At 36.5% G+C, this 461,373-nt stretch carries 406 protein-coding genes, 7 pseudogenes, 1 CRISPR repeat array and 2 riboswitches (2 of these 416 cut by a window edge); of the genes and pseudogenes, 125 read left to right on the top strand and 288 right to left on the bottom strand.

All coding sequences use genetic code 11. The features are described 5' to 3' along the window. The 5 genes from GJE18_RS09495 to GJE18_RS09515 form a co-directional block, all read right to left on the bottom strand. Window positions 1-1,127 carry the 5' portion of a Na+/H+ antiporter NhaC family protein gene (locus GJE18_RS09495; protein ID WP_060551675.1) on the bottom strand. 172 nt of this gene lie to the left of the window's left edge, so the window shows 1,127 of its 1,299 coding nt (coding positions 1-1,127); its start codon is at window positions 1,125-1,127; its stop codon lies off the left edge, out of view. A gap of 92 nt (window positions 1,128-1,219) precedes the next feature. Continuing rightward, window positions 1,220-1,316, bottom strand: a riboswitch (SAM riboswitch). Window positions 1,317-1,368: 52 nt separating this feature from the next. Next, a complete protein-coding gene (locus GJE18_RS09500; RefSeq protein ID WP_060551676.1) occupies window positions 1,369-2,496 on the bottom strand; it encodes an amidohydrolase in 1,128 nt (375 codons plus the stop codon). 226 nt (window positions 2,497-2,722) lie between these two features. After that, window positions 2,723-3,958, bottom strand: a complete 1,236-nt coding sequence (gene hutI, locus GJE18_RS09505; protein WP_105996158.1) for an imidazolonepropionase — start codon at window positions 3,956-3,958, stop codon at window positions 2,723-2,725. Continuing rightward, on the bottom strand, window positions 3,958-5,625 hold the full coding sequence (gene hutU, locus GJE18_RS09510; RefSeq protein ID WP_165886140.1) for a urocanate hydratase: 1,668 nt from the start codon (window positions 5,623-5,625) through the stop codon (window positions 3,958-3,960). The genes hutI and hutU overlap by 1 nt, the downstream gene beginning before the upstream one ends. A 19-nt stretch (window positions 5,626-5,644) precedes the next feature. After that, window positions 5,645-6,961, bottom strand: a complete 1,317-nt coding sequence (locus tag GJE18_RS09515; RefSeq protein ID WP_085622653.1) for a YjiH family protein — start codon at window positions 6,959-6,961, stop codon at window positions 5,645-5,647. A gap of 213 nt (window positions 6,962-7,174) precedes the next feature. On the opposite strand from GJE18_RS09515, the gene GJE18_RS09520 reads away from it, so the two are divergent. Continuing rightward, entirely contained in the window at window positions 7,175-8,053 is an 879-nt protein-coding gene (locus GJE18_RS09520) for a LysR family transcriptional regulator (RefSeq protein ID WP_060551680.1), read from the top strand. A gap of 237 nt (window positions 8,054-8,290) precedes the next feature. Here GJE18_RS09520 and hutG read toward each other — a convergent pair whose 3' ends face one another. Next, window positions 8,291-9,223: a formimidoylglutamase gene (gene hutG / locus GJE18_RS09525; RefSeq protein WP_060551681.1), complete on the bottom strand. Its 933-nt coding sequence runs from the start codon at window positions 9,221-9,223 to the stop codon at window positions 8,291-8,293. 313 nt (window positions 9,224-9,536) lie between these two features. Here hutG and sdpC point away from each other — a divergent pair, with 313 nt between their 5' ends. Further along, window positions 9,537-10,571 (top strand): peptidoglycan release complex CPBP-like subunit SdpC, encoded by a 1,035-nt coding sequence (sdpC, locus tag GJE18_RS09530; RefSeq protein ID WP_060551682.1) that lies wholly within the window; start codon window positions 9,537-9,539, stop codon window positions 10,569-10,571. A 127-nt stretch (window positions 10,572-10,698) separates the two neighbouring features. Here the strand turns inward: sdpC and GJE18_RS09535 are convergent, their stop codons facing one another. After that, window positions 10,699-11,388 carry a ribose 5-phosphate isomerase A gene (locus GJE18_RS09535; protein WP_060551683.1) on the bottom strand — a complete coding sequence of 230 codons (690 nt, stop codon included), beginning with the start codon at window positions 11,386-11,388 and terminating at the stop codon, window positions 10,699-10,701. 127 nt (window positions 11,389-11,515) lie between these two features. On the opposite strand from GJE18_RS09535, the gene GJE18_RS09540 reads away from it, so the two are divergent. Beyond that, window positions 11,516-12,166 (top strand): MOSC domain-containing protein, encoded by a 651-nt coding sequence (locus GJE18_RS09540; RefSeq protein WP_060551684.1) that lies wholly within the window; start codon window positions 11,516-11,518, stop codon window positions 12,164-12,166. 102 nt (window positions 12,167-12,268) lie between these two features. Here GJE18_RS09540 and GJE18_RS09545 read toward each other — a convergent pair whose 3' ends face one another. From GJE18_RS09545 to GJE18_RS09570, 6 genes are all read right to left on the bottom strand, one after another. Then, on the bottom strand, window positions 12,269-12,469 hold the full coding sequence (locus GJE18_RS09545; protein WP_060551685.1) for a helix-turn-helix transcriptional regulator: 201 nt from the start codon (window positions 12,467-12,469) through the stop codon (window positions 12,269-12,271). A 30-nt stretch (window positions 12,470-12,499) separates the two neighbouring features. Continuing rightward, window positions 12,500-13,507, bottom strand: a complete 1,008-nt coding sequence (locus GJE18_RS09550; protein WP_060552505.1) for an aldose epimerase family protein — start codon at window positions 13,505-13,507, stop codon at window positions 12,500-12,502. A gap of 32 nt (window positions 13,508-13,539) precedes the next feature. After that, window positions 13,540-13,866, bottom strand: a complete 327-nt coding sequence (locus GJE18_RS09555; protein ID WP_103345654.1) for a YnfA family protein — start codon at window positions 13,864-13,866, stop codon at window positions 13,540-13,542. Between the two features lie 174 nt (window positions 13,867-14,040). Continuing rightward, complete coding sequence (locus GJE18_RS09560; RefSeq protein ID WP_107368253.1) at window positions 14,041-15,273, bottom strand: ABC transporter permease; 1,233 nt, start codon at window positions 15,271-15,273, stop codon at window positions 14,041-14,043. Then, the gene (locus GJE18_RS09565; protein ID WP_085622657.1) at window positions 15,266-16,165 is read right to left on the bottom strand and encodes an ABC transporter ATP-binding protein; all 900 of its coding nucleotides are present in this window, start codon (window positions 16,163-16,165) and stop codon (window positions 15,266-15,268) included. Before GJE18_RS09565 ends, GJE18_RS09560 begins: the two co-directional genes overlap by 8 nt. A gap of 173 nt (window positions 16,166-16,338) precedes the next feature. Then, the gene (locus GJE18_RS09570) at window positions 16,339-16,986 is read right to left on the bottom strand and encodes a DUF805 domain-containing protein (RefSeq protein ID WP_060551688.1); all 648 of its coding nucleotides are present in this window, start codon (window positions 16,984-16,986) and stop codon (window positions 16,339-16,341) included. A 200-nt stretch (window positions 16,987-17,186) separates the two neighbouring features. Here GJE18_RS09570 and GJE18_RS09575 point away from each other — a divergent pair, with 200 nt between their 5' ends. Then, a complete protein-coding gene (locus GJE18_RS09575; protein WP_103345637.1) occupies window positions 17,187-17,795 on the top strand; it encodes a DNA-3-methyladenine glycosylase in 609 nt (202 codons plus the stop codon). 39 nt (window positions 17,796-17,834) lie between these two features. Here GJE18_RS09575 and GJE18_RS09580 read toward each other — a convergent pair whose 3' ends face one another. After that, a complete protein-coding gene (locus GJE18_RS09580; RefSeq protein WP_037566621.1) occupies window positions 17,835-19,157 on the bottom strand; it encodes a Na+/H+ antiporter NhaC family protein in 1,323 nt (440 codons plus the stop codon). Between the two features lie 135 nt (window positions 19,158-19,292). After that, on the bottom strand, window positions 19,293-20,006 hold the full coding sequence (locus tag GJE18_RS09585; RefSeq protein ID WP_133173848.1) for a hypothetical protein: 714 nt from the start codon (window positions 20,004-20,006) through the stop codon (window positions 19,293-19,295). A gap of 260 nt (window positions 20,007-20,266) precedes the next feature. Here GJE18_RS09585 and GJE18_RS09590 point away from each other — a divergent pair, with 260 nt between their 5' ends. Next, window positions 20,267-21,091, top strand: coding sequence for an AraC family transcriptional regulator (locus tag GJE18_RS09590; RefSeq protein ID WP_060551691.1), 825 nt, complete (start codon window positions 20,267-20,269; stop codon window positions 21,089-21,091). 152 nt (window positions 21,092-21,243) lie between these two features. Then, window positions 21,244-22,455: a sodium/glutamate symporter gene (gene gltS, locus GJE18_RS09595; protein ID WP_060551692.1), complete on the top strand. Its 1,212-nt coding sequence runs from the start codon at window positions 21,244-21,246 to the stop codon at window positions 22,453-22,455. Between the two features lie 29 nt (window positions 22,456-22,484). On the opposite strand, the gene GJE18_RS09600 is transcribed toward gltS, so the two are convergent. After that, the gene (locus tag GJE18_RS09600) at window positions 22,485-23,687 is read right to left on the bottom strand and encodes a GTP-binding protein (RefSeq protein WP_037566615.1); all 1,203 of its coding nucleotides are present in this window, start codon (window positions 23,685-23,687) and stop codon (window positions 22,485-22,487) included. 323 nt (window positions 23,688-24,010) lie between these two features. Continuing rightward, window positions 24,011-25,027 carry a type 2 isopentenyl-diphosphate Delta-isomerase gene (fni, locus tag GJE18_RS09605; protein WP_390901911.1) on the bottom strand — a complete coding sequence of 339 codons (1,017 nt, stop codon included), beginning with the start codon at window positions 25,025-25,027 and terminating at the stop codon, window positions 24,011-24,013. A gap of 141 nt (window positions 25,028-25,168) precedes the next feature. Between fni and GJE18_RS09610 the strand changes: the two genes are divergently transcribed. Then, window positions 25,169-25,648, top strand: a complete 480-nt coding sequence (locus GJE18_RS09610) for a thioesterase family protein (protein ID WP_060551695.1) — start codon at window positions 25,169-25,171, stop codon at window positions 25,646-25,648. 341 nt (window positions 25,649-25,989) lie between these two features. Here the strand turns inward: GJE18_RS09610 and GJE18_RS09615 are convergent, their stop codons facing one another. Further along, entirely contained in the window at window positions 25,990-26,979 is a 990-nt protein-coding gene (locus tag GJE18_RS09615; protein ID WP_223249663.1) for a PTS sugar transporter subunit IIC, read from the bottom strand. On the opposite strand from GJE18_RS09615, the pseudogene GJE18_RS12210 reads away from it, so the two are divergent. Beyond that, window positions 26,939-27,022: pseudogene (locus GJE18_RS12210) on the top strand (hypothetical protein); the annotation flags it as partial. The gene GJE18_RS09615 and the pseudogene GJE18_RS12210 sit on opposite strands and share 41 nt — an antisense overlap. 237 nt (window positions 27,023-27,259) lie before the next feature. Here GJE18_RS12210 and GJE18_RS09620 read toward each other — a convergent pair. Next, window positions 27,260-28,165, bottom strand: a complete 906-nt coding sequence (locus tag GJE18_RS09620; protein WP_060551697.1) for an alpha/beta hydrolase fold domain-containing protein — start codon at window positions 28,163-28,165, stop codon at window positions 27,260-27,262. A 329-nt stretch (window positions 28,166-28,494) separates the two neighbouring features. Here GJE18_RS09620 and GJE18_RS09625 point away from each other — a divergent pair, with 329 nt between their 5' ends. Further along, window positions 28,495-29,115 (top strand): hypothetical protein, encoded by a 621-nt coding sequence (locus GJE18_RS09625; RefSeq protein WP_107376431.1) that lies wholly within the window; start codon window positions 28,495-28,497, stop codon window positions 29,113-29,115. A gap of 90 nt (window positions 29,116-29,205) precedes the next feature. Here the strand turns inward: GJE18_RS09625 and GJE18_RS09630 are convergent, their stop codons facing one another. The 3 genes from GJE18_RS09630 to GJE18_RS09640 form a co-directional block, all read right to left on the bottom strand. Further along, a complete protein-coding gene (locus GJE18_RS09630; RefSeq protein ID WP_060551699.1) occupies window positions 29,206-29,763 on the bottom strand; it encodes a TetR/AcrR family transcriptional regulator in 558 nt (185 codons plus the stop codon). Between the two features lie 408 nt (window positions 29,764-30,171). Next, window positions 30,172-31,566: a membrane-associated protein TcaA gene (locus GJE18_RS09635; protein WP_107368248.1), complete on the bottom strand. Its 1,395-nt coding sequence runs from the start codon at window positions 31,564-31,566 to the stop codon at window positions 30,172-30,174. A 102-nt stretch (window positions 31,567-31,668) separates the two neighbouring features. Next, entirely contained in the window at window positions 31,669-32,127 is a 459-nt protein-coding gene (locus GJE18_RS09640; RefSeq protein WP_085622662.1) for a MarR family transcriptional regulator TcaR, read from the bottom strand. A gap of 204 nt (window positions 32,128-32,331) precedes the next feature. Between GJE18_RS09640 and GJE18_RS09645 the strand changes: the two genes are divergently transcribed. Further along, window positions 32,332-33,276, top strand: a complete 945-nt coding sequence (locus GJE18_RS09645; RefSeq protein WP_107368247.1) for a YdcF family protein — start codon at window positions 32,332-32,334, stop codon at window positions 33,274-33,276. Between the two features lie 76 nt (window positions 33,277-33,352). Further along, entirely contained in the window at window positions 33,353-34,891 is a 1,539-nt protein-coding gene (locus GJE18_RS09650) for an AbgT family transporter (RefSeq protein ID WP_165886141.1), read from the top strand. Window positions 34,892-35,044: 153 nt separating this feature from the next. Here GJE18_RS09650 and GJE18_RS09655 read toward each other — a convergent pair whose 3' ends face one another. Together GJE18_RS09655 and GJE18_RS09660 are read right to left on the bottom strand one after the other, a co-directional pair. Continuing rightward, the gene (locus tag GJE18_RS09655; protein WP_107368246.1) at window positions 35,045-35,716 is read right to left on the bottom strand and encodes an ABC transporter ATP-binding protein; all 672 of its coding nucleotides are present in this window, start codon (window positions 35,714-35,716) and stop codon (window positions 35,045-35,047) included. Next, window positions 35,716-36,777, bottom strand: coding sequence for an ABC transporter permease (locus GJE18_RS09660; protein ID WP_107368245.1), 1,062 nt, complete (start codon window positions 36,775-36,777; stop codon window positions 35,716-35,718). The genes GJE18_RS09655 and GJE18_RS09660 overlap by 1 nt, the downstream gene beginning before the upstream one ends. A gap of 224 nt (window positions 36,778-37,001) precedes the next feature. On the opposite strand from GJE18_RS09660, the gene GJE18_RS09665 reads away from it, so the two are divergent. Next, a complete protein-coding gene (locus tag GJE18_RS09665; RefSeq protein WP_107368244.1) occupies window positions 37,002-37,679 on the top strand; it encodes a response regulator transcription factor in 678 nt (225 codons plus the stop codon). Further along, the gene (locus GJE18_RS09670; RefSeq protein ID WP_060551706.1) at window positions 37,672-39,045 is read left to right on the top strand and encodes a sensor histidine kinase; all 1,374 of its coding nucleotides are present in this window, start codon (window positions 37,672-37,674) and stop codon (window positions 39,043-39,045) included. The genes GJE18_RS09665 and GJE18_RS09670 overlap by 8 nt, the downstream gene beginning before the upstream one ends. A 528-nt stretch (window positions 39,046-39,573) precedes the next feature. Here the strand turns inward: GJE18_RS09670 and mqo are convergent. Continuing rightward, complete coding sequence (gene mqo / locus GJE18_RS09675; protein ID WP_107368243.1) at window positions 39,574-41,076, bottom strand: malate dehydrogenase (quinone); 1,503 nt, start codon at window positions 41,074-41,076, stop codon at window positions 39,574-39,576. Between the two features lie 273 nt (window positions 41,077-41,349). Between mqo and GJE18_RS09680 the strand changes: the two genes are divergently transcribed. Continuing rightward, the gene (locus tag GJE18_RS09680) at window positions 41,350-42,513 is read left to right on the top strand and encodes a glycosyltransferase family 4 protein (RefSeq protein ID WP_060551708.1); all 1,164 of its coding nucleotides are present in this window, start codon (window positions 41,350-41,352) and stop codon (window positions 42,511-42,513) included. A gap of 113 nt (window positions 42,514-42,626) precedes the next feature. On the opposite strand, the gene GJE18_RS09685 is transcribed toward GJE18_RS09680, so the two are convergent. The 3 genes from GJE18_RS09685 to GJE18_RS09695 form a co-directional block, all read right to left on the bottom strand. Next, entirely contained in the window at window positions 42,627-44,228 is a 1,602-nt protein-coding gene (locus GJE18_RS09685; RefSeq protein ID WP_060551709.1) for an L-lactate permease, read from the bottom strand. Window positions 44,229-44,579: 351 nt separating this feature from the next. Further along, the gene (locus tag GJE18_RS09690; protein WP_060551710.1) at window positions 44,580-45,197 is read right to left on the bottom strand and encodes a hypothetical protein; all 618 of its coding nucleotides are present in this window, start codon (window positions 45,195-45,197) and stop codon (window positions 44,580-44,582) included. Window positions 45,198-45,276: 79 nt separating this feature from the next. Further along, window positions 45,277-45,792 (bottom strand): GNAT family N-acetyltransferase, encoded by a 516-nt coding sequence (locus GJE18_RS09695; RefSeq protein WP_060551711.1) that lies wholly within the window; start codon window positions 45,790-45,792, stop codon window positions 45,277-45,279. A 123-nt stretch (window positions 45,793-45,915) separates the two neighbouring features. Between GJE18_RS09695 and GJE18_RS09700 the strand changes: the two genes are divergently transcribed. The 3 genes from GJE18_RS09700 to GJE18_RS09710 all read left to right on the top strand — a co-directional run bounded on the left by GJE18_RS09700 (window position 45,916) and on the right by GJE18_RS09710 (window position 49,573). Continuing rightward, window positions 45,916-46,902 carry an acrylyl-CoA reductase family protein gene (locus GJE18_RS09700; RefSeq protein WP_060551712.1) on the top strand — a complete coding sequence of 329 codons (987 nt, stop codon included), beginning with the start codon at window positions 45,916-45,918 and terminating at the stop codon, window positions 46,900-46,902. A gap of 173 nt (window positions 46,903-47,075) precedes the next feature. Then, window positions 47,076-48,410, top strand: a complete 1,335-nt coding sequence (gene glcP / locus GJE18_RS09705) for a glucose transporter GlcP (protein ID WP_085622664.1) — start codon at window positions 47,076-47,078, stop codon at window positions 48,408-48,410. A 134-nt stretch (window positions 48,411-48,544) separates the two neighbouring features. Continuing rightward, window positions 48,545-49,573, top strand: a complete 1,029-nt coding sequence (locus tag GJE18_RS09710) for an NAD(P)/FAD-dependent oxidoreductase (RefSeq protein ID WP_107368242.1) — start codon at window positions 48,545-48,547, stop codon at window positions 49,571-49,573. A gap of 232 nt (window positions 49,574-49,805) precedes the next feature. On the opposite strand, the gene GJE18_RS09715 is transcribed toward GJE18_RS09710, so the two are convergent. From GJE18_RS09715 to GJE18_RS09730, 4 genes are all read right to left on the bottom strand, one after another. Next, window positions 49,806-50,249, bottom strand: a complete 444-nt coding sequence (locus GJE18_RS09715) for a DUF2871 domain-containing protein (RefSeq protein ID WP_060551715.1) — start codon at window positions 50,247-50,249, stop codon at window positions 49,806-49,808. Window positions 50,250-50,315: 66 nt separating this feature from the next. Further along, the gene (locus GJE18_RS09720) at window positions 50,316-50,942 is read right to left on the bottom strand and encodes a YcnI family protein (RefSeq protein ID WP_107368241.1); all 627 of its coding nucleotides are present in this window, start codon (window positions 50,940-50,942) and stop codon (window positions 50,316-50,318) included. A gap of 12 nt (window positions 50,943-50,954) precedes the next feature. Next, entirely contained in the window at window positions 50,955-52,196 is a 1,242-nt protein-coding gene (locus tag GJE18_RS09725) for a copper resistance CopC/CopD family protein (RefSeq protein WP_107368240.1), read from the bottom strand. A gap of 194 nt (window positions 52,197-52,390) precedes the next feature. Next, the gene (locus GJE18_RS09730) at window positions 52,391-54,052 is read right to left on the bottom strand and encodes a Na/Pi cotransporter family protein (protein ID WP_105995459.1); all 1,662 of its coding nucleotides are present in this window, start codon (window positions 54,050-54,052) and stop codon (window positions 52,391-52,393) included. A 286-nt stretch (window positions 54,053-54,338) separates the two neighbouring features. On the opposite strand from GJE18_RS09730, the gene GJE18_RS09735 reads away from it, so the two are divergent. From GJE18_RS09735 to galU, 4 genes are all read left to right on the top strand, one after another. Continuing rightward, a complete protein-coding gene (locus GJE18_RS09735) occupies window positions 54,339-54,818 on the top strand; it encodes a MarR family winged helix-turn-helix transcriptional regulator (protein WP_037566559.1) in 480 nt (159 codons plus the stop codon). Beyond that, window positions 54,799-55,737, top strand: coding sequence for a magnesium transporter CorA family protein (locus tag GJE18_RS09740; protein ID WP_060551719.1), 939 nt, complete (start codon window positions 54,799-54,801; stop codon window positions 55,735-55,737). The genes GJE18_RS09735 and GJE18_RS09740 overlap by 20 nt, the downstream gene beginning before the upstream one ends. 506 nt (window positions 55,738-56,243) lie before the next feature. Further along, a complete protein-coding gene (locus GJE18_RS09745) occupies window positions 56,244-58,370 on the top strand; it encodes a helix-turn-helix domain-containing protein (RefSeq protein ID WP_165805028.1) in 2,127 nt (708 codons plus the stop codon). A gap of 87 nt (window positions 58,371-58,457) precedes the next feature. Further along, window positions 58,458-59,345, top strand: coding sequence for a UTP--glucose-1-phosphate uridylyltransferase GalU (galU, locus tag GJE18_RS09750; protein ID WP_060551721.1), 888 nt, complete (start codon window positions 58,458-58,460; stop codon window positions 59,343-59,345). 40 nt (window positions 59,346-59,385) lie between these two features. On the opposite strand, the gene GJE18_RS09755 is transcribed toward galU, so the two are convergent. Both GJE18_RS09755 and GJE18_RS09760 read right to left on the bottom strand, forming a co-directional pair. After that, complete coding sequence (locus tag GJE18_RS09755) at window positions 59,386-60,591, bottom strand: CynX/NimT family MFS transporter (protein WP_060551722.1); 1,206 nt, start codon at window positions 60,589-60,591, stop codon at window positions 59,386-59,388. Between the two features lie 202 nt (window positions 60,592-60,793). After that, a complete protein-coding gene (locus GJE18_RS09760) occupies window positions 60,794-61,012 on the bottom strand; it encodes a YozE family protein (RefSeq protein ID WP_060551723.1) in 219 nt (72 codons plus the stop codon). Between the two features lie 195 nt (window positions 61,013-61,207). On the opposite strand from GJE18_RS09760, the gene GJE18_RS09765 reads away from it, so the two are divergent. Further along, entirely contained in the window at window positions 61,208-61,552 is a 345-nt protein-coding gene (locus GJE18_RS09765) for a DUF4889 domain-containing protein (protein ID WP_037566550.1), read from the top strand. Between the two features lie 388 nt (window positions 61,553-61,940). Here GJE18_RS09765 and GJE18_RS09770 read toward each other — a convergent pair whose 3' ends face one another. The 3 genes from GJE18_RS09770 to GJE18_RS09780 form a co-directional block, all read right to left on the bottom strand. Next, a complete protein-coding gene (locus GJE18_RS09770; RefSeq protein ID WP_060551724.1) occupies window positions 61,941-62,843 on the bottom strand; it encodes an EamA family transporter in 903 nt (300 codons plus the stop codon). A gap of 160 nt (window positions 62,844-63,003) precedes the next feature. Next, window positions 63,004-64,077 (bottom strand): M42 family metallopeptidase, encoded by a 1,074-nt coding sequence (locus GJE18_RS09775; RefSeq protein WP_060551725.1) that lies wholly within the window; start codon window positions 64,075-64,077, stop codon window positions 63,004-63,006. Between the two features lie 170 nt (window positions 64,078-64,247). After that, window positions 64,248-64,604, bottom strand: a complete 357-nt coding sequence (locus GJE18_RS09780) for a DUF3139 domain-containing protein (protein ID WP_060551726.1) — start codon at window positions 64,602-64,604, stop codon at window positions 64,248-64,250. 199 nt (window positions 64,605-64,803) lie between these two features. Here GJE18_RS09780 and GJE18_RS09785 point away from each other — a divergent pair, with 199 nt between their 5' ends. Next, window positions 64,804-66,405: a M20/M25/M40 family metallo-hydrolase gene (locus GJE18_RS09785; protein ID WP_107368238.1), complete on the top strand. Its 1,602-nt coding sequence runs from the start codon at window positions 64,804-64,806 to the stop codon at window positions 66,403-66,405. 148 nt (window positions 66,406-66,553) lie between these two features. Here the strand turns inward: GJE18_RS09785 and GJE18_RS09790 are convergent, their stop codons facing one another. From GJE18_RS09790 to GJE18_RS09880, 19 genes are all read right to left on the bottom strand, one after another. Next, a complete protein-coding gene (locus tag GJE18_RS09790; RefSeq protein ID WP_060551728.1) occupies window positions 66,554-67,714 on the bottom strand; it encodes a nitrate/nitrite transporter in 1,161 nt (386 codons plus the stop codon). A gap of 265 nt (window positions 67,715-67,979) precedes the next feature. After that, window positions 67,980-68,630 carry a nitrate respiration regulation response regulator NreC gene (gene nreC / locus GJE18_RS09795; protein WP_037566539.1) on the bottom strand — a complete coding sequence of 217 codons (651 nt, stop codon included), beginning with the start codon at window positions 68,628-68,630 and terminating at the stop codon, window positions 67,980-67,982. Beyond that, window positions 68,608-69,690 (bottom strand): sensor histidine kinase, encoded by a 1,083-nt coding sequence (locus GJE18_RS09800; RefSeq protein ID WP_107368237.1) that lies wholly within the window; start codon window positions 69,688-69,690, stop codon window positions 68,608-68,610. The genes nreC and GJE18_RS09800 overlap by 23 nt, the downstream gene beginning before the upstream one ends. Then, entirely contained in the window at window positions 69,690-70,151 is a 462-nt protein-coding gene (gene nreA / locus GJE18_RS09805) for a nitrate respiration regulation accessory nitrate sensor NreA (protein ID WP_051879718.1), read from the bottom strand. The genes GJE18_RS09800 and nreA overlap by 1 nt, the downstream gene beginning before the upstream one ends. 20 nt (window positions 70,152-70,171) lie before the next feature. Then, on the bottom strand, window positions 70,172-70,849 hold the full coding sequence (gene narI / locus GJE18_RS09810) for a respiratory nitrate reductase subunit gamma (protein ID WP_060551730.1): 678 nt from the start codon (window positions 70,847-70,849) through the stop codon (window positions 70,172-70,174). Beyond that, entirely contained in the window at window positions 70,842-71,417 is a 576-nt protein-coding gene (narJ, locus tag GJE18_RS09815; protein WP_039644207.1) for a nitrate reductase molybdenum cofactor assembly chaperone, read from the bottom strand. Before narJ ends, narI begins: the two co-directional genes overlap by 8 nt. Beyond that, window positions 71,410-72,966, bottom strand: coding sequence for a nitrate reductase subunit beta (gene narH, locus GJE18_RS09820; RefSeq protein ID WP_060551731.1), 1,557 nt, complete (start codon window positions 72,964-72,966; stop codon window positions 71,410-71,412). The genes narJ and narH overlap by 8 nt, the downstream gene beginning before the upstream one ends. Further along, window positions 72,956-76,627: a nitrate reductase subunit alpha gene (locus tag GJE18_RS09825; protein WP_107396826.1), complete on the bottom strand. Its 3,672-nt coding sequence runs from the start codon at window positions 76,625-76,627 to the stop codon at window positions 72,956-72,958. The genes narH and GJE18_RS09825 overlap by 11 nt, the downstream gene beginning before the upstream one ends. Window positions 76,628-76,921: 294 nt before the next feature. Then, window positions 76,922-79,177 (bottom strand): 5'-nucleotidase C-terminal domain-containing protein, encoded by a 2,256-nt coding sequence (locus tag GJE18_RS09830; protein WP_420853508.1) that lies wholly within the window; start codon window positions 79,175-79,177, stop codon window positions 76,922-76,924. Window positions 79,178-79,499: 322 nt separating this feature from the next. After that, a complete protein-coding gene (cobA, locus tag GJE18_RS09835) occupies window positions 79,500-80,438 on the bottom strand; it encodes a uroporphyrinogen-III C-methyltransferase (protein ID WP_107368234.1) in 939 nt (312 codons plus the stop codon). Then, a complete protein-coding gene (nirD, locus tag GJE18_RS09840) occupies window positions 80,429-80,746 on the bottom strand; it encodes a nitrite reductase small subunit NirD (protein ID WP_060551735.1) in 318 nt (105 codons plus the stop codon). Before nirD ends, cobA begins: the two co-directional genes overlap by 10 nt. Before the next feature lie 2 nt (window positions 80,747-80,748). Further along, on the bottom strand, window positions 80,749-83,154 hold the full coding sequence (gene nirB / locus GJE18_RS09845) for a nitrite reductase large subunit NirB (RefSeq protein ID WP_060551736.1): 2,406 nt from the start codon (window positions 83,152-83,154) through the stop codon (window positions 80,749-80,751). After that, entirely contained in the window at window positions 83,147-83,608 is a 462-nt protein-coding gene (locus tag GJE18_RS09850; RefSeq protein WP_060551737.1) for a precorrin-2 dehydrogenase/sirohydrochlorin ferrochelatase family protein, read from the bottom strand. Before GJE18_RS09850 ends, nirB begins: the two co-directional genes overlap by 8 nt. Beyond that, window positions 83,577-84,329 (bottom strand): sirohydrochlorin chelatase, encoded by a 753-nt coding sequence (locus tag GJE18_RS09855; RefSeq protein ID WP_107368233.1) that lies wholly within the window; start codon window positions 84,327-84,329, stop codon window positions 83,577-83,579. Before GJE18_RS09855 ends, GJE18_RS09850 begins: the two co-directional genes overlap by 32 nt. Window positions 84,330-84,451: 122 nt before the next feature. Beyond that, window positions 84,452-85,000: a GNAT family N-acetyltransferase gene (locus GJE18_RS09860; RefSeq protein WP_107368232.1), complete on the bottom strand. Its 549-nt coding sequence runs from the start codon at window positions 84,998-85,000 to the stop codon at window positions 84,452-84,454. 102 nt (window positions 85,001-85,102) lie between these two features. Beyond that, the gene (locus tag GJE18_RS09865) at window positions 85,103-85,921 is read right to left on the bottom strand and encodes a formate/nitrite transporter family protein (protein ID WP_107368231.1); all 819 of its coding nucleotides are present in this window, start codon (window positions 85,919-85,921) and stop codon (window positions 85,103-85,105) included. A 251-nt stretch (window positions 85,922-86,172) separates the two neighbouring features. After that, window positions 86,173-86,355 carry a hypothetical protein gene (locus GJE18_RS09870; RefSeq protein ID WP_037566517.1) on the bottom strand — a complete coding sequence of 61 codons (183 nt, stop codon included), beginning with the start codon at window positions 86,353-86,355 and terminating at the stop codon, window positions 86,173-86,175. A gap of 322 nt (window positions 86,356-86,677) precedes the next feature. Next, the gene (locus GJE18_RS09875; protein WP_103345346.1) at window positions 86,678-88,204 is read right to left on the bottom strand and encodes an SLC13 family permease; all 1,527 of its coding nucleotides are present in this window, start codon (window positions 88,202-88,204) and stop codon (window positions 86,678-86,680) included. A 169-nt stretch (window positions 88,205-88,373) separates the two neighbouring features. After that, on the bottom strand, window positions 88,374-89,390 hold the full coding sequence (locus GJE18_RS09880) for a PTS sugar transporter subunit IIC (RefSeq protein ID WP_103345345.1): 1,017 nt from the start codon (window positions 89,388-89,390) through the stop codon (window positions 88,374-88,376). 763 nt (window positions 89,391-90,153) lie between these two features. Here GJE18_RS09880 and GJE18_RS09885 point away from each other — a divergent pair. The 4 genes from GJE18_RS09885 (at window position 90,154) to sdaAA (ending at window position 94,873) form a co-directional block, all read left to right on the top strand. Next, window positions 90,154-91,641: an aldehyde dehydrogenase family protein gene (locus GJE18_RS09885; protein WP_107368230.1), complete on the top strand. Its 1,488-nt coding sequence runs from the start codon at window positions 90,154-90,156 to the stop codon at window positions 91,639-91,641. A gap of 593 nt (window positions 91,642-92,234) precedes the next feature. Next, window positions 92,235-93,266, top strand: a complete 1,032-nt coding sequence (locus tag GJE18_RS09890) for a PTS sugar transporter subunit IIC (protein WP_037567799.1) — start codon at window positions 92,235-92,237, stop codon at window positions 93,264-93,266. Between the two features lie 14 nt (window positions 93,267-93,280). Then, window positions 93,281-93,958 carry an L-serine ammonia-lyase, iron-sulfur-dependent subunit beta gene (gene sdaAB, locus GJE18_RS09895; RefSeq protein ID WP_107376429.1) on the top strand — a complete coding sequence of 226 codons (678 nt, stop codon included), beginning with the start codon at window positions 93,281-93,283 and terminating at the stop codon, window positions 93,956-93,958. A gap of 15 nt (window positions 93,959-93,973) precedes the next feature. Continuing rightward, window positions 93,974-94,873 carry an L-serine ammonia-lyase, iron-sulfur-dependent, subunit alpha gene (gene sdaAA, locus GJE18_RS09900; RefSeq protein WP_107368577.1) on the top strand — a complete coding sequence of 300 codons (900 nt, stop codon included), beginning with the start codon at window positions 93,974-93,976 and terminating at the stop codon, window positions 94,871-94,873. Between the two features lie 43 nt (window positions 94,874-94,916). Here sdaAA and GJE18_RS09905 read toward each other — a convergent pair whose 3' ends face one another. The 8 genes and pseudogenes from GJE18_RS09905 to GJE18_RS09940 form a co-directional block, all read right to left on the bottom strand. Further along, window positions 94,917-95,174 carry a hypothetical protein gene (locus tag GJE18_RS09905; protein WP_060551747.1) on the bottom strand — a complete coding sequence of 86 codons (258 nt, stop codon included), beginning with the start codon at window positions 95,172-95,174 and terminating at the stop codon, window positions 94,917-94,919. A 256-nt stretch (window positions 95,175-95,430) separates the two neighbouring features. After that, the gene (locus tag GJE18_RS09910) at window positions 95,431-96,567 is read right to left on the bottom strand and encodes a hypothetical protein (RefSeq protein ID WP_107368578.1); all 1,137 of its coding nucleotides are present in this window, start codon (window positions 96,565-96,567) and stop codon (window positions 95,431-95,433) included. A gap of 219 nt (window positions 96,568-96,786) precedes the next feature. Next, on the bottom strand, window positions 96,787-97,680 hold the full coding sequence (gene opp4C, locus GJE18_RS09915) for an oligopeptide ABC transporter permease (protein ID WP_107368579.1): 894 nt from the start codon (window positions 97,678-97,680) through the stop codon (window positions 96,787-96,789). A 10-nt stretch (window positions 97,681-97,690) separates the two neighbouring features. Then, complete coding sequence (gene opp4B / locus GJE18_RS09920) at window positions 97,691-98,653, bottom strand: oligopeptide ABC transporter permease (protein ID WP_103345659.1); 963 nt, start codon at window positions 98,651-98,653, stop codon at window positions 97,691-97,693. After that, window positions 98,650-99,639: an ABC transporter ATP-binding protein gene (locus GJE18_RS09925; protein WP_037567785.1), complete on the bottom strand. Its 990-nt coding sequence runs from the start codon at window positions 99,637-99,639 to the stop codon at window positions 98,650-98,652. Before GJE18_RS09925 ends, opp4B begins: the two co-directional genes overlap by 4 nt. Next, window positions 99,632-100,642, bottom strand: a complete 1,011-nt coding sequence (locus GJE18_RS09930; RefSeq protein ID WP_107376440.1) for an ABC transporter ATP-binding protein — start codon at window positions 100,640-100,642, stop codon at window positions 99,632-99,634. The genes GJE18_RS09925 and GJE18_RS09930 overlap by 8 nt, the downstream gene beginning before the upstream one ends. Window positions 100,643-100,767: 125 nt before the next feature. Then, window positions 100,768-102,488, bottom strand: a pseudogene (gene opp4A, locus GJE18_RS09935) (oligopeptide ABC transporter substrate-binding protein). A 331-nt stretch (window positions 102,489-102,819) separates the two neighbouring features. Then, window positions 102,820-103,485, bottom strand: a complete 666-nt coding sequence (locus tag GJE18_RS09940) for an SDR family oxidoreductase (RefSeq protein ID WP_107368580.1) — start codon at window positions 103,483-103,485, stop codon at window positions 102,820-102,822. 369 nt (window positions 103,486-103,854) lie between these two features. Between GJE18_RS09940 and pflB the strand changes: the two genes are divergently transcribed. Beyond that, window positions 103,855-106,104 (top strand): formate C-acetyltransferase, encoded by a 2,250-nt coding sequence (gene pflB, locus GJE18_RS09945; protein WP_037567779.1) that lies wholly within the window; start codon window positions 103,855-103,857, stop codon window positions 106,102-106,104. Window positions 106,105-106,162: 58 nt separating this feature from the next. Further along, window positions 106,163-106,927 carry a pyruvate formate-lyase-activating protein gene (gene pflA, locus GJE18_RS09950; protein ID WP_060551752.1) on the top strand — a complete coding sequence of 255 codons (765 nt, stop codon included), beginning with the start codon at window positions 106,163-106,165 and terminating at the stop codon, window positions 106,925-106,927. A 547-nt stretch (window positions 106,928-107,474) separates the two neighbouring features. On the opposite strand, the gene GJE18_RS09955 is transcribed toward pflA, so the two are convergent. Then, window positions 107,475-108,548: a PTS sugar transporter subunit IIC gene (locus GJE18_RS09955; protein ID WP_060551753.1), complete on the bottom strand. Its 1,074-nt coding sequence runs from the start codon at window positions 108,546-108,548 to the stop codon at window positions 107,475-107,477. A 222-nt stretch (window positions 108,549-108,770) separates the two neighbouring features. Further along, complete coding sequence (locus GJE18_RS09960) at window positions 108,771-109,862, bottom strand: Glu/Leu/Phe/Val family dehydrogenase (protein ID WP_060551754.1); 1,092 nt, start codon at window positions 109,860-109,862, stop codon at window positions 108,771-108,773. A gap of 327 nt (window positions 109,863-110,189) precedes the next feature. Here GJE18_RS09960 and scdA point away from each other — a divergent pair, with 327 nt between their 5' ends. Then, window positions 110,190-110,867 carry an iron-sulfur cluster repair di-iron protein ScdA gene (gene scdA / locus GJE18_RS09965; RefSeq protein WP_060551755.1) on the top strand — a complete coding sequence of 226 codons (678 nt, stop codon included), beginning with the start codon at window positions 110,190-110,192 and terminating at the stop codon, window positions 110,865-110,867. Window positions 110,868-111,002: 135 nt separating this feature from the next. On the opposite strand, the gene GJE18_RS09970 is transcribed toward scdA, so the two are convergent. The 4 genes from GJE18_RS09970 to GJE18_RS09985 all read right to left on the bottom strand — a co-directional run bounded on the left by GJE18_RS09970 (window position 111,003) and on the right by GJE18_RS09985 (window position 116,060). Next, window positions 111,003-112,142: a glycerate kinase gene (locus GJE18_RS09970; RefSeq protein WP_107368582.1), complete on the bottom strand. Its 1,140-nt coding sequence runs from the start codon at window positions 112,140-112,142 to the stop codon at window positions 111,003-111,005. Window positions 112,143-112,209: 67 nt separating this feature from the next. Further along, complete coding sequence (gene srtA, locus GJE18_RS09975; protein ID WP_060551757.1) at window positions 112,210-112,812, bottom strand: class A sortase SrtA; 603 nt, start codon at window positions 112,810-112,812, stop codon at window positions 112,210-112,212. 549 nt (window positions 112,813-113,361) lie between these two features. Continuing rightward, window positions 113,362-114,645 carry a pyruvate MFS transporter gene (locus GJE18_RS09980; protein ID WP_085622987.1) on the bottom strand — a complete coding sequence of 428 codons (1,284 nt, stop codon included), beginning with the start codon at window positions 114,643-114,645 and terminating at the stop codon, window positions 113,362-113,364. 233 nt (window positions 114,646-114,878) lie between these two features. Then, a complete protein-coding gene (locus GJE18_RS09985) occupies window positions 114,879-116,060 on the bottom strand; it encodes an MFS transporter (RefSeq protein WP_107368583.1) in 1,182 nt (393 codons plus the stop codon). A 258-nt stretch (window positions 116,061-116,318) separates the two neighbouring features. Here GJE18_RS09985 and GJE18_RS09990 point away from each other — a divergent pair, with 258 nt between their 5' ends. The 4 genes from GJE18_RS09990 (at window position 116,319) to GJE18_RS10005 (ending at window position 121,236) form a co-directional block, all read left to right on the top strand. Then, the gene (locus tag GJE18_RS09990) at window positions 116,319-118,277 is read left to right on the top strand and encodes a fructose-bisphosphatase class III (RefSeq protein WP_060551760.1); all 1,959 of its coding nucleotides are present in this window, start codon (window positions 116,319-116,321) and stop codon (window positions 118,275-118,277) included. A gap of 636 nt (window positions 118,278-118,913) precedes the next feature. After that, window positions 118,914-120,302 carry an alanine/glycine:cation symporter family protein gene (locus GJE18_RS09995; RefSeq protein WP_085622989.1) on the top strand — a complete coding sequence of 463 codons (1,389 nt, stop codon included), beginning with the start codon at window positions 118,914-118,916 and terminating at the stop codon, window positions 120,300-120,302. A gap of 86 nt (window positions 120,303-120,388) precedes the next feature. After that, a complete protein-coding gene (locus GJE18_RS10000) occupies window positions 120,389-120,820 on the top strand; it encodes a pyridoxamine 5'-phosphate oxidase family protein (RefSeq protein ID WP_060551762.1) in 432 nt (143 codons plus the stop codon). Between the two features lie 44 nt (window positions 120,821-120,864). Continuing rightward, the gene (locus GJE18_RS10005; protein ID WP_060551763.1) at window positions 120,865-121,236 is read left to right on the top strand and encodes a VOC family protein; all 372 of its coding nucleotides are present in this window, start codon (window positions 120,865-120,867) and stop codon (window positions 121,234-121,236) included. Between the two features lie 158 nt (window positions 121,237-121,394). On the opposite strand, the gene GJE18_RS10010 is transcribed toward GJE18_RS10005, so the two are convergent. The 5 genes from GJE18_RS10010 to GJE18_RS10030 form a co-directional block, all read right to left on the bottom strand. Next, a complete protein-coding gene (locus GJE18_RS10010; protein ID WP_107368598.1) occupies window positions 121,395-123,149 on the bottom strand; it encodes an ABC transporter ATP-binding protein in 1,755 nt (584 codons plus the stop codon). A gap of 13 nt (window positions 123,150-123,162) precedes the next feature. Next, entirely contained in the window at window positions 123,163-124,944 is a 1,782-nt protein-coding gene (locus GJE18_RS10015; RefSeq protein ID WP_107368584.1) for an ABC transporter ATP-binding protein, read from the bottom strand. 99 nt (window positions 124,945-125,043) lie between these two features. Further along, window positions 125,044-126,315 carry a (Fe-S)-binding protein gene (locus GJE18_RS10020; RefSeq protein ID WP_085622941.1) on the bottom strand — a complete coding sequence of 424 codons (1,272 nt, stop codon included), beginning with the start codon at window positions 126,313-126,315 and terminating at the stop codon, window positions 125,044-125,046. Continuing rightward, window positions 126,308-127,717 (bottom strand): FAD-binding oxidoreductase, encoded by a 1,410-nt coding sequence (locus GJE18_RS10025; RefSeq protein ID WP_060551766.1) that lies wholly within the window; start codon window positions 127,715-127,717, stop codon window positions 126,308-126,310. The genes GJE18_RS10020 and GJE18_RS10025 overlap by 8 nt, the downstream gene beginning before the upstream one ends. A gap of 216 nt (window positions 127,718-127,933) precedes the next feature. Beyond that, window positions 127,934-130,213, bottom strand: coding sequence for a nitric-oxide reductase large subunit (locus GJE18_RS10030; RefSeq protein ID WP_107368586.1), 2,280 nt, complete (start codon window positions 130,211-130,213; stop codon window positions 127,934-127,936). 467 nt (window positions 130,214-130,680) lie between these two features. On the opposite strand from GJE18_RS10030, the gene GJE18_RS10035 reads away from it, so the two are divergent. Further along, a complete protein-coding gene (locus tag GJE18_RS10035) occupies window positions 130,681-131,109 on the top strand; it encodes a 6-pyruvoyl trahydropterin synthase family protein (protein ID WP_037567228.1) in 429 nt (142 codons plus the stop codon). Window positions 131,110-131,215: 106 nt separating this feature from the next. Here the strand turns inward: GJE18_RS10035 and GJE18_RS10040 are convergent, their stop codons facing one another. From GJE18_RS10040 to GJE18_RS10080, 9 genes are all read right to left on the bottom strand, one after another. Next, window positions 131,216-131,929 carry an HAD family hydrolase gene (locus GJE18_RS10040; RefSeq protein WP_060551768.1) on the bottom strand — a complete coding sequence of 238 codons (714 nt, stop codon included), beginning with the start codon at window positions 131,927-131,929 and terminating at the stop codon, window positions 131,216-131,218. Between the two features lie 117 nt (window positions 131,930-132,046). Next, complete coding sequence (gene trpA, locus GJE18_RS10045; RefSeq protein WP_107368587.1) at window positions 132,047-132,787, bottom strand: tryptophan synthase subunit alpha; 741 nt, start codon at window positions 132,785-132,787, stop codon at window positions 132,047-132,049. Then, window positions 132,780-133,994, bottom strand: a complete 1,215-nt coding sequence (gene trpB / locus GJE18_RS10050; RefSeq protein ID WP_060551770.1) for a tryptophan synthase subunit beta — start codon at window positions 133,992-133,994, stop codon at window positions 132,780-132,782. The genes trpA and trpB overlap by 8 nt, the downstream gene beginning before the upstream one ends. Continuing rightward, window positions 133,991-134,620, bottom strand: coding sequence for a phosphoribosylanthranilate isomerase (gene trpF, locus GJE18_RS10055; protein WP_107368588.1), 630 nt, complete (start codon window positions 134,618-134,620; stop codon window positions 133,991-133,993). The genes trpB and trpF overlap by 4 nt, the downstream gene beginning before the upstream one ends. Continuing rightward, the gene (gene trpC, locus GJE18_RS10060; RefSeq protein WP_060551772.1) at window positions 134,611-135,402 is read right to left on the bottom strand and encodes an indole-3-glycerol phosphate synthase TrpC; all 792 of its coding nucleotides are present in this window, start codon (window positions 135,400-135,402) and stop codon (window positions 134,611-134,613) included. Before trpC ends, trpF begins: the two co-directional genes overlap by 10 nt. After that, a complete protein-coding gene (gene trpD / locus GJE18_RS10065; protein WP_107376494.1) occupies window positions 135,386-136,402 on the bottom strand; it encodes an anthranilate phosphoribosyltransferase in 1,017 nt (338 codons plus the stop codon). The genes trpC and trpD overlap by 17 nt, the downstream gene beginning before the upstream one ends. A gap of 1 nt (window position 136,403) precedes the next feature. Further along, entirely contained in the window at window positions 136,404-136,970 is a 567-nt protein-coding gene (locus GJE18_RS10070) for an anthranilate synthase component II (RefSeq protein WP_060551774.1), read from the bottom strand. Beyond that, window positions 136,967-138,370 carry an anthranilate synthase component I gene (locus GJE18_RS10075; protein ID WP_103345675.1) on the bottom strand — a complete coding sequence of 468 codons (1,404 nt, stop codon included), beginning with the start codon at window positions 138,368-138,370 and terminating at the stop codon, window positions 136,967-136,969. The genes GJE18_RS10070 and GJE18_RS10075 overlap by 4 nt, the downstream gene beginning before the upstream one ends. A gap of 481 nt (window positions 138,371-138,851) precedes the next feature. Further along, the gene (locus tag GJE18_RS10080) at window positions 138,852-140,489 is read right to left on the bottom strand and encodes an alpha-keto acid decarboxylase family protein (protein ID WP_107368591.1); all 1,638 of its coding nucleotides are present in this window, start codon (window positions 140,487-140,489) and stop codon (window positions 138,852-138,854) included. Between the two features lie 690 nt (window positions 140,490-141,179). Between GJE18_RS10080 and GJE18_RS10085 the strand changes: the two genes are divergently transcribed. After that, the gene (locus tag GJE18_RS10085) at window positions 141,180-142,373 is read left to right on the top strand and encodes a PucR family transcriptional regulator (RefSeq protein ID WP_240928872.1); all 1,194 of its coding nucleotides are present in this window, start codon (window positions 141,180-141,182) and stop codon (window positions 142,371-142,373) included. A 138-nt stretch (window positions 142,374-142,511) separates the two neighbouring features. Beyond that, a complete protein-coding gene (locus GJE18_RS10090) occupies window positions 142,512-142,919 on the top strand; it encodes a hypothetical protein (RefSeq protein WP_240928873.1) in 408 nt (135 codons plus the stop codon). A gap of 32 nt (window positions 142,920-142,951) precedes the next feature. On the opposite strand, the gene GJE18_RS10095 is transcribed toward GJE18_RS10090, so the two are convergent. The 18 genes from GJE18_RS10095 to GJE18_RS10180 all read right to left on the bottom strand — a co-directional run bounded on the left by GJE18_RS10095 (window position 142,952) and on the right by GJE18_RS10180 (window position 162,043). Then, window positions 142,952-143,335 carry an NUDIX hydrolase gene (locus GJE18_RS10095; RefSeq protein ID WP_060551778.1) on the bottom strand — a complete coding sequence of 128 codons (384 nt, stop codon included), beginning with the start codon at window positions 143,333-143,335 and terminating at the stop codon, window positions 142,952-142,954. A 66-nt stretch (window positions 143,336-143,401) separates the two neighbouring features. Then, window positions 143,402-144,550 carry an FAD/NAD(P)-binding protein gene (locus GJE18_RS10100; RefSeq protein WP_107368593.1) on the bottom strand — a complete coding sequence of 383 codons (1,149 nt, stop codon included), beginning with the start codon at window positions 144,548-144,550 and terminating at the stop codon, window positions 143,402-143,404. 123 nt (window positions 144,551-144,673) lie between these two features. After that, window positions 144,674-145,528: an NAD-dependent epimerase/dehydratase family protein gene (locus tag GJE18_RS10105; RefSeq protein WP_107368594.1), complete on the bottom strand. Its 855-nt coding sequence runs from the start codon at window positions 145,526-145,528 to the stop codon at window positions 144,674-144,676. Beyond that, on the bottom strand, window positions 145,528-146,091 hold the full coding sequence (locus GJE18_RS10110; protein WP_060551781.1) for a sugar transferase: 564 nt from the start codon (window positions 146,089-146,091) through the stop codon (window positions 145,528-145,530). Before GJE18_RS10110 ends, GJE18_RS10105 begins: the two co-directional genes overlap by 1 nt. Window positions 146,092-146,105: 14 nt before the next feature. Next, window positions 146,106-147,311: a glycosyltransferase family 4 protein gene (locus GJE18_RS10115; protein ID WP_107368595.1), complete on the bottom strand. Its 1,206-nt coding sequence runs from the start codon at window positions 147,309-147,311 to the stop codon at window positions 146,106-146,108. 9 nt (window positions 147,312-147,320) lie between these two features. Continuing rightward, window positions 147,321-148,559, bottom strand: coding sequence for an oligosaccharide flippase family protein (locus GJE18_RS10120; RefSeq protein ID WP_060551783.1), 1,239 nt, complete (start codon window positions 148,557-148,559; stop codon window positions 147,321-147,323). Next, the gene (locus GJE18_RS10125; protein WP_168429073.1) at window positions 148,546-149,118 is read right to left on the bottom strand and encodes an acyltransferase; all 573 of its coding nucleotides are present in this window, start codon (window positions 149,116-149,118) and stop codon (window positions 148,546-148,548) included. The genes GJE18_RS10120 and GJE18_RS10125 overlap by 14 nt, the downstream gene beginning before the upstream one ends. Then, a complete protein-coding gene (gene cap8I / locus GJE18_RS10130; RefSeq protein ID WP_107378667.1) occupies window positions 149,093-150,508 on the bottom strand; it encodes a type 8 capsular polysaccharide synthesis protein Cap8I in 1,416 nt (471 codons plus the stop codon). The genes GJE18_RS10125 and cap8I overlap by 26 nt, the downstream gene beginning before the upstream one ends. Next, window positions 150,495-151,586: a glycosyltransferase family protein gene (locus GJE18_RS10135; RefSeq protein WP_060551785.1), complete on the bottom strand. Its 1,092-nt coding sequence runs from the start codon at window positions 151,584-151,586 to the stop codon at window positions 150,495-150,497. The genes cap8I and GJE18_RS10135 overlap by 14 nt, the downstream gene beginning before the upstream one ends. Next, window positions 151,583-152,710 (bottom strand): non-hydrolyzing UDP-N-acetylglucosamine 2-epimerase, encoded by a 1,128-nt coding sequence (wecB, locus tag GJE18_RS10140; protein ID WP_107368884.1) that lies wholly within the window; start codon window positions 152,708-152,710, stop codon window positions 151,583-151,585. Before wecB ends, GJE18_RS10135 begins: the two co-directional genes overlap by 4 nt. 2 nt (window positions 152,711-152,712) lie before the next feature. Next, the gene (locus GJE18_RS10145) at window positions 152,713-153,822 is read right to left on the bottom strand and encodes a polysaccharide biosynthesis C-terminal domain-containing protein (protein WP_103345139.1); all 1,110 of its coding nucleotides are present in this window, start codon (window positions 153,820-153,822) and stop codon (window positions 152,713-152,715) included. 3 nt (window positions 153,823-153,825) lie between these two features. Beyond that, a complete protein-coding gene (locus GJE18_RS10150) occupies window positions 153,826-154,860 on the bottom strand; it encodes a nucleoside-diphosphate sugar epimerase/dehydratase (RefSeq protein ID WP_060551788.1) in 1,035 nt (344 codons plus the stop codon). Window positions 154,861-154,870: 10 nt separating this feature from the next. Next, window positions 154,871-156,679: a polysaccharide biosynthesis protein gene (locus GJE18_RS10155; RefSeq protein WP_107368883.1), complete on the bottom strand. Its 1,809-nt coding sequence runs from the start codon at window positions 156,677-156,679 to the stop codon at window positions 154,871-154,873. A gap of 28 nt (window positions 156,680-156,707) precedes the next feature. Next, window positions 156,708-157,478, bottom strand: coding sequence for a tyrosine-protein phosphatase (locus GJE18_RS10160; protein ID WP_060551790.1), 771 nt, complete (start codon window positions 157,476-157,478; stop codon window positions 156,708-156,710). Beyond that, entirely contained in the window at window positions 157,475-158,182 is a 708-nt protein-coding gene (locus GJE18_RS10165) for a polysaccharide biosynthesis tyrosine autokinase (protein WP_060551791.1), read from the bottom strand. The genes GJE18_RS10160 and GJE18_RS10165 overlap by 4 nt, the downstream gene beginning before the upstream one ends. 16 nt (window positions 158,183-158,198) lie before the next feature. Next, complete coding sequence (locus GJE18_RS10170; protein ID WP_060551792.1) at window positions 158,199-158,861, bottom strand: Wzz/FepE/Etk N-terminal domain-containing protein; 663 nt, start codon at window positions 158,859-158,861, stop codon at window positions 158,199-158,201. 460 nt (window positions 158,862-159,321) lie between these two features. After that, entirely contained in the window at window positions 159,322-160,776 is a 1,455-nt protein-coding gene (locus tag GJE18_RS10175) for a DUF6056 family protein (RefSeq protein ID WP_107368881.1), read from the bottom strand. Window positions 160,777-161,161: 385 nt separating this feature from the next. Next, a complete protein-coding gene (locus GJE18_RS10180; RefSeq protein ID WP_107368880.1) occupies window positions 161,162-162,043 on the bottom strand; it encodes an SDR family oxidoreductase in 882 nt (293 codons plus the stop codon). Between the two features lie 131 nt (window positions 162,044-162,174). Here GJE18_RS10180 and GJE18_RS10185 point away from each other — a divergent pair, with 131 nt between their 5' ends. Together GJE18_RS10185 and GJE18_RS10190 are read left to right on the top strand one after the other, a co-directional pair. Next, window positions 162,175-162,375 carry a VraH family peptide resistance protein gene (locus GJE18_RS10185; protein ID WP_037567265.1) on the top strand — a complete coding sequence of 67 codons (201 nt, stop codon included), beginning with the start codon at window positions 162,175-162,177 and terminating at the stop codon, window positions 162,373-162,375. Window positions 162,376-162,584: 209 nt separating this feature from the next. Then, the gene (locus GJE18_RS10190) at window positions 162,585-162,797 is read left to right on the top strand and encodes a hypothetical protein (RefSeq protein WP_107368879.1); all 213 of its coding nucleotides are present in this window, start codon (window positions 162,585-162,587) and stop codon (window positions 162,795-162,797) included. Between the two features lie 148 nt (window positions 162,798-162,945). Here GJE18_RS10190 and GJE18_RS10195 read toward each other — a convergent pair whose 3' ends face one another. Both GJE18_RS10195 and GJE18_RS10200 read right to left on the bottom strand, forming a co-directional pair. Beyond that, window positions 162,946-164,091: a dicarboxylate/amino acid:cation symporter gene (locus tag GJE18_RS10195; protein WP_107368878.1), complete on the bottom strand. Its 1,146-nt coding sequence runs from the start codon at window positions 164,089-164,091 to the stop codon at window positions 162,946-162,948. A gap of 226 nt (window positions 164,092-164,317) precedes the next feature. Further along, window positions 164,318-165,442, bottom strand: coding sequence for a hypothetical protein (locus GJE18_RS10200; protein WP_060551797.1), 1,125 nt, complete (start codon window positions 165,440-165,442; stop codon window positions 164,318-164,320). A 218-nt stretch (window positions 165,443-165,660) separates the two neighbouring features. Here GJE18_RS10200 and GJE18_RS10205 point away from each other — a divergent pair, with 218 nt between their 5' ends. Both GJE18_RS10205 and GJE18_RS10210 read left to right on the top strand, forming a co-directional pair. Continuing rightward, on the top strand, window positions 165,661-167,655 hold the full coding sequence (locus tag GJE18_RS10205; protein ID WP_107376506.1) for a catalase: 1,995 nt from the start codon (window positions 165,661-165,663) through the stop codon (window positions 167,653-167,655). 27 nt (window positions 167,656-167,682) lie between these two features. Continuing rightward, window positions 167,683-168,549, top strand: a complete 867-nt coding sequence (locus GJE18_RS10210) for an SDR family oxidoreductase (RefSeq protein WP_060551798.1) — start codon at window positions 167,683-167,685, stop codon at window positions 168,547-168,549. A gap of 413 nt (window positions 168,550-168,962) precedes the next feature. On the opposite strand, the gene GJE18_RS10215 is transcribed toward GJE18_RS10210, so the two are convergent. The 5 genes and pseudogenes from GJE18_RS10215 to GJE18_RS10235 form a co-directional block, all read right to left on the bottom strand. Next, the gene (locus tag GJE18_RS10215) at window positions 168,963-170,789 is read right to left on the bottom strand and encodes a YSIRK-type signal peptide-containing protein (protein ID WP_107368877.1); all 1,827 of its coding nucleotides are present in this window, start codon (window positions 170,787-170,789) and stop codon (window positions 168,963-168,965) included. Window positions 170,790-171,036: 247 nt separating this feature from the next. Then, a complete protein-coding gene (locus tag GJE18_RS10220; RefSeq protein WP_060551801.1) occupies window positions 171,037-172,251 on the bottom strand; it encodes a Bcr/CflA family efflux MFS transporter in 1,215 nt (404 codons plus the stop codon). 60 nt (window positions 172,252-172,311) lie between these two features. Continuing rightward, a pseudogene (locus tag GJE18_RS10225) lies at window positions 172,312-172,839 on the bottom strand (cyclase family protein); the annotation flags it as partial. Window positions 172,840-173,014: 175 nt separating this feature from the next. Continuing rightward, window positions 173,015-173,917: an alpha/beta fold hydrolase gene (locus GJE18_RS10230; RefSeq protein ID WP_085622822.1), complete on the bottom strand. Its 903-nt coding sequence runs from the start codon at window positions 173,915-173,917 to the stop codon at window positions 173,015-173,017. 114 nt (window positions 173,918-174,031) lie between these two features. Then, complete coding sequence (locus tag GJE18_RS10235; protein WP_085622820.1) at window positions 174,032-175,450, bottom strand: phosphate--AMP phosphotransferase; 1,419 nt, start codon at window positions 175,448-175,450, stop codon at window positions 174,032-174,034. A 417-nt stretch (window positions 175,451-175,867) separates the two neighbouring features. Here GJE18_RS10235 and GJE18_RS10240 point away from each other — a divergent pair, with 417 nt between their 5' ends. From GJE18_RS10240 to GJE18_RS10250, 3 genes are all read left to right on the top strand, one after another. Continuing rightward, window positions 175,868-176,542, top strand: coding sequence for a transglycosylase family protein (locus tag GJE18_RS10240; RefSeq protein WP_107368918.1), 675 nt, complete (start codon window positions 175,868-175,870; stop codon window positions 176,540-176,542). Between the two features lie 784 nt (window positions 176,543-177,326). After that, window positions 177,327-178,181: a CHAP domain-containing protein gene (locus tag GJE18_RS10245; RefSeq protein WP_060551806.1), complete on the top strand. Its 855-nt coding sequence runs from the start codon at window positions 177,327-177,329 to the stop codon at window positions 178,179-178,181. A 160-nt stretch (window positions 178,182-178,341) separates the two neighbouring features. Continuing rightward, window positions 178,342-178,902, top strand: a complete 561-nt coding sequence (locus GJE18_RS10250) for a M23 family metallopeptidase (RefSeq protein ID WP_107368919.1) — start codon at window positions 178,342-178,344, stop codon at window positions 178,900-178,902. A gap of 47 nt (window positions 178,903-178,949) precedes the next feature. Here GJE18_RS10250 and GJE18_RS10255 read toward each other — a convergent pair whose 3' ends face one another. Beyond that, on the bottom strand, window positions 178,950-179,663 hold the full coding sequence (locus GJE18_RS10255) for a GTP pyrophosphokinase (RefSeq protein ID WP_060551808.1): 714 nt from the start codon (window positions 179,661-179,663) through the stop codon (window positions 178,950-178,952). Between the two features lie 104 nt (window positions 179,664-179,767). Then, on the bottom strand, window positions 179,768-180,388 hold the full coding sequence (locus GJE18_RS10260; RefSeq protein ID WP_107376497.1) for a nitroreductase family protein: 621 nt from the start codon (window positions 180,386-180,388) through the stop codon (window positions 179,768-179,770). Between the two features lie 135 nt (window positions 180,389-180,523). Between GJE18_RS10260 and GJE18_RS10265 the strand changes: the two genes are divergently transcribed. After that, a complete protein-coding gene (locus GJE18_RS10265) occupies window positions 180,524-180,961 on the top strand; it encodes a MarR family winged helix-turn-helix transcriptional regulator (protein WP_060551810.1) in 438 nt (145 codons plus the stop codon). A gap of 297 nt (window positions 180,962-181,258) precedes the next feature. On the opposite strand, the gene GJE18_RS10270 is transcribed toward GJE18_RS10265, so the two are convergent. The 6 genes from GJE18_RS10270 to GJE18_RS10295 form a co-directional block, all read right to left on the bottom strand. Continuing rightward, window positions 181,259-182,287: a ferrated catecholamine ABC transporter substrate-binding lipoprotein SstD gene (locus GJE18_RS10270; protein ID WP_060551811.1), complete on the bottom strand. Its 1,029-nt coding sequence runs from the start codon at window positions 182,285-182,287 to the stop codon at window positions 181,259-181,261. Between the two features lie 14 nt (window positions 182,288-182,301). Further along, window positions 182,302-183,105, bottom strand: a complete 804-nt coding sequence (locus GJE18_RS10275; RefSeq protein ID WP_060551812.1) for an iron ABC transporter ATP-binding protein — start codon at window positions 183,103-183,105, stop codon at window positions 182,302-182,304. Next, window positions 183,102-184,061 carry an iron chelate uptake ABC transporter family permease subunit gene (locus GJE18_RS10280; protein ID WP_165886142.1) on the bottom strand — a complete coding sequence of 320 codons (960 nt, stop codon included), beginning with the start codon at window positions 184,059-184,061 and terminating at the stop codon, window positions 183,102-183,104. The genes GJE18_RS10275 and GJE18_RS10280 overlap by 4 nt, the downstream gene beginning before the upstream one ends. Beyond that, the gene (locus tag GJE18_RS10285; protein ID WP_107368922.1) at window positions 184,054-185,019 is read right to left on the bottom strand and encodes an ABC transporter permease; all 966 of its coding nucleotides are present in this window, start codon (window positions 185,017-185,019) and stop codon (window positions 184,054-184,056) included. The genes GJE18_RS10280 and GJE18_RS10285 overlap by 8 nt, the downstream gene beginning before the upstream one ends. Before the next feature lie 160 nt (window positions 185,020-185,179). Then, entirely contained in the window at window positions 185,180-185,707 is a 528-nt protein-coding gene (locus tag GJE18_RS10290) for an SA1002 family membrane protein (RefSeq protein ID WP_039644023.1), read from the bottom strand. 162 nt (window positions 185,708-185,869) lie between these two features. Continuing rightward, the gene (locus tag GJE18_RS10295) at window positions 185,870-186,049 is read right to left on the bottom strand and encodes a hypothetical protein (protein WP_060551816.1); all 180 of its coding nucleotides are present in this window, start codon (window positions 186,047-186,049) and stop codon (window positions 185,870-185,872) included. A gap of 169 nt (window positions 186,050-186,218) precedes the next feature. Here GJE18_RS10295 and GJE18_RS10300 point away from each other — a divergent pair, with 169 nt between their 5' ends. Then, window positions 186,219-187,406 (top strand): DUF819 family protein, encoded by a 1,188-nt coding sequence (locus tag GJE18_RS10300; RefSeq protein ID WP_085622810.1) that lies wholly within the window; start codon window positions 186,219-186,221, stop codon window positions 187,404-187,406. A 44-nt stretch (window positions 187,407-187,450) separates the two neighbouring features. Then, window positions 187,451-187,804 carry a DUF488 domain-containing protein gene (locus GJE18_RS10305; RefSeq protein ID WP_060551818.1) on the top strand — a complete coding sequence of 118 codons (354 nt, stop codon included), beginning with the start codon at window positions 187,451-187,453 and terminating at the stop codon, window positions 187,802-187,804. 123 nt (window positions 187,805-187,927) lie between these two features. Here GJE18_RS10305 and brnQ read toward each other — a convergent pair whose 3' ends face one another. From brnQ to GJE18_RS10350, 9 genes are all read right to left on the bottom strand, one after another. Beyond that, window positions 187,928-189,235: a branched-chain amino acid transport system II carrier protein gene (gene brnQ, locus GJE18_RS10310; protein ID WP_107368924.1), complete on the bottom strand. Its 1,308-nt coding sequence runs from the start codon at window positions 189,233-189,235 to the stop codon at window positions 187,928-187,930. A gap of 284 nt (window positions 189,236-189,519) precedes the next feature. After that, entirely contained in the window at window positions 189,520-189,942 is a 423-nt protein-coding gene (locus tag GJE18_RS10315) for a universal stress protein (RefSeq protein WP_060551820.1), read from the bottom strand. Between the two features lie 271 nt (window positions 189,943-190,213). Next, the gene (locus GJE18_RS10320; RefSeq protein WP_037567311.1) at window positions 190,214-191,113 is read right to left on the bottom strand and encodes a CobW family GTP-binding protein; all 900 of its coding nucleotides are present in this window, start codon (window positions 191,111-191,113) and stop codon (window positions 190,214-190,216) included. Next, complete coding sequence (gene dcd, locus GJE18_RS10325) at window positions 191,113-191,658, bottom strand: dCTP deaminase (RefSeq protein WP_060551821.1); 546 nt, start codon at window positions 191,656-191,658, stop codon at window positions 191,113-191,115. The genes GJE18_RS10320 and dcd overlap by 1 nt, the downstream gene beginning before the upstream one ends. A 285-nt stretch (window positions 191,659-191,943) precedes the next feature. Then, on the bottom strand, window positions 191,944-192,486 hold the full coding sequence (locus tag GJE18_RS10330) for a DUF5067 domain-containing protein (RefSeq protein WP_060551822.1): 543 nt from the start codon (window positions 192,484-192,486) through the stop codon (window positions 191,944-191,946). Window positions 192,487-192,499: 13 nt separating this feature from the next. Then, complete coding sequence (locus tag GJE18_RS10335; protein WP_060551823.1) at window positions 192,500-193,084, bottom strand: DUF5067 domain-containing protein; 585 nt, start codon at window positions 193,082-193,084, stop codon at window positions 192,500-192,502. Between the two features lie 186 nt (window positions 193,085-193,270). Continuing rightward, on the bottom strand, window positions 193,271-194,986 hold the full coding sequence (gene ureC, locus GJE18_RS10340; RefSeq protein WP_085741096.1) for an urease subunit alpha: 1,716 nt from the start codon (window positions 194,984-194,986) through the stop codon (window positions 193,271-193,273). Beyond that, complete coding sequence (locus GJE18_RS10345; protein WP_060551825.1) at window positions 194,983-195,339, bottom strand: urease subunit beta; 357 nt, start codon at window positions 195,337-195,339, stop codon at window positions 194,983-194,985. Before GJE18_RS10345 ends, ureC begins: the two co-directional genes overlap by 4 nt. A gap of 10 nt (window positions 195,340-195,349) precedes the next feature. Beyond that, on the bottom strand, window positions 195,350-195,652 hold the full coding sequence (locus GJE18_RS10350) for an urease subunit gamma (RefSeq protein ID WP_060551826.1): 303 nt from the start codon (window positions 195,650-195,652) through the stop codon (window positions 195,350-195,352). Between the two features lie 219 nt (window positions 195,653-195,871). Here GJE18_RS10350 and yut point away from each other — a divergent pair, with 219 nt between their 5' ends. Next, entirely contained in the window at window positions 195,872-196,786 is a 915-nt protein-coding gene (gene yut, locus GJE18_RS10355; protein WP_107368835.1) for an urea transporter, read from the top strand. 173 nt (window positions 196,787-196,959) lie between these two features. On the opposite strand, the gene GJE18_RS10360 is transcribed toward yut, so the two are convergent. From GJE18_RS10360 to GJE18_RS10395, 9 genes and pseudogenes are all read right to left on the bottom strand, one after another. Beyond that, window positions 196,960-197,895: a cation diffusion facilitator family transporter gene (locus GJE18_RS10360; RefSeq protein WP_165886143.1), complete on the bottom strand. Its 936-nt coding sequence runs from the start codon at window positions 197,893-197,895 to the stop codon at window positions 196,960-196,962. Between the two features lie 13 nt (window positions 197,896-197,908). Further along, window positions 197,909-198,256: a hypothetical protein gene (locus tag GJE18_RS10365; protein ID WP_107368834.1), complete on the bottom strand. Its 348-nt coding sequence runs from the start codon at window positions 198,254-198,256 to the stop codon at window positions 197,909-197,911. After that, a complete protein-coding gene (locus GJE18_RS12355; RefSeq protein WP_082624790.1) occupies window positions 198,253-198,408 on the bottom strand; it encodes a helix-turn-helix domain-containing protein in 156 nt (51 codons plus the stop codon). The genes GJE18_RS10365 and GJE18_RS12355 overlap by 4 nt, the downstream gene beginning before the upstream one ends. After that, a pseudogene (locus GJE18_RS10375) lies at window positions 198,401-198,838 on the bottom strand (response regulator transcription factor); the annotation flags it as partial. The gene GJE18_RS12355 and the pseudogene GJE18_RS10375, both read right to left, overlap by 8 nt. Before the next feature lie 110 nt (window positions 198,839-198,948). Further along, window positions 198,949-199,083 carry a hypothetical protein gene (locus GJE18_RS12275; protein WP_262618805.1) on the bottom strand — a complete coding sequence of 45 codons (135 nt, stop codon included), beginning with the start codon at window positions 199,081-199,083 and terminating at the stop codon, window positions 198,949-198,951. Between the two features lie 213 nt (window positions 199,084-199,296). Continuing rightward, the gene (locus tag GJE18_RS10380) at window positions 199,297-200,433 is read right to left on the bottom strand and encodes a serine hydrolase domain-containing protein (RefSeq protein ID WP_107368838.1); all 1,137 of its coding nucleotides are present in this window, start codon (window positions 200,431-200,433) and stop codon (window positions 199,297-199,299) included. An 85-nt stretch (window positions 200,434-200,518) separates the two neighbouring features. Further along, window positions 200,519-201,496 (bottom strand): ABC transporter permease, encoded by a 978-nt coding sequence (locus GJE18_RS10385; protein WP_240928875.1) that lies wholly within the window; start codon window positions 201,494-201,496, stop codon window positions 200,519-200,521. Between the two features lie 314 nt (window positions 201,497-201,810). Then, window positions 201,811-202,296 (bottom strand): DUF1648 domain-containing protein, encoded by a 486-nt coding sequence (locus tag GJE18_RS10390; RefSeq protein ID WP_082624747.1) that lies wholly within the window; start codon window positions 202,294-202,296, stop codon window positions 201,811-201,813. 16 nt (window positions 202,297-202,312) lie between these two features. Beyond that, window positions 202,313-203,182: a fructosamine kinase family protein gene (locus GJE18_RS10395; protein WP_085622797.1), complete on the bottom strand. Its 870-nt coding sequence runs from the start codon at window positions 203,180-203,182 to the stop codon at window positions 202,313-202,315. Between the two features lie 152 nt (window positions 203,183-203,334). Between GJE18_RS10395 and GJE18_RS10400 the strand changes: the two genes are divergently transcribed. Then, on the top strand, window positions 203,335-204,000 hold the full coding sequence (locus tag GJE18_RS10400; protein ID WP_060551833.1) for an NAD(P)H-dependent oxidoreductase: 666 nt from the start codon (window positions 203,335-203,337) through the stop codon (window positions 203,998-204,000). Between the two features lie 95 nt (window positions 204,001-204,095). Here the strand turns inward: GJE18_RS10400 and lip are convergent. Then, window positions 204,096-206,072 (bottom strand): annotated as a pseudogene (gene lip / locus GJE18_RS12360) (YSIRK-targeted triacylglycerol lipase). A gap of 523 nt (window positions 206,073-206,595) precedes the next feature. On the opposite strand from lip, the gene nagE reads away from it, so the two are divergent. Continuing rightward, the gene (nagE, locus tag GJE18_RS10415) at window positions 206,596-208,065 is read left to right on the top strand and encodes an N-acetylglucosamine-specific PTS transporter subunit IIBC (protein ID WP_037567362.1); all 1,470 of its coding nucleotides are present in this window, start codon (window positions 206,596-206,598) and stop codon (window positions 208,063-208,065) included. Between the two features lie 130 nt (window positions 208,066-208,195). Here the strand turns inward: nagE and GJE18_RS10420 are convergent, their stop codons facing one another. Together GJE18_RS10420 and GJE18_RS10425 are read right to left on the bottom strand one after the other, a co-directional pair. Continuing rightward, window positions 208,196-209,683 carry a DUF6056 family protein gene (locus tag GJE18_RS10420; RefSeq protein WP_107368832.1) on the bottom strand — a complete coding sequence of 496 codons (1,488 nt, stop codon included), beginning with the start codon at window positions 209,681-209,683 and terminating at the stop codon, window positions 208,196-208,198. A 30-nt stretch (window positions 209,684-209,713) separates the two neighbouring features. Further along, entirely contained in the window at window positions 209,714-211,579 is a 1,866-nt protein-coding gene (locus GJE18_RS10425; protein ID WP_165886146.1) for a DUF5776 domain-containing protein, read from the bottom strand. A gap of 535 nt (window positions 211,580-212,114) precedes the next feature. Between GJE18_RS10425 and GJE18_RS10430 the strand changes: the two genes are divergently transcribed. Further along, complete coding sequence (locus GJE18_RS10430; protein WP_103346490.1) at window positions 212,115-214,280, top strand: bifunctional glycosyltransferase/CDP-glycerol:glycerophosphate glycerophosphotransferase; 2,166 nt, start codon at window positions 212,115-212,117, stop codon at window positions 214,278-214,280. A gap of 85 nt (window positions 214,281-214,365) precedes the next feature. Here the strand turns inward: GJE18_RS10430 and GJE18_RS10435 are convergent, their stop codons facing one another. From GJE18_RS10435 to GJE18_RS10460, 6 genes are all read right to left on the bottom strand, one after another. Continuing rightward, a complete protein-coding gene (locus GJE18_RS10435; RefSeq protein WP_107368830.1) occupies window positions 214,366-215,070 on the bottom strand; it encodes an ATP-binding cassette domain-containing protein in 705 nt (234 codons plus the stop codon). Then, the gene (locus GJE18_RS10440) at window positions 215,067-215,843 is read right to left on the bottom strand and encodes an ATP-binding cassette domain-containing protein (RefSeq protein ID WP_157951759.1); all 777 of its coding nucleotides are present in this window, start codon (window positions 215,841-215,843) and stop codon (window positions 215,067-215,069) included. The genes GJE18_RS10435 and GJE18_RS10440 overlap by 4 nt, the downstream gene beginning before the upstream one ends. Before the next feature lies 1 nt (window position 215,844). Beyond that, the gene (gene nikC, locus GJE18_RS10445; RefSeq protein WP_107368829.1) at window positions 215,845-216,648 is read right to left on the bottom strand and encodes a nickel transporter permease; all 804 of its coding nucleotides are present in this window, start codon (window positions 216,646-216,648) and stop codon (window positions 215,845-215,847) included. Continuing rightward, a complete protein-coding gene (gene nikB / locus GJE18_RS10450; protein ID WP_107368828.1) occupies window positions 216,648-217,631 on the bottom strand; it encodes a nickel ABC transporter permease in 984 nt (327 codons plus the stop codon). Before nikB ends, nikC begins: the two co-directional genes overlap by 1 nt. After that, window positions 217,621-219,108 (bottom strand): ABC transporter substrate-binding protein, encoded by a 1,488-nt coding sequence (locus tag GJE18_RS10455; RefSeq protein ID WP_107368827.1) that lies wholly within the window; start codon window positions 219,106-219,108, stop codon window positions 217,621-217,623. The genes nikB and GJE18_RS10455 overlap by 11 nt, the downstream gene beginning before the upstream one ends. Window positions 219,109-219,245: 137 nt before the next feature. Further along, window positions 219,246-219,968, bottom strand: coding sequence for an epoxyqueuosine reductase QueH (locus tag GJE18_RS10460; protein ID WP_060551843.1), 723 nt, complete (start codon window positions 219,966-219,968; stop codon window positions 219,246-219,248). A 238-nt stretch (window positions 219,969-220,206) separates the two neighbouring features. Between GJE18_RS10460 and GJE18_RS12365 the strand changes: the two genes are divergently transcribed. Then, on the top strand, window positions 220,207-220,434 hold the full coding sequence (locus GJE18_RS12365) for a YozE family protein (protein ID WP_157950530.1): 228 nt from the start codon (window positions 220,207-220,209) through the stop codon (window positions 220,432-220,434). Between the two features lie 230 nt (window positions 220,435-220,664). Continuing rightward, the gene (locus GJE18_RS10470; RefSeq protein WP_085622773.1) at window positions 220,665-221,123 is read left to right on the top strand and encodes a hypothetical protein; all 459 of its coding nucleotides are present in this window, start codon (window positions 220,665-220,667) and stop codon (window positions 221,121-221,123) included. Between the two features lie 74 nt (window positions 221,124-221,197). Here GJE18_RS10470 and GJE18_RS10475 read toward each other — a convergent pair whose 3' ends face one another. Continuing rightward, a complete protein-coding gene (locus GJE18_RS10475) occupies window positions 221,198-222,946 on the bottom strand; it encodes a YhgE/Pip domain-containing protein (protein ID WP_060551846.1) in 1,749 nt (582 codons plus the stop codon). 196 nt (window positions 222,947-223,142) lie between these two features. On the opposite strand from GJE18_RS10475, the gene GJE18_RS10480 reads away from it, so the two are divergent. Continuing rightward, the gene (locus GJE18_RS10480) at window positions 223,143-224,459 is read left to right on the top strand and encodes a glucosaminidase domain-containing protein (protein WP_107376504.1); all 1,317 of its coding nucleotides are present in this window, start codon (window positions 223,143-223,145) and stop codon (window positions 224,457-224,459) included. A 101-nt stretch (window positions 224,460-224,560) separates the two neighbouring features. On the opposite strand, the gene GJE18_RS10485 is transcribed toward GJE18_RS10480, so the two are convergent. From GJE18_RS10485 to GJE18_RS10525, 9 genes are all read right to left on the bottom strand, one after another. Beyond that, window positions 224,561-225,142: a hypothetical protein gene (locus tag GJE18_RS10485; protein WP_107368825.1), complete on the bottom strand. Its 582-nt coding sequence runs from the start codon at window positions 225,140-225,142 to the stop codon at window positions 224,561-224,563. Window positions 225,143-225,267: 125 nt separating this feature from the next. Beyond that, window positions 225,268-226,464 (bottom strand): MFS transporter, encoded by a 1,197-nt coding sequence (locus tag GJE18_RS10490; protein WP_107368824.1) that lies wholly within the window; start codon window positions 226,462-226,464, stop codon window positions 225,268-225,270. Between the two features lie 179 nt (window positions 226,465-226,643). Continuing rightward, window positions 226,644-228,590 (bottom strand): fructose-specific PTS transporter subunit EIIC, encoded by a 1,947-nt coding sequence (locus GJE18_RS10495; protein ID WP_107368836.1) that lies wholly within the window; start codon window positions 228,588-228,590, stop codon window positions 226,644-226,646. A 145-nt stretch (window positions 228,591-228,735) separates the two neighbouring features. Further along, window positions 228,736-229,506 carry a hypothetical protein gene (locus GJE18_RS10500; RefSeq protein ID WP_107368823.1) on the bottom strand — a complete coding sequence of 257 codons (771 nt, stop codon included), beginning with the start codon at window positions 229,504-229,506 and terminating at the stop codon, window positions 228,736-228,738. Beyond that, window positions 229,503-230,405 carry an ABC transporter ATP-binding protein gene (locus GJE18_RS10505; protein ID WP_107376505.1) on the bottom strand — a complete coding sequence of 301 codons (903 nt, stop codon included), beginning with the start codon at window positions 230,403-230,405 and terminating at the stop codon, window positions 229,503-229,505. Before GJE18_RS10505 ends, GJE18_RS10500 begins: the two co-directional genes overlap by 4 nt. A gap of 241 nt (window positions 230,406-230,646) precedes the next feature. Then, entirely contained in the window at window positions 230,647-231,372 is a 726-nt protein-coding gene (locus tag GJE18_RS10510) for a MerR family transcriptional regulator (RefSeq protein ID WP_107368978.1), read from the bottom strand. A 31-nt stretch (window positions 231,373-231,403) separates the two neighbouring features. Continuing rightward, complete coding sequence (locus tag GJE18_RS10515) at window positions 231,404-232,357, bottom strand: alpha/beta hydrolase (RefSeq protein ID WP_060551851.1); 954 nt, start codon at window positions 232,355-232,357, stop codon at window positions 231,404-231,406. A gap of 134 nt (window positions 232,358-232,491) precedes the next feature. Continuing rightward, window positions 232,492-232,806: a hypothetical protein gene (locus tag GJE18_RS10520; RefSeq protein ID WP_107368977.1), complete on the bottom strand. Its 315-nt coding sequence runs from the start codon at window positions 232,804-232,806 to the stop codon at window positions 232,492-232,494. Between the two features lie 324 nt (window positions 232,807-233,130). After that, window positions 233,131-234,510, bottom strand: a complete 1,380-nt coding sequence (locus GJE18_RS10525; RefSeq protein ID WP_107368975.1) for an NAD-dependent succinate-semialdehyde dehydrogenase — start codon at window positions 234,508-234,510, stop codon at window positions 233,131-233,133. A 171-nt stretch (window positions 234,511-234,681) separates the two neighbouring features. Between GJE18_RS10525 and GJE18_RS10530 the strand changes: the two genes are divergently transcribed. Next, on the top strand, window positions 234,682-235,032 hold the full coding sequence (locus GJE18_RS10530) for a zinc ribbon domain-containing protein YjdM (protein ID WP_060551855.1): 351 nt from the start codon (window positions 234,682-234,684) through the stop codon (window positions 235,030-235,032). A 153-nt stretch (window positions 235,033-235,185) separates the two neighbouring features. Here the strand turns inward: GJE18_RS10530 and GJE18_RS10535 are convergent, their stop codons facing one another. The 4 genes from GJE18_RS10535 to dhaK all read right to left on the bottom strand — a co-directional run bounded on the left by GJE18_RS10535 (window position 235,186) and on the right by dhaK (window position 238,655). After that, window positions 235,186-236,427 (bottom strand): aminoacyltransferase, encoded by a 1,242-nt coding sequence (locus GJE18_RS10535; RefSeq protein WP_165886147.1) that lies wholly within the window; start codon window positions 236,425-236,427, stop codon window positions 235,186-235,188. 303 nt (window positions 236,428-236,730) lie between these two features. Next, window positions 236,731-237,096 carry a dihydroxyacetone kinase phosphoryl donor subunit DhaM gene (gene dhaM, locus GJE18_RS10540; RefSeq protein ID WP_060551857.1) on the bottom strand — a complete coding sequence of 122 codons (366 nt, stop codon included), beginning with the start codon at window positions 237,094-237,096 and terminating at the stop codon, window positions 236,731-236,733. A 1-nt stretch (window position 237,097) separates the two neighbouring features. Beyond that, complete coding sequence (gene dhaL / locus GJE18_RS10545) at window positions 237,098-237,673, bottom strand: dihydroxyacetone kinase subunit DhaL (RefSeq protein WP_060551858.1); 576 nt, start codon at window positions 237,671-237,673, stop codon at window positions 237,098-237,100. 13 nt (window positions 237,674-237,686) lie between these two features. After that, complete coding sequence (gene dhaK, locus GJE18_RS10550; RefSeq protein WP_060551859.1) at window positions 237,687-238,655, bottom strand: dihydroxyacetone kinase subunit DhaK; 969 nt, start codon at window positions 238,653-238,655, stop codon at window positions 237,687-237,689. 495 nt (window positions 238,656-239,150) lie between these two features. Here dhaK and glpT point away from each other — a divergent pair, with 495 nt between their 5' ends. Further along, a complete protein-coding gene (gene glpT, locus GJE18_RS10555; protein WP_107396996.1) occupies window positions 239,151-240,512 on the top strand; it encodes a glycerol-3-phosphate transporter in 1,362 nt (453 codons plus the stop codon). A gap of 107 nt (window positions 240,513-240,619) precedes the next feature. On the opposite strand, the gene deoB is transcribed toward glpT, so the two are convergent. Both deoB and deoC read right to left on the bottom strand, forming a co-directional pair. Next, window positions 240,620-241,795 carry a phosphopentomutase gene (gene deoB, locus GJE18_RS10560; RefSeq protein WP_107368972.1) on the bottom strand — a complete coding sequence of 392 codons (1,176 nt, stop codon included), beginning with the start codon at window positions 241,793-241,795 and terminating at the stop codon, window positions 240,620-240,622. Between the two features lie 29 nt (window positions 241,796-241,824). Further along, window positions 241,825-242,487, bottom strand: a complete 663-nt coding sequence (gene deoC / locus GJE18_RS10565; RefSeq protein ID WP_165886148.1) for a deoxyribose-phosphate aldolase — start codon at window positions 242,485-242,487, stop codon at window positions 241,825-241,827. Between the two features lie 234 nt (window positions 242,488-242,721). Here deoC and GJE18_RS10570 point away from each other — a divergent pair, with 234 nt between their 5' ends. The 9 genes from GJE18_RS10570 to hisIE are packed head-to-tail and all read left to right on the top strand — an operon-like array spanning window position 242,722 to window position 249,625. After that, the gene (locus tag GJE18_RS10570; protein WP_085622985.1) at window positions 242,722-243,558 is read left to right on the top strand and encodes an ATP phosphoribosyltransferase regulatory subunit; all 837 of its coding nucleotides are present in this window, start codon (window positions 242,722-242,724) and stop codon (window positions 243,556-243,558) included. Beyond that, window positions 243,546-244,160 (top strand): ATP phosphoribosyltransferase, encoded by a 615-nt coding sequence (gene hisG / locus GJE18_RS10575; RefSeq protein WP_107368610.1) that lies wholly within the window; start codon window positions 243,546-243,548, stop codon window positions 244,158-244,160. The genes GJE18_RS10570 and hisG overlap by 13 nt, the downstream gene beginning before the upstream one ends. Next, window positions 244,153-245,400, top strand: a complete 1,248-nt coding sequence (gene hisD / locus GJE18_RS10580) for a histidinol dehydrogenase (RefSeq protein ID WP_171509156.1) — start codon at window positions 244,153-244,155, stop codon at window positions 245,398-245,400. The genes hisG and hisD overlap by 8 nt, the downstream gene beginning before the upstream one ends. Window positions 245,401-245,405: 5 nt before the next feature. Continuing rightward, complete coding sequence (locus tag GJE18_RS10585; protein ID WP_060551866.1) at window positions 245,406-246,422, top strand: pyridoxal phosphate-dependent aminotransferase; 1,017 nt, start codon at window positions 245,406-245,408, stop codon at window positions 246,420-246,422. Next, window positions 246,400-246,975: an imidazoleglycerol-phosphate dehydratase HisB gene (gene hisB / locus GJE18_RS10590; RefSeq protein ID WP_085622980.1), complete on the top strand. Its 576-nt coding sequence runs from the start codon at window positions 246,400-246,402 to the stop codon at window positions 246,973-246,975. The genes GJE18_RS10585 and hisB overlap by 23 nt, the downstream gene beginning before the upstream one ends. Continuing rightward, window positions 246,972-247,565: an imidazole glycerol phosphate synthase subunit HisH gene (hisH, locus tag GJE18_RS10595; protein ID WP_085622978.1), complete on the top strand. Its 594-nt coding sequence runs from the start codon at window positions 246,972-246,974 to the stop codon at window positions 247,563-247,565. The genes hisB and hisH overlap by 4 nt, the downstream gene beginning before the upstream one ends. After that, entirely contained in the window at window positions 247,540-248,244 is a 705-nt protein-coding gene (hisA, locus tag GJE18_RS10600) for a 1-(5-phosphoribosyl)-5-((5-phosphoribosylamino)methylideneamino)imidazole-4-carboxamide isomerase (protein ID WP_085622976.1), read from the top strand. Before hisH ends, hisA begins: the two co-directional genes overlap by 26 nt. Continuing rightward, a complete protein-coding gene (gene hisF, locus GJE18_RS10605) occupies window positions 248,241-249,005 on the top strand; it encodes an imidazole glycerol phosphate synthase subunit HisF (RefSeq protein WP_107368612.1) in 765 nt (254 codons plus the stop codon). The genes hisA and hisF overlap by 4 nt, the downstream gene beginning before the upstream one ends. Continuing rightward, window positions 248,996-249,625, top strand: coding sequence for a bifunctional phosphoribosyl-AMP cyclohydrolase/phosphoribosyl-ATP diphosphatase HisIE (gene hisIE, locus GJE18_RS10610; protein WP_107368613.1), 630 nt, complete (start codon window positions 248,996-248,998; stop codon window positions 249,623-249,625). Before hisF ends, hisIE begins: the two co-directional genes overlap by 10 nt. 66 nt (window positions 249,626-249,691) lie before the next feature. Here the strand turns inward: hisIE and GJE18_RS10615 are convergent, their stop codons facing one another. From GJE18_RS10615 to GJE18_RS10630, 4 genes are all read right to left on the bottom strand, one after another. Next, complete coding sequence (locus GJE18_RS10615; protein ID WP_157951744.1) at window positions 249,692-250,471, bottom strand: Csa1 family protein; 780 nt, start codon at window positions 250,469-250,471, stop codon at window positions 249,692-249,694. Between the two features lie 141 nt (window positions 250,472-250,612). Next, on the bottom strand, window positions 250,613-251,614 hold the full coding sequence (argF, locus tag GJE18_RS10620) for an ornithine carbamoyltransferase (protein WP_085622969.1): 1,002 nt from the start codon (window positions 251,612-251,614) through the stop codon (window positions 250,613-250,615). 180 nt (window positions 251,615-251,794) lie between these two features. Further along, window positions 251,795-252,250: a hypothetical protein gene (locus GJE18_RS10625; protein ID WP_165886149.1), complete on the bottom strand. Its 456-nt coding sequence runs from the start codon at window positions 252,248-252,250 to the stop codon at window positions 251,795-251,797. A gap of 21 nt (window positions 252,251-252,271) precedes the next feature. Continuing rightward, window positions 252,272-252,412, bottom strand: coding sequence for a hypothetical protein (locus GJE18_RS10630; protein ID WP_165886150.1), 141 nt, complete (start codon window positions 252,410-252,412; stop codon window positions 252,272-252,274). Between the two features lie 155 nt (window positions 252,413-252,567). Here GJE18_RS10630 and GJE18_RS10635 point away from each other — a divergent pair, with 155 nt between their 5' ends. Further along, the gene (locus GJE18_RS10635) at window positions 252,568-253,317 is read left to right on the top strand and encodes a DUF429 domain-containing protein (RefSeq protein ID WP_107368615.1); all 750 of its coding nucleotides are present in this window, start codon (window positions 252,568-252,570) and stop codon (window positions 253,315-253,317) included. A gap of 19 nt (window positions 253,318-253,336) precedes the next feature. On the opposite strand, the gene betA is transcribed toward GJE18_RS10635, so the two are convergent. Further along, complete coding sequence (gene betA, locus GJE18_RS10640; RefSeq protein WP_107368616.1) at window positions 253,337-255,031, bottom strand: choline dehydrogenase; 1,695 nt, start codon at window positions 255,029-255,031, stop codon at window positions 253,337-253,339. Between the two features lie 21 nt (window positions 255,032-255,052). Continuing rightward, the gene (gene betB / locus GJE18_RS10645; RefSeq protein WP_060551877.1) at window positions 255,053-256,552 is read right to left on the bottom strand and encodes a betaine-aldehyde dehydrogenase; all 1,500 of its coding nucleotides are present in this window, start codon (window positions 256,550-256,552) and stop codon (window positions 255,053-255,055) included. Between the two features lie 283 nt (window positions 256,553-256,835). Here betB and cudC point away from each other — a divergent pair, with 283 nt between their 5' ends. Then, window positions 256,836-257,396 (top strand): choline uptake/conversion transcriptional regulator CudC, encoded by a 561-nt coding sequence (cudC, locus tag GJE18_RS10650; RefSeq protein ID WP_107368617.1) that lies wholly within the window; start codon window positions 256,836-256,838, stop codon window positions 257,394-257,396. A 248-nt stretch (window positions 257,397-257,644) separates the two neighbouring features. Here the strand turns inward: cudC and GJE18_RS10655 are convergent, their stop codons facing one another. From GJE18_RS10655 to GJE18_RS10665, 3 genes are all read right to left on the bottom strand, one after another. After that, window positions 257,645-259,261, bottom strand: a complete 1,617-nt coding sequence (locus GJE18_RS10655; protein ID WP_060551879.1) for a BCCT family transporter — start codon at window positions 259,259-259,261, stop codon at window positions 257,645-257,647. A gap of 658 nt (window positions 259,262-259,919) precedes the next feature. Continuing rightward, window positions 259,920-260,165 (bottom strand): hypothetical protein, encoded by a 246-nt coding sequence (locus GJE18_RS10660; protein ID WP_133173697.1) that lies wholly within the window; start codon window positions 260,163-260,165, stop codon window positions 259,920-259,922. Window positions 260,166-260,206: 41 nt separating this feature from the next. Next, the gene (locus tag GJE18_RS10665; RefSeq protein ID WP_107368619.1) at window positions 260,207-260,683 is read right to left on the bottom strand and encodes a GNAT family N-acetyltransferase; all 477 of its coding nucleotides are present in this window, start codon (window positions 260,681-260,683) and stop codon (window positions 260,207-260,209) included. A 256-nt stretch (window positions 260,684-260,939) separates the two neighbouring features. On the opposite strand from GJE18_RS10665, the gene budA reads away from it, so the two are divergent. After that, window positions 260,940-261,647: an acetolactate decarboxylase gene (budA, locus tag GJE18_RS10670; protein ID WP_107368620.1), complete on the top strand. Its 708-nt coding sequence runs from the start codon at window positions 260,940-260,942 to the stop codon at window positions 261,645-261,647. A gap of 82 nt (window positions 261,648-261,729) precedes the next feature. Here budA and GJE18_RS10675 read toward each other — a convergent pair whose 3' ends face one another. Together GJE18_RS10675 and GJE18_RS10680 are read right to left on the bottom strand one after the other, a co-directional pair. Next, on the bottom strand, window positions 261,730-263,169 hold the full coding sequence (locus tag GJE18_RS10675; protein WP_107368621.1) for an alkaline phosphatase: 1,440 nt from the start codon (window positions 263,167-263,169) through the stop codon (window positions 261,730-261,732). A 274-nt stretch (window positions 263,170-263,443) separates the two neighbouring features. Continuing rightward, a complete protein-coding gene (locus tag GJE18_RS10680; protein WP_107368622.1) occupies window positions 263,444-264,883 on the bottom strand; it encodes an alkaline phosphatase in 1,440 nt (479 codons plus the stop codon). 218 nt (window positions 264,884-265,101) lie between these two features. Between GJE18_RS10680 and GJE18_RS10685 the strand changes: the two genes are divergently transcribed. Continuing rightward, window positions 265,102-265,752 (top strand): zinc ribbon domain-containing protein, encoded by a 651-nt coding sequence (locus tag GJE18_RS10685; RefSeq protein WP_107368623.1) that lies wholly within the window; start codon window positions 265,102-265,104, stop codon window positions 265,750-265,752. A 72-nt stretch (window positions 265,753-265,824) separates the two neighbouring features. Here the strand turns inward: GJE18_RS10685 and GJE18_RS10690 are convergent, their stop codons facing one another. Both GJE18_RS10690 and GJE18_RS10695 read right to left on the bottom strand, forming a co-directional pair. Next, on the bottom strand, window positions 265,825-266,439 hold the full coding sequence (locus tag GJE18_RS10690; RefSeq protein ID WP_060551885.1) for a DedA family protein: 615 nt from the start codon (window positions 266,437-266,439) through the stop codon (window positions 265,825-265,827). 117 nt (window positions 266,440-266,556) lie between these two features. Next, window positions 266,557-266,967, bottom strand: coding sequence for a hypothetical protein (locus GJE18_RS10695; RefSeq protein ID WP_085622846.1), 411 nt, complete (start codon window positions 266,965-266,967; stop codon window positions 266,557-266,559). Between the two features lie 261 nt (window positions 266,968-267,228). On the opposite strand from GJE18_RS10695, the gene GJE18_RS10700 reads away from it, so the two are divergent. After that, complete coding sequence (locus GJE18_RS10700) at window positions 267,229-267,501, top strand: DUF2316 family protein (protein ID WP_103346255.1); 273 nt, start codon at window positions 267,229-267,231, stop codon at window positions 267,499-267,501. 168 nt (window positions 267,502-267,669) lie between these two features. Here GJE18_RS10700 and GJE18_RS10705 read toward each other — a convergent pair whose 3' ends face one another. Together GJE18_RS10705 and GJE18_RS10710 are read right to left on the bottom strand one after the other, a co-directional pair. Further along, complete coding sequence (locus GJE18_RS10705; protein WP_107365594.1) at window positions 267,670-267,771, bottom strand: type I toxin-antitoxin system Fst family toxin; 102 nt, start codon at window positions 267,769-267,771, stop codon at window positions 267,670-267,672. Window positions 267,772-267,905: 134 nt separating this feature from the next. Continuing rightward, window positions 267,906-268,916 carry a HoxN/HupN/NixA family nickel/cobalt transporter gene (locus GJE18_RS10710; RefSeq protein WP_060551888.1) on the bottom strand — a complete coding sequence of 337 codons (1,011 nt, stop codon included), beginning with the start codon at window positions 268,914-268,916 and terminating at the stop codon, window positions 267,906-267,908. Window positions 268,917-269,129: 213 nt separating this feature from the next. Here GJE18_RS10710 and GJE18_RS10715 point away from each other — a divergent pair, with 213 nt between their 5' ends. Continuing rightward, the gene (locus GJE18_RS10715; RefSeq protein ID WP_037565806.1) at window positions 269,130-269,807 is read left to right on the top strand and encodes a response regulator transcription factor; all 678 of its coding nucleotides are present in this window, start codon (window positions 269,130-269,132) and stop codon (window positions 269,805-269,807) included. Further along, on the top strand, window positions 269,800-271,284 hold the full coding sequence (locus GJE18_RS10720; protein WP_060551889.1) for a sensor histidine kinase: 1,485 nt from the start codon (window positions 269,800-269,802) through the stop codon (window positions 271,282-271,284). Before GJE18_RS10715 ends, GJE18_RS10720 begins: the two co-directional genes overlap by 8 nt. A 220-nt stretch (window positions 271,285-271,504) precedes the next feature. On the opposite strand, the gene GJE18_RS10725 is transcribed toward GJE18_RS10720, so the two are convergent. Then, a complete protein-coding gene (locus tag GJE18_RS10725) occupies window positions 271,505-271,945 on the bottom strand; it encodes an antibiotic biosynthesis monooxygenase family protein (RefSeq protein WP_060551890.1) in 441 nt (146 codons plus the stop codon). 184 nt (window positions 271,946-272,129) lie between these two features. Beyond that, window positions 272,130-273,620, bottom strand: a complete 1,491-nt coding sequence (cls, locus tag GJE18_RS10730; protein ID WP_060551891.1) for a cardiolipin synthase — start codon at window positions 273,618-273,620, stop codon at window positions 272,130-272,132. A gap of 437 nt (window positions 273,621-274,057) precedes the next feature. On the opposite strand from cls, the gene sph reads away from it, so the two are divergent. From sph to GJE18_RS10760, 6 genes are all read left to right on the top strand, one after another. Then, on the top strand, window positions 274,058-275,017 hold the full coding sequence (sph, locus tag GJE18_RS10735) for a sphingomyelin phosphodiesterase (RefSeq protein ID WP_060551892.1): 960 nt from the start codon (window positions 274,058-274,060) through the stop codon (window positions 275,015-275,017). Between the two features lie 710 nt (window positions 275,018-275,727). Continuing rightward, entirely contained in the window at window positions 275,728-276,888 is a 1,161-nt protein-coding gene (gene pgsB, locus GJE18_RS10740; RefSeq protein WP_060551893.1) for a poly-gamma-glutamate synthase PgsB, read from the top strand. Window positions 276,889-276,890: 2 nt separating this feature from the next. Next, window positions 276,891-277,343, top strand: a complete 453-nt coding sequence (gene pgsC, locus GJE18_RS10745) for a poly-gamma-glutamate biosynthesis protein PgsC (RefSeq protein ID WP_037565797.1) — start codon at window positions 276,891-276,893, stop codon at window positions 277,341-277,343. A gap of 14 nt (window positions 277,344-277,357) precedes the next feature. Beyond that, window positions 277,358-278,428 (top strand): CapA family protein, encoded by a 1,071-nt coding sequence (locus tag GJE18_RS10750; protein ID WP_107368624.1) that lies wholly within the window; start codon window positions 277,358-277,360, stop codon window positions 278,426-278,428. Further along, the gene (locus GJE18_RS10755) at window positions 278,418-278,711 is read left to right on the top strand and encodes a hypothetical protein (RefSeq protein ID WP_037565794.1); all 294 of its coding nucleotides are present in this window, start codon (window positions 278,418-278,420) and stop codon (window positions 278,709-278,711) included. The genes GJE18_RS10750 and GJE18_RS10755 overlap by 11 nt, the downstream gene beginning before the upstream one ends. Beyond that, window positions 278,695-280,293: a gamma-glutamyltransferase gene (locus tag GJE18_RS10760; protein ID WP_107368625.1), complete on the top strand. Its 1,599-nt coding sequence runs from the start codon at window positions 278,695-278,697 to the stop codon at window positions 280,291-280,293. The genes GJE18_RS10755 and GJE18_RS10760 overlap by 17 nt, the downstream gene beginning before the upstream one ends. A gap of 46 nt (window positions 280,294-280,339) precedes the next feature. Here GJE18_RS10760 and GJE18_RS10765 read toward each other — a convergent pair whose 3' ends face one another. From GJE18_RS10765 to GJE18_RS10775, 3 genes are all read right to left on the bottom strand, one after another. Further along, complete coding sequence (locus GJE18_RS10765; protein WP_060551897.1) at window positions 280,340-280,588, bottom strand: hypothetical protein; 249 nt, start codon at window positions 280,586-280,588, stop codon at window positions 280,340-280,342. 232 nt (window positions 280,589-280,820) lie between these two features. Next, the gene (locus tag GJE18_RS10770) at window positions 280,821-283,388 is read right to left on the bottom strand and encodes a YfhO family protein (protein WP_240928876.1); all 2,568 of its coding nucleotides are present in this window, start codon (window positions 283,386-283,388) and stop codon (window positions 280,821-280,823) included. A gap of 290 nt (window positions 283,389-283,678) precedes the next feature. Beyond that, window positions 283,679-284,386, bottom strand: coding sequence for a poly-gamma-glutamate hydrolase family protein (locus tag GJE18_RS10775; protein WP_037565790.1), 708 nt, complete (start codon window positions 284,384-284,386; stop codon window positions 283,679-283,681). Window positions 284,387-284,973: 587 nt separating this feature from the next. Between GJE18_RS10775 and GJE18_RS10780 the strand changes: the two genes are divergently transcribed. Beyond that, window positions 284,974-285,207, top strand: a complete 234-nt coding sequence (locus tag GJE18_RS10780; protein ID WP_060551899.1) for a hypothetical protein — start codon at window positions 284,974-284,976, stop codon at window positions 285,205-285,207. 57 nt (window positions 285,208-285,264) lie between these two features. On the opposite strand, the gene GJE18_RS10785 is transcribed toward GJE18_RS10780, so the two are convergent. Further along, entirely contained in the window at window positions 285,265-285,507 is a 243-nt protein-coding gene (locus tag GJE18_RS10785) for a hypothetical protein (RefSeq protein WP_179142027.1), read from the bottom strand. A 376-nt stretch (window positions 285,508-285,883) separates the two neighbouring features. Between GJE18_RS10785 and isaB the strand changes: the two genes are divergently transcribed. After that, window positions 285,884-286,372 carry an immunodominant staphylococcal antigen IsaB family protein gene (isaB, locus tag GJE18_RS10790; RefSeq protein ID WP_103346404.1) on the top strand — a complete coding sequence of 163 codons (489 nt, stop codon included), beginning with the start codon at window positions 285,884-285,886 and terminating at the stop codon, window positions 286,370-286,372. Window positions 286,373-286,424: 52 nt separating this feature from the next. Here isaB and GJE18_RS10795 read toward each other — a convergent pair whose 3' ends face one another. After that, window positions 286,425-287,690, bottom strand: coding sequence for a mechanosensitive ion channel (locus tag GJE18_RS10795; RefSeq protein WP_105995338.1), 1,266 nt, complete (start codon window positions 287,688-287,690; stop codon window positions 286,425-286,427). 117 nt (window positions 287,691-287,807) lie between these two features. Continuing rightward, window positions 287,808-288,992 carry a YbfB/YjiJ family MFS transporter gene (locus GJE18_RS10800; protein ID WP_060551902.1) on the bottom strand — a complete coding sequence of 395 codons (1,185 nt, stop codon included), beginning with the start codon at window positions 288,990-288,992 and terminating at the stop codon, window positions 287,808-287,810. A 275-nt stretch (window positions 288,993-289,267) separates the two neighbouring features. On the opposite strand from GJE18_RS10800, the gene GJE18_RS10805 reads away from it, so the two are divergent. Further along, on the top strand, window positions 289,268-289,624 hold the full coding sequence (locus GJE18_RS10805; RefSeq protein ID WP_060551903.1) for an aggregation-promoting factor C-terminal-like domain-containing protein: 357 nt from the start codon (window positions 289,268-289,270) through the stop codon (window positions 289,622-289,624). Between the two features lie 194 nt (window positions 289,625-289,818). On the opposite strand, the gene GJE18_RS10810 is transcribed toward GJE18_RS10805, so the two are convergent. After that, window positions 289,819-291,417, bottom strand: a complete 1,599-nt coding sequence (locus tag GJE18_RS10810; RefSeq protein ID WP_060552515.1) for a xylulokinase — start codon at window positions 291,415-291,417, stop codon at window positions 289,819-289,821. A 600-nt stretch (window positions 291,418-292,017) separates the two neighbouring features. Between GJE18_RS10810 and GJE18_RS10815 the strand changes: the two genes are divergently transcribed. Beyond that, entirely contained in the window at window positions 292,018-293,376 is a 1,359-nt protein-coding gene (locus tag GJE18_RS10815) for an alanine/glycine:cation symporter family protein (RefSeq protein WP_085622864.1), read from the top strand. 271 nt (window positions 293,377-293,647) lie between these two features. Here the strand turns inward: GJE18_RS10815 and GJE18_RS10820 are convergent, their stop codons facing one another. The 3 genes from GJE18_RS10820 to GJE18_RS10830 all read right to left on the bottom strand — a co-directional run bounded on the left by GJE18_RS10820 (window position 293,648) and on the right by GJE18_RS10830 (window position 297,935). After that, window positions 293,648-295,042, bottom strand: a complete 1,395-nt coding sequence (locus GJE18_RS10820; RefSeq protein WP_107396839.1) for an MFS transporter — start codon at window positions 295,040-295,042, stop codon at window positions 293,648-293,650. Between the two features lie 261 nt (window positions 295,043-295,303). Beyond that, window positions 295,304-296,533 carry an ArgE/DapE family deacylase gene (locus GJE18_RS10825; protein WP_107368628.1) on the bottom strand — a complete coding sequence of 410 codons (1,230 nt, stop codon included), beginning with the start codon at window positions 296,531-296,533 and terminating at the stop codon, window positions 295,304-295,306. Window positions 296,534-296,558: 25 nt separating this feature from the next. Beyond that, window positions 296,559-297,935, bottom strand: coding sequence for an MDR family MFS transporter (locus tag GJE18_RS10830; RefSeq protein WP_107368629.1), 1,377 nt, complete (start codon window positions 297,933-297,935; stop codon window positions 296,559-296,561). 250 nt (window positions 297,936-298,185) lie between these two features. On the opposite strand from GJE18_RS10830, the gene GJE18_RS10835 reads away from it, so the two are divergent. Beyond that, a complete protein-coding gene (locus GJE18_RS10835) occupies window positions 298,186-299,121 on the top strand; it encodes a ketopantoate reductase family protein (RefSeq protein ID WP_060551908.1) in 936 nt (311 codons plus the stop codon). 1,452 nt (window positions 299,122-300,573) lie between these two features. Here GJE18_RS10835 and GJE18_RS10840 read toward each other — a convergent pair. Genes GJE18_RS10840 through GJE18_RS10880 form a run of 9 tightly spaced genes read right to left on the bottom strand, consistent with a single transcriptional unit; the run spans window position 300,574 to window position 311,187 of the window. Beyond that, window positions 300,574-301,413: a ketose-bisphosphate aldolase gene (locus GJE18_RS10840; RefSeq protein ID WP_105995319.1), complete on the bottom strand. Its 840-nt coding sequence runs from the start codon at window positions 301,411-301,413 to the stop codon at window positions 300,574-300,576. 19 nt (window positions 301,414-301,432) lie between these two features. Continuing rightward, complete coding sequence (gene iolG / locus GJE18_RS10845; RefSeq protein WP_060551909.1) at window positions 301,433-302,428, bottom strand: inositol 2-dehydrogenase; 996 nt, start codon at window positions 302,426-302,428, stop codon at window positions 301,433-301,435. A gap of 1 nt (window position 302,429) precedes the next feature. Continuing rightward, window positions 302,430-304,034: a solute:sodium symporter family transporter gene (locus GJE18_RS10850; protein ID WP_060551910.1), complete on the bottom strand. Its 1,605-nt coding sequence runs from the start codon at window positions 304,032-304,034 to the stop codon at window positions 302,430-302,432. Between the two features lie 47 nt (window positions 304,035-304,081). Beyond that, a complete protein-coding gene (gene iolE, locus GJE18_RS10855) occupies window positions 304,082-304,963 on the bottom strand; it encodes a myo-inosose-2 dehydratase (RefSeq protein ID WP_060551911.1) in 882 nt (293 codons plus the stop codon). A gap of 10 nt (window positions 304,964-304,973) precedes the next feature. Then, window positions 304,974-305,990, bottom strand: a complete 1,017-nt coding sequence (locus GJE18_RS10860) for a Gfo/Idh/MocA family protein (RefSeq protein WP_107368952.1) — start codon at window positions 305,988-305,990, stop codon at window positions 304,974-304,976. A gap of 18 nt (window positions 305,991-306,008) precedes the next feature. Next, entirely contained in the window at window positions 306,009-307,919 is a 1,911-nt protein-coding gene (iolD, locus tag GJE18_RS10865) for a 3D-(3,5/4)-trihydroxycyclohexane-1,2-dione acylhydrolase (decyclizing) (RefSeq protein ID WP_107376460.1), read from the bottom strand. 5 nt (window positions 307,920-307,924) lie between these two features. Further along, window positions 307,925-308,893 carry a 5-dehydro-2-deoxygluconokinase gene (gene iolC, locus GJE18_RS10870; RefSeq protein ID WP_085622878.1) on the bottom strand — a complete coding sequence of 323 codons (969 nt, stop codon included), beginning with the start codon at window positions 308,891-308,893 and terminating at the stop codon, window positions 307,925-307,927. Between the two features lie 12 nt (window positions 308,894-308,905). After that, window positions 308,906-309,721, bottom strand: a complete 816-nt coding sequence (iolB, locus tag GJE18_RS10875) for a 5-deoxy-glucuronate isomerase (RefSeq protein WP_107368954.1) — start codon at window positions 309,719-309,721, stop codon at window positions 308,906-308,908. Between the two features lie 11 nt (window positions 309,722-309,732). Continuing rightward, window positions 309,733-311,187, bottom strand: coding sequence for a CoA-acylating methylmalonate-semialdehyde dehydrogenase (locus tag GJE18_RS10880; protein ID WP_107368955.1), 1,455 nt, complete (start codon window positions 311,185-311,187; stop codon window positions 309,733-309,735). Window positions 311,188-311,385: 198 nt separating this feature from the next. Between GJE18_RS10880 and GJE18_RS10885 the strand changes: the two genes are divergently transcribed. After that, entirely contained in the window at window positions 311,386-312,144 is a 759-nt protein-coding gene (locus GJE18_RS10885; RefSeq protein WP_107368956.1) for a DeoR/GlpR family DNA-binding transcription regulator, read from the top strand. Window positions 312,145-312,512: 368 nt separating this feature from the next. On the opposite strand, the gene GJE18_RS10890 is transcribed toward GJE18_RS10885, so the two are convergent. The 3 genes from GJE18_RS10890 to GJE18_RS10900 all read right to left on the bottom strand — a co-directional run bounded on the left by GJE18_RS10890 (window position 312,513) and on the right by GJE18_RS10900 (window position 314,182). Continuing rightward, window positions 312,513-313,085 carry a recombinase family protein gene (locus tag GJE18_RS10890; protein WP_107368957.1) on the bottom strand — a complete coding sequence of 191 codons (573 nt, stop codon included), beginning with the start codon at window positions 313,083-313,085 and terminating at the stop codon, window positions 312,513-312,515. A gap of 459 nt (window positions 313,086-313,544) precedes the next feature. Next, window positions 313,545-313,916 (bottom strand): restriction endonuclease subunit S, encoded by a 372-nt coding sequence (locus GJE18_RS12370; RefSeq protein WP_082624754.1) that lies wholly within the window; start codon window positions 313,914-313,916, stop codon window positions 313,545-313,547. Then, window positions 313,859-314,182: a hypothetical protein gene (locus GJE18_RS10900; protein ID WP_060551920.1), complete on the bottom strand. Its 324-nt coding sequence runs from the start codon at window positions 314,180-314,182 to the stop codon at window positions 313,859-313,861. The genes GJE18_RS12370 and GJE18_RS10900 overlap by 58 nt, the downstream gene beginning before the upstream one ends. A gap of 452 nt (window positions 314,183-314,634) precedes the next feature. On the opposite strand from GJE18_RS10900, the gene GJE18_RS10905 reads away from it, so the two are divergent. Both GJE18_RS10905 and GJE18_RS10910 read left to right on the top strand, forming a co-directional pair. Beyond that, complete coding sequence (locus GJE18_RS10905; RefSeq protein ID WP_060551921.1) at window positions 314,635-316,437, top strand: acyltransferase family protein; 1,803 nt, start codon at window positions 314,635-314,637, stop codon at window positions 316,435-316,437. Window positions 316,438-316,586: 149 nt separating this feature from the next. Further along, on the top strand, window positions 316,587-317,297 hold the full coding sequence (locus GJE18_RS10910) for a hypothetical protein (RefSeq protein WP_107369001.1): 711 nt from the start codon (window positions 316,587-316,589) through the stop codon (window positions 317,295-317,297). A 77-nt stretch (window positions 317,298-317,374) separates the two neighbouring features. Here the strand turns inward: GJE18_RS10910 and uhpT are convergent, their stop codons facing one another. The 3 genes from uhpT to GJE18_RS10925 form a co-directional block, all read right to left on the bottom strand. Beyond that, window positions 317,375-318,754 (bottom strand): hexose-6-phosphate:phosphate antiporter, encoded by a 1,380-nt coding sequence (gene uhpT, locus GJE18_RS10915; RefSeq protein ID WP_060551923.1) that lies wholly within the window; start codon window positions 318,752-318,754, stop codon window positions 317,375-317,377. Between the two features lie 333 nt (window positions 318,755-319,087). After that, a complete protein-coding gene (locus tag GJE18_RS10920; protein ID WP_103346184.1) occupies window positions 319,088-319,651 on the bottom strand; it encodes a TetR/AcrR family transcriptional regulator in 564 nt (187 codons plus the stop codon). Then, window positions 319,635-320,444 (bottom strand): arylamine N-acetyltransferase family protein, encoded by an 810-nt coding sequence (locus GJE18_RS10925; RefSeq protein ID WP_060551925.1) that lies wholly within the window; start codon window positions 320,442-320,444, stop codon window positions 319,635-319,637. The genes GJE18_RS10920 and GJE18_RS10925 overlap by 17 nt, the downstream gene beginning before the upstream one ends. A gap of 265 nt (window positions 320,445-320,709) precedes the next feature. Between GJE18_RS10925 and GJE18_RS10930 the strand changes: the two genes are divergently transcribed. Together GJE18_RS10930 and GJE18_RS10935 are read left to right on the top strand one after the other, a co-directional pair. Continuing rightward, complete coding sequence (locus GJE18_RS10930) at window positions 320,710-321,261, top strand: isochorismatase family protein (protein WP_060551926.1); 552 nt, start codon at window positions 320,710-320,712, stop codon at window positions 321,259-321,261. 10 nt (window positions 321,262-321,271) lie between these two features. Next, window positions 321,272-322,465 (top strand): putative multidrug effflux MFS transporter TcaB, encoded by a 1,194-nt coding sequence (locus GJE18_RS10935; protein ID WP_165886151.1) that lies wholly within the window; start codon window positions 321,272-321,274, stop codon window positions 322,463-322,465. Between the two features lie 74 nt (window positions 322,466-322,539). Here the strand turns inward: GJE18_RS10935 and GJE18_RS10940 are convergent, their stop codons facing one another. From GJE18_RS10940 to GJE18_RS10985, 10 genes are all read right to left on the bottom strand, one after another. Then, entirely contained in the window at window positions 322,540-322,839 is a 300-nt protein-coding gene (locus GJE18_RS10940) for a hypothetical protein (protein WP_107376458.1), read from the bottom strand. 4 nt (window positions 322,840-322,843) lie between these two features. Next, on the bottom strand, window positions 322,844-323,170 hold the full coding sequence (locus GJE18_RS10945; RefSeq protein WP_060551929.1) for a hypothetical protein: 327 nt from the start codon (window positions 323,168-323,170) through the stop codon (window positions 322,844-322,846). Beyond that, window positions 323,167-323,667 carry a hypothetical protein gene (locus GJE18_RS10950; RefSeq protein WP_107368378.1) on the bottom strand — a complete coding sequence of 167 codons (501 nt, stop codon included), beginning with the start codon at window positions 323,665-323,667 and terminating at the stop codon, window positions 323,167-323,169. Before GJE18_RS10950 ends, GJE18_RS10945 begins: the two co-directional genes overlap by 4 nt. A gap of 23 nt (window positions 323,668-323,690) precedes the next feature. Next, window positions 323,691-324,293, bottom strand: a complete 603-nt coding sequence (locus GJE18_RS10955) for a hypothetical protein (RefSeq protein WP_165886152.1) — start codon at window positions 324,291-324,293, stop codon at window positions 323,691-323,693. Further along, window positions 324,290-324,493 carry a hypothetical protein gene (locus GJE18_RS10960; RefSeq protein ID WP_107376456.1) on the bottom strand — a complete coding sequence of 68 codons (204 nt, stop codon included), beginning with the start codon at window positions 324,491-324,493 and terminating at the stop codon, window positions 324,290-324,292. The genes GJE18_RS10955 and GJE18_RS10960 overlap by 4 nt, the downstream gene beginning before the upstream one ends. After that, complete coding sequence (locus tag GJE18_RS10965; RefSeq protein ID WP_157950527.1) at window positions 324,471-325,244, bottom strand: tandem-type lipoprotein; 774 nt, start codon at window positions 325,242-325,244, stop codon at window positions 324,471-324,473. Before GJE18_RS10965 ends, GJE18_RS10960 begins: the two co-directional genes overlap by 23 nt. Before the next feature lie 197 nt (window positions 325,245-325,441). Further along, a complete protein-coding gene (locus GJE18_RS10970; RefSeq protein WP_107376454.1) occupies window positions 325,442-325,897 on the bottom strand; it encodes a hypothetical protein in 456 nt (151 codons plus the stop codon). Beyond that, a complete protein-coding gene (locus GJE18_RS10975) occupies window positions 325,890-326,648 on the bottom strand; it encodes a tandem-type lipoprotein (protein WP_157950626.1) in 759 nt (252 codons plus the stop codon). Before GJE18_RS10975 ends, GJE18_RS10970 begins: the two co-directional genes overlap by 8 nt. A 199-nt stretch (window positions 326,649-326,847) precedes the next feature. Further along, entirely contained in the window at window positions 326,848-327,300 is a 453-nt protein-coding gene (locus GJE18_RS10980; protein ID WP_107376453.1) for a hypothetical protein, read from the bottom strand. Continuing rightward, the gene (locus GJE18_RS10985) at window positions 327,293-328,042 is read right to left on the bottom strand and encodes a tandem-type lipoprotein (protein WP_165886153.1); all 750 of its coding nucleotides are present in this window, start codon (window positions 328,040-328,042) and stop codon (window positions 327,293-327,295) included. The genes GJE18_RS10980 and GJE18_RS10985 overlap by 8 nt, the downstream gene beginning before the upstream one ends. A 234-nt stretch (window positions 328,043-328,276) precedes the next feature. Here GJE18_RS10985 and GJE18_RS10990 point away from each other — a divergent pair, with 234 nt between their 5' ends. Next, on the top strand, window positions 328,277-329,170 hold the full coding sequence (locus GJE18_RS10990) for a fructose bisphosphate aldolase (RefSeq protein WP_107368381.1): 894 nt from the start codon (window positions 328,277-328,279) through the stop codon (window positions 329,168-329,170). Between the two features lie 38 nt (window positions 329,171-329,208). Here GJE18_RS10990 and GJE18_RS10995 read toward each other — a convergent pair whose 3' ends face one another. Further along, window positions 329,209-330,213: a metal ABC transporter solute-binding protein, Zn/Mn family gene (locus tag GJE18_RS10995; RefSeq protein ID WP_165886154.1), complete on the bottom strand. Its 1,005-nt coding sequence runs from the start codon at window positions 330,211-330,213 to the stop codon at window positions 329,209-329,211. 196 nt (window positions 330,214-330,409) lie between these two features. On the opposite strand from GJE18_RS10995, the gene GJE18_RS11000 reads away from it, so the two are divergent. Further along, on the top strand, window positions 330,410-331,429 hold the full coding sequence (locus GJE18_RS11000) for an alpha/beta hydrolase (RefSeq protein ID WP_107368383.1): 1,020 nt from the start codon (window positions 330,410-330,412) through the stop codon (window positions 331,427-331,429). Window positions 331,430-331,448: 19 nt separating this feature from the next. Here the strand turns inward: GJE18_RS11000 and GJE18_RS11005 are convergent, their stop codons facing one another. The 4 genes from GJE18_RS11005 to GJE18_RS11020 form a co-directional block, all read right to left on the bottom strand. Next, window positions 331,449-332,636, bottom strand: coding sequence for an MFS transporter (locus GJE18_RS11005; protein WP_107368384.1), 1,188 nt, complete (start codon window positions 332,634-332,636; stop codon window positions 331,449-331,451). A 194-nt stretch (window positions 332,637-332,830) separates the two neighbouring features. Next, on the bottom strand, window positions 332,831-333,523 hold the full coding sequence (locus GJE18_RS11010) for a type 1 glutamine amidotransferase domain-containing protein (protein WP_060551939.1): 693 nt from the start codon (window positions 333,521-333,523) through the stop codon (window positions 332,831-332,833). A gap of 119 nt (window positions 333,524-333,642) precedes the next feature. Next, the gene (locus GJE18_RS11015) at window positions 333,643-333,807 is read right to left on the bottom strand and encodes a hypothetical protein (RefSeq protein WP_156407415.1); all 165 of its coding nucleotides are present in this window, start codon (window positions 333,805-333,807) and stop codon (window positions 333,643-333,645) included. Between the two features lie 13 nt (window positions 333,808-333,820). Continuing rightward, window positions 333,821-335,101 carry an O-acetylhomoserine aminocarboxypropyltransferase/cysteine synthase family protein gene (locus tag GJE18_RS11020; protein WP_107368385.1) on the bottom strand — a complete coding sequence of 427 codons (1,281 nt, stop codon included), beginning with the start codon at window positions 335,099-335,101 and terminating at the stop codon, window positions 333,821-333,823. A 58-nt stretch (window positions 335,102-335,159) separates the two neighbouring features. Next, window positions 335,160-335,257: riboswitch (SAM riboswitch) on the bottom strand. Between the two features lie 243 nt (window positions 335,258-335,500). Between GJE18_RS11020 and GJE18_RS11025 the strand changes: the two genes are divergently transcribed. From GJE18_RS11025 to GJE18_RS11035, 3 genes are read left to right on the top strand one after another with little or no spacing between them, the layout of a single operon-like run. Further along, window positions 335,501-336,613: a carbohydrate kinase gene (locus GJE18_RS11025; protein WP_415410171.1), complete on the top strand. Its 1,113-nt coding sequence runs from the start codon at window positions 335,501-335,503 to the stop codon at window positions 336,611-336,613. Beyond that, window positions 336,597-337,508 (top strand): pseudouridine-5'-phosphate glycosidase, encoded by a 912-nt coding sequence (locus GJE18_RS11030; protein ID WP_060551945.1) that lies wholly within the window; start codon window positions 336,597-336,599, stop codon window positions 337,506-337,508. Before GJE18_RS11025 ends, GJE18_RS11030 begins: the two co-directional genes overlap by 17 nt. Window positions 337,509-337,517: 9 nt before the next feature. Then, the gene (locus GJE18_RS11035; RefSeq protein ID WP_060551947.1) at window positions 337,518-338,714 is read left to right on the top strand and encodes a NupC/NupG family nucleoside CNT transporter; all 1,197 of its coding nucleotides are present in this window, start codon (window positions 337,518-337,520) and stop codon (window positions 338,712-338,714) included. 158 nt (window positions 338,715-338,872) lie between these two features. Here the strand turns inward: GJE18_RS11035 and GJE18_RS11040 are convergent, their stop codons facing one another. From GJE18_RS11040 to GJE18_RS11055, 4 genes are read right to left on the bottom strand one after another with little or no spacing between them, the layout of a single operon-like run. Further along, window positions 338,873-340,219 (bottom strand): PTS ascorbate transporter subunit IIC, encoded by a 1,347-nt coding sequence (locus GJE18_RS11040; protein WP_107368386.1) that lies wholly within the window; start codon window positions 340,217-340,219, stop codon window positions 338,873-338,875. A gap of 16 nt (window positions 340,220-340,235) precedes the next feature. Further along, a complete protein-coding gene (locus tag GJE18_RS11045) occupies window positions 340,236-340,520 on the bottom strand; it encodes a PTS sugar transporter subunit IIB (protein WP_107368387.1) in 285 nt (94 codons plus the stop codon). Window position 340,521: 1 nt separating this feature from the next. Then, window positions 340,522-340,965, bottom strand: a complete 444-nt coding sequence (locus tag GJE18_RS11050; protein WP_107368388.1) for a PTS sugar transporter subunit IIA — start codon at window positions 340,963-340,965, stop codon at window positions 340,522-340,524. Next, window positions 340,956-342,908: a BglG family transcription antiterminator gene (locus GJE18_RS11055; RefSeq protein ID WP_107368389.1), complete on the bottom strand. Its 1,953-nt coding sequence runs from the start codon at window positions 342,906-342,908 to the stop codon at window positions 340,956-340,958. The genes GJE18_RS11050 and GJE18_RS11055 overlap by 10 nt, the downstream gene beginning before the upstream one ends. Window positions 342,909-343,104: 196 nt before the next feature. On the opposite strand from GJE18_RS11055, the gene GJE18_RS11060 reads away from it, so the two are divergent. The 3 genes from GJE18_RS11060 to eutH all read left to right on the top strand — a co-directional run bounded on the left by GJE18_RS11060 (window position 343,105) and on the right by eutH (window position 346,411). Beyond that, window positions 343,105-344,520: a sensor histidine kinase gene (locus GJE18_RS11060; RefSeq protein WP_060551956.1), complete on the top strand. Its 1,416-nt coding sequence runs from the start codon at window positions 343,105-343,107 to the stop codon at window positions 344,518-344,520. Between the two features lie 4 nt (window positions 344,521-344,524). Then, window positions 344,525-345,097, top strand: coding sequence for an ANTAR domain-containing response regulator (locus GJE18_RS11065; RefSeq protein WP_107368390.1), 573 nt, complete (start codon window positions 344,525-344,527; stop codon window positions 345,095-345,097). A gap of 81 nt (window positions 345,098-345,178) precedes the next feature. Beyond that, window positions 345,179-346,411, top strand: coding sequence for an ethanolamine utilization protein EutH (gene eutH, locus GJE18_RS11070; protein ID WP_060551960.1), 1,233 nt, complete (start codon window positions 345,179-345,181; stop codon window positions 346,409-346,411). A gap of 288 nt (window positions 346,412-346,699) precedes the next feature. On the opposite strand, the gene GJE18_RS11075 is transcribed toward eutH, so the two are convergent. From GJE18_RS11075 to GJE18_RS11085, 3 genes are read right to left on the bottom strand one after another with little or no spacing between them, the layout of a single operon-like run. Then, a complete protein-coding gene (locus GJE18_RS11075; RefSeq protein WP_060551962.1) occupies window positions 346,700-347,467 on the bottom strand; it encodes an SDR family NAD(P)-dependent oxidoreductase in 768 nt (255 codons plus the stop codon). Window positions 347,468-347,495: 28 nt separating this feature from the next. Further along, window positions 347,496-348,896 (bottom strand): glutamine synthetase family protein, encoded by a 1,401-nt coding sequence (locus tag GJE18_RS11080; RefSeq protein ID WP_060551964.1) that lies wholly within the window; start codon window positions 348,894-348,896, stop codon window positions 347,496-347,498. Window positions 348,897-348,912: 16 nt separating this feature from the next. Further along, complete coding sequence (locus GJE18_RS11085) at window positions 348,913-350,340, bottom strand: NAD-dependent succinate-semialdehyde dehydrogenase (protein WP_107368391.1); 1,428 nt, start codon at window positions 350,338-350,340, stop codon at window positions 348,913-348,915. A gap of 186 nt (window positions 350,341-350,526) precedes the next feature. Between GJE18_RS11085 and GJE18_RS11090 the strand changes: the two genes are divergently transcribed. Continuing rightward, a complete protein-coding gene (locus GJE18_RS11090) occupies window positions 350,527-351,594 on the top strand; it encodes a M20 family metallopeptidase (protein WP_060551973.1) in 1,068 nt (355 codons plus the stop codon). A 121-nt stretch (window positions 351,595-351,715) separates the two neighbouring features. Here the strand turns inward: GJE18_RS11090 and GJE18_RS11095 are convergent, their stop codons facing one another. The 11 genes from GJE18_RS11095 to GJE18_RS11145 form a co-directional block, all read right to left on the bottom strand. Beyond that, complete coding sequence (locus GJE18_RS11095; RefSeq protein ID WP_037565736.1) at window positions 351,716-353,095, bottom strand: YjiH family protein; 1,380 nt, start codon at window positions 353,093-353,095, stop codon at window positions 351,716-351,718. A 427-nt stretch (window positions 353,096-353,522) separates the two neighbouring features. Next, complete coding sequence (locus GJE18_RS11100; protein ID WP_060551975.1) at window positions 353,523-355,526, bottom strand: cation:proton antiporter; 2,004 nt, start codon at window positions 355,524-355,526, stop codon at window positions 353,523-353,525. A 51-nt stretch (window positions 355,527-355,577) separates the two neighbouring features. Further along, on the bottom strand, window positions 355,578-356,042 hold the full coding sequence (locus GJE18_RS11105; protein WP_107368392.1) for a peptide-methionine (S)-S-oxide reductase: 465 nt from the start codon (window positions 356,040-356,042) through the stop codon (window positions 355,578-355,580). Between the two features lie 887 nt (window positions 356,043-356,929). Next, window positions 356,930-357,844, bottom strand: coding sequence for a D-ribose ABC transporter substrate-binding protein (locus GJE18_RS11110; RefSeq protein ID WP_060551977.1), 915 nt, complete (start codon window positions 357,842-357,844; stop codon window positions 356,930-356,932). 19 nt (window positions 357,845-357,863) lie between these two features. Beyond that, window positions 357,864-358,802: an ABC transporter permease subunit gene (locus tag GJE18_RS11115; RefSeq protein WP_060551978.1), complete on the bottom strand. Its 939-nt coding sequence runs from the start codon at window positions 358,800-358,802 to the stop codon at window positions 357,864-357,866. Next, entirely contained in the window at window positions 358,783-360,279 is a 1,497-nt protein-coding gene (locus tag GJE18_RS11120) for a sugar ABC transporter ATP-binding protein (RefSeq protein WP_107368393.1), read from the bottom strand. Before GJE18_RS11120 ends, GJE18_RS11115 begins: the two co-directional genes overlap by 20 nt. A gap of 12 nt (window positions 360,280-360,291) precedes the next feature. Further along, window positions 360,292-360,681 carry a D-ribose pyranase gene (rbsD, locus tag GJE18_RS11125; protein ID WP_060551980.1) on the bottom strand — a complete coding sequence of 130 codons (390 nt, stop codon included), beginning with the start codon at window positions 360,679-360,681 and terminating at the stop codon, window positions 360,292-360,294. Beyond that, window positions 360,674-361,555, bottom strand: coding sequence for a ribokinase (gene rbsK / locus GJE18_RS11130; protein WP_165886155.1), 882 nt, complete (start codon window positions 361,553-361,555; stop codon window positions 360,674-360,676). Before rbsK ends, rbsD begins: the two co-directional genes overlap by 8 nt. Further along, on the bottom strand, window positions 361,552-362,523 hold the full coding sequence (locus GJE18_RS11135) for a LacI family DNA-binding transcriptional regulator (RefSeq protein WP_107368395.1): 972 nt from the start codon (window positions 362,521-362,523) through the stop codon (window positions 361,552-361,554). Before GJE18_RS11135 ends, rbsK begins: the two co-directional genes overlap by 4 nt. A gap of 136 nt (window positions 362,524-362,659) precedes the next feature. Further along, a complete protein-coding gene (gene cstB / locus GJE18_RS11140) occupies window positions 362,660-364,003 on the bottom strand; it encodes a persulfide dioxygenase-sulfurtransferase CstB (RefSeq protein ID WP_060551983.1) in 1,344 nt (447 codons plus the stop codon). Between the two features lie 12 nt (window positions 364,004-364,015). Further along, window positions 364,016-365,095, bottom strand: a complete 1,080-nt coding sequence (locus tag GJE18_RS11145; RefSeq protein ID WP_165886156.1) for a DsrE/DsrF/DrsH-like family protein — start codon at window positions 365,093-365,095, stop codon at window positions 364,016-364,018. Between the two features lie 138 nt (window positions 365,096-365,233). Between GJE18_RS11145 and cstR the strand changes: the two genes are divergently transcribed. Both cstR and GJE18_RS11155 read left to right on the top strand, forming a co-directional pair. After that, window positions 365,234-365,494 (top strand): persulfide-sensing transcriptional repressor CstR, encoded by a 261-nt coding sequence (gene cstR, locus GJE18_RS11150; protein ID WP_039643759.1) that lies wholly within the window; start codon window positions 365,234-365,236, stop codon window positions 365,492-365,494. Between the two features lie 2 nt (window positions 365,495-365,496). Next, on the top strand, window positions 365,497-366,249 hold the full coding sequence (locus tag GJE18_RS11155; protein WP_060551986.1) for a sulfite exporter TauE/SafE family protein: 753 nt from the start codon (window positions 365,497-365,499) through the stop codon (window positions 366,247-366,249). 69 nt (window positions 366,250-366,318) lie between these two features. Here the strand turns inward: GJE18_RS11155 and merA are convergent, their stop codons facing one another. The 5 genes from merA to GJE18_RS11180 all read right to left on the bottom strand — a co-directional run bounded on the left by merA (window position 366,319) and on the right by GJE18_RS11180 (window position 370,749). Next, a complete protein-coding gene (gene merA, locus GJE18_RS11160) occupies window positions 366,319-367,632 on the bottom strand; it encodes a hypothiocyanous acid reductase MerA (protein ID WP_107368397.1) in 1,314 nt (437 codons plus the stop codon). Continuing rightward, entirely contained in the window at window positions 367,629-368,057 is a 429-nt protein-coding gene (hypR, locus tag GJE18_RS11165) for a redox-sensitive transcriptional regulator HypR (RefSeq protein ID WP_107368398.1), read from the bottom strand. Before hypR ends, merA begins: the two co-directional genes overlap by 4 nt. Before the next feature lie 496 nt (window positions 368,058-368,553). Further along, complete coding sequence (locus GJE18_RS11170; RefSeq protein ID WP_060552516.1) at window positions 368,554-369,012, bottom strand: AAA family ATPase; 459 nt, start codon at window positions 369,010-369,012, stop codon at window positions 368,554-368,556. A 10-nt stretch (window positions 369,013-369,022) separates the two neighbouring features. Beyond that, the gene (locus GJE18_RS11175; RefSeq protein ID WP_107368399.1) at window positions 369,023-369,688 is read right to left on the bottom strand and encodes an ABC transporter ATP-binding protein; all 666 of its coding nucleotides are present in this window, start codon (window positions 369,686-369,688) and stop codon (window positions 369,023-369,025) included. Window positions 369,689-369,699: 11 nt separating this feature from the next. After that, complete coding sequence (locus tag GJE18_RS11180) at window positions 369,700-370,749, bottom strand: ABC transporter permease (RefSeq protein WP_107368400.1); 1,050 nt, start codon at window positions 370,747-370,749, stop codon at window positions 369,700-369,702. Between the two features lie 202 nt (window positions 370,750-370,951). Here GJE18_RS11180 and fadX point away from each other — a divergent pair, with 202 nt between their 5' ends. The 5 genes from fadX (at window position 370,952) to GJE18_RS11205 (ending at window position 378,871) form a co-directional block, all read left to right on the top strand. After that, a complete protein-coding gene (gene fadX / locus GJE18_RS11185) occupies window positions 370,952-372,526 on the top strand; it encodes a fatty acid degradation protein FadX (protein WP_107368401.1) in 1,575 nt (524 codons plus the stop codon). A gap of 75 nt (window positions 372,527-372,601) precedes the next feature. Then, entirely contained in the window at window positions 372,602-374,107 is a 1,506-nt protein-coding gene (gene fadD / locus GJE18_RS11190; protein ID WP_060551992.1) for a long-chain-fatty-acid--CoA ligase FadD, read from the top strand. A gap of 59 nt (window positions 374,108-374,166) precedes the next feature. Next, a complete protein-coding gene (gene fadE / locus GJE18_RS11195) occupies window positions 374,167-375,375 on the top strand; it encodes an acyl-CoA dehydrogenase FadE (protein WP_060551993.1) in 1,209 nt (402 codons plus the stop codon). Window positions 375,376-375,402: 27 nt separating this feature from the next. Then, entirely contained in the window at window positions 375,403-377,664 is a 2,262-nt protein-coding gene (gene fadB / locus GJE18_RS11200) for a 3-hydroxyacyl-CoA dehydrogenase/crotonase FadB (RefSeq protein ID WP_060551994.1), read from the top strand. A 22-nt stretch (window positions 377,665-377,686) separates the two neighbouring features. Beyond that, window positions 377,687-378,871 carry a thiolase family protein gene (locus GJE18_RS11205; protein WP_107368402.1) on the top strand — a complete coding sequence of 395 codons (1,185 nt, stop codon included), beginning with the start codon at window positions 377,687-377,689 and terminating at the stop codon, window positions 378,869-378,871. A 58-nt stretch (window positions 378,872-378,929) separates the two neighbouring features. Here the strand turns inward: GJE18_RS11205 and GJE18_RS11210 are convergent, their stop codons facing one another. From GJE18_RS11210 to GJE18_RS12375, 9 genes are all read right to left on the bottom strand, one after another. Beyond that, window positions 378,930-379,820 (bottom strand): PhzF family phenazine biosynthesis protein, encoded by an 891-nt coding sequence (locus GJE18_RS11210; protein ID WP_107368403.1) that lies wholly within the window; start codon window positions 379,818-379,820, stop codon window positions 378,930-378,932. Between the two features lie 267 nt (window positions 379,821-380,087). Further along, on the bottom strand, window positions 380,088-381,428 hold the full coding sequence (gene gtfB, locus GJE18_RS11215; RefSeq protein WP_165886157.1) for an accessory Sec system glycosylation chaperone GtfB: 1,341 nt from the start codon (window positions 381,426-381,428) through the stop codon (window positions 380,088-380,090). Continuing rightward, a complete protein-coding gene (gene gtfA / locus GJE18_RS11220; protein WP_060551998.1) occupies window positions 381,421-382,929 on the bottom strand; it encodes an accessory Sec system glycosyltransferase GtfA in 1,509 nt (502 codons plus the stop codon). The genes gtfB and gtfA overlap by 8 nt, the downstream gene beginning before the upstream one ends. Window positions 382,930-382,944: 15 nt before the next feature. Beyond that, window positions 382,945-385,293, bottom strand: coding sequence for an accessory Sec system translocase SecA2 (secA2, locus tag GJE18_RS11225; RefSeq protein ID WP_165886158.1), 2,349 nt, complete (start codon window positions 385,291-385,293; stop codon window positions 382,945-382,947). Continuing rightward, window positions 385,283-386,188, bottom strand: coding sequence for an accessory Sec system protein Asp3 (asp3, locus tag GJE18_RS11230; RefSeq protein WP_107368404.1), 906 nt, complete (start codon window positions 386,186-386,188; stop codon window positions 385,283-385,285). The genes secA2 and asp3 overlap by 11 nt, the downstream gene beginning before the upstream one ends. Then, a complete protein-coding gene (gene asp2 / locus GJE18_RS11235) occupies window positions 386,175-387,737 on the bottom strand; it encodes an accessory Sec system protein Asp2 (RefSeq protein WP_060552001.1) in 1,563 nt (520 codons plus the stop codon). The genes asp3 and asp2 overlap by 14 nt, the downstream gene beginning before the upstream one ends. Beyond that, on the bottom strand, window positions 387,727-389,283 hold the full coding sequence (asp1, locus tag GJE18_RS11240; RefSeq protein ID WP_107376450.1) for an accessory Sec system protein Asp1: 1,557 nt from the start codon (window positions 389,281-389,283) through the stop codon (window positions 387,727-387,729). The genes asp2 and asp1 overlap by 11 nt, the downstream gene beginning before the upstream one ends. A 10-nt stretch (window positions 389,284-389,293) precedes the next feature. Continuing rightward, window positions 389,294-390,517: an accessory Sec system protein translocase subunit SecY2 gene (secY2, locus tag GJE18_RS11245; RefSeq protein ID WP_107368406.1), complete on the bottom strand. Its 1,224-nt coding sequence runs from the start codon at window positions 390,515-390,517 to the stop codon at window positions 389,294-389,296. 112 nt (window positions 390,518-390,629) lie between these two features. Further along, complete coding sequence (locus tag GJE18_RS12375) at window positions 390,630-397,229, bottom strand: LPXTG cell wall anchor domain-containing protein (RefSeq protein WP_476749606.1); 6,600 nt, start codon at window positions 397,227-397,229, stop codon at window positions 390,630-390,632. 46 nt (window positions 397,230-397,275) lie between these two features. Between GJE18_RS12375 and GJE18_RS12290 the strand changes: the two genes are divergently transcribed. After that, window positions 397,276-397,461 carry a hypothetical protein gene (locus GJE18_RS12290; protein WP_198649098.1) on the top strand — a complete coding sequence of 62 codons (186 nt, stop codon included), beginning with the start codon at window positions 397,276-397,278 and terminating at the stop codon, window positions 397,459-397,461. A gap of 482 nt (window positions 397,462-397,943) precedes the next feature. Here GJE18_RS12290 and GJE18_RS12295 read toward each other — a convergent pair. Next, window positions 397,944-398,078: pseudogene (locus tag GJE18_RS12295) on the bottom strand (KxYKxGKxW signal peptide domain-containing protein); the annotation flags it as partial. A 920-nt stretch (window positions 398,079-398,998) separates the two neighbouring features. Between GJE18_RS12295 and GJE18_RS11255 the strand changes: the two are divergent. Next, window positions 398,999-400,591 (top strand): L-lactate permease, encoded by a 1,593-nt coding sequence (locus tag GJE18_RS11255; RefSeq protein WP_107368963.1) that lies wholly within the window; start codon window positions 398,999-399,001, stop codon window positions 400,589-400,591. 35 nt (window positions 400,592-400,626) lie between these two features. Here the strand turns inward: GJE18_RS11255 and GJE18_RS11260 are convergent, their stop codons facing one another. The 4 genes from GJE18_RS11260 to bioD are packed head-to-tail and all read right to left on the bottom strand — an operon-like array spanning window position 400,627 to window position 404,431. Then, window positions 400,627-401,307 carry a 6-carboxyhexanoate--CoA ligase gene (locus GJE18_RS11260; RefSeq protein WP_107368964.1) on the bottom strand — a complete coding sequence of 227 codons (681 nt, stop codon included), beginning with the start codon at window positions 401,305-401,307 and terminating at the stop codon, window positions 400,627-400,629. After that, window positions 401,300-402,412 carry an aminotransferase class I/II-fold pyridoxal phosphate-dependent enzyme gene (locus GJE18_RS11265; protein WP_107368965.1) on the bottom strand — a complete coding sequence of 371 codons (1,113 nt, stop codon included), beginning with the start codon at window positions 402,410-402,412 and terminating at the stop codon, window positions 401,300-401,302. The genes GJE18_RS11260 and GJE18_RS11265 overlap by 8 nt, the downstream gene beginning before the upstream one ends. A gap of 2 nt (window positions 402,413-402,414) precedes the next feature. Continuing rightward, window positions 402,415-403,764, bottom strand: coding sequence for an adenosylmethionine--8-amino-7-oxononanoate transaminase (bioA, locus tag GJE18_RS11270; protein WP_107368966.1), 1,350 nt, complete (start codon window positions 403,762-403,764; stop codon window positions 402,415-402,417). Next, window positions 403,739-404,431: a dethiobiotin synthase gene (bioD, locus tag GJE18_RS11275; protein WP_107368967.1), complete on the bottom strand. Its 693-nt coding sequence runs from the start codon at window positions 404,429-404,431 to the stop codon at window positions 403,739-403,741. The genes bioA and bioD overlap by 26 nt, the downstream gene beginning before the upstream one ends. 213 nt (window positions 404,432-404,644) lie before the next feature. On the opposite strand from bioD, the gene GJE18_RS11280 reads away from it, so the two are divergent. From GJE18_RS11280 to GJE18_RS11295, 4 genes and pseudogenes are all read left to right on the top strand, one after another. Next, window positions 404,645-405,085, top strand: a complete 441-nt coding sequence (locus GJE18_RS11280) for a LytTR family DNA-binding domain-containing protein (RefSeq protein WP_060552026.1) — start codon at window positions 404,645-404,647, stop codon at window positions 405,083-405,085. Then, window positions 405,082-405,540, top strand: coding sequence for a DUF3021 domain-containing protein (locus GJE18_RS11285; protein WP_107368968.1), 459 nt, complete (start codon window positions 405,082-405,084; stop codon window positions 405,538-405,540). The genes GJE18_RS11280 and GJE18_RS11285 overlap by 4 nt, the downstream gene beginning before the upstream one ends. Window positions 405,541-405,813: 273 nt before the next feature. Further along, window positions 405,814-407,319: pseudogene (locus GJE18_RS12380) on the top strand (glycoside hydrolase family 3 N-terminal domain-containing protein); the annotation flags it as partial. A 211-nt stretch (window positions 407,320-407,530) separates the two neighbouring features. Beyond that, on the top strand, window positions 407,531-408,853 hold the full coding sequence (locus GJE18_RS11295; RefSeq protein WP_060552028.1) for an Nramp family divalent metal transporter: 1,323 nt from the start codon (window positions 407,531-407,533) through the stop codon (window positions 408,851-408,853). Between the two features lie 81 nt (window positions 408,854-408,934). Here GJE18_RS11295 and GJE18_RS11300 read toward each other — a convergent pair whose 3' ends face one another. From GJE18_RS11300 to cas9, 5 genes are read right to left on the bottom strand one after another with little or no spacing between them, the layout of a single operon-like run. Further along, on the bottom strand, window positions 408,935-409,936 hold the full coding sequence (locus tag GJE18_RS11300) for a hypothetical protein (RefSeq protein WP_107368969.1): 1,002 nt from the start codon (window positions 409,934-409,936) through the stop codon (window positions 408,935-408,937). A 13-nt stretch (window positions 409,937-409,949) separates the two neighbouring features. Further along, on the bottom strand, window positions 409,950-410,258 hold the full coding sequence (gene cas2, locus GJE18_RS11305) for a CRISPR-associated endonuclease Cas2 (protein ID WP_165805128.1): 309 nt from the start codon (window positions 410,256-410,258) through the stop codon (window positions 409,950-409,952). Between the two features lie 4 nt (window positions 410,259-410,262). Beyond that, window positions 410,263-411,165 (bottom strand): type II CRISPR-associated endonuclease Cas1, encoded by a 903-nt coding sequence (cas1, locus tag GJE18_RS11310; protein WP_107368970.1) that lies wholly within the window; start codon window positions 411,163-411,165, stop codon window positions 410,263-410,265. Continuing rightward, the gene (locus GJE18_RS11315) at window positions 411,165-411,317 is read right to left on the bottom strand and encodes a hypothetical protein (RefSeq protein ID WP_165886159.1); all 153 of its coding nucleotides are present in this window, start codon (window positions 411,315-411,317) and stop codon (window positions 411,165-411,167) included. The genes cas1 and GJE18_RS11315 overlap by 1 nt, the downstream gene beginning before the upstream one ends. Window positions 411,318-411,346: 29 nt before the next feature. Then, the gene (gene cas9, locus GJE18_RS11320; protein WP_165886160.1) at window positions 411,347-414,331 is read right to left on the bottom strand and encodes a type II CRISPR RNA-guided endonuclease Cas9; all 2,985 of its coding nucleotides are present in this window, start codon (window positions 414,329-414,331) and stop codon (window positions 411,347-411,349) included. A 379-nt stretch (window positions 414,332-414,710) separates the two neighbouring features. After that, window positions 414,711-415,142: direct repeats of the CRISPR family, unit length 36 nt; unit sequence GTTTCACTTATACCTAAAATTACAGAGTACTAAAAC. Window positions 415,143-415,365: 223 nt separating this feature from the next. On the opposite strand from cas9, the gene GJE18_RS11325 reads away from it, so the two are divergent. After that, window positions 415,366-415,788, top strand: a complete 423-nt coding sequence (locus tag GJE18_RS11325; RefSeq protein ID WP_060552033.1) for an Hsp20/alpha crystallin family protein — start codon at window positions 415,366-415,368, stop codon at window positions 415,786-415,788. A gap of 68 nt (window positions 415,789-415,856) precedes the next feature. Here GJE18_RS11325 and GJE18_RS11330 read toward each other — a convergent pair whose 3' ends face one another. After that, entirely contained in the window at window positions 415,857-415,994 is a 138-nt protein-coding gene (locus GJE18_RS11330; RefSeq protein WP_156407416.1) for a hypothetical protein, read from the bottom strand. A gap of 181 nt (window positions 415,995-416,175) precedes the next feature. Here GJE18_RS11330 and GJE18_RS11335 point away from each other — a divergent pair, with 181 nt between their 5' ends. Next, window positions 416,176-417,837: an FAD-binding dehydrogenase gene (locus GJE18_RS11335; protein WP_107368541.1), complete on the top strand. Its 1,662-nt coding sequence runs from the start codon at window positions 416,176-416,178 to the stop codon at window positions 417,835-417,837. A gap of 423 nt (window positions 417,838-418,260) precedes the next feature. On the opposite strand, the gene mbcS is transcribed toward GJE18_RS11335, so the two are convergent. Together mbcS and argF (GJE18_RS11345) are read right to left on the bottom strand one after the other, a co-directional pair. After that, window positions 418,261-419,850, bottom strand: a complete 1,590-nt coding sequence (gene mbcS, locus GJE18_RS11340; protein WP_060552035.1) for an acyl-CoA synthetase MbcS — start codon at window positions 419,848-419,850, stop codon at window positions 418,261-418,263. 506 nt (window positions 419,851-420,356) lie between these two features. Beyond that, window positions 420,357-421,367, bottom strand: a complete 1,011-nt coding sequence (argF, locus tag GJE18_RS11345) for an ornithine carbamoyltransferase (protein ID WP_394371699.1) — start codon at window positions 421,365-421,367, stop codon at window positions 420,357-420,359. Between the two features lie 394 nt (window positions 421,368-421,761). Here argF (GJE18_RS11345) and spn point away from each other — a divergent pair, with 394 nt between their 5' ends. Both spn and GJE18_RS11355 read left to right on the top strand, forming a co-directional pair. Continuing rightward, complete coding sequence (gene spn, locus GJE18_RS11350) at window positions 421,762-422,082, top strand: SPIN family peroxidase inhibitor (RefSeq protein ID WP_060552037.1); 321 nt, start codon at window positions 421,762-421,764, stop codon at window positions 422,080-422,082. Between the two features lie 231 nt (window positions 422,083-422,313). Next, window positions 422,314-422,940: an FMN-dependent NADH-azoreductase gene (locus GJE18_RS11355; protein WP_107368540.1), complete on the top strand. Its 627-nt coding sequence runs from the start codon at window positions 422,314-422,316 to the stop codon at window positions 422,938-422,940. Window positions 422,941-423,302: 362 nt separating this feature from the next. Here GJE18_RS11355 and GJE18_RS11360 read toward each other — a convergent pair whose 3' ends face one another. The 11 genes from GJE18_RS11360 to GJE18_RS11410 form a co-directional block, all read right to left on the bottom strand. Continuing rightward, window positions 423,303-425,126 carry an ABC transporter permease gene (locus GJE18_RS11360; protein ID WP_165886161.1) on the bottom strand — a complete coding sequence of 608 codons (1,824 nt, stop codon included), beginning with the start codon at window positions 425,124-425,126 and terminating at the stop codon, window positions 423,303-423,305. Between the two features lies 1 nt (window position 425,127). Then, entirely contained in the window at window positions 425,128-425,877 is a 750-nt protein-coding gene (locus tag GJE18_RS11365; RefSeq protein ID WP_060552040.1) for an ABC transporter ATP-binding protein, read from the bottom strand. A gap of 89 nt (window positions 425,878-425,966) precedes the next feature. Continuing rightward, window positions 425,967-426,881, bottom strand: a complete 915-nt coding sequence (locus tag GJE18_RS11370) for a sensor histidine kinase (RefSeq protein WP_171509147.1) — start codon at window positions 426,879-426,881, stop codon at window positions 425,967-425,969. A gap of 5 nt (window positions 426,882-426,886) precedes the next feature. Then, on the bottom strand, window positions 426,887-427,552 hold the full coding sequence (locus GJE18_RS11375) for a response regulator transcription factor (RefSeq protein ID WP_060552041.1): 666 nt from the start codon (window positions 427,550-427,552) through the stop codon (window positions 426,887-426,889). A 185-nt stretch (window positions 427,553-427,737) separates the two neighbouring features. Continuing rightward, entirely contained in the window at window positions 427,738-428,595 is an 858-nt protein-coding gene (locus GJE18_RS11380) for a sensor histidine kinase (protein WP_165805125.1), read from the bottom strand. Between the two features lie 77 nt (window positions 428,596-428,672). Next, on the bottom strand, window positions 428,673-429,425 hold the full coding sequence (locus GJE18_RS11385; protein WP_060552043.1) for a hypothetical protein: 753 nt from the start codon (window positions 429,423-429,425) through the stop codon (window positions 428,673-428,675). Next, entirely contained in the window at window positions 429,418-430,332 is a 915-nt protein-coding gene (locus tag GJE18_RS11390) for an ABC transporter ATP-binding protein (RefSeq protein WP_060552044.1), read from the bottom strand. Before GJE18_RS11390 ends, GJE18_RS11385 begins: the two co-directional genes overlap by 8 nt. An 82-nt stretch (window positions 430,333-430,414) precedes the next feature. Further along, the gene (locus tag GJE18_RS11395) at window positions 430,415-431,083 is read right to left on the bottom strand and encodes a response regulator transcription factor (RefSeq protein WP_060552045.1); all 669 of its coding nucleotides are present in this window, start codon (window positions 431,081-431,083) and stop codon (window positions 430,415-430,417) included. A 245-nt stretch (window positions 431,084-431,328) separates the two neighbouring features. Continuing rightward, entirely contained in the window at window positions 431,329-431,955 is a 627-nt protein-coding gene (locus GJE18_RS11400; protein WP_107368537.1) for a DUF4064 domain-containing protein, read from the bottom strand. A gap of 96 nt (window positions 431,956-432,051) precedes the next feature. Further along, window positions 432,052-432,852 carry a hypothetical protein gene (locus GJE18_RS11405; RefSeq protein WP_085622612.1) on the bottom strand — a complete coding sequence of 267 codons (801 nt, stop codon included), beginning with the start codon at window positions 432,850-432,852 and terminating at the stop codon, window positions 432,052-432,054. Between the two features lie 621 nt (window positions 432,853-433,473). Continuing rightward, complete coding sequence (locus GJE18_RS11410; RefSeq protein WP_107378677.1) at window positions 433,474-434,274, bottom strand: hypothetical protein; 801 nt, start codon at window positions 434,272-434,274, stop codon at window positions 433,474-433,476. Window positions 434,275-434,838: 564 nt separating this feature from the next. Between GJE18_RS11410 and GJE18_RS11415 the strand changes: the two genes are divergently transcribed. The 4 genes from GJE18_RS11415 (at window position 434,839) to GJE18_RS11430 (ending at window position 438,795) form a co-directional block, all read left to right on the top strand. Beyond that, window positions 434,839-436,221: an amino acid permease gene (locus GJE18_RS11415; protein WP_060552049.1), complete on the top strand. Its 1,383-nt coding sequence runs from the start codon at window positions 434,839-434,841 to the stop codon at window positions 436,219-436,221. A gap of 291 nt (window positions 436,222-436,512) precedes the next feature. Next, window positions 436,513-437,013, top strand: a complete 501-nt coding sequence (locus GJE18_RS11420; protein WP_085622616.1) for an isoprenylcysteine carboxyl methyltransferase family protein — start codon at window positions 436,513-436,515, stop codon at window positions 437,011-437,013. Between the two features lie 160 nt (window positions 437,014-437,173). Next, window positions 437,174-438,667 carry an L-lactate dehydrogenase (quinone) gene (gene lqo / locus GJE18_RS11425; RefSeq protein ID WP_037565663.1) on the top strand — a complete coding sequence of 498 codons (1,494 nt, stop codon included), beginning with the start codon at window positions 437,174-437,176 and terminating at the stop codon, window positions 438,665-438,667. 17 nt (window positions 438,668-438,684) lie between these two features. Further along, window positions 438,685-438,795, top strand: a complete 111-nt coding sequence (locus GJE18_RS11430; protein ID WP_081858189.1) for an SE2200 family small protein — start codon at window positions 438,685-438,687, stop codon at window positions 438,793-438,795. Window positions 438,796-438,906: 111 nt separating this feature from the next. On the opposite strand, the gene GJE18_RS11435 is transcribed toward GJE18_RS11430, so the two are convergent. Further along, entirely contained in the window at window positions 438,907-440,040 is a 1,134-nt protein-coding gene (locus tag GJE18_RS11435; RefSeq protein WP_240928903.1) for an MFS transporter, read from the bottom strand. 339 nt (window positions 440,041-440,379) lie between these two features. On the opposite strand from GJE18_RS11435, the gene GJE18_RS11440 reads away from it, so the two are divergent. From GJE18_RS11440 to GJE18_RS11465, 6 genes are all read left to right on the top strand, one after another. After that, on the top strand, window positions 440,380-440,838 hold the full coding sequence (locus GJE18_RS11440; protein WP_060552052.1) for an arginine repressor: 459 nt from the start codon (window positions 440,380-440,382) through the stop codon (window positions 440,836-440,838). A gap of 242 nt (window positions 440,839-441,080) precedes the next feature. Beyond that, on the top strand, window positions 441,081-442,313 hold the full coding sequence (gene arcA / locus GJE18_RS11445) for an arginine deiminase (protein ID WP_107368535.1): 1,233 nt from the start codon (window positions 441,081-441,083) through the stop codon (window positions 442,311-442,313). A gap of 22 nt (window positions 442,314-442,335) precedes the next feature. Further along, on the top strand, window positions 442,336-443,343 hold the full coding sequence (gene argF, locus GJE18_RS11450) for an ornithine carbamoyltransferase (RefSeq protein WP_107368534.1): 1,008 nt from the start codon (window positions 442,336-442,338) through the stop codon (window positions 443,341-443,343). A 151-nt stretch (window positions 443,344-443,494) separates the two neighbouring features. Further along, window positions 443,495-444,850 carry a basic amino acid/polyamine antiporter gene (locus GJE18_RS11455; RefSeq protein ID WP_240928904.1) on the top strand — a complete coding sequence of 452 codons (1,356 nt, stop codon included), beginning with the start codon at window positions 443,495-443,497 and terminating at the stop codon, window positions 444,848-444,850. Between the two features lie 16 nt (window positions 444,851-444,866). Continuing rightward, window positions 444,867-445,808, top strand: a complete 942-nt coding sequence (gene arcC, locus GJE18_RS11460; RefSeq protein ID WP_107396889.1) for a carbamate kinase — start codon at window positions 444,867-444,869, stop codon at window positions 445,806-445,808. Between the two features lie 19 nt (window positions 445,809-445,827). Further along, on the top strand, window positions 445,828-446,523 hold the full coding sequence (locus tag GJE18_RS11465) for a Crp/Fnr family transcriptional regulator (protein ID WP_052257766.1): 696 nt from the start codon (window positions 445,828-445,830) through the stop codon (window positions 446,521-446,523). 347 nt (window positions 446,524-446,870) lie between these two features. On the opposite strand, the gene GJE18_RS11470 is transcribed toward GJE18_RS11465, so the two are convergent. From GJE18_RS11470 to GJE18_RS11530, 13 genes are all read right to left on the bottom strand, one after another. After that, a complete protein-coding gene (locus GJE18_RS11470) occupies window positions 446,871-448,220 on the bottom strand; it encodes a nucleoside recognition domain-containing protein (protein ID WP_107368532.1) in 1,350 nt (449 codons plus the stop codon). Further along, window positions 448,214-449,323: an NAD(P)/FAD-dependent oxidoreductase gene (locus GJE18_RS11475; protein ID WP_107368531.1), complete on the bottom strand. Its 1,110-nt coding sequence runs from the start codon at window positions 449,321-449,323 to the stop codon at window positions 448,214-448,216. Before GJE18_RS11475 ends, GJE18_RS11470 begins: the two co-directional genes overlap by 7 nt. A gap of 145 nt (window positions 449,324-449,468) precedes the next feature. Further along, the gene (locus tag GJE18_RS11480) at window positions 449,469-450,236 is read right to left on the bottom strand and encodes an alpha/beta hydrolase (protein ID WP_107368530.1); all 768 of its coding nucleotides are present in this window, start codon (window positions 450,234-450,236) and stop codon (window positions 449,469-449,471) included. A gap of 15 nt (window positions 450,237-450,251) precedes the next feature. Further along, window positions 450,252-450,929, bottom strand: coding sequence for an ABC transporter permease (locus tag GJE18_RS11485; protein ID WP_039643636.1), 678 nt, complete (start codon window positions 450,927-450,929; stop codon window positions 450,252-450,254). After that, complete coding sequence (locus GJE18_RS11490; RefSeq protein ID WP_037565652.1) at window positions 450,929-451,870, bottom strand: osmoprotectant ABC transporter substrate-binding protein; 942 nt, start codon at window positions 451,868-451,870, stop codon at window positions 450,929-450,931. The genes GJE18_RS11485 and GJE18_RS11490 overlap by 1 nt, the downstream gene beginning before the upstream one ends. A gap of 18 nt (window positions 451,871-451,888) precedes the next feature. Further along, a complete protein-coding gene (locus tag GJE18_RS11495; RefSeq protein WP_107396890.1) occupies window positions 451,889-452,524 on the bottom strand; it encodes an ABC transporter permease in 636 nt (211 codons plus the stop codon). Then, entirely contained in the window at window positions 452,521-453,702 is a 1,182-nt protein-coding gene (locus GJE18_RS11500) for a betaine/proline/choline family ABC transporter ATP-binding protein (protein WP_165886162.1), read from the bottom strand. The genes GJE18_RS11495 and GJE18_RS11500 overlap by 4 nt, the downstream gene beginning before the upstream one ends. A 327-nt stretch (window positions 453,703-454,029) precedes the next feature. Further along, the gene (locus GJE18_RS11505) at window positions 454,030-454,590 is read right to left on the bottom strand and encodes a TetR/AcrR family transcriptional regulator (protein ID WP_037565648.1); all 561 of its coding nucleotides are present in this window, start codon (window positions 454,588-454,590) and stop codon (window positions 454,030-454,032) included. A 152-nt stretch (window positions 454,591-454,742) separates the two neighbouring features. After that, the gene (locus GJE18_RS11510; protein WP_240928880.1) at window positions 454,743-456,083 is read right to left on the bottom strand and encodes an MFS transporter; all 1,341 of its coding nucleotides are present in this window, start codon (window positions 456,081-456,083) and stop codon (window positions 454,743-454,745) included. Window positions 456,084-456,852: 769 nt separating this feature from the next. Next, complete coding sequence (locus GJE18_RS11515) at window positions 456,853-457,014, bottom strand: hypothetical protein (protein ID WP_157951750.1); 162 nt, start codon at window positions 457,012-457,014, stop codon at window positions 456,853-456,855. Between the two features lie 116 nt (window positions 457,015-457,130). Beyond that, complete coding sequence (locus tag GJE18_RS11520; RefSeq protein ID WP_107368527.1) at window positions 457,131-457,850, bottom strand: DUF3169 family protein; 720 nt, start codon at window positions 457,848-457,850, stop codon at window positions 457,131-457,133. Next, window positions 457,847-458,050 carry a helix-turn-helix transcriptional regulator gene (locus GJE18_RS11525; protein ID WP_037565645.1) on the bottom strand — a complete coding sequence of 68 codons (204 nt, stop codon included), beginning with the start codon at window positions 458,048-458,050 and terminating at the stop codon, window positions 457,847-457,849. Before GJE18_RS11525 ends, GJE18_RS11520 begins: the two co-directional genes overlap by 4 nt. A gap of 123 nt (window positions 458,051-458,173) precedes the next feature. Continuing rightward, window positions 458,174-459,367, bottom strand: coding sequence for an NAD(P)/FAD-dependent oxidoreductase (locus GJE18_RS11530; protein WP_107368526.1), 1,194 nt, complete (start codon window positions 459,365-459,367; stop codon window positions 458,174-458,176). A gap of 123 nt (window positions 459,368-459,490) precedes the next feature. Here GJE18_RS11530 and GJE18_RS11535 point away from each other — a divergent pair, with 123 nt between their 5' ends. Further along, window positions 459,491-460,099 carry a class I SAM-dependent methyltransferase gene (locus GJE18_RS11535; protein ID WP_107368525.1) on the top strand — a complete coding sequence of 203 codons (609 nt, stop codon included), beginning with the start codon at window positions 459,491-459,493 and terminating at the stop codon, window positions 460,097-460,099. A gap of 11 nt (window positions 460,100-460,110) precedes the next feature. Here the strand turns inward: GJE18_RS11535 and GJE18_RS11540 are convergent, their stop codons facing one another. Continuing rightward, window positions 460,111-461,373: the 3' portion of a cryptochrome/photolyase family protein gene (locus GJE18_RS11540; protein ID WP_165886163.1), read on the bottom strand. It continues 129 nt past the right edge of the window; 1,263 of the gene's 1,392 nt are visible here — the last part of the coding sequence; its start codon lies off the right edge, out of view; it ends in the stop codon at window positions 460,111-460,113.

Below are 461,373 nucleotides of genomic sequence, written 5' to 3' on the forward strand. Positions count from 1 at the left end.
AAAATATCTAAAATGCTGGCCGATTTACGTCGATCGATTTCATATTCATCAGCGATATCTTTCGCTAATGGACCTGACATAATAATAGAAATCGTATTATTTGCAGTAGAAATGTCCGCCACACTTACGAGACTTGCAATACCAAATTCTGCGCCTCTACGTGATTTAATTTTACTTTTCACTTTGTGCAATAGCCAATTAATCCCACCATTATGCTCAACAAGTCCTATCATTCCACCAATTAAGAGCGCGATGATTGCAATATCTTCCATCCCCACTATACCTTCTGAAGCAGCTTTTAAAAACCCTGCTAAATTAAACGAACCGTCAGCAATGCCAATTATTCCAGATAGTAAAATCCCACCTAACAATACGAGCACGACATTAATGCCTATTAAAGCTAATATCAATACAAGTAAATAAGGGATGATTTTAATAAAATTGTAATCATAACTTTGTCCATGATTAACGTGGTTACCGAGTGTAAGTACCCATAAAATGATGATTGTAATCATCGCACCCGGTAAAACGATACGAAAATTCACTTTAAATTTATCTGCCATTTGTGTACGTTGCGTTCTCACTGCCGCAATGGTCGTATCAGAAATCATCGATAAATTATCGCCAAACATCGCACCACCTACCACAGTAGCCATCGCTAATGCAGCTGGAATGTCTGTCGCTTGACTCAACCCAAATCCTACAGGCGCTATCGCTGCCACTGTTCCAACCGATGTTCCCATCGATATCGAAACAAACATACAAATAATAAACAACCCTACTATCAATAAATTTTGTGGAATCATCGACAATCCAAAATTGACAATAGATTCAACACCGCCCATTTTTTCAGCAGTTTTAGAAAAAGCACCTGCTAATATAAAAATAAACATCATTAAAATAATATTAGGATGACCAGCACTTTTTGCGAACACTTCAACTTTGTGCGCAAAATTTTCTTTTCGGTTCATCAATAGCGCCATAATTACACCAATAATTGCTGCTACATTGAGTGGCATAAATGTAAAATCTTTCGTAATTATACCTGCGCCTAAAAATATACAAATAAATACAACTAAAGGTAGTAAAGCCCAACCATTCATTTTATCTTTAAAATCTGTAGACATTTTTTTCTCCTCACAAAAATTAAGGTCAAACTCTAATAGTACATCATGCGCATACATACTATTAGGGCTTGACCTGATATCGTTTCCCGAACTTCTTATCTTCAGCCTCAAAGCTTCTGGAATTGGCACACGCATGACCATGTTGCCGAAGTTTCAAAGGGCCAGTCCCTCCACTTCTCTTGATATGAAGTATTTAATTTTACTGTTAAACTTTACATGAAATTTTGTAATTCGTCAATCTCTATGATGATTTCAAAATGAGTTGAATGGCATTTACGAAATAGTCTGTGACATTTTCAAAAATACGTTCATCTGGTTGATATAACGGATGATGTAAAGGATAGTCACTTTCGGAGCCTATCATAGCAAAATAACTTGGTGCTATCGCCTGATAACCCGAAAAATCTTCTCCTATTGTCAGTGGACGCACCAACTCCGCAACATCATAGCCCGCTTCTTTAGCGGCTTGAACTGCGAGCTTATGGAGCGCCTCTTCATTATTAACAGCTTTAGTTATTTTGAGATACTCTAAATCAATCTTAGTGTCAAATTGTGTAGCAACACCTTTGCAAATTTGTTTCATACGTGTTTCAACTTTAAGCTGTGTGTCATGGTCAAATGTACGTACAGTTCCCTCTACGATTGCATGATCAGGAATGACATTCCATGTCTGTCCACTGTGAATTTGACCAATAGTTACCACTGCTTCCTCGTAGGGAGCAATATTACGACTCACAATACTTTGAAAACTTTGAATCAATTGTGCCACGATGATACTCGGATCTTTAGCATCTTGCGGCATGGCCGCATGGGCTCCTTTAGCATGAACGATAATTTTAAAGCGATCAACATTTGATGTCATGATTCCAATTTTAGAGCGCCACTGACCTACTTTTAAAGTTGGATCATTATGAAATCCTAAGATGGCTTTTGCACCATTTAAGACACCTGTTTCCACTACACGGTTTGCACCAAACCCGAGTTCTTCAGAAGCTTGAAAGATGATACGCACACGACCATTTAATTTAGATTCCATCGTTTTAAGTCGTTCCACTGTGCCAAGTACACTCGCCATATGAATATCATGACCGCACGCATGCATCACGCCCTCAGTACGCGATTTAAATGCAACAGTCGCTTGTTCATGGATTGGAAGTGCGTCAATATCAGACCGTATCGCAATCATTGAATCACCTTGCCCTACTTCTGCAATCAAACCTGTTTGAAGTGGAACATCCAAAATTGACACATCCATATCTCGTAATATCGCTTTTAATCTTTTAGTTGTTTGAAACTCTTCATTAGAACGCTCGGGATACATATGAAAGTGACGTCTCCATGAGACCATTTGATCAAACCGATAAGACATAGAACTCCCCCTTATTGATTATTTAACAATGACCTAAAACGCTGAGATGTTATTAACACGTTTTGAATGAATAGTCATATTATCTCGTATACAGCATCTTATTTTCAATAAAATTTCCATATATCCTCATTATCATCAAGCATGCCTCATTCTAATACAAAACGTTCTCAAAATTTATTCAGAAATAAATTTCAAGAACGTCATATATCAATGTATTTTATCAAATTTAAGCTAGTGCAATGTCATGATTGATGATTACTTTACCATCTTTTATTACTTTTTCAACATGATTAATACCATAATGATATGGAATATATTCATGATTTGGCGCATGCCATATCACAATATTTGCTTTATCCCCTTTATTAATAGTGCCTGCATCCACATCTATCGCTTTCGCTGCGTTCACTGTAACTGCATTCCAAATTTCATTCGGTGATAATTTTAATTTCAACGCCGCAATAGCCATTACCATTTGAAGATTATTTGTTACGCAACTTCCGGGATTAAAATCCGTTGCAATCGCTATGGCACCATTGTTTTCAATCATACCTCGTGCATCAGCATAATCATTTTTGCCTAAGTAAAAGGTTGTTCCAGGCAATAGTACCGCTACCGTATCTGAGTCACTCAATTTTGCTTTATCAGTATCGCTTGATGCTACGAGATGATCTGCTGAAATGGCTTGTTGATCAATCGCGAGTCCTAATCCACCTAGAGGATCAATTTCATCGGCATGAATTTTAACTTTAAAGCCTTCTTTTTTAGCGGCTTCCATGTAACGTTTAGATTCTTCAATAGTGAATACACCTGTTTCACAAAAAATGTCTGCAAAATCGGCATAGGCCTTTACTTCAGGAAGCAAGGCAATCATGTCTTCTAAAAATGCTTCATTCGATGATGCATCTTTGGGTACTGCATGAGGGCCTAAAAACGTATGACGCATATCCAAATTATATTTGTCTTGTAAGCGACGTGATACTTTAAGTTGTTTCAATTCATTTTCTTTATCTAAACCATAGCCACTTTTACTTTCAACCGCTAATACACCATGGTGCATCATTGTAAGTAAATCATGTTCTGCCTTTTTGAATAAATCATCTTCACTCGTTTGACGTGTTGCTTTTACTGTTGAAAGGATGCCCCCGCCTTGTTCTAATATCTCAAGATAAGACACGCCTTGACGTTTTAAAGACATTTCATGTTCACGTGACCCTCCATGTACGAGGTGCGTGTGCGCATCTACTAAAGCTGGTGACACCACTTTGCCTGTCGCATCAATTGTTTCTTTTGCTTCAAAATCGTTTGTATAAGGTCCCGAATAAACAACTTTGCCGTCTTTAACAACCACTGTTCCATTTTCTACGATGTTCAGTTCATCTAAGTCTGCACCTTTTAAAGGACGTTCTGTTGATTTGGGTAAAATTAATTGTTTAATGTTTTGGATTATTAAATCATTCATTATTTGTCATCACCTTTACCTGTTATCATTGGAATATCTACACCCTTATCTTTGGCAGTATCAATCGCAATGTCATAGCCTGCATCCGCGTGTCTTACCACACCCATACCCGGATCTGTCGTTAATACTCGTTTTAAACGACGTTCTGCACGCTCAGACCCATCAGCAACGACAACCATACCTGCGTGAAGTGAATAACCCATACCTACACCGCCACCATGATGTACAGAAATCCATGAACCGCCTGCCGCAGTATTCACAAGCGCATTTAAAATTGCCCAGTCACCTACCGCATCTGAACCATCTTTCATCGCTTCTGTTTCACGGTTGGGTGAAGCGACTGAACCTGAGTCTAAGTGATCTCGTCCAATTACAATTGGCGCAGATATTTCACCTTTACGTACCAGATCATTTAATGCGAGACCCATTTTTGCACGGTCGCCATAACCGAGCCATGCGATTCTAGATGGCAATCCTTGAAACGCAATTTTCTCACTTGCCATATCGAGCCAACGCATTAATTTTTCATCTTCAGGGAATAACTCACGCATGAGTTGATCCGCACGTTCAATGTCTTTAGGGTCTCCAGATAAAGCTGCAAAACGGAACGGTCCTTTACCCTCACAGAACAATGGACGAATATATGCGGGCACAAAACCAGGAAAGTTGAATGCGTCTTTTAACCCTTGGTCGAAAGCGACTTGACGAATGTTATTGCCGTAATCAAACGCTATGGCACCTTGTTCTTGAAATTGCAACATGGCTTCAACATGTTTTTTCATAGACTGAGATGCTAATTGCACATATTTTTCAGGATTTGCTTCACGAAGTTGCGCAGCTTCCTCTAATGAGTATCCTTCAGGTACATAACCATTTAATGGATCATGCGCAGACGTTTGGTCTGTTACGATATCAATTTTGAATTGGCGTTTCAAAATTTCATGATGTATTTCAGCCGCATTGCCTACTAATCCTATAGATAACGCTTGACCATTATTTTTAGCTTCTTCTGCTTTTTCTAACGCTTCATCTAACGAATGCGTCATAATGTCACAGTAGCGTGTATCGATGCGTTTTTGAATACGTGACGCATCTACATCTACCCCGATGACCACCCCTTCATTCATCGTAACTGCTAACGGTTGTGCACCTCCCATGCCACCGAGACCCGCAGTTAATGTAATGGTTCCTTTCAATGAACCGTTAAAATGCTGATTCGCACATTCTGCAAACGTTTCATAAGTACCTTGTACAATGCCTTGAGAACCAATATAAATCCAACTTCCAGCGGTCATTTGACCATACATCATGAGCCCTTTTTTATCGAGTTCATGGAAATGTTCCCAGTTCGCCCATTTTGGTACGAGCACCGAATTGGATAATAATACACGCGGTGCTTCTTCATGTGTTTTGAATACTGCGACTGGCTTCCCTGATTGAACGAGCATTGTTTCATCTTTTTCAAGGCAACGTAACGTCTTAACGATAGCATCAAAAGCTTCCCAGTTACGCGCTGCTTTACCAATGCCTCCATAAACCACGAGTTTGTCTGGATGCTCTGCCACTTCTGGATCTAAATTGTTATAGAGCATACGTAAAACAGCTTCTTGTTCCCAACCCTTACATTCAATTTCGAGGCCTTTTTTCGCTTTAATTTCTCTAGACATTCTTCATCTCTCCCTTTGTTTAAAATATGAGTAACGCAATTGGTATTGTAATGAGTAGCGTGAGTGCAACACGTATAAACCAAATCACGACTAACTTCCATAATGGAATATGTATCTCTGTTGCTAAAATACATGGCACTAGTGCCGAGAAGAATATAATCGCCGACACACTTGTAATCGCAATGACAAAACGTACTTCCAGTGCTGCCTTCACAACAAGTAGTGATGGTAAAAACATTTCTATCAGTGATATCATCGAGGCTTTGGCTATGAGTGTTTGATCTTGGATAGGAAATATCATAACAAATGGATAAAAAATGTAACTAAGCCAATCAATAAATGGGGTATAATCGGCAATTATCAAACCTAATAATCCAATTGATAATATTGTAGGTAAAATAGCGATAGTCATCTCTAAACCATCACGCACATTCACCCCTATATTTTTGAATAATGGTAAAGATTGATGCGATTGGCGTTTCGCTTCTTCCCAAGCGGCAAGAAGTCGATTACCTTCAATGTTTGAAGGTGATCCCCCTTCTTGATTTTTATAATAATCTTGGCTTTCATTTGAAATAGGTGGCAAATGGGCTGTGATTGCTGTTACTACAAATGTGATAACTAAACAAAGCCAAAAGTACAAATTCCAATATCCCATTAAATTCAATGTCCGTGCCACAATCACCATAAATGTGGCGGACACAGTAGAAAAGCCCGTTGCGATAATGACCGCTTCTTTTTTATTGTACATACCGTCTTTATAGACACGATTCGTGATGAGTAGCCCAAGAGAATAGCTTCCTACAAATGAAGCGACTGCATCAACAGCAGATTTACCTGGCGTTTTAAAAATAGGCCGCATTATAGGTTCCATCAATACCCCTATAAATTCGAGTAAGCCATATCCTACGAGTAATGATAATGCGATTGCACCAACAGGTATTAATACACTCAGTGGCAACATCAATTTTTCAAATAAAAATGGAACATAATTTGGACGAAACAAAAATGAAGGTCCAAATTTAAAGACGTACATTATACCTATGATTGCACCACAACATTTAAAAAGCACAATCACTGCTTCTGTTTTAGATCGAGCAAAATCCTTACGTATCATTGGTACGATAGCCCCTAACATGATGAGTCCCAATGCTACATAGGGCATCGCATGGCCTAATCGCGCACGTATGGCTAAATGAATGTGATCCACTATAATAGTTTCTGTTCCACGAATCGATATAGGTATAAAAAAACAAATCATACCGATGCAGCTCAGTAACCAAAAACGCCACATCTTATAGCCTTTTATTCGTTCTAACGTTTGAGGTTGCGTCATTTTAATACACACCCCTTCAACCTCAATCTCCCATTATCATGGAAACAATACCAATCATTTCTTCCTTGTGCCATGCACTGTAAGCATGGCATACATGAATATTTAAAATGGTTCGAACCATCCACACTTTTATTGTAATATGCTAAGATATTAATGACCAATATAAATAAACTAATTATTAATAACTTAAAACTATAAATGGACGGTGTTGAGATGAAAATTGTTCAACTGGAATATTTTATTGAAGTGGTGAACCAAAATAGCTTTACAAAAGCTGCGCGCACATTGCATATAAGTCAACCCTCTTTAACCGCTACCATTAAAAAAATGGAAGATCAATTAGGCTACGCATTACTGAAGCGAACAACAAAAGATATTTCAATTACCGAAAAAGGCATTCAATTTTATAATCATGCCCAAAAATTAGTGAACCAATATCATTTAACTTTAGAACAAATGTATGATTTAAAATTGAGTCAAACACCAAAAATTAAACTCTCTATTCTCGAATCAACTGCTCATTGGGTTGCTACAGTTATAAAACAACATCAACTTGAACATGTCGATCAACATTATCAAGTTACTGAAATTTTAGATTTAGATACTTTAACGCAACATTTACTTGATTTTGAAATTCATTTAGGGCTGTCCAATGACAAAATTAAACATGAAGCAATTACATCCATCCCATTATATACAGAAGATTATGTCGTATTGACACCAAGAGAAACATTTAAAGGGCAAACTTCATTATCCATTCAAAATTTACCTTTAATTGTACCAATACAGCCCTATCAAGTAAGAAAACATATTGATGACTATTTCACACATTTGCAAGCACGTCCAAATATCGTCATGGAAGTAGAACGCTTTGAAATGGCGACAAATTTTGTTCATCAGCAAATGGGCTATGCAGTGATACCTAGAATTTACTACCAATCATTTAAGACTAATCACCTTGACGCCATTCCTATTCAACCTAAAATAGAGCGAACTATATATATTAATGTTGCTAAAAACAGACAATTCACGCCCCAAATGACAGCGCTATTAGACAAAATTCAAAATTACTGGGCGGTACATCGTATATAGAAGTGGTTTTGTTCATGATGCAATGTTTTAAGATTTTGAGAGCTTTCCTACGGCACTCGAGTCATTCTCGACATGCTTAAAGATTATAAATTTGAGAAACCTCTCAATAAATCACTCATTGTCAAGCATTGAGTCCAACCTTTTTAAATCATCAAAAAGCCAGCCACACTCATATTTAATGACTGCAGCTGGCTCATTTTGGCGCCTAACACGACTGTACTTGTCTAAATATCGATTTTACGAATAGTGGATAAAATGAGACAAGAATTGACCAATAAGTTTAGCGGTACGTTGATCGACATCATAAGTAGGGTTCATCTCTGCGATACTTACTGTCGTCACATTATCAAATTGAAGAATACGTTTGGCTAACGAGAGTACACAATGGGGTGTCAAACCGAGTACAGCACTTGCACTAACCCCGGGTGCATAGGCGCTATCTATCACATCCATACAAATTGTAAATAAAATGACGTCATGGTGTGTAATAAAGTGCTCGATTTTATCTTTAATCCGTGGATCAATATGTTCCACTAGTTCATCTGCTAAAACATACTGAGTTTGCGTTTCTTCCGCATAACGAAATAAACTCGATGTATTCCCAGGTCTTTGAATACCTATGACAAAGTAATCTAAATTGGAATCTTCTTCTATCATTTGTCGAAAACTTGTGCCTGATGTTGACTCCGCTTCTTTGCGCGTATCAAAATGCGCATCTATATTAATAACGCCTATAGATTGATTTGGGTATGCAGCTCGCACACCTAAATACTGAGCATAAGCGATGTCATGTCCCCCGCCTAACAAAAAAGTACGCTGGTGATTTTTGATTAATTGATGCACATATGTACCAAATATTTTTTGAGTCTCAATAAGTTGTGATTGACTATGTGTTAAATTGCCATAATCGATAATGGACGTTTCCGTCGCAGCAGGAAGATTAGCGAAAGCTTTCTTAATAGCGTCCGGTCCATCTTTTGCACCTGTGCGTCCCTTATTTAATTCAACACCTTTATCAACTGCATAACCGAATAACGCGATACCATTGGCTTGTGACGCGATATTATGAATATCACCGAAATGTATGGTTTGAAAATGGCGAAAAGATTCACGTTCGACTTCACTATCTAATCTCCCCGTCCATACATGACGTTGTGGCGATTGGTACATTTTAAGCATCCCCTTTCAATAGAATCAATAACGTGAGATTTCATGACTACTATTATCATCTGACCTACAGCTAAGCGTGGTTTCTAATCATAATACCTCTATATTATACCCTGTTTAATTCAATATAAAAACGCTTTCAAGGTTATACTTTTATTACAATTAGATGATAATTTCATGCATCAATTTATTTATTGTAAATATACCGTTATAATGTAAGCTAGATTCTTATATTGACTTGATATGATTTGTACTTAGTGCGTTTCATATTATTAAAAATGATAATTTTGCGTACCTTGAATATGGAGGATTAACTATGAAGCATTCTCGTATATCTGGCTTTCAATGGGCATTGACGATATTCATTTTCTTTGTTATTGCATATGCGAGCCCGATAATTTTAAGAGATTTTCAACAAGCATCTGGTTTAAAAAACTTTGTGTTTTCACTAAATAGTTTAGGACCATTTATTGCTGCAATTGTTTGTATACTCATCTTTAAGCATAAAAAAGAACAGCTTGAAGGTTTCAAATTAGGCATCAATTTAAAAGTGATTGAACGCCTTATCCTTGCCTTAACATTACCTTTAGTAATTTTTATTATTGGTATGTATAGCTTTAACACGTATGGTAATAGCTTTATTTTATTACAAGCAAAAGATTTATCAGAAACCGTTTGGACTATATTAATCGGACATCTTTTTATGGCATTTTTCATTGAGTCCGGTTTTCGTGCGTACTTGCTCAATATCGTTGAAAGACGTTTACCATTTTTAATCGCAAATGTCGGTGTAAGTTTACTTTACCTCATTTGGGATGTTAACACTGCGTTTGGTATGCCATATACGATGTACAGTGCAATTTATGTTTTCTCATTCTCAATGCTTGTCGGTGAACTTGTTAGAGGTACAGGGGGGCATGCCATTTATATTGCTACCCTCTTCCATGCGGCAATGTCATTCGCCAAAGTGTTTTTCTTTAGTGAAGAGATTGGCGATGTCTTTTCTATGCAAGTCCTTGCCTATGCAACAGCAGCAATTGCCATCATCGTGATACTTTTCAGTTTAATTAAGCGACTTATCATGCCCCGTCATGAAGGCGATGACGATGATACGCCGATGTTTAATAAGCAGTCACGCGAAGCTGAAATTGAGGAAGCGGACAATGCAGCGAGACATGCTCACGATACCTCTGAAACTGAAAATCATGAGAACGATACTGAACATGAAGCATTAACGACGAAAACGCATGACCAAAATGCACATGTGAGTGAAGAAACACGTGCACGTGCAATTGTTCAGGAAGATGAACCACAATCATTCAACCGTCAACATAGACATATACGTCGTTAAATGAACTTAAAAAACAATAGCTAAACATTACAAAAACCTTCAAAATTCACTTGAGTGAACGTTGAAGGTTTTTATATTTTCTAATTATTGATATATAGACCTGCACTTTAAAAATAAGTGCGTTTACTTAGTGTGATTTCGTTAAAATTTTTACACCAGTTTCTGTCCCAACTATCGCCTCATCCGCAATATCTAAGAAATACCCAGTTTCTAATACGCCTGTTAAATGAATAAGGTATTCATGAAACGCATATGGATCAATCTGAGATGTCATTTCAACATCTAAAATATAATTCCCATTATCTGTAATCAATGGCGTATCTTCAACCATACGACGATAGGCTTTTACAGGATAAGCGGCTTCAATTTGTTTACCAAGTTGATACCAGTTAAATTGGTCGACTTCCACAGGTAGTTTAAATGTCTCACCTAAGTAAGATACACATTTCGTTTGGTCAGCTAAAACGATAAAACGCGTCGCAAATGCATCTATGACTTTCTCTCTAAATAATGCACCTCCGCCACCTTTGATTAAATTTAAATTTGGATCAATTTCATCAGCACCATCAATAGCTAAATCAATTTTTTCAACATCATTAATGTCTAGTATTGGAATGTTTAGAGCTTTCGCTTGATATGCCGTACGTTCTGAGGTACATACGCCTTTAAGTTCATAGCCTTTTTCGATAAGTTTGGCAATTTCGGGAACTAATAACTCAATCGTACTACCTGTTCCAATACCTAGAATCATACCATCTTCAATACGTTCAACAGCATCTGTTAAAGTCATTAATTTAAGTTGTTTCGTATCCATCAAATGACGCTCCCTTGATTTATTTTATACTTTTATTTTACATGAATATGCACCATAATGGCACCCACTACAAGACGTTTTACATTTTTTCATATACAATATATTTATTGAAAGACAAGGAGGTTCATTGATGAATTACACGATCCAGGCGATTTGTGCAGGTAAAATTAAAACGTTACATTATGATGGTAAACCTATGAAGAGTGGTATGGATAAAACACCTATTGATGCGCCCACTTGGCTTTCTAAATTAGGTTTTGAAGGTGATGAACAAGCATACCACGGTCATGGTGGTCCTGATAAAGCGCTATGCTTATTTAGTACAACGCATTATACCATGTGGGAAGATGTGATTTCACCTATCCCTGAATATGCAATGTTTGGCGAGAACATTTCTGTAAATGATATTGATGAAAATGATTTATATTTTGGCAATCAATATCAAATCGGTGAGGCAATTATAGAAGTTTCAGAAATCAGGGAGCCTTGTAATAAAATTCAGCGTAAATATCAATATAAAGGCATCATGAAACGTATGATGGCAACCGGTAAAACAGGTTGTTATTTCAGAGTTATCAAAGAAGGGCTCGTGTATCCTGATAGTAATTTAACATTGATTAAAGAAGCTCCGAATGACACACGATTATCTGTTCAAGCTTTAAATGACGTGTATTATAATGACAAGAAAAATAAAGAAAAACTCTCATATGCCATAAAAAACCCATTTATTACTACAGAACGCCGTAAGACTTTAGAAAAACGCTTAGCTAGATGCTTTTAACATTATCATAGCAAACAGAAATCGCCTTCAGGATTCATTTAAAATGAATTGTGAGGGCGATTGATATTTTACAATGATAGTGACGCTGTACTACACATGATGTTAGTGGTCTTCATCAAATATGAATACATCTTCTACCTTTTCTCCAAATATTCGAGCGATTTTAAACGCCGTTAGAATAGAGGGCATAAATTCATTACGTTCAATAAGTGAGATGGTTTGTCTTGAGACACCAGCTTTTTTGGCCAATTCTGTTTGATTATAGCCCTCACGTGCACGTAATTCTTTTAAACGTGTACGCATTGCGTCATCTCCTTTAGCGCACAAATTTTTTTACATAGGTTCAACTTGATAGGATGTTTTTGAATAAAACGGTGTGTTGGCGCGTAAGATAGAATGCGCTTTATGACCAAACATATGTATGTCATTAGGCATACTTTGCGTTTCCAATGCAATACCAGAATGAGATTTAAAGAGCTGATTCGCATGTGTTCGCTTTTCTGGTGAATTAAATGTATACACTACAATTTGTGGTCGATCTGTAATGACATGTAATTTCACTTTATCGTTTGATAATGTAAGTTTTCCGTTACCAACTTCCATAGGATGATCTAATCCTTTAAAACGTTCGATTTGAGGATGTAACCTAGGATCTTGTGATTGAAATATTGTTTGAATCGGAATACGATTGACACCCATTGTTTTTATTAAATCAATCGGCTTATTCTGAGGTAACCGTGCATCATTCAAAGGAAATAAATGCATTTTGTCACTTATTAAAACATGATTATCGATTGTTCTATTATCTGGATTTAAATTAAAATAAGCATGATTTGTTGGATTAAATAGTGTATCTTCTGTTGAATTTGCATAGTATTCAATCGTCCAAGTATTGGTTACATCATAAGTAAAGACAATACGCACATCTATATTACCCGGGAAATTATCCTCAGAACTCAGTACTTGCGTCGTAAAAATGACCTTCACATCATGTCCATGTTGATGAATACTATAATCAAATAAACGTGACGATAATCCCTTAGACCCGCCATGTAAATGATGACCTTCAGCGTTTGTTTCAACATGATACGTTTGGTGATTTAATGTGAAGGTGCCTTTGTCTATTCTACCCGCATAACGACCTATGGTTGCACCAAAATAATATGGATGATTAGGATAAAATTCATCCGCTTCAACTTCATTCCCTAAAACAATATTATTATGATCGATTTTCCAACTGACAATACGTGCGCCATAATTTGTGAAGACGATAGACATGGTTTTATGATGTATTTTTATTAAATCTATGCCATTCGCTTGATGTTCAATCCCAATTTTCATACTTTCATCTAACTCCTTTAAATGCGCTCCAATCAACCTCTTGATGGAAGCACCATCACTAATACCCCTACAATGCAAATGATACCGCCAATAACATCATATTTATCAGGTGGTTCATGGTCAATCCAGTGTGCCCACAGTAAACTTAAGATAATGAAGACGCCACCATAAGCAGCGTACACACGTCCAAATGTCGGAAAACTTTGAAACGTTGCAATCATGCCGTAAAGCATTAGAATCATTCCTCCGGCTAAACCTAACCACATCGGCTTATCATCTCTTAACCATAGCCAAATCAGATAACCCCCACCTATTTCACAGAAACCGGCTAAAATGAATATCGCGATGGGATAAAAAATGCCCATGATTCCACCTCAAATACTTTTTTTATATTGTATCAGTTTCAACAATACTTGTGGATAGAATTTTTTGTGTCATTTAAAAAAGCCTTCAAATATCGCATATATACGAGATTTGAAGACTTATATGGTCATTCACGAGACAGATTCGAATGAATATCTACCATTTATCTTTTATTTTTGAAGTGCCCGTTTTAATGCTTTCCACCAACCTTTTTCAAAAGTAAGTACTGCATTTTGATATGATTTTTTTGCAAAGTAGAAAAGCACCAAAATGAGCACAATGTGAATTACTATTGCGATAATTCCTTCATAAGTTGGTGTTTCAGGAATTGATAATCTCGCAAATGTAACAAATGGTGAGAAAAATGGAACATGACTCATAATTTTAACGAAAAGGTTATCTGGGTTTGTAACTGCACTAAAGTAGCCCGTATAAAAACTCGCAAGCATCAACATCGTTAATGGCATTAACGTTTGACCCATATCTTCAATTCTTGCGGTTAAGTTACCTAATATGGCTGCAAAAACGACATATGTGAACACACCTATTAATAAAAAGATGATGCCAAAAACAATCAATCTTGTAATGTGCGGTGTGAGCATAAAGTCCAACCCTTTTAATTTTTTTCCAAGATCAAAAAAGATGATACATGCAACTATGGTTGCAGCAATCGCAACAATTTGTGTCAACGCAACGGCGAGCACCCCTGAAATTTTAGCAATAATATGAAGTGAGGGTTTCACACTGGTAATTATCATTTCAGATACTCTTGATGTTTTTTCAGTTGCGACTTCCATTGCAATTTGATTCGCATAATTCAAAATAATAAACATCATTAAGAAACTGCCTAGCATTACAATAAAGGAACTAAAATCTTTTTCATTTTGGTTAATTGATTGTCCTTCTCCCACTTTAATCACTTTTGTATCCACGTTACTTGGTGTAAACAATTGTTTTTGTTCTTGAGCTGACAGTCCTAATTTTTGAGCGACTTGTTGTGATTGATATTGTGTTAAAACAGTTTGAAGCTTTTTTTGCTCTTCTTCAGACGGTGCTTTACTCGCTTTAATTGTTGCCGATAAACGGCCGTCATCTGTATTAATAATATAAGCTTGATCAATCTTTTCATCTTTTAATGCTTGATCAACTTTAGATGCTGAAAGTTTCTTATAAGTTGTGTCTTTATGTAATGCTTCATTCGTTTTTTTAATATAGTTAAACACTTGATTATCTTGAGTAATAATCGCAATGTGATTCTGACCATCATCAAACATTTTTATAATTTTGTCTGCATTGGCTATCCCAATAATTGCTAACATAAATAATAATGTTGTAATAACAAAGGCTTTTGATTTAAGTTTACTGAAATAGGTTAATTTGAATGTCGCTAAAAACTTATGCATGATGATCACCCACTTTTTCAATAAAAATTTCTTGAATTGTTGGATCAAGCACTTCAAAATGTTTCACATATCCAAATGTTTGTATTTTGGAATATAATACTTTCGCTACATCTTCATTTTCAATAATGAAAACATATTTTTGAGGTGTATGTTTTGTATCAATCACACCAGGGACATCTTTTAAGTCGTCTAAATTAAATGTGGATTCGATAACTACACGCTGATAACCACTGTTACGTTTCACCGTTTGAATTGGCCCTTGTACTACCATTTGTCCTCTATTTAAAATGCATACGTCATCACACAATTCTTCGATATGTTCCATGCGATGTGAACTAAAAATGATGGTCGTTCCCTTTTGATTCAATTCAATTACGGCTTTTTTTAACAATTCAACATTGACTGGATCAAGACCACTAAAGGGTTCGTCCAAAATAAGCAACTGAGGTTCATGAATCATACTCGCAAGAAGTTGCACTTTCTGTTGATTCCCTTTTGATAAAGATTCAATTTTTTTGTTTCGATGTTCAGTAATATGAAATCGTTCTAACCAATAGTCAATCGCGCGTTTAATTTCTTTTTTAGGCATCCCTTTTAGCGTTGCCAAATACGTTAACTCTTCTTCAACTTTTAATTTCGCATGTAAGCCACGTTCTTCAGGTAAATAACCGATTACATCATAATGGGAAGCCTTAATCGTCTCACCGTTAAAATAAATCTCACCTTCTGACGGTTCAGTTAATCCTAAAATCATACGAAATGTCGTCGTTTTACCTGCACCATTTCGTCCCAAAAACCCTAACATTTTACCCGTTTCAAGCTCGAAAGAAATATCATCGACGGCTGTGATATCTTTAAACTTCTTGCTGACATGCGCCACCTTTAATGACATAGCGTATCGCCCTTTCTCTATTTGATAATGTAAGTATACTATAACACGCTTTGATTTGACAAATATATTTGTCAAAAAGACTTATATAGTTTACATAAAGATACCTTTAATTTAAGAAAATATAAAAAAGCAGAACAATAATCGTAGTGATTGTTGTTCTGCATCTTTTGTAATTACATATTTTTATGATCCGTGTTGTAATTGTCTTTCTGAGGTAATCCTTCTTCATTAGATGTTATAGGTTGATGCGTTTGTTGATGCATGTTGCCCTGATTAGGTTCTATGTATGATGCTTCATACTGCACATACTTAGGTGAAGGTCCATACTTGTTCGCTTCCTCTTTACTATCCATAACACTAATCACTAATATAAAAATTTGTAAGCCAAACGAAGCAATGATAAAAAGGATTAAAAAATTTAAAGCTATCACACCAAAAGTTGATGAAGAACTTGCGATTAGGCCAACCATTGAACTTACTACTATTATTAAGTTCAAATAGCCTAAAATACACACAATTATATTAATGATCGGTACTAACATTGAAAAGCCGTAATCATGAAAACGTCTCGCTGTGAGTGCCAAATTAGGAAGAAACGTTACTATATAATACAAGATGATAATGGTTAGAATTATGTAACTTAATTCATCTGAAATGGCAGATGCTAAGGCCCTTAAAAAATTAAACGGTAGAAGTATAATTATATGCCATAACATGACCCACCAATACTCACTACGTCGACTACGACCCTTAAAGTTAATATAGTTCAACCAAAAGAGCTTAAAAGCTTCTAAAAAACCTACTTGCGGTGTTGCTATCATAGAAGATAGTCCCCCTTTTAAATTTTAATCCATATAAAACCTTACCATAAGTATATTAAACTTTTGTTAAAAATTAAATATTGATTTTTAACAATAATAATGCTTATGATTAGGATTATAATAAATTTAGGTGTTCTCCTTTTACGCAACGTGTTCTTTTCGTTACACTTACAGTAATGACTTATTGGAGGCAGTTCATTATGGATTTTATTCACCGACCTACGACAGAGGTTGCGAAAGACTTACTTGGCGTTAAACTCATTTATGAGAGTAATCAAATGACTTATACGGGTTACATCGTAGAGACGGAAGCGTATTTAGGTTTTGAAGATCAAGCCGCACATGGCTATAAAGGTAAACAAACACCTAAAGTACGTTCGCTTTATCAGTTAGGTGGAACCATTTATGGTCATATGATGCACCGTTATCTGCTCATTAATTTTGTTACTCAAGCAAAAGGTGTTCCAGAAGGCGTACTGATTCGTGCAATAGAACCAGAGGATGGCATTGAAATGATGATTCAAAATCGAGGTAAATCAGGTTATGAGCTCACAAATGGACCCGGTAAATTTACGACTGCGATGCAAATTCCACGTACTATAGATGGCACTCGGCTCAATGAAGGCCGTTTAAAAATAGATACAAAAAACCGTAAATATCCACGCAACATCGTTGAAAGTCCACGTATTGGTATTCCTAATAAAGGTCAATGGACACATAAACCTTTAAGATATACTGTGCACGGTAATCCTTACGTCTCTCACCAACGTAAACGGGATTATATACACCCTGATGAGACTTGGAAATAGAAAAAACGCACGCGATGATTCGTTCGCGTGCGCTTTCTATTATGCTGCTTTCTTTCCTTTAAACATACCTAAATGAATTGATATAAAAGTACATAATATTAAAATAACTGGATAAAATGAATATTGGAGTACTTCTAAATAAGACACATTGCCGAATTGTTCGGCCATTAACATTCCACTATCGTGAGGTAACACCATTAAAGCACTTGCGGCAAAGATATCCAAAATACTTGCCATCCGTTTCGGCGGAATTTGTGAAGCATCGCCAATTTCTTTAGCGATAGGTGCTGCAATTAAAATTGCAACGACATTGTTAACGAGCGCTGCTGATAAAATACCCGATAAAATCCCCATTGCATACTCGGCACTTTTGCGCCCACGTGCTTGCTTTTTCATCGTTTCGACAATCCAATCAATACCACCGTAATATCGAATCAATGCGACAAGCCCAGAAATTAAGAAGGCCACTAAAAAGATACTAAACGTAGATTCCATACCTTCTCCAACTTTGGCTGTCCATTCAAAGAAGTGCAAATGACCACGAATCATACCGATAATGCCTGTTAATACAATCCCTGAAAGTAAAACAAACATGACATTCATGCCGGCAATTGCGGCAATTAATACAAATAGATACGGGATGATATCAAAGAAATTGAAGGACAAGTCACCTTTAATCTTACCTGTGCCTCCTACAATCGCATAAATAATAAACGTAATGACCGCAGCGGGTAATGCAATCATAAAATTCGCTTTAAATTTATCTTTCATATTTGCGCCTACCCCTGTAGTTGCTGCAATCGTAGTATCAGAAATAATCGATAAATTGTCCCCAAAATACGCACCAGCAATCACAGCCGCTGCAGCCGCTGCCACATTTAAATCTGCAGATTGTGCGACTGCAATGCCGATAGGTAAAAACGCAGCTTGTGTGCCGGTTGATGTCCCCATTGCCGTAGCTACAAATGCACTCATCGCAAAAATACCTGGAATTAATAAACTAGGTGGTATTATTGACAATCCCATATTAACTAATGCGTCTTGACCGCCTGATGCGCTCGCTGCACTTGCAAATGCCCCTGCAAGTAATAAAATCAATCCTAATTCAGCGATACCTGACGACCCAGCATTTTCAGTAAAGATTTTTACTTTTTTTGCTAAAGGGGTACGTCTATCATAAGCGAGCCAAGCGATGGCAATGGCAATCATAATCGCAACATGTCTCGGTAGTTGATTAAATGCTTCGTCTTTTCCTATGATTGTAAAAAATAATCCTACACCAACATATATAATTAAAAATACAACCAATGGCAATAACGCTAATGCCCCATAATGTTTCTGACTTCGTAATTCGTTTGACATGGGTGACGCTCCTTAATCCATAGTTTTATGATATGAATTATACACCCATATAACAATTTGACAAGTCTAACTTTTTTTAAAGTTAAAATTGTATGCGTATACACCCTTTAATATTCACTTGTACACTTGTTTTTACTACATCGTAAATACTTTTGTAGGGTGTTGTGCTTCTATAGTAGGCATCACAAATTTCATCATTAATTCATGCATGATGACTTCATCTTGCGTTTCGAGCATTAAAGTTAAATGATGAATAGTACTGTCATCTAAAGTAATCGCGTTGAGATTCAAACGGTTCGATTGATCAATATTGACCTCATCTGTAACTAACGTTTCTCCAAACTGATCAAGAATACTGTAAGTGATTTGAGGTGCACCTTCGATATCTTTAATATTTAAGGTAGGTTGTAACAAACCTGTTTCAGATTCATATTGACAATATATATCAAAATCTTCTATACGATCATAAGCACGCGTAACAATATAGATGTCATCTAGTAAAATGTTGGCAGACGGATATGTTGCATCATTGCATTTTTGATAAGCTATTATTTTTAATTCATGACTACCCGAGGTAACGAGATGTGTGATATCGATACGGTGATATGTGTCATCTGGTTCTATATAAGAAACGATGGCGTCATCAATAACAATCAGCATCGGACATAGAATGTCATGCACATATAAATGGTAATCTTGAGCTTTGTCATAATCATCTACCATAAATTGAGCTGTTAACGTTGTACAGACATTTGGAACCACGGCGTTATCTTTATGCCCTTGATGCGATACGTCGTCCAGCAATAATGATGAGTAATCTTCAAATTTGCTGACAAATTTTATAGGCATACATGCTGCCGCTTCTTCCTTTTGAGATATATTAAAATATTCATGTTTATTCATAAATGGTGTTATAAGTCTAGGAGATGAAATACGATTTTGATTTTTATAATGAGTAATGCGTTTTTTTCTATATACATAATAGACCTCCAATAAATAAGACTACACTTTTTTGTACTTTCATAACTTAACACACTTTTTTCACTTGTAATATATTACTATCATTCAAAAACATGGTAAAATGTTTCCATATTAAAGGAGTTGTTCTCGTGCAATTATTATGGAAATTATTTAAAAAGAATCATTTTGAAGCGAATATTGATGAATGTGGTATTGAAATTGGCACCCCTAATGTAAGTTATCAATATACAGTCGTAAAGCCTGCTGTATTACACATTATTATGTCTGGAACAGGAACGTTCACACACCAACACACGTCTTATGAGTTAAAAGCAGGAGATATGTTTTTATTACGAGAAGGCATGCGTGTCCATTACGAAGCGTCAACTGATGATCCATGGACCTATCATTGGGTGGGTTTTAGCGGAAACTTAGCAATGGACTATTTAAAACGCACCACGCTCATCGACTGTCCTGTCGTATTAAACCAAGATACTTCGAAACTTTCCAAATTAATGTATCAAATATGCGAACGTGCCATCACCTATGAAACCACAGCATCTGATGATATTCACCATTTAAGTGACTTATATAAATTATTATTTTTACTAACACAACTTTCTCCTAAACCTTTTGAAAGCCATCCTAATGAAATATACTCTAGCGTACAAGCCGCTGTGAATTATATGAATCAACATTATATGCATACGATTTCGATTGATGATGTGGCACAGCATGCTAAAGTAAGTCGCAGTTATTTATACAAATTGTTTATGAAGTGGATGGATCAATCGCCTCAACAATACCTAGTCTATTTACGGTTATACCATGCATCCTCAATGCTTAAAACGACTTCAAAGCCTATTCAAGAGATTGCTCAAAATGTCGGATACAATGATCCGTTATTATTCTCAAAAGCGTTTCGTAAGCATTTTGACATGCCCCCTTCAACGTATCGGAAGATGTATAAATAATTTAAACATTGCAAAATAGGTATTTTACACGTAAACATGTATTAATCTCTTTAACATAAATTTAATATAGATTTTTATTTCTCATGTAGTATAATAAACTGACGTGAGCGTATAAAGCGCTCTCATTATTTATACGAGGAGGATAACCCAGCATGATTGAATTAAATGAAATATCAACCTTGTGTCTTGCCGTGTTTCTTTTACTCATAGGGCACGCCATTGTCAACAGGGTCGCTATATTTAACCGTTTGAGTATCCCGTCCCCGGTAATAGGTGGTTTAATATTTGCAATCTTAGCAGCTATTTTATCTAGCACAGGCATTTTAACAATTAAATTAAACGGAAAATTTTTCCAAGACTTTTTCATGTTAGCCTTTTTCACTACAATTGGTTTAGGTGCTTCATTTAAGCTCCTAAAGTTAGGTGGAAAGGTCCTTATTGTTTATTGGGTACTTTGTGGTGTCCTTGCGACAATGCAAAACGTGATTGGTGTTTCCCTTTCAAAAGTATTAGGTATTGATCCATTACTAGGTTTAACTGCAGGGGCAATGTCAATGGAAGGTGGCCATGGTAACGCCGCAGCTTATGGACAAACTATCCAAAACTTAGGCGTTAACTCAGCTGTAACAGCTGCTCTTGCTGCCGCAACACTTGGTTTAGTCGCAGGTGGTCTTATTGGAGGTCCTGTGGTTCGTTATTTAATTAAAAAACATGATCTTGCACCGAAACAAATTGAAAACGAACAAAAAGACTACTCTGAAATCGATGAAAATACACATTTACATAAACGCTTTTCATTTTCGGAAGTGTTTTTTATTCAAATAGCCATTCTGCTATTCTGTATGGCAGTTGGCACATACTTAGGAGAATTATTTACAGATTTAACAGGATTTAACATTCCACTATATGTTGCGGCAATGTTTATCGCTGTAATCATTCGCAACATATCTGAATACGGAAACTTAAACTTAATTGATTTAAAATTTACAAACCGTATTGGTGATATTTCGTTAGGTGTTTTCTTATCATTAGCGTTAATGAGTATTAACATTACGGAAATTTACGACTTAGCGTTACCTCTTGTTATCATCGTAATATGTCAAATTATTTTCGTGGCATTATTCTCAATCTTTATCGTCTTCCGATTACTCGGAAAAAATTATGATGCTGCCGTAATGATTGGTGGATTCATTGGTCACGGCTTAGGTGCTACACCGAATGCGATGGCAAATTTAGATGCAATTACAAAGAAGTTTGGTAACTCTCCAAGAGCCTATCTTGTTGTACCAATTGTAGGGGCATTTTTAGTTGATTTATTAGGGGTACCAATTATTACAACATTTATTAATATTTTTAAACCTTAAAAAAAGTCTGGCATTCGTGCCAGACTTTTTTATGATTGTCTTACAATTTCCCATTCATATGGACTTTTTAATTGAGACCAATCCGCATCGATTTCGTGACGATTTAAAAGACAAGCATCCAAGTCTTTTTCAATTTGTGCCTTATCTAAATCGATTCCTATAATAACAAGTTGTGTGTGACGGTCACCATACTCAGGATCCCAATCTGCACGCACATCTTCACGTTCTTGTAAAATCGCCGCACGTTCCGCTTTAGGCATCGCTGCAACCCAATATGTTACAGGATGAATGTCCACAGCTGTTCCTGCTTGAGACACTAAACAAGCGACATTGTTATATTGTGCTAGCCAAGCAATCCCTTTCGCACGCACGATAGATTCAGACATATGCTCTAACCATTCATTAAAGCGTTCAGCATGAAAGGGTAAGCGTCGCTTATATACAAAGGACGAAATACCATACTCTTCTGTTTCAGGTGTATGTGTTTCGTGCCCTCCTGCTTCTAACTCTTGTAACCATCCTGCAGATTGACTTGCTTTTTCGAAATCAAATTTTCCAGTATCCAATACTTTGTCTAAGGATACTTCAGAATTAACTGTTCGGATGATTTCTGCTGATGGTTGTAATTTACGTAACATTGCCTCTAAACGATTTGCATCTTCTTCTGATACTAAATCTATTTTATTTAAGATCAGCACATCGCAAAATTCTATTTGATCAATGAGCAAATCTGCTACTGTACGCTCATCTTCTTCTCCTACTGCTTGATCTCGATCAAGTAACATATCTCCAGACTGATAATCATTTATAAAGCGATTCGCATCAACAACGGTTACCATTGTATCTAATTGACAGATTTCTGTTAAATCAATACCTAGTTCCTCATCGACGTATGAGAATGTTTGTGCTACGGGTACTGGCTCTGAAATACCTGTTGATTCAATAACAATATGGTCAATACCCCCTTTTTCAACGATACGTTCCACTTCTTTTAGTAAATCTTCACGTAAAGTACAACAAATACATCCGTTAGATAACTCTACTAATTTTTCATCTGTGCGTGATAAGCCCCCACCTTCAGCAACTAAATCCTTATCGATATTGACTTCACTCATATCATTTACAATCACAGCGATGCGTCGTCCTTCACGCTGATTTAAAATATGATTTAGTAAAGTTGTTTTCCCTGAACCGAGATAACCACTCAAAACTGTAACTGGTACTTTCTTCATGATTAGACCCTCCACTTTTAAATCGTAATTGTTACGATTTAAAAGTATACGCCACATTTTATTACAATGCAATAGACTGAGAAAAATTTGAGACAATAAAAAAAACAGGGACATAAGGCCCCTGTTAATTAAAGAAGCCAAAAAAATTCATTTATATATGAACTTTATTGGCTATTATCTATCCAAATAAATTTAATCTTAGTGATGTACCGTGTAATGAATTGTGATTGATTCTTTAAGTGAGACTTTTGGAGCATTAAGACGGAACCAAAAATTGAAATGATTTGTGTCCCAGTCCTTGTGAAATATTTATTTTATTCAACTTAGTATAGTTGTCGTTGTTGAATCCATGATTTTAAGTAATCATCTATTACAATAGAAGATTGACGTAACGAGACGATATCCTTAACGTTTAACAGCGTCATGATTTTTATCATCTGTTCATGAAACGCATTTAAATAATCAATGCCAACCGCTACACCTTCTTCTTGAACAACTTGAAGAATATGACGTGACATACCAATGCCCTCTGCGCCTAATCGCAATGCCTTAATCGCATCAAGCGGGTTTCTAATGCCCCCACTCGCTAAAATATGAATACGGTTATTCAGATTACGTGCTTCTAATAGTGAAACAACTGTAGACTGCCCCCATTCTTGCATATATGACATATCCTTTAGTTTCCGTCTTTCATTCTCTATCGCTGCAAAATTGGTACCACCTTTGCCACTAACGTCAACATACGTGACACCACATTGAATCAGTGAACGAATGGTTTCATAGCTCATGCCAAAGCCGACTTCTTTCACGATAACTGGCACATGAACACCTGCTACAATCCTTGCAATCGATGCTGACCAGTGTTCGAAGTTTCTATTTCCTTCTGGCATAACCAATTCTTGCGGGGCATTGACGTGAATTTGTAGCGCCGCTGCATCTATCATCTCAATTGCACGTTTTGCCTCTTCAAGTGTCGCATCTGCACTCACGTTTGCCCATACTTCACCATCAGGGTTTTCTTGTCTCACAATCGCAAATGACTGTTTCACTGCATCATTGTTTAACGCAGCATGCATGCTACCCACTGCCATGGGTATACCGACTTCGCGTGCGACTTGTGCCAATTTTTGATTGATCTCTAATGTCCAATCTGATCCCCCTGTCATCGCATTAATATATAATGCTTTTGACAATTGAAAGTCTGGAAATTGCGACACCATTGTTACATCACGCGTATTCATATTCGGAATCGCATGATGGACAAAATGGATGCGATCAAAATCTGATATTGGTAAAGACGATTGTGCTAACGCTAATTTAACATGTTCATTTTTTCGCATCTCTCTTTGATTTACCAACCTGCATCCCTCCATATACTCATATCAATTTAACTATATCACATTTATATGTGTAGACATGCGTGAAAGTTATAAAATAGGTTAATATAGTATTAATGAAAAATTGTTGAAGGAGTGTGACTCATGTTACAATTTCCATTTTATGATAAAAATGAAGTCCAAGAAGCTTGGATAGACCGTAATGGTCATATGAATGATGCTGAATATGCACGTGTTTTCAGTTTAGCGATTGATCACTTTCACGATCAAGTAGGTTTAACAAATGCGGAACGCGATGCACGTCAATATACAGTCTTTACATTAGAAACACATATTTCTTATTTAAAAGAATTAAAAAAAGGAACACCGTTTAAAATTGAAGTTGCAATCTATGATATGGACGATAAACGGATCCATTTCTTTTTAACACTCATAAATGAAAATACGAATGAAACTTGTGCGACAGCCGAAACGATGATGATGGGCATGAGTCGTAAAACTCAAAAGCCTGCACCATTTCCCGACGATATCTTTGCACTAATCCAAACCTATGCTCAGTCTCAAGGTAACCTTGATTTTCCTCAACAGCTCGGTCATCCAATAGGTATTCCATCCAAAAATTAAAGTAGACCTGTGCACGACTTTGAGCCCCATTAAGTAAAACGAGGCTGGCAGATAGCAAATTTATTAATTTAAAATAAGCTAACAAAATTCATTTATACGTGAACTTTGTTAGCTATTTTTTATCTATATATCGGTTTAGTCTTAGTGAAGGACACTATGATGCATTGTGATTGATCCCTTAACCGAGACTTCTGAGGCATTTAGCCGCAACCGAAAATCCATTTTGAGAGCAACAATCTCTTACATTTTTACTCTCAAAATTAGTTGAGGTAAGGCGCCTAGAAAAGCGAGGCGTTAGGGACAATCATAGGTTTAATGATGTATGTCCTAATCCCATTGTTTTATGCGTCTACAGCGCCACGTGCGATCATATCTTGTTTCGTCACAATAGGATAATTTTTGAAAATTAATGATCCTACAAACCCCCAAATCGTACCAATCACTGCCATTATCACACCGTATATTAAAACGGTACTCCAATGATTAAAACCAAACATCACTAAAAATCCGGCAATTGGTGTTGCTGTACCTGTTGCATCATTAATCATGCCACTCATCGCAATCACTAACCCTGCTGATGCGCCGCCTAAGAAATTAGTGATATAAACAGGTATCGGATTCGCGGATACGATATCTGCTTGAGATAAAGGTTCTATACTCACTGAAATCGTTGACTTACGGTCACCTAATTTTAATCTGTGAAATAATGTCCCATTCATAAATGCAGAACTGAAAGCAGCCATCGCCCCTACTGCCATTGGCACACCTGTTAAGCCTAATAGTGCCGTTAAGGCCATCGAACTTAATGGTGCAGTACCTACAACTGTAATAATGCCGCCTAAAATGATCCCCATAATGATTGGATTGACATCCATTGAACTTTTAATAATGTCACCTATTTTAATAAGCGTACTATCGACAACTGGTGACAAGCCAATTGCAATCAGGCGTGCTAAAGGTGCAATGACAATCACTGCTCCTAATAAATCCAACCCATCTGGAACATATTTCTCAGTATATTTCATTAAATAACCGATGATATATCCAGCGAAGAATCCCGGTAGTAAATCCATGCCTCCACATGCTGCAGCGATAACAAGTGCATAAACGGGTGAAACACCAATTGCTAACGCAGTTAAACCAGCAGCTGCCACGCCACCAAGTCCACCAGCCGCATCTCCTAATTGTTCCAAAAACTTTATGCCAAATACTTGACCGCCAACGTATTTGTTAAAAGCTTCAACTAAAAATGAAGCAATTGCCGCATTGGCTAAGGCGCCCATTGCACGCATCCCACTTGGCGCACGATATGTAAATAATGTAAAAATCACAAGTACTAAAACTAAAAACAACGTCCCTATTAATAAATCCATGCCTTACCCCTTTCAATAATCGTCTTGTGCTATTTGCGTTCGAAACTTTTGTGATCACTAAGATGTAATGATTCATCACAAATTTTATTTTACTAAAAAAAATACATGATTGCACGGAACAATCATGTATTTATATATATTTCTATTTGTTATACGTTCACGAAATAGACTTATTTTATTATGTCACATACATATGACTGATGGATGATCATTATTTTTAAATGCGTGTTCCCATACATTACGGTTGATTGATTGTTTTACGTATTTGCTTCAAAACTTTACGTGATTCTACAATTGGATATAATGGGAAAGCAGTTACCATATCTTTGTATTGATAGAAATGAATTGGCTGTAACTCCGCATTAAAATAAGATTCTAATTTCAACATATCTGGATAAAACAATTCAATCGTGCCTCCGAACATATATACTGGTGGCAATCCTCGTACTGGTCCATATAAAGGTGATATTTTTGGATGTTTTATTTCCAAATCATCAGCCCAGACTTTTGCAATCGATTGTAAACTCGACACATTATGCAGAGGGTCTTTCTTTTGAACCTGTTCCGTGATATCAGGATTAGACAAAGATAAGTCAAGCCATGGTGATATTAAATACACTTGACTAGGCAAAGGTAATTCTTGCTCTTTTAAATGTTTTTGAACAAAGCTTAGCGCCATGTTCGCACCTGAACTATCTCCCATAATGACGATGTTTGAAGGTTCTGTTTCTTTTAATAAGCGACGATACGCTTGTTCAATGGCTTCATGAGTTTCTTTATACGTATATTCAGGTGCTTTTGGATAAATTGGTAATACGACTTCGTGTAACGTCTCGTATGCGAGTTTATCCATAAACCGCCAATGAAAAACAGAGGGTTGCAATACAAAAGTACCACCATATATGTAAAGAATTTTATTTTTTATGTGATGACCAAAATTGAAACGGAAGACTTGCATATCATCAAACATATCTTTCACCAAATTAGACTTCACATTAATTTGATCCGGTTGTTTATGTTTCTCTTTATTTAAAACTTCTCGCTTTTCAAGAAAAGCATCGATTTCAGCTTGTGACTTAAATTTAATATGACGTTGATGAGATAAATAACGCCCCATCAAGTTACTCATAACATAACGTTTCAATACAATCCCTCACTTTACCATTAATTAATATGAATAGTTCTATTATAATACGTTTTAAGTGTGAATGCTTTCATATTTTTGGAAAATATTTCTATGACATTATTAACGCTACACTTCGTTAACAGTTGTGGCAACCTTAAACGTAATTTATAAAGCATGCGCTTTATACTTAATGTTGAATATACACATACCACTACTCGGTAACCGCTTCATCAACTGAACCCTTTTCGTCTCTTTTAGGTTTACCTATGATTTTATAAAAAGTTATACTATAATATGTGTTATATTTTAATCTTAACTTTAATTTGAAGAAACTGAAAGGAGTCTTTATGAAAGTTTCAAACGAATCATCTCAGGTATTTGAACACCAATTCCATAATCATTCATTACATAAAACGCAATTAAACCCTAAAAAACGTCGCTCCTGGATTAGTTTTATTTTGACACTGATTGCATTAGTATTGTCAGCAATTGCTGCATATCATATGTACTTCAATACATTATTTAAAATGAACTTTATAGATCAAACTGTTAACTATCAACAGTTCAAAAATGTGATACAAGAGTTAGGGCATCAGTCTTTAATAGATACGCGTGACTTGGAAAGCAATCTCAATATATTATTAACGATGATCCATGTCTTTTTCATATTGGTATTCATTAATATTGTACTTTCAATATTAATTCTTGTTTTTAATCGTACATTGATTAAATTATTGAACGTTGTGATTGCACTATGCGCGACACTCATTCCGATTGCCATCCTTTTTATGATTCGAGAAGCGGCTCAAGCATTAGCATCTAAATTCTCACACTATTTAGGAAACCTTGAACCATCTGCACTACTCACAGAAGCAAATGGTTTACACAACGCGATTATTTTCTCAAGTATCGCGACATTATTCTACTTTATAAGTTTATTTTTTAGAAATAGACGACCTAAACTATAACCTTATTTAAAAAGGATAGACGTGAAATCGTGACATCCCTCACATGTCATTATTTCACGTCTATCCTTTATTTCTTAATAAAAGGTTACATTAAAATTTAGAAAAACGATAGCGCATTAATGTTTGATAAATATGGTCCATTTTTGATGCATCAAATTCCGTGTTTGAATCAATACGCCACTGATTTAAAGATGAAATAATCGCTGTCTGGACATATCCAAATACTTCTGATGGAAAACGTTGATCATGTGGCAAAGCATTGATATGGCTTTTTACATCAGTATGTACAGTTTGCGTAAAAAATTGAACTAACATTTTATAAAAATTAACATCGCTTTCTTGCATTTTTAAAATGTCTCTAATCGTAGGATTCAACGTTTGTTCAAGACAAGTAAATGGTTGAACCATCCTTTGGTTAATATCATTTTTGAAATAAGGTTGTGTTGATGCTTCAAATACATGTAATAATAGTTCATTTTTATCTTTAAAATGTTTGTAAAAAGTGGTTCTGTGCACATTCGCTTCATTACAGATTTGATTAATAGTAATTTTTGAATAACGATGCGTTTGAAGTAATAGAATTAAAACTTCGGTTAACTTGGATATTGTTTTAATAATGCGTAAGTCTTGCTTTTGAATTCTAACCACCCCATTCCCCCTTTATAAAAATTTACATTCATTATACATTTCGTAATTAAATAATAAATACATTAAAATGGTACTTAATCATGTGATACATTAATCTACAATCAATCTAATCTGTAGAAAAATTGAGTTTTAATCAACTCTTAAAAACCCAACTTATCCTATAGTAACTGATTCAGTGAATTAATTCTAAAGATATGCATAATTATTATTCCTTTTTTATTACATATTAATCTTCAATCTTTGAAAAAACTCAATTACTTATTCATATTGTCTTAAACTTTTTATAAACAATACAATAACCTGATAATTTTAAGCATACGAAAAACCTTCAAAGTCCATCTTCTGATAAACTTTGAAGGCTAATTTAAAAATACACTTATGTCGATTGTGAAAAGGGTAAAGCTCGGATTATTGATAACGTTCATAGTTAACAATTTTTAATTGTTCTCCGTCATCGTTACCTTTTAACAAATAATGCCCTTGTTCATTGCGTCCTTTATTATCCTCATTTTGAACAATTACAGAATAAAATTGCCCATTTCGACTGACATTCATTATATTAGAAGATTTAATTGTAGAAATACGATGATTTTTGATATCTGACACTAAGTTATCGTAAAATGGACTATCTTCTAAAACAAATTTAGACAAACCTTTGGGTGAATGTGAATCATTTACTTCATCTAAGGTTCCTGTGTATGATTTAAAAAAATCATCAATTTTATTTAAAATATTATCTTCCTGATCTTTATTATGTTCCTCAATTTCTGATTCATCAAAAGACAATGTTACCGCATTCACCGTTTTAAGGTCATTTTTCTTGATGACTTTCTCTTCCGTTTTAAACGTTTTACCATGACTTTTACCTTCTGCTTGAATCGTTAAGTCCTTATTAACTGGAAAAGGTCCGAAACCTTGTTCACTCGTATAAGGTAATCTTTCTCCATTTATAATCACTGTTTTCTCCTGATTTAACCCTGCTGTATTTTTAAGGTTGATATCGACTTGTGCCGTTTCAAAATCTTCAGTGACTTTCATTACTTCATTTTGACTCGATTTAGAATTAAATCGTAATTTCCCATCAAATGTACCCCTATCTGTTTCTTTACGTGCAGGGATGACATAATCTCCTGGTATGTAATTTCCTAATGAGACGGTTTGTCCCTTTTTAGCAACTACATTTTTAGGACGGCCGTCTGCTTCAAAATGATACGTCGCATCTAAATTCGCTTTGACTTCTGCTTGTTTTGTAGGAGCTTGAAAACTTAAATTATCAAATATTAAATATCGACGCCCATTTTTACTAATACGTAAAACATCGATATGATCTTTTGTCTTAATATATTTGGCTACTGTACTGTTTTTGTCCAATTGATGTACAGTATGGTAGACGTTTTTTTCAAATTGACGCATGCCAATTTCTTTTTTTATGAATTGGATATACGTTGCTGCTTCTTTTCTCCCTACTTTATTAGCTTTAGAGCTAAGCAATGTTGATACTCTAGAAGCATCATCATTATCGATCGCGTTAACTAATAGTTCTGCTTGTGCTCCTGGAGAGTTATAATTTCTTAACAATAAAAATAGGATGATTAATAATATAAGAATAAAACCAACAATTGCAATTGGAATCATTTGCCTCATTTTAATTTGCTTGGCACTTTGTTCAGCTTCTGCTCTTGTCTTTAATTTTGGCGATGTATGCTTCAATGACTGCTTAGAAAATGAAACTTGATGATAGCAATGGGTACATCTCATGTCTTCACCAAGCTGATGATGGTTACAATGCGGACACTGTTTCATTTTGCATTCACACCTCCTTACAGCGCTTAGTAGTGTAACTTATTTTACGTCATTTTTAATCTTACCGCCTCATTCATTGGGCGTATGGTCATGGTAAAAGTGTTACATTTTTTTTAGATGTGCTTTTACGCGTTGATCAATTTGCTCTAAAACTTCACGTGTTTGTTCAATTTGATCAATCGGAATATCTGACAACATTTCAGAAGCTAAATCTGCAATGATACGTCTCGACTCTCTAACATAATTAACACCACTCTCAGTGAGCGCTATATATTTCAGTCGTTTATCATAGGAATATTCTAAATGTACCCACTCTACAAGTTTTAATTCGACTAGTTTTTTTACACGTCTACTGACAGCCGCTTTATTCACCCCTTGGCGTAGGGTAATTTCAGTTAATGTTAAAGCTCTGTCATGAGATAACATTAGTAAAACACTAGATTGTTCATTAGATATCCCGTATTTATTGCGCAAATCTTTTAATAGCGTCGCCGTGAGTGCATTTAAATTCACCATAAATTCTCCCATAAAACCGACATGCATCGACATCTCTTTAGTCATTTTAATTCCACCTCGTCTTTGTACGTTTTGTTATTTCACTTATTATGATGCCCATTTCAGTTATTTCTCTATTTATAAATCACCATGTATAATAACCATACACAATTAAAACTGTATGGTATATTATTACAACAAAATAACGTATACCTGTATTCAAAAGATGTCTTTTAAAAATATCAATTGAAAGGTAAAAGGGCATTGCTCATGTATTTCGTCTCACCTATTATAACATCTCTCATTATAAGTTTGCTTTTTATTATTTCAGCAAAACGTAATTTTAATGTTCGTATAGAACTATTTAATGTGTTGTTAATTCTAAACATGATTTTAGTCACATTTAATCAATTTACACAATTTCATCAATGGCGTCAATACGCTATCATCGTTCTCATGATGCTTTATTTATTATGGTTAAAACGTGCGCACCTTCAAACAAAACATGGCCAACAATTTGTATTAAAGATAACCTGTTACACGTTGGCACTACTAGGATTATCACTTGGCATCGAATGCATTACGCCAATTGTTCCTTGGTGGCTGTCATTATCATTACAATTTTCTGAAATTTTTATATGGGTATTTTTATTGACTTGGCCGATTTACCTCTATTTAACGCACCTTTTAACAATACGCTCACCTCAAAAAGACGAGGACACTTTAATTGTGTTAGGTGCTGGCATCTATACTGAAAACGTAACACCAATGTTAAAAGCACGTTTAGACTGCGGGCTCACCCTATATCGTCAGTATCAAATCAAAAAATATATCGTATCTGGCGGACAAGGGCCTGATGAACCAATATCTGAAGCTTTAGCAATGTATCGCTATTTAAAACAACACAACGTTCCATGCCATACTATTAAAATGGAAGATCAATCTACAAATACCGTCGAAAACTTTAGATTTTCGAAGCCATTATTTACAGAAAAACATGGTATGTGTGTGACAAGTGAATTTCACGTATTACGAGCACTCCGTATTGCACAGCGACATGGTTTATATCTTTTAGGATACGGTGCACCTTCACCAATCACTTTACGTGCAAAAGCGTTGCTTCGAGATTATTGTGGATTGCTCCTGCACTATCCTAGTTTATGGTGTATTTATGTCATTTTTCATATCATTCTAACGATCATATTAATGTCATAATTTTCTAAAAATATATATTCACACGTTTGGAAGTTTGTTATACTCGACCCAATCCATTTAACGGGAGGGATTGGACATGTCTACTCAATTAGAAAAAAACAAACTTATGACACGCTTTCTAAATTTTGTTGAAAAAACGGGAAATAAATTACCTGACCCCATTATATTATTTTTCAGCTTATGTATCTTCTTAGCAGTCGTCACTGCAATCGTGTCACAATTTGATACACGTGTAAAACATCCAGGTACTGGCGAAATGATTTCCGTAAGAAATGTTTTAAGTCATGATGGTGTTGTGATGTTTTTAAATGATGCAGTGAAAAACTTTTCTACTTTTCCAGCATTAGGTATCGTCCTCGCTGTAATGCTTGGCATCGGCGTCGCAGAAAAAAGTGGTTATTTTGATAAGTTAATGGTGCATATTGTTTCTATCGCACCTGAAAGAGTGCTTTTGCCGGTCATTATATTTGTGGGCATGTTAGGAAATATCGCTGGTGATGCTGCACCGATTGTGTTACCCCCATTAGTTGCCATGATATTTATTAAACTTGGCTATCATCCAGTTGCGGGGTTGGCATTAGCCTATGCAGCCACTTTAGGAGGTTTTGCTGCTAATATCTTTATCGGGTTACAGGATGCATTAGTTTATGCTTTTACTGAGCCTGCTGCACATTTAATTGATAAAAGTGTCAAGATGAATGTTGCAATGAATTGGTATTTTATTGCAGCAAGCACATTCTTTTTATTACCTATTTTATGGTATGTCACAAAACGTATTGTTATTCCACATCTTGGAACATATGAGTCGTCACAACTTAACACGGACGAAACAATGAATAATGCATCGATTTCACCTAAAGAAGCACGCGCCATTCGTTTCGCAAACATCAGCTTTTTGATCACACTCATCACGCTCACACTTTTAGCGCTACCCGAAAAAAGTTGGTTGCGAAATGCTAAAACTGGAAGTTTAATAGATGATTCACCCTTAATGAATGGCATCGGTATCATCCTCATTATAATCTTTATTATCCCTGGATGCGTATATGGGATTAAAGCGGGTACGATTCGAAATTCTAAAGATATCGGTCGGATGTTAACTGAGTCGATGGCTGCGATGGGTAATTTTATTGTTATCGTATTTTTTGCTGCACAATTACTTGCATTTTTAACATGGAGTCACCTTGGTATTTTTATTGCTGTAAAAGGCGCTGAAGCATTAAAACATCAAAATGGTGTCGTTTTAATTTTAGGATTAATCCTTCTCAGTAGTCTTATTAATTTACTTATAGGAAGTGCTTCTGCGAAATGGGCATTACTTGGACCAATCTTTGTACCTATGTTACTTTTATTAGGATTTCATCCTGCATTTACTCAAATGATTTATCGTGTTGGTGATTCTATCTCAAACCCTATCACACCAATGATGCCTTATCTGCCATTATTACTCACCTATGCACAAAAATACGATAAAAATATGAAATTAGGATCATTGATTGCCAGTTTGATGCCTTATACGATTTTCTTAGCCATCTTTTGGACAGCATTTTTAATTATATGGTATTTGCTTGGCATCCCAGTAGGTCCAGGTGGTCCTATACATCATCATAAATAATGTCATGATAATGATGTCTCATGCATGTACGCGTCTACCTACATACGTGTACTGCAATATCAACAAAAAGGAGTGGGACTGTGAAATCATAATGATTCCAGTCTCACTCCATATTTATGAAAGTCACTGATTTATTTATCGGTCTTACTAATTCTATTTGGATACGATTTTGCCGTCATCTAAATAAAGCATACGATCGGCATAATCAAATAAACGTTCATCATGTGTTACCATAATCCCTATTGTCCCTTTGGATTGAACTTGTTCTTTAATCATTTCAACAACTTCTGTCGCACGTTTCGCATCTAAACTCGCTGTTGGTTCATCTGCAAGTAACAACTGTGGCTTGTTCATCCAAGCGCGCATAATCGCAACACGTTGTTTTTCTCCTCCAGATAACATATGCGGATAGGCATCAATACGGTGGCTTAATCCGATGTCATCTAATAATTGTTTCGCGCGTATTTCCGCTTCTTTTTTCGCCATCCCAGCCTCTTTCCCTACTATAATCAACTGGTGTTTTACCTTTAAATACGGAAGTAAGTGCGAAGATTGAAAAATAAATCCAATATTTTTTAATCGTTTCGTTGTTAACGCTTTTTGTGATAACTGACCAAAATCTTCACCGTTTAAAGTCATCTGACCTTCTGTTGGTGATAATAATCCACCCATAATACTTAATAAAGTTGATTTACCTGAACCCGATGCGCCGTTTAATATAATGAATTCCCCTGGTTGAACCTCAAAATTTATCCCTTTTAATACCTCTGTTTTCGCGTCACCTTTGCCAAACGTTTTAATTAAATTATTTACTTTTAAACCCATTAGTTGCCGCCTCCAATCGCTTCAATCGGATCTACTTTAAGTACACGTACAAGTGATAATAATGCGCCTATAATTGCCACTGCTATAAATACGACTACCATAATCAACATCAAATTAGATGTTAAATGGAACGGCATGGTAACTGGCATGATTAACGATAATGCAGTAATAATACCTAATGCAAAACCGACTCCTAAAAGTGTCACAAATAAAATTTGGAACAGTAGTGATTCTAATAAATGTCCTGTTTTAATACCAATTGCTTTTAAAATACCAATTTCAGATGTTTTTTGAATGGTCATGACATAGAAAAATGCAGTGAGCACAATTGCTGTAATAACGAATAAGCTGACGATCATCATTGTTAATGGCGCTTGCTCAGCTTGATAACTTGGAATACCATCAGTTAGGTCTTTTTGAGTCACTACTTTTACATCTTTGATGTCTTTTAAGTCTTGAATTTGCTTGTCACTTAAACCTTTAAGAAAATACATTGATGTAGGCGTATGATTGTCGGTCACTTGGTCTAATCCTTTTTCAGTAACCAGCGCAAAATCTGTATGTGCATACATCGCGTGATTAAAGAAACCTGTGATTTTGAATTCCTGGTCTTTACCTTTAATTTTAATTGTGTCGCCGATATTTAAACCTTCACCTTCTAATTTACTGTTTAATGCGACTTCATGATTGTTTTGAGGATACTCCCCTGATTTCAATGAAGGTTGTTCATTTTTAGGCATTGATCCAAATAATAAATCACTATTGCCATCTTTATATTGTGCTGTTGCCATACTTGCTTTAAATGGTGCTGTCTTCACGATTTTTTCAATTTCTGTTTGTTTGTCTGGACTAATATTTGAACGCTGGATTTGATTATCTGCATCTTTTTGTATCACAAATTGTTCTGATTTAAATTGATCAATAAGTGATACATTTTCACGTGCTAAACCTTTGGCTAGTCCTGATATAAATAACACCATACTCGCTAATAGCACGACGATAAATGTGATAAGCAAATATTTGAATTTGTAAAACTTCAATTCATTTAATGCTATTTTCATAATTAAGCTCCCCTTTTCTTTACCTTGTAGCCACATTATAAAAAGGGTTTATGAACTGAATATGAACAAATGTCAAATGTCTAAATTTTTTTCGTTAGTGAAATTAAACACGCTAGGTTTCTAAAAAGGATGTCATACATGTTGATAAAATGAACGTTCATTTACGCAAGACGTGATTACACCTATAATAAGAATAGAAAGAGAAGATAAAGGATGTGAAACCAATGGCTGTAACATGTTTAATTGTTGACGATGATCCAGAGATTTTGGACTATGTTGCTTCAAGGATTGAAAAAGAGGGTTATCAAGCTGTGAAGCAACCGAGCGGAGAAGCTGCTGAAGCTTATGTCGCTCAACATGATATTGATATTGCGATCGTTGATATTATGATGGATGAGATGGATGGATTTGAACTTTGTCAACTCTTGAAGTATGACTATAACTACCCAGTCATTATGCTTACTGCTCGAGATGCTTTAACAGATAAAGAACGTGCGTTTTTAGCTGGAACAGATGACTATGTAACTAAGCCATTTGAAGTTTCGGAACTTATGTTTCGCATTAAAGCGGTGTTACGTCGATACCAAATTCAAACGAACGTTCACTTAAAATTAGGAAATTTAGAAATAGATCAAACTCAACTTGAAGTGAAAGTGGATAATAAAGGCATGATTTTACCGAATAAAGAATTTGCGTTACTGAGTTTACTCGTTTCTTATCCTAAACAAGTATTTGAAAGAGAAGCATTAATCGAGAAAATTTGGGGATTTGATTACGATGGCGACACGCGAACGGTAGATGTACATATTAAACGCTTACGAGCACGTTTAAAAAAATTAGGTGCCAATGTGCAAATCGAAACTGTACGTGGTATCGGATACAAGGTGACCGACAATGCTTAAATCCCTATATACGCGCGTCGCTTTGTACACACTTACAGTTATGATCATTAGCTCTATAGCCAGTTTCTTACTCAGTAATATTTATTATCACTTTGAATTAAAAGCTCAAAATGATGCGAAATTAATGACTACGCTTCAACATGCGCATGAATATGATCGCGCATCCAATGACAAAGAACTTCATGATTATTTCAAACTCCTAGGTCATTTGAACTACCAATTGAAAGTTTATGACTCGTCTCATCATAGCCACTTTTATGGCGAACCTTTCCGCAAAGATAACTTACCGCCATCAGCAGTTGATAGCGTATTACAAGGCGAGAATTATCATGGCGTGAAAGAGCGACCTTTCAATCCGATTATCACAGGCTTTTTTGATAATGAAACACAAAATACCGTAGGAACCTCATTTAAAACCAAGAACCAAACATATGCAGTGTTTATGCGACAAGATGTTGGACAAGCACTCGGAGAATTCCGCATATTTTTATTTGTATTACTTCTTTTATTAGTTAGCTTTTCAATTGGTCTTGTCATATGGTCTACCTATTCTATTGTGAAACCGGTAAAACAGTTAAAAATTGCGACGCAACGCATGATGGATGGTGATTTTAAAACACCTATTTCGAAAACCCGGGATGATGAAATCGGTACGCTTCAAGAACACTTTGATTCCATGCGTCGTGCTTTAAAGCAGTTAGATGATATGCGCCAACACTTTGTTCAAAATGTGTCCCATGAAATCAAAACACCGTTAACACATATTCACCATTTACTCAGTCAACTTCAAGTGGAACACTCTAAAGCGCAACAATCACAATATATTCAACAAATCTATGATGAAACACACCGGTTGAGTCAACTGACACGTCAATTGTTACTCCTTTCCGAGTTAGATAACGATGAACATTTAGCTTTTGACGATACCGTGGCTTTAAAAGATACGATTTTAGATATCATTAAACATGAATCCTATAATATGGATCAAAAAAACATCGTCTTGTTACATGATTTATCAGCATTGCAAGTAAAAGGTAATCAACGTTTATTAACTCAAGCCATCGAAAATGTCATACGTAACGCCATCAAATATACACATCAAGATGGCATGATTGAAGTCACTTTAACGGCTAATACGATTAATAATAATGCTCAACTTACTATTACGGATGATGGCCCTGGTATATCTAAAAAAGCTCAAGAACACATCTTCGAACGCTTTTATAAATCTACTTCTCATACAGATAGTAATGGCTTAGGATTAGCCATTACACAAGATATTATTTTACGTCATCATGGAGAAATCAAAGTTGCAAGTATGCCGCAAGAAGGCACAACATTCACAATTACATTACCCTTAGCATAACACCTTACAATAAAAAACCTTCTAACACTCAGGTGACATCAATGTTAGAAGTCATTAAGACATAAGAGGCGCCTTACCTCAACTAGGGAGCATTACAGAAATCTAATTGATTTCGTTGTAATGCCCGCCGGTGCATGAAGACGTTAGAAATGAAATGAATTACGTCTTCAGTACACCTATGAACATGCGTGAATAGGTGGTCAATAGCCAAGCTTTTAAGCGCATACGCAATCCAATCAGCTACTGCCTTATATATTGTAAAAGCCAATAGTCTTAGATTGTTGCTCTCAAAATGGATTTTCGGTTGCGGCTAAATGCCTCAGAAGTCTCGGCTAAGGAATCAATCACAATTTATCATAGTGTCCATCACTAAGACTAAATCGATTTATTTAGATAAATAATAGCTAACAAAGTTCATGTATAAATGATTTTTGTTGGCTTATTTTTAATTAACAGGTCTGCTATGTCCAAGCCTCAGACATAAAAACGGGATGATATGTTCATCCCGTTTTTATCATTTATCATATTTTAGCTTAGTAAGCTACCGTCTTCATTCAATTTTAGTTGCTGTGAAATATCATGATTAATGGACTTAAACAAATCAATTTCATGTGTAAGTGCTTTGCCAAAGGATGGGATCATTTCTTTAATTTTAGGTTCCCATGTTGGAAATTCATTTTTAAATGAACGTTGTAAAATATCTAACATCACAGCTACCGCTGTAGAGGCACCCGGAGATGCACCGAGTAATGCCGCAAGCGAACCATCTTGAGAGGTAATGACTTCTGTGCCAAATTGTAATGTCCCTTTGCCTTTGTCTTCAGTATCTTTTATAACTTGAACACGTTGACCCGCAACAACTACTTCCCATTCTTCTTCTTTTGCATTCGGAATAAATGCTCTAAGCTCTTCAACGCGTTCTGAATGACTCAACATGAGTTGTTGAATAAGATATTTTGTTAATCCCATCTCTTTTGCACCGGCAGCAAGCATTGTCGTTAAATTATATGGTTTAACAGATTTAATTAAATCTAAATAAGAGCCGGTTTTTAAAAATTTAGGCGAAAATCCCGCGAAAGGTCCGAATAACAATGCGCGTTCCCCATCTATATATCGTGTATCGAGATGTGGCACTGACATAGGCGGTGCCCCCACTTTTGCCTTTCCATATACTTTAGCTAGATGCTGATTCACAACATCTTGATTTTTACATACAAGAAATAGTCCACTCACTGGGAAACCACCGATATGTTTGGACTCTGGCAGGTGTGTTTTTTGTAGCAGTGGTAAGCTTGCACCACCTGCTCCAATGAAGACAAATTTGGACTCAACTGTAAATGTTTTATTTTCTTTTAAATCTTTAATTTGAATCCGCCAAGACCCATCTTTATTTTGCTTTAACGTTTGAACTTCATGTTCATAATAAATGGCGCCACCTTGGTTTTGCAACTGTGTCATAAGTTGTTTCGTTAACGCACCGAAATTAACGTCTGTTCCTGATTCATCACGTGTAGCTGCGACGACTTCTTTATCATCACGACCTTCCATCATGAGAGGAATCCATTGTTTTAAGGTAGCTTTATTTTTAGTAATATCCATACCACTAAATAACACATTTTCTTTAAGAGCTTTAACACGGGATTCTAAAAATGTAACATTCTTCTCCCCTGTTACAAAACTCATATGTGGTACTGTGCGAATAAACGCACTTGGCTTTGTGAGTTTATTCGTTTTGACTAAATATGACCAGAATTGTTTAGAAATTTGAAATTGCTCATTCACTTTGATGGCTTTTTTGATATCCATAGTGCCATCTGGCATTTCATTTGTGTAATTCAATTCACATAATGCTGAATGCCCAGTCCCCGCGTTGTTCCATACATTTGAACTTTCCTTACCACATTGATCTAATCTTTCAAACACATTGATGTCCCATTCTGGTTGTAACTCTTTGAATAATACACCTAATGTAGCGCTCATGATGCCTCCGCCAATCAGCACTACATCTGTCTTGTTATGTAAGTTTTCCACAACAATCCAGTCCCCCTTTTTGATTATCATCAAGTATTGAAAATGACATCTCACTTGTCATACTTAACACTTAAAAACAGTGTATATGCATCCATATCTTTAACAATACGACCATTTTAACACGTGTTACTTATATTATATACCTATAATGCACAATAAAAAAGCTACGTCGCTCATTAAATGTATTTCAATACATTTTAATAACGCTTTATTATCACTTATGAAATTTTGCATGATATAATTAACTCAAATAAACAAATTGAGGGATGCGTCATGAAGTCTATCACATTTCTAATGCACAATATCTATGCGGTAGGTGGCACTGTAAAAACGATTACGAACCTTGCAAATCAACTTGTACGTCAAGGCCATCAAGTGACAATTATATCCATATTTCGAAATAAAGCAGAACCCTACTTTCCGCTTGATGCTCGCGTACGTGTACTACCGCTTGTCGACTACCAACTCAAGCTACGCAATAGTGTACCTATAATATCAAATCGCATACGTAAATTCTCCCCTTTTCTCAAACCGAAATTACTGACGCAATATGAGCCAGGCATTAAACAATACTCAAGTTATATAGAAAAGAAGATGATTCGTGCCATTCAAAATAATGAAAGCGATATTTTAGTAGGTACGCGTGCAAGTCATAATTTAATCATTGCCCAATATGCTAATTCAAATCAAAAAACCATTGGCATGGAACATATGAATTTAGATGCTTATGATGACGGTTTTCGTGCTGAAATCCTCAAGCACTACCAAAAATTAGATGCGATTACGACATTAACGGAAAAGGATCGCGAACGTTACCAAACTTATGTTGATACACCAACTTACGTCGTATCTAATATGTTAGATGAAAAACGATTACAATTGATGAAAGAAAATAAAATTATTGCAGCTGGACGTTTTGAATATGAAAAAGGGTTCGATTTATTAATTGAAGCTGTATATCATATTCAAGACGACTTAAGAGATTATGGATTTACAATAGATATTTACGGAGATGGAAAAGAAAAAGAAGCCTTATCGCAACATATAAGTTATGCGCGTTTACAAGACTTAATCTTCTTACAACCAACGACGAATCAACTCAGCACGTATATCGCAATGAGTAAAATCACAGTCATACCCTCTCGTAATGAGGGCTTTGGTATGACAATACTTGAAGCCATGAATCAAGGTAGCGTTGTGATTAGTTATGATGGGAATACCGGTCCGGAATCATTAATCACACATGGACACAACGGTTTTTTAGTGCCTGCTAGAGATACGCGCCGCTTAGCACATCAAATATTAGAAGTCATAGAAAAAGGCCACGCGCGTCAAATTCAACCTATTATCCATTCTGCGTTTCATACAGTGGCACACTATACTCCTGAACGTATCTATGTACAATTTAAGCAAGTCGTAGATGATTTAATGTCTTAATGATCTCTGAACATCACACACTTAGTGTACGAAATCCAAATAAGCGACAGTATAAAATAAGCCTTCAGAACACATGCGTACCATGTGTTTTGAAGGCTTTTAAAATCTGTGTATTAACTTAAGAAGTATGATAAAATCAGTGTCCAAATACAGAAGAAGACGAGGAGCCCTACACTGTATTTTAAAGTCATTTTTAAAAGTACTGATTCTTGACCCACTTCTTTAACTGCTGCTGTTGCAATTGCAATGGATTGTGGTGAAATTAACTTCGCAATTGCACCCCCTGCTGTGTTAGCGCCGACAAGTAATGCGCCACTCGTACCAACTTGTGGTGCGACTGAAGCTTGAATTGGTGCAAATAACACATTGTTATTCACAACTGATCCAGTCATAAATACACCAATCCATCCAAGTATTGGAGATAAGAATGGGAAGATTGTTCCCGTTTTTGCAATCGCTTGACCCATGGCACTTGTTAAACCGCCATATGTTGTAAGCTTAGCAATTGCTAAAATAAAACAAATCGTTAAAATTGGTAACCATAATTCTTTAAATGCTTCTCCTAGCAAACTAAAAGCTTGCTTAAAGTTAACTGTTTTCGATAATAAAATTGTAATAATACCTGCGATTAATAACGCCATACCTGTTTGTGCGATTAAGTTAAATGTAAGCATGATTGGTTTATGCGTCACATCATTCATTGTTCCTGGAATTGGGAATTGAATATTTAAAAATGCGAGTGCCCCACCTTCAAGGAACAATCCTTTAAAGAATTTTGAACTCCAAATTAAAACAAGAAACGTTAAAATATAAAATGGACTCCATGCATACGCAATTGCTTTAAATGAATGACGTCTCGTCTCAAGAACTTCACCTTGAGTTAATCTGAAAATATTTTTTGGTTGGAACTTTTTAGAGAATAATGCCAACGCACCCATTGCTGCAAGTGGTGGAATGATATCTACAAGTTCAGGTCCTAAAAATTGGTTGAAAATAATTTGCAATAGTACAAATGGAATCACCATCACTAAAATTGCAGGTAACGTTTCTTTAATACCTTTGAAGCCATCAATAATAAATACTAATAAGAACGGTGTTACAAAACTTAATAAAGGTAAACTTAAGTTTAACGCTTGAGATACGCTTAATGCTGTAATGCCGCCAGGTAAATTTAAAGTATCTACTACACCTACCGGAATACCAATCGCACCATACGCACCCGCTGCACCGTTAGCTACTAGACAGAGCATCGCTGCTTGTAAAGGTTTAAAACCAAGTTGTATTAATAAAACGGCACAAATGGCAATTGGTACACCAAAACCTGCCACACCTTCTAAAAAGGCATTAAACGCAAAACCAATTAATAACAATTGGATACGTTGGTCTTCTGAAATGGCCGTAATACTATCTTGAATAATGGCAAATTGACCTGTAGCTGTCGTTAATTTGTATAACCAAACGGCCATCATAACGATAAAGCCAATTGGTAAAATACCTTGATAAAACCCTTCAGTTATACCGCCTGTTACGATACCTACTGGAAGTTTGAAAATTACTAATGTAATGACGATGGTAACCGCTAATGTTGTCATCGCCGCATAAATCCCTTTCATTTTAAACAATGTTAAACAGAGTAAAAATAATATGATGGGGATACTTGCAATTAATGCAGATATTGCAAGATTTTGGAACGGATCGTAACTATGAACTAACATCCTAAATCATCTTCCTTTGTTCTATATTTATATTATTACTTATTTATTCATGTGAATTATTTCACAATTAAAATATACCATTGCTTTGTATACAATTCAATAGGTTGCCGTAATTTTTTTATCACCTTTTACACTTATATTTACTATTCATTTAAAGTTGTATTAACAATCAAACACTATTGAATTTTTAGATCTATTAACTTTTAACAAATTACTTTTACTCTCATAAAAATATGATTATTACTTAATTATAAAATGCGTTATGTATGTGAATATTCTGAAACCATATAATAAAAAGCTGACTTCAAATAAAGATGAAATCAGCTCAATTTACAACTTTAGATTGCGTGCTTACTGACGATAAGCTGGATCTACAATTTTCGGTTGTCCTGTCTGATCAACTGTTACAATCATATACGTTCCAGGTTGTGATTGATTAATAAAACTAAAAACATAATGATAATTCCCTACTTCACCTTGAATCGCATAATCATTATATGGATTTTGTTGACCATTTAAGCGAGTCACTTCACGTTGTGCCACATCCAAAGAAGTTTGGAAATTCGGAAGTTGTTTTAACGCTTGTTGCGTATCTACGGACTGACGTGCTAAGTTTTGTGCCACTGGTACGACATTTTGACCTTGATATGGAGCAACATATGAACGTCCAGGTTTTGATGTTGAACCATTATCATTTTGTGGCATATTGTTTTGAGATGCATCGCCTTGACCGTCGTTAGTGTTTGACGTAGTCGCGTTAGAATCCTCACCAGAATTCGATTCACCATTATTTTGTGCATTATCTTTGTTGGTTTTTGATGATTCCGAAGCGGGTTTATCTTTCTTATTCTGAGATGTTTGCTTATCAGTCTTGGATGACTCATGTTCTTTTGATGTGTTACTATCGTCATTGCCACATGCTGCTAAAACAAGTGAAAGTGCGATAAAACTTGCCAACCACTTTTTCATGATATTGCGCCTCCTTTATCAAACGAAAATAACTACCATCATTATTATAACATTTTTTTATAGATTCATACGACTAATATTATAATTCCAGTCCCATGGTCCAATCGACATCAACATGATGCCCCATTTTAAATTCATGTTCTCCTATTTTTTTCAATCCTTGGCTTTTATAAAATGCAATAGCGGTATGGTTTTCGCTCCACACACCTAACCATAAATAGCGTTTGTTCAATCCTTTTGCAAATTGGATAACATAATTAAAGATATATTGACCTAGTTTTAATCCTTGATACGTTTGATATAAATAGATGCGTTGGAGTTCAGCATATTGAGACGAAAACGCTTCAGTTTGTGCGTCACCGATATTCACTTTAAAATACCCGGCAATATGTTCGTCGACCATAGCAAAATAAAAAAATGAATTAGGATTTTGTATTTCATCAGTCAACTTCTCTATAGACATTTCTTCCTCAAAGTATTGATTAAACAATGCATGATCATAATCTGATGCATACGCTTCAGCAAAAGTTTCAATACTTACACGCCTTAACTCCATTACATCAGATATCTCAACCTTTTTAATACGAAAATTCATACACCCATCCCCCATTTATTACTTTTTATTACTATATTCTAAACATATCTTTGTTGCAATATCATTGTCTTTCATGTGATCTCATGATAAAGTGTGAAAGTAAAATTTTGAGAGGGGTTGCTTATGGCACATTCATTTAAAGCTTATGTATTAGATGAAAACAACGGTAATGTCACTGGACAATATCAAACGTTAACCGTAGATGATTTACCTGATGGAGACGTGATTGTCAAAGTACATTATTCAAGTTTAAATTATAAAGACATGCTCGCAACACAAGATCACAACAAAATTATACGACACTATCCAATGATTCCTGGCATCGATTTAGCCGGCGAAGTCATAGAATCTAAACATCCATCTTTCAAAACCGGTGATGCAGTGATTGCGACTGGCTATGAATTAGGTGTATCTCATGCTGGAGGATTTAGTGAAATGGCTCGCGTAAAAGGCGATTGGCTTGTACCACTTCCTAAAGGTTTAACACTAGAGGAGGCAATGATCATTGGTACCGCTGGTTTTACTGCAGCAATTTCAATTCAATTGTTAGAAGATAATAAAATCACTTCTGATGGCGGTCCTGTCTGTGTACGTGGCGCAACTGGTGGCGTAGGTACAATGGCAACTATGATGCTTAGCGCTTTGAATTATAAAGTGACTGCAAGCACTGGTCAGCATGACAAAACAGATTGGTTAAAATCATTAGGTGCAAGAGAAGTCATTGGACGTTTAGATACATTATCAGATAAACCGCTTCAAAAAGGACAGTGGCAGGCCATTATTGATCCCGTTGGTGGCATCACTGTCGGAGAGTGTTTAAAGTATATTCAACCACACGGTGCAGTCGCGTTAAGCGGTAATGTAAGTGGCATGACTTTTGAAAGTTCAGTCTTTCCATTTATTTTACGCGGTGTGAAGCTATTGGGGGTTGATTCTGTTCAATTTCCAATGCGTCGTAGACTATTGTTATGGCGCCGTTTAGCAACGGATTTAAAACCACAACAACTTCATGAAATTAAAACCGTTGTTCCTTTTAAAGATATCGAAAGCCATATTGAAGCCTTGAAAGATAATCATATACAAGGTCGTATCGTTATTAAAATGGATTAATTAAAATAGCTCGTTTAACTTAATTAACATCCCATTTTAATTTAAATTTACAAATGTCATAATTTCGATATAAGAAAATACAAATTATTCTCAAATAATGAAAAATTATAATTTACGAATTATTTCTGAAAGCGTATACTTATATCCATACTTAATCAATTGGAGGTTACCTGATGAATATCAATAAAAAGTTTATTTTCTTTATTGGTGCTTTAGGCGGATTACTGTATGGATATGATATGGGAGTCATTTCTGGGGCATTATTGTATTTACAAAATGATATTCCACTTACCCCGAAACTACAAGGCGTCGTCGTATCATCGATGTTATTTGGTGCCATTTTCGGTTCAGGGTTTAGCGGGCCATTATCTGAAAAGTTAGGCCGTCGTCGTCTCGTTTTTATAATTTCCATTATTTTTATTGTCGGCACACTTGTTTTAGCGTTAGCACCAACTGTTGAAATTGTTGTATTAGGTCGATTTATAATCGGACTTGCTGTGGGTGGTTCTACAGCAATCGTTCCTGTATACTTATCAGAACTTGCACCCACTGATGCGCGTGGTTCTTTAAGTTCATTAAACCAATTAATGATTACAATCGGTATATTATCATCATTCCTAGTCAATTATGCATTAGCACCTTTTGAGGCTTGGCGATGGATGTTAGGATTAGCAGTGGTACCGTCACTTATTTTAATGATTGGTGTTATCTTTATGCCTGAGAGTCCACGTTGGTTATTAGAAAAACGTGGTGAAAAAGCAGCGCGTGATGTCATGAAATTAACATATCCTGAGCATGAAATTGATTTAGAGATTGCAAACATGAAAAAAATCAATGCTATCTCTGAAAGCACTTGGGATGTTCTTAAGTCACCTTGGTTACGTACTACTATCATCATTGGCTCGATATTCGCATTATTACAACAATTAATTGGAATTAATGCCATCATTCACTATGCACCAACCATTTTCCATAAAGCAGGACTTGGTGATTCAGCGTCTATTTTAAGTACTGTCGGTATTGGTGTTGTGAACGTCTCAGTCACAATTGTTGCTATTCTAATTATCGATAAAATTGATCGTAAAAAGTTATTGATGATTGGTAACTTAGGTATGGTCGGCTCATTACTTGCTATGAGTGTATTAATAAGTTTATTAGGTGTAAATGCAGCTGTATGGATTATTATTATCTGTTTAGCATTATTCATTGTGTTCTTTGGTATTTCATGGGGGCCTGTGTTATGGGTAATGTTACCAGAATTATTCCCAATGCGTGCACGTGGAGCTGCTACAGGTATTGCCGCACTTGTGTTATCTATCGGAAGTTTACTCGTGGCTTATTTATTCCCGATTATTAGTGATATTTTAAGTGTGCAAGAAGTATTTTTAATCTTCGCCGTTATGGGTGTGATTGCATTCTTCTTTGTAATGAAATTTTTACCGGAAACACGTGGTCGTAGCTTAGAACAAATCGAAGCAGATTTACGTGGTCGTTCGGCTAAAAAATAATTTCTCATGCGCACGTTTAAGCATCTGACTTACGATTAAAGTAAGCATCAGATGCTTTTTTTATCTTTTTAATTGATAACGAATCTCATTTGTAACATAATGGATGTAAACACATAAGAATTGAGGAATGTCGTATGAAAGATGTCACTATTATTGGTGGAGGACCTGCTGGACTCTATGCAAGCTTCTATGCAGGCGTACGTGGTATGCAGGCACGTTTAATAGATGCCCAACCGAGCTTAGGGGGTAAAATGCGCATATATCCTGAAAAAATCATTTGGGATATAGGGGGCGTCGCACCTAAGCCATGTGGTGAAATCATGCAAGATATCATTTGCCAAGGCTTACATTTTAATCCAGACGTTCATCTAAATTCTAAAGTCGTCAATATAGAGAAAGTGAGTCATCATCATTTTAATGTTACGACTGAATCTGGTACAACGTTCTCTTCAAAATCTATCATTATTGCCATTGGTGGTGGGATCATCACACCTAAAAAATTGCAATTATCAGATGATGCACACGATTTTGAATACACCAACTTACATTATGCAATTTCTAAATATGAGCATTTTCGAGGTAAAAAAGTGTTAATTTCAGGAGGCGGTAATTCCGCAATGGATTGGGCTCAGGCGCTTGCACCGATTGCTAAAAAAGTCATCTTAGTCTATCGTAATGACTCGGTAAAGGGACATGAATCAACGTGGGAAGCACTTCAACAATTACGTGTTCAATGTCTGCCAAATGTGTCAATAACAGCTTTACATCATGATTGTCATTGTCATGACCGTATTCAATCCGTTACACTACAACACTTAGAAACTCAAGAACGAATGACACATCCTATAGATGCTGTCATTGTCAGTCACGGTTATGAACGCCAAATTGACTTACTACAAGAGACGACGATGCCCCTTGCATTAACAGAGCAACAACTTATTGCAGGTCAAGGAGACACACGAACGACTGTTGACGGTGTCTATGCATGTGGAGACATATTAACGCACCCTTCAAAAATAAATTTAATTACAGGTGCGTTTCATGACGCTGCACATGCGGTAAATAGTGCAAAAGTGTATATTTCACCCGATGATACAAAACAAGGATGTGTATCGAGTCATCACCCTGCCTTTAAAGAAGCAAACAAACAATTTTTACTTTAATCACACCGTTAATCATTGTATAACCTTTCAATCAAAATGATTACAGCTTCATACTATTCGTTTCATCATCTACACATGCTAAGGAGGAAGGCTGTTTCACTGTCATTCATCCTTGTGTTGGCCCATCTAATGTGTTCAATTATTTCGAACAAGGTAAGTTGGTATGGCAGGTTGTATTAAATGAAAGGGCTGCGCACGTTATTTTCATGCACAGCCCTTTTACTATTTTTATTTAGTGTTTCTTTTTCTTAACCAATGGTTCCCCATCTCTTGGTTCTGTAATAATCGCTTGTCTTAATAAAAAGAATAATAGAATAAAACCAACCGTAATGGTCACATGTCCTAAACCAGCAAATCCCGCTAAACTTGGGGGGATGGTTTGTTTCGACACTTGCATGAACCCTTTTGTAAACTGCATACCTACTGTCGTCAGAACACCTATATTGTATATGATGTAAAACCAGTTAAATAAATAGTAGCTACTTATCTTAAATAATTTCTCAATAGGAATGAGCATTAAAAACATAAACATCCCAAGCGTGAGTAAGTGTGTATGCATCACACTCATCTGTGTAGCCCCAGTAAATTGATAATGAACAGTAATTTCACGATAAGCAAAACCACTCAGTAATCCTAATGCGGTATAAGCCATAAATGTGTATAAGATGCGTTTCATGAATCGTCATCTCCTATCTTTAGTCAAATTAATTATGACGATAACAACAAGGTATGTCAATGTACATTACTTGTCATTTTGACTTTGTTTATAACGCTTAAATACAGCAACGAAAGACATTATTAATGCAAGAATGGACATGATCCATATTGCTGGATGGGTGCCTTCTGAAGCTGAGTGATGCGCATCATGTTGCTCATGATGACTATGACCTGCAGTAGTGCCGCCACCTTGTTTCACTTCAGAAACAGGCGCAGGGTGTTCGCTGTCCTCATTTGCATCCGTCCATTTTACCTGTTTGCCGTCTTTATATGTTTGTATCGCTTTCCATACAAACTTTCCTTCTTTTTCAGGATTTGCAACAACTATTGGAAAATTGACATGCTCATGTGCGCCTATCCCTTTACCTGTTGCTTCCCAAATTACTTTTTTTATATTATCTTGTTTGTCCATTTCAAATGTATGTTTAAACCCTGGTACAGGTGCTACAGATGATAACGCAACGCCATCGGGTACTTCTAATTCAAGCTTAACTGTTGGCACGTCACGTTCCACAGGCACTCGCACTTGATATTCGTCATATGCACCTGGTGCACTCGTATTCGGATTAAGTGTTACATGTGCTTCAACATTTTGACACCCTAAAATAACCCCTATTATCAGGATACTGATTATTCCTTTAATTAACTTCATACGTCCACCTCTTTACAGATTAATTTGACTCATAATGATGCCGAATAAGACGAGCACTAAGCCAATCAACAACTCAGTTATAAGCAATTTTCTATGAATACATTTCTTTTGTTTCATCATTTTAAACGTTTGATATGCGCCAAGCCCTATCATCAATAATGTGAACACTACTTTCGAAATCCATAAACTCAAATAAGTGGTCATATGACGAAATAAATGTGTAAATGATGTTTGATCGATAGTCATCAGTACACCGGTTACGATAATGACTACTACTGCACATATATTTAATTTTAAAATGATTGAACGTAAGATCAGCACGTACGAATGCCGATGTTGTGTAAATATGTAAAACATGAGATAGAGCAATGTTCCTAACCACAAGGCGATAGCGCTTAAATGCAGTGTTCGAATAAGAATCGCATATACTGGTATCTCTTGCGCCCATACATGTCCTGACATTGCCAAAGCAATAAGTAATATCACTGGTAACGTATCATACCAAATCTGCTCCATATTACGTAGCGCTAACAATATTAAGAGCGTCATGACTGCAGTCATTGTTAAAATAAATGGAAATTGCAACCATGTATCAAATTGTAACCGTAGAATGTTATCGATGACTGACTGAGGCAAAGTCATTAAATACAATACACTCGTTCCGAGAACCCATAGACATAACATCACCGTTACACCACGGTGTCGAAGTAACACTGGATATGTCGGTAGTCCTTCATATTTCATGATGCGATTCACATAGTACAATCCGATAAAAAGAAGTAGCATACTTTGAAGTAAAAAGCGCATCGCGCCCCACCACAAACTGACATCTTTCCAAATAGGTTGCGTCTTGTCGATTGCCGTTGCGGTTGAATGCCCAATTGAAAATATGTATGTCCCATGCATCGTATGACCATCTTGTGCAGTCGCTTCCCATTCAACCAGGTGTGACCCTTTTTCTAAGGATGGAACATTAAATGAAATCTGTTTTGAAAACCCTGATTCTTTTGGCTTTACAGTAGTGATTTTATGACCTTGATCATTATATATCGTGAGTGTACTATAGGTTGTATTCACTGGTTCACTCATCTGCAATTCAATGTGATGTGGTGATTGCGAAACAACTTCTTTAGCTGCAGGGGTTGCGCGTTCTAATGTCGCATGCGCAGAAACAGGATTGAGCATCCCCCCTATACTATAAATACAAAAAAATAATAGCACACTCCAATGTAATACGGTTTTAAAGACCGTCAATTGAACCCCCTCCTAAAATGCATACAATGAAAATTGTAGCAAACGCTAATAAGATTACAATCCAATTCAGAATCGTTCATGGAATTGTAAAAAATAGTTACTTTACCTCACCATTTTAGGATTCAATAAATACAAAAAAGTCTCCAATGTTCATTAAAAAATGAACATTGGAGACTTGTACATCATATCCTATTTTAAATGTCATGCGTCGCAATTTCCTCATCTGTAGGAACATCATCATTGAGTCCTACTAGAGATTCAGAAATATTACGCGCGTTATAACCAATACGTTCTAACACACCTATCATATCAATATAGATTAAACCACCATCAGTCGAACATTCCCCACGATTTAAACGCTTAATGTGCCCTTTACGTAACTTGTGTTCAATATTAAATGATTCACGACTACGTTCCACAATCTCATCTTTTTTCGTCGTGTCGTACACATCTAACATATCAATCGCTTTATCAAATGATTCTGTTACATGGTTAAATAATTTTTCCACACCACGTTGTGCATCTTCTGTAAGGTGAATTTCTTTTTGGTGCTTACGGTCTAACTGCTCTACATATTCTTTAATTAAATCTGCAACTTTTAAAATAGAGCGATTTACATCAAACATGACAGCTAAACGTTCCACATCGCCTTTATTAATATCTTTAGTTGAAATACGTACAAGATAACTGCGAATGCTATCATTAATTGTTTCAACAGCTTGATGTTTTTGTTCTAGTTTTTTCAATAACTTTTTATCTACTTTTGACGTATCTTTTACATCATCAAACATAGATTCAACAATATTCCCTACGTTTTGTAACTCTTTTTGTGTTTCTTGTAAAGCCACACTTGGTGCATGGTATACAAGATCTTTATTTAAATGTTGCGGTTTATAATCTTCAGTCACATCTTTTCCAGGAACGATCTTCGTTACAAGCCAAGCAAGTACAGCAACAAATGGTAATTGAATTAACGTATTAGTCACATTAAATGCCCCATGTGCAAACGCAATTGCCATGGCTGGTTTTAGATGCCATGTTTCTTGAAGTACACCTACAAGATGTATCACAATTGGTAAGAATAATGAAAAGATGATCACACCAATCACGTTAAAAATAACGTGGACAAATGCGGCACGCTTTGCAGCTAATGAACCAGCTAAACTTGCTAAAACAGCTGTAATCGTTGTTCCTATATTATCACCAAGTAATACTGGAATCGCTGCATCTAAACTAATCATATTTTGTTGATAAAATTCTTGTAAAATACCAATTGTAGCACTTGAACTTTGTACCAAAGCGGTTAACGCCGTTCCAACAAAAATACCTAAGAACGGATTTGATGACATATCGAGCATTAATTGTTTAAATCCTTCTAGTTCTGCTAAAGGTTTAACAGCACCGCCCATAAACTCTAAACCAAAGAATAAAGAACCGAAACCAAATAAAATACGGCCGATGTTGTTAATTTTAGATCGTTTGAAGAAGAAAATTAAGAATGCACCAATCGCAAGAATAGGCATTGCATATTCGCCTAAATCAATACCGATAATGAACGCTGTCACAGTGGTCCCGATATTAGCACCCATAATCACACCGATGGCTTGCTTTAATGTCATAAAACCAGCCGTTACAAGTCCAATTGTAATGACTGTTGTCCCTGAACTACTTTGAATTAAAACGGTTACGACAATACCAGCGATGACCCCTAACACTGGATTTGATGTAAACTTATTTAAAATATCACGTAGCCTATCCCCTGCTGAAGCTTGAAGCCCATCTCCCATTACTTTTAAACCGTAGAGAAAAATCCCTAACCCGCCTAAAAAGGAAAAGATGACTTCCATAACCGACATTTCCATTATTTCACCTCTATTAAGCTTTATAGTTCGATTATCGCTCATAAATGTAAATTTAATGTTAAGATTACGTAAAAAATATTTAAAATCAACGCTAAAATTACACTTTGATTGTAAATAAAATCATCTCAAACATCACTTTACTATAAATAAGTCACATTAAATGAGTTTACATTAGTTACATGAAATACACAATTGAAAGTGCATTTTCATTCGTAATCCAATGACATAAATTATAAAGTCCATTATAATATAGTCATTATGAAATAAAGGGACGACGAGTATGAGCCATCAAAACGATTATGAATTAATGTTGTTTTATTACGCATATCAAACATTTACGAAAACGGCAGATGACTTGATAAAAGAATACGGGCTAAGCCGTCAACATCATCGGTTTTTGTTTTTTATCAATAAACTGCCAGGTATCACTACCAAAAAATTATTAGAAAATCTCGAAATATCTAAACAAGGCTCTCATGCCACGCTTAAGTTGTTAAAAGAAAACGGACTCATCTATGATGAACTTGATTTAACAGATCGAAGGTTAAAATGTTTATATCCTACTGAAAAAGGTAAAGCATTGATTGCGACGTTAAATCAAGCTCAAAGTGAATTATTTAAAAAGATAAAAGAGGCTCGTGGTGACAACTGGTATGATCTCATGGAAGGCTTTGCGGAGTCTAGACAAGGTTTTCAAGACATCCGTCACCTTAAACCGAGCGAGGAAGAAGGAGACGACTATGATCACAGCTTATCGTAACAATGAAGCATTAGCGATAGTAGAAACGTCAGATTGGTCCACAGCACAGTGGATTAATGTAGTGAAACCCACACAAGAAGAAAGCCAAGCTTTATTAGAATTTTTTCCATTCCCAAAAGACTTTTTGGAAGATGCCTTAGATAGTGAGGAAAGTTCACGTATTGAAAACGATGAAAGCGGTTATTCACTCATCATCAGTGACTTTCCAGTACTTAAGGATGACCATTATGATATCAAAAGTTATCACACGTCTCCATTAGGAATCATTATTGGTAAAGGTGTCATTATAACGATTTGTAGTCAAAGTTTTAACTATTTTGAGCACTTACTTTATCAACACGTTAATTTAAAATACAAAAGTCGATTTGCATTAAATGTTTTGTATGAAATGTCTTCAGAATTTAACCGTGCCTTACGTTTATTAAATAAAGAACGTCGTCAAGTTGATATTAAACTACAAAAACGTGTTACAAATTTACGACTTTATTTTTTAAGTGAAATCGAGAAAAGTCTTGTATATTTTATAGCATCGCTTAAAACGAACGCATCTACACATCGAAAACTATACAGACTTTCTACATTAAAACGTTTTTCAGAAGATGATGAATTATTGGAAGACGTATTAAATGAACATCAACAAGCCATTGAAACGACAGAACTTTACTTACGCATCGTCGAAAGTATGACAAATTCTTATGCTTCACTACTTTCAAATCAATTAAATACAACGATGCAAACTTTGACCATTTTTACGGTACTTCTTACTTTACCAACATTGGTATTTAGTTTCTTTGGAATGAATGTCCCATTACCTATTGATGCCCAATCTGGTATCTCATGGATTATCGTCATAGCGATTTCGTTAATACTTGTTGCGTTGACGTCTATACTACTGTGGCACAGCAACCGGCTCAAATGACAGTAATGCGTAGGGTTTAGAACTTGTTCTAACTAAATTCTACGCTTCATCGTTATCATTGCACCTCTTAATAAAGATTTACCGCTTACAGCTCCCTCATTAAAATACTCGATATGCATCGCTAATTCTGTTTTTCACACGTTATATAACCATTTTTTAAAACTCCACTTAAATTTAGACATATATCGTTAAAAACATGTCCTTTCTGTCCATTAAATACTCTATTAATCAGGCTTTTTACACATTACTCACCTACTCAAATCTTATATGTCCATGACCTTCATTATTTATATCTAAATTAAACCTCTATTATTAAGTCATATGTCATTTATTTATAGATAAAAGCGACAAATATGTCTAATAATATCAAAAAGTAATTAAAAAATTAAAATAAAAGAGAAAATATTGTTGCTCATTATATTTAGTTCTATAATACTAATTATTTATAACTGAATTACGTTTACACCATTACGACACATAAATTTTTAGTAAGTGAGGTTTCATCAATGCAGAATGTCCATATTGAGTTATTAGATCAATTTCATACAGATGCATATCGTTGTTTTAATGCTGTAGAATTGTATTTCTCTCTCGATGGAAAATTAAAAATTCAACATAATGGTTTAAATAAAGAGTTATATTATCAAGTCGCTATTATTAATCACAGTGATCTCATTAAAATACACCACGCACAAGCATTGATAAAAATTACCATTCCGTTACACATTTTAATGGAGATGCAACCGAATTTTATGCATGGCTATTTCGATGATACACAGTTGTATTCACATGAACAATTACGTGAGTGTGTGCAATCTTTAATTATCTTGAATGACGAAGACCAACAATATAAAACTTTTCTTACACTCATACAATTGTTGCTAAAAGAATGTTATACCCCTTGTGACGGCATATATATGCCTCAAATGCAAGTTGATTCTGAAATGTTCTCAAATGTATTAAAAATGATTCATAAAGATATTAAACAGAAAATCACTTTACAAGAATTAGCACGCTCATTTTTCGTTTCATCGTCTTATATCTCTATTTTATTCAATGAACAATTAGGGTTTAATTTTAAGAGTTATACCGTGACCTTGAAGTTAAGTCTATCGTTACCTCACTTACTATGGAACAATTATTCTATATATGACATCGCTCAAAATTACGGTTTCTCCAATTACAGTAATTATTCTAAGCAATTTAAAAGCTATATCGGTGTGAGCCCATATACATATAAAAAACATCACACAAATAATGATACAAAAATTATTGTTCATCACGATAATTCCAAAATTTTTTATAAGTTAAATCAAAAATGTTCTGAAGATCATCATGGCAAGCATTTAAAAGTGGACTTAGATGCTGTCACACCACCGTCCCTATTCAAATTACCGCATATCCGTCTTATGCTGATTTATTTAGATGACATGTTTATGCACGAACAATTTTTTAAAACGTTTAAAGACGTTTTACGTAAACAAACACATTATTTATATTTTGAAAGATGTGTAAATGTAAAATTGGTTCATGATAAAGGAACAACGCTTGAGCGAATCATTCGCTTTATGCATCGCTATCATTTACATTTCAGCTTTAAAATCACGTCTTTATATGACTATGAAGTGTTAGAAACTAACTTTTTAAACAATATTAAATCGTTATCACGTGTCATCCCAGACGTTAAATCTCTACTTCCCAAGGTCAATGTTATCTATGATTTTAAAGGGCTAACATCAAAAGATATTGATTATTTATCAGAACGTTTTGAGCACATCTTTCATATATGTACATTTGAATTGTTAATTCCGCACGATACTAAGCGAAATATTAATCAATATATTCAACAATCTCAGCAACTAAAAACGACCATTAACGGCTATGCACTTGATATTTCAGACTATATGAATGGTGAAAACCCTCATCAATCTTTACTAGTTAATCAACATATCATTAAATATTGGCAAAATTTAATTTTGACACATACCGTTAAAGACCAATTGCTATCCTTTTCTTTAATCGGTTTGTCACCTAAAGTCTTTGAACATTATCATCATGCGTACATCATGCATCTACCTAACGCTTGGCTTTATTTTTTAACTCATTTAAATCCAACATTTAATACCATTAATATGCCTTTAAAAGCGACACACGATACATCATTTAGTTATGTGAATGAACGTCATTTAAATACGATGTTTCCTTTCATTTCTGATTTATTACAACCATTCATGCAACATTACGTCAAAATACAAAACCATGCCATTGTTAAACAAACTGATGATCATTACGATATATTACTGTTACTGGATGATTGGAATAAAGCGATAGATAACCCTGAAGACATTTGTCATTATCACCTCTCTAGTGAACTGATTCGTGATAAGCATCTTGTCATTATTCGAACCTATGATGATGAAGTGATGAATGCGCGTAAACTGATTCAAACTGATGCAACGATGTTTATTCCAAGCCAACATATTCAAGCAGTGAAAGATACGTTACACTTGAGACAACATATATTTATACATGATTTTAGTAAAGGTCCGTTAAATATTGAAGTCAAGCCGACCCAAGTGAAAGCAATTCAAATTTATAAACCTTCAACATCATTGCTCAATGATTTAATTTAAAAATAGCCCCGGCTCCCTTTAGTATTTCTTATTCATTTGTACTATAATGTAAGAAATGACAAAGATTGAGCTAGGAGGCTATTTTTTATGTCAAAAATAAAGAAAGCGATCATTCCAGCTGCAGGGTTAGGGACACGTTTTTTACCTGCAACAAAAGCGATGCCTAAAGAGATGTTACCTATTCTCGATACACCTACAATTCAATATATTGTAGAAGAAGCATCTCGCGCAGGGATAGAAGATATTATCATCGTTACTGGTAAACATAAACGTGCGATTGAAGATCATTTTGACAACCAAAAAGAGTTAGAATCTACATTAAAAGAAAAAGGCAAAATGGATTTATTAGAGAAAGTACAACATTCTACAGATTTAGCGAATATATTCTATGTACGTCAAAAAGAGCAAAAAGGACTTGGACATGCGATATGGACGGCACGTCAATTTTTTGGAAATGAACCTTTTGCAGTCTTACTAGGAGATGATATTGTTCAATCCGAAACACCGGCTATTCAGCAACTTATTGATCAATATGCAGAGACACATAAATCTGTCATTGGTGTACAAGAAGTACCATACGAAGAGACACACCGTTACGGCATTGTTGAACCAGAATCAAAAGCCGGCAGACGTTATGAAGTCAAACAATTTATTGAAAAACCTGCGGCAGGTACTGCGCCTTCTAACCTAGCAATTATGGGCCGTTACGTATTAACGCCTGAAATTTTTAATTATTTAGGCACACAAGATGTGGGCGCAGGTGGAGAAATACAATTAACGGATGCAATTGAACGATTAAACCAAGACGACCAAGTTTACGCCTATGAGTTTGATGGCACGCGCTATGATGTCGGTGAAAAAATCGGTTTTGTAAAGACTACATTACATTTTGCATTAAATGATCCATCAATGAAAGACGAAATCACGCACTATATTCAATCATTGTTGGAACAATCCTCATCACCATTAAAATAAGCGCTTGGGACGAAATCAGAATCGGTTTCTGTCCCTAGCGCTATTTTTTTATACATTCATCTTCGATAACAGCAGTTGTAGTTGCAAAATGACCGGCTATTAAAATCATGAGCGACATCACTAAAAACATCGCTATTGCAATAGACCATTCATTGGTCCATTCATATATGGTCCCCATTAAGAAAGGACCTATTGCTGCAATCAAATAACCCACGGTTTGACCAAAGCCTGACAACTGCATACTACCTGTCGTTGTTTTAGCACGAATAGAAAAAAGCGTCATACATAAACTAAAACAAGCGCCTACCGCCATGCCTGAAAATATCATCGCGAATAATAACAACCATACATTCTCTGACCATAACAACATAAATCCTAATACGAATAACGTTGTAATGATATAGATTAAGCGACGTTGACTGCGCATTTTAGCAGCTAAAATTGGAAAAGAAAATGTCATTGGTAGTTGGGCAAATTGATTAAGCATTAACATATAACCTGCCATTTCAGGGGAAATGCCTTTGCTAATTAAGATCGACGGATACCACGCTACAATGCAATAAAATGTCATCGATTGAAATGCCATTAATATTGCAACAGCCCATGCTAATTTAGATTTAACTATATTGTATGTTTTTGTCGGAGGGAGTGCACGCGTGTGATTTACAGACTTATGTTTCACTTGAGGAAGCCAGCATACGATCGCTAACAAAGCAAACACAAGCCAAAATGATAACGAAAGGCGATAATCAAGTGCACTGACTTGTGATAACGGGTAGCTGAAACCACCACCCAGACCAGCTGTTAAATTCATCGTAGCACTATAAATGCCAGTGATTAATCCAATTTGAAGTGGAAAATGACTTTTAGCAAAAGCTGGGAGTGTGACATTACAAAACGCTATGGATACTCCTAGCATGAATGTCCCTACAAAGAAGGTACTTACACCTCCAGCTACACGTACAAGTAAACCACAAATGGTAGCAATGACAGCAATGAGTAATATGAATGACATGTCAAACCGTTTTATAATGCGTGTCACGCCAATTGATACAACGCCAAATATCACCAATGGAATCGTCGTGATTAAGCCTGCTATCATATCATTGATGAGTAAATCCGACTTAATTTGATGAATCACAGGGCCTACTGATGTTAACGGTGCCCTCAGCGTTGACGCTATGAAAATAATCCCTACCACTAATAGCCATTGGTTTTGAATTTTATGTGGCATCCTTGTTCCCATCGTCACCCCTCCTCTGTTACCTCAATACGTTATCATTTTATCATAAGCATGCTCGACATCTAAGCTATGATTTTTAAATCGTATACGTTGAATTATTGGAAGCCATCAATAAAACGCAGAAGTAAGTCCATGATATTACCTCTGCGTTATGCAATGATATGTAAGAATGGAGGCAAGTTCGTATAAACTTGCCCTATCATCATTATAATAACCCTTTGGAATTGGCATATAATTGTAACGCTCTTTTGACCGTCTCAATCATGTCATTATCCACGGTGGTATGCTTATGAAAATATGCCAATATCTCACTTGGATGTATCACATCTCGTGGAAAATCGCTGTCATTCATTAAGAACGTCACCAATTCTCCTAGAGGGGTGGCATCTCCTTGAAATGCTAACATAAAATCATAAAAGCTCATATCATCACCTCTTACACTATGAGCTACTTCACATTCTATCATTTCATAAATACTTTTCAATAAAATTTATATTACAAATTAATATCAACTATCATTTAAAACGTTGTCACAATTTTGTCGATATATATCCCCCTTTTGCTTTCACCCTCAATCTATTACAATAACATTATATTAATTAAAGGAGCTTTACTAAATATGAAAAATAAACAAACACTTGGCTTTATTTTAATTGGATTAATGTTAGTTGCAACTATCATTGTGATCGTCGCAATTATGATGTCTGGACAAAAAGAAACATATTACGGTTATATGAAAGATGATACAACTGCAGAAAAAGTGATTAGTGAATCTGATAAATCCATTGAAAAAAATGTAAAGATTCCTACAGATAATGACTTCCAACCTAAAAAAGGTGACTTTGTCAAACTTGTTACAAATAAAGGCGATAAACATGATTATGTGAAAAAAGAAGTTGTTTCTCATGACGATGTACCACACGGATTAATGATGAAAATTCATGATATGAAAATGCATCATTAATCATTGAAAATAACATGTTTATCTTTTGGTGATTACACTGAGTAGCGTCCGTATATAACTTATAAGAGTGACATCAACGTATCTCTACTACACGATAACGAAACGTAATAAGACGTTTTTAAATGATAGCCAACAATATTCATTAAAACATGAATATTGTTGGCATTTTTATTATATTGTAATACCTCTATATTCTATTTATCATTTCTTTAAACAGTTATGTCCTCAGAAAAAAGAATTATTTTCTCACATACGCTAATGCTTTAAAAACGCACTTTATAAAACGAATAAATAAGCTTTGACATTCATCTTAGATGAACATCAAAGCCTCACATTTCTTTTAAAAAGATTCTATCTTTGTTTTGTAGCACATCCTCAAAGTTTTGCCTTATTTTTTCATAATAGAGAGTACAACTACCATGGCGATGATACATATAACCCCTACGAGTTGCCATAAACCAAATCCTATTTGAAGCCATACAATTGATGTTAATAATGCCATTAAGGGTTCAATTGTACCTAAGAGCCCCGCTTCATGTGGATACAGATAATTTAAACTATCGATATAAAACCAAAATGCTAACATTGTACCAAAAATTATCGCAAACCAAAACAATACGTGTGTATTAAATGTCCAGGTTGTCAAATCAACGTGCCATGGTGGATGAATGAAACTCAAAGCGATTCCACCAATGAGCATGGCCCAACCCACAACATTTAACGAACCCCAACGTGCTAACAATCTCACAGGATAAATGGTATAAAATGCTAAAGCAATAGCCGATAAAAATCCCCATACTATCGCTACTTTGGGCACTTGTAAATTTGAGATTTGCCCATTCGTCAATAATAAGAATGAACCAACGAGCGCTAAAATAATGGCTATAGCCTCTTTGCGACCAAATGTCGTTACTTTTGTTAATACGAGATAAAATATCATAAAAATAGGACCCAAATATTGCAATAACGTTGCAACTGCAGCATTACCATAACTGATGGATGACATAAACGTGTATTGGACTGCAAGCATACCGAAAATACCATAAATAACGATTTGAACCGCCGCACGTTTGTCCCACCATATGACAAATACTTTAGGACCTTGTGTGATGAACGCAATGCCAATTAGTAACACACCAGAAATAATGAGACGCACTGCAACGAACCAACTTACCTCTAAGTGCGCATGTTGAAAGAGCCATTGTGACACTGTGCCTCCTACACCCCAAAATGATGCACCTATAATCACCAAAAAATACCCTATCCATCTTTTTTGAGAGTGCTGCATCATAACGCCTCCTTTACAACTATGTATTGAAATTAATCTAACATGAATTCAAGTTGATTGACAATTATGATTGATACAAAAAAGAAAGCACACGACATGAAATGTTTTCAAAATCGCGCACTTCCTTAAATGTAGTATCATTCAATATTTGATGTAATTGGATTTACCAAATGATTTGTTCTACCGTCTCATCATCTAAAGCTTTCACAATTTCAGTAACAAGTTGGACTGCTTTTTGATAATCTTCTTGATGTAACACCGATACGTTAGAATGCATGTATCGGACGGGTACCGAAATACATATTGATGGAATACCATCCAAAGAAGTATGTATATTTCCAGCATCTGTACCCCCACCAGGCATTGTATCGAATTGTAGCGCAATATTGTGTGCTTTTGCGACTTTCTTTACATGACGTAAAAAGCCGACATGCCCAATATTGGAGCCATCTAGTGCAATCACTGCAGGTCCTTCACCAAGTTTCACATCTCCATCCTGTTCCATACCTGGAGAATCATAGGCTATACATACATCCACAGCAATCGCTAAATCAGGTTTGATTTTATGTGCTGCGACTTTTGCGCCTCGAAGTCCAACTTCTTCTTGCACATTCGCCCCTGAGACAACATTCACTTGAACAGAAGTATCTTTTAATTCATCTAAAACATCCACAGCTAATGCACAACCATAACGGTTATCAAATGCTTTAGCCATCAAATAGTTGGAATTGAGAAGTGTTTCAAATTCAGAGTAAGGTGTGATCATATTACCGATTTCGATTCCTGCTGCTTCAGCTTCTTTTTTGTCTTTCGCCCCTACATCAATAAACATCTTATCAATATCTACTGGTTTTTTTCGTTCTTCAGCACCTAACACATGGGGCGGTTTAGATCCTATTACACCTCTTATTTTATCGCCTTTATCAGTGGTAATCGTAACTTTTTGAGAAAGCATCACTTGGTTCCACCAGCCACCTACAGGGGTAAATTTTATGTATCCATTATCATCTATTTTGGTAACCATAAAACCAACCTCATCTAAGTGACCCGCAATCATAATCGTCTTATTACCTGATTGAGATTGCTTTTTTCCGAATACGCCACCTAAGTTATCATAAATCATTTCATCACTATTCGGTTCAAGTAATGCTCGCATCTCATGTTTAATATCATATTCATGCCCAGCAATCCCATCAATATCTGTTAATTGTTTAAGTAATTGTTTCGTTTCTTTCATAATCTCATAACCCCTTTCAATACATTTAAGCCTATTATATCAAAAACTTATAACATCCTTCTCGATTCAAACACACGTTAAACGATTAAAGACAAAATATCATCAAAGATGCTTGGCCTCTTAAATATAAAAACTCGAACCTCTTTACACGATTCGAGTTTTTTATTACGTTATTTCATTTTATAATTTTCATCAAAGAAGTTGTATTTGGCTTTTTTATCATGCTTTTTCGTTTTAGCATCAAAGCCTTGTAAAAATAAACCGCGCTTTAAATGAATCGGTTGAGCGATGTAAATATTTTTTTCATCGCCTTTTAAGCGGATTTCCTTATAAAAAATACCTTTACGCTGATCATAATCGCTTTTTTCATCGATGATTTTAGATTTCAAATGCTTTTCTGTAAGATACTGATCTATCAATTTGTAGTTTTGACTTTTTTGGTATCCTTTATAAGCAAAAAATCCTGCAGCAACGAGCACAAATAAAAGCACAGCGATAAATACAAAACCTAAAATTTTCTTCGCCATCGTGTATCCAACTTTCTCTAAATAGTCATTATGATTATAGTATCATAGTTTAATATCGTGACGGTAGTAAGTTTGCCGTCGTCACATAAATTTCAAAAACAACCACAAGAAAAATTAGATATTGTCTTTGCGCTGTGAAACCCTTTACAATAGCAATTGAATGATATATTTACTGTTATTCAACAAGGGGGATTTAAACATGAATATGAGATGGCAAACCGCTTCTGATAGAGAGGCATTACTGAAACAACTTGTCGCACATTCAAGTGTGACACACTCTACTGGAGAGTTAGAGTTTCCTTATATGATTCAAGACGAGCTCATGACACTAGACTATTTTAAAGCACACCCAGACCATGTACAACTCGTTTCAACAAATGATAAACGTCATGCGGTTGTTGCTTTTTATAAAGCACCACATGCCAAAGACACTGTCACTTTAATTAGTCATTTTGATACTGTAGGCATTGATGATTATGGTCCATTTCAAGGACAGGCATTTGATATGGATCAACTTACGGAAGCTTTTCGAAATGATACCACTTATCTTGGCGAAGTGAGTCGCGCAGATTTACAGTCTGGAGATTATCTATTTGGTCGTGGCGCGATGGATATGAAACCAGGATTAATGCTTCATATGGCACTCATTGAAAAAGCGAGCATTGAAGAATGGGATGTCAATTTAATATTAATGACCGTCCCAGATGAAGAAGTCACATCTAAAGGGATGCATGCTGCGGTAGAATACGTAAATACACTTCGTGAAAAGCATCAGTTGAAGATGGCGTTACATTTAAATAGCGAGCCCACATTCCAACAAGCGCAAGATGATGACAATCATTATTATTACACCGGTTCTATTGGTAAAATTATGCCAAGTGTTTTGGTGTATGGTCGCGAAACGCACGTAGGTACGCCTTCAAATGGTTTAAGTTCTAATTTTTTAATGAGTTTCATTCAACAAGAAATCGAATATAGTTTGAATTTCAAGGAACATTTTGAAGGTGAACATACACCCATGCCTGTAAGTTTAAAAATCACTGACATTAAAGATTATTATGATGTGCAAACACCATTTCGTACCGTTGCATTATTTAACCTTTTTATATTCAAAAGTAATGCAGACGACATCTATGAAAAATTTAATGCTGCCGTAAAAAAAGGTGTAGAAAAAGGAATGTCTATTTATGAAAAGCGCATCAACGCTGAAGATATTGCTTTTGATATACAAATGAACTTTATGACGTATCAAGAACTCTATCAACATGCGGTAAAGATTCATGATGAACGTACAGTACAACAAATGATTGACGATGTTATCGCACATGATTCTGCCGCACACTTACAATCAATTACCATTGTCGATTTGCTGATGAATATGTGTCGAGACCTCGGTCCAACGGTCATTACATTTTTTACACCACCTTATTATCCAGCTACTAATACATCATTCAACCCGATGACTGAAGCTGTAGGTCAAACTATACGTGACACCTTCAAACAATCATTTCAACGCAGTTCGGAACGCATTCATTATTTCAATGGTATTAGTGATTTAAGTTATGTAGCACCCTCACCGAATGGCTCTGGTTTTGAATCATTTGAACACAATACACCTGTATTTAATCGTACATATAAAATTCCATTTAAAGATATTGAAGCCATTCAAGCACCATTAATTAATTGTGGTCCAATCGGTAAAGATGCGCATAAAGTGACAGAGCGTATTCATAAACAAAGTGCTTTTGTAGAATTACCTGTTGTGTTGGAAAACATTATAAAAACACATTTTCTTGCGTGAGGTTACATTAGTCAACGAAAAGCGTTAACGATTATCACCGCGCATTTTTAGATCACGTTTTACTTTCATTTAATCATAAATGTGGAAAAGCTTTTAAAATCAAAAACGCGCTAGAGGCATTGAATGCTACTCTAGCGCGCTACTTTATTTATGCGACGTTTTTTTCACGTTTTGATAAATTCATCATTGTCAGTAATGCGATAATACCGAAAACACTTAATAATATAAATGCCAAATGACTTGTACCCGTCATAGCTGTCACTGCTGAAATCACAAGTGGTGGGAAGAAACCACCAAGGCCACCCATCATGGAGACGATACCGTTGGCCACACCCGCTTCTGTTGTAAAGTAATGTGGCACAAGCTTGAAGATGAGTCCATTTCCAATACCTGCACATACACTGACTGTTAAACAGCCAAGTGTAAAGAAGAAGATATTTTGAGAAACACCTAACAAGAATGATCCTACAATCATAATAGTGAAGAAAATCTTTAACATTGTCACTGCGTTAAATTTATCTCCTAACATACCACCAACTGGACGTAAGAACGTTGCGAGTGCAATAAATACACCTGTTCTAATTCCTGCATCTACTTTATCAATACCAAAATGTGTCACTAAGTAGTTAGGTAAAAATAAACCAAATGCAACGAATGCACCAAATGTGATGAAATACCAGAAGCTTAAATAATACAATTTGTAGTTGGCCATCAATTTGCGTGATTGCTCAACAAGTGGGACTTTCACTTTTGGTTCTTTTCCATCACCTAAGAAGAACATAATCATCGCAAATACAGCCATTACGATAAGATACAATTTAATAGTAGATTGCCAACCAATCGCACCTGCGATAGGTGGTGCTAAGAACGCAGAGACTGCTGTACCTAAGTTCCCCATTCCATAAATCCCGTTTGCTAAACCGACTTTGTCTTTAGAAAAATATTTTGGAATGGATGTTACACCTACAGAGAAAATTGCGCCTCCCACTCCTAAAAAGAAGCCTGCAAACATTAATGCACCAGGAGACGTCGCTTGGCTAAGTAAGAAAACAGGTATCAGTAATACAATAAAGCTCGTAAAAAATACCCATTTTGCACCAACAATGTTTGTTAAATATCCAAATGGTACACGAAGGACTGAACCTAAAATGACAGGAATCGCTAAGATGATAGATAACTGTCCACTTGAGATTTTAATATCTTGAGAAATAAATGGCATCAGTGGTGCAATAATGCTCCACGCCATGAACCCAGCTACAAGACTCAGTGTTTGTAAACCGAGCTGAAGACCGCCTTTTGACTTATTCATTCTCTTTCACCCTTTTTCTTTAAATTTCACAGTGTACCAAAACGTATAGACCTTTTTCCATTGTCTCTCATTTTAATACGTGTTAACTAATTCATACATAGTGTAACGTGCTTGTGAAATTAATAACATAAGGACTTCCCCTATACACATATCGGTGCTTCCCCTAAAAAAGTTAGCATTTTCACATGTGATTTAACGTCGAATTAATAAAAATCAGAAAGTAAAAAAACGCTAGAAATCTTAACTAAGACTTCCAACGTTTAATTTAAAAATCTAATAACTTTTTCTTTAATGCATATTCCACGAGTTCGGGTTTAGACTTTAAGTTTAATTTATCCATAATGCGTGTTTTATGAGCTTCAACAGTCTTTACGGAAACAAATAGTTTTTCAGCAATGTCTTTATTACCGTATCCTTTTGCGATAAGTGGTAAAATTTCAAGTTCTCGTTTAGATAATACTTTAAATGGATCATTGGAGTATGAGGCATCATCAGATGAATGGACAAATTCTTTAACGAGCGACGTCGTCATTTTAGGGTCGATAAATGTTTCACCTTTATAAACTGTCCGTATTGCAAGTAACAGTTGCTCATCCGGTGCATTCTTTAAAATATAGCCACTCGCCCCACTACGTAACACGTGGAATAAATATTCCTCATCATCATACATCGTTAAAATCAAAATCTTCGTTTTAGGAAAACTATCTAAGATTTTACTCGTCGCAATTAAACCCGATTCTCCAGGTGGCATGCTTAAATCCATAATTAAAACATCAGGTTCGTATTTCATGACCATTTGATAGGCTTCTACACCATCTGCAGCTGTTCCTACAACTTCCATATCTTCTTGAAAGTTTAAAATCATTGAAAAGCCCGTACGTACGACTGCGTGATCATCTGCGATTACGATTTTCAAGCTCAACGCCCCCAATTTGTTCAAGAGGCACCTCTAAAGTGACGAGAGTACCTTTCCCTTTTTCTGTTTTAATGTCTAATTTGCCGTTAACGAGTTCAGCACGTTCATTCATTCCATATAGTCCTAATCCTGAACCTTTTGGATGGCCTTTCGGATCGAAACCAGTCCCTTGATCTGAAACTTCAGCAAATAACCGATTTTTATCTTTTCGAACATTGACATCTACAACATCTACATCCGCATATTTCATAGCATTAAATACCGCTTCTTGGACGACACGGTATACAACCGTTTCAATCTCACTATCAAAGCGTTGCGGCGGCATATCGAAGTGGTAATTCACCATCAAGCCGTAATTGTTTTCAAGCTGTTTAAAGTATGTCTTAAATGCGGCATCTAAACCAAGATCATCTAATGATGACGGTCTTAATTCTGAAGATAAATTCCGTATGTCATCGATTAACTTCGCCATTAACCCTTCAATATTATGCGATTGTTTAATCATACTTTCCATATTTTGTTGGTATTTAAGTAGTCGCATTTCTACATTGACGTTGATCAGTTCTTGAACGACACCATCATGAAGTTCTCTTGAAATACGCTTACGTTCATTCTCTTGCGCTGCAATCGTTTTTTGAATCATATGACGCTGATGTAGTTTTTCATGGCGCTCAAGCTGTTGCGTCACATTTTGGAGTGTAAATACTTTAATGTCTTGTTCAGTATCAATGGTTTGATACATTGCCGTAAAAGGTTCTACTTTGTTGTCGCGTGTTTTCATAAATACTTGAAAGGTTGAGTTACCCATTTCTTGTGTTTCAAGAAAGCAATTATAGCATGTTTTTAATGCATGTTCTGTTGTATACCCTTCACAACGTCCACATATTGTATTAGATGTCATCGCATGTAAATGATTATCATCCGAGAGCACCCGTTTGGCAGCATTGTTCATGAAAATAACATCCCCAGCATGATCAATAAATAGAATCATTTCAGTGGTATTTTCATAATGTGATAACAATAAATCATTTAAAACATACGGTTTCGTTTTAGACTTCATTATAATATCACCCTGTCTTCACTTGTTAACGAACCAATTCCTTTAATATTAATGACGTCGTGTGTCTTGTTAGGTAAGGGTTTCCCATTTCTTTGACCAAATAACAAGACCCCTTTGACACGATGATTGTGCCAAAGCGGAATTGCTATAAGTGCAGTTAATTGCTCACTCAAAAGTATTGGGAAATTAAATAATGATTGTTGTATTTCTTCTTGATTTGTATCAGCAATAGTCATTGACTTTCCTGTTTTCATTACAGTACCAGCAATGCCACGTCCATTACGGAGAACGATGCGTTGATATCTATTATTCAGATTACCTGACACGTAACGCCATTTGATTTTCATGCCAACATGATCTTCAGTTGGGAGTGCAATTCCTGCAAAATCAAAACCAAAGCGAAGACGTAATGCTTCTAACTCTGTTTGATAATCATGTTTTGAAAAATCAATTGGGTCCACGGTCATCACCCCATCTTTATTTATACTTTATGTTTGCGGTAAATAATATAACTTCGGCTCGCATATGATAATGGGACACTCCATACATGAACAAGTCTTGTAAATGGCCACAAAGCCATAATGGAAAAGCCTAACAAAACATGTAATTTAAAAGCAAATGGCACAGCTGTCATTAAGTTGGCATCTGGGCTAAACATAAACAATCCTCTGAACCATATTGATATTGTTTGACGGTAATCAAAATCCGGTGTTGTTGCGTTGACAACAAGCGTTGCGTAAAGTCCGGCAAATACAATTACGAGTAATAAAAAGTTTACAAGAATATCTGATGCTGAACTTAATCGACGCACATTCGCTTTTGTTACACGTCTTGCTGTTAATAAGAACATACCGACAAGTGTTATTATACCAAATATGCTGCCGATATACACGGCTCCGATATGGTACAGGTGGTTATTTACACCTATCGCTTCTAACCAGTGCGCCGGTATTAAAAGACCTACAACGTGTCCAAAGAACACAGGCACAATACCTAAATGAAATAATAAACTTCCCCATTTAAGTTGCTTTTTTTCAATAAATTCACTTGATTTTGCAGTCCATGAAAATTGATCAAATTTATAACGTGCAATATGACCAATTATGAAGATTGCAAGACAAAGGTATGGGAAGATTACCCACAAAAATTGATTAAACATGTTGTGTCACCTCATTGTCTTGTACGATGCAACGTTTTAACGTTTCTCGTAAACCTCGTATTAAATGACTATATGGATTACCCTTTTCCTCTAAATATTTCATCATTGGATACGTGCCATCTTCAATAATCATAATAAGCAATTGCATATTTTCTTGTGCGCGATCATCGCCATCAATCGGTGCTGCATATAAAAATTCAAGCATTAATGGTAAATAATCAGAGAGCTCTGATGCTGGCATTTCTAGGCCAAACATTTCATATAAAACTTTAAGCTTTGCTAGCATTTGTCCGCGCTCTTTTTGCGTATCAAATTTATTGAAGGTCATATATAACGTTGTTTTCTTATTAAAGTCAAACGTATCCGTGTACAAAGATTTAATTTCAGACAAACTTAATTCATACATACGTTCACGATACGCTTTCACGTGAGGATACGCAGGGTGATCCTCACTGAAAATCGCATCAAATGTTTTAGGATGAAAGGTCAATTTTTCCGGAAAACTTAATTGTTGGCTCAGATAAGCAAATGTCTCTTTGTAATACTTGAGCGTTTCAAGATTAATCACGGAAGATCCCTCCATAGAAGTTGTCGTTGTATATTTCTTGACCCGTTTTACCACCTGCACCTACAGGTACGCCACAACCGTCACAGTTTGCACCGAAGTGTTCACCACCATAGCCTTGGCTACCTTGTGCTGCATAGGTGTCCATATATTGCTCTTTATGCGATGTTGGAATCACGAAGCGATCTTCATGTTTTGCAATTGCTAACAAACGATACATATCTTTTGCTTGACGTTCTGTTAATCCGACACGTTCTAATCGTGACATATCAAAGTCACGACCTGTATTTTGTGCACGCATGTAGCTACGCATCATAGCCATACGTTGCAACGAACCTTTCACTGCAGTCGTATCGCCAGCAGTAAATAATTCTGCAAGATATTGAACAGGTAGACGCATTTCTTCAATTGCAGGAAAAATCGCATCTGGGTTATTGCCCGCATTTTTACCTTCGAAGTAATTCATAATTGGACTCAGCGGTGGACAGTACCAAACCATCGGCATTGTACGGTATTCTGGGTGTAATGGAAACGCCAATTTGTATTCAATGGCAAGTTTGTAAATCGGTGAATTTTGCGCCGCTTCTATCCATTCTTGTGAAATACCATCTTTTTCAGCTTGTTCAATCACAGCTTCATCGAATGGGTTTAAAAATAATTCGAGTTGTTTTTCATATAAATCTTGTTCATTTTCAGTTGATGCCGCTTCTTGAACACGGTCTGCATCATAAAGTAAGACGCCTAAATAACGCATACGACCTGTACATGTTTCAGAACATACTGTTGGAATCCCTGCTTCAACACGTGGGAAGCAGAATGTACATTTTTCGGCTTTATTTGTTTTCCAGTTGAAGTACACTTTTTTATAAGGACAGCCCGTCATACAGTAGCGCCAGCCACGACATGCTTCTTGGTCAACAAGCACGATACCGTCTTCGTCACGTTTATACATCGCGCCAGACGGACAAGAGGCCACACAGCTCGGATTTAAGCAATGTTCACATAAACGAGGTAAATACATCATAAATGTTTGGTCGAAATTAAATTTAATCTCTTCTTCGATTTTTTGGATGTTTGGATCTTGTGGTCCAGTGACATGACCGCCTGCTAAGTCATCCTCCCAGTTAGGGCCCCATTCAATATCCATACGTTGACCTGTCATTGCTGAATGTGCTTTTGCGACTGGTGAATGTTCAGAGGCTTTCGCTGTTGTTAAATGTTCATAGTTGTATGTCCATGGTTCATAATAATCTTTAATGACTGGCATATCAGGATTGTAGAAAATTTTACCGAGTGCGATTTTATTAATACGCGTTCCAGATTTTAATTCCAACTTTCCTTTTTTATTTAATCTCCAGCCACCTTTATAGTGCTCTTGGTCTTCCCAACGTTTTGGATAACCGATACCTGGTTTCGTCTCTACGTTGTTAAACCACATATATTCTGCACCAGGTCGATTGGTCCATGTGCTTTTACATGTCACACTACACGTATGACAACCGATACATTTGTCTAGGTTTAACACCATTGCAACTTGTGCTTTAATCTTCAAGCCAATCCACCTCTTTCATCTTTCTCACCGCAACGTATACATCACGTTGGTTCCCTATTGGTCCATAATAGTTAAATGAATAACTGATTTGCGCATAACCACCCATTAATTGTGTAGGTTTTAAGTGAATGCGTGTTGGCGCATTGTGTGAGCCCCCACGTGTACCAGAAATTTCAGATCCTGGTGTTTCGATGTGTTTATCTTGCGCATGATACATAAACATTGTGCCTCGTGGCATACGATGTGAAACAACCGCTCTTGCTGTGACGACACCGTTACGGTTATACACTTCTAACCAATCGTTATCTTCAATATCGTGTTGTGCTGCATCCTCATTTGAAATCCAAACTGTTGGACCACCACGGAATAACGTCAACATGTGTTGGTTATCTTGGTATGTTGAGTGGATATTCCATTTACCATGTGGCGTTAAATAGCGCAGTACGAGTGAATCTTGTCCGCCTTTCACTTGTTTATCTTTTGAACCAAATACCATTGGTGGCAATGTTGGTTTATAAACTGGTAATTGCTCACCGAATTGTTGGAACACTTCATGGTCAATATAATAACTTTGACGTCCAGTTAACGTTCTAAATGGAACTAAGCGCTCAATATTTGTTGTAAATGGCGAATATCTACGCCCTTGTTTATTAGATCCAGGGAATACCGCTGTTGGTATCACTTCTCTTGGTTGCGACGTAATATTTAAGAATGTGATTTTTTCAGATGCACGTTCACCTGAAATATCTTTTAACTGCATCCCTGTTTGTGCTTCAAGATCTTCATATGATTTTTGAGATACACGCCCATTTGAAGCGGATGATACATTAAGAATGACATCTGCAACTTTACGTGCCGTATCAATTCTTGGTTTATTGTTTTTAACTGTATCATCTTCCCATGTGCCGACCATACTTCGTAATTCATCGTATTCTTCTTTAACTGAGAAGCTTACGCCGTGCGCACCCACTTTACCATTTTCTAATAAAGGTCCTACTGAAATGTACTTATCATGCACGTCTGTGTACGTACGGTCTACAACCGCAAATCCTGGCATTGTTTTACCTGGAATAGGTTCAATTTCACCTTTTGTCCAGTCGTGAACTTTACCATATGCAAGTGAAATTTCTTGTTTAGAGTCGTGCGCAAGTGGTGCTGTAACAACATCCTTATACGTACCAGTTAAGTGTACGCGTGCCATATCTGAGAATGTTTTACTAATCGTTTTGAAGATATCCCAATCTGAACGAGATTCCCATAATGGATCGATTGCTGGATTGAACGGATGGATAAATGGATGCATATCTGTTGACGATAGGTCATGTTTTTCATACCATGTCGCTGCCGGCAACACGATGTCAGAGTATAGTGGTGTTGCAGTCATACGGAAATCTAATGACACAAGTAAGTCTAATTTACCGACCGTATCTTCTCGCCAAGTAATCTCTTCAGGTTTCTCAGTTTCATTTGGTTCTGCCATTAAGGCAGATTTCGCACCTAGTAAATGTTTCATGAAATATTCTTGTCCTTTAGCAGAACTTGAAATTAAGTTTGAACGCCATACGAACAATGACTTTGGATGGTTTTTACGTAAATCTGGATCTTCAATCGCAAATTTTGTTTTACGTGATTTCACATCTTCTAACGCACGTTTTAATACTGCTTCATTCGTAAAATCACCTGCATCTTTAGCTTCTTCTCCCCACAATAAACTGTTGCGATCAAATTGCGGGTATGATGGTAACCAACCATTACGTGCAGCTAATACGTTATAATCTGCAGGGTGTTGCAACTTCACATTGTCAGCAAGCGGTGATGCCAAACGGTCTACGCCAGATTCTTCATATTTCCATTGATCCGTTGCAAAGTAGAACCAACTTGTCCCATTTTGTAAACGTGGTGGACCTTGCCAGTCTTTCGCAAAGGCAATCGTACTCCATCCTTCAATCGGACGACATTTTTCTTGGCCTACATAGTGTGCCCATCCGCCTCCGTTAACGCCTTGACATCCACAAAGTACAACGAGGTTCAATATTGAACGGTAAATCATATCAGAGTTAAACCAGTGGTTAATACCTGCACCCATGATAATCATTGAGCGACCGCCTGTATCAATCGCATTTTGTGCAAATTCACGTGCGACTTGAGTCACTAAATTTGCTTTAACGCTTGTCACTTTTTCTTGCCAAGCAGGTGTATAGAATGATTCTGCGTCATTAAAGTCTTTCGATTCTAATGGGTGATTAAATCGTTTAACGCCATATTGACTTGTCATCAAGTCATAAATCGTTGCTGCAAGCACTTCTTCACCGTTTGCTAAAGTGACTTTACGCACTGCTATTGGACGTTCAAACACACCATTACCCGCATTGTCAAAGTAAGGGAATTGAATCGTTACAATTTCATGTTCGCCACTTACGACAGACATACTCGGATCAATTTTTTCGCCTTGTTCATTTTCTAGTTTTAAGTTCCATTGCTTACCATCTTCCCAACGTTGACCCATAGTACCGTTAGGCACCTGAATCGTATCTGTTAAAGCATCAATAACTACCGGTTTCCACTCACTGTTAGGGGTTGTGCTTCCTAAATCACTTGAGCGTAAAAAGCGACCCGCTTTGTACCCTTTGTCATCTTGATCTAATCGAATGATAAATGGCATATCAGAATATTGTTTCGCATAATTAATAAACATTTCTGAAGGGTTATCTTCATAAAACTCTTGAAGAATGACGTGCGTCATCGCTTGTGCAATGGCTGCATCCGTACCCGGATTAGGTGCCATCCAATTATCCGCAAACTTAACGTTTTCAGCATAGTCAGGTGCTACCGAAATCACTTTTGCACCTTTGTATCTTACTTCAGTCATAAAGTGCGCATCTGGCGTACGTGTTAACGGTACGTTAGAGCCCCACATCATAATATATGACGAGTTATACCAGTCACTTGATTCTGGAACGTCTGTTTGTTCACCCCAAATTTGTGGAGACGCTGGTGGTAAATCTGCGTACCAATCATAGAAACTTAACATTTCTCCGCCAAGTAATGAAATGAAGCGGGCACCCGCTGCATAACTGATCATTGACATGGCAGGAATTGGTGTAAACCCAGCGATACGGTCCGGACCATCTTTTTTAATTGTGTAAATTAATTGTGCTGCAATCAGTTGTGACACGTCTTTCCAATTTGCTCGAATGTGTCCACCTTTACCACGTGCAGATTTGTAAATGGTTGCTTTTTCCTCGTCCTCTACAATGGAAGCCCATGCTTTGATTGGATCTTGGTGTTCTTCTAATGCGCGTGTCCATAAATCCCATAATTTCCCGCGTACATAAGGGTATTTAATACGTAATGGACTATATTCATACCATGAAAATGACGCACCTCGTGGACATCCACGTGGTTCAAATTCAGGCATGTCAGGTCCACAGCTTGGATAGTCAATTTGTTGATTCTCCCATGTAATGACACCATTTTTTACGAATACTTTCCACGAACAAGAACCCGTACAGTTCACACCGTGTGTGGTACGCACAACTTTATCGTGGCTCCAACGTTCTCTATACATTTTTTCCCATTCACGGCTCTTATGCTCTAAAACCGACCAGTTCCCGTTGAACTTTTCAGTAGGTTTAAAGAAATTCAATCCAAATTTAACCATGTTCATCCTCCTTAAATACATAGGCTTTCCAACTTAATTTAATTGTATAATTCAACACCCATACACAACATTAGGGAAATACCTAATTCGGTAGTAAAATCCCCTAATGTTAAAAAATTCACATAGTTGATGAACAATAACTTTTGTTTTTACAAATCAATGCCAATTTAAACCTCATAAAATGTGATGAATTAAAAATCAACACAAAAAACGCTCAAAATCCAATGTGGAATTTTGAGCGCTTAATCTTTACACTTCAAAAGATGCAATTATTTAATTTATCTTTCAATCTTCTCAAGCAGTGTAGCGTCTTATTAAAACCATACCACCCATAACAAGCAAACCACCGATCCATATTGGCGTTTGTTGAGAATGTCCTGTATCGGGTAATGATTGGGTCTGGTTTGTCGATAATAAATCTTGACCAGTGCGTAATAATACGCGTTCGCCTTTCGCATTGACATAACCATTCTGGCTATTCATTTGAATTGAAGGTGCATAGCCTATGGCTTTAGTACCGTTGTTCATATGATGCGTTTGATTTGAAACTATCACGTTGTTATTGATTTTTCGAATTTTTGATTGTTGATTCGTATCATTTGGTAACGGTGCTTGTTTCGGTGCTTTCGGTTGTTTAGGGAAAGGTATCACTTTATCTTCTTGAGTTTCTAAAGCTTCAGGATCGCCGTTAATAATGCGTGTTGGCGCCGTTGTATCATATTGTGATAAATCGGCTTGTTTTAAGTAATCCGCAAACACTTTATCTAAAGATAATCCTTCTTCTCTAGGTCCATTTAACATTGTATAGCCATCTCCACCAGATGCTGTAAAATCATTCGTCGCAATGCGATATGTGCGATTTAAATCTAACGCCTCAAACTTACCTGTTTGCTTATTTAAAACATGAATCGCTTTGATACGTTTGCCTGCTGGTTGTGCCATATCATAATATACACGTATAGATTTAGAAATTTGTAACAAGCCACCATTCGCAGACAATTGCGTCGTACCGTTTACATTTTCTGTAGGTGCACTTAAACTATGTTCAAATGCAGCGCGTACATCTGACCCTTTCACTTTAATTTGAGAAATGGTGTTACCAAATGGCAGTACTGTAATAATATGGTTGAGTGTGACTTCACCTTTGTTAATAGAAGCACGTATGCCTCCACTGTTCGTTACCGCAAAATCAGCTGGTTGACTAAAGTGATCCTTGCTATATGCTTCCATTGCATCCGCAATCGCGTTACCTAAATTTGTCTCATGACGTCGAACATGGTCACGTTCTCCTTCAAAAACAATTGTATTATTCGGTATTACGACTGCTGACGTTTCTTTTAAGAAAGCATCATTCGCTTTATCTACCTGTGCTTTCACTGCTGGATCTGGTTGTACTTGTGCTGCATCTTTCACACTGATTAAAGATGCTTTCAAATCACTTACTGTATTGTTGGCAAAATTAAAATCAATTTTACCAATATTCGCAAGCGCTGTTCCTGTTTGCGCAAGTAAATCACGTCCATACATTTGGCCATGCTGCATCACCGTATGTGAATGGCCATCAATGACAATAGTAGGCACTGTATATTGTGTGCGTCGATTTATTTGTTGTGTAAGGTAATCTGAGCGCCACGTCTCTTGAGTCGTCGAATCGACACCCAGATGAGATAAAATGACAAATGTATCGACTTTACCATTCAAGGCATTCATTTCACGTAAAACACTCTTCAGTGGGTCATCAAATGTGACACCTTTGATACCTGTCGGACTTGTTTTCGTTTTGGTTTCAGGTGTTGTAACACCGATAATGCCGTAACGGACGCCATTTTTTTCAATTATGGTAGATGGTTTAAATGCTAGTTTCCCATCTTTATAGACGTTCGAACTTAAAATCGGAAAGTTTAACATACTTTCTAACTTTTTCAATTGATCGTAGCCAAAATCAAATTCATGGTTACCAGCTACCATCGCATCATATCCAACGGCATTCATCGCTTTCGCCATTTCTTCACCTTTAGATTGATTTGATAATGGTAAACCTTGAAATGCATCCCCCGCATCTAACATTAAATCCGGTTGATGTTGATCCTTAATGGTTTTGGTTTTTGCCATCCCGATGACACGACCCTCTTCTTCAACGAGACGTCCGTGAATATCATTCGTATGTAATATGGTGTGTGTCTGAGATGGATTCGCCTGTGCCTGTTTCGGTTGTGCTGTCGCCTGAGATTGAATCCCGGTTAGTGTGCGTTTTGCTGATTGAGATTCCTTTTGATTGACAGTCTCATGAGATGCTGTATCAGCTGTTGCTGTTGACACTTGTGGTTGCACGTGATGATCTGTAGATTGTGGTTGAGACGCATCAGATGTCGTTGCCGTAGATGTCTGTTTATTTGTATGATTCATCGATGGTGACTGTGTGACTGAAGATGTGGTCGACACAGGTTCAGATGATGTTTGCTGTACGTTGGTTGTTTTTTCTGACGGTGGTGATGCCGTTTCAGCATATGTCGATGTTCCAGGCACGAAGAACAGAATGCTAAGTATCATAACCATCATAAAAACAGTATAAAACCCTAATCGCTTCATATGTAACCTCCTTTAAAATGTCGTACACTACCATCCTAGCACAATATCACTTTAAAGTATGAAATAATCATGAATTTTATATGAATTTATTTTAAAGATACGTACAAATGATTATTAAAGTTACAAAACACCTTCAAAGTTCATCCTCACTTGAACTTTGAAGGTGTTAGAAAATATATTTCATGGTTCTAAAATGGGAACTAGGGATTCAGTTAACGCTCACATATTACCTAAAGATGAACTGAATAATGCATGATTAATATGAACCCAATGTACTATCCGTTTAAGCTTCATTTAACACGTGTGTAAATGGCGTTTTTTCAATTAATGCAGTTAATATTTCAACTTGAGTTGGATGAAGTGTTGACGTTACTCTGTCGTCGATAATAGCCCAACCGCCATTTTCATATATATCCATGGCGTGCGCCATACAAAGGTCGCGTCTTCCTTTGATACATACATAATTTATCTCAGACAATGCGGGCACTTCCTCTAAAATGTTTCTTACAACATGTCCCACAATCGTAATCCCAGGTCCTGGGCGTTCAGGCAAGGCAGCAATTTTAGCTGTGATTGACGACACGTGTCCAGAAATCACTTGTTGATTCACACATGTTGCATTAAAAATAACAGCCGCTGGCAAATCATCTGTAATCATCGATTGTACTTCTTTCATTAACTTAGGCAAGCGCTTTACACCCATGTAAATTGCAAGCGTTCCATTATTTTTAAGTGTTGTCATATCAATCGGATTTTCTTCATTGTCTTTAAAATGCCCCGTTGTAAATGTAATATTTCGTGCCACTCCACGCTCAGTCAGTCCGCGATGTAGCTGACTCATTGCAGCACTAGCAGCAGTAATTCCTGGCACGACTTCATAAGTAATATGATGTGCTTTTAAAATATCAACCTCATCCGCAAGACGGCCAAAGATGGCTGGGTCGCCTCCTTTTAAACGTACAACAGTCCGATGTGTTTTCGTTTTTTCAATCATCAATGCATTAATTTCATCTTGCCTCATATACGTCGTGTAAGGCGTTTTGCCGACATGAATCCATTCCGTCTCAGGCGAGGAGAGTTGTAAAATAAAGGGATTCACAAGCTGGTCATAAAGAATCACATCGGCACGTTGGATACAACGCTCTGCCTTTTTGGATAACAATAAAGGATTACCTGGTCCTGCACCCACAAGGTATACTTGTGGTGCATCAGTTATAGACATAGGTAAATGTCCCCATCAATAACTTCAACAGGATACGTCGCCACACAACCTTCATCAGGTTCTTGAACTTCACCCGTCGTTAAGTCGATTTTTTGATCATGCAATGGACAGAATACATAATGCCCACTCACCGTGCCTTCAGAAAGCGGTCCTCGTTTATGCGGACATACGTTGTTTATCGCGTGAATATCGCCTTCTTCTGTCAAAAACAAACCAATTTGTAAATCCCCTACAATAACTTTTTTTCCAATTAATGGTTCTAATTCAGAAATATGTGCTACTTTTACTTTTTCATGAGTGATTGCCATGATTACACCTTCTCCACTTCAAAGATTGAACGTTTACGCGCGTCCTCTACGACTTCGTGCCATGGTTCATTGTCATAAGCACGTTTTGCATCCATAATACGATTAAATAGTTCGTCTTGTTTTTCTGGGTCTAAAACAACAGATTTCACTTGATCAAATCCTAAACGTTTTAACCATGGTGCTGTACGTTCAGCGTAGATGCCTGTTTCACGATAATACTGCATGTACGCACCACATAATTTAACAACTTCATCTTCTGTTTCAACGGTCGTTAAATGTTCAGCAACAACGACATCTGTACCACCGTTTCCACCTACATAAATTTGGAAACCATTTTCAACACCAATAACACCAAAATCTTTGACGCCAGATTCTACACAACTACGTGGACAACCTGATACCCCCATTTTAAATTTATGTGGTGTATCAATATACTCAAACGTCTTTTCTAAACGTATGCCAAGCTTTGTTGTATATTGTGTGCCAAAACGACAGAATTCTTTACCTACACAACTTTTAACTGAACGTGTTTTCTTACCATATGCAGAGGCAGAACGCATATCTAAATCTTCCCAAACTTTAGGCAGTTCCTCTTTTTTCACACCATACAAACCAATACGTTGAGAACCTGTTACTTTTACTAATGGCACATCGTATTTTTTCGCCACTTCACCAAGTCGAATCAATTGATCTGCATCTGTCACACCGCCACGCATTTGAGGGATAACAGAGAATGTTCCATCATTTTGAATATTGGCATGATAGCGTTCATTGGCAAAGCGTGATGCTTTTTCATCTTCATGTTCATGTGGATATACCATGTTTAAATAGTAGTTGATGGCTGGACGACATTTTGGACAGCCACCTTTATCCTTGAAGTCTAATACATGACGCACTTCTTTTGATGTTTTAAGCCCTTTTGCACGGATTTGTGTCACAATTTGGTCTCGCGATAAATCTGTACATGCACAAATACCCGTAGGCGCTGATGCGACAAAATCATCACCTAGTGTATGCTCTAAAAGTTCAGCAATTTGACCTTTACATTTACCACATGAGTTCCCAGCTTTAGTCGCTTTTGTCACTTCTGCAACTGATTTTAGACCTTGATCATGAATCGCTTGGACGATAGTCCCTTTTGACACCCCGTTACATCCACAAATCGTTTCGTCATTATCCATGTCTGCCACACTGATGGCATCTACTTCACCGGCTTTATGCAGAATTGACACAAGTGTATATTCATCAATCGAATCGCCTTTTTTCATCATGTTGTAGAAGCGGTTACCTTCTTCTGTATCACCGTATAACACTGCGCCAACAATGGTTTTATCTTTGACAAATACTTTCTTATAAATGTTATCGACACCATTAAATGTTTCAATGCCACGTACACCGTCTGATTCTGTGATCCATCCTGCACTAAATAAGTCACAGCCTGATACTTTTAATGAAGTGAAAGTTGTCGAACCTTTATAACCTTCTGTAGGTTGACCCGTAATATGGTCTGCTAATACTTTACCTTGGTCATAAAGTGGTGCCACTAAACCATAAACTTTTGAACGGTGCTCAGCACATTCACCAACTGCATAAATATTCGGATCACTTGTTTTCATAAAGTCATCGACGACAATACCTCGACCGATTTCTAAGCCAGCAGCACGTGCCTCTTTCGTCACTGGACGAATCCCTACGGCCATGACCACCATATCCGCTTCTAATATACGGCCATCAGAAAGGCGAATACCTTCCACATGTTGCTCACCTAAAATTTCTTGAGTATTCGCTTGAAGTTCAAAATGAATGCCTTGTTTTTCAAGATCTGCTTTTAAAAGTTCTCCTGCTTTACGATCGAGTTGTACTTCCATTAACCACTCTGCTAAATGCACAACTGTTACATTCATACCTTGATCTACAAGACCACGTGCACACTCAAGTCCAAGTAAGCCCCCACCTATAACAATCGCATTTTTCTTCGTTTTGGCAGTTTCTAACATTTTTTCAGTATCATCAATCGTTCTAAAACCTACTACACCTTCTAGTCGAGAGCCATCGATGGGTAAAATAAATGAGTCAGAGCCTGTGGCAATAATCATTTGATCATAAGAGACGATTTGACCTTTTTCAGTCTCCACTTCTTTCGCTTCGCGGTTAATCTTAACCACTTTATCACCCGTAATCAGATGAATACCGTGTTCTTCATACCATTCGTAAGGATTCATAATCGTTTCTTCAACTGTCATTTTATTTTGAAGAATGTTAGATAACATTATACGATTATAATTTGGATACGGTTCCTTACCTATAATCGTTATTTCAAAACGTTCTGGATCACGTTCTAAAATTTCCTCAATTGTGCGTACACCTGCCATACCATTACCAATCATCAAAAGTTTCGTCTTACTCATGCATATCCTCCTCATCTACAGCTAAAAATGTTTTGATTTTCGCTGCATATCGTTTCGTTCGTTCTATATTTTGCCCGTTTGAACTCACACCAATGATTAAATCTTGATGTTCAATCGTTAACATATTAAAAAAATCGGATTGTGTCTGATCACCTGTATGGTTTATCCATTGTGAAGGTAAAGCATCCATAGCAACTTGGTTATTCGTTTGGGGATCGTTCGTCGCAATGATAATCAAATCCGCATGTTTGAGGTGCGCTTTATGATAAGGTTCTCGAATCAACCTGAGTCGTTCTGAAGGCTGTAACATTTCAAAAGCATCATGAAACTTAGGACTCACAACATCAATTGAACAAGGTTCTGTAACCAACTTTGAAAACTTCCTCCAAGCAATTTTACCGCCACCCACTATGACGACATGTTTACTTGCAAGATTCACTTGAATGGGATACATGCGGCACCTCCTCGCATTCTGCCATTCTCTCTCGAACTACAGCTTCCAATACAGGATGGAAATTAATCGCCGATGTATAGACAATGGTGTTTGGTAAATTAAGTTCTTGTATGCGTCGTTTTGACTTATTTACAAGATACCCATCATAAAAAAAGAATGGAATAATAATTAACTTATGATGTTTTTGCGCTATTTGAGGTAACGTTGTTGTAAAAGTATAGTCGCCATACACCATACTTGGATAACAAGGTCGAGTTGGTGTGGATAATTTGTCACAAATTTCAGTCAATGCGATGTCTGGCTCATTAAACCTTGCATTACCGTGCGCAAAAAGTACAATACCTGTAGAAGCATCCATCTCATGTTGATACGAATCTATTTGTGATTCGACCCATTGTTTCATCATTGGATGGGTTCCTAAAGGTTTTCCTAGTACCAATTGAAGATTTGATTCTCTTTTGTTAAACGTTTCGCATATCGCTTGAATATCTTCATAGTAATGCGACGCTGAAAATAACAATAATGGTATTAGGTGTATACGCTGATACCCTGCATCAATGTTATTTTGAATCACTTCATCGAGCTGTATCGTTTCACTCTCCAAAAATGCAACATCATAATCCACGGCGTTGTCATTAAAGGTGCGATGAATAAAGTTCAACAACGTTTCATTTAATTTTCCTTTGCGCATCCCATGCACGACTAAAATTGTTTTATGCACGACGACACCCCCTACACATTTATTGTAAATGAAATGCTGGCATTAATGTGATTATTTTCACAACTTATGACAAAAATAGGGAATTCCCTTTCGTAAAAAGTAAGGGTTTTCCCTAGCTACATTTAATCTCCTTCATACCATGGCGGTGGGGCTAGTAGTGCCTTGTTATAGCGCTCTGGAATTAATACTTTTACCATCATCGCACCACGGTCCCCACTCGATTCTTCCATTTCAAAAAAAGTTTCATATCCTCTTCGCGCATATACGTCTTTTAACCATGCCATTTTACGTGCAGATGTACCAAGTACAACCGCGGGTGCTTTTAATGTATCTCTTAAAATCGTCTCTTCTATATAAGTCATTAATTGTGCACCGTACCCTTCTCCAGCAAAATCTGGATCTGTCGCAAACCACCATATGAATGGAAATTGAGACACTTTATATTTCGGTTCCCACGGAAAGCGAATGGAGAGCATAGAAATAATGCGACCTTGTTTTTCTAAAACATAAGCCGAATTATATTTTATATTTTTCTCAATCATCTCTAAATCTGCATTCACAGAAGGCCAGTCTATACCAGCTTCTCTTAACGGCGTGAATGCACGATACATCAAATCTTGTAACACTGCAGCATCTTGTAATGTCGCCATTCTGATCGTCAATTGATTCACTATGAACCCCTCCATTTGGTTTACGATTAGTTTTAGCGTAACAGATTTATAGAAACGACTAAACAAAAAAGTCCAAGTTTTTCACTCGGACTTTTTAAACAGTTATGTGTGATTACGACTACCATTAAAGTAAGCATAAAGCAAACCTACAAATAGCCCCCCACCAATATAGTTTCCAATAAATGCAAAAACGATATTCTTAAGTACATCTAGCCATGATAATGCCTCTAAATTATAAAATATCATCCCTACGAATAAGCCAGCATTGTAAACAACATGTTCATAACCCATGAAAACGAAAATAATCACACCTATAGCAATAAAGAACGTTTTCGACAACCCCTCTTTAAACATCATCGAAACATAAATGCCGATATTGATAAAGAAATTAGCAAAGATACCTTTAACTAAAATGGCTTGCCATGTAGAAGCTACTGTTTTCGCATCTACAGTAGCTGTGAGTGCATGAATCATTTCTGGCGTCATGACTTTTGTAAAAATCATGAGTCCAAAGAGTACAAATGCCCCTAGAATATTTCCAATAAAACAAATTGTAAATAACCACATGGTCTTAGTGAGTGATATGGCATTGTAATACACGCCTACCGTTAAATACATAAAGTTACTTGTTAAAAGTTCGGAATGCGTGAGCACTATAAACACTAAGGCCACACTAAATGCCATGGCTCCCATCAAATTAATGACTGCCGGCGGTGCGCCGACGAGTTGTGTTTTCATAGCAAGCATGAATACCGTTACAATCGTAAGTAGAAATCCAGACATCATTGATTTTAAAACATATCTTGGAAACGCACGTTCAAGTAACACTTCCTTCATTGCAACTGAACCTACAATATTTTCAATGATTTCTCTTGAAGCATATGTATCTTTGAGGTGTTTCGTTGGTTTTTCAATTCCCATGGCATGGCCTCCTAAACAAATATAAAATTCCCTTTTATTTTACTAAATTGTACAAAATGATGGTAGTCTGAATAAAATAAAAAAGGATTAAGCCTTTTAAAAGTACTTAATCCTTCTATATTTTGCATATTAAAGTGACGCATTCTTTGAATGTGATTAATGGTAAAGCTTTAAAATATCGTATTGTCGGTCGTCATAAACGGCCATATGGGAATCACCATCTTCGAAACCCAAAGTTAAATGATTTATAGTTACTTTTCTTTATTTTTAGCACGCGTTAATGCTTTTAGCCCATAGGCAAACACACCGTAACCGATTGTCGTTTGAGTGAACCATTTTAAGAAATGATCTTTATCACATATGCGTGTCACCATTGCACCAATCGCTGAACTGAAAATATATAATCCTAACACTTTTAAATATCGTTGATTCATATTTGTCACCTCTAAAAAATTGTATAGAAGTTCTATGTAATATGATGAATCATTGCTTATTTCACTCTCATTGAACATCGCACATATTTTATATATTTAAATCATCATCCATCATAACTGATATTGTTGAATGGTCACTTTAAGCGTTACCGAAGACAATGAGAACATAACCATTGATGTACGACGCTCACCTTTTGAAGTAACAATTCTAGGATATTACGTAACTCCTATTTGAAACTTATTGCATTAAAAGCGTATCATATATCATAAAAAATAGAATGAAGGAAGTTGCCTAATTCTCGATAGACAACTCCCTTATTGTTTACAATAATCCGAGCCACTGCCAATACGTCATACTTAAAATAATTACTAAGATATAGCCAATAACGGTAATCGGTATGCCTGCTTTAAGAAAATCTTTAACAGTGAACGTTTCCGTACCGTAGGCAAGCATCCCTTGTGGCGAACTCACCGGTAATAAAAAGCCGAAGCTAATCACAAATTGTTGAATTAAAACAAAACCAATTGACATATCACCTAAGTTCAACGTCATCGTTAAAGAAATAAATACTGGAATTAATGCTGATGCTAAACTTGTCGCACTCGCAAATCCTAAGTGAATTAAGATATTAAAGAGCGAAATCAACGCAATCGTAGCGATGATGGGCATGTGTTGTAACCCCATTAAACCAAATGTTTGATCACTTAACCATTGGGCTGCTTTTGTTTGTAACAACACATTTCCTAATGCAATCCCTACGCCAAACACGATAATTGTACCCCAAGGTATTTTACTTTCAGCTTCTTTCCATGTCATCACACCAATCTTAGGCGTCAACATGACAGCTAATGCCAGTAATGTTATGGATGCAGAATCAATCGGGTGCAAGATTTTTTCTGTAGACCATAAAATGAGTAATGCGATAGAAATAATGATTAAACGCCACTCTTTTCCTGTAATTGGACCAAGAGCATTGAGTTGTTGTTGGACAAGTTCTTTTCCACCTTCAATTTCAGTTTGTTCAGGTGGAATGACTTTTAACATCACGAAATACAGCACGATTGACATAATAATTGACCAAGGTGCCGCATATAAAAACCACTCACCCCATGATACATCATGACCTAATTGACCATTGATAAAGTTTACAGCCACAATGTTTTGAGCCGCTGCCGTTTTAATTCCAATATTCCAAATAGACACGGCTTGCACAGCTGTAATAATTAATAACGCTGCAAGCTTACTTTGTTTTGCAGCACCAAATGCGGCCACCATTCCTAATAAGATGGGCACTACTGCACCTGCTCTTGCTGTAGCTGAAGGAACGAAAAACGCTAAAATAATTGACACTAAAATCGCACCAATGACAATGCGTTTCGTTTTATTACCTACTAACGATAACACCCATAATGCTAAACGTTTATGAAGTTGTGTAACCTGCATCGCCGTTGCTAAAAATAATGCCGCCGCGACAAGTGCAACTGCACTCGTTGAAAAACCACTGAACGCCAACTTCAATGCATTCGCCGTTCCAAATAAGTCAGAGCCACTTAATACATCTTTACCTATTTTAGGATTACCCAGTGATTCCGTTAAATTTTGTACGGGACTAAATCCTAATAATAAAATCATCAAGACGACAATCATGGTTGCAGAAACAGGATAACTTACCGCTTCCGTAACCCATAAAATTACAGCAAACGCTAAAATAGCTAAAGCACATTTCGCCATCACAGGTAAATTGTCCGATGTTGGCACAATTAAAATAAGCACTAATGCAATAAAACTTATACTAAACCATACCGGTTTAAAGGTTGGTTTTTTCTTAGATTTTCCAGCTGTTGCCATAAAAAACAACCCCTTTTATTAAGATCACTCTAAGTGTATCAATAAAAGAGGTAGATGCGTCATAAATGTTAAAACATTCACAAATTTTTTACATTTATTGTATAATTAAAAAGTTTATGATTTGAAACGATTAAATGTGTGATGCAATTGTGATACTGCAACACATGCATTAATTTCTTGACTCAACCGCACGCAATGTTTGATCACCAGGTTTAATCCATTGTCGTTTAGCCATAAAATGATAGATAAGCCATGTAACGATTATAGGTAATGCGAAATGAAAGACACCGATTAATAGCCATGTATGCAAGGAACTTCCCATTGTATGTATTGTCATAATTTGACCGACAAATCCACTTGTTCCCATTCCAGCACCTGCTGCATTATTCACCATTGGGAAAAATACTGTCATTATCGGTGCTATGACAGCACTTGCGAGTGTAGGTGGAATGAGTAGCAATGGTTTTAAGATAATATTCGGTACTTGCAACATACTTGTACCAATACCAATTGAAATTAAACCACTGATGCCATTATCTTTGTAACCCATTATCGCGAATCCTACCATTTGACATGCACAACCTACCGTTGCAGCACCTGCTGCAAGACCTGATAAATCGAGCATTAAAGCTAAAGCCGCGCTTGATATAGGTGCAGTCAAACATAGTCCGAATATGACAGCGACAATGATACCCATGAGTAAAGGTTGTTGATCTGTGGCTGCAATAATCAGCGTCCCTATTGCTTTCATCATTTCATTTAAGATTGGCCCTAAAAATTTAGCAACCGCACCACCAAGAATTAACGTTAACATCGGTGTAACGATAATATCTACTTTTGTTCTACTTGCATAAATGCGACTGATTTCTACGACTAATAATGTTGCCAAAAAAGCGCCTACTGCTCCACCTGCAAATGTGGTATAGCCCATCATTCCAACAATGAGTGCCGAAAAGATAACTAGCGGCTTACATTTAAAGCCATAGGCCATAGCAGCGCCTATCGCTGCGCCAGTTAACCCTTTAGCAACATTACCTACTTCAATTAAAAAACGTAAATCTAATTGTGGTAAAAGCGTTTGCTTCCCTATTGTTTCTAAAATCAAACCTATAATTAAAGAACTAAACAGTCCTAAAGTCATATAACTAAGTCCTTCGATAAACCAACGATGCAATAATTTTTTCAACTTTTATATCTCCCTCGAAGAAATTTGTATTGTTTTGCTATACATGTTTTATCTTACCATAGAATCTTCAATGAGGCGTATGTGTTTAGAGGGAAACAAAATTTTAATAAAAAAAATGTACTGTGCGGGGACACAGTACACTTTTTTAATCAACTTTAGTCCTACTTTCATAAGGAGGTCTATCAGATATTACTTTAAGGGTGTATGTTTTATCTTAATTGGGATCGAACAGTTCGGATTGGGAAATATTTTGATTAACTGTTCTATCATTACTATACTGTTTTTACTAAAGTATTACATCGGACGTAAGATTGTTTTTACTCTAAGACTTAAGTTTGATATCGATTGTTAATCGTAATAATTACTGTTTACAAATGTCTGAATACTCTTTATAATACGAAGAAGGTACAATTTTTTTGAATACAAATTGTATCACACAAAGACATTGTGCAACACACTCATCACAATGCCTTTGGTGTAAATCAGTCATTTTCAAACATGAGTCTTTCAATTTTTCCCCAACGAAAAGTTGAACTGGAATAGCTCAATATGTTCGCCTATTGAATTATTCCACCCCATAATGAGCTCCTTTACATTTTGATGTAGAGGAGTTTTTTATTTATCGAAAATACAATCTTTTATCCCCTCACGAAATAGTGAACTATTTCCAAATGAGTCATATGAGTTTACTCAAAATAATGGTAACGTTAAAATTATAAATAAGCAAGTACAATTTTAAGAGATAAATAAAGGGGTTGAAAGTATGGCAATTAAAGTAAAAGATTATATTTCAGAGCAATACGATTTATTTATTAATGGGGAATTTGTTAAACCTGATTCTGGAGAATATTTAAATGTGCAAAATCCTGCAACAAGTGAAACAATCACTCAAATTGCAAGAGCAAATGAATCAGACGTTGATAAAGCAGTGAAGGCTGCTCAAAACGCCTTTCCTGCATGGTCACGCAAATCTAAACAAGAACGCTCTGATTTATTACGTGAAATTAGTCAACGTATTTTAGAGAATAAAGAACGTTTAGCAACCATTGAAAGCATTAACACTGGTAAAGCATTACGAGAATCTTCTATGATTGATATTCCCTTTGCAGCACGCCATTATCAATATTTCGCAAGTGTTACAGACCTAGAAGAAGGCTCAATTAACCAAATTGACGACAATACATTAAGTTTAATTACACACGAACCCGTCGGTGTAGTGGGCGCCGTTGTCGCATGGAACTTCCCAATGTTACTAGCATCTTGGAAACTAGGTCCAGCACTTGCTGCTGGTAATACTGTTGTGATTCAACCTTCATCATCCACACCTGTAAGCTTATTAGAAACAGCCAAAATTTTTCAAGACGTCTTACCTCCTGGTGTAGTAAATATAGTTACAGGAAAAGGGTCTGAATCAGGTGATGCTATATTTAAGCATGAAGGTGTTGATAAATTATCTTTCACAGGATCTACAGAAGTAGGCTATCAAGTTGCTGAAGCTGGTGCTAAACGCATCGTCCCTACTACTTTAGAACTTGGGGGTAAAAGTGCCAACATTATTTTAGATGATGCAAATCAAGACGTCGCACTCGAAGGTAGCCAACTAGGTATTCTTTTCAACCAAGGTGAAGTATGTAGTGCTGGTTCACGCTTACTTGTACACGAAAAAATTTACGATGAATTTGTACCTAAACTGGTAGAAGCGTTTAAAAATATTAAAGTAGGCGACCCATTAGATATGAATACGCAAATGGGTTCGCAAACTGGAAAAGATCAAATTGAAAAAATCCAAAGTTATATCGATTATGCGAAATCACATGATGCAAATATATTAGTCGGTGGCGAACGTTTAACAGAGAATGGTCTAGACAAAGGTCACTTCTTCCAACCTACAATTATTGAAGTGAAGGACAATCGTAACAAATTGGCACAAGAAGAAATTTTCGGACCTGTACTCACTATTATTAAAATCAAAGATGATGAGGAAGCGATCTCCATTGCCAATGATTCTGAATATGGACTCGCAGGGGGTGTCTTTTCATCCAATATTAATCGTGCATTGCACATCGCGAAAAATATACGTACGGGACGTGTATGGATTAATACCTATAATCAAGTTCCTGAAGGCGCTCCATTTGGAGGATACAAGAAATCTGGTATCGGTCGTGAAACCTATAAAGATGCGATAGCCAATTACCAACAAATTAAAAATATTTATATCGATATCAGCAACGACACAAAAGGATTATATTAATAAACGCATTCTTAATATGCTTAACATCAATTCATTAGCCATCAACGTTCATCAATGCATGAACGTTGGTGGTTTCTTTATATTAGTACTTTCTCTCTTCCATACTTCAACTAGGCCATGTCTAACGCTTGTATTTTTTGACATTCGCTTCTTGAATACTTCTCCCACCATACAATATCTTCAATATGCACAATCATTTCTCAATTTAAATTAAAAAGTTCAGATTATCTCCTACTTCTTCTCAAAAAAAACATAGCGTTACAAATTACCATTTAGAATTATAATGTTTATTTCTGAAAATTAATATTATTAGAACTTTTGAAGGTCACAAATATGTCATTTTAATAAGATTCAAATGAAAATTTCACTCCTTTAATGTGAAAAAGCGTCACAGCGTTGCGGTATCATAAGGCTTAGAAAGATCATTTTTTCACAATCTCGAAAAATTCTTTATAAATACTATTTCAAAAGAATGATTACCCATCAAAATATCTCATTGTCGCTGTTGCATACGCTTTCAAAAACAGCTAATATTTGATTTGGAAAATAAGCGCGCTTATCTAAATGATATTTATGAGAGAAGAGGAAAGATTATGGATTTTATTTTAGGTATTGGAACATTGCTTGTAGTTTTACTAGCGATGACTTTGTTTCTAAAGTTTGCCCCTAACGGTAAAGTCAGTCTACAAGCACTATCAGGTGCAGCATGTGCCACTTTTTTACCTGAAGCATTTTTAAAATATGCGATTGGTGGCGTCTTCCATATTGAATATTTTACAAAATTAGGCGAAATTGCTGGAAGTTTAAGTGGTGTCGCTGTGGGTATTTTGACGTGTTTAAAATTTGGAGTGAATCCTGTATTTGCGGTTTTAACTGGGCTAGTCCTTTATGACTTTAAATTACTCCCAGCATTTATAGCAGCTTACTTTGTTGCATTTGGTATTAAATATTTAGAAAAGAAAGTTCCAGAAGGCTTAGATTTAATTTTAGTGATATTGTTATCACCCGCAATCACATACGGTATCGCATTTATCGTTTCACCAAGTGTCATCGCTGTACTTAAACAAATTGGTACGGCAGTCACTGCGGTAGGTGATAATAATCCGTATGCTTTAGCACTCGTTATTGGTGCAATTGTTCCTGTTGTCGGTATGACACCGTTAAGTTCAATGGTATTCACAAGCCTTCTTGGTTTAACAGGTATCCCTATGGCGATTGGTGCATTAGGCTGTATGGGCAGTTCGTTTGTCAATTTCGTCATGTTTAGAAAATTGAAAATCGGTAATCCTGGTAAAGCCTTTGCGGTTGCAATTGAACCCCTTACTCAAATTGATATTATTGCAAAATATCCAATTCAACTCTATGGTACAAATGCTATTGTTGGCATGGTCAACGGTCTCTTCATAACATATATGGGCATCGTTGTAGATCAACCAGGAATGGCAACCCCTATCGCTGGTCCGATTGTAGCTTTAGGTTTTAATGATGCTGTATCAACTGTAATTACAATCGTAGTCGTTGCAATCATCAGCATTGTACTCAGTTATATCATCGGAACATTCATTAATAAAAAACAAATCGGTTTAAGTTTAAATACACCCAAACTTTCAAAACAAATGAATTAAAGGAGCGATAACTTATGGCACGTACAAAAGATTATCAAAGTGCATTTGATGTAATAGGCCCAGTGATGATGGGACCTTCAAGTTCGCATACTGCTGGTGCAGTTAAAATTGGTCAAGCTGCGCGAGCGGTACTCGGAGATACACCTGAACGCATTCGTGTACATTATTATGAATCATTTGCAGAAACACATAAAGGTCATGGTACAGACCTAGCAATAATTGGCGGCCTGTTAGGATTTAGTACCTTTGATGCCCGTATCAAGTCTTCTACGACCATTGCACGTGATCAAGACATTCCATTTGAATTCATTGAAGAAAAAGGGTCAAGCCTTGGCGAACATCCGAACTGTGCGCTCATTATAATTGATAAAGGTGACCGTCATGTTGAGTTAAATGGTATTTCTATCGGTGGTGGTGCATTCAAAGTGAAAAGCATACATGTCAATGGGATGTGTATATTATTATCCCATACACCGAACTTATTAGTGATTGACGGTGAATGTAATATGTCAGAAATCAACCACTTAATTAATGACCTTGTGGATAAAAGTGTTGATATTAACGAAGAAATTAAAACGATGAATCAAGAGCGTTGTTTACTCGCTTTGCATTTAAACAAAGCCATTAAAGATGAACTCTTAGAAGAAATACGTCAAAAATATACGAATTTACAATTTTCATATATACAATAGTCTGGAGGAATCGACATGTTTGATTCAATGAAAGCATTAATCGAATACGCTGAAACACATTCTAAAACTTTTTCAGAAATTATGATTGAACATGAAATTGTCACACGTGGCCTTTCACGTGAAGAAGTGTTTGACATGATGCAACTCAATTTAGATACAATGCGCGATGCGGTAGAAAAAGGCTCTACAGGCGAAGGCGTAAAAAGTGTCACAGGATATACAGGTCAAGATGCCATTAAAGTTGCAAAATATAATGACACACATCAAGCACTTTCAGGACACGATATGATCTCAGCAGTACAAGGCGCAATTGCGACAAACGAAGTCAATGCAGCCATGGGTATCATTTGTGCAACACCTACAGCCGGTTCATCAGGTACGATTCCGGGCGTCCTATTTAAATTAGAAAAAACGCATCATTTAGACAATGATCAAATGATTCAATTTCTATTTGCAGCCTCGATGTGCGGAATGATTATTGCCAATAACGCATCCGTCGCTGGTGCAACTGGAGGTTGTCAAGCAGAAGTCGGTACAGCATCAGCGATTGCCGCTGCTGCAGCCGTTGAAACGTTTGGAGGTACGCCGGCACAAGCTGGGCATGCCATTGCGATTAGTTTAAGTAACTTATTAGGTCTCGTTTGTGACCCTGTAGCAGGTTTAGTCGAAATCCCATGTGTCATGCGAAATGCCATCGGTTCAGGAAATGGCTTAATCTCCGCTGATTTGGCATTAGCCGGTGTTGAAAGTCGTATTCCAGTAGATGAAGTCATTATGGCGATGGATAAAGTTGGAAGAAATTTACCAGCTTCATTACGTGAAACAGGTATAGGTGGTTTAGCTGGCACACCTACCGGACAAGCCATTAAAGAAAAAATCTTCGGTAGCTCTAGCCAAGAACAAGTATTCTCATAAAAAATGGCACCCGCATGTCGAAAGGACTGCGGGTGCTTTCATACTATTTATCTTTTTTTAGCAATCGAGGGTCATACGTTTTTTGTGAATGAACATGTTGATGCGTCTGTTTAACTTGCTCACTATCCGTTTGCTGATGTTTCACTGTAAAAACAATATAATGATAGATAAAGAAAATGATGATACTTAACGAAATAGATTGCATGAAAAGATATTGCCACGTGCCTGCAATTAAAAGGTTTTCAGCAATCGTCGTCGTGATGACTAAAGCAATAAATAATAGCACAAATTTTTTCAGCATCCATTTCACCCCTTATCCCCTTTTGGCCTTATACATGTTATACCACGAAAAAAGATGAAAAGATACCTTTTTCAGATAATTCTTACATCTAATTATTTTCTATATTATTCCATATGAATTGAAATAGTTCTTATTTTAAAAAACGATGCGTCATCATTCCGCTTCAAATAATTAAATCAAATATTAAGAAAACACTTTTATCTGTCTTCTAAAGTGTAAGTCAGATAAAAGTGTTGAATGTCACCTCACATCGCATTTATTGTTTGATATCGTTAAAATCGATAACGTTGCTGTGTTTATTTCGTTCTTCTCGATCTATAATGTGCATATATTCTTCAAATGTATGACCGTGGTATATCCAATTGCGCATTTTCATGTAAACTGGTTTGACCTTATTAACCGCAGCTTGTTCGACACGTTTACGTAAAATCCCATCTTGTACAAGTGAATACATAACATCAGCAACCATATTATATTCAATTGCGTGTTTCATCATTGTAAGAATTTCTACAGTAAGACCGTCTACAGTAGCGTTAAGTTTATTGTCTTCTCTAATATTTTTTGATAACCATGAAACAAAATTAAAGTACGTTTCATCATCCAATCCAAACACATGTGTTTGATAATATAACAAATCATTTAACGTTGCAGGCTCATAATATTTTGCATCTTTTAGGAAGTGATGGTACTCATCTGGTTCGAGCTCAAGTCCAACACTCGTAATATAGCCCTCTCCTACAATGAAATTACGCGTATGAGGCATTAAACGTGTGAAACGTCTTAACAATTTACGTATTTCAAGCAATGAATACGTTTTTTCTAAGTACTTATTCATGACATGTTGCAGTTGAGACAATGAATAAAGTCCGTATAGATTTGTTGTCGCTTCAATCACATCTTGCTCTAATTTAAATTGTTTGAGCGTCTCATGTTGTGTAACCCATTTTTCAACTTGAGCAATGATTTCTTCAGGTATCCATAATAAATGATAGCCTCTTTCATCTCGCTCCGTTTCAAAAATTAAAAACGATTCTGGAAAAGAAATATCTGTTTCAATCGATTCTCCATTTTGATTCATCGCTAAGATATGAAGAAATAAACGTTGTTGGTCCTCATTCATTTGATTTATCACTTCATTAAAGTAAGATTGTGTAACGATGGACGTAATAAGTAATGTTGCTATTTCATCCTTTTTCAATGCGGAATACCCTTTGATATGATGCTCCTTACAAAGTTGTTTTAACGCGTCAACTGTGGGGTTGCCTAACAATTGAATAAATTGATTTGGACTTTCTTGTTCTAACATTGAATTTAACATCGTTTCTAGTTGCGCTCGGTCTTCAACACTTTGATTTTTTAATAACGCTTTTAAATCTTTTTCCCAGTTAGTCATTATAAATCACCTATTTATATAATCTTAATTTCATTGTACTATTGATATCTTTAAAAACAAAATGACAAATGCATGAACATCATGTCACAACATATGCGATGCGTTTTAAGAAAACGAAACAAACACCTTCATTATTCAACTATTTGAACAATAAAGGTGTTAAAACGTGAATACGTCACTTTTGATTTCAAACACAAAATCTCAATGTGATTTGTAACATTATCGTCTGGATTTTGGATTTAAAGCATCTTTTAATCCTTCACCAATAAAGTTAATACATAAGATGGTTGTTGTAATGGCTAGTGCTGGTGGCATCCATATCCACGGCTTTCCTCTTAAAATATCCCCTTCTTGCGCATCGCTTAACATATTCCCCCATGTTGGAACGGTTTTGTCGATACCGAAACCTAGGAAACTCAAACCAGCCTCTGCTACAATTTGTACCGCAAATAGTAACGTGGCTTGAACGATAATGACACTTAATATGTTCGGTAGCAAATGTTTAAATAAAATTTTGAACACAGGTGTACCAATGGATTGCGCTGCTAAAAAGTATTCATTTTCTTTTTCTTGCATTACTTTACCACGTACAATACGCGCAACACCTACCCACGATAATGCGATTAATACAGCAGCAAGTACAAAGGCAGATCCATATTGGTTTTCGATTTTGCCACTGAACGTTGCATTTAATACCACAGCGAATGGAATAAATGGGAATAACATTACAAATTCGGTAAAACGCATCAGTATCGTATCAACCCAACCACCGTAATATCCAGAAATCATACCAATCAGTACCCCGATAATCATAAGACCAATTGTCGTAACCAGACCAAATAATAAGGAAACACGGCCAGAATATAACAAGCGACTGAAGATATCACGACCACCTGAATCTGTCCCTAACCAATGTTGTGCTGACATATCGCCTTTAATCATAACTAAATTTTGTAAGTTCGGATCAAAAGGAGCGATAAATGGTGCGATTAAAGAAATAAAGAATATTAATATTAAAATAATACTCGCTGCCATCGCAGGTTTATTTTTCAAAAACTTTTGGCGCGCAATGGCTAACGGTGAACGATTTTTAACTTTAATTTTTTCAGCCATAATACCCCTCCTAATTACTCTTAATTCTCGGATCTACAATACTATACGTAATATCCGATATCAGATTTGCGAGTAAACCTAAAAATGAGAAAAATAGGAGCAGTGCCATCATTAATGGATAATCTTTCCCTCCAATAGAATCGATTAATAATTTACCAATTCCTGGATATGAGAATATCGTTTCAGTTATGACTGCACCACCAAAAACGGATAGGACATCGGCACCAAAAAATGTCACTATAGGAATGATAGAGTTTCGTAAAATGTGCTTATTGTAAATTTTAGATTCTGAAAGCCCTTTCGCTCGCGCTGTACGAATATAATCTTTTCGTGAATTTTCAATAATGTCATTTCTTAAAAATTGTACATAACTTGCGGTAGAAAGTAACCCTAATACCGTACCAGGTAATATCGCATGGTATAACTTACTCATGTAGTAAGCGAATGAGCCTTCTTCAAGTCCAATTGCGACGGAACCTGAAAACGGAAACCAGCCGAGTTGAAATGCGAAAATGTAAATAGCAAAAACCCCTGCCACAAAAGACGGAATCGCAAGCATTAAATAATTCAAAAACTGAACACCATAGTCCAGTCCACTATACGGTTTCCGTCCAGATAGTATACCTAGTGGAAAAGCGACAAGATATGTAATCACGATACTTGTAACACCTAACAAAACAGTATTCGGCATACGTTCTTTGATTAAGTCCATGACTGGACGTTTATATCGAATGGAATCGCCGAGTTCCCCTTTTAGAACATTTTCTCCCCATTTTAAATATTGGATGTGAATGGGTTCATTAAACCCTAACTTTTCACGTTGTTCTTCATAATACTTCGCATCTATATTAGGATTCATTTGTCCTGTAAACGCATCACCAGGTTGTAATTTTGCAAGTACAAAGATAACAATCGACATCCCTATCAAAAGCGGGATCATTAATAAAAAACGTCTAATAATTAAAGTTGTCATTTCACCATCACCTCATCCTCTAAAAGAATACATGCTGCATAATGTTCTTCCCCTACTACACGGTAAGCAGGTTTTTGCTTTGCGCATTCCGGTTTTGCAACGGGACATCGCGTATGAAAAGGACATCCTTTAGGTGGGTCACTCGGTGATGGTAGGTCTCCTTGCAAAAGAATACGCTCTTTCTTTTCTCCAGGTTTAATTTCCGGAATAGCTGAAATTAAAGACTGTGTATACGGATGTTGTGGATGATTATATATATCATCGGCTGGTCCTTGTTCGACAATATGTCCTAGATACATTACACATATATAATCACTCACGTGTTTCACCACACTCAAATCATGTGCGATAAACAAATAACTCAAACCAAATTCTTCTTGAAGTTCATCCATAATGTTTAACACTTGTGATTGTACAGATACATCCAACGCACTGACAGGTTCATCCGCAATGATAAGTTTCGGTTTTAATGCTAAGGCGCGTGCGATACCAACACGTTGACGCTGACCGCCTGAAAACTCGTGCGCATATTTATAGTACGCCTGCTCATTCAAACCAACACGTAATAATAAATCTTTCACTTCACGTTCAATTTCTTTTTGTGATTTTTTATAAAAGTTACGAATAGGTTCTCCAACAATATCGCCAACCATTTGCATAGGATTTAATGACGCATATGGATCCTGGAAAACCATTTGGAACCCTTTGCGCGCTTCGCGTAATGCTTTCCCACGAAGTTTTGTAATATCCTTACCACAAAAATGTATTTCACCTGAGGTCACATTTTGTAACCGTAAAATGGTGCGTCCTGCTGATGATTTTCCACAACCAGACTCCCCTACAAGGCCAACTGTTTGCCCTTTTTTAACATTAAATGAAATGCCATCGACAGCTTTCACTTCACCGATTTTACGTTGAAACACTCCTCCTTTTATTGGATAGTACTGTTTTAAGTCTTTTACTTCTAAAACATAGTCATTAGACATTCACTTTCCCCTCCTTACGCATCACCGCTTCATCGTACAAATGACAAGACACTTTGTGTGACGCATTAATCACACTTGTTTTAAGATTTACGTCCGTACAAGACGGCATCGCATACGGACATCGGTTCGCAAAACTACACCCCACCTCTGGAAGTTCATCTAAATTAGGAACCGTCCCTTTGATCGTCTCTAATCGGTCTTGTTTTTGATCTAAACGTGGAATTGCTTTTAACAACAATTTTGTATAAGGATGTTTGGGTGTTTTAAAAATATCTTTAACAGGAGCACGTTCAACAATTTTCCCCGCATACATAACAGCCACTGTGTCACATATTTCTGAAATCACACCTAAATCATGTGAAATAAAGATAATGCCCATATTTGTTTCACTCTGAATTTTTTTAAGCAATTCTAAAATTTGAGCCTGTACCGTTACATCTAGCGCTGTCGTTGGTTCATCTGCAATTAATAATTCAGGTGCACAAGATATTGCCATCGCTATCATGACACGTTGGCGCATACCTCCTGACAGTTGATGTGGATATTCATGAATGACTTTATCAGCACGTGGAATGCCCACTTGCTTTAACAATTCAATTGCTCTTGATTCCGCTTCTTTTTTTGAAATCTTCAAATGTAGAACCATCATTTCAATCAGTTGATTTCCAATGGTAAACACTGGATTTAAAGATGTCATCGGTTCTTGAAATATCATTGCAAGTTCTTTGCCACGAATTTGATTTAATTCTGTCATCGGTATATTATCAATCCGCTTTCCTTTGTAATACACTTCACCTTCATTAATCGAGCCTATTTTATCTGGAAGTAAACGTAGAATAGACATGCTCAGTACGGATTTACCTGAACCTGATTCGCCGACAATGCCCATGACTTCACCACGTTTTAAAGTTAAACTCACCTTGGAAATCGCGTTATAGTTCTTACCATTAATATCAAAACCTGTACTTAAATTTTTAACCTCTAATAGATGCTTCTCTGTCATCATTAGATCCCCCCTTTTGTGCAAGTTTTACGTATGTGTTGCTCATTAGATTATTTCGATTATTACATGTTTGTAGATATACAAATGGATTGAGCGCTCAATACGCCCAATCCGTTTGTTTGGTATTACTTATCCTTTTCAACTGTCCACTCATAAATTGGGTTCGAACCATTTAAACCAACTTCAACGTTTTTCACTTTATCGTTCACCGCTGTAATATCTTTTAATTCAGCGATTGGAATGACTGGTACGTCTTCAGCCATGATTTTTTGCCATTCTAAGTATTTGGCTTTACGCTTCTCTTTGTCATCTCCGACAACTTTCGTATCCAATGCTTCTTTTAATAATTTGTCTGCTTTTGGATTGTTATAACGAGATTCATTCCACAGCGCTGTAGATTTATAAAGTCCAGATGGATCAGGATCTGCCCCTTGTTGCCAACTTCTAAAATATGACTCCATATCTTTCGTTGAATTCTCTAAATCCTGTCCAAACTTACCAAATTCTACCATTTCTGTTTTTGTTTTTAAGCCAACTTTTTCCCAATACCCTTTGATAGCAGCCGTACGTGGTTCAAATGTTGGATTTGAACCAGCATAATGTTTTAAGTTTACAACAAATGGTTTACCATCTGGTCCTTCACGCCATCCGTCTTTATCCTTATCCTTATAACCCGCTTCATCTAAAAGCTTTTTCGCTTTTTTAACATCATAGTTATATTCGTGAACGTCACCTTCTTTAGCACCACTCCAATGAGAAGAAGGAATTAAACCATTTAACGGCTTACCATAGCCATAGAAAAATGCATCAATCCACTCTTTACGGTTAATCGCATGTGCCATCGCTTGACGTAATTTTTTATCTTGATATTTCGGACGTTCTTTTCCAATTGTTTGAGTTTTCTTATCATAATCATGTAATACAAAACCGATAATCGCATATGACGTAGATGGCGATTCTAATAAGTTGACCCCTTCAGCACCATTATCTTTAATTTCTTTTGCGATAGGTGCCGTCACTTGTGCCATATCAATTTCACCTTTTTCTAACGCTTGTGTCATCGTCGTTTGTTCAATCACACGTAAATTAACTTTGTCAAGCTTAGGTTCACCTTGCCAATAGTCTTTAAACTTTTCTAACTCAACAGACTCGCCATCAACAATTTTCTTAACTTTGTATGGTCCGATACCAATTGGATTTTTACGTACAGCCTCAGATTTACCCATTTCTTTTACAGGGATATCTTTAAAAATCTTTTCACTTAATGGTGCGCTCGTCCATAATTCAAGTAAATTATTGGCTTTATGTTCTTTAAATTTAATTTCAGCCGTATAGTCATCAATCTTTTTAATTCCAGAAATCGAATTTGCTTCACCCTTATGTTTTGCATCTGCCCCTTCAATGATTTCGACCCCGTTATAACGTGGGCCATCATAATCTGGATCCGCAATTGTTTCTAATGTAAATAGCCAGTCGTTAATTGTAAAATCATTGCCATCATGCCATTTAATACCTTTTTTCACTTTAAACTTATATGTAAGATCGTCACCTTTTTTTGTTCCCACGACAAAATCTTAGGTTTAATGTTTAATTCTTTGTCAAATTCAACAAGACTATCATTAAAATAACTAATAACATCAGAGTCACTTGTTGAACCTGCAAAAACAGATTGAAAATTCCCTTCAGGCGCTGCAGCCAAACCTACGTTTAGTGTGCCACCTTTTGCATCACTTTTCCCTGTTTTACTCTTCGTCTCACCTGATCCAGAATCACCCTTACCGCACGCACTTAACACTAAAACTAAGCACGCAATAATCATTACAAACACATTCAGTTTCGCTTTCATTCGCGTTCCCCCTTCTCATATTTGATGTTATTAACATTAATTATCATATTTGTCAGACAATTTTGTCAATAACAATATGCGTGGCGGAACATAATTAAATAAGAATACTAGTGTGTTTTTAATATACAAGAACTGCATGTATATCAGTCGTATCAAGGGATTTAAAGCTATTTAACGCAATAAAGAAATTCAATAAACTTTTTTAAAAAATTGTTGTTTACAGATGGTCATTATCATAAAAAAATACAGAATAGCCTGATGAAGCATAAAAACGATCATCATAGGTTATTCTGTATATACATACATTTTTAGTGTCTTCTCAGAAAAGACACTAAACGTGTATGTTATCTAAAGCTTCTCCCACAGGTTGGTCACCATCAAGAACTTGAAATTCTTTTCCTTGATGTTTTGATTGCGTAATGATTTCAAACAGTACACGTGCTACATTTTCCCGTGAAATTTCGCGTTTATCTGGTTTTTCAAATAATGATGCTATACTTACACTCCCACTGCCTTGCGCGTTTGTTAAGCCACCTGGGTGCACAATTGTCGCTGTAATGTGACTACGTCTTAAATAATCATCTGCATAATGTTTTGCAATTGTATATGGTTTTAAATCACCACCAGCATCAATCGCTTCACGTCGAGAATCCCAAGTAGAAACCATGACAAAATGAGAGATGTTTGCATCTTCACATGCTTTTATCACTTTAACAGCCCCATCTAAATCGACAGCAATGGTTTTATCAGCACCCGTTTTGCCGCCAGAACCTACGGAAAATACGACTTGATCATATCCTTCAAGTTTTGATTGCAATGTTTCTATACTGTCATGCTCTACATCAATCTGTGTCGCTTTTATCCCCTTTGCTTCTAAAGCTTCTTTTTGAGATGCTTGTCGTACACCTGCAGTAAAATCTTGGTGGTTCTCTTTCAACAATTGCACGAGATGGCGTCCAACACCGCCATTCGCACCAAGTACAAATGTTTTTCCCATATCGATAACCTCCAATCATTTGATAATGCCATGGTATAACAAAGTGAGAGACATCACACATGATGTGCTTATCATTTAAAAGCACATTGTGAGTATAGTGATGTCGATGCCTCTCTATATAATTAGAACTTCTTTTTTCCTATTTAAATGTTAAAAAATTTCAAGACTTTTAAACTCGCACAATCATTTAATTGTTTTGAATGTACTTCCTAAAAATACAAATACCAATATTAAAAAACAATTGTGTCAGTTTTATATACAAAATATATACAAATAATGACAATGCGCAAACGCTTTCAAAATTTACGTGATATATTTCACATGAGTTGATATACTGATTGTGAAATGATGAACAATGGAGGTTTGATCATGATTTATGAAGCGAAAACACAAACAAATGCTTGGAAAGGTTTTAAGACGGGACTCTGGTCTCATCGTGTTGATGTCCGTGATTTCATACAACTGAACTTCACAGGCTATACAGGTGATGACTCATTTTTAGAAGGCCCTACAGAAGCTACAAAACAACTTTGGGACCAAGTCATGACACTCTCAAAAGAAGAACGTGAACGTGGTGGCATGTGGGATATGGATACAAAAATTCCATCTTCAATTACATCGCATGACGCAGGTTACTTAAATGAATCGCTTGAACAAATTGTTGGGGTACAAACTGAAAAGCCATTCAAACGTTCAATGCAACCTTTTGGTGGTATTCGTATGGCTAAAGCGGCTTGCGAAGCATATGGCTATGAATTAGATAAAGAAACTGAACGTATTTTCACTGACTATCGTAAAACACATAACCAAGGTGTGTTCGATGCATACTCTAAAGAAATGTTAGCATGTCGTAAAGCGGGAATTATTACTGGATTACCAGATGCTTATGGCCGTGGTCGTATTATTGGCGACTACCGTCGTGTCGCACTCTACGGTGTAGATTTCTTAATGGCTGAGAAACAAAAAGACTTTGAAAATCTATCAACGACAATGTCAGAAGATATCATCCGTTTACGTGAGGAATTGTCTGAACAATACCGCTCTTTAAAAGAATTAAAAGAATTAGGTAATATCTACGGTTTTGACTTAAGCCGTCCAGCTGAAAACTTCAAGGAAGCCGTTCAATGGTTATACCTTGCTTATCTTGCTGCAATTAAAGAACAAAACGGTGCTGCGATGAGTCTTGGTCGTACGTCAACATTCTTAGACATTTATGCTCAACGTGATTTAGACAATGGTACGATTACTGAGTCTGAAGTTCAAGAGATTATCGACCATTTCATTATGAAATTACGTCTTGTAAAATTCGCACGTACACCAGATTACAATGAGTTATTCTCAGGCGATCCAACTTGGGTAACTGAATCGATTGGTGGTGTTGGTTTAGACGGTCGTGCAATGGTAACGAAAAACTCTTTCCGTTTCTTACATTCACTTGATAACTTAGGCCCAGCACCTGAACCAAACTTAACTGTATTATGGTCAACTCGCTTACCAGAGAACTTCAAAAAATACTGTACAAAAATGAGTATTAAAACAAGTTCTATCCAATATGAGAATGATGATTTAATGCGTGAAAGCTATGGTGATGACTACGGTATCGCATGTTGTGTATCAGCAATGCGAATTGGTAAACAAATGCAATTCTTTGGAGCACGTGCCAACCTTGCGAAAACATTACTGTATGCGATTAACGGTGGTAAAGATGAAAAATCAGGTCAACAAGTTGCACCGAACTTCAAAGCCATCGAGTCAGAAGTGTTAGATTATGATGAAGTCTATGCACGCTTTGATGAAATGATGGAATGGCTTGCTGGTGTTTACATTAACTCACTTAACGTCATTCACTATATGCATGATAAATACAGCTATGAACGTATTGAAATGGCACTTCACGATACAGATGTTCACCGTACAATGGCAACAGGTATCGCGGGTCTGTCAGTAGCTGCTGACTCATTATCAGCAATCAAATACGGAACTGTAAAAACAATTCGTGATGAAAATGGCTTAGTTGTTGACTTCGAAACAACTGGCGAATATCCAAAATATGGTAACAACGATTCACGTGTAGATGACATTGCTGTTCAACTTGTTGAAAGCTTCATGAGAAAATTACGTAAGCACAAAACATACCGTGAGTCTGAACATACTATGAGTGTATTAACAATCACATCTAACGTCGTATATGGTAAGAAAACAGGTAACACACCAGACGGTCGTAAAGCAGGCGAACCATTTGCACCTGGTGCGAACCCAATGCATGGTCGTGATGAACACGGTGCACTTGCTTCATTATCATCCGTAGCAAAATTACCATACGATTGTTGTAAAGATGGTATTTCGAACACATTTAGTATCGTTCCTAAATCATTAGGTAAAGAAGACGATACGCAACAACAAAACTTAGTAAGTATTTTAGATGGTTATGCGATGCAACATGGTCATCACTTAAACATTAACGTATTTAACCGTGAAACATTACTAGATGCAATGGAGCATCCAGAAGAATACCCACAACTTACAGTACGTGTTTCTGGTTACGCAGTAAACTTTATTAAATTGACACGTGAACAACAACTTGATGTCATTTCAAGAACATTCCACGAGTCTATGTAACACAAATTTTAACTAACGCTAAATTTTAACTAACGCTTTTGAAAACGGGGAGATATCAATGATTCAAGGACATATTCATTCAGTAGAAAGTCTAGGAACAGTAGATGGTCCAGGCCTACGCTATATCCTATTTTTACAAGGATGTTTGCTGCGCTGCTTATACTGTCATAACCCTGACACCTGGAAAGTGAACACCCCCTCACGACGAGCAACAGCAGATGAGCTTATTCATGAGATCACGCCTTATCTTCCCTACTTTCAAAGTTCTGGTGGTGGTGTAACGGTAAGCGGTGGAGAGCCCCTACTCCAAATGCCGTTTATTACTGAATTATTCAAACTGTGTCATGAACATGGCATTCACACCTGTGTCGATACTTCTTTAGGCTGTGCCAATGATACAGATGCATTTAAGAAACATTTTGAAACGTTACGCCAACATACTGATTTGTTTATGGTTGATATTAAACACATCGATGACGACAAACACCGGCATTTAACAGGAAAGTCAAATAAGCCTATATTGAAATTCATTCAATATTTGAATGCACACAATCAACCTATTTGGATTCGTCATGTACTTGTCCCAGGTCTGACAGATGCCCCTGAAGACTTGAAAAAATTAGGTGCGTTTATTAATTCACTTGATAACGTCGAAAAGTTCGAAATACTCCCTTACCATGAACTCGGCGTGCATAAATGGCAAGCACTTGGCGTTCCATATCAACTCTCATCTGTTGCGCCCCCAACAGATGAAGACGTTCAGAAAGCCTATGATCTTATTCAGTTCAAAGGGACTGCGTCGATGAAATCTTTAGCCAAGTAATTCATCTCGCGTCCATACAAACTAGGATTTACCCTCCCCCTAGTTTGTGTACACAAAAAGTAAAATACTAACATCACTCCTTTAATGATTCGCCCGGAAGCATAGACAAATGGTTCCGGGCTTTTTCTATATAAAAGTTTTTGATGCCATTCAGCCATTAAATTGTGACGACTTTTAATTGATGATAACCTCTACGCTTAGACATCTTGCTCATGACCGTGCATAGGATTTATCAATTTAATGCGTATAACGCGACTCATAGATCACAATATGCTCATAGGAAAGTGGCTGAGACATAACAAAAATAAGCCAACAAAATTCATTTACATGAAACTTTGCTGGCTATTACTTATCTATATTATTAAATTTTGACGTATTGATGGACACTATGATGAATTGTGATTGATCCCTTAGCCGAGACTTCTGAGGCATTAAGCCGCAACCGAAAATCCATTTTGAGAGCAAAATTAGTTGAGGTAAGACGCCTAGAAAAGCGAGGCGTTAGGGACAATCAAAAGTTTAATAATTTATATCCCAACCTCTTTTATTATGATTTCGTTTCTTCTGCTGCTAAAAATTTATAAATATCATTCGAGTAGAGTTTCAATACTTTTGTGAATATTAAGTTTAAAATAAACCCTACAACCCCTGGTATAATAACAAATACCAAAGCCACTAAAAAGATATTTATCGCTACTGGGCCATCTAACATTTCTATCGCTTTAATCGGTCCTACAAGACCAACCAAGCCAAAACCGGCTGCTTCTTTCGTACCTACAATACCAATAATGCCTCCAGCAGCGCCAGCACATGCGGCAGATAAGCCAATAGGCAATAACATAATCGGATAACGAATCACGTTGGTCATCATCATTTTCATAGCACCTAACAAAATTGCAATCGGTACTCCAATTTTGTTCACTTTCAATGTACATAAAAATAACACTATGCCCGTTGTCGCAACCCCGATTGTTGCCGCACCTGCTGCCATTCCAGAAATTCCGATAGCCAAACCTACTGCGACTGTTGATACTGGTGATACGATAATAAATGAAAATAAAACTGCAATTAATATACACATCAGTACCGGTTGAAGCGTCGTGAACGTATTAATTAATTCCCCAATGGCTAACGTTATCTTGCTGACATATGGAAGTGTAAAAACACCAAAAAGACCAGGAATACAACCTACAAGGATAGGCAATAAGATAATTTTCAAACTTCCTAAACGATCTTCTAACCATAAGACAAGTAACACAGCTAAAGCAGCTGTAATCATTGTGTTGATTAAATCACCGATACCGACGATTTGCCACCCTGTTTCAGTGACTTTTGCGGCACCTGAACCAACATATGATGCAGCGCCTACAATCACTGTTGCCAGTGCAGATAATTTAAATTGTATGGCAATAAGCACGCCCACCATCATCGGGAGCATAAATTGAATACCCATGACAACATAAAACAATGTGTTGAAAATATCCGCATACTGACTTAAATATTTAAACAATCCACCTAATACCGCATTCGGTATTAAACCTGCCACTATGGCGACCGCTAAACCATTTAATACATTAAAACTAAACGTTTTAAAGGTCATCTTTTTCTCCGTTGTTTCCATCTGCATTCCCCTTTCTCATCGTCTATGTATTTAGACACTTAATGCTGTCTATTCTATCGCGAATGCATACGATGTATACTATGTAGCGTAAAGTAAAATTCAGAAAAATTCAATAGACCTTTTGTGAATTTTATCACAAATATACGAATTAAAAAAAGTGTGCCTTTGTTGACACACTTTCAACTGATTTTCTAGTAAATTTGAAACTTAATATTTTCTGTATTAGCGATTAATTTGATTGTTAGGTTTTGCAGAGAATTTACTATGCACACGCATCATCGCTTCAATACGTGCTTCAGCTAAATGTTCAGCTGCTTGTAAAGGCAAGATATCCTGTTCCTTCGCAATCGTAAAAATTTTATCCATTTGATCATAGACGCCTTGAACTTTTTTCGTAGCACGTTCACGATTGTAACCATTTAATTCATCGGCAACGTTAATCACACCACCGCTGTTAACTACAAAATCTGGTGCATATAAAATACCACGATCTTTTAACATTTGACCATGTGTATCGTCCTCAAGTAATTGGTTATTCGCACTACCACAAATCATTTTAACTTTTAATGTTGGGATCGTTTCACTATTCAGGATACCACCCAGTGCACATGGTGCGAAGATATCCGCATCCACACTATAAATGTCATCGATGTGAACAGCTTTGGCACCAAAGTCATCTACAGCGCGTTGTACTGCCTCTTCATTAATGTCCGTTACAATGAGTGATGCGCCTTCTTCATGTAAAAACTTACACATATGATAAGCGACATTACCGACGCCTTGAACCGCAACAGTCTTACCTTCTAAATGATCGGTACCAAACACTTCTTTAGCTGTACGTTTCATCGCATAATAGACACCTAATGCAGTCATCGGGCTAGGGTTTCCACTGGAACCGTAAGATTCACTTACACCACAAACATAAGGTGTCTCTTGAAAAATCATATCCATATCTTCAACCGTTGTACCCACATCCTCTGCAGTAATATAACGGCCATCAAGGCTATTAATATAACGTCCTAAAGCTCTAAAAAAAGCTTCTGATTTATCCGTTTTGGGATTACCAATTACAACTGTTTTGGCACCACCTAGATTCAGTCCAGCCGCAGCATTTTTATACGTCATGCCCTTCGCAAGACGCATAACATCAACAATTGCGTCCTCTTCTGATTGATAATTCCAAAAACGACATCCTCCTAAAGCTGGTCCAAGTGTAGAGTCATGAATACAAATAATCGCTTTTAAACCGCTCGCCTTATCATGACAAAACACCAATTGCTCGTAATCTGCTTGCTCCATTCGTTCAAAAATCATTTCCATTCCTCCTTTGTGTGATCGCTCGTAACTTATACATACATCTCTTCCCATAAAATATATGTACTAAGACTATATTACCCCTTTGAAAAAAGATGTAACGACGGAATGTAAGCGTTTACAAACCTCTTTCGTTATCTTATCACAATCTTCAATTAAAATCATTCATGTTAATTAAAAGTTTTTTATTTTTAATCGTTTACTATGCGTACGCTTAATATAAAAAATAAGACTTTTTCCACAATGATTATAGATATTTCCCTAATGGTGCTGATGTCCCAAAAATTTTAAACTATAGATAACATAATGAAGAAAGGAAGATGTCTCATGATTCAAGCACAAGAACGTGTTGCTGACGTTGTGACGAAACACCCTAAAACAGCAGACGTATTTCGTCAATATGGTATAGATTTTTGTTGCGGGGGCCAAGTTTCAATTGAAGAGGCTGCTACCCAAGCCAAGCGTATAGAACTACCCGAATTAATGGATAAACTCGAAGCTGCAAGCCATTTACAAGGAGAGGGTATTAACCCTAGTTACTTAGATGTACCTTCACTTGTACAATATATTCAAGCACGTTATCACGAAACGTTAAAAGAAGAATTCAAACAACTAACGCCTTACGTGACAAAATTAGCACGAGTACATGGACCTAATCATCCTCACTTAGTTGAATTAAAAGAGGTTTATGATGATTTTAAAGCTGCAATGCTTACCCATACGGATGAAGAAGATCATCAAGCATTTCCAAAACTTGTTGAGGCGCATCAAGGACAGCACGTCGAACATCTTGATGCAGCAATTCAGTCGCTTGTCGATGATCATACAGGTGCAGGAGCTAAATTAGAACACATGCGTCGTCTTACAAATGACTACCAACCCCCTATGGAAGCATGCGGCACATGGAGATTAGTGTATACGCGTCTTGAAGCGTTAGAAAAAGAAACACATGACCATGTACATTTAGAAAATCATGTATTGTTCCCTAAAGTTCAACAAAGCTAAACTGAAACGAAATGATTGCACAATCATTAAAAATCGCCTTCAAACGACATCCACTGATGTGTTTTGAAGGCGATTACTTTAGAGTACCATTTGTATATTGAAAAGTTATCAACTAAAGCAAAATGATGATAATGTTTAGATTTTTAAACTCAGCACCTGAGCCATATCAAATGCCCATCGTTCTAGTAATTCTGGTCCTCTAGATAACGCATCTGACAATGGCATTGGTCGAGACGCAATTGAAAAGACGGCATCGATACCATGTTCATACACCGCTTCATATCCTTCACCTAGCGTCCCTGCTACTGCGATGACTGGCTTGTGATGTGCTTGTGCCACTTTGGCCACGCCTATAGGTGTTTTGCCATAAATGGATTGACCATCTATCTTTCCTTCACCCGTTACCACAAGATCACAAGCTTTCACATGAGACTCGAACTGAGTAGCAGCTTGTACCACCTCGATGCCTGGTTTAAGTTGAACGTTTAATGTAGCGAGCAATCCTGCGCCTAAACCACCCGCTGCGCCTGCTCCTGGAACATTTGAAACATCTTTGTTTAATGTTTTGTGAATCATTTTACTAAAATGCGTCAATGCACGTTCTAATTGCTCACATTGAGCCGATGTTGCACCTTTTTGAGGACCATACACAGCTGTTGCACCACGGTCACCTAACAAAGGATTGTCAACATCACAAGCAACATCTATTTTCACTGCTTTGAGCCGTTCATCTAACGTCGAGATATCGATTGAAGCAAGTTGCTGTAGCGCGCCACCACCATAGGGTATCGTTTTTCCACAGCCATCTCGCAATTGTCCACCTAAAGCTTGTATTAAACCTGCACCACCATCATTGGTGGCACTACCACCAATACCAAGAATCAAATGCGTGACGCCTTGATTCAGCGCATCTATGATGAGTTCCCCCGTTCCGTAAGTCGTCGTGATTAAAGGGTTTCGTAAATGTAGCGGTACTAACTCTAAACCGGACGCTTGTGCCATTTCAATGACCGCTGTACGCCCTTTATTCCCTATACTATATGTGGCATCAACAGGATGAGCAAGAGGACCGGTTACCGTCACTGTGCGCCACCGTCCATTTAACGCATCATGTAATGATTGTGACGTGCCCTCACCACCATCTGCCATAGGTATTTTGTCAATCATCCACGTATCGTTAAACACGCGTCTAAAACCCCGTTCAATTGCATTTGCTACTTCTAGGGCAGACATACTTTCTTTAAATGAGTCTGGTGCAATGAGTAAACGTTTCATTTTCACACGCTCCTTATACGACATAAATAGGGTCGAGACAAACCGTCTCAACCCTTATTTGATACACTTACGCTACTTGTTCAGCAACATAGATACTGCGCTTTAACCATTTACCAGTTTTTTCATCATAATCATCACACGTAATTAACGTCAGTTGATGTTTATCTTTTTTCATTTCATTAAGCACTTCAACTGCGTATGGGTCTACATCCTTAATTGATGTAATTTTGTATTTACGCTTTTCTTTACCTACCGTAAAGAAGACGTCATCCCCTTTTTTTGCATCGTGCAATTTCGTAAACTGATAATTCAAAGCATAATCCGTGTGACCTGCAATCGCGATATTTTGATCGCTTAAGGATTCACGTTCTTCTGCAAAACTGACACCTCGTTCTAATTGTTGTGGTGTTGCTGGCCCTGGATACACTGGTTCATTAATATCTACAGAAGGGATGGACAATACGCCTGCAACTTGTGATTTATCTTTAGGAATTTCAATTTGTTGCGGTGCGGTTGCTTTTTTTTGATTACTTTCATATTGTTCTATTTTCTTATCATTTTCTTTTTTAGTAAAATACGTATCAATTTGTGGTCGAAATGCTAAATATAAACCACCTAATATCAGTAATACACCTATTAAAGGCATCATCACTCGAGATAATCGCTTCATATGCTAAACGCCTTTCTATGATAGAATCATTTATATTTTACCATATTAAAATGTGAAACGAATCATTTATACATTGACATTTCATTAAAAAAGTCGGGGCGACACATATAGACTAAATTTGTATATAAGACATAAATCATTAAACCTATGATTGTCCCTAACGCCACGCTTTTCTAGACGCCTTACCTCAACTAGGGAGCATTACAGAAGCCTAATTGATTTCGTTGTAATGCCCGCCGGTACATGAAGACGTTAGAAATGAAATGAATTACGTCTTCAGTACACCTATGAACATGCGTGAATAGGTGGTCAATAGCCTAATTGCGGAAAGCTTTTAAGCGCATACGCAATCCAGTCAGCTACTGCCTTATATATTTTCGGTTGCGGCTAAATGCCTCAGAAGTCTCGGCTAAGGGATCAATCACAATTCATCATAGTAGACTAAATCGATTTATATAAATAAATAAAACCAACAAAGTTCATGTACAAATGAACTTTGTTGGTTTTTGTGATTAACAGGTCTGCTATGTCCTAGCCCGATATTAAGAATTATATTTGTTCTGCTTCATCTTGTACCAGTGGTTGGTCAGGTTTCACGAAGAACCATAAAATGATTGCGATTACGACTAAGATAAGCATGGATAATAGCGTTGCTTTCCAACCGATACTATCTGCTAATACCGCCGCAACGATTGGGCTTAACATTGCACCAATGTTCCCCCATAGATTCATCCATCCTGATACTGATCCAGAGAAGTTACGTCCAATATCAGTGGCTGAAGCCCAGCTCATTACCATCGATAAGCCAACACCAGCTAAACAAAATGACATCCATGTTATATTCATTGCTAATGATGTGGCATTAACCGCAAAATACAATGAAATACCAAATACTACAAATCCAAAGATTGCGATTGAAGCACGTGCGATAAATCTCGACTTTCCTGAACTTAAAATTCTATCTGAAATGGCACCACCAACCATGATTAAAATAAACATGAGTAACCATGGAATACCTGCTAGCTTACTCATCGTTAATGTGTCAATTTTATATTGATCAATTAAATATGTCGGATACCAAATTAAAAATAAAGTGATGACAAACTGTACTACAAAATACTGAGCTGCAATAGCATAAAAGCTAAATCTTGTGAAAAAGCGCCCCCATGGTGCTGTTGATTTTTCAGTTTGTACTACGTCACGGTTTTCCATAATATAAAGCTTTTCAGCATCATTGACCATTTTGTGATGTTCTGGTAAATCTTTCGCAATAATCGCCCATAATAAAGCAATTAGAAAACCAACAATACCAAATATAATGAAAACCGCTTGCCAACCGAAAGTGTTGTAAATGGCCACCGTAATAAATGGCGCAAGTACAGGTCCAAAATAGGATCCTGCTAACAATGCACTTGATGCACGCCCTTTTTCATTTTTTGCAAACCAGAATGTATTAAATACAGCATTAGACGGATACATAGGTGCCTCCCCAACACCAAATAAGAAACGTACTGCAAATAATACCCCGTGATTTTTTATAACCCCTGTTAAAATTGTGAATGCACTCCACCAAACCAATGCAATTGAAAGCATCTTTTTCGGACCAAATTTTTCTGCTAAAAATCCTGATGGTACTTGCATTAAAGCATAACCGAGTGAGAAAAATGTCGCAAGAAGCGAAAATTGTGTTTTAGTTAAGTTTAAATCTTCCATCATTGGTGTTGCGATATATGAAATATTAGCTCGGTCCATATATGCAATGACCCCAATTAAGAAAAACATCCCTGCAAACAGCCAACGTATATTTGTTCTCTTTTCTTTAAGTTGATTCATGATTTGCCCCCTCTTTTTCATTAGGTCATCTGATGACCAATTCAGTTAGCTTTTTGAATATACCACATCAAGAAAGCGGTTACAATAAAAATTTGAAAATTTTATGAACGAAGTCGCAATATTTAGATTTATCATATATCAAAGTAATATTTAAATTGATTTAACCAATTATAGTTAGCTTTTATAATTAATAACTGAGATTAATTTCATTTAATATTTTGCATTACTTTAAATTATTTTAGTTTGACATAACGCCCATGTACAAACCAATATAGCGCTATACACATGAATATAATGATTGCTGTTATACCATACATTGCTTGGAACCCTAATGAAGTTGTTATAAACCCAAGTAAAAATGGACCAAATCCCAAGCCAAAATCTAAACCAATATAAAATGTAGATGTCGCGATTCCTATGTGTGCTTTGTTTGAGACTTTGAGCGCAGCAACGTTACATACAGCTGTCATCGCACCATACCCTATTCCAAGTAATGCACCTGAAGTTAATAACAGCCACCCCGTATTGCTTGAAAGCACAGCAAGCATCGCTAACCCTACAGAAAAAAGCAAAAGTGCTGGGTATGCAATTTTATTCTCATTATAGCGGTCCATTATTTTCCCTATAAGTGGGCGCGTCAAAATCGATGCGATAGCATACGCTATGAAATAGTAACCTGCTAATGTGAGCAATTGCAGTTGTTGGGCATAAATTTGTATAAATGTTAGTACCGATGCATAACCTAAACCACAAATTAAAATCACACTTGCAATCGGTAATGCAGGGATTGAAACAAAGTGAGACAGTTTAAACTGCTTATCTTCAGACTTCAAAGGTTGCGTTTGAAAACGAACATTTAAAGTTAACGCTAATACAAATGCACAAAGTGCAATACCTACACATAGTGTAAATAGCACATACGTCGGATAATGTTGTGCTAACATTAAACCTACAAATGGTCCGATTGCTGCACCAATAACTAAACTCAAACTAAATAAACTGATACCTTCTGCCCGTCGTTCAACAGGCGATAATAACGCAACGAGTGTCCCCGTCGCAGTTGTTGCGATAGCTAGTGCAAAACCATTTAAAAAGCGCACAATCATTAACAAAATCAATGATCCTTCTATAAAATAAAGACATTGTGTCACTGTAAATGCCGCTAGACCAATCAATACTATTTTTTTAGGACCCATAACGTTAATAAAACGCCCTGTAAGAAAACGTCCGAATAGTGAACCTACAATGAATATCCCCATGACAAGACCTGCCAAACTTTCAGATATATGGTATTTTTCAACAGCATATTGTGTGATTACCACAATTAATAAATACATCGTTAAGTAAAGTAATAAACTCACCACAAAATTAACGATATAGTTTTTAGTAAATAACCGCGTAGTCGTAGATGCCAAAAAACCCCTCCCATAAAGTTAGTTTTGCTAACTAATAGCATTTTAAGTTTAAACCCTTCCCAATATTTTCGCAATCCACATTAATGCATGAAATCCGTTTTGCACGTAATTCTGAATTTAATTTCATACACAAATGTGATTTAATAGAGTTGGAAGCGCTTAATTTTTTTATACATAATTTTTAAAAATATCCATTAGAAGTTACAACACTTCAACAACTTCAATGTTAAATAAAATCGAATTAGAGGTGGCAGTTGAATGCAATCAATACAGGAATCTGAATTAAAGAAACAATATCTTGATTTACTAGCAGAAAAATATGATTCAGAGGAAAAAGTAGCAACAGAAATTATAAGTTTAGAATCCATTCTAGAACTACCAAAAGGTACGGAGCACTTTGTGAGCGATTTACATGGTGAGTTCAATGCGTTTCAGCACGTCTTACGTAATGGATCAGGTAATGTTAAAGCAAAAATTCATGATATTTTTAATGACCGCTTAACAGTTCAAGAAATGAATCAGCTTACTGCCTTAGTTTACTACCCTGAAGATAAAATTAAGTTAATTAAAAGTGAATTCAATTCTAAAGCTGACCGCGATGCTTGGTATACAAGTACGATTCATCAACTACTTGAGTTAATTACTTACACATCTTCCAAATATACACGCTCAAAATTGCGTAAAGCATTGCCTAAGCGCTATGTATTTATTATTGAAGAGCTGCTTTATAAAAGTAACAAATACAATAATAAAAACGTGTATTACAACACAATCATTGAACAAATTATTAATCTTCATCAAGCGGATAAATTAATCATTAGCTTATCAAACACTATTCAACGACTCGTGGTAGATCATTTACATGTTGTTGGTGATATTTATGACCGTGGTCCTGATCCAGATAAAATTATGGACACATTGATTGATTATCATTCTGTAGATATTCAATGGGGGAACCACGATGCATTATGGATGGGCGCTTATGCTGGCTCTCAAGTGTGTCTTGCCAACCTACTCCGTATATGTGCGCGCTATGACAATTTAGATATTATAGAAGATGCTTATGGCATTAACTTAAGACCTTTACTAACGTTAGCAGAAAAATATTATGATGATAATCCTGCTTTTCGTCCAAAAAAGCATCCTGAAAAAACACCGTCTGAATCTGAAAAGTTACAAATCACAAAAATACACCAAGCTATCGCAATCATCCAATTTAAATTAGAAGGTCCTATCATTAAACGTCGTCCTGAGTTTGAGATGGAGAGTCGTCTGATATTAGATCGCATCAATTATCGTGAACTTACGTTAGATATCAACGGTCAGACCTATCCATTAGAACATACATGTTTTAAAACGATTGACCCTAGAAATCCTACTGCACTATTAGAAGAAGAAAAAGAAGTGATGGATAAATTAATTATTTCCTTCCAAGAATCTGAAAAGTTGCGTCGCCATATTGATTTCTTAATGAAAAAAGGAAATCTTTATTTGCGCTACAATGGAAACTTATTAATCCACGGCTGCATACCAGTGGATGAAAATGGCAATATGGAAGGTATGGAAATCGAGGGTGAATATTATGATGGTCATGCGCTCATTGATAAGTTTGAATATCACGTGCGGAAAGCCTATAACGATATTGAAACACAAGATGATATTTCGACTGACCTTGTTTGGTATTTATGGACAGGAAAATACTCCTCTTTATTTGGAAAACGAGCAATGACAACATTTGAACGTTACTTCATCAGTGACAAAGCAACACATAAAGAAGTTAAAAATCCATACTATCATCTACGTGAAGATGAAAACATGGTCAAAAAGATGCTTAAAGAGTTTGATATGGATCCTGAAACTGGACGCATCATTAACGGACATACACCAATTAAAGAGCGTGATGGTGAAAACCCAATCAAAGCTAATGGAAAAATGCTTGTCATCGATGGTGGTTTCTCTAAAGCCTATCAAAGTACAACAGGTATCGCTGGCTATACGTTATTATATAACTCATTTGGCATGCAACTTGTTGCACACCAGCAATTTAACTCAAAAGAAAATGTACTAAAAACAGGTGAAGACGAATTATCCATACGACGTGTTGTAGACGAAGAATTGGAACGTCAACTTATCCGCGATACGAATAAAGGTGCAGCCCTGCAAGAAGAAATCGAAATGCTTAAAGCGCTCATGGCATATCGTTATATGAAAAAATAATCAACAACGGATTGGGATATAACCATCCTGTATATCAAAACAGCCAACAAAAATTCATTCATCCATGAACTTTTGTTGGCTGTTATTCATCTTCATGTATCAATTTTAATCTATAAGAGGAGAAAAATGGTGAAGGAAAACATTTCTGTGATGACTTTCATAGGCGAGACTTTTGAGGCATTAAGCCAAGACTGAAAATCCATTATGAGATAAAGCTCCCCCAAAAAGAAACGCGTTAGGCACAATCAAAATTGAAATGATTGATGTTCTACCCTTCTTTGAATATGCATATATCACTTTTTTAAAATAAATATTGTGAACAGTAATGAATAGAAAAGTGTTATTTTTCTCTTTTTTCAAATATAATTGGCAATTTTTATCATATGGGTGTAAAATTTAGTAATGTGAATTTTGATGCCAACGTAAGCGTAGAATTACTTTTCGGGCCTTATTGATGCGCATCATCAACTATATAAACATCTTTCAAGTCTATCGACATGTGAAACCACACCCCTTTCACATGTCCGTAGTGCTTGACATGTTTTTAATTAAAAAAATTATGAATTTACAGCAACGAACAACTATCTTATAATTATGAAAGCGTTTTCTTTAATGAAGTCAAATGGAGGGGTTTTTGTGTTAGAATCATTAAATAAAATTAATGCGGTTCTTTGGGGTGCACCGAGTTTAATTTTATTAGTAGGTACGGGATTATTCTTAACGTTCGTCCTCAAAGGATTACAATTCAGTAAATTAGGTCATGCATTTAAGCTTGCCTTTGTTCCTAATAAAAAAGATACGGACGAAAGTGAAGGTGATATTAGTAATTTCAAAGCCTTAATGACCTCACTTGCAGGTATGATTGGTAACGGGAATATTGCTGGTGTCGCAACAGCCGTTACATTAGGTGGCCCAGGTGCTGTCTTTTGGATGTGGGTCGTGGGTTTACTCGGTATGACAACGAAATATGCCGAAGCCTTACTTGCTATGAAATATCGTGATAAGAACCCGATTGGTGAATATATTAGTGGTCCGATGTATTACATTGAAAAAGGATTAGGACCAAAGTTCAAATTTTTAGCTATTGCATTTGCCGTTTTTGGAGCATTTGCCGCTTTAGGTATCGGAAACAGCGTACAATCTAATACTATCGCAGATGTCATGTCTACGAGTTTTAATGTTCAAGGATTTATTACTGGTATTATATTAGTGATACTCATCTCTTTTATCATTTTTGGTGGAATCAAACGTATCAGTGATGTAGCAGGATTTTTCGTGCCGATGATGGCCATTTTATACATAGGTGCTTCTATTTTAATTATCATTATGAATTACGATAAAATCATTCCAGCGTTCGGATTAATTTTTGAGCATGCTTTTACACCAGTGTCAGCTGCAGGTGGCTTTTCAGGAATTGTGGTTATGCAAGCAGTCCAACATGGTGTATCAAAAGGTATCTTCTCAAATGAAGCTGGGCTGGGTACAGTCGCACTTATTTCTGGTAATGCCAAAACGAGTCACCCTGTGATTCAAGCACTTGTTGCAATGACAGGTACTTTTATTGTAACGATTGTTGTATGTACCATGACAGCACTCGTATTGCTTGTCACAGGTTTTTGGGATCCATCAGGTGGTCTACTATCAGGTGTCAGTCATGATCCAGGATTAGAGGCTGGTGCGCTCACAAGTAAAGCGTTTGCCTCTTCACTCGGTATCATCGGTGAATACGTTGTGTCACTTTCTGTTATCTTCTTTGGATTTTCAACGATTATCGCTTGGTTTGTCTATGGTGCGAAGTGTTTTGAATACTTATTCGGCGTAAAACTTGTTGTCATTTACGCAGTGATTTATGTCGTTGCTACATTTGTAGGTACTGTAGCAAACTTGCGTTTAGTATGGGCTTTCGCTGATATGGCTAATGCATTAATGATGATTCCGAATTTGATAGGTCTCTTATTCTTATTCAAAGTTATTAAACAAGAAACAGACGATTATTTTAAACCGTCGACTCGTGAATTTAAATAATAAAAAACAAGTTGTGAACGTAATGACTACGCATCACAACTTGTTTTTTTATCGCTTGACATGGGTAGATGATACTGAGGTGATATATAATGAAACAAGAAGCAATTCAAAAAATTAATGAAGTTATAGAACACTCACGTATCGGTGTTTTAGCAACGTCTTATCATGATCAACCAAATAGTCGTTATATGATTTTTTATAATGATGGTCTAGATTTATATACAAAAACAAGTAAACAAACCCCAAAATTTGAAGAAATTAAACATAATCCTAAAGCACATGTCCTCTTAGGTTACGAAGAGAACAATCAATTGCCTTATGTAGAACTTGAAGGTGCAATTGAGATCGTTACAGATCAACAGCAAATAGATTGGCTATGGCAAGAACAAGATAAAACTTTTTTTGATTCAAAAGAAGATCCTGATTTAGTCGTATTACGTGTGATTCCGAACAAAGTTATGCTACATGAACAAAAAGATGGCAACGGACCAATTGAAATTGATGTCAGTAACCTTTAAAATAGGGCATCATACTGAAATGAATAAAACATAAGGAGTTCAACATGATAGCACAATTACAAGAAGTAATGTTATATGTCGATGATCAAGAGAATGCAAAACAGTTTTGGACGGACAAATTGAATTTCCACGTGGTATCTGATGATGTGACGAATGACATGCGCGTCATTATTTTAAAACCGACACCTGACGCTGAAACGGCCATTGTGTTACACGATAAAGCAAAAGTCGAAGCGATGGAAATGGGCGTCGATACCGGTACGCCTTCTTTAATGTTTGTTTCGGAAGATATTCATGCTTTATATGATAACTTAAAGTCAAAAGGCGTAACTGTTGGCGAAAAAGTGGAAATGAACGGTGGCATTGTATTTAACTTCGCCGATGATGAAGATCACTATTTTGCAGTTAGAAACTAAGTATGCATTTATGAATGAATCTCATCAAAAGTGCCTTCAAAATTCATTTTTCAAATGAACTTTGAAGGCTTTTTACATGCAACATATAGTCGATTGTTTTATAGGAAATCGGGATTCCAAACATGATATTACCACGATTAATGCAACTGTTTTAGATGCTAGCGCGTTTTACCATTGCGTTGTAATTGATACATTTTTTGGTAAATACCACCTTGTTGAATTAGCGTATCATGCGTTCCCCGTTCTACAATTTCACCTTGGTGTAAGACAAGGATTAAATCCGCATCTTGAATTGTTGATAGTCGATGTGCTATCGCAAGTGTAGTTCTACCGTGTCTCATTTTCGTTAAAGACTGTTGAATGAGTTCTTCCGTTTCTGAATCAATGTTGGCAGTTGCTTCGTCCAAAATTAAAATTTTCGGATGTATCGCCATAGTTCGTGCAAAAGCAATCAATTGACGTTGACCACTTGAAAGTGTACTTCCTTTTTCAATCACTTTGTGATCATAACCGTCTTTAAATTTCATAATAAAATCATGTGCATACACAAATTTGGCTGCACCTTCAATTTGTTCAAATGTCATCGTTGGATGATATAGTTTGATATTAGACGCGATAGAACCATAAAACATAAATGGGTCTTGTAGCACTAGTCCAATTTTAGATTTCAGTTCTCCTTTAGGGATGTTTTTTACTGATTGCCCATCAATCAAAATATCCCCTCGTTCAAATTCATAAAACCGCATAAACAAGTTGATAATCGAACTTTTCCCCGAACCAGTATGACCTACAAGTGCGACTGTTTGACCAGGTTCTGCAGTGAAATCAATGTTTTTCAATACATCATGCTGCCCATCATAACTAAATGACACATTTTTAAACTCTATACGGCCCGCAGTAATACGCGATGCATTTTCAGGTTGAACAGGTGCTAAGTCCTCATTGTCCATCATATGAAATACACGGCTAGCAGACACAACTGCTTGTTGGAAAATATTTAAATTTTGACTGACTTGGTTAATCGGCTCAAAGAAACGTTGCATATATTGAATAAAAGCATAAATGGTACCAGCAGTAACCACGGTTTTAAAGCTCAACATTCCAAAATAAGCCAAAATAGCAACTATAGATAATGTTGAAATAAGTGTAATCGCTGGCCTCAATAATAATCCATCAAGACGTATCGTTTTAAGCATATAATCATAGTGCGCACGATTTATTGTTTCAAATTCCGCTTTAAGACGTTGTTCTTGGTTGAACACTTGAATAATTTTCATACCTTCAATTGATTCACCAAGTTTCGCGTTTAAATCTGATAGTTTACGTCTTGTTTCATAAAAATATACTGACGCATATTTACGATATAATGCGAGTACTAAAACGATTAATGGAACAAAGCACATCGCAAAAAATGCCATTTTTATATCTAAAACAAACATCATTATAAAACTACTCATTACCATAAAAATCGCGATTAAAAATGTCGCAAGCACACCAGTAAACATTTCTACGATGGCCTCAGTATCGTTTGTTAACCGTGATACAATACTCCCACTTGGAGTCTGGTCATAAAACCGCATTCCTAAATTAGCTATATCTCTGAAAGCATCAATTCGCAGTTGTTGAATCACTTTTAATGCTAAATATTCTAAATAATACAAACTAAAATAGGCTGTTAATGCACCTAATAGTTCTACACCAATAAATAATACGAGGATAACGATCAGATCATTTCCTGGGAAATGTCTAGGCACAAGGTATTGATCGATAAACACTTTAATGATATAGGGAACAGCCATACTCGCAGCGGTTGTTAATATTAGTAATGATAACGCACGTACAATTAACGACTTAAAAGGTAGCGTATATTTAAGGAGACGACCTAGCGTTTTCATCTGTTCTTTCGATGTCATTTGTGGTTGTGTTTCACTCACGATCAGCCCCCCTTTGTGTTTGTTGATCTAAAGCTTGATTCAAACGATTTTCCATTGCTTGTGCTTGAAACGTTTCCGCATACCACCCTTGTTGTTGGAGTAATGCTTCATGTGTTCCTTTTTCAACAATGGTACCGTCACGCATCACAATAATTAAATCCGCATGCATGACAGCACTCATACGATGTGCTGTAATAATATTGGTTTTGCCTTTTCGTTCTTGTTTCAAATTTTGTAAAATTCGTGTTTCTGTCTCAGCATCCACAGCGGATAGAGCATCGTCTAAGATGAGTACTTCCGGGTTCATTAATAAGGCACGTGCGATGGAAATACGTTGTTTTTGCCCTCCTGATAACGAAACCCCACGTTCACCCACTACTGTGTCATACTGATCGGGTAATGACATAATGTCTTGATGAATACGACTCATTTCACTCACGTGATAAAGCGTAGCGTCATCGATTTCAGGTTCGCTGAATGCAATGTTACCTCGAATTGTTGATGAAAATAAAAAATGATCTTGCGGCACATATCCAAATTGTTCTCTAAGTAGATGAATCGGATACTGATAGAGCGCATGTCCACCATAGGCAATATCCTGTGCACGGGGTGGATCAAATTCTCTTAATAGTAATCGAATTAACAAACTTTTGCCAGACCCTGTATTTCCCACAATCCCCACAGTCATCCCCGGTTCAATTGTGAAATGTACGTGATGTAAATGCGATTCTGTATCGTCTTCAAAGGTAAACTGTTTCAACTGAAATACGATGTTCCCTTGGGGCTTTTCAGATAGTGTTTCATGCGTGTGCGTGTCATTGGGAACTGCTAATAAATCACGAATACGGTCATAAGAAGCACTACCTCGTTGAATAATGTTAAAGAAAAAACCTAAGGCAAGTAAAGGCCATACCAACATACCAAGGTATGTTGTGAAAGTGACGAGTTGTCCAATCGTAATGGCGTTATCTACTACCATATAGGAACCAAATATGACACTTAATAAATAACTGGTACCAATGACGAGCTGAATTGTTGGATCAAACAGTGCATCGATTTTAGTAACAGTGAGATTTTTTAAAACAACACGGTCACTAAATTCACGAAAATCCGCTTCATCCGCACGTTCGTATCCAAATGATTTTGTGACTTTAACTCCCGCAATACTTTCTTGCGTTTTATCATTTAATTCACTAAATGCCCCTTGCGCTTCTTTAAATCCTTTATGAAGTAATTTCCCATAATATTGCGTTAATATTACAAGAATCGGTAGTGGTATCATCGCAATGAATGTAAGTTTTGGGCTGACTGTGAGTGCCATAATCACAAGGGTTATACCGCCCATAATTACCGCATCCGCAATGGTCATCACCCCAACCCCTGCGGTACTTTGAACAGCACGAATATCATTTGTGGCATGTGCCATGAGATCCCCTGTACGATATTTTTGGAAAAAGGATGGCCGCATACTTAAATATTTATCATAAAGTTCTCCTCTTAATAATCGACCAAGTTTAGCACTAGCACCAAAAAGTTGTGTACGTGAGTAAAATCTTAAGATATACACGGTAATCCCTGTCAATAATATAATCATTAAGTACATCATTAAACGCGACGGTGTTAATGACTGTGCTGTAATATGGTCAATTACACGCCCAATGATGTGTGGAGGCACTAAACTGCAACATGCTGTAATCATCATCGCGATGATTGCGGTACTGAACCGCCATTTTTCTTGCTTAAAGAACCAACCGAGTGTTCTAAATACTTTCATAACATCCCTCCCTTTCACGGACGTTCTATCATTGTTAACATTAAATTAATTCGTCTGAGCGATAAGCATCGTTACATCTCTGACGCCCCTTTCTCAATTTTATAATGTGATACGACATGCTTCAGCGACGACTTCCACGACATGTTTGACATCAATCTGGTCAGATAAACCTTCACGTTCAACCCCCAATTTCATTTGTAAATGACAACCAGGGTTTGAGGTAATGATGAGGTTGGGTTGTTGTGTTTTAACATGTTTCATCTTTTCATCTAAAATTTGCATCGCTGCATCATAATGTACTAAATTATAAATTCCTGCCGAGCCACAACAGTGATGTTGATTTGGAAAATCATGTAGTGTCAGTCCAGGTAACTTCGTTAATAGTGATTCGGGTTCTTGAACAACACGTTGCACATTTTCTAAATGACATGACGGTTGATAAACCGCTTCATAATTTAAGGTGTGTCGCACGGGTAACGGATAATCATTTAAGATTTCTGATATATCACGTACTTTGTTAACAAACGCTTTTGCACGGTCATGCCAAAGTGTGCCTTCCTCAAATAACGTGTCATACTCTTTTAACGCTGCACCACATCCCCCTATGGTATTAACGATGTAATCAAAATCATATTGTTCATAAGCCTCAATATTTTGTTTTGCAAGTTGAATCGTACTTAACGTTTGCCCTGCATGGTGTTGAAGTGCACCACAACATGTTTGAGATGGGATATTCGTCACTTGAAGTCCTTGTGCTGCCATAATACGTAGCGCTAGTTGGTTAATATGACTAAAGAACGCATCCATCATACATCCTTGAAAAAAGCCTACTGTAACAGTGCTTTCACACTTAAATGTGCGCTCCCAGTGATTAATCGATGGATGAACTTCAGGCATCACCCTTTGAAACTGTGCATATTTAGGCGCCATTTTTAAGAGATTTGTTGATTTAATTACTTTTTCAAGACCCGATTTTTGATATAATCGCAACCCTTTATTGACAAGGCGTAATCGATTTTTATGCGGAAGTAATCCGTGAAATGTGGTATAACGTATCATCTTTTCAACTTTAGACTTCGGTCGCACGTCATATAATACTTCAACGGCTGAACTTAAAATGTCTCCATAACGCACATGGGTTGGGCACACCGTTTCACATGCCCGGCATCCTAAACATAAATCAATACTTTCTCCCATATCTTCTAAAGTAATTTTCTCTTCTGCAGCCATTTTCACTAAATTTATACGTCCTCTTGGAGAATGTTTTTCATTTTTAAAAGTGACATATGTAGGACAAGCAGGTAAACAATATCCGCACTGCACACAATCAAAAGTGGCCTCGTAATCAAGTTGTGTTTTTAAATTAGTCATGTTGCAACACCAACCTTGACTCTCCGACTTCCGGAAAGATTTTGCCAGGATTTAATAGATTGTCAGGATCTAATGCTTGTTTAATCGCTTTCTGAAAGTGTACACCATTCTCCCCTAATTCTCTTGTCATAAATGGTTTTTTCATCGTACCTATGCCATGCTCACCTGAAAGCGTGCCTCCCAGTGCAATCGCATATTCAAAAATTTCTTCTACCGCACGTTCAACATTTTTAACCGCTATCGGATCTCGCATATTCGCATTAATTGTTGGATGTAGATTCCCATCACCTGCATGACCAAAAATGACAATGTTTAATTGATATTTTTCTTTTAATTCAGATATCTTTTTAAACATTTGTGGGATTTTACTTAAAGGTACTGTGGCATCTTCTGATATTTTCGTATAGCCACTTTCCACTACTGCAGGGGATACCGCTTTACGCACTTGCCACAATGCATTTTCTTCTTCTTTTGTTTGTGCAATTTTGATGTCCGTGACATTTATGTTTTCGAGCGCCTGTTTGATTGTCGTCATTTCTTGCGTCAAAGCTTCAGGCTCTCCATCGACTTCAACCAAAAGAATCGCTGCTGCACTACGTGGTAAATTTAACCCAGCATAATCCACTACTTTATTCACCGCGTGATGATCTAATATTTCCATTTTAGAAGGACGTACACCTGACGTTAATATTTGAGAAATGGATTGCCCAGCCTTCTCAAGTTGTTCAAATACAATCATTACAGTTTGAGTGGCTTTTGGTTTAGGTATCAATCTTAAGGTCGCTTCTGTGATAATGCCTAATGTTCCTTCAGCTCCAACGAGTAATTTTGTTAAATCATACCCCGTTACATTTTTTATCGTTTGCCCACCCGTTTTAATGATATCGCCACGTGCTGTCACCACCTCAAGACCAATGACATAATCTTTCGTAACACCATATTTAACACCGTGGGGACCTCCAGCATTTTCAGCTAAATTCCCTCCAATGGTACACACTGCTGAAGATGATGGATCAGGTGGATACATTAATTGATGCTTTTCTGCTAAGGCATGAATATCAGCCGTTTTCACCCCGGGTCGTGTTTTGATGATTAAATCTTCTGGGTATATGACGGGTGCGTCATTCCACTGTGAAAAATCAAGTACAATGCCTCCTTGAACAGGTAAAGTTCCTCCTGATAAATTGGTGCCCGCCCCTCTAGGATAAATGGGACATTGGTATTGGTTCGCAAGTTTAACAATCGCTTGAACCTCTTTTGTACTACACGGTTGCGTCACAACATCGGGAATATATTGCCCAAATGAACCGTCATAACCATATGACACCAGTGATGCAGTATCATCAAACGCCCGTTCATCTAAAAGTGATTTTAACATTTGTTTCATTTTTTCATGTTGCATCAAATTCCCCCTTTATTTGATAGCGATTTCATGTTTCTATCTATTTTACACGATTCAAATTGGTTTCGCATGGTCTTTATCAATGTTTTGTCATTTTACAATAGAATAAGACCGTACTTATGGTGGCACATCCCTATACCCTTCAACTTTTCATTGCGCATCAGTAAAAAGCGTGGCGACTACGGTTAAAAACAATAGTTACCACGCTTTGTATGATTAATGATTATTTACCTTTTTCACGTACATAAAGGCACGGACAGTAATGACGAATAAGATGATCACACCTGCTGTAAAAATTAAATCCCAAGGCATGCGTCCCCACATCAACCAAAAAACAGTATCTTGTTGATAAAACTCTGGTAAACGTGCATGCCAATATCCATGTTCTAATGCATCTTTAAGCTGTATATACCCTACTGGCAACAATGTCACTAACACCATTCCAGCAAGACCAATGTTTAATAACCAACATGCAATGGATATCCACTTTTCTGTACGGCGTGTCCATAGTTCAGACCGTGTGATATTACGTAATACGTAAAGTAAAATTGCGATTGAAAACATGCCATACACTCCAGCCATAGAACCGTGCGCATGAGCGGCAGTCCACTGTGTGCCGTGTTCGAAATAGTTAATGGCTGGCGCATTGATTAAGAAACCTAAAGCGCCTGCACCTAACGCATTCCATAGCCCTGTAGAAGCTAAGAAAATAAATGTTCCTTTATACGGAAATTCTATTTTACTAAATTTATATACACGATAATGCGTATAAGCTTCCCATATTAACAAACATAAAGGGACCACTTCTAAAGCTGAAAAACTCGATCCTAATGCCAACCAAATTGAATGGTCACCTTGCCAATAATAATGGTGTCCCATACCCACAATACCCGTTCCAAGTAGCAATATAATTTGAAAATAGAGCGCACGTATCGTCGAGCGAATGGTTGTTAATTTCATGTCTACCATTAAGAATCCAATAAGTATGACTGCAAAAGCTTCAAATATACCTTCAACCCATAAATGAACAATCCACCACCGCCAATAATCGGCAAAAGTTACATGTGTATTAGGCATGATAAATAATGAGGCTAAATAAAATAGTGGAATGGCGATAGCGCCGATAAATAATAGTAAAATCAAGCGGTTTCTATGTTGATCTGTTCCTAGCTTAATCGCCGGTATAAAGCCTCTAGCTAAAATAACCATCCATAAAATCATTCCGATAATAAATAAGATTTGCCAAAACTTGCCAAGCTCAATATATTCCCAACCAAAATGACCGAATAACCACCATTTTTCGTTAATCCAACCTAAAATATTTCCCCATTCACCCAGCATGCTACCACCAGCAACAATTAACAGTGCTATAAATAATATATCAACGAGCTTTCCTTGATGTTTAGGCTCTTTGCCTAATACTCGAGGGACGACATAAATACCTGTCGCAAGCCATGTTGTTGCTACCCAAAATATCACTAATTGTAAGTGCCATGTTTTAGCGATATTAAATGGGAAGAGTTTTTGTAAAGGTATACCGAAAAATTCATTTTCAACGTAGTAATGCGCCATCAGTTCTCCGAGAAGAATTTGAATTAAAAAGAGTATCATAACGACGACAAAATACTTTGCAGTTTTTGCCTGACTGCTCGTAATCGTCTCAGGAATTTTAATTTTAGGTAAATGTTTTTCACCTTTATATGTCGCTTCCATATCAAATTGGTACCGTCTCTGGAAATAAATAATGATTGCGACACCGGCAACGAGTAATGCAACAGAAATCGCAGACCAAATTAACGCTTCACTTGGCATCGTATTTCCCGCCTGAGCATCATAAGGCCAATTATTCGTGTAAGAGAATTGTCGGTCAGGACGATCAGTCGAGGATAACCATGCACCCCAGAAAAAGAAATCACTTAAGTGTTCAATTTTATTTCCTTTAACCATATAATCATCAATTGTAAATTGATCTATCATATTTTGGGGTAACCCTGCTTGCTTAGGATTGTTGACAAATTCTTTTTGATAAAATTGTCGAACATGTTTTAAACCTGCAACTTGGGCATCTGTTAACACGAGTTCATCCTTTGTTTTAGAATAGCGATTGATGCGGATCTCTTTTCTCACTTTATCTTCAATACCCGCTTGTTGCATTTGAGTTAAATTTTTAAAAGATTTATGATGTAACGTTTGCGCATAATAATGATGCATCCCTTGTATATATTGATGTAATGTTTCAGCAGTATAATCAGGTCCGAGATAAGAGCCGTTTCCTAAATAAGACCCGTAATCTGTTAAACCGTATTTTTCGTAAATGGCTTGACCGCTAATCAGCTCTGCTTTAGAGATTAATGTTTTACCGTTTTCATCGACAACCTTAGTCGGTCGCGGTGCCTCATTTTCAAATATTAGCCAGCCACCTAAAAGTAATATTGAGAATACCGTAACTAAAATACTGATAAGCACTTTAGACAACGTCCGATATGGGCTTCCCATTTACCTCACTCCTTACACGTATTTTTTGCACTTTCAGAATACGCCTAGTTCAAATGAGAGTAAATATCATTATCAATTAGTTCTTTATTTTGTCATAATTATATTTTTAAATATTATTCACTGTTATAACTATTTATACTCTATTATTCTTTTATAACGCCATTAAATCATATAATTATCGATAATTTTTACATTAGTGTTTAGAACAATTAGTCCCTTATCTTTGATATTTGATTCCCTAATTTAGAAAGCAATACTCCCTTAGGTCAAGACGTTTAATCATTCTAATCAATGCATATCAATAGCCAGTTTTAGATATCAATTCAGTATTTTCACCTACTTCGACTATTTAAAGTAAATAATAAAAACTTGTACAAGTGACACACCACGTTCCCCATTCACAAGACACCTTCCTTCGAACCACAATAATATTATGTTATGATACTAAAAAAGAGGGAGTGGGATGTATGTCTAAATTTGATAACGTGACACCACCAAAACAATTTGCGCAACATCACAAAACCATATTAGTGTTACGCCATTATGAGTTTACTGCGGATGCCCGCATATTTTTAAGTGAAACCGCACATCACGATTTAAAGGACAACCGCTATCTCATAGATATTGAATTGTGGTCAAAAACAGATGATTTGGGGATGGCTGTTGACTTTAGAATCATCGACAACATTTATAAAACGCATTTAAAACCCAAACTGGACGGCCAATTATTAAATGAAACATTACCCGATATGAATATCACACTAGAAAACTTAATTTACTGGTTTTGGGATACGTTGAGTGCACATTTGCCAGAAGACGTTTCTCTTAATGCCATCACTATGTATGAAACCCCAGAGCAAGGTGTGCGCTTTACCAGAGATATCATGGCACAATAACATTACGGGTATGTTCATATTATGACGCACAAAAATAACCTTCAAAGGTCATTTTCGCTTATGAGCTTTGAAGGTTATTAATTTTGTCATTCTAATATACATATCATTATGCTTTTTCATTCATTAGTGTTTGAATCACTTCAACTAATGCCTCTTCACTATCTACATAGTAATCCGGTTTATAACCTTCATGCGTTGCCGGGCGATTGCGTCGATTGAACCAAATGACACGCCACCCTGCATTTAACGCGCCGATGACGTCATTTTCGAAATTATCCCCTATATAAAATGTATGTTGAGGATTTAAATCCAATTCACTAACGACTTGTTGAAATAGTGCTACATCTGGTTTTGACATGCCCTCTTCTGCAGAAATAAAGATATGTGACTCTGGAATGTAGTGATCTAATTCAAGCGTTTTTATTTTTAATCGTTGATGATGACTCTCACCATTGGTAATGATGCCACAAGGGATGTCGTGTGATTTTAATAGATATAATAACGTTTTAATCGGATGTGACAACGCAATCCCTTTTAAAGCATGTTCGTAATCATGTTGAAATGCGATGGCTTTTCTTTCTGGTAAAGTAATGTCGAAATCATTAAGTGCTGCTGTAATACGATAAATGTGCATTTCAGTTACCGTCATACGACCATCTTGCGTTTGTTCAAATACGAGGTCACTATAGTGGCGAAAATGTCGATATAATGACGCAACACTAATATCACTATCTGCAAAGTGATAATGATACGCAACATTAAATGCTTGGAGTTGATCATACAACGTATCATCTAAATCAAAAATAAACGTATACGTCATGCGTGCCACACCCTTTCTATAACTATTGTTACCGTTATTATAACGTGTTGCGTTACATTTAACACCCTTATTGTCTACAATGATTTAATTGATTTTCGTAAATTTAACAATAACGGCTTACGTCGTCGTTGCTTCGTTTAATACGTCCCTAATGTTTTGTAAGTATGCTGCAGTCTCGTCCTTCCCAGTTTCATGAAATCTTTTCACAATTTCACTTCCTATGATGACGCCGTCTGAAACGGTAATGATATCATGAACTTGTGAAGCATCTCGGATACCAAAACCAGCCATCACCGGAAGAGGCGTATACGCTTTTAACTTTTGAATACGCTGTTTCAATTCAGGATGAAAGTTGCCATCTTGACCTGTAGTTTGATTCATCGTCACAGTATAGATAAATCCTTCTGCTTTTTCAGCAATGGCTTTCATACGATCTTCTGAAGCGGTCATTGCGACAAGGGAAATGAGTTTGACCTTACGCTTTGGATAACGCGCTTTTAAGTGTTCAATGTATTCAAAAGGCATATCCGGAATGATTACGCCGTAAATCTGAAGCTCATCCATCTTATGCATAAATGCCGCTTCTCCATATGTTTCAATCATATGGGCATAAGTCATCAAAATAAGATGGGTTGACAGCTCATGACGATGTGCGCTGAGCTGATTTAAAATCACCTCTAATGTCATACCTGCTGCTATCGCGCGTTCACCTGCTGCTTTTATGATTGGCCCATCTGCAACAGGATCAGAAAAGGGAATGCCTATTTCTACATAATCCACACCACTACGATCAAGCACTTTTAATTCCTCGATAAAATGAGGCCCTCCCATTATATATGCGACAAACGCTTTATTCATGATGACCACCTTCCTTATTTTTTATATAATTTCGGATTGTTTCCATATCTTTATCACCACGCCCTGAAACTGTCACGACGATGATTTGTTCTTTATCCATTTGAGGTGCAAGTTTTTCAACATAACTTAATGCATGTGCACTTTCAATAGCCGGTATGATTCCTTCTGCTTTAGAAAAACGAATTAAGGCATCCATTGCTTCAGAATCTGAAGCCGATTCATATGTGACACGTCCTATATCATGATAATAACAATGTTCTGGTCCTACACCCGGATAATCTAACCCAGCAGAGATGGAATGCGCCAATTTAATTTGATGTTCGTCGTCTTGAATTAAATACATTTTTGCACCGTGCAAGATACCTTTTTTACCTTTTGTGATTGCTAAGGCATGGCGATCGGTATCAACGCCATGACCTGCCGCTTCTACACCATAAAGTTTGACATCATCTTCTATAAACGGATAAAATGTGCCAATCGCATTCGATCCACCACCAATACAAGCCACGACCGCATCTGGTAAGCGCTTTGTTTGGGCGCGCATTTGTGCTTTAATTTCATCACCTATAACGCGTTGAAAATCGCGCACCATCGTTGGAAACGGGTCTGGACCTAGCGCTGAACCAAGTAAATAGTGCGTATCATCCACATGTGCCACCCAATATTGTAATGCTTTATTCACTGCATCAGAGAGCGTTCCTTGTCCTTCCTCTACAGAGACCACTGTTGCACCAAGTAACTCCATACGAAATACATTTAATTGCTGACGTTTAATATCTTCTGCTCCCATGAAAACGACCAATTCCATATCGAATAATGCAGCAACTGTCGCACTAGCCACGCCATGTTGACCCGCGCCCGTTTCAGCTACAAGTTTCTTTTTGCCCATGCGTTTGGCGATTAATGCTTGACCAAGTGCATTATTAATTTTATGCGCGCCTGTATGGTTTAAATCTTCACGCTTCAGATAAATTTTGGCACCACCTAGTGCTTCTGTGTAAGATTTCGCATAGGTTAACGGTGTTTCTCTACCCACATAGTTTTTTAAATATGATTTGAATGTTTTGAAGAAATTAGGATCTGCTTGCGCTTCCTGATATGCCTCTTTTAATTCTGCAATTGCTGGCATTAATGTTTCAGGCACATAGCGTCCGCCGTAGCCACCAAACAACCCATTTTCATCTGCATGTAATTGAATGTTTTTCATTTTATTACTCCTCTCACTGTCTCAACAATTTGCGTCATTTTTTGTGTATCTTTAATACCTTTATCACTCTCGATACCACTTGCAATGTCTACCCCTTCTATAAATGGATAGGATGTTAACAAATGATGAATGTTTTCGTAATTGACCCCACCGGCTACCACTACCGGGGTATCACTCAGCTGTTTGAGTTTGTGCCAATCAAAAGTTTGCCCAGAGCCTCCAAACATACTGGTCGGCGTATCGACAATAATTTTATCTACATATGGCGCGACATGTTCAATCTGATACATGAGTTCATCATTTGCATGTAATGCCTTAAAAATTTGTACCTGAGGATTGTGGTCTCTCAACTTTTGAATTGTAGATATCGTCTCGTCCCCATGGAGTTGAAGTGTATTCACTCGTGTACATTTAATGATCTGTTCTATATGCGCATGGGGCATATTAACGGTTACCGCAACACGGTCGATATGTTCTGGAATATGTTTTGTTAATTTGGCCAATTGCGTAAAATCAACATAACGTTGACTTTTAGGAAAAGTGATAAACCCTAGTGCATCGATATTTAATTGACATGCAGCTTGCACATCGACTTCACGTGTAAATCCACATAACTTTAAGTACAACGCTCATCCCCCCTTTGGAGCCTCATTGCCTGTATTAAAGCGCTAGGGTCATCCGACTTCATCAATGCCTCTCCTACGAGCACCCCATGGATACCAGAAGGTTGAATCCTCTCTATGTGCGAATGATGTTGAATACCACTTTCTGAAATATAATGTATGTTGGAACGCGATGTTTTGAGTATGTCATTGGTGTGTTCCACGTTTGTAACAAAACGTCTTAAATCACGGTTATTCACACCAATCAATTTAGGATGAAGGCGGTGCGCTCGAGCTAATTCTGCTTTACTGTGTACTTCCACTATTACTTCTAATCCTAATGCTGTCGCGTAATCATACAATGCTTTTAATTGTGTATCATCCAAAATATAGACGATTAATAAAATTACAGATGCCCCTGCCTTTTTTGCTACATCAATTTGACGTCGATCTATGATAAAATCTTTGCATAAAATCGGACATGTCGTCGTGGGTGATAATGCGGCGAGCCGTTCAAAAGACCCTTGAAAGTATGCTTCATCAGTCAAAATAGATATTGCGGCTGCACCACCTTCTGTATATGCCTTCACTTGGTCTTCTAAACAACGTTTTGGTATATCATTAACGGTAGGGCTTTTCGATTTTATTTCTGCAATCACTTCAATTTGATGACTATGATCTAACCGATGTTGTAACGTATTTTTATGCTGTATATCAACACGAGGCAAAGTATTTAATTTGTCTTCGTAATAACCTTCTTTAAGCAATTGCTTTTTATATAAGACGATTTCATCCAACAGATTCATGTTCTGACTCCTTTACCATTTTTAAATATTGACGGTAGGCTTGACCACTCTGTATGAGCTGTGCTGCTTGTATCACGCCGTCTTGAAAATTAATGGCTTTTTCAGCAACGTAAAGTGCTATCGCTGCATTTAAAATCACGACGTCACGACATACAGACGTATTCGCTCCTTTTAAAATACTAAGCATAAGTGCCTTATTTTCTTCAGGCGTTCCACCTCTAAGTTCAGAATTATCAGCGGAACGTAACCCTAGCTCTGTCGCATTGAGTGTATAGGACGTCACTTGACCTTCATTAACTTCATATATAAGGTTATCTCCAGAAAGCGTTGCTTCATCCATGCCGCCAGCACCATGCATGACAATAGCCTTTTTACGCCCTAAACGTAATAACGTTTCAGCAGTGATCGCAATACGATGAGGATCATATATCCCCATTACTTGATAGTCGAGTTTAAATGGGTTGATCATAGGTCCAACAATATTAAAAATGGTAGGATGCTGAATGCTTTTTCGGACAGGTTGTAATTGCTTCATAATTGGATATGCCGTTGTGGCACTTACAAAAGCAAGGTTCGTTTCTGTGAGCTGTTTTGGAACATTATTCACAGGTGTCGTTGAGATGCCTAATGCATGTAACACATCGACGCTTCCTGACTGGGAGGTCACACTTTTATTACCATGTTTGACTACGGACACACCAGCTGCCGCTACTATAAACGAAACCGTTGTTGAAATGTTAAAACTATTTGATCCGTCTCCACCTGTCCCACAGACACACATGCTTCCGGAATATTCAGGTTGGGGATGATATGTTGTTTGAATCAGTTTAGCTGTAAGATGATATAATTCATCCGCCGTCTCCCCTTTTTTTGTGTATGCTTTAAGCAAAGTCACTTTATCGTGTAATAGAACATCTTCTGAAAGTAATGTTTGTACAAATGTATGAATATCTTGTTCTGATAATGATTGGTTCTGTCTTAAAGTATCAAGTAACCTCATATTAGTGCCCTTCCTTTCTCGCCATAGCGATAAAATTAGCGATGATGTGCGCAACATCTGGACTCGCAAACGACTCCGGATGATACTGGACCCCTACATGTAATCGATATTGATGTTGAAATGATTGAATCGCGTCTATCGTTCGTCCAGTAATTTGCAACGCTTTTGGTAACGTACTTTCATCACAAATAAGTGAATGGTACCGCATAATATCTGAATATTCTGATATATTTTCATATAAAGGTGATGGTGTTTGGAATTGTAATTGATCCATTTTTCCATGCATCACCTTTTCGCCCACTCGCACAGTGCCACCATAATAACAATATAGTGCCTGTGCACCTAAACAAATGCCTAAAATTGGTAAATGTTTAAAGTGTTCAATAATTTCTGCTAAATGTGTCGTATCGTTTGGGTGACCTGGTCCAGGAGAAATCACTACGACATCTGGTTGATAATGATACAATGTTGGATCATCAGGATAGACGACGTTTACTTCATCATAAGGATGTAATAAATCAACTAAGTTATATGTGAATGAATCATAATTATCGATAACGAGAATCATAACGTTACCTCCAATAGGCTTTTAGCTTTAAGACGTGTCTCTTCTAGTTCTTTTTCAGGTACAGAATCATATACTACACCACAACCCGCTTCAACATTGACATGCGTCTCATCTATAACCATTGTACGTATCGTTAATGCTAAATCTAACGCATGATCACAATTAATATAACCAATCCCTCCACTATAGACCCCTCGTTTAAAGGGATAATATTCATACAGGCGCTGAATGGCTCTAATTTTAGGTGCACCTGATACTGTTCCAGTTGGCAGTAATGAGGTGATAACGTCCATAGGAGTCGCATCTTGATTTAATGTACCAATCACTTCACTCACGATATGCATCACATGCTCGTATCGTTCAATCGTCATCAGTTTTGGGATACGCAATGAGCCAGGCTGGGCAATTCTTAAAATATCATTCCGACCTAAATCAACTAACATGCGATGTTCACTTAATTCTTTTTCATCCTGTAAAAGCTTCGTAGCATTTTCGGCATCTTCCATATCGTTAGCACCTCGTTGAATCGTGCCTGCTATCGGATTCGTCATCACTTCTTGATGCTTCACTTTTACGAAACTCTCAGGTGAGCTACCAACAAAAATATCAGCTCCCATATTGTAATAAAACATATATGGACTTGGATTATTACGTTTCAGTTGTTGATAGAGTTGATAGGACAACGCATTTTTATATGCACCAAAGTGGTGTTTATAACGATAAATACGTGACGGAACGACTTGAAACATATCACCTTGTTGAATTAAATTCTTGAACATTGCAACACGTTCAATAAACAATGTATTCGAAATGTTCGTTTCTATCTCTTTATAACGATTTGGCAGTGGATACTGACGTTCAAAGAGTTCAATATGATCAAACACTTGCATCATCTCATCTAGTCGCTTTGACAATGTGGCATCTGATACCTTCGAGAAAAAGTTTGTCGCAATAACATAAATTTGTTCTTTATAATGGTCAAATACATACACAGATTCAACCATATGAAACAACGCATCATTCGTCTCTCCTGTGATTTTTTGTTGTTTTAAGATTGGAAATGCATGACGTACAAGATCAAAACTACAATATCCCATAAAGCCTGATACAAACGGCAGCGTCTTTAATGACGCCTCCTCTATAGTTGCTTTAAAGTCATTAATATATGCCTTCAATGCCTCGTATGGATGTGTTGTAATTTGTTGGTAATGGTCTGGCGTCTGAATATGCAACACTTCATCTTTTAATGCACAGTGTCCATAAGTGTCAAAAACAACAATGGAAAAACGTCCTTTCGTCTGGTCCGTCGTCGCACTTTCCAGAATGATCTTTTTATCTTGGTGTCTTGCAAGTGTTTCTGGATTCACCGGCGCATTAAGCACACGATATTTTATAATCATTGAATCATCCCTCCTTTTAAAATAAAAAACCACGCATGATTGTCCATATAAAGGACGCTTCACGCGCGGTACCACCTTAATTAGCAGTAAAAACTGCTCACTCTCATTATGCAATTGGTTGCTTACAGAAAAACCCAATTCACTTCATAAAGGTATGAACTCACATCAACCGTTCATTTTCTGACACTACCAGTTATAAAGTTACTTCATTTTTCCTCACAAAATATAAAACACCACATTAACGCTTCAAAAAGGACGCGTTAACGTGGTGCCACCTTTATTAACATGTTTAAAACATGTTCACTTTTCACATTATTTAACTCTCAACCTTAAGATTGCCCAATTTCGCGATTGCGTTGTGCTAACTTCCATCACCCGTTAGCTTTCTGAACACTACAACATCAAACGTTACTTATCAATCCATTTAAGTTATTTGATAATTCATACTATACAGACATAGTTTTGACGTGTCAACACCCAATTATTTATTTTGAGTTGCGAATGCTTTCGCAATATTCGTCAATTTCTCTGGAGCATCATGTTTATCCATAAACACTTCAATCACATGCATAGATTGTGGTTGATTGTTCACTTTATCCATAACTTCTTTTAATGCTTTAGACGTTGAAACTTGATACGTAGGCGTCTCTTTATGACCAAATACAGTTGGTAATAAATGATAGTCCCATTTTGAAATATCGTTGTACGGTTCATTTTCACCATGAATTTTACGTTCCACAGTATAACCATCATTATTGATAATAAAAATGATTGGGTGAATATTTTGACGCAACATTGTGGCCATATCTTGAACCGTTAATTGAAGTGAACCATCACCAATTAATAAAATATTGCGTCGATGACGGTCTGCAAGTTGCGTACCTAATGTTGCTGGGAATGTATAACCAATAGACCCCCATAAAGGTTGCCCAATAAACGTTACTCCTTGTGGTAAGACTAAATCGTATGCTCCAAAAAATGACGTTCCTTGCTCAGCGATTAACACATCATTTGGCTTAATAAATTGTTGCATTAACTCGAAATAGTGCTGTTGTGTAAGTGGTGCATCGTCAACGACAACTTCTGAATTAGAAGGGTGTTCACATTGTGGCCATTCTCCTTCAAAATGAGAATTCAGTTTTGACATTTGGCTCACAATTTCAGGTAATGCCATCGTTTCAACCGTTACTTCATCTACTTGAATATTTTTATGGTTTAACGTCATAATCTGTTCATCTGCAAATTGATAAGAAAAACCAGCCGTTGCCGAATCCGTTAATTTTGCACCTAAAGTAATAACTAAATCACTGTTATCGACATAATCTTTTATCGCTGGATGAGCAATGCTACCGTCATAAATTCCCATATAATTTGGGTGCGTTTCATCAAATGCTGATTTACCTAAAGATAATTGCGCAACGGGTAATCCGAGTTGATCCACTAGCACTTTAACTTCATTTTGTAAATGAAAACTATTTATTTCGTGACCAACAATGAGTGTCGGTTGCTTCGCCTGCTGTAATTTTTGTTCAAGCACAGTTAACCATTCAGTGGCAGTTGATTCTTCTTTTGAATGTTGCTCTGTATCAGGCACGTCAATTTCAACCATCGCCGTATCAATAGGAAGATGGATATGAACTGGACGCTTTTCATCCAATGCTGCTTGAATGACGCGCGGAATTTCAGTTAGCGCATTCTCAGGTGTTATATAGGATTGAGCAACCGTAATATGTTGATACATTTTTTGATACACATCAAAAACACCTTCACCTAAAGAATGATGAACGTATTTACCCGCTTTTTCAACGACTGTTGTAGGTCCTCCAGTAATCGCAATCACTGGCACACGTTCTGCATAAGAACCAGCAATGCCATTCACAGCACTTAACTCTCCAACACCAAATGTAGTTACCATTGCACTTAATCCTTTAAGGCGCGCATAGCCATCTGCCGCATACGCCGCGTTTAATTCATTCGTATTGCCCACCCATTCTAATTTTGGATGGGCTACGATATCATCTAAAAATGCTAAGTTAAAATCTCCAGGTACACCAAAAATTGTATCCACGCCTTGACGCTCTATTTCATCAAATATAAATTGACTGATTTTCTTTTTCATGTGCTTCACCTTTTTCTCTTTATTTGCTCCTAGTATAAATGAGTACACAAAAATAGTCAATTATATTGACCTTTAATAGATTTATGTTACATCTCACACGACTAATGTGACAACATACCTCACCTTTAAATTTGAACTTCATGTGACTGATATCAAAAAATCTTCACAACTCAATTGAATTTTGAAGATCTCGGCTTTTGTTCGTTTAGTAATTCAATCTCATTTTAACGATAACTTTACGAACGTATAAAGTGCGTTCCATACAAAATATTTAAGGGAGAATGTGAGGGAGAAAAATATAGAATGTTAGATATAATTGATATAATTGATTTGAATGAATTGGTTTGGAAATATAGAATTTGTAAACACATATTCACCTCACTTTTTAAGTAATCCATGCAAAATTAAGATGACATTATATGAAGAGGAAATTGTACACGAATACATTACATTTTGATTACACTTTGTACAGTATAATTGTATTAAAATTACAGTGAGTTTAAAAAAGTTTAATCCACTCTAAATTATGTTTAATCAGTATGATTTTGGATATTATTGGTACTGATATTCTAGAAAATGATTACCGTTTATTGTGAAATTGCACAATAGATTTGGGCAAATCATTCAAAGTTTTAAGTTTGAAATGTTAATATATTTCTATGCATAACATTACCAACGGTGCTTTTATGTGTGAAAATCCAACATATTGAGCATACACATGTGATACTACGACTAGATGGGGGATGGACGTTCAAAATGAGGAAAGAATATTGGGCACAAAAGACGATTAAGAAAACAGCATCTATCATTAAAAAAGATATCCTAATCACTAACCAAAGTGGTCAGGTTATTGCCGCTTCAACACCAAATTATTTAGGACATTCACATAAGGCTGCGCTCCATTCCGTTAATCGAAACGTTCCCATCGAAATTGAAAACGAGGATATGAAATTTTGGAATGTGGACAGCCCGTGTATCGTTACTCCTTTTGAACATGATAATACTGCTCATGGTACAGTGATCATCCTCGGACAACCTGATGAAATTAGAGACTATTCACGTTTATTAAAATTAAATGCAGAATTTGTCATTACTCAAGAAAAAGAACGTGCTGAATCGTATAGCAACCAATTATCACGTACTCAAATGTTGTCTTATATATTATTCAATCAAGAGCGTCAAATTCAAAACTACAATCGCAAAGGCATTATTGACCAACTTGGATTAAATGAACAAACCGCTGTTGCGTTAATTCATATAGAAACAACGAGTAAATCTAAAATACGTAGTTTACGAGACGCTTTAGATAAATGGAAATTACCTACTGATGATGTCATTGAAACGTCACCTCAAGATTATATTTACCTTTTTAAATCTAATAAACATCGAGGTACATCACTTAAAGCATTAAAGGACTTCATTTCAAATCAACAAGATGATATTTTGAAAAAAACGGTGATCACAATAGGCACATTCAATATGGGTGTTCAAGGACTCGTTCAGTCTTATAATGAAGCGATGTCTCTTCAAAAACTGATACGTATGTTACGTTATACAGATGGTGTACACACATATAAAGAGTATGAGTTAGAAACCATTTGCAATAACATCAGTTATTTCACACCAAGTAATGAAACGTCGCTGGTGACAAATTATAAGAAGTTATTAGATTTTGGTGAAGACAAATATTTAAATGAAACGGTTGAAGCATATTTCCGCAATCATGGTAAGTTAGTTAAAACCGCGAATGACTTATTTATACATCGTAATACGTTAAATTATCGTATTAAAAAAATTCATGATATTACAGGATGGGACCCGAACACGATTGATGGCATCGTCCTTTTAAGAATTGCACAAATGCTATATAAAAAATCTAAATAAGTTCTACTCGGTAAATAGTAATGGGGAAATTTTGGCATACATGTTTCCTTATTACTATTTTTTATTGAATAGTCCTTTATAGTTTTAATTTTAAATATGTAGTATCTTTAGGTAAACAGTGATGAGGAGCGACCACATATGATGAGAAAAATTAAAGAAGGCATCTTTAAAGTAATGGACAAACTTGGATCACGTGTGATGAATATATTATTTATATGTGGATTCATAGTGTTAATCTTGTTTGTAGGATTAGGTACTTTTATACCGGAATTGAATCGCCATACGTATGAAGGAAAAGTGGTTCAAAAATATGCAGAAAATCATAGTGTGACCACAGGTAAAACATACTATATAGAGGTAAAACAAGGGGATCAAATTATTAAAATTGAGAACGGTGATATATTATTACGTCAAAAATTTGATAGTCGTGATATTCAAGACCAAATTAAAGAAGGTCAACAAATCAAAGTGGATACGATAGGTTTCTATTTACCTAGGTGGGGATTTTATCCTAATTTAACTCATGTAGAACAAATCAAAAAATAATAGACACGCCCTAAGCTACATTGGGCGCGTCTTTATATTTCATATTGTTCAATCCATTTTAACACTGCTGGCGCGATGCGTGTATGATCATTCATATTCACCCAATCGATGTGCGTAATTTCAGACGCAATTTGAATTTCTGCCCAATCAATTGGAAATATTGTTCGGAAGCCATGTAATTCCGTGATTTCATTCGATTGTGGATAAGCAGGCCCCGTAACAGACCCAATATACTCAATATCGTTTTCAGTTAACTCTAATTGCAATTCTTCTTTCACTTCTCTTATAAGTGCCGCTTCTAAAGTTTCTCCAGTATCAATCTTTCCTCCTGGAAAATACATTTTATCACGATGACGCACTTCGACAAGTCTCAATGCATCACCTTGTCGATCCACTAAACACACACAACGTATCATTATGCAAATCCCCTTTGTACTGATTTATGATTAAAGTTTATCTAAAATACTTTGTGCTTTCAAACGTTAGCTTGCGATATGATTCAGTTGTTGAAACGCTTCACCAATACGTAATGCAGCCTGGCGTCCTCCCATAATATTGCGTGCAAATGGACCCAGCTCTAAATCTGCCATCATTCCAGCAACGTACAATTGTGGCAACCATTCCAATTGAAAATTCGTTTTTGGAAAGCCTTCTATACATTCTGCTTCATGCATATGACAAAGTTGTTTCATTAAAGGTTGTTCCATCACATCATATTTAAAGCCTGTCGCAAGTAAAATATGATCATATTTAATTCTTTCAGACTCTGTTACAATATGATGTTCATCACAGCATTGTATTGGGTTTTGATGTATGATCAGACGGCCATCTTGTTGAAAGTGTTTTAACGCCATAATCATATCTCTAGGCATCGACCCTTTATGTCGTTCATATTTGTTAATTTTAATGCGTTTAGATAAATCGGTTTCTTGTTGGAATCCACGCATTTTCTTAGGCCCCAACCAAGCGGGATCTGCATCAAAATCGAACATTTCAAAGTCTTTTTTCATCCATAAATGTATCACTTGGTTTGGATTATCTTGAATAAGTTTTAGTGTTAAATGGCCCGCGGAAATACCACTTCCTACAACATGTGACGCATGATAATGAGGCGCTGTATCTCTATCATGAATATGTGTAACGTGAGGCTTATTTTTAAATATGTCTGGTACAAAAGGATGGTGATGCGTGCCCATCGCTAAAATTACATGGTCTCCAGTGACCCATTCACCTTTTTGTAAGCGCACATGCCATATACCATCCTCTCGTTTTATATCTATAGCAGTATCTTGAATATGACACGCTTCTAGATTGTAATGTGTTATCCAATGTTGAGTATGATCGAAAAACATATCTAAGCGTGGCCTTTGATGACGCCCTTTAAAAGGTTGAGCATAGTCTTCATCTCGCGCAAAGCGTTTTAGATCAAATGGCGCTGGATGACAATGGTGCACAATGGGTGAACGCAAATATTCCATTCCGATGCGCTTCGTTTGCGCTTCAAATTGCGCCATCAATGTGCGATGTGGATCGATAATATTTAAATTTTTATTAGATAAACCTAATGTTTTTAAATGAATTGCAATTGTTGTGGCTTGAACACCGCCACCTATGATTATCCATTTGGACATCAAAACACCTCGTTCTTAAATCGTAATTATTACGCTTTATAAATGATAATGGATTTCAATTAGAATTGCAACTCATAAAAAAAGCACTAGAAAGCGTGACCGATTTCTAGTACTCTTCATTATTTATTGATTTAATGTTGCTTGCATAACGCTGTAAAAATCATCTTGTTCATATGTTATTACATGATCTTCTAATGTTTCATCATATTTTAAATTACCATATAGCTTTCTCGCAAGACTGATATAATTGAGTAACTTTAAACAATGATGCGGAAAAGGTATCGTTACAGTTGGCTTGCCTAAACGTTGTCGAATCGTTTGAATCACACGCGTCGTATTTAAATCGAAATCATCTTGAGGATGATAAATACCTCCTGTACCTTTATCTATGAGCACTGATATAAAGCGTGCAAGATGATCGATATAAATCGCACTTCTTTTATTTTGGATATCAGGGATGATTGGTAAATATTTTGCCACTTTTTCAAGTTTACTGAAATTACCTGGTGCTTTATAACCATATATCATTGGTGGTCTGATATGCGCCACGTTAAACTGTGGCGTAGCAATTTCGTTTAAAGCACGCTCTGCATACATTTTTGAGATGCCATAAGCCGTATTTGGTTGGATCGGTGTTTCAGGTGTAATAAAGACATCTTCACCTACCCTACCTGTAAGACCGTATACATTGGCCGTACTTAAGAAAATAAATTGTTTTACACCTGCATTTTTTGCTTTTTCAGCAACCTCTTTTGTCAACGTATAATTCACTTTCATGTAATCTTCCATATTGGCATGAGGTTGATTATTGTGCACAAGTGCTGCGGCATGAATGACCACATCAATATGCGACCAATCCTCATTTTTCCATTCATATGTTTTAACATTAACACGACTTACACGATGACATTGCTTTAAATTATTTTCTAAATGATTGCCTACATACCCATTTTGACCAGTAATTAATATGGTTTTCATTAGTGGCTCACACCTTCTGATTTAATTGTGCTTTTAATTGTTTTATAGATTATATAAATATCTAGCAACGTCGATTGATTTTCCAAATACCAACGGTCATAAGCAACTTTTTGGTCATCCGTAATATCATCTCGTCCCATTACTTGAGCTAAACCTGTTAAACCAGGTTTAATTGTGTGTACGTTAGCATTTGTTCGCTTTTCGATAAGTTCATACTGGTTGTATAATGCTGGTCGTGGACCTACAACAGACATGTCCCCTTTTAAAATGTTAAATAATTGGGGGAGTTCATCTATAGATGTTTTACGAATCACTTTACCTGTTTTTGTGATAAATAAAGAAGCATCAATTTTATCTGTCGCAACATTCGGGGTATCGATTTTCATTGATCTAAATTTATAGATGTTGAAAATCTTATTCATTAACCCTGGGCGACGTTGTTTAAAAATTACAGGCCCGGGAGACTCTAACTTTATCAAAGCTGCTGTTCCCAATAAAATGGGTCCAGATACAATAATGCCTCCTAGAGCACTTGCAATATCAAAGGCACGTTTAAAATCCATCCTCACTCCGCTCCTCACTTTAATAATTCATAATATTTGTTGGTATTCTTTTGCCTTGTATACTCATTTTCAAACAATTGATAGGCATGTACGCCTTTTGTTTTCAATGCATCTCGGCTATGGGTATGAATAAATTGTGTTATTGAAGATGCATCACCATTAGCAACTTGTATACCTGCATCATAGGCTTCAACATGACGCACAATATCAGATTGTTTATCCATAATTAAAATGAGTGGTTTTTTTGCTGCGAGATAGCCATAGTTTTTACTCGGAACACCTAATCCAACACCCTCAGGAATAAGAGAGGCAAAGCAAGCATCTGCAATTTTCAGCACATCCGCATAATCAGACCCAGTTAAAAAATCATAGACACGTACATGTTTTAACTGATATTTTTGTACCGCATCTTTCACTAAATGTTGTTTTTTTCCATGACCACAAAAAATAGTTAAAGTAGTGTCATCATCCTTATTTTCTTTTATAAATGCAATAAGTGTTTCCATATCTTGCAATTGTCCCATATTACCGCTATACAATAATATTTTTTCATATTGGGTACGCAACATTTTAAATTCGCTGTTTCTTACAATATCGTCAGATAGATTTTGAGTATCATACCAATTGGGAATCACATGAATATGGTCTTCACGTGTTGCAATGTTATTTTGTAATAGATAATGTTTCATTTCAGTACCTAGTACAATAATATTTCGGGCATTGTGATAAACATGCTTGTTAATATATTTCATAAGACGATCAATCATACTTCCAGGCCGTGTTGCCCCTGTTTTTAACGCATTATCAGGTGCAATATCATAAACTACAAATGAGTAAGGTTTCTTAAAATATCGGTATAATACATCAGGAATCAAAGGTAAAATCGGTGGATTGGAATACACTAATATTTCATCATACTTCATCATTTTAGGCATTTTTGTCACAAAACTTAAAAACAATGAAAAGAAATTAACAATACGCCCAATTTTAGATTTACTATTGAGTTGAGTATATTTGAGTCGTTCAATATTGATACCATAGTATGTCTCTCGTTTTTTTATACGCTTTTTCTTACTATATTCATAAGGCCAACCACATATCACATCAACATCAATACCCTTTTTCATTAAGTCCTCTGCCATTTGAGTGGGTAAAGTCGCTGAGGACACATATTCTGGATAGAAGTATTGACACAATATCAAAATTTTCTTTTTAGCCATGATTATCACCTATTTTCTTATGAAACTTTTATTTTTTGCAAAATAAAATGTAGCTATATAAAACAATAAATATGAGATTATAAGCCCTAATGTATTGATTACAAGGAATGATTCCAAACTGAGAGTCATTAATTTGGCAATAAAAAATGTAATAACGGTTACAATTAGAAAGCAAGCCTGTAGCATTAATTCTATATGCTGTTTTTCAAATACAATAACCGTTAAAGAAACAGTAGAAACAATCAACCTAATAAAAAATAACGGGATAATTATTTTCATTATAAGAATTGTATCTACCCATTCTTCCCCTAAAACCCTGACAATTAGATTGTCATTTATTATATAAAACGGTACATAAACTACAACAGATATTGCTACTAGGATAAGCGAAAACTTAACTAATAATGTTCTAAAACTTCCAAAAGTTATATAATAATCATTAGCTTTTTGCATGAAAATTTTAGAAAGTCCTAATGAGAGTATCGTAATAGGAACTCCCAATATTTTAATTGCCATACCGTATAAACCAACTTCATGGTTAGAAAACAAAATTCCAATAAAAAAAACCACGACAGTAAATGATAAGCTATTCAAAAATATAGACGGTGTCGAATATATCATTTGATTCTTATATTTTTTAAATAAAACTAAATTAGATGCAAAAGATGGAACATATCTAAAATGTTTTTTAAACACCTTAAAGCCTAGTGTGATGCCGGCTATATATGAAAATGCAAAACCTATAATTAGTCCCATACTACCAAAGTTTAAAAATCCAAATAAAATTTGCAAAACAACCATAAATAACGCCCTAAAAATATTTATTAAACTAAGTGTGTTATATTTTCTCTCTCTATTTAGATAATTAGTGAAAATATTAGTTAGGCTAACTAAAAGTAACATTATTATTAAAAATGAAAGTTCTAATAAATAATCTGGTTGTACTATTAAACAAACTATAGCTAAAGGCAACAAAAAAAGTAATACAATTAGACTAATTATGAAGCTAATTTGAGATAGAATATTTGCTTGTTTATAATTTTTAGCATTAATAATAAGTAAATCATATCTTGCATTGATAATAGGAATTAGTACCATAGCAACATTACTAAAAATTGTAAACTCACCAAATTCACTTGGTGAGTACAATCTAGATATTATAGGAATAGTTCCTATTAGTAAAAGTTGAGCAATACCGCTCGACAAAACCATTATAATAGAATCTTTAAAAAATTTATTTTGCTTCATTTACACTCAACTCTTTAATCTTTTTAGCGGGATTACCAGCTATTACTACATTACCTTCCGGAAAACTTTTAGTAACAATAGCACCTGCTCCCACAATAGTTTTTTCTCCAAGAGTTACACCAGGTAATATTACAGCATTCATGCCTATCCATGATTTATCACCTATAACTACATTTTTCCCCTCATTATGTGCATGCAAATCATTAAAATCATGATTAGCTGTTATAATACCTACATTTGGTGCAATATATACTCCTTTACCTATATATATTTTGGCTGAAAAATTGTTAAAGTAAGTACCTGGTGATTGAAATATATGAATATCATCTCTATCAAAAATTATATTTTTAGCATTATGAATTCTAACTGTGCTATCTGCAGGAAAAGGTAATTTTCTGTTCACGCCTATCAATTTAAAGGGAACAGCTTTCCATGCCCATACCCATCCCATAACTTTATTTTCATAGTAGTAACCACGTAAATACTTTTTGTTATAAAAAATATGTAATGGTAAATTTAATAATTTAAACCATCTACTTCTCATAAATTGTCTTATCATAATCAATCATCACCAATCTTAGTATTTTCTTTACAAATATACTAATTAGAATTATGGCACTAAAAACAATCAATACCATTGTCCCAGTAGTTAAAATCGGGATTGTATGTCCAAACATTGTGAATGAAACCCTCATAAACAAATAAGTACCAATAAAAATTAAATCCAAGCAATTATTTTTTCTAATTAAATACTCTAGAGTACTGGCCATCAATAAATTCGTAAATAATACAATTGGAAATAATAATGGCCCGAAGTATATATATCCATACCCAGCACTAGATATTAAATGACCTGTTAATTGTTTGTTTCCGTATATTATTTGATTAAACAACTGACTTGTAAGTAACTGAGATTTATCAACTAGCATATTAATACCGAAAATAGATCTCGTATAATCAAAAATTAATTGCCTTAAAGAACCATCATAATAATTTAAATAAGCAATAGAGGCTGCAACATTATGAGGTCCGTAAAAATAGGATTGTAAACTATCAATGAATTTAACATTATTTACATTGCTACTATTTAATGCATCAGTATATGAACTAAAATTAAACACATATAATTCCTTATATAGCGTCATTGATATCAATATGAACGCTCCAACAGATAAAATTACTATGTTGACTTTTTTACTATGATACTTAAATAGTAGCGAAATGATTACTAATACTCCAACTAATGTGTATATTTGAATACTTCTACGTTCTCCTACAATTAATCCAACATTGATAATTCCGAATATAAGAGGTAATATCAAATAAATAAAGCTAGGATTGACTTTATACTTCTGATATGAACGATAAGAAGAAATAATAAATAAAAGCATCAAAGATAATTGTAAAAATAACCTTAACAATACATTAATTCCAGCTGTAGCCTCTTCTCCTCTTCCTGATGCATCAGTCTTAATAATTAAAAAAGAAACTGTTTCTCTAACAGATGGTATAGAGACAAATGCTATAATTACAAATATTATGAAAATGTAATAGAAAAATCTAGAACCAGCTAATTTAAACTCTTTTCTAGACTTTATCGTATCTTTAAAAATTTTGGATAAAACAACTAATAGTATAGCTCCAACTAAATATTCAAATATAATCAATAAAACACCTTGATTAAAGTACATAAACCCCAATGGTAAGTTATCAATTTTTTTATCGCCACTAATAGCAATAACTAACGGAATTAATACTAATCTTATAAATCCGAAAAGTATAAATATACCTTTTGTAAAAAACAAATTACCATTTTTTATAAAGCGTGTAATTAGCCATGAAAAAACAAAAAATAGTGGCATTAAAGATAAAATAATTTCACCGTTAATCAAAATTATTATAAATGATATTAAACTAGTGATGAGTAACAGTAAGTTAGATGTCTTCATAGTTAAACCTTCCATTTATATATTGATAAAATTCGTCGTTGATAGAAGTGATTTTTTCAATGTACTTTCTACACTCAATATCTACTTCATGATAGTCTATGTTATTAATCCAATTTTCAATTAGATCACCCAAATTCACGTTATTATTTTCATCTATATCAAACGCAAGATTAAAAGTATGGGCTTCCTGAGATGTTAAGGTATTTGGCGAAGTTAGTATAGGCTTTCTAAGAAATAATGAATAATACAATCTGATTGAGAGTGCATAGTTTAATGACATACTATTATTGCCGTAAACGTTATTTAAAATATCGATATTATTAAGAAGTTGGCTCGTTTCATTAACGTTAAATGCAGATATAAACTCTACGTTATTAATAGACTTTCTTTCTGCATATTCTTTAAGATTGTTAGATCCTGTTCCAAAGAATTGTAAAATAAACCTCGAATCATTTTTCAAACAATCCATCAGCATTTTATTCATATCTAAAAATCGTACATTTCCTATAAACCCAATCTTGATAGGTTTATTAAAGTTAAAAGTTTCATTTTTAATACTATTGTTAATCACATCTTTATTTATGCTATATATTACTTTTAGCTTATCAGTAGCTTTGGGTAAGAAATGCTTAAAACCAGGTGAAGATAGCGTAGTTATAAAACTGTTTTCAATAATTTTCTTCATTCTAAGATAAATAAATTTATTGTTTTCAAAAAAGTAATCTCTTATATTCACTATATATTTATCTTTATAATGTCTAATTAGTACATCTTTAAAAAGATGAGCGGTATAACTTCCCCATACAATAATAAAGTCGTAATTGTTTTGTTTTAAAATTTTTTTTACAAAAGGCCTGAATTTGTAGTATTCTAAAGCTTTTCTAAAAAAACTCATGTTATTATTAATATTTACATCAAATTTATATATTTGATTAACATTATTTATTGGTTCATTAACGCCGTATTTATCTGTATAAATAATATCAACTACATTTTTTTTATTATCAATTATATCTAAATAATGTGTTAATAAAGACATATGCTTGATATTAGTTGCACCTAGTATAGCTATTTTCATAGTTTTCTCCATGTATTACGATTGATAATATCTTTATAACTTTGAATGATTTTCACAACTTTTATCGAAACATTTGTATCTTTATAATCAATCGCATCAATCATCGGCTCATTATTGTTTTGCATGGTACGTGCCATTTCAACAGATTGCACTAAGTTTTCATATGTGATTCCACCAATGATGACAGTACCTTTATCTAAAACTTCAGGGCGTTCAGTGGAAGTTCGTATTAATACACCTGGAAACTTTAACATCGAGGACTCTTCTGAAAGTGTGCCACTGTCTGAAAGCACGACAAATGCATTTTTTTGTAATGCATTATAATCAAAAAATCCAAAAGGTTTCAGTTGTTTTACTAATGGATGGAATTTAAAATTGCGTTCCTCAATTTTTTTCCAACTTCGTGGGTGTGTAGAATAAATAATTGGCATTTGATATTTTTCTGCAATGTCATTAATCGCATTCATTAATGACATAAAATTATCTTCATGATCAATGTTTTCTTCACGATGCGCAGAGACTAAAATATATTCTTGCGGCTTTAAATTGAGCGTATTTAACACATCACTATGATTAATTTTGTCTGCGTGTTCTTCTAGCACTTCTTTCATAGGCGATCCTGTCACGAAAATATTTTCTTTTTTAAACCCTTCATCAAGTAGATAACGTCGACTATGTTCCGTATATGGTAAGTTGACGTCACTCACGTGGTCTACGATTTTACGATTAATCTCTTCAGGGACATTTTGATCGAAACAACGGTTCCCCGCTTCCATATGAAAAACTGGTATTTTAAGCCGTTTTGCAGCGACTGCCGATAAACAACTATTCGTATCGCCTAAAATGAGCAATGCGTCAGGTTGTTCTTGCGAAAGGACTTCGTAAGATTTCGCAATGATATTTCCCATTGTATCTCCTAAATGCGTCCCTACAGCTTCTAAATAATAATCAGGTGCGCGAAGTTCTAAATCATCAAAAAACACTTGGTTTAACGTATAATCGTAATTTTGACCTGTATGCACGAGTACTTGATTAAAATAGCGGTCGCACGCTTTAATCGTTGATGATAAACGGATGATTTCAGGTCGTGTACCAACAATTGTCATGAGCTTGAGTTTCGTCATAGTTAGACCTCCAAGAAATAGGTATCAGGATGGTCAGGATCAAACATTTCATTGACCCACATAATTGTCACCATATCTGACTCACCTAAATTTTCTATATTATGTGTATAGCCTACTGGTATATCAACAACTTCTAATTTTTGATCTGATACAAAATATTCTATGATGTCCGATTCACCAGGTTTCCGGAATCGTATCACCCCTTCACCACTAACAACTAAAAATTTTTCATTTTTTGTGTGGTGCCAATGATTCCCTTTTACAATACCTGGTTTAGAAATATTAACCGATACTTGTCCGCGGTCTGGTGATTTTATAAATTCAGTAAATGACCCACGCGTATCTTTATGCATAACTAAATCGTAGCTAAATGCATCCTTAGGTAAATAGCTTAAATACGTACTATAGAGCGCTTTTTCAAAAGGATTGTCTAGTTTAGGAAGTTGTCGATTGGTACGCGTTGCTTTGAATTTTTGAATTAAATCCGCAATAACCCCTAATGAAACTTCGTATATTTGTGGGACGATAGGACGATGATTTTCAATTGTAGGATGCCCTTCAATTGCGCGTTTCAATTCTTCAACAACATCATCAATATAATTAAGGCGTAACATTACGTTAGGATCATTAACTTGAATCGGTTCATCATGTGCAATGTTATGGCAAAAAGTTGCGACCACTGAATTGTAGTTCGGTCTACACCACTTCCCAAATAAGTTCGGGAAGCGATAAATGACAACCTCATTGCCATTTTCTTGACTGAAAGCTTCAAGTACGTTTTCTCCTTCACGCTTACTATTGCCATAAGGGTTGTCGCGCTCTGCTTGTATTGATGATGATAAAATGATTCGTGGATGTTTCGGATTCGATTTAACGATTCGTAGCATGTCATCAAGTAATGACACGTTGCCTTTTTTGAATTCTTCCTCATGTTTTGGACGATTAACACCGGCTAAATGGACGATGACGTCTGCAATTTTATAAGCATGCTCTCGGTCATAATCAGATGTATCTCGTGTTACAGTGAGGAGTTCATGGTCCGTCGTTGCTTTCATATCGTAATATAAGTTTTGACCTACAAAGCCGTTAGCACCTGTAATTACAACTTTCATTTTCTATTCCCCTTTGCGCGCTTTTTGAACTGCTGCGACTTCATTTCTGACATACTCCAATGTAAGTAACTTCTCTTTAATTTCTTCAATAGACAGTTGGTGCGTATTGTCTGAATTGTATTCGTACGCATCTGTTATTTTATGACTACCTTTTTCATAATATTTATCATAATTTAAGTCACGCGCATCTGCCGGTACTCTAAAATAATCTCCCATATCCTCTGATTGCGCATATTCTTCACGTGTGAGCAGCGTTTCAGCTTTCTTTTCCCCATGTCGTGTACCAATAATTTTAATGTCATTATCCGCATTGAAAAGTTCAAGTAACGCTTGTGCTAAGTCTCCTACTGTTGACGCTGGCGCTTTCTGAACCATAATATCGCCGGTATGGGCGTGTTTAAATGCATGGATAACAAGTTCCACCGCTTCTTCTAAACTCATTAAAAATCGTGTCATGTCAGGATCTGTAATTGTTAAAGGTTCACCGTTTTTAATTTTGTCGATAAATAACGGAATAACAGAACCACGTGACGCCATCACATTGCCATATCGCGTCCCGCATATTAACGTTTCATCCGCATCAACATTTCGTGATTTCGCAACAAATACTTTTTCCATCATTGCTTTAGAAATGCCCATTGCATTGATTGGGTATGCCGCTTTATCTGTAGAAAGACAAATGACCTTTTTTACATTTTCACGAATAGCAGCTTGAATAACGTTTTCTGTCCCTAGAATGTTCGTTTTCACCGCTTCGATTGGGAAAAACTCACACGATGGCACTTGTTTTAACGCAGCCGCATGAAAGACAAAATCAACACCACGTGTCGCTGTTTCTACACTCAAGCTGTCACGTACATCGCCTAAATAAAATTTAAGTTTCGGGTTATTGTATTGTTTTCTTAAATCGTCTTGCTTTTTTTCATCGCGTGAAAAAACACGTATTTCTTTTATATCTGTTTCTAAAAAACGATCCACTACAGCTTGACCGAATGACCCTGTGCCCCCTGTAATGAGTATTGTTTTATCTCTAAACATCGACATCACCCTATTTATCATCATTATTTGCTATATCTAAAATACGCTGTTTCGTAAAATGTTGTGTTAACTCATCTAAAATTGCGTTGATTTCTGACTTACTCACTTCTTTTACTTTTCCGCGATAAATTTTGTCATAAACTTGTTCTGGGTGTATTTCATCATCACTTAAAAGTTCTTCGTACAATTTTTCTCCAGGTCGTACGCCTGTAAACTCAATGCCTATATCTTCAATGCTATAGCCACTTAACCGAATTAAATTTTTAGCAAGATCTACAATTTTTACAGGCTCTCCCATGTCTAATACAAACACTTCGCCCCCTTGTGCAAGTGTGCCAGCCTGTAAAACAAGTCTCGATGCTTCGGGTATCGTCATGAAATACCGCGTCATATCAGGATGTGTTACCGTTACAGGACCTCCTGCTTCAATTTGCTTTTTAAATAATGGAATTACGGAACCTCTTGAACCTAAAACATTGCCAAATCTTACTGCGACAAGATCGGTTTTCCCTGAATGGTCATTGAGACTTTGAACAATCATTTCAGCCACACGCTTACTTGCCCCCATGACATTAGGAGGGTTCACCGCTTTATCTGTTGAAATCATAACGAATTTTCGGACTTCATATTGTTTTGCGATTTCGGCAACATTTTTAGTCCCTATCACATTATTTTTTACAGCTTCATGTGGATTTGCTTCCATCAAAGGCACATGCTTATGTGCTGCCGCATGATAGATTACATAAGGTTGATGTGCTTTAACAATCATCTCGATGCGGTCGCGATCTTGTACATCTGCAATCACTGGAATGATGTCTATACGCTCTTTATATAATCCTTGGAGTTCTTGATGAATCAAATAAATGCTGTTTTCACCATGACCGACTAAGACAATGCGCTCAGGTTCAAACTTACACACTTGTCGACATATTTCTGATCCGATAGAACCCCCAGCTCCGGTCACTAAAACGGTACGTCCAGTGAGTTCTTTTGAAATCGCTGCCATATCTAATTCCACTGGATCACGTCCAAGTAAGTCTTCAACTTCAACTTTTTTCAGTTGTTGGACTTCAAGTTCACCCGTCATCACACTTTCAATATCTGGCATGATTAATACTTCCACACCTGGATGTTCTGCTATTTTAGTAATTTCTTGAAGCCGTTTATGCGGTAATGTCGGAATGGCTATAATCACTTTCTTAATTCGGAATCGTTTAATCAATTCGGGGATATCTTGAGTTGTCCCTTGCACTTTAACCCCTTGCGCAATATGCATGTTTTGCTTTCGAGGATTATCGTCTACAGCAAGTACAGGTTCCATCCCCATGTAAGGACTGCGATACATTTGATTAATAAGCATCGAACCGCCTTCACCTGCACCCACTATCATTGTGGGTTTCTTCTTTACATTGTCCGACATAAATACACGACGATAGACGCGCCAAGATAACCTTGACCCACCAATTAAAATCAGATGCATCATCCATGTGATGAAATAAAGTCTAAAAAACGGTGGCTTGAAGGTTATCAATGGGACGAGTAATGCCGTGACCAATATTGATGCTGTGACTGCTCTTACGATTAGTAACAATTCGTTCACACTAGCATATTCCCATGCGCGATGGTACAAATCAAATAGCCATGCAAACAAATGGTGAGAACACAGTAATAGTAAAGATGATAATAATAGTACTCTTACAGAATATCCTGCAAAAAACGGTTCTAATATGAAGTAACCTATAAAAATAGATCCAGTTACAATGATGGAATCTAATAATATTAATAATAAAAATCTTAAGCGAGCGGGTACTTTAGACACTCGACATTCCCCCTATAACTACTTACCCCTAAAACAACCCAAACCATTTTTTCTTTTTAAAGTTCATTTCGGGCTGAAGTTTTTCTATCTCTTCTCCATTAAGGATGTATCTTGCGTTATGTTGTAACTGTTCAATTCGATCTAAAGTTGTCTGATTTAATTTAGCATCTTGTAATGTTCGGTAATTAAAGGGTCGACGCTCTACATGATGCGCATCAGAGGCAATCAAATGTGCCAGATGATTATCTATAATTGTGATTGCTGCTTTTTGAATATTTTTGCCATGTTTACCAGTCAAAGCGCCCACAGTCACTTGGCTTAAAGCGCCTGCTTCAACAAGATTATATAATAATGACAAATCTTCAATGATGATTTTATTGCGTTCAGGATGCGCAATGATTGGTACATAACCTAATATTTTTAATTCATAAAATAATTCTTGCGTATAATTTGGTATTTGATTTGAAGGAAATTCAATGAGGAGATATTTCGTATGATTGAGCCCTTGAATTAAACCTTCGTCAAGTGCTTTTAAAAACTGGTCACTGATTCTTACTTCTTGACCAGGATAAATGCTAACGTTGATACCTTCTTTGATCAGTCGTTCATTTAATGCTTTCACTTGCGGTTCAATTTCTATAAATGTGTTATCAAACATAGGATGTAGGTGATGTGGTGTAGCAATAATATCCGTGATGCCGTCTTGCTCGGCTTGACGCAACAGTTGAAGTTGATCTTCAACTGTTTTAGGTCCGTCGTCAATGCCATATAAGACGTGCGCATGAATGTCCACAGTCATCGTTCTTCTGCTCCATAATACGCATAATATTCATCACTTTTACCTTTTAGCTTATTCAGCACCACACCGAGGAGATTCGCGCCTGTTTTTTCCAATAATTCTTTAGCGCGTTGAATTTCTTTGCGGTTATTATTGTTAACGTCAATGACTAATACAACTTGCTTCGATACTTTTGCGACAAGTTGTGAGTCCGTTACGGAATTCACTGGTGGCGTATCGATGACGATAAAATCATACACTTCTTGCGCAGATTCAAAAACATTTCGAAACGCTTTAGAGTTTAACATTTCAGATGGATTTGGTGGCACAGGACCAGATGTAAGTACATCTAAATTTTCTATATGCGTTTGTTTAATTGCGATATCCCCTGAAGATTGACCTGAAAGTAAGCTTGATAAACCTTCTTTGTTACTCAGTTCAAAGATAAAATGTTGTGTCGGTTTTCGCATATCCGCATCAATTATAAGCGTTCGGTAATTCGATTGTGCATACGTAATTGCTAAATTCGCGCTCAATGTTGACTTACCTGAAGAAGGACGCGCAGAGGTAATGACAACACTTGTTAAATCATCATTCACGTTTGAAAAACTAATATTCGTACGAATCCCTCTAAATTGTTCACTTATAGGTGATTTCGGCGTATGATCTACAATGAGTTTCTTTTTATTACTCACCGTTTTTTTTTGCTTTTTTGATTTAAACATCGATGTTTCATCCTTTCTAGAATCGTTTAATTGAACCTAAAACTGGTAATTTCAGATGATCTTCAATATCTTGTTCATCTTTAATACGTGTATCTGTCAGTTCTTTAATAAAAATAAACAGTAATGCTAAAATTAATCCTAAAAATAAAGCCACGACTAAATTAAGCATTGTCTTAGGAGAAACTTGTTGAGCTGTATTATCTGCATGAGATAAAATTGTCACGTTATCCACATTCATAATGTCTGGCATTTCATCACGATATACTTTCGCAATCGCATTTGCGATTTTTTCAGACTCGCCTTTTTTTACATCTACCACATGTACTTTAATGACTTGTGATTCAGCTGAACTTTCGACATTAACTTTTCCAGCAAGTTCGGATGATTTATATCGATGGTCTAATTTCTTTGCTGTCTTGTCTAAAATTCTAGGACTCGTCACAATCTCTGCATATGTATTCACTTGTTGTAATGTACCTTGAACGTTTTGTTGAAGCATATTATCGTTCGTTTGTTTTGGATTGACTAAAATTTGTGTTGTTGCTTGATACTTAGGCGTCATGATAAAGAAAGTCACAATTGCGCTAATGATTAAAAACAACAATGGCAATCCAATAAGTAACCACAAATTTTTCTTTAAAATATGTAATAATCTGCTTAAATCTAACGTACTGTCCATGTTGACCTCCAAGATTAAAAAATTAAATAGTGTTATTACATCAAAAGCATTCAAACACATATTTAGATTCAACTCTAAAAATAAAAACACTATTTTCAAAATAAACAAATAATTTTATTTCTCTTTTAAAACCCACAACTTACAACCTTATCTTATTAATGTATTAAAATTGACTTAAAAGCACATTAATTTCAAAAGGTTGTTTTAAGAGAAATTATACATCAAGTTTCTTAATAATAATAGTAAAAATAAATATTTAAATGCATAAATCTCAAAATCTGAAACCAATAAATAAATGTTGCAAACAATAAGTGGAGTGACTACATTGTCACCCCACCCTCGTTATGAAAGCACTTTCAAAATAAGTTACCTTCATAATTTGTTATGCATTTGCATGGATAAGGCGTTATATTTATCTTAACCTCAGTTTGATATAACACTTCCCCCTTCTGTTCAAACATTATTCGAAGTGTAATTTAACTTTTTTAGGTACATTCCAATATATTTTAAAAATTTCAGTCTTTTTTGCGTCATACGGTGAAGAGTGTTGCATATATGATTCGAATGGTAAACGTGCGACAGTATAAGACGTTAAAGATGGATTCTGTTTAATCGCTGCTTCCAAAGATTGAATGCGTTGATATTGTGCAATTGAAATTATACTAAAAATCACAATAAAACTTGTTGCCATCACAGTTGTCACACATAGTACCAGTCGATGTGGCTTCAAATTGACCTTCGTTAATAATCCCATCGTAATAATGACATAAATCACATAAATCGCATAAAAATTTCTCGGCCCTATGGGTTGCACAACAAGTAATGGCGCCACCATTATCGGTATGACTCCCATTAAAACGAGACTATAGCGTTTCATTCGTCCAGGTGGTAACACTTTTTTCATTGTTATAAAGAGGCTGATTAAAAAAATCATCCCAACAATGCCATTCATGAGTGCAACACTGACATCCGAATGCTTGTCATGGAAATTAAAAGGTATCCGAACTAACAACGTATAAAGTGGTGCGGACATTAAACCGATAGTATAACCCCATTGTTGAAGCGGCGTGCATGTGCTATGACGTATAAAAAGCACCAATAATGTAGCAATAATCGTTAAAATTAAAATAGGTTCATAAATCAAGTGCTCAGGGAATTGTGTAAAAAGTGTCCCGACGACTTTGGTAACTATGCCATGTTGTTCATCTGATACTTTTTGATAATGAGAGTGCCCAGCTAAAATATTCATGTAATTTGGATTTAAAAACATGATGATTGCCCCGCAAAGGCTCATAAAAAATAAAGCAATCGTCGTCAAAGATATCATTTTATATTTACACCATAGCATGATGATAAGTAAGGCAATGATAACGACATTAAAAATGGTCATATTTTCCATAAACCATTGACCGATAAGTGCCAAAAGTAAAGCAACATATCGTTCAAGCCGTGTCAATGACCATCCTTCATAGAGTTTTAAATAACATCGTAATAGAAAGAGTGTACATAACGTTGCGGGAACATAATTATAAAATCCTGCAAACCAACCATAGATTTGACTATACATTGTGGTTGGAATCAACAACATAAACATAAAAATGACAAGATAAGAGAAATTCCGTTCACTGCATTGAGATTTCATATCTGTCTGAAATTGAAAGATTAATGCAATCACGCTCAAAGCACACACACTATAACTGATAAATCTTAATACAGGGATGCGTACCGCAATGATTTCAAAGGTGTTGCCGAGGTAACGACCATTTAGAGATTGGAAGCCTTCTCTTAACATGTCGATACCATATGCACTTCCCCACTGTAAATCGTCATGTATGAGTGGCGTTAAGATGCTCATGATTAAATAAAACGTAAAAATGATTAATAGCAACCACTGATGGCGAAAGATCGTTGTCATTATTCAACCCATTTCCTTTACTCAATAATTTGAAAATATTATATTAAAACTTTTTATGAATTTCTAACTTAAACATATGTATCAACAAAAATTAAATATATGCTCAATCTCACCTTCATATTTTTAATATATCGACAATACAATTTTTTAAAGTAAACATGAGTTGGATAGCAATCATAGTCATGTTTTCATTCCACATACAAAAACCCCCTATAAAGTTTTCACTTTTTACGCGACTACTTTATAGGGAGGTATCTGCATATGTCATGTTGCCTTATTTAATATACAGGATGGTTAAGTCCTAACCTTTATAACATGTGGGGATAGACCATCATTTATCTCGTTTTATAACGCTAAATCACTTTTAGCCATTCACCGACTCAACCTAGTTGATTGGAGAACCTCCTGTAATACCGTACACTTGACCCGTGATGAAACTTGCATTTTCGGAAGCGAGTAGGACATAAACGTCCGCAAGTTCTACAGGTTGGCCAGCGCGTTGAAGTGGCTCTTTCTTGCCGAAGTTAGGAATATTTTCTTGTGGTTGTCCACCACAAATTTGAAGCGGTGTCCACACTGGACCAGGTGCGACAGAATTGACACGAATACCTTTAGGTCCAAGTTGTGCTGCTAGGCCTTTTGTTAATGAAATGTTACATGATTTCGTCATCGCATAATCAAGTAAATGTGCGCTTGGCTTAACCCCTTGAATAGACGATGTAATAATAATACTTGATCCAGGTTCCATATAGTTTAATGCCTCTTGAATAGAATAGACATTTGAAAACACATTCACTTCAAAAGTATCAGTAAGTTGTTCTGATGATAACTTTTGAATATCATATTCATATTGTTGCATACCTGCATTGAGTACTAATATGTCTAAGCCACCTAACTGATGATGTGCATCTTTGACCATTTGTTTCGCATATGCTGCATCGCGTAAATCTCCAGGAAGTAATACCGCTTTACGCCCTGCTTTTTCAATGACTTGTTTAACATCTTCTGCATCAGCTTGTTCATCAGGATGGTACGCAATCGCAACATCCGCGCCTTCTTTTGCATACGCAATTGCGGCAGCTCTACCGATACCTGAATCACCACCTGTCACAAGTGCTTTTTTGTCTGTCAATTTGTTAGAACCTTGATATGTCTCTTCGCCACAATCAGGAACTGGTGTCATTTCACTTTGTATACCGGGATAGGATTGGGGTTGTTCTTCATATTTGTCATTGTAGAATTGATTTAATGGATTTTGTTTTGCCATGTTATACCCTCATTTCTTTTTAATTGCTAATCTTAATATTCCCACTCCTCTTTACGAGAAACGTTGTATCAATCATGTTATAATATAGGTAACAATTTTAACGAATCATAATTTATATAAGGAGTAATATCATGTCAATTAAACAATTTTTTGAAGGTATGATTAATCGTCAATGGACATTAAAAGAGGTCGTTTTAATATTAGTGTATACCATTGTCATCAGCATGATTGTGACACCTCTCATCGGTATCCCGGCAGGTATAGGTGTATTTTATTATTTCAATATTTCTGAAGAGGAAAAACAAGCGATGCGTAATCGCTCTCGTTACTAGTACGGGGACATTATGAAACGCTTGTGGCTTCGATTCAAACAATTACCTTTTACCACCTTGGATGTATTGATGATACCGACAATGATTATTTTCCCAGTTCAACTTTTTGGAACTTTGATAGGTCTTCTGATCACATGTAGCACAATGGTGTTGTATATCACATTGAGAATAACTTGTAATTCATCAGATAGATTTAGGAGGGCATCGTCATGTCTCTAAATGAACTTTTAAAAAAATTTATGGATTATCGTTGGTCACTTACAGATGTTATTTTACTTATGTTTTTCCCATCATTATTCTCTATCCTATTAGGACCCTTCATTGGTATTCCAGCGGGTCTCGCATTTTTTATCTTCTTATTTATGGTTAATGAGACTGACGAAAGTGAGGAAGATGATCTTGATGAACATCGTCAGAAGTAACTCACACCATAAATGTCATAACTGATCATTTTCTTCATTCGACACAACATCATTTCATTTTAAATACAAAAAGCCTTCAACGTCATTTTAACTGATCGTTGAAGGCTATTTTTGTATTAAAACGTATTAAAAAACGCTATTTTCATTATCATTTATTTTTATATCCTAATCGGTCAACGATAGCTGAAATGGCACCATCACCTGTCACGTTTGTAGCTGTTCCAAAACTATCTTGTGCCATATAAAGCGCAATCATTAAACCAATGGCCGCTTCATTAAACCCTAGAATAGAACCTAAGATACCGCTTGCTGCCATAACTGATCCACCAGGAACACCCGGTGCTGCAATCATGATCACACCAAGCATGAGTATAAATCCTAACATTGTAGGAATGCTCACAAGCGATAAACTTGGCAACACAATCATCGCCGCAACTGAACAACTCACGAGCGTAATCGTTGAACCTGATAAGTGAATCGTCGCAAGCAACGGTATACTAAAATCTGCAAGTGCTGGTGTTACTTTATTAGCTTTCGTTTGTTTAAGCGTTACCGGTATTGTCGCCGCACTACTCATCGTACCCACTGCTGTAAAATATGCTGGTAGCATTGTTTTCAACATGCTAAACGGATTACGTTTGTTAATCACACCGGCAATTGTATAAAGGACACATAACCATACCCAATGTAATACAATCGCAATAACAAGGACCAGACCGAATACTTTTAAAATACTCACAACAGTCCCTTGAGCTGTCATTTCTGCAAAAATTGTTGCGATATATAAAGGTAAAAACGGTATAATAACCTTTTCAATTAATACTTCAACAATACGTTGTCCTTCATCAATCACTTTAATGATTGTTGAGGCATTCACCGCATGTGCAATAATACCAAACGCAAATGCTGTAATTAATGCAGTTAACACGCCCATTAAAGGATCAAACTCGAATGTAAAAAATGGTTTAATTTCTGGCGGCTCACCTGGAATCTTCCCATTAGATGCAATCATTGGCATAAGGTTATATGCTACAGTTAATGCAAGCAATCCCGCTATAATTGTAGACGTGTATGCGACACCAACTGTCATCCCTACAAGTCGCCCTGACCCCTTTCCTAATGATGTGATTCCCGCTGCAATAAAGAAAAAGATGATTAACGGAATCATATAGTTAATAAATTGTCCAAAGACCCCTTTTACCGTAACAAGTATTCGGTTTAAAATGTCGATATCGAGTAATCCAATGACAATCCCCAAAATAATCCCTGCTAAAAGTTTACCTACTAACTTCATGAATGTAGAACCTCCCTTGTTTACAAAACCCCTAAATGCAATATGTATCATAAGATGATGCAAGATAAGTGCTTTCTACTATTTTGCTACATAAAGAAAATAAAGGCAACATAATTTTAGACTACTTTTTATAAAAATTTCAAAATGCTTTCCTACCATAACAAAATAAAACCCTAGTAATAACAAGCAACTTTTCATTGCTTTACTAGGATTTTGTACACTCATTTTATTTTCTTGTTTTCAATAGTTTTTCTCGTATCATTTGAAATGCATGCCAGTCGTCATCGGTATATAATGCAATTTCAAATTGCGCGAGTTGTTGTTGGACGTACATCTTAATTTCATGAGGCATATAACTTAAAACACCTGGATAATAGCGCTCATAAAAATCTAAGTGGATATGGTCAACCCATGCCTCTGCTTCTTTTGGTATGTCTTTTACGAGATAAGTTGCAAATGCTCGACCTCGATGCTTTAAAACATACAATGCTAGAAAATCTAACTTCATATTTTCTCCCCAAGATATGTGTGTAGGTGTTAACGCGGTGTTATCAATAGGTAGCCCTAACCGTTTACGGTCATTTTCAATCATAACGAGTAAGTGTTGTTGTGTAACCACTTCAGGTTGAGAAGCTTTAACAGTTTGAATCGCTGTATTCAACTCCTCACCCCATTGCCGACATGCAATCTGAGTATGCCCAACGGCAGTTAAACCTAGCGTATGGGGTAGATTCACCATTCCTGCGATGGCTTGTTCCGCTTCAATTTTCGTCATATTTGCCGTAATTGGATTCAATTGTAACCCTGTAATCATATAACGCGTATTAAAGTAATCTTTATATAAAATCGCACCAATGGCATAATAATCTGATGTGATTAATGGAAAATGTGTTTCCATGACGTTTGTTTTCACAATACGACTATGCCATCGATCAAACATATCATACATATGTATCGATTCTGCACCAAAATCTAATGAAACTTGATTCGTATCTCCAGGCGTTAAAGTTAATGCAGATAAGTTGGCTACATCTCCACTAAAATTAAGTGTCTTCACATCATTACTTATCATTTTATTCAAATTCCAAAAACGTAATCCCGTGCTACAAATCACCTTAGCATGGGTTCGCTTTTCTATTTCTGCTTTCGTCACTGTTGATACTTTAAATGCTATTTCAATCTCATCATAATATTGTCCACATAACGCCCCTAGTGCTTCAGCGACAAGATCATTTCTAACATCAATGGGATCCGTCAGTTCAAAACGAATGTCCCCCATATAATCGTCATCATAATAATGTGCTTGAATAAACCCTTGTTGATTGATAATATCATCAAACGTAATTTTCATGATACACACGTCTCCTTATTCTTTCCCCATACTCATTTTAACGTATAAATGTAAATTTTGTATGAACGCTGAAAATCCACGCAATTTTGTTGTCCAATAGTGAAAGGTCACATCAATCTTTATTTACAAGTCATTGGCTTTCAGTGTTTGACTATTCCGTTTCAATGGTAAACACAAAATGTAATATCTTAATTTCTATAGAAAGGAGTGCAGCTGAGATAATGAACAAAAAAGATCAAAATTTAGAATCATTTCGCAAAAATAATGACGGTAAAGCAATGACGACAAATCAAGGTTTAAAAGTGTCAGAGGATGAAAATACATTACGTGCTGGTGAGCGCGGACCAAGTTTACTTGAAGATTTTCATTTCAGAGAAAAAATGACCCATTTTGACCATGAACGCATTCCAGAACGTATTGTACATGCTCGAGGTTATGGTGCACACGGTGAATTCGAAGTGTATGAGGATTTATCAGCATACACGTACGCAGATTTCTTAACACAACCCTCAAAGAAAACGCCTGTATTCGTTAGATTCTCAACGGTACAAGGTTCAAAAGGTTCAGCTGACTCTGTTCGAGACGTCAGAGGCTTTGCGACAAAATTTTATACAGATCAGGGTGTATTTGACTTGGTAGGCAACAATATCCCTGTATTTTTCATTCAAGATGCGATGAAATTTCCAGATTTAGTGCACGCTGTAAAACCTGAACCCCATCACGAAATGCCACAGGGCGGTTCTGCACATGACACTTTTTGGGATTTCTTTGCACAAAATCCAGAATCAACGCATACAACTATGTGGGTCATGAGTGATCGTGGTATTCCTAAAAACTTTCGTCAAATGGAAGGATTCGGTGTGCATACATTCCGTTTAATTAATAAAAATGGAGAGGCACATTTTGTGAAATTTCATTGGAAGCCTAAACAAGGTTTAGAGTCTATGGTTTGGGATGAGGCTCAAATTGTCGCAGGTAAAAATACAGATTTTCATCGTCAAGACTTATATGAGGCAATCGATAAAGGCGATTACCCAGTATGGGAACTAGGGCTTCAAATTATTCCCGAAAGTGACGAATTCCAGTTTGATTTTGATATATTAGACCCCACTAAAATTTGGCCAGAGGACGAAGTACCAGTGAAAATCGTCGGTAAAATGACGTTAAACCGTAATGTTGATAATGTTTTTGCCGAAACAGAACAAGTGGCATTTCATCCAGGACATATCGTACCAGGTTTAGATTTTACAAATGATCCACTGCTACAAGGCCGTTTATTTTCTTATACAGATACACAAATTTCTAGACTTGGTGGTCCTAACTTCCATCAAATTCCTATCAATAGACCTGTGAGTCCAGTACACAACAACCAACGTGATGGCATGCATCAAATGCACATTCATCAAGGTCAAGTCGCGTATCATAAAAATGCGCTTAATGCGAATAACCCACATACAACAGCACCTGAAGATGGTGGTTTCGAGCATTATCAAGAAAAAATTGATGCCTATAAAATTCAAAAGCGTAGCGAAAGTTTTAAAGATTATTATACACAAGCCCGTTTGTATTTAAATAGTTTATCTGAACCAGAATTCGATCATACAGTATCAGGATTCTCATTCGAGCTCGGTAAATGTGTAGACGTAAATGTTAAACAAAATGCGGTTAATCAACTTAATAAAGTCTCACGCATACTTGCTGAGCGTGTAGCTGAAAATATTGGTGTCTCAGTTCCTGAAACGAACGAAGAAGTACAACTAGAAAAAGCTGATAGTCAGCTTACGATGGATAAATTTGGCCGTCCTTTAAGAGGTCATGCGGTGGGTATCGTTGTTGATGGAGAAGTTTCAAATGACATTTTAAAATCTTATGCCAAAACGATGGTTGATCATCAACTCAACTATGCATTTATTTCAGATAAACCACGCAATATTGAAGAAGATTTTGGAATTACCGAAACTTTTGATACTGTACATCCAACATTATTCGACAGTTTAATCATCCTTTCAAATAACACAACGATTTTTGATAAAACAGAAGAATTTGCAGAATTAACGTATCAACATTTTAAACCGCTTGTGCTTTCAGAAAATGCGGCAACTGCATTAGCTAACAGTCGCGTAGATTCGTCGCAACCTGGCGTCATCACATCTAATGATCCTGAAGCAATTGTACAAGCATTTACTAAACCAAGATATTGGGATCGACAATGAAGACAATTTTAACTGAGGTGAATTGAATTGGATTTTAAAAAATTACATGATGAAATTAAAGGCTATACTCAAGATACACAACCCGGTTCAGAAAAAGATATGCATCCGAAACCAGTATGTGAATTAGACAGCTATAAAGCAGCTGGGAAGCTTAAAGGTAAAGTCGCATTAATTACTGGTGGTGATTCGGGCATTGGACGTGCAGTTGCCATTTTATTTGCGAAAGAAGGCGCGGATGTAGCTATCGGCTATTTAAATGAGCATATTGATGCTGAAGAGACTGTGAAGCGTTTAGAAGAAATTGGTGTAAAAGCCAAAGCGTATGCACATGATTTGCGTCATGTCGATGAGTCTAAGGTATTAATTGACAAAGTTGTTTCAGATTTCGGTGGCTTAAACATACTTGTGAACAACGGTGGCGTACAATTCCCACAAGATGACTTTTTAGATGTCACACCGGAACAAATTAAAGCGACATTTGAAACAAATATTTATGGCATGATGTATTTAACACAAGTCGCACTGCCTCATCTTTCAGAAGGAGACAAAATCATTAATTCAACGAGTGTGACAGCTTATCGAGGTTCAGCACATTTAATTGATTATTCATCTACGAAAGGTGCAATCGTCTCATTTACACGTTCACTCGCGACATCATTAATGGAAAAAGGCATTTACGTCAATGCTGTAGCACCTGGTCCAATTTATACACCACTTATTCCGGCTACTTTTGATGCAGATAAAGTGGAAAATCAAGGAAGCGATACGCCTATGGCACGTCGCGGACAACCAGCTGAACTCGCACCATCGTATGTTTTTCTTGCGTCCACTGATAGCTCTTATATGACAGGTCAAACATTACACTTAAATGGTGGCGATTTCTTAACATCTTAATTTATTTCATAATAAAGCCTTCAAGGGGGCTAGCACATGAATCATTTCAATTTATGATTGTCCCTAACGCCTCGCTTTTCTAGGCGCCTTACCTCAACTAATTTTGAGAGCAGAAATCTCCTAGATTTTTGCTCTCAAAATGGATTTTCGGTTTCGGCTTGATGCCTCAGAAGTCTCGGCTAAGGGATCAATCACAATTCATTATAGTGTCCATAACTAAGACTAAATTTATTTATTATATAGATAATTAATAGGTGTGCTATATCCCACCCCGTTTGAAGGCTTTAAATTGATGTAAAAGTTCTAAGACAATATTGAATGACGATGCTTATTATCAGTCCGCTGTCGTGCAATACAGCATGACCATCACTCGTTTAACGCCACTCTATAATATAAAAACAAATAATACTTATCTACTTCATTAAATTCAAGTGCTTACGTCGTTTGAACGTGCGATACAATAATGCCACACCTAACACGATACTTCCTAAACTCATCACTAATGATTCATTCATGTTACCTGTTTCAGGTAATTTTTTCCAACGTGCACCATGTGCTTTGCTGTCATTGCTCGTGTTGTTCTCAACATGCGCGTGTTTGAAATATTTCCCTTCAGATGCGCCCGCTTTGTTCGACATCGGTAATCCTTTGTCAGCCAGCACACCTTGAATGCCCTTTTCATCTTGTTCAAGCATCATTATATGATTTAACACTATTCCATGTTCAATGCCACCAGACGACGCATCATCTATATTCATCCATTGTTCCTTAGGTGTAGCAGCTTCATCTGTTGTATTCGTTATAGATGTTTCACTTACTCTTTCATCATCTAATAATGGTAACAAGATTAACGCTTGTGCATCATCGACACCCATATCATTTTGTAACGCCTCTTCTGAAACAGGAACGGAAATCTTCTCATGATTCAAAGGCGCTGCCGACGTGGGTGCTTCGATCACTTCGGTATCTAATGCAATTGTTGAAGGTGGAGTTGCCACTTCTGTAGTTTCTTGTGACATAACAGCGTCGGATGCATTATCTTCCTTAGATTCGATTGTTTCATGCGCAGTCTCAACCAATTTAGAAGTTTCTGGTTCTTCTCTTATTTGATCTTCTTGTGGCACAGGTACGGTGACCGGTGTTGTTTGCGCCTCTTGTGAGATATCCTCTTTTTGTAGAGGTGTTGTCAAAGATTCACTTAATTCAGGTGCTGATGGCACTATTTCATCGACTTTCTCAATTTCAGAAGGGACCGTTTCTACAACCGATGTTGATTCCTCTTCTTTAAGTACTGATACTTCAGGTGTTGATTCTGTATTCACTGGTTGAGAAGATGCTATTGCTGGACTTGGTGCTTCTACTACGTGCACATAAGCCACTTCTGAACGATTATTGGCAGTATCATATTCATACACCTGAACGACATCACCTACTTTTAATTTCATCTGCGTTTCATACGGCACACCCATCATCCATGTTCCATTTTTTCCAACTTTTGTCCACATCATTTGACCGTCAGGAAACCATGCGACAATTCTATTTCGATATTGGTCACCTGTTCCTGTAATGATATTTTTTCCTATTTCTAAATACGATACACCTGGAGGATTCGGAGGTAACGTATCAATCACATGTGTAGAGTAAGTTCCCGATTGTTGCCCTGCACTGTTAACCGCATAGGCAGTAATCGTATCATTCATGTTTAAAGGCATAGGTACTGTTATAGACCACATCCCATCAGCGGTCGCTGCCGTTTCCAATTTTTGCCCCTCATTAACACGAGCAACGACTGTCACATTAGGTTGAGCTGTCCCATTAATATGATGGTTCCCTGCTTGTTGTATATGCACAGTGGGAGTTTGAAGTACATCTGTTTCAAATGTATCAGGTTGCGCTGAACGTAAAGATGTCATTTGTCTTTCAATTGGAGACGTAAAATGATATTCAGCTGTTTTCTGATCAGCTGGTATTGGATTGATTAAATGTGTAGGTGTTATGACATTATCCTTTAAGCCATCATGTGTTTCAGTTTGATAATTTATAGTGTTTTCAGAAGGATTCTCACCTTCTTTTTGAAAAGATGTTGGTGACGCATTGAAAGTTTCAGCAGCTTGGAGATCTTCAGAAACATTTAAATAAAATAATGTCCCAAATACGACCGATGCGAGACCGATGTTTAATTTACGAATCGAAAATCGTTGCGCTTTGTGTTTAAAGTTGTACGTGGCTTGACGTTTCAAATTGTTTCATTCCTTTGTGTTTAGTTCAATATAATACAGATGTTTATATAGTATCAGAATACGTATACATATCAAAGGAAATTTTGTTGTCTCATCTATATTTTTATAGTGTATTTACGCACAATGTTTCAATCTCTTATCGGACAATGAAATGCACACGACATTAAATCTCATGTAGGATTAACATAAAAAAGCCTTCAAATTAAGGTTTCCCATAAATTTGAAGACTTCAAATCACATGCTCTATTTAATGAATGTGATGTTTTAATCGATGAAATGTAAAATGACCAAGCCCTAATAATAATATCGTTGTGACGCCTAACACAATACAATATGGAATCACACTTTCTGGTCCTTGAATACCTATCAATGGCGCAATCGAACTACCTAATATAAATTGAACTAAACCTAATAGGCTGGAAGCACTGCCACTTCCCCCAGTTCTCATTTGCATCGCTAAACTAAATGCAATTGGTCCAATCGCTGTAACAGGTGTCACTGTAATGAATAAACTTACTACTAAATAAGCGACTGGCAAATGAAAAGCGCACACGATAATCGTAAGGATCGCGCCAACAACTTGAATCATAATAAATAACGTAAGTACTCGAAGTTGTGGCATAAAACGTAGACAGACATTAGAAACTTGACTTGAAAGGATTAATCCAATTCCAACTAACACCATCAAAAGACTAAACGATTGTGGCGTCATGCCATATACATTTTGAGTAATAAATGGTGCACCTGCACCATAACTGAAAATCATTATATATGTGACGCCTTGCAATAACATGGGTAATACAAATGATGGTGTTCTAATCAATTGTATAAAATCTTTAAAGACTACTGAAAGTTTCTTTGCCTTCGTTTGACTGTGTTGAATGGTTTTCATATGTGGGTGAACCATCACAGATAGCAATAAAATCGCCCCTATGCCAGCTAATGCGAAAAAGATATAACGCCAAGTTCCAAATGATAACAATAATGCATTGGCTAAAGGAGCTAAAATTGAAATCAAACCATTAACAACCATAAGTGCCGTAAAGAAGCGACTGAGATACGCACCTTTAAAAGTTTCTCCAGCAATTGCACGTGCGATAACAATCGCACCACCACCTGCAAGCCCTTGTACAAACCTTAATGAGAGTAAGGCATAAACAGAATGACTGATTGCAATACATAATGAGGCTGCGATCAGCACGCATAAAATCATCATCGCTAATGTGCGTCGTGATATGCGATCTGCCATAATTCCAAACATAAATTGTCCTATCGCGATCCCAATCATCGCTATAGATAATGTCAACTGTGTCTCTGATGTCGATGTCATTAAATCTTTTTGAACTAAAGGTAATGCTGGGCTATACATATCTGATAAAAGGGGTCCAAATGCAGTCATTGTACCTAATAAAATGATGAACAATAACGGCATGGTGGTGTGTTTCTTTTCAATATTTTCCATACTCATTGTGCCTCTATTCTTTATCAAAATCGTTCCTATTGTATCACAATCTTAATTTTATCATGATATCGGTTGAATTACTGCACGAATATATGATGCATCCGCACCACTTATTTTTAACGGCAACCCAATAAATTGATAAATACCCGCCTTAACATGGGCCAAGCATAAGTTTTCTATATTATACATTTCATGATGTGCAATACGATGATGATTTTCAAGCGTTTCCGAGTCAATAGGATCCACCGATGGTACATCCACACCAATGACTTCGATACCTATAGAAGCAAGGTAGTCAATCGCTGCAATACTGAGTACAGGTATTTCTTCTGGAAAAACTGATGGATGACTTTCGCGCTGTGTCTGAATTAAAATAATGGTTCCTTCAATGGGACAACTTTTAAGATAGTCTACTTCAATGACAGGTATATCTAATAAAGTTACTACTGTCGCTTTGCCAATAAATCGTTCTACTGGTAATGCATCTATCGTCAATCCATCATCATCAAAGTGTTTAGGTGCATCGACATGTGTTGCAATATGTGTACTTCCAACAATTTCACCGATATTCACAGAATGTGTTTGTGCTTTTGTCGCAAAATAATTGAATTGAAACGGTGTATCTCCTGGCCACTCGGCCCAATCTTTGGAGAGTGCGTGATATCAATCCACATTTTAAAACTCCTTATTTATAAGTTTAAAGTTAAAGGAGCAGAATAAAAAATCATTGAGATTCATATCCTACTCCTTATTCATCGTACTTTCATGACAATTCATTGGTCGTTGTTTGTGATAGATTTAACCATGCATTAATATTATGTTCAATACTTCCAATATTGCCACCATTTCCTTTATCTAATACACGTAAAAAGTCTAAGTGACCAACTTCTGGATAGATGATGGATTTGACTTCTGCACGCCGTGATTCGAATTTCTCGACAGTGACAGCCGAATCTTTGTTTGGGAAGATGACATCATCTTCTCCTAATAAAAACAACACTTTAGGCATATGTTTAATTTTATCAATATCCTCTAAATAGTCTGCTTTCAGCGTATACATTAAATCCGTAATCATCGCATCAACAGGTGCTAAGTATTCCGTAAAATTGAATTTATCCGAATGCTTTTTCGAAACACCTTGATCCAATATAAATTCCGGGATACTCTTAATCATTCCATCTTGGTGATCAGGCTTAATGTCTTTAAAAACTTCATAAAAAAGCTTGGAAATGCGTAATTCTTTATAATCAATTTTCGCAGCACTATTTAAATAAATGAGATGCGTGATAGGAAGTGTATTATATCCGGCGATTTTAGTCGCAATTAGCCCACCCATCGAATAACCAATCATAGCCATACGTTTGATGTTACTGTGCGCAAGTTCTTGTTCTAACGCTTCATTAATACGCGTAGCATAATCTTCTAAATTATGATCCATTCTCGAAAGCGACGTACTTTTTCCACGACCAGGACAATTGATAAATATTAACTTGGCATGATGAAGATATTTCGCAAATACTGTCATGATTTTGTAGTTCATTATGGCACCGTGAAGTAACACAATAACATTTTCAGAATCATTATCTCCTATTGTGACCATTTCTAATACGTCTCCATCATGATGAGATAACTTAACAGTATATGGCTCGTAGTGATTAAATAACATGAATGCTCCTCAGTCTCTTTTCTAACTTTTCATTTACACAAACATGTATGAAAATTATTTAACTATTATTATAGTAGAAATTCGTCAAAATTGCATAAGTCATAAGCCCTAAATTTAATAATATTTAACGCCCCATAATCTTTCTTCACATTTTTGTATAATATATTTTAGCACTTCGATACGCGCAGATTTTTTATGATCAGCTGGTACAATCAGCCAAGGTGCATGCGGGTGTTGTGTCTTTTCTATCATATCGTGACTGGCTTCTAAATATAGATCCCATTTTTCACGATTCCTCCAATCTTCATCGGTAATTTTCCATTGTTTATTAATATTTTGTTCTCTATCTTTAAATCGTTTGAGTTGTTCATCTTTATCTAAAGTAAGAAAAAATTTCAACACAATAGCTCCGTCGTTGACCCACATTTGTTCAAATGCATTAATTTCATCGTAGGCTCGAGACCATTCATCGTACGTAGCAAAACCTTCAACACGTTCTACGAGGACGCGGCCGTACCAGCTACGATCAAAAATTTCAATATGACCACTCTTAGGCATATCTTTCGCAAAACGCCATAAGTAATGATGATTTAATTCAACATCAGTAGGTGCACTAATTGCATTCACTTCATAGCCAGTTGGATCAAGATATTCTCTGACACGTTTAATATTGCCGCCTTTACCTGCAGCATCCATGCCTTCATAAACTAAAATGAGCGGAATTTTACGTTCATATAAGGCGAATTGTAACTCTTTAAGTCGTAATTGTAATGATAGTAGTAATGCGTCATAATCACTTTTACGTGTTTTTTCAATTTGAACATTAAAAATGTCTGTAGAAAATGGTTCACTAAAGGCACCATTTATTTTCTTTTTACGATTGTGATGTCGGTGAATGGCTTTTTCCAGTCGCGCTATCAAATGTTCATACATATGTTGTATTGCGTGTGTTCTATTTGTATAGTCAATCACTTCCCATTCATCATTGAGTATATGTTGAAATTCTTGACGATACACATCTGAAGGGATTACATTTTCATATTCTTGTGCTTTCCAATTTGTTAAAGGATTATCTTTCATTTCATTAATATGTTCTTGACGCTTTTCTTCATTAATTTGAATATAAAATTTAATAATTTCATGCGCATCGTTTTGAAGCATTGATTCAAATGCGTGGATTTCAGCTTTTAATTTATCATAATGTTTAAATGTACTTTTCTTTATCCCATGGATCTTATAATCAATAAAATGTGCGTACCAACTTCTAAAATAAATATTAATATCTCCTTTAGAAGGGAGTGTATTCCAATAATTTTGTAAGAATTGATAACGCAAATCATGTTCAGAAGGTGTTTTAGTGGCGATAAAATGTGTGTACTTCGCATCTAATGTTAATAGTAACTCATTGGTTAAGCGTGTTTTGCCAGAAGCGGGCACACCCTCAAACACAACCATTACGGGTATTCCAAGCGCATGGCTTTCACGTGTTAATTCTGCGGCTTTAAGTTGTAGTGCTTCAATTTTCTTGTCCATATCTCTTCACCTCGGTTAGTCTATTATACGTGTTTTAAAAGATAGCAATCAACATTCTAAACGGTAAATAACACTTTTTTGTTAATTTTCACTGTTAGCGTCATCAAACACCTGACATCTAAATTACAATTCTATGATTTTCTGTAATATTTGTAATATAACGGTATATTTTCTTTATTTTCAGAATACGGTTGTAATTCATGCTGTTGACCTTTTGAGTTTATCTTAATGAAATAGATATAAACATCTCACATCACAATCACATTACAGAACATCATTTTGAAATACTCTCGTAATGTTTTGTTATCAACTCGTAATTTACATCAATCCAGATGCCTGTTAGAGTGTGATTGTTGAAATTTTTAGTTAAGCAGACTTTTTGAAAATGAAAAAATTTTATTTGGAGGACTTTCAATTATGAAAAAAACATTATTAGCATCATCTTTAGCAGTAGCAATCGGTGCGACAGGTGTCGCTGCACATACAACAGACGCTCACGCAAGTGAAGTATCTCAATCTTCAATTGATAAAGCAGCTTTAGCGCATAAAGCTTTAAATAACGATCCATCATTAAATCAATCACCTATCCAAGCAGGTGCTTACGATTACAAATTCACTTACAAAGGTACTAACTTCCACTTCTGGTCAGATGGTACGTACTTCGGTTGGTCATACAATGGTTATGGTCAAGCAGCTGTAGCTCAAACTCAAGACGTTTCAGCTCAAGCTTCTACTCAAGCTGAAACTAACAATGCAGCAGCAGTTCAATCTAACCAACAAGCTTCTACTCAAGCACCAGTTGCAACACAAGCACCAAAAACATCAACTACATCTACAAGTGGTTCAGGTGTAAACTCACACTTACAATTAATCAAACAACGTGAATCTGGTGGTGACTACTCAGCAATTAACCCATCATCAGGTGCTGCAGGTGCTTACCAATTCTTACCATCAACATGGAACGCTGTAGCACAACAAGTTGACCCTTCATACGTAGGTGTTAACCCAGCTCAAGCTCCAGCTGCAGTTCAAGATAAATTCGCGCAACACTTATATAACACTGGTGGCGCTGGTCACTGGGTAACAGCATAATTTAATGCTTTCTTTAAAGAGTCCTTCATAGGGCTCTTTTTTTATATCTATTCCTTTATTTTTCATTCAGTTCGAAATTTAATAACGCTATATATGCTACGATAGCCATTTTAAATCGTACATGTGCCTGAACGTTGTGAATTAAGTATCTCATCTATATTTAAAATTAAAGCACTATCATTCATTATTTACTGTGCTGCGGTACTACGTAAATAAAATGGATGCCCCCTTTTTCTTAATTGCGATATGATCACTTTATCCCATTCTTAATTTGCATATATCATAAATTTATACGTTCAATAAATATACAGTGCTCTTTTTTTGTCACCTTCATCATTAGAATCTATCTACATATTTTACAAATAACTTTTCATCTTTTGTACCGCTTTTCTTCTATTATATATGTGTATTTTTTTATTTACGTTTACTTCTATTCATTAAGCCCATTTTCAATCTAGCATCATTCGATAAATAATTTAATCATTAAAACAAGTTCTCAATATTTTAATAAATTATCTCTTCCTATCATTCTCCTATTCAGCAAGAAAAAAGCGTAATATTTCACATTGATATTTTAAAAATCGCCTACCCAAGCTTTATAATTTTTTGTTTCCAAATAACTATTAATGAGTCAAATTGTTATCTTTTATTTCAGTTTTGTTACAGTACGACTTAAAATTGTTTACAACGCTTTACTTCTTAATAATATGTGCTATGATTCTAGAGGATTGCATAAAGCACATAGAAAACGATATTAAAATTTAGATAGGGAGACTTTTTTACAATGAAAAAATTAACTACTGCTACAATCGCTACGTTCGGCTTGGTTACTTTAGGAGTTGCTGCACAAGATGATGCTCAAGCTGCTGAGCAACACACATCTTCATATGCATATTCAACTTATTATTCTCAAGAGACTAACGACTATATTACAGTAGATCAATATGGTAACAAACACCATACTTTAGATGGTAACTGGGATCCATCTGCACAATACACTTACTACACATTTGACGCTAACGGTGTGTATGATTTCTATTATTACAACTATAACGGAAGCTATAACTATAGCTATTCTTCACAATATTATACAACAGCAACACCTGCTGCGAGATATAACTATGAAAACACTTCATACAATTATAACTACTCAGCACCAAACTATAATTACAATTATAGCTATAACTATAATGCACAAAGCACTGTTCAAGCACCTGCTGCTTCAACTACAAGCTACAACACAACAACAACTGCTGCGCCAGCACCTTCTAACTCAGGTTACTCAAGCACACCAGTTCGTTTCACATCTCGTGGTGGTGCTAATCTTTACACTGCTGGTCAATGTACGTACTACGTATATAACCGTGTAGGTGGCGGTATCGGTAACACTTGGGGTAATGCGAATAACTGGGCAAGCGCTGCACGTGCTGCTGGTTACACAGTAAACAATACACCAAGAGCAGGCGCTATCATGCAAACATCAGTTGGTCCTTACGGTCACGTTGCATACGTTGAAAGCGTAGGCAAAAATGGTTCTGTAACAGTTTCTGAAATGAACTACGGTCACGGCGCTGGTGTTGTAACATCACGTACCTTATCAGCTAGTCAAGCTGCTTCACAAAACTTCATCTACAGATAAGATAATCCAAAACACGTTACTTTCATAAGTAGCGTGTTTTTTTATCTTTACTTGTCACCTCTTTCCTATTTGCTTCGTTGCCTTCTTATGAGCAACTTATTGGCACGACACCATATGATTGGTTACACTCATTTCAATACTTCTAAAAAGGAACATCTCAATGAAGAAACTAATGCGAATAGTTTTTAGTGCGCTCATCGTTACGACAATCACTTTATTAGTAATCATTTATCACTCACTCGTACAACAATTTATCCAAGATATCCAAAATAATACGTCAATCACACATATCTTACATCAAGACCGTGAAACACACGGATTTGGAACATATGCCAATGGTTTAAAGTTTAATGGAGACAACCGTCATTATGGTATTGATTATCATTTGCCTGAAAATACCGATATTCTGGCTGCTACAGACGGCACAGTGACCCGAACATTTAAAAATCAGTTTGGTGGAAATGTACTTGAAATTCAAGAATCCAATAAGCGATATTATCAATGGTATATGCACTTAAATACGTTTAAGGTGAAACCAGGAGATGTGGTAAAAGCTCAGGATGTTATTGCACAATCGGGTAATACTGGTAAACAAACGACAGGTCCTCATCTACATTTTCAACGTATGAAAGATGGTATCGGCAATCGTTATGCTGAAAATCCAGCTGCTTTCATTGAATCATTGCCACATGGACAACGAAGTTTATACCGTTTAAAATAAAAAAAGTGCCGTTAACATCACATCGTGTGATTTTACGGCACATTTTTTTAATGCTCATTAAGTTGATCTTGTTGGATATTTAAATGGATTCGTTCCATTTTGCGTTCTACGTCCCCTATTTCAAGCGCACATTCTCTTAAAGTTTGACGATACATGTCTCTATCACTATTGGTTGATTTATAATGTAATTGATGTTCTAAACTCGCCCACATATCCATACCAATCGTTCTTAGCTGTATTTCTACAGGCGCTTCAATCGTGCCATCTGTTAAAAATACTGGAACGGACACGACAATATGCAAACTTTTATAGCCATTTGCTTTAGGATACTGAATATAATCTTTTCGTTTTAACAGCTTTATGTCTGCTTGTTGCAATAATAGTTGCTCAACGTTATAAATATCATTCATGTAATTACATACAACACGAATCCCCGCAATATCCATAATATGTGATTGTGCGGATTGGGCCGAAATTTCAAACCCTTTTCGCTTCAACTTTTGTAATAAGCTCGGTATTTTTTTCACACGTCTTTCCATATGATGAATCGGATTATGTGCATTTTTCAACTGAAAATCTTGATCTAAAATATGAAGTTTTGTACTAATTTCTTCTAATGCCGCCCCATAAATATGTTCTAACTTAATAAATTGTACAACTTGTTCGATATTATCCTCAGAATGTATCGCTTTTTGTGTATACGTTGCAACTTCACTTTTTAAATTTTCAATATTAATGGGTATTTTTTTCTCTACAAACATACAGTCACCCCGTACTTTATCTCTTTCATTACTAATGTACTACTTTAGCAACAAATTTGATAGTTGTAAGGGGTGCTTTTAATATTAAGATTATTTTTTATGTTTTAGCGAAATGACAATACATCCTCTACCGGTAGACGTACGGATTCACGCGCTTCCACAGCTGCTTTACCCACTGCAATGATCATCACAGGCATATAGCGTTCTGAATCGAGTCCTAGCGCTTCTGCAATAACATCTTTTTCAAAGCCGCCAATCGGATTTGTATCATAACCATAATATCGTGCAATGAGCATAAATTGCATCGCTGCCAAACTACTGTCGATTTTAACAATATCATTCATACCTTGGCGATCTAAGCTTTCATATAGCTCAACAAATTTCGCAACTTGAAGATCTTTAACTTCTTGTGGCATGAACCCTTTTTCAACCGCATCATCATATATTTTATCAGCATATTCATAGTTCTTCATATCTCCAAAAATAACAACCATAGCTGCAGATGTATCATTTTGACGCGTGTTAAACTGCACTAACGGACGTAGTATATCTTTTCCTTCAGGTGTATCAACTACGACAAAACGCCAAGGTTGCATATTTACAGATGATGGTGCTTTCGTAGTAAGTGTGATCATTTCTTCCATTTCTTCTCGCGGAATTTTTACATTCTGATCAAATTGTTTAACCGAACGTCGACTTTCTAATACGGATTTAAAATCTTTCATATAACAACATCCCTCTCTCACCATAATAAATATTATTTTAATTAAATTAAGTTCAATTCAATTATATGTAACCGTTCTGCGTCTATCAAGAAAAAAGTGTTATACTGTTATAAAGAGATCAAGGGGGCCAATATGATGACATTAGAACATGATGACTTAAAAAATGAACTATGTTTTTTATTTTATGTTGCTTCTAAAGAAGTCATTAAGAAGTACGCGACACACTTAAAGTCATACGATTTGACGTATACGTCATACATTACTTTAAAAGCGATACAGCCTAATGAAGTTGTAAATATTAAAACATTAGGCAATCGTATTTATTTAAATTCAGGTACACTCACACCATTAATAAAAAAGCTTGACCAAAAAGGATTCGTTCAAAAACTTCGTAATGAAGAAGATGAACGAAACCTGAATATTTCTTTGACCAATAAAGGCATTGAAGTGCGCGACTATTTATTTAAAGTCACGAATGAAGTATACAAAGAATTAAATTTCGAAGGTGACGACATGGAACAATTAGTTCAAGTATTAGAGCGTTTCATTAAAAATAATTTCAATCAAGATTAAAATCATCATATATACAGCGTTTGGAATAACACCTTCCTATCAATTTAAAAGCCTTCAAAGTACATAATTAAATGCACTTTGAAGGCGATTGATATGTATTGAAGATTTAACAATTTGATACAAGATGAAGGGATTCCTACATCTATTTAATGGCATAGATCGCTAAATCGTTAAAAACAAGCCTTTAAAAATTTCAATAGTAATTGAGAGTAATATGCTTCTCAATTGTTCATTCCCATAAAAAAGGGGCTCGGACATTATAGCTAACGTCCTAACCCCTAAATTGATTTTAGAATTTTATTTATCTAATTTTAATCCTTCTTCTATTTCTTCAATTTGCTCTATTGTCGTTGTTGTAGAACCTGAAGCAAAGTACCAAAGTTTAGGATCTAATTCTAAAACTTTACCATTTTTAACAGCTTTCACATTTTTAATGACATTGTTGCCTAAAACTTGTTTTGCTGTTGATTTTTCACCGATTGCTTTACCACGATCCATCGCGAAGATGATATCTGGATTTTTCTCACTCACATATTCATTTGTCACATTTTGACCATGACTGCTTTTCTTAATATTATCATCAACTGGTTTGAACCCTAACGTATCGAATACGAGGTTACCGAAACGGTCTCCCGCTCCAAAAGTAGATAATTCACCTTCATTAACAAGTAAATACATTGCTTTTAAATCTAAGTTTTTTGTTTTTGCTTTTACTTCTGCAATCTTTTCATCTAATTCTTTATTTAAAGCTTCTGCTTTCTTTTCAGTATCATAAATTTTACCAAGAATGCTTGTGTCGTTTTTCATAGATTCTATGAAATCATCATTTTTTGCGCCCATATAAACGATTGGAGCGTCTGGTGCAGCTTTTTTCAACTCATCAATATTTTTTTGATTTGCTGTACGTGCTGATAAATAAATCACATCTGGTTTAACTTTTGCAATAACATCAAAGTTGATTTCTTTTAAGGAACCCGTGTTTTGATATTTGTCTGATTTAAAATCATCTAAGAAATCTGGTAATTGTGCGTTACCTTCACCTTTAGGTAATGCGGCTACTTTATCTTTAAGCCCCATTTCTTCTAATGTCTTTAATGCACCGTAGTCAAACACGACTGCTTTTTGCGGATTTTTAGGCACTTCTACTGTATCCGAATATGCTTTATCTTGGCTACCGTCATCTGCTTTACCACGCAATTTAAAATCATTTTTAACTTCTACAGTCTCTTTAGAACCACCTTTTTTAGATGACTTATTGTCATCATTACCACATGCGACTAATACAAAGACCATCGCAACCATTAATAATAATCCTAACTTTTTCATATTGTCCTCCTCATTTAACTCATTACTTTATGAGACATTTGATGATACATACAAGGTAGTTCATCAAAATAAATACAAATTTGTTGACCTCGAATCGTTTCAATTTTGACATCCATATCATAGAGTTGTTTTAATACCGCTGAGTCAATGACGGCACGTTTATGGCCAGCTTTCACTACTTTGCCATCTTTTAAAGCGACGATATCATCAGAGTATACAGATGCAAAATTAATATCATGTAACACAACAACGATTGTTTTGTTATGAAAAACTGCGAGTTCACGTAAGGTTTGCATAATTTGAACAGAATGTTTCATATCTAAGTTGTTTAACGGTTCATCTAAAAGTATATATTCCGTATCTTGTGCAATTGTCATGGCAATATATGCACGTTGGCGTTGACCGCCTGATAACGTTTTAAGATAACGGTGCCGTATGTCGTCCAACTTCAATAATGCAATCGCTTCATTTACTTTTGCTTTATCTTCTTTCTTTAAATAGCCTTTAGAGTATGGAAAACGACCAAAGTTGACCAACTGTTCAACAGTGATGTTTAATTCTGTATGGTTCGTTTGTTTTAAAATCGACAATTTCTGAGATAAAGCTTGTGACCCATAGTCATTTAAAGGCGTATCTTCGATTTCGACTTGACCTTCTTGAAAATCTCGTAGGCGACTGATGGCTGACAATAATGTACTTTTGCCGGCACCATTGGGTCCAATCAGTGAAGTCAATCGTCCTTTTTGTATATCAACACTCACATCAGTAAGTATTTGCTTGTCATCAATAAATTGATTCAAATGCTGAATGCGAATCATGTCGTTTCCCTCCGCCTCATTAAAAGATAGATAAAGTAAATGCCTCCAATGAGGTTAATTAAAATACTAACTTGTGTTGTTGCTTCAAATAAGTGCTCTACAATCCACTGTGCGACAAATAAACTGATCCAACTGATACAAATTGTTGCTGGTAAAATATAACGATGTTCGAAATTTTTAATGAGCTCATGTGCTAAGTTTATAGTTAATAATCCAAGAAATGTAATAGGTCCAACAAGTGCAGTTGCTATGGCAACCATCAGTGCAACTAAAATGAGCAACATGCGTGTCATTTGTGTATAGTTCACACCAAGGTTAATCGCCTGAGCGCGACCAAGTAATAATACATCTAAATACGGCAACATCTTCACTGTAACAAGTAACAAAATCGTTAAAGCGATGGCACTTAAGGTTACTAGTGTTGGATTTGACCCGTCAAAGTTGGCAAACATCGCACTTTGAACAACAAGAAAATCTTCAGGATTAATTAATAATTCAAGAAAACCGGTAATACTTCTAAAAAATGTTCCTAAAATGACGCCAATTAACAAAATAAAATACACCGAAAATTGACCATATTTAAAAATACCTTCAAATAAAATCAATGCGAAAATGACCATTACGACCAATGTCACTGCAAAATTTAAATAAAAATTTGTAATAAATATAGAACTTGCGCCGAAAATAAAAAGAATTAATACTTTACTAAATAGATATACAGCATCAAGTCCCATGATGGAAGGTGTTAATAAACGGTTCACGGTGATGGCTTGGAAAATGACGGTAGACGCGACGATTGCTGCACCAACGAGGATCATTAAGAAGAGTTTTCTCAAACGACTACTAAACTGATACTCAAAAATTTCAAAATCAAGACCAATCAACAAATACATCGCACCAATCATGATGGTTGCGACAATTAAAATGATGAGCTTTTTTAAGGACGAATTACGCATACTGACGACGTCCTTTCATCAACATAATAATAAAAATGATAGTTCCGAACATACCAATCGTTAAACCAATATTGATTTCATACGGGTAAACGACAACACGTCCAACTATATCTGAAAACATCACAAAAATGGCGCCGAGCATTGCTGTATGTGGCAAAGCATTTTTCAGATGGTCCCCTTTAAAAATAGAGACGATATTAGGCACAATCAGACCTAAAAATGGTAAAGTTCCTACTGTAACCACGACAAGTGCAGTGATTGTAGCGGTAATAAACAAACCGATATTGATGATTAAATCATAATTGAGACCTAAATTTTTACTAAAATCACGTCCCATGCCTGCAATTGTAAATTGATTCGCAAATAAGTAAGTCATAACCAATAACGGTAAGCTTAAGTACAAGATTTCATAGCGCCCACTCGTGATGATGGCAAAATTACCATTCATCCAGTTCCCTAAACTTTGTACCGCATTGGTTTTCAATGCGATAAACGTTGAAAAGCTAGACACAATGCCGCCGAGCATAATACCAATTAGTGGAACAAAAATAACATCTTTAAATCGAATACGTTGTATCATTTGGACGAACAAAAACGTGCCCGCCACACTCAATAGCACAGCAAACAACAATTTTAATAGGATATGTTCTGATGGAAAAAAAACAAGAGAAATTAAAATCCCTAATTTCGCCCATTCCATCGTTCCAGCTGTCGTAGGACTAACAAATTTATTTTGCATCATTTGTTGCATAATTAAACCAGCTAATGCGAGTGAACTCCCAGCGATAAGAATACTTACGGTACGGGGAATACGACTTGCGAATAGAACATTCAGTTGATCATCATTAAGGTTAAAAAGCGCTGTAATCGGAACGCTACTCACCCCAATGAACAAAGAGCACACAGTAAGGATTGTGAGTGTGAAAAACAACACATAGCCATTCATAAAATAGCGCATCATTCTGTCTCCTTTTCACCCTTACAAACATCGACAATGAAAATCATTATCATTTAAAGTGTAGCATCAAATCATTTCACAAACAATATTCTTTTGAACTAAAAAACAAAAAAATCTCAAAACGCAACAAAATTGCCATGTTTTGAGATTTTTCATTATGTTATTTGTGGTCTTTAAGCTGTTTTCGACTCATTCTCACCATAGAGATTGAAATCCAACTCACCAATAAGGAAGGTAAAATAAAGATATTGATACTGTCTACCGTCAATAAGTTGGCAAATAAATTTTGAACATCGATATCAGCCAATCCTTTTAATTGATTTGCCACGAATTGATACAACGTAAAATAAATTAATAACCATTGAATGAAGTATTCTAAAATTTGTATTAACGTGTCACTTATAACAATTTTACGACTCATGAACCTTAAAAAGATATATTGAATGATACCACTAAGTAGCATTGTTATAAGGCCAATTTGAAAGATACCATCGGTAATATCAAATAATAACACCATTGGTAACCAAACTACGAATGAACCTATCAAAATGGTAATATAACTCAAGAAAATTAAAAGGGTTCCAATCGCAATGGCTTTAATAAAAACCAATCTTCCTTCCTCGTGTCCCACTAGAAATCCTATAAGTAAGAATAAAATTAAAATAATTATCGTATTAATGAGTAGCATGTGTCACCATCCCGTATAAAATCAAAAGTCCTATCATATTTTAACTTTAAAAGGGCCAATCTTTTAAAAATTTAATGTACTTTTAAACCTTGTAAGATACGTATAAGAAAAAGATGATACACATTTTATAATCCAATGCATCACCTATTTTATGACATGTATTTAAGAATTTTGTGAGACAATAAACATTAAACTCAGTGATAATACTGTAAGTACTGCACCAATCATCACCCATGTGTTCAGTTGCTTCTTAGTGGCCTCGCCCTCTTTTTTAGAAACCATTACCGCTTTTATCCAAGCAACTACAGAGAGAATGATTAATATGCCAATAACTATTGTCATTATATGGCACACCTCCACTTATATAATTACATATTTATTTTAGCATATTCCATTTTATTCAGTGCTTTTTCTATTACCAAAACATAAAGACGTCACATTTTACCCTTATCGACAAATCATTTTGTAAAATATAAAATAGATAAAAGTGTTTCTTTTAAGGGGGAATCATATGATTATGGGTGCAATTATTTCTCAAAATCAAACGTGGTTATTACTTGCTTTTATCATTGGATGGGCGGCAATCAGCATTATTTTAGAACAACAATTTAAAATTGCTAAAATCATATCAGGCGCGATTATCGCACTTTTAGGTGCTATGTTGCTTTCTAATTTCAATATTATACCTACTAAGGCGCCAGCATATGATATAATCTGGGACTATATTGTTCCGTTATCTATTCCGTTATTATTGTTTCAATCTAACTTAAAGAAAATTTGGAATGAAAGTAAACGTTTATTATGCATCTTCTTAATTGCCAGTGCCGGAACAGTCATTGGTGTCATCATTGCATATGCTTTTTTACATCCACACATTCCGCATCTAAAAAAAATCGCTGCAATGATGACTGGTAGTTATATAGGAGGTGGTGTTAACTTTGCAGCATTAAGCGCAAAGCTCACACCCCCAAGTGATCTCATTTCATCTACAGTTGTCGCAGATAATAGTGTAATGGCACTCTACTTCATTTTATTAATCGCATTGCCCCAATTCTCTTTTATAAAAAAATGGTTTAAGACTTCCTATGACACGCAACATCAACCGGCACATCATCATGATTACTGGGAGGCAAAACCCGTTCACTTAAACGATATTGCGATTGCTTTTGGCCTATCTGTAGCGATTGTCGCATTGAGTTTTACATTGTCAGATTGGTTAAATAACCTTATACCTCAATCATGGGTGATCACGAAGACACTCGTAACATTTTTTGGAGATCCATATTTACTAATTACAACAATAACACTGTTATTAGTGATGCGTTTCGAACGATTCTTTGACAAGCTTAATGGTGCAAATGAAATCGGAACATTTATGATTTATAATTTTTTCGTTGTCATTGGGACACCCGCATCCTTTGCGGTTATTTTTAAAACTGCGCCGCTCCTCTTTATCTTTGTCATCATTATATTAATATGTAATCTAGGACTCACACTAATGATTGGACGGCTCTTTAAATTTAATATTGAAGAAATGTTGCTTGCTTCTAATGCTACTGCAGGAGGACCAACGACAGCTGCGGCGCTTGCAATTAGTAAAGGATGGCATGGCTTAATCGGTCCAATACTTATTGTAGGTACACTCGGTTATGTGATTGGCAATTATGTTGGCACGCTGATCTTCCAGTTATTGCGTTAAACATGACTGCTTAAGGGAAAAAGACCGATAAAGGAGGGATGATTGTGGCTATTTATGTCCAAAGAATTTATAGTTCATCTTCTAAAAAAGGTGTTCGCGTATTAGTTGACCGTGTTTGGCCAAGGGGTGTGTCTAAAGATGAAGCCAAAGTCGATTACTGGCTTAAAGACATTGGACCTTCTTCCTCTTTAAGAAAATGGTTTAATCATGATGCAGACAAATTTGATGCGTTTAAAACAAAATACGAAAATGAATTGAAAAACAATAAAGCACAACAAGAAGCTTTAGCTACTTTAAAATCCATTATTCGAGATACTCAAGAAGATGTCCATCTGCTTTATGGCGCAAAAGACACGCAACACAATCAAGCAGTGGTGCTTAAATCATTGCTATCTTAATATAATAGCTTTGTACCTTATTTCCACAAATTAAATGCATTATTTTATCTCGTAAAAAACCCTCTGTATTATCGAAAGGATAAAATAGAGGGTTCATGATTTCTCAGCAGTGATTAAAACACATTATACTGTTGCAATATGTTTATGATATATATGATCGATGACTAGCCCCACACATGTACAAATCACAAATGGGATGAGCCATCCAAGTTGAGATGCGGCTAACGGCATACGTTGGTAAAAATCTGTAAGCCATGGAATTGTCCAGTTGAATGTTAATGCCACTTGAACAATGGATAAAAGTAATGTCACCATTGTAGGAATGATATAAGTCCATCTTAAACGATACGGAAAGACCATATTAACAAGCGACACTAGCACGAGAACAATCGCAACGGGATAAATAAATAACAAGATCGGCTGTGCGATTTTTAAAATCGTATTTAAACCAAATGTCGTAAAAAACAAGCCAAATGTTGCAAATAACAATACTAGTCTTTTATAGCCTAACTTAGGGACATAATTGATTGTAAATGATGCACATGCGTTGATTAATCCGACGCATGTCGTTAAACACGCAAGCAACACGATGAGCGCAAACAAATAATGTCCATACATGCCAAAAACACGCGTTGATTGGTATGTTAATATAGACGTCCCATTATGGATGGTTTCTGAAGAAGGCGTCGTCGCTCCCATCCAAGCAAGTGCCATATAAACTGCACCGAGCAAAGTTGCTGCAATGAGCACCGCTTGCAATACGCGTATTGTTAATTGACGTTTCCCAGTCACACCATGGGCTTTAAATTGATTGACCACGACAACCGAAAATATTAGCGCACCTAATACATCTAGCGTAAAATAGCCTTCAAGCACCCCGTTTAATGTCGGTTGTTGGACAAAGGCGCCTTTTGAAGCAACTGGCGACTGTTCGGCGTTGATAATAGCTAATAAACATAATAATCCGATAACAACCAGTAATATAGGTGTCAAATATTTACCCAAAACATTCATGATACGTGTAGGAAACATCGCCAAAAGTGTTACGATTGTGAAAAAACATATCGCAAAAGCGACAAGAGTGGCCGTATTGTGCACAGGTAATATCGGGGCAACACCTATTTCATATGCAACGTTTGAAGCCCTTGGAATACCATAAAAAGCACCTGCCGTTAAGTAAACGACAAAGGCAAATGTCGTACCAAAAATGGGATGAATTCGATTGCCGATACTTTCAACACCTTCATTATAATAGGCAACGATAATAACTGCTAAACACGGTAACAATATCCCAGTTATGACAAAACCAGACATTGCTTGCCAAACGTGGATACCTGCTGTATGCCCTAACATTGGAGGAAAAATTAAATTACCCGCTCCAAAGAATAAAGAAAACAACATCAATCCAGATATAATTACAAATTTATTCACTTGAAATTCCCTTCCTAAAAACAACATTATATTAAATTTTCTGAATATTTTATAAAATTAGTTTTATAAAGTCACTTGTTCATTATATGAGAACACTTTAACAATGTAAAGCGTAAATAAGTATTTTAAGGTAATCCCTATTTCAACACGAAAAAGCCTTCAAAATTCATCATGAGATGAACTTTGAAGGCGATATCAATTTTAACCGCGATGTTTCATTATCCTATGCGCATCATATTGCCCCCATGACATGAGGTCAATATTCGAAGGCTAAAAACATGCTATTATTTCACTATAAGTACAGGCACATTTACCCGTTTTGCAATTTTATGTGTGACATGACCAAGCACATGCTTAATATCCATTTCCGCACGTTTGTTACTCATTACAACAATGTCATAATCGTACCCTTCAATTTCATTTACAATTTCGTGCGTAGGACTTCCAGTAGTAAATTTAATTTGATATTTCAAATCATGCTCATCTAAAGTGTTAAGAAATGGTCGCATTTCTTCTTTCTTTTCTTCAACAACGTCCTCAAAGTGCTTACCTTGGTATCGCACATAATTCGCCAATTCTGTTTCAGAAATCACGTTAAAAATAACGATGTTATACGTTGTAGCGCCATGTGTTAATTTTTTCAATTGATCCGGTACGTTTTTGAAGCTATTCCCAAAATCATAAGGAACTAGTACATTTTCATACATAAAATGTCACCCCTTTTTATAATATGGCTCTTATCTTTACACCTTCATTTTAACACTTTGAAAACGCTTACTCAACGTATCCCTTTGTACATATTGTGACATATAGTTCATATCATCTATAATTACACTCTTTACTATTTAATTTAAAAAAACATCAACATTCACGAATCAATGAATGTTGATGGCTATATACATTTGGGTATGTTGTACCTATCTTAGCGCCATTTTAACAGGCTACAATAGTCGGTCAATAACCCCTCTTTTTCATATCTTAAGATGCCATTTCGACATCATCAAATGTATGCATTACTTTTTTCGGACAAAGTTGATGACCGATGACAACTAAATAGGATGGCATATCCATTTGACACGGTTTAAGTTCGAGGTGTCCTGGAACATATTGCATAATACACGGTTGGTCAATGCCTTCAACCTCAACAAACCCTTTCACACGATAAATGTGTCCTTCTAACTGTTTCAAGCCTTCTATAAGTGCGGATTGTTTAATAGGTTTATTAAATTCGTGGAAGCATTGCGTCAGTGCACCATGTGTTGTTGGACGTGATTGTTGTTCAATCACCGCTTGTTCAGGCATTTCATTTAACGTCACTTCTCCAAATTGTGTCAGAACGTAAGGAATGCCCGGATAATCTGCTTCAAGTTTATTAACGATATAAAGTAAACGCGTTGTATCGATAAGATCTATTTTATTTAAAATTAAATGACTACAAAATTGCGTTTGTTCTTTAATCAAATTACGAATATCTTCTGGATAGTCATCTTTTTGATCATATACAGACGCATCGATAACACCTAACATGCGTACACGCTCTACTATAGGTGTCAACACCGGCGTCAAACATGCATCATACACTTCTAATGGATGTGCAAGTCCACTACATTCAATAAAAATAATGTCAGGTTGATGCTCTAAATAAATGGAATGAAGTTGTGATGCAACATCTTTTTTAAACGTGCAACAAATACAACCATTCGTCATTGTTTTAATATGTATTGGTTCACTTATAAAATATTGGTCTACATTACGTTCTCCAAAATCATTCATGATGACAGCAGGCTTCAAATTGTGATCAATCGCATCTTGGATAAGAAAGTTTAAAGTTGATGTCTTACCACCACCTAAAAACCCTGTCATAATTACGATTTCCATTAATAGCCACCATCCTTCATCCAGTCTCTAAATACGCGGCTTCCTGTAGTCGTGGCTTGACCTTGATATTTTCCTGAATAAATTGCATCGGGTGCGGTTTTTGTTTCTGCTAAAACAATTTGACAAATACGTTGATTCTGTTCAATTTCTAAAGGAAAGTCATTCGCATTATACAGTTCTAATGTGATTGCACCTTCAAAACCAGGATCAACCCACCCTGCGTTTTGAATAAATAATCCTGCACGTCCAATCGAACTTCTACCTTCAACAAAGCCAGTTAAGTTTTCAGGTAGTTTAATATATTCTTGGGTCGTCGCCAAAATAAATCCATGTGCTGGAACCACTACACTCTTTTGATGGATTTCTTCATACTGAATAGGCTCGCTTAACTTTTGTGTACCATTCATTGGTTGTAATGGTCTTAAAAAATGATCTGCTAACGTTAAATCAATAGAAGCAGGCTCAACATGTGATGCCTCATATGGCGACACTTTAAGTGCTCCCGATTGTATGTATCCTTTAATATCGTTGTCAGATAAAATCATTTGTGCACCTCTATTCTTCTCTGTATAAATCGGAATCATTACGTAGTTTAAACATATTTTTAAATGTATCATGTCTAAATTAACTATACAAGACATTCTTTTATTTCTAATTTACCTTTCAAAAACATAGGTTTTGCTATATCTTCTATTTCGCTTTTATGAAAGACATTTTAATTAAAACTCTGTGCAAGTGCCAAATACATCTTTTAATTTAAAAGTAATATATAAAAGCTATCAAAACGTTCTAAATACGCTTTGATAGCTTTTAGTCAATAAATACATGTATTATTTTTCAACCTTAATGACTTTTTCACCTAATGCTTTTGATTCAATTTCGTCATCTGTAGTATGGCCTTTGAGTATTAATTTAGAAGGTTCTTTTTTTATTGAATAAGCAACTATTGCTGTGACATTGTCATTCTGTTTAACTAATACATTGCTATTCTCATTTAAGTCATGATACTTCGTATTATCTTTAATATAAATATAACTTTTTGAAATTTTTTCTTCTATATTTTTAGTATCTTTAATAAGTTCAAAATGATCATCCCATGACTTTTCAGCGGTCATATTTTTTTTACTTTTATTCGTATATTCATATTCAAAAACGATATAAGGTCCTCTTTTATCATCTTGTCTAAAATTCTCTACAAGTTTTGAACCTTTTATTTTAATTTCAGCATCTTTAGTTCTTAATGTGTCACCTTTAAAATAACCATCCCCAATGTTTTCCTCAGATGCTTTTTTGTCATCTTTATCGTTTCCAATAAGACCACAGCCACTCAGCAAAAGCGTTGATACACATAGTGCACTTAATATTTTTTTCATATGCTTCATCCCCCTAAAACTTACCATCGTTAAATGCTTCTAATTTAAATTTTTGTTTACCTAGTGACTCATGATTCTCATTAGTCCCCTCAATAATGATTGGGTCCGATGTATTTTCTAACTTAAATAGAATCATCGCTTTATATTTGCCACCTTTTTTTATTTTTTTATCTGAAAGCATATCATACTCACTTTTATGTGAGTCATCCAATAACGGCGTTACTTCTAATTCTTTAGCCTTACCATCTACTTCTTGATAAATGTTAAAACCTTTTATCCAAGCGTCGATTGCTGAAATTTTTTCATCTGATTTGTTTGTCACTTCATAACCTATCACAATGGCTTGGAATTTTTTGTTATCAAAACCTGTCATTTCTACTCGAGACATCTTTTGAAAATCAACCTTAAACTTCTTAGTTTCATAATGTTTACCTTTAAATTCACCCTCTGGTTTATATTGCTCTGCATCTGATAATTTTAACGTTTCAGTTGTATTTTCCTTAGTTGGTTTTTCAGCTTTTTCTTTTCCCTTGTCTTCGCTATTCCCACAAGCAACGAGTAGCAATGACATCATAATCAAAACGATTCCTTTTTTCATATGTATCAAACACCCCTATTCATTTTTTACACTTTTTAATTTACCAATTGCGAAATAGTTTTTCAATAGCATATTTTATTTTAAAATCCAAATGTAGCGATGTTATTTTTTAATACAATAAAAAATGCCTACACTTTTGATTTTAATAACCAAAATTGTAGGCATTTTTATGTTTTATATTTAGGTTTAGAATAAGAAATAGCGTTGTGTTAACGGCAATTCTGTCGCTGCTTCACTCGTAATCTTCTCACCATCTACAAATACTTCATATGTTTCTGGATCCACATCAAGTTGAGGCAATGCATCATTATTCACCATATCTTTTTTAGAAAGATTGCGGATATTTTTAACTGGACGCACGTGTCGCTTTAAATCTAATGTGCGACGTATGCCATCCTGATATGCAGCTTGTGACACAAATGTCAAAGAAGTGCTTTGCATATTGCCACCATATTGGCCATACATCGGACGATATTTGATTGGTTCTGATGTCGGAATAGAGCCATTGGCATCCCCATTGATAGCAACATTGATTAAGCCACCTTTAATTACTAATGTAGGTTTTACACCAAAAAATCGTGGATCCCACATCACTAAATCAGCCAATTTGCCTTCATCTACTGAACCCACGTAGTCTGAAATCCCATGTGTAATCGCAGGGTTAATCGTATATTTTGAAATATAACGGCGAATACGATTGTTGTCGTTATGTTCACCATCACCTTCTAATGGACCACGTTGCGCTTTCATTCGATGTGCCACTTGCCATGTTCGCGTAATCACTTCACCGACACGCCCCATTGCTTGGGAATCTGAACTCACCATACTGAAGACCCCCATATCTTGGAGTACATCTTCAGCTGCAATCGTTTCTTTTCGAATTCGTGAATCTGCAAATGCCACATCTTCTGGAATCGATGCATTTAAATGGTGCGTTATCATAACCATATCTAAATGTTCATCAACAGTGTTGTGTGTATACGGGAGTGTTGGGTTTGTTGATGAAGGTAAAATATTTTTGTATGCCGCTGCTTTAATTAAATCAGGCGCATGACCGCCACCGGCCCCTTCTGTATGATACATATGAAGCACTTTGTCACCAATGGCTTTCATTGTATCTTCCATAAAGCCGGCTTCGTTAAGTGTATCTGCGTGGAGCGCGATTTGTATGTCATACTCATCCGCCACTTCTAACGCATGACGTAATGCTGACGGTGTTGCCCCCCAGTCTTCATGTACTTTTAGACCAATGACACCTGCATGGATTTGTTCGACTAACGCAGTATGATTGACCGCTTGACCTTTACCTGTAAAACCGACGTTAACAGGTAACGCTTCTGCAGCTTGAAGCATACGATGTACATGCCAAGAACCTGGTGTTACTGTAGTAGCTTTAGTCCCTTCCGTCGCACCTGTACCGCCACCAATTTGCGTCGTAATCCCGCTTTCTAATGCGATTTCGGATTGTTCTGGGTTAATAAAATGCACGTGGGTATCAATGCCACCAGCAGTGATAATGCTTCCTTCCGCTGCAATGATTTCAGTAGAAGCACCAATGATAATGTCCACATTATCCATAATATCAGGGTTTCCTGCTTTACCTATTTTCATGATATATCCATTTTTCACACCGATATCAGCTTTGATCACTTTATCATGATCGATAATCACTGCATTCGTAATGACTAAGTCTGCTACTTTTTTATTGTCACGTGTTGCATTTGGGTTTTGTCCCATACCATCACGAATTGATTTTCCGCCACCAAACGCGACTTCATCACCGTATTGAGCATAATCTTTCTCAACCTTCGCGAAAAGATTCGTATCACCTAAGCGGATTGCGTCTCCAACTGTTGGACCGTATAAACTGGTATATTGAGATTCCGTCATTTTAAAGCTCATTTGACGTCACTTCCCTCTTCCATATTCGGTGCTGTGATGCGGGATTGATCGAGTGGCCCATCAACTTCACCATGAAAGCCATATATTTTTTGTTCTCCAGCATATCGCACTAAACGAATTTCTTTTTCATCTCCTGGCTCAAAGCGTACTGCAGCACCAGCAGGTATATCCAAATGTTTCCCGTAAGCTTCCTCGCGATTAAACGTTAATGCCGGATTGGCCTCGTAAAAATGATAGTGTGACCCCACTTGAACCGGGCGGTCGCCACTATTTTTTACTGTTAATTTCGTGTTTGAACGTCCTTCATTTATCATAATTTCACTTGATTGTACTATGATTTCCCCTGGTTTCATCTTAATCCTCCTAAACAATCGGATGATGGATAGTAACAAGTTTTGTTCCATCTGGAAACGTGGCTTCTATTTCAATATCTGTCACCATTGATTCAACGCCATCCATGACATCATCTTTATTTAAAATTTCACGTCCATAACTCATCAGTTCTGCAACAGATTTACCATCACGTGCACCTTCTAAAATCTCATAGCTGATTAATGCAACTGCCTCAGGATGGTTTAACTTTAATCCACGCGCTTTACGGCGTCGTGCCAAATCAGCTGCAACAACAAGCATGAGTTTATCTTGTTCTCTTTGTGTAAAATTCATCTCATCACTCACTCCCTTTTCGCAAAAATAAAACTTACAAACAAATTATAATCCTTTAAATGACCACCTTCAAACGATTATGTTATTATTAAAAAGTAAATTATAACTATATCTATTCTATGTAAGGGGTTCCGATTACAAACAAATTATATTAATATAGCTTATTCCGTTCAAATTTTTGATTGATGGTTGAGAAATTATTGGAAAGAGGGATTGTACATGCCTTTACCACTACAAAGTTTTTTGAAGAATATTTCACAAGTCGTTTTACTTGAGAATGTCTGGACAGGATTACTTATTCTGATTGCGCTGTGGATAGGAGATTGGAAAGTCGGTTTGGCGGCTATGATAGGAAGTGCCATCAGTTTGGTGACCGCACCATGGTTTGGGTATACAAGAGAGGAAATTCACGCAGGATTAGCAGGATTTAATAGTGTACTTGTTGCCATTGGATTGACTATTTTTATGGTGATGACATGGCAAACTGTCATGGTGTGTTTGATTGCAACGATTATCGCAATGCCACTTGCTAAATCGATGCAAACCGTATTAAGACGTTATCAACTTCCAGAACTCACAACACCATTTGTGTTGGTGACATGGATGGTATTGCTCATGAATCAACAATTTGCATTTTTAAAAAGTACTGTCAAAGTTTTACCTTTGAAACACACCGCAACGATTGATGTTACACAACCTCTGCACCCTGTGATTGCTTTTTTTAATAGTATGAGTCAAATATTTCTCGTTGAAAATGTTGTATCAGGAATCTTAATTATCATCGCTTTCTTTATTGCATCAAGATGGACCGGTTTTTTCGTCATCATCGCCAACGTGCTTTCAATGTTATTTGTATATGTTTTAGGCACTGATGCGATAGCATTCAGCCACGGGCTATTGGGATACAATATAATATTGACCGTTATTGCTGTGGCAGTTACATTTAGGAGCTTAACACGGTATCATCGTTATCTCATACTTGTGCTTGTTATAGTATTGACACCGATGATTTATGGCGCTACCGCTACACTATTAGAACCCTTTGGCATTCCAATTTTAACGCTACCGTTTATCATCGTTACTTGGATATTGCTGTTAGCCGGGCAAAATCAACCTACCACGCATCAACTTTAATATTTCACGTAACATTTCTAATATCAATTTATCAGCAACTTCTATTGCGCCTTGTAACGACGCAACGGGCATTTCTCATATAATCGTATATGAATAGCCTTCAAATTCATCTGTTCATGAATTCGAAGGCTATTTCATTACGCCAAAAATGCTGACTTGTTTATTTAAAAGGTTTATTTTATCTCTTCAAAGTAAGCTTCATCTAAATGATTCATTTCTAAATGTTCAATTTGAAGTGTTGTATGGGATAAACCATACTTTTCTTTTAGCAATCGTTCTAATTTATTTATCGTTTCATATGCGTCATGACCACTTTTACTATCTAGTACAACATGTGCACTTAATGAGTAGTGCGCAGTTGTAATGGACCATAAATGGAATTCATGTACATCAAGGACTTGATCCACACGTTTCATATCATCCATAATTTCATCAGTATCCAAATGCTCAGGTACTGATTCCATCAAAATCGATACAGCATTACGCATAATTTTGTAGCCCCCACGTAAAATGACTACAGCAATGACCATACTTAAAATCGGGTCAATCATTTGAATACCTGTAAAATAAATAAGTACCACAGCTAAAATAACACCCACAGAGTTCAATAAGTCTCCTATAAAGTGCCATAACGCACTTTGGATATTAATATTGTTTTCACTTTTAAGTGAGCGCATTAAAATGATCGTTAAAACGATGTTCACGATTAAACCAATCGTAGCAATAACAAGCATTAAACCGCTTTCAACAGGTTTTGGGTAGATGATGCGCATGATTGCTTCATAAAAAATCCAAATTGAAATGATTGCTAATGCCAAACCATTTAAAAAGGCCGCGATAATTTCAAATCTTAAATATCCAAAAGTATATTTTGCAGTTGGTTTACGGCTTGCAAAGTAGATTGCCACCATTGACAAACCAAGTGCTATCACATCACTCAACATGTGAAAGGAATCAGAAAGTAAAGCCAGTGAGTTAGAAAGTATCCCTCCAGCAAACTCTACAATTGTAAAAAATAATGTAATGATTAATGACGCACATAAAGTTTTTTTAGAGCTTTTTTGAAGTTTTCGGTGTTCGACATGGTGGAAATAATAATTTCTTTGCATTCCTTAATCCTCCTTAGTTCCCGTAAGTAATACTTGCACCTAAGTGCCCAGCTACAATAATATATGGTGTACTCGTTAAATTTTGAAGAAATCGTGTTTCAAGTTCTCGTGTTGAAAATGGTGTGGATGCCTCAATGATTTTTCCATGTTTCACAACAAAATAATCATGCGTTGGGTTGACATTTTGATGTTGTGCGAGTGTTGTTTGAACACTTAATGTCTGACGTTTAGCCGTCTCATTAATTTCTTGATTTAATTTATAACTAAATAAGATAACAATAATGATGAACAAGACACTTAATAAGGCAAATAATATTCCTGCATATTTTAGAAAAGCTGGCCAAAATCGATAGTTTGTCATGTTATCACTTCCAATTTATAACCTACGCCGCGAATACTTTTAATTTGAAGTGATGTATGCAGTTGCGTTAATTTTTTTCTAAGTTGTCGAACGAGTGCATCAATATTATTGTCAGTTACGATTTGATCTAAATACCATAATTTTTCAATAATTAAGCCCCTTGAAACAACCGCATTTAAAAAATAAAAGTTCTAATAATTGATACTCTTTTTGGGTAAACTCTAAGATATGCCCATCTTTCATAACATGATGTTTTTGATAATCAAACGTCATGTTCCCTATTGTTTTCACGTGATGGTCCATCGCATGATACCGTTTCATTACCGCAAGCATACGTGCTTCTAATTCTTCAAACTCAAACGGTTTCGTCACATAACCATCTGCTCCTGCAATAAGTCCTTCAACTTTATCTGCAGTTTGCGATTTCGCTGTTAACATAATAATAGGGACTGGATTGCCCCCATCACGTATGCGCTGGATAATATCCACACCATTCGTATCCGGTAACATCCAGTCCACGAGAATGATGTCGTAATGAATTTGATCCATATATAATGCTACCTCTTCTCCAGTCGTTAACCAACCTACAGTGTACTAACGAAGTTTCAACATATTTTGAAATAAATCCCCAATCATGCGATTGTCTTCGATGAGTAGGACTTTCATTCATTCACCTCATATTTTCTAAGTTGTTATGATGTTTTGACATCTTTATTCATATCCGCGTCAACACGATATTGTTGGAGTGTTAAAATCGCGACGCCCCACATGACCATTACCCCAATCATACCGGCCACATATGCACATGCTTTATAAAAAGTTTTCATGATCAAAGCCTCCTGTTCAATATATTATCCCTATTATATACCACGATGACGCAGTATATAAAACGCATCATTCTATGCAATAATATGCCGTTGATCACACAAAGATGATTTTATTGATAGTTACAATGTATCTTTTCTCTATTGAAAAACAACATGAAAAACTACCCACTAAGACATCGACTTTGCGGGTAGTATAAAGCTATTTATAAGATTTTATTTTTTCCTTTTTGGTTGTTGTAATATATCAAAAAAGATGTGTTTAATTTTATTTTCGTTCAAATTCGGTTTATGGTTTTCATAATTCGTAGCTAGAACGACTGTAAAACGACCGTTAAAGTAAGCTGTAAATGTTTGTCCAAAAAACACACCATTGATGCGGTTAAAGTCTGGAAATACATAAAAGCCATAACGGTAATTTTCTGGGTAACGTGAAGACTTAATTTCATGCAAATACGACTCTGTTTCTTGTGATGAAAATACTTGGTTCGTTTGCAATTTTCGAATCATCTTGCCCATATCGTAAGGCGACATATATAAATTGCCCGCGCCATAATACTGATCTAAAAACACGGGTTGTTTAAACACGGGAATATGATCACTTAATTTGTATCCTTTGGCCATATCTTGTTGATATCGGACATCATTATAAAACGCACTATGATTAAGATTGAACGGCTTGGCAAATGCTTTATAATAGTTTTCTGTATAACTTTTTTGCGTGACTTCTTCCACCACTTTCGCAAGCACAAGATAATTCGCATCGTTATAAAAATGTTTATGATACGTTTTAGGATTGATCCCTTTATCATGAATGGCTTGTACGGCACCGTCTAAATCCAAGATATCATGAGAGCCTTCATATCGATATAAACCACTACGATGTAACATCAAATCTTTTAATGTGATTTTTGGATTGGTTTCAAAATCAGGCAAATAGTCATCTACGAAATCATTAAGATGAATTTTACCATCTAATTCTAATTTTTTAACCATTATCCCTGTAAAAAACTTTTGCGCTGACCCAATGAGATAAAGTGTATTAGGCCCATTCTTTTTACCGGCTTCGATATCTTGGAACCCATACCCTTTATTCATTTTCAACTCGCCATTGTCAAAAATGGCAATACCCCCATTAAAATCAGTCTTATTTAAATATTGATCAATCGTAGCATACGTGCTGTTATTTTGATCAACCATTGTTTTTAATCGCGGAATTTTATCCGATTTGATGCCATCTTTCGCATGTTGCTGGGTTATAAATTCTGTAAGGTGTTGTTCATGTTGGCGTTTAAAATAACGATAAATACTTGCACTACCTATCAAAATGACTAAAGCTACTAAACCTAACATTACTTTCTTTAATAAAGCTCTACTTCTATTTTTCACTCTACATTTTCCCTCTTTTTAACCTTTCAACAAAACACTCATTTAAACACTATTTGATAATATCGATAAGTTCTTTCTTAGAAGCTGCACGTGCTGGAATCCAACCAAAAACAATCCCAATGAATGAAGATACACCAACAGCGAGTAAAACAGAACCCAAAGTGACTGAACTGCGTATATATTCTGGCGTTAATGCATCCACGATAGACGCAATACCCATACCGATAACCAAACCAATCACGCCACCAATCAAGCATAGAATAATACTTTCTGTGAGAAATTGCAATTCAATATCTCTCCCCTTTGCTCCAAAAGCACGACGAATCGCGATTTCTTCTGTTCGTTCTGCGACTGAAATATACATTACATTCATCACACCAATACCTGCTATAAATAATGAAATACCTGCAACTGCTGCCACAAAATAGGTAATTGCATCGAACACGTTATTGATATTTTTCATTAACGCTTCTAAATCTGTATATTGATATGTGCCATCACCAACCGCCGAGCCATTTTTGTTTAATTTATCTGCAACGGCATTACCAACTTCTTTTTTACTCATAGATTCTTGAAATGTCAATTCTAATTGTGGCAGTGATGATGTCAACGTAGGTAAGTATCGTTTTACTGTTTTTGTCTGAACTTGTACGAGATTTGGGGTCATAAACTCATCATGAATGCCCTTAACTGTAAATCCCATTCCATCGATATAAATCGTTTTTCCAATTGCATCGCCTTTGAATAAAGTGTCAACAACATCTGAACTAATAGTCGCCACACGCTCTGTCATGTCATTATCATCTTTTGTAAATGCTTGACCTTCTTCAACGTCTTTCGCGGAAGAGACTGGCTTTATCGCGATGTCTGTTTTTTTATTCGTGCTACTTGCTTTACTTGTTAAACCGTTCTCATCATTTGTTTTAATTTTGACGTCTTTAACCCCTTTAACTTGACGTGCCATATCTATATCAGTAGCAGTAACAGGATTCGTATTCGCAACCTTACCTCTTCTTTTTGAATACACCCATTTAAAATATGAATGATGCGATCCGCTTGTGCCGCTCAGATTGTGATTTTAAGCCTACAATGGGGATTCGGATTGCAACTACCTGATATTAATATCGGGTCATTAAATATCCTTTCACCAGGAAATCCAATTTTAGGGGCGATAAGCATTCAAAATATTGTCTCGTCATGGTTATTTTGGGTATTGCTGTATTCAACGTGTCATTTATCAAAAAATGGGCGTGGGTTGCTGTAATCATTCATATGATTGTCTGTGTTCTATTGAGCATTTTTATGGTATAAATTTCCTCATTAAAAACGTCACAGAAACATTCAGTTCCTGTGACGCTTTTTTCGTTGTTTTTTAAATCCATAACTAATGAGAATGATGCTATAAATACATATTGAAACAATCGGTAACAATGTAAAAATTGCAGTGATATTGTGTTCGCCGTGTAATAGATGATGTAATTGATTCATATACAGCATCCAAACAGTGACATGTATGATACTAAAGAGTCCGGTAATAATGAATTGATGTGTGACGACCGGCTGTTTATCATTTGATAGTATATTGCGCAAAGTAGGTAGCGCATAGATTAAAAGCACCCCTATCTTCCAAATCAACACAAACACCACAGGTAACAGCCATAAATTCGCCTTATTCCCGAAAGCACCTACATGACCTAAAAGCGTAAAATGCGTTCCAACCTGATCAGGCATTTTGTGATACATGAGACCTAAGTAACTCAGTGCAATCAACCATAATATGAAACATAAACCATTTAATACATTCATTAGATGTCTCTTGTTATTCATGATGCCTCACTCCGTTTTATATTGATGTTTTTGCAACAATTTGTTTCATGACTTTACGTACACTGCCAGCATACATTGCTCCAAATTTCACTAAATGCACTAATAATAAATACAATTCGTAAAATTGAATGCGTGAATTTGCCCCCTCTTGTAATGGATACGCTTCGTGATAAGCGTCATAAAACGCTTCTGAAAAACCACCAAATACTTTTGTTGCTCCGAGGTCAAATTCTCGATCCCCATATAATGGTGATGGGTCAAACAATGCAGGTGTCCCATCTGTTAAAAACATATAGTTGCCAGCCCATAAATCTCCGTGTAACAAGGATGGTCGACTCGTATGATGGCTTAACGTCTGCGACATGATGTCATACACTTTTTCAAACAATGCCAAATCTTCCTGAGTCATTAAATTTTGAGAGACGATCATGTGTTTTAATGGCATGATGCGTTGTTCTAAGAAGAGCGTCGCCCAATTATCAGTCCATGTATTATCAAAGCGATGGTCGCCTCCTTCATAAGGAAGATGAAAGCCGAACCGTCCATTTTCACTTTCAGTACGATGTAATTTGGCAACGAGACGGCCTAAATCTTCTTGACGTCCAGACGTCCCTTCTTCGAGATAGGTTAATATTAAATAAGCGTCACCATCAACTTCCCCTTTTGCGATAACACGAGGCGCAGTAATACCCGCTTTTTCAAATGCTTCGAGTCCTGCAATTTCTGCTGCATAAAATTGTTCAGAACGGTTTGGTTGAACCAAAAGAAAATACGTTTCTTCTAACGTTTCTAATTTATATGCGTCATTGACATCTCCACCTGAAACTGGTGTGATGGCTGTGATGTCATTAAGTGGTAAAGATGTGCGCCATAAATCCATATTCATTTGTATCATCCCTTCTTATCACTTTTGTATTTAAGTTACCCGTATAGTATGAAAATCACTTATATCCTTATGTATATGAAACACTTCATTTTAAATTAAAGTATATCTTTTCTATACTTTAAGTATGAATACTTAAAAGGAGCGAATATTAAATGAAAGATGTACAACAACGGGTGCTTGATGCCTATCATTTTCGTCATGCCATACGGCAATTTGATCCTGTAAAAAAAATAAGTGAAGACGACATGCATACCATTTTAGAAACGGGCCGCTTATCCCCGAGTTCACTAGGATTAGAGCCTTGGAAATTTCTAGTTATACAAAATAAAGATTTACGTGAAGCCCTTAAACCTTATTGCTGGGGCGCACAAAAACAATTGGATACTGCGAGTCACTTTATCCTTATTTTAGCACGTAAAAATGTTCGACCACAAAATGATTACGTCCGTCACATGTTAGAAGTCATTCATCAAATGTCACCAGAAATGGCACAACAAAAATTAGACGCCACTTCTAAATTCCAAAATGAAAGTAATGATTTATATCAAAATGAGCGTACATTACTGGATTGGGCTGGTAAACAAACTTATATCCCACTCGGTAATATGATGACCACTGCCGCAATGTTAGGTATAGATTCTTGTCCTATGGAAGGATTTTTATATGAAGAGGTCGCTCAACTTTTAAGGGATAAAGGATATATCCATACAGATGATTATTATCCGTCTGTCATGGTCGCTTTTGGTTATCGTCTTGACGACCCCACTCGTAAAAAAACACGACGTACATTCAATGATGTCGTTCAATGGATTGATTAAACATAATAACCTCATACTTATACGAAAACCTTCAAATTTTATCATTTTGAAGGTTTTCGCATGTGTTACTTTAAATTCGTCATTCATTATCATTTCTAGACTCTTTCGGCCTTTTCAATACGCATTAAATAATCTGTAATCGAATCATAGAAATTGGTTAATTCTAATGCAGTGTGTTTCGTATCTAAGGCATCATTTCCGATAAAGTCGCTATGATCCCAACCTTTCATGGTCGGCATCACTTGCCACGTCCCTTTATGAAGGTCTGATTTTTCATCTACGTTAATATTGTCTTCGTCAGATGGATGTTGTGAAGAAATTTCAGATACCAAGCCATCATTCGGACGCCATAGTATATCATCTACGCTCCCAATATAATTGCCAGTTAAAATTTTAGTGAATTCCATACCTAAATCAGCGATATGTTTGCCCAATTGTGTCTCATGCGTTGCAACACCTGTGTATGTTTTATAGTAAATATTTGGGTTCAGCTCTGTTTTTTGATTGATTTTTTCTGCCCCTTCTCGTGTTAAATCATACAGACCAGTGTCTTCAGAATCCCAAACTTTACTTTCAGCAATTCGTTTATTATAGTCTGCTAATGATTCACCATCTTTACGCTTAAACCCCCAGTGGTCCATACCAAAGTCAATCGTTCCTAAATGACTCGACATTTGCGCAAAAGAATATAAAATATTACGAATCGTAGGCGTGTTACCAATATCATCAGAGGCATGTGTCCCATTATGTGGCGTTGCAATTGTTGTAATTGACGTGACCATACCATCGTGACCACCTTTAAATAAATCGCTGATGACCCCACCATGTTGTTTTTGATACGCGATTTCAGCAGCATCACCAAAACGCAAATAATGTTCTAATAAACGAATCGTTTGGCCTCCCATACTATGTCAGATAAAATGTACAGGATTTCCTGGTTTCCAGTCCTTTAAAACACCTTGATACGTTTTACCATAGCGATCATGGCCAAATTTCGCAGAATGTGCCGCCCCGTAATCGACACGCCCACCTTTTAAATAATAATAAAGTTCTACCGCACGTTCATGATTGCTCGCAAGCGCACTGACACTCGCTTCATATGTTTCATATCCTGCTTTGCGTAAGTGATTTTGCAGATTCGCTTTTGTACCACCCCAATAATTTTCACCTTTAGCTGCAACTTCTCCTACAAATCCAGTAAAGCCATGAACAAATACAAATGGATCTTTATTCTTAGGTTTTTCTGGGTTTTGAACAGCCTCTGGTGCTGCTTTGACCGTTGGCTTTTTGTCGCCAGCTTGTTGTGTGACGTTATTTTGCGTTGTTGCCGATTTCACTTTTGGTGCTTCTACTTGTGTCGGTTGCGCCGTCATTGTTTTGTCATTTTGGGTTGACACTGAATCTTCAGTCGCAGCGCTTTTTTCATCCTTTTTGTCTTGCGTTGTTGTAGCTGCATGCGGGTCATTGATGATTTTATGGCTAAATTCACGATCTATTGATGGTGGTGTTGTCACTTTAGAAGCAGATTTAGTTTCATGGTGTTCTACGTTAGACGTAGGACGTTCAACAGATTGAGCTTCCGTTTCTACTGATTTATGTGGTTCATCTGACTTTTGAGTAGTTGATGACTGTGGTACTGACGTCGTCGCCTGTACCGCTGATTGCGGATGTTGCTGTGCTTTATCAACTACCGGTGTCTCATGTGTATGACGTGAAGGCTGAACGACTGTTTGAGGTTGTTGCGTTGAGTTCACATCCCTCGCAGGTTGACCTTTTGCTTCTATTGTTGTTGGTGTAACTGCTTTTGTAGTCATTGGCGTTTCTACCTTAGTGGCATCAATATGTTCAGATGAAGCTGTATGTAAAGATGTCGTTTGAGGCTTATGCATGGATGGTGCTGGTTGTGTTGTTTGTGTGCCTTCTATTGTTGTTGGTGCTACTTGTGATGTCGTTTCATGTGCTTCTGCCGCGCCCCCTCCGATGACAAATACAAATGATGCGACCATTACTGAAGCCGCGCCAAACGCCGACTTACGAATTGAAAATGTGTGATGTTGTTTTGTTTCTTTCATTAAACCAATCCCTTCAAAAGTAAAAGTAGCTCCCCACTTCGGCGAGTTTAAAAGTAGTCTACCAAATTTCAATTAAAATATTGTAAAGTTGCCTAACTGTTAGATTTGCATGCGTAACTGTTGAAAAACACTATTTCCTCCAAACAGTTACGCATATTTTTTGCCTAACTGTCAAAACACATTTCCTAAGTGTTCAATTGCACGCTAACTTACCAATTTTAAATATAAAAACATAAAGTCAGTGTTTAATGAATCGTATATATTTCTTGTCTTCATAGCTTTGTCACTGATCTGCTTATTGCATAAAATACGTTCAAACATTATCGAGGCTATTATCTTTGTCCCATTTGATACTTATACATATTAGGTTAATGTCTTCCTGCATGTTTAATTATCCACAATATTACAAATTTGCATATTTTGTATCATGCCTCTATCTAATTTGAAAGCGCTATTATATAATGATTGTGCTTATCAATTGAGCTTGATAGGACTTCATATTTTAGGAATAGAAGGTGTACATATGCTTAACTTTTTACAACGCATCGGTAGATCCTTAATGCTACCTGTTGCTGTCCTTCCTGCTGCTGCTATTTTAATAGCGATTGCAAACACCATCGCAGCGTTTACAAATAATACAAATGCTGCGTATACGTTCTTTTTCAATGCAGGGATGGGTATTATTGGTCAATTAGGATTGCTTTTTGCCATTGGTGTCGGACTTGGTATGGCTAAGAAAAACGACGGTGCGGTAGCGCTGGCCACGGTCGTCGGGTTTTTTACGGTGACAACGTTACTCAAACCCGAAAATGTTGCAGCCTATTTGAACATCGCTGTTAAAGATGTCAATGCCGGTTTTGCAAATATTAACAACGGGAACGTGTTTATCGGTATTTTGGTCGGTTTAATTGCCGCATATGCTTATAATAAATTTGCTTCAACTGAACTTCCGACCGCATTATCTTTTTTCAGTGGGAAACGACTCGTCCCAATTATGACCGCTTTGTTCAGTGTTATATTGGCAGGACTTTTATTATTTGTGTGGCAATTTGTATATTCTGGTTTAGTGAATTTTGGTGAATTTATATTAGGTCTTGGCCCTATTGGTGCAGGCCTATATGGTTTCTTTAACCGCTTACTGATCCCAACAGGATTGCACCATGCATTAAACGCCGTATTTTGGTTTGACGTTGCAGGTGTAAATGATATTGCAAATTTCCAAAGTCAAAAAGGAACTGAAGGTATTACAGGGCGCTATATGGCGGGCTTTTTCCCGATTATGATGTTTGGCGTGCCAGCAGCTGCACTTGCGATGTATCATACAGCTGACTCTAAAAACAAAAAACAAGTCGCTAGTTTAATGTTAGCAGGCGCAATTTCTGCTTTTGTTGTAGGGATTACTGAACCTATTGAATTTGCGTTTATGTTTGTTGCGCCACAGTTATATGTCATCCATGCCTTTTTAACTGGTTTGTCGTTATTTATCGCGGCAACTTTCCAATGGACAGCTGGTTTTTCATTCAGTGCGGGCTTAATCGATTATATTTTATCTTTAATTAACCCAATCGCCCACACACCATTGATGCTTATACTGCAAGGTCTAGTATTTTTCGTCTTGTATTACGTCATATTCCGTTTTATGATTGTTAAATTTAACATTAAAACACCTGGACGTGGTACAGAAATACCTGATCCCGAAGTGAATTTAACGGCAAATGAAACAAATGCGCATCAAACAAAATACTTTCAAACCGCTTCTGACATTCTTGAAGGGCTTGGAGGACATGAAAACATTGTATCACTCACCAATTGCGCAACACGTCTCCGCTTAGAATTACATGATACAACCCTTATGAATGAAGCAAAAATAAAGTCAGCAGGTGCTGTCGGCATTATGAAAAATGGTAAACATCAAGCTCAAGTCATCATAGGTACACACGTACAACAAGTTGCTGATGAAATGGAAGTTCAAATGGAACACCATCAGAAATAAAAAAACGAAGGATCAGGGACATAATTCCTAGCCCCAATAGAATACAAATGAAAAACACCACAAAATCCCATTCAAAGGATCTTTGTGGTGTTTCTATTACGGAACTGATACCTTATGTCTTAGCCTCTTTTTATGAGTCTTTCCCAACTTTAGGTGGGAATTCGAGTTTTATATTTTGAGGTATTTCATAGTACTCTTTAAATATTCTTTTACGGCGCTCCGTTTCAGGTGAAGATCGTTGCATGTAATCTTCAAAAGGTAGACGTTTCATATGATACGTTTTAAGTTTAGGATTTTCAGTAGTAGCATGATGAATTTTTGCAATTCTTGTGTGATCAGAAATTGCAATAATTAAAAACATGATGATATATATACTTGAGAAAGTAATTGCAAAAATTTTAATAAGCCCCTGCCATTGTGGTCCTTCGAAAAACAAATATCGGTATATTAAAAACGCCACCATCACAAATATAATAAATACTGAATAAAAGTTACGTGGTCCAATCGGTTGAACAATTAATAATGGTGCAACCATTATTGGAATTGTAACAAATAATAAAACTATGTACGTCTTTAAACGTTTTGGTACGGATGTATAACACGTTGCCACAATGAGCACACTATAAAATAAAATGGCAATTGTAAAATCCAAGAGTGCAATGGATGTTTCATGTAATTTTAAATTCAAATCAAATGGTATACGTATAAAAAATGTATAAATAGGTGCACTCGCAAGTCCTACAAACAAACTCCATTTAATTACAAGTGATATGTCACTACGATAAAGGAGTATGCCTAATAATATAGCGACAATCAATAATATTAAAATAGATTGATAAATGATATGTTCAGGAAATTGCGTTAAGAACGTTTTTAATATTCTATTTAACAACCCTTCCTCTTTGTTGCCCACTTTTTGATAATCAGACTGTCCACTAAAAATTTTGACATATTGTGGATTGATAAACATTATAATAGCGCCTAATACTGAACTAATTAAAGCGATTAAAAATTGTTTTAAATGTTTCTTATATTGTACATAATAGACTAGTGTCGCAATCAAAATAATTCCAACGTTAAACAATGTCATACTCTCCATGAACCATTGCCCTAATAAAGCAGTGATCATCAAAATTACCATTTCCCACCATAATAATGTTTTATGATACATCAATTTAACACAATACCTTAATATGACAAGCGAGGCAAAAGTAGCAGGTACATAATTGTAAAAACCTGCAAACCATCCATAAATTTGACTATAAATCGTCGCAGGTATGCATAAAATCAAGGTAAACAGAACTAATAAATGGTAGCTAGGCTGGCGATCTTTCCCCAAAATATCATCTGCACTCTTTTGAATAATTAGTAATATACCTATCGAAAATAAAACATAGATGACATAACGAAAAGGTGGGATTCTCGTCGCAATAACTTCAAATGTATTGCCCAAATATCGACCATTCAATGTCGCATAAAATGAATTTAACATTTCTGTACCGTATGATGTTGCCCATTCTAAATCATCATGTGTTAAGGGAGTCAACACACTCATCACAAAATAGAAAAATATAATTGGTACTAAAATACGATAACGTAGTACACGTTCAAGCATCATTCAGATTCGCTTCCTTCTAACACTATATTTCTATACTTCTTTAACAAAATTTTTGTTTGCAGTAAGATATTCGCCATTAATAGTTTTTATTCTCGGAGTATGGTTAGAAGTGTAAATAAGCGTTTCAACCTCAAATCTTTCCCCGACTTTTATGCTACGAATCGGCTCATTTTTAAATGAACGATCCGTATATAATTTGCATCTTTTGATTACTTCTACAAATTGTGGCCGTTCTGTCATATACACCGTCGCATCAACAGATTGAAGCGGTTCAATAAAGTCAATATTGGCCGTTAAAATATGTCCGTCTATTGTTTCTAACCGTGGTATACCATTTGAAGAATTTGTAACTCCTTTAATTTTAAAAAACGTACCCGGTTCTACCACAGATATCATAGTATTAAAGTCAACATCTTGGTACAATTTTATTTTTTTTAAAACAACTACTTTTTCAGGAGCATGTTTAAAATAACGTTTATCCCCAATTTTAATACTATCTAGTGGAGAAAATTCAACTTTAAAAGCTTTTCTTTTCATAACATTTTCTGTTTGCGTAGAGGGGTATGTGGCAAAAACCATTTCTGTATCATACTTTAAATAATCAATAGCAATATTGAATGGTATCTCTGTGTGGAATTGTAATGCTTCAGATGGGATATAAATTTTATTACCTTTTAAACTATAGGGAATTACCATTTCGTTTATATCATTACGCACCTCTACTGCTCTCACACCTCTAATTGACACGCTTTCCGGTTTAAATACCTCTATCACTTCAAATTTTTCACCATTTGATATCTGTGTTCCTTGATATACAGGGTAACACAGGACTTCTATCGTAGGGAATACTCTATTTGAAGTATCAATGTGTACGATTCCATTTTCAATATATCGAGAAAATGTATCATCTTCCACCAACGTTTTCACGAAGTTTTCAAACTCGTAAATTTGATTTTCCTTAAAAAATTGGTAAGCAACTTTATACTTTTCAATCGTAAAAAGTGCATCCATAGGTATTCCTGTTTCTTCGATCAAATCACACGCTTTTTTAAATAATTCATAAAAATCATTTTTATTTGGAGCTTTATTAAAAGTTTTAGTAAAAAAGAAGCGGCTCATAAAATCTAATTCCATAAACCTTGAAACAGCATACATCTTTGCTATATAAGGTATATTTAGATTAATGACTTCTTTTAATAAGCTATAGTTGATTTTAGCTTTTTCAAAGGGTGTAGTTGACTTTACTAAAGAAATATTTTGGCTATAACGATTAACATGATATACAGGTAAAGTAGTCATTGTCGCTGACGCTGCTTTCGATATTAATTCAATAAAAAATAATTTGTCTTCCCCATATTTCCAATGCTTAAATTCTAATTTATGATTTTCAATAAGTGCTTTTTTAAAAATTTTACCCGGTGGACCTACAGCACGAAAAACTTTTTCAATTTCATAAGGTATAAGTCCTGATAAATTGTCGTAAGATTGGAATCGTGCAACTTGAGAGATAGATTTATCGGTATGTTTGAACGTTCGTCCAAATCCAATATCTGAATCGTCTATCTTGACTCGTTCAACAAATTCAGTAAAATATTCATGATCTAACCAATCATCAGCATCTAAAAATGTAAGGTACTCCCCTTGAGCTTGCTCCATACCTATGTTACGTGGTACTGCTGGGCCACCTGTATTTTCTGAGAGTTCAACACATCTTATCATTTCATATTTTGATTCATAGCGCTTTATAATTTCCAAGGAACCATCTGTTGAGCAATCATCTACAAATATAGCTTCAACAGATGCGTGATTTTTCAAGTGAACTAATGATTCGATGCAACGTTCCAAAAATGATGCTTTATTATATACAGGTATAATAACTGAAATTAATTTTCCCACATTTTCACCCACAATTTTGATATTTTTTTAATTTTACCAAAGCTATTAACTTATTAACAACTCTTATCCTCTATTTGAATTTTTTTATAATTTCAATTTGGATATTAATATTAAAGTCATTCATATTTTGAGATACGAAAAATGACTTTATAAATTAGGTATGTATTAAACTTCGATACAACCAAATAAACTCAGGAGTTCAGAGTCTCCTTTTCACACTTATCTTTAGATTCAAATTATACAATTTAATCCAATTCACAAAACAAAAATAATTAACAACAGATTTTTAAGTCTTTTGTTATATTTAAACATATATAAAATGTTATTAAAAACCAATCCCTCCCACTAGCAACTATGTTTACGATTATATTTTATTAAATGTAACCTATAATTAGTATACCAACAATCATTCAAATAAATTTTATCGAACGTATAATCTATATATTGTATATAGGAAAGGATAACCGCTATTTTATATCTTTAATAAATGCTATAATACGAAAGAATTAGTATTGCAAAGAGAGGATGATTCTTTATGAATGCACTATCAATAATAGTGCCATTCTATAACTCAGCAGAGTATATAGAGTCGTGTATTGACTATTTGAAACGCCAACGAAACCAATCATTTGACCTTATTTTTATCAATGATGGTTCTACGGATAACAGTGAACAATTAATGAAGGATGCGCTTAAGGATTACGATAAGGAAATTAAATATGTAAAATTAGACAAAAATCATGGCCATGCGCATGCCAGAAACGTGGGTTTAACACACGTAGAAACACCTTACTTTATGTTTGTAGATGCTGACGACAAATTAGCGACATATGCAGTCAATTTTTATCTTAAGCATTTGAATGGTTTGGATGGTTTAGTTGCTCCAATTCATGAATTTAGCCTTAAGATGCCTCAATTTGTTGATCAAGATCGCGTACAAGTTCAATATTTTGATACAAAAAGTAATCCCAATTCATTTTTAAGAAAACATACAGCTTGTAACATTATTTTTAGAACCGGAATTGTTAAAGCTCATAATATTCAATTCAACGAATCATTGAAAGTATATAGCGATTGGTCGTTTATCCTTGAATACGTTCAATATGTACACAACTTTGTACGTATCACACACTTCCCATTTTACTTTAAGGGAGAAGTTTACGATCCTTTTGAAACGAATACATTATCTGAACAAAGTTTCGACATTTTATTTGAAGACTATGTAAACAGTTTTATCGATGCATTATCCCGAGTAAAAAAAGGACCTGTGCGTGCTTTCATTAAGGAAAAGATGATTCAAAAATTGCATCAAGATTTTATGCCAAATCTAGATGAAACACCACGTCGCAGTCAATTGCATACTGAAGCGCTTATTAAGGTTGCACGTCACTTAAATGTCGCAATCATCACTGAGAAAAAGTTGCTCTTCGGATTAGAAATGCTAGCATTTGCTCTAAGAAAACCCGAACTTGCTTTGCGTATTAACAAATTTCGCTTTATCACGCGTCATGCCAAACGTATTGCATTACGACAAAAAGGAAAAGAACGTTCTGAGTATTTCTTAACAGATAAAGAAGAGAACGTTAATGATAAAACAGTTATCTTTGAATCATTTGGTGGTAAAAACTATAGTGATAGTCCAAAATATATTTATGAATATATGCAACATCATTATCCCGAATTAAATTACAAATGGATACTCAAAGACCCAGAAAATTGTCAGCTTCCTGGCAGTGCATCTAAAGTAAAAAAAGATACTAAAGCTTATTATAATGCATACTCAGAAGCAAAAGTTTGGGTGTCAAATGCACGTATCCCATTGTTTTTAAATAAGAAACCAAATCAAACCTACGTTCAAACTTGGCATGGTACACCTTTAAAACGTCTAGCTAATGATATGAAAGTCGTACGTATGCCAGGTACAACAACATCTCTTTACAAACGAAACTTTAATAAAGAAACATCGCGTTGGGATTATTTAATTTCACCGAACCGTTATTCATCTGAAATATTTAGATCGGCATTTTGGATGTCTCAAGAAAACATTTTAGAAATTGGCTATCCTAGAAATGACATCTTAGTAAACCGCGCAAAAGATGAACAACTTCACAAAGAAATCAAAGAAGAATTGAATATTCCAGAAGGTAAAAAAATCGTCATGTATGCTCCAACATGGCGTGATGACGAATTTATTAAAAAAGGAAAATACACATTCGAATTAAAAATTGATTTGCCTAAACTTCAAGCAACCCTTGGCGACGACTATGTGATTTTATTACGTATGCATTATTTAATTGCGAATGCAATTGATTTAAATGGTTACGAAGATTTTGCAATTGATGTATCTCACTATAATGATATTTCTAGACTATATTTAATTAGTGATGCATTAATTACAGATTATTCTTCTGTAATGTTTGATTATGGTATATTGAAAAAACCCCAATTTTTCTTCGCTTACGATATTGAAAAATATGATAAAAATTTGCGTGGTTTCTATATTGATTATCACAAAGATTTACCAGGTCCTATTTATACAAAAGCGGATGAACTGATTGAAGGTTTAAAACAATTAGATGATATTAAATCTCAATACGCTCCAAATATTGACGCGTTTTATAATCGCTTTTGTTCCATCGAAAACGGTCAAGCGTCTAAAATTATTGGAGATATGATTTATAAAGACATCATGAAAAAGTAAAATTAATAGGTTAAACCACAAGCGGGTGACGTGTTTTAGCACAAATCAAAACGGCTCTAAATTCAAATGAATTTGAGCCGTTTTTTTATTTTATTGGTGGCGGGTCATAAACTTCAATGAATCTTTTTGTTGTCATGCTTCGCGATGCATAAAACATGTCGTCAATATGAAAATCATCAACACAATAACCATCTTCTAATACAACGAAGCGCTCAACGCACTGTGATAAAAAAGCAAGGTCATGTGAGATGATTACGAGCGTTTTGCCCGTGTCGTTATGATATTTGTTCAAATGCTTTATCATATCTTGTTCAACTAATACATCGACATTCGCAGTGATTTCATCACAAACAATTAAATCGGGTTCAACAATCATTGTGCGTATCATATTCAGGCGTTGTAATTGTCCCCCACTCACCTCATAAGGATACCGTCTCACAATATCCGACGGTAATCCAAATTGCTGAATATAATGCATACATCGTTCATGAACACTGCTTTGTCGCGTTGGTGCTAAAATATGTGTTTCTTCTAAAGAATCACCAAGTGTTCGTTTCGCATTAAAGGCCAATGACGCTTGTTGAAAAATCGGCAAGCGTATTTGAAGGTCATGGTGAATAACGCCTTCCGTCGGTCTTTGTATGCCAATAAGCAGGTCTCCTAAAGACGTTTTGCCCGAGCCACTCTCACCGATAATGCCAATTTTTTCACCATCTTTAATCGTTAAATTGATGTGACGTAAACGCCAATGCGCTGTATCACCTAAAGAAACATTTTTTAGTTGAATCACCGAACTTGCCCCCTTTGAATCGCGTGACGGTATTGGAACAATTGTGAGACTAGTGGATGTTCGTGTGCACGATTAAATGTTTTATACGGTCCCGAAGCCACGATTTTACCTTGATCGATAATATACAGATCATCACACAACTGTGCGACATGCGCCAAATCATGTGTGATGATGACTAGCGTAACATCATGCTTTTCAACTAAATGTTGAAGTAATTGAATGATCCGTGCGCCACTTACTACGTCTAACGAAGCTGTGGGCTCATCTGCAATAATCATTTCAGGTTCTAACATCATGACACTTGCGATTGCTAGACGCTGTAATTGCCCACCAGACAACATAAATCGATAGCGTTTTTTTAAATTTAATTCACCTAAACCTACCCACTCCAATGCTTGTTGTATTTTACGTTGTGCGTCAATTTTTGAACTAGGTTTATGGTAGCGATAGAGTTGCTCTAATTGTTTATCTAGCGTGGTGTGATCGTTAAATGTATATAAATAATCTTGACTTACATAACCGATATGCTTACCTAACAATGATTTCAAATCTGTCATATCCGTTGTATGATATTGGAACGCCACATGCTCAATATGCATCGATGATGGTAATTGATGAAATAAGGATTTCGTAAATAATGTTTTACCTGAGCCACTTGGACCTATTAATGCGGTCACACGGTTTTGACGTACAATGAAGTCAGAGATGTCGAGATAACGTTTGGCGTTTTGTGTGACGATAAGTTGCTTAACTTTCAAATGAATCGCAGTCACTTTAATGTCGCTCCCTTTCAAAATAATCTCTTAAAGCATCACCTGTAAGTTGGAAAAGCAGTATCGTTACAGTGATACATAATGCTGGTGCCAATACCATTAGTGGTTTTGATGTCATATAATCTCTACCAGCATTTAACATTGCTCCCCATTCAGGTGTTGGCGGTTGCGCACCAAGCCCAAGAAATGACAGCGCCGAAATGTATAACATGATCTTCCCAAAATCAACAATGGCAATAACGAGCATTGATGAAAAGATGTGTGGACACATATGCTGGGTGAGAATTTTCCAATGCGGCACTTGTAATAATTGTGCCATTTGTACATACTGCGCACGATTTAAACCGGCCACGATTTGACGGGTCAATCGTGTATACGTCATCCATCTTAAGAGCGCCATCGCGATGACTAAATTCCAAATATTAGGTGTTAAAAAACTCGCCATCGCAATCATTAAAATAAATTCTGGTATTCCTAAACCAATGTCGACGATGCGCATAACTAACGTATCCACTTTACCACCCAAATAACCTGAAATCAGACCTAAAGGCACACCGATACATACACTCACCATCAGTGTGAGTAAACTAACAATTAACGTTTGACGTGCTCCAATAACGATTCTTGTAAAAAGATCTCGTCCATAATCATCTGTACCTAGTAAATGCGAAACACTCATCGGTTCAAAAATATGATTAAGTTGCACGTCATATGCTGTTTTCGGATCCACTAGAAACTGCGCAATCACAATGGCGCTGACATAGCCCAATAAAATCCATACTATTTTAGGTATTGCATGTCGCATTACATCCCCTCCTTATGCATAATGTCTATATGATGTTTTGAGGTTTTAACATGCGATTGACGTCGTTTTGGATCTAATTTTGAAACGACATAGTCACCAGCGGTATTACTGAACACTACAACGACACCTAAACATAATACAATGCCTTGAATTACAGGATAGTCGTGCGCGCGAATGCTCTCCATCAAAAATTGTCCTAAACCTGGGATGCCAAAAATATTTTCAATGACCACTGTGCCACCTATGAGGCTCCCCATTGATAATGCAAGCATCGTTATGACTGGGATTAATGTGGGTTTGAGAACGACATGCACTAAAATAAACCATTCGGACACGCCTTTAAAACGCGCCATTTCAACTTCTCTACTTTGGTATAGCGACAATAGAGTTATTCTAATTAACCGCACGTAATAAGCACACATACTTACACTCAATGCCGTCACGGGTAAAATCAAATGCAATGGTGATGAAAATCCTGCAATAGGTAACCATTGTAGGCGAACCGCAAATACATATAATAGTAAAGTCGCTAAGAAAAACGAGGGAACACTGACCGCTATCGACGTCCCTATACGTATCGTATAGTCCAACGTCCGTTGATGATGCCAAGCAGCAGCAATCCCAAGTGGTAGAGATATACATAACACGACAAAAATTGTAAGTAGCGCTAATAGTATTGTCGGTGGTGCATATTGTAAAATCGCTGACATGACATCTGCACCCGTTTGGTAACTGCGTCCAAAATCAAATCGCACAATATGACCTAACCATGAGCGGTACTGGAGTAGAAACGGTTGATTTAAGCCGTGTGCGCGTTGCATATGATCTAATTGTGCTTGAGATACATGAACGTCATTTGCATATAATTGTTGACTAATAGGATCACCAGGCGTGATTTTCATTAGAATAAATGTGATTGTAGATAGCACCCATAAAATCAGAACCATATGTATGAGGCGATGGCGTAACAATTTATTTATCATGATCGATGGCCACCTTTTCATCAATAAGTACAATGTCGTTCGCCGTTGTTTTCAAATAATGTACATGCGCACTTAAAGCATGAATCGTATCATTGTATGAAATATAGCTATTTGGCACTGCAAGTTGAGATTTTTGAATAATTTCATTCGATAATTGATTTCTTTCTCGATGTTGTACCGTATGGTTCAATTGATGTATTAATGTCGCAATTTCACCATTATGATAACCGCCTTTATTAATGCCCCCTTGCTTTAAATAGGCTTGATTAAAAAAGTAACCGGTATCTCCCCGAGGATATGTCCCTATACTATAAAGCGAGGCATCCCATTGTTGTTTATGACTGAGAAAACTTTCAATATCATCCACTTGGCGTAAATGAATATGAATATATGCTTTTCGAGCATCAGATTGTAGTACTTGTGCAATTTTTGAAAGTTCAGGTCGCCCATCATAAGTCATCACGTTAATGTCAAGCGGATGTGCATTGCTATAACCGGCGCGTGCCATAATGTGACGTGCAGCTTCAATATTTTGTTTTGGGCTTTCTTTATGTGAAATAAAATCCAAATGTGAATTAAACGGACCGTTAGCCGGCGTGGCATAACCATGTGATATTGCCTTAACAATGCCGTCTCGATTTATCACCTTGTCTATGGCCTGTCGTACAGAGTATGTCATTTTAGCACTCTCATGGTTATAGAGCACCATTTGAGTCCGATAGCCACTCACATGTTGCACGCGTATAGCTTTATTTGTTTTTAAACGATCGACATTCGTCGCAGGCACATCTGTAATGACATCCGTTGCCCCTGCTTCTAAATGATTCACCCTTGTGAGTCCATCTTCTTGATACGTCACGCGAATACCTTTAAGTTTTGGCTTACCGTTCCAATAATGGCGATTCGGCTTTAGCGTCATCCCTTTTGATGGAGTATATGAAGTAATCTCATAAGGCCCTGTCCCAATCGGGTGTTGCGCAACATTCTCAGTTGCCTCCGTGTCATAAATTGCAGAAAATGGACTTGCCAATTCAGAAATTAATTGTGGATAAGATTCTGACGTTGTAATCGTTAATGACTGCCCGTCCGAGGAAATATGTTTCACAGGCAATGTTGATTTTAATAAGTCTCCTTTGGCTAGTGCTTGTTCTAAACTATGCTTAACTTTTTCTCCAGTTAAACGTACGCCATTTTGGAAATATATGTGAGATTTTAAAGTGAGTTTAAGCGTATGTGGTGTCACTTGTTGATAATGTTTGACTAAATGAGGTTGAATGGTGCCATTATCTGTGACTTTAAAAAGCGTTTCAGTCGCCCCCATTTTGACCGATGCATCGGATTCATAAGGTGCGATATGGGTTGTTTTAAGTGGAAGTTCTACATCTAAAATATCGTCTTCCGCTTTTGACTGCATGCCACATCCTGCTACTAAAACAGGACATAAACACGCAACCAAAAACTTCTGTTTACCAATCATATGTCGTGCCTTCTTTCGTTTAGCTAGGTTAAAGTTAAAAATAAGATTTAAAACACAACAAATATTATATCACAATAATATTTATGTGTTTAAATCATTACTAAACTAATTACAAAAGAGACATATCATCTTTACAATTACTTCTCAATGCTATCTAAAAATAACTTTGCTTGGCGATTAATTGTTTTAAAATCAATCCCTTGTTGTTGTGCCGCAAATACACATCCGCAATAACATTGACGGAAAATATCATACTCTTGACACATTGTTATCGAACGTTCATAACCTTTGTTTTTCTTGAAATCGCTCGGTAAATAAAACACATCATACAATTTTTGAACTTCAAGTCCAATGCCATTAATTAATTGGGCATTCTTTTTAGGTGACAACGTAATTGCACTACCAAAATAGTCGTAGTCAAAGTCTACCGCTGCTTGCGCCACCATATCTAAACGCATCTCAAAACAAGCGGAACATCGTGCGCCACCCTCTGGTGCATCCGTGACACCTTTGTCTTTTGCCATTTTCATAAATTCATGTGGTTTATAAGGGGCTTCGATATATTTCACATTTGCGCCTGTACGCTCATTAAAATCGTGTACGAATTGCTCTTGCACTTTCGCACGACGTAAATATTCATTTTTAGGATGAATATTCGGATTCGCAAAATATATCGCTATATCTGCATATTGTGTTAAAAATTCTAACGTATACGTACTACAAGGTGCACAACAACTATGTAGTAAAATTTTAGGTCTTACTCCTTCACGTTCCCAATTTTGAATCATTTTTCGTAATACTTTATCATAATTTATTTTTTGATTTTTCATTTTGTCTAAAATTTCATTTGCTTCTATCATCGCTGACTCCCTTTCTTTATCTATGCCGTATTACTTATTAGTTTAACATTATTCATGAAGAATGAAATGTAAATCTTTCTAAAGGAATGGTAATATAGAGTAGAGACCATACTTATTCTGGAATGCATTAAAAGGTATCTCTGTTACGAATCATTTTTATCGTTACACGCCAATGAATACATTTTTTTGAATCACTATCCTTAATTTGTGCTATAATATAGTTCGGCTCGTAAATGAGGTGAATTATTTGAGCTTTTATGATTACATGCAAGATTTCTTAGAAGATGATACGCCCTTAGGTGATTTGGCACGGCATATACATGCACACGCTGAGTTCCCTGAAGGACTTCATACGTCTGATGAGATTTTAGCGTGCTTTCGAGAAGCTCAGCGGTATGATCAATTGAATTATGCCGATCTCAAGCGAGCAATTGCATTATATATGCAGTTCGGATCCTTAAAATAGGATCGTATCATTCATTCTAATGAATGACCAACGGGAGTCTCATTATGAGGCTCCTTTTTATATAAACTGAGGTTGAACTTCTTCTGAAATTTAAAACATTGCTATAAATATGGATTTATCATTTTAAAATCACATGACATTCTAATAAGAGATTAACCTCTTACGAATTGGGGTATTATTCGCTATACTATAATTAATGAAAAGGCTGATTGAAGGAGGCTACCACGATCATGAAAAAAATTGTATCTGCCATCGTCATTTTGTTGCTTATTGTCGCTTTAGTCGCAGTTTCGATAAAAGCATTTACACATGAATCACGTACAGATGACAGTGCACAAAAGCAAGAACAACAAAAGAAACATGATAAAAAGGAACCATCAACTGAAGATAAATCTACTGAAGAAGCAACATCAGAACAATACTTTGAGCAACCGACGCAAGAATATCACACGACGCAACAACCAACCTACCAACCCCCTGTACAACCGACACCAGAACCACGAAAGCCAAAAGAACCATCAACTGAACAAAAACCTAAGAAAGCACCTACTCAAGAAAAACCATCAACCTCAGAACCGTCACAACAACCTGCATCATCTGAACAACCAAAACCACAACCACCTCAAACAACACAGCCTGCACCAAAACCAAATAATAACACACCAAATGCCAACCACAAACAACCTTAAACAAAAAGCAGTAGCGATTTTAGGCGCTACTGCTTTTTTCAATCTTTTAAATTATCTTAGTGTCAATTGATATTTTATAAGGAAGATTTAAACAATTTAGATTGCCCTCGTTTTTCGATGCGTCTTAAGTATGGGCGACGTACCCATGGATATATGATAAAAGCCACCATAAAAATAATTAATCCGTATAAACCAAGCCAAGCTGTTTCAGTTATTAATACATCATACACTACCCCGCCGACCGCTTCTCTTAAAATTTTAAAACTATGATAAAACGGTAAATACGGTTGAATGTGTTGTACGAATAATGGTGACACGTTGATAGGAAACAACCCATCCGTGCCCACAAATTGAAATGCGAGGAGCAATACCGTCATCATTTTACCAACCTTGCCAAACAAGGTCACGATGGAATAAATCATTAACATATACATCAATCCAATGTACATCGTCATCCCAATAAATAACAAATGACTTTGCATTGAGATATTCAAAATACCTATCAACGCAACTGAAATGGCTACAAATTGCATACAAGTAATGAAGGTATATATACCCAGTCTCCCAAGAAAATGGTGTCTTGACGTTAATGTTTCCGATGTCATGTCGTAAGCATGGCGTGTTGGAATGATTAAAATTGTGAGCACTATGCCAAGCCATAATCCTAAAGACGTCACAAAAGGCGTGATACCACTTTGAAAGTTTTCCACTGAGAATTGACTTTGACGGTCAATATGAATAGGATTGGATGCGACACCCGCTTGCTTTTTCAAATCCGTGCGCATCAATTTAACAATATGTTCAAGTGTATTATCTTTATCTAACGTTTCAAACGTTTTGTTAGCCTCAGCGACCTCATTTTCAACAGAAGGCAAATCTCTTTCCAGTGATTGTGCCAGTTGATGTAACGCCTCTCGCGCACCCGGTTCATTATTTTCTAATCCTGCTCTCACCGTATCATATTGATTGAATAATGGCGGTAACGCTTCATTCAACTGTCCCGTTATAACGGATATATCGTTAGCCTGACCACTCAGTACAGGTCCATACGTTGCAAGATTTTGTTGATGCACTTGATTTAAATTTTGTGTTGCTGCCATCGCTTCATTTTTATATTGATCAGCCTGTTGCAATGTCGCTGTATGCTGCTCTAAGCTGTTCAATTGTTGATCTAATGTTATCATCGATTGTTTGAACTGCTCAATTTTAGGCAATGTCTCATTTGCAATAGCAATACTATCTCGGATTTTTTGATACGACGGTAATTGATCTTCAAGGTGAATCCCCTGTTGATTAGCTTCATCTAACAATACTTTCATCACTGAACGATTAAAAGAGGCATCCGCTTGTTTAATAGCTTCACCCATTGTCGCATCAGTGAGTCTAGGTGTAATCGCATTAACTTTTTCATTGACGTGATAGGTTACCGTAGTTTGTTTCGGTTTTTGACGTATAATGCCCGTAACATCCTTTGAAAAGGTTTGAGGTATGTATAAAACAGCAACATAATCGCCTTGTTTTAGTGCTTTATCCGCAGTTTGACGGTCTACAAACTGCCAATCCCACTTGTGTTGTGTTTTCAATTGTTGTTCTACTTCTTTACTAATATTCACTTTGCGCTTTTGAATTTGTGTGCCTTGGTCTTCATTGACCACCCCTATTTTCATATGTTGGGTCTGTTGAAATGGGTCTTTATTGGCACTCAAGTCATACCATACGAATAAAGCTGGTAGCACTGTTAATATAAGTACAATGAGCCAAACGAACGGACTTTTTATAAGTTGTTTCATATCCATCTCAAACACATCGATGGGTTTTTTCATAATTTCACCTCAAAATGAAAAAGTCTTTATTAATCTATTATAATCATGTAAAATTTAAAATGTATATATTTGAAATTTCTAAACTTTAAAAATTCATTAATTTTTTGTAAAAAGTCTTTATGCCCCACCGTTTTACGTGTAAATTTTTATTAGTCGGCAAAGCCAAACGTATTATGATCAAGGAAGGAGCACTTAAGTGAAAAGACATTATGTAGTTCGAACACTCATCGCGACGACGCTTGTCGCGCCCTCTTTCACACCTGTCGCTCATGCGACTTCAGACAATCATACTACTGAAGATGCACGCAATACGCCATCCGAAACGCGTACTCACAATCATACAACATCAACTGAAGGAATGGATGCATTTTTCAAAAAATATGGTGACAATGATCAAATTTCGTCTCATAAAGAGGCGCCTCAAACTGATCACCAAAGAGAGAACCCACAACTCCCTTCAAAAGATGATTTAACATCATCACGTGACCACGCACCACAACAAGCGTCTGATAAAGCGACAAAACCAACACGTCAAACAACACTTTTTCAAACACAACCTGAAGGCAACAATCAAACGCAACTGCGTGTCATAGAAGACCCTGAAACACGCGCATTTATTAATAAAATTGCACCACATGCACATCACATTGCTAAAAATGAAGGCATTTATGCATCAGTGATGATTGCGCAAGCTGTGCTCGAATCCGATTCTGGACGCAGTGATTTATCTAAAGCGCCCAATCATAATTTATTCGGAATGAAAGGGCAATATCAAGGCGCATCTGTACCGTTTCAAACACTAGAATCAGATGGCAAACACATGTATCAAATTACTGCAGATTTCCGAAAATATCCGAGCGATAAAGAATCGTTAAATGATTATGCTTCATTAATTAAAAATGGTATTGATGGTAATCCTACAATATATAAAAATGTATGGAAAAGTCAAAGCAATAACTACAAAAAAGCCGCACAAGGATTAGTAGGCACGTATGCAACAGATCCAGACTATGATCAAAAATTAATTCATTTAATTGAAACGTACGACCTTGAACGCTATGACAATCCAGAATTAGCAAGCCCACTTTCGGAAGGTTCTGTACAAAAACCTGCTACTCTGCGAAATGTTAATTTCCAACCTTTTAAAGTTGCAGGAGGTAAAGCAAACTACCCGCAAGGACAATGTACATGGTACGTCTATCACCGAATGGCACAATATAATGCGCATATCGCAAGTGATATGGGTAATGCCAGTGATTGGAGCTATAACGCATTAACTAAAGGTTACAAAGTGACTGACACACCTCAACCACATAACGCTGTGGTATTCCAACCAAATCAGTTTGGTGCAGATCGCTATTATGGTCATGTCGCTTTTGTTGAAAAAGTAAATGACGATGGCTCAATTGTTATTTCGGAAACAAACGTCAAAGGATTAGGCGTGATTTCCTACCGCACACTTGATGCGCATACTGTTAAACAACTCGATTTCATTACAGGTCAAGCTCAATAAACGCTATTATTTTTCTAACGCTATAGGATTAAAATAAGGAGCCCGGTTCATCGTACCAGGCTCCTTATTTTTATGTGTGTGAGGTCATTCATTTTAATACGTTATTTCGGAAAGGTAGTCGTAATGACCATTTTACTGGCTATAAGTGAATACATCTTATCATTATGATACTGTTGATATAATGTAGACATATCTTGTGCTTTCGCACCTTTTAAGAAATCTTTATACAACGATGCATTTTGTGTACCACCAATCACAACTTGCGAATTGCTTACGCCTACAATTGTGGCAAAGTTCCCTTTTGCAGGTAACACTTGATAAAAGACCATATCTTTCGGTGCACCTGGCATCAATTCAATGTTGTTTACCTTTTTAGGTTGTTTCACCAACGTGATTTTGTTTAATGGATACACATGCTTTTCACCGCTCATCCATGTCACCGTAAATTTACCTTTTTGAATGTCATTTCGAGTAAAGGTATATTGATCATAGCCTTGAATATAATATGCTAAAGCAACTTTTTGTTGTTGACTCAGTTGCACATTTGCCTCTGCCGTTGTCACTTGGGACGGTGTTTCTGAAGATGGTGTTGTTGTTGCATCTATGGAAGGTGCCATTAATCCTAAAGTCATCGTGCTAGCAATAACAAGTGGTACCGTACATTTGTAATAGTTTCTCATCATTTTCGCACTCCTTATTCAACCTCACACGTTATATTTATATATACCCTATTTAAACAATTTAAAAATAATATATAGATTGATAATTTTAACAAATAACTTTATCTGCATCATACTGTATCGAAGGGCTAGCTTGCTGCTTCAAATGTCTGACCATATATTTTATTGATAAACACCACTATCAACACTGCCATTGCAATTGCACAACCTGCAAACGTAAGTAAAAATGACAACGGCAATAAATACCCAAATAATACATATGATAATGGAACGAGTGCACTAGAGAGACTTTGATTGACTGAAAATACACGCGACTTAAATGCTTCATCTACCGTATTTTGTAAAAGAATTTGATACGGAATATTTCCGAGTGTAACTGAAAAACCTAATAATAACTGCCCTATAATGACAACGCTATAAACTATCATTGATGATGCGCCTAAAACGTTAATTATGATATACAGTAGCAGTATCAATTGTTGTAATAGAAGTGCGTACAAAAAACTACGTCTCAAATGCTTTTTGAGGGGAACAACTGTAAATAAAAGTGCACTCAGTATTAATGCGACCCCTAGTGTACCTTCAGCTACACCTAAATGCTTGGCACTCAGTGAGAGTTTTTGAACAATCAATATCGGTACACCTACGATAAGAACATTCATAATAAAATTCAGAAAAACGGCAATGATTAACAAATATTTCACTTCTGTCATTTGATGTAGATACTGTACCCCTGCTTTAAAATCTCCCCAAAACGTTTGTCTTTCAGTTTGCGTTTGTCCATGTTTAAACGTTAAAAAGAAAATAAATATAAGCGCTACACTTTCAGTTACAATATTCATGAATGCAACTTGTTGTATATTTAAAAATGAAATTAAAATACCACCAATGATGGGTGAAGCGAGCATTGAAGCGGATTGAATCAATTGCCTTAAGGAGATGACACGTTCTAAATAATCGCCTGTAATCCATTTTAAATTAGTGGTAACAATCGTTTTTACGATAACATCTACGACAACAAGTACCATCATTAAAAGAAAGATAACTTGATAATGACCCTTATAAAATAATGTAAAACTTGTTAAAGCGAGAATACTGCCAATTTGACCGATAAATAAGATGGTTTTATTGCGATGTCGTCCAATGACATTCCTAATCAATGGCATCGAAATCGTATTAACAATCGCTAATAATGCGAGATACATTCCAAATATTGAACCCGATCCCGTTTGTTGTAATATGTAAAAACTGCATGTAAATGTGAAAATACCTGACCCCAATGTTGACAACGTATCAAAACATAATAAATAGAATGATTTTTTCATGTTGTCCCCCTTTTAATGTATATTTTATACAAAGTCAGAATATTTTGAAAGTATTATTGAAAATGATATTAAAAAATGGCAGACGATTTATTTTTTTGGCGTTTATTAACATAATAAAAAACCTCCAACATTCATTTTAAATGAACGTTAGAGGTTGTCATTTTCCATTTAAAACGTATTTATTTCATAATCTCTATCATATGTTGATACAAGACATTTTCTGTTTCACTTTGGAGTAGCGCTTCACGTTTGGCGTCATCCATTAAATGGCGTGACAAGTTTTGGAGTGTCTTTAAGTGCATATCGTGACTATGTTCTGGCACTGTAATTAGAAAAACAATTTGAGGAACTGTGCCATCTAAACTTTCCCACGTCACACCTTCATTATTTTTTAAGACTGACACGACCGGTTCTTTAATACCTGCTGACTTTGCGTGTGGCATCGCAATGTTCATGCCGAGCGCAGTAGTAGATTCTGCTTCTCGCGCAAAGATATCTCGCGTTAATGTTGCTTTATCTTTAACATAACCATGTTTGTCCAAGTTTGAAACCATGTGTTCGATTGCCTCATCTCGCGTCATCGGTTGCGTTTTAATCATTGTTGTGTTTTTATGAATCAATTGCGTTTGTGATACATCTGTATTTGTTGTCGCGTCAGCATGCCCTGTGTTTTCAGTAGTTTCAATCGATGTTACCGGACCACTAGCAGTCGTTACAATAGGCGTACGCTTTTTCAAAACAAGTACGAGTGCTGCTGTCACGAAACTACCAATTAAAACAGCAATAAAGAAAATCAACACTTTATCAATCCCACCTAATACCGCAACGATAGGTCCCCCGTGCGCTACTCGGTCACCTACACCACCAAGCGCCGCAATCACAGCGGCCACCATCGCACCGATAATATTTGCTGGAATAATACGTAATGGATCTTGCGCCGCAAAAGGTATGGCACCTTCAGTAATGCCAAATAACCCCATCGTGAACGACGCTTTACCCATTTCAATTTCGTTATGGTTGAATTTACGGCGATTCATAAAAGTTGCGATACCCAGACCAATTGGCGGTGTACACACAGCAACCGCAACCATACCCATGACACTATAATTGCCTTCAGCGATTAAAGCAGAGCCGAATAAAAATGCGACTTTATTAACTGGACCACCCATATCAAATGCAATCATGGCGCCAATGATCATCGCTAAAATCACAATATTCGCCCCTTGCATGCCCTTAAGCCAAGCCGTTAAACCTGCAAAAATACCAGCGATAGGCGCCCCAATCACATAAATAAAAATTAAGCCCACAATGACGGAGGAAATAATCGGTATAATTATAATCGGCATAATCGGTGCCATTGCTTTAGGCACTTTCACTTGTTTTATCCATTTCGCTATATACCCTGCAAGAAAACCAGCAACGATTCCGCCTAAAAATCCAGCACCTGCATCACTGCCATAGAAACTACCATCCGCGGCAATCGCGCCACCAATCATACCGGGAACAAGGCCTGGTTTATCAGCGATGCTCATCGCAATATAACCTGCAAGAATCGGTACCATAAAACTAAAAGCCAATGCCCCTATTTTTTCAAAAGGCTTCCAAAAAGAATCATCAGGAATGACAATCCCTTGCGTTGCCGTTTTTTCACCGCCTAGTGATAATGCAATCGCAATCAACAATCCCCCTACAACGATAAACGGGACCATAAAAGATACACCGTTCATTAAATGTTGATACACATGTTGCATTCCTTTATGTTGTTTATCGTCTTCATTGGACGGTATCGTTTCATCAGATTGGGTATCACTGTGATATACCGTGGCCTTTTTCTGTTGAATACGCTGAATTAAATCTTTCGGATGATGAATACCTGCGCGTACAGTTTCATTGATTAGCATCTTCCCATTAAAACGCGACAAATCAACTTGACGGTCAGCGGCTATAATGACGCCATCCGCTTCTGCGATATCTTTCGCAGACAACTGATTTTCAACGCCAACACCGCCTTGCGTCTCAACTTTCATATCAATCCCTAATTCATGCGCAGCTTGTTCTAACTTCTCTTGCGCCATATACGTATGCGCGATTCCATTTGGACAAGACGTCACCGCTACGATTTTCATACCAACACTTCCATTCAATGATTTTAAATACATACTCATCATATAGCAGCACATATTAGGAATCAATACAAAATTAAAAGCGCTTACAAAGGTAGGTTCCGATAAAGTAGCGTATGCAAGTTTGAGACCTTAAATAACATTAACATTATTGTCTATTATTACCATTTTCAATTTTAGTGTTTTTTCTTAGTGGCTTAAAAAATGTTAAACCTAATAGAATGAAACAGACTATTACACTTGAAATAATTTGAATCCAATTCTCATAGTTTACTGTTTCATATTGTAATATTTTTACAGGGGATAACAAACCTGTAGGCGACCAAGTTTGGAATTCATCATTAAAATTAAAAAATATAGCACTCATGATTAACCCTTCTATAAATATTGCAGTAATAAAGGGTGAATTAATCCAATAAGAAATAAGTCCTGACCATGTGATAAATATTAAAATACCACATAGTTGAATAAGTAACGCTTTAATTGCCAAACTATAAACAAAATCATCAAAGATTACCCAAGTAACATATAATGTTGTACATGCACCGACAACACTACTTATACAAGTGACTATTAAACTTACTATAACTTTAGGTAACAGTATCCTCCATGCGTTTTTTGCTCTTGTTGTATAAAAAAGTTGAAGCGCCTTATCTTTTCCTAATCTGCATCTATCTGCTACGATGTAAGCACTTATAAAAAGCACTAATTGTGATGTATTCTTAAAATAAGATTTGATTAAGTCCTCCCATTCAGGATTAGATATCATGATTTTATTATTGACATTGCCAAATCCATTGATGATTTCATTTGAATAATATGAAAATAATGGAGAGGTAAGTCCTGAAAAAATAAATATTGCTAATAATATCAAAAATCTTTTACTTCTCAGCCAAAATAAAAATTCCAATCTAATCATTGGTTACAATGCCCCCTTTTCGCTTCATTAATATGCCATTCAAATGCTTCATTTAATGAAAATTTATTAACATCTAGTTTAGTAATGTTACGGGAAAAGGGAGCTAACAGTTGAATTACATTTTCAATTTCAGTAGAATCGAATCTAATTTTTTTCTCATTAATCTTTATTGATTTAATGTTATTATGCAATATAAGCTCATAAAATGTTTTTGCAACAGCTTTATTTATAAATTCTAAATCATAACAATCGCTATTTTTCTTAGTAAATTCTTTAATATTTCCTTCAAAAATCAATTGTCCTTTATTTAAAACGATTAAATCCTCTACATTGTTTTCTATCTCATTTAAGTTATGGCTGGATAAAACAACCACTCTATCTTTTGAAATTTTATCAATTAAATTATAAATATCTTTTTTACCAAATGGATCTAATGCGCTAGTAGGTTCATCTAAAAAAATGATGTCAGGTTCAAGTATAAGCGCAGAAGCAATTCCTAACCTTTGTTTCATTCCTCTAGAAAAGCGCGAGACAATTTTATCCTTATGTTCAATCAAATCCACTTCTTTTAATAAGAAAATCATTTTCTTAATATCGTCTTTATGATATATGCCTCTTAGTCTTAGAGTTTGTTCTAATATTTCTAAGGGAGTTAGAAAGGGGTCAAAATTTGGCACATCAGGACAAAAGCCAATTTTTTCTAAATTCACAAACACATCACCCTTTGTAGGTTGTATTTGACCAAGAATACCATTAATCAGAGTTGTTTTACCTGCACCATTAGGGCCTATTAGTCCAACAGTACCTGATGTTTTAGAGATAGTGAAATTAATATCATCGAGTATTTTGAAATTTCTTGAAATTATCGATAAATTTCTAACCTTTAACAAATATGTCATTTATTTACCTCTTCAGCATTTCGTCCAATTAAAATATAAACAACTCCTCCAAAGGGTATTGAAATACAAATGATTACTCCCCAAATCCATTTAGAAAAAAATTTGACATTCGGAGCTTTAATTAAATCATATAAACAATAGGTTAAATAAACTATAACGATTAGTATAAGTGGAATCATAATTTTCAGATCCAACTCATCCCTCCTCAGCACACATATTATAGGAATATTCAAGTTAATAACTACACTTTTTCATGATCTACGACTTCCAAGCAATAGCCTTTGAAGCCACACTCTGGACATGTGAGTTTACGTGTCCGGGGTGTATGTGGTGCTAACAACCAAGCTTTAAAATCAGGTTTAAATACGTGATGACAATTTGGACACATGTAACTTACACTATGGTAATAGGTTTGCGTAATATAAGCTGCTGCGGCAATACTGCTTGTAATACCTAGCACTGATGGCCATACTTTTTTATGTTTGTAACTTTGATAATGTGCCATCCATTCAAATAGCGTTGCCCCTGTTGCAATACCAATTGTTTTATACGTTAAGAATGGAAAATCTTGATTCGATTTTAGTACAGCATCAATATCTTTGAGCTTTGTAATTGGAGAGTCACTATTGTCATGAATCATTTTATTCATCGCTTTCATCTCCTTTAATTGTGCTTGTTTTTGATGGATGTCTTGTTCTAGCTGTTCCATATTGTCATCTAGCAACATTTTTACAGTTTTTAATGCATGTTGTTCTTCAACAATTTTAGCAATCGCACTCAATTTAAATCCCAATTTTTTTAGTAAAAGTATCGCTTTCAATTTTTGGACTTCTTCTTCACTATATTCACGATACTGATTGTCTTTCGTGAATGCTGGTTTCAAAATATTTTTTTCATCATAATACTGTAACGTGCGTGCTGATATCCCAAATAATTTGGCAAGTTCCCCTGTAGAATAACGTGTCATGATGTCACCTCCGTACTTTGAATGTAATGTATCACGTAGCGTGAGGGTCAATAATTTCTTTCATAATAAATAAAAATTTTTCCGTTTCATCGACAAAAGGCGCATGTGCGGCGTCTTGAAAGTAGTAATATCGCTTATATCGAGACCCTAACTTCTCAAAAAAAATCCTGCTTTCTTCAAGCGTTGTCTGCATATCATGCACACCTTGCATAATGACAATGGGCACCCATATTTCCTGGGCAATATCTAATAAATTTGTATGTGTCATCTCTCGATTGAGGTGTGGAGACCCCACAAGACCACTTCGAAAAATATTTAAACGTTCACGTAATGTATAGTGCGGTGTTTTTAAAATAACTTGAATCATTTTCAACAGCCCATACCCTCTACTTGAAAAACCAGATTTATAACGCGCAGTATACCAATCTCTTAATAGACGATAATATTTATTAGTGTGAAAATCATAGTCTAATCGTACTTTTTCTAACAGTTGTAACCCCTCATGGTCGCCTTCTTGGTGCGCAAACATTTTAATTTGATTTAAAATGCGATGTTCATTTTTAAGGACATGGCCTAATTGACCTACGCCAATGTATGTCGCAATACATTGAGGGTACTGATGCGCAAGATGTGTGCCAATAATTGTACCAAACGAATGACACATTAAATATACTTTTGACTGGTGTAATGTTGTTGTTAAATATTGAATCAACTGATGGGCATCTTCAACAAGCGCTTGTATCGTGGGCTCTGTTCGTATTCCCGACATGCCTGTACCTGGTTGATCCCAATATACAACTGTATATTGATGTGTTAAATCAACATCGTGTGCACTCATAAAAGGATACAACGGAAACCCTGGTCCGCCATGAATAATGAGCAAGACAGGATTTGACCAATCTCTTGACTCCATGATTATTCCATGTCGCTTACGATTAATGGTTAAATATTCTTTTTTCACTTGTTTTGAAGTGTTTTGTTTCATAATTGGCTCACCGTTTCTTTTTTCTAATCCATTTTTATTATAGCCCAGAATGTAGAAAGACGTTACGGAAATGATTCACAAACTAAGAAGCCCTTCAACTGTTGCACACATACATAACAGTTGAAGGGATCCAATTAATGTTTACAATATTGATTAATTTTAATAAAGCACATCGTCATGACGACGACGCCAATGACTACTGGCACGAAGGTAAGTATACTGGAAGAAACTACACGTAATAAAATCGTGATGATGGCAGCCACTAACACACTCAATGCGCCCACGAGCCACAAATTCCATGCGGTTTGAATATGTGCTTTTGGTATTTGAGACATATCAAAATTTGCGACGAGCGCATTACACTTTCTCAAATAAATGATGAGTATCAATATTGCCACAAAAATCATAATTATGATGGATACAATACTCGCGATATCTATGATGGTCACCTACGTTTCTTTTTTAGTTGATTCATTTTATAAAATGCGTAGAGAGCAATAATGGTACACAATACGATAACTAGGATATACCACCACCCCTTAAATAGTATCGATGCAAATAGGAATCCTAAACCAAGATTAATCATGATGATGTATATATACCAATATGTCCACGCACGATTGCGTGTCGCCTCTGAAAATTGGTTGAAATTCATAATGAATATCATGTCATCCTTTTTCTTAAGATATGCGATTGTAATATACGCAATATTTAAAAATAACAGCACAAATACAATCAACTTCAACACGGTATACACTTCTTATGAATACAAATTATTTAATGTTAATTGATAAATATTTTGTTTCTAAATAAGGTTCAATACCTTCTATCGCGCCTTCACGCCCGTAACCACTTTCTTTCATACCACCGAATGGTGCGTGCGCTGCTGATGGCGCACCATCATTCCAACCGATAACACCATAATCAATTTCATTATATAAATAGAGACCTGTTCGATAATCATTCGTAAAGAAGTAAGCAGCTAAGCCAAATTCAGTATCGTTGGCCATTTGAATCGCGTCATCTAAATGTTGATAGCGCATCACTGGGGCAATCGGACCAAACGTCTCTTCATGCATGCATTTCATCTGTTGATTGGCATGTGTAATAACTACCGGCTTTAAGAAATTGCCTCCGATTTTAATGTCATCTAAAGAGCGTGATAACGTGCCACCATGTGTCGCTGCATCTTCAATGTGATCTAAAACTTTCTCAACCGCATCTTCATTGATTAACGGGCCTACTGTAACAGTAGCGTCGAAACCGTCTCCTACTTTCAACGCATGAACTTTTTCGATGAGCTGTGTTTCAAATTCTTCCGCAATGGCTTCATGAACATAAATGCGGTTGGCACAAATACACGTTTGTCCTGCATTTCTAAACTTGGATGCAATGGTTTGATCTACTGCAAGTTCAATGTCCGCATCTTTATGCACAATAATGGGTGCTAAACCACCGAGTTCCATCGTGACATTTTTCACAGTTGCTGCAGCTTGTTCGATTAACTTTTTCCCTACTGGTGTTGAACCTGTAAACGTTAATTTTTTAATATGAGGATGTTCATTAAACAACCGTCCGGCATCTTTACCACTTGCGACAATATAACTGATGGCATCTTTTGGAATTCCGGCATCGTGTGCGAGTTCCACGAGACGTTTCGTCGTGAGCGGGGTTTGGACAGCGGGTTTACACACAATGGTACACCCTGCCGCTAACGCTGGAGCCATTTTTCGTGTAATCATGGCCGCAGGAAAATTCCACGGCGTAATGGCACCAACAACACCAATTGGAAATTTATCAATAATGATCTTTTTATCTGGGGTATGCGCTGGTATTGTGCGTCCATAGGTGCGTTTGGCTTCTTCGGCATACCAGTCGACATAAGACACCGCATAGTCGACTTCACCTTTTGCTTCTTTGAGTGGTTTTCCACCCTCTAATGTAATCAGACGTGCCAGTTCATCTTTGTGTTGTTTAATTAAAGACGACCACGCCCACAATAAACGTGAACGTTCATGCGCATCCACTTTTCTCCAAGAGAAAAATGCTTGATGCGCTTTGTCAATTTGCGCATTAATATCTGATTCTTGGGTATAGTCTAGCGTGTCTACGATTTCATTTGTCGATGGATTCAATACGTTTAATGTTGCCATCTCATCACCTTTTTCTTATTAGATTTTATATTGCGATGACGTCGAATACAAAAATCATTTTCATAATATTATAATTTTATCGTAACATTTTCTAAAAATTGATACACACATTTACACCATTCTATGCTAGATTAATAAAGAAACTAAAATTTAAGAAAGTAGGTCATCATTATGACAACTGCGTTACCTAATTGTCCTAGCTGTGGATCAGAATACACATACCAAGATGGCGCTTTGTATGTTTGTCCGATGTGCGCACATGAATGGACACCAGAATCTGTGGCTGAAGCAGAAGAAGCTGCGATCATCCGAGATGCCAATGGCAATGAACTTAAAGATGGCGACACTGTTGCGGTCATTCGCGACTTAAAAGTGAAAGGTGCGTCTAGCACAATTAAACAAGGAACAAAAGTGAAAAACATTCGACTTGTAGATCCTGAAGATGGACATGATATCGACTGTAAAATTCCAGGTTTTGGTCAAATTGGCTTAAAATCAGAAGTTGTTAAAAAGATTAATTAATCCATCGAACGGTCGCTCAGTTTACTCCAATAAATACGCCTTCAAAGTCTTAAATGATGCACTTTGAAGGCGTATAATTTTACGTCAATATACACGTCATTGAATCTATATATGTTGTTAACCAGCCAAGATCAACAGAATTATCACCTTTGTTTAAGATCGATTAATTAGTTGATATAAGCGGTAACATAATGGCATAATTGGTTTGATAAAATCACCAATAAACTCTTCAACGTGTGCATTAAATCCCTCTTTAAAACGTTGCACACCGTAATCTTCCGCATCCTCTGAGAAATCGCCTGTAATCCCATAAAAATTATAGCGATCGATGCCATAATTTTTGGCAAATTGAATCATTTCCCATTGCAAGCGGTATGCCCCCATATACGCATTATATTTAGGGTTTGACCCACTTGAAAGGTAATATACTTCATGGTCATTATAAATATAGACAGCGGCTGCTAAATCGAGCACCTCACCATCCGATGCGATACGCGCTTGTGTCTCTTTAATTTTCTTTTGTTGACTCGCAACCTGTTGTTGCAGTTGTTGATATTTGTTTTTCGTTTTTTTCGAATTACTATTTTCTGCTAAAACAGCTTCTACTTCAGTTAGTAGTTGATTTAATTCGTCCAAACTGTCTTTATACGCGGTTAATAACTTATTCAAATCAATATAAGCTAACTTCAGCATGATGCGCTCACCGTAGATATCTTGTAACTGCTCGAAATATGCCAAATCACGGAACTTAAAGCCGTGTTTTTCTTCAGCCATACGAAATAATTTGAAAAAACGTTCTGTCTCTTCATATGGAAGCGTCATGACTTCGACACCCATTTCATATGTCTTTTTAATGTTACGTCGTGTTTGATAGCCCATTTCTTTGAGTAATGCATCAATCGACTTATCTTTTAAGTCTAGGACCGACAACCACCGGATTTGACTTGAAGTTGAATAGCCTACTGGATAGCCTTGATGTTCATAACCGAGTTTATGCATCACTTGAATGAGTGCTTGGTTATCATAAGATTTTATAATATTCCCTTTCGCATCTCTAATATTTTCTAACCAATACGGGTCAGTCAATACATATAAACAGCGTTGTTTTTTTAAATATGCAGTTAAATGATGATAGAAAAATTGCACAAGTGTAAGGTTATTAAAATCCATGATTGGTCCACGCTGCGTGTAAAAATACTTAAAAAACTTTAAGCATCGTGCTTCTGTTAATAAGCATGCTGCAATCACATTGTGTTGATCATCTTTAACACCAACTAGATGCGCGACCCCTTGTCTTTCTCGGAATAAATAATGTGACACAGTTTGTGTATAATGTGAAAAATGCGCCTGTGCAAATGTTTCGAATTCTTCCGACGTTAACGTAACAAATTGCATCTTTCAAACGTCCCTTCTTTTGATGTTTCCTACGGCATGAAAGTATCTCCCTTGGTGTTCAAACCCCTTACCGTTTTACAATATTATAACATTTACAACTTAACATGATACATATATTTACGAGACATTCGAATAATAAATATAATTAATATATTCACATAGTGAATTATTCAATGGAGTGAATACGTTTTAAACCTTTTGTTTTCACACTACTATTTCAAGAAAGTCTGAACGATAATTTTTAATATTTGTATCACATAAAAAAACGGGTTGCATCTTGCTACAACCCGTTTCACTCAATCATTACTTATCAAATTCTTCTTTAACCGCTTCAATCGCTTGATCAAAGTCGCCATTTGTTGTTAAAGACACACTCGCGAGGAAACTGCCTTCAACGATTGGTGCTGTAACTTTTTCAATCCGGTATTGCCCTGTATACATTTCAATGGCCATATCCAGATTCATTTCTGCAGAACCAATATCAAAGAAACATAAGGCATCACTTTCAAGTTGGTTAAGAACATCAGAAATTGCATCAAATGAAGTTCCAATTTCTCCATCCGCACCGCCAATAGCGATAACATCCACGTCTGGAGACATTTGACCTAATAGTTCTTTCGTACCTTCAGCAATTTTTTCACTATGACTTACGATAATTAAACTTGTCATCTTAATCCTCTCCAATCAGCGCGTTTAAGATATAGACACTACTTTGAGCACCTGGATCAACATGGCCTTTGGAATCCTCTTTAAAATAAGCAGCGCGTCCTTTTGTAGCAACTAAATCCTTTGTATCTTCGGCATAACCTTGAAGCGTTTTAAGCGTCACTGTTTCACCATTTTCTACTGCGTCTTTCGCACGATGAATAACGTCATACATCGTTTTTTCTCCACCTGACACTTTTCCACGTGCAGCAATAGCTTCTGTAAAAGCGGTTAAGAGTGCCACGAGCGTTTCATGATCGATTTCATCTTTAGCAACTTGTGCCATCTTTACGAAACTAAAACCATAAAGCGGACCAGAAGCACCGCCAATATTCGACATTAATGTCATTCCAGTAGATTTTAAAATACTTTCGACTGATTGATCGTCTAATTTATCTTTTAGAGCTTCAAAGCCACGCAACATATTTACACCGTGGTCACCGTCGCCGATAGCACGGTCTAATGCTGTTAAATGCGCTTCTTCGTTTTTAAATGTTGTTGCTAAATCAAGTAAACGTGCTTTCAATTGTTGTGCATTCATCTTGATGTCCTCCTTAATTATTAAAATAATGACTCGTAGTTGGTGCGTTTAACGCTTCCACGACGCCTTGATCAAACGGCGCTACCGTAAGTGAAAATCCTTGCATATCTAAAGACGTCATATAATCGCCAATAAACCAGCGTTTCACTGTTTTTCCTTTTTCTTCAAAAACCTCTGATACATATTTCGTCACAATATTAAGTTCAGAAAGTGGCGTACCTCCCATACCGTTAACCATTACAATTAAATCTGTTGCATCAACTTCAGTCTCTAATTTATCAATTAAGCGTGTCACAATGTCCTGAATCGGTTCTACATGCGTACGTTCTAATCCTTTTTCGCCATGAATACCGATTCCAATTTCCATTTCTGTATCTTCTATATCAAAGCCATACTGACCTGTTGTTGGCACAGCTGGTGGCGTCAACGCCATACCAATAGAGCGCACACCTTCTAAAAAAGCTTCTACTTTAGCTTTTATATCTGTCAGGTTTGTACCACTTTCAGATAAATATCCAGCGTATTTATGAACAAGCACTGTTCCTGCTACACCACGACGTTGGTCTATAGCATCAATAGCAATATCATCGCGAACAATCACTGTTTCAACTTGAATCCCTTCCATTTCAGCCATTTCTTGTGCCATTTCGAAGTTCATCACATCGCCAGCATAATTTTTAACAATTAACAATACACCATCACCATTATCAACAGCTTTAATCGCTTCAAGCACTTTATCCGGTGTTGGAGATGTGAAGACCTCGCCACATACCGCAGCATCTAACATCCCTTCTGCCACAAATCCTGCATGTGCCGGTTCATGACCGCTGCCACCGCCTGACACTAAAGCGACGCCCGATTGTTTTTTAGACTGACGTACAACAACGGTATCCGCCACTATATCTAACTCGGGGTGGGTGATTTTCAAACCGTCGAGCATGTCTTGTAAAAAATGTGTTTTCTCTTGAATCAGTTTTTTCATAATGATCACCTCATTGGGAACAACGAATGATTCCCTGTTTTGTTAATGTTTCCAAATTTATTATAACGCATAACGAAACGTCAACTCACGCCAAACCCTTTACTATATTCTAAAACTAAATACACATTGCACAATCCAACGTAAAGACTTCATTATTCTAACATAATGTCTTTATTCTAGATGTAAGCTATCGAATTCCTTAATCCTCTAAATTCCTTATTCTTTTTTAATCTTAACTCTACTGATATCATATCTTTAACAAATCATTACATTTTTACATGCTACATAGATATCAAATATTAAATACACTAATTTTTACATTTAACGTAAATATTCTCAACAATTGTAATCATGCCTTATTAATAGATCCAAAAAATTAATAATTATATTAAAAAGTTTATTGACAATAATATTGCCACTAACTATGATTATATTAAACGTAAACGCTTTCAGTTTATAAAGTATACATTTTATTTTGACATCAGGAGGTTGAATATGGCGAACTTTTTAAAACCCGCTAGACATATTGATCCACTACCCAAAGAGCAAGTCGACGATACATATAAGAAACTAAGATTTCAAGTTTTTCTTGGAATATTTCTTGGGTATGCGGGCTATTATTTATTAAGAAAAAACTTTTCTCTCGCAATGCCGGCTTTAATCGATGAAGGTTTCAGTAAAGCTGAACTCGGTTTCGCGTTATCCGCGATATCAATAGCATACGGTTTTAGTAAATTTGTGATGGGGACGGTCAGTGACCGGAGTAATGCACGAATATTTTTAACGCTTGGACTCGTTTTGTCCGCAATTGTGAATTTATTAATGGGTTTCATTCCAGCATTAACATCAAGCATTTCAATCATGTTTATTTTATTATTTTTGAACGGTTGGTTCCAAGGTATGGGATGGCCACCATCAGGCCGTGTGTTGGTACACTGGTTTAGTGTAAGTGAGCGTGGTAGTAAAACTGCCATTTGGAACGTTGCGCATAATGTTGGTGGTGGGTTAATGGCCCCTATCGCACTAGCTGGCGTCGCTTTAACTGGTACATTGTCATTTGGCTATTTAAAAGGTTTTGAGGGGGTCTTTATTTATCCTGCTCTTATCGCACTCATCATCGCCTTTTTCTCATATGTACTCGTTCGTGATACACCTCAATCGGTGGGCTTACCTCCAATTGAACATCATCGTAACGACTATCCAAGTCATTCACATGAAACGTTAGAAGTTGAACTGACTACAAAAGAAATCTTATTCAATTACGTTTTAAATAATAAATGGGTTTGGATGATTGCAATCGCAAACATTTTTGTTTATTTTGTCCGCTATGGCGTACTAGACTGGGCACCTACCTTCTTAAATGAAGCGAAAGGATTTGATTTAAAAGCATCCGGTTGGGCGTATTTCCTTTATGAATGGGCCGGTATACCTGGTACATTACTCTGTGGTTATATTTCAGATAAAGTATTTAAAGGGCGTCGTGGTCCTGCAGGATTTATTTTCATGTTGGGGGTAACAGTAGCTGTTATTGTTTATTGGTTAAACCCACCAGGAAACCCTTGGGTCGACAACATGGCATTAATCGCAATTGGGTTTTTAATTTATGGTCCTGTAATGTTAATTGGACTTCAAGCGCTAGACTATGTACCTAAAAAAGCTGCTGGAACTGCCGCTGGTTTAACTGGTTTATTCGGTTATCTCGGTGGCGCTGTGATGGCAAATATCATTATGGGTATTGTTGTAGATGCATATGGCTGGGATGCCGGTTTCATCTTATTAACAGTTATCAGTGTGCTTGCGATGATAAGCTTTATCTTCACTTGGAATAAGCGCGGTCAAGAAATTGTGAAATCCTAATTTTTCATAACCTTATTACTGTAATTAAATAGCCTACAGCGTTCCTTTTGGGATAAACGCTGTAGGCTATTTATATATGCATATGAACGTGGATGTCTATACGCTTTTTATTTTAAATCTTTTAAATAACTGCGACCATACTCTGGTGCTTTGACACCAAAGTTATCCGCAATCGTGGCGCCAATAGAACTGAACGTTGTATCAGTTTCTAATGCACGGCCTTCTTTAAATTTCGGACTATACCATAACACTGGAATATATTCGCGTGTATGGTCTGTACCTTCTGCCGTTGGGTCGTTGCCGTGGTCTGCCGTAATGATGAGTAAATCATCTTCTCGCAAGTTTCCTAATAGCTCTGGCAAGCGTTCATCAAAGTCTTTTATCGCTTGGGCATAACCTGGTTTGTCACGGCGATGACCATATAATGCGTCAAAATCGACTAAGTTTAAAAAGCTTAAACCTTTAAAGTCTTTTTGGACGATTTTCATTAATTGGTCCATACCGTCCATGTTACTTTTCGTACGGACAGCTTCAGTGACCCCTTCGCCATCATAGATGTCATTAATTTTACCAATCGCAATAACGTCATAACCGTCATCTTTCAAAGCATTCATGACCGTCGCGCCAAATGGTTTTAACGCATAGTCATGACGGTTACTTGTACGCGTAAAGTTACCTGGCTCACCTACGTATGGACGTGCGATAATACGCCCAATTAAATATTTAGGATCTTTCGTCAGTTCACGCACTTTTTCACAAATGTCATACAGTTCTTCTAAAGGAATGATGTCTTCATGCGCTGCGATTTGAAGCACAGGGTCTGCCGATGTATAGACAATCAAGTCTCCCGTCTTCATTTGATGTTCGCCCCACTCATCAATAATTTGTGTCCCTGATGCTGGGCGATTCGCAACGACTTTACGTCCGGTCATCGCTTCGATGTCTTGAATGAGTTCTTCTGGGAAGCCGTTTGGATACACTTTGAACGGCTGCATAATATTTAAGCCCATCATTTCCCAGTGGCCAGTCATCGTATCCTTACCGACAGACGCTTCGCTTAATTTATGATAGTACGCCATCGGATGGTCTACCCGGTCGATGACCGGTAAGTCATCAATGTTACCTAAACCCAGTTGTTGTAAGTTGGGTAATGTTTGGCCAAAACCTTCTAATGTGTGACGGAGTGTATGAGACCCTTCGTCTCCAAACTTGTGGGCATCTGGCGCTTCACCAATTCCCACAGAGTCCATTACGATTAAATGTACGCGGTTAAATGTTGCCATTGTAACCCCTCCTTTTGTCTGATGCTTGCTTAGTAGTCTGAATCGGATTCTAAACCTTGCATAATTTGAACACCTGCACTCGCACCAATACGTGTCGCACCGGCATCAACCATTGCTTTGAAATCGTCTAAGTTACGTACACCGCCGGACGCTTTTACTTCAAGTGCATCGCCTACTGTTTCTTTCATTAACTTCACGTCTGCGACTGTAGCGCCTCCACCTGCAAAACCTGTCGATGTTTTCACAAATGTCGCGTGTGCAGCTTTCGCGAGTTCACATGCTTTCACTTTCTCGTCATCTGTTAATAATGTCGTCTCAATAATGACTTTAACTGTTTTACCTTGTGCAGCTTTCACGACCGCTTCAATATCTTTTTGAACATCATCATAACGACCATCTTTTAATGCGCCGATGTTGATCACCATATCAATTTCATCAGCCCCATTCTCAATGGCATTCGTCGTTTCGAACGCTTTCACTTCAGGTGTATTCGCACCTAATGGGAACCCAATAACCGTACACACTAAGACATTTGAATCTGCCAATTTCTCATGGGCATACGCAACATGTGTAGGATTCACACAAATCGATTTAAAGTGATAGCTTTTCGCTTCGTCAATAATCTTGTCGATTTGCGCGCGTGTCGATTCCGGCTTTAATAGTGTATGATCAATATATTTTTCAAAATTCATAAGAATTGCTCCTTTTTCTTTGTTTCATCATATGTATTATACAATGTGACCCATTAAAAAACGATTATTTATACTTTCTAAAACCGTGTCTACATACGTATCTTTATACCAGAAGAACCTCAACTATTTTAATTTTTCAGAAAAATCATTGAATTTAGATTTATTCCGTGCTAGTATGGAAACATCATTTTAAAAACACTTTAACATGGTAGAGAGTAAAAGCGAGGTGGATTTATGACAAATGCTGTCATACAGAAAAAATTATATGAACTTCAATTTTTACAACGTGCTGAAAAACAAGGGTTTGCGATTATCGATACAGACTTTATTGAAGCATTACATTGGACGCAATTGTCTCAAGATGATTTGACGCAAATGCAAGAGCGTTCAGTTTGGCAAAATGAAACGACGCTTTATGCCTTACGTAATGACTTTACAGATCAATTGAAACGCTATTATGCCGTTTATCAAAGACATCACGATTTAATTGCTTATAGTGGGCCTATCGCAAGACACCACGAGGTTGCTACACATCTTGGACTAGAATGTTACGAACCGACCATTCAACATATTCAATCTGCATACCAATTTTTCAAATCTTATATCGAGTCCGTCTTACATGACCAGATTGATTACGTTGTACTCGGTCATTTTGAGTTGATACACCTTTTATTAGGAGCAAAAGCTGAAGATCGTACGCTATTAAATTTATTAGAACAACGTAATATGTCAGCACTCGCAACTTACTTGAATGTCTCACATCCACTCATTCAACTGCTCAATACACCTACAGATGCACAATTAGATAAATTACACACGTTATATCCTGAAGACCATCGTATTTTACAAAGTTTAACGCGGTGGACGACCTTCTTAAAACAAGAAGGAATCACGAACATTCATCTTGATATAACACCACAACCACCACGGTCTTATTATAAGGGGACCTTTATTAAAAGCCACTTGTCTAGCGGCAAAGTATTATCCGGTGGCTTTTATCACGATGGTCTTAAAGGGTTTGGACTTGGACTCACACTCGATGAAAAGGAGGATAGTGTATGCTCACGATAGCGCTCGCCAAAGGACGACTTATGAAAAGTTTCATTGCTTTTTTAGAAAATAATGGAAATACAAATCTTGCCACACAACTCAACCATCGCGGTCGTGCGTTACAACTTGTCACGCAAGACTATCGATTTTTATTCGTTAAAGGATCTGACGTCCCCAAATATGTCGAACAAGGCAATGCTGATATTGGTATTACCGGAAGCGATATATTAGAGGAGGCATCCTATGACGTCAATCAATTGCTTGCCCTCCCTTTCGGCCATTGTCATTTAGCAGTCGCAGCTTTCGAAGGCACGCAAACCTATCAAAAAATCGCAACCTCTTATCCTAATGCCGCAGCAACATACTTTAAAGCAACCGGTCGCGATGTTTCTATTATCAAATTATCAGGTTCAATTGAACTTGCGTGCGTCATAGGTATGGTGGATGCCATTGTCGATATCGTTCAAACAGGCAACACATTGAAATCCAACGGTTTAGTTGAAAAAGAACATATTCAAGATATTCAAGCACAACTCATTACAAATCGGCAAAGCTTTTTTAAAGTTTCAAAAGAAATAGATGCATTTATTCAACACTTGGGGGTGTCACGCATTGATTCTTGACGCACAATCATTTTTACAACAATTGCATAACACAGCACCTTTTGATGCTCAAATCCACACGGCTGTCGCAGAAATATGTACGCGTGTTAAACAAGAAGGTGATCGCGCATTAGTCGCTTACACAAAGGCATTCGATGGACATGTGCCTACTTCACTAGAAGTCCCTCAACACATGCTCAAAGAGGCCTATGACACACTAGATATTGAATTACGCCAAGCTCTTGAACATAGCTATGCACGTATTGCACAATATCAATCTCAAATACGATATAACGATGGGGACGCTACAAATGATATGTACGAAACATACCACCCATTAGAACGGGTAGGCATCTATGTACCAGGTGGCAAAGCAAGCTATCCTTCAACAGTACTCATGACAGCCACCCTTGCCAAAGTCGCTGGTGTATCAGATATCATCGTCGTTACCCCATCCCAAAATGGCAACATCGCTCAAAGTGTGTTAGCTGCTTGTTGGATTACTGGCGTGACACGTGTTTTCCAAGTCGGTGGCGCCCAAAGTATCGCAGCACTGGCGTATGGTACGGAAACGATCCCTAAAGTTGATAAAATCGTGGGCCCTGGCAATCAATATGTAGCTTATGCAAAAAAATATGTTTACGGTGAAGTCGGTATCGATCAAATTGCTGGTCCGAGTGAGATTGCGATCATTATCGATACTTCCTGTGATTTAGATGACATTACGTATGATATTTTTGCACAAGCAGAACATGATGAACTCGCGCGCACTTTCGTAATTTCAGAAGATAAAGCTTTACTCCAACGCCTTGAACGTCATATTCAAACGAAAATCGCTTACGCTGAGCGAAAGGCCATTTTAACCGAAAGTATGCAGCATCATCATTACTTAATTCATACAGAAAGTTTTGAAGACAGCTGTCGCGTTTTAAATGATATTGCACCAGAACATGCATCTATACAAACTAAGTCCCCACAACAATACGTGCCGTATATTCATTATGTCGGAAGCTTATTTTTAGGGCGCTGGTCGCCTGAAGCTATGGGGGATTATATCGCTGGACCGAGTCATGTTTTACCTACGAATGGTACAGCACGTTTTCAACATGGTTTAAGCGTCAATGATTTTTTAACAAAACATACGGTCATTCAACTTTCTAAAGAGACGTACGACCATACCTATCACGATGCGGTATTACTTGCTCAAGATGAAGCACTCTATAATCATCAACGTTCATTATTAATAAGAAAAAAGAGGTGACACTCATGATTCACATGGATAAAAACGAAAGTCCCATCCAACCTATTTCAAGGCAAACGATGCACGCGTTATTAGATGAATGTGCCTATCATCTCTATCCGGATGAGGCCTATAACGCTTTTAAATCGGCTTACGTTAGGTATTATGGCAACCTTGACACCGAGCAACTCTGTATCGGTAATGGGTCTGATGATTTAATTCAAAAGTTGATGATTGCGATGCCCAAAGGGCCTTGTCTCGCTTTACATCCAGATTTCTTTATGTATCAAGATTACGCACGACAAGTTCAACGCCCTATAGCCTATGTTGACGCAAACGATGACTTAACTTTTTCAATTGATGCCATCGTTGCTCGTATTCATGAAGTACGCCCGAGTTTCTTCATCTTTAGTAACCCACACAACCCAACAGGTTATCGATTTAATGAAAGTGAAGTCGCTCGTATGCTAGAGGCCGTGTCGCAACACGACGGTTATCTCGTAGTAGATGAAGCGTATGTCGAATTTTCAAAACCACTTAAAATAGACATGACAGAAAAGCTTTTACGTATGCGGACATTATCAAAAGCATTCGCAATTGCAGGACTTCGCCTAGGCGTCTTAATGAGCACCAAAGAAACCATTGATATCGTGAAACAGATCGAACATCCATATCCAATGAGTGAATTCACTTTAAAAGTCGGTCAACACCTATTTAATGAACGCGCCGATACGGACGCATTCATTGCACATCAACGCCATCTCAGTACACGACTTAAAACCATTTTACAAACTTATGCGTCTTCATGGATGACGGTTTATCCAAGTGATACCAATTTTGTGCTCACAAGAGGCACTGCAGCAATTGCGCTAGGAAACTATGTCAAAAATCATGGCTTCCTTCCCCGCTTTTATAACGCTGAATCAGAAAAAGCGATGGCGCAATGTGTGCGCTATTCCATCGTAACAAATGAAGCACTAGATCAATTCGAACGTATTGTAAAAGAATGGAGTGAGCAATATGACGTATCAAATGAAACGTGAAACGAAAGAAACGAAAATCGCCATAGAGATCGCACAATCTGCTGACAGTCATATTGCGACAGGTGTTGGATTTTTAGACCATATGTTGACACTGTTCAGTTTTCATAGCGGTATCGGGCTTCACATCGATGTCAACGGTGATACTTGGGTAGACGATCACCACACGACGGAAGATATTGGGATTGTCCTCGGGCAATTGTTTTTACAGATGATTAAAGAACAACGGCATTTCGAACGATACGGCACACAATACTTACCGATGGATGAGACACTTGCGCGTGCCGTGGTCGACATTAGCGGACGCCCCTATCTCTATTTCAACGCATCATTTAGTAAAGAAAAAGTGGGCACATTCGATACTGAATTGGTGGAAGAATTTTTTAGAGCACTGGTCATTAATGCGCGCCTAACTGTACACATTGATTTACTTCATCAAGGCAATACACATCATGAAATTGAAGCCATATTTAAAGCATTTGCACGTGCGTTTAAACAAGCACTCACACCTACAAACGATGCACGCGTCCCTTCTTCAAAAGGAGTGATCGAATGATTGCAATTGTAGATTATGGACTCGGCAATGTCTTAAACGTCAAACGTGCGATTGAACATTTAGGATATGAGGTATGTTTAACACGTGATGTTGTGTTATTAAAACAAGCTGATGTGCTCATTTTACCAGGTGTCGGTCATTTTAAAGATGCCATGACTACCATCCAGCGCCATCAACTCGATTATTTTTTAAAAACGACGACACAACCGATGATAGGTATTTGTTTAGGCATGCAACTGTTGTATGACTGGAGTGCTGAAGGTCACGTCAATGGACTTGGCCTAATTCCTGGCAAGGTTGAAGCGATTCAGACATCTTACACTGTACCTCATCTAGGTTGGAACACGTTACACAGTTCGTTTGAAGGCTTTCATCAAGATGTTTATTTTATTCACAGTTTTCAAGCGCCAATGACTGATAGCGTCATTGCCTATGCCGATTACGGTGCTCAAATTCCAGCGATTGTTCAACATCAACATTATATTGGCATTCAATTTCATCCAGAAAAAAGCGGTGATGACGGTTTAAACATTCTAAAACAAGCGCTAGAGGGAGGTTGGAAATATGATAAAACTATGGCCCGCCATTGATTTAATCGATGGACAAAGCGTGCGATTAACAGAAGGACAGTATGCGACATCAAAAAAAATGTCCCGTACGGCTGAAGAAAGCATCGATTTTTATAATCAATATACTTGCGTAGATCGTATTCACATCGTCGATTTAATTGGTGCAAAACAACAAACTGCGACAGAAGCCGCCTATATAGAAACACTCATCAAGCGAAGCAACAAACCCGTAGAAGTTGGTGGAGGCATTCGTAATGAAAAGACGTTACGCGCCTATTTTAATGCAGGAGTTGATTACTGCATCGTTGGCACACAGGCCATTCAAAATATCGGTTGGATCCAAGAGATGAGCACATTATTTCCCGGGAAACTATATGTATCCGTTGATGCTTACGGTCGTAATATTAAAATAAACGGTTGGTTAGAAGAGACCGCTCTCGATTTGATTGACTTTTCTAAAGACATCGCAACTTTCCCCATAGGCGGTATCATTTATACAGACATTTCAAAAGATGGGAAGTTAAAAGGCCCTAATTTTAAAACGACTGAACAGCTTGTTGAAGCAGTCGATGTTCCCATCATCGCCTCAGGAGGCATACGACACCAAGACGATTTACATCAATTAGAAGCCATCGGAGTTCATGCTGCTATTGTTGGTAAAGCTGCACATCACTCTGATTTTTGGGAGGGATTGTCATGATAAAAAAACGCATCATTCCTTGCCTAGATGTCAAAGATGGTCGTGTCGTTAAAGGCGTTCAGTTTAAAGAATTACGCGATATCGGAGATCCTGTTGAACTCGCGCTATACTATAATGCGGAAGGTGCCGATGAACTCGTATTCCTAGATATATCTAAAACTGTAAAAGGTCATGATTTAACATTGGATGTCATACGACGCACCGCAGAACAACTTTTTATCCCTTTAACCGTCGGTGGCGGTATCTCGTCATTAGAGGATATCTCCCATGTTTTACAACATGGTGCAGATAAAGTTTCACTGAATTCCGCTGCGTTAAATAACCCTGATTTAATTCATCAAGCGAGCGAAAAATTCGGCAAGCAATGTATTTGTATCGCCATTGATAGTGATTATGATCCAATCGAAAATGATTACTTTTGTTGTACACATGGGGGTAAAAAACGCACATCCAAGCGTGTATATGATTGGGTGAAAGAAGTTGAGGCACTTGGTGCAGGAGAATTACTTGTAACAAGTATGGCCTTTGACGGTATGAAACAAGGCTTTGACATCGATCATTTAAATGGCATTGCCAAACGTGTTAATATTCCAATCATCGCATCAGGTGGCGGTGGGCATGCCGAGCACTTTACTGATTTATTTACACGCACTCACGTTTCAGCAGGACTTGCAGCAAGTATTTTACACGATAAGGAAACAACAATTCGTGAGATTAAACGTGCACTACATGAAGGAGGTGTCCCTGTACGATGGCATTAAATCCCGATTTTTCAAAAGGTTTACTCCCTGTGATATTACAAGATGCTGAAACACACCAAGTCCTTATGTTGGGGTACATGAATGCAACAGCATTCCAAAAAACGATTGACACTGGTGTCGCTTGGTTTTACTCACGCTCTAAACAACGCTTATGGCAAAAAGGCGAATCATCTGGTCATATCCAACGTGTCGTTGATATGCATTTAGACTGTGACCAAGACACCCTCTTATTATTTGTAAACCCAGAAGGGCCCACATGTCATAAAGGCACTCAAAGTTGCTTTAATACGCCGGCACCTTTTCATCTGAAACAATTAGAAACTGCAATTCAACAACGATTGAAACAAACTGACACGGCATCATATACGCATTACTTGATGACACAAGGTCGTGAAAAAATCACCAAAAAATTTGGTGAAGAAGCGTTTGAAATTGTCATTGCGACGATGAACAACAATCAATCAGAAGTCATTGAAGAAAGTGCCGATTTGTTATATCACCTAGCCGTATTATGGCAAGAACAAGGTGTTTCAATTGATGACGTAGAAGCTAAACTTGCCGAACGTCATCAAACAAAAAACAACTTTAAAGGTGAGCGCGCTAATATTGAAACTTGGTGAATACCAATTGAGTTATAAAAATAACCGATTCACATTTATATGTGACATCGGTTATTTAGCTTCTTTTCAGTTTGATTTACTTCGAACAAAATGAATGGTTTCATTATAGGACATCGTGGCCTCATCCTCGCCGACATAATTGATATGCCAAACATCCTTATTTTTATCATCGTTATTTCCAATTTCATCGATTTCTAGTTGAGATGATTTATTAAATTTATATTGGTACCAATCAGATAATAACTTCAAATTCGGATCATTGTCAGGAAGATCATAATTAAATTTATAATTATTATTTTTTTCTGTACCAGAAAATTCTACATGTTTTGCTTTTTTTATATCTATTTTTTCGCCATGTTGTATAAGCAATTTAACGTTTTTAATATTCTTCTCGATTTCGGGAGGCACTTTCTTAGTTGGACGTAATTGACCACCTTTGTATTCAATCGGAACTTCCTTACTTTTTTCGGTATGAAATGAATCATCACCTGTTCTGTAATCTAGTTCATATGTTCCTGTAATTGTTTTATTATTACGATTTACATCTAGGCATATCGACTCGTAAATCGGAGTCTTTCCGTTGTTTACCTTTCTATAGATACTTGTTCGAATCACCCATGTCCCTTTGTCATCTTTTGAAAAGAAGGCATCTCGTTGCCCTTCTCTATCAAAAAATGTTTCTAAACGACGCGTCGGGTAAAAATCGAGTTGCTTTTGCACTTGACTTGATAATTCATTTTGAAAATTATTTTCAGCTGTTTCAACGTTACTCCAGATAAATTTAAGAAGGATGATTGGAATAATGATGATGATGATTCCAATCACTATGTATTTGAGCCACTTCACCGTTGATATCCCCTATCTATATTAAACTTTAATAATATTATACTTAAGTTATTGAGATTTGAACAACTTTTATTTTAAAAATTTCATTAAAAAAAGGGTCAGACAACACATGTCCGACTCCTTCAAAATCTATCATTTATTTTAAAATACATCTCCTAATGTAGCGGCGAGTATCGCTTTAATCGAGTGTAATCGATTTTCAGCTTGCTCAAATACAACTGATTGTGCGCCATGAAAAACATCGTCTGTGATTTCCATTGCTTCAAGCCCAAATTGTTGATGTATTTTTAAAGCTGTTTGTGTTTCTAAATCATGAAAAGCAGGTAGACAGTGCATCACAATCGTATCAGGATTTTCTGTTAAAGCCAACATGTGAGCGTTCACTTGATATGGCAATAACGCATCAATACGCGCCCCCCATTCTGACGTATCTGCCCCCATCGATAACCATACGTCTGTATAAATGACATCCGTATGTTGTACCGCTTCTTTAATATTTTCTGTTATGCATAGTTGCGCACCACTTTCTTGTGCATACGTTTGTGCCAATTGTTGTACAGCCGTACTTGGTTGTAATGATGACGGTGCCGCTATATGTACATTCACCCCTAGAATAGCGCCTGTGACTAATAAGTCATGTGCGACATTGTTTGCCGCATCACCTACATACGTTAACGTTTTGCCCTTTAATGACCCAAAATGTGTTTTCAAAGTCATAAAATCAGCAATCATTTGGGTTGGATGCCATTCATCTGTTAATCCATTCCAAACAGGAACACCTGACGCCTGACTTAATGTTTCTACGTCACTTTGTTTGTACCCTCTAAATTCAATACCGTCATACATACGTCCTAGCACATGTGCAGTATCCGCTATCGATTCTTTCGCACCTAGGTGAAAATCACCTTCACCGTAATAGTCGACTTGTGCACCTAAATCTTTTGCAGCCACACTAAATGCAGCACGCGTTCGAGTTGAAGGTTTCTCGAAAAGTAATGCGATATTTTTCCCCTTTAAATAAGGATGTGGTAACTGATGCTTTTTCTTATGCTTCAGCTCCAATGAAAAATCAATGAGTGTTTCAAGTTCTGCTTTCGAAAAATCAATCGTTTTTAGAAAGCTTTTCCCTTTAAAATCAGTAATTTGTTTTAATGTTGTTGTGTACGTCCCATCTAAACCACGTCCTCTTTTTCGAATGTTTATACAGAATAAATTATATTTATACTATATAGTGTATCATTATACTAGAGTGTCTTTAGAAGTCAATACATGATTTATAAAAAAAGACATGCCGAAACATGTCTTTAAAAATGGTTTCTATATTTAAATTTGTGGGATATTTTCTATAGCTTTAATATTGTTATTTTCAACATACACGCGTATGGTATGCGCATTATTTTCATCATCATCATAGTACCAATAGTGATTATTTTTTAACGTAGGGGGACCATGTACGTTTAAAAATGCCTCTGTTGTGACAAGTTGTGGTACGATGTACAAATTCGACACAATACGATTGTCGTAATGAATACCGATATTGCCATAGATGAAAACCTCTTTAGTATCAATGCGTATTTTTGATGAAGGTTCACCTAACATCTTTTGCGCCTCACGTTGTGCCATACCGACGTGAATGCCATCATATGAACCCGTATGAGCATGATGCATAAATTCTTGGCTAAAGGATGAACTTAATACATTAATAGACGTATTTACTTTATGTATTTCTTTCTTATTCTCATCTGCATGTGTAGGTGATAGATAAATTAAACGCACCATAAATACAGAAACGATGAGAATCTATACTATCATCAATACGCCTATCACCCATAACCACCGTTTGGCAGATGACATTGCTGTGATATCGGCGTCCTGATTCCCACAAAATTCACAATTTGATTTCTCACATTTTGAGTAGCGCGCATCTGGATGATATCGCATTGGTTTTCCCCCTATCACATTTAAAATATGTGTCATGTCTTATTCCTAACAAAACTACATTCAATAATATTCTAACTTTTTAACATGATTTTAGTATTAATCTCATGTTAAGTTTACAGTGACTCAAATTAATATAAATGAAATAGGTGATTGTGATGATTTTTATTGGTATTGATTTAGCGTGGACACCACATAAAGAGACAGGAATATGTGTGTTAAGCCAATCCGGTGAAGTGTTAACCCTTTGCGCCGATAGTTATTCCATCGAAGACATCATACGCATCATAACGTCATATCATCCACCTCTGAGTATCGGTATCGACGCCTCGCTTATCGTAAAAAATGAGACTGGCGCTCGTGAGGCCGAAAGACTACTCATGAAAACGAAAATCCATGGTTATCGCCAATACGCTTTTATTGCCAATCGTCACTTTTTAAAGAATACGTATGGTGAGATACGGGGAGAAATTTTGTTATACGCGCTAAAAGAAGCATATCCAGATTTAACTTTACATTTATCTAAAACAAAGACACATGTCATAGAAACCTTTCCTACTTCAATAACCTGTGGCTTGTTTCCTGAATACTTTCCTTTTCGATATAAACAAAAACGCCATGTCTCTTTCAATCAATTCATTCAAGGCCTTCAAACATTGTGCGACTGTTTGTTATCTCAAAAAGGTCCATATACTTTATACGGGTGCAACTCGTTAAAAAACATTGATTGGACTAACTTGACACGCCATACGAAAAAGCATATCGAAGATCAATTGGACGCCTTACTTTGCGCATACGGCTTGTATACACTTTTTCATGATTTATCCACACCGCTCTTATGTGGGGTGCCAGAAGACGGCGCAATCGTCATTCCTATAAAGGAAAATAAAAACACGCTCGACCAATGATAGGTCAAGCGTGTTATTTTTATTCGATTGCCCCAGCTTTAGGATCTGATTCACCATGAACATAGTAATCAACATATTCAGGCTCTAAAGGTTTTACCCCTTTAATAATATCTGCAGCTTTTTCAGCTAACATTAAAACTGGCGCATGGATATTACCATTTGTTGTTGTAGGCATGACAGACGCATCAACCACGCGTAAGTTTTCCATACCATGAACTTTCATTGTTAGTGGGTCAACGACAGCCATTGGGTCTGAGGCTGGTCCCATTTTCGCACTACAAGATGGGTGTAATGCTGTTTCAGCATCACGACGTACCCAATCTAAAATTTCTTCATCTGTTTGAACTGAAGGTCCTGGTGAAATTTCGCCACCATTGTATTTGTCCATCGATGGTTGTTTTAAAATGTTTCGTGCAACGCGAATCGCTTCAACCCATTCTTGTCTATCTTCTGGCGTAGATAAATAGTTAAAGACAAATTCTGGTTTTTCATATGGGTTTGTTGATTTAATTTTTAAATATCCACGTGAATTTGAATACATAGGTCCCACATGAACTTGATAACCATGTGCAGTTGGTGCTTTTTGGCCATCATATCGTACTGCTAACGGTAAGAAGTGGAACATTAAATTTGGATATTTCACATTGTCATTTGAGCGTACGAATCCGCCACCTTCAAAGTGGTTACTTGCCGCAGCACCCGTACGACGTGTTAACCATTCAATACCGATAAATGGCATTTTTAATTTATTTAAGCTTGGTTGCATTGATACCGGTTCTTTACATTTATGTTGTACGTACACTTCTAAATGATCCTCGAAGTTTTCACCCACACCTGGCAAGTGGATACGTGGTTCAACGCCCACAGAACGTAAGTGTTCAGAATCACCAATACCAGACAACTGTAATAATTGTGGTGTATTAATCGCACCACCAGATAAGATGACTTCTTGCGCTAATACTTTATGCAATTTGCCATTTCGTTTGAACGATACGCCCGTTACGCGATTGCCATCAAAATGAAGTTTTTCTACAAATGCACGTGTTTTCACAGTCAAGTTCGGACGTTTCATCGCCGGACGTAAGTATGCACGTGAAGCAGACACACGACGACCGTTATGAATTTGACTATCAAAAGGTCCGAAACCTTCTTGGCGATATCCGTTCACGTCTTTTGTTTTATGATAACCAGCATCTACTGCCGCATTAAAGAATGATTCAAACAATGGGTTGTCTGCTGGGCCTCGACGTAATTTTATTGGACCATTTAAGCCACGGATTGGATCATCTTTATCTGCACCAAATGCAGTTTCTAAACGTTTAAAGTATGGTAAACAATGCGCATAATCCCATGTATCCATACCTTCAGGTTTACCCCATTTTTCATAATCTAATGGATTTCCACGTTGATAAATCATACCATTGATAGAACTTGAACCACCGAGTACTTTACCACGTGTATGGAACACTTTACGACCACCCATGTGTGGTTCTTCGGCCGTTTCATATTTCCAGTCATATAAACGATTACCTGATGGATACATTAATGCAGCTGGCATTTGAATGAGTAAATCCCAAGGGTAATCACTACGCCCTGCTTCTAATACAAGTACCTTTTTATCTTTATCTTCACTTAAACGTGCACCTAAAACGGAACCTGCACTTCCGCCTCCGATAATAATGTAATCATACATTTTGTCGTACGCTTTACTCATGAGTGAATTGCCTCCTTCAAATTATGCGTTGTTTTTACCAAACCATCCGATTGGTTCTGGGTTTGTATTCATTAAAATGTGTTTTGTTTCTAAATATTCATCTAAACCTTCGTGACCAAGTTCACGGCCAATACCTGATTGCTTATAGCCACCCCATGGTGCTTGCGCAAAGTATGGATGGAAGTCATTGATCCAAACCGTACCCATACGCATTTTCTTCGCAACGCGGTTGGCTTTACCGATATCTTTTGTGAAGACGCCCCCTGCTAAACCATAGATAGAATCATTTGCGAGATGAATGGCTTCTTCTTCAGTGTCAAAACCTTCAATTGTGACAACCGGTCCAAATACTTCTTCTTGAACGATACGCATAGATGTATCACAATCTGTAATCACTGTTGGTTCAAAGAAGAAACCGTTCTTCAAGTCGTCACGCTCTGGACGTTTTCCACCAATCGCAATCGTCGCACCTTCTTCTTTAGCAATCGCCATATAGCTTTCAACTTTGTCGCGGTGTGCCGCTGAAATTAATGGTCCAAGTTCTGTTGATTCATCAAAACCGTTACCCATTTTAATGTTTTTAATACGTTCGATGAGTGCTTTTTCAAAATCTGCTTTAATGTCGTTATGCACGATAATACGTGAACCTGCTGAACAAACTTGACCAGCATGGAATAACCCACCATTTAAGGCTTGGTCTACCGCTAAATCAAAATCAGCATCGTCAAAAATGACATTTGGATTTTTTCCCCCAAGTTCAAGCGCTATGTTCGTAACGTGATCTGCTGCTTGTTTCATGATGCGTTTACCTGTTTGAATCCCACCGGTAAATGAAACAAGATCGATATCTTTATGCGTTGACATGATGTCTCCAATTTCTGAACCTGCACCAAGTACTAGGTTTACGACACCTTTAGGGAAGCCGACTTCTTCCATTAATTCAAATACACGAATTGTCGTTAATGGCGTGATTTCACTTGGCTTCATGACAATGGAACATCCTGTCGCAAGTGCGGGTGCAATCTTCCATGACGCTTGTAGTAATGGATAGTTCCAAGGTGTGATTTGCGTCACAACGCCCACAGGTTCTTTAACGATTTTACTGTCCGTATTAGGAATTGGAGAGTTAATGATCTCGCCACCCACTTTATCCGCTAAACCAGCAAAATACATAAAGACGTTATGAATGTCATCCATATCAGCACGAGATTCTTCTAGCGTTTTACCTGTATCTAACGTTTCAAGTTGTGCAAGTTCCTCACGATGTTCTTTAATTTTGTCTGCAATTGCACGCACTTTTTGACCTTTCACATCTCCTGTTTCATCCGCATAAACCCCTTCATCGAATGAACGGCGTGCTGCTAAAATAGCACGTTCAACATCTTCAGTTGTACCTTCAGCCACTTCTAAAATGACTTCTTGATTATAAGGATTGATGATTTCACGTGTTGCTTTGTTACTGCTTTCAACCCACTCGCCATCAATATATTGACGACGTGATAACTGTTTCACAAATTCCATCAAACGACCCTCCGTTAAGTTTGTTAAGTTTTTGTTTAACGAATTTCACAAAGTAAACTTTAACATTACCAACATGCCTTGTCAATCTTCATACTTTTTACTTACCCCATAGGTTTTAAGCTTAAATGAATTTAAATTATGCACCGGCTATTGTTTTCATGTGACGCTCTTTTAATCTCAGTTTGTTAAAAAAGTAATAAATATTTCTAATTTCTTTAATTTTATGGGTATAATGCACTTAAATCGTGATAAAATATAACGTGCAAATTGGAGGTGTGCTGTCATGAAAAAAACAAAATCTTATGAAATACAACTTGAAACAGCGAAAGACATAGTGATTAATTCTATTGCAGAAACGATGGATTTATATGGCATTAACCGTAGTGTTGGTAATTTATATGGCATCATGCTTTTTAAAGACAGCATGACTTTGGATGAAATGCGACAAGAACTCCAAATGAGTAAGCCAAGTATGAGTGCAGGTGTCAAAAAACTACAAGAGTTAGATGTCGTGAAACAACGATTTACGCGAGGAAGTCGCAAACAACATTTTGAAGCAGAAAAAGACTTTTTCGACTTTTTCAGTAATTTCTTCACAAAAAAATGGCAACGTGAGTATACGGTAAACTTTGCAGCAGTTAAAGAAGCAGAAGCCATTATTGACCACATCTTAGCAGCGGATGATGTTGATGAAGCTACACGAGAAGAAGCAGAAGAGATTAAAACACACATGGCCCATTCTCGTGTCTATTACCACTGGTTAGAAAATATCAGTAATGCAATTAAAACAGGTGAAATTTTCGAACATTATCCAATTCCAGACCCTCAAGAAACGGAAAAATAAATAATCTGAAGAACTTTACATTTTAAACTGTCTACAAAGCATAGCGCTTTGTAGGCAGTTTTTTGTGCTAATTATTGAGATACGAATAACGTCATTGTCGTTGGTAAAAAATATGGAATAACACATCTCCACACTTTTATGCGTATGAAAATACAAGACATTAATTCAACACCATACAAAAAGACAAACCTATCTTTATCTAAGTTAGGTTTGTCTCATTTGATGAAGGGATCCGCCCCTCCACTTATTTATAAATTATCATCGTCTTCATCATCTTTCTTTTCAGAGACTTGGACAATACGTAACGAACGGCGCTCAATCTTTTTAAACCGTTCTGCGCGTGTTTGTAATGCGATACGATCATTAGAAAGAATCATAATAAACGAAACCATGATAATGACGAAAATCGCAATTAACGGAACACCGGCGACAATTGAGGCTGTTTGTAGAATTTCAAGTGCTTTTTCCCCACCTACTAACATTAGTGAGAACGGTAGTAAGCAGAGCGCAAATGCCCAAAATAAACGATTCCATTTGAACGGCTCCCCATCAACTTTCATTTGTGTCGCTGCTGCGACAATGTAGGATGCTGAGTCAAATGTTGTCACTAAAAATAAGAACGCAGACATAATAAATAAAACAACAACAACTGTTGAAAATGGTAATTGGCTAATGACTTCAATAATTGTTGCTTCTGTACCATGTGCATTTAAATATTTAACTACATCAAATTTCCCTGAAATTTGAAGATATGCAGCATAATTTCCGAAAATACCAAAGAACAAAATACATCCAAATGTACCGTATACAATTGTTCCTAAAATCACTTCTTTCAAAGTACGACCTTTAGAAATACGAGCGATAAATAAACCAATAAATGGCGCATAGACAATCCACCATGCCCAATAGAATATTGTCCATGTTTGTGGGAAATTCGTCTCTTTTCTACCGCCAATACCGCCAAACGGTTCAAGCCATGTTGCCATTTGGAAGAAATTTTTCATCATATTTCCAAAGCCCGTTACCGTTGTTTCCATAATAAAAATGGTAGGTCCAACAATGAAAACAAACGCGAGTAACACAAACGATAACCATACGTTTAAGTCACTTAATAACTGTATTCCTTTTTTCAAACCTTGATATGAACTATAGGCAAATACCGCTGTAATACATAATAAAACGATGCTTTTAACAACCATACTGTGCCCATCAAGACCAAAAAGTTTTTCTAAACCTGCTGTAATCATTGGTACACCTAAAGCGAATGACGTGGCTGTACCACCCATTAATCCAAAAATAAATAAAATATCAACAAGTTTACCTAAAAATTTGTCCGTTTGACCTTTCAAAATAGGTCGACATGCTTGGCTAATTTTAAATATAGGTTGCTTTTTAACAAATACAAGATATCCAATAGGTAACGCTGGCAACACGTAAATCGACCATGCGATAGGTCCCCAATGGAACATACCGTACATTGTCGCATACCCAAGAGCCTCTTCACTCATTGGCTTTGCGCCAAATGGTGGTCCTTGGAAATAATAGGCCCACTCAATCACGCCCCAATATAAAATATCCGAGCCAATACCAGCACAAAAGAGCATAGAAGCCCATGCAAAATCACTAAATTCTGGTTTATCACTTGCACGGCCAAGTGTAACTGAGCCGTATTTACCAAAAGCGATATATAAAACAAACCCAAATATAGTTAAGCCGAGGACTAGATATAGTGCCCCAAGTTTAGACGTTACAAAATCATTCATTGCCATGACGACAGATCGACTTTGGTCAGGAAAGACCATCATAGGAATGACAGTAAGTAAAAGTGCTAATGCTGTCCCTATAAAAACGACCCAATCTATCATTTTCCGATTTCGAAGCAATAGAAGCTCCCCCTTTATGTATTGAATCAATTACATTGCTTTTCTTGCTGAAAATCTACAGATGTGTTTCGTCTTAATACATGCCTTAGGGTATCTAATAATTCATTTTAATGCAAATTACATACAATTACTTTGTGACAACTTAATGAATATATATAACATCCTCATTAGAAGAATATTGTCAAAACGCCTTAATTAACTACATAAAGAACGTTAAGAATTTACTTAACAAATTAAAATTTGGATTTTTATGCACTATACGTGAATATTTATTTATTTGTAAATAATGTGTTTTCTAAGTTGATTTTAGAATTTTTAAGGTTTTCATTTTTGTGTTTTATAGACTTACTATGTTACTGCATTTTAAAAATGACATTTTAAGTGAAAATCAGAAGCATACTTTTAACAAAAATACACTTTACACAAAACGATTCTTGTATAATCGATTGTTACTTATTGCGTGATATTCACGACAAAAATTTTATTTTTAATCTTGGCTATTTCTCAATTAATTTAGATTACATTGTTATGTTTAACGGCAACAATGATGGACACGTCCTTATTGATCAATCATCCCACTCATTGAATGTAAATGTTGAAATAAAAAAGCACATCTACATCATTCGTGAAGTAAATGTACTTATTGCAAATAACTGATAAAAGATATGATTAACAGCAAAACGCCAACAATTAACGAGAAAATGCCGAGCCACTTTCTCGTACGTATAGAAATAACCCCTATAGTCAAAATAATGAGCGCTTGCAAGATAAATTTTATCGATAAATTAAATTGAATGATTTGGAGCATGTTTAAACATAGAATCATTAAAATAATCGTTCCAAGAATAAATGCCAACCACTCATAAGGCAAAAATATCCTTTTCATGTGTCACCCCATTAAAAATATGTCACGCACATCCTCAAATACTATAACTTTTTGACCATACGTTGTTCTCTAAATCCTTCATCTTCAATTTCTTCGCCATCAAATTGATAACCATGTTTTTCATAAAATTGAATGGTATCAAAATTCATATCAACGACCCAAAGTGAACACTTGTTAACATATGATTTCATATCATCTTCAGCATGTTTCATTAACTCTGTTCCAATACCTTTATGTTGATATTCCGGCAAAAGATAAATCGTATAAATTTCAAAAGTATCCTTTAAATCGTCATCTTTTGAAGGGCCATACATAATAAAACCTACAATTTGGTGGTCCACTTCAGCTATAAGGCAATCTGTATTAAACATTTGATGTTTCTTGAGATAACCTGCTTCTGTTTGATCCTCTAGATGTGCTTCTGGCAAAATCCCTTTATACGTATGTATATATGATACGTAATGGATTTTCGCGATTTCTGGAATATCTTTGAGTGCTTTACGCCTAATCTTAACCATCCGCTTCACCTCATTTATTTGGATTATATTAAATATATCATAGTTTTATTTACTAAAATAAAAACGTAATAAGGACTAATATAGATTGCACCCACAACTGGAATTTGTTTTTTCATTGACATACAGCCCCTTTTTCAAAACGTTAATATTATTATAAATGATCTCATAAAATGTTGAAATGACACAAGTTGTTTAAAAATAGGAATTTAAATAGAGGTATAATAAAATATATGAAACTTTGAAGGGGTGTCTTTGTATGCTTTCACATACGATTTATCAACATGGTACATTAGGCGTAATTATGACAGGTGCACTCGAGGGAACAACTTCTATCGGTGAGATGTTACGCTATGGCAATTATGGAATTGGGACGTTAGAAGGTGGTGATGGAGAAGTGATGATACAAGATGGTATCGCGTATCACATTAGTGCTACAGATGAAAAAGTACGCATTTTAACGGATGATGCACGCCTTCCCTACGCTAATATGGTTGATTTTCATGCCGACTCAACATTTCATAGTCAACAAGATAATGAAAAAACGCTGTATGAGAAAATTCGTCAAATGATGCGGAGTAAAAATTTATTTTCAGTTGTTAAAATCAGTGGTCGTTTTAAACACATGCATGGGCGTGTCATGCCAAAGCAAGATCCACCGTATAGAAAGTTAGTTGAATCCGCACGTCAACAACCTGAATATCAATGCAATCAAGTAGAAGGTACGATTATCGCATTTTATACACCAGACTATTACCATGGTGTAGGTTCAGGCGGTTTTCACGCGCATTTTTTATCACAAGATCAGACATTTTTAGTTCATGTTCTAGACTTTGAAACGATAAATGTACGCGTTGAAATCCAAAATTGTACACAATTTCACCAAATCCTTCCTACAACATCTTCTTTTTTAGAGAAAGATATAGACTTTGAAAATATATTAGAAGATATTAAAGAAGCGGAGTAACCTTTAAGATTGTAAGCCCTCAATATTTACTCAACTATAAAAACAATGCCCCTCATATAAGCGGGGCATTGTTTAATCTGCTTTATTTATCTCCAATCATTTCGAACATTTTCTTGGCGTTATCAGTATTATCGATATTTCCTCGGAAATGTTCAGCGCCTGGTCCGTGCGCATAAATATCAACATCTTCACCTGTATGGCCCGTTGACGTCCAACCTGTTAAAGATTTGTCGTCGATTGGTTTTTGGATGGTCTCATGAAGCTTTTGAAGCTGTTGTTCATATTTTTCTTTATCTTTGTCTTTATTGATTTTACTTAACTTTTTAGCTTCTTTTTTCATTTTCTTCATGTCTTCTTTACTCACTTCAAAACCATATCCTGCATTAATGGCTTCTTCTACACTTTTACCTGCTTCAATTTGTTCTACCATCCAACGTCCTGAATGTTTCATTTGACGAATGGGTTCTGGTTTCCAATTGTACTCGCCATCTTTCCCCATCGATAAACCACCTGTTGAATGGTCCGCTGTTGAAATGACTAACGTATCTGGATGTTCATTGGCATATTGAATGGCATGTTCAAATGCTTTCTCATAACTTTTCATTTCAGACATGACACCTGTCACATCATTTGCATGTCCTTGTTTATCGATAGACGCACCTTCTACCATAAGGAAAAAGCCCTTGTCATTTTTTGAAAGTTTATCTAATGCTGCTTTTTGCATATCGACAAGTAATGGATTTTTTTCAGGCGCATCAATTTGTAATGGCATATTTTTTTCTGCAAATAAGCCAAGAACCTTGTCTTTTTTAGAAGTCGCTAATTGCTGTTTATCTGTGACAACATCATATCCATCTTTTTTAAATTTTTGATCTAAATTGCCGTTTTCTTTACCGAAATATTGAGATCCGCCACCTAACAATACGTCAACTTTATGGTGACCGTTGATGCGTTGATTATAAAATTGCTGAGCGATTTCATTCTTTTTATCTCGATTATCTACATTCGCTGCAAATGCCGCTGGTGTGGCATCGGTAATTTCAGCAGTTGACACTAAACCTGTAGATTTCCCTTTCGTTTTAGCACGTTCGAGGACTGTTTCTAAGTCTTTTTTATTGGTGTCTACACCGATAGCACCATTATATGTTTTCACACCTGTACTAAATGCTGTACCACCCGCAGCAGAATCAGTTATATTTTCTTTTGGATCATCAGGGTGTGTTTGATGAGCACCTACTAAATAATCATCGAATGTTGTTCTATCCACTTCTTTCGTTTTAGGATTGTCTGCAAAATGACGATACGCTGAATTATAACTTGGCCCTAGACCATCACCAACCATAAAGATGATATTTTTAGGATTTTTAGTATTACCATAGACAGATGCTTTTTCTTCTTTTGATTGTTGTTTATGGGCTGTATTATTTTCATTTGCACTCACCATTGGTGTTGTCGCTAATAGAGATGATGCCACAAGGGTACTCGCTAATGTCACTTTTGATAACTGTTTTCTATATTTCACTACGTATTTAACTCCTCTACATCAAAATTTAATTCATAGTCATTGTAGAGTGCGATTTTAAAGCTACAGTTAGGTTTTCATTAAAATAAAGTAAATGCCAAACCATTTTCTCTTAATAATTGTTTTATATTTATTTTATTTATTATTACGCAAAAACATCGGATGTTAGGCGCACATCAAATAAAAAAAGACGTTTAAATCATACATGATATGCATAATCTAAACGTCTCAACTATACAGATAATGAGATGTATTTACTTTTGTTCAAAAACAATTAGTTCTTAACATTGTTGCCAAAGAAATCAAAAATTTGTGTAGCATTTTCAGTGTTATCTATATTACCTTGCCACTGATTAGAACCCGGACCATAGGCATAAGTGTTCACATCTTCTCCAGTATGTCCATATGTTGTCCAACCTGTGTGAGATTGGTCATTAATAGGTTTTTGAATGGCATCTTGCAGTTTTTGAAGTTGCGCCTCATATTTGCCTTTATCTTTTTTCTCATCTAAACCTTTGATCGCATCGGCTTCTTTTTGAATCACATTAATTTGCGATTTAGACACGTCAAACCCATATCCAGCTTGAATTGTTTTCGTCACATCTTTACCGCTTGCGATTTCTTCTGCCATCCATTTGCCTGAATGTTTCATACTTTGGATTGCTTTTGGATCCCATTTGTAATCTTTTCCTTTACCGATTGTCAATCCACCCGTGGAGTGATCTGCAGTCGCAACAACTAATGTTTCTGGATGTTTTTGCGCATATTTCATCGCATTTTCAAAAGCTGATTCAAAGCCTGACATTTCTGACATAACACCTGTAATGTCATTCGCATGACCTTGTTTATCAATCGATGCGCCTTCTACCATAAGGAAAAATCCTTTTTTATTTTTAGAGAGCTTACTCAATGCAGCATCTTGCATATCAGATAATAACGGATTTTGTTTTGGTGCATCAATTTGTAGCGGCATATTCTTATCTGCAAAAAGACCGAGCACTTGATCTTTTTTAGAGTGAGCTAATTGTTGTTTGTTTTTAACAAGATCATATCCATCTTTTTTAAACTTTTTATCAATATCCCCGTTTTCTTTCCCAAAATATTTGGCGCCACCACCAAGTAATACATCCACTTTATGCTTACCGTTAATGCGGTCATTATAAAATTGTTTTGCGATTTCATCTTTTTTATCACGACTATCGATGTGTGCAGCGTACGCCGCTGGTGTCGCATCTGTAATTTCTGCCGTTGAAACTAGTCCTGTTGATTTTCCTTGAGATTTAGCACGTTCAAGAACTGTTTCAACAGGTTTTTTATCTGGCGTCACGCCAATTGCACCGTTGTATGTTTTATGACCCGAACTAAATGCAGTGGCACCAGCAGCAGAATCTGTAATATTTTCTTTAGGGTCGTCTGGGTTTGTACGTTGTGTTCCCACTAAATAGTGATCAAATGCCGTTTTTTCCATTTCTTTTGTATTAGGATTATCTTTGAAATAACGATACGCTGAATTATACGATGGTCCCATTCCATCTCCCACCATAAAAATCACATTTTTAGGATTTTTTGTATTTCCATACATAGCGACTTTGTCTTGCGCTTGATTTTGTTTACTTTGTGCCTTCGCATACGTTGCTTGTGAGACACCGAGGATGGATGAGGCAATCAATGAACTTGCGAGTGAAACTTTCGTTAATTTACCAACTATTTTCATATGTAACTAACCCCTCTTAATATTATTGTTTACAAACGTATTATATATACTGTTTTTGAACCAGAATTTGATTTCACTATAAATTTGAGTAAAGAGAATCATAATCATTACTTTTTACTAATAATATAAAGAACAGAAGCCTGTCATATCATAAACTTTCCTAGTATTTATAAATTGATTTCATTATAATAACCTTAAAGAGAGAAAGGTGTGATTTCATGCAACAATGTCAACATTGTGGGGCACCCATTGAACAGTACACGCGTATTTGTCCACATTGCGGTCGTTCACGTTTCGAACCCCCTACACCACCTAAAAAACCTTCATCATGGTTATTCAAAATTTTAGCCTTCTTCATAACTTTTTTAATTATTGCCGTTATAGTGAGTATTGGTTTTTTAGCAATGCGATTTATGAATACAGACATAAACTTTGATTTTACACCTAAAAAAAGTGACAAGGCGTTGCCTCATACGAAATTACAACATGTAAATGTTTTATCACCTGAATTTAGTGCACAGTACATGAATGTGAATCGCATTGAAGGGTATCAAGGATTTAAACTTAATCAAACACGAAATCAAATCGAACAGCAATTTGGCAAAGCTGAAAAAACATTTAAGGTTGGCGATTTAAAGGTCCACCAATATGGTGACATTGGCGTTTCATACAGTAACGACCGTGTTAATCATGTTTTGGTGACACCTAACAATGTTTCTAACCATGCATTCATCGCGGTTCATAACCGTCCTGATGCAGACCATGGCCACTACTGGTATTATGATAAAAACAACCAAAATGGCTATACCATTAAAGTTTATGTAAAAGATGGTCATATTATAGCTATAGAAAATATCCCACAAATATAAAATAGACCTGACACGTTACACATTAACGTTTCAGGTCATTTTTTGTTGTTCCACATGAAACAAACTTTTTAATTAGATTTTACTTTTTTTACCACGGTGCCACCAGCGATAGATAAGGTATAAGACAGCTAAAGCTAAAATCACGACAAATATTTTAGAATATATACCCACATATTGAATAATTTGATGAATATGATCACCTAAAGTCATCCCTAACGTGATTAAGAATATATTCCAAATTGCCGTACCTATAGCTGTGAATAGGATAAAGTGCAACATATTCATACGCGTTAAGCCGGCAGGAATAGAAATAAGCGTTCTTAATATCGGAACTAAACGTGCGAATAAAATCGCCCAGTGGCCGTATTTTTCAAACCACGCAGACGTTTTATCTAAATCTTTACGTTTAATTCGAACATATTTACCATATTTATCAATCCAACGATACAAACGGTCCTCACCAATTAATAAACCAATGTAATATAACACCACTGAACCCGCTGTAGCAGCCACAATCGCAATGAAACATACAATCCAAAAATTCATTTCCGTACGGGTAGTCATGTAGCCGGCAAACGTAAGCACAATCTCTGACGGAAAAGGGTGCAAGATATATTCAACAAATATTAATAGAAAAATGCCAAAGTAGCCATAATGGCTCATTACATCAGTAATCCATTGCTCCATGTTTTTCACCTATTTACTATGAGAATATCGTTCATTATAAATTTTACTTACCCATTTTACCATAAATGAATCTTTGACATGTTGTTTGTCATTTCTAACGTTTGATATACCCATATATTATTCCATCACTTCTTTAAATGGATTATCCATCTCATAATCATAGTATTTTTCCTCAAATTCTTCATTCCGATGCTCATACACTGCTCGTGATACGATACTGGTACGACGTTCTAAGCCGTAATTTTCTATATAAATACCATTACGCGCTTTTACGTATGGCACGACTTTCGCTTTAAACTTTACCTCTTCCCCAATCAATGCGCGACAACGATCGAAATACCTTTCGCGTTCATATAACCATATGTGATCAACGTCTATCCCTGATACAGAAACATGTTTTAATAAAATTCTCACATTCCGTTTCCAAGGCGCAGACATATCTAACTTATTTTTATGGTCAACAGCAGTGATAACACCTGTCACAATCACTTTGCGATTTTTGAATGGTTCTAATTGTGTTCGTTGCATCGGTTCACCACCTTTCGACGCACCCTATTAAATATAAATATACCCTTAATTGTGAGAAAAATACAAAAATTCGTATTATAGATATACTCAATTTAATCGTTTGAAATACACAAAAATGCATAGAGGCAGTCTAACCGGACACTTCCCTAAGACACCCAGGATGTCTAAAATGCGTGTTTTCCCTAATTGACGCAATGATCTAATGCTCATATGATAGATATACACACACATATTCAATCCACCATGAAAGAAGGTTTCATTATGTTATTGACTGAAACACAGCGTCAAACCACACGACAAGAGTTATATGCGCATTATGAAGACACATCATTAAGTTTAGAAGCGCTCGCAACTCAATTAGGAACTAGCCCCAAAGAAGCACGCGACATTTTGAATATGAACATGAGCCATATGGATGAAAAATTATTTTACGACCGTTTAATATCAGTGATTAACTTGTTGAATTCAATGATTACTCAAAAGGGTGGTACGCCACAATCCTATACGTATATAGATCAAATCACTAAGCAATGACATGAGAGAAAACATTGTAATGGCGCATTGTAATTAACTTAATCAAGTCATTTTGCATTACCCTTACAACTCATGTTATAATTTCATTAACAAGGATACTAATGTAGAAGCACCAATCCCCTCACTACTGCCATAGTGAGGGGATTTTTTGGTGTTGGCCCATGTCGCCTATTTATGCTTATTGCCACGCGTGCGTAGCCAATGCGCAAAAAGCGTAACAATACAACCACTGATGATCGTGGTCGTGATGTGGACAAGGATATCTAACATAGAACGCACCTCCTCTCTACGTCAGATTGACGCCTGAGAGATAGGCGACGTTAAAAGTATATCATCTGTCGTCACACTACGCATCCGCTTTAAAATATATTAATAATAAACATTTATAGCATATTTACTATCAATTAATTGGGTGTGTTTTCTATTTTGAAAACTTTCCATATTGTTACTGATACAAGCCATGCCAAAATGAAAACAATGACCAAACCATAACCCAACCATCCTACATCAAGTTGAGTAATCCATCCTCCTATGCCTGTCGTCCAATGTTGTTTTTCGCCAATCAGCTGTAAAATTTCTAATACACCAATTATCAACGCGGCAATGACAGAAATTGAAGTGATAGTTATGTTGTAGTATATTTTACGCACTGGTGTTTCAAAAGCCCAATGGTAAGCCTCAGTCATCACAATACCATCTAAAGTATCTAATAAGCTCATACCAGCCGCAAACAATATCGGTAACGCAATGATACCGATTAACGGCAAAGTTCGTTGCGCAGCACCTGCCGACAACGCTAAGAAAGATACCTCACTCGCTGTATCAAATCCTAATCCAAATAAAAATCCTAATGGATAAACATGCCAACTTTTAGATATAAATTTAAAGAAAGGTTTTACAAGGTGAATCATAAACCCTCTGGAATTTAAAAGCGCATTTAATTGAACAGATGTGATATGTTCCGCGCGCACCTTTTTAAATAATTGAATCAACTGAATTAAAATAATTAAATTAATAACCCCAATAATAATAAGGAAGAAACCCGACACTAGCGTACCTATTAACCCACCTGTATCTTGGAACGTAGCGATGTGATCTTTTGCCCAATTCACTGCAACCCCTAGCAACACAGCCATTAAAAATACGACTGAGGAATGTCCTAAAGAAAAATAAAAGCCTACGCCTGTCGGACTTTCCTTTTGTTCCAATAATTTACGTACTGTATTGTCAATGGCAGCAATATGATCTGCATCAAATGCATGACGTAATCCTAAAGTGTAAGCTATAAACCCCATTCCGATTAAAATAGGGTGTTGCCAACCACTAAAAAACAAACCGCCAAAGCCGAGTATGTGTAAAAGCAAAACAATTCCCAAATATGGGCCTGCATTTTTAATATTTCGATTAATTTTCATAAAATCACCATTACTATATTATAATAATAAAAGGATACACTTTCTTCTTTGTAAGTTAAAGCGAAAGCATAAAAAATATTTTTAAATAAACATAAAAACCAACACTTCCTTGACATTTTGTTCAAAAGATTAGATTATTAATAGATTTAAAGCTACCTTATTAGTAAGAAATATGCTTAAATGAGTGATAAAGAGAAAAAAAGAGGTGCAAACATGAGCAACAAAATTTTAATTATTGAAGACGACCTAGATATACAAGCATTGATCCATTTGTCACTCACCTCTCAACACATTGGTGAGGCTGATTGTGCGAGTACGTTTAATGAAGCCCTGAAGTATCTTCAGTCGCATACTTACGATGTGATTTTGTTAGATTTAAACTTAAACTCTGAAAGTGGTTATGAATTATTAAACGAAGTCGATCAAACACAAACAAAAGTGTTAATCGTAACAGCTAAAGATACAAGCTATGACGTATACCGAGGTTTTGAAGAAGGTGCTGTCGATTATATTAAAAAACCATTCGACCCGATGGAACTTGCTTATCGCGTAAAAATACATTTGAAACCAAAACGCGATTATATGTATCAGTTCAAACATCTTAAAGTGAACTTTCGTACAGCTGAAGTGTGGATTCAAGACGAGCCAGCGAATTTAACAGCGCGTGAATACGACTTATTAGAATACTTTATTAGTAACCCAAACCGTATCTTAAGTAAAGAACAATTATATGCTCAAGTTTGGGGTTATGAAACAGGTGTCGACGACAATACGTTAATGGTACATATTCGTACGTTGCGTAAAAAAGTAGAATTAACACCAAACACACCTGAACTGATTCAGACTGCCCGTGGTAAAGGATACATTTACCGAGGTCAATTGAATGAATAAGCGCTTTATTATTAAATTTGCGAAATACATGTCGTTGTACTTTTTTGTCACGACATTATTGACACTCGTAGGATTTATACTTTTCACGTATTTGGCAAGCAAACCGTCACATATCAACAATTTAACAGAGTTTGACTTGGAGCTTTATCCCCCCTACTCACCTAAAGAAGTAGAAGTACCAATGCCTGTTTTAGAGCTCGCCAAACAAAGTAAAGCAGACGTCTATGTGACTAAATTGAACGGCACTATTGTTTACCCACATAATGTGAAAGGGAACATCAAATCCCGTTTAATAAAAAATGCCTATCAATCGCATTCAATCCGCTATAAATACGGCGCTGAACATTATTATTTTATCTATATTTATCCTAAAGGCGAAAATCCAGATATTAAAAATGTCAAAAACATCGATGTTCACATGTTGCTTGAAAGTATGCGTACGAACGGCTTAAATCCTTATGAATTTAATATTTCAAATGGGAATTTAACGTTTTATGAAAACAGTGGGATTGACCGTTTTGATACAACTATCGTTCAAGAACATACAAATACGATTTATTTAAGTTGGTTAGTGATTATTATTGCCAATATTGTATCCATCTTAATCTTTTCATGGATGATCTCACGTCGTATTTCGCGGCCACTCTTTTTCTATTCCCGTTGGATTAAAAATTTAAGTGTCGGTCGCCTGCATCAACCTGATGCACGTGTTCATAATCGTGAACGTACACGCAGGATTTATCAAGAACTTGACGATGCAATATTCACATTGAATAAACAACTTGTAAAAGACCGCTTTTATCATGATCAAATTCAATATTATAAAACGAAATGGATATCTCAAATTTCGCATGATTTAAAATCTCCACTCACATCGATTTATGGATTTTCTAAACTCGTGCGTGGCGCAACTGATGCAGATCAACAACATCTCAAATTGATATCTGAAAAAGCAGACTATATTCGAGAAGTCATTGATAACTTAAGCGCACAATTCAAATATGAAACTGAACAAATGGAATATCATCGTGAAGCCTTTGAAATACAAAGTACTGTTGAACGCGTAAAATCTACTATTGGATTTGAAAAAATCAAAATAGATTTTAACTTTCCACCAGAAACTACATTTTATGGCAATAAGCTCTATTTTGAACGCATGTTATTTAACTTAATCAATAATAGTTTAGATCATAATGCTATCAACCCAGATATCACGATTTCATTTGATATAGATGCAAGAGATTTGTTTATTGACTATCAAGACAATGGCAAAGGATTACCAAGTTATAAACTTGATGATCTCATAAAAAAATCGTATACATCTAAAAAAGAAAAAGGAGAACACGGCCTCGGCTTATCAATTATTCGCGATGCTGTCGACTTCCATCAGGGTGAATTAACACTCGTGCCATCAAATAAAGGTGCACATTTTAAAATTTATTTACCAACAATCACACAAAGCAATGATAATAAATAATAGATACAAATAGTTAAAAACCACCACATCAAATTGTGGTGGTTTTTATACACGTATCATTGTCGAACAAAAACCTAGCGAATGTGTATGCGATTTACAGTTTTATAGTATGTTCCATGTGTCGTCAATTCTCTCGTTACATTACACTTAATTAAATTTTATGGTGTTATCATTCATAATTATACAAGATTTCGAATCAATTTAGATTGTCATAAACCTTTTAGACATGATGATTTCGCTTAAATAAATGATCGTAAAATGAAATGCGATATGTTAAGCGACGATTGACGATATCACATTCTACAATTTCATTAAATGCAGTTTTAAATTTATCTGATTCAATCCATGTATTAAAGAAATGGGCATCTTTCCATAATGTAATAATCACATAATGGTCTGCCTCATCAATGGGTTTTAGAAAGTAATAGGAATTGAACCCTTCTAAACCTTCCATGCCTGAATCTTTACTCAAACATTCCGACTCAAACTGTTCAGCTTTACCAGCTAAAATTTTAATATAGTTTAAAACGACAAAACATTTATCTATTGATTCTCCTACGTTATGCAAAGTTTCGTAAGCTTTAGTTTCATTATTTTTATCAATATAAATAGCATCTTCAAAGCGAATACGGTAATTTTTATTTTCATCAAGTATATCCATAAGCTGCCCCCTTTATTCATATGTATTCCCACGCTAAAGTGTCATGAAAGCGACATTTAAAAATTTTTATTAATAATATAAAAAACATCTATATTTTCACTATTATACACAAGTATTCCTATCTCATTGCTCATGTTCGAAAAAGAAAAAGCACTGATTCATTTCAGCGCTTTTTGCTTTTAATTTATAAAATAGGTGATACGAGTTTAGCGATAGATTGTTTGAATTTCACCCAATTAGAACGTGATTCATAACGCTCTGGTGTCAGTTTTTTCGAATCTTCAACATCACGTTCAAAGGCATGGATGAGTTTTTGTGCAATCGCTTTATTATAAATCAATGCATTCACCTCAAAATTCAATTGAAAACTACGCTGATCCATATTCGCAGAACCTACGGATGCCACTTCTCCATCAATAACCATCATTTTCGAATGGATAAATCCTTTTTCATACGTATAAACATTCACACCCTCGTACATCAGTTGTGCCACCGTCGTCAACGTTGCCCAATGTACAAATGGTTGGTCTGGTTTATTTGGTACGATAAGATGTACATCCACACCTGACTTAGCCGCAATTCTTAACGCATTGACAAAGCCGATTTCAGGTACAAAATATGGCGTATGAATGTATATCGATTTTTTCGCGTTCATAATCATTTTCAAATAGGCAAACTCCAATTGATGCCAGTCATTATTCGGACCACTTAACCCTAATTGCATGGCAACATGACCATCTTTACGTGCATTTTTAGGAAAATATCGTTGATCATAATCCAATTGTCTATCTTCATCAACTTGTGAATTCCAGTCATGTATAAAGCTAAGCTGTAAAGCATCAACACCATCACCTTGAATGCGCAAATGCGTGTCTCTCCAGTAGCCTAACTTATCGTCTAATCCTAAATATTCGTCACCAATATTAAAACCACCTACATACCCAATATCACCATCAATAATGAGATTTTTTCGGTGATTTCGATTGTTCACTCGAAAATTGATAAAGGGGATAATTTTTGCGTGAAAGAAAGCTTCTATAGATACGCCCGCTTCATAAAGTCCTTTCATTTTACCTTTACGCAATTGTTTGGATCCCACTGCATCATATAACAATTTGACTTCAAGACCTTCACGCGCTTTTTCTTTTAAAATTTCAAGAATTTCAGTACCTAAGCCATCTAAATTAATAATATAAAATTCCATGTGAATGTAATGCTTTGCTTCACGTAAATCTTTTTTCATTCTCTCAAATAATGCATGACCATCTGTATAGATATGAACATGATTATTTTCACTTAAAAACGATGCATCACGTGTAAGCATCATTTGAACGAGGTCCGCTTGCTTTTCAACTACAGGGTTACGCGTTTGAAACGTTTCATTTTCAAATTGTTCCTTTTGTTGGTGTACACGTGCACGTGCATCTTCAACTTCTCCTGATGTTTCTTTTTTACTACTTTTCAACTTAACTGCACGTCCAAAGAATAAATAGAGTAAAAAGCCTAACACAGGTACAACAAATAATAATAATAACCATGCCCATGTAGATGTAGCTTCACGTCGATCTCTTTCCATAAATATAATGAAAAATGCTAACACTAGGTTGATTACAAAGAACGACCCTAAAAACAAGCGATAGAATATATTGATGCTAGGATCAAATATCAATTGCATCTCATTCACCTCACCTTTTCTTTATAATGTTTTTATTATACCGAAAAAGTAATGAGGCGTCTTTTAATATGGATATAGAATGAATCAAAATAACCATCTTTAATAATCCCATTTATAGATTTACTCGCTTCTATAAATAAATTTTCTTCTTACAAGACATTTTTGGTGATTTTATGCATACAACAATCCCCATCTCTTCATATTAACTATACAACTTTATACAAAGAAAAAGCCCTACACCAGCACAGATGTAGGGCTTTTATGGATGGTAATGATCCATGTTTGACTAGTTACATCATACCATAGATTTTTAATTTCAATAATTTTCTTAAGCTAATTTTAAAGTTTTTTATATTTTCGGTTAATTTAACAATAGCTTCAAACTCCTTTGATATGGTGTTTTGAGTCGTACATTATATATTAAGGAGTGTTAAACGATGAAGTTGTTTTTTCGTTGCTTAATGGTAGTTTGTTTGCTTATTTCAATTCCATTTTCTATTGCTCAAGCTGAAACAGAACAGCACAATCTTAAAATTACAACGCACAATGTCTATTTCATGCCCCGTGCCTTATATCCTAATTGGGGACAGATGAACCGCGCTGACCTTATTGCGCAAGCACCTTATATGCAACACAACGATGTAGTAATTTTAAATGAATTGTTTGATGAGAAAGCCTCAGCGAAATTAAAGGCAAACTTACAACATACATACCCTTACCAATCACCTATTTTAGGCGAATCAAGTTCTGAATGGGATGACGCACATGGCTACATTCATAACGCTAAAATTACAAATGGTGGTGTGGCAATTTTAAGTCGTTATCCAATCATGCATCAAGAACAACATATTTTCGCTCAGGGTCGCGGTTCAGATGCAATGGCTAAGAAAGGCTTTGTATACATTAAAGTGAATAAAAATGGGCATCCTTACCATATCATAGGTACGCATCTTCAAGCGGATAATAGTGAAAGCACCTATACGAAAGATGCAACTGTTCGTGCGAGTCAAATGGCAGAAATACATCAATTCATTCAACAAAAACATATCCCAAAAGATGAAATGATTGTTATCGGTGGCGATATGAATGTGAAAAAAGGTTCTAATGAATATAACGACATGTTGGCAGAAATGAATGTTTCTGAGCCTCAGTTTTCAGGACACACGTCTACATGGAATACTGAAACAAACAGCATAGCGAAGTACAATTATCCAGATTTAAAACCTCAATATTTAGATTATCTACTCGTTGAGAAAGATCACGCGCAACCTCAAAATTGGACGAATCAAGCACTCAATATTAAGTCTCCTGAATGGTCAGTGACATCATGGGGTAAGACATATCATTATCAAGATTATTCTGACCATTACCCTGTCGTTGCGTCTCAATCTCAATAGCATTACAAATTTTTACTGATTGTTACAATGACGCCGTTCTCGTAACAATCAGTATATTTTTATACTTGTACATTTTAAACTCCGTCATGACGGCGCGTAACGCTGCTTTAGCCCTTCCTAACAAAAATTTAATCCTCCCCCACAACCTCCTTAATCACTACTTATTTCATCTTTTTATTTAAATTCAAATTAAATAATAAATTTCACAAAATCATATCGGTGTTTGGGCAATTAAATAATGATAACACCTTAAAAATACTGTCATATCAGTATTTTACAACCATCATCTACTTGCGCACGTCACTGTAACTTCGCGCTATTTTAGTTACAAAGTATACAAAAAATAATCAAGATTGCGCAATATGATAACTAATACTTATCACTTTAAATAAATGATTGGCATAGCCATTATAGCTCGAATAGAATCCATTTTCATGATGTGTGTATTTTTACAAATATACATATGAATTTCAATTTGTCTACATCAAAAATCCTTCATCTTTCTAACTATGCATGACTATGGGACTGTAACGAGTTAAAGCGCCGCTATGACGGGTGCTTTTTTATAAAAAATATATTTAGCGTAATAATCGAAATTAAAACTATTTGTGTGATAAATATAAACAAACTTAAATAAATGTAAATATCATATTTTGTTTTCATATTTGTGATAGCATAGCGGAGTGACAAAATTAAACGAGGTGAAAAAATTGTTTTTGGTAATTTTCTTTACTGCTTTGATTTTAGTTTTGGCCATGAGAGAAATCTATGTCCATAACAAACGCATCAATAGTATCCCTGTTCGTATTAACATCAACGGGATACGTGGTAAGTCAACGATTACTCGATTGATTTACGGAATTTTAAGAGAAGACCAAATGAAGGTTATTGGTAAAACAACAGGAACAGATGCACGTATGCTGTACTGGTATACAGATGAAGAGTTTCCGGTTGTACGTAAACCTCAAGGTCCAAATATTGGGGAACAAAGGGATATTTTGAAAATAGTGAATAAGGAAGGCGCTGAAGCCATCGTCAATGAATGTATGGCTGTTAACCCTGACTATCAAATTATTTTCCAGAAACAACTATTAAAAGCCAATATAGGGGTCATCGTAAACGTAATGGAAGACCATATGGAAACGTTAGGTCCAACATTAGACGATGTGGCGGAATCTTTTACAGCAACAATTCCTTATAATGGAAAACTTGTTGTAATGAAAGATGAATACACAGACTTTTTTAAGAAAGTTGCAGATCAACGTAATACAGAAACAATTGTTGTTGATAAAGATGACATCGATGAAGCGTTATTACGTCGCTTTGACTACATCGTCTTCCCTGACAACGTCGCAATTGCCATAGGTGTTGCCAAAGCAGTAGGTATTAAAGAAGACAGAATGATTGATGGTATGTTAAATGCGCCGCCTGATAGTGGTGCCGTTCGCGTTAAATACTTTAATAAAAACAATACACAAAATGTCTTCGTCAACGCGTTTGCCGCAAATGAACCGAAATCAACAAAAGCAATTTTACAAAAAGTTATAGATTATAAATATCCATTCAAAAAGATTGTTATCATTCTTAACTGTCGTGCAGACAGATTAGATAGAACGAAATTGTTCGCTGAAAACTTCATTACTAATGTGGAATATGACACGTTAATTTGTGTTGGTAAGAGTACACAAGCTGTTACTGAAGCTATGAAAAATGAACGTCCAGATAAAAAATATTTAAACTTTGAAGGTCGTCCATTTAGTGAAATCGAACAAGCAATTTTTGAAGAATGTCATGAAGCGTTAATCTTCACTGTCGGAAATATTCACGGTAGTGGTAAACAAGTCATCAATTTAATGGAAGGGTTGGATTAATTTTGATAGGTTCAGAGTTATATTTCTCGCTATTCGTAGGTATTGTATTAAGCTTAATCTTTGCCGAAAAATTTGGTATTACACCTGCTGGACTCGTAGTACCTGGTTACTTGGCACTCATATTTGATCAGCCAATCATGTTATTGTCTATTTTAGTGATTAGCTGTCTGACTTATTTTATCGTCGTACACGGCGTAAGTCGCGTCGCAATTTTATACGGACGCCGTAAATTCGCTGCAATGATTTTAACGGGTATGATACTCAAATTCCTATTTGACCTTATCTATCCATTGACACCTTTTGAAATTGTACAACTTTCAGGTATCGGTATTGTCATTCCTGGTATCATTGCAAATACGATTCAAAAACAAGGTACAATCACTACATTAGCATCTTGTATGTTATTAACAGGTATCACATATATCATTCTATTTGCTTATAGCTTTATTAAGTAAAAGGGAGCTAGATTATGTCGAAAAAGAATAAATTAAATTTAGAAGAACGGATACTGCGCAATTCGAAAAATCAAAAAAAGCATAATTCACTTTTGATGCTTGTGGTTACAGTGGTTGCGATTGGCCTACTCGTGTTTTTCATGTTGACTACAAAAACTGAAGACGTGAAAGTTTTCGGTAAAGAAGATAAAGGTCTCCATATGACATATTTAGGCAATATCACTTTAAATGAAAACATTCGTCAAAATGATTTAAAAAATATGTTCAGTTCAGTATCTGACATCATTAAAGATAGCGATTATGCTTTAGCAAGTGTTAACGTCAACAACTTTGCGAAAGACCCTCAACGTAACATTGACAAAAACTTAAAAAACATTGGTTTCTTAAACCATTTAGGATTTAGCACTATCAATTTAACAAACAACTCTGTGGATCTTGAACAAATCAAACAAATTACGAGACAAGCAGACGCGAAACACGGCTACAACTTTACAACAGGTAACGGCTCAAACCCTTTAAACAGTAAAATCACTAAGAAAACCGTTAATGGTAAAAAAGTCGCAAGTGTATCATTTACAGACGTAAGTTCTAAATATATGGACCCTCGTAAAGCAACGACATCTATCGCACTTGAACCAAAGATATTTATGCCACTCGTTCAAAAACTTAAAAAAGACAATGATGTCGTAGTGGTAAATGTTGACTGGGGTATTCCAGATGAACCTAACGTGACGAATCGTCAAAAACAATACGGTCGTGCACTTGTAGATGCTGGTGCCGATGTGGTTGTTGGTCACAATACCGTTGTTCAAGAAATTGAAAAATATAAAGGTTCAAGCATTTTTTACAGCTTAGGTAACGTAACTTCAGATAAATTCTTATCAGAAAACAAAAAAGGTATCGCAGTGCAACACACACTTAATGGCGATAAGAGCAAATTCCAAATCACACCAATTCGTACAACAGGTGACCAAGTGACTAAAGACAATATGAACGCGATTGAAAAACAAAAATTCTATAATCGTATCTCTAGTCCATCTGTTAAATTAAAAGAAGCCAATGGAGGTTACACATATGAGAACTAAAAACTATATTCTTTATGGTGTTATCGTGTTACTCATTTGCGGGATATTCTTCTTAATCATCAACAGTAATGCAAATGACACTTTAGATAAATACGAAAAACATGATTTAAAACAAGAAAAACACGTTTCTTTACAACAACCAAAATCTAACCAAACTGAAAATAAAAAAAGCGCATTACACGCATCTTTAAAAAATGACACATCAAACCAAACAGCGCACACGTCACAAAATAACCAACAGGTTGCCTTAGACGGAGGTCAATCCCATGAGTATTTACAATAAAAAATTACTCGGCGTTATTTTAGTTATAATGATCATCGCTTCGGTTGGGTTCTACTACCTTAACCGTGATGAACAAGTCGACAAAGACCAATTATATGAAAATAAACTCGCATCACAAGCATCTAATGATAATGCGAAAAAATCATACGGTGTTTCTACAAATAATGAAATCGCACGACAAGTTGGTAATAAAATTATTAAAGACGGTGGTAACTCTGCCGATGCTGCATATGGTGTTGCATACACGTTAGCTGTCACAGAGCCATTTGCTGCTGGCCTTGGTGGTGAAGGAACTACTCTCTCCTATTCTGGTAAAAAAGGTGAACAACCAAAAGTTTATGATTATAACGCAGTTTCATCACATCAATATAAAAATGGTGACAAAATTGGCGTTCCTGGTTTTGTAAGTGGTATGTCTCATATGCACGCAAAAGAAGGTAAAATGAGTGAGAAAGAAATTTTAAATTATGTCATTCCACTCGCTGAAGATGGTTTCCAAGTCAATACAGACTTAGAAAAAATGTTATTAAAATACAGTGCAATCGTTGATAAAAAATCTCCATTTGTTAAAGATGGTAAAGTTGTTAAAGCCGGTGACGTTGTTAAACAACCTAATTTAGCAAATACGTTAAAACATATTCGCGATAATGGCGCAGACGGTTTTTATAAGGACCTTGGTCCTAAAATCGCTGAACAAACGCATGGCAACTTAGACGCCCAAGACTTCAAAGACTTTAAAACAAAAGAGAAAAAACCAATCTCTACAGAATATTTAGGCAACCAAGTCTATACATCACCGAACCCTACTGGCGGTATTTTCACATTACAATCATTGAAAATTGATCAAATGATTAACGGTGAATTGGGAGAAGATACACCACAATCCTATATTGATGGAACCGTAAAAGCGCGTAACATAAACTATAAAAACCGTTATATCGTAAATGATGAAAAACCTATTAATAAGCAAAAACTTAATGATGCTTACCTTTCAAACCATGCAGAAGAATATAAAGATGTTAAAAACAAATTTGATTTACAAGGTGAGGCAAATACAGCGGGTTCACACTTTGTTGTGATTGACAAAGATGGCAAGATGATGAGTTCGACAAATACATTGAATAACTTCTTTGGCAATGGGCAATACACTGATCAAGGTTTCTTCTTGAATAATGCACTTGATCGCTTCTCTAAAACACCATCAAGTGACAACAAAGGTGGTCCTAACAAAACACCACGTTCTTACATCTCACCTATGATTGTTGTCGGTGAAAACTATCACTTCGGTACAGGTACACCTGGTGGGAACAAAGTACCAACATTGTTACAACAAACAATGTCACAATATTTACGTGATAAAGGATCACTACAACAAATCATTGAAAAACCACGTTTCTATAACGATGGTGACAGCATTTATTATGAAAATGGTATGGATGATGACAACATTAAAGAGTTTAAAAAATTAGGTTACAAACCGCACAACAGCTCAGATAATCCTAACTATGGTAGTGTACAAGGTGCAGCCTACTTCAATAAAGATAAAAAAGTTGAAACGGGCCATGATGTTGAAGTCAGATAAAAATTATTAAAGGCGACGCTCAATCGAGTGTCGCCTTTTTCATATGTTATTTACGATGAAGAGGATCTCTCTTCGACTTTGTGATAAAAGAAATACTTGTACATACAATTATTGTTACAACAAGTATAATCGCAAAGACGGATGACACACTTGAAAAACGGAATCCAATTTCCCATCTTTCAGGTGTTATATGAACGTAAAAGTTAATAATGATAAGTAATAATAACAGTAAACTCGATAACATACCTACAATATCAGCGATACGACGTAGACGTGAATCATTTGTGTTTTTCATAGTTGTCACACCTCTTTTTTAACAATATTATAGCATAAAAAAATAATTAGAACTTGCTATAGAAATCGCTTTCACAGTTTTGTAACGTATTCAATATTGACGTGTATATGAGACATTGGACGCAGGTGATATTAAATCTAATATTACACCGTTCTATCCCACCTTACTTTTTACTTTTCTTGAGCAATAAAAAAGGAGTGTACGCGCTATGGCGTCACACTCCTTTTTTATGTTATTTCTTTTTCAAACGTCCGCCAATAAAGGCTGTATACATCACACCTGCAATGATTCCGATGATCATTGTAATCAGAAGTAACGTGCGATGCGGTGGTGTATAAGTCAGTTCGATGTGTTGCTCACCTTTTTTAACAGGAATGATTGTCTGCATTCCATTCCCTTTCTTCACATCGACCGCTTTACCATCGGCTGTTGCTTCAAATCCATCAACATAAGGTGTTGGTACAACAAGATAACCTGAATCAGATTTATTTTTAGTAAATGTATAACCATTTTTCGTTTCTTTCACATTTACTTTTTGTACATCTTTCGTAGCTGATTTTAGTGTTTCATAGTTTTCACCGTACACACCTTTTAAATGATATCGGTATGTGCCTTTAGAAAGTTTTAAACGTAACGTATCATCGGCTTTAACGCGAAAAGTTATTGGTGTTACACCGCGTCGATACGTATAATTTAAAGAACTGCGACTTTGTTTATATTCATTCAGTTCAACTTGATGCGCTTTATCTTTAGGTTTTACCATTTCTAAATCCATTTCAACATATAAATCTCGATTATCTTCCGCCACCGTTTTAGGAACTTTAAGCTCTAGACCACCGTCGTCTTTTTTAACTTTTAAAAGACGTTTGCCATCTTTGAAATCTGCGTCTTTGGTGTCTGATTCTACAAGGCTCGCATAATTAGTACTTTTTTGAATATCACTATTTGCTTTCGTACCATCATTGAAGACAACACCTTGTAACATTGCGTGTTCACGATCAATTGGAGATTTTAAATCTTTAGGGTCGTATACTTTATTCGTTATGTGCGTACTTGGATATTGGATGGTATCTTTCGAATATTGGTACTTATTGTCTTTACCATCAATAACTTTTTCAGTTTTAAAACCATAAGGCATCGTATCATCTTTAGGGTTCTTAAAGCGATCTTTAGCATCCCATAACGCCATTAAATTAGCACGATTGCCTAATAAACGATGCGTACTGTTTTTATCAATGGGCTGGGCAATTTGCATCGTTTTATCATAATAATGTAGCACATCACCATTAAACAAACTTGAATACATGGACAAGCCATTGTAGCCATATATAAATGGCGAATTCAGTGCTGAAAATGATAAATATTCTATACGAGAAAATGGATTTCCTTTTTGTTGAATCTGGTCAAATTCTTTCTGAAGAGCATCACTGTGATATTTATCTTCAGTCATTGACGCGATAGGACGTTCATAAATTGTCATATGAGATTGATGATAATCGACAATCATCATCACTTGTTGAATGAATATGAGTCCAATCCATACGAAATACATTGCTGGATGAGCAAGCCATTGACGTTGCCATAATATAACACCCATCACGATGAAGATTAATAATGTCACCCACATCCAGTTCATTGTGGCATCGTATTGTGTATACATTAGCGCCATCACGATTACAGTCGGTATGGCCGTTATCATGAATTGTTTAAGATGTACTTCTGAAAAATAGCGTATAAATAATGCGATAAGTACACTAGAAGATAAACATAAAATATAAATCCAACGTCGTGATGGTAATGAAAAACCATTAAAAAAACTATCAAAATATGGTGTAAGTGAACCTACTAGTAAGATCCACGTTAAAATCGCAAATAAACGATAATAATAGTATTTGTATAGATTCACCGCAAATAGTGCGATAAATGTCAGTGTTGAAATCGTAATGTAAAAGCCATTAGAGAAAATATGATATTTTTCTGTAAAATCTATAAATAACGTCAAATTAAGATGCGGGTTAATTTCTCTATTATTTTCCATAACCGCGGATACACCTGTAAAAAATCCTGGAAGACTGATTAACAAACTTATAAAGGCAGCAATCGCCAACATCCATAGTTTTTGAACACGTGACACCACATCATTAGCATGTGGTGCAATGACACGGTACAGAAAATAAAACCCTAAAATAATCATTTCATAGTACGCAAAATAGAAATTCGCAAACAATGTTAATGCAATAGCGATGATGAATAAGCCTATTTTACGTGCTCTGAAAAAACGTTCCATTGCCCATATTGACAATGGCAATAAAATTAACACTTCGCCATAAAATGACCATGTAAAATTAAAATATATCGTTACGACAGATACGGCATACATGATAGTCGCTAAAATTGCAAATAGACGACGCTCAGGCTGTAAATAACGAAAACAATAGTAACTCACGATGGTTGTTAATAATACACGAATATATGAAATAATGACCTGATTTTTGGCCCAAAACGTCATATCATGTGTTGGCAAATGAAATATCATGTCTAAGATGCGAATAATAAAGAAATAGATAATCATCAGTGGGCTTGTTGCATAATAGTATGATAGCCCTTTCGTATAATCGCCACCTAAGCCGAAATCTGTATCATAAAAACTTTTAAATTCTGTATAGTGTTCATACAAATATTTTTGAAAAGGCATTAATTGACTAAACCCATCCCCTTTTCCGGCAAATGCAATGCCATTGACAAAAGTATTGTAGAAAAATGGGATAAATACTAATGTTGTAAGTAAAATACTAAACAAAAATATGTGTATGAAACGTTTTGAATGTTGTTGAAAATGTCGAATCTTTCTCGACCTCCTTCTCTTTCTTTTAAAGTACGATTTTCAACATAGCAACGATACTATAAAATCAGCGTTCATGCACACAAAATCATTCAATTTAATAATATTTTTAAAACGTCATCTTTTTGATAAGAAACTGAAATTTCTGTAGAATTTTTGTAGGAATTTTGCAATTTTGATGACATCACAAAAGACGAAACGCTTCATAGCGCTTCGCCTTTTGTGTAAAAATTGTCAATATAGATTGGTTATGATTTTAACGCTTCAGCGACACCATCTGTGAAACGTTCCATCGTATTCGTCCAATTCGCCGCATATATACGTGATACACGACTAGAATCCCCATTTTTAAAGAAATTATGAATCGTTGAATTAGATACTTCTAATTGCACGCCTGCTTGTCGTTTGTTCATGTTAGTAATATTTTTAATACCTTCACCTGCAATATTGCCGTTTGCTTCCTTAACGATAAAACCTTTGTGTGTAAGACTATCCATGATTTTGTGTTTAAGCGCGGTATCACGTCCGCCGATATACACATCCGCACCCTCGCGTCCTGTTTTATGAATTGTAACTGTACGTTCAGATTGACCTATCATTTCACGTGCTTTAGGTTCATCATAGTTAATTGATGTCACGTGTAATTCAGAATTATTCTGAGGTCTAATACCTTGGAACGTATAATACCCAGCATTTGCTTTTTTTGCTATACTTCCAGCTATTTCAGTAGTACCTGGTTCGATACCACCTCCATGAGGCGCGACGATTACGGTTGGGTTGTGCTCATCTTTAGTAAAAATTTTCCAATCGACACCTTCTTTTGTAGCTTTCATCAATTGTGTCATTGATCCATAATGATCATTCGCATTACTTGATTTAGAGAAAAATGTTAAATACAGCATATTCGTTATTAGTACACCCGCAATCAGTAAAATAGAAATAATAATTTTTTTCACAAAACTTCACCCCACTTTTTAAAATAAATACTTTGGCATATTGCATATTTTACAAACTATTTTGTGACGTTCTTAAAAGTCGTTGTCTTATATGTATATACAAAAAACAAATCATTAATCATAAATCGTTGAATTTAGTAATTAATTTAACAATTAAAACATCAACAAAATAATGTTAAGCCGTGCATGCGCAGACACTTGCTTCAATGACATAAAATTGTAATTTCACCTCATTGATATGACTATTATTTGGAAAGTTAGCCATGCCCAAACTTTAGCTATCCGCATCATTTCAAGCATTTACACTTTAATGGGAGATTTCATATCCCTGTCCCTTAAATCAATTATATAGAAAGTCCCTTCAAAAGTTATGTGAGAATAGTGATGACTTTTACATTTTTTCAAAAGAACTTTGTACAGTAGAAGTCTAATAGCGATTATACGGGAAAATACTTCACATGTGAAATAAAATATATTTCAAATATATAATTTCTTCTATAAAAATATTTATATTCATCACTATCTTTGAACTTCATCCAATCATATGTTAGTATAATTTATATACTAAAGAAGAAAGGTGATAGTGTATGAATTTTACAAGTAAATGTGTTGCAGTTGGTGTATTAGCTATAGGGGTCGCGTCATTTGCGAGCGGTACTTCCGAGGCAGCTGGACTTAGTCAGAAAGAATACAACGATCTCGCTTCTTCTCTCGACTATGATATTCATACAGTGAATGCACAATCATCAACAGCACAAGCAACGCCTTATAAAGGGTTAAGCCAAGATGAATATCAAAATTTAGCGACTCAATATAGCTAAATTAAAAAAACAGCCGGCCAAGTGTAAGATGGTCGGCTGTTTATATTTAGATGTTTTTTAAGCATTAGAATTATTGATTCCCGAATTATTATTGCCAGAATTATTCGAGTTGTTTGAGTTATTATTTCCTGAATTGTTATTTCCAGAGTTGTTATTTGAACTATTATCGCTTGAATTACTACTATTATTGTTGGCATTATTACCTGAGTTGTTACTGCTTGAAGTAGATGATGCTTCTCCACCTTTACGCCCTGCTTCCTCATAACTCATATTACCATTTTGATTATTAGATTCTGCCATAATAGTAAACCTCCCTAAGAAATATTGAGCCTTTGTATCGCTCACTAATATCATACCTATTCCAAAGTATTAGAAACATTGTTATGGATTCTATTTTTTTAATGATAATACGCGCTGCAAAGGATATATATCCCTATTCAACATAGTTGAATTAAAGTGTTTATCTTAACCTATTCATTCAGAAAAAAATAAGTGTCTGTCCTCGCATAAATTCGAAATATCTTATTTGAAATTCACTCCAATTTCTTATTCATTTGAAAATACACTTCAATCTAAACTTAAAATGCTAACAATTTAAATTAATGGTTTTGCTTGAGTTTTTGTAATATAAATGTAATAATGTAATTGAAATGTAATACAAAAAGAAGGTGTTATTATGAAGAAATTGTCAAAGGTTTTACTCGCAAGTACACTTGTGACTGGCGCCCTTATTGGCACTCAAGCATTAACGCCTGAACAACCAGTCGCACACGCTGCGACATCCCCTTGGTATGCATATCATGGACAAACAACATTTGGTGGTGCCTTTTATCTTGATGGTCATTTTAAAAATGCGGTTCAGCACCGTGGTTTAACGTTTAATGGCTACAAAATTTCCGCACCTTTTAGTAAAAAGAATATTAAATACGTCAAAGTCCATGATCAAGGTATTGCTGTAGTCTCTGGCAAAACCGCAAGCAGTATCATGTTTCCAGTTTCAAAAGGAACTTCTATTCAAAAAGTAAAAATGAGCTACGGCAAACCTACAAAAGTATTTGAATCTGCACAAGGTACGGTCTACCGTTATCAGTACAAACAGGCAACCATCGATTTTACAGAAGCACATCACCAAGTCACTATGATTACGGTATCTAATGGACTTTAAACAAAAAAGCCTAGAAGCAATCTCTGCTTCTAGGCTTTTTAACTTGATTCAATTAGTAACGGTCACGTGGGTCACGACGACGTTCACGGCGTTGTTCACGACGCTCTTCAATATCTTCATCTTTAACGTAATTTGATTTTTGTTCCGCTTCACGGCGTTCAATTTCACGTTGATCTGCATCAAATTCGCTATGTTCGAATTGATCATGACTATGTGAATGATCTACATGTGTTTGGTCAAAATCTGAGTGATTGTGATTTGTGTAATCATAATTGTCTTGATGATTACCTTGTGCATGATTCGCTTGTTTAGATTTTGAACCAAATAAACCATCATCATAGTTACCATAATCTGGATTACGTTTATCTTCTTCAATACGGTTTGACAAGCTGTTTAATTGCTTTTCAGCAAAGCCACGCCCACCAATACCAAATGCGATAGCAAATGCAACTGCAACAGCACCTAAGATTAATAAGAATGCAACGTTAACAATGCTTTGCGCAAAGTTTAATTGATCTAATGTCATAAATACAGCCACAATGATTAATAAGTATTTAACGACTTGCGCAAGTAATGTATGACCTGTTGCACGGCGAACAAGTTTAGCTAAAATGTTACCACCGATAAGACCTAAACCTAAAATGATAATACCTGAAATCACTAATGGTAAGTAGCCAATAATTGCTTTACCAATACCATTTAAGATTTCTAAATTTACAGTTGTTAAAGCTTGAACGACGAAGAATAATCCAATTAATGTTGTAATAACCCAACCTGCAGCTTCAGGAATGTCGATACCTTCTCTAGAATTGTTTCCAAAGTTCACATAGTGGTTAAAACGACTCACATTTAAACTTGCAAGTAAGTTTTTCACTAATGTACCTAACATTTTAGCAATGAATAAACCTAATACTAAAATGACAATCGCAACAATAATTTTTGGAGCGAATTCAAATACGCTGTTCATCATACCTTTAATCGGTTCTGATACTGATTTCATACCTAAAGCATCAAATACCGGCGGCAAGAATAATAAGAATACTAGGAAATACGCTAATTTACCAAGTGTACGAATTAAACCTTCTGATTCTGAACGTTTACCTTTATGGCCATCATGTGCATGATTGTTATTCACTAACCCTTTACGCTCTAGCCATTTATCTACACCTAATGCGTTTAAACCTTTAACAATAATATTTTTTACTACTACAGCAATAATCCATGCGAGTAATAAAAGTAAAATAGCACTAATTAAGTTCGGAATGAAATTGACAATTGTTTCAATAGCACCCTTGAATGTTCCCCATACGTTGTTCATATGTACTGCCTCCTTAAATTTTGATTTACCTAACTCTTGTGTACCCTAGTTAAAACAAAATAATCACAAAATATAAAATTTTTGCATAAACTTTCTAAATAAAGAGGGCTATGAATTTTATTGATATTGGTGAACATACCTCTGACTGATGATGTGACTAATGAGCCCCATCGTCAAAATGATGCTCGCAAATATAAGCGCTGTTGAATAGCCAACTGTATGAGCGAGTATCACCCCCGCTACATATGGGCCCATCATTTGACCAAAGCTATAAATAAATGTCATTAATGAAACAACATGGCCATTCCCTATTTCATATGCAATTTTTTGACCTTGCGACATAAATAATGTCGTCAATCCTAAAAACGTACTACCAAATAGCATAGAACTAATCATTAATGCAATCATATTTGTTGTGAGGATTGGCATTAATACTGCAATTACTTGAATGACAAAACACATTTGAGTTGCCCGACCATTCCCTATTTTTTCACCAATAATCGACCACATCACTGTAGAAGGTATCGCACCGAGTCCGACAAACATCCAACTTAATGGCGCATATGGTTCAAGTTCTGGTATTGCTTTTATGAGCGCTACCAGAAACGTTCCAGTCACGATATACCCTGCCCCTTCACTAAAATAGGCAAGATAATATGTAATATAATACGCACGTGGATATTTACGGCGTTGTGTGTGCGTCGTTATGTTCTCGGTATGCGTCATGCGCGGTGGTTCTTTTAACATCACCATAACAATACATGCGAGCGCAAAGGACACGCCTCCTAAAATCATCCACGTCATATCCCAATTATGTGTATCTGTATAAAAGAAAACAAAAATACTACTTGTGAATATACCTGCACCTACTGCACTATAAAGCAACCCACAAATCGCATGTTTACCTGCACGTCGTAACGCCTCAAGTGCGACATTCGATGCCAATACAAAGCCGACACCACTTGCAATCCCATTTAACAACCTTAAAATACTCCACATCCAAAATTCTGTTGTGATACCAAGTAAAAACATCGTAATCACGTTAAGTAACAAATATAACTTTAAATCAAAGACTTTCGAACGTATCAGACAAAACATTGGAATAATGGCACCAATTAAGTAGCCTAAATAGTTGAACGTTGCTAATAATCCGGCATCTTTATCTCCCAAGTGTGTCGCCGCTTGCATATAAGGCATGATTGGTGTATATGCAAAACGCCCTAACGCAATGACCACAAATAATGTAATCATCCCCATTAACAGTTGATGATAAGCCAATCTCGTTTCTGTTTTTTCTGTCATCCCCTTCACCTCTTTTATTTCTTCTAGTCATATTTTATGAAATGCATTGTTTCTCCCACCTAAATTTTCAATCTATAAAATATATATTAAAGTATTATGATATATCGCAGAAATATTTTGTCTTAAAATTGTCATAAATTCTAATAAATTTTTATCTCTTTGTAACCCACGACCGTTTTAGATTTGTTAACCTAGGACGCGTAACTTTTTTTATTGAGCGTATAGTTCCAGAACGCTTGATACTTGAATCAAAACATTCTAGGAGGACAATCAATATGAAAAAAGTACTTATCGCTTCATTAGCAACTGTTTCACTCTCTTTAGGTACAGCAGGTATTGTATCTGAAGTTGCATCGACACATGCTGCTACACAATCAACTAATGAAGTTTATAAAGCATTTATCCAAGCAGGTGGCACGAAAGCCATGTGGGATAACATCGTAATGCCTGAATCAGGCGGGAATCCAAATGCGGTCAATGAACTTGGCTATCAAGGATTAGGTCAAACGAAAGAAGCTTGGGGTACTGGTTCAGTAGAAACACAAACGAAAGGCATGATTAACTATGCTAAAGAGCGTTATGGTTCTATTGATAAAGCGATTCAATTTAGAATTGCTAATGGTTGGTGGTAAAGCCTTACCCTTCCTTTAACACATACGTTACATCCATTGACATGTGTGGCGTTTCATATAGAGTTAAAATCCAAGACTTTAATTCAATATGGTGTTATACACAAACGTTCGTAGGTGAAAACCATTATGGCGACGTATTGATATAACAAAATCCCTCACAATCATCACTGTGAGGGATTACTTATTTTATTGAATTACTGCTCAAATAGCTTATATGCTTCTCTTTGACCTCTTAACCCCTTTTGGAATTGAAGTGCGTAATCGTTAAACGCCTTGATGTGGGCTTCAGTTGGTTCAACTTTTTCTACTTTAGTATTACGGAATACATTGTAGTCTAAAAAGTGGCTTAAGGATGTTTTATTCGTTTCAGACATATATGATGCAAGTAATGCGATACCCCAAGCACCACCTCTATGTGCTGTCGAACGCACTTGCACAGGTACATCGAGTGCCGCTGCTAAATCATAAGCGACGGTTGGGGATTGAAATACCCCCCCATGCGCCGTAATACAATCGAATGCTAAATCTTCAGCTTCTGCTAAGCGTGCTACACCCATTTTCAACGTTACAAAACTACTATAAATATGACTCTTCATAAAGTTAGCCAAGTTAAACTGACTGTCGCGATGTCTTAAAAATGTCGGTGTTCCTTGTTTCACGTCAGTAATAAATTCACTGGAAACATAATTATAATTGAGTAAACCACCTGCATTTGCATCAGCTTTAGATAATGTCGCAAATAAACGTTCATATAAGGTCGACGATTCAACAGATACACCCATCGTTGTTAATACTTCTTCAAACAAATGCATCCACGCATCTAAATCTGATGTCCCGTTATTTGCATGAATCATCGCAACATCATATCCATCAGGCGTACTAACAATATCCACTTCAGGATGAGGGCGAGACATCGGTGCATCTAATACAAACATTGAAAAAATACTTGTTCCGACTGAGACATTTCCTGTTCGTGGTTGAATACTATTTGTAGCTACCATACCCGTGGCAGCATCTCCTTCTGGTGGGCATAATGGAATCCCTGCTTCTAAACAACCTGAAGGATCAATACGTTTAGCACCCGCTTCCGTGAGCGTACCGGCACAGTCACCGGCTTTTAAAATATGCGGCAACATCGTTTCAATTTTTTGTTCATAACCTTCTTCAACTAACAACCGATCATACCGATCCATTAAATCTGCGCGATAATATTGTTTTTCAGTATCGATGGGAAACATGCCTGAAGCATCTCCAATGCCACTGACATGTTCGCCCGTTAACTGCCAATGCACATAACCCGCAAGTGTCATTAACTTAGCGACGTGATGCGCATGCGGCTCTTTATTCATAATCGCTTGTTCAAATAGCGCAATACTCCAGCGTTCTGGCACATTGACTTGAAATTGATAACTTAAGAGTCGGCTCGCAAAATTCGCATAATTATTACGCCACGTGCGAAATGGCACGAGCAATTCGTCCGCTTCATTAAAAGCAAGGTATCCGTGCATCATGCCACTAATACCGAGTGCATTTATTTTCCTTAATGTACGCCCATATTGTTGTTTAATTTGTTCTGCCATTAAACGGTAACTTTCTTGGATCCCAATCCAAACATCATCTAAATCATAGGTCCAATAGCCGTCCCGGTATTGATTTTCCCATTTATAAACCCCTGAAGCGAGTGGTTGGTAGTTTGGCCCCACCGCTACAGTTTTGATTTGTGTAGAACCTAATTCAATCCCTACAGTAATGGCGCCAGACGTTATCCATCTATTCGTTTGTTGATTTTCCAAGTATTCCACGTCCTTTGATGTACATTTTCTCTTTTTCATATAGGCGTACAACATGCGTCGTTGCATTTTTCACTACCTTTTATAGTAGAACCAAAACACTGTGGTCATCACGATAGTATGCTAAGTCATGCCGCACTATACACCAACAGTCATCAGCCTAACAAGATTAGCCCAATTTCTCAGAACACCTTTATGACGGTTGTCACACGCCTTCGTACATACAGCTATCCTATCACCTTTTTATCAATTTATGCTAAACATACGCTAACCCATCAAATGTTAATATCTATTTTAAATCATTGATTGAGTTGCAACTATTTTCCAAACTCCTTTGTTTCATTATCGTTTCATGTTTTACTTAACCCATATTTTTACTACCATCGTCATCACAATTAAAACATTTTTACAATAAATTTTCCGAAAACTCTTAATTTATTACGCAATATGTTTTAAATTATAAGTATACAGGTTTTGGGGTATGGTTTAAAAAATAAACTTTTACATCACGTGGTGCCACACTTATAAGATACGTTTCATATGTGTGGGAGATACATAGCGAGACCTTCACTTGATGTAAAAGTTCAAAGGAGTGGGAGAAATATGGATGCGATTGTAGCATTTACAGATTGGTTATGGGGTTTCCCTATCGTTGGATTGTTACTCATTTCAAGTTTATTCCTAACAATTTATTTAAAAGGGGTTCAATTTCGTCATTTTGGTTACATCATGAAACAAACTTTTGGCAGTATTAATAAGACACCACGCGGTGAAGGAACCATTACACCAAGGCAAGCGCTAACTTCTGCATTATCGTCTACAGTTGGTGCTGCTAACATTGTCGGTGTACCGACTGCGATTATGATGGGCGGTCCTGGGGCTGTATTTTGGATGATTATCATTGCCTTTTTAGGTATGGCACTCAAATATAGCGAAAATGTCCTCGGTATTCAGTACCGTGAGAAGAACCCGAAAGGCGAATTCGTTGGGGGCCCAACCTACTATATGAAAAACGGTTTTAAAAATAAAAAGTTAGGTATGATATTTGCTTCAATTTTCGCATTTGCCTTAGCACTTGAAATCATTCCGAGTGTGATGGTTCAGGGGCATTCTGTTGCCAGCACCGTGCACGATACATTTCAAGTGAATGAACTGATTACAGGATTAGTCATTGCTACATTAGCCGCACTTGTTGTATTTGGTGGCGTTAAACGAATTGCAACGTTTACAGAATTTTTAGTGCCAATTATGGTAGGTCTTTACTTACTTTTAGGATTTATTATTATTGCGTTGAATATTCAACATTTTCCAAGTGTTGTAGGGTTAATTATTGAAAAAGCTTTTAACCCCGATGCAGCTTTAGGTGGGAGTTTTGGTGCTGCACTTGCGACTACGATTCGTTGGGGTTTTGCACGAGGTATTTATTCGAATGAAGCTGGTTTAGGGACGTCACCGATTGCACACGCCGCAGCCAAAACAGATCACCCTGTGCGCCAAGCATTTTGGGCCGTAAGTGAAATCATTGTAGACACATTGGTCATTTGTACGACAACTGCATTTGTCGTTTTAATGTCCGGTGTTTACACTGCAAATGATGCAAAAGACAAAGCCGCTGCACTGACTGCACGTGCCTACGAAGATGCATTTGGCAGTATCGGTAGTGCAACGATTTCAATTTCGATGATTTTCTTCGTATTTTCAACGATTATCGTTATTATGTATTACGGTTCACGTATGGCTGAATTTTTATTCGGACTATGGGCTGGTACGCTTATGAAAGTTATTTATACTGCTTCAATTATTATCGGCTCTATTGGTGTCGGTACACAGTTATGGAACTTGCTCGATTTAGCCTTAGCGATTGTACTCATACCAAACATTATCGCCGTTGTGATACTTGCACCACAAGTTAAAAAATTAACCCATGATTTCTTTACGAACTATAAAGGGAAACGTGATTAATTTCTAATAGCCTGAACAAAACGTAAATACTTAGTTTAATCACAATGACTGCACGAAGAAAATGACTTTGAAACGTAAATCATTCCACTTATTCTCATAGTTTACGTTACAAAATCAAACACTTATGTCCACGTTTAAGTTGTATAAAACAGCCGACAAAAAATCCCCTCACCACTGGCATAGTGAGGGGATTTATTCATATAATGCACAACCTCTTGTTGGCTTAATTGTAACACTAAGTTGAGCAGGAAAGATAAAAACAAACAGCCTTCTATTTCTCTATTTGAACACCTTGAGATTTCGGCACTAAAAATGCAACAAGTAAAAATGAAATGAATGCAAGGATGACGTTAAACCATAATCCAAACATCGCACCCACTTGCATATTAAAAGCGGATGTTCCAATCGCAAAAATTGTTGTAGATAACGCGATACCAAATGCGTTACCGAGTGACGAGGACATTTTATAGATTCCTGATGCCATGCCAATATGTTCTTCATCTGCATTAGCGATTGCAGTATCCATTGATGGTGTTGCGTATAATCCTAAACCTAAACCATAAATGAAATATCCAATCACGCAAGCGATGACATAAGCAGTCGTAGGTAAAAATGTTAATGAGATTAAAATGATACCGACCATATTAAGTATACAACCGATATACATTGGCTTTTGTGCACCAAGATGTTGTAAAATCTTTTCGCCTACACGAATGGTAATTAAGACCATCACTAAATAGGTTATTGAAAGGTATCCCGCTTGTGCAGACGTAAATCCTTTATCTTCTTGAACGAATGTATTACCAACAATTAATGTTCCAGCAACCGCATTCATTAAAAAATTAGAAAGTGTTGCCCCTGTATATCCCTTATCTTTAAATACTTCAAAATCTACTAATGGATTTTTACGTTTTTTCTCCATGATGACAAAAATCACAATTGAAATAATAAAAAGTGCGATTAAAGATAAAATGATGGGTGAACCGATACCATAATCTGAACTTTGCGTAATGATTAAATTTAAACTTAAAATAAAAATCAAAAATAGTACTAAACCAGCGAAATCAAATTTTTGACGCGCGACACTTGCTTTACGTGGCACTTCAGGCGTCCCTTTAATTAAAATCATTGCTGCGATGGCAACCATAATTGAAAAAATAAAAATCCAGCGCCACCCTAAAAATGTATCAGTAATGCCTCCAAAAAATGAAGCCACACCACCGCCACCCCATGAGCCGATGGACCAATAACTGAGTGCTGCTTGACGATGACGTCCATGATAGTACCCTTTAATGATAGATAATGTTGCCGGCATGACAAATGCTGCGGACAACCCTTGAATACCACGCCCGATAATCATTGGCCAAATTTGTGGTGAAACGACAATAATGAGTGAGCCGATTACACTTAACAATAGCCCGACATAAGTCATTTTTACAGGGCCATATTTATCCGCAATGCCTCCAGCCCCGACTACAAACATACCTGAAAAGAGTGACGTCAGACTCACCGCCACATTAATTAAACCGAAATTTGCACCTAACTCCTTATGTAATGTCGGCACGACGTTGACTAAAGATAAGGCAAATAACCAAAACGTAATTACGCCTAGAACGATCCCTATAATAAGTCGTCCATTTCCTTCAAACTCCGTATTGTGTTCCATGATTTCATCATATCCCTTTAGTTAAGATTTGGAATGTGCCTAGAATAATCAACGCGTTATTCCAGTTCCATTCACTTCAACTACATAAATAAAATATACAAACTATATTAATCTACAAGCGCTATTTTTTCAATTTTATATACAAGCATCAGAGGCAATTCCGCACAATAGAAAGCGTTTACAAAAGCGCTAAATAGAAGAGGTGAACTTAAGTTAAAATATTAAAACTTAAGCTCCCCTTTTCACATTAAATCATCATCATTATTTTGAAAGATATGTTGTAAATAACGCGATATAATAATCGATGAAGTTTAAATAAGATGCTTTTTTCACACGTTCATCAACTTGATGTGCGCGCTCTCCAGGACCAAACATCATAAATGAGAAATGTTCATCTTTACCACGTAATAAGTTGGAAGCATCCGTAACACCAACCGTTGGCGATACGATAATATCATGCTCAAAATGTTGTTTTGCCGTTTCAACACCTAGACGTACAAGCGCATTATCTCCCGTTGTAATGACAGGATCTAAATCAAGATAGACATCTTGTTCAAGATTCGCCCCTTGTTGATTCATTAGCTCTATATAGTGGTTAAATAATGCTTTTACTTGTTCATTGTCATACTCAGGTACTGTGCGCACATTGAATTCTGCAGTCGCTCGTCCAGGTACAGAGTTAACTTGAGTGCCTCCATTAAATATTGTATTTGTAATAACTAAACCATAAAGGACGCGTGACACATCATCCATATCCATGTTTTCAGATAACATTGGTTTAATGTAATCCAAAAATGTTTCGAAATTTAAACGTTCGCAGTTCAACGCTTTCGAAATTTTATCAAATTCATCATCTATATGTTGCACAAATTGCATCAATGGTTTAATCGCATTTTGACCAATCACTGGCATCGAGCTGTGTGCAGCGCGACCTTTAGACGTGATACGGAAATCCATAGATCCTTTATGCGCATACACTAACATCTTTTCTGACGGTTCCGCAATAACAAGCGCATCGACATCATCCATTTCTCCATTTTCGTACAACTGCTTCGAACCAAGCTGTTCCATTTCTTCACCTGTTGTCGCCATAAATTTAATTCTACCGTGTTTTAAAGCACCACTTTCATGAATTTCAATCATTGCTATGGCTAAAGCGACAAGTCCAGATTTCATATCTCCAGCGCCACGTCCATATAAGTAACCATCCGCTTCCGTAAGTGTAAAAGGATCGTACATCCATTCACTATGATTGCCTTCAGCTACAACATCCATATGGCCAGATATACCAAGTACTGGGGAGCCTTCACCAATTTCAGCTATAAGGTTTGCGCGTTGCCCTTCAACCATATCAATACGCGCTTCAATACCGTGTTTTTGAAATAATGCTTTAAAATAGTGACATACCTCTAATTCATTATCATTAACCGTTTTAAAACCTACAACATCTTTTAAAATTTGAACCTTTTCTTCATTTGTAAAAACACCCATAACGTTCATCCTTTCAAAATTAGTCTTATGATTGTGATAACGGGCTTTGTTTTGTTTCACGGATAAAGAGTGATAAAACAAATCCGATAACAATTAATACTGTCGTAAAAATAAATGCGGCATCGACTCCGCTAATCGTAGCTTCACGCATCATTTTAGACGAATGACCATGTGCGTCCATAAAGTTTCGTGACACGATAGAAAGAACGGTAATGCTAATTGCAGTTCCCATCGCACCGGCAATAATACGAAGTGAATTCATAATCGCATTGCCATGTGACACTTCTTTATTTTCTAACGCATTTAACCCTGCCGTATTTAACGGCATCATTAATAGCGCCACAGAGAACATGCGAATCGCATAAATCATGACAACATACCAAAATGGCGTTTCTGACGTTAAGAAAATATGCAATATTGTCATAATGATTAATAAAATAAAACCTGGAATCACAAGTACACGGACACCATAGCGATCATAAATTTTACCAGTATACGTCGACATACATGCGTTCACAACCGCACCTGGTAAAATGACCAATCCTGATAAAAATGCGGAAAGGCCAAGTCCAGTTTGAACATAAATTGGAATGAGTAAGGCTGGGCCCACGATACCGATATAAATCATCATTGACGCAAACGCAGATAGTGTAAATGTTTTATTTTTTAATACCGACACACTTAAAAGCGGCGCGTCGATACGACATTGACGTATCGTAAATATTGCCACAATACCAATCCCAACAATGAGACTGATGATAAATAATGGAGACAATGGACCAACATGACCTACAATACTGAACGCATAAAGAATCAAACCAAATCCAACTGTAGAATAAACAACTGATCTTTTATCCAATGAGGTCGGTTTAGATTGACCTAAATTTTCTACATAAAATACACCGGCGCCAAATGCAATGAGTGAAATGACAGCGACAACGATAAACGGCACATGCCAACTCGAAAAGTCAATGAGCACACCAGTTAACGTTGGGCCTATCGCTGGAGCTGACTGCGCGACAATACCTGTTAGCCCCATCGCGAATCCCCTCTTTTCAACAGGAAACACCATAAATACGATAAACTGCATTAGCGGTAATAAAATACCTGCACCGATAGCTTGAATGACGCGCGCAATCATTAATACTGCGAAACTTGGTGCCATTGCCGCAATCACAGATCCTAATAAAAACGCAGCCATCGAAAAAATATACAGCTGTCTCGTAGAATATTTATCAATTAAAAAAGCCGTCAATGGAATCATAATTCCATTCACTAGCATAAAACCGGTTATCAGCCATTGTGCAGTAGTTTCAGGTATCCCTAAATCTACAATCATCGCTGGTAACGCTGTATTTAAAATCGTTTGGTTCAACATCGCTACAAATGCACTTAATAACATAATGGTAATAATTAAATTTCTTTTTGCTGTCGTCAAACCTTCTGACAAATCGCCAACCTCCATTCATTATTATTTTCACAAAATATATTTTAACGCTTTATAGTTAGCAAAGCAAACCATTTATATGTAAATCTAGTTCCACAGTATTTTATAAAAACTTTGGTAACTTTCTTCGCATAAGATTGACAACTTTTTAGTTTAAAATTACGCTAAATATACAACAACTCAGTCTATCTAAGGAGGAATTACTATGAAACAAATTGCGATTGCAGGCGCCGGTGCTATGGGTGGCCGTATAGGAAGTCAATTAAAAAAAGCAGGCTTTGATGTCACATTGATTGATTTTTGGGATGAACATATTAAAGCCATTAATGAACATGGGTTAGAAATTCAAACCGAAACTGATACCCATTACATGAAAATCGATGCATGTAAACCAGAACATACTGAAAAAGCGTATGATTTAATTGTTATTTTAACGAAAGCAATGCAATCTGAAACGATGGTTCAAACACTATTAGATCGCGGTGCTATTCATGAAAATACCGCTATTTTAACAATGATGAATGGACTTGGCCATGATGAACGTTTTGAAAAAATTGTTCCAAAATCTCAAATATTTTTAGCTGTAACCATGTGGACAGCAGGTTTACGCGGTCCAGGTCAAATTTTATTAGAAGGTACAGGGCGCATCGATTTACAACGTGCAGATGGTGAAACTGACGCACGTACGCAAGTCATTGCAGATATGTTTAACCAAGCAAATTTAAATGCTTATGTAAGCGATAATGTACTACAAACTGTTTGGACGAAAGCAACGTTAAATAGTGTACTAAACCCTCTATGTACAATTCTAAACAAAACCATTTTTGAATTTGGCGAATATCCAGAAGCACGTCAACAAATCGAGCCGATCATCGAAGAAATTGTAGCCGTTGCAAAAGCAAAAGGCATCGTATTAAATAAAGAAACACTCGTTCAAAAAATTGAAGGCGCTTATCCTAAAGAAACACAAGGACTTCACTATCCATCTATGCACCAAGACTTATATCATGGGCGCTTAACAGAAGTCGATTATTTAAATGGCCAAATTAGTAAATATGGTCATGAGTTAGGCATACCAACACCGAACAACGATATGTTAACGCATCTGATTCATCAATTAGAAATGACACATGTGAAATAACACGACTTGTGCATCTAATAATAAACATCCCCTACTACTTCAAAGTGTGAGGGGATGTTAGTTTATATATTCAGCATTACTCTCGCTATGCGATACTTCTCAAGCTTACTTTTATGACTTTATTTTTAATTCACACAGTGCTTACCATCATCCTCTAACACAAAGGCTCATGATCGCTGTACTTCATTCTGGAGGCACAGAATAATGCACTTTCATCTTAATTTTAGATATATGACACTTAATTTTTAAGAAAATTCCGTAAATTTATGTTGCTTTTTACACTAAAACTTCTTATAATCTAGTTATAGAAAATATTTGGTGTTGTCATACTTAATTTATGACACAACATATATTTTCTTAGCATATGTTATCTCGTCCTAGCATAAGCAGTGTTACGTATAATTACAATATAATTATGAGACCGGACGTACGCACACTTATACACAAGGACACACCTTGAAGGTAACTTAGCACTGCATGCGTTGTCAAAAATGTGGCGCCACGTTATCTTCTCACACATGACGCTAAGACCATTGACGCGACGCACCATTCATTTAATTTGAGAAGCTTAACCCATATGTTCGTCAATTTCTAAAGCGTGTATTTAAGGCCATCGTTCATACATCGTTTAATGTATACAACTTATATTGACAGACCAACGTGCACCTTATCTCACCCAAAACGTTGTGCTGTCTCGTATGAAGAACACCTTATGTAAGATGACATCATGCCGAGTGACACACGAACGCCGAAACATCCTTTGTCTTAAAAACATCATGACTTATTTTATTCTCATTGCGCGCACTAGGTTAAGTCATCGATGCTAGAAAGACACAGCGCTTTATGTACAAATGTTTGAAGACCGTGTACCACTCGTTCCTCTAAACGTTGATGTGCCATACTTTTGATCACAGTATCACATTAACACATGCATATTGACCTTCACCCGTTAAGTCGCAAACTGCAGAATCACCACACCACACGTTTATTTTACACGCCTACGCTTATCAATCTAGTGAATTAAGCAATCCCAAGTTTAAAAAACTTAAAGCATCTGAAAATTACTCACCATAAGGTATTAAATGAAACATTAATATCCAATTCCTTGTAAAATCAACGTGAGATTCAACATCGTTTTGCTGCTTAACAGACCCCACCTCATTTGACGCAGTACTGTATGATAACAATATGCACCATAAAGTTGTATACGCCTGTATTATCTGACTACACATCATTTCTAACCCCCTTACTTGGCACATTGATTTGTGTCGAGAAGGGGGTTAAACAGTGGTATCAAATGGCATGTTTACACATATCCACTCATCCCTTGACGTAGGATTTTAAGTAGCCTTCAAAACACATGACAACATGCGTTTTGAGGGCTATTTTACAAAATTAAGATGTCATGTTTTACTCCTATTTATAAGTAATACGTATTTTAAATTTACTGAATCATACACGCTCTGCTGCATCACATTTATCTATAATTGATTCTACTGTAGATTGAATCACATGGATTGATGGTGCAACTATCTCTTTGGCGTTGAATAGAGTGACATCTGCATTGAGTCTTTGGCGTATGTATTGACTCCATGCAATGTTAATTTCTGTATTAAAGTTAATTTTGCTATGTCCTAGTAGGATTGCCTTTTTTAAATCCTCATCAGATAGTCCAGACGCCCCATGAAGCACAAGTGGGACAGCGACTTGTTCATTAATTTCAGTCATTTCTTTAAATCCTAATTTAGGCTCTCCTTGATAACGACCATGAACAGAACCCAATGCAGGAGCTAAGGCATCTAATTGCGTTTGTTGTACGAGTTGTTTACATTCGTCTAAATCCGCATATTGTACCTCATTGACTAAGCCATCTTCGTTACCCCCTATTCCTCCAATTTCACCTTCTACTAAAACATGATGTTGATGGGCATAATTGACGACTTTTTTCATATTTTCAATATTTTCTTCAAGAGGCAAGCGTGAGCCGTCATACATGACCGAATCATAGCCCGCATCAATGGCTTTGATACAACTTTCGACACTGTTACCATGATCTAAATGAATCACATACGGTATGGTGATGTTTAATGATTGAGCTTTTAAATGGATGAGTTTACATATAAATTCATAGCCTCCGAGATAATCAATAATTTTGTCGGTCGTACCTAGAATGATTGGGGCGCGCTTTTTTTCTGCTGCGCGAAGTATCCCTTCAATCCAAATTAAACCATTTACATTAATCTGAGGGATGGCATATTTTGCATCATGCGCTTGATGAAGTATGGGCTGCATATCGGCGCTCCTTTCTAAATTAGAATTTTACAGGTTGACCTGTTTCTAACGACGTTTTACACGCAACAGCAATTTGTTGCGCATTTAAACCATCTTCTATCGAACATCGTACATCTTGATTTTCAATAATTGCTTGAATAAAAGCTTCCATTTCATCTTTATAAGCTTGTTGATAACGTTCTAAAAAGAAATGCGGGGGATTGTCTTGTGCAATGTTTTCTGCAGATGCAATGGTTAACGTATTCGTGTTTTCATTTCCGACTGAAATCATCCCTTTGTCTCCTAAAACTTCTACACGTTGATCATAGCCATAGACGCTTCTACGACAGTTTTCAATCACACACATTGCTCCGTTTTCAAAAGTCAATGTGATCACTGCAGTATCAATATCTCCTACCGTTTTAATTTCAGGATTTACTAACGCCGCACCTTGGGCATACACTTCTGTCACTTCACATTGCATCAAATAACGTGCCATATCAAAATCATGAATAGACATATCCATAAATAAACCACCTGAATGTTCAATATACGCTAATGGCGGTGGTTCTGGGTCACGTGACGTTATTCGTAACGATTGCACGGCTCCAAGACGATGTGCTTTTAAGTAGTTATGTACTTGCGCAAAGTTACGATCAAAACGTCTGTTAAAGCCCATTTGAAGTTTAACACCCGCCTTTTGCACTGCTTCCACTGCTTCTGATGAAGCTTCAAGCGTTAAACTAATCGGTTTTTCACAAAAAATGTGTTTCCCTTGTTCACACGCACTTTTAATGATATCGACGTGTGTGTCTGTAGGAGAACAAATGATTACAGCATCAACTTCAGGATCATTAATAATATCCATATGATTTTTCGTACTTTTTTCAATCCCACATTTTTGAATCCATCCCTGGAGTTTTTCACAATATAAATCAGAAATCCATTTGATATGAATGTTTGGATGGTGTCGTAAATTTTCAATATGTAGTTGTCCAATACGACCTGCACCGATTACACCTACTGTTAATTTCATATTAATTGCCTCCAATTGTAGCCAACACTAATGGTGAGAAGATAGCATATGTAAGCACGACGACTAAAATAATCAAACCGCCAACGAGATAACGATGTTTCCAAGGTGTGATATCCACTTTGGCGTAATTCACATTAAAGTCGAACACATTAGTGGGCTTGATTTTATTAAATGTTAAAACAATACATAAATCTATAAAGAAAAGCACACTCAAAATATATAAGAAATGAATGTCTGTTAAAAACACCTTTGAAAGCGCATACATCACGATGTGAAAAATAAACATCACTTTCGCACCTTGATGTGATGTCTGTTTTGCAAAAAATCCAACTAAGATTAAAACTAATAACGGCATATTGTATACTCCATTAAATTCTTGTACAACGGCATATAACCCTTGCGGAAATAATGAAATCATCGGTGCTAAGATCACCACAATGATGCCAACCACTATGGTCATGATGCGACCAACACGCGACACTTGACGATTCGATGCATTTTTATTGAGCACAGATTTGTAAAAATCAAGCGAAAATAATGTCGCTGTACTATTGAGTGAGCCGACAAATGAACTTAAAATGGCACCAAAAATAACTGCACCGAACAACCCATATGCCCATTCTGGCAATACAGCATTCACTAACATAGGGTATGCGTTATCTGGATTTTCCACTTGTGAACCTAACATATTGAATGCTAAAATCCCTGGAAATACGAGAAATAACGCACCAAATATTTTAAACATGCCGACATACATCGCTCCTTTTTGAGCTTCTTTTAAACTGCGTCCTGCCAATGCTTTTTGGACAATCATTTGGTTTGTACACCAAAAGAATAAATTATTGAAAAACATACCGAAAAAGAGTGTCGGCCATGGCACAATTTTAGAATCTATTGCCCCTATCGCATTCAATTTTTCTGGAGTATGTTGCACGACTTTATCAAAGCCTCTTAAAAAACTTCCATCTCCGAATATCATCAGTCCTAAAATTGGAATCGCGAGTCCACCTAATAATAGGCCCACACCATAGATGGAGTCACTATGTGCACTTAAAGATAAACCACCAATAAACAAGTAAAGAATGCCCACAATTCCTATCACTGTAGAGATTAAAATGACTGCACTCATATGACTGATATTTAATAATGCACTCACGTTGAAAATTTTATCAAATACGAGCGCACCTGAATAAAGCACAACAGGTAAAAAAGAGACAACATACGTGAAAATAAAGAGTAATGACACTAATTTTTTCGTAAAAGGGTCATAGCGCATTTCAATAAAATCAGAAACTGTATCGATGCCATACCTGAAATAACGGGGTAAAAAGACCCAAGCTAAAATCACAATTGCGATTGCTGCTGTGACCTCCCAAGCCATGACTTCCATACCGGCCATAAAACTTTGACCATTTTGACCCACGATTTGTTCTGTAGAAAGGTTGGTCATAATAATTGTTGAGGCTATAGTAAATCCAGTTAAACTACGGCCACCCATAAAATAACCGTCCGTATTATGTGTATCAATTTTCCGACTCCGATAATAGGCATAAAATCCGACAACTGTAATGACAACAATAAAAGATATAATCGCAAAAATACCCATATAGTTCACCCCTATGAAGTTGAAACCACTTCATTCCTATTCTATTTTTATATTGCTTCCATATATGCTTTTGCTTTCTTTGCGTATAAAAATGGATTCGCAACTGCAGGGTCTTGTTCCGCTTCCACCACGATCCACCCTACATAGTCTGATTGATGAATCCGTTCTAATATCGGTTTAAAATCAATGTCCCCATCCCCAGGGACCGTAAAGACGCCCCGTTTCACACCATCTAAAAACGACAGGCCATGTACTTTCATATCATGCGCAATCGTTTCTCGTACATCTTTAAAATGAATATGATGAATCCGGTCTTGATACGTATCAAAAATGGCTAACATATCTTCGCCAGAAACATGTAGATGTCCAGTGTCATATAACAGTGACACGAGTTTCGGATCTGTCGCTTCCATCAAACGTTGAATTTCTGCAGTTGTTTGCACGCCCGTTCCCATATGATGGTGATAGACGATTTTCATGTTTTTTTCTTGTGCCAGACGGCCTAAACGATGCAATCCATAAATGAGACGTGTCCACTCTTCGTCTGTAAAATGCGGTTTATCATCAAATACGCTTTGATCAAGGCGGCCTTGTACACTGCGTCCTTGTTCAGAGACGACTATCACTTTCGCCCCCATGTCATGTAAAAAATCACGATGCTTAATAAATGCCGCTTCTGTCTCTTTATATGGCTTCGTTGTTAAAAACATGCTGAACCATGCGCTTGCGACTGAGAGGCCTCGTGGCTCTAAATAAGATTTTAAAACTGATGCTTCCTTTGGATATTTGTTTCCAATTTCTGTCCCTTCATAACCTGCAAGGGCCATTTCACTAATACATTGTTCAAACGTATTCTCACCACCTAGCTCTGGTAAATCGTCATTAGTCCAAGCAATTGGTGCACACGCATATTTAATAAATGTGGTCATTTCGTTCACCTCAAAGTTGAATGATTGATTTTGTTTCATACGCTTGTTGCATTGCGATGGCAACTTCAGTACTTTTCAAACCGTCAATACCTGTCACAGAAGCAGGCGCTTGGGTTTTAATCGCATCAATAAATGCACGTAACTCATTAACAAACGCGGCTTTGAAACGTTCTGGAAAATGTGTTGAGGTTGGACGTACGACGCCATTCGCATCGTATAATGTCACTAGATTTTTCTCTGGTGCATTACCAATACGAATCATTCCTTTCGTCCCAATGAGTTCTGTTTCAACATGATAGCCATGATGCGCATTCCGACCTGCAAGTAAATAGGCGATCACGCCATTGTTAAGTTCAGCAAGACACGCGCCAGTTTCCAATTCCTGACAAGCATTTAATTCAGGTGCTGCGATGTTATGACCGAGGGCATAGACTGATTTAAATTCTGATTGGGTAAACCAGCGAATTAAATCAATGTCATGAATGGACATATCTAAAAAAATCCCCCCACTTGCCGCACCTTTCGCAAATTTGATAAAGGATGGTAAGCCCTCACTCGGATCAATGCCATAACAACGTATCGTCGTTAATGCACCTAATTCTCCTTGATCTACCAATTGTTTCGCATAACGGTAGGAATCATCGAAGCGCCGCATAAAACCGAGCTGAAACACTTGTTGTGGTGTTGCTTCAATTTTTTCAACCACTTTTTGAATGCTTGTCATCTCTAATCCCAACGGCTTTTCAGGAAAGACATGCAGCCCTTTATCTAATGCTTGCGTAATTTGAACAGTATGAAAACCACTCGGTGAGACGATGACAACTGCATCAAGCGCATCATTATTAATCATTTGCGAGTAAGACGTATACGTATAAGGCACCCCAAGCGTATGTTTAGCGTAATCCAGCTCTTCAGGCACGACACTTGCCACTGCGTATAATTCCGCGTTTGGCAAATGATGCACAATATTCTCAGCATGTACCCTTCCTAAGCGTCCAAGTCCTACTTGTCCAATTTTTATAGTCATCCGCTCACCTTCAATCGATTAATATAATTTGGCGTTTTGCATTGCTTGTCTTTTTGTTTTCAATGCTTCTTGAATCGCGGCTTTGTCACTCACTTCTGACACCCCTACATTCCAAAATGATGCGTAGCCATCTGTCATGGTTTTAGGCAGTGTTTTAATCTCGATGAGTGTAGAGGTCGTACATTTTTTGGCATCTTCAATCGCTTGTATTAATGCATCTTGTGTGTGAACTTTGTACGCTTTTGCGCCGTATCCTTCTGCCACTTTTTGATAATCAATATTTAAAATGCCACCTGAAGCCGTCGTAAATTCTGTACAAAAACTGTCGCTACCGTTCCCCATTTGAAGGTTATTAATACAACCGAAGCCACTATTATCAAATACAACGACATTGATTTTATGTTCATATTGCAATGCGGTAATCAATTCAGAATGCAACATTAAAAAGCTCCCATCACCGACTAAGGCATACACCTCTCGGTCAGGATGTGCGAGTTTTGCGCCTAATGCTGCCGCAATCTCGTAGCCCATCGTCGAATACCCGTATTCCATATGATACGTATTGAATGCAGTCGTCTCCCAAAGCCGTTCTAAGTCACCTGGTAATGATCCAGCTGCTGCCACAATGATGGCATCATCCGCAACCGCTTCATTTAAGGCGATAAGGGCGTTGGTTTGAGGGAAAGAAGTCTTAAGTGCGTCCACATAATCCTGAAATTTTGACCGGCTAAAGTCATCTTGTATTTCTGGTTGGTAGTCATGCACTGTAGGATCAATGTGACTTAAACGTGTGCGTTCTTGTTGCCATTCTGCTTTCAGTTGATCCATACGCTGATGCCGTGTCGGTTGTAACGTTAATCGTTCTGATAATGCCGTTAATGTGGCTTTCGCATCGCCAACAAGGTCGATGCCATCAAGCTTTAACGCATCTGGACGGCGCACGTTAATATTGATAAACGTGGCATATTCAAAATCGAATGCGGTTTTAGAACTGGTTGTAAAATCCGAATATTTCGTGCCTATCCCAACAATGACATCCGCTGTTTGTGCATAAATATTCGCTGATGCAATACCTGTCACACCGATGCCACCTAAATTGTTAGGATGATTTGACAATAATGTAGATTTCCCTGCTTGCGTTTCGACAAAAGGAAGCTCATGCGTGGTGCTTATCGCATCGATGATATGCTGTGCTTCTGAATATTTCGCACCGCCACCGACAATCAATAACGGGCGTTCAGCTTTATTCAATGCCTCTGCAGCACATGTTAATGCACGGTCACTTGGCACAATGCGATCGACGTAATACACACGTTTTTTAAAAAATGAAGTTGGAAAGTCAAACGCTTCCCCTTGGACATCTTGACTTAGCGCAAGCGTCACTGGACCAGCCGTCGCAGGATTCGTCATCACTTCAAATGCACGTAAGAGTGCACTCATAATTTGTTCAGGTCGCGTAATACGATCAAAGTAGCGTGATACCGGCTTCAATGCATCATTTGTCGTTACACCACTGCTGTAATCGTGTTCAATTTGTTGTAAAACCGGATCAGGTTGACGCGTCGCAAAAGTATCTCCAGGAAGTAATAACACGGGAATATGATTGGCCAGTGCAGTCGCGGCCGCTGTAACTAAATTGGCAGAGCCAGGGCCTACTGATGATGTCACCGCAAATATTTTCTGACGCAATGATTGTTTCGCAAAACCTGTCGCCACATGCGTCATACCTTGTTCATTTTTACCTTGAATCACAGTAAGGTCGTCTTGATAGTGTGACAGTGCCTCACCTAGGCCAAGTACGTTTCCATGACCGAAGATATTCATGACACCTTCTACAAAACGGTGTTCTTCACCATCAATGGCAATATATTGTTGAGTCAAAAATTTCACGATGGCTTCACCTGTTGTCAGTTTGATTGTTTTAGACATCTCTTTCACTCCTGACTTTGTTCTTGAATAAGCGCTTCTATTTGATCCACTGTTGGCATGGCTTCACTCGAGCTATGACTACTAACGACTATCGCTGCTGAAGCTGCACCATATTCCAAGGCCTGTGCGACGTCACCTGTTTTCAGTAAGGCATATAAAAACGCGGCCGCATAAGAATCTCCTGCCCCAAACGTCTTCATTACATTGGCTTTAAACGCTTTACCTTTGTAACATGTACCATCTGAAGTAAAGGCATAGGAGCCTTGAACACCATGTTTAATCACCACAAGGTCACAGTGTTGTCCCGCAAAAATATTTTGACTGATGGCTTCGTCCGATAAATGTTTAAACGCATCCACCATATCGTATTCATCACGTGTACCGATGACCACGTCTGCTTGTTTACACACAAGATCATAATAAATAGAAGTTTCTTCGGCATTTGTCCACGTATACGGGCGGTAATCCAACTCAAATACCACTTTAACCCCTGAAGCCTTTGCGATAGACAATGCTTTTAGGACCGCTTCCCTCGATGGTGATTGTGCCAACGCCACACCTGAAATCAATAACATTTCAGAATTTTCAATAAATTTAGGGCTGACGTGTTCTGGTCTTAAATATAAATCCGCAACTTCTTCTCGATACATTAAAATACTTGACGCTTCTGGACTTAAAATTTCAGTAAAAGTAAGTCCTGACTTATGACCTTCGTCATCGATATGAATGTACGAGGTATCCACACCGACCTCTTTAAAATAGTTAGTAATAAAACGGCCATGTTGATCATCAGACACATTTGCGATCATGCCTACATTTAATCCCAACTTCGCAGCGCCAATCATAATATTAGACGGCGAGCCACCGACGTATTTCGCGAACGTTTTCGTTTCTTCCATTGGTCGATTCATCTCTACCGCATTTAAATCAATCGCAGCACGTCCAATCGCAACGATATCTTTCTTGTCTTTCATACTGATGCCTCCTTAGTCACGGTGAATAATCCATTCATGGTCTTTCGCATTATGAAATTTCCAAATCTTTTTCGGTCCCGCCATCACATTCAAGTAATAACTATCATAGCCATCAGGGACACCGACAGGATGATAGCCTTTTGGAACGACGACCACATCTCGGTGCGATACCGTCATAGTTTCATCTAACGTGAGATCATCGGTATACACACGTTGGAATACAAATCCTTGTGAGGGATTCATTTCATGATAGTACGTTTCTTCTAACAACGACTCATGTGGGAGATTGTCTTGATCATGTTTATGCGGCGGATAGCTCGACCAGTTACCTTGATTCGTGTACACTTCAACGACCAATAAATTTTCACTTGCCTCATGGGAATCCGGCAAAATATTATGCACATGACGCTGATTCGCATATTTCCCACGATCTTCAACGGTATTGTCTTCCGCAGCAATCAATACGGTCGGACGTTGGGTTGCACATGGCGCAAAACATAAAATAACGGTCGCAGCTTGTTCAGCAACGATTTCTACATGATGGTCTCGTGAAATGTACACACTATCTGTAGGAATGCGGTCAAACGCACTTTCACGACGTCCAAGGTGGTCGAACGTCGCATCATCCGTCATCACTTGAATACGTCCCGTATGCACCACGACACATACTTCCAAATCTTCTGTTTGAAAGGCATACGCCGCGCCTGCTTTTAAATCTATGACACGAAACGCGATATAACGTAACCCTAGATCAGCCATTGAATAATCATGAATCGCATGCACCTCAGCTTGTGACTGAGATGCAACTTTTTTAAGTAAATGTGACATAAACGCCCTCCTTACCATCTCGGATCGCCGTGACGCGCAGTAACGACTTTACGATGCGTATAAAACTCCACACTGTCTTTACCATTACAATGTAATGAGCCAAAGAATGATGATTTCCAACCTGAGAATGGGAAAATAGCCATCGGCGCCGGCACACCTAAATTAATGCCTAGCATCCCTGCATCAATATGTTCTCTGAAATAACGAATCGACGATGCACTATCAGTAAATAAACATGCCCCATTCGCAAATTCAGATTGATTCGCCAGTTGAATCCCTTCTTTTAAACTTGAAATTTTCACAAGCGACAACACCGGCGCAAAAATTTCGTCTTGCCAAATCGTCATATCCGTTGTGACATTTTCAAAAATACTTGGTTTCACGAAATAGCCGTCATCTTGATTACCTTCGCGTCCGTCTAAAACGAGAGTTGCTCCTTCTTCAATACCTTGATCCACATACGCGAGCGTTCGACGTTTATTTTCTTCACGAATGACTGGCCCTAAAAAAACGTTGTCTTCAATGCCATTTCCAATCACTATTTCTTTCGACGCTTGAACTAACTTTTCTTTAAATTGGTCATACACCCCGTCTTGAACAGCAACTACAGCTGCGGCCATACAACGCTCACCCGCTGAACCAAAAGCTGCTCCAATGACGTCTTTAACTGCCGCATCAATATCCGCATCATTTAACACAAGCGTATGATTTTTCGCACCTGTTAAACATTGCACACGCTTTAAATGCGCTGTCGCTTTTTTATACACAATTTCACCAACCGGTTTAGACCCTACAAACGACACCGCTTTAATCTGTTCATTTTCACAAATACCTGTCACGACATCATTCGCACCATGAACAACGTTAAAGACACCTTTAGGCAACCCTGCTTCTTCAAGTAAATCCACAAGTTTATTGACGAGTAATGGTGTTTTTTCAGAAGGTTTAATAATAAATGTATTCCCAACCGCAATCGCCATTGGAAACATCCAACACGGCACCATCATTGGGAAGTTAAATGGTGTAATCCCTCCAACAACACCTACTGGATAACGATAATTAGTGCCTTCGATATTGGTCGCAATGCTAGAAAGCGAATCACCCATCATTAACGACGGCGCACCACATGCAAATTCGACATTTTCAATCCCACGTTGCACTTCACCTAATGCTTCGGTCGTGTTTTTACCATTTTCCTTCGTAATAATCGCTGCTAATTCATCTTTATTTTCAAGCAGTAATTGTTGAAACTTGAATAAAATACGGGCACGTTTCGGTACCGCAACCTCTTTCCAAGATTCGAACGCTTGATGCGCCACTTCCGCTGCATGATTTAACTCTTCACGCGTAGACACTGGCACTTTCGCAATCAACTCTTTCGTTGCAGGGTTAACCACATCAATGGTTTCATTAGCTTGAGACGCCACCCATTGTCCACCAATATAATTCTTTAAAACTTCAACCATAATTTAACCTCCTATTATCGTAAGCGCTTTCAAATGGTCATAAAAAATATATGAGCATATTATGATTAACTTTTGGTCATATATTGGTTGTAATTTTATAATATACACAATTGTCTGTCAACTATTTATCATTTTGTAATACTTGACGTTGTTATTTGGTTTAATTTTGGGTATATTCATAGTAATGGAGGTATCGACATGAAAGCAAAACGCATTTTTGAAATAGAAGCCTATATTAATCAACAAAAAGCCGTCACATTAGAAGAATTATGTGCGCATTTTGACGTGTCACTGAATACCATACGCCGTGATATCAATGAATTAACAAAACTAAACCGCGTTAAGAAAGTGTATGGCGGTGTTGAAACCCTCGACCCTACACTGCCATCTGCGGTAGATTATACAGATCGTAATATTGAAAATGCGGCCAGTAAAAAAGCTATCGGACGTCTTGCCGCTAAGCTGATTCAGCCGCATGACATTATCTATATTGATACCGGCACGACAACAATTCATATTTTAGATCACGTCGATAAAAATTTACCATTCACCATTATTACGAACAGTTTGGACGTTATTAATAAAGCCAGTCACTTTAACCATGTCGAATTATTCATTATCGGCGAACAATACAAAAAAACAACACGGTCATTTATCGGACTAGAAACGAACGTATTGTTAAAAAAGTTTAATATCCAAAAAGCCTTTATGGCCGCCACAGGTGTGAATATTAATAACGGATTGAGTAATTCAGAAATCGAAGAAAATCATATAAAACAAATCATTATGAGTAAAACAGCAGAAGCTTACGTATGTGTCGATCATAGTAAAATGAACAAATCGACGTTATTGACCTATGCGCCTTTAAACGCGATACACACCATTATTACTAATCAAGCGCTGCCACATAACTTACAACATTATGCATCCGAACATCATATCGATGTCGTCTATTAAACGACACAAACGCCTTCAATCGTCAACAATGTGACAGTTGAAGGCGTTATTTTGTGTTGAGATGCATGTGATTTCCAGTAAACGAATGCAATCATTGTAGTCGCTTCCCTCATGCAAATTAACGTGTTCTACTGAACATCATGAACCTCTTATCACATCAAACGGCCCACTATATCAATAAACCTTTGAAAAATCAGTTATTAAATCCTAATAAAACGTCGCTAATCAAATAAAGAAACAAATAAAATAAATTAAGGGATAAACAAAATAAGGAAAGAGGTAAATATAGTGAGCCATCTCATGTGTCAGTAGAATGTGAATCGTAGAAGGATACACCTCAATATGTGATGTGATATCGCTTAAAATAACTATGCGTCCATTTGAGAAAGATGCGCATTGTTTTGATATTCATTGTAGAGCAGTAAAAACGTTTCAAGTGTAGGAACAGGAATACCTGTGTTAGAGGATAAATCACGGATAGACTGATGCTTAAGTAGGTCTAAAACTTCTTCTATTTCTTGAGGTGTAAAGCGGTAACGCCCAAATTGAACGAGCTGTTCATCAATAAAGTGACAGTATTGATAGTATTCATCGTTAAAATAACCAATCAAATCTTCAATGACATCGTCTGTTAAAGCTTCGGGAGAAAAATCGAAATTATGTTCGATCACTTTAAAATGAATATTACGACGTTGGAACATTCTTAAAAGCGATTCAAATAATTCGACAGAGTTACATAAAGATGTCAGTGATACTGTCACGACCGTATCGCCATTGTTTAAAGGGTGTTTTAAAAAGTCCAAATCATCTAACGTCATACCCTCATAATAAGCATCACAATAGGATACATAGACCGCTTCACATTGTTGCGCTTTTAATTTCTCTTGGTAATGTTTAACCATAGGTATTGAGTGTCTAACAAAACTTGTTCCAATAATCATAGGAACACCTCCGAGGATAAAATTCAAGAATTGGTGTCCACTTAAGAGCACATCGATACGTCCCCTTATCATCGTATTATTTTTATTTCAACAACAAATGGATTCATAAAGTAAAAAGGAATGGAGAAGAATCACTAAAAAAGAGGAAAATCAGAAGTCTAAAAAGTAACGGCTGTTCTTGATGAATTTAATATAACACACCTTTAAGATTTGTACAATACTATTTTAAATAATATAAAATTCGATGGATTACTATAATTTATGAAAAAATGAGGGGGTTATCCCCTCAAAAATTGAAGAATTTTCGAAAAACGTGAAAAATTAGGGAGAAACAAGGGCAAAAAATTTTTTCTAGATAAAAAAACATCCTAAACAAGCAATGCACTTGATTAGGATGTATTGACTTATATTCAACAAAAAAGACGTATACATACTTTTTTACTCTATATTTAGGTCAAATTACACAAACATCTTTTGAAGTAAAGCTTGTTTGAGTTGTTTTAAATAATCTAGTTTAGTAGATTGAGTTTTGATTAAATTGTCTAATTTATCTAAGAATTCTCCAATTCTCTCCTGTTCCACAATACTAGGCAGCATTATATCAAATGTTAACAAAGTGTCTTCATGAATTCGTTTACTACCAGTACCCGATGAAAAATATTCTTTTTTCTTATAATAACTTTCCCTCGAGATGTAATTCATAAAGTAACTTTCAGAGATTTTATTTTTATCTAAATTTAAAGTTGGAACATCGCTAGAGCTATAAAATTGATTTAGTGAAAGGCCAAAAGCGAACCTATGAATAACAATAAGTAACCAACATATATGAATTTATTAGAATTTTTTTCAAAGCTACAGACGGGTAAAATTTTTGCTATCCATTCCAGTAAAAATATTCTATTCATTTTTCTACTTGCTTGATCACCTTTAAAACTTTGATTTTTAATCATATTAAAAATATTAATCACTTTATAAATCACTTTCTTTATGTTTCTCATTAACATATGTATTACCCTTTTTAAATATGCTATGTTACCTATTGTTATTAGAACTATGAGTAAAAATAAAAATATTAAAAACATAGTGTATACCACCATAGCCCTTCCCCCTTATGTATTTGTTATATGCTTTTTTAATTTTATATCATTATCATTTTACGCAATCAAGACCACTAAATCCCCACTTTTCATTAATATGCATGTATAATAATGAAATTAATATCTATTTCTCTATATCATCCTTGATATGACTGGTGTTAAACGGCATCACAACGCCAATACTAAACTTGCATATTTATTGAAAAAATGTCATCTTTATTTAAAGTTATGTTACATTTTGATTTCAGCACCTTTACATTTGTATAAATACTAAAAGTCATATATATTATTCATATGTTGCTATTATTAAGATATAATAATTTAGTAACTTAGAGGACGTATGTGCTTTTGGAAATGACGTACGACGGTTACCTCAACGCATCGACATACATAGTTTCATTAACGCTTTACGCGTCGATGCCTAATTTTTAATAAATTTAAGGATGTTATGAATGACCCAAACAGAATTAAAAAGAACGAAACCTGTTCATACGCAAAAATATCTCCCTGGTCTCGACGGTTTTAGAGCGATTGCCGTCATCGCAATTATAATCTTTCACTTGAATCCTCTATGGTTGCCAGGTGGATTTTTAGGTGTAGATACCTTCTTTGTCATTTCCGGTTTTTTAATTACATCTTTGTTAGTCGCTGAATACGACAAAACTGGAAAGATTGACTTGCCAGCATTCTGGTTACGCCGTGTGAAACGGTTGATCCCTGCAGTTATGTTTATGCTTGCAGTTGTGTTAACGTATGCCATTATTTTTGAACCAGATATTATACTTGCATTAAAAAAAGATGCGATTGCTGCTGTCTTTTATGTCTCAAACTGGTGGTATATCATACAGGATGTTGATTATTTTAATCAATTTTCGATCGCACCTTTAAAACATTTATGGTCATTAGCAATTGAAGAGCAATTTTATCTCTTCTTTCCTTTTATTCTATATATGATCTTTAAGCTACGAAAAAGACAATATACGTTTATCATATTTTTTGTCATCTCGTTAATCTCATTAGGATTGATGATGTATTTATCTACGGTGACAAGTAGTACAGCACGTGTGTACTTCGGTACAGATACACGTCTTCAAACGTTGTTGCTTGGGGCGATGTTAGCGTTAGTATGGCCACCATTTCGTTTGAAGAAACAAGTAGCGTTGAAACTCCGCACATCTGTTGATTTTGTCGGATTCATCAGTTTTGCGTTGCTGATCTATATCATTTTTAATGTTAGTGAGCATGACAAATGGATTTATCAAGGTGGCTTTTATTTAATTTCATTCGTGACGTTATTTACAATTGCGAGTGTGGTTCACCCGTCTGGATGGTTTTCGAAACTGATTGGTAATCCATTATTTGTCGCAATTGGTAAACGGTCTTATAGTTTGTATTTATGGCATTATCCGGTGATTGTATTACTACATCGCCATTTTGTGGCAGGACAAATTCCATATTACGTCTATATTATTGATGTCGTATTAATGGTGGCGCTTGCTGAGTTGTCATATCGCTTTATTGAAAATCCAATTCGTAAAAAAGGCTTTCGCGCATTTTCATTCAAACCACATCAAGCATCTCGCTTTTTAAGATTGGCGCTGTTACTATTGTTAGCTGTTCCATCTATATTATTGATAAGTGGTCAATTTGATCAACTTGGAAAAGCCAATAGTACGCAAAAAGAAACATCTTTTACGAATAAGACGCACAAACCGAAAACGAATCCAGCTGATACGAATGAACAAAAGAAAGTTGATCCGAAACAGTTAGCGCCGTTACTTATTGGTGACTCTGTGATGGTAGATATTGGTAATGTCTTCCAAAAACAAGTCCCAAATGCGACGATTGATGGTAAAGTCGGTCGTCAATTGAATGAAGCCAATGCCCTCATCTCTTCGCAATATCAAAGTTTTGCGAAACCTAATAAAGATGTCGTGATGCAACTGGGTACGAACGGTGCTTTTACTGACGATCAAGTCAATGAAATTATTGATAATCTCGGAAAAGCACAAATTTATTTTGTGAATACACGTGTGCCACGTGACTATGAAAAAAATGTCAATGATACCTTGAAGAAAGCTGCTGACAAACATAAAAACGTCCACCTCATCGATTGGCATAAAGCATCCGGTGGTCATCCTGAATATTTCGCATATGATGGTATTCATTTAGAATACGCTGGGCAAAAAGCATTAAGTCAGTTAATCATTGATGGATTAAAACAACAGCACGCCAAACAAAATAAATCATCTTAACCTATTAAACAGGTGCCAGACTGTATACAGTACTGGCGCCTTTTTTGTCACTTTTAGTGATATGTGGTAGGATAAAATAAACTCAATACATTTTTTATATGATTCATTATAAACATAGTCATTCATGGCACCTTAGTGGAGGGATTCGTGTGAGAAGACAAGAACGTAATCGAGATTATCCGAGAATTGAAAAGATTTTAGATGATGGTACTATCATTGCTTATGACAAGTTTAACCAATTGAATACGGATTTAAATATCAACACCTTAACGGATCAACAACAACATGAAGTCTTTGGTGGTATTTTAATTCGCCCACAGCGCAATTCAAATGCATATAATGAAAGAGATTACCGTCGTGAACAACTTCAACAAGAAGAAATCGAATCGTCAAAACGGAAAAACAAATGGCTGATTTTATTACTAATCATCGTCGCTATTGCCTTAGTCGCTTTAATCGTTAAATCATGTACGGGCACGAATGACAAACAAGTAGCAAATGATCCCAACACATCTGACCCAACGAATCAAAACGATGCGCAATTGGTTCAACAAAAAAATGAACAACTCCAACAACAAGTGGAAGATGCGAAAAAAAGTATTGAAAATAACCAATCTGACACGCAAAGTAAAATTGATGCATTGAAACAAGAAATTGCATCATTGAAAAATAACACGGATACACAACAAGCAAATAAAGTGGCTGATGAATACAATAAAACTGCTGATAATTTACAAAACGCAGAAAATGAACGCCAAAATGGCAATAATGATGAAATGCAGCGTGAATTAGATAAAGTGAATTCTAAATTACAAGAAATTAAAGATAAAATAACCGAATTCTTTAAAAAAGATAAATAAATATATGCATCTGGTGTAATCTAAAACATCGCCTCCATAATAGCTATGGAAGGCGATGTTTTTTTGTTCATTTAATTTTAAATATGCAATGCACGTATTTTCTTTTCTTCATAGAATGCGACAATACCCAATAAGATAATGCCTACGAATAGTGCAAAATAGAATACTATGAAGACGTCTGTCCAACCCGTGAGTGTATAGCCCAACACATGAAGCCCATCTGATTTAGGGTCTGCAATTTTCGCTAAACCGACTTTAGCCATTGAATCACCAAATAAATACGCAAATGAACCGGTCATACCATTGGCTACACTGATGGCACGTTTAGGCACGAATCCTGTTAATGACACCCCTATAAGTAATTGAGGTCCAAAAATGAGCGCACCTAAAGCGAATAATGAAATGTTAACCATGAGTACACTCGTAGCATTCGTATAGAACAACACGACAAATGTGATAAGGAACATACATCCAATCGCAACAATGGCACGTCGCCCTTTTAATATATCTGAGACATATCCCCATAATAAACTTGCGACAAGTGCACCAATTTCAAAATAAAAAATTGTGTTAATCGCATCTGATTTATTAAAGCCTAAATGTTCACTTACATACAGCGGGGCCCAATTATCGATACCGATTCTAACAATATACACAAATACATTTGAAATACATAATATCCAAATGACCGGATTTTTTAAAATGTATCTTTTGAATATTTCCCATTTTGTCATGCCATGGGAGTCGATATTTTCTTGATCCACAGGCTCTTCCCATATTTCTTCAGCACGGTTCCATCCGAGTTCTTCAGGATCGTCTTTACCAATAAATAAACCTACTACACCAATCAAGATAGCTATGACCGCTGGGAAGATAAACATCCCTACCACGCTACCGTTGAAAAAGACGTTCGCCCCCCATAATGCGAGACCACCCGCAATCGCACCACCGATATTATGTGACGCATTCCAAAATCCTAAATAACGGCCTCGCTTCGTTCGAGGTGCCCATCTAGAAATAGTAGAGTAACTTGCAGGACCTCCAACCGATTGGAAGACCCCATTTAGACCCCAAAGAACAATAAAAATACCTAAGACATTTCCGAAGAAACTTAATAATAATCCCATTAATAATACAGAAATTGACGATAAAATCAGTAACACAGAAATGATTTTTTTCGTGTTCTTACCATCAATAAAATAACCTAAAAGAGATTTTCCTAATCCATATGTAATACTAAATGCGAGTCCGATATAACCCAATTCCGTCGTCGTGAGCCCAATTTCCTCTTTCAATAATGGGCCTGCTGCTTTAAAGTTATTTCGAATTAAATACATCGCCATATATGTAAAGAAGACGACAAGAAAAGCTTGTAAGAAGTTCCTTAACCATAGTTTTCGTTGAACTGATAAAGGAATCCCTTTGTTTGGAAGTTTTTGAATCTCAAAAAATTGCATGTCCTCACCTCAAGTATAAAATCAACGTAACAATGCATTGTGGGCGAGCGCTTTAGTGTAAAGAAAGAAGGCTTCTCATCGCTGTCGGAATCAAATGATAAATCCAGAGACATTTAAAAGGCTATTTAAAGATATAATTTTTTACATGATACGCGAAATTTGAAGTTTCTTATTCTTTATTTATTAAAGCGTTCATTGTTGTGATTGTCATTATTATATAATGTTATTACACTTTATTATTATTATACCATTTATATTAATAATAAAAATTGTTGATTCTAAAAAAGTCTGTACATTTAATGACGATTTCTGTACAGACTTTTCAAATATTCACTATGATAATATAATATCCAACACTTTATGAATATAATCCTCTTGCGTGAATGCCTTTTTGTTTTTAGCATAAAAGTAAAAGTCACTAGAGAAACAATGTAATAAAATATGCGTGATAAAATAATCATCCGGTGGCATATCAAATTGAGCATTAATGCGTACCGCAAGTTCATGATAAAACGGGATTTCCACCATTGATATCGTACGATTCATCGATTTTTCAATGAATGATAATGTCTGAAAATGTGACTCTTTTAAAGTGACATAAATACGCAGTAAACCTTCTAACCGTTCATAAGTCGAAGCGTCGTTATGCGCTTCTAGAAAAGTATCCATCTCTTTAAACATATCTTCAGCCTGCGCATCTAATAATGCGATACATAAAACGGCCTTGTTTTCATAATGACGATAAAGTGTGCCAACACCGACACCTGAAGCTTTTGCGATATCTGCCATTTTCATGTCTACAATATTAACGCCTTGTTGCGATAATGCCAACACGGTTTCTAAAATGAGTGCTTTATTTTCACGCGCGTCTCGACGTTTTTTATGTGTTTGAGCCATCGCTATCCTCCAAGCGTTGCACTTTTACATTTAGGTTGAAGTAATCTTTCAACATTTGGCGATAATTATCAGGTGTGACATCCATTTTACGTTTTTCACCGTTTTCAGTTAAGGTTAAATGATTTTGTGACATTGTAGCACGACCATTTTTTGTAGGCATCGTCACTACTAAGCGTTGCACAAAGATTGAATTGGGATGTGTTTGATTATAATCAATATTGTATTCAAACGAAGCTAACGTACGTGGCGTCATTTCTGCTTCATATTTCGTTTGCCATACATCATTTTCACATTTTTGAATTTCAAAATGTGAGGCATGTTCATCTTGAAAAACGGCTCTAAACATCCCCGTATGATCTTGGACTACAGGAATGTCACTCGTTTTACTTAAAGGAATCGCTTGAAGTGGCAAATCCCCAAACCCTACATCCGCGATATACTTCTTATCATCAATTTCTACAATCGTAGACATATGAGATCCAGGTAAACTGCGGCCGCCTCCAGGTGTATGAATAGTCGCAGACACATTATAAGCAGTAAATCCTTTTTCTAAAAGATACGTTTTAAATAATGTGTTCAATTCATAACAAAATCCCCCACGTTCATGGTTTACAACTTTGTCATAAATATCATCGACCGCCACCGAAATCCGAATTTGATTTTGAACATCAATATTTTCAAAAGGTACTTTTTTCATAAACTGTGCTACATAATGATTTAATGCCTCAATCGAGGGTCTTTCATATTGTGTCACATCGATATTCAAATAAGTCTCCAAACCTTTTACGTTCACCTTCTACACTCCTTTATCTCTTCGATTTTAATACTTTAATGGTAATACGATATCTTTTCACTTTTCAAACGAATGCATTCCAAATATTTTTTCGGTATATATTCCGTTTGCGATAAACCACTATCCCTTCAATCGTGCTATACCGCATCATTTAAGGCTTTTGAACTCTCATTTATTAACGTAAACATGCGTGCAAATTCTTAGAAGTTTGTAAAAGTACAAGCTTATAATGAGGATATGAAAATGAAAAAAGGAGACTTATGTCATGATCAATTATACAAATACAGCTTTAATATTAATCGATTTACAAAATGGAATTCTATCTATGGATACTGCACCACATTCAACACAGACTGTTTTAAAAAATGCAGAACGTATGATTCAAAATTTCAGAGAAAATGATGGCTTTATCGCATTCGTCCGTGTTAATTTTCACGATGGAAAAGACGCATTGAAACCACAGCTTGCGGAACAACAACTCCCAGGTAAACCTGACAAAGATTTTGCCAAGTTTCCAGATCGGTTCAATGTGACTGAACAAGATTATATCGTTAATAAACGTGGTTTTAGTGCGTTCTTTGGGACAGATTTAGATTTACAACTTCGCCGTCGCGGTATTAAAAATATCATCATAGGTGGTATTTCTACACATATGGGTGTGGATACGACTGCACGCGATGCATATCAATATGGATACGAACAATATTTTGTGGAAGATATGATGGCGGCACCTCAAACAGAACTGCATCAATTTTCCGTACACTATTCATTCCCTCTCATGGGTACGATTACAACTACTGACGCACTCTTACGTTAGGAGGGTGTCTATGAAGAAGAAACCAAGTGTCACATTCATACTTGTCATGGCAGGACTTGCGGCGTTTGGCCCGCTTTCGATTGATATGTATCTCCCTGCTTTACCACAAGTAGCCTCAACATTACACACATCAACCACTCAGACGCAACTCACACTTACATTCTTTATGTTCGGACTTGCCATAGGTAACATCATCTTCGGTGTCCTTTCAGACCAAACTGGACGTAAACGCCCACTCATTTTTAGTTTAATGATGTACATCGCCTTTTCATTGATTTGCGCACTCGCAACACATGTTGACGTCCTCATCATCGCCCGCTTCTTCCAAGGTATCGCCGGCGGTGCGGGAATCGTGCTATCACGCGCCATCGCGAGTGACCGCTATAAAGGTAATGACTTAACGAAATTTCTCGCCATGCTGATGCTTGTCAATGGTGCTACACCCGTATTTGCGCCAATGATTGGAGGCATACTTACAAGCCATGTCAGTTATCATGTCATCTTTTATAGTTTAAGTGTCCTCAGTATACTCATGCTTATTGGCGTCTACTTTAAAGTCGATGAAAGTTTAGTCCTTCAACATAGAAGTTCTACAGGATTCAAACCCGTACTCGAGGACTTTATACAGTTACTACATCGCAAAACATTTATACTGCCAATACTTATACAAAGTTTAACGTTTGCGTTATTTTTTAGCTATATGGCCGCATCACCATTTATCTTGCAGAATATATACGGTTTGAGTCCCCAAACATACAGTTATATATTTGCGCTCACAGGACTTGGCCTCATAGGTACCGCACAACTTACCGCACGTTTGGTTGATCAAATCAATCCATTGGTGTTATTTAGAGGCTTTAGCATCATTCAACTTTTAGGGGCCATCATTGTCATCAGCGCACTGATCAATCATTGGACATTATCCATACTCATCCCTGGATTTTTCTTAATCGTAGCCTCAGTGTCCGGTGTGGCTACATTAGGATTTTCCATCGCCATGAATGGACAGAAAAAAGCCGTGGGCAGTGCATCTAGCCTGATTGGCTTACTTCAATATTTTGTAGGCGCAGCCACCACACCACTCGTTGGACTTATGGGCGATCACAACGCTATACCTTATATCATTGTACTTATCATTACTTTAATCCTTATCTTCACACTCCATGCGATACATTACAAACATTTAACAAGTGTGCACACATAAAAAAGCACCCCATAAAGTTAGAGTTATCCGTCCAACTTTATAGGGTGTATCCTTTTTCTCATAGAAAGTCTAAGTTATTTAATTGTCTCAAGATCTTTTTTAATAGTTTCCATTTCTCTTTTTGCTGCATCTACCCAATCACCTTTGGCATAGGCTTCAAAGTCATTAAGAAATTGCATCTGACTCGAACTAATTTTATCAAGAAAACCATCTTCTTCTTTATCCAGCTTGTTCATTCGCTTATCTTTATGGTCCAATGCATTCGGTGCAGTTACAAAAGCTATAATTTGTTTAAATATCCAAATTTGTTCTGGAAACAATGCTATTTCTATTGTATTACGTATTTCTTCCAATTGATTTTTAATTTCTCCCAATTTATTACTCCCTCAGTTCTAGTTGTCTTATTTCTCGTTGATACGATTGTATCAAAGCATCTCTTTCGATGAATAATTGACGCTCAATATCCTTTAGCTTTTGTTCAAATTCACATGTTGCTTCATCCACAACACGTTCAAAAGCGTGTTGATAATGATGAAGATTAGCATCTCTTTGTTGAAGTTCATGAAAAATAGCATATTTCTTTTCATTATCTTTATGTAGTTGATGTTTATAGTTTTGTATCTCATCAAATTGTTTATCGAACTCTCTTAAAGCGTCACGCTGTTCATCTTCTATTTTTTCAATCTCTTTTTGTAGTTCATTCATGTTGAAAACATCCTTATTTGTTGCGCTAATACTTGATCATTTTGTAAAATTTCATCAATAGCCTTTTGAATTTTATTAATCAATTCATCATATTTCTTTCCAACATCTTTTAACTTGTCTTTCTTAGCATTTATAATTTCTTCATTATGTCTTACTATAGATTGTTCCGTTGCATTGCCATCGCTCAGTGCTGATAAAATTTCACCTTCTGATAGTTTACCTTGAGATAAATCATCTGCTTGAACTCTCGTATCACTCCATAATATATTTAAATCGCCAATCGCATTATCATACTCTTTTAACATCAAGTCTATTTCTGCATCTAATAATTGATTTAAACCTTGTATTAGAGTGAGCGCCGTTTGAGATTCAAGTAACTTTTTCTGGTTTGAAGAGAGACTACCACCATTAGCTGAAACTAAATTAGCACGTAAATCGTCTACTGAAGAAAGACGTTTCTTCACATCACGTTGGACATGTTGATACGTTTCTTTCACAGATGTAGCATAAGGACGTTTATTTAGAATTTTTTAATTTCTAATTGGCGGTCATAAGTCATCATAGAACTAAGTCCGTGGCCACCGCCTTTAAATACGAAATCCTTTCCATAATAACTACCGCCCATCAAGCTTAAACCAACCGAAATTAAGTCATTATTATTCCTAAAATGGATAATATTTCCTTTATACTTTTGAGCCTTAGCATGTAATAGTAAATAATCCATATAATTTTTTTTGCTTAACTCCAACGGATTACTCGATGGTTTAAGCATCCAATCTCGACTAGTAGCATTATGATGTGATAATCCTTTCACATCTAACGAAGCAGAATTAAATATAACAATATCATCAACATTATGTTCAATCCCTAAAATCATCGCATCTCGGCCACCTTTAGAGTGACCAGTAAAAGCTTCAATCTCATGCTTCTTTTTGATTTTATTAATGAACTTATGCGTTTCATTAAAATATGGGTCATGTGCATCAACCAAGCTTAAACCAATGTTAAAATCTGCACCTGTATCTTTTATCATGTCGATTGCATTCCCTGACCCCACATTCGTCCCTGCAAAGCCAATCGTCACTTTATTCGTATGGGTGTCTTTAAATGCAACGCCACTCATCCCCGTTTTCTTATCAAGAAAAGAATCAATATATTCAAGATTGGGTGGGAAAGTTTTTTTTCCTTTGCTAATGTAACTGAATATTTTAAATCCGCAAAGGAAGATTCACCGTTTAACCTTTTCGTTTCAATTTCATAAGATTGATATGATATTGCGCTATTTTTCTCAGTATAGGCATTAATAGGCGTTATTTGATTCATTAATTTTACCTCTTTTCGGTAAGTAACTTACCACTGAACTAAAGTATTTCCATGTCTTTCCTTTTAATTTATAATTAATCGTGTTTGAATCTATTGCATCACTTTTAAAATCTCCATCTCCATAAATATTAAGTTCTGGGCTTTCTCCTGCTTTAATTTCATAAAGATTCTGTATTTCCTTCAAATTATCGTTATTTTGATTTAAATGATAACGAATTGAATAGTTAGGAACCATGGAATTATAACTCGCATTTTTTTCCTTATATTTATCTAAATCACTCAAATTACCAAATTGGACAAAAAACTTAAAGTTCTTTACCTTTCGTTTGATATCTTCGTCTACATTATTGTCTTTAAGTATTAATTGATTATCTTTCATTATAAGAGGGTACTCTTTTCTGTAGTTGTTATGTTCAGCTTCACTTTCGTTACCGACAAAATAATACCCTTCACTTTTTTTGGTATTTCTGTCGATATATAACATTACGCCTTCTCTATATAAATCTCCCTCTTCATTCATTTTTGCCAATACAGTTAGTATTGACCAAATACCTTTATCATCTTTACTAAAGTTACTGTCTCTGTATCCTTCTTTATCATAAAAGTCTTCCAAGTTTTTTGTCGGATATACAGATAATGGTTCTTTTAAACCCGATTCTATTTTCTCTCTCGTTGACATCCCACAACTACTTAACAAACTCATGGATACCATCACCCCTAATATGATTAGTAAATGTTTAGCTAATTTCATGAAGCCACCACTTTCCAATAGTGTTTTAAATAAATTATACAATATTCTGTCATTAACATATATACATTTTGCAATTAAATAAATGAAGTTCATATGATTAGTAAAAATTATTAAAATTTTAGATATACGTATTCTTCCTATACATTAAAAGAATCCTTTAGTGACCTATTTGACATTATGTAATTATAATTAATATCTCATACCATTGCATCTCGGTCACCTTTTGAGTGACCAGTAAAGGCTTCAATCTCATGCTTCTTTTTGATTTTATTAATGAACTTATGCGTTTCATTAAAATATGGGTCATGTGCATCAACCAAGCTTAAACCAATGTTAAAATCTGCACCTGTATCTTTTATCATGTCGATTGCATTCCCTGACCCCACATTCGTCCCTGCAAAGCCAATCGTCACTTTATTCGTATGGGTATCTTTAAATGCAACACCACTCATCCCCGTTTTCTTATCAAGGAAAGAATCAAAATATTGGAGGTTGGGTGGGAAATTTTTTTTCTTCTTATCAAATTTAACAGTATCATTTATTTCTTCAAAAGAAGAATATCCTTTTAACCTTGATGTTTCAATTTTATAAGATTGATATGAAATTGCGCTATATTTTTCAGTGTAAGCGTTAATTGGCGAAATATCATTCATAAGTTATACCTCTTTTAGGTTCATAACTTACTGACGAGTTATAGAATCTACCTACCTCGCCTTTTAATTTGTAATTAATCGTGTTTGAATCTATTGCATCACTTTTGAAATCACCATCTCCATAAATTTTAAGTTCTGGATTTTCTCCTGCTTTGATACTGTATAGTTTCAGTATTTCTTTCAAATTATCGTCATTTTGATTTAAATGATAACTAATTAAATAGTTAGGGGCTAAGGAATTATAACTCGCATCTTTTTCTTTATATCGATCTAAATCACTCAAATTACCAAATTGGACAAAAAACTTAAAGTCCTTTACTTTTCTTTGAATGTCTTCGTCTACATTTTTGTCTTTGAGTATTAATTGATTATTTTTCATTATAAGAGGATACTTTTTTTCACCATTTTTGTGTTCATCTTCACTTTCATTATCAACAAAGTAATACCCTTCACTTGTTCTGGTATTTCTATCTATATATAACATCACGCCTTCCATTCTTATTTTCCCTTCTTCATTCCTCTTAGATATCGCTGATATCACTGACCACACACCTTTATCATCTTTACTAAAATTACTATCTCTATATCCTTCTTTATCATAAAAGTCTTCTAAATTTTTTGTCGGATACACAGATAATGGTTCTTTTAATCCTGATTCAATCTTTTGTCTTGTCGTAAAATCACAACTACTTAATAATCCCATTGTTAGCACCACCCCTAATATAATAAATAAATTTTTAGTGAATTTCATGAAGCCACCACTTTCTAATAGTGTTTTAAATAAATTATACAATATTCTGTCATTAACATATATACATTTTACAATTAAATAAATGGAGTTCATATGTTTAGTAAAAATTATTAAATTTTAGATATACGTATTCTAACTATATACAGAAAAATAAATCCTTTAGTGACGTGTTTGACATTATGTAAATATAATTAATATCTCATACCATTGCATCTCGGCCACCTTTAGCGTGACCAGTAAAGACTTCAATCTCATGATTCTTTTTAATTTTATTAATGAACTTATGCGTTTCATTAAAATAGGGATCTTGTGCATCAACCAAATTTAAACAAATGTTAAAATTTGCACCAACACACTTTAGTATGTCACTTCTATTACCTGAGCCAATATTCGTCCCTTTAAAGCCAATCGTCACTTTATTAGTATGGGTGTCTTTGAATGCAACGCCACTCATCCCCGTTTTCTTATCAAGAAAAGAATCAACATATTGGAGGTTGGGTGGAAATTCATTATTATTTTGTGAAGTTATTATTTCTTTTTTTACTCCAAGATTACTTTCATTTTTTAACATTAAAGACTCAATTTCATATGATTGATATGAAATTGCGGAGTTTTTCTCAGTATATGCATTAACAGACGATATATCATTCATAAGTTATACCTCTTTTAGGTTTATAACTTACTGACGAGTTATAGAATCTCCCTACCTTACCATTTAATTGGTAAGTAATCGTATTTGTATCAATTTCATCACTTTTGAAATCACCATCTCCATAAATTTTAAGTTCTGGATTTTCTCCTGCTTTGATACTGTATAGTTTCAGTATTTCTTTCAAATTATCGTCATTTTGATTTAAATGATAACTAATTAAATAGTTAGGGGCTAAGGAATTATAACTCGCATCTTTTTCTTTATATCGATCTAAATCACTCAAATTACCAAATTGGACAAAAAACTTAAAGTCCTTTACTTTTCTTTGAATGTCTTCGTCTACATTTTTGTCTTTGAGTATTAATTGATTATTTTTCATTATAAGAGGATACTTTTTTTCACCATTTTTGTGTTCATCTTCACTTTCATTATCAACAAAGTAATACCCTTCACTTGTTCTGGTATTTCTATCTATATATAACATCACGCCTTCCCTTTCTATTTTTCCCTCCTCGTTTCTTTTAGATAAAACTGATATCAACATCCATATCCCTTTATCATCTTTACTAAAGTTACCGTCTCTGTAACCTTCTTTATCATAAAAATCTTCCAAATTCTTTGTTGGATATACGGATAAAGGTTCTTTTAACCCTGATTCTATTTTCTCTCTTGTCGATATACTACAACCGCTTGCCATTAAAGTTAATATGCATAGACATATGCTGATATAAAATTTGCTCACTGTTTAGAGTCCTCTCACTATTTACACACAATGTTTTAAATTTATTATACAGTTTTCTATACTTTAAAATCTATCTTTTTTATGATATTTCGCGCTTAATCATATCAACAGATTAAACGCTTTCTTTATACATTATTATTCATGTTAAATTTGATGTTTGACTTTTATTATTTGAACGTCTATGACATTTTATGCATACTGTAGATGTACGATATTTTTTAAAGGAGTGAAATTATGAATCAACAACAACTAGATAAAATAAAAAATGGTAAAGGTTTTATTGCGGCTTTAGACCAAAGTGGCGGTAGTACTCCTAAAGCGTTACGTGGTTATGGTGTGAATGAAGATCAATATCATAATGATGATGAAATGTTCAACCTTGTTCACGATATGCGTACACGTATTGTCACATCACCATCTTTTACTTCTGATAAAATCATTGGTGCGATTCTTTTCGAACAAACAATGGATCGTGAAGTCGAAGGCCAACATACTGGTGATTATTTAGCGAATAAAGGGATTGTCCCATTTTTAAAAATAGATAAAGGGCTTGCCGAAGAAAAAGACGGTGTTCAGCTCATGAAACCGATGCCTGAACTTGATGACTTATTAAATCGAGCTACGGAACATAAGATTTTTGGAACTAAAATGCGCTCAAATATTCTTGAGTTTAATAAAGAAGGTATTGACCAAGTTACCGCACAACAATTTGAGGTGGCGAAACAAATTATTGCTAAAGGTTTAGTACCAATTATTGAGCCAGAAGTAAATATTGACGCTGAAGATAAGGCTGGTATTGAGGCATATTTAACAGAAGTGATTCATGCTCATTTAGATCAATTAAAAGAAGATGAATTGGTGATGCTTAAATTAACGATTCCAACGCATAAAAATCAATTTGAAGCGTTAATTAATCATCCAAATGTCGTGCGTGTCGTTGCTTTATCTGGAGGATATAGTCGCGAACATGCGAATGAAGTATTAAAAACAAATGACGGGCTCATCGCAAGCTTCTCCCGCGCATTAATCAATGATTTACGTGTCAGTCAATCTGATGAAGCGTTTGATAAAATTCTTGGTGAAACGATTGATTCTATTTACGACGCTTCTGTAAACAAAGTTCAATAATAGAAAAGGCCACATCCCATCGTGGATGTGGCACTTTTTTATTTATTCAATGCTTTTTCAATGTTTTTAATGTTTTCTTTCATTAAAGATTGATATGTCGCATCGTCACTTTGTGATTTTGAAACGGATTCCATATTATTGAATTTTAATGGCTCTGCATCTGTTTCTTGACGAATCGTATCTGTGACTTTATTCGATACATTTTCTTCATATAAAATGTATTTTGTTTTAGAAGATTTGATTGCTTTCACAATGTCAGTGAGTGCTTTTTGTGATGGATCTTCAGCATTCATATTTTGAACACCTTGTTGTTTGAACCCGTAATGGTTCGCAAGATAACCTAATGATTCATGAGACACATAGACTGTTTCACCTTGGTGATCTTTAGTTGCTTTTTGCATGTCTTTATCAATGTCATCAAGTTCTTTTAATAACTTATCTGCATTTTTCTTATATTCTGCTTTATGATCAGGGTCTTTTTTACTTAATTCATCACGGATAGCTTTTACCATTGTTTCATTCATTTTTGGATCTAACCAAATGTGTGGGTCATACATACCGTGATGGTGCCCTTCGTGATCATGACCTTCATGATCGTGCTCATCTTCTTTGTGCTCGCCATCATGATCATGGTCATGATCTTCGCCCTCATGATGGTGCGCATCTTTTAATAAGTCTTGTTTACTTAAATGTTTCTCTAATGACAATTTCTTTTGATCATCTTTAATCGCACCTGCGACTTTTTTCGCAACAGGATCTAAATTATCCCCTGTATAAATAAATAAATCCGCTTTACTTGCATCTAAAATATCTTTTTGTGACGGTTCATAACTATGTAAGTCTGTCCCTTTTGGATAAATGGATTCGACGTCAACATGATCGCCACCAATTTGTTTAACGAATGATTCTACTGGAAACACAGTTGTTTTCACTTGGAGTTTGTCATTTGAAGATGATTTTTTTCCAGAATCAGATTGTCCGCATGCGACAAGTAAAATACTCACGACTGCGATAGTTAAAAAAGCAAAAATACGTTTCTTCATTTTCGCACAATCTCCTTCTACTCAAATAGTAATTATTACGATTTAAAATTATACCCTACCTCCGACAAGCTTGCAATACTTTTTATATTCACTTTGCTTTTTAAACAGTACGTATCATAGTAAAATAACGATAGATTATGTACGTTCACATTATTATAAGATAATAATAAGTTTAATTTTTAAACAAGGAGGCATCATGATGAAACATCTTCAATCTTTGGGTAAAGTCGCTTTAGGCACGACGACAGCATTAACTGCATCGCTTTACACGTTGAATCAGCTTACACCCATGCCAGGTGTAATATTATCTAAAATTTTATTTAATCAGCCTTCTAAAAAGGCTTATATTAAAGATACTGTGCGTCAAGATGCACGTTTCAAACAAATCGCATCTCGCGTTACGTCTCTTTACGATGTGGTTTATGATTCAACTGAGAAAACGGGCCTTATGGATATTTATATGCCAAACGGAGATCAAGAAACGTACCCGACACTATTTTGGGTGCATGGCGGTGGCTATATGAGTGGTGATAAGTCAGATGTCACACCATACTTACAACTGCTTGCAAGTGAAGGATATACTGTCGTCAACCTTAATTATGCCCTAGTTCCTGAAGCACGCTATCCAGAGCCAATTTATAGTTTAGAAAAAGCCTATGTCGCTGTTCAAAAAAACGCTCAAGCGTATAAAGCGGACTTATCACATGTTGCTTTTGGCGGTGACTCTGCGGGAGGTCAAATTATCGGTCAGTTTATCAATATTCAAGTTAACGATGCCTATCGTGATACAACTGCATTTAAACAAACTGTACCACCTGAAACGATCAAAACCGCCATCTTTTATTCCTCACTTTTAAATACACAACGCATGGATAAAACTGATGACATGATGGCAAACAAACTTTTCAGTCGATTGGCATGGGCATATTTTGATGATAAACATTGGCGCGTAAGTCCTAAAACGATGGAAGCAAGTGTGACGCTAAACATGGATCACCATTTTCCACCAAGCTATATTACGGATGCGAAACATCGCTCTTTTGAGGATCAAGCACGTCAATTTGTCGCGACGTTGGAACATCACAATATCCCTGTAGAAGGCACATTTTACGATAGCCCATTGTATCATGAATATCAATTTGATATGTCGCTCTATGAATCAAAAGTCAATTACGAGCGTTTAGTTCACTTTCTCAAACAGCATTTAGCCAAATAAAAGAAGGATTCGCATTGCGTCAAGACGCATGCGAATCCTTTTGGCGTTCTCGTAATAAAATCATCACAGCAGCAACTAATCCGAGAGCCATCATAGCTGCTAAATATAAAAATTGCATCGACCACGCTGGTGTACGTTGCGCTAAACCTAACGTCAAAGGGGCAACTGCTGTACCAAAAAAGATGACAAATGTATTTAGCGTGATATAAAAACCTTTATGATGTTTGACGGATAATACGACTTTAGAAATAAGTGTCGGTAACGCAAAGCCAATGCCCCCGCCAAAAATCACACTTAATATAATATAACCTATAATACTTGTATTCAGTGCCATAAGTATGATTGAAAGTACAGTCACCGTTAATGCCCCAACAAGTACTTTTGTGACCGAATAGTGATTGGATAAACGGCCTGCCATCAAGGAAATGATAATCCCACCAACACCAAAAAACTTACTCACCGCGGCAACGGTTTGAATATGTTGGCCATGTTGAACGAGGACACTCTCTCCTAAAACCACATATACGTTAATAAAGGTCATTAACAACACAAAGCCAATTAAATAGCAAAGCATCAATATTGGATTTTGAAATATGGACGCAATATCTCGTCCAAAATCTTTAAAATGAAGTGCTGTTTCCTGTAATGGGGCTTGAGGTAATAACCAAAGATTTACAACAGCTAGTACAGCATAGCAATTCCCTAATATAAGGAAGACCATACGCCAATCATAGGCGTTCGCAATCATTTCACTAATCACTTGTCCGAAAATGCCCGCAAACAAAAAGCCCATTGTCATAAAACTTGTCGCTGTCACGCGTTTGTTTTCAGGAAATAAGTCTGAAATGTAAGCAATGATGATCGGCGCATAGGCGGCTGCGGCTAAACCTTGAGCGCCTCTGAATACCACAAGCATCATAAAGGACGTAGAAAAAACGGATAGCAACGTAAAAATAGTATGTGCAATTAAACCATATAACATGATTTGTTTGCGCCCAAATTTATCCGAAAGTATCCCATATATTAAACATCCTAGCGCAAATGTGAACGAAAATGCCATGCTGGCCAATGGTGTATTTGTGACTGGTACGGAAAAGTCTTGCGCAATTGATGCACCTATCGTTATCGTGCTGTATAAACTAAACATGACTAAGAGCCCTGTAATAAATAACACAAAGGTTATCCCATGATAATGGACCCGCTCCATAAATGTCACCCCTCAAAAATATAGCGTTAAGATTAAACAAAATATTATAGAATTAGATACTTTATTTTCCCATATTACCTCAGTCGAATGCCATTCGAAACCCTTTTTTGATTTACCGCAATATAAAAAGCAACATCATAAATAAACCATGACGTTGCTTTCAAATCCCTTAATTCATACAAGGAGGCACACCATTATTTCGACGCTAATGCATCTTTAACCGCTTCAGCTACTTTCTTCGCCGACGCTGGATTTTGACCTGTAATCAGGTTGCCATCTACTTGGATAAAACCTTTCATAGGCACTTTAGATTTCGTATATTGCGCACCTTTAAGTTTCAATTCTGATTCGAGTTCAAAAGGTACTATTTTTTTGCGGTTCGCTAATACTTCTTCAGCGTTTGAAAATCCTGTTAATTTTTTCCCGTCGATAAGGAAATAATGATTCGGTCTCTTCACTTCGAGTAAGGCCGCCGCCCCGTGACATACAGATGCCACGATGCCCCCCTTATCATAAATCGTGTTAATCGCTTGTTGTACATGCGCATTTCCTGGGAAATCATACATCACACCATGCCCGCCCGTAAAATAAATGACGTCATATGCGGATGGATCTGCAGTATCAATACTTGGCGTTAACTTTAATTGATCCATAAACAATTCATTTTCATAATAACTTTTTGTCAGCTTGTCTAATATACCTGGTGTTAAACTGACAGGATCTAAAGGTGTTTCGCCACCTTTAATGTTGTATAAATCGATTTGATAATCTTCATTACCATGAAAGACATCATAGAAATGGACTAATTCACTTAACCATAAGCCAGTGGGTTTATCTGTGCCGTCAAATTGTGTATGGCTCGTATTGACAATCATAATTTTTTTCATGTCGCATTCACCACTTTTTCAAAGATTTGTGTTCATTATAATGAAGTTTTGGGTTGATGACGAATGATTTGTTTATACTTTGTCTGTACCCTTATTAAAATTGGGTGCACACCCCACTTTTAATAAGATTCCTCTGTTTTCAACTTTAGTTGAATGGCTGCTTCATATTCTTTAATCTTCGCTTCTTTCATCATGTGCGCCGCTTTATTAATTGGCACATATGCTTGCCATTCTTCTTTTTTGGCTTTCAACGTTTCTAATGTTTGTTTTTGTATCGATGTCACACAGATCCCCCATTTATTTAATCGCAGCAAAACCTTTTGCCAAATCGTTTAAAATATCATCAATATGTTCAAGGCCAATAGATAAACGAATCGTCTCTGGCGCAATCCCTGCTGCCGCTTGTTCTTCAACGGTTAATTGTTGATGCGTCGTAGAAGCTGGATGGATGACTAATGATTTGGCATCTCCTACATTGGCGAGTAACGAAAATAACTCTAACGCTTCTATAAATTGTTTTCCTGCCTCATATCCACCTTTGACACCAAATGTAAATACAGCTCCAGCACCATGAGGCAAATACTTTGTTTTAAGGTCATAATATGGACTCGTTTCAAGTCCAGCATATTTTACCCACGCAACTTTAGCATGTTTCGACAAATAATGCGCAACTTTTTCCGCATTTTCAACATGACGTTCCATACGCAATGACAATGTTTCTAACCCTTGTGTTAATTGAAATGCGTTGAAGGGTGACAATGCGGCACCTGTATCACGTAATAATGTCGTGCGAATTTTAAAGGCCAGTGCAGCGTCACCAAACTTTTCGCTAAAGATGATGCCATGATACGATGGATCAGGTTCACTCAATCCAGGAAACTTACCATTATTCCAGTCGAAGTTCCCACCATCTACAATGACGCCACCCATTGATGTCCCATGGCCTCCGATAAATTTGGTCGCAGAATGGACAACGATATTTGCGCCGTATTCAATCGGTCTAAAGAGATACGGTGATGCAAACGTATTATCCACGATTAGAGGAATACCATGTGCTTTAGTGATTGCAGTTAGTTTTTCAAAATCTTCTATGTTGCCTTCAGGGTTGCCAATGGTTTCAACAAATAGTGCCTTTGTATTCGCTTTAATGGCCGCAGTTACATTTTGTGGGTCTTTCGTATCGACAAGTGTTACCTCTATCCCAAATTTAGGTAACGTATGCGTCAATAAAGTGTGCGTGCCTCCGTATAACGTTTCACACGCGATAATATGGTCACCTGCATGTGCGACAGATTGAATCGCATACGTGATTGCTGCCATTCCCGAAGCAACCGCCACACTTGCAATCCCACCTTCAAGCTCAGCCACTCGTGTTTCAAATACAGCAGTAGTAGGATTCATGAGCCGGGTATAAATATTCCCCAACTCTTCCAATCCAAATAAATTGGCCGCGTGATCCGTGTCATTAAAATTAAATGAGGTCGTTTGATAAATCGGCACTGCGCGTGCATTCGTTGCTGCATCCACTTCTTGTCCTGCGTGCAATTGTCGCGTCTCAAATCGGTAATCGTGTGTCATCTTTATTCCCCCTAAAAATTAAAAAAGCCTACCTTGAAAGATAGACGTGACGTAATCAGACTCATCTCTCAGGTTTCACACCTGCAGGAATTAGCACCTAACTTAAAAGGTTGCCTGGCTTCGTAGGGCCTGTCCCTCCACCATTCTGGATAAGTGTTATGAAATTAAAACTAGTGTATTATACTCATTTATCGAAGTCAACAAAAAATTCAGATAACTCTGATAAAAACTGTGCATCTGCATCATTCGCTTTTGATAAAATGTAAATTTGACGCCTGTAACAAAAAAAGAAATTTGTAAACTTTATGAACAGCTTTGTGAAAGCGTTTACATTTCTATGCCTATTTGCTAATCTAAACAAAAGTTTAATTTTCAAACTTTTGTTTATTAGGAGGTGCCATGTTGAACAAAAATGAAAAATTGATTCTTGAACGTATTCAAGACAATCCGTTCATCTCTCAACAGGAGTTAGCCAAAGCTGTTGGTCTCTCTCGCCCTGCCGTTGCCAACATTATCTCTGGCCTTATACGAAAAGAATATGTACTTGGTAAAGCGTATGTGCTCAATGATGATTTTCCTATCGTCTGTATAGGTGCGACAAATCTTGACCGTAAGTTTTATGTCAATCAAGCACTACAACAAGGAACTTCAAATCCGGTCACATCGACACGTTCCGTTGGAGGTGTCGCCCGAAACATTGCTGAAAACCTGGGGCGTTTAGGAGACAACGTCGCAATTCTTTCGGCCAGTGGCAACGACAGTGAATGGGACATGATCAAACATTTATCTAGCCCCTTTATGAGTCTTGACCACGTTCAACAAGTTGAAAACGCAAATACAGGATCGTATACGGCACTAATCGATAAGGATGGCAATATGGAGTATGGACTTGCAGATATGGAAGTGTATAAAGAAATCACGCCTGAGTTTTTAATTAAGCGTACACACTTACTGCGGAAAGCTAAATGTATCATTGTCGATCTTAATCTGCCCAAAGATTCACTTGATTTCTTATGTGCCTACAGTGAAAAACATCACATCAAACTCGTCGTCATACCAGTGTCGTCACCGAAAATGATAAACATGCCCGATTCTTTACATGCGATTGACTGGCTTATTATTAATCGTGATGAAACGGAAACATTTTTAAAGATGACCATTAATGATACTGAAGATTTAAAACGCGCTGCCAAACAATTAAATGATCTCGGCATTAGTCACGTGATTATTACGAATGGTACAAAAGCGCTCATCTATAGCAGTCCAACAGAAAGCATCATTAAAGACATTGTACCTTCAAAACAAGTTGAAGACGTGACGGGTGCTGGAGATGCGTTTACGAGTGCGGTCATTTTTAGTTGGTTAAAAGGATTCGATATTGAAGACACGTTAATTGCTGGCTTAGTAAATGCCCGTAAAACCATCGAAACAAAATACACTGTACGACAAAATTTAGATAAAAAACAGTTATTACGAGATATGGAGGAATATCAAAATGAAACAATACATTGAATTGTCTCAAGAAGTTGAAAATGCCAAATCAAATCACCAACCTATCGTAGCCCTAGAGTCGACGATTATCTCTCATGGGATGCCTTACCCACAAAATGTACAAATGGCGAAGAATGTAGAACAAATCATTCGTGACCATGGGGCTGTACCTGCAACAATCGCATTAATAGATGGCAAGATCAAAATCGGTTTAGAGGACAATGAGTTAGAATTACTCGCGAAAAGTGATAATGTCGCAAAAGTATCGCGTCGTGATTTAGCAGAAGTTATTGCACAAAAAAGAATCGGTGCGACAACAGTGGCTTCTACAATGATATGTGCAGCGCTCGCAGATATTAAGTTTTTTGTGACAGGTGGCATTGGAGGCGTACACCGTGGTTCTGAAGAAACGATGGATATTTCTGCTGATTTAGATGAACTTTCAAAAACAGATGTCACTGTTATTTGTGCTGGAGCCAAATCGATTTTAGATTTGCCCAAAACGATGGAGTATCTTGAAACAAAAGGTGTTCCTGTGATTGGCTATCAAACTGAAGAACTTCCAGCCTTTTTCACACGCAAAAGCGGTGTCAAATTAAATTCAACGGCAAATCATGTCGATGACATCGCTTCGATTTGTAAAGTGAAACATGATCTCCAACTTGAAGGTGGCATGGTAATCGCAAATCCTGTTCCTGAAGCTGATCAATTAGACAAAGCGTATATCGATACAATTATTAATGACGCTGTGAAAGAGGCCGAACAAAAAGGCATTCACGGTAAAGATTCTACACCGTTTTTATTAAGTAAAATTGTTGAAAAAACGGATGGTAAGTCCCTTGCAACAAATATTAAACTTGTCGAAAATAATGCAGTCGTTGGCGCCCAAATCGCAGTATCATATTCTAAATTGTAGGTGATGTTTATGTCCATACTATTTACGATGACAGGGGTGGTATTTGCATTATTTATCGCCTATATCGTCAGTTTTGATCGCAAACATATTGATTTTAAAAAGACGCTCATTATGCTTGTCATTCAAGTCTTACTGATTTTGTTTATGATGAACACGTCTATCGGTCTCAATATCTTAACAGCACTCGGTAAATTTTTTGAAGGGTTAATGAACATCAGTAAAGCAGGCATCGATTTTGTATTTGGTGATTTAGAAAATAAAGGCGGCTTTACATTTTTTATGCACGTCTTACTCCCTTTAGTTTTTATATCTGTATTAATAGGTATTTTAAATTACTTCAAAATCCTACCATTTATTATTAAATACGTTGGTTTGGTCATTAATAAAATCACGCGAATGGGTCGCTTAGAAAGTTATTTTGCCATCTCAACAAGTATGTTGGGACAACCAGAGGTCTTTTTAACGATTAAAGACCTTATACCGAAACTTTCCAAAGCCAAATTATACACAATTACCACTTCCGCAATGAGTGCTGTAAGTATGGCAATGTTAGGCTCGTATATGCAAATGATAGAACCAAAGTATGTCGTAACCGCAGTGATGTTAAACATTTTTAGTGCACTCATCATTGCGAGTGTCATTAATCCATATGAAGCGAACGATGCAGATGTGGAAATTGAAAACCTTACTGAAACACCTACAAAGCGCCAATCAAGGACACCATTTTTCCAAATGATTGGCGACAGTGCGATAGATGGTTTTAAAATTGCGATTACTGTTGCCATTATGTTATTAGCCTTCATTTCATTAATGGAAGGCATCAATGTTATCTTTAGTGCTGTAGGGCTAAACTTTAAACAGCTGATAGGATACATTTTTGCGCCTATCGCCTTCATTATAGGTGTCCCATGGAGTGAAGCTGTACAAGCAGGCTCGATTATGGCAACAAAATTAATCACAAATGAGTTTGTAGCGATGCTAGATTTTAAAGATATGGCGAAAGATTTAAGTGACCGTACGGTAGGGATTATTTCAGTGTACTTGGTCAGCTTTGCCAACTTTGGCACTGTAGGTATCATTGTAGGGGCTATCAAAGGCATCAGTGGTGAGCAAGGCAATAAAGTGGCAGCCTTCGCTTTAAAATTATTACTCGGTGCCACTCTAGCTTCTATCATTTCTGCTGCCATGGTAGGGTTAGTACTGTAGAAACCTCACGTCGTCAGCTATCATACACATCTTCATTTAGACTTAATAATAGCCTTCAACATACATTTTATAATGCATGTTGAAGGCTTTACTGTGTATACATGTTCGTCGTCCACGATGTTAGAACGACGCAGCTATCAATTTAGATATTTTATAGTTTAAAGTGCTTTATTGCTACGTTTTTGCAAGAATATCGCGACTGCTGCAATGATGATGATCGCAATACCCACACCCACAACACCTAATGTTTTAACGATATTTCCAAAAACAATTCCTACCACTAAGAAGTCTGTATCTGAGAACGTCGTGGATGCTAAGCCTAAATCGCCTAAAAATGGCAAGAATAATAATGGTAAAAATGTAATCAACAGACCATTCATCATCGCGCCAAAAATGGCACCTTTAATACCACCACGCGCATTCCCAAATACACCTGAAGCTGCACCTAAGAAAAAGTGTGGCACAACGCCCGGAAGAATGACAACCCCACCAAGTAGAAACATCACAAACATGCCGAACACACCTGTTAAAAAGCTAACGAAAAATCCAATTAACACTGCATTTTGCGCATAAGGAAATACAATTGGACAATCTAAGGCCGGTTTAGAGTTGGGAACCAATTTTTCAGAAATCCCTTTGAAAGCAGGTACAATTTCTGCCAGAATAAGGCGAACGCCTGTTAAAATAATAAAGACTCCTGCCGCAAATGTGACCCCTTGAATCAATGAAAAGACAATAAAGTTTTGGTCATGACTAATAGATTTATGGACATAGTCTACACCCGCAAAAAGAGATGCAATGAGGTACAACAGAACCATCGTAATCGAAATACTAATTGTACTTTCGCGTAAAAAACTTAAGCCTTTAGGAAACTGAATATCTTCCGTTGATTTAGATTTCCCTTTAAACAACTTACCAATTTCACCTGCAGCCCAATAACTCACTGTTCCAAAATGTCCAAGTGCTACTTGATCATTTCCCGTGATTTTACGCATCGTGGGTTGAGCGAGCGCTGGAAACACAGACATAATCAATCCTAATATCAACGCTCCTATAACAATCGTTAATGTATTGTTAACTTTACCGACAGTTAAAATTATTGCTAAAAAGGCAGCCATATAAAATGTGTGATGCCCAGTAAGGAAAATATATTTTAAATTCGTAAAACGTGCGATGAATATGTTCACTAACATGCCAAACACCATAATTAATGCGGCAGTTGTGCCATATTTTTCTAATGCGATTGAAATAATCGCTTCGTTATTTGGTACTACCCCTTGAACACCAAACGCATGTTGGAAAATTTTTCCAAAGGGTTCAAGTGATTGTACAACCACGCCTGCACCTGCACTTAAAATTAAAAATCCCAATATCGTTTTAATCGTTCCAGACGTTACAACCGAAGCAGGTTTCTTTTGAACCATCAAACCTATAAACGCAATGAGTGCGACTAATATCGCTGGCTGACTTAAAATATCAACAATAAAATCAAGAATGCTTTTCATATGAACACCCCAAACATTAAATTTTATTCATTTCTTTTAACTTTGCTGTCAATTTATCTTCAAGTTCTTGCTTGTCTAAAATATTATCTAGTATTAAAACATCCCCTAAACGCGTCGCATTTTCTTCCAAGTCACGTCCACATATAAATAAATCAGCCATTTCAGGACTTGCTGTCATAATATCGCTATGTTCTACATCAATGGTTGATTCAACGTTTAACGTCTTTAAAACCTCTTGAACATTCATTTCTACCATAAAACTACTTCCTAACCCGTGACCACATACAACTAAAATTTTCATATTAATCGTCTCCTTTAAATATTGTAATGATTGCTTCTTTATCTTGAGACTGCATTAAAGCTTCGATATGTTGCGTGTCCCCTAACACTTGTGCCAATTGCTTTAAAATTGTTAAATGTGATGTATGATCAGTGGAACAGAAAACAAAAATCAAGGCAGCCTCATGCCCCTTTTCTGAAAAATTTATTGGGACACCAAGTTTTAATAAACTTATACCGACTTTGTTCACATAATTATCTGGCCGTGCGTGCGCAATCGCTACGTTAGGCGCAATCACAATATATGGACCTAACGTCTTGACACTATCAATCATGGATTCCACATATCCTGGCTCAATATAATTCTGAGCCAACAATGGTTCAGCCGCGATGTAAATAGCTTCTTGCCAATCATTCACTTTCTCTTTCATCGTAATTTTGTCTTTCGTTAAGGTATCTAAAGCCACGTTGTTTCTCCCTCCATTTGTTTTATATGTTGTTGAAATTCAGTTAACTTGCCATCAATCAGTTGTTGTCGAATGTCATTATTCGTTAATAATTCTGTAAGTTGTTTTAGCGCTTTTAAGTGCAACTTCGTGTTTTCCGTTGCTAAACATATCACCACATAGATAGGGTCATAGTGGGGATGTTTAAATGAAATGCCTTTTTCAAAATGAATCAAACTCATGCCTACCCCATGTACATGTGACGTGCTTCCATGTATTAAAGCGATATGTGGACTAATGACCATGTAAGGGCCTAACGTCTGCAGTTTATTCATAATTTCCTGTTTGTAGTCATGACTAACGACACCATCCCGTTCTAATGGACGCACACTTTCAGTAATCGCTTGTTGACATGACATAGATTGGTTAATTTTAAACACCCGTGTATGTAAAACATCTGATAAAGATAATCCACGCACTTCAGGTTGAACCAATGTTGCGGCTCGTCTCTCATTGACGATGGCATTCAAAGCATCGAGGTCCCCACGTGTTAATAATGGAGAAATAGTGACGGTTTCAATCGTTTGATATGGTGTCGGTACCGTTGAAATCACTAAATCTACATTCATATCACTCAACTCATCTTCACTGATGTCATAAATGGAATAAGCATCTATAATGTCAAATTCCGGATAAACATGAGATAACTTCACATTGAGAAGCTGTGAGGTTCCGACACCCGACCCACATACGACGACAACTTTCAATTTGTGATGGCGTTGTGTCATCAATCGTTCAAAACTCGAGGCAAAATGTAACGTGATATAACTAATTTCATGGACATGAAATTGCAGTTGATAGGCCTCTTCAAGAATATTGATGTTGTTCACAATCACCTCATACAATTCTTGATATTCATGAATAATATTGTCATGTAACGGATTCGCTTGATAGATATGATTTTGCAGTCGATACAAAGCAGGTGACAAATGAATACTGAGCCCTTGAATGAGTTTGCCATCCGTAAAAAATGCCACTCCCATTTCAGCGCCAATATGTTCGACAAACTTTTCAATCGTCTGATGCATATAAGCTTCATTGACACGTGTTGAACTTAAAGTTGCACGCTTAGAGCTCAATAAATGGAGCACCATGACATCAATTTCAGAATCAGGAAAAACTATGTTAAAATGTGATTCAATTTCTAATTTAATGGCTGATGCTACTGCGTAGGAAACGTCATCCTTCTTAACTACATACGTCGTAGTAGGTTCAGGTAAAGGGTTATTTTGTTTCATACGTCTTACCGCAATTAAAAGATGTAAAATCAAACCTTCAATCGCCGTTTGAACCAATGGATAGTGTTCACGTTTCAGCACCTTGATGACACTTTCACGAATTTGTTTCAAATCTGATGTCGCATTCAATTGTGCAATCATCACATCATTCATATTGTCATAATACGCATGTAACAATCGCGCATACGCTTGACGATAATGGGCTTCATTGCCTTCAACAACGTATCCTTTGTTGTTGATATACGTCAGTGTGAGATAATGATGACTGTACCATTTTGAAACAGCTTTAATATCTGATAGTATCGTGCGTCGGCTCACATTTAATTCTTCCGCTAATTGCTTTGTACTCATAGGACTTTCATGTTCTAAAAGCATTAACTTTAACAAGGTTTGCCGTTCATCTTTTGAAAAGTGAAAATGATGACCCTGCCCATCTGTTTGAATCCATTCATGAGAAGCATCAGTTTCTTTCATTGCTTTAATGCCCATGGTTTTATGCCTAACAATATGATAGCCACCTGTTTCCGCCATTGACTCGATATACTCAATATCGTATTGAATGGTTCTCTCAGAAAGATGAAATGTTTTTGCGAGTGTGTGAATTGTCATAAATTGAGATGCTTCAAGGAGCAATGTCAAAATTTGTTGTTGTCGATTACTTAACACATCTATGCCTCCTATATTGTTATTGTAAGCGGTTTCTATCTTTAACGGATATGCAATCTATTGCTCATTAGAATCCGCAAAACTTCATACCTAAAATGATGATTAATAATATCCTATAAAAACATTTGACAGAAATAGTGCAATTATACATAATTGTAGTTAGAATTATTTGAATATTCTAATATGGAGTGAGTCGATGTCTTGCGTTCAGGATACTTTATTAACTATGACACCTTTATCATTTAATGAAATGAATGAGATTGCGCTCGTTTCACAGCAATTACAATTGATTGCCAACGTCAATCAATGTTATGCATTCATTGATTGTCAAAGTGATATCACTCAAAATCTTATTGTCGTCGATGAAGCGTTTCCTGAAGCAACTGAACATCCGTTATACCATTCGTCTGTCATTGGTGAATCGGTGTTAGAATCATTTGAGCCAGCCGTTTATCAATCATTTAAAAAAGGCATCACAGTCCATAACCATCGTGGCTTAAACCAGGAAGGCTTGTTAATTGAACAAAATGTGAGTCCTATTATTTATAATGCGCGTGTCATTGGAGTACTTGTTTTAGAGAAGAATATACGCAACTTACATATTGAAAATTACAATAGAGACGTCATTAATCGTATGACCTCACTTTATAGCTACGCTGAAACTGTAGGTTCTGATTTTGATATGACTTTATCTAATATTATTGAAGATGCTGTATTTTGTATTAATGAAGCATCAGAGATAAAGTACTTTAATATTGCTGCCGAAACACTATTAAGACAAATTGGCACTGAAAACACAGCGTTTTTAAACTTAAAGTTTGATAAAGTTTTTCCTGATTTAGAACGCTTTATTTATTCTAAACATTCCATTGAAATGATGGAATTAGAACTAAATCAAAAATTCTATGTCATCAAAAAGATTCATACGTCATTTGGATCAGAAAAACAAATTTTTGTTCTATTTAAAGATGTTTCAAAACTGAGGCATACTGAAAAAGCTTTAACTTCAAAAACAGTAGCAATGAAAGAAGTTCACCATAGAGTAAAAAACAATCTACAAACCATTGCTTCATTAATACGCCTTCAAATGCGGCATGACATTCCAGAAAACTTGCAAGTTTATTTTAAAGATACGCTCAATCGTATTTTAAGTATTGCATCCGTTTATGAAATTATTCTTTATGAATCGTCCAATGACAGTGCTGATATTGCGACGTTACTCAAAAAAATTGGAAATATGGTTATGACGACCCTCACCACTCACAGCAATATTCAAATCACCTATCAACTTCAGCCATCCGTATATTTATCATCTAATCAATCTGTCGCATTGGCTATCGTATATAATGAAGTATTACAAAACTGTCTCAAACATGCATTTCACCAAACACAACATGGTGAAATTAAGGTGCAATTATCCACTGATAATCAAAATCAAATTATACTCTCTATAGAAGATAACGGGGATGGAATTTCGAAAAGTAGTCAGACATCATTTGGGAGTAAAATCATACAATTAATAGTAGAAAATGATTTGGAAGGCACGCTCAACATCAACTCATGCCAAAAAGGAACTCAAGTCATCGTCATGTTTGACGTACATAAGGGGTGAAATGATGTCTAAAAACGTTCTCGTAGTTGAAGATGAAGCGATTATTAGATTAGATATTATTGAAATGATTAAAGATTTGGGGTATAAGGTGATCGGTGCTGTTTCAACTGGTGAAAAAGCAATCGAATTTGTTCATCGAAATCAACCAGATTTAATTTTAATGGATATCAAACTACCACAACTCAATGGCATTAAAGCGAGTAAGATAATTAGTAAAAAGTTTGATATTCCAATATTAATATTAACTGCCTATAGTCAACCTGAATATATTGAAGAAGCAAAAAAAACCAATATAATGGGCTATTTAATTAAACCCATTACAGAATCACAATTGCTACCGGCTATGGAAATTATTTTTTCTCAAAGTGCAAAACAACTTCAATTAAAACATGAGATTCAACATAAAGACACCGATTTAAAACATCGTAAATGCATTGAAAAAGCGAAAGGTTTACTCATGGAACATCAACATATTTCAGAGCAACAAGCTTACCGTAAAATGCGTAAACTCAGTATGCACCATCAAATGGAAATGTATAAGGTAGCCACTCAAATTATTAAGAAGTTAGATCATTAATATTAAAAGTGAATAAAACCAAGCAACGGCGCTTATTTGAAAATCAAATAGGCGTTTTTATGTTTTTTAGGGGGCATTTTTATGGAATTTGTAGGGAACGTCATTATTTATATTATTATGATTTGTGCAGTACTTGGTGCATTTGGGGCAATCAAAGATGCCAATACAGGCATTGGGAAAGAATTTATGGAAGGGATTTATACCATTGGGCCTATTTTTGCGAACTCAGCCGGCATCATGGCTTCCATTCCTTTTATTTCAAAATTTATAGAAAATGTTTTTGGACCTTTCTTTGAAAAAATAGGTGCAGATCCTGCCATTGCAGCGACATCCATTTTAGCGACTGATATGGGTGGTTATCAGTTAGCAAATGTATTAAAAGATTCTTATGAAGGATGGTTAATGGCCATGATTATTGGTTTTATGGCAGGTGCAACGATTGTTTTTTCTATTCCTTTAGGGTTACCAATGTTGGATAAACGAGACCATAAATATATGGCCCTTGGCATACTTTCAGGTCTGTTGGCCATCCCTTTTGGAGCGTTTATATCAACGCTTGTCATTATTGTCAGTCATTTAAAATTTCGGAACGTTATTGAAACTAAAGGTGCTGCCGCTAGCGTATTTGAACTGAGTTTGTCGTCTGTATGCATTAATTTATTACCTTTAATCATTTTTGTCGTTATCACGGCGGCTGGGTTATACTTTTTCTCAGATATTATGATTAAATTATTTATCATATTTGGAAAGGTGTTAGATACCGCGATTAAATTAGTGTTTGTGTTTTCAGTCGTTGAAATTTTCACTGGATTTTTTACACATACCTTTGGTGTTTGGGGATTTGATCCTATCATGGCAGATGACAAAGACCGCTTCAGAGCTTTAGAGAATGCTGGAAATATCGCCATAATGTTATCCGGTGCGTTTCCAATGGTGTACTTGATTCGTAAATATTTTACGCATTTCCTCACTAAATTTGGTAAACTCATTGGATTAAGCGAAGTAGGCAGTGCGGGATTAATCGCAACGATAGCGAATATTTTAGCCATGTTCAAATTGGTGAAAGATATGCCACCAAAAGATAAAGTCATTAATATCGCCTTTGGGGTATCCGCTGCGTTCTTATTAGGTGATCACCTATCGTATACCGCAAACTTTCAACCGTCTCTTATTCCAGCAGTAATGATAGGGAAGTTATCTGCGGGTATTTTAGGCATTATTTTCGCATATGTATTATGTGTTCCTAAGGCAAAAAAGCTAGAGGAAATTGATCGTAGGCTTGGCATAATTAAAGAAGATGAGTATATAAAATAAGAAGCATAGATAATAAATACCTTAGATAAATACAATTAAAGAATAATACCTCACTACAACTCAGGCTCTTTATATGATTTGTAGTAGTTTGATCCACCGATACTTAAAGCTGTTAAGCAATAACATACGTAACACCTTTAGAAATGCATATAAGAAGTCATTGCCATGCATTCGACAACGCAATGAACACATACAACATCTACTCAAATACACATTTTAAAAGCGGACCGAAAGTTAAACTTTTTTGTCCGCTTTTAAAAATTTTGTTTTCAATATATTGACGCATGATTAAAAATAGTTAGACGTGATACCGCCATCAACATTAATATTCGCGCCATTCGTCCAATCCGATTCGTCTGAGGCAAGATAAATGGCACAATTCACGATGTCTTCCGGTTTACCGAACCTTCCAGAGGGTTGACGTCCTAATCTGACATTCTTCGCTTCTTCATCTGAAACAAGCCATTCCATTAACAGTGGTGTTTCAATAGGTCCTGGACTGATGGCGTTTGTCCGGATGCCTTTAGGTCTAAATTGAATCGCAAGTGATTTTGTGAGTGCTACAACAGCACCTTTAGACGCAGTATACGCATCTTGTGGTACGGAACAGCCCATTTCTGCCACAAACGATGCAATGTTAATAATAGATCCTGACTGGTGTTTTTCCATTTCTGGAATAACATATTTGGTCATAAAGAATATGCCTTTGACATTAATATTCATCACTAGATCCCAGACTTCTTCTGACGTGTCTACAACAGAATGATCTGCGGCCGGCATCACACCTGCGTTGTTATAAAGTACATCAATTTTCTCAAAATCAGTGACGACACACGCAACAGCTTCTTGTACTTGTTGCTCATTTGAAATATCCACTTCATAAAAGCGGGCCTCTCCGCCTTGACGCGTGATTTCCTGCGCAGTAAGTTCACCGGCATCTTTATTTTTTTCGAAGACTGCTATGCGCGCGCCCTCTTTAGCAAACATAGTTGCAGCAGTTTTCCCCATGCCACCCCCTGCACCTGTAATAATACACACTTTGTCTTTTAATCTCATATTGGCTCACTCCCATACTATGTTCTAATTAACTTTGTTCAAAATAGCGTTGTCTTTCCCAAGTAGTGACGTAAGAATCAAAATCATTTAATTCGAGTTGTGCTGTGTGGAGATAATGTTTCCAAACATCCTCCCCTAGCACTTCTTTAACAACATCACTTTGTTTCCAATGTTGTATCGCTTCATGTAAGGAAGATGGAATTTGTTTTACCGATTGATTTAAATAGGCATTACCTTTAAGTTCCTCAGGTAACTCTAATTGGTGTTCAATGCCATAAAGTCCAGCACCGATTAACGCGGAATATGCTAAATAAGGGTTCATATCTGACCCAGGGATACGAGATTCAAATCGCAACGCGTGTTGATTACCTACAACACGGTAACCGGCGGAACGATTATCTCTACTCCATGCGATGCTAACAGGCGCCCAACTATTAGGTGCAAATCGTTTATAGGAGTTCACATGTGGTGCAAAGAGTAAGGCAAACTCTTGTGTATATGTCATCACACCTGCTAAAAAATGTTGCATCGTTTCAGACATCGGTTGCGCATCATGACCTGAATAAAAGGCATTTTCCTTCGTTCCTTTTTTCATTAAACTAATATGGATGTGACCACTAGACCCCGTCCATTCTTGAAAAGGCTTGGCCATAAACGTGACAGAATGATCATTTTGAATACAAATTTCTTTCATCCCATGTTTAAATAACACATGTTGGTCTGCAGCTTTTAACGCTTTTGAATATTTTAAGTTAATTTCATGTTGTCCTTTATACGCTTCACCTTTAGACGATTCGATAAAAATGTTCATTTTTGACATTAAATGACGAATTTTTTGATACAACGGTTCGTTTTTAGTCCCTTGTAATAAGTTATAATCTTCATTGAGATGCCCCGCTGGATTCAATGTGTTATATCCTCTATTATTAATCGCTTCAAAGGTATCTCTAAATAGGTAAAATTCCAGTTCACTTGCCAAATAAGGGTCGAAGCCGTACTGACTCGCTTTCTCCAATTGCTTTTTTAGAATGTTACGTGGCGCAATATCAATCAATGATGACCCATCTTCGGTGTAGACATCACATAAAACGAGCGCCGTCTTATCGAACCAAGGCACTACTTTCAAAGTGTCCCAATCAGGAACAGCAAGATAATCTCCATATCCTTTGTCCCAGTTCATGTATTCATATCCATCATTCGTATCCATTTCAAAATTGGTACCGAGTAAATAATTACAAAAATGTGTCCCTTCTGAAATATCATTTTCTAAACAATAATCTCCGGTCATACGCTTACCCATGATACGTCCTTGCATATCACAAAAACCAAGAACGACAGTATCAATGTCCCCTTGTTTAATTGCTGCTAACAATTCATCTTTTGAAATATTTCCTTCTAACGGTTGATTATGATTTGATTCATGTAACATAACCCATCACCCACCTCTATTTGTTTAACGTTAATGAAATGAACTTTAATTCTAAATATTCGTCTAAACCGTAATGACCGCCTTCTCTACCGAAACCACTTTCATCTATGCCACCAAAGGGTGCTTGTGGTAAACTGAGTTGCGTCCCGTTTACACCCACCATCCCAAACGCTAATTGTTCTGCTACTTGATGAACTTTATTAACATCAGAAGTAAAGAAATATGTCGCTAACCCTTGATGTGTGCGATTCGCGATTTCAATCGCCTCTTCATCTGATTTAAACGTGACGATAGGTGCGACTGGACCAAATATTTCTTGTTCTAAAATGGCCATCTCTTTTTCAACTCCATCTAAAATGGTAGGTTCAAAAAAGCTCCCTTTTCTATCCATTTTATGTCCACCCAACACTAATGATGCCCCTTGAGTAGTGGCTTCTGAAACAATATGAGCGACATTTTCTTGCGCTTTCGCGTTTATGAGTGGACCGACATTAACGTCTTTGTCATTCCATTGGCCAACTTTAAGTGCTTTTACTTTATCAATTAAGCGAGTTAAAAAGCGCGCTTTTAAAGCCTCATGGACTAAAATATAATTAATGCCATTACACATTTGACCGTTATTTTCAAATTTATTTTCAACAATATCTGACACTGCTTGTTCTAAGTCAGCATCTTCAAAAACGATTGCAGGTGCATTACCCCCTAACTCTAATGACAATCGGTTCAAATTTTGCGCTGATTTTTCGACTAACAATTTCCCTACTTCCGTCGATCCCGTAAATGAAATTTTTTTAATCACTTTGTGAGATAAAAACGCATCAGAAATCATGCTTGATGCCCCAGTTACGATATTTGCCACGCCGTTCGGTATGCCTGTCTGATTGAGTAAATCGATGAATGCAATCGCAATTTGTGGCGTTTCACTTGAAGGTTTTAAAACAAATGCACACCCCGTAGCTATGGCGGGTGCCACTTTCCGAGCTACCATAGCTGCCGGAAAGTTCCAAGGTGTAATTAATGCACATACCCCTACTGGTTGCCTGATGACCGATAATCTTTGGTGAGACTTAGAAGGCACCAAAATATCACCATTCATGCGCTTAGCTTCCTCTGCTGACCATCTAATAAATTTGGCACACACTTGTACCTCTCCTAAAGCTTCGTTAAGAGGTTTGCCTTGCTCTTGACTCAATAATTCTGCAAGCATGTCTTGGTTTTCCAGTATCTTATCAGCCCAAGACAACATATAGGTTTCTCTTTCTTCGGCTGCGTATGTTGACCATATTTCAAATCCTTGTTGTGCCGCATGAATGGCTTCGTCTACTTGATGAGGTGTCACTTTCGGCACCTGACCTATGACCGCTTCAGTAGCTGGGTTTATCACAGTCATTGACTCTGATGCCGTCACATGTTGCCCGTTGATAATATTAAAATTAAACTCCATATTTCCCCTCCTTACGCACAAAAAGGCACTAACAGTAGTCTGAACTACTCATTAGCGCCTTTGCTAAACTCTATTCACTTGATAAAATTGCTTCGTATGCTAAAACCTTACTAAATTTTCAGAAACTTGTCAATATTCTTTACTTATGGTTAAATGCATTTAAATGTAAACAAGGGGGCATTGACAATGACAGAGACACAACAATTATTGGAACAATTCGTATCAGTAGACAGTTCAAACATCGAAAATACCAATCACCTCATACACATGTGCAACGCATGGCTGCAACAAAATAACATTGAAACGACCATTTTATCTAATCAAGGTTATGATATTTTAATCGCCAAGATCGGCAAAGGGGACAAAAAAATCATCTTGAATGGTCATTTAGATGTTGTACCCGCACAATCAAAACTTTTCACTCCAAGGATTCAAGATGATAAAATGTACGGTCGTGGCACCGCAGATATGAAAGGTGGTGTCGTAGGGTTATTATTAACAATGAAGCGCCTTCATCACCTTGATTTAAACACTCAAGTTGAATTACACCTTGTGCCAGATGAAGAAACAGGTGGTCAATTTGGTGCACGTTATTTATGTGAGCAAAACATAGATGCGCAGTTAGTCATTTGTAGCGAACCTACCGACTTAGGCATTGGTGTTCAAGCGAAAGGTATTTTACAATTTGATTTAGTCATTAAGGGCAGTGCAGCACATAGTAGTCGACCGTGGGAAGGAGACAATGCAATTACAAAAGCACTCGACATACATCAGCGTCTACTCAACTTGCCATTTGCGAAAGCGTCATCAGAATTGTACGCATGCCCTTCTATCAATTTAGCCAAAATTTCGGGAGGCGACGTGTATAATAAAGTACCTGATACATGCGTAATGTCTTACGATATTCGATATTTACCCTCTCAATCAAAAGCCGACATCATTCAACAAATCGAAGCTTTGACACATACGCAGTTAGACATTCATTTAACTGGTCCACCAGTAACAAATGATTTAAACCATCCTGACTTTAAGTTGCTACAACAATACATTCTCAAGCACTCCCCTGAATCCACCGCGCACATGTTTGGACAGCATGGATTTGCAGATACACGCTACTATTCTGCTAAGGGCATACCTGCCATTGAATTTGGACCATCAGGGGGGCATTGGCACGGAGAAGATGAGTATGTTATTCTGAGCTCCATCGATACTTATACTTCAATTCTTGTAGACTTTATACAACATTATCAATAAAAGTCACTGATGTTAACGCGTCGTCCCTCAAGCATAACAGCCAACAAAGTTCATGTGCGCATGAATTTTGTTGGCTGTATTCATTGGGTCAAACGTGACATCAGAGGCATATGCCACCGATTTAAAATGTAAATAATAAGTGACCCATGAGTGCGATGATTGGTAATGCAATGACGGTACGCATTAAGAAAATCGCAAACAGTTTCGTTAAGCTCACTGGAATTTTTGAGCCTAAGATCACGCCACCGACTTCTGATAAGTAAATCAACTGACTAACACTTAATGCACCCACAACAAAGCGTGTTAAGTCATCTTTAACACCTTCAATGAGTAATGACGGTAAAAACATATCCGCAAAACCAATGAGTACTGTTTCAGAGGCTTCTTTTGCTGATGGCACTTGCAACAACTCAAATAACGGTAAAAATGGCAATCCTAATACGCGAAATATTGGCGTATATGTAGCTAAAATTGTAGCGATAGTCCCAATCGTCATAACAACTGGTAAGACAGCAAGCCACATATCAACGACTGTTTTCGTACCATCTTTGAAAAATTGTTTTACTCCAGGTGCTTTCATACCTTGAACTGTTGCTTGTTCAAAGCCATAAGCGACCGGATTTTTATTGCCTAAATTGTCTTCTCTTAACGTTTCATGTTTCAAATTGTTTTTAAACGTATCTGGTACACGGTTCAAAGGCCAGAGACGCGGTAAAATGATGGCACAAGCCAAGCACGCTAAAATGACAGTCAGATAAAAGTAATAAAAGTGCTCAGATAAATGAATCGTTTCAGCAATGACAATGACAAATGTGATCGATACAACACTAAACATCGTCGCAATGGTCGTTGCTTCTCGACGCGTGTAATACCCTTGATTATACTGCTCACTGGCAATCATCACACCAATCGTCCCATCGCCTAAAAACGACGCTAAGTTAATCACTGTTGAGCGTCCAGGTAGCTTAAATAATGGACGCATAATAGGTCTAAAAATGGGTCCAAAAAATTCTAGCAGGCCGTAAGACATTAAAAACGGTAAAAATAATCCTGCAAAGAAGAAAATCGTTACAAGTGTTGGCAGTAAACTACTGAAAACAAGATCACCTGTGTCTGCAGAATAAATGACTTCTGAGCCAACTTTTAAATAAATGAGCCATGCGAAAACAACTGCCAATAACCGTACAATCACCCATAAAGGACCTACGCTAAATGTTTTCGCCATTTGACGTTCTGGATTCAACCTATTTTTGTATAAAGTACTACATAAAATCGTTAATATTCCTGATAATGTAATGATTCCTAAAATAATAAAAGGCATCGCATCACCAATGATTGTTTTCATTGTGCTTGCTAGCCAAGCAATCGGTAATGTAGTTTCAGACTCTCCCTTATCATTTGTGACGCCGATCGGTAATAAAAATAAAAATATACCTATTAAAGACATGATTATAAATTTCAAGCGACCACGAACGATATCTTTCTTCTGATATGTCGTCATAATGTACTCCCCTTTACATTTGAAATCCCTTTCATCAATTGTGCCATAAAATAATAGTTAAAGGGGATTTTTTTTGCACAATACTCCAAAACTATAGCATTGCACACGTTTATATTTATTTCTTTATGTGTATAAGTATCATTCACGCGCAAAGTAACTCCTAACGTTTACGTATAAATATGCATTAAAACGCTTATTTTCACTTTTCTATTTTACATGAAATAGGCCTCAAATGCACCATTTTGAATAAATTGAAAATATGTAATTTTTTACTTTCATTCAATTTGGATGATGATGCAATGTAGATAAGAGTTGATCGTTTAAATACTTCGAAACATCGATAAAAGCCTTCGATATTCATCCGTAAAATGAATATCGAAGGCTTACATTGTCCTTTTGACATTGACACATTCCAATTATTTGAGATCTATTTATCCGCTAAAATCTCATTGTAACTAATTTCTTCACGTAGTCTTACCGCAATATCATGTTCAGTAATCTCGCCGTTTAATACCATTTCATCTAATACTTCTCTTTGAGTATAGACTGCATATAATTTCATACGACGCATCTGCTCATTCGCTTGACGTTCTTTGGGTTTTAAACGTGATTGACGATGGATACGTGTAAAATATGAAGTATTAATCATTCCTATTTCAAGCATATTGTGACTATTACGTTCTTTTGATAAACGTTCTGATACGCGACGATATACTTGATCTAAAGTTTTATCAAGCGCTGGAATATCAATGTTTTTCTTTAATTTTCCTGTGCGCGCGCGATAACGTAACACCATCATTTTAATTGTCATTTTAACTTTATCAATAAAGTCTGCTTCTTTAAATTGTTGAGAATTATCGACAATAATTCGATATTGTGATAATCCTTGTTTGTCAATTTTCCCTTCATCTACAAGTGCACTTAACGTCTCTTGTTCTACTTCTCTAGCTATTTCACTTAACCTACGGAATTCACGTGCATCTTTACGATGACTTTGGTTTCTAAGTAAAAACATGTATTCACTATAGTATTCTTGAACAACGGGTCCAAATGATTTTAATGTACACGCCTCAGGTGTCATTTTCATCCGATGAATGACTTCAGCCAAAATTTTAATTTTCGCATCAATATATGTGAGCCCACGATTGGGTTCGATTACTGCTGATTGCGTAATGAATGGTAAAACGACTTGAGCAATAATTAAACTCATTAACACCATCATCGTGGCGATAAAAATAAGATCATTCCGAAAATCGAATAATTGTTGTTGGCTTAAATATACAGGTAACGTTAACGCTAGAGAAACTGAAATCGTACCATGTATACCACACATCGTCATAATAAACGCATAATGCAAACGATTCATCGGTTCGGGTTGTGTCATATTTCCAAATGAAAAACGCGTATTTTGAGGATAGTAAAATGTATTAAAAAACGCATACACCCATAGAAAACGACAGACATATATTGCAATTGCAATCATAACTGTTACGCCTAATAAAAAGAGTAATTTCTCAGGTTCATTTTGAATAATTTCGACAATCACGCTCGGAACGATATAGCCTAAAATCACAAACACAAATCCGTTTAAGGCATAGCTTACCGTGCTCCAAATTTGGCCGTAGCTCATTTGGATTTCTGGTTGCGCACGTACGAGACGTTCACGTTCAAAACCATGAATAAGTCCTGCAATCACGACTGCAATAATACCTGACGCGTGCACTAATTCAGCGACAATATACACGACAAAAGGGGTTAATAATTGTATATAAATCAGCGTGTTATTATCTTTCAGCCCTTTAGTTTGTAAAATAATACGCAACCGTACTACGAGAATTCCGATGATTAACCCTATAATTAAACCTAATAGCGTCGATACCACAAATTTTTCTATTGCTTCTACTGCTGAAAATGTATGTACGATGAGTGCCGTGATTGCGATTTTGTAAGAAATAATCCCAGCTGCGTCATTCAATAACGATTCGCCTTCTAAAATTGTCATGGCCCCTTTAGGAAGCAGCTTCCCTTTCGTCATTGCTTTAACTGCGACGGCATCGGTAGGGCACAGTATAGCAGCAATTGCGAAAGCTGCTGCCATTGGTAAATCAGGCCACACCCAGTGTAAGAAAAAGCCGGCACCAATGACTGTCACGAAAACAAGCGCCATCGCCATTAATGTAATGGGTTTAATATATTGCAGTAACTTTTCACGATGAATATTCGACCCTTCAACGAATAATAAGGGCGCGATTACTGCAAGCATAAACACCTCTGAACTAAATTCAAAATGGATAGTAATCGGCACTAAAAAGAGAAACGCACCGAAAAGAATTTGTATGAAAGCTACGGGCACTTTAGGTATCTTTACACTCACAATAGAACTTAAAATTACTGCGACAATAAAAAAGATATACGCTTCTAACAACTGCATTGTGCATCACCCCTATAAAATATTTTAAGCTGTGTTTTATGCCAACACTTTTTATGATTTGAAAAAATGTTTAGGAATGTGACAGTAATCATTTGGGAAGTGATCTAGACGATCTTGATGTTCAGGTGCGCTTGGTACATAGCGCGAAAGTGCACATACTTCGACTTTAATTTTAGGCGCATCCGCTCGTTCTGCAATGAACTGACGTGCCTTTTGAAGATGTGTTTCACACGTACTATAAACTCCTGTACGATATTTCGGTCCTACGTCATCTCCTTGCCGATTGATCGCATACGGATCAATCACATCAAATAGCGCTGTCATAAGTGCTTCAACTGAAGTACGCTTCGGGTCAAATTCGGTTTTCACACACTCGACATATCCATCATAAGGCCCTTCTAATGACGCCGTAGCACCATTTGCGCGTCCTGCTTCAGTATTAATGACGCCAGGCAATGTTTTCACAAATGCTTGTACGCCCCACAAACATCCCCCAGCAAGATAAATGGTTTCCATATGCATCTCCTTTAACATGTGTTAATTTTATTATACATAACAATCCAACCCCACTACATTTCTCTAAACAAAATTATTTTATCCATATATGAATTATTTCGAATACCCAACGTTTTAACCTTTAATTTCTTCTTCACAAAACGTTCAAATTTCTCTAGAATCACCGCCATAAACCCATATAAAACAACCGTTTCAAGATTATTTTTAGGTTAACCTAACTTTTTATTTTACATGCTCGAAAAATTATGTTATCTTAAAAGTGTTCAAGATGATACCCTTACATTTTGAACACATTTCCCTTCAAAAGTATGAGCTGTGTTTTTTCTGGCATTACATCCTCCAAAAATGCATCGTAATTCAGAAATTACTCACACACGCTCGTCGTCCAAATCTGAAGACCTTAGAGGTAGGTTGGGTCCCCTACATAACATCCACCTCACCCGTATAAGGTCAACCTAATAGGGTGGTTATTGCGACAAAAAGCGATACACACATATGGTTCTCCTAAAAATGCGGTATGTTACATACGGTGTAACAGCCGATACGTTCAACCTATTTTAAAACCCTCAATAATATCCCTGACGTCTGGTCACGTCAGGGATTTGTTGTGTGCATGCGTTGAGATGGGACATAACACCTCTGATAATTAAAAATAAGCCAACAAAATTCAATAATACATGAACTTTATTGGCTAATATCTATCCATATAAATAAATTTAATTTTTAGTGATGGACACTATGATGAATTGTGATTGATCCCTTAGCTGAGACTTCTGAGGCATTATGCTGCAACCGAAAATCCATTTTGAGGTAAGACGCCTAGAAAAGCCAAGCGTTTGGGACAATCATAAATTGAAATGATTGATGTCCCCCTCATAACGTATTGATTATTTTTGTGTTTTTAACTTTAAAGGTATTTTGATTTCTTTGGTTACTTTTTTGCCATCCATTAATTTAAGAATGGTTTGTACAGCTTCTTTACCCATGAGATGGGGTTGTTGTGCAACAGTAGCTTCTAATTTATGGTTTTGAATGGCTTTCATCGCATCTTCATTACCATCAAATCCTACAACAACAATATCTTTATCACCAATGGCTTCGATCGCGCCCAAGGCCATTTCATCATTATGTGCGAAGATTGCTTGAATGTCCGGATGTGCTTGAATCATATTTTGAGTGACGTTCAAACCTTCCGCTCGATCAAATTTCGCACTTTGTTTCGACACGATATTTAATTCTTTATCAGCTATGTCATGGAATCCTTTACCACGTTCACGTGTCGCACTGGCACCAGGTACACCTTCTAATTCTGCCACTTTAGCATGTTTACCTACTTTATCCACGATGTATTGACCGCCCATTTTACCTCCTTCGACATTATCAGAGGCAATAAATGACGCGACATCGCCCTTATCTACGGAACGGTCTAATGTAATAACAGGTATGCCTTCATGATTAGCAGACTCCACTGCACTTGAAATGGCACTTGAATCTGTAGGATTGACGATTAAGTAATCCACTTGTTGTTGCACAAGGTCTTCGATATCGTTCGTTTGTTTAGCAGAGTCATCACGTGCATCTACTACTTTTACGTTCATTCCTTGTTGTTTGGCTTCTTTTTCAATATTGTCTTTTATCGTCACAAAGAATGGATTGTTTAATGTTGAAATACTCACACCAATTGTAATTTCGGATTTTTTCTTCGACGTTTTGCCACTATTATCTTTTTTTACCGGAGATTCTAATGAACATCCTGCCAATACTATCATACAAGCTACGATAAATATGACTATTTTTTTCATTTCTGACGCCCACTTTCTGTTATTTTTTACGATCGATTAATACCGCAATTAAAATGACGACACCTTTAACAACTTGTTGATAGAAGGAAGAGACACCTAGTAAATTCAAACCATTATTTAAAACGCCAATGATAAGTACACCTATCAGTGTTCCGACTATACGTCCTTTTCCACCTGTTAAAGACGTCCCCCCTAACACAACTGCTGCAATCGCATCTAATTCGTATGCAGTACCTGCAGTTGGTTGAGCTGAATTCAAACGTGAAGTTAAAATCGCACCTGCTAATGCAGACATTAATCCTGAAATACCATAAATTAAAATTTTCACTCGATTGACTTTAATACCTGAAATTTTAGAAGCAATTTCATTACCACCAATCGCATACGTATGACGTCCGAAAATTGTTTTATGTAATAAAATAAATAACACGATGAAAACGATAGTCATCGTTACAGCAGGGACAGGTACCCCGAAAAAATACCCTTTTCCAAACAATTGAAATAAATAATTATCCCCGAGATTTGTAATTGGATTACCATCCGTCACGACAAGCGTTAATCCTCTAAATATCGTCATTGTTGCCAATGTAGCAATAAACGGTGCCATATTGCCTTTTGTCACAAACAGACCGTTCACAACACCTAAAATAAAACCAATCAGTACACCAAGTATTATCGCTATAATTGGATCGACACCACTTGTTATCATCAATGCGATACACGCTGAAGAGAGCGCTAAAATAGAACCTACGGATAAATCAATGCCCCCTGTTAAAATAACAAACGTCATCCCAAATGCAATTAACCCATTTATAGAGATTTGTCTAAGTAAGTTCAGTAAATTGGATAAATCTAAAAATGCAGGATTGAGTACACTAATCATGATAATGAGTAAAATGAGTCCTAAAAAGGGAATCAATTTTTCAAGCCACGTCGTTTTAGCTGTTAACTGTTTCATCTAATTTTCCTCCTGTCGCAAGTGTCATAATGTTTTCTTCTGTAATACGTTCACCTGTTAAGTCACCTTGGATATGGCCTTCATGAACAACCATCACTCGGTCACTCATTCCGATAATTTCGGGTAATTCGGATGAAATCATAATAATAGATACACCCCGTTCAGTGAGCTCATTCATAAGTTGATAAATTTCTCTTTTTGCACCAACGTCAATCCCACGTGTAGGTTCATCAAAGATAATGATACGTGGCGCTGTACCTATCCATTTTGCTAACACAACTTTTTGTTGATTTCCTCCAGATAGCGTAGAGGCCGGACGTTGATGTGGTGTTTTAATATTAAGTCGTTCACGCATTGAATTAACAAATTGATTTGCTTCTTTCTCTTTTACGAAGCCGTATTTTGAGAAACTTTTTAAGGACGGGAGTACCATATTGTCACGAATCGAAAAATCTAAAATGAGCCCTTCATCTTTACGATTTTCAGTAATCAATGCGAGTCCATGTTTCATCGCATCTTCTGGAGAGTGAATCTCAACACTTTTTCCCGCTATTTCTACATGGCGACTGCCTTTATCCACACCAAAAAGACTGCGCATCATTTCTGTGCGACCTGCTCCCATTAATCCACTCACGCCAAGAATTTCACCTTTACGCAAATGGAACGCGATGTCTTGAATTTGATGTTTCTCATTCGAAAGTCCTTTAACGTCTAAAATGATAGCTTCAGGATGATAATGACGTTTTGGATATTGGTCTTCTAAATCTCTTCCAACCATCGCTTTCACGATATCGTTGTAAGCGGTTTCTTCGACAGGTTTAAAAAATACCGTTTTCCCATCACGCATGACTGTGATATCGTCGGCAATTTCAAATATTTCAGCCATACGATGTGAAATATAGACAAACGCTACGCCTTGCGCTTTTAAACGGCGTATCATATTAAAAAGTTGAGAAATCTCTTTATCGGTGAGCGTCGCTGTCGGCTCGTCCATCACAATCACTTTTGCATCTGTCATTAATGCTTTCGCAATTTCAATCATTTGTTGTTCACCGATAGAACAGTGTTTAGCTGCTTTATGTAAAGGGATATTGAAATGTAATTGTTCAAAAATAGCTGACGCTTGACGTACCATTTCATTAGTTTTTAACACGCCCCACTTATTTTTAATTTCTTTACCGATAAACATATTTTCTAAAACCGTTAATTCCGGCCATACGTTCAATTCTTGATGGATAAAGGTCACACCTTCTTGTTCCGCTTCTTTCGGATTTTTGAACGCTTTAGACTGTCCAAAAAATTGTATATCCCCTTCGTCTTTTTGATGCATACCGACTAATATTTTCATCAAGGTGGATTTACCCGCACCATTTTCACCCATCAAGGCATGCACGGTACCTGGTTTTAAAGTAAAGTCGACACCTTGTAACACTTTATTTTCTCCAAATGCTTTATGAATATGACGCATTGTTATCATGTCGCATTCCTCCTAAAATAAAACCGCACTTTGTAAAATAATATTGGCATAGGGTGTGGCTTCACCCGTACGTATAATTGCTTTAACGTGATGCGATTGTAATTTCAATTCATCATGGGACACACTATTCAGATTTGGAATGTCATCGTTCAAATCATCAAATAATACGGTATTGTGGGTTTTCATTTCTTCCGCAACGATAGCTGTTTCAATCGCCATATGTTTTGACACTTCTGTGTAAACATCCCGAAATGAGGGTTGCCCAAATGTCAATGCAAGGTCAATGCGCTTAACACCATCAGGAATCGGCAAACCACAATCTGCAATCAAAATTTGATCTGTATGCCCCAATTGGCTTAACACTATTGAAATGTCACTGTTTAAAGTTCCGGTTTTATACATTCAATTCACCTTCTATATCTTGCCATGTCGGCATACCACCTTGCGCGCCCATGCCTGTCACTGAATAACTCGCTGCGAGATTCGCAAGTTCAATGGCTTTATCTAAAGCAAATCCTTTTTGCAACCCTACCGCGAGCGCACCGTTAAACGTGTCTCCCGCGCCAGTAGTATCTTTAACGTCTCGCTTAAATCCTTTTACCGTCACATGGTTTTCTCCGTTAAAATAACGCGCGCCTTTATCACCAATTGTGACGATGAGTTTATTTGGATAACGTTCTAATGCTTCATCAAGATCTTCTTTAAATAAGGCAGCACTTTCCGTTTCATTAGGTGTAAGATAATCAGCATTTTCAATAACCGCCTCATCGATGTCACGATATGGCGCAGGATTTAATATAGAAATTACTCCATGTTGTTTACAATACGCGAGTACCCTTGCCACCGTGTCAGCTGGAATTTCTTGTTGAAGTAATACAATGTCACCTTCTTCAAGTTGTGCTAATTGGTCTTTAATGTTCCTAAACGTCACTTCGTTGTTTGCGGAAGGGACCACAATAATACTATTATCATTGTCTGCTAACGTAATATGTGCGGTTCCTGTAGCCATATGCGGTACGATATTCAAATGAGTCACATCCACTTGATTACGTTTGAAATTCTCAACAATCTCTTGGCCAAAATCATCATCGCCGATACACCCAATCATATGGACATTTTCGCCGAGTCGTGCTGCAGCTACAGCTTGATTGGCTCCTTTACCCCCAGTTGTTCTAAAAAACGATTCCCCGAGAACGGTTTCACCTTTTTTAGGCACCACTCTTGTTGATACGACTAAATCTATGGATACACTGCCAATGACATAAATATTTTTCATTTTTGAGACCTCCTCGTTGATTGTCTGTGAATGACTGTCACGTCTAACTTTGAAGCTAATTTTGACGTGCGCCCTTCTAATTGATCAATTAATTGTTCTGCGGCTCGTTGTCCAAGTTCATAAGCAGGTTGACGTACGGTTGTTAAACTTGGCACAAACATCTCCGCAAAAGGAATATCATCATAACCAATGACTTGAACATCATCCGGCACTACTTTCCCGAGACTGTGCAACCATTTCATCACTTTAAACGCCATGACATCGTTACTACAAATGACACTATCAATACGGCGATCACGAATGTAGTATTCAAATTTTTCCACATCTAATACTGCTTCATCTTCCGTTTCAACATGCACATTTGCCTGTTGTAATACGTCTTGTGCTGCTGTAAAACGGGCACAAAAAGACGTAAATGTTAAATCTTGATGCAATAGTAAAACGTTAGAAGCGTGACCGCGTAATATCGTGTTCGCTTGTAAGGTGCCGCCTTTCGTGTGATCTGCCTCAATACATGCGTCACCTTCAGTCACACGATCAATGAGAATATATGGAGTCTGGAATGCCTGTAACGTTTGAAACGCCTTAGCGGTTGAAAGTTGAGAAGCAATCATGCCACTACATTGATTCATTTGAAACATCGATAAATAGTTTAATTCTTTCGTTTCATCCATGGCGCCGTTACCAATCATAATGTAATAGCCCCGTTCCATCGCCTTATCCTCAACCCCTCGCGCTACGATTGTAAAAAAAGGATTGCTCATATCAGGCAACAATAACCCAAGCACTTTTGATTTTTTCATATTTAATGTGCGTGCAACTTCATTAGGTTGATAGTTCAATTTTTTGATTGCCGCATCAATTTTGTCACGTGTTTCTCGCTTAACATAACCATTGCCATTAATCGCTCGTGATACGGTCGCAACAGACACTTTCGCGTGCTGTGCGACTTCTTTAATTGTCGCCAAATGATCACCTCATCAATGTGTAAACGTTTACATATAAATTAGCACGCTTTTACATATTTATCAAATTTATATTTTTTCAATAAAAAATAAGGCCAAAACGATAGTCTTGACCTTAAATAAAAAGTACATTACATCTTTATACGTTATTTTTGATTGTTTCAGGCATGGCTTGATAACCTTCACGAACGTTAATAATGTGTTGAAAGCCTTTTTGTTCTAAAATTCCAACTGCGATGGAACTTCTGACACCAGATTGACAATGTACATAAAGTGGTGCTGATTTGTCTAAATCTATTGCGGCTTCCAACAATTGACCGTGCGGAATATGCAATGCTCGGTTTAAATGTCCGGCTGCCCATTCTTTGTCATTCCGTACATCAATAACATTGGTTTCCTCACCAGACATGTCACCGCTATGAATTGATGTAGTCACTATTTCAAATGTAGGCGCTTTATAACTTTTAACGCGATCAAATCCAATCAGCTGTAATGTTTGAACGGCTTGTTTAATGGTTTCATAGTCTCCAATCAGTTGAATATCTTGGTCATAATTCAAGTACCAACCGATTTGGTTAATAAAGTTTTTATTATACGGCACATTGATAGACCCTAACGTATGTCCACCATGGTAGGCTTCTTTCGAACGTAAATCGAATGCTGGTGTGTTCTTATCATTTTCAAGATATACGCGATAAGGTTGAAATGCTTGTGTGCCCCATTGATTGATACGCTTCATTTCAGCAAAGTGTTTCGGTGGGGCCGGTTGATCTGTCGTTAATGTTTCAATAAAATTCGTTTCATCTTCTATTTGAAACGCCCAATTGTTGATTTTTTCATAGCCTAGAGTTGACATTGGAATAGCACCTAACGCTTTACCGCATGGGCTACCCGCACCGTGCCCCGGCCAAATTTGAATATAATCAGGATAGGCTTTAATCATTTGAACTGATTCAAACATTTGTTTCGCACCTTTTTCAGTAGATCCTGCCACTTGTACCGCTTTTTCAAGTAAGTCTGGACGTCCAATATCACCAACGAAAAGAAAATCACCACTGAAGAGGCCCATCGGTACGGTTGCGCCGCCACCAAAATCTGTTAACAAGAAACTGATACTCTCTGGGGTATGTCCAGGTGTATGCAATACTTTTAATTCAATATTACCTACACGAATTGTATCCTGATGACCTACAAATACAGTTTGTTCCGGCATATTCCGATAACCAAGACTTTCTTCACCTTCTTTGGACACATAAATGGTCGCGTCTAATCGATTGGCTACTTCACGTATACCAGAAGCATAATCCGCATGAATGTGTGTTTCTGCTGCTTTCGTAATTTTGAAACCTTCTTGTTCTGCGAGTGCAACATATTGTGTCAAATCACGTATCGGATCAATTATCATGGCTTCACCCGTACGTTGACACCCAATTAAATAAGATGCTTGTGATAAATGGTCATTGTAAAACTGTTTAAAAAACATATCAATATCCTCCTAAATAAATAGATTATGTCGTGCCTGTTCTGTGTCACCAATATACGCGCCCACACCACCAAAAGTAACTTCTTCTCTCAATTCTTCTTTCGAAATGCCCATCACGTCCATACTCATCGTACACGCGATTAATTTCACATCTTGCTCAATAGCTTTTTCGATTAGTGTAGGTAAGGTTTCAACATTTTTCTTTTTCATAACATAACGCATCATCACATTACCTAATCCAAACATATTCATTTTAGAAATTGGCATATATTCCGGTTGACTTGGTAACATCATATCGAACATTTTTGCGATACCTTTTTTCTTCACAGGTGATTGATTAATTTTTTTCAGTGCATTCAGTCCCCAAAATGTAAAGAAAATACTGACGTCTCGACCTGCAGCTTTCGCGCCATTCGCGATAATAAGTGCCGCTATAGCCTTGTCTAATTCACCGCTAAACAAGACAATCGTCGTGCCATTGCCTTCGTGTGTCACGTCCATAGTTTTGTCTTTAGTTTTTTCAATCACTGCATGAATATGATCCACATTTTCTTCTAACATAACAAGATGATATCCTCTTTGTTTTACCCAAGCTTGAATATCTTGTTTAAATCCAAAATCAGTGACAGAAACTTCAAGTTGTTCGCCTTCTGACATTTTCGTCATTTCTTTATTGATTTCGACAATGGGTCCTGGACATTGTAAACCACTAAAATCGCGCTTTATACGATTTGCTTTTAATTCATGACTATGAGATATATTTTTATGTGTGTTTGGCGTCTCAATATTTGAAAGTTGTTCTTTTATCGCATCAAATCCACCATCTAAATTTACAACATTGTACCCTTTTTCGGATAAAAACTCTGCTGCTTTTTGACTTCTAGCTCCACTTCTACAATGAATGTAGTACGTGCGTTCTTTAGGGAAATCGAATGTTTCTATTTGTTGTACGGGATGTAAAATCGCCCCATTAATATGACCGATTTCATATTCTTCACTCGTTCTTACATCTATCAATTGCTGTTGTTGACCTAATTTTTCTAATTCACATTGATAAAAATTTGTAATATGCTGTGTTTTAAATTTTGTCATTATTTTCCTCCTCTAAATACCTATAGGGGTATGTTACCAAAACAACTTCAACTTGTCAAATACCATAAGGGGTATTTGACAAATCATTTCTTTCCTTTTATGCTAGGATTACTTTCAAATTTTATGGAGGACTAAACTATGGAATATGATAAAAAATTAGTGAACCGCATAAAGCGTGTTCAAGGGCAATTAAATGGTGTCATTAAAATGATGGAAGAAGATAAAGAGTGTAAAGATATCATCACACAATTGAGCGCATCGAAAGCATCTATTCAACGTTTAATTAGTATTATCATTAGTGAAAATTTAATAGACTGCGTCAAACAAGCTGAAAACAATGATGAAGATGCACAACAACTGATTAATGAAGCTGTAGAATTATTAGTGAAGGTGAAATAACGATGTGGTCTGAAATGTTATTACTATTTGTGATCGGTATCTTTGGTGGCTTTATTTCTGGCTTAGTAGGGATTGGTGGTGCCATTATTATTTATCCTGCGTTATTACTCATTCCACCTCTATTAGGCTATCCAGTTATGACAGCTTATATCGCTTCTGGATTAACGTCCGCACAAGTATTTTTTAGCACATTAAGCGGTACATTTTCCGCGCGCAAAAAGAAGGAATTTTTACCTCAACTCGTCCTCTATATGGGGGGAGGAATGTTTGTAGGTAGTATTACTGGGGCAGTTATTGCGGATTGGCTTAACGCTTCTTTTGTGACAACAGTTTATATTTTTATCGCAATTCTTGCACTTGTTTTATTATTTTTTAAAGTGACACCGCGTGATGAGACACCGCACTTTAATCGCCTGTGGTTAATCATGATTGGGGTTATCATTGGAGCCGTATCAGGGATTGTTGGTGCAGGTGGTGCTTTTATCATAACACCGATACTCCTTGCAATATTTAAATTACCGATGAATACTGTTGTCGCAAATAGTATTGCCATTGCGTTCATCTCATCCGTAGGTGCATTTGTGACAAAAGCCGTACAAGGCTATATTCCCCTTGACTTGGCATGTGCCATTATATTAGGAAGCATTATTTTTGCACCCATTGGATTAAAAGTCGGACGCCATATTCCAAGTACCGTTCAAAAAGGCATTATTAGTCTATTGATTGTTATCGCCATCACTCAACTCGTTTTTTAAACTGAAAAAGCCTACCACGCTCTTGTGGTAGGTTTTCTTATTTTATTCGCGTATGATGTCTATCTATCTTTAAATTTTAAATAAGTCATTAAAAGATTCTGCCATGGTCGGATGCGTGTAAATCATATCACGCATCACATCATAGGTAGTACCTTGTTTCATCGCTAAATGAATGAGATTAATCAATTCCTCAGACTGTGCACCGTACAGCGATGCTCCTAATATGAGGTTCGTATTGGCATCAATAACCACTTTAAATAACCCTCGTGGGTCATCATTAATTTTATGACGTGGTATTTGTTTTACCGGAAGTTGACCTTCTTTAATATTGAACCCTTCTTTTTGCGCCTCTGCCGCTGTTAAACCTATACGAGATAACGGCGGATCGATGAATACCGTATAAGGTATCTCACCACGGTTCTTAGTTGTACGTTGTCTTGTCCCAAATACATGATCATGTATGATACGAAAATCATCTAAAGAAACATATGTGAACTGTGGTCCTCCTTTGACATCACCCACGGCGTAAATATGAGGCACAGCCGTTTGAAGGTGCGCATTCACTTTAATTTCACCTTTGTCACCAAGTGCTATTCCTACGTTTTCTAAGCCAATATCTGTATTCGGTGTTCGACCTGATGCAAGTAATATCGCATCTGCGTGAAATGCGCCATTAGAAGTTTCAATAACCGCTTCTTGTACAGTGTCACTTATTTTTTCAACCTCTACGCTTGTCACAATACGCACACCTTTGCTTTCTAAATCTTGAGTCACTTCTTTAACGATAGCGTCATCTTCATTGCTGAGCACATGCGTATGACGCTCAAGAACAGTCACTTCTGTACCAAAACTTGCGAAAAGGGAAGCAAATTCTAAGGCAATATAACCACCACCAATGATGACTAAGCGTTGCGGTTGAGAAGAAAGTGCCATAACTCCCGTAGAATCATAAACAAATCGAGACGTCTTGACACCTTCAATCTCAGGTATCACAGGTGTTGCACCGGTATTAATAATCATCACGTCGCCACGAATCATTGTTTCATCTGTTACACCCTCGATACACACCTCATGTTCTGATTGAAATGTTGCTTTTCCATCATAAACATCAATGTTAGGATCATCTGCGAGATTAAGATAATTTTTTTGATTTAACGCTTGTACTACTTCTGTTTTACGTGTCATCGCTTCTGTAAATGGCAACGTTTTACTCGCTTGGATTAATGTTTTAGATGGGATACAGCCAATATTGATACATGTACCGCCATACATTTTAGGGGATTGTTCAATCACTGCGACTTTTTTTCCTTTACTTGCCGCCGTTTTAGCAAATGTTTTTCCAGCTTTACCAAATCCAATTACGACAAAATCATATGTTTTCATAGTGTGGACTCCTTTAATATTTTTTCTAAAATTGTGTGTATTGTTTGTCCATCGTAAACTGCTTTTGACCGTGCAAATTCCGCGTCATAATAAGTAGTCATGATGCCCCCTATTTCTCTTGAAATAAGACATGCATTTTCGGACGCTCCGGTTAATAAACGTTGATCAGTCATGTGCTGTGGGACGAACATGTCGTACAAAGTTGTAAGTGACGCATTCGCTGTGTGTTGATTGGCTTGATAGCCACCTTGCTTTCCACGATGTGTTTCAATCAGTCCCGCTTCAATTAATTGCGTTGTCACACGGCGAATTTGTACAGGATGTATACAAACAGACTCCGACAACGCCTTACTGCTCCATCGTTCACCCTTATGTTTCACTAAAAAACACATCACATGAATGGCAATATTAAATTCAAGGTTCATCTTATCACCTCTTAATGTAACTATTCCAATTACATTTAAACACATATCTATTCATTACACCACTTAAACGCTTTATACTGCAAAAAAATCGGGTTAAACATAGCATCTTTTTAACTTAAAAAGCCGACAAAATCCATTTGTACATGAACTTTGTCTGCTATTCTATTGATTAATAAATGGATAAACATTATTTCGATGGAGCACTCCTCCGTACTTCTATGACATTTTGCCAAAAAGGAAAATCCATAATGCTCGGGGGATATTAAAAAATTCACTTATACAACATTGATGGCCGTGCTGAATAGTTTACCGATATGCTATGTTATCTTTCTACAACTTACGCTAATTGTCCACCTGTTCACAAACGTTCATAGATAATTTGAAAAAATAACCCATTACTTTCTTAACGTCTTCATGTTCCAGAGGCTAGGACAAGAGGTCTCTGTAATGCAACGGTAAGAATAATTTAGGATGGATATGATGTAAGGTCGTCATTTTACACAATCATCCAGCGACAATGATTTTTATATTTTTCATGGATGTCATACATTACGGGGATGCTTTTGTTAGGAAAGTCCCAAATATGCTTAATAAAACTTGGTTCTAATATATCAGGATTTGCGCCTGGGCCTTTCTCTCGAAATTTGTCAGTCACAAAACGATATATCACACGCAAGATACACTTCCATTTAGGCGCCCGTAACCAAATCACCAAGTCTGCCCGTTGAATACGCATTTCAAGTGTGTCTTTGTAGTTTCCGTCAATAATCCATGTGTCCTTAGAAATAACGTGACTTAAACGTGTTCGAAGTGCTTCTTCAGACGTCGTTTGATTACCTTCCCAAAATAATGCATCCATATGATAGAGTGGTAAGCCTGTATGTTGAGCAATACGATAGGCAAGTGTCGATTTGCCTGTTCCTGGAGATCCCATAATCACAATACGTTGTACCATTTTCGTCACCTCATCTTTGTTCTGATAAAATACCGTCCTCCATATGAAAAACACGGTCACAATAGTCTGTCAGTCGTTCATCATGTGTCACAATGATACATATTTTGTCACGTTCTGTCGTGAGCTTTTGTAAGATTTGAATGACTTCTAACGCATTTTCAGTATCAAGTGCAGCCGTTGGTTCATCAGCTAATATAATGGCAGGATTCGTGTACAACGCTTTTGCGATAGCGACCCGTTGTTTTTGCCCTCCTGAAATTTCATTTGGTAATTTATTTTCAAGTTCCGTTAATCCCAGTTGATGCATAAGTGCCTGATACGCCTCTAAATGCATCACATCTTTTTTGGATTTTTTAAGTAATTGAAATTGTTGTTTGACTGTAAGAAATGGGACTAAATTCGTGGATTGTAGCACAAATCCCACTTCATTCATACGTACTTTGGATAACTGTTTTTGGTTCATATTTGTAATATTTTTATTGTTAATAAAAATTTCACCATGTGTGGGCGTTTGAAGCGCACCTGCCATCGTTAAAAAGGTACTTTTACCAGAACCTGAGGGGCCTACAATCGCAATCAATTCCCCTTTTTGAAATTGAAGCGTCGTCGATTTGACCGCTTCTATCATTTGACTGCCATCTTTAAATGATTTTGTTACGTTTTTAAATACCAACATATGTACACCTCCTATGCGATTGCCTTAAGTGGATCAATTTTTCGAATGCTTAATACCGAGAAAACACTGCCTAACAATGAGACGACAATGAGTACTATCGCAAAAATGGCAAGCGTGATGGCGTCGAATTTCACTGGTACTGCTGTTGGTAGAAATACCCCAGTAAGCATCGTTAAACCTAATCCGATCAGTGCACCTATACTTGCTAAAATAAAGGTTTGAGCAATGACCATTTTAGCGAGATAACTATTCGTAAACCCTTGTGCTTTTAAAACACCAAATAGATGCGTTTTTTGCAAAGTCATGACATATAGGAAGATGCCTACTACAGTTGCTGAAATTGCGAATAAAAAGACAATCATAAAGTTTAAAGTCATATTTTGAGCTTGATAGCCTGGTAAATTTTCTATAAATGAATTTATTTTTATAACTTCTAACTTCGAGTCTAATTTGACTTGTTGCCAATTTGGATCTTTCACCACGATGGCATTCGTGACCTCTTTGGTTAACATTGGATTAATTTTGGCTATAGTCGCATCATTCGCAAACAATACGGGTGAAGCGTTAAATTTAGCACTTTCGCTAATACCTACCACCTTTAACGTTTCATCGGATTGTGCTAAATCAATGGTATCGCCTACTTTGAATCTTTTTTCTTTCAATGACGCATCAATTACCACCTCATTCTCTTTTTGAAACGACTTACCATCAATGATGCGTGGTATTAAAAATGATTGTGGCGCCACACCAAACAGCAAAGCATTTTCTTCCGTTCGCCCATTCGATGCGATGATAGCGGTTTGTTTTAACGTTGCTTTCTCTTTAAAATCATTGGGTACGTCTGATGTTTTAAATTTTGACTGTTGAATCGTTTGATTCGCATTGTCGTTCATAATGATGGCATCCGCATGCCATTTATCAATGCCTTCTCGGTTCATATTCATTAAACCGTTCGCAAGACCTGACAATAAAAACAACAAATAACTCACCATAATCAGTACACCCACAATAAGACTGAATTTGAGTTTATTACGTTTGATTTCATTCCAAGCTAAAAACATACCTTTCCCCCTCCACGTGTGTCTTCACAAGCATACCATTAAGCGCTATAAGCTGCACACGATACATATTCTTTATTGATGTTATATTTTAAAATTACCCAATTTATAAATGCGTGATATTTTTACAATTTTGTGACATATGTTATATTTCATGTAAGGGTTTACATGAAATGCAGTGAAACTGATTAAAAGGAGTGATGCCATGAAGCATATTGATGAATCCGAAGTAAAAACTATAGTACAAGATGGCGATGTCATTGGACTAGCTGCATTAACAGTGTCAAACCTACCTGCCGAAGTGTTACAACTTCTTTTAAATCAATATGATGATACACAGTCACCTAAAGACCTTACTTTCATATTAGCGAATGATATTAGCAGTGGTGGTTTAACGGTGGAACTTGATGATTTTGTTGAACGTGGCATGATCAAATGCGTCATGATGAGCATCATGACTGCTTCCAAAAAGACGGTCAACGCCATTAAATCAAATGCAATCGAGGCTTACTTTTTACCACAAGGCGTCATTGCGACGCATTACCGACAATCCAATTCGATAACACCAGGTGTGTTTACAAAAATTGGATTACACACAGGTGTTGATCCACTCTATCAAGGGGGTAAAGCGAACGCGCGTACCACTAAAGATATCGTTTCACGCGTCACGCTTTTTGATGAGACGTATCTACATTACAATTTCCCATCCGTTGATGTGGCGATTTTGAGAGGCACCTATGCGGATGCTAAAGGCAATATTTACATGACACACGAAGCACATCTTGGTGAAAGTTACGGTGTCGCTTTAAATGCGAAAGCACATGGTGGCAAGGTCATTGTACAAGTGAAAGCAATCGTTGATATTTGTCAACAGAACCCAAACGATGTATTTATTCCAGGAACACTCGTTGACTACGTTTATATTTCTGAAAATTCACGCAATCACCAACAATTAATTCAAACGTATTATCAACCAGAACTCTCTGGAGAACGTCGTGTACGCACTTATCCAGAGCCCACTTTACCGTTTTCGACGCGTAAACTGATTTTACGTCGTGCTGCACAACTGCTTCGTCATGGGGATACGGTCAGTATTGGTTATGGCATTAACAATGAGCTCACTAACCTCCTGCATGAGGAAGATGTGGAAGATGCCATTTTGCCTATTATGGATACTGGTATTTTTGGTGGATTTATTGGCAGTCGCAATCATTTTGGTATGAATTACAATACCGAGGCACGTATGCGGCATGATGAAACATGGGATTTTATCTATAACGGCGGCGTGTCCGTTGCCTATATGAGTTTTGCGGAAGTGGATGCGCAAGGTAACGTGAATGTGTCCTTTTTTGGGAACCGGATGAATGGATGCGGTGGCTTCATTGATATTAGTCAATCTGTGAAGCGTTTGATATTTTGTGGCGCTTTTGTTGCCGGTGGTCAACTAAAAATCGAAAATGGTCAGCTCCATGCACATGACACGTCACCGATGCACAAATTTGTATCTAACGTCGATCATATTGATTTTAACGCTGAGTACGCAAAAACACTAGGTCAAGAAGTTCATTTTGTAACAGATCGCGCAGTATTTGAATTGCGAGACGAAGGATTAACTTTAACTGAAATTGCACCAGGACTAGATTTACAGCGAGATATTTTACAACATATGGATTTTACCCCAAAGATCGCGGAGCCATTAATTACTATTGATACAAGTATTTATCAAGAGGTATGGGGGAACTTGTCTCAAACACTTTGTAACCAATCACACACGACGTAGAAAGTTATTTCTATTACGATGATTGTGGTAAGCCCTCATCCCTTCCCAATCATCAACTAAAGGGGGTTATACGTGATGAATTTCGATTGGATTAAAACGCGCTCTGATTTTGATATTGAGAAGCCAGCTGTCATCGATCCATTAAAGGGGACACAGTGGACGTACCAGCAACTCAATATCCGCGCAGATCATATGGCACATTATCTCACTGACAAAGGAATTCAAAAAGGTGATGTCGTCGGTGTATTTGCACCCAATGATGTTGCACTTTTAGATTTATTATTTGCTTGTTTTAAAATGGGCGCAGTATTTTTACCTATTAATTGGCGACTCAATCCTAAAGAAATTGCAGCAGTTGTTAAAGATTCCGAACTCAAAATATTATTTTATGCGGAAAAACATTTAAGTTCATTAACCGATGTTGATGAAAAACTTTTGCATATGGACATCGATAGTCCTGAATACGCAACAATCGTAAACCCAGAACACCATCAACCATTTAAAGCGACTAAAGTAGAGGCAAATGATTTGGCCGCTTTAATATATACAAGTGGCACGACGGGTGAACCTAAAGGCGTAATGTTTTCGTATGACTCATTTGTAAATAATGGTACCAATATAGAATTAACTTATAAATTTAACTCCGACTATACAACCATTATTTCTACACCAATGTTTCACGTTTTAGGATTTAACGATACGGTATTACCAACATTAATGGCTGGTGGCACACTCGTTTTACAACGCTACTTTAATGGCGAAGCATTGAATGACTTAATTGCACAATATGAACCGAGTTTTATCATTATGATTCCAACGATGTATTATGCAACCATTAAGCAACCTAACTTTAATCCTGAAAACTTTAGAAAAATGAAATATGTCATTCAAGGTGGGTCACAACCTTTACCAAGTATCCAAGCAGCCTTTAAACAATATGGTGTCAATATCATTAATGGATACGGTTTAACTGAAGCGCCACTCGTTATGGTGAATACGCCTGAAAATGCACTAAAAAAACCAATGAGTATCGGAAAATCTGTCATGTTTGTTGAAAGTATCATCCTTGATGATGACAAAAATGAAGTCGGTGTCGGAGAAATCGGAGAACTTGCGATTAAAGCTAAAAATGTGACACCTGGTTATTGGAAAAAACCTGAAGAAACCGCCAAAATTTTTCATGGTCCTTACCTATTAACAGGTGATTTAGCAAAGAAAGATGAAGACGGCGATATTTTTATCATCGATCGTAAAAAAGAACTCATCATTACAGGTGGTGAAAACGTCTTACCTTCTGAAGTCGAAACCGCACTCGCTGAACATCCGCTCGTGGATCGCTGTGTAGTGGTTGGGTATGATCATCCGAAATATGGTGAATCTATTGCGGCTGCAGTCATCTTAAGGGAGAATGACCCAGATTATGAGCGTAAGCTTGATACATTTATGCGTAAAAAACTTGCGGGCTATAAAGTACCTCGCATGTATCAGCCTGTCACTTATATGCCACTTAACTCTACACAAAAACCGGATAAACGCGCAATCCGCGACATGATGAACCAAAAAGCGCAAGCGCTTGAGTAACAAAATCAAAAAATTTTAAAGTCAAATGTAAGCGTTTACAACAAAGGGAGGCAATTATTATGACAAATCGAGAAGAACGATTAAAAGCACTGTATCCTGAAGATATTTTAAGCATTGCGAAAGATTTAACAGATGGTGAACTCGAACTTCTACAACAACTTAATGCGTTATTAGAAGACAAATACCGCAAAGATATTAATCGCCATTGGGTAGAGGCAACTGTACCTGAAGACTTTTTTCAAGACATTGGTAACCTTAATTATTTTACAAATCCCCTATTATATAAAGATCGTGACGGGGCACAAACTCCGAGTCAATTATTCCAGTTTTTTATGGCCTACACATTGGCACGTTTTGACGTCTCTTTAGCCACTTTACTCGGTGTCCATCAAGGTTTAGGACACAATACCTTTTTATTCGGCGGTTCAAAAGAACAAGTTGCCAAATATGTGCCAAAACTTCAATCACATGAACTACGTACTTGTTTTGCGTTAACAGAACCTGACCACGGTTCAGATGTCGCTGGTGGTCTTGCTACAACAGCAGAACAAAAAGGAGACGTATGGATACTCAATGGTGAGAAAAAATGGATTGGTGGTGCACATGTTTCAGATGTCATCCCAGTATTTGCGGTGAACAAAGAGACTGGGAAACCACATTGTTTTGTCGTTACCCCTGATCAAGAAGGCGTTGAGATTGATGTCCTTCAAGATAAAATCGCCTTACGTATCGTCCCGAACGCGCATATTAAATTAAATCAAGTTCAAGTAAAAGAAGCTGATCGCTTGCAAAATATTACGTCATTTAAAGATATTGCCAAAATTTTATATTCGACACGTGCCGGTGTGGCATACATGGCTACAGGGGCATTAGCTGGAACGTTACGCGCAACGTTAGACTATGTTAAACAACGTAAGCAATTTGGTAAGTCGATTAGTCAATATCAACTCGTTCAAGAGAAACTCTCTATGATTCAAGGAAATTTAGCGCACGCCATGGCGATGTGTGCAGCACTCGCACGTAAACAAGCTAATGGTGAATATGATGAGGTTGCCACATCTACGGCTAAAATGATGAATGCCTTACGTTTACGCGAATCTGTCGCAATGGGACGCGGGGTTTGTGGTGGTAATGGCATACTTGCAGGTGATTATGATATCGCCCGTTTCTTTTCCGATGCTGAAGCCGTTTATACGTATGAAGGCACACATGAAATCAACGCACTTGTAATAGGTCGCGCATTAACAGGTACATCAGCATTTATTTAATATCGCAATTGTTAAGGAGGAATGATTATGACAATCAATAAGATTACCGTCCTAGGTGCTGGCACAATGGGCGCACAACTCGCTGCCCTCTTCGTCAATGCTGGCTTAAAAGTACAATTACTCGACATTGTCATTGATGAACAAGATCCAAATAAAATTTCAAAAAAAGCTTATGACATGATTACTGATAAAAAACGTCCGCTTTTATTTGATTTACAATACGCATCAAATTTAACATATGGAAATTTTAATGATGACTTGGCAGATTCAGATGCCGACTTATATATAGAAGCCGTTAAAGAAGATTTAGATGTGAAACATACTGTTTGGCAAAACGTTGCACGCGTAGCACCTAAAGAAGCATTATTTGCGACAAATACTTCTGGTATACCCATTGAAGCCATTACTCAGGTGTTTGAAGAAACGGATAAAGCACGCTTTTTGGGACTTCACTTCTTCAATCCCCCACGTATTATGAAATTGGTCGAAGTGATTCCTAACCGTCTTACTGACGCTACTTATATCGAAAAAGTTCAAACATTTGCGCAAGATGTCTTAGGCAAAGGTGTTGTCATCGCGAATGACGTCCCTGGCTTTGTCGCAAATCGCATCGGAACACAATCAATGAATGACATTATGTATCGTGCTGAACAACAGGGCTTTTCAATCACTGATGTAGATGCCTTAACTGGTCAGGCAATTGGTCGCCCTAAAACAGGGACATATGCCTTAACCGACTTAGTTGGACTGGACATTGCCGTTTCTGTCATTAAAGGGCTACAACAGGTTCCTGAAGAGCAACCATTTTTCAAGGATGTGGCGTTAGTTTCAACATTATTTAATAAAGGTGCACTCGGTAGAAAAACGAAACAAGGTTTTTACAAAAAAGATAAAGCCACAAAATCACGTCTCGTTTTCGATCCAGACTCCCAAGATTATGTACCTGTTGAAAAGCCTCAAATTCCTTTATTAGCACAATTTAACAAAGATTTGGCTCATAACTTAGACATCATCTTTAACGCTAATGATGAAGCAGGCCTATTTTTATGGGAAACGTTACGTAACACTTTTTACTATGCTGCGCGTAATGTACCTTATGCTGCGAAAGATTTTAAAGATGTCGATCGCGCACTGGTTTGGGGATTCAACTGGAAGCTCGGTCCATTCCAATTATGGGACTTAATGGGCTTTGAGCGTGTTAAACAGCGCATGGAAGATGAATTAGGTGATTTACCAGAATGGCTTCAATCTGTTCATCATAGCTTTTATGAAGCAGGTGAATCCATCGAGCGCGTCACACCTGTCTCTGAGTGGATTACAGATGTCGTTTGGGACCGAGATGATTCTAAATTGGCAGTAGCCAATCGCAACCAATTGTTGCTCAAACTTCAAAGTAAAAATAATGTTATTACAGACCTTTTTACAGATGATTTGGTTGAGGCTATTGATTTACTTGAAACAAAAGCCTATAGCAGTATGGTGATTTATGCAGAAGGTACCAACTTTAGTGTGGGCGCAAATCTTTATCAAATGAAACAAGCTCATGAAGATGGTGCTGTTGATGATATGGTAAGTGGTGCCGTTGAAAAGCTCCATCGTAGTTTCAATCGCCTAAAATATAGTACGAAACCGATTGTCACTGCGGTTCATGGACGTGCACTGGGTGGCGGTTGTGAACTTGTGCTTTATTCCCCATTCGTCGTTGCAGCAAGCGAGACGTATATTGGCTTAGTTGAAGCTGGTGTTGGTCTATTACCAAGTGCTGGCGGTCTTGCCGAAATGGCAAATCGTATTTTACACACTTCTCACATGAAAAATGACCACCATCACAGTATGACGAATGTACTGATGACTATCGGTTTTGCGAAAGTATCAACGAATGCGTTTGAAGCAAGACGCTATGGCTTTTTACGAGATACAGATACCATTATATTCAATACAGCAAAACGCGTAGAAATCGCATTGCGACGCGCGCAATACGAAGCAGATACCAACTATATCCCTGCACCAAAACATCAATATCTTGCGCTAGGTTCTGATTTTATCGCACTTGCAGAGGGGCAATTAGACGCACAAAAAGAAGGTCATTTCATCAGCGAGCACGATTATGATATTGCCTTACGTATCGCAACCGTGCTTGCAGGTGGAGATTTACCAAGAAATACGTATGTGAATCAACGTTATTTGCAAAAACTTGAAAAACATCACTTCCTCACATTGTTAAAAACTGAAAAGACGTATGCGCGTATTTGTCATATGTTGAAAACTGGTAAACCATTACGTAACTAACACACGAAAGGATGAAATTGATATGAGAGAAGCTTATATTGTCGCTTATGGGCGTTCAGCAGCTGCAAAAGCTAAAAACGGTGCCTTATTCCATGAAAGACCCGATGATGTTGCCGCAGCGGTCCTTAAAGGTGTTTTGGATCGCGTAGATGGTGCATTCAAACCTGAAATGATTGATGATGTCATCGTTGGGAATGCCTTTCCAGAAGGACTTCAAGGGCAAAATATTGCGCGTACGATTGCGCTACGTGCTGGACTACCTGACCATGTACCCGGTCAAACTGTAAATCGTTATTGTTCTTCAGGTCTTCAAACGATTGCATTAGCCGCAAATCAAATTCTTGCCAATCAGGGAGATATTATCGTCGCTGGTGGCGTTGAACTAATGAGCGCTGTCCCTATGGGAGGAAATGAACCGACAAACAATCCAACATTACAACAAGAAGATGTCGGCGTTTCTTACCCAATGGGGCTTACTGCAGAGAATGTTGCTTTAAAATATAACGTCTCTCGCGAAGCACAAGATGCTTACGCTGTCGAAAGTCATCAACGTGCTGCAAAAGCTCAAGACGCTGGTAAATTTGAAGATGAAATCGTCTCAATCCCTGTTAAAACGGTAACGTATACGGAAGCAGGCCCTAAAGTAGAAACAACACCATTTAATCAAGATGAATTTATTCGTCCCGATACAAATATCGATACATTGGCAACATTACCAACAGTATTTAAAGCGGATGGTACCGTAACAGCTGCGACTTCCGCACCTTTATCTGATGGTACAGGGTTTGTCGTTGTGATGTCAGGTGAAAAAGTCAAAGCGCTCGGCGTGACGCCAATCGCAAAATTTGTCGCATATGAAGCTGTAGGTGTCGACCCTAAATTGATGGGGATTGGACCTGCGTATGCGATACCTGAAGTGTTAAAACGTGCCAATTTAACGATTGAAGATATTGATTTAATTGAACTCAACGAAGCCTTCGCCGCACAAACCATCGCATCTATGAACGAAGTCGGTTTAGATGCGTCTAAAACGAATGTAAATGGCGGGGCTATCGCACTCGGTCACCCTTTAGGGGCAACAGGCGCTATGTTAACAGGACGTCTGCTATCAGAAATGAAAAAACGTCAGAATGCCCGTTACGGCATGGTGACAATGTGTATTGGCGTCGGCATGGGTGCAGCGGCCATCTTCGAATATGTAGGTTAAACTGTCACACAAATACCCTCGCGCGTAGGTACTTCCTACGTCCGAGGGTATGTTTTGTTTATAACACGACTGTAAATTGACGAGATTCAACTGCTTGTCCCGTCATTTCAACATTGAATTGATTCGCTTTACGATAAACATGTACGTCTACGTGACCATCTTTTCCCATTTCTTGACCTTGTTCGATACTGAGTCTATAGGTTGGATGATTGGGATCAATAAAGCGTGCATAGTACGCCCCCATGACACCTGACGCAGTACCGGTTACAGCATCCTCAACAGTGCCGGCATCAGAAGCCGAAAAGTGTCTACCATGCATAGCACACGTGTCATGATATGTTTCAAGACAAAATGGATGGACAGAGGCACCTGGCTCTTCGGTTAATATTTCAGCAAATTTTTGATTGTGTGGTTTCATTTTTCGACAAACTTCTAATGACTTCACAGGTACTAACAATGTCCATACACCTGTGTTGCCATACAAGATGGGTAAATGTTCGTCAATTTCTCGCTCATGGATACCGAGCACTTGTGATAGTTGTGGGATAGATCCTTCAAACGCTTTAAATTGCGGCGGACTTTGTACCATCGTTACAGACCAACGCCCCGCTTTATGCTCTAAAGTAATTTTCAATCGTCCTGCTTTCGTTTCCACTTGTATGTCTGTTTGTCCGTTTGGAATAAGTTGCTTTGATTTAGAGGCAATAACAGTAGCGATCGTTGCATGACCACACACATCCACCTCTTTTTGGGGTGTGAAAAAGCGAATTTGAAAATCGGCGTGTGATGAGGTCATTAAAAATGCAGTTTCGTTATACCCCGCTTCATAGGCGATGGCTTGCATTTCATCTGTTGTCAACATATCACCGTTAAGTACAACACCAGCAGGATTCCCCTTAGAGGGTTCGGTTGTAAACGCATCGTATTGGTATACTTTAACTGTTTTCATAGTGCCATTCCTCTTCAATAGAATTAAGTATGCTTTAATGTAACACGTTTTTGACTACGTTTCGATCGTTACACACTTTATTACAACATTTCATTCTGAAGTCCGACACTTTATAACAATCATTTAATAACGGATTACAAAAACACTACGTTTTGTAACCTGTCCGTCATACAACATCACTTATTTATCTACTTCCAATCATAAAAACCCTCAAAATGTGAAATATCAACACATTTTGAGGATTAATACTTAGCGATAACACACACTTTAACGACTGAATTGAGACATTAACGTTTTAAATGCTTTTACGTCTATCTCATGCACATGTTTTTTTTGATAAGTATGACGTACTTTAAAGAAGCGTTTTTTCTGTTGAACATCTTTTAATGCAGTTTGAAGGCTTATTCCCCCATCCGTTTTCGTAAAGCGATTTTCAGGTGCTGTAACACTAAAATTATGCGCGATGTCATTGTATGCGAAAATCAACATGTCATAATCAAACGCCATGCGCACCGCATTAATAATTTCGCCACCTTCATTAATATCTAAGTAGATATCGCACTTTTGATATAACTGTTTCACCGTTTCACGTTCAATCGCTGGAAAAAGTTTTACGTTTGAATAGGTATCAAATGCAGTTAAATTTGTCGACATTTCTGTAACCGCACCAATATGGAATGTAGCAAACGGACATGCTTCTACAATTGCTCCCAAATTGTGGATTTGATCAGAATTGGTCATTACTAAGATATTCATTGAATAACCATTGGTCTTTTCATAATCATAAATATACCCTGCTTGATGAACATGTTGACGTTCTGAGACAGACATGTGTTGGGTTAATATCTCATATTCATGTGCATCAGGGACGACAACGTCAAATTGACGCATAAGGTCCCCGCGCAACATGAGCGTCATATTTCCTGGGACATGTCCTTGGCATTGTTCTTGCCAAAATAAAATATCATGACCCGGTGTATCTAATTCATAGAGTACCGCAAATGGGGTACCTAAAGAATTAATGACAAATTGTGATAAATCGATATTTAATGCACGGATGAAAAACAACATAAACTTCACTTTATTGTTGAAGTGATAAGATTGCCCTTCCCAATGTAAAATGATTGATTGGACGACAAAATTTTCATAGATCACTTCTCGTCCTTGTTGATCCATATATTTACGCATAATCAATTTACCAGTTGTGTCATGGACAGATTGTGCGAAATGCACACCATGCTGCGTATAATGGTCTACAAACTGTAAACGCCCTTCACCATCATACCAATCTACATGACTGACAATACGTGGTTTCAAATTAGGACGGTAATTAATTTTGGCACGTTTAACACCCATATCTTTAACCCATGCGATATCATTATTCCCTTCAATTTCCCAAAAGCGCGGTACGTCCACTTCATTGAAATAACGAGGTTTTGCATCTTTCGGAACTCGATAGTTTGAGAAAAATTGGTAAGGCGTCACAATATGTTCAGGCAAAAACCCATCATCTTCCATAACAATCGTTGTCGCGTAGTGATCAGAAAGGCGTAATGTATCATATAATGTGCGCGCGTTAAGGTCAAAACGTTCAAATAAATTAATCATGAGCCACCTCTTCTAAACATTGTTTCCATTTAAGCTGAATCTCTGAAGTAAGGAATGGACGCGCAACATTATAAGATACTTTATGTGCTGCTTTAGGGCCGTCATTAAAGAATTTAACAATAGACGCTGCATAACGTTTTACGATAGTTTCTGAGGATTCTTCTTTCGCATTTACTGGTAATAAATAACCATTTTTACCATCACGAATAAACGTTGGATTGCCATAATTCACATCAAATCCAATCATTCCTAAACCAGACCCTACAGCTTCTAACAATGTTAGACCAAAGCCTTCGCTCGTCGATGCGGAGACAAATAATTTATAACGTTGGTAAACATCCTCTAAATGGACGTGCCCTTTTAAATGTATATAATCTTCTGCGTGGTTCTCACGAATTAATGTCGCAAGTTGTCCTTTTGCCCCACCTTCACCGTAAATATCAAATTGTAGTGCTGGCACCTCTTTTTTGGCTATAATTGCTGCACGTACGAGCCAATCAATATGTTTTTCATTCGCTAAACGTGATGCACTTATCATCGAATACGGTTGACGTTTTCTTTTAGGCTTTTTAAGTTCATGAATACTTCCCACTGGAATGGTATACACTTTTGGCGATTGTTGATGATATTTTTCAAATTGCGCTGTTAAAATATCGTTTTGTAACTGTGTAGCGGTAATATAAAAATCAATTTCATTTGCTTGCATAAATTGATACTCATAATAATTATTCCATAATACATGATGATCGTCCGTCGCATGTTGACTAAAATGTTCCGCATGGACAACGACTCCCATTTTACTTTGTCCCTTATGTTGCACGAGCGCTTGACCCACTTCACTTGCACGATCTAAAAGAACAATATCTTTAGAAGTTAAATTCAGACACTCCATAAAGTAGGCAATAAACGCTTGGCGACTGTACAGTACCTTATTTTTAAAACGATAGACATTCGTTTGACCATCAATATATTCGTTATATGCTATTGACCCATCTTCATTGTAAAATTGGCGCATATAGATTTTCGCAGCATTCTCATGTGGTGCATAATATTCAGAGAAGATGCGGACATAACTGTAAAAATCTTTACGTACCAATTTACCGTCAATGACAAATTCCGCGCGGTCGACGATGTCTTCATCGGGATTCTTTAAATAACACGTGATAAACGTTTGATTATCATTGAGAAATAAACGATGAATTTTCCCTTCTGTTTCTTCGCGTACAATCGGTTCATAGACTTCTGCTTTAAGTTGCTCTAAGGTATAACTTGAGGGCGCGATAGGGATATCCGTAAAATATTGATAAATCCAAATCACTTCATCATCTTTAAAACCAATATTTTCCGTTAATGTTTGAATATTTTCTGCATTTATAAAATCTAAAAATACGTATTTTTGAGGATAATTCAAGCCCCTCAATAATTTGGCACGGTACATTTGTGCATATTCCACACCACTACTTGCCCAACCGATACCAAAATTGATATTGTATAATGTCACGATACGTCCACCTCTTTAATTTGGAAAATGTACGACAAGTTTTCCTTCTTTATCAAAAGTTGTTACACTTTGACAAAGGTTTTGAATAATATGTTTTTTAATATCTGTACTCATCGCTTCAAAGGATTCTAATGCTACTCTATGATATTCAAAAATCGCGTTACGTTGCCCGTTTTGACGGTTTTGAACACTACTCTTCAATTGTTGTAAATGATCCACTTGTTGAATCCAATTGCTATCTATTGCTTTTAAAATAGCTTTTTGTACGAAGCGAGTATAAAAATAATCATCATTTAAAGCATTTTTTTGTGCACGAAGCGTCAGTTCAAAACGTTCCACTAAAAAGGCAACAACTGCTTGTTCTTGATGCAACGCAAGTCCCGTTAAATCTTCTGCAAATTGAAAACTGATGTTTTTATAAATATAATCAGTAATGCTTTTTTTAGAATGTAATTGACGTTGACGATACGCTTGTTGAAACACATCTTTTGCTACTTTTGATAAATCTAGCGCCCCCATATCCCATAATTCAAGGACACGGTCACGCTCTTTATAAATGAGTTCACGTTGAATCACACCGTGTTCCTCTGATACACGTTGTGCTCGTGCTACAATCTTTTGAACACGTTTTTGAAATAGGCGACTTTTTTCTAACGTAGCGCCATCCACTTGGTTCAGCTTCTCATTGTTGACCATATTCCCTTTACCCCAGCGTTCAACGAGGTAGTCTTCTAAGGAAATATAAATTTGTGACGTACCAGGATCACCTTGACGTCCCGAACGACCACGTAATTGACGGTCTACACGACTATTTTCCATATGTTCACTAATGATTACGGCAAGGCCACCAAGTTCTTTGACACCTTCTTCTAATTTTATGTCTGTTCCGCGCCCAGCCATACTTGTCGCAACTGTCACGGCACCGAGTTGACCTGCTTCGGAAATCATTTGTGCTTCTTTCGCTACGTTTTGAGCAATTAATAAGTTATTTGGAATATTTAATTCGAAGAGCGCCATAGAAAAATATTCCGCTACTTCTGCAGTTCGCGTGATCAGTAGCACAGGACGCTTTTTTTGATGTAGCGTTTGAATGCGCGCTAATATTGCCGCATTTTTATCGTCCGCATTTTTGAAAACACGATCTTCATAGTCTATACGTTCAATTGGTTTATCTGTAGGAATTTGAACAACGATTTTCGAATATAAATCGAAAAATTCTTTTTCGCCTAACTTACTCGTCGCTGACATGCCAGAAAATGCATCAAATTGACGAAATAAGTTTTGAAATGTAATGGTTGCCATTACACTCATGTCACGTGATAATTCCACATTTTCCTTTGACTCAATTGCTTGATGAAGGCCTGCTTGTAACTTTGTCCCTGGCAACATCCGTCCCGTAATACGATCTATGAGTACCACTTCACCATCATAAACAAAATAATCTAAGTTAGATTCAAACAAGTGACGCGCACGTAACGCTAAATTAATATTTCGCACGAGATCAAAATAAGGTTGATCAAAAATATTTGTCACACCAAAGTATGCATTCGCTGCTGAAATCCCTGCATTCGTTAACCATATTTCTTTTTTAGTTTTTTTCATTTCAAAGTGTTCATCTTCACGTAACGTCTCTACAAACGCTTTAACAATATGAAATAAATTAGATTGCACACGTGGTGCCCCTGAAATCACGAGTGGTGTTTGTGCGGAATCTAATATAATTGAATCAGCTTCATCAATAATGCCAAAGTTTAAGTCGGGCAAGAATTTTCCTTCTTTACTATCAGCTAAGTTGTCAATTAAATAATCAAACCCGAGCCGTCCATTGGTTGTATAAATAATGTCATGACTATAAATACGTTGTTTTTCACCCGGGGCATACTCATAATCAGGAATGTCCACAAAACCTAACGCAATCGTAAGACCTAACCATTCAAATAATGGTTTCATTTCTTCATAATCACGACGCGCTAAGTAATCATTTGTCGTAATGAGATAAGCCCCTTTACCAGTTAACGCATTTAAATATAACGGCAATGTTGCGGTAAGCGTTTTTCCTTCACCGGTCTGCATTTCCGCAATATTACCTTCATGAAGCACAATACCGCCAAGCACTTGAACATCTTTAGGAAACATGCCCAATACACGTTGACTTGCCTCACGTAACACCGCGTATGCTTCAGGTAATAACTCCGTTAAAGATACACCTTCGTCAATGGCCTGTTTGAATTCTTGTGTTTTTGCTTGTAATGCCGCATCAGGCAATTTTGAAAACGTCTCGCGATACTGATTAACCTTTTTTAATATTTTATGAAGGCGTCTAAGTCGCATATTGTTAATGAGTTGTGAAATTTTAGTATCCATTTTGACGCCCTCCATTAAATACATCTAAATCGATATGGTTTAAGTACCGACTCGGGTTCAGCATCTCTTGCACAATAACTGTATGCGCATGTAAATCATGTTCCTCGTGTGTATAACATATTATAGGTGCCGCTTGGTCTCGTTCAACATCACCCACAGTATTCAAATGATGTGTGACAAAAGCAGTCCCATTTAACATTGTGGCCATGCGATAGGCGATGGCGCTTGATTGTTCATGATATCCAATAAAGTGTAACGTCCCTTTATTTTTAAGGTGCATCAATTTGTCGCGCAAAGTTTCAATATCATAGTGTTGCCAATGTTCAACTTTGATGACATTTTCAAATTCACGTATCGCATCGGATGATAAAGGCTGTGTTTCCGCAAATAGAATATTCAATACAGGCAACGATGGATTTTCATTGATGATGTCCGATATGCGAAGCACTTTTGAATCCGTATTCTCATCCTGATGTTGGATTTTAATACTTCGAAAACATACTGACGTCGCAGCAGCATTAATCATTTGAAGTTCATATGAAAAAGCTTCATTTGGATAGGTCATAGCTACCTCGCGTTGTTGAATGATACGCGTATCGAAAATGGTACCGTTACGACGTTTAAAAATGATTTTAAAATAAATACCCGTACTTGGCTCCACATCATAATCAAAAGAAAAATGATAGGTTGCACCTCTTTCTAAAATCGGTAATGTCGGTATTGTTTTTTCTTCAGCGTAGTTCGTCATCATTTTCCACTCGTGAATGACAATTCCAGATGGCATCAGACGATTTTTGAATATTGTCTCATGATGGTTGAAATGAAGACGTGAGCCATACATAAATGTATTAGGAATGATTTGCGTCCACCGAATGGTGTAATTATGATTTTGCACGTGACGTCACTCTCCCAAATCGACTTTCCAAAATAATATTGTAAAAATTAACGAACCAACTTGTAATTGTAGGCGAATCATCATTATGTCTACCTGGCACGCCACGACTCATGACACGCGCATGTTGTCTTGTCATTACTGGCAACAACATCTCAAACGCATGCATGTCGTAATCATCTTGTTCCATATACGCAATCGCAAACGTTGTTTTAGAAAAATCTGCGTTTTCAATTTTATCCCAAAATTTATGGTTAAGATGGTCAATATCAGATGGTTCTAATCCACCTTCGTTCTTTAAAAGGACATCTAGCGCTGTCCCGAAATCTTCTGGACGCTGTAACGGCATATTATGTGCTACAGTTCCGACATTGATTAACGGTTTCCCTACGACGATCCCTGCAGGATTTAATTGCGCGCCGTAATACAAAGCACCAAAAGAACCCATTGATAATCCCGATAATATTAATTCATTTTGCTTAAACCCAAGATGGTCAAGCCCTTCTTGTATCACATTTTTAATCGCCTGCTCATACGTATCCGATCCTAGATAAAATGCGCCCCCTTCAATACGTGGGTCTCCAATTAAGATGAAAGGCGCTTTAAATCGATTCATCATAAAATAACCTTCAAACCCTTCTGCCGGACGGTATCCACTAAAATATACATTGAGTGGCGGTTTCATATCTCCAGGGTTAAAGTAGTAAATAAATTCATCATGATTGTTATCCGTAAAACGTTTACCGCCTAATATAAATTGCCCCATGTCTAATCGCGACCATCGTTTATGAACAGCCCCCATATGAAACGTACCTTGACCTTTAGCGCGGGCACTTATAATGATATACGCATCATGTGTACGCCTTGGGATTTCTAGAGGTACATGTAATTCATGATGTTGGCGAACGAATTCCTCAACGACAGTATCTGACGTCCCTTTCGTAATCAAGCGGAATTTAAATTCTACTTCTACATTTCCTGTCACAGTAAATTCTGGCCAGATTTGAATGACTTTACCTTCGTCATAAAACAAATGTTTCTGCCAAGATAAAATAGGTGTCATATCATTGCCGAAATCACCTGAAAGTGCCAAAGCCTTATTCCCTAAGTAAAGTGCCTCTCCTTTAAACGCCGGATTCACGACACAATATTTTGGAGAAACTTTATCCCCATATTGCCCTGGAAATGTTACAGATTTTAAGATTTCATATAAATCATTCGGCGAATCATAATTAAGTGGACGTATCATGCGATGTTGAACTAAAACATGATGCTCAAAATTATCATTCCAATACTGTTGATCTACATAAGTCGAATACGGTTGACTGACCATTTCGAGCGTTTCCATTAAACCTTCCGAAAAAGGTGTTTGAACAAAAATAAAATCAAACTTTCCGTGAACCTCTATTGTTGTCTTCACGGCATGTATATAATCACTAAAATTTTCAAAAACATCAGGGTTCAAGTAATCCCAATCTGTATATTTACTATCTGTGAAATGTGGACCGTAATCGTTCCCACCAATTTGTAAAACTCTGAACTTACGCGCCACTATACTCACCTTCAATCAATTGGTCTAATTGTTCTATAATTTTTTCAGATGCATAGGTTTTAGAAAGTTTTTGCGCATACGCATATGAATAATTCCAATGTTTTAGATGCGCCAAAAAGTAATCTAATGCGCCAATCAATGATTCGTCCGTAGTAATGACAAGGCCATTCGCACCATGTTGTACATAATCGGTTTGCCTTTGATTGATTTGAGGAAGTCCTGCACCTAAACAACATATTTGTAAAAATAAATCCGGTTCCTCTGATAAATCGACCATGATACGCAGTGTAGAAATAGCTTCTACAATATCAATTTCAAAAGGAACGATTTTGAGTTCAACATAATCAATGGTTTCATCCTCTTTCATCAATTCAGCAATCTCCTCTGAAACATCTGACTTACCATTAAATTGGTCATTAATGACATTGATTTCATTCAATAGCCATTGCGAAATGTGATGACGCTCCATTTTTGACATTAATACGATACGCATCGATTCGTGATCTTTCATATATTGAACGCATTGCGACATCAATGCCTTTAATTTGGCTTCACTTAACCCGTCAATCCATAATCCGATATATGTCTCATGTAATTGACTACTAATATTGGACATCGTCTGTGCATCAAAAGGCGTAATGCGCATTAGACGATTCGACAAGCGTTGCTTTGTTTTATATGCGTTCAGTTTTTGCTCATTTTCAAGCGTATCTACAAGCCAATTTTGTCCTATTGTCATAGAAGCTAATGCCTTTTCATTTAGATCTTGATTACGCTGCTTAAAAACGGAATAACATAAACGATGGTGATTAAAACTTTGTGCGATGAGGGTATTATGTCGGACATCCGAGGCAACAAAAATAATATCGTCTTGCTCAGTAGACGTTGCGCAATAATCATGTAGATATTCTTGAATCACTGTAACCATTGATGAATATTGATGATATTTAAAACGATGATAGTATTTCTTATGAACATCAACCGTGCCATTTTTAACATTTTCCTCTAAGATCCAGTCACCATCGCACGTCATATATCGGATGAAATCCTGTTTACCTTCGCAATCGTAATAAATCATGCTAGATAAATTACCACGATCATCAAACACATAACGCCGACACAATACTTTGTCTTCATAATCTTCAATCCAAATCAAATACCCATCTTGACTAAAATATATATTTGAATAGCAATGTTCATTCATGATTGCCTGAATAAGATAAGGTGTGTAAATAAATTCCGTACCGGTTGGCCATTTGAGTTCACGATAATCTACAGATTGCGGTGTTTGATGATTAAAACCTTGAATCTCATCAAATACAGACCAATAAGACGCTTCGAATAAATCATGGCGATGTAAAAATGTACGTAGACCCGGATTATAATTTAAAACAATGATTTCAAATTGAACGTTATTTTTATAATGCATCGACATTAAACTAATCATATCGTCAAATTCTGTAATCGCACGTTTACGATAAAAAGGGTGTGCCTGACTCTCCCACCATTGATTTTGGCTATACCAAGCCGGTATAAAACGTTTCATAAAACTCTCCTTACCAATATTTAGTCAAAAATTGTTGATATTTATCAAAATACAAATATGTTCGAATGGTTTCAGCAATATTGATACTGATGTACACAAGAATTATTAATTGAATCGCAAAGTAAATTTGTTGTGAAAGTTGAGGGACAAATAACGTGCAATACAATGGAATGCCTATAATAATGCCAACAATGATAGAACCCATCCAACATACAATACGTGCTTTATGATCGAGGAAAACATCTGTATCCACTCCAGGATATACACCTTCAAAGTAGTTACCATTTTTAAGAAAATCTTTTGCCTTTTGTTTCGTATTAATGAGTAACCGTGACAATAAATACCCTAGAATAATTTGCATGAAGATGTAAATCGTAATGCCTTCCACATTATCAAAACTTAAAAAACGCACATCTGAGGATTTTCCTGTAACCAAAGCAACAATAAGATTAATGAGACTGTTTAAAAGAATGAATACCGATAAGCTAATCATGATGGAAATACTCCCAGCTGGATTAAGTTTCCAAGCAAGGTAAGACTTAGTACCTGTATGCGTAACATGCATAATATCTTGATACGCTAAACGATATTCAACCAATTCAATCAAAAGTAAAATAATTAAAGCAATAACGATTAATGTGACAATAGTAATTAAAATGACATGATGAACATGAAGTTCAGGCAGCCTTTGATTAAAAATAGAACGTACGATACTTAAAAGTACAATTGGCATAGGCCCCGCAATACCGTACCTAACATTTTGATCCGCTAACCAAACAAGCATCATCGCACCTGTCACAATCACTAGTAATAAAAGCAATAAATTAACGTCTTTGATATGATCTTTAATCACAGACTGATGAATCACAAAATACCCTTGAATCACACATAAAGCTAACGTTAACAATTTTTCTTGATAATGCTTTTCTTTACGCGTTTGGCGCATAGATTTCTCTATATTGCGATAACGTAATAACATTAGAAAGATCATGGCTGTTAACCAAGGTCCGAGACCAAGAGAAAAGATATGGAGTGTATGAATGTCCCCACCCATATTTGAGACAGCCAACCTATAAAATGAACCTTGTTGAGCATTGATATGGTCTTGACTGACTAAGGAAACATGACTTCCAAATATGTATATCAATAAAATGAACAATGTATATATAATACGTTTATGTAAAATCTTATATTCGTATTGACCTAAAATACGAAAAAACAAATTATTCTTCACATTAACCCTCTTTTATAACATGTTGCCAAAGAGGCTAGAAGCACTTGTCTTTGGCAATGAATCATGTCCATTGAACTTGTGCCTAGCCTCTTTAACCCATGTTGTTTACTTATTATTTATTAGATTTTCTTGCTTTCTTTTGATCTTTTTTTGATCTTTTGAGAAAGCCTAATCCTGCAAGCATTGCAGCAACTGCTCCAATTAATCCACCATTTTGAGTTGCTTGACCTGTATCAGGTAAAGCATCTGTCTTAGTCACTTTGTTGTCGGTAGAAGTCACTTTATTAACATCATTGTTGATAGCAGTACTATCTAATTGTGGCGTTTGAGATTCTGATGTTGTGAGTGACATACTTGTCGACTCAGAAGTTACTAATGAATCACTCATAGAGTTTGAAAGACTTGTTGATGCTGAAGTACTTACACTTGTTGAGATTGATTCTGAAGTACTTAGTGATGTACTTACTGATTCAGACTCACTTACTGACGTTGATGTGCTTTCTGACTCTGACTCGCTTACTGATGTCGATGTACTTGCTGATTCAGACTCACTTACTGAAGTCGATGTGCTTACTGATTCAGACTCACTCACTGAAGTCGATGTGCTCGCTGATTCTGATTCAGACACTGAAGTAGATGTACTTTCTGATTCTGACTCGCTTACTGATGTCGATGTGCTTGTTGACTCTGATTCACTGATTGATGTTGAAGTACTTGCTGATTCAGACTCGCTTACTGATGTTGACGTACTTACTGATTCTGATTCGCTCACTGATGTTGATGTGCTCGCTGACTCTGACTCACTCAACGAAGTTGATGTGCTTGTTGACTCTGACTCACTCAATGATGTTGATGAGCTTACTGATTCAGATTCGCTCACTGATGTCGATGTACTTACTGACTCTGACTCGCTTACTGAAGTCGATGTACTTGCTGATTCAGACTCACTCACTGAAGTCGATGTGCTTGTTGACTCTGACTCGCTCACTGATGTCGATGTGCTCACTGACTCTGACTCGCTTACTGATGTCGATGTACTTACTGACTCTGACTCGCTTACTGAAGTCGATGTACTTGCTGATTCAGACTCACTCACTGAAGTCGATGTGCTTGTTGACTCTGACTCGCTCACTGATGTTGAAGTACTTGTTGATTCTGATTCACTTACCGAAGTTGAAGCACTTTCTGATTCTGATACAGACGTGCTCGTTGACTCAGATGCACTCACTGATGTTGATGTGCTTTCTGACTCTGATACTGACGCACTTACTGACTCAGATTCACTTACTGATGTTGATGTGCTCTCTGATTCTGATACTGAAGTGCTTGATGACTCAGATGCACTCACTGATGTTGATGTGCTTTCTGATTCAGATTCGCTCACTGATGTTGAAGCACTTTCTGACTCTGATACAGACGTGCTTGTTGACTCTGACGCGCTCAATGACGTTGATGTACTTTCTGACTCAGACATTGAAGTACTTGTCGATTCAGAAGCACTCACTGATGTTGATGTACTTTCTGATTCTGATACTGACGTACTTGTTGACTCAGATTCACTTACTGAAGTTGAAGCACTTTCTGACTCTGATACTGACGTACTTGTTGATTCTGAAATTGAAGTACTTGTTGATTCAGATGCACTCAATGATGTTGATGTGCTCTCAGACTCAGACACTGATGTACTTGTTGACTCAGATTCACTTACTGACGTTGACGTACTTTCTGATGTCGATGTACTCACTGACTCTGATTCACTAATCGAAGTTGAAGTGCTTTCTGATTCTGAAATTGAAGTACTTGTTGATTCTGATTCACTTACTGATGTTGACGTACTTTCTGATACTGATGTGCTTGTTGATTCTGATTCGCTTACAGAAGTTGATGTACTTTCTGATTCTGATACTGACGTGCTCGTTGACTCAGATGCACTCACTGATGTTGATGTGCTTTCTGATTCAGATTCGCTCACTGATGTCGATGTGCTTTCTGACTCTGATACTGACGTACTTGTTGATTCTGATACTGACGCACTTACTGACTCAGATTCACTTACTGACGTTGATGTGCTTTCTGATTCTGAAATTGAAGTACTTGTCGATTCTGATTCACTTACTGATGTCGACGTGCTTGTTGATTCAGACTCGCTCAACGAAGTTGAAGTACTTACTGATTCTGATTCAGACACTGATGTTGATGTGCTCACTGACTCGCTCACTGATGTCGATGTGCTCACTGACTCTGACTCGCTCACTGATGTTGAAGTACTTGTTGATTCTGATTCACTTACCGAAGTTGAAGCACTTTCTGATTCTGATACAGACGTGCTCGTTGACTCAGATGCACTCACTGATGTTGATGTGCTTTCTGACTCTGATACTGACGCACTTACTGACTCAGATTCACTTACTGATGTTGATGTGCTCTCAGACTCAGACACTGATGTACTTGTTGACTCAGATTCACTTACTGATGTTGATGTACTTTCTGATACTGATGTGCTTGTTGATTCTGATTCGCTTACAGAAGTTGATGTACTTTCTGATTCTGATACTGACGTACTTGTTGACTCAGACTCACTTACTGATGTTGACGTACTTTCTGATACTGATGTGCTTGTTGATTCAGACTCGCTCAACGAAGTTGAAGTACTTACTGATTCTGATTCGCTCACTGATGTTGATGTGCTTTCTGATTCTGATTCAGACACAGATGTTGAAGTACTTGTTGACTCTGATTCACTCACTGATGTCGATGTACTTACTGATTCTGACTCAGACACTGAAGTCGATGTGCTTGCTGATTCAGACTCGCTCACTGATGTCGATGTGCTTACTGACTCTGACTCACTCACTGAAGTCGATGTGCTCGCTGATTCTGATTCAGACACTGAAGTCGACGTACTTACTGATTCTGATTCGCTCACTGATGTCGACGTGCTTGTTGATTCAGACTCGCTTACTGATGTCGACGTGCTTTCTGACTCTGATACTGACGCACTTACTGACTCAGATTCACTTACTGATGTTGATGTGCTCTCAGACTCAGACACTGATGTACTTGTTGACTCAGATTCACTTACTGATGTTGACGTGCTTTCTGATACAGATGTACTTGTTGATTCTGATGCACTTACTGATGTTGATGTGCTTTCTGACTCAGATTCGCTCACTGACGTTGAAGTACTTTCTGATACTGATACTGACGTGCTCGTTGATTCAGATTCACTTACAGAAGTTGACGTGCTTTCTGATTCTGAAATTGACGTACTTGTCGATTCAGATTCACTTACAGAAGTCGACGTACTTTCTGACTCTGATACTGATGTACTTGTAGATTCAGATTCACTTACAGATGTTGATGTGCTTTCTGACTCAGAGATCGATGTGCTTGTTGATTCTGACGCACTTACTGAAGTTGATGCGCTTTCTGATTCTGAAATTGACGTACTTGTTGATTCTGATTCGCTTACTGAAGTTGATGCGCTTTCTGATTCTGATACAGATGTACTTGTCGACTCAGATTCGCTTACTGAAGTCGACGTACTTTCTGACTCAGAGATCGATGTGCTTGTTGATTCTGACGCACTTACTGATGTTGACGTACTTTCTGATTCTGATACTGATGTACTTGTTGACTCAGATGCACTTACTGACGTTGATGTACTTTCAGACACTGATGTGCTTGTTGATTCAGACTCGCTCAACGATGTTGACGTGCTCTCTGATTCTGATACAGAAGTACTTGTTGATTCTGACGCACTCAATGATGTCGATGTGCTTTCTGATTCTGATACTGACGTACTTGTTGACTCTGATTCACTTACAGATGTCGATGTACTTTCTGACTCTGATACAGACGTGCTCGTTGACTCAGACTCACTCACTGACGTTGACGTGCTTTCTGATTCTGATACTGACGTACTTGTTGATTCAGACTCGCTCAACGATGTTGACGTGCTCTCTGACTCTGACACTGACGTACTTGTTGATTCAGATTCACTTACTGATGTTGATGTACTCTCTGATTCTGATACTGACGTGCTTGTTGATTCTGATTCACTCAACGATGTTGATGTGCTTTCTGATTCTGAAACTGATGTACTTGTTGATTCTGACTCGCTCAACGATGTTGACGTGCTCTCTGATTCAGAGATTGATGTACTTGTTGATTCTGACTCGCTCAACGATGTTGACGTGCTCTCTGATTCAGAGATTGATGTACTTGTTGATTCAGATTCACTTACTGATGTTGACGTGCTCTCTGATTCTGATACAGAAATACTTGTTGATTCTGACGCACTCACTGATGTCGATGTGCTTTCTGATTCTGATACTGACGTACTTGTTGACTCAGATTCACTTACAGAAGTTGACGTGCTCGCTGATTCAGACACTGACGTGCTTGTTGATTCAGATGCACTCAATGATGTCGATGTGCTTTCTGATTCTGATACTGACGTACTTGTTGACTCAGATGCACTTACTGACGTTGATGTACTTTCAGACACTGATGTGCTTGTTGATTCAGACTCGCTCACCGATGTTGATGTACTTACTGATTCAGACTCGCTTACTGATGTTGATGTACTTTCTGATTCAGACACTGACGTACTTGTTGATTCTGATTCGCTTACAGAAGTTGAAGCACTTTCTGATTCTGAAATTGACGTACTTGTTGATTCAGATTCGCTCACTGATGTTGATGTGCTCTCTGACTCTGATACTGACGTACTTGTTGACTCAGATGCACTCAATGATGTCGACATACTTTCTGATTCTGATACTGACGTACTCACTGATTCAGATTCATTAACTGATGTTGATGTACTTTCTGACTCGGATAATGATGTACTTGTTGACTCTGATTCACTTACTGATGTTGAAGCACTTTCAGACTCGGATAATGACGTGCTTTCTGATTCTGATACTGACGTACTTGTTGATTCAGACTCGCTCAACGATGTTGACGTGCTCTCTGACTCTGACACTGACGTACTTGTTGATTCTGATTCGCTCACTGATGTTGACGTGCTTTCTGATTCAGAGATCGATGTACTTGTTGATTCTGATTCACTTACTGATGTCGACGTACTTTCTGATTCAGAGATCGATGTACTTGTTGATTCTGATTCACTTACTGATGTCGACGTACTTTCTGATTCAGAGATTGACGTACTTGTTGACTCTGATTCACTTACTGATGTTGATGTGCTTTCCGATTCTGACACTGATGTACTTGTTGACTCTGATTCACTTACTGATGTTGATGTGCTTTCTGACTCGGATACTGATATGCTCGTTGATTCTGATGCGCTCACTGATGTGCTTGTTGATTCAGATTCACTTACCGATGTTGAAATACTTTCTGATTCAGATACTGACGTACTTGTCGATTCTGACGCACTTACTGATGTCGATGTGCTTTCTGACTCTGATACTGACGTACTTGTCGATTCAGATGCACTTACTGACGTTGATGTACTTTCTGACTCTGACACTGACGTACTTGTCGATTCTGATTCACTTACCGATGTTGATGTGCTTTCTGATTCTGACACTGACGTACTTGTTGATTCAGATTCACTTACCGATGTTGAAATACTTTCTGATTCAGATACTGACGTACTTGTCGATTCTGACGCACTTACTGATGACGATGTGCTTTCTGATGCTGATACTGACGTGCTTATTGACTCAGACTCACTCACTGACGTTGACGTGCTTTCTGATTGTGATACTGACGTACTTGTTGACTCAGACTCACTCACTGATGTTGACGTGCTTTCTGATTGTGATACTGACGTACTTGTCGATTCTGATTCACTTAACGAAGTTGATGTACTTTCAGACACTGATGTGCTTGTTGATGCTGATGCGCTTACTGATGTTGATGTGCTCACCGATTGTGATACTGATGTACTTGTTGACTCACTTAACGATTGGCTCGTTGATGCACTTTGGGATGCGCTAACCGATGCACTTGTTGACTCACTTAATGATTGACTTGTTGATGTACTTTGGGATGCGCTAACTGATGCACTTGTTGACTCACTTAACGATTGGCTCGTTGATGTGCTTTGGGATGCACTTATTGATTGACTCGTTGATGCGCTTTGAGATGCGCTAATCGATGCACTTTGGGATGCACTTATTGATTGACTCGTTGATGCGCTTTGAGATGCGCTAATCGATGCACTTTGGGATGCACTTATTGATTGACTCGTTGATGCACTTTGGGATGCACTTGTAGAATTACTAATCGATGTACTTGTTACCGGATCTGTACCTGTAACTGTCGTATTAAAGTAGTTAGGTTGTGTCGATCCTGTTTGACTCGCATATGGCTTAAATGTCCATGTTAAGTCACCTGATGGATTTGTAATTGGTACAGTAAATGTTGACATTAAAGCGTCACCATCTTTACCGTAGAAACCATTCATTGTTGGTTGGCCTTGCCACCAGTACTCATTACCAATAGATTGGATTGGTGTAGTTACTGCATTAACGGCACTTTCACGAGTAGTTGTATAACCCGGTTCAGTAAGCGTTGTTGTGACAGACGAAGGTTGACCATAACCATTACCTAAAACGAGCATTGAATGTAAACTATCATTAGTCGATTTAATATTAGATGAAAGTGGTAAATTTGTTGGCGCTTCAATAGTAGCTGTGTTTGGATTGTCATATGAAACATAGTATGTAAATTTCATATTTGATCCATCACTTGTTACAATCAACTTATAATAAATAGGTCGGTTGTATACTCTATCAGTTCCTGTACCTGTATATGTTTGTGTTACTGGAGCTGTTGCAGCTACTGTCGCAAAAGAAGTCGTCGCTGCTCTTAAACTTACTGAGCGTAATGAAGTATTTGTATTCGTACTTGTACTATTTAAAGTAGATAAAGAAGTAGAAGCTGCATTTTCAGACGTTGATGTTTGACTAGTCGTTGATTGACTTGTTGACGTCGCTTCTTGAGATGTTACTTCACGCTTACTATCACTTTTTAAAGTACTTTCTGAAGCTACACTTTCACTCGTAGTAGACTTGTCGTTTGTGCTCGTACTTTCTTTTGTAGATGTGCTCTGACTATCTGCAGATGTACTTTGACTGTTTTCTGATGTGTTACTTTCACTTGCTGTTGACGTCGCCGTTTCGCTAGTTGTTGATGTTGCGCTTTGACTATCAGTCGACGATTGCGATTGTTCGATGACAACAGAAGTTTGATCACCAACAGTTTGACTTTGTGTAGTCAATTCTGATGTGACAGGTGCTTCAGAAGCAGCGAAAGCATTTTGATCATGCAACATATTAACGGTAAACATACCACCTGTTAAGGCAGTTGTTTTCAGAGCATTTCGTTTAATAAATCCACCGATAGTTTGAGGACCTTCTACATCCTTTTCAACTTTTTCAGTTAAAAATGGTAAACCCATTAAACGAAGTAATTGAATTTCCTTAATTCCTGCTTTAACCCAGTTTTTACCAGATTTGTACAATTTCACTCTTGCTTTTTCTTGACCAAAACTTCTTTTGAATTCCTTAAATTTCCTTGTCATTGCAAAACTCCCGTTAAATTATTCGGGAAAAACTTTTAACCTTCTATATCTTTCCGAAAAATTCTCCCATTACTTCAAAACATTGAATATACCTTAATATAATAAACCTCTTACTTCTATTGTGCAAGTCTGAATTTAATTATATATGTTTATCTGTAGAGTTTTATTTTCAGATAAAATCAGAATAAGTTTAGAAACTTAATTTTCAACCACTTAAAATTAAACACTTTTATTTTCTACACACTTTAAATGTGACATAAAAAGCTACAATAACAATGGTTCCAAGGTTTTCCGTTAACATTCAAGTCCTTCTTATTTGATTTACTTTCTAGAAATGCAAAATCGCTTTTCTTAATTTATTTATTTTTCCATGTTCAGTAACTAATATTAAAAATTATGTTGTTTGTGACTTTGCCCAATCTATGCCTTTTACTTATTAATGTGTCTATAAATAGAGGGATTTGATAAACCCATAAGAGTGAATGCCATATACGTTCATTTCATACGAAACCACCAAAAGTTTTTTATTATAATAATTTATATTTTTAAAGTTTGACCTAGAAAAGAAGTTAAAATTTGATTCGTATAAAAAATGAAATTATGCTTATATACAAATTTTAGTTAACATAGCAGTGTGCCAGTTGACTGAGATTTGTCATATCATTTCAACCTGCTATGTCGCTATTGCCATTTGTGCAATTCCAGATACGCTCTCAAAAATCACCCTACTTTTTGGTTTGAAAACTCCCTATTTTGTTTAAAATAAGTATTTTTTATGAATTCGTTTCATTTAATTACAAAATCCTTTCACCTAAGGTTGAATAAATTTAGAAAAACGCTTACAATTTGCATATCAATGTCATCTGGTCATCAGATGTCCATTATAAAAATATAAATTATGGGAATTTGAGGTGGAAACCATGTTAATGCTCGTTGCATTAAGTGCAGTTATTGTTCCATTTATTTGTTTAGTTCTATTACGAATGTCAGCATTAGTTGGGATGACCATTAGTGCGGTTGTAGTAACTATTCTAGGAATGGTTGCATGGGGCATAGAAGGTGGCGTTATTGCTGCATCATTTTTACAGGGGATACATAAAACTTTAACTATAATATTAATTCTTTTTGGGGCACTCACTTTATTAAATACATTACGAGAAACGTCTGCAGTTGAGCGAATTAATGCAGGCTTTCAAAATGTATCGGGAGATATGCGTGTCCAAGTCATCATCGTAGCGTTTTTATTCGGCTCATTAATCGAAGGGGCTTCTGGATTCGGAACGCCAGCTATGGTGACAGCACCTTTAATGGTTGCATTAGGCTTTAAACCATTAACAAGTGTTGCAACAGCACTCATCGCTGATAGTGTTGCTGTATCTTTCGGGGCTGTAGGTACACCTGTTATTGTAGGTTTAAGTACTTTAAAAGATGCAGATGCTACACTCTTTTCAGAAACAGCCATTCGCATCACAATGTTAGATTTATTAAGTGGTATTTTAATTCCAATGATTATTGTTGTAACTATGATTGTCTTCTTTGGAAAAGAGAACAAACTTAAATCCATTTTAGAAATTTTACCTTGGACATTCTTAATAGGTGCAACATATGTGATTTCTGCATTAGTTTATGCATTATTAACAGGTCCTGAGTTTGTATCTATTTTAGGTTCTTTAACAACAATTATTGTTGCGGTATTTACTGCTAAAAAAGGTTGGTTGATTCCTAAAAACGAATGGAAAGATGTCTTATCTGAAGTATATGAATCAAAACCACAGGGCGCGCACTCTATGAGTTTACTTTCAGCATGGTCGCCATACTTAATTGTGGTTGCGTTATTGTTACTAACACGTGTTGTGAAACCTGTTAAAGATTTTACAACTTCTGTGTTCAACTTATCGTGGAACAATATTTTAGGATACGAATCTATTTCATCAAGTTGGGAAGTATTATACTCACCAGGCACAATTTTAGTCGTTGCTGCATTATTTGCAGTCATTATTCAAAGAAAGTCGATTAAAAACTTTACAAAAGCGTGTACGGATTCGATTAAAACCATTCGTATCACTGGTATTACATTAATCGCAACACTTGCAATGGTTCATGTGTTCAGTAACTCTGGCATTAACACGAAAGACTTAATCAGTATGCCTGAGTACATTGCGAACGGTATGGCTGCGACATTTGGTCAAATGTGGTTGTTCGTTGCACCATTCTTAGGCGCTTTAGGCTCATTTATTACAGGTAGTGCCACTGTATCAACACTCACATTCGCACCGGTTCAAGCTAATATTGCAGCTGCAATTGAAGGTAATACTACAACTGTATTAGCTGCTCAAATCATCGGAGCTGCTGCCGGTAACATGATTTGTGTACACAATGTTGTTGCAGTTTGTGCAGTAGTAAATATGGCTGGTAAAGAAGGTAGCGTTATCCGTAAAACTTTAGGACCTGCACTTCTGTACTGTTTACTTGCAGGTATCAGCGCATATATCTTTACAGTTTTCTTTTTATAATATGAAAAGCTCATGCATCGCAGCATGAGCTTTTTTTAATATATGACGCATTTGGGTTGTTGTTGACAAAAATATGTAAACGCGTCGATATGAAATTGTTGATTTACAAAAAGCACGCGTCCTCCTTCTCGTGATCCTTTTAATTTCAAGTCATATAAACGATGATATCCTTGATGATTTGCAAAATAACCCGTTGTATAATTCAAATCATCAGAGACACAAAGTTCTCCTACGACCCCCTCATTCGATTGGAAAATCGTCGCAATCGCGAGTGCATCTTTGATACGTTCATTGTGTATTTTATCTTCTCTTTGCTGTTTAAAACAAAAATGTGTTGCACGACAACCGCGTTCACCAAACTCATCTATACGTTCACCAGAATATGCATCTAAAATAATGGCACCTCGATAACATGTGTCATTTCTAATATAACGCCAAGCTACTTCAATGGCGCGTTGTGAAATATGTGAGGATGCTGCGAGTTGTGATAATTTTAATTGTGAATGATCAATGATAGGTAAGGCTTTGATTTGAACGGTAGGTAAGTTTACTTTTTCAATTTTAAGATTTAAAAAATCAGGTTCCCCATTTTCATGTTGAAATCCTTTTTGAAAGTATGTCGCAATCATCCGTTCAATATCACTTGCTTCACATATCGTTTCTGCACCACTAATGTGACCTTCATTTTGGGAAGCACGCATTTTAATACTATACAACGCCAACACCCCTATCATGCAACACCGACATTAGCTTATGGATATCAAACTTCTCGTGACACGAAGACAATGACATTCTCAACGTGGGTTGTGCAACAGTTGGATATCGAAAAAAGCTCACCCAAATGCCCGCTTCCATTAATTCATGATATATTGCATTCGCATTATGAACATCATCTATAGCAAATGTTTGAATAGCCGTTGATGTACCCTGATTATCATGAGCATATGCGTTAAAATACGCAATGTTATCATGCAATAAACGTCGAGCGTCATCTGCTTGTAGCAATGCATCAAATTGACTTTCAATCAAATGTAAATGCATGGTCGGCATACAGTTTGAATAAATGAAAGGTCGCGCAGTATTCACAATCATTTCTTTAACAATCGATGAACATAATATTAGACCACCATGTGCACCTAAACCTTTAGATAAGCTCGTCGATACAATATCGATGTCTTGGTAGTGGATGTCATAACCTAAACCAAATCCATGAGAATCATCTATGATAAGCATTGTATTCCCGATGGCTTCCTTGAGTTGTCTTAAACGATTTAAATTTGCGGTATGACCATTTGTTGAAAAAACAGAATCCGTAACAATCACTTTATAATGTTGCGGATATTGTTTCATTTCATGTTCTAGAACATCATAATTTAAATGTGGAAAAATCACTTTTTGAACTTGAGACAACCGAATGCCATCAATAATGCTCGCATGATTCAAAGCATCTGAAAATACAACCACGTTTTCTTGTTTAAAGATTTGAAATATCGCTAAATTCGCATCGTAACCACTCGTCATTAGTAATGCTTCATCAAATTGATAGTAATCACGAATACGCGCTTCTAAATCAGCGTAGTATTTGGAATGACCACTGACGAGTCTGGAACTCGCAAGATGCGCCCCAAACTGGTCAAGACGTTCCTGTAATTGCATCACATTAATGTGACGTTGCCCTAAACCTAAGTAATCATTTGAGGTGAAGTTAACCCAAGTCTTCCCATCCCTAGAAATCCTTTGTTTATGCGCCGTTGCGACTTCCCTCAATTGACGATATTGTCCTTGTGATTGCAAATCATTTAAATAAGATTCAAATATCATGATTAGGACCCCAAAACATCCGTTAAAACTTGTTTAAAAATGAATGTCATTTTTTTAATTTCACGCTTAGACATGCTCAATACAGGCACGAACGTAATCACGTTTTCTAAATTACGAATCATCAATCCTCGATTTTTACATTCTGCAATGATGTGTTCAACAGTCGGTATAGGCAGTGGCGCGTGCTTTTCACAATCTGACACCAATTCAACACCGTACATTAACCCTCTACCACGTATATGTCCTACATGTGGATGCCCTTCTAATTGACGCAAATGTTGATCGAGTACTTTTGATGTTTTTTGAATGTGTGGTATTAATTTACGTTCTTTCATCAATTGAATATTTTCCAAAGCCAATGCACATACAACTTGATTTCCTGTATACGTATGACCATGGAAAAATGTTTTTAAACCATGTTGATCACTTAAAAACGCATCATAAATACGTTGAGACGTTAGTGTAGCCGCAAGTGGCATATAACCACCTGTAATCGCTTTTCCTAAACACATGATATCGGGTTCAACATCTTCGTGATGACACGCGAACCATTCACCCGTACGTCCAAACCCTGTCGCAACTTCATCTACAATAAGTAAGACATTGTATTGACGGCACAATTGTTCAACCCCTTTTAGAAACCCTTGAGGATGCACAAATAACCCTGTCGCGCCTTGGATTAATGGTTCCATTACAACACCTACAATTTCATCACCACGTGTTTGTAATAAATGTTCAATTTGATCGAGTAGCGCCTCTCGCAGTTCTTGTTCTGATTCGTATTGACTGTGATAAAACGAAGGACAACCCACTTGAATATTTTCAAAAATCAAATCATGGAATATATGATGGAAGGTATCGATACCACCAACGCTCACAGCGCCAATAGTGTCACCATGATATCCATTTTTGAACGTAATAAATTTATTCTTCTTTTTGTACTTCACAGGATCAATATTTTTCCAATATTGATAAGCCATTTTAATCGCAATTTCTACAGCTGCACTACCTGTATCTGAATAAAACACTTTACGTAATGACGTAGGTGTAATATCCACTAATTTTTCAGCCAATAAAATGGAAGGTATGTTAGACGAACCAAGTAAAGTTGAATGTGCGATAGACGATAATTGTTTTTCAACCGCCTTATTTAAACGCTTCTCACCATGTCCATGTACATTGACCCACAAAGATGCATAACCATCTAGATAACGACGCCCTTTCGTATCATAAAGATAACTGCCTTTTCCTTTTTTAATAATGATGGGATCATGTTGACGATAGACGCCCATTTGAGTAAATGGATGCCACACAAATTCTAAATTTTTATCTACAAGCGTTTGATGTTTCATTTAAAATCGCCTCCCTAAAAATTTTCAAAATATGACCTGGGAAATCTTCAGCACAACCTTGTTCAGGAAAGGTCAATATCCTCTTATTCAAATATTTTTGAAGTGTTTCTAAGTTATCTCGCTCAATGATAGTATCCGTATAACGATTCATTACAATGAGATTCGGTGGACATTGATGTTGTTCAAGGTACGCTTGATGCACAATCGTTTCACTTATTGCCCCAAGTTGCGCTGGTACAACACTTAAAACGGCGTCAACTGTCTCACGAATTAAATCCGTTGTCATAAAATATGACCCTTTTCCAATGTGAATCGGCACTGCAATGCCGCCCGCACCTTCAATTAAAATGACGTCATAATGTGCTTCTAAAGCTGACAATTTAGCCGTGACGTTTGATAAATCAAACTGCTGTTCAGGCTCTTGTTTAAATGCTAAATGTGGTGAAACAGGCGCATGAAATTTATAAAGTCCTGTGGTCTGATAATCTAAACCACATTCTGTTTTATAAGCTTCTAAATCAGGATAAACACCTTCTGCAATTTCTTCTGTTTGAAAGGGTTTAAAAATCACGGTGGAAATACCTAATTGTGTTAAACGTTGCCATAATCTGGTAATCACATACGTTTTACCTATGTCTGTATTCGTACCAGTTACAAATATTTTCATCATTATCACCTATATGTATAAAATACGTACACCTAAACATCTTAAATCGTAATACCTCAATTGTAAACCTATTTAAATTATAAGTTTACAATTAGCGTATACACTTGTGATAAACGATTTCTAACCAGTGAGTATTAAAAAACGACCGTTTAGTCACTTTTTAATTTTTTTAATTCAAAATATGGTTTAATCAAAGTGAAAGGAGCACAAACGATGAAATTGAACCTTATCATTAATGACAAATTCCAAGTACCCAAAATAACAATCGAAGCCCCTAAATTGAACGACAAAATCAAAACGGTTGTGCAGTGTATTGAAGACCTTGATCATGTTGAACAACTCACTGGCTATCATGATGACACCATATCTTTTATTCAAGTCAAAAATATTTTGAGTATCAAAACTGAAAACAAGGCCGTCGTGGCGATTACTCCTGATGGGCAATATGTCCTTAAATCCAGACTCTATGCGCTTGAAAACACACTTCCTTCACAATTTATACGTATTTCTAAATCAGAAATTATTAATATCAACCAACTCAAAAAACTAGCGATCGAACCAAATGGGTTAATTAGAATGTGTCTTCATCATGACTATACAACATACTCATCTCGACGTTATTTAAAAACGATAAAGGAGCGATTAACATTATGAAAAGAATTAAACATAGCTTTGCAATGGGCGTCATATACGGCTTAGGTATTTCGATCTTTTTTAGCCTTATCAGTGGCACCGGCCACTATTATCCATTATCCCCCGAGTCAACGATGGGACATTGGTATTTGTCACACGTTAATGAAGCTTTCACAATGCTCATTTCTGTAGTCATTTGGGGTAGTATTGGTATTTTATTCGATCAAGTGAATCGGATTTTTGAAGAAACGGATTGGAGCATTACACGTATGACGGTCATACATTTTGTAGTGAGTTATGTTGGTTTTGTGCCTTTAGCGATATTAGCTGGGTGGTTCCCACTCCAATTAGGGGCATTTTTCACGTTTACATTTATATTCGTTTTAATTTATATCGTTATTTGGGTGTATCACTATAAACAAAGTCAAAAAATAGTAGATGAGATTAATCAAAGTATTACTCATCAAGCGGACTAACTATTTCATTTCACTTCTCTATCTTTTTTAGCACTTATTTAATATTTTAAAACTAAAAAATCGCCTTCAAAATACATTTTCAGGTATTTTGAAGACGATACTATATTGATAAGCACAGGCCTTTATTATTTGTAATTAAACTCAGGTATCTCATGGCAACGGTGGCTTGCGTGCTAATATCCGCTTCAAACGGTAAAAATCCTCCTGTATGTTCGACGACATTTTTACCATCTACATACACTTCCGCGTGATGTGTCGCCGAGCCTAATCTTAAAAGGAGGGAATAAAGATGAAGTTCAAACCCTTTTAAATGATTTACAATCACATAGTAAAATCCCTTTACTCGTTGCCGCAAACTGTGATGCTGGTGGGAATGGCGCATGTAATGATGGTACCTATATCGCGTCTGTGGCACAATGTGAAGCTACACAACAAACACAAGTAGCATTTAATGCCTGCTTTGTATCTGGTAAAGAAGCCAAAGCGTTAGGCGTTAATGTGAACTTTGATCCTTGCGTCGATATTGTAGAAAACTGGCGTAATACCATTGTGAACACACGAAGTTATGGTACAAATGCCGAAACAGTGATACGTTATTCCAATGCCTATATAGACGGTTATCGTCAAAATGATGATATGATCACATGCGTGAAACATTTCCCGGGTGATGGCACAGAAGAACGTGATCAGCATTTAGTGTTAGGTGTCAATGAACAAACTGTAGCACAGTGGGATGACTCTTTTAGAAAAGTATACGAAAACCATATTGAACTTGGTGTTGAAATGATTATGGCAGGCCATATCGCTCAACCAGCCTACTCAAAATTGTTGAATCCTAAATTAACAGATGCTGATATTTTACCAACTTCATTATCAAAAGAGGTAATAACCGATTTATTAAAAACCGACATCAAATTCAATGGTCTAGTTATTACAGACGCAAGCCATATGTTAGGCATGACCGCTTCAATGCGCCGAGAAGATTACGTGCCTCTTTCTAATGCTTCGGGATGTGACACGTTTTTTAAATGATATTGAAGAAGATTTTAACTTCATGCTTAACGGTTATCGTAACGGCATCATCACTGAAGCGCGTTTACACGATGCCTTACGCCGTATTCTTGGGTTAAAAGTAAAACTACACTTTCCAGAAAAGCAACAGCAAGACTCACTTACACACACCTTCTGAATTAGATGTCATAGGTGCAACAGCCCACCTAGAAATGCAACAAGAAGCTGCTGATTTAGGCATTACATTAGTTAAAAATACGTTGAACGAATTGCCAATCAAACCAGACACGCATCCAAATATTCGCCTATACATGATTGAAGGTGAAAAAGATGGTATTTATAAAGCAGACCAGTCTGTAACCCAAAATATTATTGATATTTTAGAACGACGTGGCTTTAACGTCACGCTTAATGACGGCTCTACGCGCATTAAAGGTAAAACATTGGAATATCGACAACATGTGGATGCTGCACTCGTTTTCGCAAACATCATTGGCTATGCAGCAGAAAATAATTATCGAATTCGATGGTCCAAAGCCATGAGTATTGAAATTCTATGGTACGAACACGAATTGCCAACTGTTTTTGTGTCACATAACTTTACAACGTATCTTCATGATGCCACGATGGTCAAAACTTATATTAACGCCTATCATTCAAATAAAACGAACCTTGAAGCAGTTTTTGATAAAATTACTGGTATAAGTGATTTTAAAGGCCAAGCTAACGATAACGTATGGACTGAAAAAATGGGAAGCTAAACGCTAAATGATTACTATGATAAAAAAGAAATAACCATCCCCTTAAATCTTAAATAAGACGGATGGTTATTTCTTTTTTTTTGCACTATTTATATTGTTTCATCAACTATTTAATATATTTTCTAATTTCAATAAGACTTTCAACTTTACACCTTTATGAATTATTGTATAATAACTTTGTTAGGTTAACCTAAAATTATTGTATGGAGGTGCTTAAGATGAGCAAAAGTCTGGAAGAAATCAACAATACAGTCAGTTTTAAAGAACAGGGTTCTTATTTTTCAAGATTATCTAAATTTATAGGCCCTGGATTGTTAGTGGCTGTCGGTTACATGGACCCGGGCAATTGGATTACCTCCATGGGTGGTGGCGCAAGCTATGGCTATATCTTATTATTTGTCATCTTAATTTCTAGCTTAAGTGCTATGTTTTTACAATCTATGAGCGCACGCTTAGGGATTGCGAGCGACATGGATTTAGCGCAGGTTACTCGGAAAATGATTTCGAAAAAATATGCGATAGTCGCATGGATCATCGCGGAACTTGCCATCATTGCTACTGACATCGCTGAAGTAATTGGCAGTACAATCGCGTTGAATTTATTATTTCATATTCCGCTTATTATAGGTGCTACGATTACCATTGTGGATGTATTCTTATTATTACTAATTATGAAATTTGGTTTCCGAAAAATTGAGGCTATCGTCGGCGTACTCATATTTACGATTTTCATTATTTTCTTATTTGAAGTGTATATGGCAAAGCCCGGTACCGCAGCATTATTACAAGGGTTTATTCCTCACCAAGATATTGTTACTAACAACGGAATACTCTACATGTCATTAGGGATTATTGGCGCAACGATAATGCCACACAATTTGTATTTGCACTCCTCTATTGTGCAATCAAGAACATACGATAGACAAAATGATGCCTCTAAAAAAGCAGCGATTCATTTTGCACAAATAGACTCCAATATTCAATTGTCTGTGGCCTTTGTGGTGAATTGTTTATTGTTAATATTAGGTGCAGCATTATTTTATGGTACGAGCCAGGAGCTTGGGCGTTTTTATGAATTATATGATGCCTTAAAAACATCACATGTTGCGAATGCCATTGGTGGCGGTGTGACAAGTACATTATTTGCGGTGGCTTTACTTGCGGCAGGACAAAACGCTACCATCACTGGCACATTGTCAGGTCAAATTGTCATGGAAGGCTTTATCCATTTGAAAATGAAACCTTGGGTACGTAGAGTCATTACACGGTTAGTTGCCATTTTGCCAGTTTTTGTATGCTTGCTGATTTATGGCGCTGACACCCAACGTATAGAAGATTTACTTATATTTACACAAGTATTTTTAAGCATTGCTTTACCTCTCAGCATCATCCCACTCATCGTAGCAACGAACAACAAGGGCATCATGGGAGCGCCTTTCGTTAATACAAAATTAGTCAACATCATTGGATGGATTTTAACGATTATCTTATGCTTATTAAACATTTATTTAATTATTAGTACCCTCACGGAGATTGTATAACAATAGATTTAAACATTATAAAGCGCCATCAAAATCCACTTTTAAATGAACTTTGATGGCGCTTCATACCATTTACTAAATCTAACTTTTTTCAAAACTTTTAACATATTTCTGTAAAGGCATATTTAATAAATCATATTTAATGTCTAATTCAAAACACTGACCGATATGATTCAAATAAGTAATACCCACATATAAATCAATAGGTTCAAAAAGCATAATATCGCCTAATTTATAATTGGTAACAGTTGGCAGTAATTCTAATTTTTCTTGATACAAGTGTATAAACTGATTCAAACTTTGTTTTATGTCAGTCTCATTGAAATTTAAAGGTGCATCCCAACATAGCTGATTAATAAAACTAGATGTTAACATCTGTTCCCCATTTCTTAAATAGTTATTATGTTCTAATTCATTACTTAAAAAATGCATTGAACCAGTTAAAACTATTATAGGAACCGCTAAATTTTCCAAACATTTGCGAAAACGTACTTGTTCTTTAGGGCTCAAATTCGCTTCCGGATAAAAATAAATCAATAGTGTTTTTTGACCCGATATTGCATTCATTTCTTCAACTAAAATAGGCAGGATTTTCTCAAGCCTCACTATTAATCGATCATAATCTTCACAAATTTCATAATGAAATTCCAATAATTTTATAAAGGCTTTAAAATCAAACTTTTTTATACAAATAGGCAATTCACTTTTAATCAATGACAAAACATCCTCGTGTAATGCATTGATAGAATTGAAATAACTACCAATTTCTATATGATTTCCTAAATTCCTTAAAATCTTTTTTGTTAAAATAGCATTACTAGCCAATCCATGTTCTCTTTCTACTAATTCGTGATTTAGTATCCAACTTTGATAGGAAGCATAAGACACCGTTTCTTGATTCATATCATCAAAGATAATGACTTCATTTTTATTAGAATTCCTCTTTTGAAAATAATCATTAATGACTTGAAGGATGTCCTCTTCTTTAGTGTCATGTTCATTATAAATTGAAGTATAATGACCGATATTTAAAGATACCCGGTCTAAATCATTACACTTAATGTCCCAAATCATTTCATTCATCGGTTCTGTCCTCCTAGAACAATATCGTCCGATTATCACCTAATAATGCGATGTTTTGATCCTCTTCACCTAATAATATTTGCATTTTTTCATATTGCTTTTCAGTAATGATTAAAACACGTACATGACCGTCTGATGGCAAAAACTGCTTTACTTGATTAACACTAAAATGTGCCGCATCTTTATTAGCAACACTCTTTATATATATTGAATACTGCATCATTAAAAAACCATTTTCGAGTAATCTTTTCCTGAACTTACTATAAATGCGCCTTTGTTGCTTAGTTTCCACTGGCAAATCGAACATCAAAATGACACGCATAAATCTATAACTCATAAAACTCGTATTTGCGAAGCTCAGGAAATTTAATTAAATGAGGTTGTCCTTCTCGAAAATATTCGATTATCGATTGAACCATGATATCAATCGCTCGTATAACTGTTTGCATTTTACCATCAATATACACACGAGCATGTAATAAATTCACTAAATTTAATCGATACTGTTTAGTCATAAAATCATCAGGTGGATTTTTTAATAAATATAAATCTACAATTGGTCGAAACGGTTCAATTAAGTCCGATGCTAAATTAAAATGATTACGTCCACCAATGTGGTGTATCCCCATAGCAGGCATTAATCCCTTAGCAACAATCGTACGTGCAATCGCTGAATTTAAAATAGTGTATCCATAATTTAATACAGCATTTTCCAATAAATCATCGTTATCTCTTGTAAAATTGGTAAAGAAGCTATTGAAGTAGTATTTAGCCGCCTGCCCCTCTATATTTTCACGATCAAATAATTTAACTAAAGATTTGAGTTGTAACATTTTTTCAGTTCTTTCTTTATCAATACCATTATGTTCCATACATGCAACTTGATTTTTGATCTTTTGTTGAACAATCATTTTCCATAAGGCATCTTTTTCAGATTGTCCCCATGATAGTTGCTCTTTCATTTGACCATACTGACTATAATGACCTGATATTGGTTGTAACATACATTCAGGTAAATGCTTTTGATTACATAAAATCACTAAAATATTGTAATCCGACAATTCGACTAACAACCTTGCTGTAAGTGTCACCGTTAAATCTTCAATCACCACTGCAAAAATATCACTCAAGGGGATTTTAACCTCCAAATCCCCTTTTGTGACTTTCAAACTATTTAAGTTCAAAGACATCTTACTAACATCTGAAGCATACACAATTCTCCACGACATTATTCCATACCTCGTTTAAAAATGAGTTGCGGCTTTTTAGGTGGAGCAGCTTTATACAAATTACCTAATATGTCAGTGGTATATTTTTCAATATGCGTCGTTGATTTACCGATGGTTTTGTATATAACACCAGTTTTTTTAATATTATTCAATTCCATATAATCTTTAATAGATATGTCAATCATATCAAGCTGAATTTTATTTTTTCAGAATCATTTACACCAATCACTCTATACATTTCACCATTATAATTAATTATATCGTTTTTATAAAAACTTCCGATGAACTTGTAACTATCATCTATTTGTTTATCTTTCTTTTTTTGTTCATATTTTTCTCTCGAAATATAATAATAATTAGATTTTTGTTCTAAATCTATATAACTAATCGTAATCATTTTGTAATTATTTCCATATTGGTAAATATCAAATCTATAAGAATAAATTTTTAATTGGACAATTTTATTTCTACTATTTATATATTTATTTGTTACATCACAATGTCTACCTAATCTTTCTCTAAGGTATTTTATTTTATTAATGTAAGGGCCTTGACCCGTCTTAGAAAATTTTCTAATCTTCTCACCTGTCTCTTCATAGTATTTAGCAAATGGATTTTTTTCACTTTCATATTGTTTAAATACTTTTTCAAACTTTTCAAATGTTTGAGGATCGTTTCTGTACATTAAAAGTCTATGGGGATCTTTTTTGAATTTTGTTTTTACCTTATCATTATTAACAGAGTATATATCTTTAATACTTTCAACTACATATTCAATACCATCTATATTTCTTGTAGAGTATAAAGTATCTTTAATTAGTTGACGGTTAGGTTTCTTATCTACGCGATGAGAAAATTTACGAATTTCAAACTTTTTAATGGCCTGTGCCTTTTGAGTATCTTCAAACATTTGGTTATATTCATCTTCACTTTGCACAGTCACTCTTTTTTTGTCGACTTCTTTACTAGGAGCATCTAATACTTTATTAATGTTACGAAGCTTTTTGTTATGTTTAAACAGAAAATCCGCATTAGCAATGATCAATGCATCTTCTGCATGATGTTTATATCCTTTATTTCTATCTTTATCAAACTTCCACACTTTTCTTAAATAATTGGTAAAACTACCATTGATTGTTTTAACTTTAACATCCAAATTATTGGCACTAAAATATGCTTTTAAAAGACTTGTCAATTCTCTTGTCGCATAACGCGTATCTACTAAATTACGATTAATAAACTCTTTTTGCACATCATATTTATTAATGTCACGTTCTTCTAAAAGATACTCTCTTTTCTTTTTAGTAATACGATCTTTTGTTTTACTTAAATTTAAAATATGTTGCTTAAATTCATTATATGATAATGAAGATTCACTTGAATTTAAATACTGATACGGTGTTCTATTACCTTTTTTACTATTTTCTTCAGCTCTTACTAACACTTTATTATGCATAGAGTTATCAAAAGCTACCGAACGCGGTATGATATGATCGACCTCATAGTGATTAGGATTTTTTAATAAATCTTCAAGAGGAATATCTTTTAAAGAATATAAACACTTACCTTCTTGCATATTATGAAGTTTAATTTTTTGAACAATTCTTTTAGCATTATCATTACCATACTCTCTTAACACCTTTTCAACTTGTTTTCGGGTTTCTGCATTTTGTTTTTGAAGTTGATTTAAAAATTTTCTTCTATCATCACTGTTATTTTCTCTTGCAAGTTCTATAATTATATCTTCAGGTAATCCATACTTATCGATTATGGCATTTACGACTTGAATAGACTGAATGAAGGCACGTTTTACAACAGGAGATAAAATAAAATCATCTACAAGTTTTATAGGTATTTTATGTTGTTGGCTTAAGTCTATCTTTTTAGGTTTTAAATTCAACTTTGTAAAGAGTTCCATTTGATTTAAAGAACTTTCCCATAAATCATCTAAAAGCAGGTTGATACACTTCAAAGATAATCGGTGTGTGCCAGCATATCCAGAAAGCGCACTAATCTTTTCTTTTTCTTTTTCAGAAAGCAATTCCGGTAATTGATTAAGTTCTTTTATAATACTCTCTGGGTCTTGGTATATAGTAATTATTTCAGCAATATTATCCATTAATTGTACGTCATTTAAGTACTTTGAATCTTCAAAAATATTTTTCAAATCATGATATAGCTTGAATTGAGTAAATTCGGGTTTACCCGATTTATTAACACGATATCCTTTAATATCCGTTTCACTTACACCAATTTCTTTAGCAATTTGTTTTAAATTCGGTGTTTTCTTTTGTTTAAAAACATTTTCAATAATCTGAAATTTTTCACCGTAATTAAGTTTGGCTTCTTCATCACGCGTGATTACTAAATTATTTAAATCATTTAACGCATTGAAAAGTTCTGCACTATATGCATATTTAACACTACGAAGTTCTTCAGGGAAATATGTACAGTGCCCCATCATTTGTTCAAACCACTTTTTAATATTACCTTCCCAACCAAACGGACTTCCTTTGCCAGGTCCTTCAAAATATTCACGTCTCGTTTCAACCAAATCAATATAACGCATTATAAATGTTTGATCAATTTCAAAAAACTTTGATTGTGTTTCTAAAAGTTTACGTGCTTCTCTAACGAAATCTTCTGTCTTAAACCTGTTTTTCTCACCACGGACTTTATAATCCTGTTCAAATCGTTCAAGTTGTAATTCACACACATATTTATCTGATAACGCTTTAGCATTCTTTTTTAATTGGTCCTTTGTAGACAGCTCGTTGCCACTATCATTATCATCCATCATTACATTGACATTATGGATGCCACGACGCTTAGCAATATGTAATAATGCGATAACCAGTTCATCTTTACTTAGCTTTTCATTAAGACCTTTAACTCTTATTTGGTAAGGGTTCGTACTTTTAGGAATGTTTGTTAAATCCAACAAATTATATTCCGCAAGTAAATGTTTCACTCTATCAAGTCTATGAATTCGTCTTCTTTTTAAACGTCGCGCTCCCCTTTTACTACGTCTTCCTTCATTATTATCTACATTCGCTTCTGGAAACAATCGTACCCCAGCATCTTTAATTTCACGCGTATCACTATCTACAATACCGTATCCCACTGAGGTAATACCTATATCGAGTCCTAGTATATAATTATTCATTTATACATTGCCCTCCCTTTTAAATACTATTATAAAAGAAGAACAAAAAAATTCCCACTAATAAATTAGTGGGATAAACACGACATATAGTCTTGTTTTAGTAGATTCTGTAATTTTAGGTATAAGCACAAATAAGTACTTGTAAATTTATTTTATCATAAGATCCATTTGAGTCAAGAATTTTCTGATATTTTTTATAGAGTGAGTGTTATAACTTCCACCTAAATAACATTTATTTCATTGAGTTAAACAATTTTATGAGGTTATCGCTAAAATAAATGGATCGCTTATATAGATATTTCATAAATAGCACATTTATAAAAACACCTAAAATTACAGAGTACTAAAAATTTCTGCGCCACAACGCCGATTCTTTTGGGTTTCACTTATACCTAAAATTACAGAGTACTAAAACTATTCTATCGTTACCTTGACACTGAAGAGTGTTTCACTTATACCTAAAATTACAGAGTACTAAAACCCCGTTTCTTTCGATAATTGGTCATAATTGGTTTCACTTATACCTAAAATTACAGAGTACTAAAACAGTGCTGTTAGTGGCTCAGGTTTATTGTCCGTTTCACTTATACCTAAAATTACAGAGTACTAAAACTAAATCAGTGTCATAGTGCGGTCATCGTTAGTTTCACTTATACCTAAAATTACAGAGTACTAAAACGAGGGAAATGCGACATCATTGTCGGTGGATGTTTCACTTATACCTAAAATTACAGAGTACTAAAACTGGATTATCCAACCCTTTAAACAAGAATATGTTTCACTTATACCTAAAATTACAGAGTACTAAAACCTCTAGCTACAGTATACTATAACTTTTAAGTTTGTCTAATCCATTGATATCACTGATCTTTACGTATTTTGGATAAATTTTAATTTACATCCACCACAATACTTTGACCTTGACTATTTTTGACCTTTGTCGTATAATAAGATTGTAAAGGATTAGATGTGATCTTTACCATTTCAGTTTCTTGATATTTGCGACATTCTAAAATATGAAGGAGCGATGCTTTATGGCATTCCAATTAAAACCATTTAATCATTCTATTTTTGATATGAATCCCAGTGATCTTTTTAAAGATTTTGGGCAAGGTTTAATGCAATCTCAAGCTTTTAAAACAGATATTTCTGAACGTGAAGATGCATATGTTGTAAGCGCTGAACTTCCAGGTATGGCAAAATCAGACATTCACGTTGATTTTGACCACAACATTTTAACTATAGCTGCAGCTCACACTGAAAATAATGAAAAAGAAAATGAAGATGGCGTTATTGTACATCGTGAACGTCGTACTTCAAGTGTGAAACGTCAATTCACATTCAATAACGTTGAACGAGACAATATTCACGCATCTTATGACAATGGTGTGCTTGAAATTACGCTACCTAAAACGCAACATTCTGAGACATCACCGTCTCGAATTCCTATAAATTAATAGATACTTTTTCGCAGAAGCGCCCCCTCTTGCTTCTGCGTTTTTTATGTGTTTACATTAACATAACTTTAACGCACTTCATGCACTTTCTCAGGAACGATATGTACATTTTCAAATGCCCCTACTACGAGCGAACTGCCTAAAACAAATAAAGCTGTGCCAACTATCACTTTATGCATCCATTGAACCTGTTTCCCTTTTTTCATTTGCAAACTCCTTTTTATTAATTATCGCTATACTACCATTGATGTATGAACACGATGTGATTTTTATTTAAAGTTTTAATGAATTTTGTCAGAATTTTATATTTACGAATGGGGGTTAACTTTTGAATCTTATCTTGTTGATATGGGATACTGAAGATAATACAAAGATCGGGGTGACGTTATGCAAAAACATATTCATATTATTGGTGCTGGTTTAAGCGGACTAGTTGCTGCGACGGAGTTGTTAAAGCGTGGGCACCGTGTCACATTGATAGATCAAGAACCTCCTCAAGCAATGGGAGGACAAGCGTATTGGTCATTTGGTGGTCTTTTCTTAGTGAATTCTAAAGTTCAGCGACGTTTGGGCGTTAAAGATAGTTATGACTTAGCACTCAGTGATTGGTTAGGATCAGCAGGGTTTGATCGCTTACAGGAAGATGATTACTGGGCGTATCAGTGGGCTAAAGCTTATGTACATTTTGCGACTTATGAGAAAGAAACATATTTAAAAGACATGGGCATCACATTGACACCGATACTTGGTTGGGCGGAACGTGGTGGACATTCCGCTTCTGGTCATGGTAATTCTGTGCCACGTTTTCACATCACTTGGGGGACAGGACCAGGTCTGGTAAACCCTTTTATCGCGTTTGTTAAGAAATATGAAGCGTCTGGTCAGTTTACATTTTTACCGCGACATCAAGTGACCGACATTAAAATTGTAGGCGACGCTATTAAAAGTATCTCTGGCAATATACTCGAACAAAGCGATGTCCCAATTGGCGCGCCGTCTTCACGTAAAGTAGTCGATACTTTTCAATTTGAGGTGTCTTACCTCTTGATTACAACAGGTGGCATTGGCGCAAATGAAGCATTGATTCGACAAAATTGGCCACAACGCCTAGGTGCTGCCCCGAAAACAATGATACAAGGTGTTCCTGATTCGACCGATGGTAAGATGCTTGAAATTAGCGAAAATGCTGGTGTCAATCTCGTGAATAAAGATCGTATGTGGCATTATACTGAAGGCATTCAAAATCATAGTCCTATTTGGAATAAACACGGCATTCGTATTATTCCCGGTCCTTCCTCCATGTGGTTTACCGCGACAGGAATACGTATGGAAGCACCGGACTATCCTGGATTTGATACGTTGCACACGCTCGAAACCATTATGAAATCAGGCTATGATTATTCATGGTTTATCCTTACAGAAGATATTGTAAAAAAGGAATTTGTACTCTCCGGTTCAGAACAAAACCCTGATTTAACAAATAAAGCGATTCAACACGTGATTAAAGAACGGCTCGGTAAAAAAGCAACCGGTCCTGTTCAAGCTTTTTTAAATAAAGGCGCTGATTTTGTGATGGCCGATGATTTAAAATCGTTAGTTGAAAAAATGAACGCTTTAACTGGAGAAAATTTAATCGATCACGATCATGTCAAACATGAAATTGAAGCACGTGACTTACAAATTAGAAATGTATTTAGCAAAGATCCACAAGTTACATTTATACGTAATGCTCGACACTTTCTAGGTGATAAATTGATTCGTACGGCGAAACCACATCCGATATTAAGTGGTAAAAACGGCAAACTAATCGCGGTGAAACTACATATTATTAGTCGTAAAACATTGGGTGGTATTCAAACCGACCTAGACGGTCAAGCGTTTAATCATCATCGTGAGCACATCAAAGGTCTATATGCGGCAGGTGAAGCATCAGGATTTGGTGGTGGCGGCGTTCACGGGTATCGTGCATTAGAAGGAACATTTTTAGGTGGCTGTATTTTTAGTGGTTTACGCGCGGCTGAAGGAATTCACAAAAGCACCCCAACATAATATAAATATGTTATAATAAGGCGAAATATATTTTAGGAGTTTACATCATGGGGACATTGTATAAATGTTTGGCCCTCTCATTCACGTTTATATCAACTTGTATGTGTATATGTACGCTCATTCTACCTACCATATTGGCTACATATGCATTATTGATTTGTGCTTGGATTTGCCTTTCATTCATCATTACACTTATTGGAATCATTAAATGCTATAAATATGATGTGCTATATGCGAGTTTAACTACCATTAATGTATGCGCATTAATTTACGCTTTCATATCTTTATTCCTAATATAATACTGTGAGCGATATTAAGATTCACAAAAATTGCCTTCAACGTCTTTTTTATAACGGTGAAGGCTTTTTGAATACAATTTATATTAACGAAACTAACACACTATGATCGTCTCATATCATTATTTTATGTTTCGTCTCTCGCAAATTTTCTTTGTTCAGCTTGACGCAATTCGATGCGACGAATTTTTCCAGAGTTCGTTTTTGGCAAAGTATCTACAAATTCTATAGCTCGTGGATATTTGTACGGTGCGACACTTTCTTTCACAAATTGTTGCATTTGTTGTATGAGGACATCATCTCCTTCAATCCCCTCTTGTAAAATGACAAACGCTTTTACGATATGTCCTCTATCAGCATGAGGACTTGCAACGACGGCACATTCTTTTACAGCTTCATGATGCGTAAGCGCATCTTCAACTTCAAATGGACCAATGGTATAGCCCGAACTAATGATAATGTCATCTTTACGTCCTTCAAACCAAAAATACCCATCTTCGTCTTTCTGTGCCAAATCACCGGTAATATGATATCCCGCTAAACGCGCTTCCTCCGTTCGTTCATGGTCATTAAAATACCCCTTGAACAACGCTGGTAAAGATAATGGAACGGCGATGTTGCCTTCTTCGTTGCTCCCCAGTTCATTACCTTCATCATCAACAATCGTCACCCCTGTACCTGGAATAGCTTTACCCATTGCACCAGGGCGTTTAGGTGTATTTTCTAAAAAGCCGATAAGCAATGTACTTTCGGTTTGACCATAGCCATCGCGCACCGTCAAATTAAAGTGTGCTTCAAATTGATTAACCACATCTTTATTGAGCGGTTCGCCTGCAGAAACTGCACTTTTCAAATGAGACAAATCATAATCTGTTAAATTTTGTAGTTTTGCCATCATACGGTATTCGGTTGGTGTACAGCATAACACATTAATTTTGAAGTCTTGTAACAATTCCAAATAACGTGAAGCTTTAAATTTACCATTATATACAAAAGCGGTGGCACCAGATCCCATAATTGAAAGAAATGGACTCCATATCCATTTTTGCCACCCAGGGGCTGCTGTTGCCCATACGAGATCATCTTCCTCTATATTCAACCATTGTTTTGGCGCTAAACGCATATGCGCATACCCCCATCCATGTGTATGCATCACGGCTTTAGGGTTACCGGTCGTGCCTGATGTATACGACAAAATTGCCAAATCATCGCGATGTGTTGATTGTTTTTCAAAATATGTTGGATATTGAGGTTTCTCAGATGCAATAGATATCCATTGTGCATGTTGTCCTGTAACTAGCATTTTGATTAAGGTTTCATATTCCATTGCTTTTTCAAATTCTTGGATATAGTCGGGCATCGTAATCACTGCTTTAACGCTCGCGTGACTAATACGGTATTGCAAGTCTTTAGTACGTAGCATTTCAGAACTTGGGATAACCGTTAAACCCATTTTTAGCGCTGCGATGTATACTTCATATGTTTCAATCGCTCTTGGCAGCATGATGAGCACTCGGTCCCCTTTTTGCAACCCATATTGCTGCAATACATGCGCGACTTGATTCGCATGATGCATCAATGTTTCATATGTCACTTTCACTGGTGGATTAAAGCCATTTTCATAAATTAATGCGAGTTTATGCGCAGTTTGTGCATGTTTTTCAATTTCATCAACAATGTTGTAACGTTCTGGTGCAACAAGCTCTGTATTCTTCATATTTTAACTTCCTTTCTACTTACTGAACTCATGTTATCAAAGGGCTCAGGCCCATCAAAATATTTACACTTATAGCGTAAAAAGAGTTGACACCAGGTACTAGTTCATGTCCGATTACGTTGATAGGTCATAACGAAATAAAAAAGTTATTCGAAAAAGTAGAACATACGTTCGTATTATGTTAGTATACATTTAGACAGGTCAATGGTGTAGGATTAAAACAAAACGGGGTGATGCTTATAGAACACAAACAGAAAAGGGGTAAAATTTAATGACCGATTATCAAATGTTGATGATTGTATTCACCGTCATGAGTCTTGTACTTGTGACACAGCAAAAAAAATAACCATTCAACAATCGTTGAATGGTATGAACTGAATGGTAAGCCATGAATGGCCTGTCGGGTTGTATGTGACCGCATACAACCTTTTTTCAATTTAAATTCACTGATACTATACCAGTATCGACTGTATAAGTCAAAATATGCGCCAACAGATTTTCAACTTTTATCCTGCTATCGTAGCAATCATCAATGCTTTCAAGGTATGAAGTTTATTTTCAGTTTGCTCAAAAGATTTACATTGTTTACTTTTAAACACATCATCTGTCACTTCTAAAGCCGTTAATCCAAATTTTTCATATATCATTTGACCAAATTCTGTTTCCGTATTATGAATCGCAGGTAGGCAATGAAAAAACATTGTATGGCGTTGACCCGTCTTCGCCATTAATTCCTGATTAACTTGAAAATCTTTTAATAACGCAATTCGAGATGCAATTGCGCTTTCTTCACCTTTAGATGCCCACGTATCGGTATACAAGATGTCTGCACCTCTCACTGCTTCATCAATATTTGTAGTCACTTCTATCGACCCATTGGACTGCTTAGCACTTGCGATTGCTTGTTTTAAGACGTATACATCTGGTTGCAATGTTTCGGGTGCACAAATGCGTATATGTAATCCACAAATTGCGCCAGACATCATTAATGAATGGGCCATATTATTACGACCATCTCCTAAATACGTTAATGTTACTCCTTCTAAGTGTCCAAAGTGTTCTTTGATTGTCATAAAATCTGCCAACATTTGTGTAGGATGCCAGTCATCCGTCATACCATTCCACACAGGTACGTCCGCGTATTGAGCAAATGTTTCTATACGTTGTTGCGATGAATGACGATATTGAATGCCATCGAAATAACGGCTTAAAACAATCGCTGTATCTTCAATGGTGTCTTTTTCACCAATTTTAATATCCGAATCACTTAAAAACTCAGCATGTGCGCCAAGTTCTGTCGCTGCACATACAAACGCGGCACGTGTGCGCATTGAAGGTTTATCAAATAATAATGCGATATTTTTACCTTGTAGTTCATGATGCATGACACCTAACGCTTTATCTTTTTTTAATTTTATTGCATTGTCTATAAGTTCATTAAATAACGCTTGCGTAAAATCTGTATCTTTTATTAAAGATCGCCCTTTCAAATCCATCGTTTTCATCTCATTCAAAATATCATATCCCTCCATATTGACATCTTATTAAGATACACAAAACGCCGATATCATCCGTTGTCGGCATCTATACATAAACACATATACCCTATGTCTTTAAAGTTAAAGAAACATTACATATTTGCGTAAAAAAACATTAGTATGCATGTCAAAACAGCGGACAGTATGTCCTAATAGGCGTAATGAGATCAACATATTATACGTGCGACAGTCTAACCGCCCTCTCCCTTCAGACTCCCCACCCCTCTTAAATATTTTCGTTCCAAAGTTATATTAAATCCAGATTCAATACTTTTAACGCGTACTTAAATCATCTTAAGAATGATTAAATAAAAACAATTTTCAAAAAATTTATGATACAGTTAATACATCAAATAACTAGGAGTGATTCAAAATGAATCTTAATAAAATTATTTTATCTGCAGTTACAACAGGAGTTTTAGCCACTGGTATTTTTGCGGCAGTGCCACATCAGCAAGCGGAGGCATCTGTATTTTCTAAAGGCGGTATTGTATTACATGACGATTCACGCATTTTAGAACATGAAGTTGATTATGTTGGTGTCCTTTTAGACAAAAAAACTGACAAAAAAACAAAAGCTAGCATCAGAGCTTACTTCAAATTATTAGGATACAAATCTGCTAAAGATTTTCTCAAAGCTGCAAAAGCACAAGGATTAGATACATCTAAATACGATTATTTATTAAAAAAATAATCTAACCATATCAATATATGTCTAACTTCAAATCTGCGTCATGACCCTGTCATGGCGCTCTGTTTTGTTTATAATTATCTTTTTTTAAACCGATTACACCCAATCGCATCGGCCATTAGTCTGATTTATTACGAATTCGAAATTTATTGTTGATATATTTTGTATACTTGGTACAATATGGGCTGTAGATAAAAACTTAAATGATAAAACAGAAAAGGAAGCGAACGAACAATGGCAAAATTATTATTTATTACAGCTCACCCTTTAGACGAGTTGGTCTCTAATTCTATGGCAGCAGGTCAAGCCTTTATTAAATCGTATGAAGCGCATCATCCAGATGATGAAATTGTGCATGTAGACCTATTCAAAGAGTATGTACCCTATATTGATGGTGATGTCTTCTCTGCATGGGGTAAGCTACAAAATGGCGACGTTTTAACTGCAGAAGAAGAAACAAAAGTGACACGTTTAAATGAGATATTAGAACAGTTTGTAAATGCTGATAAATACGTCTTTGTTACACCAATGTGGAACTTATCATTTCCACCAGTCGTAAAAGCATATATTGATGCTGTGGCTGTTGCTGGCCAAACATTTAAATACACATCTAATGGCCCTGTTGGACTATTAACAAATAAAAAAGCATTACACATTCAATCACGTGGTGGTTATTATACAGAAGCACCAGCGAATGCATTGGAACATGGCGACAGCTACATTAAAGCGATGATGGGATTCTTTGGCGTACCATCATATGATACGGTTATTATTGAAGGTCACAATAAAGATCCTGAACGTAGCGAAGAAATTAAAGCAGCTGCCATTTTAAAAGCACAATCATTGGGAGAAACATTCTAAAAACGCCTCTAAATTTAAGGCCAGCGATTGGTCAAAAAAAGCCTTCAAAACTCAGTCTGTCATGAGTTCTGAAGGCTATAGTTATATTAGCTGTATACAACGTGACCTATTCAATACTTTTACATAATAGCATACGATCATTCATAGTTTAACTTGGTTAAAATTAAAAGTGCTTCATCAAGTCGTCACATTAATATTGCAGTTGCGAAGTGACAATCTACGAAAAAATAATAATCTTTATTTCAATTGAACAATTTTGTAATATATTGTGGAAGTAATCCAATACATAAATCCGTAAACAAGCACCACAATGAATGTGACACCGACATAACTACTTAAGAAGAGTGATAAGTCTTTAATACCTAAAACACCTTAATTTTACCTGCAAAAAGTGTGTGAATCAACGCGACTAGAATAGGTAATACAAAAACCCACATAATTTGTTGATGAATGGTTTGTTTGATTAAGCGATAATCTAAACCAACTTTTTGCATAATATCAAAATTCCGTTTATCCTCATAACCCTCAGATATTTGCTTGTTATATAACATTAAAAACGTCCCCACGAGTAGCACAATTGAAACGACAATCCCCATAAAGATGAGGCCACCATTTAATTCATAAAGTGATTTTCTAATGCCGTCTTTACTCATAATAGACACATCATGTTCCTTTTGTAAATGAGCCATGGCTTTAGCAAAACTCTTTTTATTGCCTTGGATATTAAAATCGATGTTTGTACCTCCAGTACTGTCTTGATGCGTAAATGGTTTTGTAATTGTTTTGAAGGTTTGATCATCTTTCACAATAATATACGCAGAATCTGCGGCGATTTGATTGCCTATTTCTTTATTATCAGTACGAATCACATTGTACGTTTTACCGCCAACTTTAACATGTTTCATGCCATTAAACATAGCGGAATCGGAATCAATGATGATTTCATTGTCTTTTAAATGGACATGCGCATGACGCGCTTGATTGTAATCTTTTTGAGTGACAACCACCCCATATACTAGATCACTCATATATAAATTAAATCCTTCTTTTGGCACCTTAAAGGTATGATCTTTCAGTTGGAATGATATAAATTCATTCCCGAATATACGATATTGATCGACTGTCGCAAGGTGATCAATGTCTTTTTTAAGGGCTTCGACACGATTTGATGCTTTTTTTGAATAATTATAATTACCATCTAATGTAATTTGATAATCTTCTTTCAATGATTGTTCCACTTGGTCTTCTAAACCACGATAGGTGGTGACGGTCATGCCCATCGTCACAATTAAAAACGTACATAACATTGTGATACTTGCTAAACCAACAACATTTACCTTCATTCGTGATAGTAAACCTGCGATTGAAAAGAAATTTTTAGGTTTATAATAAATTTTAGGTATGCGTTGGAGCCATTGTAGTAAGAGTAAACTTAATGACATAAATAATGCATAGGTTCCAATCATCACAAAGAAAATCGCTGTAAAGATTGTTTGAAATGAGCTCACAATCGTTTTTGCTGACAGCGCCAAATAGTATCCATATCCTAAACATAACGCCCCAACGAGACATAAAGGAATGAGTATCCATTTTCGTGTTTTTTTCTCTCCTGCACGACTCTCATTCATTAACTTAATAGGGCTTTTCGTACTTGTATGAATGATATTGATCATTAATAAAACACTAAATAAAACTGCACTGATTGCTAACGTGATAAGCATCGCTTTAATACTAAATGGGTAATGCATTATGGATATCGACGTTTTACTAATCAATTTGTTTAATAATAAAAAGAGTAAATTTCCAAATAAATATCCGCCAACGATACTCAAAATACTCACGACGATAAACTGTACACTTAATTCTAAAAATGACACAATGTGTAAATGTTTTTTCTCCAAACCTAACACAATTTGTAGCGCGTACTCTTTTCGACGGCGTTTCATTATAAAGCTATTGGCATAGATAATGAAAATGACTGATAAAATCATAATAATCACATTGATATACATTAACAATTCTGGTAAATATTCATGACGGTGTGCAATGTAGTCATTATTAATGATTGATAATAAAATATATTCTAATCCTAACATCATGCTTGCTGTCAAAATAAATGGGATAAATAACGTTTTTAACGCAACAAAGTTTCGTTTAACAAGTTTGATTAAAAGCTTGAGGGTCATGTTAGACACCTCTTCCATTTAATAATGCTAAACTATCTGATATACGTTTTTGAAATGCTTGTTGTGTCTCATCTCCACGGTACAGTTCATGATATAACCCACCATCTTTGATAAATAAAATGCGATTTGCAAAAGAGGCATCCTGTATAGAGTGTGTCACCATTAAAATAGTTTGTTTGCGGTCGTTAATGTCTTTAAACATGGTCATAATTTCTTGAGATGTTTTAGAATCAAGTGCACCCGTCGGTTCGTCAGCGAGCAATAGTTGTGGCTTATTAATTAAAGCACGTGCAATCGCCACGCGTTGACGCTGTCCTCCTGACACTTGGTAAGGATATTTATCCAGTAGCGTTTGGATGCCAAGTTGTTCTGTTACTTGAATCAGTCTCTTTTGCATCGTATTCACGTTAATATTTGATAACACTAAAGGCATCAAAATATTATCTTTATTACTCATTGTGTCCAAAACATTAAAATCTTGAAATACAAATCCTAATTCATCTCGACGAAAACGTGAGATGGATTTATTTCGCAATTGAGCTACATCTTCTTGATTAATCGAAATCGACCCTTCAGTAGGACGATCAAATGTTGCAATAAGGTTGAGTAATGTTGATTTCCCCGAACCCGACTCTCCCATAATGGCTACAAATTCACCCTCTTGAATGTCAAAGCTCATCTCATTTAATGCTGTAACTTTATTAAGTCCTTTACCATATACTTTTTTAAGATGTCTTACTTTTAGTAACATCGTGGTTGCCTCCTTATTTCTTTGACTTCAGTGTAAAGGATAAAGAAAACAGCAACATTTATAATTCCTTACAAAAGTTGCTGCGAATCTTACATATTTGTAAGATGAGATGGTTTCGGAAACTGAATCGTAAATTCTGTATATATGCCAGGTTCTGATTGAACAGCTATAGGATGATGCAGTTTCTCTGAAATTTCTTTCACAATAAACAATCCTATTCCACTAGATTTGTCATTCAAACGACCATTCGTCCCGGAATACCCTTTTTCAAATATCTTTGGCAAATCGACCTTATTGATACCGATACCGTTATCTTTAATTGTGAGTGTGTGTTGTTGCGCATCGAATACAATCCAAATATCGCCACCTTTAGCGTATTTGAGTGCATTATTTAAAATTTGTTCAATCATAATCTTGATCCATTGGGCGTCTGTCGTCACCTCACAATTAAGGTGCTCTGTATGAATGCGTGTACGATGTTCAATAAAATGTAATGCATATCGTTGGATTAATGGTTTGACGATATCTTCAAGCGCCACTTTTTGGACCACCATGTCGGTTTCATGGCTTAACAATTTTAAGTAATTCAGTGCCAAATTAGTATAATTTTCAATTTCTGTGATTTCTTGACGTACGCGGTTCACCATCCCCGCTTCATTACGTTCTAATAAAAGTTTAGAGGCAGTAATTGGCGTTTTAATTTGATGCACCCACGTTAAAAAATAATGCTCTAAATCTCGTTGATAGTGACGATGTTTTGTTTTAACGTCTTGCAATTCATCTTCTAGGCGCGTATTGATTTGTTTTAATGTTTCTTGCTTTTTAAAATAAACCCATTTCACAGCGATATACAAGCTGAAAACAAATAGCGACACGCTTAAAATCAATATATATGCTTCTACTTCAAGACCATAGATGAATGATATAAATAAAAATAACATTAACATGAGCACGTATATGCATATATCACTAAAAATATGAGTATAAAAACGCAAGTGCCTCACCCTCTTTACACTTTGTATCCAACATTCTTTTTCGTTTGTATGAAATCCACTAACCCAATTTGTTTTAATTTTTTCCGTAAACGTGACATATTCACTGCTAACGTATTGTCATCGATGAAATTTTCAGATTGCCAACATTGTTCGATTAATGTATTACGACTGACATAATGGTCTTCATTTATAAATAATTGTTGTAAAATTTGGAGCTCTGTAAGTGTTAAAGACAGCGTTTGATCCTGATAAGTGAGCATCGCCTTGTCCACGATCAAATCGCATCCTTTTACATGCAACTGAGATTGTTCCACTTTAAAATCATAAGACCGTCTTAACAACGCTTGGATTTTCATAATGGTTAACTTTAAATTAAACGGTTTTTCTATAAAATCATCCGCTCCCATTTGCATCGCCATCATTTGATTCATATTATCAGATGCAGAACTAATAAACATAATCGGCACTTGAGAAGTTTGACGGATTTCCTGACACCAATGAAAACCATTAAGATGTGGTAGATTGATATCTAAAAGAACAAGGTGTGGCTGAAGCGAGTGGAATTTTTCAGTAATCGCATAATAGTCTTGAACATTGACCGCTTCATGATTCCATTTTTGAAGTTCTTTTACTAAGCTTTCAGCAATAGTAAAATCATCTTCCACAATCATAATTTTCATACAACCACTCTCCTTTTTTATCATAGTACCATAAGTTAACAAATGGATAAGATAACTTTATCAAAAAGATACAAATTCATACCACAATCTGAAATACCATCACATGTTCATGTCAAATATAAAAAGCGCGCCCATCACATCATAGACATCATGGCGCACTTATTTTGATCATGATGTACAATGTTTCACGTGACACATGAAGTATCCCGTTGCAATGTTAAGCGTATTTCAAACATCGGTGCATTAAATTGTAGCAAGGCATCCCCACTCTGACGTTGCATGAGTGTTTTCACAATGTATAAACCTACACCCGTTTGTTGGTGGGTCCGACTTTCATCAAGCGTATAAGACCGTTCAAACAACTGATGCAACTGCTCTGGCGAAGGTTCGTGGTCCGTATCATTTTGAAAGTTCACAGTGACATGCTCACTCTCATCTAGAATACTTATTTTGACACTACTTTTCGCATACCGCAGTGCATTTTGAATCACATTGTCTAAAACTCGTATCATCGATTCTTCATGTAAATAAGCGTAATGTGCTGTTGTTATTTCAAATGTCAGGTCGATATTTTTGAGCGTAAACTGATGATAATATGAAATCAATTGATCTTGAATAAACTCACTGATGTTCACGGAATGTAAATCAAGTTCATAATCGAGCGCATTGATATACGTGAGCTCATGGAAAAGATTCACACTATGAATTAAGTGTGTCGTCTTTTTATCAATAATCTGTGCATAGGATTGCATCTCATTTACGTTTTGTGTTTCTTGCATTAATTCTGTATATCCTTTGATTGCTGTTAATGGCGTGCGTAGGTCATGAGACACATTGTTAATTTCTTTATTAAGCATTAATTCCTTTTTTCTAAAAAATTGACGCTGCTCTTTTAAATGATGGATATACCGATTCAATTCACGTATGACGGGTTGACTTTGTTTCATATGCGACGCCGAACGAATGACTTGATTGGTATCAGTATCTTCATTTAAAATTTTCAACTGTCTTTCAATATTATTGACCTCATTAAGCAATCGCACGTATTGACTTCCTAGCACTACACTTATGACGACCAACACTACAACACAAATAAAGATCATTACGCTTCATCCTTCATTTAATACTCTAATTTTTTAAATTTAACATACCCTAAGATGAGACCTAAAATGCCAATACACAAACCAACAACCCAATATTGAATGCCTAAACTCACTTTTCCAGTCATATAAAGCTCTAATATATGATCAAATAAATATTGTGGTGTGAGTTTAAACAGGGGCTTGAAACCATCATTTAACAACGTTAAACCATACAAAATGCGATGCACACCGATTTGTAAACATAAAAGCACTGCAATAATAACACCTATCGCATTCATTCGCATACTAAATAATGCATGCGCAACAGCAAGTATCCCTACCACAAGTGGACACATATTAGTGATACTCAATGTAAAATCACTGATATACGTTTGTCCATCTTTAAATAGAAGCATTCCAAATACAATCATGATGATATAAGAGACTAAACATATAAATAAGAAATATCCAAAAATCATCATCAATTTTCCAAAATAAATGACTTTCAAAGGCACGTCATATGCGATACTCACTTTGTCATTGTATTGTCGTTCTTTAGAGTGAAAAAATTGCGTAATAATGATTCCTATAAAGATAATTAATCCACTAAATCCAACCACATTGACATAATAAAAACGCGCGTTGTCATAAGGGAAATACGAACCTTGTTTGCCCATTATATAAAGCGTTAGCGCGAAGAATATGATGAGGGTAAAACATACCAATGGCAATATATAAAACGCCTTACTTCTAAGCATGAGGTAGCGTTGACTTTTAAGATAATTAATCATACTTGCTGCCCCCTTCCCCTTGTAAGAAGTAGTTTTCTAAATTAAACACTTCTTCTTGAATCTGAGCGACACGGATACCGTTATCCCACATTAGCGCATTGAGTTGCGTGGTATCCATATGTGCGGTATGGATAACAATGGTGTTATCTTCAAGCACTTTATATTGTATAGCATTGTCCAATTCCTCTATGATTTGAACCGCTTTCGAAGGAAGGTCCACTTTTAACGAGATTGCTTTTTGTACTTTATTTAATAATGTATCCTTACTAATAGACTCAATAATGTGACCATTCTCAATAAAGACAAATTGAGTCGCAATTTGTTGTAATTCACTTAAAATGTGACTAGAAATTAAAATGGTCATTCCCAATTCTTTATTGAGTTGTGTAATGAATTGACGAAAATCTCTAATGCCTTCTACGTCTAAACCGTTAATAGGTTCATCTAAAATTAAAACATCCGGATGATTAAGCAATGCTAACGCAATACCTAGTCGTTGTTTCATTCCTAAAGAGAACGCTTTTACTTTCCTTGTTTCATTCTCTAAGCCGACTTGCTTTAAAATAGATTGAATATGTTGAATATCGACCTTTCCAGTTTGCATCGCAATATATTCCAAATTTTGGCGTGCTGTAAGGTGACGCATGAATACTGTTGTATCAATGAAAAAGCCGATGCGTTTACGCATTTCTTTAGTCGAATCATCTAACGTTCCAAACAATTCTAATGTGCCCCCTGATGGTTGAATATGATTCGCCATCAATTTTATGAGCGTCGATTTACCTGCACCATTTTTCCCAATTAACCCGCAAATGTCTCCCTTTTTTAAAGAAAAATCAGTAGGATGTAGCGCATACTGTGTTCCATATTGTTTAAATAATTGATTGGTTTTGATTACATATGACACAAAAAAACCTCCTTCTATGATTTTACTATAGAATCAGAGGTCTCAAATTACTTTAAATAAAATATAAAGAAAGTATAAAGATTTACACAAGCATAAATCCAATGCCCCACACCGTTTTAATATAAGGATCGTCAGAATAAAGGCTTAATTTTTTTCTTAAGTTCGAGATATGTACGTTAATTGTATTATCATCGCCGATATATAGCCCCTGTAATGTTTCATATAATTGACGCTTTGTAAATGGAGTTTCAGGCTGTGTTAACAATAATGCCAAAATATCGAATTCCGTATTTGTTAGTTCCAAATAATGTTCATTTATATAAACTGTACGTTTAGTAGGATTCAACTCAAGTGCTTTCCATTTTAAAACAGTAGGCATGGTGCTAGCCTGAATATTGCGCAATTGTACTTGAACACGTGCCATAAATTCAGCTTTCGAAAACGGTTTGGTGATATAGTCATCCGCACCAGATAATAATAATTCAACTTTTTCATTTACTTCGGATTTTGCCGAAACGACGATAATTTTAGCTGTGATGTTTTTTTTTAATTCTTTCATTAGCTCATTGCCAGTCTTTCCAGGAAGCATAAGGTCTAAAATGATTAAATCATAGGTGGACGATAACGCTTTGGAAAGTCCATCATCACCTGTATAAGCGATGGTTGCATGTGTATCTAGACGAGCAAGATTTAAAGAAATAATATGCGCAATTTCAACATCATCTTCTATTATTAATGCTTTATATTTCATAGTCACACCTCTATGATGTTTCGTTTAAACTATATTATATCAAAACTTGATTTCCATGTTTGGCTCATTTCTTTAAATCATCCATCACGAGCACTCTTAGTCCTTTAATATTTTGTCCTTGACGTCAAAGGCATCCACCATGACTCCTTTCGTTTCAAACGGGTTAAAATGACATGGCACAATCATTTGAATCCACATTATAAAGACAAAATAGAAAAGGAACCTCAATGAGGCTCCTATTGTTATTAATATTTATATGGATCTTTTTGAATATCTTTAGAACGTTGTTCCTCTGCTTCAGAGCGGAAATGTTCATCGTCATGTTGTTGCGTATGATGAGATGTGTGCGCTTGTTCAGAGTGACTGTTTGCTGAACGTTGTTCACTGTGTCTTACAGGGTTATGGTTTTCAACATGTTGTGGCTCACTATGATTCACTGGTTGGTTATTGTTTTGCATTGATTGTGATGCATGTGATTGCGCATGCGTTGGTGCCGGTTTTCTAACAAGCAACATAATACCTGCGACTAACCATAAAATTCCTGAGAGTGAAAAGAAAAAGCTGAGCACACCTGCAATAATAAGTAAAATTCCTGCAAGTTTCGTCTTTTTATTAATGAATACACCACCGACAATCGCAAGAATTAATGCAAGAATGCCGAATATTACAGCAAAATTGATAAAAAAGTTATATATCATAACTACAAATTGCGCTTCATCTACTGTATATGTACCGTCTTCAAGTAATGCTGTTTCAATTTCATTACTGTTTAAGCCAATCACTAATGCCAAAAATCCACAAAATAAAATAGCGATAGTTTGTATTCCAACACCTATCCATGTTAAAACTTTTTCAGCTGTTCGTTTGATCATAATTGTTATCTCCTTATTGTTTTCTATAATGTTAAATGAAATTAATACCTAGTTCAATACAAATATTAAAAAATTATCTCAAAAATATTTATTATGTTATATATCTTCATCTACGTCCAACGTTTTTGTAGATTGTTGAGCTGCAAACACTAAAATGATGGCTACTAATGAAAATAAAGCACCAATGTTCATTACAAAACTTTGAACAATGAATGTGGTGATGGTAATCATCTTCCAATTTTTACTATCTATTTTTTGATATAACATTATAAAACCGAGTACTATCGCAGAAATATATATAAATAAGGTTATTGGAGAGAACATATAAGTAATGATTTGTGGTGTATCTACGATAAAAAACCATCTTGCCCAAAATGATGGCAGTAATAAACTGTCAAAACTTGATAAATGCGCACTAATAATGGGTTGTTGTATTAAAATCATATATGGCGCGAACATACGTAAAATAGGTGAAACAGCAACTAAGATAACACTCATGATTAACAATCGCTTAACCCATTGCTTTACGTCCAATTGATGATGATACTTAGCGGCAATGACACACCATAAAATGCCTCCTAAAGGGTTCGTTATAAAACTTAAAAACCCTAAACCACCCACAAATAGCGCATTCACTGTACCTGTTTTCAAGTACTTAAAAAAGACAAAACACCCTAAAATAAAAATAAGACAATTTAATATAAGACCTACGCTATAAAGGGACATGGAAGCATATACGTTCATTACACGTTCCCAAATATTCCATTTACTAATTTCGTCATAATAGAACATATTATAATCAAGATTGTTTAAATTAAAAAAATTAAAAAGGGCTATAGACAATTGTAAGATGAGCGCAAGACCCATCAGTAATTTTGTTAAATCTTTCTTTTTCAATATCAACACGCCTCTGTATCTATTAGTATTTTTAATTTTGTGAAATCTAATTAAACTACTTTCCCCTCCCTGTATTTTAAATGAGGGAAACTTTTTCATACTGCATATATCAATATCCAAGCTATAGACCTATAAGCTAAGATGCTCAATATACGATAAACTTTCAAAATCAATATAACCTAAATGGTGTTATAACGATAACACGATGATGTTGGATGCATTCATGTGTTTTACAGTTGCGATCATGTAAATGAATGCACGTACCGAATAATAAACCGTAACGATACTTACATAAAATAAAACAAATGTATGATTAATTGTACACCAAATTATCAACAACTACGTAATACAATGATACGTGCATCACTCAACATCTCGTTAACGCTATCAATAAACTTCGAATTGCTTTATTCGAGCCGTTTATTGTAACGCTAAGAAAAGTGTCACCATGACGTCACATAAAAAGCCATACAACATCATAGTGACACTATTTACACAAAAGACTTGTGATACTTTTATGCGTGTTTCATCGAACTGATGCTTTTACATCTGTGTCCCCTTAGTTATTTTAATATATTTTTAACTTTTAATTTTGACAAATATCCGACAAATTCATCTTTTTTACTCCGGATTTGAGATTTTTTCATATGCATTTGTTAATTCTTTCGTTTCTTGATTACGTCTCTCTATCACTAGTGATGTAAATAAAATGGCAGCGATATTAAATAATGCAGCTGAGTAGGACAATGTCATCGTTGCAACACATAAAAACTTAAGACTATCATGACATTTTTGAGTGTTTTGATGTACCATACCCGTACAGATAAAGGCATAAATCGCACCGATAAATGACATTAAAAGTACCAATAATATTAAAAACACGATAGATGCTCCCCCTGCTGAGTTCGCACTTGAAAATATCATAAATAGACTCGGCTCAAGTGCCCCTCCTTGTAAAGCATCATGTATACCTAAAATAAATACGATAGGTAATCCCAAGAACAGCCAAGCCAACAATATGATTCCAATGAAAATCGTACTTGTAACCGTTAAGGCGTTTAATACTTTTGTAGAAATAAGACGTGCACCTACGTAAATCCAACAAAATCCTGCTATAGGACTGTAATAAAGCACCAATACACCTAAAATCAAATATACAATTCCTACAAATGGCTTAGAGAGGCCGAATTTGAAATAAATAATCCCCAAAGCCACCATACAGATATAAAGCGTCAATATGATATATATCGATATATGGGGATCACTAAGCGCGTAGCCAAACAGGGTTAGGGGACCTATATCTGAATGTTTCGATATTGAAGGTAAAGTTGCAGCGATATATGTATACAACAATATACAAATGACATTGACTATACTGCCGAACAGCAATAATTTTCGCAATTTGCGTTCATCTGACACCATAAACATTGCCCCCCCTTAATAGTTCATTAATATAAGAATAACATTTTCCGTTATCGATACAACATAATTTTTTAATTTAATATAAAATGTTTTGAGTTGAACGAATCAATAACAAATCTTCCAGACCGATATCCATTGTTGGAAATTGTATTATTTTTTATTTAAAAAACTTTTATAAAAAAGCAAAACACAGCATACATTTTAGTTTAAATGCACTTTCTATTTATTTTCTTACAATAATAAACGCGGCAGCCAATAAGCATTCCCTCTATTATTTGCAAACGCTTACAACTCCGTGGTCTCAATTGTACATTCAGTAATTCTTATACAAACTAAAATCGCGCATAATTTAACATATTATATTTATATATTGTCTCACGTGGTTTTAAGATTACATCTAAAAACATTTTTGCGAATTATTGTTATTTTCAGATAATGGGTATAAAATACTCACATACATCAAAGTGTCGAATCAAAAGACATGAATTTTTCTTGTAAAAACAATGGGGAACAATCGCACACAAAGGGAGAACACTTCACTTCAAAGTGATGGGAGAGAACATTATGACAAATGAATTAAAAAGAGAATTGAGCAATCGTCATATTCAATTAATCGCAATCGGTGGCGCTATAGGAACAGGGTTATTTTTTGGATCTGGTAATACCATTTCCAAGGCTGGTCCGTCCATTCTATTTACGTATATGATTGTAGGATTTTTTCTATTTATGTTTATGCGTGCGATGGGAGAGATTTTACTCGCAAAATCAAAATTCAAATCATTCCCAGAAATCGCGCATGAATATTTAGGACCATTCGCAGGATTTATTGTCGGTTGGTCTTATTGGATGTCTTGGGTAATCACAGTAATGGCAGACGTCACAGCCATCTCGCAATACATTAAATATTTTAACCCTAATATACCCACATGGTTAACTTGTTTTGCGATCATACTTTTATTACTTACACTCAATTTAACAAGTACAAAGTTATTTGGTGAACTAGAGTTTTGGTTTGCGATTATTAAAGTGGTGACGATTATCGCATTAATCGTTGTCGGTGCCGTAATGGTATTCTTAGCATTTAAGTCGCCTTCAGGCAATACAGCAAGTGTAACAAACTTATGGAATCATGAGGGGATGTTTCCATTCGGTTTAGCCGGCTTTTTAACATCATTCCAAATGGCCGTATTTGCGTTTACAGGCATCGAATTTATAGGTATTACTGCTGGTGAAACGAAAAATCCTGAAAAAACATTACCACGCGCCATTAATAGCGTACCGTTACGTATTATTATTTTCTATGTTGGTGCACTAGCGGTCATTATGATGATCGTGCCTTGGAATCAAATTAATCCTGAAAACAGTCCATTTGTTGGTTTATTCGCATTAGCTGGTATTCCTTTTGCGGCAGGATTAATCAACTTCGTCGTTTTAACTGCGGCAGCATCATCAGCGAACAGTGGTATTTTCGCGAATAGTCGTGTGCTCTTTTCACTTGGGGATAAAAAACAAGCACCCGAAGCGATGCACCGTCTTTCAAGTCGTGGCGTCCCACGCAATGCATTGCTTGTTACATGTGGTTTAATTTCAATTACAGTTATTCTTAACTTAATTATCCCTAATGCGGAGACGGTATTTGTGTATATTACTTCCGTAGCGACTTCAATTACTGTTGTCGTTTGGGCACTCATTGTTGTTGCGTATATTAGTTATCACCGTAAAGACCATGCGTTGCATAAAGCAAGTACCTTCAAATTACCAGGAGGCGTGTTCACTGCGTATGCGGTCCTCGCATTTTTCGCCTTTATATTAGTACTTTTATTAATAGAACCTGATACACGCATCGGATTTATTTTATCTCCAATTTGGTACGGTGCCCTCACATTTATATATTGGCGTCACCGCGCAACTATTAAAAAACATGCAGACATCGCTAAACACGCTTAGACGTACAATACAACATTTCATATATCAAAAGCCTTCAAAAGTGGTTAAACACTTTCGAAGGCTTTTGATGTTTATCACATTTCCCCTTTTTATCCATCATTTATATTCCCATGGATTAACTCAAATTAAAGCTATATTTAAGTTTAATTTAATGGTTTTATCCTGCGTCTCAATATACAATGTAACTACAATGCGATCCCGACGTGATACCCGTAGATGGCAACCAAGATCTCTCACCATTATCACGTTGGATTGCATTTTTTTATTCTAAAAAGAAAGAGATGACAAATAATGGTTTTAACATTGCTAGCCGCTTTTTTCGTTATCCGTTTGTACAGTTTATACATATCTATCAATAATGCTAAAGCACTCATTGCTGAAGGCGCCAAAGAATATGGTCAAGCAAATTCTAAAGGTTTAGCTGCGACTCATATTCTTATTTATGTTGGAGCCGCTTTTGAAGCATGGATGCATCACACAACATTAGGTGCTATCAACGTGATCGGTCTTATCATACTTATTCTTAGTTACATTGTACTATTTCATGTTATTCGCACGTTAGGACGTATTTGGACATTAAAAATCTTTATTTTACCGCACCACCCTATTGTGAAATCAGGTCTTTATAAAATCACAAAACATCCAAACTATTTCTTAAATATTATTCCAGAACTACTTGGTGTATTATTACTAACAAGTGCGACTTATACATGGATTTTACTTTTACCTTACGCGCATTTTCTAGTTAAACGTATTATACAAGAAGAAAAATTAATGGAATCTTTCAATTAATACCGTATTTATCCCTAACTTTTTTAAGTTTATGCCATACAATTTAAAATTTCTTTATCTGTGCAATTCCATAATAAAAGTAAATGTAATATAATTAGAGCATATCGTTTAAATATAAGCTTATGCTAATGGTTATAACTAAATTTGAAAGGTGATAAATATGTCTAATCAGTCAGAACCTAGAAACATCATTGTAGTTGGTGCTGGTGTGCTTAGTACTACGTTTAGTTCAATGATTAAAGAACTTGAACCAAACTGGAACATTAAGTTATACGAACGCTTAGATCGTCCAGGTCTTGAAAGTTCTAATGAACGTCACAACGCTGGTACAGGTCATGCTGCACTATGTGAGTTGAACTATACGGTATTACAACCAGATGGTTCAATCGACATCGAGAAAGCGAAACACATTAACGAGGAGTTTGAAATCTCAAAACAATTCTGGGGCTTCCTAGTAAAAAATAAAAACATTTCAAACCCACGTGAATTTATCAATCCATTACCTCACATTAGTTTCGTACGTGGTGTAAACAATCGTAAGTTCTTAAAAGATCGTTACGAAGCAATGAAACAATCACCAATGTTCGATAACATTGAATATACTGAAGATATCGAAGTAATGCGTAAATGGATGCCATTAATGATGAAAGGCCGCGACGCGAGCGACATTATGGCTGCAAGTAAAATCGATGAAGGTACAGATGTTAACTTCGGTGAATTAACACGTAAAATGACTTCTAATATTGAGGCACATGACAATGCTGAAGTGAAATACAATCATGAAGTAATCGATTTCATGCAACGTGAAGACAAAAAATGGGAAGTTAAAATCCGTAACCGTAACAGCGGTAAAGTCTTCACTGAAATTGCACACCACGTCTTCATTGGCGCTGGCGGTGGTGCAATTCCATTACTTCAAAAAACAGGTATCCCTGAAAGTAAAAACTTAGGTGGATTCCCTATCACAGGTCAATTCTTAACATGTACAAACCCAGAAGTTGTTGAAGAACATGGGGTTAAAGTATATGGTAAAGAGCCACCAGGTACACCACCAATGACAGTACCTCACTTAGATACACGTTATATTAATGGTGAGAAAACGTTATTATTCGGTCCATTCGCAAGTGTTGGTCCTAAGTTCTTGAAAAACGGTTCTAACTTAGACTTATTCCGTTCTGTTAAGCCATACAACATTATGACTTTACTTGCATCAGCAGCGAAAAACTTACCTTTAATCAAATACTCATTCGACCAAATTTTAATGACAAAAGAAGGTTGTATGAATCACTTACGTACATTCTATCCAGAAGCACGTGATGAAGATTGGGAATTATATACTGCTGGTAAACGTGTTCAAGTGATTAAAGATACTGAAGAATACGGTAAAGGCTTCATTCAATTCGGTACAGAAGTGGTTAACTCTCAAGACCATACTGTTATCGCATTATTAGGTGAATCACCAGGAGCGTCTACATCTGTATCTGTTGCATTAGAAGTACTTGAAAAGAACTTCCCAGAATTAACTTCTGAATGGACGCCAAAAATTCAAAAAATGATTCCTTCATACGGTAAATCATTAATTGAAGATGAAGCGTTAATGCGTAAAACACGTAAACAAACTTCTAAAGATTTAGAATTACACTATTACGAATAAAAAGGAGTCGTTGCGACATGAAAGCACTTGTTACATTAACAGTCGTAGTTGGCGTCCTTGGCGGCGCATTTGCTGCTTTAAAACGTTACCAACAACACGTTAACAAAGCACCAAATATCGAATACTAAAGCCCAAAAAAGCACGTATCATGAACCTATGATACGTGCTTTTCATATTTATATAGATATCTTCTTAAAGCGCAGTGGTGTAATACGTATTGACCGTAATCAATAACAAAGTTAACCACTAACTTTTTGCCGCTTCTCATACATATAGTTCCCAATATTGAGCACAATACCGAGTAAAATAATCCCTCCTGAGATCATTGTAATGTGCGCATAAGGTAAACCATGTCCGAGCAATCCTGACCCGATCATTGCACCGATAAAATTCGCTAAATTAAATATAGAGCCCACCATGGTGCTGGCGAGTAGCGGGGCCTCACTTGCACCAAAAATGATTTTACTGTTAAGTAACGGCGTTGTTCCAAACGTCCCAAATCCAAACAAAAATACGATGATGAGCGCAAACAGCCCTATTGGTAAAGCGTACACGAGTAAAACAATGGTCACAAATAACAACAAATACGAGAAAAATAGCCCCATCGTTAATTTTTCCTCAGTCACATTTCCAGAGACGACGTTACCGATGACACCACCAAGGCCAAATAAAAATAGACACACTGTAATACCAGCTGTGTCAAATGGTGACAACGCTTTTAACATCGGTTCTACAAAGGTATACGTTGTAAACACACCAGAAAATCCAAATACAATCATCGCAATCGTAATTAAAATTTGTGGTTGTTTAAAGGCTCCGAGTTCTTTACGTAAGTTAGGTTCCGCACTCATCTCCACATCAGGTGTACATTTTAAAATACCTATCAATGTAATGATTGCAATGGCAACCATAATACCGAAAACAACACGCCAATTCGCTAAATCTCCTAAAAACGCCCCAAACGGTACACCAATCATAATCGCAATGGTTAATCCAGTTTGTACTAACGCGATGGCTTGCGTCCGTTTCGCTGGCGACACAATGTTCGTTGCGACACTCATACTCACCCCAAAGAACGGCGCATGCATTGCTGCTGATAATAACCGTGACAACAATAATACATAAAAATGGGGTGCCAACATGCCTAATACATTACTAAAAATAAAAATACCTACAAAAACAGGCAATAAGATGCGTGCACGATATTTAAACGTTAAAATACGCATCACAGGCCCTATAAATGCGACGCTCAAAGCATACACACTGACAAGCAACCCTGCTGTAGATATCTGGATATGCATATCACCTGCGATTTGCGACAATAATCCAATGACAACATATTCAGACATGCCTATCGCAAAGGTGCCTAACATAAAAAAGAAAATGGTTATTTTAGTTGATTGATGCCTCACAATACTCCTCCAAACGCATTTCATATTGTCATACGCATGGTATGTTACCGAAAATCTCGTAAAAATGAAAGAGACGTGCTTAACCCTAGACGACTTCATTTAACCTTAAACCGTGTCAAACCTTTGTTGTCACAACTTCGTAAAAATCCTTATGACCAAAGACTTTAGCACAGATTTTTAACATTTTTACACTAAAAATGAATACTAATATTTTTGATTTAATTTGAAGAACTGGTTAATAATATTTATTGATAGTTGATGTAAAAAGCTGTTGAAGGGCTATTTTAGGAGGTGCTAAAAATGAAACGCGAAGAAAGACAAAAATTTATCGAGATCATCGTACAACATAACTGTATAACATCGAAGCAAGATGTGATCGATATTATAGAAGCACGATTTGGCATTCATTTTAGCCTAACGACCATTGCGAACGATTTCTTACAGTTAAATATACATAAAGTCCCTTCTCAACATCACCCCTCACACTATCAACTGATATCCAATGACAAACCAAAATATCATCATATCTTAAAACGGTTGTATCAAGATGACATTCAACGTATCTCAGTTATTAACCAGTGTATTTTAATTCAATCCTCTCCAGGATTTGGTCAAACGATTAATTTTTATATCGATGCATTACAACTGAATGCCATCATCGGTACAGTAAGCGGTAATGATACGACAATGATTATGACACGCTCAAATGATGCAGCGCGACATGTCGTTACAGAACTCTTTCCAGACCATACGCTTTAGCATGATTATGCATCATATTGTATCAACGACAAATTACGACGAAACCTATACGTGAATATACACACAATATCCATCACATATCGCATAACACCGCGTGTGTCATGCAAGAAAATAAATTTTTTTGTATAGACCTATCTTTAAAACAAGAAATATTCCTCTCTTCATTTGTGAAATAAATCACGATGTAAGCGTTTTATAACCTTTATAGTGAAGACATCATCACATAAAGGAGGAAAATTAAAATGAAACGCACGATTAATGTTAATAGTGAAATCGGCCGTTTAAAAACCGTTTTACTTAAACGACCTGGTAAAGAATTAGAAAATCTTGTTCCTGATTATTTAGACGGCTTACTTTTTGATGACATTCCTTATTTAAAAGTCGCCCAACGCGAACATGACTACTTTGCAGAAGTTTTAAAAAACGAAGGTGTAGAAGTGTTATACCTTGAAAAATTAACTGCAGAAAGTTTAACAGAACCTCAAGTACGCGAACAATTTATCGATGAGATTTTAGCAGAATCACGTAAAACCGTTCTAGGCCACGAAGCAGAAATCAAAGCGCTGTTTTCAAAATTAGATAATCAAAGCTTAGTCGATAAAATAATGGCTGGCGTTCGAAAAGAAGAAATCAATTTAAAAACAACACATCTCGTTGAATATATGGATGACAAATATCCGTTTTATCTTGACCCAATGCCGAACCTTTATTTCACGCGTGATCCTCAAGCGTCCGTCGGTAACGGGGTTACAATTAATCGCATGTATTGGCGCGCACGTCGCCGTGAATCAATATTCATGCAATATATCTTGAACCATCACCCTGACTTTAAAGACAGTGACATTCCAGTTTGGGTGGACCGAGATAGTCCGTTCAATATTGAAGGTGGCGATGAACTCGTCTTATCTAAAGAAGTGCTTGCGATTGGAATTTCAGAACGCACATCAGCACAAGCAATCGAACGTTTGGCACGTAGCATCTTTAGCAATCCTGTATCAACATTTAAGAAAATCATTGCGATTGAAATCCCTACAAGTCGTACGTTTATGCATTTAGATACGGTATTTACAATGATAGATTACGATAAGTTCACTATGCATGCTGCCATACTGAAATCTGAAGGTCATATGAATATCTTTACGATTGAACCATGTGTCGGCGATGACAACATTAAAATCACCCATTCTAACCAGTTGAAACAAACTTTAGAAGACGCGTTAAACCTCGATAATATCGAATTCATTCCTACGGGTAATGGCGATACTATCGACGGACCACGTGAACAATGGAATGATGGATCAAACACACTATGTATCCGCCCGGGTGTGGTAGTGACATATGACAGAAACTATGTCTCTAACACGTTATTACGTGAAAAAGGCTTAAAAGTCATCGAAATCCCTGGAGGTGAACTTGTACGCGGTCGTGGAGGCCCACGTTGTATGAGTCAACCTTTATATCGTGAAGACATTTAAAAGACATTGAGGAGGAAAACGCATGATGGAATTACAAAAACCAGTTACTTTAAAAGGACGTTCATTTTTAAAAGAAAACGATTTTACGAAAACAGAATTTGAAGCATTAATTGATTTCGCAATTACATTAAAGTCTTACAAACAAGATGGTATCAAACATCGTTATTTAGACGGTAAAAATATTGCATTACTCTTTGAAAAAACGTCAACACGTACACGTGCCGCATTCACAGTGGCATCTATAGATCTCGGAGCACACCCTGAATTTTTAGGCAAAAATGACATTCAATTGGGTAAAAAAGAATCGGTAGAAGATACCGCAAAAGTACTCGGACGTATGTTTGATGGCATAGAATTCCGAGGTTTCTCTCAAGACGTTGTTGAGCAACTCGCTGAACATTCAGGTGTACCGGTGTGGAACGGTTTGACAGATATTTGGCATCCGACTCAAATGCTTGCGGACTATATGACCGTTAAAGAAAATTTCGGTCACTTAAAAGGCATTAACCTCACATACATTGGTGATGGCCGTAACAATATGGCACACTCACTTATGGTCGCAGGTGCCATGCTCGGCGTAAATGTGCGTATATGTACGCCTAAAGCCCTCTTCCCGAACGAAACGTATGTTGATATGGCTAAAGCACGTGGTGTGCGTGATGGTGGCTCTGTCGTCGTTACAGATGATATAGACGAAGCAGTTAAAGGTGCGCACGTGATTTACACAGACGTATGGGTCTCCATGGGTGAAGAAAGTGAATTCGAAACACGTATCAATTTATTAAAAGATTATCAAGTTAATTCGTCTTTAATGCAAAAAACAGGTCGCGATGACACCATTTTCTTGCACTGTCTACCAGCATTCCATGATACAAATACGATGTATGGTAAAGACATCGAAGAGCAATTTGGCATAAGCGAAATGGAAGTCACTGATGACGTATTTAGAAGTTCGCAATCCAAAGTGTTTGACCAAGCAGAGAACCGTATGCATACGATTAAATCTGTGATGGCTTCAACACTGGCATAACTAAAGTGATGGGCTAGACGTAGCAAACAATTATATATGTATGAATCACGCACTAGCCCTTCCTTTTCATGATAAGGAGATGAAACACGTGGAAAATGAACACCAACAAAAATTAAACAAGTCTTCTCTCATTGGCCTTGTTATAGGCTCTATGATTGGAGGCGGTGCTTTTAATATCATCTCTGATATGGGAAGTCAGGCAGGCGGTCTTGCCCTCATGATCGGTTGGGGGATTACCGCTATCGGCATGATTGCATTAGCATTTGTATTTCAAACGTTAACGAATGCACGCCCCGATTTAGATGGCGGCATCTACAGTTACGCACAAGCAGGGTTTGGAGATTTTATTGGTTTTTGTAGTGCTTGGGGTTACTGGTTTGCAGCATTTTTAGGCAACGTGGCTTATGCTACATTGCTCATGTCTGCGGTTGGCAATTTCTTCCCGATTTTCCAAAAAGGTAATACGTTACCGAGTATCATTGTCGCCTCTATTTTACTTTGGGGAGTCCATTTCTTAATTTTAAAAGGTGTAGAAACCGCTGCGTTTATCAATAGTATTGTTACCGTCGCGAAATTAATTCCAATCTTTTTGGTCATCGTTTGTATGATGGTGGTGTTTAATTTCGATACGTTTCTCGCAGGGTTTAGCGGTACCGCTTCAAATGAGATCGAATGGTCCTCTATTCTGTTACAAGTAAAAAGTATTATGCTCGTAACCGTGTGGATATTTACAGGTATTGAAGGTGCAGTTGTATTTTCTAGCCGTGCAAAACGTAAAAAAGATGTGGGTACAGCCACGGTTATTGGACTCACTTCCGTGCTTATCATTTACTTTTTAATGACGGTACTCGCACAAGGTGTCATTCAACAAAATCACATCTCAGAATTAGGTAACCCTTCAATGTCACACGTGTTAGCACACATTGTAGGTCCTTGGGGTGCCGTATTTGTCAACATCGGACTCATCATCTCCGTGCTCGGTGCGTGGCTTGGTTGGACTTTACTTGCAGGAGAATTGCCGTATGTCGTTGCGAAAAACAATCTTTTCCCGAAATGGTTTGCGAAAGAAAATCGTAACGGTGCACCAATCAATTCATTATTAATTACGAATATTTTAGTCCAATTTTTCTTAATCAGTATGTTATTTACGGAAAGTGCATATCAATTTGCGTTTTCACTCGCATCAAGTGCGATTTTAATCCCTTATATGTTTAGCGCATTTTACCTTGTAAAGTATAACTATTTACAACAAAGCACTTCAGTGACGAAATGGGCGATTGGCTGTATCGCATCAATCTATGCACTTTGGTTAATCTATGCTGCAGGCTTGGAATATTTATTACTCACTATGATTTTGTATATTCCAGGCGTCATCGTATTTATAAAAGTACAACACAATCTTAATAAAAAACCGAAAGCTATCGAATGGATTGTCATTGGTTTTATTTTAGTCTTCGCACTTATTGGTATTGTCAAACTGATGACCCACTCCATTACCGTGATATAAGTCAGGAGAGATATTTATGCCTAAAACAATCGTTATCGCATTAGGAGGTAACGCGATTCAAAATAAAGAAGCAACCGCAACAAGTCAACAAGCTGCAATTCGTGAAACGCTTGAAAAACTTGAACCCTTATTCCAATCGGACGCCTCCATTGTGTTTTCACATGGCAACGGACCTCAAATTGGCAATTTGTTGATTCAACAAGCAAAATCTAATAGTTCTGAAACACCAGCCATGCCACTAGATGTATGTGGCGCAATGACGCAAGGTATGATTGGATACTGGTTAGAAACTGAAACGACGCGTGTGCTTCGAAAAGTTGAAAGTAAAAAACAAGTCGCTACGGTCGTAACACGTGTTGAAGTCGATGCACATGACCCCCATCTACTTCATCCGACAAAACCGATAGGACCGTTTTACACAAAAGAAGAAGCAGAAAAATTACAACGGATTGATTCAAAGAGTGTCTATAAAGAAGATGCTGGCCGCGGGTTTCGAAAAGTCGTGCCGTCCCCGCTTCCTGTATCTATTTTAGAACATGAGATGATTAAAACATTACTCGACAACGATAATATCGTCATTGCGTGTGGCGGAGGTGGTATTCCAGTCGTTAAAAAAGAGGACAGTTATGAAGGTATTGAAGCCGTTATTGACAAAGACTTCGCAAGTGAAACGCTAGCAGAACTGATTGAAGCGGATACCTTGATGATTTTAACAGCCGTTCCAAATGTATATATCAACTATCAAACACCTAATGAAACAATGTTAACCTCCGTTGACGTCGCAACATTAAAAACATATATTGAAGATGGACAATTCGCAGAAGGTTCCATGTTACCTAAAATTGAAGCTGCGATTAAATTTATTGGAAATCATCCAAATAGAGAAGTTATTATAACAGATTTAGACAACGCCTACGCGGCAATTGAGAGGGGAACAGGCACGCATATCCATTTATAAATAAAGGACGTTATTTCAAATGAATACGCATTATAAAACGTTAGATACAAAAGACTTAAAAGTTGCGATCCAAACATTTGCGCATTATATTCATGTGTCACCCACACAATTACAAATTTTCGCAGAAGACTTTATTCTGCGTCATTATGATAAAAACCAAGTGATCTATTATGACACCACTGAAATGACGCACCTCAAATTTATCATGCATGGCATCGTATTGAGAGAAGCATTTGCCGATAATGGTGCGCATTACAAATGGCTGAATCGCGCGTATCATTGCTTTCCACTCAACAAACTGTTTCGTACACCCTCAGTCGATGAATCATGCATCGCATTAACAGATTGCGACATATTGAGTGTGCCACTATTTTTAATCGAAAAGTTATCAAAACACGATACAGAAGTGCTGTCTCGATTTTACGAGTTAATTATTTTAAGTAAAGATCAACACGTTCAGCATAATATGATTTTAAATTGTAAAAATGCGCGTGAAAAAGTCATTCATTTAATCCGTTTGCTATGCGAAAATGTAGGATCAAATCATGAATCCTATTATGAATTAACTCACGCCATTACGATACAATTGCTTGCCGATTTAATTGGTATGTCACGCGAACGCGTAAGTCATATTGTACATTCCTTAATGATAGAGAACTACATTTTTAAAGATAAACATACTTGGATGATTTGTAAAAAGCTATTTCAAACATAAATCATCATCCTCCATTACATTTTGACACTTATAAAACAAGAAGACATTATATTAAACATTCAAACTCTGATTGGTACCCTAGCCTCGCTTTTATAGGCGCGTTACCTTTAAATCTAGAGCGTTACAGAAACCTTATTGATTTCATGTAATGCTGTAGCAATGAATGCGTAATTCATAGTTTAAATGGCAGAAAGCTGACTAAGCGCGTGCGTTTAGTCAGCTCTGCTTTTTATTTTTGAACACGCTCAAAAATTTCTAGTTATCTTGCGCTCAAAATAAATTTTCGGTTTCGTCTAAGTGAGTTATTGTGCCTACGCCAAATACATGTGGCCATTAATACGCTACTTTTACGATAGTGTTATCAGGACATCCCACAATTTTAATAATCCAAACAATGCACATACGATACCTAATGATGTGGCCATTTGTTTGAGTATCAATTTCCCCGCTAACTTTCCACCAAGTTGACGCGCTATCATTGTCATTGTCACAGAACATGATGTCATAGTTGACGCTAGAAATACCACCATTAATAATTGTAACGGCGATAAACTTTGAATTAATGTACCATGACCTGTATTAAACAACAACATACCATCTTTACGTATGATAGAGAAAAAGATGCCTGTCGCAAATTCTGTTGGTAATTGTAAAAGTTGTAATATCGGGGCGAACACTTTCGCGAGCCAATCTAAAATTGTCGTCAATGATAATAAACTCACTGCAAAACATATACCTAGAAAAATCGGCAACGCTTGTGTCAAAAACATGCGTATACTTACGATGACTTGTTTCATAAATGCATACGTAAGTGGCGATCGCAATGACGCCTGACGATATGTTGGTGCAATGTTAAACGTTGGTTGGGCACGATACCATAAACGGTTATGGATGACGCCTCCTATAAATACGAGCAATAAATAAGGTACAAATAGCCAGCTTACATGCGCCGTATTAAAAATGGACAATGTTGCGCCAATTTGATAACTACAAGATGTTCCGAAGCCAATTAAACTTATACATCGTGCTTGAGTACATTGACTGCACTGATGACCTGCTTCAGCCACCGCCGCAGCGTTACATCCAAAACCTTCTAATACAGGCACGATATCCGTGCCATTCAATCCAATTCGTCGCATTGACGGCTCTATTGACCATATGACAAACTGTTTTAAACCTGAATGGTCTAAAAGTGCGGTAGAAATACTAATAAAAACCACCACAGGCAATGCCCATACAAAAGAATAGGTTCCGAGGGATAAAATACCGTAATCGCCAAATAAAATATGTTGTATCCATGGTATTTGAATCCAATGCGCCCCGCTTAATATATCAACAAGTGGCGAAAAGACCGTGTTTTCCAACCACCCGGATAAGTGATATGCAAGAAAGATTGGGATCGCAAACATAAGCACTATCACACCCCATCCATAACAGATGTGTTGCCATTTCGGTGCGTGTTTTTGCTTTTCCTTTACATAGTGTTGGAGTTTGTCGACAACATAACGGGTCTCTTCTGGTGTAGATAGCGCTGGTGTTTTTATGCCAATTTCAAGGCGTTCTGAGATGATTAACCGTCGTAATGTTGCCAGTTCATCACTTGTAAGCCGATGTGTCTGACTTAATCTCAACTGATGAGGACCATCAGGAATCGGCGTTACCTCACCTGTAACAATGTTAAACGTCACTTCTAACATGTGCAATCCACTTCACAACATGCGTAATCATCTAAATACATATTGTTAGCTTTAAAGGATTCAATCGTCGCATCATCCACTGGCAACGCTTCTCGCTTCATTACAATTTCGGCTAAAACAGCAAAACGTGCGCGAAACTTATAGATATAACATAATATCGCTTCTTCATGACGCACCGTTGCCCCAATTAAAAAGACGTTAGGATAGCGTGTAGATTCATCTAATTGAGACAATTTCACTTCACCTTCTTGAAGCGTAAACAATTGTTGCACAAGTGGATTTTGTGTCACATCAAAGCCTGTCGCTACAATCGGTATGTGAGGTGTTACGACAGTTTCACCATTCGCTAGTAAAATGTGATAACCATCGTCATCCTCTCGTGTATCGATGACTTCATGTCCCACGTGCATTTGAATATCATGCCCCGCTTCTACCACTTCTTTTAAGCGTTGATGCGTATACGGTGATAAACGGACGCTAGGATCAGCATCTTCTTCACCAAACCCAGTCGAAGTCGTGTACATTTCAACATGCGCACCATTTTTGGCAAGTTGAATTGCCGCATCAAAGCCACTTTCATTGCCACCAATGACGACATAATGTTCTCCTGTCAATGCTTTAAAATCCTCTATTTCACTATAATGACGGCCCACGGTAAACGGTTGATTTGGAAAGGCATAATCTCCCGTTGCCACAAAGATATAATCAGCAGTAAACAGACCTCTGGACGTCTCAATTTCATAAATACCGTCTACCAATTGTACACCTGTTACCGTTGTCTCTGTTTCAACGTGTACGCCATAATGGTCGGCTACAATTTCAAGATATTCTGCATACGTCTCACCTGACACATGCTCTTCATTAAAGGTAAAAGCTGGTGATGTATCTATAGAAATCGCATTCATATCTGGCATGCCAAAGCCATTTGATGTGAACGATGGTGTAATTGTTCGCGTTGATTTCGGCCACTGCGTAAACGAATGACCAATTGAATTTTTTTCAATGATACAGACATCTTCCATATTAAGCATCTTGAAAGTGACTGCCATCCCAATTCCCGCTGCACCTGCGCCAATAATTATAACACGGTGATGTTGGGTCATATATAAAACCTCACTTTATAAATCGTAATAATTACGATTTAATATTATAGACCTTCATGCACCGATTTGCAATGTTTATCAATTTGTAAAAAATGAAAATAAAACATGCGTTCATATACGGAAATCCGCCATGAACGCATTTATTTTATTCATCTTCAGTTGTAAACATTTCAATGATTGTTTTTATTGCTTTATCCCAATAGTCATAATTATGTTCACCCGCATTGGCAATCAAACGACTTGGTATATTGTGTTTAGAAATATAGTCAAAAAATTGTGTATTACTTTCATATAACGGGTCTTCTGTCCCACACATCATAACAATCTCCGGAACTGCTTTCCCCTTTTTAATCGCTTCATCTACAAGGTGATAAGGGTCATATTCCGTACCAATAGGCAGATAGTCCTCGCCGGCAATTGCGGCTGGTTTAAAATCAGGGTACACAAATTCATACACTTGTGATACATCGATGGCAGATGAAAGTGGTGCCGCTTTAGAAAACCGTTCGCCCGCTGTCAATGCATAACGCAACGTACCATACCCACCCATTGAATGTCCTGCAATAAAATGATCTTTTCTTTCTTGAGACAATGGCAATACTTGATGCACATAATCCCATACTTCTAACACATAATCATAATAACTATGACCATACTTCATGTTCGTATAAAAACTATGATCTGCACTCGGCATAATAATCGCTAATTGATGTTTATTCGCATAACGTTCAATACTTGTATAACGGACATAAGACGCATGATCGCTTGATATGCCGTGTAACAATAACAGCGATTTTAATAATTTAGGCTTACAACTCAGATTAAAATAACTGTCGTCTTCTGGCAAAATCACCGTAAATGATTGATGCATACCGAGCGTTTTAGATTTATAATTCATTTCGATTAACGCCACGAAACGTCACTCCTTTTAACTTGATGTCATTGTATTTTTCGTTCGACGATTCAGAGGATCTAACTTCTTCTCTAGCATACGCAAAAGTATATCGACTATCAACACTATAAGTACAATGGGTAATGCACCGGCTAAAATAAAGAGCGTGCCATCGGTCGCATTCGTACCTCGTATAATTAAATCACCTAGTGTAGGTGCACCGATAAAAGACCCTACTGCAACGACACCGATAGCCACTACGAGCGCAATACGTAAACCACCAATGATAACTGATAATGACAGCGGTAACTCAATCATGCGAAGAACTTGATTGCGCGTCATCCCCATACCTTTACCTGCATCTTTGATATTTGCATCCACCCCTTGTATACCTGTATACGTATTTTTAATTATTGGTAATAGTGCATATAAAAAGACGGCAAAAATCACGGTATTCATCCCCAAGCCGATACCTAACATTAAAATGGCTAACATCGCAATGACAGGAACCGTTTGAATCACATTCGCGAGTGTAATGACCGCAGTCGATAATTTCCCATAGCGCGCGATGATGATACCTAATGGGATACCTACAAGTGCTGCAAATAATACACCATAAATCGACATTAAAAGATGATTCATAAAAAGTTCCCATAAATAGCCAAAGTTCGTTTGATAATACGACCAAAGTTGTTGTAAAAGATGACCATTCATTATTTTTGGCCTCCTTTGTCATCATCAAAGTAATGATGTTTTTCTAAAAATTTTTGCGCCACAATGGCAGGTTCTTGACCTTGTCCATCTGCTTGATAATTCAAATGTTGCATTTCTTTAGTAGAAATTTTGCCTTCTAATTTTTTAATAATTGGTTTTAGTTCAGGGCGTTCTTTCAATAGTTGATCGGAAGCTAAAGGGCTTGCATCATATGGTGGGAAGAAACGTTTATCATCTTTTAACACCTTTAAATGATATGCCGCAATACGGCCATCTGTTGAGTACCCTACAGCCACATCTAAACTGCCATTTTGAAGCGCATCATAGACCAGTCCAATTTGCATTGGTCGGCTATCTCCAAATTTAAACCCATATTTACGTTGAAATGCAGGGTAGCCATCTACTTCACGATTTTGCCATGTTGTATCCATACCAAGCCTTAAATCTTTCGCATGTTTTTCAAGGTCAGACACCGTTTCTAAATGATATTTTTTAGCGGTTTCTTGTGTCACCATTAACGCAAACGTATTATCAAAGCCGTAAGAGTTAAAAAATGTTTGTTGGTATTTGTCTTTAAAACCCTTTTGCGTCGCGGCCATTGCCTTTTTCGAATCTATAATCGGCTTCATTTGGAGCGTCCCGGTTAAATCTGTACCGGTATAACGCGTCCCCGACATGTTCGCCTGACCATTCACGATGGCATTATGTTGAATCGTGCTTGAACCTAAGTTGTTAATAATTGTCGGTTTAATCTTACCTTTTGTATCATGTTCTATCAGTAGTCTCAACATATGAGACATAATTTGAGATTCTGACGTTGAAAGTGCTGTAATTTGAACTTCATCCGGTGCCGATGCATTTTTCAAACCTGGTAAACTGCATCCAGATAATACCATGAGGCACAGCACAACAACTGCTACATACTTGTGATAACGTGTCATCATATCCCCCTCCAATGTTTATCTAGACACCTTTAATCCTTTTGGTACAATCCACTTTTCAATACGTGACAAACAAAAATCGACTAGTAACGCGAGTGCGGTAATTAAGATTGTCGCCGTAATGATCATATTCGCATCATACAAGTTTAATCCGTTAAAAATATAATCACCCAGACCACCCGCGCCTATAAAACTTGCAAGTGTTGCCCAACTGATTACATAGACAGATGACAAGCGAATACCACTTAAAATCATCGGTAATGCTAGTGGAAGTTCTACACCTTTCATGAGTTGAAATCCCGTCATTCCCATACTTTTACCAGCTTCACGTACATTTTTATCAATGCTTTCCACCCCAATGATTGTATTATTTAAAATGGGTAATAACACATAGAAAAATAGCGCGACAATAGCTGGCACTTTTCCTACCCCAAATAACGGAATCATCAACGCTAACACGGCTAATGTCGGTATCGTTTGAAGGACACTGGCAATGGTTAATGAAACTTTTGCCAAACGTTTTGTACGTGTTAATAAAATACCGAGGGGCACTGAGAAAATGATGGCGAGTACGAGCGCAATCACAGAAATATACAAATGTTCCATCGTTTTATTGAATAAATCATTCGCATTATTCACGATAAAATCCATCATACGCGTTCAACTCCAGCCTTATCAGAAGGTACTGCGTCTTCTGTTTCTGTAGTTTCATCGTCAGATTCTCCCCATATGCTGTCGTAAACGATATCAACAAGATTTGCGCGCGTAATGAGACCTACAATATGATGACCTTCATCAACAACAGGCACATTACGTACATTTCTTTTTAAAATCGTGCGCACAGAATCTTGTAATTTACTTTCAAGCGACACGGTATACACATCACGTTGAATCACATCAATTAATTCTGCATGTGCACGTAATCCTTGATTAATATCTTCAATGTCTAAAAAGCCTAATAATTTATGTTGATGGGTAACGACAAATAATGTGTCGATACGTTTTCGACGCATCAATTCAACTGCATCATTTAAAGATTGATCCGCCGTTATCGTAATTGGCGTAATCATCGCATCTTCTACAGAACGCACATTAGGACGGTCTTGAATCAAGCGGTTTTGGCCAATGAAATCACGGACAAAATCATTTGCCGGATGTCTTAAAATATTGTCAGGTGTATCAAACTGAATCACTTTTCCATGAGACATGATGCAGATTTTATCAGCTAACTTAATCGCTTCGTCCATGTCATGTGTCACAAATATAAATGTTTTGCCTAATTGTTGTTGAAGCTTCTTCACTAAGTCTTGTAGCGTATCACGTGTAATCGGGTCTAACGCCCCAAACGGCTCATCCATTAAGATAATATCTTGTTCTGCGGCAAGTGCTCTTACCACACCAATACGTTGTTGTTGGCCACCAGACAATTCAGACGGATAACGATCCAAATACTCTTCCGGTAAATCTACAAGTTTAATGAGTTCACGTGCCTTCTCATCCTTTTTCTCTTGCGACCACTTTAACAACTTAGGTACAAGTACTATATTTTCTCTTACCGTCATATGTGGCATAAGCCCGATTTGTTGAATCACATATCCAATACTACGGCGCAATTCCACCGGATTCATTTGACGAACGTCTTTACCATTAATCATAATTTGACCTTCAGTCGCTTCAATCATACGGTTAATCATGCGGAGTGCCGTCGTTTTACCACTCCCACTTGTGCCAATAAAGGCGACAAACTCCCCTTGCTGAATGTCTATCGTCATATTGTCTACAGCCTTTTTACTCCCAGCATAGACTTTTGATAAGTTTTTAATACTTAACATATGTCCATTCCTTTCCCTTAATGAATTTAAAAATACAAAAAGGACCCCTTGTGAATGTCATACAAAGCGTACTAAGTAAAAACAAGGCACAACAAGTCCTCAATCGCTATTATTTACGTTCATTAAATGTGCACTATAAGTCATCTTAATACTTAGATGAAGGCAACCTGATGTCCATTTGATAACTGTTACGTACCCATCTTATGTAAACAGTTCACCTTTTTACTATACCAATCGGTCAGTTTCAATTCAAATGTTACACAAATATAAAACCAAATTATGCACATTTGCACAATTTGGCTTTATCAACACATATTTTTTAACCATTTAGATATTATCGTGATTAAATACTGTCTCACGTTGCGTATAGGCTTTTAAACGATTCAGTACCGCTTCTCGCATCGTTTCATCAATCGCACTAAATTCAAAAATTTCCGAGAGCCATAACCCATCAATTGCTAAACGCATAATGGTTGCATCTACAGGGTCAACACCTTCATTAATGATTGTAGATTGCCACTGCGCATAAGATGCCTTTAGCGGCGCAAGGTGATCTTTATTGGTGCCATGTGCAGCTAATAAGCCAGAAGTAATCGGCGCATGTTCAGCACGATGTGTCCGCGTTGCTTCAATGAGTGCATTTAAATAACGCCCTTGAGAAAGCGACATATCTAGTGCATTTTCAACATTATCTTGATACAAATGATTGGCATATTGCACAAGTGCTTCAATTAAGCCATCTTTGGATTTAAAGTGGTACAGCAAGCCACCTTTACTGACACCCGCACGTTTACCCACTGCATCAAGTGTTAATGCATCAACGCCTTTCTCATACACAATCAATGCTGCTGCTTCTAAAATTTGAACGCGTTTCGACTTTCTCGCCACATCTATCACCTGCCTTATCGTTTTATAATTGTGCCTACCGTCTACGATTACGGAAACAGCATTAGTTTAAGCAAAAATATCATAAATCGCAATGACTTCAGTCAATTTTGTGTGGATTTAATATCTATTTCTATTCTAGACGCCCTAACCTCTTAATGATATTCATCATCACCATAGTTTGTATCATCTAAATCTTGCATATTACGCCCATTTAAAAACATTACCGCGACTAACGAAACCATCGCAGTTACAATAATGTAGAGTGACACTGGTAAACTACTTCCATTGAACGTGGCCATCAAATATTCAGCAATCATAGGAGCCGTCCCTCCAGCAAGTGCTGCACCAATTTGATAGCCTAATGTGACACCCGTAAAGCGAACTTCTTTACTAAATGCTTCAGAAAACATTGTTCCAAGCGTTGCTGTGATAGGTGGCCAAATTAACGCTAATCCAATAAAAGTCGCCAATATAATCAGTAACTCATGATGCGTATTCACTAGAATAAAATATGGAAATGCATAAATTAGCATAATAGCCGTACCTATAAGATACATTTTTTTACGCCCAATTTTATCTGATAAAGCACCCATAAAAGGAATCATTACTGTAGTGACCACAGATACAACCATAATGGCGAGCATCATGAATTGAAATGACACATTTAACGTTGCCGTCGCATAACCAATGATAAAAGTAGTAAAAATATAAAAAGGTCCTGTTTCTACAAACTTTGCACAAATCGTCATGACTACTTCTTTAGGGTGTTGTTTAAACGTTTCAATAATTGGAATACGTTTAGATTGTGCATCACTTTGGGTTGCTTCTTCTTTTAACTGACGAAACGCTGGTGTATCATTTAAACTTTTACGAATCCATAAACCGAATACTACTAATAGCAAGCTAAAAATAAAAGGTATCCGCCATCCCCAAGCATGAAAGACATCTTCTGGTAAAACATGCGTCAGAGTAAAAAAGAAACTATACGCTAACACCAAACCAATCGTGACCCCCATTTGAGGCACACTGCCAAAAAATCCACGCTGGTGCCTTGGTGCATATTCAGTTGCTAATAATAAAGAGCCACCAAATTCTCCACCTAAACCTAGCCCTTGAATTAACCGGAATAAAAGTAATAGTAAAGGTGCAGCTAACCCTATTTGATCATAAGTAGGTAATAAACCTATCCCAGCCGTTGCAATACCCATTAATGATAATGTTAAAATCAATGTCAACTTTCGTCCTAATATATCCCCAATATGACCAAAAATGACACCACCTAGTGGCCGAATAAAGAATGATAATGCAAGGCCAAAATAAGCCAAAATTGTTGATAAAAATACGTCATTCGTAACGAAATATTGTGTATTAAATATAATCGTTGCTACAGCTGCATAAAGAAAAAAATCAAACCATTCAATTGACGCCCCAATCAAACTGGCGACAAGTACTTTTCGCCTTAATCTTTTATCCATCTTTAATGCTTCTCCCATATATGAAACCCCTTTCATATGTATTATACTTATGGTATTAAAACGTTATTGAAGCGTCAATATGAAGTTGAAGGTTTCTATATTGAGAAGAAATTCATAATGGAAAGATGTATATGGTGAGGCATAAGTTTACTCAGTTTGATTGCTTTTATAAGCGTTAATCATCTATATCGATTTTACAATTGGATAGAATTCAGCTGTATAGTGATTCCTGTCGGTATTGTGTCGTATATTTCATTAGAAATAAAATTAAGACATAAACGCTAATGCTTAATTGTTATCTATTTCAACTTTCTTAATAAAAGGAGACACCATGAAAAAAATTATCACCTTTCTTATATTTTTGTTAGTAAACTATATCGTGATATACCACTTAGCACCTTATTTTCAGTTTGATAATCAGCCAATAATTATGTTCTTTATCGTATTATCCTTATTTTTAACTGGCATGTGGTTAGGTAAAAAGGTAAGAGATGATGAATGAACTTTAAAGAAAGCGGGGAAGCAAGTTGGACAGAATCCGATTTTCATTATTGTTTAATACACTGGTTATTATTGTTTCAATCATTTTAACGGGCATATTTATTTATAAAGGTTTTGACGTATATCTATGTTTAATCCCATTATCTTTGTTGTTGTGTGGCAGTATCAGTTTGATTGTAGATATAAAGAACAACAAGAAGTAATGATAAGCACATTCGTACCCTATTCATCTTGATGTATGCAATCGGTCACTTTATCACGCGTAACTTTATACATTACCTTAAATTCAATGTGTTTTCTTTTTTTTAAATATACATTCAATGATGGTGAAAACTAAAATATTACCTATCAATAAAATGATTAAACTGATAATGTGTTCATCGAATATAAAATAAACGGCTAATGTTGCTGCAATCAAAAACCATATCAATTTCACCCATAATTCCATCGTAACCACCCTCTGAATTATTTATTATCCTTACACTCTATAGTGATATGTGTCATAGTTTATCTTCTAAATGATTGTAAAGAAATAAAAAAGCTGAATTTCAAAATTCACCTTTTTTATTGGTAATATTGTCGTATTCTTAACAAGTAACCAAATGTATTATATGCAAAAAGAAGTATGAGTATGATTAAGCCAAATGTTTGATTCACACCACTTAATATTGAAAATATGCCAAGTAAAAAAATACCAATCATGAGTAAACAAAGGTTAATATAATAGATTTTAAACATTGAAATTAAAGTTATATGCCGTTCACCTTCATCCATAGGTGCCAACATTTTCTCAGTATAATGTTTTTCTCCTAATTTAGGCAATCGTGGGTCGTATTTACGTATAAAAAAGCTATAAGGTATTGTCCCAATTGATACCGTTAAAAACGCAATAATTGGATATAGGATAAAATCATCACTGACGTTCGCAACAACATAAATCAGTAACACTAAAAATGCAATGAGATACGCTAGATAAATCACCAGTGATACATTCATAAATTTTAACGACGCCTTCGTTTCAATTGTGTCTGCAATGTCCTCTTCAATGTGTGCATCTAATTGATTTTTATACTTTAACGCTTTCTTTTGTAAAAATAGAATACAAACAATTAATCCTAAAAGACATAAAATCGCACCTATACCTATTGTCTGTATTACGGTGTGAGATTCGAGATGATATTCGGTAATGAACCGTAAACCATTGGTCTCACCTAATAAACCGCCAATGATACCGCCTATTACTCCACCAACGAGTAAATATAATAAATATCTTCCTATTTTCATAGGTCTTCCTCCTCAATGATAAAAATATGTTCAACTGGCTCTTTAAATACACGCGCAATGCTTACGGCTGTTTTGATAGATGGTGTAAATTCATTTCGTTCTATGAGTGAAATGGTTTGTCTGGAAACGCCTGCTTTTTTGGCTAATTGCGTTTGATTGTACCCATCCCGCGCACGTAATTCTTTAAGTCGATTTCGCATGCTGATCAACTCCTCAACCATAATATATACTGTCATTGTCATTTTGACAACTATATTAGTCAAAACGTGCTTACAAAAGCGCCATCATCTAAGTGATGACAGCGTATATCATGGTTTAAAATGTTACATCAATCCTTTTAACATGCCATACCAATACAGTTTCGGTAAAATATCTTTTTTCAACACATACATACTGCGTCGTGGTTTGGCTTGGTTAAAAGGCATTGTTTCCTTCAGTTCATGATTGTAATCAAATTCTGCTAATATAAGTTGATTATACCCTGTTACGATTGGACAAGATGTGTAACCATCATAATGATGTGTTAACATATTACCTTTCATCGCTTGAAGCAAATTGGCTGCGACAACGGGAGCTTGTTTTCGAATAGCCGCACCCGTTTTAGATGTTGGCGCATTAGATGCATCACCTAACGCAAAGACATTGTTAAATTGGGTATGTTGTAATGTCGATGGATTAACATCGATCCAACCCGCTTCATCCGTTAATCCACTTTCTTTCACAAAGTCTAACGGCCCCATTGGTGGCGTCACATGTAACATATCAAAATGGCGTGTATGACGCGCACCCGTCTTTATATTTTCGAAAGTTGCACGCTTTTCCTCTCCATTAACTTCAACCAAGTTCGATTGATATTCTACATGGATATCACGTTTCTCAACTATATCTTCAAGTACGTTTGAATATGTTTCAACATCAAATAAGACATCTTTTGACGTTTCAAAATACACGTTAGTCTCGGGTCTCACACCATGTTTTCTAAAATAATCTTCAGCTAAAAACATTATTTTCATTGGTGCTCCACCACATTTTATAGGTGTATTGGGGTGCGTAAATATAGCCGTACCACCTTTAAATTGAGAAATTTGACGCCACGTTTCGTTAACATATTGGGGCGCATAATTGGAACACACCCCATGTTTACCTATGGTTTCTGGTAATCCTTTAACGTAAGACCACTTCAATTGTAGTCCAGGACAGACGACTAAATTCGTATACGTGATGCTTTCATCATTTTGTAAATACACCATGTTATCATGCGGTGCGAGGTGTTTCACGGCTTTTTGTAGCCAGTTCGCTCCTTGAGGGATGACCGTGCCCATCGGTTTACGCGTTGATTCTAATTTAGACACACCCGCTCCCACTAACGTCCATAGCGGTTGATAATAATGATGGCTTGCTGGATCAATAATCGCAATTTTTCCTTTTAAACTTGGGTCTTGTCTGAGAATCTTAGATGTGACCATAATTCCTGCCGTTCCCCCACCGATTACAACGACTTCATAATGTTGGTTCATCATTTCACATCCTTATATAATTAATATCAATTAATATTAATCTTTTACCCTATTTAGAAATGAATGACACGTTAGAAGTCGGGTATATCTTGAATATCAAATGTGAAACTAGGAGGCTACGTAATGAATCATTGGGATGAAAAGTATCAAGAGGAACATTATATTTATGGTAAAGAAGCAAATGCCTATGTTAAATCAATTTTTAAAGATACTACCGATCTACCCAAAAAAATCGTATTATTTGCGGAAGGCGAAGGACGTAACGCGGTATATCTCGCAAAACTTGGTTATGACGTCACTACGTATGATACGTCTAACGTCGGTATTGAAAAACAACGCCGATTAGCGGCAGAACAACACGTTTACGTTGATGCTTTATACGGCGATATCACCGAAGCAAACGTCATACCTCATGATACATTTGACTATAGTATGAATATCTTTGGCCATGTCCCTAGTAAAGGAAAGCAAATGATGTTTCATAACCTTGTAAACGCGCTTGTTTCAGGTGGACATAGTTATTTTGAATTTTACGCAAAAAAACAACTTCAAATGGGCACAGGTGGCCCTAAAGATGTAGACATGTTATATGATGAGGCTGAAGTGCGCGCAATTTTAGCGCAATTACCTGTACGCATACATTTCTTGGTAGAGCGCAAAGTCATCCGTCATGAAGGTACAAAACATAAAGGCGCAGGCATCGTCATTCAAGGTCATATTGAAAAAGCGTAGCACGCCTTGTGCTACGCTTTTTCATCTTCACTCAATGATTTAAATACCCTCATCACACGTTCGCGGCTTGCTTTGTGATCAACGATGACATCTGGATAATCTTCCCCAATTTTGATGTGGTACGTTTCATTTAATACTTCTCGATACGCTGATGGATGATGAACATATTGGGCCGGAACGTCGTCAAATAATGGAAATTCTGATTTGACAAAATAGCCCTGTGCATCAAAACGTTCACTTTGACGTATTGGGTTAAACATTCTGAAATACGGTACTGCATCCGTTCCTGTCGATGCAGACCATTGCCAATCATGAACGTTCGATGCATTGTCATAATCTATGAGCTGTTCTCGAAAATAAGCTTCTCCCCATGTCCAATTAATCAAAAGATGTTTTGTTAAAAATTGAGAAACCACCATACGCAATCGGTTGTGCATGCAACCAGTGCGACGTAACTTCTTCATCGCAGCATCCACTATAGGATAACCTGTTTCACCATTTTTCCACGCTTCAAAAGTAGCTTCATGTTTCGACCATGACAAGTCCCGATATTTTTCATTGAATGATTGGTGGGCAGTGTGTGGATATGCCACCATTAATACGTAATAAAATTCTCTAAATATGAGTTCTCGCATATACGCTTCATATTGCGAAGGTGACGTTTCATAACCTTCTAATAAATCACTTAACACTTCATGAATATCCATCAAGCCATACGCTAAAGACCGACTCATACCACTTACATAAGGTTGTGTGAGATCATGGGTCAATTCCTTATATTGCGTGATATCCTCAAGTAGAAAATCTTCCCACTTAGCGCGTACCGTTGCTTCAACATCACACGCGTCATTAAATGTAAGATTTAATTGATTGTCACCTTTTTGAACGATAGAACTCAGTGTTTCTAATGTATAATTTGGTGTACGAATATGCGTTATTTTAGACCGATTTGCTTTATAAAAATGCGTAAATACTTTATATGGCTCACCTTGTTTATTAGTCGTTTGTCGGGGGTTAAAATAATGATTTGCTCGCAAACCAATGACATCAATATGATAATTTTGAAATGCACGTTGAATATGTGGAAAATCATACCGCTCATGGTGATAACTCATCGTATCACTCGCTAACAAAACATGTGTTAAACCGAGGGATTTTGATAAATCTCCGAGCGCTTCATATGTTACAATATGTGGCTCAATATCGTATTGTTTTAATTGATTTAAAAACCCTTTTACTACATTCATATAGTCATGATATTTAATTTCTGAGGC

The organism is Staphylococcus agnetis (assembly GCF_011466855.1).
Lineage (GTDB): Bacteria > Bacillota > Bacilli > Staphylococcales > Staphylococcaceae > Staphylococcus > Staphylococcus agnetis.

Coding starts and splice junctions, on each gene's coding strand:
- GJE18_RS09500 (WP_060551676.1), bottom strand. CDS start 2,496: ATGTCTTATCGGTTTGATCAAATGGTCTCATGGAGACGTCACTTTCAT.
- hutI (WP_105996158.1), bottom strand. CDS start 3,958: ATGAATGATTTAATAATCCAAAACATTAAACAATTAATTTTACCCAAA.
- hutU (WP_165886140.1), bottom strand. CDS start 5,625: ATGTCTAGAGAAATTAAAGCGAAAAAAGGCCTCGAAATTGAATGTAAG.
- GJE18_RS09515 (WP_085622653.1), bottom strand. CDS start 6,961: ATGACGCAACCTCAAACGTTAGAACGAATAAAAGGCTATAAGATGTGG.
- GJE18_RS09520 (WP_060551680.1), top strand. CDS start 7,175: ATGAAAATTGTTCAACTGGAATATTTTATTGAAGTGGTGAACCAAAAT.
- hutG (WP_060551681.1), bottom strand. CDS start 9,223: ATGTACCAATCGCCACAACGTCATGTATGGACGGGGAGATTAGATAGT.
- sdpC (WP_060551682.1), top strand. CDS start 9,537: ATGAAGCATTCTCGTATATCTGGCTTTCAATGGGCATTGACGATATTC.
- GJE18_RS09540 (WP_060551684.1), top strand. CDS start 11,516: ATGAATTACACGATCCAGGCGATTTGTGCAGGTAAAATTAAAACGTTA.
- GJE18_RS09545 (WP_060551685.1), bottom strand. CDS start 12,469: ATGCGTACACGTTTAAAAGAATTACGTGCACGTGAGGGCTATAATCAA.
- GJE18_RS09550 (WP_060552505.1), bottom strand. CDS start 13,507: ATGAAAATTGGGATTGAACATCAAGCGAATGGCATAGATTTAATAAAA.
- GJE18_RS09560 (WP_107368253.1), bottom strand. CDS start 15,273: ATGCATAAGTTTTTAGCGACATTCAAATTAACCTATTTCAGTAAACTT.
- GJE18_RS09565 (WP_085622657.1), bottom strand. CDS start 16,165: ATGTCATTAAAGGTGGCGCATGTCAGCAAGAAGTTTAAAGATATCACA.
- GJE18_RS09570 (WP_060551688.1), bottom strand. CDS start 16,986: ATGATAGCAACACCGCAAGTAGGTTTTTTAGAAGCTTTTAAGCTCTTT.
- GJE18_RS09575 (WP_103345637.1), top strand. CDS start 17,187: ATGGATTTTATTCACCGACCTACGACAGAGGTTGCGAAAGACTTACTT.
- GJE18_RS09580 (WP_037566621.1), bottom strand. CDS start 19,157: ATGTCAAACGAATTACGAAGTCAGAAACATTATGGGGCATTAGCGTTA.
- GJE18_RS09585 (WP_133173848.1), bottom strand. CDS start 20,006: ATGCCTATAAAATTTGTCAGCAAATTTGAAGATTACTCATCATTATTG.
- gltS (WP_060551692.1), top strand. CDS start 21,244: ATGATTGAATTAAATGAAATATCAACCTTGTGTCTTGCCGTGTTTCTT.
- GJE18_RS09600 (WP_037566615.1), bottom strand. CDS start 23,687: ATGAAGAAAGTACCAGTTACAGTTTTGAGTGGTTATCTCGGTTCAGGG.
- fni (WP_390901911.1), bottom strand. CDS start 25,027: ATGCGAAAAAATGAACATGTTAAATTAGCGTTAGCACAATCGTCTTTA.
- GJE18_RS09610 (WP_060551695.1), top strand. CDS start 25,169: ATGTTACAATTTCCATTTTATGATAAAAATGAAGTCCAAGAAGCTTGG.
- GJE18_RS09625 (WP_107376431.1), top strand. CDS start 28,495: ATGAAAGTTTCAAACGAATCATCTCAGGTATTTGAACACCAATTCCAT.
- GJE18_RS09635 (WP_107368248.1), bottom strand. CDS start 31,566: ATGAAACAGTGTCCGCATTGTAACCATCATCAGCTTGGTGAAGACATG.
- GJE18_RS09640 (WP_085622662.1), bottom strand. CDS start 32,127: ATGACTAAAGAGATGTCGATGCATGTCGGTTTTATGGGAGAATTTATG.
- GJE18_RS09645 (WP_107368247.1), top strand. CDS start 32,332: ATGTATTTCGTCTCACCTATTATAACATCTCTCATTATAAGTTTGCTT.
- GJE18_RS09650 (WP_165886141.1), top strand. CDS start 33,353: ATGTCTACTCAATTAGAAAAAAACAAACTTATGACACGCTTTCTAAAT.
- GJE18_RS09655 (WP_107368246.1), bottom strand. CDS start 35,716: ATGGGTTTAAAAGTAAATAATTTAATTAAAACGTTTGGCAAAGGTGAC.
- GJE18_RS09660 (WP_107368245.1), bottom strand. CDS start 36,777: ATGAAAATAGCATTAAATGAATTGAAGTTTTACAAATTCAAATATTTG.
- GJE18_RS09665 (WP_107368244.1), top strand. CDS start 37,002: ATGGCTGTAACATGTTTAATTGTTGACGATGATCCAGAGATTTTGGAC.
- GJE18_RS09670 (WP_060551706.1), top strand. CDS start 37,672: ATGCTTAAATCCCTATATACGCGCGTCGCTTTGTACACACTTACAGTT.
- GJE18_RS09680 (WP_060551708.1), top strand. CDS start 41,350: ATGAAGTCTATCACATTTCTAATGCACAATATCTATGCGGTAGGTGGC.
- GJE18_RS09685 (WP_060551709.1), bottom strand. CDS start 44,228: ATGTTAGTTCATAGTTACGATCCGTTCCAAAATCTTGCAATATCTGCA.
- GJE18_RS09690 (WP_060551710.1), bottom strand. CDS start 45,197: ATGAAAAAGTGGTTGGCAAGTTTTATCGCACTTTCACTTGTTTTAGCA.
- GJE18_RS09695 (WP_060551711.1), bottom strand. CDS start 45,792: ATGAATTTTCGTATTAAAAAGGTTGAGATATCTGATGTAATGGAGTTA.
- GJE18_RS09700 (WP_060551712.1), top strand. CDS start 45,916: ATGGCACATTCATTTAAAGCTTATGTATTAGATGAAAACAACGGTAAT.
- glcP (WP_085622664.1), top strand. CDS start 47,076: ATGAATATCAATAAAAAGTTTATTTTCTTTATTGGTGCTTTAGGCGGA.
- GJE18_RS09710 (WP_107368242.1), top strand. CDS start 48,545: ATGAAAGATGTCACTATTATTGGTGGAGGACCTGCTGGACTCTATGCA.
- GJE18_RS09715 (WP_060551715.1), bottom strand. CDS start 50,249: ATGAAACGCATCTTATACACATTTATGGCTTATACCGCATTAGGATTA.
- GJE18_RS09720 (WP_107368241.1), bottom strand. CDS start 50,942: ATGAAGTTAATTAAAGGAATAATCAGTATCCTGATAATAGGGGTTATT.
- GJE18_RS09730 (WP_105995459.1), bottom strand. CDS start 54,052: ATGTCGGTTATGGAAGTCATCTTTTCCTTTTTAGGCGGGTTAGGGATT.
- GJE18_RS09735 (WP_037566559.1), top strand. CDS start 54,339: ATGAGCCATCAAAACGATTATGAATTAATGTTGTTTTATTACGCATAT.
- GJE18_RS09740 (WP_060551719.1), top strand. CDS start 54,799: ATGATCACAGCTTATCGTAACAATGAAGCATTAGCGATAGTAGAAACG.
- GJE18_RS09745 (WP_165805028.1), top strand. CDS start 56,244: ATGCAGAATGTCCATATTGAGTTATTAGATCAATTTCATACAGATGCA.
- galU (WP_060551721.1), top strand. CDS start 58,458: ATGTCAAAAATAAAGAAAGCGATCATTCCAGCTGCAGGGTTAGGGACA.
- GJE18_RS09755 (WP_060551722.1), bottom strand. CDS start 60,591: ATGGGAACAAGGATGCCACATAAAATTCAAAACCAATGGCTATTAGTG.
- GJE18_RS09760 (WP_060551723.1), bottom strand. CDS start 61,012: ATGAGCTTTTATGATTTTATGTTAGCATTTCAAGGAGATGCCACCCCT.
- GJE18_RS09765 (WP_037566550.1), top strand. CDS start 61,208: ATGAAAAATAAACAAACACTTGGCTTTATTTTAATTGGATTAATGTTA.
- GJE18_RS09770 (WP_060551724.1), bottom strand. CDS start 62,843: ATGATGCAGCACTCTCAAAAAAGATGGATAGGGTATTTTTTGGTGATT.
- GJE18_RS09775 (WP_060551725.1), bottom strand. CDS start 64,077: ATGAAAGAAACGAAACAATTACTTAAACAATTAACAGATATTGATGGG.
- GJE18_RS09780 (WP_060551726.1), bottom strand. CDS start 64,604: ATGGCGAAGAAAATTTTAGGTTTTGTATTTATCGCTGTGCTTTTATTT.
- GJE18_RS09785 (WP_107368238.1), top strand. CDS start 64,804: ATGAATATGAGATGGCAAACCGCTTCTGATAGAGAGGCATTACTGAAA.
- GJE18_RS09790 (WP_060551728.1), bottom strand. CDS start 67,714: ATGAATAAGTCAAAAGGCGGTCTTCAGCTCGGTTTACAAACACTGAGT.
- GJE18_RS09800 (WP_107368237.1), bottom strand. CDS start 69,690: ATGAAGTCTAAAACGAAACCGTATGTTTTAAATGATTTATTGTTATCA.
- narI (WP_060551730.1), bottom strand. CDS start 70,849: ATGTTTAATCAATTTTTGTGGGTAATCTTCCCATACCTTTGTCTTGCA.
- GJE18_RS09825 (WP_107396826.1), bottom strand. CDS start 76,627: ATGGTTAAATTTGGATTGAATTTCTTTAAACCTACTGAAAAGTTCAAC.
- GJE18_RS09830 (WP_420853508.1), bottom strand. CDS start 79,177: ATGATACTTAGCATTCTGTTCTTCGTGCCTGGAACATCGACATATGCT.
- cobA (WP_107368234.1), bottom strand. CDS start 80,438: ATGTCTATAACTGATGCACCACAAGTATACCTTGTGGGTGCAGGACCA.
- nirD (WP_060551735.1), bottom strand. CDS start 80,746: ATGGCAATCACTCATGAAAAAGTAAAAGTAGCACATATTTCTGAATTA.
- nirB (WP_060551736.1), bottom strand. CDS start 83,154: ATGAGTAAGACGAAACTTTTGATGATTGGTAATGGTATGGCAGGTGTA.
- GJE18_RS09850 (WP_060551737.1), bottom strand. CDS start 83,608: ATGTATCCCATTCAAGTGAATCTTGCAAGTAAACATGTCGTCATAGTG.
- GJE18_RS09865 (WP_107368231.1), bottom strand. CDS start 85,921: ATGGGAATTGAAAAACCAACGAAACACCTCAAAGATACATATGCTTCA.
- GJE18_RS09870 (WP_037566517.1), bottom strand. CDS start 86,355: ATGAATCAACGATATTTAAAAGTGTTAGGATTATATATTTTCAGTTCA.
- GJE18_RS09875 (WP_103345346.1), bottom strand. CDS start 88,204: ATGGCAACAGCTGGAAAATCTAAGAAAAAACCAACCTTTAAACCGGTA.
- GJE18_RS09885 (WP_107368230.1), top strand. CDS start 90,154: ATGGCAATTAAAGTAAAAGATTATATTTCAGAGCAATACGATTTATTT.
- GJE18_RS09890 (WP_037567799.1), top strand. CDS start 92,235: ATGGATTTTATTTTAGGTATTGGAACATTGCTTGTAGTTTTACTAGCG.
- sdaAB (WP_107376429.1), top strand. CDS start 93,281: ATGGCACGTACAAAAGATTATCAAAGTGCATTTGATGTAATAGGCCCA.
- sdaAA (WP_107368577.1), top strand. CDS start 93,974: ATGTTTGATTCAATGAAAGCATTAATCGAATACGCTGAAACACATTCT.
- GJE18_RS09905 (WP_060551747.1), bottom strand. CDS start 95,174: ATGCTGAAAAAATTTGTGCTATTATTTATTGCTTTAGTCATCACGACG.
- GJE18_RS09910 (WP_107368578.1), bottom strand. CDS start 96,567: ATGACTAACTGGGAAAAAGATTTAAAAGCGTTATTAAAAAATCAAAGT.
- opp4C (WP_107368579.1), bottom strand. CDS start 97,680: ATGGCTGAAAAAATTAAAGTTAAAAATCGTTCACCGTTAGCCATTGCG.
- opp4B (WP_103345659.1), bottom strand. CDS start 98,653: ATGACAACTTTAATTATTAGACGTTTTTTATTAATGATCCCGCTTTTG.
- GJE18_RS09925 (WP_037567785.1), bottom strand. CDS start 99,639: ATGTCTAATGACTATGTTTTAGAAGTAAAAGACTTAAAACAGTACTAT.
- GJE18_RS09930 (WP_107376440.1), bottom strand. CDS start 100,642: ATGACAGAGAAGCATCTATTAGAGGTTAAAAATTTAAGTACAGGTTTT.
- GJE18_RS09940 (WP_107368580.1), bottom strand. CDS start 103,485: ATGGGAAAAACATTTGTACTTGGTGCGAATGGCGGTGTTGGACGCCAT.
- pflB (WP_037567779.1), top strand. CDS start 103,855: ATGATTTATGAAGCGAAAACACAAACAAATGCTTGGAAAGGTTTTAAG.
- pflA (WP_060551752.1), top strand. CDS start 106,163: ATGATTCAAGGACATATTCATTCAGTAGAAAGTCTAGGAACAGTAGAT.
- GJE18_RS09955 (WP_060551753.1), bottom strand. CDS start 108,548: ATGGAAACAACGGAGAAAAAGATGACCTTTAAAACGTTTAGTTTTAAT.
- GJE18_RS09960 (WP_060551754.1), bottom strand. CDS start 109,862: ATGATTTTTGAACGAATGGAGCAAGCAGATTACGAGCAATTGGTGTTT.
- scdA (WP_060551755.1), top strand. CDS start 110,190: ATGATTCAAGCACAAGAACGTGTTGCTGACGTTGTGACGAAACACCCT.
- GJE18_RS09970 (WP_107368582.1), bottom strand. CDS start 112,142: ATGAAACGTTTACTCATTGCACCAGACTCATTTAAAGAAAGTATGTCT.
- srtA (WP_060551757.1), bottom strand. CDS start 112,812: ATGAAGCGATTATCTCGAGTGATGATGCCTTTAATAGGTGTATTACTG.
- GJE18_RS09980 (WP_085622987.1), bottom strand. CDS start 114,645: ATGAATCAACTTAAAGAAAAGAGAACAAATATACGTTGGCTGTTTGCA.
- GJE18_RS09990 (WP_060551760.1), top strand. CDS start 116,319: ATGCAATCAATACAGGAATCTGAATTAAAGAAACAATATCTTGATTTA.
- GJE18_RS10005 (WP_060551763.1), top strand. CDS start 120,865: ATGATAGCACAATTACAAGAAGTAATGTTATATGTCGATGATCAAGAG.
- GJE18_RS10010 (WP_107368598.1), bottom strand. CDS start 123,149: ATGACATCGAAAGAACAGATGAAAACGCTAGGTCGTCTCCTTAAATAT.
- GJE18_RS10015 (WP_107368584.1), bottom strand. CDS start 124,944: ATGAAAGTATTTAGAACACTCGGTTGGTTCTTTAAGCAAGAAAAATGG.
- GJE18_RS10020 (WP_085622941.1), bottom strand. CDS start 126,315: ATGACTAATTTAAAAACACAACTTGATTACGAGGCCACTTTTGATTGT.
- GJE18_RS10025 (WP_060551766.1), bottom strand. CDS start 127,717: ATGCAACATGAAAAAATGAAACAAATGTTAAAATCACTTTTAGATGAA.
- GJE18_RS10030 (WP_107368586.1), bottom strand. CDS start 130,213: ATGGGAAGCCCATATCGGACGTTGTCTAAAGTGCTTATCAGTATTTTA.
- GJE18_RS10035 (WP_037567228.1), top strand. CDS start 130,681: ATGTCTAAATTTGATAACGTGACACCACCAAAACAATTTGCGCAACAT.
- GJE18_RS10040 (WP_060551768.1), bottom strand. CDS start 131,929: ATGACGTATACGTTTATTTTTGATTTAGATGATACGTTGTATGATCAA.
- trpA (WP_107368587.1), bottom strand. CDS start 132,787: ATGAATAAAGCGTTTGTCGCATATATAATGGGAGGGCCTCATTTTATC.
- trpB (WP_060551770.1), bottom strand. CDS start 133,994: ATGAAAAACATTCAATTACATGCAGATGAAAATGGGTTGTTTGGTGGC.
- trpC (WP_060551772.1), bottom strand. CDS start 135,402: ATGAATCTGTTGGATGAAATCGTCTTATATAAAAAGCAATTGCTTAAA.
- trpD (WP_107376494.1), bottom strand. CDS start 136,402: ATGAGGTTACTTGATACTTTAAGACAGAACCAATCATTATCAGAACAA.
- GJE18_RS10070 (WP_060551774.1), bottom strand. CDS start 136,970: ATGATTCTCGTTATCGATAATTATGATTCATTCACATATAACTTAGTT.
- GJE18_RS10075 (WP_103345675.1), bottom strand. CDS start 138,370: ATGATTATAAAATATCGTGTGCTTAATGCGCCGGTGAATCCAGAAACA.
- GJE18_RS10080 (WP_107368591.1), bottom strand. CDS start 140,489: ATGAAAAAGAAAATCAGTCAATTTATATTTGATGAAATAGAGCGTCAA.
- GJE18_RS10090 (WP_240928873.1), top strand. CDS start 142,512: ATGATGAGAAAAATTAAAGAAGGCATCTTTAAAGTAATGGACAAACTT.
- GJE18_RS10095 (WP_060551778.1), bottom strand. CDS start 143,335: ATGATACGTTGTGTGTGTTTAGTGGATCGACAAGGTGATGCATTGAGA.
- GJE18_RS10100 (WP_107368593.1), bottom strand. CDS start 144,550: ATGTCCAAATGGATAATCATAGGTGGCGGTGTTCAAGCCACAACAATT.
- GJE18_RS10105 (WP_107368594.1), bottom strand. CDS start 145,528: ATGAAAACCATATTAATTACTGGTCAAAATGGGTATGTAGGCAATCAT.
- GJE18_RS10110 (WP_060551781.1), bottom strand. CDS start 146,091: ATGGATTTTAAACGTGCCTTTGATATTGCAAGTGCTCTAGGAGGCATT.
- GJE18_RS10115 (WP_107368595.1), bottom strand. CDS start 147,311: ATGGCTAAAAAGAAAATTTTGATATTGTGTCAATACTTCTATCCAGAA.
- GJE18_RS10120 (WP_060551783.1), bottom strand. CDS start 148,559: ATGAAGCAAAATAAATTTTTTAAAGATTCTATTATAATGGTTTTGTCG.
- GJE18_RS10125 (WP_168429073.1), bottom strand. CDS start 149,118: ATGATAAGACAATTTATGAGAAGTAGATGGTTTAAATTATTAAATTTA.
- cap8I (WP_107378667.1), bottom strand. CDS start 150,508: ATGAAGACATCTAACTTACTGTTACTCATCACTAGTTTAATATCATTT.
- GJE18_RS10135 (WP_060551785.1), bottom strand. CDS start 151,586: ATGAAAATAGCTATACTAGGTGCAACTAATATCAAGCATATGTCTTTA.
- wecB (WP_107368884.1), bottom strand. CDS start 152,710: ATGACGAAACTCAAGCTCATGACAATTGTTGGTACACGACCTGAAATC.
- GJE18_RS10145 (WP_103345139.1), bottom strand. CDS start 153,822: ATGAAAGTTGTAATTACAGGTGCTAACGGCTTTGTAGGTCAAAACTTA.
- GJE18_RS10150 (WP_060551788.1), bottom strand. CDS start 154,860: ATGTTTAGAGATAAAACAATACTCATTACAGGGGGCACAGGGTCATTC.
- GJE18_RS10160 (WP_060551790.1), bottom strand. CDS start 157,478: ATGACTGTGGACATTCATGCGCACGTCTTATATGGCATTGACGACGGA.
- GJE18_RS10165 (WP_060551791.1), bottom strand. CDS start 158,182: ATGTTTAAATCAAAAAAGCAAAAAAAAACGGTGAGTAATAAAAAGAAA.
- GJE18_RS10170 (WP_060551792.1), bottom strand. CDS start 158,861: ATGGACAGTACGTTAGATTTAAGCAGATTATTACATATTTTAAAGAAA.
- GJE18_RS10175 (WP_107368881.1), bottom strand. CDS start 160,776: ATGACAACGATCTTTCGCCATCAGTGGTTGCTATTAATCATTTTTACG.
- GJE18_RS10180 (WP_107368880.1), bottom strand. CDS start 162,043: ATGGCAAAACAAAATCCATTAAATCAATTCTACAATGACAAATATGAA.
- GJE18_RS10185 (WP_037567265.1), top strand. CDS start 162,175: ATGTCAATTAAACAATTTTTTGAAGGTATGATTAATCGTCAATGGACA.
- GJE18_RS10190 (WP_107368879.1), top strand. CDS start 162,585: ATGTCTCTAAATGAACTTTTAAAAAAATTTATGGATTATCGTTGGTCA.
- GJE18_RS10195 (WP_107368878.1), bottom strand. CDS start 164,091: ATGAAGTTAGTAGGTAAACTTTTAGCAGGGATTATTTTGGGGATTGTC.
- GJE18_RS10200 (WP_060551797.1), bottom strand. CDS start 165,442: ATGAAAATTACGTTTGATGATATTATCAATCAACAAGGGTTTATTCAA.
- GJE18_RS10220 (WP_060551801.1), bottom strand. CDS start 172,251: ATGGAAAATATTGAAAAGAAACACACCACCATGCCGTTATTGTTCATC.
- GJE18_RS10230 (WP_085622822.1), bottom strand. CDS start 173,917: ATGTTATTTAATCACTACGAGCCATATACTGTTAAGTTATCTCATCAT.
- GJE18_RS10235 (WP_085622820.1), bottom strand. CDS start 175,450: ATGGACAAGAAAATTGAAGCACTACAACTTAAAGCCGCAGAATTAACA.
- GJE18_RS10240 (WP_107368918.1), top strand. CDS start 175,868: ATGAAAAAAACATTATTAGCATCATCTTTAGCAGTAGCAATCGGTGCG.
- GJE18_RS10245 (WP_060551806.1), top strand. CDS start 177,327: ATGAAAAAATTAACTACTGCTACAATCGCTACGTTCGGCTTGGTTACT.
- GJE18_RS10250 (WP_107368919.1), top strand. CDS start 178,342: ATGAAGAAACTAATGCGAATAGTTTTTAGTGCGCTCATCGTTACGACA.
- GJE18_RS10255 (WP_060551808.1), bottom strand. CDS start 179,663: ATGTTTGTAGAGAAAAAAATACCCATTAATATTGAAAATTTAAAAAGT.
- GJE18_RS10260 (WP_107376497.1), bottom strand. CDS start 180,388: ATGAAAGATTTTAAATCCGTATTAGAAAGTCGACGTTCGGTTAAACAA.
- GJE18_RS10265 (WP_060551810.1), top strand. CDS start 180,524: ATGACATTAGAACATGATGACTTAAAAAATGAACTATGTTTTTTATTT.
- GJE18_RS10270 (WP_060551811.1), bottom strand. CDS start 182,287: ATGAAAAAGTTAGGATTATTATTAATGGTTGCGATGGTCTTTGTATTA.
- GJE18_RS10275 (WP_060551812.1), bottom strand. CDS start 183,105: ATGATTCGCATTCAGCATTTGAATCAATTTATTGATGACAAGCAAATA.
- GJE18_RS10280 (WP_165886142.1), bottom strand. CDS start 184,061: ATGCGTAATTCGTCCTTAAAAAAGCTCATCATTTTAATTGTCGCAACC.
- GJE18_RS10285 (WP_107368922.1), bottom strand. CDS start 185,019: ATGCGCTATTTTATGAATGGCTATGTGTTGTTTTTCACACTCACAATC.
- GJE18_RS10290 (WP_039644023.1), bottom strand. CDS start 185,707: ATGCTACTCATTAATACGATAATTATTTTAATTTTATTCTTACTTATA.
- GJE18_RS10295 (WP_060551816.1), bottom strand. CDS start 186,049: ATGACAATAGTTATTGGCATATTAATCATTCTCTCTGTAGTTGCTTGG.
- GJE18_RS10300 (WP_085622810.1), top strand. CDS start 186,219: ATGATTATGGGTGCAATTATTTCTCAAAATCAAACGTGGTTATTACTT.
- GJE18_RS10315 (WP_060551820.1), bottom strand. CDS start 189,942: ATGTATGAAAATGTACTAGTTCCTTATGATTTTGGGAATAGCTTCAAA.
- GJE18_RS10320 (WP_037567311.1), bottom strand. CDS start 191,113: ATGGAAATCGTAATTATGACAGGGTTTTTAGGTGGTGGTAAGACATCA.
- dcd (WP_060551821.1), bottom strand. CDS start 191,658: ATGATTTTATCTGACAACGATATTAAAGGATACATACAATCGGGAGCA.
- GJE18_RS10330 (WP_060551822.1), bottom strand. CDS start 192,486: ATGAAAAAAATATTAAGTGCACTATGTGTATCAACGCTTTTGCTGAGT.
- GJE18_RS10335 (WP_060551823.1), bottom strand. CDS start 193,084: ATGAAAAAAGGAATCGTTTTGATTATGATGTCATTGCTACTCGTTGCT.
- ureC (WP_085741096.1), bottom strand. CDS start 194,986: ATGAGCTTTAAAATGACGGAATCTCAATATACCAGTTTATACGGTCCA.
- GJE18_RS10345 (WP_060551825.1), bottom strand. CDS start 195,339: ATGAAACCAGGGGAAATCATAGTACAATCAAGTGAAATTATGATAAAT.
- GJE18_RS10350 (WP_060551826.1), bottom strand. CDS start 195,652: ATGAATTTTACACAAAGAGAACAAGATAAACTCATGCTTGTTGTTGCA.
- yut (WP_107368835.1), top strand. CDS start 195,872: ATGCCTTTACCACTACAAAGTTTTTTGAAGAATATTTCACAAGTCGTT.
- GJE18_RS10360 (WP_165886143.1), bottom strand. CDS start 197,895: ATGCAAAGAAATTATTATTTCCACCATGTCGAACACCGAAAACTTCAA.
- GJE18_RS10365 (WP_107368834.1), bottom strand. CDS start 198,256: ATGACAAACTATCGATTTTGGCCAGCTTTTCTAAAATATGCAGGAATA.
- GJE18_RS12275 (WP_262618805.1), bottom strand. CDS start 199,083: ATGAAAACTTTTTATAAAGCATGTGCATATGTGGCCGGTATGATTGGG.
- GJE18_RS10380 (WP_107368838.1), bottom strand. CDS start 200,433: ATGTTAGGTTTAGTAGCTTTAGTCATTTTGATAGGTAGTGCAAGTATT.
- GJE18_RS10390 (WP_082624747.1), bottom strand. CDS start 202,296: ATGAATAACAAGAGACATCTAATGAATGTATTAAATGGTTTATGTTTC.
- GJE18_RS10395 (WP_085622797.1), bottom strand. CDS start 203,182: ATGAATATGGATTTATGGCGCACATCTTTACCACTTAATGACATCACA.
- GJE18_RS10400 (WP_060551833.1), top strand. CDS start 203,335: ATGAAAGATGTACAACAACGGGTGCTTGATGCCTATCATTTTCGTCAT.
- nagE (WP_037567362.1), top strand. CDS start 206,596: ATGCTTAACTTTTTACAACGCATCGGTAGATCCTTAATGCTACCTGTT.
- GJE18_RS10420 (WP_107368832.1), bottom strand. CDS start 209,683: ATGATGCTTGAACGTGTACTACGTTATCGTATTTTAGTACCAATTATA.
- GJE18_RS10430 (WP_103346490.1), top strand. CDS start 212,115: ATGAATGCACTATCAATAATAGTGCCATTCTATAACTCAGCAGAGTAT.
- nikC (WP_107368829.1), bottom strand. CDS start 216,648: ATGCGACATGCAATACCTAAAATAGTATGGATTTTATTGGGCTATGTC.
- nikB (WP_107368828.1), bottom strand. CDS start 217,631: ATGATAAATAAATTGTTACGCCATCGCCTCATACATATGGTTCTGATT.
- GJE18_RS10455 (WP_107368827.1), bottom strand. CDS start 219,108: ATGATTGGTAAACAGAAGTTTTTGGTTGCGTGTTTATGTCCTGTTTTA.
- GJE18_RS10460 (WP_060551843.1), bottom strand. CDS start 219,968: ATGATAGAAGCAAATGAAATTTTAGACAAAATGAAAAATCAAAAAATA.
- GJE18_RS10470 (WP_085622773.1), top strand. CDS start 220,665: ATGAAAAAAATTGTATCTGCCATCGTCATTTTGTTGCTTATTGTCGCT.
- GJE18_RS10475 (WP_060551846.1), bottom strand. CDS start 222,946: ATGAAAAAACCCATCGATGTGTTTGAGATGGATATGAAACAACTTATA.
- GJE18_RS10485 (WP_107368825.1), bottom strand. CDS start 225,142: ATGATGAGAAACTATTACAAATGTACGGTACCACTTGTTATTGCTAGC.
- GJE18_RS10490 (WP_107368824.1), bottom strand. CDS start 226,464: ATGAAAAAATCATTCTATTTATTATGTTTTGATACGTTGTCAACATTG.
- GJE18_RS10495 (WP_107368836.1), bottom strand. CDS start 228,590: ATGAAAATCGTAGCGGTGACGTCTTGTCCAAATGGAATCGCGCATACG.
- GJE18_RS10500 (WP_107368823.1), bottom strand. CDS start 229,506: ATGATTAGATTGGAATTTTTATTTTGGCTGAGAAGTAAAAGATTTTTG.
- GJE18_RS10505 (WP_107376505.1), bottom strand. CDS start 230,405: ATGACATATTTGTTAAAGGTTAGAAATTTATCGATAATTTCAAGAAAT.
- GJE18_RS10510 (WP_107368978.1), bottom strand. CDS start 231,372: ATGACACGTTATTCTACAGGGGAACTTGCCAAATTATTTGGGATATCA.
- GJE18_RS10515 (WP_060551851.1), bottom strand. CDS start 232,357: ATGAAACAAAACACTTCAAAACAAGTGAAAAAAGAATATTTAACCATT.
- GJE18_RS10525 (WP_107368975.1), bottom strand. CDS start 234,510: ATGGCAACATTAAACGTATTGAATCCATCGACAAATGAAATCGTAGAC.
- GJE18_RS10530 (WP_060551855.1), top strand. CDS start 234,682: ATGACAACTGCGTTACCTAATTGTCCTAGCTGTGGATCAGAATACACA.
- GJE18_RS10535 (WP_165886147.1), bottom strand. CDS start 236,427: ATGCAATTTGTTACGTTAACGTCGGAAGAATTCGAAACATTTGCACAG.
- dhaM (WP_060551857.1), bottom strand. CDS start 237,096: ATGACAAGTTTAATTATCGTAAGTCATAGTGAAAAAATTGCTGAAGGT.
- dhaL (WP_060551858.1), bottom strand. CDS start 237,673: ATGAATGCACAACAATTGAAAGCACGTTTACTTGATTTAGCAACAACA.
- dhaK (WP_060551859.1), bottom strand. CDS start 238,655: ATGAAAAAACTGATTCAAGAGAAAACACATTTTTTACAAGACATGCTC.
- glpT (WP_107396996.1), top strand. CDS start 239,151: ATGGCGAACTTTTTAAAACCCGCTAGACATATTGATCCACTACCCAAA.
- deoB (WP_107368972.1), bottom strand. CDS start 241,795: ATGGCAACATTTAACCGCGTACATTTAATCGTAATGGACTCTGTGGGA.
- deoC (WP_165886148.1), bottom strand. CDS start 242,487: ATGAATTTTGAAAAATATATTGATCATACACTATTAAAGCCGGAATCG.
- GJE18_RS10570 (WP_085622985.1), top strand. CDS start 242,722: ATGACAAATGCTGTCATACAGAAAAAATTATATGAACTTCAATTTTTA.
- hisG (WP_107368610.1), top strand. CDS start 243,546: ATGCTCACGATAGCGCTCGCCAAAGGACGACTTATGAAAAGTTTCATT.
- GJE18_RS10585 (WP_060551866.1), top strand. CDS start 245,406: ATGATTCACATGGATAAAAACGAAAGTCCCATCCAACCTATTTCAAGG.
- hisB (WP_085622980.1), top strand. CDS start 246,400: ATGACGTATCAAATGAAACGTGAAACGAAAGAAACGAAAATCGCCATA.
- hisH (WP_085622978.1), top strand. CDS start 246,972: ATGATTGCAATTGTAGATTATGGACTCGGCAATGTCTTAAACGTCAAA.
- hisA (WP_085622976.1), top strand. CDS start 247,540: ATGATAAAACTATGGCCCGCCATTGATTTAATCGATGGACAAAGCGTG.
- hisF (WP_107368612.1), top strand. CDS start 248,241: ATGATAAAAAAACGCATCATTCCTTGCCTAGATGTCAAAGATGGTCGT.
- hisIE (WP_107368613.1), top strand. CDS start 248,996: ATGGCATTAAATCCCGATTTTTCAAAAGGTTTACTCCCTGTGATATTA.
- GJE18_RS10625 (WP_165886149.1), bottom strand. CDS start 252,250: ATGGTGCGTTTAATTTATCTATCACCTACACATGCAGATGAGAATAAG.
- GJE18_RS10630 (WP_165886150.1), bottom strand. CDS start 252,412: ATGCGATATCATCCAGATGCGCGCTACTCAAAATGTGAGAAATCAAAT.
- GJE18_RS10635 (WP_107368615.1), top strand. CDS start 252,568: ATGATTTTTATTGGTATTGATTTAGCGTGGACACCACATAAAGAGACA.
- betA (WP_107368616.1), bottom strand. CDS start 255,031: ATGAGTAAAGCGTACGACAAAATGTATGATTACATTATTATCGGAGGC.
- betB (WP_060551877.1), bottom strand. CDS start 256,552: ATGGAATTTGTGAAACAGTTATCACGTCGTCAATATATTGATGGCGAG.
- cudC (WP_107368617.1), top strand. CDS start 256,836: ATGAAAAAAACAAAATCTTATGAAATACAACTTGAAACAGCGAAAGAC.
- GJE18_RS10655 (WP_060551879.1), bottom strand. CDS start 259,261: ATGATAGATTGGGTCGTTTTTATAGGGACAGCATTAGCACTTTTACTT.
- GJE18_RS10660 (WP_133173697.1), bottom strand. CDS start 260,165: ATGAAAAGGATATTTTTGCCTTATGAGTGGTTGGCATTTATTCTTGGA.
- GJE18_RS10665 (WP_107368619.1), bottom strand. CDS start 260,683: ATGGTTAAGATTAGGCGTAAAGCACTCAAAGATATTCCAGAAATCGCG.
- budA (WP_107368620.1), top strand. CDS start 260,940: ATGCTTTCACATACGATTTATCAACATGGTACATTAGGCGTAATTATG.
- GJE18_RS10680 (WP_107368622.1), bottom strand. CDS start 264,883: ATGAAAATAGTTGGTAAATTAACGAAAGTTTCACTCGCAAGTTCATTG.
- GJE18_RS10685 (WP_107368623.1), top strand. CDS start 265,102: ATGCAACAATGTCAACATTGTGGGGCACCCATTGAACAGTACACGCGT.
- GJE18_RS10690 (WP_060551885.1), bottom strand. CDS start 266,439: ATGGAGCAATGGATTACTGATGTAATGAGCCATTATGGCTACTTTGGC.
- GJE18_RS10695 (WP_085622846.1), bottom strand. CDS start 266,967: ATGCAACGAACACAATTAGAACCATTCAAAAATCGCAAAGTGATTGTG.
- GJE18_RS10700 (WP_103346255.1), top strand. CDS start 267,229: ATGTTATTGACTGAAACACAGCGTCAAACCACACGACAAGAGTTATAT.
- GJE18_RS10705 (WP_107365594.1), bottom strand. CDS start 267,771: ATGTTAGATATCCTTGTCCACATCACGACCACGATCATCAGTGGTTGT.
- GJE18_RS10710 (WP_060551888.1), bottom strand. CDS start 268,916: ATGAAAATTAATCGAAATATTAAAAATGCAGGCCCATATTTGGGAATT.
- GJE18_RS10715 (WP_037565806.1), top strand. CDS start 269,130: ATGAGCAACAAAATTTTAATTATTGAAGACGACCTAGATATACAAGCA.
- GJE18_RS10720 (WP_060551889.1), top strand. CDS start 269,800: ATGAATAAGCGCTTTATTATTAAATTTGCGAAATACATGTCGTTGTAC.
- GJE18_RS10725 (WP_060551890.1), bottom strand. CDS start 271,945: ATGGATATACTTGATGAAAATAAAAATTACCGTATTCGCTTTGAAGAT.
- cls (WP_060551891.1), bottom strand. CDS start 273,620: ATGCAATTGATATTTGATCCTAGCATCAATATATTCTATCGCTTGTTT.
- sph (WP_060551892.1), top strand. CDS start 274,058: ATGAAGTTGTTTTTTCGTTGCTTAATGGTAGTTTGTTTGCTTATTTCA.
- GJE18_RS10750 (WP_107368624.1), top strand. CDS start 277,358: ATGTCGAAAAAGAATAAATTAAATTTAGAAGAACGGATACTGCGCAAT.
- GJE18_RS10755 (WP_037565794.1), top strand. CDS start 278,418: ATGAGAACTAAAAACTATATTCTTTATGGTGTTATCGTGTTACTCATT.
- GJE18_RS10760 (WP_107368625.1), top strand. CDS start 278,695: ATGAGTATTTACAATAAAAAATTACTCGGCGTTATTTTAGTTATAATG.
- GJE18_RS10765 (WP_060551897.1), bottom strand. CDS start 280,588: ATGAAAAACACAAATGATTCACGTCTACGTCGTATCGCTGATATTGTA.
- GJE18_RS10780 (WP_060551899.1), top strand. CDS start 284,974: ATGAATTTTACAAGTAAATGTGTTGCAGTTGGTGTATTAGCTATAGGG.
- GJE18_RS10785 (WP_179142027.1), bottom strand. CDS start 285,507: ATGGCAGAATCTAATAATCAAAATGGTAATATGAGTTATGAGGAAGCA.
- isaB (WP_103346404.1), top strand. CDS start 285,884: ATGAAGAAATTGTCAAAGGTTTTACTCGCAAGTACACTTGTGACTGGC.
- GJE18_RS10795 (WP_105995338.1), bottom strand. CDS start 287,690: ATGAACAACGTATGGGGAACATTCAAGGGTGCTATTGAAACAATTGTC.
- GJE18_RS10800 (WP_060551902.1), bottom strand. CDS start 288,992: ATGACAGAAAAAACAGAAACGAGATTGGCTTATCATCAACTGTTAATG.
- GJE18_RS10805 (WP_060551903.1), top strand. CDS start 289,268: ATGAAAAAAGTACTTATCGCTTCATTAGCAACTGTTTCACTCTCTTTA.
- GJE18_RS10815 (WP_085622864.1), top strand. CDS start 292,018: ATGGATGCGATTGTAGCATTTACAGATTGGTTATGGGGTTTCCCTATC.
- GJE18_RS10820 (WP_107396839.1), bottom strand. CDS start 295,042: ATGGAACACAATACGGAGTTTGAAGGAAATGGACGACTTATTATAGGG.
- GJE18_RS10825 (WP_107368628.1), bottom strand. CDS start 296,533: ATGGGTGTTTTTACAAATGAAGAAAAGGTTCAAATTTTAAAAGATGTT.
- GJE18_RS10830 (WP_107368629.1), bottom strand. CDS start 297,935: ATGTTATTAAGTGCATTTGTAGCGATGTTGAACCAAACGATTTTAAAT.
- GJE18_RS10835 (WP_060551908.1), top strand. CDS start 298,186: ATGAAACAAATTGCGATTGCAGGCGCCGGTGCTATGGGTGGCCGTATA.
- GJE18_RS10840 (WP_105995319.1), bottom strand. CDS start 301,413: ATGCAGCCCATACTTCATCAAGCGCATGATGCAAAATATGCCATCCCT.
- iolG (WP_060551909.1), bottom strand. CDS start 302,428: ATGAAATTAACAGTAGGTGTAATCGGTGCAGGTCGTATTGGACAACTA.
- GJE18_RS10850 (WP_060551910.1), bottom strand. CDS start 304,034: ATGGGTATTTTTGCGATTATATCTTTTATTGTTGTCATTACAGTTGTC.
- iolE (WP_060551911.1), bottom strand. CDS start 304,963: ATGACCACATTTATTAAATATGCGTGTGCACCAATTGCTTGGACTAAT.
- GJE18_RS10860 (WP_107368952.1), bottom strand. CDS start 305,990: ATGACTATAAAAATTGGACAAGTAGGACTTGGACGCTTAGGAAGGGTA.
- iolD (WP_107376460.1), bottom strand. CDS start 307,919: ATGTCTAAAACAATCAAACTGACAACAGGTGAAGCCATCGTGAAATTT.
- iolC (WP_085622878.1), bottom strand. CDS start 308,893: ATGAAAGACAAGAAAGATATCGTTGCGATTGGACGTGCTGCGATTGAT.
- iolB (WP_107368954.1), bottom strand. CDS start 309,721: ATGTCACATTTACTTAAAAAAGTTGCATCTCAGTCACAAGCTGAGGTG.
- GJE18_RS10880 (WP_107368955.1), bottom strand. CDS start 311,187: ATGGTTGAAGTTTTAAAGAATTATATTGGTGGACAATGGGTGGCGTCT.
- GJE18_RS10885 (WP_107368956.1), top strand. CDS start 311,386: ATGAAAGCAAAACGCATTTTTGAAATAGAAGCCTATATTAATCAACAA.
- GJE18_RS10890 (WP_107368957.1), bottom strand. CDS start 313,085: ATGATTATTGGAACAAGTTTTGTTAGACACTCAATACCTATGGTTAAA.
- GJE18_RS10900 (WP_060551920.1), bottom strand. CDS start 314,182: ATGGTGGTATACACTATGTTTTTAATATTTTTATTTTTACTCATAGTT.
- GJE18_RS10905 (WP_060551921.1), top strand. CDS start 314,635: ATGACCCAAACAGAATTAAAAAGAACGAAACCTGTTCATACGCAAAAA.
- uhpT (WP_060551923.1), bottom strand. CDS start 318,754: ATGCAATTTTTTGAGATTCAAAAACTTCCAAACAAAGGGATTCCTTTA.
- GJE18_RS10920 (WP_103346184.1), bottom strand. CDS start 319,651: ATGGCTCAAACACATAAAAAACGTCGAGACGCGCGTGAAAATAAAGCA.
- GJE18_RS10930 (WP_060551926.1), top strand. CDS start 320,710: ATGATCAATTATACAAATACAGCTTTAATATTAATCGATTTACAAAAT.
- GJE18_RS10935 (WP_165886151.1), top strand. CDS start 321,272: ATGAAGAAGAAACCAAGTGTCACATTCATACTTGTCATGGCAGGACTT.
- GJE18_RS10945 (WP_060551929.1), bottom strand. CDS start 323,170: ATGAATGAACTACAAAAAGAGATTGAAAAAATAGAAGATGAACAGCGT.
- GJE18_RS10955 (WP_165886152.1), bottom strand. CDS start 324,293: ATGAGTGGCGTTGCATTTAAAGACACCCATACGAATAAAGTGACGATT.
- GJE18_RS10960 (WP_107376456.1), bottom strand. CDS start 324,493: ATGAATCAAATAACGCCTATTAATGCCTATACTGAGAAAAATAGCGCA.
- GJE18_RS10965 (WP_157950527.1), bottom strand. CDS start 325,244: ATGAAATTAGCTAAACATTTACTAATCATATTAGGGGTGATGGTATCC.
- GJE18_RS10970 (WP_107376454.1), bottom strand. CDS start 325,897: ATGAATGATATTTCGCCAATTAACGCTTACACTGAAAAATATAGCGCA.
- GJE18_RS10975 (WP_157950626.1), bottom strand. CDS start 326,648: ATGAAATTCACTAAAAATTTATTTATTATATTAGGGGTGGTGCTAACA.
- GJE18_RS10980 (WP_107376453.1), bottom strand. CDS start 327,300: ATGAATGATATATCGTCTGTTAATGCATATACTGAGAAAAACTCCGCA.
- GJE18_RS10990 (WP_107368381.1), top strand. CDS start 328,277: ATGAATCAACAACAACTAGATAAAATAAAAAATGGTAAAGGTTTTATT.
- GJE18_RS10995 (WP_165886154.1), bottom strand. CDS start 330,213: ATGAAGAAACGTATTTTTGCTTTTTTAACTATCGCAGTCGTGAGTATT.
- GJE18_RS11000 (WP_107368383.1), top strand. CDS start 330,410: ATGATGAAACATCTTCAATCTTTGGGTAAAGTCGCTTTAGGCACGACG.
- GJE18_RS11005 (WP_107368384.1), bottom strand. CDS start 332,636: ATGGAGCGGGTCCATTATCATGGGATAACCTTTGTGTTATTTATTACA.
- GJE18_RS11010 (WP_060551939.1), bottom strand. CDS start 333,523: ATGAAAAAAATTATGATTGTCAATACGAGCCATACACAATTTGACGGC.
- GJE18_RS11020 (WP_107368385.1), bottom strand. CDS start 335,101: ATGACACACGATTACCGATTTGAGACGCGACAATTGCACGCAGGACAA.
- GJE18_RS11025 (WP_415410171.1), top strand. CDS start 335,501: ATGTTGAACAAAAATGAAAAATTGATTCTTGAACGTATTCAAGACAAT.
- GJE18_RS11030 (WP_060551945.1), top strand. CDS start 336,597: ATGAAACAATACATTGAATTGTCTCAAGAAGTTGAAAATGCCAAATCA.
- GJE18_RS11035 (WP_060551947.1), top strand. CDS start 337,518: ATGTCCATACTATTTACGATGACAGGGGTGGTATTTGCATTATTTATC.
- GJE18_RS11040 (WP_107368386.1), bottom strand. CDS start 340,219: ATGAAAAGCATTCTTGATTTTATTGTTGATATTTTAAGTCAGCCAGCG.
- GJE18_RS11045 (WP_107368387.1), bottom strand. CDS start 340,520: ATGAAAATTTTAGTTGTATGTGGTCACGGGTTAGGAAGTAGTTTTATG.
- GJE18_RS11060 (WP_060551956.1), top strand. CDS start 343,105: ATGTCTTGCGTTCAGGATACTTTATTAACTATGACACCTTTATCATTT.
- GJE18_RS11065 (WP_107368390.1), top strand. CDS start 344,525: ATGTCTAAAAACGTTCTCGTAGTTGAAGATGAAGCGATTATTAGATTA.
- eutH (WP_060551960.1), top strand. CDS start 345,179: ATGGAATTTGTAGGGAACGTCATTATTTATATTATTATGATTTGTGCA.
- GJE18_RS11075 (WP_060551962.1), bottom strand. CDS start 347,467: ATGAGATTAAAAGACAAAGTGTGTATTATTACAGGTGCAGGGGGTGGC.
- GJE18_RS11080 (WP_060551964.1), bottom strand. CDS start 348,896: ATGTTACATGAATCAAATCATAATCAACCGTTAGAAGGAAATATTTCA.
- GJE18_RS11085 (WP_107368391.1), bottom strand. CDS start 350,340: ATGGAGTTTAATTTTAATATTATCAACGGGCAACATGTGACGGCATCA.
- GJE18_RS11090 (WP_060551973.1), top strand. CDS start 350,527: ATGACAGAGACACAACAATTATTGGAACAATTCGTATCAGTAGACAGT.
- GJE18_RS11095 (WP_037565736.1), bottom strand. CDS start 353,095: ATGACGACATATCAGAAGAAAGATATCGTTCGTGGTCGCTTGAAATTT.
- GJE18_RS11100 (WP_060551975.1), bottom strand. CDS start 355,526: ATGCAGTTGTTAGAAGCGTATATCTTTTTTATTGTCGCAGTAATTTTA.
- GJE18_RS11105 (WP_107368392.1), bottom strand. CDS start 356,042: ATGGAAACCATTTATCTTGCTGGGGGATGTTTGTGGGGCGTACAAGCA.
- GJE18_RS11110 (WP_060551977.1), bottom strand. CDS start 357,844: ATGAAAAAAATAGTCATATTTATCGTAGCTTGTATGATAGTATTGGCA.
- GJE18_RS11115 (WP_060551978.1), bottom strand. CDS start 358,802: ATGAAACAGTTAACAGCTAAAACGACGTGGCTTGAAAAATTGATTCCC.
- GJE18_RS11120 (WP_107368393.1), bottom strand. CDS start 360,279: ATGATAACAATGCGTCATATTCATAAAGCATTTGGAGAAAATAAAGTG.
- rbsD (WP_060551980.1), bottom strand. CDS start 360,681: ATGTATAAAACCGGAACTTTAAACAGTGACATTTCAATAGTGTTAAGC.
- rbsK (WP_165886155.1), bottom strand. CDS start 361,555: ATGAAAAATATTTATGTCATTGGCAGTGTATCCATAGATTTAGTCGTA.
- cstB (WP_060551983.1), bottom strand. CDS start 364,003: ATGTTTTTTAAACAGTTTTACAATGACCATTTATCACAAGCATCTTAT.
- GJE18_RS11145 (WP_165886156.1), bottom strand. CDS start 365,095: ATGACAAAATTTAAAACACAGCATATTACAAATTTTTATCAATGTGAA.
- cstR (WP_039643759.1), top strand. CDS start 365,234: ATGGAATATGATAAAAAATTAGTGAACCGCATAAAGCGTGTTCAAGGG.
- GJE18_RS11155 (WP_060551986.1), top strand. CDS start 365,497: ATGTGGTCTGAAATGTTATTACTATTTGTGATCGGTATCTTTGGTGGC.
- merA (WP_107368397.1), bottom strand. CDS start 367,632: ATGAAAACATATGATTTTGTCGTAATTGGATTTGGTAAAGCTGGAAAA.
- hypR (WP_107368398.1), bottom strand. CDS start 368,057: ATGAACCTTGAATTTAATATTGCCATTCATGTGATGTGTTTTTTAGTG.
- GJE18_RS11170 (WP_060552516.1), bottom strand. CDS start 369,012: ATGGTACAACGTATTGTGATTATGGGATCTCCAGGAACAGGCAAATCG.
- GJE18_RS11175 (WP_107368399.1), bottom strand. CDS start 369,688: ATGTTGGTATTTAAAAACGTAACAAAATCATTTAAAGATGGCAGTCAA.
- GJE18_RS11180 (WP_107368400.1), bottom strand. CDS start 370,749: ATGTTTTTAGCTTGGAATGAAATCAAACGTAATAAACTCAAATTCAGT.
- fadX (WP_107368401.1), top strand. CDS start 370,952: ATGAAGCATATTGATGAATCCGAAGTAAAAACTATAGTACAAGATGGC.
- fadD (WP_060551992.1), top strand. CDS start 372,602: ATGAATTTCGATTGGATTAAAACGCGCTCTGATTTTGATATTGAGAAG.
- fadE (WP_060551993.1), top strand. CDS start 374,167: ATGACAAATCGAGAAGAACGATTAAAAGCACTGTATCCTGAAGATATT.
- fadB (WP_060551994.1), top strand. CDS start 375,403: ATGACAATCAATAAGATTACCGTCCTAGGTGCTGGCACAATGGGCGCA.
- GJE18_RS11205 (WP_107368402.1), top strand. CDS start 377,687: ATGAGAGAAGCTTATATTGTCGCTTATGGGCGTTCAGCAGCTGCAAAA.
- GJE18_RS11210 (WP_107368403.1), bottom strand. CDS start 379,820: ATGAAAACAGTTAAAGTATACCAATACGATGCGTTTACAACCGAACCC.
- gtfB (WP_165886157.1), bottom strand. CDS start 381,428: ATGATTAATTTATTTGAACGTTTTGACCTTAACGCGCGCACATTATAT.
- secA2 (WP_165886158.1), bottom strand. CDS start 385,293: ATGGATACTAAAATTTCACAACTCATTAACAATATGCGACTTAGACGC.
- asp1 (WP_107376450.1), bottom strand. CDS start 389,283: ATGAAACGTTTTATACCGGCTTGGTATAGCCAAAATCAATGGTGGGAG.
- GJE18_RS12375 (WP_476749606.1), bottom strand. CDS start 397,229: ATGAAATTTACATACTATGTTTCATATGACAATCCAAACACAGCTACT.
- GJE18_RS11255 (WP_107368963.1), top strand. CDS start 398,999: ATGTTAATGCTCGTTGCATTAAGTGCAGTTATTGTTCCATTTATTTGT.
- GJE18_RS11265 (WP_107368965.1), bottom strand. CDS start 402,412: ATGATATTTGAATCTTATTTAAATGATTTGCAATCACAAGGACAATAT.
- bioA (WP_107368966.1), bottom strand. CDS start 403,764: ATGAAACATCAAACGCTTGTAGATAAAAATTTAGAATTTGTGTGGCAT.
- bioD (WP_107368967.1), bottom strand. CDS start 404,431: ATGAAAATATTTGTAACTGGTACGAATACAGACATAGGTAAAACGTAT.
- GJE18_RS11280 (WP_060552026.1), top strand. CDS start 404,645: ATGAAATTGAACCTTATCATTAATGACAAATTCCAAGTACCCAAAATA.
- GJE18_RS11285 (WP_107368968.1), top strand. CDS start 405,082: ATGAAAAGAATTAAACATAGCTTTGCAATGGGCGTCATATACGGCTTA.
- GJE18_RS11295 (WP_060552028.1), top strand. CDS start 407,531: ATGAGCAAAAGTCTGGAAGAAATCAACAATACAGTCAGTTTTAAAGAA.
- GJE18_RS11300 (WP_107368969.1), bottom strand. CDS start 409,936: ATGAATGAAATGATTTGGGACATTAAGTGTAATGATTTAGACCGGGTA.
- cas2 (WP_165805128.1), bottom strand. CDS start 410,258: ATGCGTGTCATTTTGATGTTCGATTTGCCAGTGGAAACTAAGCAACAA.
- cas1 (WP_107368970.1), bottom strand. CDS start 411,165: ATGTCGTGGAGAATTGTGTATGCTTCAGATGTTAGTAAGATGTCTTTG.
- cas9 (WP_165886160.1), bottom strand. CDS start 414,331: ATGAATAATTATATACTAGGACTCGATATAGGTATTACCTCAGTGGGA.
- GJE18_RS11325 (WP_060552033.1), top strand. CDS start 415,366: ATGGCATTCCAATTAAAACCATTTAATCATTCTATTTTTGATATGAAT.
- GJE18_RS11330 (WP_156407416.1), bottom strand. CDS start 415,994: ATGAAAAAAGGGAAACAGGTTCAATGGATGCATAAAGTGATAGTTGGC.
- GJE18_RS11335 (WP_107368541.1), top strand. CDS start 416,176: ATGCAAAAACATATTCATATTATTGGTGCTGGTTTAAGCGGACTAGTT.
- mbcS (WP_060552035.1), bottom strand. CDS start 419,850: ATGAAGAATACAGAGCTTGTTGCACCAGAACGTTACAACATTGTTGAT.
- spn (WP_060552037.1), top strand. CDS start 421,762: ATGAATCTTAATAAAATTATTTTATCTGCAGTTACAACAGGAGTTTTA.
- GJE18_RS11355 (WP_107368540.1), top strand. CDS start 422,314: ATGGCAAAATTATTATTTATTACAGCTCACCCTTTAGACGAGTTGGTC.
- GJE18_RS11360 (WP_165886161.1), bottom strand. CDS start 425,126: ATGACCCTCAAGCTTTTAATCAAACTTGTTAAACGAAACTTTGTTGCG.
- GJE18_RS11365 (WP_060552040.1), bottom strand. CDS start 425,877: ATGTTACTAAAAGTAAGACATCTTAAAAAAGTATATGGTAAAGGACTT.
- GJE18_RS11375 (WP_060552041.1), bottom strand. CDS start 427,552: ATGAAAATTATGATTGTGGAAGATGATTTTACTATTGCTGAAAGCTTA.
- GJE18_RS11385 (WP_060552043.1), bottom strand. CDS start 429,425: ATGATTAATTATCTTAAAAGTCAACGCTACCTCATGCTTAGAAGTAAG.
- GJE18_RS11395 (WP_060552045.1), bottom strand. CDS start 431,083: ATGAAATATAAAGCATTAATAATAGAAGATGATGTTGAAATTGCGCAT.
- GJE18_RS11400 (WP_107368537.1), bottom strand. CDS start 431,955: ATGATCAAACGAACAGCTGAAAAAGTTTTAACATGGATAGGTGTTGGA.
- GJE18_RS11410 (WP_107378677.1), bottom strand. CDS start 434,274: ATGGTGTCAGATGAACGCAAATTGCGAAAATTATTGCTGTTCGGCAGT.
- GJE18_RS11415 (WP_060552049.1), top strand. CDS start 434,839: ATGACAAATGAATTAAAAAGAGAATTGAGCAATCGTCATATTCAATTA.
- GJE18_RS11420 (WP_085622616.1), top strand. CDS start 436,513: ATGGTTTTAACATTGCTAGCCGCTTTTTTCGTTATCCGTTTGTACAGT.
- lqo (WP_037565663.1), top strand. CDS start 437,174: ATGTCTAATCAGTCAGAACCTAGAAACATCATTGTAGTTGGTGCTGGT.
- GJE18_RS11430 (WP_081858189.1), top strand. CDS start 438,685: ATGAAAGCACTTGTTACATTAACAGTCGTAGTTGGCGTCCTTGGCGGC.
- GJE18_RS11435 (WP_240928903.1), bottom strand. CDS start 440,040: ATGTTAGGCACCTTTGCGATAGGCATGTCTGAATATGTTGTCATTGGA.
- GJE18_RS11440 (WP_060552052.1), top strand. CDS start 440,380: ATGAAACGCGAAGAAAGACAAAAATTTATCGAGATCATCGTACAACAT.
- arcA (WP_107368535.1), top strand. CDS start 441,081: ATGAAACGCACGATTAATGTTAATAGTGAAATCGGCCGTTTAAAAACC.
- argF (WP_107368534.1), top strand. CDS start 442,336: ATGATGGAATTACAAAAACCAGTTACTTTAAAAGGACGTTCATTTTTA.
- GJE18_RS11455 (WP_240928904.1), top strand. CDS start 443,495: ATGATTGGAGGCGGTGCTTTTAATATCATCTCTGATATGGGAAGTCAG.
- arcC (WP_107396889.1), top strand. CDS start 444,867: ATGCCTAAAACAATCGTTATCGCATTAGGAGGTAACGCGATTCAAAAT.
- GJE18_RS11465 (WP_052257766.1), top strand. CDS start 445,828: ATGAATACGCATTATAAAACGTTAGATACAAAAGACTTAAAAGTTGCG.
- GJE18_RS11470 (WP_107368532.1), bottom strand. CDS start 448,220: ATGTTAGAAGTGACGTTTAACATTGTTACAGGTGAGGTAACGCCGATT.
- GJE18_RS11475 (WP_107368531.1), bottom strand. CDS start 449,323: ATGACCCAACATCACCGTGTTATAATTATTGGCGCAGGTGCAGCGGGA.
- GJE18_RS11485 (WP_039643636.1), bottom strand. CDS start 450,929: ATGAATGGTCATCTTTTACAACAACTTTGGTCGTATTATCAAACGAAC.
- GJE18_RS11490 (WP_037565652.1), bottom strand. CDS start 451,870: ATGACACGTTATCACAAGTATGTAGCAGTTGTTGTGCTGTGCCTCATG.
- GJE18_RS11495 (WP_107396890.1), bottom strand. CDS start 452,524: ATGATGGATTTTATCGTGAATAATGCGAATGATTTATTCAATAAAACG.
- GJE18_RS11500 (WP_165886162.1), bottom strand. CDS start 453,702: ATGTTAAGTATTAAAAACTTATCAAAAGTCTATGCTGGGAGTAAAAAG.
- GJE18_RS11510 (WP_240928880.1), bottom strand. CDS start 456,083: ATGGGAGAAGCATTAAAGATGGATAAAAGATTAAGGCGAAAAGTACTT.
- GJE18_RS11515 (WP_157951750.1), bottom strand. CDS start 457,014: ATGGAATTATGGGTGAAATTGATATGGTTTTTGATTGCAGCAACATTA.
- GJE18_RS11520 (WP_107368527.1), bottom strand. CDS start 457,850: ATGAAAATAGGAAGATATTTATTATATTTACTCGTTGGTGGAGTAATA.
- GJE18_RS11525 (WP_037565645.1), bottom strand. CDS start 458,050: ATGCGAAATCGACTTAAAGAATTACGTGCGCGGGATGGGTACAATCAA.
- GJE18_RS11530 (WP_107368526.1), bottom strand. CDS start 459,367: ATGAACCAACATTATGAAGTCGTTGTAATCGGTGGGGGAACGGCAGGA.
- GJE18_RS11535 (WP_107368525.1), top strand. CDS start 459,491: ATGAATCATTGGGATGAAAAGTATCAAGAGGAACATTATATTTATGGT.